Origin of the sequence: Klebsiella electrica, assembly GCF_006711645.1 — a bacterium.
Taxonomy (GTDB): domain Bacteria; phylum Pseudomonadota; class Gammaproteobacteria; order Enterobacterales; family Enterobacteriaceae; genus Klebsiella; species Klebsiella electrica.
In genome coordinates this window covers 1,667,749-2,129,121 of record NZ_CP041247.1, presented here as the reverse complement: position 1 = coordinate 2,129,121, position 461,373 = coordinate 1,667,749, and the positions used below count along the sequence as shown (strand labels likewise).

Genomic DNA, 461,373 nt, shown 5'->3' with positions numbered 1-461,373 from the left:
ATTCAGACCAAAACGCACCAGAGCCTGTTTATTTATGAGCATGAAGATGACGGTGACGACGACGACCCGCATCATGGCAAACCGTCCGCCCACAGCAGCGCCTGGCATACCGCGTGGCTGTTAATTCACCTGGTGGCGGTTATCGCGGTCACCAAGATGAACGCGAATCCGCTTGAGACGCTGCTGACCAGCATGAACGCGCCGGTGGCCTTTACCGGCTTCCTGGTTGCGCTGCTGATTCTCTCGCCGGAAGGGCTCGGCGCGTTGAAAGCGGTACTCAACAATCAGGTGCAGCGTGCGATGAACCTGTTCTTTGGTTCGGTGCTGGCGACGATTTCCCTGACCGTGCCGGTGGTCACCTTAATCGCCTTCTTAACCGGCAACGAGCTGAAATTTGGTCTTGGCGCACCGGAAATGGTGGTAATGGTCGCCTCGCTGCTGTTGTGCCAGATATCGTTCTCGACCGGCCGCACCAACGTGCTGAACGGTGCCGCGCACCTGGCGCTCTTCGCCGCCTATCTGATGACCATTTTTGCCTGACCGCTCTCCCCGGCGTCGCGGCGTCGGCCGGGGAGCGTTCTGCGCCGTGACTGGCGCATAAAAAAGCCTGCCGGTTTTACAACGGGCAGGCTTTTCGCATTCAGGAGCGCTGAATTAGTTGCTGGTATCCAGCTCCGCAAAGCTCTTCACCAGATCGTCAATCGCTTTGATCTGCTGCAGGAACGGCTCCAGTTTAGCCAGCGGCAGCGCGGACGGGCCGTCGCACTTCGCGTGTTCCGGGTCCGGGTGTGCTTCGAGGAACAGACCAGCAAGGCCGGTTGCCATACCGGCACGCGCCAGCTCGGTTACCTGAGCACGACGACCGCTGGACGCGGCGCCAAACGGGTCGCGACACTGCAACGCGTGGGTGACGTCGAAGATAACCGGCGAGTTGTTGGACACTTTCTTCATCACGCCAAAGCCCAGCATGTCGACAACCAGGTTGTCATAGCCGAAGTTCGCCCCGCGATCGCACAGAATCACTTTGTCGTTACCGCCTTCGATAAACTTGTCGACGATGTTACCCATCTGGCCTGGGCTGACAAACTGCGGTTTCTTGACGTTGATCACCGCGCCGGTTTTCGCCATCGCTTCGACCAGGTCGGTCTGGCGAGCGAGGAACGCCGGCAGCTGGATAACGTCAACCACGTCGGCAACCGGCTGCGCCTGGCTTGCTTCATGAACGTCAGTGATGATTTTTACGCCGAAGGTCTGCTTCAGCTCCTGGAAAATTTTCATCCCTTCTTCCAGGCCCGGACCACGATAGGAGTGAATGGAAGAACGGTTGGCTTTATCAAAAGAGGCTTTGAACACGTAAGGAATGCCCAGCTTCTGCGTGACGGTCACATAGTGTTCGCAGATGCGCATCGCGAGATCACGGGATTCCAGCACGTTCATCCCACCAAACAGGACGAAAGGCAGGTCGTTTGCTACGTTGATATCACCAATGCTAACCACTTTTTGTTTCATAAGATCGCCTTATCAGGGTGTAACCGGATTCATTCCAGATTAGTGAAGAGTAATTTGTTTATGCGAAATCGTATTAATTTGCGCGCGGATCATTTCGCTGATCGGGTCCTCCGGACACTGTTCGACGAAATAGTTCAGATCCAGCAGCGCAACATGATCGCACTCAAGCTGGGCGTAGATCAGCCCGCGGTCGCGAATCTCGTACGGGTCTTCCGGATTAAACTGCAGCAGCGCTTCGCTGGCGCGCAGGGCCAGCTCCATCTGCCGCTCTTCCATCAGCGCCGATTTTAAAGTGTCGAGCAGCTTGTGGATCACTTCCGCGTTATCCGCTTCGTCGAGATCCTCGTTGAACAGCTCGGCGACCGGACTAATATTGCCCTTCAACCAGACTTCCAGCGTATGTTCGTTGAGCGTTTCACCGTTGAACGGGTTAATCAGCCACATCTCTTCGCTGGTTTCCGGGTCGGCGCGCAACAGCAGCTGCGTCGGGAAGATAACCGGGACCAGCGGCAGCGACAGACGCTGGGCAATCCACAGCACGATAGCGCCTAATGACGCCGCGCTCCCCTGACGGTTAAGCAGGACTTTGTCTATCCACAACGCATCGGACAGTCGGTAAACACCGTGGGAATCGCGAAAACCCCACTCATGGTAGAACAGCTCCAGCAGTCGCTCCAGCTGACGCTCCTGATCCCAGGAAGAGGCAATTTCCTCCTGCGCCAGGCCCAGCAGTCGTTCCAGCTCATCCTGCACGTAGTGCGTCGGAAAATCGTCGCGGATTAATTCAGAAATGAGGACCATGCCATCGCACAATGGCGCTTTGTTAAATTCGAAATCAGCTAATGACCTCATGACTTACCCCAGTAACGGTGTTCTTGTAATGGCGAGTTGTATGATGATGAACAACACCACCAACGCCAACAGAAAGGCAATAAACCGGCTCTGCTGGCTGCGCGGGCGACGACGGCCCAGCGCGATAAAACCCAATGCGATGTAAATAATAACGCCAAACAGCTTTTCAGTCAGCCATGAGCCGTCTTCAGTGAAGGGCAGATAGTGCGTTATAGCCATCAACCCTGCGCCGCTCAGCAATAACAGCGTATCGCAGCAGTGCGGCGCAATGCGCACCCAGCGCTGGTTCAGCCGGGCATTGCCGCTGTAGGTCCACCAGTAGCGCAACGTAAACAGACTGACGGAAACCACCACACACGCTATATGCAGATACAGCACCGCGCTAAACAGATTCATATGCCAGCTTTCTCCATGCCGGAAAACCGCCCTGTCGTCAGGCGGTCGTTATCGCCGTAGTCACGGCAGGTCGTCACATCGTGGTAGCCCGCGTCGCCGAACAGCGCCCGTACCGCCGCCCCTTGTTTCCAGCCGTGTTCCAGCAGCATCAGTCCGTCGGGCATCAGGAAACGACGCCCTTCGCGGATGATATGCGCGAGGTCGGCGAGGCCGTTATCGGCAGCAACCAGCGCCGTTTTCGGCTCAAAACGCACATCGCCCTGCTCAAGATGCGGATCGGCTTCGTCGATATAGGGCGGGTTGCTGACAATCATCGTGAACCGCTGTCCGGCCAGCGCGCTGAACCAGTGGCTTTGCAGTACGGTAACGTTAGTGAGGGCAAGGCGCCCGGCGTTACGCGCGGCTAATGCCACCGCATCGGGCATGAAATCCACCGCCGTGACCTGACAGTCCGGGCGTTCACTGGCTAACGCCAGGGCGATCGCGCCGGTGCCGGTGCCTAAATCCAGAATCCGGCACGGGGTCGCCGGCAGCCGCGCCAGCGCCTGCTCGACGAGGCATTCGGTATCCGGACGCGGAATGAGCGTTGCGGGGGAAACCAGCAGCGGCAGCGACCAGAACTCGCGCTCGCCCACCAGATGGGCCACCGGCTCGCCGCGCTGGCGGCGGCTCAGCAACGTCTCCAGCTGCGCCTGCTGTTCCAGAGTCAGCTCCGTTTCACCGAAGGCGAGGAGCCAGGTCCGCGCCCTGTCGGTGACGTGCCCTAACAGGATCTCGGCGTCGCGTCGCGGGCTTTCACTCGCGCTCAGTCGGGCAATCGCCTGCGCCAGCCACTGTTGAAAGGTCATCATTCCTGCTCGGAAAGCGCGGCCAGCTGATCGGCCTGATATTCCTGAACAATCGGCTCAATCAGCATATCCAGTTTCCCTTCCATCGTTTCGTCCAGACGGTAGAGCGTCAGGTTGATACGGTGGTCGGTCACGCGGCCCTGCGGGAAGTTATAGGTGCGGTTACGATCGCTGCGATCGCCGCTGCCCAGCAAGTTACGACGGGTTGACGCTTCCGCCTGCTGACGCTTAGCGATTTCCGCCGCGCGAATACGCGCGCCGAGCACCGACAACGCTTTGGCTTTGTTTTTGTGCTGCGAACGCTCGTCCTGGCACTCCACCACAATCCCCGTCGGTAAGTGGGTAATACGGATAGCCGAATCGGTGGTGTTAACGTGCTGACCGCCGGCCCCGGAGGAGCGGAAAGTATCAATACGCAAATCGCCCGGATTGATATCCGGCATTTCGGCTTCCGGCAGCTCCGGCATCACCGCCACGGTACAGGCGGAGGTGTGAATACGCCCCTGGGATTCGGTGGCCGGCACGCGCTGCACGCGATGACCGCCGGACTCAAATTTCAGCCGACCATACACGCCATCGCCGCTGATTTTGGCAATCACCTCTTTATAACCGCCATGTTCGCCTTCGTTGGCGCTCATGATCTCCACGCGCCAGCGGCGGGCTTCGGCATAACGGCTGTACATCCGGAACAGATCGCCGGCAAACAGCGCCGCTTCATCGCCACCGGTACCGGCGCGGACTTCGACAAAGGCGTTGCGTTCATCATCCGGATCCTGCGGCAGCAGCAGCACCTGCAGCTGTTGCTCCATCTCTTCGCTTTTCGCTTTCGCGTCGCGCAGTTCTTCCTGCGCCATTTCGCGCATTTCCGCATCGTCGAGCATCATCTGCGCAGTCTCGATATCGTCCTGCACCTGGCGCCATTCGGTATAGCAGCGCGCCACGTCGCTCAGCTGCGCATATTCCCGCGACAGCGCGCGGAATCGATCCTGATCGGCGATGGTCGCGGCATCGCCCAGTAGCGCCTGAACTTCCTCATGGCGTTCGTACAGAGCTTCCAGTTTGGCAACAATAGAAGGCTTCATAGGCGTGAATTCACCCTGTCCTGAAAAAAGAGAAATGTGCGCTATTCCAGCCCGAGGCTGTTGCGCAGAATATGCAGGCGTTCATCATCCCCGTCACGGGCAGCCTGCTGAAGAGATTTGGTTGGTGCGTGGATCAGGCGATTGGTCAGCTTACGCGCCAGATCCTGCATGATTTCCTGCGCATCGCCGCCCTGCTCCAGCGCAGCCAGCGCTTTCGCCGTCAGCTCCTCACGGACCTGCTCGGACTGGGAACGATATTCGCGGATAGTCTCGCTGGCGCTCTGGGCACGCAGCCAGGCCATAAATTCGCTGGTTTCCTGCTCGACGATCGTTTCGGCCTGTACCGCCGCGGCTTTACGCTGCGCCAGGTTATGCTGAATGATATTTTGCAGATCGTCCACGCTGTACAGATAGGCGTTCGCCAGCTTACCCACTTCGGGTTCGACATCGCGGGGCACCGCGATATCAACCAGCAGCATCGGCTGATTACGCCGCGCCTTCAGCGCACGCTCCACCATTCCTTTGCCGATAATCGGCAGCGGGCTGGCGGTTGAACTGATGATGATGTCGGCCTCTTTTAGCCGCTCGTCGATGTCGCTCAGGGCGATCACCTCCGCGCCGACTTCCTCGGCCAGAGCCTGCGCGCGCTCGCGGGTACGGTTAGCAATCACCATATTGCGCACGTTGTGCTCGCGCAGATGACGCGCCACCAGTTCAATGGTTTCCCCGGCGCCGACCAGCAGCACCGTCACGCTTGAAAGGGATTCGAAGATTTGTCGCGCCAGCGTACAGGCGGCGAAGGCCACGGAGACCGCGCTGGCGCCGATATCGGTTTCAGTACGTACGCGCTTTGCCACCGAGAACGACTTCTGGAACATCCGCTCCAGTTCGCTGACGTTGAGATGTCCGCGGCTGGAATCGGCGAAGGCTTTTTTGACCTGTCCCAGAATCTGCGGCTCGCCGAGCACCAGTGAATCGAGGCCGCTGGCGACGCGCATCAGATGGCTGACCGCATCATTATCCTGATGCCAGTACAGACTTTTACGCAGGTCTTCTTCATTAAGATGGTGGTAATCGCACAGCCAGCGGATTAGCGCATCCTGCTGATTATCCTGTTCCTCAACGCTGAGATACAGCTCCGTGCGGTTACAGGTCGACAGCACCACTCCACCCTGCACCATTGGCTGAGCCAGCAAGCTCTCCAGCGCCTTATCGAGCGTGTCCGGCGAAAACGTTACGCGTTCTCGCAGCGCGACCGGGGCTGTTTTGTGATTAATGCCAAGGGCTAAAAGGGTCATTGTGAGGGAATAGTACCAGCGTTGCTAAGGTTAGTCTGAGCGCATCATACAGGATGCGCGGAATCAATAAAAGAGACGCTCCCCTTTTGGAGTAATAGGTTCCGGGCTTAAAAGCCATTAACGGTAATTTTTTGATTTCAGACAATTTGAACGTAGACGCTATCGCCGGGCAACGCTAGCATTAAGGGTTATCATTGTAACCCGCTACACAAATCGGGCGCGTATCGTCGCGTCGCCGAATTTCACTGTAGATATCAAGGATTTGTCATCATTATGAATCGATTGCTCCGCCTGTTACCGCTGGCAAGCCTGGTCCTGACCGCCTGTACTCTCAACGCCCCGAAAGGCCCTGGCAAAAGCCCTGACTCTCCTCAGTGGCGTCAGCACCAGCAGGATGTCCGCAATCTGAGCCAGTACCAGACCCGCGGCGCCTTCGCTTATCTCTCCGATGAACAAAAAGTTTACGCCCGCTTCTTCTGGCAGCAAACCGGTCAGGATCGCTATCGCCTGCTGCTGACCAACCCGCTAGGCAGCACCGAACTGTCGCTGACCGCCCAGCCGGGCAGCGTGACGCTGATCGATAACAAGGGCCAGACCTATACGGCGACCGATGCCGAAGAGATGATCGGCCGCCTGACCGGAATGCCGATTCCGCTCAACAGCCTGCGCCAGTGGATAGTCGGCCTGCCGGGCGACGCCACCGACTACTCGCTGGACGATAAGTATCGCCTGAGCGAACTGAACTATACGCAGAACGGCAAAACCTGGCATGTCACCTACGGCGGCTACACCAGCGATACCCAGCCATCGCTGCCGGCCAACATGGAGCTGAACAACGGCAGTCAGCGCATCAAGCTGAAAATGGATAACTGGATTGTGAAATGATGACCCGCTGGCCCTCTCCTGCAAAACTGAACCTGTTTTTGTACATCACTGGACAGCGCGCCGATGGTTATCACACTCTGCAGACGCTGTTTCAGTTTCTGGACTATGGCGATACCTTAACTATCGAGCCGCGTCATGACGGCACGCTGCGCCTGCTGACGCCGGTTGCCGGCGTACCCGATGAAGAGAATCTGATTATTCGCGCCGCCAGGCTGCTGATGGAGGCGGCGACAGCATCCGGACAGCTTCCCCCCGGTAGCGGCGCCGATATCAGCATCGATAAACGTCTGCCGATGGGCGGCGGTCTGGGCGGCGGTTCCTCCAACGCCGCGACGGTGCTGGTGGCGCTCAATCATCTGTGGGGCTGCGGTTTGTCGGAAGAGCAACTGGCGACGCTGGGATTGCGTCTGGGTGCCGATGTGCCGGTATTCGTACGCGGTCACGCCGCCTTTGCCGAAGGCATTGGCGAGATTCTGACGCCGGTCGAACCGCCAGAAAAGTGGTACCTGGTCGCTCATCCTGGGGTCAGTATTCCGACGCCGATCATTTTCCGCGATCCCGGGCTACCACGAAATACCCCGGTCAGGTCAATAAGTACGTTACTAAAATGTGAATTTCGCAATGATTGCGAGGTTATCGCAAGAAAACGTTTTCGCGAGGTTGATGCCGCGCTTTCCTGGCTGTTAGAATATGCGCCGTCGCGCCTGACTGGCACGGGGGCCTGTGTCTTTGCTGAATTTGACACCGAGTCTGCCGCTCGTCAGGTGCTGGAGCAAGCCCCGGAATGGCTACAAGGCTTTGTCGCGCGCGGAGTGAATATCTCCCCGCTTAAGCTAGCCCTACCCAGGTAGTTGTGCTTTTTGCACGAATTACCGTCGTACGCCGGGGAAATTGAGTAACGGTGACAACGTCACCCTGTTCCAGACGTTGCATCGTTCTCTTTAAATACACCGCCTGGATAGAAGAGTGCCGCCCGCACGGTTTCTGGCGCTTTTCATCCACCACTGGACGCATGCCTGAGGTTCTTCTCGTGCCTGATATGAAGCTTTTTGCTGGTAACGCCACCCCGGAACTAGCACAACGTATTGCCAACCGCCTGTACACTTCTCTTGGCGACGCCGCTGTAGGTCGTTTTAGCGACGGCGAAGTCAGCGTACAAATCAATGAAAACGTACGCGGTGGTGATATTTTCATCATCCAGTCCACTTGTGCTCCCACCAACGACAACCTGATGGAACTGGTTGTTATGGTTGATGCTCTGCGTCGCGCTTCGGCGGGTCGTATCACCGCTGTTATCCCTTACTTCGGCTATGCTCGTCAGGACCGTCGTGTGCGTTCTGCCCGTGTGCCGATTACCGCGAAAGTGGTTGCCGATTTCCTCTCCAGCGTTGGCGTCGACCGCGTACTGACCGTTGACCTGCATGCAGAACAGATCCAGGGCTTCTTCGACGTTCCGGTTGATAACGTATTCGGCAGCCCTATTCTGCTGGAAGATATGCTGCAGCTGAACCTGGATAACCCGATCGTGGTTTCTCCGGATATCGGCGGCGTGGTGCGCGCTCGCGCTATCGCCAAACTGCTGAACGATACCGATATGGCTATCATCGACAAACGCCGTCCGCGCGCTAACGTTTCCCAGGTGATGCACATCATCGGTGACGTTGCCGGTCGCGACTGCGTTATGGTTGACGATATGATCGATACCGGCGGCACGCTGTGTAAAGCAGCTGAAGCGCTGAAAGAACGTGGAGCGAAACGCGTATTTGCCTACGCCACTCACCCGATCTTCTCCGGCAATGCTATCCAGAACATTAAAAATTCTGTGATTGATGAATTCGTCGTCTGCGATACTATTCCGCTGGCGCCGGAAATCAAAGCGCTGGACAAGGTACGTACGCTGACGCTGTCTGGCATGCTGGCGGAAGCGATTCGTCGTATCAGCAACGAAGAATCTATCTCTGCTATGTTCGAACATTAATCGAGCCCGGCCAAAAAACCCGCTGCGGCGGGTTTTTTTGTCTCTCAACCTGATTTGTATGACTATTGCCTCCTTCACCTGCCATTTAGTTGACAGATGATGCGCTCATGGATCAAACATTATTGTGAACAGATTATTTTCCTCACATGTGATGCCTTTCCGCGCCCTCATCGATGCTTGCTGGAAAGAAAAATATACGCTATCTCGTTTCACCCGCGATCTGATCGCCGGGATCACGGTCGGGATTATTGCCATTCCTCTGGCAATGGCATTGGCTATTGGCAGCGGTGTCGCGCCGCAGTATGGACTTTATACCTCCGCCGTCGCCGGGATTATTATCGCTCTGACCGGCGGCTCGCGCTTTAGCGTATCCGGGCCTACCGCCGCATTTGTGGTCATCCTCTATCCGGTGTCGCAGCAATTTGGCCTCGCCGGGCTGCTGGTGGCGACGTTGATGTCCGGGGTCTTTTTAATTCTTTTCGGCCTGGCCCGCTTTGGCCGGTTAATCGAATATATCCCGGTGTCCGTGACCCTCGGATTTACCTCCGGTATCGGTATCACTATTGGTACCATGCAGATTAAAGATTTTCTGGGTCTGCAGATGGCGCACGTTCCCGAACACTATCTGCAGAAAGTCGGCGCGCTGGCTATGGCGCTGCCGACCATTAATCCTGGCGATGCCGCCATTGGCATTGTCACGCTGGGCACGCTGATTATCTGGCCGCGTCTGGGCATTCGTCTGCCGGGCCACCTGCCTGCACTGCTGGCGGGCTGTGCGGTGATGGCGATCGTCAACCTTCTGGGGGGCCACGTCGCGACTATCGGCTCTCAGTTCCACTATATTCTGGCTGACGGTAGCCAGGGCAACGGGATCCCACAGTTGCTGCCGCAACTGGTGCTACCGTGGGATATGCCGGGCTCCGACTTTACGCTCAGTTGGGAGTCGCTGCGGGCGCTGCTGCCGGCGGCTTTCTCGATGGCGATGCTCGGCGCGATTGAATCACTGCTGTGTGCGGTGGTTCTCGACGGGATGACCGGCACGAAGCACAAAGCCAACAGTGAACTGATAGGCCAGGGACTCGGCAATATCGTCGCCCCTTTCTTTGGCGGTATTACCGCCACGGCCGCCATTGCCCGCTCAGCGGCTAACGTCCGAGCCGGCGCGACATCGCCGGTATCCGCCGTTATTCATGCGCTGCTGGTGATTATGGCGCTGCTGGCGCTGGCGCCGCTGCTCTCGTGGCTCCCGCTGTCTGCAATGGCGGCGCTGCTGCTGATGGTGGCGTGGAATATGAGCGAAGCGCACAAGGTGGTGAATTTGCTGCGCTACGCGCCGAAGGACGACATCGTGGTGATGCTGATGTGCATGTCGCTGACCGTACTGTTTGATATGGTCATCGCTATCAGCGTCGGTATCGTGCTGGCCTCGCTGTTGTTCATGCGCCGTATTGCGCGCATGACCCATCTGGCGCCGGTCAACGTGGATGTGCCCGACGATGTGCTGGTCCTGCGGGTTATTGGCCCCCTGTTTTTTGCCGCTGCTGAAGGGCTGTTTAACGATCTGGAAACGCGGATTGCAGGTAAGCGGATCGTGGTCCTGAAGTGGGATGCAGTGCCGGTACTGGATGCCGGCGGTCTGGATGCCTTCCAGCGTTTCGTCAATAAACTGCCGGAAGGCTGTGAACTGCGCGTCTCTAATCTTGAGTTTCAGCCGCTGCGCACGCTGGCACGGGCAGGCGTTCAGCCGATTGCCGGGCGTCTGAGCTTCTATCCCGACCGTGCTGCCGCGCTGGCAGACATTTAACTATCGTGACGCGGGCGCATGCGCCTGCGTCATCATCACGCCAATCGCCCGCTGGAGCCAGCCAAGCACCTCCGGCGTCATCCAGGTCCCTTTCATCAGGTGCGGTTCGCGCTCCATGGCAAAGCGGAATTTTTGCTGAGTCTGGGGATGGGTTCCGGCATAGGACTGAAACAACGCCAGCCACTGCCTGGCCAGCGCCTGCCCCGCTGCTGAAGCCGGGTCGCAATGCTCGCGACAGGCCTCGTGCAGCGCCGTCACCAGCACCGGCCACTCCATCAGTCGATCAAAGTAGTGCGCGCGCGTGAAGGCCAGCTCATCGGCGTTCAGATAGCGCGCCCAGATAGCCAGCTTACTCTCGGCAAAGGCGCGGGTAATGTAGTCCATAACCTCCACGGTGATACCGGTTTGCTCGCGCATTTGCGGTTCGGCGACGTGCATTTCATTCAGGCGGGTAAGAAACTCGGGCCGCCCGGCCGTGTCCAGCTCCAGGCGCTCCATCCAGCGGGTCGCCAGCGCCATGGCCCGCGGATCTTCCGCCGGGCACGCCGCAGCGATTAACTGGCGAACCTCCGTCACCAGCGCCAGCCAGACCTGGTTGCGCTGCTCATCCTGCTCCGCAAACGGCAGCGCCTGTAATTCCTGCGGACTAAACCAACGATCGTACATTTTCATTAACTCCAGCGTCTGTAGCCAGGACTCCAGGTCAGGCTCGCTACCGCCTTCCAGCTCTTCGCGTAGTTGAACCAACCGTTCGCGTAGCGTGGAGACCGCGCGCAGCTGCTTATCCAGCGTCGAGATCTGCTGTACCAGCAGGTCGGAAAGCGAAAACGCGTCCTGGTCAAGGTAGTCCTTAATAGTGGCGAGTTCCAGCCCGGCCTGCGCCAGCGCCTTAATCATATGCAGACGCTGAACCGCCGCCAGGTTATAGAGTCGGTACCCCGCCTCGCTTCTGGCCGACGGCATCAGCAGCCCCGTTTGTTCATAGTGATGTAGCGTGCGGACGGTCATTCCGGCGCGTCTCGCCAGTTCACCCACCTGAATTAACATAACTGCTCCTGTCGTGCGACCATAGCGCTACTCTGCCGCCTGACGTTACGTCAGGGTCAAGAGTCAAAGAAAGATCTATTTTACCGTGAAGGCGCCATTCGGGCAGCAAAGGCGTTGATGTGAAGAAAAGCGGGACGCGAAAAGCACAACAGCCAGCTACCGGTAAGGCAGCTGGCTGCAGATAAATACGTTATCTAAGCGCACCGCCGCCTGAGACGGCTGGTGCGATAAACTAAAACGGGCTTAGCTGTGCCGGTGCTGATCGCGGCGGCCGCGTTTATCGTAATGGCGGACCCACCAGTATTTGTCGCAGACCTGTTCATGTCCGCCAACGCGCGCCCCGGCAAGCCAGAGAACGGCGCCGACAAAAATACTTAATATCGCGCCATGAGCGAAGAACTGAGGCAGGTCAATCTGCGGAAGCTGGTTTAAAATAGAATAACCCACGCCAACAACCATGACGACCAATCCTAAACCCATCAGTACATTACCGAGTAACGAAGCATTTCTGCGTTTCATATGTCACCTCCGGAACCTTGGGTTACCTGGGGATATCCCCAAAACTTATAGGTCTAGTATAGACAATGGGGATAAGGTTGGTTGCGTCGGCGATCACATTAGTCAATATCAAACCAACAAAAACTTACAAATAAGTGACTGAACAACATCAAATTCTAATGGTTCATGAGGGTAATTATCTCTTTCCCTGTCGTTGTGCCGGCAGAATTTTGTCAACCGCGTCGGCAAACAGTACACTACGCGCCAGAGAACGACCCAAGCAGGATAGAAAAGTGACGATAAAACTGATTGTCGGCCTGGCGAACCCCGGCGCTGAATACGCGGCGACCCGGCACAACGCTGGCGCCTGGTACGTAGATTTACTGGCAGAGCGCCATCGCGCCCCGCTGCGCGAAGAGAGCAAATTCTTCGGTTACACCTCGCGGATTAACCTTGCCGGCGAAGATGTCCGCCTGTTGGTCCCGACCACCTTTATGAATCTCAGCGGCAAAGCCGTGGCGGCAATCGCCACCTTCTACCGCATTAACCCGGATGAGATTCTGGTGGCGCACGATGAGCTGGATCTGCCGCCCGGGGTGGCAAAATTCAAGCTCGGCGGCGGCCACGGCGGCCACAATGGCCTGAAAGATATCATCAGTAAGCTGGGCAATAACCCCAACTTTCATCGCTTACGTGTCGGAATCGGCCATCCGGGCGATAAAAATAAAGTTGTCGGCTTTGTGCTGGGTAAACCACCGGCGAGCGAACAGAAACTGATTGATGAAGCGGTTGACGAAGCGGCGCGTTGTACCGAGGTGTGGCTGAAAGACGGTCTCACCAAAGCGACCAACCGTTTACACGCTTTTAAAGCGCAATAACCGGTCGACGTGCGGAATTTTTGCCGCGCACCGTGTATAATAGCCCAGGCTATTTACTTTTCTGCAATCTGCTCACTGTAACAGGTTGATTATCCAAAGATTAAGGTGATTTAAATCATGGGATTCAAATGCGGTATCGTCGGTTTGCCCAACGTCGGCAAATCCACCCTGTTCAATGCGCTCACCAAAGCGGGTATTGAAGCGGCCAACTTCCCCTTCTGTACCATTGAGCCGAACACCGGTGTCGTGCCGATGCCCGATCCGCGTCTGGACAAGCTGGCTGAAATCGTCAAACCACAGCGCATTCTGCCGACCACCATGGAATTCGTCGACATCGCGGGCCTGGTGAAAGGCGCATCCAAAGGCGAAGGTCTGGGTAACCAGTTCCTGACCAACATCCGTGAAACCGAAGCTATCGGTCACGTGGTGCGCTGCTTCGAGAACGACAACATCATCCACGTGAATAACAAAGTGGATCCGGCAGACGACATCGATGTGATCAACACCGAGCTGGCGCTTTCCGACCTCGATACCTGCGAACGCGCGATTCACCGCGTACAGAAGAAAGCGAAAGGCGGCGATAAAGACGCTAAAGCTGAGCTGGCGGCGCTGGAAAAATGCCTGCCGCAGCTGGAAAACGCCGGCATGCTGCGCGCGCTGAAAAACCTGACCGAAGAAGACCGGGCCGCCATCAAATACCTGAGCTTCCTGACGCTGAAGCCGACCATGTACATCGCTAACGTCAACGAAGACGGTTTTGAGAACAACCCGTACCTCGATAAAGTTCGCGAGATCGCCGCTGCTGAAGGTTCCGTGGTGGTCGCCGTGTGCGCCGCTGTCGAATCTGATATTGCTGAACTGGACGATGCCGACCGTGATGAGTTCATGGCCGAACTGGGTCTCGAAGAGCCGGGCCTGAACCGCGTGATCCGCGCCGGTTATGAGCTGCTGAACCTGCAGACCTACTTTACCGCTGGCGTCAAAGAAGTTCGCGCGTGGACCATCCCTGTTGGCGCTACCGCTCCGCAGGCGGCAGGCAAAATTCACACCGACTTCGAAAAAGGCTTTATCCGCGCACAGACCATCGCCTATGAAGACTTTATCACTTACAAAGGCGAGCAAGGGGCGAAAGAAGCCGGCAAGATGCGCGCCGAAGGGAAAGACTATATCGTTAAAGATGGCGATATCATGAACTTCCTGTTTAACGTCTAAATAAAATTTGCTGTGTCATGAGGTTTCGCTGAATCTCATAACAACGGAAAAACCCTATAAAATCCACGCGGTTGCGTGGATTTTTCATTTCACAGAGTCTCAGCTCATCTCGCAACAGCGCAGTCAAAAATGAGTACATGGATGAGTACAACATTCTTCCATCTTCATTTTAAGTGAGTAGGTAATCTCCCGAAAAACCGGTGTGTTCATAAGTAGAATTTTCTCGTAATCTGAACCGGGGAGATCTCTATGAAAAATCACGTTTCACTGACAGCCAGATCATATCCATCCTGAAGTAAGCCGAGGCAGGAACGTCGGTGGCCGAACTGAAGCCCGCGGCCAATGGTCACGGAAGTCGCGCCGGAGCGTCAAAATACGCATCGAGACCGCCGTGCTGCGCCAGCGTGATCACCGGGCTGCCGGTCGCCACTACTTCGCCCACTTCCGCATGTTTCGCTACCACCACGCTGTCGGCCGTTGCACGCAGCACCGTGTAACCCAACTGTGCCTCGGCGGAACCAAGCGGGACCCCGGCGGCGCGCACTTGCTCACGCGCTGTTTTCATCTGTCGCTCAACATCTTCATAGTCCATATACGACACAGCCCGCTCTTTCGCCAGTACCGCCAGACGCCGCTCATTGGTCTGAGCCTGGGTCAGCACGGCACGTGCCGCTGCCAGGTCAGCCTGCGCAGCATCGCAGGTATTCAACTCGGTGGTATTCTTCAGGCGGGCCACAATCTGCCCCCGTCAACACGATACTGTCACTCATCTGGCGCGGTTCCGCCGCCACGCTGCGTACAGGACGAACCCAGCCCGCATATCTGGCTATATCTCATGCTGTCGTTACCTTATGCTTTCGATTTCCGGGGATCACCAAGGTACAGCCGCTAACAATTGCGGATTTTGTTGGCGATGAACGAAGGAGTTCTTACCATGCGGCACCTTGATTTGAATCACCATGGCCGGATGTCGCCCACGCGGGAAGGATCATAGAGTGATAGACATTAATTCTGCCGATACCGTTTCTCATCTGCTTCTTCTCCTACAATTTGTGCGACCAGCGTCTCCCCCAAAGCCGCGTTCGAGGCAATACATTGCGGCGAGTACAGGCTCGCACCATACAACATCAGGACGCAAAAGGAAACTTATCGGTTTCCGTGATATAATGTCATGTGATTAACTGAACCAGGTACTTCCATGTCAGAATGTGATAACAGATCGCAAATTCCCGCCAAACTGCTGGCATGCGCGAAAACAGAATTTTTTGCTAATGGCTATGCCAGCGCCAACGTTGGCAATATCGCCACGGCCTGCGGAATGTCTAAAAAGACGATTTACAAATATGTCGCATCCAAAGAAGAGTTGTTCTTCGTCGTTGTCGCCGAGGCCCTGAGCCATCCCAGGGCCAGTCTGGATAAAATCTCGCCTCACCAAGAGCATGTCGTGCGTCTGGAGGCCTACCTGGAAGCATTCTCCACGCTGGCATTATCCATTGACGGTGTCACCTCTTACCGGCTTATCATGAGCGAAGGGATACGGTTCCCAACGCTGGCACGCACTTATGTCAATACGGTGCGTGATCTCGGGATCAGGCCGCTGGTGGACGAACTTGTTCTCTATTGTGAAAGCAGACAAATCAAGCTTGAAAACCCGATGAACGCGGCGGAAATGCTGGTTAGCATGGTTATTGCCGAACCGCTGCGGGACGCAACGCTCGGCTTAATTCCATTGCCGGATAAGTCCGAGATTCGACAGCGCGTAGTAGAAAGCATGAAAATATTTCTGCATGGTATTTAAGCCGTACTCCGCACAAATAATTACTGACCTTTGATGGAATGGGAAAAACAGATGATTCATATCAAGCTAAAGTAACAACCGCTTTGATTCCCATCTGGAGCAATGACGTCATCGAAAAAATGATGCGACCCATTTGGGCTTCTGTATTATCGACATGTTTTTATTAATGATTCCCATCATCTGACATCAATAAAAACGATAATGAAAGATTATCACATGTTAATGTAAATTTAATATACTGGGAGTTTTCCAGGTACAGCACCAATAAGCGTCCCGTCGCAATACCCAGTATCAGAAAAACTGAGTCAATCGTAGCCCTTGCATCTGGTATACAGACCAGAGGGCAAAAACAGAGGTATTCAGAACTTATAGCCAGGGGACGGGATGAAAGAGTCGTCAGTGTATGTCGAATTGGTCAGCTATAATATTTCTGAACCTGGATTGCCGGCATAAAAAACCGGGCAGTTTTACCCACCCGGCTTATTGGAATAAAGCCACCTAAAACTCCTCAGGTCACTTTTCGCTTAGAGCATTTTTGCAGTAATACTCGTATCGTTCCAGAAACCACTTCCGCACTTCCCTTGGCATGTTACCGGTGATCGTTTCGATATCTATAATGTGACCAGACACATACATACTGGCGAAGCTCTTTGCGAGAAAATCATAGTTCTGTAAATCGTTTAAATTCTGCTTATTCATTGGCATACCCCTTAATTTGAACTGATGTAATAAGGTCATATGCTTTTCTGTTAATAGATTGCCTCTTTATCCTGGACAGTTCTTGATATATTGTGCGCATGTGGAAGCACTCCTGTGATGAACGTAAATTTATTGATCTCAGGCATAAAAATCGGACCAGGAACCGTCCGGCTTAATTAAGCGAGAGGCAGACTGCCTCAGGCACACAAGCTGGCATGATGGACATGCAGATGGATACTATTTCTGTTCGGACTGCATGAGAATCATACAGCCCGCGGCATTACTAAGCCGAAGTTGCGGTCATCGCGGACATACGTCCGAACCATCCTGGTTAGTCCATTTTGATATAGTGCAATAAGTTCAAAGTATATCCTGGTGACCATTATACCTGCAGAGAATAGTACTTCCCTTCATATGATTCCGGCACAGCCCCCTAAAATAGCATCCTCTAATTTTTTAATGATATATATCATATAACTATACATTATTGTAAAGCCAGATATAAGATTGCTACAATTAATTAGACCCTGTTCTTAACAGGGGTACGACCTACAACGGGGCTATAAATCACTCAGAGTCTTTAACACCCTGAGGATGATAAATACTTCTGTAGTATCGTAACCTTTCCAGATAAAAATCGAATTTATCTGACGGTACATCGTCAGGTATGATATCGCTGGATATCAGCAGCCCCATATACTCTTTAAATGCCTGAGTACTTGCGAGAAAATCAACAGTTATCTCAATGACATGAGGAACTGTCTCCCCTAATTTAGCCATTTACCCTCCCCGCTTATGTCTGTAATTAGCAGAAAAAAATTCAGCGCGTCATTCTGCCTTTCATCCTCATCACTTTATGCATGAATCGTATCATCCTGAAAAATCGTGGAAACCTTAACAACTTTCCGGGTATTTACTGCTGACTATTCCATAAACGCATGTGTCAGGGATACGCAGTAACGCCGATAAATTACTGGTCAATGGTTTCGAACATTCCAGCGAGAAATTCTTCGCGTGAACGGAACGACTAGTGGGAAAGATGGTGGATATCCACCGACTATGACGGCCTTCAAAAACGTTATAAAAATCAGAAACCATCGTATATGGATTGCAAAAATCCAGATCCACTTAAACCATTATTGTGGTACAGAGTATATGCCGTGAACACAAAAAAGGAAACCAGAAAGTTTCCATGCCATTACAATTTATTAGCTATTTAAGAGTATGTCCATGAAAGAAAAGGTCAATTATTCCCTTCTTCCGAAAAAACTTCAGATCAGTGCCAAAACATGACCTTGACCCAAAATCCTGCGCCATTCAGAAACAGAATTCCGGCATGATAATGGCTACTCTGAGCGAAGGTTGCGCCGATGAAAAAGTCACGATTCACCGAAGAGCAGTTTCACAGCGCGGAGCAATCTGTCAGATTAGATTTAGTTCTGTGCCATAGCTGTGTCAGATCAAATCTGAGCTAATACAACTCGAGATCGGTTTTCCACAGCAGCAGGTAGCGCAGCCGGTTCACTGGCCAGTCCTGGGATATAAAAAGGCCACATTCCCCTTTGTGCAGACGCACCTTCACGTCGCGTATTGAGCCCCAGGTAACTCTACGGACTGGATGCGTTTGAATGTGGGGCGTTACACATCAGGTAAATGGCTACGGCGACGAAGTTGTAAGCATACCGCTAAAACGAACCCTTCACTTTTAGAGTTCTTCCGACATACTGGTTGTGTTCCCGAGGAGATCACCATGCGTAAAGCCTGATTCACTGAGCATCCGATCATCGTTGTTTTGAAGTCTGTTGAAACCGGAAGTACCGTTAAGGATCTCTGCCTCGAAGCAGGAATATCTGTTTTTATCCGTCCGATACCCCGGGCATCCGGAGATCGAGCTGGCATCGATGCGGTTACCTGTCGGCATCAGAACTTAACCTGCCGTCATATCATTGAACTGCGGAAAGGTAGTGAGAATAGAGCGGTAATATTGAGCCGGACAATTGGCACTGACAGGAGCTTCTGGTCGTTGTTAGTCTCTTTTCCTGCCGTGCGAGACGCTCCTGCCAACCAGGGGGGTTTGTTCTTAAATTGTCTCGTTAAGGCATCCAATTCTGGTTATATAAAAATCGATAAATGAACGGACTTTACTGGCAACAATCTTTTTCCTGGGATACACGAACTGGATGGCGGTTTCATCGCGATAAAGGCTGAACTCCCAGTCAGAGAAAAGACGCATCAGTCGATTTTCACGTAAATCCCCGGTAATAAGCCAATCGGGGAGAATCGCTATCCCGCCCCCCTGCAGACAGGCCTGATAAAGGGCCTCATCATCATTGCAGCTAAATCGAAAGTTTGCAGGCACACGCCTCCAGGCATCGCCGGTATTTTCCCTGCGCGCATACCAGCAGCTTCTGTTGATATGGCTTAGCATCAGCAGTTCCGGCGCATTGGTACCGGTACAATCCATTGTTACCTCAGCGCCTCTACCTGCAATCCAGGCGGGTGCGGCGCAGGCATAACGATGATGAGAAGCGACTCTCCGCGCATGCATGGTGGAGTCAGGTAAGGGGCCAATGCGGATACTCAGGTCGATACTGGATTCAATCAAATCCACCAGCTCATCACTGAACAGGATCTCCAGTGAGATATCAGGATTACCCTGAAGAAATGCATTAACGTGGGGCATTATATGCATCCTGCCGAAGGATGGCGGCATACTGATCCTCAGTAATCCGGCAGGCCGCTCATTGAGCCCGGATGTCAGGCTGCGCGCTTCTTCCCACTGCTCCAACAACGCCACCGCCCGGGGGTAAAACAGCTTACCGGCCTCGGTGAGTGACAGCCCATGTGTCGAGCGGTTAAACAGCGACACACGCAAATCTTGCTCAAGCAAAGCCACATGGCGCGATACCGTCGAAGTTTCAATATTCAATTCCCTTGCCGCTGGACTAAAGCCCTTAAGCTGCACCACACATACGAATGTTCTGATAATTACGAGAAACTTCATTGCTATCGTTTTTTCCCCTAAACAGTGCCGATGAGATAGCGCAATCAGCGGAGCCGAACTGCGGGGCCAGCAACAGAATTCATGCAAAACAGTTTTGCTGGTCCTGATCTAACTGCACCAATAACCACAGAGTTACAGTGTCTTTGCTTTGCCGGGAGGCGCCGAGCGCGACGCTAGCCAACAATCAATTTATCATACAAATAAGCAGAGATGTAATGGCTTCGCACTGGTTGGTGACGTTGTCGTTGACGAGCCGCTTTGTATGGAAACGACTTCTGGATAACAAAATGAAATTCAATGCGTTAACAAAAAGGGCTCTACCGATTGCTCTGGATACCATCCTCAGCCATGTCGATGAGTCAGGCCTGGAGAAAATATTTCGCTTAGGTGCCCGGATGACCGAAGATAGTAAGGCCGAACTGATTCAGTTAGCCAATATGTGCCGGGATCGCGACCCTATGGTAAAAGGCTGGATGGGCATTTTACGCTCCCTCAACCCAAGAGCCAGAAAGAAACTCATTACCAATCTGATCTTCAACCACGTTGTTTCCGGCGCGGAGTTGCGAGACATGGCGGGCGAAAAATACTCTACCCACATTCCCTTTCTGGTGCTCATCTCCCCCACCTATGAATGCAACCTCGAATGCAAAGGGTGCTATTCCGCGCTGTACGGAAATCGGTTCCACTACACCGAAGAGGAAATATTCGATCTTATTCAACAGTTTTACGATTTGGGCGTACGCTTTTTTACGTTTACCGGTGGTGAACCCTTTGTCTATCAGCCACTGATGAAGATCTTTTCCCACTTCGACGACTGCTACTTTATGGTCTTTACCAACGGAACCATGTTGACAGAGAGTCGGGTTAAGAAACTGGCAGAGCTAGGGAATGTCGCCGTGACGATTTCAGTTGAGGGATTTAAAGATATGACTGACTGGCGTCGGGGGGAAGGGACCTGGGACAAAATTATTACCGCTTACGAACGGCTTGAGCGCTTCGGGATCATGTGCGGCGCCTCTATTATGGCGACCTCCCAAAACCACGAGCAGATCTGTGGAAATGTCTTCTGGGACTTTATCATCGACACGCTCGGGGTTAAATATGCCTGGATTTTCCAGTATATGCCTATGGGTCGTGATGCTACGATGGACCTGGTTCCTGACGCCAGGCAGCGCTATGAGCGTTTTCATTTCCTCGAAGCGTTACGCAAATCGGGCCGCCTGGGGTTCCTGGCTGACTTCTGGAATCACGGTTTTCTGGTTAACGGCTGCATGTCAGGTGGGGCCAACTACCTGCACATCAATGCTAAAGGAGGTGCTGAGCCCTGTGTCTTCCAGCCGTACGCCACTGATAATGTGCGTGAAAAACGGATTATTGATATCCTGAAAAGTCCCTTTTTTGAGGGCTATAAGCAACAAATTCCCTTCAATAACAACCTGATGCGTCCGTGCCCCATTATTGATAACCCCTCCAAATTTCGCGAGCATATCGAAAAACACCATGCCGTCCCCCAGCATGATGGCTCTGACAGTTACTTTACCCTCGCCGCAGAACTGGATAAGCTGGCGGAAAACTGGAAGAAATATGCGATAAAAATATGGGATGAAGAGGGTTACGGCCAGGCGTATCATGCCGAACCCAGTCTTTATGCTGCTTCCGGAATAAAAAAATAGAAAAGACTATGCTGTCATGTCCGTCTTCGGTGCTGTCCCATCAATACGACGGTGATGACGGTGATATTGCGGGCCGCTGGCCCGCTGGTCACATCGGACGACTTAATAACAGGGGTGGACAGTGCTGCGCCGCCTCTCCTTCCAAAAACCAGAATCCGACTCCACTGGAGATGACACTTTTCTGCCACACCTGACTTCGTGGCCAGGCTCCGTTGATATTGGTTTTCGCTCGCCCCGAAGACTATATTCTGGCCTCCCTGCGACTGTGTGACAGTCTTCATATGTGTAAAGAAGGTTGTTTTAAAGAATTCGTCTCATTTGTATAGCAGGACGGCAAAGGAAGATATGACAATACCTTCGTCTACGCACTGCTGAAAAAAGAGCGGCTGGTATACCGATAAGGCACTCTCCATCAGCACGTTTATTATGGATGGTAACACCTTAATAGCGTGTTGGCGGTACGCCAAACATCCCGCGAAACGCGAAGGTAAACGAGGCAGGAGTTGCGTAGCCAAGCTCAAGCGCAACCTGAGTCACACTGCGATTGCGTTTTAACATCACCACCGCCTCCAGCATTCGCACCCGTTTTTTCCATTCGCTGAATGCCAGACCGGTTTCCGTTTTGAAGTGACGTGTGAAGGTCCGTACTGACATACCACTTCTGGATGCCCACTCTTCAATACTGTGCGCCTCGCCCGGTGTTTTTTGTATTTTCTGACACACCTTCATCAGCAAAGGCGACTGCGGCCAGGGGACCGACAACCCGGCATCCGGTAATCGCCTTAGTAAGGTCACCAGCACCTGGACCAGTTGTGCCTCTTCACCTTCGGGCTCATACATTTCAGGCACATGTGCCGTGGCGTAGTGAATAAATTCGCGCACAAAATCACTCACGACCACCACTTTACTGCCACTGTGTTCAATGGCGGCAAAATCCGCTTCCACATACAGGCTTTCCAGCAACACGTTGCTACTGGCAAGAATACGATGCGGTATATGGGGTGGGATCCACACGCCGTAAAGGGCAGGAACAATCATCGTCTTACCTTCAATCTCTACACGCATATTCCCTTCCCGCGCATACAGAAATTCGGCAAAAGGATGCTGATGTTGATCCACCCCCGTATCGTCCTGCAAAGGGTAGGTGCGGAAGTAAACTGGTCGTGGCAGAGACAGCAAAACGGGAGCAGGTTGTCCGCTAACAGGCTGGCATGGCGGCGAAACAAGCGTGGGAGACATAAAAACTGACCTCTATTCGATGAAGTTTGTCTTGCTAACGCAGCGCAGGCAATACGGGTTTGCTGAATAATGAACCGAAATTAAGCATGTTTTACCCGGATATGAAGACGTTATCACCCATACAGCCGATCGATAACCTTTTATAGCAAAAGGTTATTCCATTGTATTGATTTACCGCAGTATTGACAGCGCCACACTTTTTCCACACCGGTTGAGCGTAAATGACGAGCAGGTTTTTCGGCTAACAAAAGAAAACATTGAAGGAAAAAAGATGGCTAACGAATGTAACGTCGATGTTATGAGTAAAGAAAGCCATTGGCAACGAATAGCGCAGGAGCTGTTATCGCAGGCCGGCATTATGATTAATGGTACCGCCCCCTGGGATATCCGAGTCCATGACACACGTTTTTTCAGACGCGTATTACAGCAAGGCTCTCTCGGCCTTGGCGAAAGCTATATGGAAGGCTGGTGGGACTGTAAGCGTCTTGACACCTTCTTTGAAAAGCTGTTGCGAGCCGAACTGGACAAGCAGCGTCCAGCTAATCTTGCCGATCTTCTTCGTATTGCATTTGCCCGGCTGACCAATCCTCAGTCCCGCAAACGGGCCTGGCAGGTTGGTGAGGTGCACTACAATCTCGGCAACGATCTGTTTAGCCGTATGCTCGATCCGCAGATGCAATATTCCTGCGGTTACTGGAAAAACACACAAGACTTGTATCAGGCTCAGGAGAATAAGCTGGCGCTGATTTGCGAAAAACTGCAGCTTAAGCCGGGCATGACGTTACTGGATATTGGCTGCGGTTGGGGTGGACTGGCTCAATATGCCGCTCAACATTATGGCGTAAAAGTCGACGGCATCACCATTTCCGCGGAACAAAAAGCGTATGCCGACGCCCGCAAGGCCGGTATGGATATCACTATCCTGCTTCAGGATTACCACGACCTGCAAAAGCAATATGACCGCATCGTCTCTGTCGGGATGTTCGAGCACGTTGGTCCTAAAAATTATGCCACCTATTTTAAAGCAGTGGATCGTTGCCTCAAACCTGATGGCCTTTTTTTACTGCATACCATTGGTTCAAATCAAACCCAGCACAATGTCGATCCCTGGATCAATAAATATATTTTTCCGAACGGTTTTCTGCCCTCCGTAAAAAATATCGCCGATACCAGTGAACCTTATTTTGTGATGGAGGACTGGCACAATTTTGGCGCCGATTACGATAAAACTCTGATGGCCTGGTATAGCCGTTTTAACGATGCCTGGTCACAGTTATCAGATAACTACTCACCCGAATTTTGCCGTATGTTTAACTACTACCTCACCGCCTGTGCAGGGGCTTTTCGGGCCAGAAACATTCAGCTCTGGCAGGTCCTTTTAGCCACGGAGTGACGGGCGGCCTTTGCGTCGCTCGCTGACACGAAAGACGAATATACCAACAGCACGACCCTGCCGTTGAATGAAAACAAAAATATACAATTATCTCTGCTGGAAGCTAAATAATATGAACGTTAATTTTTTTGTTACCTGCATCGGCGACGCGATCAAATCGCGTATGTCCCGAAATAGTGTGCTATTGCTTGAACAACTCGGCTGTAACATTACATTTCCCGAAAAACAGAGTTGCTGCGGGCAACCCGCGATCAACAGCGGCTATATCAACGATGCCGTGCCCGGTATGAAAGCACAAATCGTGGCGTTTGAAGAGAATGACTATCCGATTGTCTCACCTGCGGGCTCCTGCATGAATGCCATTCGCCATTATCCTGACTGGCTGGTTAATGAACCAGAATGGGCACTACGCGCCGCAAAAGTGGCCAGCAGAATGGTTGATCTGACCTCATTTATCGTTCACCAGCTTGGCGTGACGGACGTGGGTGCCCGTCTACCAGGCCGTGCCGTCTACCACCCTTCGTGCAGCCTGTTTCGCAAACTGGGTGTACGTGATGAACCAATGATGCTGCTGCGCGAAGTCCGGGACCTGGAGATTATCCCCTTCAATGCCCAGGAAACCTGCTGCGGTTTTGGTGGCACCTTTTCCGTCAAAATGGCGGAGATCTCCGGTGAGATGGTGAAGGAAAAGGTCGCACACATCATGGATGCCCGTCCCGATTATTTGATCGGCGCGGATGCCAGTTGTTTACTCAATATCGGTGGACGTCTGCAACGCGAAGACTACAACGTCCAGGTACTCCATATCGCTGATGTTCTGATGAGCCGATAAGGAAATAGTATGTCTCTTAAAACCAGCAATGTCCCCTTCTACGAGCGGATACAACATCAAATTGACGATTCTGTTATGCGTATTGCCGTCGCCAATGCGCAGGATCGCATTGGCCATAATCGGCAAATCGTGATTGATGAACTGGAACACTGGGATGACTGGCGCTCCCGTGCCGCTGACATTCGGGCTCATGTTCTCAATAACCTTGATGCGTATCTTTATCAACTCAGCGAAAAGATCGCCGCTAACGGCGGTAAAGTGTTTTTCGCCGATACGCGAGAAGATGCGACCCGCTATATTTTGCAGATTGCCAAAGAGAAACAGGCCCGCAAAGTCGTCAAATCCAAGTCGATGGTGACCGAAGAAATCGGCATGAATGTCGTGCTGGAGGCCGCCGGTATTGAGGTTATCGAAACAGATCTCGGTGAATATATTCTGCAACTGGCCAAAGACGCGCCCTCCCATGTCGTTGTGCCTGCCATCCACAGGGATCGCCATCAGATCCAGCGCATTTTGCAGGAAAAAATGGGCTACGAGGGCCCCGAAACGCCAGAAGCGATGACCCAGTTTATTCGTCAGAAGATCCGCGCCGACTTCCTCAGTGCGGATATTGGCATCACTGGCTGTAACTTTGCTGTCGCGGAGACCGGGACGGTCAGCCTGGTGAGTAATGAAGGCAACGCCCGTCTTTGTACTACCGTACCCAAAACACATATTGCCGTTATGGGTATGGAACGTATCGTGCCCACATTCAATGAACTGGATACCATACTGACCATGCTGGCGCGTAGCGCTGTCGGTGCGCGCCTCACCGGTTATAACACCTGGCTGACAGGCCCCAAAAACAGCATGGAGAGCGACGGACCGGAAGAATTCCATCTGGTGATCATCGATAACGGTCGGTCACAGATACTGGGATCGCCCTTCCAGGACATTTTGCGGTGTATTCGCTGCGGTGCCTGCATGAATACCTGCCCGGCTTACCGTCATATCGGTGGCCACGGATACGGGTCAATTTACCCCGGCCCGGTTGGCGCCGTCCTGACACCCCTACTCGGTGGCTACGAGGACTTCAAAAACCTGCCATATGCCTGCTCGCTGTGCACCGCCTGCGATGATGTCTGCCCAGTACGTATCCCCCTGTCATCACTGATCCTTCAGCACCGGCGCACACTGGCTGAAAGCGGGATGACCCCCTCAATGGAAAGGGGCACGGTTAAGCTCTTCAACTATGCCAACCGTCATCACGGATTGTGGAAGATCGGTATGGTGGCGGGTGCACGCACAGCGAAGATGATGATCCGTAACGGTAAGTTGCCTATAAATATCTCTGCCATCGGTAAATGGAGTGAAGCACGGGATCTGCCTGACGCTGACGGTGAAAGCTTCCGCAGCTGGTTTAAAAAACATCAACGACAGAGCAAAAAAGGAGAAAAGGCATAATGGAAAACCGTGATGCTTTTCTGCAAAAACTGGCCGGGAAACTGAGTCGTGAACCGCGCCTGGTTCCTGAACCGCTCCCGTTTAACGGACAGCCTCCGCTTAAAAGCCGGGTTGCCGGACACATTCAGCAGCATCCCTGCGAAAGTTTTGTCGAATACGCAACAAAAGTGATGCAAGCCCACTGTGAAGTGGCCCCGCTGGCGACCGTTCCCCTGGTGGCTGAACGCCTGTGCCAACATTATGGCGGCGGTCCGTTACTGATTAGCGGCGATGCGCGACTCAAAGGCACCGGTATCACGACTCATCTGCAGGATAAATTTCAGACAACGTACTGGGAGCCGTCAGACAAGGAAGATAACCTGCGTAAAGCTTCAGAGGCCAACATCGGTGTGGTCTATGCCAGGTATGGTCTGTGTGAAACTGGCGGTGTAGTGCTCTTTTCCTCGGCTTTACAGGGTCGGGCTATTAGCCTGCTCCCGACGACAACGATATTTGTCCTGTATAAAAGTCGGTTACTGCCGGGTGTGACGCAACTGGCTCAGGCTTTACGCAATCATGTGCAATCAGGAGAGGCATTACCATCCTGTATTAATCTTATTGCCGGGCCAAGTTCGACAGCAGATATCGAGTTGATTAAGGTTGTCGGCGTGCACGGACCGTTAAATGCTGTCTATCTTATCGTTGAAGATTGTTGAATCAGCCAGACATACCCTGTTTTATGGACGGCCCACAACCGTGGACATTTCCTGTCTTCACGACGAGGCCTGTTCAAAGGCCTCCGGACTGACGCCGCCCAGGTGACTGTGGCGGCGGGCGCTATCTGAATTCACAAAATGAATGAAATTCTTTAATCATTCCTTTCATGTAAGCGCCTCGTGAAGGACGTGGGGTAAAAATTAGTTTACAGAGAGGGTGACGTTCCAGGGCAACAGATCTTTCACGCGGTTGGCAGGCCAGGTATTGATGACACTGATCACGTGGTGCAGCCAGGCCTCCGGCTCGATGCCGTTGAGTTTGCAGCTTCCGAGCAGGCTGTACATCACTGCCGCACTGTCACCACCACTATCAGAGCCGAAGAACATGTAGTTACGCCGTCCCAGCGCCACCACTCGAAGTGCGTTTTCGCACAGATTATTGTCGATCTCCACCCAGCCATTGCGGCAGTATTCGTTCAGTGCATCCCATTGTTTCAGCAGGTATGCGAACGCTTTCGCCGTATCTGAGTGACGCGACAGCGTGCCCATCTGCTGTTGTATCCAGTCGTACAGCGACTGCATCAGCGGAACACTTCTGGCTTTCCTGGCTGTCAGTCGCTCTTCTGCCGGACTACCGCGGATCTCCGATTCGATGGCGTACAGCGCCCCGATACGGTTCAGCGCCTCTGCTGTTACCGCCGTTGGATGGCGAACGTGAACATCGTGGAGCTTGCGTCGGGCATGTGCCATACAGGCCGCTTCGGTTACCCGCCCGCTTTCATAAAGAGCGTTGTAACCCGCGTAGGCATCGGCCTGCAGGATACCACTGTAGTCCGCCAGATGTTGCTGTGGATGGATACCTTTGCGGTCGGGAGAGTAGGAGAACCACACGGCAGCCGGCATGGTTGAGCCGGCGTTACGATCGTCACGAACATAGACCCACAGCCGCCCGGTACGGGTTTTACCCTGACCAGGCTCCAGTACACTCACCGGCGTGTCGTCTGCATGCACTTTACCCGGCATCAGCACATAGTGGTTCAGTTCATCATACAGCGGACGAAGTTGTTCTCCCATAATGTCAACCCAGCGCCCCATCGTATTGCGGCTCAGCTCCACGCCCTGCCGGGCGTAGATTTCCGACTGACGATACAGCGGCAGGTGTTCAGCGAACTTCGCCATGATAATGCGTGCCAGCAGAGCCGGACTGGCGTAACTGCGCTCGATGGGTTTTGGTGGCAGTGGTGCCTGCACGATGCAGTCGCACCGACTGCAGGCCAGTTTTGGGCGGACCGTTTCGATTACCCTGAACGCAGTGTTGATGATATCCAGCTGTTCAGAGATGCTTTCCCCCAGCGGTTTTAGTTTGCCGCTGCAGACCGGGCATTCGGTTTCTGCCGGGGAGATAACCCGCCTGTCACGGGGGAGTGTTACCGGAAGCGCTTTGCGGGCGGGAGTGTCTGATGTTTTTGATCCCGTATCTCCGGCCATTGAGGTGAGTTGCGACTGCGCCTCGCCAAGCCTGTTCTGGAGCTCGGTTATGCGCTTTTCTGCCTGCGCGATCTTCTTTTCTATCTTCTCGCGGTTTTTCTCGCTGCTGCGGCCGAACAACATTCTCTGCAGTTTAGCGACCAGCGCCCTGAGTGAGTCGATCTCGCGGGCATAGCCGGTTATTTCACCGGACAGACGGACGATAACCGCCTGCTGTGCGATCAGCAGGGCCTTCAGTTGCTCGATGTCGTCGGGGAGTGTGTTGTTCATTCCCCTGTTTTATCACGGGTTATATCCGTATACCAGGCCGTTCCGTCCGTTTTGGATGTTGCCACGCGATCCCCTCCAGAAGCATGGACAACTGGGCGGGTGTCAGATGCACTTTCCCGTCGCGGGTCACCGGCCACACGAAGCGGCCCTGCTCGAGGCGTTTGGCGAACAGGCACAACCCGTCACGATCGGCCCACAGTATTTTCACCATTTTGCCACTGCGGCCCCGGAAGACGAAGATATGCCCGGAGAACGGGTCATCTTTCAGCGTATTCTGCACCTTCGAAGCCAGCCCGTTGAAGCCACAACGCATATCTGTGACGCCAGCGATGATCCAGATTCTGGTACCGGTTGGCAGAGTTATCATCGGGCACCGCCTTTCATTTCGCGGATTAGCGCCCGTAACAGTTCCGGAGTGAGAGGGTCAAACAGTTTTACCACACCTGATTTAAGATGCAGCTCGCACCGTGGGACGTTTTCGGGATCGCACTCAGGGCACTCATCAGGCTTGTTACGCCAGAAGGGATTTGTAACTGGTCTGATCGGCTCTGGCGTATCAGTCAGTGCCACCGGGACAGGCATGCATTCCTGTATATCATCATCGCTCAGTAAGCCGTCCTCGTACTGGCTTTTCCATTTAAACAGCAGGTTATCATTGATATCGTGCTCTCTGGCGATCCGGGCAACAACAGCACCGGGTTGTAATGCCTGCTTAGCCAGACTGACCTTAAATTCACGGCTGTAGCTGGCTCGCCGTTCTTTTCGCCATTTTTCCTCGCTGATTTCAGGGCGAGTGGATTCATTTTTTCTGTTGGCATAAAGGATGGCGTCAAGCTGAGCGAATGAGACTGAATCGGGCAATGGCCATGCGATACCGGATGCAATAAAGCGCTGAAAAAGCGTATGTATTGTGGAATGACTGAGACCGAGGCGCTGAGCGATGGCCCGGATGGTCAGTTTATCTTCAAATCTTAAACGCAGGGCATCAGGCAAATAAGAACGGAAGCAGGGAATATCTTTTGTTGTCTGGGAATTCATCGTTCGTGTCCATCAAAATAGATGGGCGCGATTGTTGCCAGACAGGACAATTTTCACAAGACGTCGCAGATGGGGCGCTTACCCTTTCATACCTTTCGGTTTCAGTGTAAATGCTTCCGTTTTACCATTGACTGGATTGGTGACATGCACCTGTATGATATTTTTTACGCTTTCGAGGTTGTGTATTAAGACAAGCGTATTATGAGTATCATCCGCACGACTCATCATGCCATCAGGAAAAGATTTATTTTCCTTTCTGATCGCTGAGAAACGAACAGGCGTATGTTTATCGACGGAAACATCAATATTTACCGGCGAGTTAACGGCCACGTTAAGATGATTGTCGGGCGATCCATAAGAGATACCATCAGGTTTACCGCTAATGCATTCCAGTGCAATGCTTTTGTACAACTTCCCGCTATCGTCGGCGAGATGTCCTTCGGCCGGTACAATAATGGCGACAGGTCTATCCAGTCTGCTACTCTTATTCCCGAGACTCTTTGCGCCCTGGCCAGACTGAGCAAAAACCATACTACTACAGGAAAACAACATTATAGCCGTTATAGAAATAAGTAATACTTTCATTTGATTATCCTTGCCTTTCTATCTAAAACATCACAAAACTGCAAAATAAACTGCTTATATTTTTAATTAATGACATCTGACACAACTATTTGAACAGGGCGTAAGCACTATCCCTGTTGGGTTTCCATGAAGCTTTATCATCGTCACCCAGCTAAATTTAGCCTTTTTCCGTTGGACTAAAGCGTTCTATAATCCGCTAACAAAACCCTATTTGCTTAGGCGTAATATGTATTCATTAAGTGTACGTATAAAAATTACGCCAATTTAACATATACCGATAGCATATTTTGATACTAACGGGATAAATATAAACTGCGCATAAACGAAAGCCAATAAAAAGATTGACACCAGAATGAAAAATCGTCGTTCAACAGCAGAAGGTTGACGCTTGATAAGCGATATGTTGATAGCCGCCACTGCGATGTTATTCAACACATTCGACATATTAAAAATAACAGAGAATAGTTATCATTCTTCATATATACATCGATGACAACGCTTTATATATGAAAGGTTAATTCAACAGTTATTTTTCCACATAGCGCAATATCCATCAAAATACGCATCGCCACGCAGATAATAATCCACGTCCGCGGCGAGCCTCGCCAACAGGTGTTCGGGGCCGGTTGATTTTGCGGCTCATCGCTATTCTCCAGAAACGTCATTCACTCACCGACGCAGGCTATGGCATGATGATTAGCATGATCAAACTCACCAAATGACATACAGGGGTGAAATGAAATCACCAGTCAAACCCCCGACGCTTTCCGATCTGAAAGCCTTTATTGCCGTCGCGGAACAGCGTAGCTTTCGGCGCGCTGCGGATTTTTCCGGCGTCACGCGTTCCACGCTAAGCCATGCTATCCGCGGACTGGAAGCGCGTCTGGGCGTTCGCCTGCTGCATCGCACCACGCGCAGCGTGGCATTGACCGAGGCAGGAGAAACGCTGCTGCGGCGCATTGCGCCGCACCTGAGCGGGCTGGAGCAAGCGCTGGAAGAGATCGCCGATACCCAGGGACAGGTCGTGGGCACGCTGCGTATTAATGGCGGGGAAGAAGCTATTCATCTGCTGCTGCAGACAATGGTGCCGGACTATATGGCGCGCTATCCCGGAGTGTCGCTGGATCTGGTCGTGGATGGTCGGCTGGTAGATATCGTCGCCGAGGGCTTTGATGCGGGGATCCGACTGGCGGAAGATGTCCCTGCGGATATGGTGGCTGTACGTTTTGGCGAAGATGTGCGTTTTCTGGCGGTGGCATCGCCGTCGTACCTGACCCGGCACCCTGCTCCGGCAAGCCCGGACGATCTGGCCCGCCATCAGTGCATTCGCCAGCGTTTACCCAGCGGTAAACGCTACCGCTGGGAGTTTTCCCGCCACGGTCAAAGCATCCAGCTGGATGTGCCGGGAACGCTGACCCTAAACAGTTCGCCGCTGATGGTGGATGCGGCGATAAAAGGTCTGGGGATCGCTTATGTCGCGGACGTACACGCCCACGCCGCGCTGGCGGATGGCCGACTGGTCAGCGTGCTGGAGCCATGGTGCCCCCCGATTCCGGGTTTGTGCCTCTGGTTTCCGGCCAACCGACATATGCCCGCCAGCCTGCGCGCGCTGATCGATCTCATGAAAGAACGGGGACGATGCTCATTGCCGCGAGGGCAAACGGGCGGTGACCTTGATTTCAAAACGGAAGCCATATAGCCAGGTGACGCCGACGCCGGTTAGCGTCGGCCAGGGGGCTTCTCCCCAGTATTCCGGCAACACCTTCCAGACCGCGTCGATAGTCGATGGCGCATCGACCAGATACACGGTGACATCAACCACATCGGCAAACGTACAGTCTGCGGCGGCCAGCACCGCATTAAGATTATCAAATGCCCGGCGGATCTCCTGCTCCAGTCCGGGTTCCGCTGAACCATCCTCCCGGCTCCCCACCTGGCCGGAAACAAACAGAAAATCGCCGGATTTAATGGCCGGAGAGTAACGGTTTTGCTCATACAGCGCCTGGCGTGCGGCGGGGAATACAATATCTGCGGACTTTCTCATCTTTTCTCCAGTTCTCCAGGGGTTTCAGGGATGATAGGCGCCCGCATTCGCTGCCGCTATGCCCGCAGACTGGCATGAGCCGGTGAATATTATTCACCAGCAGAGGATGACGGTCGCTGATGGCCGGATAAGAGAAAAACCGACGCCACCCCCTGCACTTTTTTGTCCGCCATAACCGACAACCGCAACTTAATCCTCGCGCTGCACAAGCATTGCCAGCGGCTTCGTCTCGTCCCCGTGACACAATACGCTCTCTTATTACATCCGGCATTTGCCTCCCCGCAATCCGCTTAACGGATAAGGTAATCGAAAGATGGCGAGCTATTTCTTTTCTCTTCCTGACGTCTATTTTGGTGAAAACGCGATTCAAACCTTACGTCGGCTGAACCATAAAAAGGTGGCGATTGTGACCGACGGCTTTATGGTGACCTCCGGTAAAACACGCGACCTGATTAATGAAATGCCGCAAGCCTGCGTCTCTATTTTCAGCGAGGTGAAACCCGACCCGAGCGTTGAGATCCTGCATACCGGGGCCGCACAATTTAAACGTTTTAAACCGGACGTCATTATCGCGCTGGGCGGCGGCTCTTCTCTGGATGCCGCTAAAGGGATCAAGGTTACGCTGGAAGAGTTCCTCCCCGACCACGCCATAGAGCTTATCGCCATTCCTACCACCAGCGGTTCCGGTTCAGAGGTCACCGCCTACGCCATCATCTCCGATCCGCAAAACGGCCGAAAATATCCGCTGATTGCCGAGGAACTGATCCCGGACTGCGCCATCCTCGATCCCAACCTGGTTCTCTCCGTACCGCGCCAGGTCGCCGTGGATACAGGCATGGATGTCCTGACCCATGCCATTGAGGCGCTGGTGTCGACGGGGGCCAATGATTTTAGCGACGCGCTCGCCGAGAAAGCCATTGCGCTGGTCTGGCAACACCTGCCCGACGTTTTTAGCGATGAGAATAATCTTGCGGCCCGGGGCCATATGCACAACGCCTCTTGCATGGCCGGTATGGCGTTTAATTCGGCAGGATTGGGATTAGTGCACGGCATGGCGCACGCTATCGGCGGAATGTTGCATATCCCGCACGGCAAGATTAACGCCATGCTGCTGCCCTTAGTTATTGAACACAATGCCCGCCACGCCCCGCACGCACGGATGAGATACCTGAAATGCGCCGCCATTATGGGCATCCGGGCGGCAACGCCGGAACAAACCCTGCGCGCGCTGATCGGCAGCATTCGCGATATCAATCATCATTTTGGTATTCCACCAACGCTGCAGGCGCTGGGAAAAGAGCGGGCGGCGGTGGAATCCCTGCGCCAGGCGCTGATCGCGGCAACTTTAGAGGATGGCTGCACGCAAACCAATCCCTGCCAGCCCCGCGCCGCTGATGTAGACCACTTGCTGACCGCTATCGCCGGCTAAATCTGGACAAGATTGTCCTGTGACCGGCGGAGCGTCAAAAAAGTCCTGCGCAACCGCAAAAAGGCCAACGCGGGACTGAATATGCTTGTATCGCTCTTTTCATCACTTTCAGGTTGTTGACGCTATGAATGACACCCAGCAGCAAGCCGAATTAATCGCCCGGGAAATTCTTCAGGAGCTCAGGTCCCGTGGCGCCGGGGCGGTGACCGGTTCCCCCTGCGCCGCGCAGACCTTGCGCATCCCCGTTGGTATCTCTAACCGCCACGTTCATCTGAGCCGGGAAGATATGGACATCCTGTTTGGCTATGGCGCCGCCCTCACCCGCATGAAAGCGGTAAAACAGCCGGGCCAGTATGCCGCCGAAGAGACGGTGACTCTGCGCGGACCAAAAGGGGAACTCACCAGAGTACGTGTCCTTGGCCCGCTGCGCAGCGCCACCCAGGTTGAAATCTCCGTCGCCGACAGCTTTGTCCTCGGTGTCAAGGCGCCATTGAGAATGTCCGGCGACCTACAGGACTCGCCGGGGATCGAGATTATCGGCCCGCGCGGGCGGGTCAGCAAAACGGATGGTGCGATTGTCGCCTGGCGCCATATTCATATTTCGCCCGCCGATGCCGAACGCCACGCCCTGCGCGACGGCATGGAAATTGACGTGCGTATCGACGGCTATCGCGGCGGCATTCTCAGCCACGTGGTGGTTCGGGTAAGTGCGGACGCGGTGCTGGAAATGCATGTTGATGTTGAAGAGGCCAACGGTTTTGGCTTGCGTAACGGCGATTGCGTCCAGCGCGCGTTTGTGGAACGCCGCCATGACTGACAGCACAGCAACCCGGCGACTGAATGCATTGGCGGAGCTGGTCAGCCAGGACGGATTCCGCGCCTGGTCTGGCGCGCTAAAAGTGGGTGTCGATCCGGGCACCGCCAATATCGCCATGGTTGTGCTGGATGAAAACGATAACCCCGTCGCCGGCATCAGCCATCCTTCACGGGCGGTGAAAGACGGCGTGGTGGTGGATTTCCTGACCGCCAGGCTGGTGACGCCGCCTGGCATCGCCATGCGCAGCCGCTGAGGAGAACAACGATGGATGCACAGCGACTCTCACACCGGCTCGACCGCCTCATTGCCGACCTGCTGGCTCAACGTCGGCGGCGCCTGCAAGCCCACGGCAAGGTTGTGCGCGTGGTATTAAGCGGGGAGGATCTCGCCACGCTCCCGGCGACGCTGGATTGTCTGACAGCGCTGAACGCCTGCGGCTATCTGCTGGTGATGACCTTTTCCCATAGCGCCATCCAGGCGTCGTTGCACTCCACCTGCCTGGAGGCTCTGGCGCATCGCGATGTTGAGGCGCTGTGCGACGACCGGGATCCCTGCAAGGCAGAAGATGCGTTCAGCGGCCTGTATCTGCCCGCGTTGTCCACTAACAGCCTGAGCAAAATCGCCTTAGGTATACGCGATAACCGGGTGTGCCGTTGGGCTTTTCACGCCCTGAGTCTGAACATCCCCATCATCGTCACGCTCAATGCCGAATGCCGGGACACCGCCGCCAGCCAGCTCCCCCCGGCATTGCAGGCACGGCTGACCCGTTACGTCGCCACCCTCGGGGAGTATGGCATCACGATTATCGGCCACCCCACGGCGAACCCGGCACAGAGGCGGGCAACGCGCGTCGGTAAGCCGCTGATCACCCTCAGCGATGTGCGCCAGCACCCCACAGGCGCGGTACTGTCCGTTGGACCGCGGACGCTCATCACTCCCGCCGCTCGCGATGAAATTCGCGACCGCGGTATTGTCATGGTGCAGGGTCACCAGGAGGAAATATGTATCTGGCAAAAGTAACCGGAGCCCTGGTGTCGACGACCAAGCATGCTTCGCTCAATGGTGCAAAGCTGCTGATTGTCGCCCGCCTGGATGAACACTATCAGCCCACCGGCACGGCACAGGTCGCCGTCGACTTTGTCGGCGCCGGAAACGGGGAAACGGTCATCGTCACCACCGGTAGCTCCGCGCGGATGACCACCAGCAAAGAACACTCGGTGATTGATGCTGCCGTAGTCGGCATTGTCGACTCGCTCGATCTTAACGGCCAGTAAGCGCCACGGAGGAAAGTATGCACACCACGTTGAATGCTGAACTGGATCGCCGTATCAACGATGCCATTGCGCGTCAGTTAGCGCCGCTTCCGGCCTCGCTGACGCTGACGGATGCGGCATCGCTGGCGCACTATGCCATCGATGCGGCGAACAGCGCGAAGGTGCCCATTGTTTTTAGCCTGGTGGATGCCCACGGTCTGCAGCGCTACTTCTTTAGTCAGGATAACGCCCTGCTTATCAGCCATACGCTGGCCACGCAAAAGGCCTGGACCGCCGTGGCGCTCAGGATGCCGACCCACAGGCTCGCGGCCGACGTATTGCCTGGCGCCAGCCTGTATAGCTTGTCGCATACGCAAGGTCTTTGCTGCTTTGGCGGCGGTCTGCCCTGCTGGTGCGCCGGCGTGCTGCTCGGCGCTATCGGCATCAGCGGCGGGAGCGTCGAGGAAGATATTGCGATCGCTACGCAGACTCTGGCGCGCTTCAGCCGCGAGCGTTTTTCGCTCACACCATGCAATGAGTCTCTCTAAAGAAAACGGATACAGACAGGGGTCATCATGTCGTCAGCATCACTGGTTCTGGTTATTAACTGTGGTTCATCTTCCCTCAAGTTTTCCGTCATCCCGCGCCACCAGGAGACCCCGGTGCTCTGCGGGCTGGCCGAAAAGCTGGGGCTTCGCGACGCCTGCATCACGTTCAACGATGCGCAAGGGAATAAAACCAGCGGATGGCTTAACGGCGGCAGCCATACCTGTGCGCTAAAGGCGCTGTTCGCCCGGCTCGCCGGGCAGGCGCTGCTGCCGCAGGTGTGCGCCATCGGTCATCGGGTGGCGCACGGCGGGAATGACTTCAAACATTCTGTGCGGCTTACGGCGCAGGTTATCGAGCGTATCCGGGAATTATCGGCGCTGGCCCCGCTGCACAATCCCGCCAACCTGATTGGCATTGAAGCCGCCATGGCGCTGTTACCCGAGCTGCCGCAGGTGGCGGTGTTTGATACCGCCTTTCATCAGACGCTACCGCCGGCAGCCTATACCTACGCCATCCCGCTGGAGTATTTACACCAGCATCAGGTCCGACGTTATGGCTTTCATGGCACCTCCCATCGCTTTATCGCCGCTGAAGCCGTCGCACGTCTGGGCCTCAACCCCGCCAACCACGGCATACTGATTGCCCATCTCGGCAATGGCTCGTCGGTCTGCGCGGTGAAAAACGGGCAGAGCGTCGACACCTCGATGGGCATGACGCCGCTTGAAGGGCTGGTGATGGGCACGCGCTGCGGCGATCTGGATTTTGGCGCCGCGGCCTATATTGCCCGCTGTACCGGACAGACGATTGAATCACTTTACAAGATGGTCAATAGCGAGGCGGGATTGTTCGGTCTGTCGGGTCTGTCCAGCGATTGCCGCACCCTGCAAGAGGCGCGCAGCCACGGCGATCCCCGGGCCACTCTCGCGATTGATGTCATGGTACACCGACTGGCCCGCCACCTTGGCGCCCATCTCGCTTCGCTGCATCGCTTTGATGCGCTGATCTTTACCGGCGGCATCGGGGAGAACTCGGCGCTGGTCCGGGAGCTTACCGCCGAACGGCTGGCAATATTTGGCGTGCAGCTCGACACCGCGCGCAATGCGCAAATGGTCGCCGGCCGGGAGGGCATTATCTCACTCCCCGGCTCACCGCTTGTGGCGGTTATTGCCACCAATGAAGAGCGGATGATTGCCGAAGATGCGGCTGCGCTTGCCCCTTTGCTGGAAGGGGCCGCCTGAGCGCGTCCTCAAGGTAGTCATTCGGGGAGGATTTTATTGTCCAGCTGAAAACGGGAAAACAAGAAAGTCTCTCTGCCGGGCAAAACATTTTGTCTCTGGCACCATAACATCGTAGTGCATGAATTTATTAAGTCTATGAACTCAACCTTCGTCGGTTAATTCATAACTTGCTTTTACTCTCACCTGGAAATATTGAGGTCGTTATGCAACAAGAAGCATTAGGTATGGTTGAAACAAAAGGTCTGGTTTCCGCAATCGAAGCCGCAGATACCATGGTGAAATCCGCTAACGTCACGCTGGTGGGTTATGAAAAAATTGGTTCCGGTTTGGTTACCGTGATGGTTCGCGGCGACGTCGGCGCAGTCAAAGCGGCAACGGACGCCGGCTCAGCGGCGGCAGGTAAAGTCGGTGAACTGGTCTCCGTACATGTGATTCCGCGCCCACATATTGAAGTGGAAAAAATCCTGCCGAAAGCTGTCAGTTAATAAAGCCAGAGGATACCGACCATGAGAGATAATCTTGTTGAGCAGATTATATCTGAAGTAATGCACAAACAGACTGATGATCGCGCAAATAATAAAACGCTGGCCAGCTTTATCGGTTGCGGTTTAACTGAATTTGTCGGCACGGCCCTTGGGCATACCATTGGATTAGTTATTGCCAATGTTGATCATCAATTACATGAAGTCATGAATATCGACAAGAAATATCGCTCCATCGGTATTCTTGGCGCCCGGACCGGGGCCGGACCGCATATATTTGCCGCGGATGAGGCCATTAAAGCCACCAACAGTGAAATTCTCTCCATCGAGCTGGCTCGCGATACCGAGGGCGGCGGCGGGCATGGTTGCCTGATCATTTTCGGCGCCGCCGATGTCTCCGATGTGCGCCGCGCGGTTGAAGTCGCGCTGGGCGAAATTCAACGCACCATGGGCGATGTTTATGGCTCCCCGGCCGGTCATCTGGAGTTCCAGTACACCGCCCGCGCCAGCAGCGCGCTCAATAAAGCCTTCGGCGCCCCGCTGGGTAAATCTTTCGGCCTGACCTGCGCTTCCCCGGCGGCGATTGGCGTAGTGGTCGCCGACGCCGCGGCAAAAGCCGCCGTCATCGAACCGGTGGGTTACGCCAGTCCGGCGCACGGCACCAGCTTCAGTAACGAAGTGATCTTCACGTTCGCCGGTGATTCCGGCGCGGTACGCCAGGCGGTCATCGCCGCCAGAGACGTCGGGAAACAGCTGCTGGCGACGCTCGATCCGGCGCCCATCAAATCGACCACGACGCCGTACATTTGATGGTGGCCCCCACGAGCGAAGCGAAGTAAGGAAGATACAGCATGAACGATCTTGATATTACTCAGGCCGTCTCCCGCGTGCTGAGTAAATATACCAAAACGACGGCACCAGCGCCCGAACAGCACGCGCCGGCAGCCACCACACCGCTCGATCGCGGCAGCATCGACGCGATTGTCGCCAGCGTACTGGCAAGCCAGACCGCAACCGCTGTCGACGGTAGCGCCGGTGACGGGGTGTTTGCCACCATGGATGCCGCGATTGCGGCGGCGCAGCAGGCATACATCCAGTATCGCCACTGCTCAATGCAGGATCGCGCCCGCTTTGTTGAAGGCATTCGCCAGTTTTTCCTGCAGGAAAAAATTTTGCACACGCTCTCGACCATGGCGGTGGAAGAGACCGGGATGGGAAACTATGCCGATAAGATGGTGAAAAACCGCGTTGCCGCGCAAAAAACCCCAGGGGTTGAAGATCTCATCACCGCGGCAACCAGCGGCGACGGCGGCCTGACGCTGACCGAATACTCCGCCTATGGTGTCATTGGTTCAATCACGCCGACCACCAATCCGACCGAGACCATTATCAACAATACCCTCGGTATGCTGGCCGCAGGAAACGCCGTGGTCTTTAGCCCGCATCCGCGCTCGCGTCAGGTGTCGTTACACTGCATCACGCTCATCAATCAACAGCTGGCCCGGCTTGGCGCCCCCGCCAGTCTGGTCGTCACGGTCGCCAGCCCGTCAATTGACAACACCAATGCCTTAATCGGCGACGCGCGTATCAATATGCTGGTCGCTACCGGCGGGCCGGCGATAGTCAAAACCGTGATGTCGTCCGGTAAGAAAGCGATTGGCGCCGGTGCGGGCAACCCTCCCGTCGTTGTTGATGAAACCGCCAATATCGAGAAAGCCGCCCGCGATATCATCAACGGCTGCAGCTTCGATAACAACCTCCCCTGCGTGGCGGAAAAAGAGGCCATTGTCGTCAATGAGGTGGCGGACTATCTCATCCACTGCATGAAAAAAAGCGGCGCCTGGCTGCTGTGCGACAAGCAACATATTCAGCGCTTACAGGCGCTGGTGCTGAATGAAAAAGGGAACGGTCCGAGTACCGCAATGGTGGGGAAAGATGCGCGCTACATTCTGCAGCAAATCGGTATCAGCGTGCCGGAGGAGATCAAAGTTATTCTGATTGAAACCGAGCGTGACCATCCCTTCGTGGTGCACGAACTGATGATGCCGATTTTGCCGGTGGTCAGAGTGGAAAACGTCGATGAAGCGATCGATCTGGCGGTGAAGGTGGAACATGGTCATCGTCACACGGCGATGATGCACTCTACCAACGTCGATAAACTGACCAAAATGGCGCGGCTGATCCAGACCACTATTTTTGTGAAAAATGGCCCGTCGTATGCCGGGTTAGGCGTCGGCGGCGAAGGACACTCTACATTTACCATCGCCGGTCCGACCGGTGAAGGCCTGACCTCGGCACGCTCCTACGCCAGGCACCGCCGTTGCATAATGGTTGAAGCGCTCAATATTCGTTGACTGAAGCAGGATGGCTGACCCGATCATGAAAAAACGCATTATCAACGCGCCGACGGCGGAAACGCTCGCCATGCTGAAAAGGCGGATGCCTTCGGAAGCTCGCAACCGGCTGGAAAGCATCCGCATTGACGCTATCGGGTTGATGATGTTGCCAGTACCCGATCTGTACTTTTACGCCGATCTGGCAAGTAAAAGCGCACATGTTGCGGTATCGGAGATCTTTGGCAGCTGTCCGCAGCATATCACGACGCTGGCGCTGTTCGGCGAGATCGCCGCAGTGAATGAAGCCATGCGTATTATTGAGGATGATGACAGTACGTTCTGAGAGTTCGCTTATGAAAAGAATTTTGCTACTGGCAGGCGATTTCTCTGAAGACTATGAAGTCATGGTGCCGTGGCAGGCATTAAGCATGTTAGGTTTCAGAGTGGATGTGGTGTGCCCCGGAAAACGCAGCGGGGAATATATCAAGACCGCGATTCATGATTTTGAGGGCGATCAAACCTATAGCGAAAAGCCTGGCCACCTGTTGCGCTTAACCGCCTCTTTTGATGAGGTCAGAGTGCAGGAATATTGTGGGATATATCTTGCCGGCGGCCGCGCTCCGGAATATTTACGCCTCAACCGGATGGTATTAAATATCATCCACTGTGCGAATAATATTTCGCTACCGATTGCCGCGATATGTCATGGACCACAAATTCTGGTTGCCGCCGGGATATTAAAAGGTAAAACGCTGACGGGATATTTCACTTTGAAGCCTGAAGTTGAAATGGCTGGCGGCATATGGGTGAGCGCCGCGGACCACGAGGCGGTACATGACGGCAATCTTGTCACCGCGACGACCTGGATGGCGCACCCGGAAATATTACGTCAATTTATTAGTTTAATCGGCAGCAATACTATTAGCTAGCGTACCCGGCACTACCGTCAGGTAAAAAAACTCAGGTGTGGTAATACCCCACGCTTATATCATTTCGGGAGTTATTGTATGTTAGAGAAAGGCTTTACTCATCCGACCGATCGTGTAGTAAGACTTAAAAATATGATCCTGCATGCTAAACCATATGTAGAATCTGAACGTGCGGTGCTGGCAACCGAGGCATATAAAGAGAATGAACAGCTTCCCGCTATTATGCGTCGGGCAAAAGTCGTTGAGAAAATATTTAACGAACTGCCGGTCACTATTCGCCCTGACGAGTTAATCGTCGGCGCCGTCACGATTAATCCGCGTTCAACAGAAATTTGCCCTGAGTTTTCTTATGAGTGGGTCGAAAATGAGTTCGACACCATGGCACAGCGTGTTGCCGACCCGTTTATTATTGAGAAAAAAACCGCCGATGAGCTCCACCAGGCTTTTAAATACTGGCCGGGTAAAACCACCAGTTCGCTCGCCGCCGCCTATATGTCCGAAGGGACGAAAGAGAGCATGAGCAACGGCGTCTTCACCGTCGGCAACTACTTCTTTGGCGGTGTCGGACACGTCAGCGTCGACTATGGCAAGGTACTGAAAATCGGCTTTCGCGGGATCATCGATGAAGTCACCCGCGCGCTGGAGAATCTCGACCGCCGCACTTCTGATTACATCAAAAAAGAGCAGTTCTACAACGCCGTTATTCTGAGCTATCAGGCGGCAATCAACTTCGCCCATCGCTACGCGCAGGAAGCCTCGCGCCTTGCCCGTGAAGAACGCGACCCTATCCGCCAGCGCGAGCTGGAACAGATTGCCAGCAACTGTACCCGCGTGCCGGAATACGGCGCGACAACCTTCTGGGAAGCCTGCCAGTCCTTCTGGTTTATTCAGAGCATGCTGCAGATTGAATCCAGCGGCCACTCGATTTCCCCCGGTCGTTTCGACCAGTACATGTATCCATATCTGGCGGCGGATACCGCCATCGGCAGCGAATTTGCCCAGGAGCTGGTGGACTGCTGCTGGATCAAGCTTAACGATATCAACAAAACCCGCGATGAGATTTCTGCCCAGGCCTTCGCCGGCTACGCCGTGTTCCAGAACCTGTGCGTGGGCGGTCAGACGGAAGATGGTCGCGACGCCACCAACCCACTAACCTACATGTGTATGGAAGCCACGGCCCACGTGCGTTTACCGCAGCCCTCTTTCTCGATTCGCGTCTGGCAAGGCACGCCGGATGAGTTTCTCTATCGCGCCTGCGAGCTGGTCCGTCTGGGGCTTGGCGTACCGGCCATGTACAACGATGAGGTGATCATCCCGGCGCTGCAAAACCGCGGCGTCTCGCTGCATGACGCCCGCGACTACTGCATCATCGGCTGCGTGGAGCCGCAGGCGCCGCATCGCACCGAAGGCTGGCACGACGCGGCGTTCTTCAACGTCGCGAAGGTCCTGGAGATCACCCTTAATAACGGCCGCTCGGCAGACAAACAACTGGGGCCGATGACCGGCGAAATGACCCAGTACACCGGTATGGACGACTTCTTCGCTGCCTTCAAAAAACAGATGGCGCACTTTGTGCACCAGTTGGTCGAGGCGTGCAACAGTGTCGACATTGCCCACGGCGAACGCTGCCCGCTGCCGTTCCTCTCCGCGCTGGTGGATGACTGCATTGGCCGCGGTAAATCCCTGCAGGAAGGCGGCGCGATTTACAACTTTACCGGCCCGCAGGCATTCGGCATTGCCGATACCGGCGACTCCGTCTACGCCATCCAAAAACAGGTGTTTGAAGATCGTCGCCTGACGCTTCAGGAACTGAAGGGCGCGCTGGACGCCAACTTCGGCTACCCGGTCGGCGGCACCGCGCATAGCGCGGCGGCAAAATCCTCTCTCGGCGAGCAGGATATTTACGAAGTGGTCAAACGCATTATCGACCGGCACGGTTCGCTGAATCCGGCAGAGATTAAAAACGAAGTCTATCGTCAGCTCGCCAGCACCAGTCCGGCCCCGTCGGCGGCAAATCCGCGTTATGAAGAGATTCGCCATATTCTGGAAAATACGCCGTGTTTTGGTAACGACATCGACGACGTGGATCTTGTCGCCCGCCAGTGCGCGCTGATCTACTGCCAGGAAGTGGAGAAGTACACCAACCCACGCGGCGGACGTTTCCAGGCCGGTATCTATCCGGTGTCGGCGAACGTGCTGTTTGGTAAAGACGTGAGCGCTCTGCCGGACGGTCGCCTGGCGAAAGAACCGCTTGCCGACGGCGTATCGCCGCGCCAGGGGAAAGATACCCTCGGCCCGACCGCCGCCGCCAACTCGGTAGCCAAACTGGATCACTTTATCGCTTCGAACGGCACGCTCTACAACCAGAAATTCCTGCCTTCCTCGCTGGCGGGGGAAAAGGGTCTGCGAAACTTTGGCGGTCTGGTGCGCAACTACTTCGATAAGAAAGGGATGCACGTACAGTTTAACGTTATCGATCGCAACACCTTGCTGGAAGCACAGAAAAATCCGCAGCAGCACCAGGACCTGGTGGTTCGCGTTGCGGGCTATAGCGCGCAGTTCGTGGTGCTGGCGAAAGAAGTCCAGGATGACATCATCAGCCGTACCGAACAGCAATTCTGATTTTGCCTGACCTGCCAGGGCCATACGGCGACGTATGGCCCTTTATCAGACCCGATTTTAGCGGCTGACTTGCTGTTGCCGGTGGTCGCTTTTTTGACGAGTGATGTTATGAACAGAGTCGAATACGATACCGAAGGCGTGTTATTCAATATTCAACGCTACTCCCTGCATGATGGCCCCGGCATCCGCACGATCCCCTTTTTTAAAGGCTGTCCGCTGGCCTGCAAGTGGTGCAGCAACCCGGAATCTCAGCGCCCGCAGCCCGAGTTAATCTATAAAAAAAGCGACTGTATTCGCTGCGGAAAATGCGTGGAGGTCTGTCAACAGCGGGCGCTCTCCCCTGGCAATCCGTTCTTTATCGACCGCGAACGCTGTATTCAGTGCGGCCAATGCACCGCGGTTTGCCCGACCCAGGCGCTGGAAATGAAAGGCAAACGCATGACCGTCAGCGAGGTGATGCGTGAGCTGCAGAAAGAGGAAAACTTATTTCGGCGCTCCGGCGGCGGGATTACCCTCTCCGGCGGTGAACCGCTGGCGCAACCGGAGTTTGCCCGCGAGCTTCTGAAAGCCTGTAAAGCCAAGGGCTGGCATACGGCGATGGAAACGACGGGAATGACCCGCAAAGCGGTGATTGAGGAGGTCTTTCCGTGGGTCGATCTGGCATTGACGGATATAAAAGCCGTGAACCCGACTATTCATCAACTTAATACGGGTGTTGATAACCGTACGATTCTGGAAAACCTGATTCGCATCTCCTTTATCACTCACGTTATTGTGCGCATCCCGGTGATTCCCGGCGTTAACGACAGCCCGGAGGAGATTCGCAGCATTGCTGAATTTGCCCGCCTGATGTCCGGGGTGGACACCATTCATCTCCTGCCTTATCACACCTTTGGCGAAAATAAATATACCCTGCTGGGCCGCATTTATCCCATGGGGGATGTCGGCTCGCACTCCGAAGCCAAAATGGCCGACCTGAAAAAACTCGTTGAATCGATGGGATTTCATTGCCATATCGGCGGCTAATCCTGACAACGCAAAAAATGATTTCGCGCTCTTATCCTTTGTACCCCAATCGTTAAGAGATGGCATAGCGCATCGCTTAATACAGGAAAAAAACTATGAGTGACTCTCGTGAATCAGTAACCGGACAGTGTATTGCAGAATTTCTGGGGACCGGATTGTTTCTGTTTTTCGGCACCAGCGTACTGTGTGCGGCAAAACTGGCTGGCGCCAGCTTCGGTCTTTGGGAAATCTGCATTGTGTGGGGGCTGGGGATTGCGCTGGCGGTGTACCTGACGGCGGGGATTTCCGGGGCTCATCTTAACCCGGCGGTCACCATCGCGTTATGGATGTTCGCCCGCTTTGAGGCGAAAAAAGTCGCGCCTTATATCCTGGCGCAGATGGCTGGCGCATTTTGCGGCGCCGCCCTGACCTATCTGCTGTACCACAATCTGTTCGCTGATTATGAACAGGCCCACCAGATGGTGCGCGGCAGTCAGGACAGCCTGTATCTGGCCAGCATCTTTTCGACCTATCCGGCGGCCAGCATCAGCGTCTGGCTTGCGGCGCTGGTGGAAATTGTCATTACCTCGATGCTGATTGGCTTGATCATGGCGCTGACCGACGATGGCAACGGCGTGCCGAAAGGGCCGCTGGCACCGCTGCTGATTGGCCTGCTGGTGGCGGTCATCGGTGCGGCGACCGCGCCGCTAACCGGATTTGCCATGAACCCGGCTCGTGATTTTGGCCCAAAACTGTTTACCTTTCTGAACGGCTGGGGCTCCGTTGCCATGACCGGCGGCAGAGAACTCCCCTACTTCCTCGTGCCTTTGATTGCGCCGGTCATCGGCGGGATCCTCGGCGCGGCTATCTATCGCTTCGGTATCGGGCGCAACCTCCCTGCCGCCAAAGCCGCCGGGGAGACGGCGAATCATCCGCTGTCATGATTAACCTGACGCGCCGGCACTCCGCAACGCGCTGCGGAGTGCTCCCCCCTTTTCAGCTCCGCCCCCTCTCCCCTGGCGCCATGCGACGCTTAATTCCGATGGTTCAAACACTACTCGCCCCCTCTCGCCACCGTTTTCCTGATGCGCAACGACAAAAAAGCCACCCGCAGGTGGCTCAACTGAAACGATGGAGGTTAGCGCCGGGGGTTTTTCGCCCGGGTTCGCGCCGTTTTTTTCTCCTCCGGGCTCGTCTGCGCCGCGGGTGCAGGCTGAGGTTCAGCCTCTTTACCCACCGGCTGAACCAGCGCCGGGTCACTCTCCGCCGCGGGTGATTCTGTCGACGCAACCTCCGGGCTCTCCTCGAAGGCCAGGCAGGAGGCGACCTCTGCGCAAGAGGCAACATTGACCACCGCAATCCTCGCATCAGGGCCGTTCTCTGCCGCCGGGAGGCATTCGGCGACAGGCGCTGCTGGTTCAGGAAGCACGCCGCACGTTTGCGATGAGGCAATCAGAGTGTCGATCCCGGCAGCGGTACGCGCAATCACTTTCCAGGCGTAGACCTGCCCGACCCGGCTGGCGGCGGCAACCCCGGCGGACACGGCGGCGTTCATGGCGCCAACCTCACCGGTTAATTTGATGGTCACCAGCCCGCCGCCCTTCGTCAGCTCGTATCCGACCAGTTCGACATTCGCCGATTTTATTGCCGCATCGGCGGCCTCTACCGCCGCCGTTAAGCCAACGGTTTCAATTAAGCCTAAGCTCTGCCCGGACATATCTCTCTCCTGTTATTTTTCATGCAAGGGGGCACACACCGACGCGCGCAGCTGGCCGGCGGCATCGTCACGCAACCGCGGCGCCTTATCCGTGCGTTCCCAGGGGAAGACCTCCCGACCAAAATGGCCGTAGCAGGCCGTCTGGCGATAGCGCGGCGCCAGCAAATCAAGCTGGCGGATAATGCCATACACGCTGAGGTCAAAATGATGGTCGACCAGCTGCGTCAGCTGCTTCGCCGACAGCCGGGAAGTCCCAAATGTATTGATGGCCACCGAAACCGGTCGGGAAAGGCCAATGGCCCAGGCCAGCTGGACTTCACATCGCGTGGCGAGCCCCGCCGCAACGATATTTTTCGCCACGTAGCGCGCAGCATAGGCCGCGGAACGATCGACCTTCGAAGGATCTTTACCGGAAAACGCCCCGCCGCCGTGGCGCGCTGCGCCGCCATAGGTATCGACAATAATTTTGCGCCCGGTCAGGCCGCAATCCGCAGCGGGTCCACCGTTGATAAATGGCCCCTCAGGATTAATCAGTAGCCGCGTGGCGGGAGTCAGCCAGCGCGCCGGAATAACCGGTTTAATGACCTCTTCCAGCACCGCTTCACGCAGTGTCGCCAGCGGAAGATCGGCGCGATGCTGCGTGGAAACCACGATGGTGTCAGCATGATCGACCCGTCCGTCACGATAATGCAGCGTCACCTGGCTCTTGGCATCCGGTAATAACCCATCCAGCTGGCGCGTTTTACGCAGCTGCGCCTGACGCGCCATCAGCCGGTGGGCGTAGAGAACGGGAGCAGGCATCAGCTGCGGCGTTTCATCGCAGGCATAGCCGAAGGTGATTCCCTGATCGCCGGCCCCCAGTGAGGCCGGATCGCGGGCGCGGATCCCGTTAGCAATATCAGCAGATTGCCTGCCCAGCAGGCTGATCACCGCACAAGTTGCGGCGTCAAAACCTTTCGACGAGTGGTCGTAGCCGACAGACTTCACCGTCGCCCGCACAATCTGCTCAAGGTCGATACTGGCATCGGTCGATATCTCTCCGGCCACAATCACCGCCCCGGTTTTGACCAGGCACTCGCAGGCCACTTTGGCCCACGGATCGCTGAGTAAACAGGCATCGAGAATGGCGTCAGAAATCTGGTCCGCCATCTTATCCGGGTGCCCTTCGGCAACGGATTCGGAGGTAAAGAGGTATTCATCCATGGCAGGGCCATTGTATAAAGAAGGGTGTTCTATCTTAGCGGCGCGCGGCGCGGCGGCGAGTAAACAATCTTGCCGGGATAGCGGACTTTCTTGCGCTTACGCTGGGGCAAGCGCAAAAAAGACCGGGTGGCGATCAGCCCGCCTCGGGCGAAGCGATGCGGCGATAATCGGATGGCGCAATGCCGGTCTCTTTCTTGAAGATCCGACAAAAATAGTTCGCATCCTGCCAGGAGAGCTCCAGCGCGATGGTGTTCACTTTTAAATCGCTGAATTGCAGAAGAGATTTGGCGATGTTGATTTTGCGGCTGGTAATGTAACTGGAGAACCCGCTACCGGTACTCTTTTTAAACGCCCGGCTCAGATAGCACGGGCTGACGAAGGACTCCGCGGCGATATCATCCAGCGTCATGTTGTTAAGCATGTTTTTTTCAATATGGAAGCGTGCTCTGGCGACAAAATCCATGCCGCCGCTGGCACTTTTAAACAGCAGCTCAAAGATAGCGCGGCTGAGATTTAACAACCCCACCATCACCTGCCAGTAGCGACCGGCGGCCAGACCGTGCTGATGAATGCTCTGAATCAGATCGGTAATCTGATACCGACACGGGGTATATTTATCGCCGAGCCCGGCAAGGTACTGCTGGAGCAATTCCAGCACGTTGGTCAGCCTCTTCACTCCTTCGTTATCAGACGTCTGTTGCGCGCAGGCCGCATCCAGAATAGCGAATAACCAGGTGTGCCAGCCGGGATAATCACAATCGCTCATCAGGTCGTTTATCGTCTGCCGCTGCTCCCGCGTCGCGACAGCCCCCTGCTCATCCACCAGCAAGGTTTTACGAATCGTATCGCTGAGAATACTCTGCTTAACCGGTTTTAGCAGATAGTCATCCACTTTCAGGCTCAGCATATGACGCACAATGTCAAAGTCATCATTCGCCGTGGTGACAATGACTTTGGTTTGCGTATTTTTCTGCTTGAGATACTCAATAACCTGATTGCCATTGGGTAACGGAATGTTGATATCCACCAGCATCATATCGATTTGATTAAGTTCATCGATAAGCTGAATGGCCTTTTTCCCCGTCGCCGCTTCATGAATGACAGCGTTCTCCACGCAGCGCGAGACGATGCGCTTGAGCGACTCCGACTCAATATACTCATCTTCGACAATAACAATGCTATACATTCTCACACTCCAGACTCAGCCGGTACCAGCGGAAACCGGAGTTTGACCGTGGTGCCGAGCATCGGCTTATGGGGACTGGCTATCTGCAAACCATAGTGTTCACCAAATAACAGCTGCAGGCGGTTGTTGATATTATTAATGCCGATCCCGCCTTTCTGTCGATTCTGGTTGCCGGAGAGAATATGTTCAATATCCTCGGGTGAAATACCATCCCCGTTATCGGTTATCTCGATAATCACATCTTTACCATCATCGGTAGCACGCAGAATAATGTGACTTTTGGTTTCACGCGGCTCGACAACATAATTAAAAAAGTTCTCCACCAGCGGCTGGAGAATTAAAAAAGGACAAACCGTTTCATTATATTTTTCAGGAATATCGCAAATATAGTCAAAGCGCTCATTCATCCTGACCTTTTGAATTGACATATAGCAATTGACATAATTCATTTCGCGGCCAAGGGTAATCAGACCATTGTTATTCTTACGCAGCAAATAGCGCATCATGTCGGAAAAGTCATGCACCATCGTTTCCGTACGGCTGGCATCTTCGAGAAACGCCAGCCGACCTATTGTATTCAGCACGTTAAACAAAAAGTGAGGGTTAATCTGATAAGAAAGCGCTTTGAACTCGGCCTCATGCAATGAACGTTCGATCGCCACGCGTTTACGCAGTTCGCAGGTTAGCTCCTGCTCTTTTTGCCGCAGCTCACGCTGGATGTTGTTGGCATGGGCCTGCTCGACCAAATAGGAGGCTACGTGCAGCAGCGTGTAGGCCGTCGATTCAAAGCGATCGTAGGGGATGCGCGGCGTATTCTCATGCAGATTGATAAGCCAGGGATTGTCTTGCCACAGATGATTATTGTTGAGGATATAGGGAATGGTTTGCTCTTTCTCCGCTTCGACTTTGACCTGCCCGGAGATGAAAGCGCCGAGATAATGATTATTGATCATAATGGGCACGGCAAATTCGACAAAACCACAGTAACAGCGGTAGACCACCGGTTCACCGGCAAGCATCGCCGCCCGCCCTCCGGCGCTGTCGCTGTCATAGCAGTGGCGGGCCAGGGTGGCATTCATTCTCGAGCGGGCGCAAAAATCAGAGAATCCGCTCGCCTGGGTAACCGGAATACCGTCCTGATCGACCACCACCAGCGCAATCATCATTGATTGACTAAAATTATCCTGTAACGTTTGCAACCGGTCAACATCAAGGAATTCGTGTAATTTGTAGTTATTTTTCATGATATCCACCAGGTCAGATCAAAATGCCGCTAAACCATACCCTGGTTACCGTTTTAAAATGATGAAACCGCTCACAAACAAAAAAAATGAGTTGTATGATAAATGTTAATTTAATGACCGTAATGCCTGTGCTTTTTATTATATTAATTAACATTATTTTGGCGAGTGATAATATCATCCAACACCATGATGAATTAATAACACAGAGACGCGCAGTAACCGGTTTCTGTTCTGCCAATTAAATTAAACCGTACAATGAAATTAATCTTTTGCGAATATTCGCTCTCTATGGCCGTAAAAACCCCGCCGTAGGCTTTTATTTGATCCGTCCTGAATAGCGTTGACACGTTCCTGACTTAAATCCGGAGAAGGTGATGATGACTGAGTTCAAACGCCCGCATCGTCTTGCGCAACGCCGCCATCTTCCCTGTTGACTTATTTTGTCAAAGGTTTACTTTTCAGGACATGAAGAAAATACTGATTATCGTCCCCGATGGCGGCATGCTGTTTGAGTCCGCCGGTATTGCCGACATTCTGATGCAGGCAAACCGACTGCATGCCGACGGCGCTCAGGCGCCGCGTTATCGCGTCGCCGTCGCCACCCCCCAGCCTCATCAGGTGATCCACGGTCAGTCCGGGTTGAACCTGCTTGCTGACCACCGCCTTCACGAAGTGGATCCGCGCGAGCCTCTCGATACCATCATCATCACCGGCAAAGGGCAAAACGAGCAGGAAGGCACCGCCGTTGTCGACTGGCTGCGTCTCGCCGCTCCCCACGCACGCCGTATCGCTTCTATCTGCGGCGGCGCGCTTTTGCTGGCGCAAAGCGGCCTGCTCAATGGCCGACGGGCCACCACCCACTGGAAGCTGCTGGAGTCGATGCAGGCGACCTTTCCCGCGATTCGCGTCGAAGGCGGGCCGCTGTATATCCAGGATGGCGCCATCTGGACATCCGGCGGCGTCAGCTCCGGTTTCGACCTGACGCTGGCGCTGGTGGAGGAGGATTACGGCTTTAGCCTCGCCCGCGATATCGCCCAGGATATGGTGATGTATCTGCGTCGCCCCGGCGGCCAGCTGCAGTTTAGCCGCTATAACCTCCAGCAAATCAACGGTCCGGGGCCGCTTGGCGAGCTGCTGAAGTGGATTCTCGACAACCTTACCGGCGACCTGTGCGTGGAGACGCTGGCGGAAAAGGTCGCCATGAGCCCGCGCAATTTCAGCCGCGTGTTTACCCGCGAAACCGGAATCTCTCCGGCGCGCTACGTCGCCGAAGCACGCCTCGCCGCCGCCAGAGAACGGCTCGAACAGAGTAACGACACGCTGGAACGCGTCGCGGAGCAAACGGGATTGGGTAGCGCCATCAACCTGCGACGCATCTTTGAAAAGCAGCTGCACCTGACGCCGGGAGAATATCGCCAGCGCTTTCACTGCCGCAAAATGGCGTAAAGTGATCGTTATTCGTCATTTACGCCAAAATGCCGACCACCTAAAGTACCACCAGAGACAACAAATAAGGAGTTGATCATGGTTAAGGTCGGTATTAATGGTTTCGGCAGAATCGGGCGTAACGTCCTGCGCGCGGCGCTGGGCAATCCGGACATCCAGATTGTGGCAATCAACGATCTGACGGACAGCAAAACGCTGGCCCACCTGTTGAAATATGACTCGCTGCTGGGCACCCTGCCGGTGGCCGTGGAGGCCGCCGACGGAAAACTTAGCGTCGATGGTCAACCGATCATCGTTTACAGCGAACGCGACCCGGCGCGTATTCCGTGGCGAGACGCCGAGGTGGACATCGTTATCGAAGCCACCGGGTTCTTCACCGAACGTGAAAAAGCGGCGGTCCACATTCACAGCGGCGGCGCGAAACGGGTGATCATCTCGGCGCCCGGCAAGAATGATGATTTAACCATCGTGATGGGGGTGAACCACGAGCTTTACGATCCGCAACAGCATGCGGTGGTCAGCAACGGCAGCTGCACCACCAACGGTCTGGCCCCGGCCGCCCAGGTTCTGCATCAGCATTTCGGGATCCAGCATGGCCTGATGAACACCACCCACGCCTACACCAACAGCCAGGCGCTACACGACCAGCCGGAAAAAGATCTGCGCGGCGCCCGGGCGGCAGCGTTATCCATCGTTCCCTACTCCAGTGGCGCGGCCAAAGCGTTGGGCAAAGTGATTCCGGCGCTCGATGGTCGTCTGACCGGCTACTCGCTGCGCGTTCCGGTGCCGGTGGTGTCGATTGTCGACCTTACCGTCACGCTGGAGCGCGCGGTGACGGCGGAAGAGGTGAACGAGGCATTCCGCCAGGCCGCGGCAGCGGGCCCGCTACAGGGTATTCTGGGCTACAGCGACGAACCGCTGGTCTCCAGCGACTATCAGGGCGACCCGCGCTCTTCTATTATCGATGGCCTGTCAACGCTGGTGATTGGCGGCAATATGGTCAAGATCCTCGCGTGGTATGACAACGAATGGGGCTTCTCAAACCGCCTGGTCGATTTGGCGCAGTTTATGGCCCGCCGCGAGCGCTAACCCTGTCCGCGCTGAACGCCCGCCCCACGCGGGCGTTCAGCGTCTAGCGGCGGTTGAGGGCCGCCAGCAATACCCGGCGGGCACGCGGCGCAACCTATTCCCCTACTTTGACAATCCCCCCACCTGCTGCAGATAATTTTCCGCCACTTTCATCGCCACCATTCGCGTTCTTCTCCCTCTTATTCCGGCACTAGTTCTGCATGCCCCAGCGTTTGGTCGTTAGCCTTTCCACGGTCGCAAACACCAGTCCTTCAACCAGCAGGCCAATGGCGGTGACCATCACCAGCCCGGCAAACACCCGGTCGGTATACATCTCATTGCGGTTCTGAAAAATGTACCACCCGAGCCCGCCGCTGCCGCTCGACGCGCCAAACACCAGCTCCGCCGCAATCAGCGTCCGCCAGGCAAAGGCCCAGCCGATTTTCAGCCCCGAGAGCAGCGCCGGCAGCGCGGCGGGGATCAGGATCCACAGCACGTAGCGCCATCCCGTTAATCCATAATTACGCCCGGTCATTTTCAGCGTCTCCGGCACGCTCATAAAGCCAGACCAGGTATTCAGCGCCATGGGCCAGATAACCGAATGAACTATCACAAACACCAGGCTGGCGTTGCCCAGGCCAAACCACAGCAGCGACAGCGGCAGCAGTGCGATGGCGGGAAGCGGGTTAAACATCGCCGTCAGAGTGCTGAGTAAATCCCGCCCGATACGCGTCGAGATAGCCAGCGCGCTGATAAGCAGCGCCAGAAGCGTGCCCAGCAGATAGCCTTTTAATAGCAGGGCGATTGACAACCACGCCCGGTGGAGCAGCTCGCCGCTCGCGATATCCTCCTGCAGAGCGGTAAAGGTTTGCCAGAAACCGGGGAACATCAGGTCATTGTTTTGCCAGCGCGCCGCCCCTTCCCATAGGGCGATCAGCACCAGCAGCAGCAGGGATTTACGCAGCCACGCCTGATTTCCCAGACGCACGAGCAGCGGCAGCGGTTCGGCCAGCGTGAAATTCTCCAACGGCGGCAGCTCGCGCTGATATTCAGGCCGGACAGGAGGTAGGTTGCTCATACTGACTCCCTGAGTGATGATGCTTTGCGCCGACCTCGGGTGATGCCGGGGACGGAAATAACAGATCGTGGATCCGCGCGACGTCGGCCTGGAACCCTTCCCCACCGGCGTCCGCCAGGGTGTACTGATGACAGTTCAGTTCGGCCTTCACCCGCCCGGGATGCGGCGACAGCAGCAGCACCCGGCTGCCGACGATCAGCGCCTCTTCGATGGAATGGGTGACAAAGAGCAGCGTAAACCGCACCTCTTCCCACAGGCTCAACAGCTCCTCCTGCATTTTGCGCCGGGTCAGCGCATCGAGGGCGGCAAAGGGTTCGTCCATCAGCAGAACCTGGGGATGCAGCGCCAGCGCACGCGCAATGGCGACCCGCTGCTTCATCCCTCCGGAAAGCGTATTGGGATAGGCATGGCGAAACGCGCCGAGCCCCACCTTATGCAGAAAGTATTCCGCACGCTCCATCGCCTCCGCTCGCCCCGCCCGACGACTGGCGATTAGCGGGAAGGCGATGTTTTCTGCCACCGTTTTCCACGGCGGCAGCTGGTCAAACTCCTGAAAAACCATCATCCGGTCGGGGCCGGGACGATTCACCGTTTCTCCCGCCAGGCGGATCGCCCCGGAGACCGGGGGCAAAAACCCGCCGATGGCTTTCAGTAAACTGGATTTGCCGCAGCCGGACGGCCCAAGCAGCACAAACCGGTCCCCTGGCCAGACCTCAAAACTGACGTCATGGGTGGCCTGCACCAGCCGCTCGCGGGTGCGGTATTGCAGATTAACGCCCTCAACGCGCAGCAGAGGCGACGGTAATGCGGCGGATAGTTCAGACATATCAACTCCCCGGCAGGGTATGCGCTTCGCTGAAGAAATAATCTTTCCAGGATTCGGCTTTGTGTTTCAGTATTCCCAGCTGATACAACTTGTCGGCATAGACAAATGTCCGCTGAGGGGTAATGGTAAAGTTATTTTCCGGGTCCGCGATCATTTTCTCGATAAACGCCGCCGGGAGCTTAGACTGCTCCACCCGAATATAGGATTGGGCGGCTCCGGCCTTATCTGCTTTTATGATTTTCTCCGCTTCCGCTAAGGCGGCGAAAAAAGCGCGATAGGTTTTGGGATTATCATCATGAAACTTTTGCGTGGTATAGAGCAAATTAAAGGTTCCCGGCCCGCCTAATACATCATAAGAACTTAATATTTTATGAATACCGGCATGTTCAAGCGCCTGATACTGAAAAGGCGGACTGGAGAAATGGGCGCTAATTTCCGATTTCCCGCCGATTAACGCCGCGCTGGCGTCCGGATGCGGGAGACTGACCGTAATAGTATCGAAGCGCTTATAGTCAGCGTTGCCAAACAGTCGCGCGGTCTCTATCTGCAGGGTCCGCGACTGAAAACCCACGCCGGCGGCAGGAACCGCGATACGGTCTTTGCTGCTCAGATCCTTGACGCTGTGCACCGCCGGATTGTTACTCAGCAGATAGTTCGGCATCGATCCCAGAGCCGCAATGGCTTTCACATTCTGCTTGCCGCGGGTGCGGTCCCACAGCGTCAGCGCGGGCGGAACGCCAGCGGCCACCACATCCAGCGCGCCGGAAAGCAGCCCCTCATTAAGTCCGGTGGCCCCGGAAAGCGTTCGCCACTCGACTTTGATGTCCAGCCCTTGCGCCTTACCCTGCTTTTCGATGAGCTGATTATCTCTCACCACATCGAGAATCAGATAGCCAATGCCATATTGCTGGGCAATACCGATGGTGCCCTCTGCCCTGGCAGCGGTCGCCGCCAGCAGGGTACTGAACAGGAATAAAGCCGTTGCCGACCGTTTCCCTCGATAAGCGTTCCTGCTGCCTTGCCGTAAATTCATTTAAGCTCCCGTCAATAATCAACCCACCGTTCGCCATCTGGTTCTGAGGCGTATTTAAAAAGACGATTTATCCTGCCGTCATTTCCAGGAGTTAATAAATTATTTATTGCTATATATTATTCCCGCGCGCCTGCTGATAACAGTAAAATGACATTCAACTCTATTTTCATGCCAGAAATTAACACCCGGTTATCACTATGCGTTTTCCAGATATATAAAATCAGTTTCTGTCGTTATGTTAAGAAATAAACGGCGCTATAGTTTGCCGCTCATATTATTGAGTGGAAAAAACAGGGAGCGGTGATGCCGGTATTTAATCATGATGAGCTGCGTCGCTATTTACGCCAGCGCCTGCAGGACGCCGGGGTAGCAACAGCGGTTGCCGGTGAAGTAGCGGATAATCTTGTCGAGTCGTCGCTGCAAGGCCATGACTCACATGGGGTGACGCTTATTCCCCGCTATATCGAGGCCATTCGCGCCGGAGAACTCGATCCGCAGGCCACCCCGCAGCTGCTGCGCGATGCCGGGCCGGTCATCTCGTTTCACGGCGGCAACGGTTTTGGTCAACTGACCGGTCGACTGGCGATGGAACAGGCCATTTTGCGGGTGCGACAGTTTGGCGTGTGCATTATGGGACTGGCGCAGACCCATCATCTCGGGCGTATCGGCGCCTGGGCGGAACAAGCGGCGGCGGCGGGACTGGTATCCTTACACTTCGCTAACGTCGGCACCCGCTCGGTGGTGCTGCCGTTCAACGGTCGGCGTCCGCGCCTGGGCACCAACCCTTTCTGCGTCGGTATTCCTGTCGCCGACAGGCCGCCTTTGGTGCTTGATTTCGCGACCAGTACCATTGCCGGCAACAAAGCGCGGATCGCCTGGAACACGGGGCGGGAGCTGCCGCCGGGCTGCGCCGTGGATAGCGCTGGCAACCCGACCCGCGATCCGCGCTGGCTGATGCAGGAGCCTCTCGGCGCGCTGCTGGCCTTCGGTGGCCATAAAGGTTCCGGCCTGGCGCTCATTTGCAGCCTGCTCGGCGCGGCGTTGACCGGCGGTGAAAGCGAAAGCGCCCCGCCCCCCGCCGGGCCCGGTATCATCAACAATATGCTGTCGATCGTCTTCGAGCCGTCCCTGCTCGGCGCGGGCGAGCGCTACGCCGAGGCAGTGGCGGACATGCTGGCATGGACCCGCACATCGCGGGACGACGACGAGCTGCTGCTGCCCGGCGAGGCGGAGCAACGGCAGCGGCAATTTCGTCTGCAGCACGGTATTGAAATTGATGAGGTCAGTTGGCAGCAGTTCAAAGCGCTGGAAGGCGCCTTATCTCCGCCGCACTCTTGAACCAATAAAGCCGTAGCGCGCGTCGGTGAAGAGGGTGTTCATTACGCGATACAGCAGGAGCGGCCCCGATATTCCTCCTCCTGCGCATCGCCGCGATCGCCAGCGGGCGGAAAATTCGCTATCATCCGCCCCCACCCTTTTCAGACGCCTGCTCATGTCCACCATCGTCGATACGTTTATTGCACCGCCCTGCCACCAACCTATCGGGATCCTTTATCAGGACGAGCACCTGCTGCTGATCAATAAGCCCGCCGGGCTGCTCAGCCTGTCGGGGAAAAATCCGCAAAATCTCGACTCGGTGCATTATCGGCTGGCGCAGCAATTTCCCGGCTGTACCCTCGTTCACCGCCTCGATTTTGGCACCTCCGGGCTGATGGTGGTGGCAAAAAATAAAGCGATTAATGCAGCGCTGAGCCATCAGTTCAGCCAGCGTTCGGTGACTAAGGTTTACAGCGCCCTGCTGTGCGGGCATCTGCGTGAGGATGAAGGCGAGATCGATGCCCCCATTGCCAAAGATCCGGCTCGCTTTCCGCGGATGACGATTTGCGCCATCAATGGCAAGCCCGCCCGCTCCCGCTACCGGGTGACTGAGCGTCTCTCCCGCGAAGGCGCAGAGGGGACTCTGCTGCCGCTGAGCCGGGTACTGCTGTTCCCAGAAACCGGGCGCACCCATCAGTTGCGTATCCACTGCCAGTTACTGGGGCACCCGATTCTGGGCTGCGATCTCTACGGCGGTCTGACGTGGCCGGGCAGCGCGCATGCACCGCGGCTCATGTTGCATGCCAGCGAACTGCATTTTGTTCATCCTGTTAGCGGCGAGCCCGTCACCGCACGTAACGACAGTCCGTTCTGAATCTCACGCCGGCGAACGGGGTGCCGCAGGGCCAGCCGCTGCTGGTACAGGCCGGATCATCGGAGGCAGGGTTTGGCGGCACTAGTACCGCGCTGCGGCTAATCCGCGACGACGATCATCCTGGAACCGGGGGCGTTTACTGCTGCAAAACGCCGATAGCTGGCTGCGGATCGGCAACGCACGCGCCGCCTTGTCCGGTCCGGTGTTTCAGAGTTGCGTCACGCCCTGTTGGCGCGCCTCTTCGCGCCACGCCAGCAGCCGGGAATAGGGTTCCCGGGACACCGGGCTGAAACCGCAGATAAACTGCGCCTCGCAGCGCTCCCGATATCGTGCGTCGCTGACCAGCTGTCGCAGCGCCGCGCGCAAACCGGCCAGAGTTTGCGCTGACGTTTGCGGCCCGGTAATCAGCGGCAGCCCCGGCGCCGATGGCGTCTGGCCGATAACGCGCAAGCCGTCGAGCACGGCAGGCTCGTGACGCGCCAGCAGCGCCCAGCTCACGCAATCAATGGCGGCAATATCGCCCGCCCCCTGCTGTAAGCCGATCAGCGACTGCCGGTGGCTGCCGCTAAAATTGACCGCGGCAAAAAAACGTCCCTCGTGAGCCAGCGGCGCCACCATTTTCAGGAAGACGTTGTAGCCGGACTGCGAATCGGGCGCATTGCAGATTGCCCGCCGCCCGCGAAAATCGGCGAGCTGCCGCGCATTATCCGCCGCACGGGCCACCAGCAGGCTACGGTACTCAATCCCTGCGCAACCGGGTGCCGAATAGTGAAAACAGCCAACCGTCTGCACCTGCGGCAGCAAAGTCACCAGCGGATAGCCGCAGGTCTGGCTCAGCAGCAGATCCGGCTGACGCCAGTGCGAGAGTAAGTCCCCCGGCGGCGTCGATGGCGAACTCACGGCAATGCCCCGGGCGAGCAACAGCTCCCGCACCGCGGCTTCTAACGCCTGATTCTCCAGCGAGTGAACCGCATACATCGGCAAATTCACGCTATGACTCATCGCTCTCTCCTGCCTGTGGGGCTTTCCCGATCCCCGGATGAGCATTAACCGCCACCGCGCTAAAGAAAAAGGCGCGCAGCCACTCGCCATAGCCGCGCACCACGAACCCGTGGTTACGCTGCTGGTAGCGTTCCCGCTCCAGCAGATAGATTTTTCTCAGACCGTACCACGGCACGCCGGGCAGATCGTGATGCACGGAGTGGTAGTTAAGATTCAGAAACAGCACTCGCCACAGCAGCCCGGCCTCATTGATCACCGATCGCGCCAGCGGATCGTCAGCGGCCCGATGTTCGAAGAAGGCGCGAATTTTGGTCAGCGCCAGTGCCGGGTAGCTGATGACCACCACGAAATAGAGCGGCGAAAAATCACAGTGCGCCATCCACGTCAGGAGCGCGGCCAGCAACCCGCCGTGCACCAGCCACATGACCATCGCGCTCCCCTGCCGCTGGCGAAAGGCGTTCACCGCGCTGACCAGCGTCTGGACAATATCCAGCAGCGGCGCCAGCAGCAGACGGCCGAAAAACGTATTGCGCAGATGTATCACTTTACGCTGCCAGGGCGAGAAACGGCGCCAGCTTTCGGCGCTAAAATAGTACGATTCGGGGTCATCCACCGGCAGCGTCAGCCGGTCGTTATGGTGGTGCGCCAGGTGCGAGTCGCGATACAGCCCGTAGGGATACCACACCGCCAGCGGTAACGTGCCCAGCAGCTGATTACACCACCGCCAGGGCGTCGGGTGGCCGTGGATCAGCTCATGCTGTAACGACATATACCAGGCGGTAAACCAGATAAGCAGCACGGTCGCCGGAAACAGCCCCAGCGTCCGCCAGTAGGCCAGGGTCATAAACCAGCCGCTGTAAACCGCAATAATGACTAGCCAGGTGGGTAATTCGCTGCGCCACAGCCAGCGGCGGGAAAGCTGGCGAATCAGCTCCCGCTGCTGCTGATGCAGATACTTCGACGAGTGCTGTGTCATCGCTACCGGTACTCTCTCCGCGTCACTTTTTCCTCCAGAAGATGTGAGAAAACGCGGAAAATCACAAAGTATTTAAATCACTTAGCTTTGCCAGAAAATGGCGATGCGGCTATTTTTCCACCCGGCAGAGTCGCGCGAGCTGCCCGCATGCGACGAACGCGCCGCCCGCAGGCCCGTGACGGCATGTTCCGCTGCGCGCGGCGGATAAAAACGGCTATCGTCTCATGACATTACAGTATAATGTTAACGGTCGGAGCTCCGTGTGAACGCGCATGAACCGACCGATTGACAGTATCGCCCGGTGGGCGCCTGAAATTGCTCGCGGAGTATAAGACCTGAAGGTCACATAATTAGACTCGCCTGATGCGGTCATTTTACAGGAGTATGTCATGTCATCGTTAAACGTCGCCTTTATCAAAGCCAACTGGCACAGTGACATCGTCAGCCAGGCGCAGAGCGGTTTTCAGCAAGAGCTGGAGCGTCAGCAGGTTGATTATTCACTCGACAGCTGGGATGTCCCTGGCGCATTTGAAATGCCGCTTCTGGCTCAGAAGCTGGCAAAAAGCGGACGCTATGATGCCATCGTGTGCGCCGCGCTGGTGGTCGATGGCGGCATCTATCGCCATGACTTCGTCGCCCAGGCCGTGGTCAGCGGTCTGATGCAGGCCCAGCTGGCGACAGAAGTCCCGATGTTCTCCGTCTCCCTGACGCCGCACAACTTCCAGCCTGCCGACGAGTTCATCGATTTTTACAGCCAGCATTTCGTCAAAAAGGGCCAGGAGGCCGCCAGAGCGGTGCTGCAGATCCACAACTTGCCGCTGGCGAAAGCGTGAATCAGCGCCTTTAAGCGCGTTGTCCGCTAACGATGAGCCCCCGCCGACGCTCTTTTGCATGTCCGCGGCGGGCCTACTTCATCAAGGCCTGAAACTGCGGGTTAAACTCATCGAAGATCGGCAGTGCGGCAGCGCCGAGGGCGGCGGTGTCGGTGCCCGTCATCCCCATTTTCACCCGCATGGCCGGGAGATAGCGCCCGCGCACCGACTGATACAGCGGCGGCAGACGGGCCAGCACTTTCTCCAGCAGCGGCGCGGGCATCATCCCGCCGACCACCACCGTTTGCGCATCGAACACGCACTCCAGCATATTAATGGCCTGGCGCAGCGGCGGTAACGCCGTCTCCACCCAGCTATCGAACAGCGACGCCTCCACCGCCAGCAGATCCTCGGGCAGCGCCCGGTAGGGGTCGAGGCCGCAAAACTCATAGGCCGCCTGTAGGGAAACGTAGCGTTCAAGGCAGCCCTGGTTGCCGCAGTAACAGGGGCGTCCTCCCGGTTGCACCACGATATGCCCGACCTCTCCGGCATTGTGGGCGTGGCCGGTATAAATATGGCCGTCGGCGAAAATCCCGGCGCCGAGCCCGGTGCCGATATACAGATAAACAAACGAATGCAGCTGTCGCGCCACGCCGTGGAAGCGCTCGCCGATAGCCGCTACCGTGGCGTCATTTTCCAGGGTGACCGGCAGACCGCTTATCCGCTCCAGCTCCGACGCCACATCCACCCCTTCCCAGCCGTTGAGAGTGGTCGGCCCGGTCGATGAAATGCCCTCCACGCCAAACGGCCCTGGCATCACTACGCCAATGCCCAGCACCCGGCTCCAGTCGAGCCCGGGTAGCGCTTTCATCTCCTGCACCACCCCGGCAATGCGGGCAAAGGTGGCACCAGGTTGGGGCTTTTGCACCAGAATGAGCCGACGGAAATGGATCTCGCCGGTGAGATCCACCAGCACGATGATTAAGGTTTGATGGTCGAGATGGATCCCGATTGACCATGCGCTGGCGGGGTTAAGACTCACCGGCACCGCCGGCTGACCGCGCCCTGCCGCGCGGCGCGGTTCATGACTGGTGAGCAGCGCCATCTGCTGTAGCTCGGCGACAATATTGGAGACCGTTTGCGGCGTCAGCGCGGTAATTCGCGCCAGCTCCGCCCGGGTCAATGTACCGTGCAGACGCACGGCCTCAATCACCACCCGTCGGTTGTGTACACGCGCATGTTCAAGGTTGGTTCCCGAGGTTTTCATTCCGTCCCTTCCTGGTCGCATCATGCTGCAATTCTAGCCCGCGTCACAATTCTCGCAACGACATTCTCCGCCCGCCTTTCGGGTGGCATAAGCTTTGCTACGCTTAGGCTAAGGGCCACGAATGACGTTTGGGCCGTATTGTCGCCCCGATTAAATCAATCAAATTGATTTAATAAATCATATTCCTCTTTTTAGTACCGCGGAGAGCAACATGAACGACTACAGTGCATTGCGGGTTAAAGCCGGTCTGCTGGCTATGCTGGTCATCAGCGGGAGTGCGGCGGCAGCCACCACTCAGGTTAACGCCCTGTTTATGACCCAGGCGGCGTACAGCGAAAATGACATTCGTGCCATGACCACCGACTTCGAAAAACAAAACCCGGATATCAAAATCAACCTTGAGTTCGTCCCCTACGAAGCGTTGCATGACAAAATCGTTGCTGCGCGTGGCGCCGGCGGCAACGGCTACGACGTGGTGCTGTTCGATGCCATCTGGCCTGCCGAATTTAGCCACTTCGATCTGCTGCAGGATGTCTCGGCACGTATTCCCGCCGCCGAACGGGAGAAAATCTTCCCCGGCGCCATGAATACCGTGGTTTACAAAGGTAAAACGCTGGGCATGCCGTGGATCCTCGACACCAAGTATCTTTACTACAACAAAGCGATGCTGGACAAAGCCGGGATCAAGCAGCTGCCGACCACCTGGCAACAGGTGCTGGATGACGCCAGAATCATCAAGGATAAAGGCATCGTTAAATACCCGCTGGTGTGGAGCTGGTCGCAGGCAGAAGCGCTGGTGTGCGACTACACCACCCTCGTCTCCGGGTTTGGCGGACAGTTTTATCAGAATGGCAAACTGGATTTTTCCACCCCGGCGTCGTTGAAAGCGGTCACGCTGATGAAGAAATCGCTGGATGACGGGTTGAGCAATCCGGCCTCGCGCGAATATCTGGAAGAGGATGTGCGCAAGGCCTTCTCCAACGGCGACGCGGCATTTGCCCTGAACTGGACCTATATGTACAACATGGCCAACGACCCGAAACAAAGTAAGGTCGCGGGCGATGTCGGCATTATGCCGGCACCCGGCGATACGCCGGACAAACCCGGGGCGGTGAACGGGTCAATGGGGTTAGGTATTGCCAAAGCCAGCCAGCATCCGGAGCAGGCGTGGCAGTATATCCACTATCTGACCTCGCAACCGGTGCAGGATAAATACGCGAAGCTGAGCCTGCCGGTGTGGAAATCCTCCTACCAGGACCCGGCCGTGGCGAAAGGTCAGGAGAGCCTGATCGCCGCAGCGGATAAATCGCTGAACGTAATGCTTTCGCGCCCGGAAACCGCGGACTACTCGCGACTCTCCAACGCGTTACAGCAGCAGCTTCAGGCGGTCTTGCAAGGTAAAGCCGCCCCGGACGCCGCGATGCAAGCCGTCGACAAAAGCGCGGCGCGCCTGCGTTAAGGACATTTGATGCTGAGTTTGCAACAACGCGAACAGCGTCAGGCATGGGTGCTGCTGGCACCCATGCTGATCGTGATGTTCCTGCTGACGGCCTGGCCACTGGCGCGCACCCTGTGGCTGAGTTTTACCGACACCGCGCTGGTGGGCAATGGCGATGCGACCAATTACCTCTGGCTGGATAACTATCTGTATGCGTTAACCGACCCGGATTTTCGCGCCGCCTTCGCCCGCACGCTCTATTTCACCGTGGTCTCCGTCGCCATTGAAGGGGTTATCGGCGTGCTGGTGGCGCTGTTGCTCAATCAGCAATTTGTCGGACGCACTCTCCTGCGGGTGCTGGTCATTTTGCCCTGGGCGCTGCCGACTATCGTTAACGCGATGATGTGGCGGCTCAACTTCAACCCGGACTACGGCAGTATTAACGCTTTGCTCAGTCAATGGGGCATTATCGACGGTTATCGCAGCTGGCTGGGGTCGCCGGACTCGGCACTCAATGCGGTGATGCTGGCGGACATCTGGAAGAACTATCCGCTGGTCACCCTGCTGGTGCTGGCCGCGCTGCAATCCATTCCGGAGGATTTATACGAAGCAGCCCGCCTTGACGGCGCTTCGTCGTGGCGGCGGTTTCGCGCCATTACCTTCCCGGCAATCGCCGCCCCGCTCGGCGTGGCCCTGATCCTGCGCACCATCGACGCATTTAAGGTCTTCGATATTATCTATGTGATGACCCGCGGCGGGCCGCTGGACAGTACCCGCACGCTGAGTTTCTTCGTCTACCAGGAGTCCTTTAGCTATCTGCGGGCGGGCAGCGGCGCGGCGTACGCCATCCTGATGACCCTGATGTGCGCCCTGCTGATCGTCCTGTATCTGTTTATGCTGCTTCGCCAGCGCCGCCGGAGCACTGATTATGAAACGTAAACTGCGTATTCTGCTGCGCTACCTGGCGGCCCTGCTGGTCGCGCTGTCGATACTGGCCCCGATGGCGTGGCTCTTTTTGATGAGCGTCAGCGCCACCGCCGATCTGACACGGGTACCGCTGGAGTGGCTGCCGCGTCAGTGGGACTTCAGCCGCTACGCCCGTCTGCTGTCATTGCAGCCCGGCGAGCCCGGTGCGCTGTTTCTCCCCGCCCTGCGCAACAGCCTGCTGGTTGCCGTCGGCGCGACGCTGGTGTCGCTGCTGCTGGCGGTGCCCGCCGCCTTCAGCTTCTCGCGCTACCCCGGGCGCGACGGCTGGCTGTATGCCGGGCTCGGTATCTATATGGTGCCGCCGGTGGCCTTCGTACTGCCGCTCTATTTTATCCTCGAACACTTCGGGCTGCTGAATACCCGCAGCGGGTTGGTACTGGTTTACTGTTCGCTGATTATGCCGTTTCTCACCTGGATGGTGAAAAATCAGTTCGACGCGCTGCCGCAGGACATTGAGCAGGCCGCCAGGCTCGACGGTCTGCGGGTCTGGCAGGTGCTGCTGCGCATCACCCTTCCCCTGGCAAAACCGATGCTGGGAGCATCGGCGCTGTTCGGCTGGCTGCTGGCGTGGGATGAGTTTTTCTATGCGCTGCTGTTTACCAGCAACATTGCCGCCCAGACGCTGCCGGTCACCATTGCCGGATTTACCGCCGGGCGCGCCACTGACGATGGACTGGTGGCGGCGGTCGGCATCCTCGCCTCGGTCCCGCCGCTGTTTATCGCCATCTGGCTACAAAAAACGCTGGTCAGCGGCCTCACTCACGGTGGAAGTAAGGGATAACTATGCAAACGCTCACCGCGCCTGTGCTCTATATCGCAGGTAATTACAATATTGACCTCATTATGGGGACCCTTGCGCACTGGCCGGCTCCCGGCACCGAGGTGATGCTGGAACACAGCGCGCTGCGCCCCGGTGGTTCCGCGGGCAACTGCGCGCTGGCGGCCGCGGCCATGCAGATCCCCCACTGCGCCGTCGGCTGCCAGGGAGACGATGCCTTTAGCGCCTGGCTGGCGGCCCGCTTTCCCGGTAGCGCCGAACGCTGGCCGCAGTATCCCTGCGAGACTTCGCTGACGGTGGCGGTGACCCATCCCGACAAAGAACGTTCATTTCTCAGCAACTACGGACATATCACCCGCCTGTCCGCCGAGGATATTCTGGCTCAGCTCCCGACCAGGGCGACGCCCGGCGATATTCTGCTGCTCTGCGGCACCTTCTTATGCACCGCGCTGCTGCCGGACTATCCGCGTCTGCTGGCGACCCTGCGCGAACGCGGTTTTCAGGTGGCGGTCGATACCGGCTGGCCGCCGCACAACTGGGACCGCGCGCTGCGTGAGGCGACCCACCGCTGGCTCGGCGATTGCGACTGGCTGCTGCTCAATGAGGTCGAAACGCTTGGCCTTGCGAACCAGGACGCTCTCCCGGCAGCGGCCCGCAGCCTGGCGGAGCGTCTCAGCGGCCGGGGCGGCTGTATTGTCAAATGCGGCGCCGGGGGCGCCTGGTGGTGGACGGCAGACCAGGGACATCACGCGCCGGTGAAACCGGTCGAGGTCATCGACACCATCGGCGCCGGAGACAGTTTTAATGCCGGGTTTCTTGCCGGTTTGTTAAACGGCCAGTCGGCCTCACAGGCGTTACGTTGGGGCAACGCCGTGGCCGCGTACGCGATCGGTTCATCCCCGCGTCGCTATCCGGACTGGCGAACCTTGCAACACCACATCGAGGAGGTCGACTATGGCCAGCGTTGAACTGCTAAACGTCGCCAAACAGTACGGTAAACAGACGGTGCTGCATCCGCTGGACTTGACCATTCCGGACGGCAGCTTTACGGTGCTGGTGGGGCCATCCGGCTGCGGGAAATCAACGCTGCTGCGCCTGCTGGCCGGGCTGGAAAGCCTGTCCGCGGGAACGATATTGATGAACAACCGCCCGATCAACGATCTCGATCCCGCGGACCGCGATGTCGCCATGGTTTTTCAGAGCTACGCGCTCTACCCCCATCTGACGGTGGCGGAAAACCTCGCTTTCCATATGCAGGTCAAAAAAGTCGACAAGACGACGCAGAAAAACAAGGTTCAGCACATCGCCAGTATGCTGGGGATCGATAAACTGCTCGGCCGCTATCCGCGCGCACTCTCCGGCGGCCAGCGTCAGCGCGTGGCCATGGGTCGGGCGATGGTGCGTAATCCGCAGGTCTTTCTGTTCGATGAGCCGCTCTCCAACCTCGATGCCCAGCTACGTATGGAACTGCGGGCCGAGATCAAATCCCTGCACCAGCGCTTTAACACCACCATGATTTACGTCACCCACGATCAGGTGGAAGCCATGACGCTTGCCGACCAGATAGTGGTGATGCGCGATGGCGTGATCGTGCAGCAGGGGGCGCCGCTGGAGATATACGATAGCCCCTGCAACACCTTCGTGGCGCGTTTTATCGGCTCCCCGCCGATGAATCTGCTGGAGGGGAAGATTCAGCAGCGCGATGGTCAGCCCGGCGTGCAGTGCGGCGAACTGTGGCTGGCCCTGCCTGAACGCTGGTATCCGGCGGCGATGCAGCAGGGTCAGGCGCCGGTGATTGTTGGTCTGCGTCCGCAGGATATTCAGCCTGCTGGCGAAGGGCTGCCGGGGATCGTCAATATTGTCGAGGTCACCGGCGAGTCTACGCTGCTGCATCTCGACTGGCAGGGTTTCCCGATCCACGTCCAGGTCGCCGGGCGTCTCGAGGCGACTCTCCGTCAGCCCTTGCCGCTGGCGGTACGACGCGAGAAAATCCATCTCTTCGATGCCGTCAGCGGCGAACGACTGGCGTCAACGCGCTAAGCCATGCGGGCGGGTTAGTCCGCCCGCATGTTGCGCAAACAGCAGCCGTAGCGTAACCCGGCGATGCCGCTTACCCAGGCGCACGCCATCAGCGCCTCCGCCAGCGATTGCCCCCATCCCACCGCCGCCAGCCCGAGGCCAATCAACACATAATAAGCGAGGCCGAAGATAGCCCCGGCGGTTCCCCGACAGTGACCATAGGCGCTCAGCGCCGTGCCGAGCACCAGCGGGATAGCCATGGCGTAGGCGAAGGTGATGCCGATCATCGGCAGCAGAAACAGCAGCGTGTCCCGCAGGCAAAACAGCGCGATGCTGCTTATCAACTGTATCAGGCAGGCGAACAGCAATATTGCCTCTTCCGCGACGGCTTTGCGCAGCAGCCAGCGATTGCACAATGCCCCGGCCAACGACCCGACGGCCAGCGCCAGACCGCTGTAACCAAAAATCACGCTCCCCTGACGCAGTTGCGCGAAGATGAACGGCGCCAGGCTGTAATAGCTGAACAGGCTGACGTTGAAGGCCGTCACCAGCAAAACCGCCAGGGCCAGTTGCTTATCCGTCGCCATCCGGCGTAACAGCGGTAAAAAGGCGGTGTGAACAGGCTGCGGCGGACGAGTTTCCGGCAGCAGCCAACAGCACAGCAGCAGTAACACCGCGGCCAGCAGCGCGAGGGCCGTCAACACGCCGTGCATTCCCCAGCTGGCGACGATGGCTCCGCCGAGGTAAATGCCTGCCGCCGGGCTGACCGCCAGCGCGAGGCCCGCCATTGAGAAAAGCGCGGCAAGCTGGCGACCATTAAACCGGTCCCGCAGTATCGTCTGGCTCACCACCGATCCCGTTGCCGCACCGAACGCCGACAGCATCCGGGCGGCCAGCAGTAGCGTGAAATCACGTGCCGCCAGCGCCAGCATACAGCCCAGGGCATAGACCGTGAGGCCCGCCAGTAGCGCCGGACGCCGACCATAGCGGTCGCTGAATCGGCCCCAGAACAGCACGCCGACGGCAAAGCCGATAAAGTAAAGCGACAGGGTTTGCGTCGCCTTTGCCGCACTGACGGAAAAATAGCGGCTGATATCGGTCAGCGCCGGACTGTAAATCGTCTCCACGATCTGCGGGAACATCAATAATGCGGTGACCAGCACCATGACCGAACGCCCGAGCATCAGCACCTCCTGAACAAGAAAGAGGCGCTATTGTAGGCGGAGCGTGAATCGTACATTATAAACATAATGACTTTTTATATCGGAAATCGGACATTATGGCCTGGCTCGAAGCGAAAGCGCTCTTCAATCCGGACGCTGTGCATAACAGGGTGATTGGCGTGTGCTCGGCGCTGGGCCAGCATGATTCCGGCAGCCACCGGCACCAGATGGGCCAGCTACTGTTTACTCGTCAGGGCTGCGTGCGGCTGACTCTCGACAACGGCACGCTGCTGTGCCTGCTGCCACCTACCCGGGCGGCCTGGATACCGGCCGGTATGGACCATCGTGCGCAGATGAAAAGCATCGTCGACTATCGCTCGGTGTGGTTTCACCCGACCCACTATCCTGCCCTCCCGCGGCATCCGGCGATCCTTAACGTTGGCCCGCTGCTACGCGAACTGCTGGAGCGAATCGCCGCCAGCCCGTGGGAAAGTGACTGGCGGACCGGGACCGGCTGGCACCTCGCCGCGCTTTGCGAGGCGGAAATATGCAGCGCGGCGCAGGAGCCAATGATGCTGGCCCTGCCTCAGGATAAGCGTCTGGCGCCGCTCGCCGACGACGCGCTGCCGCCGATGCTGCTGCAGCTTGCCGCCCGCTGCGGAGCCAGCGAAAAGACCATCAGCCGGATTTTTCGGCGCGATACCGGCATGACTTATCAGCAGTGGCGGCAGCAGTGGCGCCTGATGAAGGCGGTGGAGCTGCTGGCCACCGGGGAGCGCATTACCGCTACCGCGCAGACGCTGGATTTCGCCAGCGACAGCGCCTTTATCTACTTTTTCCGCACCATGACCGGCATGACGCCGGGGCGCTATTTTTCACCGCTGACCGCACCTGAGCGCTCGCTGCCCGGCGCATAGGGCGGCAGGGTCAGGAATGTGTTTTGCAGCCCTTCCGACCACGCCTTGCGAATGGTATTGAAGTACGGGTCGCTTTCGGTGATGCGATGCTGGCCGGCGCCGCTCAAACTCCCGCTGCGGTACAGCAGCGTGTCCAGCGGCAGGCCAACGGAGAGATTGCTGCGCAGCGTGGAGTCAATCGAGATCAGCGCGCAGCACATCGCCTGCTCCAGCGGCGTCTCCCGGTTGAGCACCCGGTCGATAATCGGCTTGCCGTATTTGCTCTCGCCAATCTGGAAATAAGGGGTATCGTACGAGGCTTCAATAAAATTGCCTTCCGGGTAGATATGGAAAAGGCGATGCGTTTCCCCCGCAATCTGCCCGCCGAGCAGCAGGTTGCAGTTGAAATTGGTGTTGCCGCAGTGCTGCTGATTGCTGCTGTCGCGCTGAATCACCTCCTGCAGCGTTTTACCGATCAGCATCGCCGCGTCATACAACGAGCTGACCTGCATCAGATTAGGCTCCTGCTGAGTCGCAATCCGCGAACTCAGCAGGCTTATGACGCTCTGGGTGGTAGCCAGATTGCCCGCGGACTGCAGCACCATCACGCGCTTCCCCTCCTCGGCGAAGACATGGAGCTTTTTAAAGGTCGCAATATGATCTACTCCCGCGTTGGTACGGGAGTCTGAGGCGAAAACGAGTCCGTCCGCTAAACACATGGCCACACAGTAGGTCATCGTTATTTGTTCCTGCTCTATTGCTGTTGTGCCTGTTGCGAATGGTCGCGCACTTCAGCGTTGGTTAGCATTATTTCCCCGCCGCCGCCCAGCCGGGTACCGCGTACCGGGCAGGCGTCAAGATAGTCCAGCCCGGTCGCCAGCCGCAGATGCTGGTTCAGGTGACGGGTATTATTGGTGATATCAAAAGATTGCCAGCGTCCATTCACCCACACCTCTGCCCATGCGTGCATCGCGACATGCCGGGCATTATCGCTGTAAACATAGCCGCTGACATAGCGTGCCGGGATATCCAGCGCGCGACAGCAGGCGAGGAAGACGTGCGTGTGATCCTGGCAGACGCCTTTTGCCCTGGCAAAGGCGTCTGCGGCGCAGTCCTGCACCTGCGTGGCTCCCGGTGAGTATGGCATTCTCAGCAGCAGGTCCGCCATCAATTGATTCAGGCTCTCCTCCGGCTCGTCGTGGCGATACAGGCGCTGGGCAAACTCGCGGATCCGATCGTCGGCGCGAGTCAGCGGCGTACAGCGTAAATAGACCAGCGGCGAGAGCAGCTCCTCTTCCGCCACATCGCTCTGTTCGCTGTCCTCGGCAATATCCACGATCCCGCTGGCACGGATGGCAATCTCTTTGTGGGGATTGTCGAGCGTTAACACATGCAGGACATTGCCCCACGCGTCGGTGGTCGTCACCGCCGCGCCCTCCGGTAAGGTCAGCGTCCAGGAGGTAATGATTTGCCGCCCGGTGCTACGCGGCGTCAGGCGCAGGTACTGGGTGGAAAACTTCACTTCTTCATCGTAGCCATAGCGGGTCAGGTGATCGATGACCAGTTTCATAGCGCCTCCAGATAAGTTTGTCTGATGCTGTCGGACAGCGCATTAATACGCGCCAGCAGTCCGTTGAGATAACTTTGTAAATCGGCGCCCGCCAGATCGTCGCGGGTGCTAAAACGCAGATCGACATTCAGCTGATGCGCCAGGCGCAGCGGCAGGTGCGAGCGATCGTTGGCGATGTGCTCCAGTTGACCAACCAGATCGGAGATGCAGGCGCGCAGGGAGCGCGGCACATCGTTGCGCAAAATCAGCAGTTCCATCACCGTCTCCCGGGTGACCGGCTGGCGAAAAATACTGTTGTAGGCCTCGCGGGCGCTGACCGCGTTCAGCAAGGTGTCCAGCCGATAGTATTCGCGTACCGAATCCGGATCGTTACTCAGCTGCTGATCCTTGATCAACAGCAGTTGCGTGGTGGCGTAGGCCCGTTCAATCAGGGTGCCGATACCGATAAAACTCAGGGCGTCATTGCGCAGCAGCGTCCCCAGCACCGCGCCGCGAAACAGATGCACCCGCTCCTTCACCCAGTCGAAAAAGCCGTCGGTGCCCAGTTCGCTAATCCCCCGCTGGCGGAGCTGGCGCAGTTCAATCCGCGTGGCGTTGATACACTCCCACACCTCGGCGGACAGGCTGCCGCGAACCGCATGCGCGTTGTTCCAGGCCATCTCCACACAGCTGTATATGCTGTAGGGATTGTTGCCGTCGAGCGCAAAGAAATTGAGCAAATTGCTCATGGTGAAGCGCGCATGTCGCGCCTGAAACAGTTCGTGGGTTAAGGACAGATTGAGCGGCAAGGCCAGGTCTCGCGACTGCTGGCTGTGCCGCGGAATCATCGACAGTTTCCACGTCACATCAAGCACCCGGGCATAGCTTTCCGCGCGCTCGAGGTAGCGCGCCATCCAGAAAAGTTCACTCGCAGTCCGACTCAGCATGATTCATCATCCTCCATCACCCAGGTATCTTTGGTGCCCCCGCCCTGCGATGAGTTCACCACCAGCGAGCCTTCGGTGAGCGCCACCCGCGTCAGGCCGCCGGGCACCAGGCGAATCTCCTGGCCGGAGAGCACAAACGGACGTAAATCGATATGCCTCGGCGCCAGCCCCCCTTCCACGAAAGTCGGACAGGTTGACAGCGCCAGGGTCTCCTGTCCGATATAGTTAGCCGGATTGGTCAACAGACGCTGGCGAAACATCTCCCGCTCTTCTTTGGTTGAGCGCGGCCCCACCAGCATGCCGTATCCCCCGGCGCCATGAACTTCCTTGACCACCATCCTCTCCAGATTCCCCAGCACGTACTGCAAATCCTCCGGCTTGCGACACTGCCAGGTGGGAATGTTGTTCAGTATCGGCTGCTCGCCAAGATAGAAACGGATCATCTCCGGCACGAAGGGGTAGATCGACTTATCGTCCGCCACGCCGGTGCCAATCGCGTTAGCCAGTACCACGCCGCCGGCGCGATACACCGACAGCAGGCCGGGCACGCCGAGCATCGAGTCGGCGCGAAAAGCCAGCGGGTCGAGATAGACGTCATCAACCCGTCGGTAAATCACATCCACCCGCCGCGGCCCTTCGGTAGTGCGCATGTAGACCGCGCCCGATTTAATAAACAAATCGGCGCTTTCCACCAGCTCAACCCCCATCTGCTGGGCGAGGAAGCTGTGTTCGAAATAGGCGCTGTTGAAACGCCCCGGCGTCATCACCACCACGCAGGGATCGTCCACCGGGGAGCTTTCACGCAGGGTTTGCAGCAGATAGCCCGGATAGCGCTCTACCGGCGCAATATGGTGATTTTCAAACATCTCCGGATAGAGACGCATCATCATTTTGCGGTTTTCCAGCATATACGAGACCCCTGATGGGGTTCGCAGGTTATCCTCCAGCACGTAATACTGGCCGTCGCTGTTGCGCACCATATCGACGCCGGTAATGTGGGCATAGGTATTATTGGGCAGGTTTATTCCCTGCATACAGGGCTGATATTGTTCATTGGCCAGTACCTGCTCCGCCGGAATCAGGCCAGCGCGCAGGATGTTTTGCTCGTGGTAGATATCATACAAAAAAGCGTTCAGCGCTTTGACCCGCTGACGAATACCGCGATCGATCTTTTTCCACTCTCCGCCAGGAATAATGCGCGGGACGCTATCAAACGGAATCAAGCGCTCGGTACCTTCATCTTCCCCATACACATTAAAGGTGATGCCGATGCGGTGAAAAAGCAGCTCCGCCTGCTCTTTCTTTTGCCGGATAGAGAATTGATCGGTGTTGTGAAACCATTGCCACCAGGCGTTATAGTGGTGACGCTGCTGTCCCTGCGCGGTCAGCATCTCGTCATAATAATGCCCGTCAGGAAGCGTTATTTTTATCATGGCCGTCTCCTCCGGTTATACTCACGTTGGGGTAACCCCGCAAAGAGATAAGCATTTATTATGCCAGGTAGCTGATGGCGAGAGACGAGTGCAATTCTGCGCAACGCGCCGCTTTATTGTGCAAAAAAATAATCCCCGCAATAGCCGGTGCCACGCCCGGTTTGCACCACCATGAAGCAAATGCCGGGCGCCTGCGCCATCAGGGTTAGATCCCGTCCAGCCAGCGCGCGTAATGCGCCGGCCACTCGACGGTCGGGGTACCGGGGCGCCCCATGGCAAAACCGTGCCCGCCGCGGGCATAGCGATAGAGACTAACCGGGACCTGATGCTGCCGACAGGCGGCGGCCATGATCAGGGTGTTATGCGGATCGGACACCGTATCGTCCTCCGCCTGGGCCAGAAAGCAGGGCGGCGTCTGCGAATTGACATAGGTCTGCACCGACCAGGCGCGGTCAACCGCCTGTGAGGCGTGGACTCCCGCCAGCATCCGGTGCGTCGCGGTATGGCTGTAGGGCGACATCAGCGAAATAATCGGATAAATCAGCGCGGCCTTATCGGCTCGCGCCGGGTGGTCATCGAGGGCATCCTGCGGCGAATAAGCAGCAAAATCGGCCCGGCAGGCGGCCATCCCCAGCAGATGCCCGCCGGCGGAAAACCCCAGTACGCTGACCTGTTTCTCCCGCGCGCGAATCAGCCGCAGCGCCCGCTGGGCGTCCTGCAACGGTGCCAGCGCCCCGGCGCCCCACCCTTCGCCGGGAAGCCGGTAGCTCAGGATGTAGGCGGTATAGCCGCGGGCCGTCAGCCAGCGCGCGGCAGGCCAGGCCTCTTTCGCCATTTCGATGCGTCGGTAGCCGCCCCCGGCTGCAATCAGCACGCCATGACCGCGAGGTACCGCCGGTCGCCACACCGCCAGCTGCGGCCGGGCAATATGGCTGAGCGCGCCGCGCGCAGAGCGCCACGGCGCTCCCGAAGGCCCGCCGCCGCCCGGCGGTTCTTCTGGCCATAAACGGAGCACCTCCTCCCGCAGGCCGCTGGCCTCAACACGTGTCGCCGCCCACAGCGATGCCACGCTGAACAGCAGAAAATGACGTCGATTCACCCATCGTTCTCCTCAAACTTTACTCAACCGCGCACCGCGTTAACCTGGCGCTCTCCACGGCTCTTTTATTCGCCTTTGCCTGCCCGTGCAAGCAGGTAAATTGTCTGTTTTCACGCAAAATGTTACCTGCGACACCCCGGATGACGGATATTCGTCTAAGGTTTTCTGATGGTCAAACGCAGTGGCAAGACCGTCTGAAATGATAAGGAGAATTCCCCATGACGAGATCGGTTTCACGTCTCCCCGCAACATTGCCTTACGCTTTACATCTGGCGATCGGCGGCGCGATCTTCGCTTTATCGATGCTGACCGCCCAGGCCGCGGAAACCAGACCCGTGCCGCCATCCCCGGATGTGATGCTCGGCCCGCTGTTTAATGATGTGCAAAGCGCCAGGCTCTTCCCCGACCAGAAAACCTTTGCCGATGCGATCCCCAATAGCGACCCGCTGATGATCCTCGCCGACTATCGCATGCAAAAAAACCAGACCAGCTTCGACCTGCGCCATTTCGTCGAGCTGAACTTCACCCTGCCGCAAGACAACGATCGCTACGTTCCGCCAAAGGGCCAGACGCTGCGTCAGCATATCGACGGCCTGTGGCCGGTGCTGACCCGCAGTACCGTTGAGGTCGAAAAGTGGGACTCTTTGCTGCCGCTGCCCAAACCCTACGTGGTGCCAGGCGGTCGCTTCCGTGAAGTGTATTACTGGGATAGCTACTTCACCATGCTGGGCCTGGCGGAGAGCGGGCACTGGGATAAAATTGAGGATATGGTGACCAATTTCGCGGCGGAGATCGATGCCTGGGGCCACATCCCCAATGGCAACCGCAGCTACTATCTCAGCCGCTCGCAGCCGCCGTTTTTCTCGTTTATGGTGGAGCTCCTCGCGACCCATGATGGCGATCGGGTGTTGAAAACCTGGCGGCCGCAGCTGGAAAAAGAGTACCAGTACTGGATGAAAGGCGCCGATACGCTGGAACCGGGAAAAACCAACCAGCGGGTGGTGCGTATGGAAGACGGCGCGCTGCTGAACCGCTACTGGGATGATAACGATACGCCGCGTCCGGAATCGTGGCTCGATGATGTCACCACCGCGAAGAACAACCCAAATCGTCCGGCAACCGAGATCTATCGCGATCTGCGTTCTGCCGCCGCCTCAGGCTGGGATTTCAGCTCGCGCTGGATGGATGATCCGCAAAAACTGGGGACCATCCGCACCACCAGCATCGTACCGGTCGATCTCAACGCCCTGATGTTCCATCTGGAGAAAACCCTCGCGCGCGCCAGCAAAGCCGACGGCGACAACGCCAAAGCGGCGCAGTACGATGCCCTGGCCAACGACCGCCAGAAGGCCATGGAAAAATATCTGTGGAACGATAAAACGGGCTGGTACGCCGATTATGACCTCAAGAGCCATAAGGTGCGTAATCAGCTCACCGCCGCGGCCCTGTTCCCGCTGTATGTCAACGCCGCTTCCCGCGAGCGGGCGGCGAAGGTTGCCAGTGCGGCGCAATCGCAGTTGCTAAAACCCGGAGGATTAACCACCACCACCGTGCACAGCGGTCAGCAGTGGGACGCGCCGAACGGCTGGGCGCCGCTGCAGTGGGTTGCCGCCCAGGGGTTGCAAAACTACGGCCAGCAGAAAATGGCGGTGGAGGTGAGCTGGCGCTTTCTCAGCAATGTCCAGCATACCTACGACAGTCAGCAAAAGCTGGTCGAAAAGTATGATGTCAGCTCGACAGGCACCGGCGGCGGCGGCGGTGAATATCCGTTGCAGGACGGTTTCGGCTGGACCAACGGCGTGACGCTGAAAATGCTGGATCTTGTCTGCCCGCAGGAGAAACCGTGCGATTCACTGCCGGCCTCGCGCCCGCTCGACAAGGTGGAAAAAACCGTTGCCACCGTCAGCACCCAGCCAGCCGCCAACGATGCCATCGCCGGAGCGGATAAAAAAACGGCGCCGTAACTCCTCCCGCGGCGGGCCCACCGCCGCGTTTATTTCTCCCCTCCAGGCCCCAATCGCGTTAGTCTGCTGTTTTCAGGTCGCCCGCGTTGATGGAAGACTCTTATGTTGATTGACGATATCGATTTTGCCCGCCTCTACCAACAGCAGCTTGCTCTGGCGGGGCGAAAAGAGAAACCGCCCGCCCACTGGGATGCCCGGGCGGAACACATCGCCATCGTCGATGCCCCGGTCATCGACAGCTATCTGCGGCAACTGCTGGCAAAAATCGATTTGCACGGCGCCAGCAGCCTGTTTGATATGGGATGCGGGCCGGGTACCGTCGCGCTGGCGCTGGCCAGCCAGCTCAACGAGATCTGCGGCGTCGATTACAGCCAGGGAATGCTCGATGTCGCCGCTCGTCGGGCTACGGCGCAAGGCGTTCGCCACGCGGTCTGGCACCAGCGGGCGTGGGAAGAGAGCTGGGAGGGGCTGCCGCGCTGCGATATCGCCGTGGCCTCCCGTTCCACCCTGGTGGCGGATATGCGCGATGCGATGCAAAAGCTCGATCGTCAGGCGCGACTGCGGGTCTACACCACTCATCTGGTTAACCCTGGGTTTACCTCGTCGACTATCCTGCGCGTGCTGGGACGAGACAGCGCGACGCTGCCGAACTATATGTATGCCGTGAACGTGCTGTATCAAATGGGGATTCATGCCAGCGTCGACTTTATTGATGGTGACCCTCAGGATAACAGCAGCTATCCGCTGTTTGAGCGCAACGTGGTGGCGGCGTTCGGCGCGCTCAGCCCGGCGGAGCGGGAACGTCTCGCACGGTGGTATCCGCAGCAAAACCCGCAGACCATTCAGGTTGATGCCCGGGACTGGGCGCTGATCGGCTGGAGTTGCCGTCGCTGAACATGTTCCCCACCTGAATTCACCGGCGCGGGCTCCCCCTCTTTTCCCCGGGGCGCATAAAGCGCCCATTACGTAGCATCATCCTGATATTTATCATGGTTTTTCCCAGCGGGCGTGACAAAAACCGGCTTGATCTCGAGAAAGCAAACGATAATAATTCGCATTACATTTTTACGAAAGATGACACTTTCGTTTTTACTGCGTAGCGGCGTACAGGAGTACCAGGCTACATCAACTCAGGATTATGTCATGACCGCTCGCGTCATCTGCAAACGCCCGGCGCTGTTATACGCGCTGGCCGCCGCCTTCCCGCTTGCCAGCCTGGCGGAAGAGACGGTTATCGTCACCGCGCAACCCGTCGACTCGGCGGTCTCGCCAACGCAGGGCTATAGCGCCAGAACCTCCACCGGCGCGACAAAAACCGATCGGCCGCTGATTACCACCGCGCAGTCGGTCTCGGTCATCACCCGTCAGCAGATGGCGGATCGGGGAGCCAATACCCTCAGCCAGGCGCTGGAATATACCCCAGGGGTTTACTCCAGCTTCGGCGGCGGCACAACCCGCTTTGATACGGTGTCGTTGCGCGGCTACCACGGCGGCGATGTTGATAACCTGTTTCTCGACGGCATGCGCCTGATGAGCGATGGCGGTAGCCACAACGTCCTGCAAATCGATCCGTGGTTTATTGAACGGGTTGACGTCATCCGCGGCCCCTCTTCGGCGCTGTACGGTCAGAGCGTGCCGGGCGGGGTGGTGAATATGACGTCGAAACGTCCGCAGTTTGCCCCGGAAGGCCATTTCCGTCTCAGCGGCGGGACGCAGAACACCAAAGGGGCCGCCTTCGATTATACCGATGCCCTCAACGATCAATGGGCTTACCGGGTTATCGGTATGACGCGCACCAGCGACACTCAATACGATAATACCCGCGAAGAGCGCTATGCCATTTCGCCTTCCCTGCTCTGGCAACCGGATACCGATACCTCGCTGCTGCTGCGCGCCTACCTGCAAAAAGATCCGTCGGGCGGTTATCACGGTTCGCTGCCGCTGGACGGCACCCGCTATGCCCACAACGGGCGTAAGCTCGCCACTGGCACCAATGAAGGTGACCCGTCAGACGGGTATCGGCGCCGCGAGCAGATCTACAGCTACGAGTTTACTCATCAGTTCAATGACGTCTGGTCGGCCTACTCCGCCGGGAGCTATACCCACACCAACGTCTCGCTGGATCAGGTGTATCAGGTCGGCTGGATTGACGGCAGCGACAGCCTGGCGCGCGGCTACAGCGGCTCGCGCGGCTCGCTGGATGCCTGGTCTACCGATAACCGCCTGCGCGCCGATTTCACCACCGGCGAGCTGGCCCATACGCTGATCGTCGGCGGGGAGTATCACCGTTTCCGCAACGATCTGTGGACCGGCGCCGGCAGCGCATCACCCCTCGACCCGTTCAGCGGCTATACCGCGCAGAGCGGGCATACCGTGACCTACAGCAATAACAATAACCGCCGCTATGAGCAGACTGGGATCTATCTGCAGGACGAAATGGTCTGGGAACGCTGGCATCTGGATGTGTCCGGTCGGTACGATCGCCTGGTTTCGCAACAGGTCAGCAATACCTTCGGCACCTCCAGCCGCCGCGCCGATGGCCATATCAGCGGCCGGGCATCGCTGCTGTATGCGCTGGAAAATGGCCTTTCGCCGTATCTGAGCTATAGCCAGGCGATTACGCCAGCCATGTTGCCGGGTGCCAACGGAACGCTGCTCAAGCCCACGACCGCAGAGCAGGTGGAAGCGGGGCTGAAATTCCAGCCGCCGGGTACCGCCGATATGTACAGCATTGCCATCTACGATTTGACGCAAAAAGATGTGGCGACGCGCGATCCAAATATTGCTACCGCGACCTTTATTCCGGCTGGAAAAGTCCATTCCCAGGGCGTGGAGCTGGAGATGCGCAACCAGATTACGCCTGAGCTGAGCACCCTTGCCTCCTACACCTGGAACCGCTTGCGCTTCCAGGACACCAAAGATGGCACCAACGCCAACACGCCGCAGCTGACGCCGGATCAGATGGCCTCGTTCTGGGCGCGCTATCAGTTCCCGGCCGGCATTAGTGCAGGGGCTGGCGTACGCTATATCGGCAAGCAGTGGGCAGATGATGCCAATACCGAGCGCCTGCCGTCGGTCACCTTACTGGATGCGATGGTGCGCGCCGACCTCGGCGTCTGGTCGCCATCATTGAAAGGAGCTTTTGTGCAGGTTAATGCCAATAACCTCGGCGATCGGGCGTTTGTCTCCGGCTGCTACGGAACCGGCAACTGTTACTGGGGAGCCGGGCGCAGCGTGATCGCCACCGTCGGCTACGACTTCTGAGAATTGTCTGAAAAGCGTTCCGCTCGCGCTGTGCTCTGCGGATAACACCGGGCGTGTCCCGGTAAACGCAGCGCGAGCGGAGGCGATTACATGGCGTCGAGCGCCTTCTGCAGCTTCCAGATATAGCGTGGGGCCTGCGGAGCCGGATGCTTTTTCACCACGTGCTCGAAGAACTCATCGGCATCCAGAGTGTTGATCTCGTCAATCGCATCCTGACGATTCGCGGAGAAGGTGCGCAGCAGCGCCCCGGCGCCGTTAGCGTAGGAGACCACTACCGCATAGCGCATCACCTGCGGATTTTTAATCCCGGCAAGCGGGCCATTTTCAAGGATACTCAGATAGGCCGCGCCCATCGAAATATTACGTTCGGGATTTTTCAGCTCGCTGACCGATGGTTCACCGCGCCAGCCCATGCGCCGATAGACATCGCGCCCGGATGTCGAGGGTTTCAGCTGCATCAGGCCAACCGCTCCGGATTTACTGATGACCGTCGGGTTGCCGCCGGATTCAATGGCGATAATCGCCGTCACCAGCTGCGGGTCAACGCCCCACGCCACGCCGGCTTTTTCACTGACAGGCATCCACTGCATCGCCCGCTTAACCGGAACTTCAGCGTTCCACGGCGGGTTACGGTAATCCTGTTTTGAGCTACAACCGGCCAACAACACAACGATAAAAACACACCATCTCAATTTCACACATCTATCCTTATTGGCTGAAGTTTGCCGCCTGGAGATGACAATAATCGCTCCAGGCGGCATGATAACCCTTTCATTCTTAGCAAGGAATTGTCATGTCTCAGTTTTATCTGGTCGCCCCTTCAGGTTACTGCGTCAACCAGGAGGCAGCGCACCGCGGCGTTCAACGTCTGCAGGAAGCCGGGCATCAGGTCCTGCACCAGGAGGTCATCCCCCGCCGCCAGCAGCGGTTTGCCGGAACTGAGCATGAGCGCCTGAACGACATAAACCAGCTGGCGACCCTCGAAGGCGCTAATCGCATCGTGATGGCGGTACGCGGCGGCTACGGCGCCAGCCGCCTGCTACCGCACATCGACTGGCAGGCGCTCATTGCGCGCCAGCGGCAAAACCCGCTAATCATTTGCGGACACAGCGATTTTACAGCGATTCAAATGGGCCTGCTGGCCAAGGGTAGCATAATCACCTTTAGCGGTCCGATGCTGGCCGGTAACTTTGGCGCCGAAGTCATGGACCCGTTTACCGAACAGCACTTCTGGCAGGCGCTGCGCAGCCCGGAATTTACCCTCGAGTGGCAGGGCGACGGACCGGATTGCCGGGCCAAGGGGACCCTGTGGGGCGGCAATCTGGCGATGATAACCTCGCTGATTGGCACGCCGTGGCTGCCGCAAATCAGCAACGGTATTCTGCTGCTGGAAGATATTAACGAGCATCCGTTCCGCGTCGAACGGATGCTGTTGCAGCTGCTTAATAGTGGTATCCTCGCCGCTCAGCGCGCCATTGTCCTCGGCAGCTTTACCGGCGCCCGGCCTAACGATTACGACGCGGGCTATGATTTACCGCAGGTCTGCGACTATCTCCGCGCGCAGCTCGCTGTTCCTCTTATCAGCGGGCTGGACTTCGGCCACGAGCAGCGGACCGTGACCCTGCCCCTCGGCGCGAACGCGCTGCTGGTGAACAACGCGGCCACCACCACCTTAACGCTCAGCGGGCATCCGGTACTGACCGAATAAAAACATCGGTTACACATTTTCGGATACTCTGCGGGTTGTTAAAATAATGTCACTTTCATAAAACCTTTACGCCAGTAAGGAGTACGTCAACTTTGGACGCCGGTGCGGTCATTAGTCTGTTTATTCTGGGTTCTGTATTAGTAACCTGTAGCATTTTATTGAGTTCCTTTTCCTCACGCCTTGGCATCCCGATTCTGGTTATTTTCCTCACCATCGGTATGCTGGCTGGCGTCGATGGTATCGGCGGCATCCCTTTTGACAACTACCCGTTCGCCTACATGGTGAGTAACCTGGCGCTGGCGGTAATCCTGCTGGACGGCGGTATGCGCACCCAGGCGAGTTCGTTTCGCGTCGCCCTCTGGCCCGCCCTGTCACTGGCGACCGTTGGCGTGCTGATCACCTCCTGTCTGACCGGGATAATGGCCGCATGGCTGTTCCATCTCAATCTCATCGAAGGGATGTTGATCGGCGCGATTGTCGGCTCCACCGATGCCGCGGCGGTCTTCTCGCTGCTCGGCGGTAAAGGGCTGAACGAGCGCGTGGGCGCCACGCTGGAGATTGAATCCGGCAGCAATGATCCGATGGCGGTATTCCTGACCATTACCCTTATCGGGATGATTCAGCAGCATCAAACCGGCCTGAGCTGGATGTTTGCCGTGCACATCGTGCAGCAGTTCGGTCTCGGCATCGTCATTGGTCTCGGCGGCGGCTATCTGCTGTTGCAGATGATTAACCGCATCGTGCTGCCTGCGGGGCTCTATCCGCTGCTGGCGCTAAGCGGCGGGATTATGATTTTTGCCGTCACCACCTCGCTGGACGGCAGCGGTATTCTGGCGGTGTATCTGTGCGGCTTCCTGCTCGGCAACCGGCCGATTCGCAACCGTCACGGGATCCTGCAGAACTTTGACGGGCTGGCGTGGCTGGCGCAAATCGCCATGTTCCTCGTACTCGGTCTGCTGCTCACGCCATCGGACCTGTGGCCTATCGCCATCCCGGCGCTGCTGCTGTCGATGTGGATGATTTTCGTCGCCCGCCCGCTGTCGGTCTTTGCCGGCCTGCTGCCGTTTCGCGGCTTTACTCTGCGCGAACGGGTGTTTATCAGCTGGGTTGGCCTGCGCGGCGCGGTGCCGATTATTCTCGCCGTCTTCCCGATGATGGCCGGTCTTGATAACGCCCGCCTGTTCTTTAACGTCGCCTTCTTCGTGGTGCTGGTCTCCCTGCTGCTGCAGGGAACCTCCCTCTCGTGGGCGGCGAAAAAAGCCAAAGTGGTGGTTCCGCCGGTGGGCTGGCCCATTTCCCGCGTCGGGCTGGATATCCATCCGGAAAATCCCTGGGAGCAGTTTGTTTACCAGCTGAGCGCCGATAAATGGTGCGTCGGCGCGGCGCTGCGCGATCTGCATATGCCGCCGGAAACCCGCATTGCCGCCCTGTTCCGCGACAATATTCTGCTGCACCCAACCGGCAGCACCCGGCTGCTCGAAGGCGATATTCTCTGCGTGATCGGCCGCGAGCACGACCTGCCGGCGCTGGGCAAAATGTTCAGCCAGTCGCCACCGGTGGCGCTCGACCAGCGCTTCTTCGGCGACTTTATTCTCGACGCCAACGCTAAATTCGCCGATGTGGCGCAAATTTACGGTCTTGACGGCGGGGAAGAGTTTCGCGAACGCCAGCAATCGCTGGGGGATGTGATTCAGGGGCTGCTCGGTGCCGCACCGGTGGTTGGTGACCAGGTGGAGTTTGCCGGAATGCTGTGGACGGTGGCGGAGAAAGAGGAAGACCACGTGCTGAAGGTCGGGGTACGCGTGGCGGAAGATGAGGCGGTGTGATCCGCCTCTGTCCGCTCGCTGACGAAGGATGATGGCACGGTGTTGATGACAGCACCACCTACCACCTGGCGCCTGAATCAGCTTATCAACGGCGTATCAGCGGCCCTGAAGGCCATTGATACGCCGTTCTTGCCTCAGGCGGTGCGCCATTTGCGGGTTAACGGTTTTTCGACCTCCACAATCAGGAACATCACAAAGCCGATAACAAAAGTGATCACCCAATAGCGGAACGGCAGCGCGGTGGTGCCAAACAGCATTTGCATAAACGGCGCGTAGATGATCAGCAGCTGCAGCGCCAGCAGAACGCCGCTGACGATCCAGATGCCTCTGTTCGCCAGTAAGCCTTTACTCAGCGAAAAGCCGTCGGAGACGCGGCAGTTGAGCATGTAAAACCACTGGGCGGTCACCAGCGTTTGCAGCAGGACGGTACGGATAAACTCCGGCGAATAGCCGCGCGGCTGGAGCCAGGCCTCCAGAACAAAGGCGCTTACGGCGATCATCGAGCCAACAAAAACCACCCGCCAGATGGCGAAACCATCCATAACATGCAGTTTAGGATCGCGCGGCGGTCGCGCCATGATGTTCTTCTCGCCAGCCTCAAACGCCAGACCAAACGACAGCGTGGCGGAGGTCGCCATGTTCATCCATAAGATGAGTACCGGGGTCAAAGGAATTAAGTTCCCCGCCAGCAGCGCGATAATGATTAATAGCCCCTGCGCCAGGTTGGTCGGCATAATGAAAAGGATGGTTTTCTTCAGGTTATCGTACACCCGCCGCCCTTCTCTGACCGCGCTGGCAATGGTGGCGAAGTTATCATCCGTCAGCACCATGTCGGCCGCCTCTTTGGTCACCTCGGTTCCCTTGATGCCCATCGCGATCCCGACATCAGCCTGCTTCAGCGCCGGAGCATCGTTCACCCCGTCACCGGTCATCCCCACGACCTCTTTTTTACTCTGCAGCGCCTGCACCAGACGGAATTTATCTTCCGGGCTGGTACGGGCGAAAATATCAAACTTCTGCGCGGCTTCGCTGAGCTGCTGGTCGTCCATCACCTCCAGCTCGCGCCCGGTAATGGCCGTGCTGGCGTTGCCGATGCCCAGCATTTTGCCGATACTCATCGCCGTTTGCGGGTGATCGCCGGTGATCATCTTCACGCGAATCCCCGCCTGCAGGCAGTCGCCAATCGCCGTAATCGCTTCCGGACGCGGCGGATCCATCATCCCGGCAATACCGAGGAGAATGACGCCCTGCTGCAGATCCTGATGGGTCAGCTCGCTTTGTCCGCTGGCCGCAGGCTTCCACGCCGCCGCGACCATTCGCAACCCTTCCCGCGCGTACTCTTCAATTTTTGCTTCCCAGTAGGGCTGATTCAGCGGCTGCAGGCCCTCCTCCGTCTGCTGCTGCTGACAAAGCCGGAACAGCACATCCGGAGCGCCGGTGATTAAGATCATCTCTTCATTACCGATCCGATAGAGCGTCGACATATATTTATATTGCGAATCGAAAGGGATCTTGCTGCGCAATTCGGTTGCCACCGTCGGCAGCGCGACTTTCGCCGCCAGCACCTTCAGCGCCCCTTCCGTCGGGCCGCCGGTAATTTTCCATAACCCGCTTTCATCCTTGATAAGCTGGCTGTCATTACATAAATCAATGGTCCTCAAATAGCGCTCAAGCAGCGTACCGGGCGCCACCACAACCGGCCCGGCCCCGTCGACCGGGTGGATATTGCCTATCGGTTCATAGCTATCGCCTTCCACCCGATAGACGGTATCCGCCGTAATGACGGCTTTAACCGTCATCTCGTTCATGGTCAGCGTCCCGGTTTTATCCGAACAAATTACCGTCATCGCCCCGAGGGTCTCAACGGTCGGCAGCTTACGAATGATCGCCTTCTGCCGCGCCATGGTCTGCACGCCTAAAGAGAGAATGATCGAGATAATCGCCGGCAAACCTTCCGGCACCGAGGCCACCGCAAGGCTAATCAGCGAGAGCATCAGCTCTGAAACCGGCATATCGCGGAACAGCAGGCTGAAGACGAACAGCGCGGCCATCATCACCAGAATAATAATAAAGATGGCTTTGCCGAGCTTATCCATCTGTACCAGCAGCGGCGTACGGTGCTTTTCAATATCCGCCATCATCTGGTTGATATGACCCAGTTCGGTATCGCCGCCGGTCGCCACCACCAGGCCTTTACCACCGCCGGAACTGACCGTCGTACCGGAAAACAGCAGGTTCGTGCGATCGCCGAGGGGAAGATCGCCGCTCAGCGCCTCGGTGCTTTTCTCCACCACCGTCGACTCGCCGGTGAGTATCGCCTCTTCCACGCGCAGGTTGTGGGCTTCGATAACCCGCAGGTCGGCAGGGATTCGGTCGCCCGCGCGGATCACCACGATATCGCCCGGCACCAGCGCGGTAGTCGCTACCGTTTCATGGTTTCCCTGGCGGATCACCACCGCCTCGCTGGCCAGCATATTACGAATGCTCTGCAGCGATTTTTCCGCATTGCTTTCCTGAATATGTCCAATCAGGGCATTGATCACCGCGACGCCCAGAATCACCAGAGTATCGACCCAGTGCCCCATGACCGCAGTCAGCAGCGCGGCCGCCAGCAGGACATAAATCAGGACATCGTTGAAATGGGCCAGGAAACGGAGCCACGCGGGTTTGCCTGGCTTTTGGGGTAGCGCATTCTCGCCGTACTGCTGGAGTCGCGAGGCCGCTTCTGCGCTGCTAATACCTTCGGAGGAACTGTTGGTGCGGGTCAGGGTTTCATCGACGGAAAGCTTATAGAACGGGCCAGCCGGTTTGTCTGTACTCATAGTTATCTCCTCACTCCTGTAACGGAAATCAGAACAGCATCAGGCCGCCCCTAACGCACGACAAAAACCGGCACATGGGCATAACGAACGATGCCTGCCGCCTCAGAACCCAGCAAATGGGTCTGAATATTGGGGTTTCGCGAGCCAATAATCACCACATCCGCCTGCAGCTCGTCAGCCAGTTTGATCACTTCATCGCGAACATTGCCGCTACGGACATGAATCTGGATGTCACTTTCCGGCAGGGTGGACTTTTTGGCCAACCCGGCAAGTTTTTCCTCAGCGTTTTTAACCAGATAGTCTTCCATTTTTCGCGCATCAGAAATAAATCCACGCGTCAGCACCGGGGAAAACAGAGGATTTACGTGCAACAGGTGAATTTTCCCGCAAGCGCTCTGCGCAAGAAACTGAGCGTGGGATAGCGCCTTGTCGGCAAGGCCAATTTCAAAGACATCAACCGGGACCAGAATATTTTTATACATACAGACAATCCTTTTATTACCAATAGAATAGATGGCGAATAACTTCCTACGACACGTGTTGCGGAAAAAATCTCAGGAACAAAGCTGGCACAATAATCGGTATGATTAAACGTAGCACAGGACGGTTAACATGATTAAGCCACCAATTAATATATTGAAAAATATCACTGAGATACCCCCCTTCAGTCAATTCGGCTGGAAACGCCGCCAAAGCGTCGACATCAGGGCGATTTTTACTCTTTTTAACATTTCCGCTTTTCTACGACTATCCTCATAATCAGGAGCTGTAACGATTGCAAAAACCACCCCATAATTAGGTATATGAGGATTTACTAACTATATATCCATCACTAAAGGAGGAGCGATGTTTGGCTATAGTCTGTTTCGCCTGAGCCTGTTTATCGCCCTGGCAATCATTGCCTGTACGGCGACAGGATTATTCACCTATCTCGTCGTCTCTGCCCTGGCTGAATAAATCCGCCGGTTGTAACCAATATGTAAAATAAATCTTTTAGCTTTGCGGGGAATACAGTGAACCGTTATTTTTCTCTCATTCCTGTTGTTATTTTGATAACAACAGCTTGCGACCAGAAAGCGCCGCAGGTTACACCGCTGCCACGGATGGTGAAAGCCGCTGAGGTGACTGCGGTCGGGGATTCACAGCAGCGTGTTTTCCCCGCGCGCATCGAATCCGGGGACTCTACGGATCTCTCTTTTAAACGCGGCGGCCTGGTGGAATCGCTCGATGTGCGCCAGGGCGCCAACATTACGCAAGGACAGGTCCTCGCCCGTCTCAACGCGCGGGAAGCCCAACAGCGTTTCAATGAACGACAAACTGCCGCCACGCTCGCGCAGCGGCAGTTTGACCGCTTTCAGACCCTCGCCGGCCGCCAGGCTATTTCGCAAGCCGAAATGGACATTCAGCGCGCCAGCCGCGACTCGGCAAATGCCGCGCTGAAAATTGCCCGCGAAGAACTCGACCAGTTGACGCTAAAGGCGCCGTTTAGCGGGGTAGCGGCCAGCGTGCCGGTGCGCAATCACCAGGTGGTGGCCGCCGGGCAGACCGTGGTGACCCTGACGCGTAGCGATCTGCTCGACGTGGTCTTTAGCATCCCGGAAAATCTGTTTAGCGCCTTTGATATTCGCAACGCGCAGTATCGTCCGCTAGTGAAAATCAACGCCCTGCCGGATCGCCAGTTTACCGCCCAGTACAAAGAGCATTCCGGCAGCAGCGACAATCATTCCCTGACGTGGCAGGTGATTTTGACCATGCCGCGCCCGGCCGATTTCCCCGCGGTGGGCGGCGTCAGCGGGACCGTGACGGTGAATCTGGCGAATCTGCCCGCCAATACCGGTCGCGAGGCGCTGGTGGTGCCGGTTGAGGCGGTGTTCAATCCCGATAATCATCCGCGCAATGAGCCGCACGTGTGGGTGATTAAGGGCGATGGCGAACAGCTGCATCTTGAGGATCGCAAAGTGAGCGTCGGGCAGGTCACCACCCAGGGGGTGGTTATTACCGACGGGCTCAGCGCCGGCGAGCGCGTTGTGGCAGCTGGCGTAAGCGAACTGCATGCCCAACAGCCGGTTCGAATCTGGACGCGTGAACGAGGACTTTAATGGATATCTCTCGTCAGTTTATTAATAATCCCGTTCGCGTCTGGTTAACCATTCTGCTGTTGGGCATTGGCGGTATTTTCGCCCTGCTCAATATCGGCCGTCTGGAAGATCCGGCCTTTACCATTAAAACGGCGGTGGTCATTACCCACTATCCTGGCGCTTCGGCGCAACAGGTCGAAGAAGAGGTCACCCTGCCGCTGGAAAATGCCCTGCAACAGCTGCCTTATCTGGATAACGTCAGCTCTATTTCGTCCAACGGGCTCTCGCAGATTACGGTGAATATCGCCTCGAATTACCACTCCAACGAGCTGCCGCAAATTTGGGATGAGCTGCGGCGCAGAGTGGGCGATGCGGCCCGTCTGTTCCCTCCGGGCGTGGTCACCCCCTTCGTGAACGATGATTTCGGCGACGTGTTTGGCTTTTTCTTTGCCATTTCCGGCGACAGTTTTACCAATCCCGAGCTGGTCCGTTATGCCGAGCAGCTGCGTCGGGAACTGGTACTGGTGCCCGGCGTTGGCAAGGTCGCCATCGGCGGTGTACTCCCCCAGCAGATTAATATTGATATCTCTTTACCCAAAATGGCCGCCCGCGGCATTACGCTTAACCAGCTTTCCGCCATTCTCAGCCGCCTGAACGTCGTGTCCAGCGCCGGGGAGATTAAATCTGGCAGCGAGTCCATTCGCCTGCATCCGACCGGGGAATTTGAGAATATCGACGAACTGGGCGATCTGCCGATCAACCCGCACGGTACGGGGGCGGCAACCCGGTTACGGGATATTGCCACCATCTCGCGCGGCTTGAGCGAATCGCCGTCCAGCCTCTACCACGCCAACGGCCGTCAGGCGGTGACCATGGGCGTCTCGTTCATTCCCGGCGTCAACGTCATCGATGTGGGCCACGCGCTGGAGGCCAGGCTGGCACAAATGTCGGCGGAAAAACCCGCCGGGATTCACCTCGATCTGTTCTACGATCAGGCGGCTGAAGTCGGCCACTCGGTTAACGGCTTTATCACTAATTTCTTAATGGCGCTGGCCATTGTCGTCGGCGTTCTGCTGATCTTTATGGGCGTGCGCAGCGGTATTATTATTGCGTTTTCGCTGGCCCTCAACGTGCTGGGCACGCTGCTGATTATGTACCTGTGGGGCATTGAGCTGCAGCGGATCTCGCTAGGCGCGCTCATTATCGCCCTCAGCATGCTGGTCGATAACGCCATCGTGATTGTCGAAGGCGTGCTGATTGCCCGTCAGCAGGGGTCAACGCTGCTGACCGCCATCAACTACGTTATCCGCCGTTCCGCCCTGCCCCTGCTGGGGGCAACCGTGATAGCCATCCTCGCCTTCGCGCCTATCGGTCTGTCGCAGGACTCGACGGGGGAATACTGTAAATCGCTGTTCCAGGTGCTGCTCATCTCCCTGATGCTCAGCTGGTTCTCGGCGCTCACCATTACCCCGGTGTTGATCAAATGGTGGCTGTTTAAAGGCGCGGCATCCCCGACGCCAGCCGCTGAGGCCGATCCTTACCGCGGACGCTTTTACCGCAGCTATCAGCAGATCCTCAACGCCCTGTTGCGGCAAAAAACCGTCACCCTTACGGTGATGGCCGCGCTGCTGGTCGGCGCGGTCTGGGGATTTGGCTCGGTACGACAGAACTTTTTCCCGTCATCCAATACGCCTGTCTTCTTTGTGGACCTGTGGCTGCCCTACGGCACCGATATCGCCGCCACCGAAAAAATGACCAGCGATATCGAAACCGCGATTAACGGCCAGCCGGGCGTGGTCACTACCGTGGCGACCATCGGTCAGGGCAGCATGCGCTTTATCCTCACCTACAGCGGCCAGCGGCAGTACAGCAACTATGCGCAGATCATGGTGCGCATGGACGACCAGCGTAGTATTGACGCCCTCACTCGCCACGTCGATGCCTATATTGCGCGCCACTATCCGCAGGTCAACGCCAGCAGCAAGCGGGTGATGTTTGGTCCGTCCAGCGATAGCGCCATCGAGGTGCGTATTAAAGGCCCCGATCCCGACAGATTGCGACTGATAGCCAGCCAGGTCAGCACGATCCTTGCGGCGGATCCGGCCGTCGGCAGCGTGCGTAACGACTGGCAAAACCGCAGTAAAACGATCCGTCCGCAGTATTCGCCGGTCCTCGGCCGCGAGCTGGGGGTGGATAAGCAAGATATCGACAGTGCGCTGCAAATGAATTTCAGCGGTAGCCGCGTCGGGCTGTATCGTGAAGGCGCCGATCTGCTGCCGGTGGTGGTACGCCCGCCCGCCGCCGAACGTCAGGATGCTAACCATCTGAAAAACGTACTGGTGTGGAGCCAGAGCCGTCAGCAGTACATTCCGCTGAGCAACGTCGTCAGCGGCTTTAACCTCGAATGGGAAGACCCGTTAATTCTCCGCCGCGACCGCAGCCGCGTCCTCACGGTGATGAGCAACCCCGACCCGCTGAGCCATCAAACCCCGGGCGATATTCTGGCGCGAGTCCAGCCGCAAATTAACGCGCTCAGTCTGCCGCACGGCTACAGTATTGAGTGGGGAGGCGATGCGGAGAACTCCAGCGAAGCGCGGCAGGGGCTGTTCACCACCCTGCCATTAGGTTATCTGGTGATGTTCGTCATCACCGTGCTGATGTTCAGTTCGCTGAAAAATGCCGTTGCCATCTGGCTGACCGTGCCGCTGGCGCTGATCGGCGTGACGCCGGGCTTTTTAATCACCGGCATTCCCTTCGGCTTTATGGCGCTTATCGGTTTGCTTAGCCTGAGCGGCATGCTTATCCGTAACGGCATCGTGCTGGTTGAAGAGATTGAACAACAAAAACAGGAAAAACCGCAGCACGAGGCAATTATCTATGCGGCAACCTCGCGCTTACGCCCTATACTGCTCACGGCCTTTACCACCGTGCTCGGGCTGGCGCCGCTGCTGCTGGACGTCTTCTTCCAGAGTATGGCGGTGGTTATCATGTTCGGGCTGGGTTTTGCGACCATTCTGACGCTACTGGTTCTTCCGGTTATTTACGCCTGTTTTCACCCTAAGGATATGCGGCAACCACAATGAACACCACCGGGTTAAATATTATTAAAACGCTGGGATGCATGACGGCGGTCACCTTCTTTACCATCTATAACACCTGGGATCGGTATGATTACGACTATCACTGGATCCTCGGCTTTCTGACCTTTATCTCGACCATCGCCACGCCGCTGTTTTTTGTGGTGGCGGGCTATCTCGATGCTCAGTCCCGACATAACGCGAGCTGGCAGATGGAGAAAATTAAAAGCGTGGTGATCGTCTTTCTTTTCTGGATGACGATTTACTACCTCTTTGAGCCCTACCAGCGCGGCTATCTTATCCAGCCATGGTTTGTCTTCGCCTTTATCGTGATTTATACCTTCCACCCGCTGGTCGAGTGGCTAAGCCTGCGCAGAAGGGTCTTCTTTAGCGTGGTGTTTGTGTTACTGCTTTTCTGCTATGGCTACGACCTGCTGGCGGTCCTTTGGCCCAACGTTCATCCGCTAACTTTGCCACCGCAGTATCGTCTGTGGACCTGGCTGTTGTTCTATTTAACCGGCCAGCTGTTTAACGACCCGCTGGTGGTGCGCTGGCTTAACCGCGATAGCGTTATCAAAGCCACGATGTGCGCCATACCCTTTATTTATCTTTTCACCTGGTTTTACGAGCGTCATTTCTTTTTCGCCCTGTTCAAGGCCGACAGAAATGCGTTCATTCTCACCGGTTCACAAATTTATATTCTGGTAGTCGCGCTGGTGATTGCGGCCAACGGCGTCCGTTTCCGTAAAAACAGCGAGTTTAAAGAGAGTATCCTGGCGGCAGTCAGCAAAACGATGACCGGGGTTTATATCCTCCATTACTCCATTTTTCATCTGCTGAGCGCCCTTATCCCTATCGGTTCGCTGACCACAAAATTAATGCTGATTGTCCTGACGTTTGTCGTCTCGGTATTGATTTCAATGCTGGCGCTATCCCACTCCGTCGCTAAAAAAGTGATCACCCTTTAAATTACCGGCGCCCTCCCTGGCGGCCGGGTTTAAAAACCATAGCGCAGCCAGGCAAACAGGACGTTACCGTTATTGTAGGTGCCGGGAATATAGGTGAACTGTACGCTCAGCCGCTGATAGCTTGCGGAAAATAAAGGCAGAATTATCGGTAAGGGGACGTAATTCGCGAAATCATCACGGGCGGTGATCCCGGCGGTCACGCCGAGGCCAAGGCGGAAATCCTCGCGGCTATCCAGATACCAGCCCTTCTCCCAGCCGTAGCCGATTATCGGCTGCCACTTGTTATGCGAATCCTTAAACATCATGGCGTACAGCGAACTCCAGTCGCCATCATCGTGATAGCGAGAGACGCCGAAACCGCCGCCCCAGGGCATCTCATTGTAGTTGTCGGTTTTCTCTTTATCGTAGGTTAAGCGGTTGTGCCAGCTGAGAAACGGCAGATACAGGTCATAATTTTGCGGCTGATTCCAGGTTTGCGAAACATCATTTTTGAGCCAGTCCCACCAGCCGCTGATGCGCTGTTCACCGTAGACATGATCTTCAGCCTGGACCGCCGTAGCGCAAATAATCAGGGTACCCCACACCACCAGCCGACAATGTTGCATAGTTTTTTCCTTAAAAAAATCAACGTTAATCATTCAGCCCGAGAAATAAACGGAACTCCTGTGCATTATAATCCCGATTCAGGCGCAGACGGCAAAGCGCCGTGAATATGTTGCTCAATACGCGCCATCATAAACGGAAAGAACGGATTAGAGGTCACGCGCATCAGCGTATCCAGCCCTACGCTGAGGGTTGCGGTCTCTCCGCGCAGCGAAATGGTACCGATACTGATGCCGTAAAGGTTCTTCTCCGTCGGCTCGCGACCGTACAGAGAATCGCTCATCGGAAAAGGTACCGCGACGTGCGACAGCGAATACATATCCTGCGGCCACGCGATGTTCAGCCGCGTCACTTGCTCCTCTTGCGCGCCCGCTGGCGTGGTTCGCGCGACGGTATCGTACGTCGTGGACGAGGCATTGGTAATCACCGTTGTGCGATAGCGGCGCGGCGCTGGCGGCAATAGCGTGTTGAGCGCAGAGTAGACCGCAGGTCGAAACAACGCGCGCAGATTCGCCGCCTGGTTGATATCGAAAACCACCAGCTCGCTGCCGTTTTCCGGCAAATAGCGATACAGCGACTCCACCACCGCCCTGGTGCTGACGGTGGAGTCCATCACCGACTGAAAAGTCAGCACCGGGGCCAGCGCAGCAAGCCGCTGGCTGCGGGAGTCCTCGACAATTTTCGCCTGCAGCGCCTGGGTTAACAGCCACGACTGTCGGGCCGCCTTCACCGGAAATGAATTGTATTTATAAGGATTAAACTCGGGCGCCACGTTAAGCCATGCCGCGCGCGCAAAAGCGGGAAACACCGCCGGTAGCCCCGTCAGCCCGGCAAAGCGGGCAAATGCAGTCACCCCGATCATCGGCGACAGCAGGACTATCTGCTGTGGCTGAGACAAGGCGTTATCATCCAGCGCGTCGAGCGCATATTTCAGCGCCAGCGCGCCGCCGTTGGAATAGCCGATAACATGCAGCGGGACGTTCGCCCCGGCCAGTCGGGTGGCTTCGCGTACCGCCAGTCGCGTTGCCGCCATCCACTGCTGCCAGTCAACGGCGGTCAGCGAACCCGGCGCAGTACCGTGCCCCGGCAACCTCGGCACCACGGCAACGAACCCCTGCTGCTGGTAGGCTTTTGCCAGATAGCGCACGCTGTATGGCGAGTCCGTCAAGCCATGAAGCAACACCGCGGCGCCGCGCGGCGTCCCTGCGGGCAACAGCACAAAGGAGCGATTCCAGTCGGGCTGAAACTGTTGCGGATAGACCTGGCTTTGGGCATAAAAACGATTAAGCGGCGTTTTTTCATCATCCTGAAGCGCATTGGTCAGCTGACTTCTCATCTGGCGAAAAATCGTCTCTTCTCGCGCCAGATAGCCAGCGAAGGTCGCGTGGTCAATCTCCGTCGCCGACATTTCATCAGCAGCCCAGGTATGCCACGGATGCAGGGCGGGCCCACGCTGCGTTTCGTAAATACGCCCGGCCATAAAAACGGTCACCACGATAAACAGAGCAATCGCTATTTTTTTCACCAGCGAGGCCACTTTTGAACCGGCTTTAATCAGAGGGCGGGTAAAACTCATCATTGGCATATCGCTGTCCGTTTTGTTTTCTGTACATGACGACCGCTGGCTCGCTGGGGCATTGTAGTCATGTGATGGAGGTTGTTTCCAGACCTCGTCAGTCGCTGATGTTACCGTCGGCGTTAAGCAGATCGTAGCAGGCAACGGAATCGAATCAAGGAGCAGGCGCGATTGCGAAGAGATCGTCGATGGTCAGGCGGAGGTGCGCAATATGAGGGTGCGAAGCGGAGCCGCGCGGCCGACATCCGGCTGACGGGGTGTTGCTTGAGAGGGGTTAGCGGAAAGCCAGAACTCCGGCCGCTGCCGGAAATTCTGGCTGATAAGCCCGGCCAATGACGCCGTTTACGGAAGTTACCCTGTCACGACCGGAACGCGCGGCGCCAGCGCGCACATTAATTCATAGCCGACGGTGCCGCAGGCGCTGGCGACATCGTCAATTTTGATCTCCTTGCCCCACAGCTCGACCGGCGCGCCGATCCCGGCCTGCGGGCAAGGCGTTAGATCGACCGCCAGCATATCCATTGAAACCCGGCCCACCGTGCGGGTCCGAACGCCGTCCACCAGCACCGGCGTACCGTCCGGTGCCACGCGCGGATAGCCGTCGGCGTAACCGCAGGCCACAATCCCAATACGCTGCTCGCCGGACGTCCGATACCGCCCCCCGTAGCCAACCACCTCGCCCGCCTGCAGATTCTGCACGGCGATGATTTCGCTGCTGAGCGTCATTACCGGCTTGAGGCCGCTGTTGGCGACATCCTGCCATTGCCCGGAAGGCGATGCGCCATACAGCACAATACCCGGTCTCACCCAGTCGAAATGGGCTTCAGGATGCCACAGCGTCGCCGCCGAGTTCGCCAACGAACGCGGGCAATCGAGCCCTTCCGCCGCCTGCTCGATGCGGCGCATCGGCTCAATAATACCCTGCGGATTTTCCGCATCGGCAAAATGCGACATCAGCGTCATGGCGCTGACGTTATTCAGCACCCGCAGCTGCTGCCAGACGGTATGGAGGCGATCCGGCATAAAACCGAGTCGATTCATCCCGCTGTTGACCTTGACGTAGATATCCAGCGGTGCGTGGAGCTTTGCCTGCTGCAGCGCCTTAATCTGCCAGTTGCTGTGCACGCTGGTGGTCAGGCGGTATTTATCAAATAGCGCCAGCTCGTCGGCATGGAAGAACCCCTCGAGCATCAGAATCGGCCCTTTCCAGCCGTGCTCGCGCAGCAGAATCGCCTCTTCAAGGTTGAGCATCGCGAAGCCATCTGCGCCGCTCAGCGCGCTCCAGACGCGCGACAGGCCATGACCATAGGCGTTGGCTTTCACCACCGCCCACAGGCGCGAGGCGGGAGCCGCACGCCGGACAATCTGCAAATTCTGCCGCAAGGCCGGCAAATCAATGCTGGCCAATACAGGACGGGACATGAAGACTCCTTAGTTATGAACACCGTGCAGATGCTGAGGGCGTGCCGGCGTAAAACCGGGGCTATAGCGCGCGACGGCCAGATCATCATACGGGATGGCCGGTGTACGGCCGGAGATCAAATCGCTGAGCAACTGCCCGGAACCGCAGGCCATCGTCCAGCCCAGCGTGCCGTGCCCGGTGTTCAGCCACAAATTCTTATACGCCGTGCGGCCCACCACCGGCGTGCCGTCCGGGGTCATTGGACGCAGCCCGGTCCAGAACGTTGCCTGCTCGACGTGGCCACCGCGCGGGAACAGATCGCGGACCACCATCTCCAGCGTTTCCCGGCGCGGCTTCAGCAGCTCTTTATTAAAACCGACGATTTCCGCCATCCCGCCCACGCGGATGCGCTGGTCAAAGCGGGTAATGGCGATTTTGTAGGTTTCATCAAGAATAGTCGAAACCGGCGCGCCGTCTTCCTCGGCAATCGGAATGGTCAGCGAATAGCCCTTCAGCGGATAGACCGGAATGTCCACCAGCCCTTTCAGCATCGCGGTTGAGTATGAACCAAAGGCCATCACATAGGCATCGCCTTTGATGATTTCAGCGCCGCATTTTACACCGGCAATCTGTTCGCCTTCATACAGCAGCGCATCCACCGGCGTATTAAAGCGGAAGGTGACGCCCGCCTGCGCCGCCATGGCCGCCAGGCGGGTGGTAAACAACTGGCAATCGCCGGTTTCATCATTGGGCAGACGCAGACCGCCGGTCAGCTTGTGGCTGACCTCGGCCAGCGCGGGCTCCACTTCCAGCAAACGCTTCGCTTCCAGAAGCTGGTATGGAACGCCGGCCTCTTCCAGCACGGCGATGTCGCGAGTGGCGTTTTCATACTGTTTTTCGGTACGGAACAGCTGCAATGTGCCGCCCTGGCGGCCCTCATACTGGATCCCGGTGCTTTCGCGCAGCGCTTTCAGGCAGTCGCGGCTGTATTCCGCCAGACGCACCATCCGCCCTTTGTTCTCCATATAATGGCGGGTATCGCAGTTGCGCAGCATTTGCCACATCCATTTCAGCTGGAACGGAGTGCCGTCAAGACCGATAGCCAGCGGCGCGTGGCGCTGGAACATCCATTTGATGGCCTTCAGCGGCACGCCCGGCGCCGCCCACGGCGCAGCATAGCCCGGGGAAATCTGTCCGGCGTTAGCGGCGCTGGTCTCTTCCGCCGCCCCGGGTTGACGATCGATAACCGTCACTTCGTGACCCGCCTGGCTTAAATACCATGCACTTGCAACCCCAACTACCCCACTTCCCAGTATGACGACTCGCATAGCGACTCCGTAATAGTTAAAGAACAATCATCTGATTACAAATTGATAACTCAGATGAAAATATTATTCAACATACGCTTTATTTATGGTGACTTAACTCACAGCAAACCGCACCAGCACTGACCCCATAGATTTACTATCTCGTGCTGCGCTTCATTTTTACTCAGAATAATATTCTGCAAATATGGATTAACCAGGCCTTTAAGATTGCGAAATCGCGAAGAAAAGAAATTGTCGGGAGGCGCAGTTTGTCGTCCCCTGTTCTATGCTTGATAAGAGGCTTTCCGTACAGAGAGAGCCACCTACAACGAGGGCGCGCTAATGGCTACGATTGATTCCATGAACAGGGACACCACTCGTTTAAGCGATGGACCCGACTGGACTTTTGAACTGCTGGAAACCTACCTTGCCGAGGTTGACCGGGTAGCGAAGCTGTACCGTCTCGACACCTATCCGCACCAGATCGAAGTCATTACGTCCGAGCAGATGATGGACGCCTACTCCAGCGTCGGCATGCCCATCAACTACCCGCACTGGTCGTTCGGTAAGAAGTTTATCGAAACCGAGCAGGCGTATAAACACGGTCAGCAGGGACTGGCCTATGAGATTGTCATTAACTCCAATCCCTGCATCGCCTATCTGATGGAGGAAAACACAATAACCATGCAGGCGCTGGTCATGGCCCATGCCTGCTACGGCCATAACTCTTTTTTCAAAAACAACTATCTGTTCCGCAGCTGGACCGACGCCAGCTCGATCATTGACTATCTGATTTTCGCCCGGAAATACATTACCGACTGCGAGGAGCGCTACGGCGTTGATGAGGTTGAGAAGCTCCTCGACTCCTGTCATGCCCTGATGAACTACGGCGTCGATCGCTACAAACGCCCGCAAAAAATCTCGTTGCAGGAGGAGAAAGCGCGGCAGAAGAGCCGGGAAGAGTATCTGCAAAGCCAGGTGAATATGCTGTGGCGCACCCTGCCGAAGCGGGAAGAAGAGAAGACCATTGAGTCGGCCCGCCGCTACCCTTCAGAGCCGCAGGAGAACCTGCTGTACTTTATGGAGAAGAACGCGCCGCTGCTGGAACCGTGGCAGCGCGAAATCCTGCGTATCGTGCGCAAGGTCAGCCAGTATTTTTATCCGCAAAAACAGACCCAGGTGATGAACGAAGGGTGGGCCACCTTCTGGCACTATACGATCCTCAATCATCTTTATGACGAAGGGAAAGTGACGGAGCGCTTTATGCTGGAGTTTCTGCACAGCCACACCAACGTGGTGTTCCAGCCGCCCTATAACAGCCAGTGGTATAACGGGATTAACCCCTACGCCCTCGGCTTCGCCATGTTCCAGGACATTAAGCGTATATGCCAGTCGCCGACCGAAGAAGACCGCTACTGGTTCCCGGATATCGCCGGCTCGGACTGGCTGGAAACGCTGCATTTCGCCATGCGTGATTTTAAAGATGAGAGTTTTATCAGCCAGTTCCTGTCGCCGAAGGTCATGCGCGATTTCCGCTTCTTTACGGTGCTGGATGACGATCATCATAACTACCTGGAGATCTCCGCTATCCATAACGAGGAGGGGTATCGGGAGATCCGCTCGAAGCTGTCCGCCCAGTACAATCTCAGCAACCTTGAGCCGAATATTCAGGTGTGGAGCGTCGATCTACGCGGCGACCGCTCACTGACGCTGCGCTATGTGCCGCACAATCGCGTCCCGCTGGATAAAGGGCGTCGGGAAGTGCTCAAGCACGTCCATCGTCTGTGGGGGTTTGATATCCTGCTGGAACAACAAAATGCCGATGGCAGTATCGAACTGCTGGAGCGCAGCCCGCCGCGCCAGAACGCGCTGTAAAACGATGAAAAAATGCCCGACAGCTTGCCGGGCATTTTTATCGTAGCCGTGCGCCTTAACGCATACCGATGACTAAATCACCCGGCATGGTTTTCTGCATCCGGTGCCAGATCTCGCCGCTGTCGTGACCGTAGCGACGGACAATCTCGTAAACCTTCTCGTGCAGCCCCTCTTCGCATACTTTCGTCAGCTGATGATAGAAGCCCAGCGCCAGGCTGCGCGCTTCCGGGTTGGCGAAATAGTGACGCCCGATGCGGGTATACAGCCCTTTCATTCCGTTAAGGATCAGGCCATAAATCGGGTTACCGGAGGCGAACGCCAGGCCGCGGAAAATGTTGTAATCCAGCTCGGCGAACGCGTCGGCGTGATCTGCAACTTCACGCGCGCTGGCCAGCACGTCCAGCGCCTTATCGGGATGCTGGCGGAACGCAGTGCGGATGAAGATAGTAGAGATGTTGGTACGTACCGACAGCAGGTTATCGATCAGCTGCGGAACGCTGTCATGATCAAGACGCGCCAGGGTTTCGAGAATATTCAGCCCGGACGTTTCCCAGAAATTATTCACCTTCGTCGGTTTGCCGTGCTGAATCGTCAACCAACCGTCGCGGGCCAGACGTTGCAACACTTCGCGTAAGGTAGTACGGGTTACACCAATCAGTTCAGAAAGTTCACGTTCGGCGGGAAGGATGGTGCCTGGGGGAAAACGATTATTCCAGATACTTTCAATGATGTACTCTTCCGCGAAACCCGCAGGGCTTTGCGCCTTAATGACCATAATTAGATTTCCATTACACAGCGTTGCAAATTCCACTCATCATACCAGAGCCGTTATAGAGCAGATAGCGCCTGGAAGTAATTAAAAGGGGATCGCCGTTTCATTTTCAACTTTTCGTTACCCCCCGCCATGGGGGGAATGCCGGGCGAAGTCAGTTGCCTCGCGGCGGCCTTCCCTCCGCCTTCCTCGATGCGCTGAGCGTGGCGGCGGTGGCGGAATCAAAACTCTTTTACGTAATATTTTCCGGCTTGCTGCTGGCGTCGGTTCGGTTTTCGTTTACACTGCCATGATTTAGCTTGTTCCAGGGAAATAACTATGTTGCGATATTTAAACCAGTGCTCAAGGGGACGCGGAGCCTGGCTCCTGATGGCGTTAACCGCTTTTATCCTTGAATTAGTCGCGCTGTGGTTCCAGCATGTGATGTTGCTGCAACCTTGTGTGATGTGTATTTATGAACGTTGTGCGTTATTAGGCGTTATGGGCGCCGGTATTGTCGGGGCCATCGCGCCGAAAACACCGCTGCGCTATGTGGCGCTGGCTATCTGGCTGTACAGCGCGCTGCGCGGACTACAGCTGTCATGGGAACACACTTTGCTTCAGCTGCACCCCTCCCCGTTCCAGACCTGCGATTTCGCCGCCCGTTTTCCGACGTGGCTGCCGCTGGATAAGTGGATCCCGCAGATGTTCGTCGCCAGCGGCGACTGCTCCGTTCGTCAGTGGGAGTTTCTGACGCTGGAGATGCCGCAGTGGCTGGTGGGGATCTTCGCCGCCTATCTGCTTGTGGGGCTGCTGGTGCTGATTGCTCAGCCTTTCAAACCTAAAAAACGCGATCTTTTCGGCCGCTAAGTCGGTGAGAGTAAAACGCTCCTTCAGGGAGCGTTTTTTTTGCCTGTTGATTGACGATATCGCCCTTAAAGATGCATATTTAATGCATCTTATATATCCACTAAGGAGCTGACGATGTCTCACCTGCGTATTCCTGCTCACTGGAGAGTTAAACGTTCCACCCCGTTCTTCACTAAACAGAACGTCCCCGCCGCCCTGCTCAGCCACCATAATACCGCCGCCGGCGTCTTCGGCCAGCTGTGCGTGATGGCAGGAACGGTCATCTACTATGGCTTTGCTGATGAACAGGCGACCGAGCCGGAAGTGAAGGTGGTGATTAACGCCGGTCAGTTTGCCACCAGCCCGCCGCAGTACTGGCATCGCATCGAGATGAGCGATGACGCGCAGTTCAATATCAACTTCTGGGTTGAAGAAGAGAGCGATGGCGAAAACGGACTGTTTCACGCCAGAAAAGCCTGAACCAGCCATCCCGGTAGCGTCAGCCCGGAGGCCATTGAACAGGCCTCGTCATGAGGGCAGGAGATGTCTACCGGGGTGGGTTCAGCCCGTACATGACTCTGAGATGTCTGTTAAACCTGTCATCATCTCCCCCCTATCCCGTAGCGCGTCTCCCTGACATGCCGAAATATGCTAAAATTTATACAGCGGAAACCGAGGATAAGCTGAGATATTTTTCAGTACCTTAGTCAAGGTGAGGGAGTATGGATAGTGTGAGATACAAACAGGATATCCGGAAACGATATTCCACATGGCTGTGGTGCGGAAGTTTATATTTGGTTTCATGGCATTGTTATGCCGATGAAATAAACCTGTACTCAATAAATACCGGCTCATACGTTTATCATTTAACGCACAATCACGGGCAGTATACTGAAAATTTTGAAAATAACTTTATCTCCGTTGAGCGAAAATTCTCGGATGACTCAAAAAATAGCTTTGTTTTAGGCACAATGAAAAACAGCTTTAATGACCGATGTCTGGCTGCCGGCGTAAGAAGAGATTGGATCGGCTGGGATAACGGCTGGGTTTTCAAAGGGATATATGGATATGTCGGTGAGTTTTTCTTTGACGCTTTCAGTGATTGCGGCGATCATGGCTCATACCATGACTTTAAGAAAGTAACAGGAATAGGTTTTTCTCCCTATATATATCATGGGCTCCAGTATAATTTTACGTCTTATTTTGGGATGGATGTCGGCATTATCATACCCTCAGTATTTGTCATTACGGCCCAATGGAGCTTTCGATAAATTCGACAGCCGCTCTGCTGCAAGCAATCGTCGGTACAGTGTCCGCTCCTGTATTTATCGCGCACCGCCTCTCCACTGACCAACTCACTGAGCTTTCTTTGCAATAGTTTATGCGTGACGGGATCATCCTTGACCGGAGCATCGGGCATATTGATGAACTCTGCGTACTGTTCGGGGTTAACCTTGAATACACGGCCGCAAGGCTCAGGTTCTCCGCAGCCTGACAGGCCATGGGTACCAGTGCAACCGTAAGCGAGTATTATATGCAGTCGCTATAGCTAACGTATAACATACTTAGCGTATCTTCTCGTATGACAGGGCTTCAGCTCTCACTGATGCCAAAAATTTGGCGGTCCGGCAAATTCCTCCAACAGGATAGTTTTTGATATGCATACAGATAAAAAATTTCGTTTATATCGCCCCTTAAAAGGGATTACGCATACTTTCGGCGATGAATGGTTTGCGTTGAAAGCAGAAGCCTTCGCGCGTTTTTTTGGTACGCCGACATTTCTGATTGGACAGACTATCGCGGTGATCGTGTGGATTGTTCTGAACGTTGCAGGCGCCGTGAAGTTTGACCCCTATCCCTTTATTTTACTCAACCTGGCATTCAGTATACAGGCTGCTTATGCAGCTCCGCTGATCCTGTTGGCGCAAACCCGACAGGCAGAACGCGATCAGGCGCATGCGCTGGCGGATGCGCAACACCGCGAAGATCTGGATGACGCCATGACGAAGCGCCAGATGCTCGCTGAGGAGCAGTCAGTACAACTGTTGAAATTACTGAAACAAAATACGCAGTTGACGGAACTGACCCGGCAAATGGCCGAGCGTATCGAAACGCTCACCGTGCAGCTTGCGCAGCGTGAATTTCACGGACAACAGAAATAAATGGGTTCTTCAGCGGGCAGCCCGGGCAGTGATAACCCAGGAAGGTTGTATCTGGACGATACTGGCCTTAGCAACGCTTTTTAAAGCTTCCTGTAAGGATGACATTCGTCAGCCAAAACCGGAAAGCGCCGGGGTTTAGTCGGGACGACCTTATGCGGATGTTCAGCGGCGACTGTAACGAGCTTATCGCGTCCCCGCCTTAAAAGTGGCCCGCAGGCTGTTGCTGCGCTATTGAGCCTTATTGCTGAAGCCTGATATATCACGGGAAAGCCAGCAAGCAGGTTAACAGCGCTAAAGCACCATGCGCAGGTCTTCGAACATGACGACCAATGGCATCCGCCGCCGCGGGAATAGCTGCGGCGGCGGACCTGTAAATGGGTTAAATGATAAGCGGGTGAAAAACAGGGGCCAATCCACTCGCTGTCAGCAACTCCCGGTGCGCGTAATGCCTCCTTCAAAAAATCTTCACACCACGGCGGTCGTTGCTGACCGCCCCCCAATCCTGGGCGAGTTAGCTGGTGCTGACCATAATCTCAATCAACCCTGGTTTTCCGCTGGCGATTGAGGCCTCAATGGCTGGCGCAATATCCGCGGCGCGGCGAATGCACTGTGTTGTTAACCCCATGGAGATCGCCAGCGCCTGGTAGTCTATCTTCGGCTGGGCGATATCCATGGCGACAAAAGTATTGGTCTGCGCGGAGGTATAGTGCTGCTGGCTGCGCATAAAATTTTTCAGAATGTTGTATTCCTGATTATTCATCACTACAAAGGTAACCGGAAGGTTTTCGTGCGCCGCGCTCCACATCGCCTGCGGTGAGTACATGGCAGCCCCATCGCCAACCAGGCATACCACCGGTTGACGACCGCGCCCAAGGCAGTAACCAATAGCTGCCGGCATCCCCCAGCCCAAAGCCCCGCCGCGCATAAAACCGTACTGGCCGGCCTGATCGCTGGAGAGAAACTGGCGCACCAGCGAAGAAACGCATAATGCCTCATCCACAATCGCCACATCCGGGCCGATCGCACGCACCGCCTCATGGGCGGCCACCAGCGGAGCGATCGTCGGTAGTCCGAACTTCGCCTGCACCTCTTTCTCCAGCGCTTCGCGCGCCCACTGCTTCTCATCCCGCGCTCGCGCAATCAGGTCGTTATATCGTTCGCGCTGCGCGGCCGTGGCGTTCTCCAGCATCGGCAACATCGCGTTGAGCGATACCTTGATATCTCCTACTACCGAGAGCCGCGTCGCATAAGATCGCCCAAGATCGTTCACGTCCGCAGAGAGTTGGTACACCGCGCAATTATCCGGTACGGCCGGGCCTTCACTGTAGAGAATAGTAATTAACGACTTCCCGCCTAAAGCAAAAATTGCCTGATAGTTTTGCAGGATCCCGGCGATGCCGCGCGCCGTGGTGGGCATATTGCCACGCCACAGAGGGTGTGATGTCGGAAAAGGGATGCGTGAAGGCCAGGATGAACCGTAAACGTGCGCGCCCAGGAGCTCAGCAACCTGCTGAGTCTCCGCTGAAGCGTGACTGCTGTAAATCTCATCACCGGCAATCAGAGCCACTTTACCGGGTTGATATCCTGCCAGGAGATTCGCGAGATGCGGTAGCGAGCCGCCTGTCGCTCGTCGATCGATCTGCGAAGGTTCGCCAATCGCGACATCGCAAAGCTCATCCATAATGTCCATGGGTAGCGCGAGAAATACCGGTCCGCCTGGGGCGGCATTCGCGTCGTGAAATGCCCGCCGGATCAGTACCGGCAGTTGGGCCGCATTGGAGACGTTCTCCGCCCATTTCACCGCGGGGGCCGCGATGCTGAGCAGATCGTCATACAAAAGCGGATCGCTGATGGCGTGGCGCGTATCCTGTTGCCCGGCCGTCACCACCAGCGGCGTTTGTGAAACCTTCGCGTTAAGCAGGTTACCCATGCCGTGCCCCAGCCCCCCTGCCGTATGCAAATTGAGGAACCCCGGTTTTCCCGATGCCTGAGCATAGCCATCCGCCATCGCTACAGCGCTGGCTTCCTGCAGAGCAAGAATATATTTCAGTGCCGGATTACGTAACAGAGCGTCAATCAACGGTAATTCAGTTGTGCCTGGATTGCCAAAAATGTACTCCACCCCTTCGCTGGATAGGGTTTCCAGCAGAACATCTGCTCCGCGTCGACGTTGCAGCGCGGCCGTCGTGATAACACTCATCGCTTTGACTCCATTGATTGTTGTTCTTCGCCAGTGCCGGTAGCACGGTGGACCACAGCCCCTTTCGCTCCTTCTGCGGCATCTGGTTGAGACGAAACTCAAATACCGTGCAGCCACCATTAAAATAGTCCTTTCCGCCTTTACTGGCGATGGCCCTATGACGTTGCGGGTACAAAAACAATGCCACCGAGGATCGCGCATCGTCATTCTCTTCAGGCGTCGCCTGCAAAAGATAGCGTATTAACCGTTCGGCCAGAGTGTGTTGTAGGGGGGCGCGCAGGTTTGAACCGGGACCCAAAGCCGGGGGAATGGCTCCCCGGCCTGGGACGCGGCCCGATGCCGGGAAATAATTTGTCCAGCATCTCCCCTTTCAATACCACAGCATTGCGTATTTTATCGGGAGTGGTTCCTATCTCCGCTGCAAATTTCTGAAATTGTTTATTCTGTGAGGGTTGAATAAAGAGGTTTACCGATTTAAAGCGCTAATCGACGATAACGTCGATATTCCGCTTATCCAGCTTTTCCTGTCGTAGCCGTTAACACCAGAATGGTTGTAGCTCGTAGCACATTAACAAATAAAACAGACATAAAATCACCTTATCATATAATTTAGATAGCGACCGATAACGTTAAAACGTTTCCTGGCGTGGTGAGTATCAATGATTAAAATTTAATGACAGTTCATAATTTCTTATCCATTAGTTTGAATGTATATTTATTTTATTGTCGAAACAGGAGGTTAAAGAATTTTGTGTCCGACAACCCCATGGCTTAAATTTATGCCGCATGATATTGGTGGACTAATGATATGTAAAATATATAATTAGTTGTACGATGATATTTTTTTCATACCTGGAAGAGGTTACCTTGGAACTTCGCCATCTGAGATATTTCGTGGCTGTTGCAGAAGAAGAGCATATGACCCGTGCGGCTCAACGTCTCGGTATTCAGCAACCTCCCCTGAGTCAGCAAATACGTGACCTGGAAACTGAACTGGGTGTTGAATTGTTTGAGCGCGCACCGCGCCGGATCAAACTGAATACAGCCGGGGCAGTGTTTCTGGTCAAAGCACGCCAGTTGCTGGCACAGGCCGATGAAGCGGTGCTGCATGTCAGGAAAAGTGCGCGGGGAGAGCTTGGCCATATCGCCGTGGGTTACACAAGCTCAGCCGCAATGCATGAAGCGGTACCTGCACTGCTGAAAGCCTTCGGCACGCATTATCCCCTTATTACTCTGAGTGTCACTGAGAACAATACGCGAACATTGCTGGAAGCCGTCAGGGAGCAAAAACTGGACGCCGTATTCGTGCGTTCGACGGTCACGCGCTATCCCTCATTACTCTCGGTTTTGCTGGATGAAGAGCCCATGGTAGCGGCTTTTCCTGCGGATCATCCGATGGCGAGCGTGGCAGGACCAATGAGTATGGATATGCTCCGCGATCAGCCCTTTATACTGTACCGCCAGGCAGATGGGCCCGGCGTGCAGGACCGATTGCTGGCAGCGTGCCGGTCAGCCGGGTTTGAATTGAACGTGACTGAAGAAGTTCCTCGTCTGCTTTCAGCGGTGACCCTTGTTGCTGCCGGAAAAGGGGTCTCCTTGTTGCCCCAGACGCTGAAATGCATTCTGAACAGAGACGTGGTATACCGGCCGCTGGCTGGCGAGCACGCTTTTACCACACCTCTTACCCTTGCTTACCGTGAAACACCCTCAGATTCGCCACTCGGCCGACTGGTGAGCTTAGCCAGAGAGCGAGGACTCAAACCGCGCTGAAGAATGTCCGGGATTGAGCGGGTTCTTATTATGATACTTTTTTAGTATTAAAATAGAACTTTTAATATATTTTACAGCTCATCAATTCTCCTCTACCCTATTCCCGCCTCATACAACGAAGGAGGGGGAAATATGAATATCGACTTCCATTCAGAGCAAAATAAATACACTTATACAGGAAGGACGGCTCATGAAGACTGGACAAAAACCATTGTTCAGTTGATATCCCCTCAGGGCCTGAGGGTAGCTGACATTGGCTGTGGCGGAGGAATTTACTCCGCAGCCTGGGCAAACCTGGGGGCTGCGGAAGTGATCGGTATCGACTTCTCTGCGCAAATGGTAACAGCAGCAAACGAACACCGCCGCAACGGCCTTAATGTCTCTTTCCGGCAAGGCACGGCAGAGCATACCGGACTGACCCCGGAAAGCGTGGATATCGTTTTTGCGCGCGCGCTGATTCACCACCTCCCTGAACTGAACGGCTGCTTTTCTGAAGCGTTCCGGGTACTCACCCCCGGAGGTCACGTGATCATACAAGACCGGACGCCAGAGGATGTGCAGATCCCTGGCTCGAAGGATCACATCAGGGGTTACTTTTTTGCGCTTTTCCCTCGACTCACAGCAATGGAGATTCAGCGCAGGCCGCAAAAGCAACGGGTATGTGATGCTCTAAAAGCGGCAGGTTTTACCGGTATTATATCCGTGACCGTCTGGGAGACACGGCGAACCTATGAGCACTTCGAACAGTTGGCGCAGGATTTACGGATGCGTACAGGCCGATCCATTCTGCATTATCTGAACGATGATGAACTCGACCAGCTTATTCATCATATCGAACAACACATTGCAGGTTCCGGGCCGATCGTCGAAAAAGATCCGTGGACAATATGGTTTGCCAGCAAAGAAGCCTAATCGCCTGGCCACCAGGATAATTTCTGACAGACCCACAACGTGGTCTGTCAGCCGCCAGATGTGTAATTTCATACCAGTGCGCCACGGCGGGTTTCAGCACGAATACAGCTTTAGGCATGAGGATCCCGTTCGTTGATAGCATGAGAATGTGCGATGGTCTCTAAGAGAGAGACTTATTTTAATAAGGCACACACCATATAAATAATAAGGATATAATATTTATTTTACTCTCGTTATAAACGGTAAAACTCAACTCGGCATCAATATCTTTTTTTATTTAAAAAAACACAGGATGACACTATGATTTTTAATGGTATATATAACTAAAGCATGAAAAAACATGATAAAAAAAATGGTGTCAGCGCACTATCAGAAGATAATGTGTCAGAAGGGTTTTCTAAAAATGCTAAATACGAAATCCTCGCAATTCTGCGAGAGGAACTCAGAATCCAATCAAAAGTATACTTATACTGCAATGGAGAACGCTGGCAAACAACCCTAAAAAGACTTGACGGCTCCACCGGTTATCTCAACTTACCATTCTCGCCGTTTCTGTCATCGGCAAAGGCTGGCTATTACTTTATTATTTATAGCCCAACAGGCAAAATAGAGTTTACGACAAATAGTCTTTTTTTTGATAGCGCGGAGGGAATATACTTTTTTATTCCTGATACTATAATCGTAGTCCAGCGCAGAATACCTTATAGAATAAAGGTAGATTTTAATGCCGGATTCTATTGTTCTGGCCGCTACAAAAATGGTACGACTTATAAATACAAATTAAATGATATCTCTGCAGGGGGATGCTCTTTTATATCCCCTCAGCCATTATCTTCCTTTATCAAAGAAGGCAATAACTTAAGCAATGTTGAGTTGAATCTTGGCCCTTATGGAAAAATCATCACTCATTTAAAAATAAAAAACATCCTGCCGGTGAACGATTATGAAAAGCAGAATGAAGGAAATTTTAAGGTATCATGCATGTTTTTATTTAGCGACAAGAAATGTCAAAGTAAAACAGAAAACATCGTTTTCCAGTTACTCATTGAAAGCAAATTAAAAATGAAACGTTTTTTAATCTGACTGACTTTATTATATTGCAGGGGAGTATCGGATAAATATAGCCGGTAAGAACGGCCGTTGCTCTCCCCGCTGTAAACAGGGCCAGTCTAAACTAAAGTCTCCGGTCTTTTGGCCCAGGTTTGCACAGGATCATCCCAGTAAAGCACCAGCGCCTCTCTGTAAGCCATTCCCTGCTCCTGCGCCCAGCCAATAATTTGTTGAAAACCAACCGGCACCGTTTCGTTCCATGGCCCCCCAACGCGCACACAAACGATGCTCCTGGGAAGCGCATTTTCAAACCGTAAACTCATCACTCCTCCACACCATTATTGAAATAAACGTTCATAAACGCAGCAACCCGCCATCAACCACGTACTGGCTGCCCGTGACATAACTCGCATCATCAGATAACAAAAATAGCGCCACAGCGGCCGCTTCCTCCTGTACCCGTCTCCCGACCAAACCACGTTGTACTCGTCATGAAGATTAAAGTAAAACAATAAAAACTTATTGTAAAACGATAAATACCAGGCTAGCCTGCATCCACTTCAACCACCTTTGCCAGGAGAGGCATCGAATGAAAAGCAGTCTGCAACAGGGTGTTTTGTTCTCAGGGTTACTGATTTGTGCGCCGATACACAGCGCAGAGTTGTCCGGTTTTGCCGGGCTGGGCGTCAGCGCCCACCCTATTTATTCGGGTTCAAATCACACGGCAGTGGAACCACTGCTGAAAGCGGGCGTGAATCTTCATAGCGAAAACTGGGGGTTGTTCGGTCTGTCTACCGACGGGCTGATATGGGGACTGACGCCGGACTCGCCCTTCAGCGTGAGCTTGCTATTAACGAAAGATGAAGCGCGAAAAGAGGTGTTTAACTACACGTTTTCCGGCGGTAAAAACCGCGATCTGCAAGGGATGGGCAACCTGTCAGCCGCAGTGATGGCTGGAGCAGATCTGCGCTACCAACAACAAAACTGGACGTTGTGGTTGCGACTGTTAGCCGCCACTGAAAATCAGCGTTATGGCGACGAATCTCCCGGCAGAAGCGTAATCATCACCAGCGGCGTGGAAACAGTGCTCTGGCGCTGGCAGCGTGCCGCGCTCTCGGTCGGCGGTGACATAAGCTGGGCGAACAACGCCTACCAGCAGCGCCACTACGGCGTGACGACGCACCAGGCACAACGCACCGATTTTGAATTTTATTCCCCTTCATCAGGTTTCCAGCAAGGTGGTCTGTATGCCGAACTGGTGTGGCATTTCGATAAAAACCTGGCGGCGGGATTGACCAGTCGGGCGCAGTACCTGTTCGATAAAGCGGGGAGCAGCCCTCTGGTGGACAGCCGGATGCAGTACACCTTGTCATCACTGATCCAGTACACATTCTGAGGCCGCGCCATGAACAAATGTCACTTTCGCAGCCACCCGCGGTTGCTCGCTGCAGGCACGGTATTTATCTCACTGATTACCGCTGGTATTTACCTGCAACCCGGTTTCAGCACCCCGTCTCTTCGCCAGACGGGAGATGCCAGTATGGCGTCATTTTTAACGCCGTTATTGAAAGGATCGCGAGGCAGCGTCGCCGCCGCGCTAATCACACCACGCGGAGTTCAATACGCACTCTGGGACAGTGATTACAACAAGCAATATGAAATCGCCAGCCTGACCAAAACCATGACCAGCAGTTTACTCATGGAGGCATTTCGTCGGGGTGAAGCGACAGCGCAAACGCGCGTCGGCGAACTTATTCCTGAAATCAGCGGCCCGGCGCGAGAAATAACTCTTGAGCAACTGGCATCACATCGCTCTGGCCTGCCGCCGTTGGCCTCATCGCTGCGCCAGAAGATCCGGATAATCAGCCGGATAATCCTCCGTGAAAATTTCTGGGAGTATGACGAAAAAGCGGTTATCGAAATGGTGAATCATACCCGCTTAACCGCGCCCGACAGGTTTGATTACTCCAACACCGGCTACGCCTTGCTGGGCCTGGCGCTGTCGCGAGCAGCAAATCAGCCTTTTACTACGCTATTGCAAACACGGGTTTTTGCGCAGGCGAAAATGGCAAATACCGTTGTTGCCGAAGAGTTAACCCCCGACACATCCACGTTTCACCACGGTTGGGCGGTGTCCGGGTTTGCCGAAGCGCCATGGATACAGCGCGCGTTTACACCGGCTGCCGGCGTACGCTCGACTATCATCGACATGGCGCATTATGCGCAGACTTTATTGGCCGGCGGCCTTGCCGGTAGCGCGGCAATGCCGCCACGCTTTTCCACTGACGATGCAGATTCACGCGTGGGTTACGCCTGGTTTACCACCCGCATTCATGGGCGGGACATCACCTGGCACGATGGTGAATCCTCCGGTTTTACCTCCGCCATAGCGTTCGATCCGCAGCAGCAATCGGCAGTGGTGATCCTCTCAGATACGGCCTGGCCCGTTATTGGTCCGGCCATACGCCTGTTGTTAACGCAGACGCCGGCTAAAATGGAAGCGCATCATGAAATGGATTGATATGTTGTGGGCAATATTAACCTTTATCTCGGTCATTCTGTTTATTTGCGGCTCATGGGTTGCGCATTACAAAATACGGTTGTTGAACTACATCATGCTGGCTTTGATTGTCATTTATTGTGCCGAAATGATGCAGACAATCACGCATCTGACCATGACCGGTTACCTGTTCAGAATGTTGACATGGACCGTTCAGGCCTCATTTATCACCATAAGCGTTTATCGCGTATGGTCAGAACCCTGGTTAAGGCGCGGCCCGCGTGTGCTGGCGGGTGGCAAGATTGCCATTTCTCTGCTACTTATGTCATGCTTAAGCATGCTGATTTTAAAATAGAATCCTTAATTCAGGAAGGTCCAAAGTGAAAGGTGTACGAAATAAACTCAGTCTGGTGTTTATCTCAGGAATATTGCCGCTCTTTTTCATCCTCGCCTTAATTACCCCCCTGTGGTTATATTTTTCCGGTGAGTCGTTTTTTATTTCCAGCATGCTTAAATTTGCCGAACTGCAGCCAGAAAGTCAGCCAATGGCCACCGTATCACCGCTTCACTCGTTACTGCTATTGATTATTCTGTATGTTCCCGTTGGGTTGTTCGCTTTCGCTATCTGGCAGAGAATGCAAGTGATGCGCCTGGTGGGCAAACGGCAAATCCTCAGCCTGGCGCTGGCGCGTTGTGTGCGTAATATTGCGTTGATGATGCTAAGCCTTGGCATGGTCTTACCGGTGTGCCGCTTTTTAATACCGCTGGTCGTCTGGTCGCCGGAAAAATATTTCCAGGTCACCGTGATGATTGGCGATGTGATTCTGTTGCTCAGCGGCGGCTTGTTATTTGTGACGTTTCACGCCATGCTCGCGGGGATCAGAGCGGAAGAAGAAACCAGGGAGTTTATCTGACTATGGCTGTGGTGGTTCATCTGGACAAACTGTTGGTAGAGAAAAAAATGACGTCCAGATCGCTGGCGGCTTTTATCGGTATTACTGAGCAAAATCTCTCGCTGCTCAAGTCCGGCAAAGTAAAGGGGATCCGTTTCGATACGCTGGCCAAGATTTGCGAAGCCATGGAGTGTCAGCCCGGCGACATTATCTCCTGGGAACCCGACCCCGCGACACCCGATGGAGAGTAACGCACAGACAGGCGTTTTGCCGACAATAAAAAACCGGCAACACCGCTGCTGTCGGCTTTTTTATCTGCACAGAGGGTTAACTACGTTGGCGGCAAAGGGAGGGTGGATAACCACCGTCATCAAATGGCAATGCTCAATGCAAATTACGCGGTTTGCCCCGGCGATGTCCCAGGCAAAAAATCAGTAACCACTTTCCCCGTGCCTCTTAATGCCTCACTGCGCCCAGTCGGGCTTATTGAGGATATGGTCCTGCCAGTCGCGCACCGTCTCTTCTTTTACCGCAATATGGCGCACGGAGATGCGTTCGCCGTGCATCGCCGCTTTCGAGCCGCTAAGCAGCGGGTGCCAGTGCGGCAGAGGCTGCCCTTCCGCCAGCAGACGATAGGCGCAGGTCGGCGGCAACCATTCGAACGTCGGCAGATTGTCGCGCGTCAGTTTGATGCAGTCCGGTTCATACTCGAAACGTCGTTCATAGTTACGGCACTGGCAGGTTTTAATATTTAACTGACGACAGGCGACGTTGGTGAAATAGATCTCATCCGTATCCTCATCCATCAGCTTATGCAGGCAGCACTGTCCGCAGCCGTCGCACAGTGATTCCCACTCTGCATCGGTCATTTCATCGAGTGTTTTGTGTTGCCAGAAAGGTTGTTCGCTCATAGGGGATATCCGTCATTGCCATTCAGGGTGCACCTTATAACCAGTCTGGCACGCTGATGCAAGTTTTGCCGCCGGTAAAGGCGGCAAAAGGTCGTTACAGTACGCGGGTGGTGAGCGTCAGACCATTAAAGCCAACGTCCAGTTCATCGCCGCTGCCGAGCGGCCCGACGCCTTCTGGCGTGCCGGTCAGGATGATATCGCCGGCTTTGAGCGTAAAGAAGCGCGACATATAGGCAATCAGCGGGACGATTTTATGGATCATATCAGCCGTCGTTCCCTGCTGGCGAACGCTGCCGTTCACTTTCAGGCTCAGCGGGGTATTTTGCGGGTCGCCATGAAATTCCGCCGCCGGGATAAAACCGGATACCGGGCAGGAATTATCAAAGCCCTTGGCTTTTTCCCACGGCTGGCCGGCTTTTTTCATCTTGCCCTGCAGATCGCGCAGGGTAAGATCCAGCGCTACGCCGTAACCGGCGATCGCTTTCAGGACGTGTTCTTCCGTCGCCTGGCGCAGCGTACCGCCAATCAGCACCGCCAGTTCAACTTCATGATGCACCGAACCCAATCCTTCGGGGAGCACCAACGGCTGGCGGATATCGCATAGTGCCGTCTCAGGTTTAATAAACAGCACCGGTTCTTCCGGCATTGCACTGCCCATTTCCTTAATGTGGTTTGCATAATTGCTGCCCACGCAAACGACTTTACTTACCGGGTAATCCAGTAATGCTCCCTGCCAGTTATGATGTTGGTACATTATTTTCCCTCGGTGGGTTAATCAGATTTATTCCCCTGTTCCGCCAGGTGTTTCTTCAGTAGATTCTCAGTCGGAGGAGGAAGTTGAAGATAGTAGCCCTGATCAATCAGCGACTGTTTGACTTTTTCCAGATCGGCACCAGCAAGCTTCTTCTGTCCGTCGAGCGGTAAAAGCATGGTCATCTGCGGCGAACCGAAGCTGGCCATCAGTTCGCCAGGAACGCGTGAAAAATCGTCCCTTTTTTCGACATATAAATAGGTTTGTTCACGTTTAGTACTTCGATAGATCACACAAAACATAGTTTTACTCGGAATTAGACCCGTGGTCACTTGCCTCAATATATGAGTGACTATAACATGCCTTTTAGTCTTCGGAATATCACCGCACTTCGGCGGGTGATAAACAGCAAATTGAGTAAGGCCAGGATGTCAAATACGCCAATCGAACTTAAGGGCAGTAGCTTCACCTTATCTGTCGTTCATTTGCACGACGCAAATCCCGAGGTTATTCGTCAGGCGTTAGAAGACAAGATCGCCCAGGCTCCCGCTTTTTTACGTCATGCTCCGGTCGTTGTTAATATCAGCAACGTCGAAAACGATGTTGACTGGCACCCTATGCATGAAGCCATTGTCAGCACCGGTTTACGAATTATGGGCGTGAGCGGGTGTAAAATCCCGCGGCTCAAAACGGAAATAGACCGCACCGGGATTCCTTTACTGACGGAAGGGAAAGAAAAAATCCCCCGCCAGGCGCCGCCAGAGCCGGTTGCGCCGCCGCCAGTTGTTAATCCGGTCACAAAAACGCGTTTAATTGATCTGCCGGTACGTTCCGGTCAGCGCATTTATGCACCAAACTGTGATCTCATTGTTACAAATCATGTGAGTGCCGGTGCGGAACTTATTGCCGATGGTAACATCCATGTTTATGGCATGATGCGGGGACGCGCACTCGCGGGCGCAGGCGGCGACAGAGAAGCGCAAATATTTTGTTCACACCTCACGGCGGAACTGGTTTCCATCGCAGGGGAATACTGGCTGAGTGATAATATCCCGGCCGAATTTTATGGCAAAGCGGCCCGCCTGCGTCTGGGTGATACCGCTTTGACTATTCAACCGTTGAGTTAGTCCCTTTTTAACAAGGAATTTCTATGGCACGCATTATTGTTGTGACTTCGGGTAAAGGGGGCGTTGGCAAGACCACCTCCAGCGCGGCCATCGCTACCGGTTTGGCCCAGAAGGGAAAGAAAACTGTCGTTATCGACTTTGATATCGGTCTGCGTAACCTCGACCTGATTATGGGCTGCGAGCGTCGGGTGGTTTATGACTTCGTCAACGTGATTCAGGGCGATGCCACGCTGAATCAGGCGTTAATCAAGGATAAACGCACCGACAATCTCTATATCCTCCCCGCTTCCCAGACGCGTGATAAAGATGCGCTGACCCGCGAAGGTGTCGATAAAGTTCTCGAAGAACTGAAAAAGATGGACTTCGATTTTGTGGTCTGCGATTCCCCTGCGGGCATCGAAACCGGTGCGCTGATGGCGCTCTATTTTGCCGACGAAGCCATCATCACCACCAACCCGGAAGTCTCCTCCGTTCGTGACTCCGACCGTATCCTCGGTATCCTCGCCTCCAAATCCCGCCGCGCGGAAAATGGCGATGAGCCGATCAAAGAACACCTGCTGCTGACGCGCTACAACCCTGGTCGTGTGAACAAAGGCGACATGTTGAGCATGGAAGATGTTCTGGAAATCCTGCGCATCAATCTGGTCGGCGTTATCCCGGAAGATCAGTCCGTGCTGCGGGCGTCAAACCAGGGTGAGCCGGTTATCCTGGATGACGCGTCAGACGCAGGTAAGGCTTATGCCGATACGGTAGAACGTCTGCTCGGAGAAGAACGTCCTTTCCGCTTCATTGAAGAAGAGAAGAAAGGTTTCCTCAAACGCCTGTTCGGAGGATAAATTATGGCATTACTCGACTTTTTTCTCTCGCGGAAAAAGAACACGGCCAACATTGCGAAAGAGCGCCTGCAAATCATCGTCGCGGAGCGTCGTCGCGGCGACGCTGAACCGCATTATCTGCCGCAGTTACGCAAAGATATTCTGGAAGTGATTTGTAAGTATGTACAGATCGACCCGGAAATGGTCAGCGTTCAGCTGGAACAACGGGATGGCGATATTTCGATTCTGGAGTTGAACGTGACTTTGCCAGAAACGGAAGAGTCGAAACCCTGACCCAATTAGCCCGACCGCCTTGCGCGGTCGGATTGACGGGTATAGCAGCCCGGATGCTCTGTCCGGGCTTTTTGCTGCGGCTTAGCGCGGATATTCGCTTAACAGCGCCTGCAGACGATCGGCCATCAGGTCGCTTCGCCAGCCGGAAATCAGCTCAGGTCGTCCGTTTGCGCTTTTCAGCTGCCAGTGCCAGTTCAGCAGCTGGTTAATCTGCCGTCTTGATGCCAGCAGCTCTGCGCTCAGCCCCTTCTCGGTACTCACTTCCTGCACCAGCGCTTTAATCTCTTTAAAGACCTTGCGGTAGCCCGGCATATCAATCAGGTTTTGCAGCGGCTCCGGCAGCGCCTCTTCAGGCAGCGTCTGGGCTTTCGCCACCAGACTTATCAGCGTTTTACCGTGGAAGCGAATTTCGCTGCCGGACAGGCCGAGGCTATCCAGTTCACCGAGACTCCCCGGCATATAGCGCGCCACGTTCCACAGATGCTCTTCACGCACGACAAAATTGACCGCCATATCGCGATCGCGCGCCTTACGTAAACGCCACTCCGCCAGCAGCTGCAGACAGCCCAGTTGTCGGGTGCGCAGCTGCCAGGCGTTACCGATATCACGCCACGCCTGCGCCGGGTCCTGCACTTCCTGACGACGCTGCTGCATCAGATGACATTCGTCCAGCGCGGCCTCCAGCCAGCCAGCGGCCGCGGTTTCCGCCATCAGCTTGCTGGCGATCGGCAGCAGATACCAGACATCCGCCGCCGCATAGTCGCACTGACGCGGGGTCAGCGGGCGAGCCAGCCAGTCGGTGCGCGACTCGCTCTTATCCAGCGCAATGCCGGTATACTCTTCCACCATCGACGCAAATCCCCATGACATCGGGCGCCCGCAAAAAGCGGCCAGAATCTGGGTATCAATCAACGGCTGCGGCATCAGGTTAAAGGTGTTGAGGAATACTTCCAGATCTTCACTGCCAGCGTGCAGGTACTTGGTGACGTCTTTGTTCAGCAGCAGCTCACGCATCGGCGCCCAGTCGGTTATCTCCAGCGGGTCAATCAGCGAAACCTGTTCCCCGTCAAACAGCTGGAGCAGGCCCAGCTGCGGGTAGTAGGTGCGGGTGCGGACAAATTCTGTATCCAGCGCAATCGCGGGTGCGGCGCTTGCCGCTTCGCAGATGGCGCGAAGACCATCGTCGGTGGTGATCATCTGATAGTTCAAATCATGCTCTCTTAACTTGCGCCCATAAAAAACGCCGGCTTAGCCGGCGTCTGGCGACTCTCGTATACCTTAGGCTTTATTGTCTACTTTAGCGCGGGCTTCGTCACGCAGTTCTCGCCGTAAAATTTTACCCACGTTGGATTTCGGCAGTTCATCACGGAATTCAACCAGTTTCGGTACTTTATATCCGGTCAGCTGGCGGCGGCAGAAGGCGATCAGCGCCTCTTCGGTCAGCGTCGCGTCTTTCTTCACGACGAAAATCTTCACCGCTTCACCGCTGCTGCCCGACGGTACGCCAACGGCAGCCACCTCCTGCACGCCCGAATGCTGCATCACCACATCTTCGATTTCGTTCGGATAGACGTTAAACCCGGAGACCAGAATCATATCTTTTTTGCGATCGACGATGCGCAAAAAGCCTTCATCATCCATCACCGCAATATCGCCGGTATGCAGCCAGCCGTTTTTGATGATCTCTGCGGTCGCATCGGGACGCTGCCAGTAGCCCAGCATCACCTGCGGCCCTTTGACACACAGCTCTCCGGGCATGCCCGTCGGCACGTCATTATCATCATCGTCCACCAGCTTCGCTTCGGTCGACGGAACCGGCAAACCGATGCTGCCGCTGTGATAGTCAATATCATGCGGGTTAACGCTGACCAGCGGCGCGCACTCCGTCAGGCCATAGCCCTCCAGCAGATACTGTCCGGTGAGCTTAACCCACCGCTCGGCCACCACCTGCTGCACCGGCATACCGCCGCCAGCGGAAAGATGCAGAGAGGAGAAATCGAGCTGCTGAAACTCTTTGTTGTTGAGCAAGGCGTTGAATAGCGTATTGACCCCGGTCATCGCGGTAAACGGGTATTTTGCCAGCTCTTTCACCAGCCCCGGGATATCACGCGGGTTGGTAATCAGCAGGTTCTGGCCGCCGAGTTCAATGAACAGCAGGCAGTTCATGGTCAGCGCAAAAATGTGATACAGCGGCAGCGCCGTCACGACAAACTCTTTCCCACGATGCAGCAGCGGCCCGTAGGTGGCATTCACCTGTTCAAGGTTAGCCAGCATATTGCGGTGGGTGAGCATTGCCCCCTTCGCCACGCCGGTGGTGCCGCCGGTGTACTGCAGGAAAGCCAGATCTTCACAGACAATGTCGGGTTTAACGTACTGCATACGGTAGCCGGCGTGCAGCGCGCTGCGAAAAGAGATGGCATCAGGGAGGTGATATTTCGGCACCAGGCGCTTGATGTACTTCACCACGAAGTTCACCAGGGTGCCTTTGGCCGTTGAGAGCTGATCGCCCATCCGGGTCAGGATCACATGCTTCACCTGGGTTTTCCCGACCACTTTCTCCAGGGTATGGGCGAAGTTGGAGACGATTACAATCGCCGTCGCCCCGCTGTCATTGAGCTGATGTTCAAGCTCGCGCGGCGTATACAGCGGATTGACGTTCACCACAATCATCCCCGCGCGCAGAATGCCGAAGAGCGCGATGGGATATTGCAACAGGTTAGGCATCATCAGCGCGACGCGATCGCCCTTCTGCAACCCCAGCCCCTGCTGGAGATAAGCGGCGAATGCCCGGCTGCGCTCCTCCAGCTTCCGGTAGGTCATTACCTCGCCCATGTTGATAAACGCCGGTTGGTCGGCATAGCGCGTGGTGGCATGTTCAAATAATTCAACCAGGGATTGGTAGCGGTCAGGATTGATCTCCGCCGGAACATCGGCGGGATAGCGGTTTAGCCAAACCTTTTTCACTGCATCACCTCTGAAATAGTTATTCGTCGTCATCACAGCCCCTGATCAACAAACATTCTGTTAACATTATATTAACTCAGCGTACCAGTTTATTAATTAGCCGTTTTACAGGTTGCGAAGCGCGTCACTATTTATTTTTCTTATCAGTCCAAAAATAAAGAAACAGCGGACAAGCCGCTGTTTCTTTTAGCTTACAAAACTACAAAATCATTCAGTTACAACACTTCTGACTTCCGCAGGGCCCGGGTTGTACCAGCCCCAACTGCCATAACCGTAACCCCAGGGGCGCGGGCCGAGCATCCACGGGTCGATAGGCTGCGGCGGCATAACCACCTGCTGCACTACGTTCCAGCGTTTATAGCCAGTGGCATTCATCAGCATAAATTTGTACGGCGTGCTGCCGACTTTACCGTCCACGACGCCGGTAATCGGGCCAACGACGGTCACCAACTGGCCGCGGAAATCAACCGGGTCGAGGAAGCCGTTCACATCGGCGAAGATGCGCCCGCGTGACGCTTCGTTCAGCTCAGGCCGCGCGCCGCTGTCCAGCGTAACGGTGGCGATTTCCAGACGGGTTTTACCCTGTTGATTCTGGATGTTGACGACTTTACCGCCGAAGCGGGCTTCCTGGCCAACATAGAGCTGCGGCGCCGCCATGACCCGAACTAAATCTTGCTGCGGCGTCGGGCTGGAGCCTTTAATCACATCCGGCACCGACACGCATCCACTTAACGCGACGGCAACGGCGCCCGCTAATAACCAACGTACTGCTTTGTTTTGACCCGCCATGATGCGACTCCTTCTCTCAGTCTTATGTTTACTGAGATTCATCCCCGGCCAGGAAGTTTCTTCCACGCCACGTCGTTACGCAAATAAACCGGTTCGGCCTGGTCTACGGCTACGATTTTCCTGGCGGCCAGCAGGTAGCAGGCCAGCGGCAGCATGTCTTCCGCCGCCGGTAGCATCACCTCGCCGTCGGTTAAGACCAGCGTAGTCTCCTGCGCCAGGTCGGGCCAGGCTTGCCAGCCGGTCCCTACCGTTGCCCAGCTGCCGTCCAGCTGTTGCAGACGTTCGCGAACGGCGTCAGGCTTCAGTACCGCTTCGCTCTCTTCGCCGTGCCAGACGCCCTGCTCATCGCGCTGGTATTCAGCCCAGTACACTTCGCCCATTCGGGCGTCGATGGCCGCCAGTACGCGGGTTGCGCCGGTTTTACGCCATGCGCCCTGCGCCATGGTGGCCAGGGTCGATACGCCAATCATCGGCAGTTCAGCCCCCAGCGCCAGCCCCTGAGCAATGCCTATGCCAATGCGCACGCCGGTAAAACTGCCAGGTCCGCGGCCGAAGGCCAGCGCATCCAGATCGCTCAGTGAGACATTGCTTTCGTTCAGGACATCCTGCACCAGCGGCAGAATACGTTGGGTATGTTCACGGGGACAAATTTCGAAATGAGCACAAAGGGTGCCATCATTCCACAGCGCCGCGGAGCAGGCCTCCGTGGCGGTATCGATAGCCAAAATTCGCATGAGTTGTCGCGCTCTCGCTCTAGCAGATTGACAAAATGGCGCGCAGCTTACCACATTTTGCGCCAGATTACCTCGCTGGCGGCACGGCGAGGAAACGCACCGCCCGGCGGATATCGCGGGTTCGCGGCGCTGGCGGCAGACTGGCGAGGAACACGGCGCCATAGGGACGCATCACCAGCCGGTTGTCGCAAATTACCAGCACCCCGCGATCGTCGATATCGCGGATCAGGCGCCCGACCCCCTGTTTCAGCGTAATGACCGCATCCGGTAGCTGGACTTCGTCAAACGGATCGCCGCCGCGCAGGCGACAGTCTTCCATTCGCGCTTTCAGCAGCGGATCGTCCGGTGAGGTAAACGGCAGCTTATCGATAATCACCAGCGATAGCGCATCGCCGCGCACATCCACCCCTTCCCAAAAGCTGCTGGTCGCCACCAGCAGAGCGTTGCCGGCGCTGACGAACTGCTGTAACAGCTGCCCTTTACTGGTTTCACCCTGTAACAGAACCGGTAAGGTCATGGTGGCGCGGAACTGCTCCGCCAGATCGCGCATCATCGCGTGCGAGGTGCACAGCATAAAGCAGCGGCCGTCGTTAGCTTCAATCAGCGGTTTGAGCATCGCGGCCAGATGTCGCGCGGCGCCGGGCTGATTCGGCAGCGGAAGGTTGCGCGGCACGCAGAGCAGCGTCTGATGTGCGTAATCGAACGGGCTGGGCAGCAGCAGCGATTCCGCCTCTTCGATGCCAAGGCGCGCGGTGAAATGCCGAAGATCGTCGTTGACCGACAGCGTTGCGGAGGTAAAAATCCAGCTCCCCGGCTTCTGCGCCATCACCTCTTTAAATTTTTCGGCCACCGTCAACGGCGTCAGCGCCAGGGTAAAGTGGCGGGAAGTGCATTCATACCAGTAGCTGAAGCCCGGCTGGTTGATCTCTTTCAGTCGCTTCAGTCGCGCCCGGTAGAGCGTCGCGCGTTCAAAGGCGGCATCCAGCAGCGCCGAGCGTCCCAGAGACAGTTTTGCCACGTCATAGCACAGCTCCAGCGCATCATCGAGCAGCAGCAGCGCCCGCTGAATGTTGCTGTCCGCCAGCAGATCGCGCAGGTTGCCGCGATAGCCGGGCTCGCCGAGCTGCAGGCGGAAATCCTGCGCGCTCTGGGCCAGCCGGTCGGCGCATTTTTGCAGCTGCTGGGTATCTTTTAGCTCGGTGCGGTAGGCGATAGTGATGTCTTTCGCCAGATCCAGCAGCTGACGACTGGAGAGCGACTGGCCAAAATACTGACTGGCGATATCCGGCAGCTGATGGGCTTCATCGAAGATCATCACTTCCGCTTCGGGGATCAGCTCGGCGAAACCGCTCTCTTTCACCACCATATCGGCAAGAAAAAGGTGGTGGTTAACCACCACCACGTCGGCATCCATCGCCTTTTTACGCGCTTTGACGACGAAGCAATCTTTGTACAGCGGGCAGTCGCTGCCGAGGCAGTTATCATTGGTGCTGGTCACCAGCGGCCAGGCCTGAGAGTCTTCGGCGACGCTGACGCAGGTGCTGATATCGCCATCGGTGGTTTGATTAGACCAGGATCGCAGCAAAATGACGTCGCTCAGGGTTTGCACCGGCAGATCGCCGCCGGCCAGAGCCTGTTGTTCAAGACGCTCAAGGCACAGGTAATTGGACCGCCCTTTCAGCAGCGCCAGCCTGCCGGTGAAATTCAGCGCTTTGGCCACCGTCGGCAGGTCGCGGCTGTACAGCTGATCCTGCAACGCTTTCGAACCGGTTGAGATGATCACCTTTTTGTTGGCGCGCAGCGCCGGCGCCAGGTAGGCGTATGTCTTCCCGGTACCGGTCCCGGCTTCCACCACCAGCGGCCGCGCCTCTTTTATGGCGTGGGTCACCGCCACCGCCATCTGGCGCTGCGGTTCGCGTGGTTTAAATCCCGGAATCGCGTTGGCCAGTTGGCCATCTGCTGCAAAATCGTCGATCACAATGCCCCCTGGTTATTTGGACAGTGATTATGTCAGGGAGGGCGTCGTTTCACCAGCCCGGGTAGTGACGTGGGCAGAACATTATGGCAGTCTTGCCGCTGTCTGATGGAATAAAACCGAAGGAAATGAAAATGACAATTACGCGTATCGATGCGCAAGCCCGCTGGTCAGATGTCGTCATCCACAACCAGACCCTTTACTACACCGGCGTACCGGCCAACCTGGATGCGGATGCCTGTGAGCAAACCGCGAATACCCTGGCGCAGATTGACGCCGTGCTGGAAAAACAGGGTAGCAACAAGTCGCGTATTCTTGATGCCACCATTTTCCTCGCGGACAAAAGCGATTTTGCCGCCATGAATAAAGCCTGGGACGCCTGGGTAGTCGCCGGTCACGCCCCGGTACGCTGCACCGTTCAGGCCGCGTTGATGAAGCCTGAATACAAAGTCGAAATTAAAATTATCGCCGCGGTGTAATTACTCGTCTTCGTCTTCATCTTCAAAGCGCGCTACGATCCGGTCACCGGTATGCGTGGCGCGCAGTTCGCTCGCGACCAGCGCAATAGCTTCACCGCTACTCATCCCGTTAGCCATCAGCTCCTGAATACGTTCTACCGCTTTTTGCTGCTGCTCGTGGCTCAGCGAAGGTAAACCTGCAAACATGACTCACTCCTGCTACATTGTGTGGCGTAATTATTTCATGCCGCCCGCCTGATTTTCCAGAGGACGGTGACGATTAGGATCGAGGAAGATGTTGTCCCCCGCTATTATTACCCTGCCATGGCACCCGGATGCTGCCGAGCGTTACTTTACTCCTTTAAGCACAGCCCCGTGGGCAATGCTGCTGCATTCTGGTTTTGCTGACCATCCGCATAACCGTTTTGACATTATCGTCGCCGATCCGCTCATGACGCTGCTGACCCACGGCGAGACAACCGTGGTGGATGACGGCCAGACCCAGAGCCGTTCCACGGCCGACCCACTGGCGCTGTTGCAGACACAGCTGGATCGCTGCGGGTTAAAGCCGCAGGCCCATCCCCATCTGCCGTTCCTCGGCGGCGCGCTGGGGTTATTCGGCTACGATTTGGGACGCCGTTTTGAATCCCTGCCCGCTTACGCCGCCGCGGATATCGCGCTGCCGGATATGGCCGTCGGTATCTATGACTGGGCGCTGATTGTCGACCACCAGCGCGGCGAAGTGTCGCTGCTCAGCTATGGCGATCCGCACGCCCGCCTGCGGTGGCTGCAGGCGCAGTGTGCCGCGCCAACCGCCCCGTTTGCGCTGACGTCCGCCTGGCGCTCCAATATGAGCCGCGAACAGTATGGCGAAAAATTTCGTCAGGTGCAGGCCTGGCTGCACAGCGGCGACTGCTATCAGGTCAACCTGGCTCAGCGCTTTCAGGCCAGCTACTGCGGCGATGAGTGGCAGGCATTTTGCCAGTTGAACCGCGCCAATCGCGCGCCGTTCAGCGCCTTTATTCGTCTGCCGGATGGCGCCGTACTCAGCCTTTCGCCGGAACGTTTTATCCGGCTTCACCAGGGCGAGATTCAGACCCGCCCGATTAAGGGCACGCTGCCGCGTCTGGCCGATCCGCAGCAGGACGCCCGCCAGGCTGAGAAGCTGGCCCGTTCGCCTAAAGATCGGGCGGAGAATTTGATGATTGTCGATCTGATGCGCAATGATATCGGTCGGGTTGCCGAAGCCGGCAGCGTACGGGTCCCGGAGCTGTTTGTAGTTGAGCCGTTCCCGGCGGTACACCATCTGGTGAGTACCATTACCGCCCGGCTGCCGGAACATCTGCACGGAAGCGACCTGCTGCGTGCGGCTTTCCCCGGCGGGTCAATTACCGGCGCGCCCAAAGTGCGGGCGATGCAGATAATCGATGAGCTCGAACCGCAGCGCCGCAATGCGTGGTGCGGCAGTATCGGCTATCTGAGCCTGTGTGGCAATATGGATACCAGTATTACTATTCGCACGCTGACGGCCTGGCAGGGTCAGCTGTACTGTTCCGCTGGCGGCGGCATCGTGGCGGACAGCGAAGAAGCGGCCGAATATCAGGAAACGTTTGATAAAGTTAATCGAATTTTGCAACAACTGGAGAGCTAGAACATGGCGGATGGCGCCCTTGAGCTGGACGACTTTCTTTCCCGTTTTCAATTACTGCGCCCGCAGCCCTCGCGCAATGCGCTGAATCAGCGTCAGGCGGCGGTGCTGGTGCCTATCGTTCGTCGTCCGCAGCCGGGGCTGCTGTTGACCCAACGCTCGCCGCGGCTGCGCAAACACGCCGGTCAGGTTGCCTTCCCCGGCGGCGCCGTGGATGCTACCGATGCCACGCTGATTGCCGCCGCACTGCGTGAAGCGCAGGAAGAGGTCGCCATTCCCCCCGAAGCGGTCGAGATTATCGGCGTGCTGCCGCCGGTAGACAGCGTGACCGGCTTCCAGGTCACGCCGGTGGTCGGCATCATTCCGCCAAATCTCCACTATCACGCCAGCCAGGATGAGGTCGCCGCTGTGTTCGAGATGCCGCTCGCTGAAGCGCTGCGTCTGGGGCGCTATCATCCGCTGGACATTCACCGCCGGGGCAACTCGCATCGCGTCTGGCTGTCGTGGTATCAGCACTATTTTGTCTGGGGAATGACCGCCGGCATTATTCGCGAGCTGGCGCTGCAAATCGGGACTAAACCTTAGTTTTCTTCATTATGCCTGAGGCGGCTGAAATTCCGGCCGCCCCCTCATTTCAGCCCGGTCGCCATCCCGGCCATCGGGCGGTGTATTTCGGGTATATACTCAAAATGAGAATGCGCTCTCAGCATTAGTAAATTCACCGTTATCCATTAGTTTAATTCATGTGAATAGTTAAGCTGATGGTTCGGTTCCCTCTTACACTATGCGCAGTTATCACATCGTTACCGCCGCTGCGGTAACCCTGTCAGGAGTATTATCGTGATTAGTATATTCGACATGTTCAAGGTGGGGATTGGTCCCTCATCTTCCCATACTGTAGGCCCGATGAAGGCCGGGAAACAGTTCGTCGATGACCTGGTCGAAAAGGGATTGCTTAATGAAGTGACCCGCGTGGCAGTCGATGTCTACGGCTCACTTTCATTAACCGGCAAAGGCCACCATACGGATATCGCCATTATTATGGGACTGGCGGGCAATCAGCCTGATACGGTCGACATTGACGCGATACCGGCATTTATCCGCGACGTTGAAACCCGCGGACGTCTGCTGCTGGCGCAAGGGCAGCATGAAGTGGATTTCCCGGCGGATGACGGCATGCGTTTTCGTAGCGACAATCTGCCGCTGCACGAGAACGGTATGACGATTCATGCCTGGACGGGCGACAAAGAGATCTACAGCAAAACGTACTACTCGATTGGCGGCGGTTTTATCGTCGACGAAGAGCACTTCGGCAAAGAAAGCACCGACGAACTGTGCGTGCCTTACCCGTTCAAATCGGCGCAGGAGATGCTGGCCTGCTGCAAAGCGACCGGGCTGTCGCTCTCCGGTATGGTGATGCAAAACGAGCTGGCGCTACACAGCAAAAAAGAGATTGAAGACTATTTTGCTCACGTCTGGCAGACCATGCGCGCCTGTATCGATCGCGGGATGAACACCGAAGGCGTGCTGCCCGGCCCGCTGCGAGTCCCTCGTCGCGCCTCTGCCCTGCGTCGACTGCTGGTGGCCAGCGACAAGCTGTCAAACGACCCGATGAATGTCGTTGACTGGGTGAATATGTTCGCCCTGGCCGTGAATGAAGAGAATGCCGCCGGCGGACGCGTGGTGACGGCCCCGACAAACGGCGCCTGCGGTATCGTCCCGGCGGTGCTCGCCTACTACGATCACTTTATCGAATCGGTCAGCCCGGATATTTATATTCGCTACTTTATGGCGTCCGGCGCCGTGGGTACCCTGTACAAGATGAACGCCTCTATTTCTGGCGCGGAAGTCGGCTGTCAGGGCGAAGTGGGCGTGGCCTGCTCCATGGCAGCCGCCGGTCTTGCCGAACTGCTTGGCGCCAGCCCGGAACAGGTTTGTGTCGCGGCGGAAATCGGGATGGAGCATAACCTGGGTCTCACCTGCGACCCGGTGGCCGGCCAGGTTCAGGTTCCGTGCATCGAACGCAACGCCATTGCCTCAGTGAAGGCGATCAACGCCGCACGTATGGCCATGCGTCGTACCAGCGAACCGCGCGTCTCTCTCGATAAAGTTATTGAGACCATGTATGAGACCGGTAAAGACATGAACGCCAAATATCGCGAAACTTCTCGCGGTGGTCTGGCGATCAAAGTTCAGTGTGACTAAACTCTCCCCATAGAATGCGCCCTTCCGGGCGCATTTTTCTCTGTTATTTATTTACACCCACTACACTTGCTCAATGGCGGTTGTTATTCTACTCATCACATAGAGTCGACAGGGTGTCGCGCATGCAAAATGCACAAAAGGTCATTTCGACATACCGTCGTAAGCGGGTTGTCATTTGTTTAATTGTTGCGCTCCTGACGTTGACGACCACGCTGGTGGTCCGATTTATTTCACAGCGTAGTTTAAATCAGCAGCGTGTCCAGATGACCACCAATAAAATGGTGGTGGCGATGGATAAAATCTTACGCCCGTTGGCGGAGCAACAGCTTTCGTTGCTTCAGCTGGTGGGGCAACCTTGCCAGGATGTGCGTCTGCCGCTGCGTAAACTGGCGGCCTCGCTACAGACCGTGCGTTCAATCGTCCTGGTTAAATCGAGTATTCTCTACTGCTCCAGCATCTTTGGCGACCGCAATGTCGCTATTCATAAGCTGCAACCCGAGCTGCCAAACCAGCAGGCGCTGCTGACTTTTTCAACCGATAACACGCTGCTGGTCGGCTCTCCGGTCTTAATTCAATGGTATCCCTCCGTTTTCAATAGCGCCGACGGCGTGATGATGATCATCAATATTGAGCTACTGGGAGAGTTAATTCTCAACGCAAAATCACCGTTGATTACCGGTGTTGGACTGAACGTCGGTGCAAAGAGCTTTATCAGCGGGACCGGGGTGGTGGATCACCCGGCGCTTCCCGGCGAGTCCGTGATATACCGTCAACATTCGACGCAGTTTCCTTTTACCATCAACGTCAGCGGTCCCGGCGCTTCAGCGCTTGCTCTTAACGAACTGCCGGGCGAACTGCCGCTGGCGCTGATCCTGAGTTTACTGATGACCGGAATCGCCTGGCTGGCGACCGCGGGCAGGATGAGTTTTTCCCGGGAGATCAGCCTCGGCATCAGCGCCCGCGAATTCACGCTGTGGTGTCAACCGTTGAAAGACCTGCATTCGGAAAAATGCACCGGCGTCGAGATTTTGCTGCGCTGGAACAATCCGCGGCGGGGAAACATCTCGCCGGATGTGTTCATTCCGATCGCCGAGGGCTACAACCTGATCGTTCCCCTTACCCGCTATGTCATTGCCGAAACCGCACGCCAGCTGTCGCTATTCCCCCATGATAAACATTTTCATATTTCGATTAATGTCGCGGCCCGCCATTTTGCCGATGGCGAACTGCTGCGCGATCTGCATAAACTCTGGTTCAGCGCCTACCCGGTGCAGCAGCTGGTCGTCGAACTCACCGAGCGGGACGTACTTCAGGACGGCGATCACCACATGGCGGAACATCTGCATTTCAGGGGGGTATATCTGGCTATCGATGACTTTGGCACCGGCAACAGCTCGCTCTCATGGCTGGAAAAACTGCGGCCTGACGTGCTGAAAATAGATAAATCCTTTACCAGCGCTATCGGTATCGACAGCGTGAATGCCACGGTAACGGATATGATTATTGCGCTGGCGCACCGGCTGAATATTGTGACGGTGGCAGAAGGCGTGGAGACCCCGCTGCAGGCCGAATATTTACGGCACCACGGCGTTGATATCCTGCAGGGATTTCACTATGCCAGGCCGATGCCGGTTGAAGACTTCCCGCAGTGGCTGGCCGCCCGGCGTCAGATCGAGGCGATGAGGGATAATAAAACCGGCCGATCTCCCGAGGAGACCGGCCGGTCAGTCTGAGCAAACCGGAAGGTTACTCTTCTTCCTGGTTGTCAGGCACCGTTTTTACTACCCGTACCAGATCGACGCGATAGGCGTTCGCTTCCATAACGGTAAACTGCAGCGGCGCCCGCTCAACAACATCGCCGGTACGCGGGATATGACCGTTTACCGCAATCACCAGCCCGGCAACCGTGGCGATGTCTTCGTCTTCATTGACGAGGTCATCGAGCCCCACAGCTTGCTGTAAAGCGTGCAGATCGGCTGATCCTTTAATCAGCCAGCCGTCGCCATCGGCAACGATTTCCGGCGTCTCATCGGCATCCGGGAATTCACCGGCGATAGCTTCGAGGACATCCAGCGGCGTCACCAGCCCCTGCACCACGCCAAACTCGTTAGTCACAATGACGAAGCTACCGCGGGCACGACGCAGCACACCCAGCAGATTGATAGGGTCCAGCGTTTCCGGGACCACGATTGCCGGCGAAGCCGAGGCTAATGCCGCGACGTTCTCACCGGCCTCCAGCGCCACCAGCATCTCTTTGGCCCGCACGATACCGATGATTTCATCCAGCTCGCCCCGGCACACCGGGAACAGGCTATGCGGCGAAGAGAGCAGCTGGCGGCGAATTTCTTCTTCGCTCTGCTCCGCGTTCACCCAGCTGATTTCCCCCCGCGGCGTCATAATGCTGCGCAATGAACGCTGCGCCAGGGTCAGGACGCCGTTAATCATATAGCGTTCTTCTTCCGCAAATGCTCCTTCCGGGACCGGAACCGGCGCCGGGCTCTCGCCATCGTGGCTCACGGCGTGCTGTTTGCGCCCGCCCATCATGCGCAGAATAGCGTCAGCCGTGCGTGCGCGTAACGGCAGCGTCGACTGGTGACGAATAAAGTTACGTCGTGCTATCTGGTTGAAGAACTCAATGGTTATCGAGAAGCCAATAGCGGCGTACAGATATCCTTTCGGAATATGGAAACCGAAGCCTTCAGCCACCAGGCTCAGGCCGATCATCAGCAGGAAGCTCAGACAGAGCACCACGACCGTCGGATGCTGGTTCACAAAACGGGTCAGCGGCTTCGAAGCCAACAGCATCACCGCCATCGCAATCACCACTGCCGCCATCATCACCGGCAGATGGTTAACCATCCCGACCGCAGTAATCACGGCATCCAGCGAGAATACGGCGTCAAGTACGACGATTTGTAATACCACCACCCAGAAACTGGCATAACCTTTACCCTGTCCGGCATCGTGCTGGCGGTTTTCCAGCCGCTCATGCAGTTCCGTGGTCGCTTTAAACAGCAGGAATATCCCCCCGAGCAGCATGATGAGATCGCGCCCGGAAAAAGAGAGATCCGCAATGCTGAACAGCGGTTTGGTTAAGGTCACCATCCACGAAATGACCGACAGCAGCCCCAGACGCATAAACAGCGCCAGCGACAGGCCGATCAGACGGGCTTTGTCCCGTTGTTTCGGCGGCAGTTTATCCGCGAGGATGGCGATAAAGACCAGGTTGTCGATACCGAGCACGATTTCGAGGACGACCAGCGTCAATAAACCGACCCAGATAGAGGGATCCATTAAGAATTCCATGAGTTACTCCAGTTAACGACAGACGGAGTCATCGCGATGTCACGCACGGCAGAGACAATCGTTGCGGGTACAAAAGCGTAGCAGGTAGCGGCGGCAGAAAAATGCCAGAAGGTGAAAAGACGTCGATGAGGGTCCATACAGCGGGCTATGCCCTATACTCCTGAGTAATTAAACGGAAGCTAAACATAGCAAAAAATGGAGAAAGATTGGAAAAAACTTTACCAGTCTTTGCAATAAGTAAGGCTATTTTTGCGCTGCGAAATTATTAGCCGCAGATGCGTGATTAACGGATCTTCATCACATTAATTATTTTTTCACTATCTAAAATAATTCGCGGTAGTAATTATTTTATATCTTACACCCTCACTGAATCGATTTTGTTCGCAAGAGTGATTCAGGATGTATCACCACAGATGATGCATTCACGATAATAAAGGAGGTAGCAAGTGACGATTGCTATTGTAATAGGCACACATGGTTGGGCTGCAGAACAACTGCTGAAAACCGCAGAAATGCTGTTGGGCGAGCAGGAAAACGTTGGCTGGATCGATTTCGTTCCGGGTGAAAACGCCGAAACGCTCATTGAGAAGTACAACGCACAGTTGGCAAAGCTGGACACAACTAAGGGCGTGTTATTTCTCGTCGATACGTGGGGAGGTAGTCCATTCAATGCCGCCAGCCGCATTGTCGTCGATAAAGAACATTACGAAGTGATTGCTGGCGTTAACATTCCGATGCTGGTCGAAACGCTGATGGCGCGCGACGACGATCCTTCTTTCGATGAACTGGTGGCTCTGGCGGTGGAAACCGGCCGTGAAGGCGTGAAGGCGCTGAAAGCGAAGACGGAGGAAAAAGTCGCTCCGGCTCCGGTTAAAGCAGCGGTCAAAGCGGCAGCTCCAGCAAAACCCATGGGGCCAGACGACTACATGATTATTGGTCTGGCGCGTATTGATGACCGTCTTATTCATGGTCAGGTGGCCACCCGCTGGACCAAAGAAACCAACGTGACCCGCATTATTGTCGTGAGTGATGAAGTGGCGGCAGATACCGTGCGCAAAACATTACTGACTCAGGTTGCTCCTCCGGGCGTGACGGCCCACGTTGTCGACGTTGCGAAGATGATTCGCGTCTACAACAACCCGAAATACGCAGGCGATCGCGTCATGCTGCTGTTTACCAACCCTACCGACGTCGAACGTATCGTTGAAGGCGGGGTGAAAATCACTACCGTCAATATCGGCGGCATGGCTTTCCGTCAGGGTAAAACGCAGGTGAACAACGCCGTTTCGGTCGATGAAAAAGATATTGAAGCATTTAAAAAGCTGAATGCCCGCGGTATTGAGCTGGAAGTGCGTAAAGTGTCCACCGACCAGAAACTGAAAATGATGGACCTGATTGGCAAGGTAGCGAAATAACCTTGCGGATCGCGCCCCCGTTTTCAACTTAAGACTTAATCAACAGGAGAAGTACAATGGAGATTACCCTTCTTCAGATTGTGCTGGTGTTCATCGTCGCGTGTATTGCGGGTATGGAGTCGGTACTTGATGAATTTCAGTTCCACCGTCCTCTGGTCGCGTGTACGTTGATCGGCGCCGTTCTCGGCGATATGAAAACCGGTATCATCATCGGTGGTACCCTGGAAATGATCGCTCTGGGCTGGATGAACATCGGTGCGGCGGTTGCGCCGGATGCCGCGCTGGCTTCCATCATTTCTACCGTTCTGGTTATTGCGGGTCATCAGGGTATCGGCGCCGGTATCGCACTGGCTATCCCGCTGGCAGCAGCAGGCCAGGTTCTAACCATCATCGTTCGTACCATTACCGTAGCCTTCCAGCATGCGGCAGATAAAGCGGCGGAGAATGGCAACCTGACGGCGATTTCGTGGATCCACGTCTCTTCGCTGTTCCTGCAGGCGATGCGTATCGCAATCCCGGCCGTCATCGTGGCTATCTCCGTCGGAACCAGCGAAGTTCAGGGCATGCTGAATGCGATTCCTGAAGTGGTCACCAGCGGTCTGAACATCGCCGGCGGCATGATCGTGGTCGTCGGTTACGCGATGGTCATCAACATGATGCGCGCAGGCTACCTGATGCCGTTCTTCTACCTTGGCTTCGTCACCGCGGCATTCACCAACTTCAACCTGGTTGCACTGGGGGTGATTGGCGCGGTAATGGCTATCCTCTATATCCAGCTGAGCCCGAAATACAACCGCGTTGCGGGTGCGCCAGCGCAGGCTGCTGGTAATAACGATCTCGATAACGAACTGGACTAACAGGTGAGCGAAATGGTTGATATGACTAAAAATACCACCGAGAAAAAACTCACTCCGAGTGATACTCGTGGCGTGTTCATTCGTTCTAACCTGTTCCAGGGGTCATGGAACTTCGAACGTATGCAGGCGCTGGGCTTCTGCTTCTCTATGGTACCGGCTATTCGTCGTCTGTACCCGGAGAACAACGATGCGCGTAAGCAGGCCATTAAACGTCACCTGGAGTTCTTTAACACTCACCCGTACGTCGCAGCGCCCGTTCTGGGCGTAACGCTGGCGATGGAAGAGCAGCGTGCCAACGGTGCCGAGATCGATGATGGTGCCATCAACGGTATCAAAGTTGGTCTGATGGGGCCGCTGGCTGGCGTCGGCGACCCGATCTTCTGGGGTACCGTGCGTCCGGTATTTGCGGCATTGGGTGCCGGTATCGCGATGAGCGGCAGTCTGTTAGGCCCGCTGTTGTTCTTTATTCTGTTCAACGCCGTCCGTCTGCTGACCCGTTACTACGGCGTAGCATACGGTTACAGCAAGGGTGTTGATATCGTTAAGGATATGGGCGGCGGCTTCCTGCAGAAACTGACCGAGGGGGCGTCAATTCTCGGCCTGTTTGTGATGGGGGCGCTGGTTAACAAGTGGACGCATGTGAACATTCCGCTGGTGGTGTCAAAAATCACCGGTTCAGATGGTCAGGTTCACGTAACGACCGTGCAGACCATCCTTGACCAGCTGATGCCGGGCCTGGTGCCTCTGCTGCTGACCTTCGCCTGTATGTGGCTGCTGCGTAAGAAAGTTAACGCCCTGTGGATTATCGTCGGCTTCTTCGTCATCGGTATCGTCGGCTACGCTATCGGCCTGCTGGGCCTGTAATAATCCTGTTATCCGCCGGGGGCTTGCCCCCGGCTTTTTTTTCACTGGAGGATAGATGACAATCACGGATCTGGTGCTGATTCTGTTTATTCTTGTTCTGCTGGCGTTTGCCATTTATGACCAGTTTATTATGCCCCGCCGCCACGGCCCGCTACTGCTGGCTATCCCCCTGCTCCGCCGCAGCCGCGTTGACGGGATAATCTTCGTCGCTCTGACCGCTATCCTGATTTATAACAACGTCATCAGTCACGGCGCGCTCATCACCACATGGTTATTATCTGCGCTGGCGTTAATGGGCTGGTATCTGTTCTGGATCCGGACGCCGAAAATCATCTTCAAACCAACTGGTTTTTTCTTCGCCAATATCTGGATTGAATATAAGCGAATTAAAGCAATGAATTTATCGGAAGATGGCGTACTGGTGATGCAATTAGAACAACGGCGCTTGCTTATTCGTGTACAAAACATCGACGACCTGGAAAAGATATACAAACTTCTCGTTTCAACTCAGTAAGTTATAAATATAGCCAGCGCTATATTTCAGCGATTTCTGGCAGATGGATATATAGCCGTGGCTATATTCCGTCTGCGCACTTCACTTATATTTATTAACGAATTATTCACGCATAAAACCAAATGAAAATCGTTATCATTTGGTTATTGAAATAAATAAATCCTGTTATTGTTTTATATTCTGAAAATATGTTAAGGTTGCGCCCGTCGTTGGGGAGTAGCCGGTTTCCTGCCTGCCAGGAAATGTACGTGTCAACATACTCGTTGCAAAACGTGGCACGTACGGGTTGAAGAAGGTATTCAATCAGGCGAGACCATAGACACATTACCGCTATACGCAACACCCGGCTCGTGGGCTGCGTATATCTACTGGGGGCGGTGATGTGTCATATGGATTTTCCCCGGTCAGGACGCAATCATGAACATCTCCGCTACCATTCTTCTTGCCTTTGGCATGTCCATGGACGCCTTCGCGGCCTCTATCGGTAAAGGCGCTACCTTACACAAACCTAAGTTCTCCGAAGCGCTGCGCACCGGGTTAATTTTTGGCGCCATCGAAACGCTCACCCCGCTTGTCGGCTGGGGAATGGGGATGCTCGCCAGCCAGTTCGTGCTGGAGTGGAATCACTGGATCGCGTTCGTGCTGCTGGTCTTTCTCGGCGGACGTATGGTCATTGAAGGTTTTCGCGCAACCGAAGATGAAGCAAGTGAAGCGCCTCGCCGCCATGGTTTCTGGCTGCTGGTCACCACCGCCTTCGCCACCAGTCTCGATGCGATGGCCGTCGGCGTCGGCCTGGCGTTCCTGCAGGTGAACATTATCGCCACCGCGCTGGCTATCGGCTGCGCGACGCTGGTGATGTCGACGCTGGGGATTATGGTCGGGCGATTTATCGGCCCGCTGCTGGGCAAACGGGCCGAAATTCTTGGGGGTATTGTCCTGATAGGTATCGGCGCCCAGATTCTCTGGAGCCATTTCGCCGGCTAATTCTCAGGCCTCACGCTGCCAGCAGTGGATCATAAAATCGGTCTGGCAGCGGAAAGTCGCCTGCGCGCGCAGCGTTTCACGCACCGCTGGCTTCGCCCGCCACGCGAATGGCGTCATCTGCAACAACGCTTCCGCCTCGGACCCGGTCAGCTGCATCGGATAGGCCAGCTGCTGCTGCTGGTTTAATGTAAAACCGGCCATCTGTTCATGATTTTGCTCATGCAGACGCACCTCGTCATAAATCAACCCTTTCAGCTCCAGCAAATGACGCGGTCCCGGCGTGGCGGTAATGACCCAGCCGCCGGGCCTGACCACCCGCGCCAGCTCCTGCGCGTTACAAGGGGCGTAGATTCGGACCACCGCATCAAGGCTGGCATCTTCGAACGGCAGACGCTGGCTCGATGCGACGCAAAAATTGACCTGCGGATAGCGTCTGGCCGCCGCGCGAATAGCCGACTTTGAGACATCCAGCCCCCAGCAATGAGCGGCGATGGCGGCAAACGCGTGGGTGTAATACCCTTCCCCGCAGCCGATATCGAGCAGACGCTCAGGCGCGGCGACGCAGAGAAAGTCGCGGATCGCGTCACGCAGAGGCTGATAGTGGCCCGCATCGAGAAATGCCCGCCGCGCCTGCATCATCTCCGCGCTATCGCCCGGATCGCGAGACCGCTTAAACTGCACCGGCAGTAAATTGACATACCCCTCTTTCGCCAGATCGAACTGGTGCCGCTGCGGGCAGATATAGCTGTTATCGCGGCGGGAAAGCGGCGCGTGGCAAAGTGGGCAACTGTATGACATGACAACTCCGGTGTCGCTGAAAGGGCGAAAGTGTAGCGCTATTCGCCCTTTCAGACCACTGTTACAGCGCCGGCGGCGCGGCATCACCGTTATGCATCACAATCAGATTTTCCGAGCCTTGCGGCATACCGTCCGGCAGCACATTTTCCAGCCGCAGCACATCGCCCATGATCTGGCTAAAGACCGGTGCGGAAACCGCCCCGCCATAATAGGCACCATTGCTGGGATCGTTAATCACCACCACCAGCGCAAATTGCGGACGGCTGGCGGGCGCCACGCCTGCGGTATACGCCACATATTTATCGATATATTTACCGTCGGGACCGATTTTTTTCGCGGTCCCGGTTTTCACCGCAATGCGATAATCGCGCACCGCCGCCTTGGTGCCGCCGCCGCCCGGCAGCGCCACGCTCTCCATCATATGCTCCACTTCATGCACGATGCTTTCCGGCATCACCTGCGTCCCGATGACCGGCGGATCGATGCGGGTAATCGAGAGCGGTCGCTCAATACCGAAACCGCCGATAGTGGCATAAACGTGTGCCAGCTGCAGCGGGGTCACCATCAGGCCATAGCCGAAGGAAAAGGTCGCGCGGTCCAGCTGGCCCCAATAGCGCCGTTGCGGCATCAGCCCGGCGCTTTCGCCGGTCAGCCCCAGCCCGGTCGGGTCGCCAAAGCCAAACGCTTTATAGGTATCGATCAGGTGTTGCACGGGCATAGCCAGCGACAGATGCGACACGCCGATATCGCTGGATTTTTGCAAAATACCGGTCAACGACAGTTCGGGATAATAGCCAACATCGCGAATACGGTGACCATCAAGCACAAAGGGGTGGGTATCCACTACGCTGTCCGGCTGCACAATCCCCTGCTGTAGCGCCGTCATCACCACCAGCGGTTTGACCGTCGAGCCCGGCTCAAAGGTATCGCTGATGGCGCGATTGCGAAAATCATCCAGTTTGGCGTCGTCACGGTTATTGGGATTGAAGTCCGGATAGCTGGCCATCGCCATGATCTCGCCGGTATCAATCTTAACCAGTACCGCTGCCCCCGATTCCGCCTTATTCCAGTTTACGGCGTTATCCAGCGCATCTTCGGTGACCGTCTGCAGGCGCTCATCGATACTCAGCTGAATATTATGCGCAGGCACTGCCGGCATCTCGGTGATATTTTCGATCACGTGACCATGACGATCTTTACGCACCAGCCGGCGCCCCGGCTTTCCGGTGAGCTGAGCATTAAAGCTTTTTTCAATCCCTTCAATGCCCTGGTTATCGATATTGGTAAATCCCAACAGGTTAGCCGCCACGTGCCCGGCAGGGTAAAAGCGGCGCGACTCATCACGCAGGTTAATCCCCGGCAGGTGCAGCTTGTCGATCCATTCGGCCTGTTCCGGGTTAACCTGGCGGGCCAGATAGATAAACCGCATATGCGGATGGCTCTCAACGCGTTTGGCCAGATCGCTCAGATTGAGGTGCAGCGCCTCCGCCATCCCCTGCCAGCGCGGGCCATAGCCGACGCCGCCCTTTTGCATAATGGTTTGCGGGTCGGCCCAGATGGCGCTCACCGGCACGCTAACCGCCAGCGGGCGGTTCTCACGATCGCTGATGGTTCCACGCTGCACATCGATGGGTTCTTCGCGCAACGAGCGCATATCTTCTTGTTTGACAAGGTTATCTGGAGAAATTATTTGTAGCCAGGCCACCCGCCCCAACAGTATTCCGAGACAACCGAGAATCGCCACGCACAACAGCCCAAAACGAAGAGGGGTGAAATGAGCAACTGACTTATTTTTGTACTTTAGCACCGTAGCTCCAGCATTATATTGCAACCCTCTGATTTAACAGAAAATCAGCACAACAGAATGCGAAACTATGCGAATAAGGATGTTGTTTTGCAACAAAGCGCGACGGAAGGGGAAAAATGGACATATTTTGCAATAAAGACTAAAAAGCCCCGCAGAGGCGAGGCTTTTCTTACAAGATGAGTGGTCTTGAATCAGATAGCAGTAACGTTAACTGCAGCCGGACCTTTCTGGCCGTCCTGAATTTCGAACTCAACGTTCTGGCCTTCAGCCAGAGTTTTGAAGCCATTACCCTGGATAGCGGAGAAGTGTACGAACACGTCTTTGCTGCCATCAGCCGGAGTAATGAAACCAAAACCTTTAGACTCGTTGAACCACTTAACTTGACCTTTAATCTTTGCCATTTGCAAAATTCCTTAGACTGTTTTCTTCGCCCACAGGCGCTTACATAGATAAAACTGACACGTTACTGCATGAGGCACTAATATAAGGTTCGGCAGAGAAGCGGTATTCAACGACAACGTGTTTACTCAGGACTTCTTTACTGAAAATGCCACACATAAACAGAACTGTACCTCGTTTAACCCGAAAGGTGTTATCACATACAACGTAAATAATGGCAAGCCATTTTTAAACGTGTCTCGATCCTTCGCACAAATTATAAGGGAATCATTTGATCACCTGCACATTTATGCGTCTTTACCGCCGAGGGCTACCCTTGCCGCTGCCACGGGATTCGCTCTATCGCCAACCCTATGGTTGCAACTTTTTTTACCCTAGCTCAACAACTTCGCTTCGTCCAGACAACGGGCTATTCTGCCAGCGCATTTCAGCAGCCAGGGTCAGGGCCGGTGCATAATGATGCGTATAAAAGGTCATATCTATAGTCGAAATTTCGCTTAAATTCTGCGGAGGTAGAGATATAAAATTGTCACACGATTACGTTATAAATATTATTTATATTACAATTCAAACATGAAGCATTCATGACGATATTTTTTCATCAGACAATTAAAACAGATTGTTATTATTTAATTTGAATAACTAAAAAATCAATGGCGTCAATAGCCAGAATTGGGAGCAGGGACACATTCAGCGTGCGAGGAAGTGTAACAAAACGATCGGAAAGGATAAGAAAAAGTTATAGAGCCCCATTGATCCAGGTGCACACCGAGGCGGTGCACACCTGTCAGTCAGTTACCGTTCGGCGACGAGACGGATAAAGTCGTCATCGTCTTTCTCTCCCGCCGAAGTCTTAGTAACCTCTTCTTTCTCAGGCTCATTGGCTTCACAGAGACGGCGCAGCAGCGCATTTTGCCGCTTTTGCTGGTCCAGTAACGCCTGCAGCAGTTCAATCTGCGCGTTGGTGCGCGAGCTTGCGCGATTAACAAAAAACCATAACAACAAACCGACAAGCAGCAGCACGACGGACAGTGCCAGCGATGCCAGATTTAAGAACCCAGGATTCAGTAACTCACTCATTTCACCACCTCAAAGAGAAGGCGTACATTCTACCACTCGCGCAGCAGAAGGAAATCGGTCGTCAGAAAAATGTCTTACCAGGGGATAAACTTGTTGATTGTGCAGATGCCGCTGAAAAACTGTACATCTTGATCGCACATTACGTTAAGCATCTGAGTCCACAGCAACAAACAGCCCGCTATGATGACTATCAGCAAAACCCAGCGTAATTTTTTCACTCCATTCTCCGCATCAGTATCAGATGGTTCCAGGATAACATGAGCATCTTAAACCGTGGCTAACTGTAATACGAAAGACAAGTTTAGGAATCATAGACTTGTTTCAAGACGTGTAGCTGGCAAAATAAACTCAGGGATAACGCAAACTATGAGGCAACAATGCGATTAATCATTCGTTCCATTGTCGTACTGGCTATTGTATGGATTGGGATATTATTGAGCGGCTATGGCATTCTGATTGGCAGCAATGAGAACGCTGCGGGGCTGGGGCTTCAGTGTAAATATCTGACGGCTCGCGGCACCAGTACCGCACAATATGTTCATTCTGATAGCGGTATTATCGGTGTTACCGACTGCCCGATTTTACGTAAAAGCGAAACCGTTATCGATAAAGGTTGATGCATAAACGCGATAGCGGGAAACGCATCCCCGCTGTCGCTCAACCGACCAGACCGCCATTCGGTCAGAATGGATAGTCGTTATACCCCATCTGCTCAGAAATCTTACGCGCCGCCGTGTGCAACATTGCCACGTATTCACTCAGACGCTCTTCGGAGAAACGCAGCGTCGGGAAGGAGATGCTCAGGCCCGCAATCACTACGCCAAAGCGGTCGAAAACCGGTACGCCGATGCAGCGCAGCCCTTCTTCCTGCTCTTCATTATCTTCGCCGTAGCCCTGCTGACGAACCTGATCCAGAACGCCCAGCAGCGCTTGCGTACTGGTAATGGTCCTCTCGGTGCTACGTTTGTATTCCACGCCTTCAAGAATCTGCTCAACTTCAGCGCGATCGCGCCACGCCAGCAGCACCTTACCAATAGCGGTGCTGTACAGCGGGTTACGGCGGCCAATGCGTGAGTACATCCGCAGGTTGTACATGGAGTCGATTTTGTGGATATAGACGATGCTGTCTTCATCCAGCGCCCCCAGGTGGATCGTCTCTTTGGTCAGCCGCGAAAGCTCGCGCATCTGGATGTCGGCGCTGCGGACCAGATCGACATTCTGTAGCGCACGCGCGCCCAGTTCGAACAGCTTGAGCGTCAGCGAGTATTTCTCAGATTCGCCTTCCTGCGCCACATAGCCCAGCGATTTCATGGTTTGCAAAAAGCGATAAACGGTGCTTTTTGACATCATGACGCGCTGGGACAGTTCGGTAATGCCAATTTCACGCTCTTCGCCAAGCGCCTGCAGAATGCCAAAAACCTTCAATACCGAAGAGACAGAATCTGGCTGTTTATCCAAATCTGCAACTGCCATTTATCACCTCATCGTAACTGTTTTATAAAAATCAGAACCGGTTTTTATTATAAATTCGCATCGCGCCCCTCGCAATCGTTCTTCTGCTCATTCGTTACAAATCTGCGACATACAGCTGAATAATCAATGCTAAAATCATTACTCAGAGAATAATTACCATCAAGAAGCATATTCAACATGGATAAAAATATTTCCGATGGCCTGCCTTTGCCGCAGCGCTACGGCGCAATGCTGACCATCGTTTTAGGGCTGGCCATGGCGGTGCTCGACGGCGCAATAGCCAACGTGGCTCTGCCGACTATCGCCACCGATTTAAACGCTTCACCGGCGGCGTCAATCTGGATTGTCAACGCCTACCAGATAGCCATCGTCATTGCCCTTCTGCCGCTCTCTTTTCTCGGTGATATGTTCGGCTATCGACGTATTTATAAAATCGGCCTTGCGCTGTTTACTCTCACTTCGCTCGCCTGCGCGCTTTCCCATAGTCTACAGATGCTGACGCTGGCCCGCGTCGCGCAGGGCCTTGGCGGCGCCGCGCTGATGAGCGTCAATACGGCGCTGATCCGGCTGATTTTCCCACAGCGTTTTCTGGGGCGCGGCATGGGGATTAACTCCTTTGTGGTGGCAGTTTCATCAGCCGCCGGTCCCACCATTGCGGCGGCGATTCTCTCGGTCGCCTCCTGGCAATGGCTGTTTTTTATTAATATCCCACTCGGGATTGTGTCGCTTATCCTCGCCCTGCGTTACCTGCCGGCGAACGTTGGCCGGAGTAAAATCACTCGCTTCGATCTCCCCAGCGCCATCATGAATGCGCTGACGTTTGGCCTGTTGATCACCGCTCTCGGCGGTTTTGCCCAGGGCCAGTCGGGACGGGTCGTGCTTGCGGAAGTGGTCGCGATGCTGGTCATCGGTTTTTTCTTTGTGCGCCGCCAGCTGCAGATGCCGGTCCCGCTGTTGCCGATTGATCTGCTGCGCATCCCGCTGTTTTCCCTTTCTATCTGCACCTCCATTTGCTCATTCTGCGCGCAAATGCTGGCGCTGGTTTCTCTGCCCTTCTTCCTGCAATCGATGATGGGCCGCAGCGAAGTCGAAACCGGCTTGCTGCTGACGCCATGGCCTCTGGCTACTATGGTGATGGCGCCGCTGGCGGGTTATATGATTGAGAAAGTGCACGCGGGATTACTGGGGGCCATCGGCCTGCTGGTGATGGCCTGCGGTCTGTTTGGCCTCGCGCTGTTGCCCGCGTCGCCCTCCGATCTGGATATTATCTGGCGCATGGCGCTGTGCGGCGCCGGTTTTGGCCTGTTCCAGTCGCCGAACAACCATACCATCATCTCTTCCGCCCCGGGCCATCGCAGCGGCGGTGCCAGCGGAATGCTGGGGACCGCGCGTCTGCTTGGTCAAAGTACCGGCGCAGCGCTGGTTGCCCTGCTGCTTAACCTGCAGGGCAACAGCGGCACCCACAGCGCCCTGCTGCTGGCCGGTGGACTGGCGGTGATTGCCGCCGCCGTCAGCGGGCTCCGCGTGACTCAGCCTCGACCGGTACAGTAGCCGCTCTCGCCACGCTGCGGCCATAAAAAAATCCGCTGCCCGAAGGTCGCGGATTTTTTATCTACTCTGCCACACGTTACTTCAGGTATTCACCGCTGCGCAGCGCTTCAATACGTTTATCCAGCGGCGGGTGCGTCATGAACAGTTCACTCATCGACTTCGCCTTGCCGTTAATGCAGAACGCCATCATGCTGCTGGCTTCCTGCGGCTCGTAGCTGGTTTTCAGGCGCTGCAGCGCGGCAATCATTTTCTCACGGCCAACCAGTCTGGCAGACCCGGCATCGGCGTGGAATTCACGGTAGCGCGAGAACCACATGGTAATAATGCTGGCCAGAATACCGAACACCAGTTCCAGCACGGTCGCTACGGCAAAGTAAATCAGCGGGTTGCCATTGCTGCTTTCACTGTCATCCCGGTTTCCGCCCAAAAAGCCGGCGGCAATCTGCGCGATAACACGCGAGATAAAGATAACGAAGGTGTTCACTACCCCCTGAATCAGCGTCATCGTGACCATGTCGCCGTTGGCGATGTGGCTGATTTCGTGGGCGATGACCGCTTCAGCTTCGTCACGACTCATGTTTTGCAACAGCCCGGTGCTTACGGCGACCAGAGAAGCATCGCGGCGTGCGCCGGTGGCAAACGCGTTGATATCCGGCGCGTGGTAGATAGCAACCTGCGGCATGCCGATACCCGCCTGCTGCGCCTGCTGCGCGACGGTGTTCATCAGCCAGCGTTCTGTTTCATTGCGCGGCTGCTCAATGACTTCCCCACCTACGGATTTCAGCGCCATCCATTTCGACATCATCAGCGAAACGATCGAACCACCAAAACCAAAAAGCAGCGCCATGATCAGTAACCCGGTCATGCTGCTTGACTGAATTCCCGTCAGGCTTAACACCAGCCCGAATACCACCATCACTGCCAGGTTGGTCAACAGGAAAAGCGCGATTCGCATCATAATTTTCTTTTAACCTCGATTTAACAAAACGCACTATGCGATTACCCATATCGTATGGGTAGAACGTTAATTTTCAACGATCAGGCCCCGCTAAGTCACGAGAAAAACACAACTTTACATTTTGTCACATCGAACTGACATCCACATAAGTTGTTGACATTTTGTATGTATCAGAGAGGTCGTTCTGGCGGGTGACGGAAAGAAAAACGGGCACAATGATTGTGCCCGTTGGGTGCTTATTTGCTGACCGGCGGTTCTACCGCGGGCATCTCTTTCTCAAGATGCGCGAGGTCGACCGCAATGCGGACCGTCTCATCAAGATACGGATCCGGCTCCTGGTAGTCCTTCGGCAGATCGTCCAGTTTCTTCAGCAGCGGCTTACCTTCGCGTTTCAGGCGGTCGTTAATCCGTGCCAGGCGCGTCGCATCGTCTTCTTCGTTCTCTTTCTCACGCTGAGCGTAGTTGAGAGAAACAATATAACGCTTATCTTTCATTGCGTTATAGCGAGCGATGTCCTTCATGATGTACTGGAACTCAGGATCTTTGGCGATCCGCGCCTCGTGCAGCTTCAGCAACTGCGGATTAAACGGCTGTAAATCACCAGATTTCACGTAGGTCGCCGCATTGACGCTATCCCACGGCAGCGCGTTATCTTCATACTGCTCGCCGGTCTCACGCTCTTCGCTACCGGTCGGCATCATGATGTCCGGCGTGACGCCCTTGCGCTGAGTACTACCGCCGTTGATGCGATAGAATTTCTGGATGGTGTACTGTACGGAACCCAGCGCCGGCCAGTCAGGGCGCAGCATCTGATCGTAGATACGGTTCAGCGAACGGTACTGCTGGACGGTCCCTTTACCGAAGGTCGGCTCCCCGACGATCAGCGCGCGGCCATAATCCTGCATCGCAGCGGCGAAAATTTCAGACGCCGAGGCGCTGAAACGATCGACCAGCACCACCAGCGGGCCTTTGTAGTACACCACGCCATCGGTATCGCTGTCTTCACGCACCTTGCCGTTGTTGTCGCGAACCTGGACAACCGGGCCGGATGGAATAAACAGGCCAGAAAGCGAAACGGCTTCGGTCAGCGCCCCGCCACCGTTACCGCGCAGATCGATAACAATGCTGCTGACGTTTTGTTTCTCCAGCTTCTGCAGCTGCACCTTGACGTCATCCGTCAGGCCAACGTAGAAGCCCGGGATATCCAGCACGCCGACTTTCTGTTTGCCGACGGTTTTCACCGACATTTTCACCGCGCGGTCTTCAAGACGAATGCGCTCTCGGGTCAGCGTGACGATACGGGTTTTGGCACCCTTACCGGCAGGCAGAATTTCGAGACGCACTTTGCTGCCCTTCGGCCCTTTAATCAGCGCGACAACGTCATCCAGACGCCAGCCGATGACGTCAACCATACCTTTACCCGTCTGGCCGACGCCGACAATACGATCGCCGACGGCGATCGATTTACTCTTCGCCGCCGGACCGCCGGCAACCAGCGAATTGATGACCGTATAGTCGTCATCCATTTGCAGTACCGCGCCGATACCTTCAAGCGACAGGCTCATTTCGGTATTGAACTGTTCGGTATTGCGCGGGGAGAGATAGTTGGTGTGCGGGTCGATCTCGCGAGCGAAAGCGGTCATCGCCAGCGAGAACACGTCTTCGCTGTTGGACTGCGCCAGACGACGAATGGCGAATTTGTAGCGACGCGTTAAGGTATCGCGAATTTCTTTATCATCTTTGCCAGTGAGCTTCAGGCTCAGCTGGTCAAACTTAACCTTGGCGTCCCACAGCGCGTTGAGCTCGGCTTCGTCTTTCGGCCAGGGGGCTTTGCTGCGGTCAAGGTTAAAGTTGTCGTTGCCGGTAAAGTCCATCGGACGTTCCAGCACCTTTAATGCATACTGATAGCGCTCAAAACGACGCTTCTGCGCCAGGTTATACAGGTCGTAAAAAACGTCCAGCTTTCCCGTACGCAGCTCATCGCCGATTTGATTCTTCTTCGCCGAGAACTGAGCAACATCACTGGCCAACAGCACGTTGTGGCTGTAGTCCAGCAGATTCAGATAGCGGTCGAAAATTTTTGCCGAGAAGGCGTCGTCGAGATCAAATTGCCGATAGTGAGAACGGGTAAAGCGCGAGGTTACGCGCTCGCTCACCGTCGCGTGCTGCGGCTCTTCTTTCAGCACGGGGATTTGGTCAACTCGAGTGATATCGTCCACGGCGAACGCATGGCCTGCTATTGCCAGCAGGCCCGCAAACGCGGTGAGCTTAAAGAATTTGTTCATGCCTGGCCCGGCCTCCGTTTCAGAACACCAGGTGTTCTGCGCGTACAATCATTGACATACCAGAAGTCAGCTGTACACGAACGCCATCTTTGGTGATTTCCAGAACGGTGGCGTCCATGGCGTTGTTGCCTGCTTTCACCTTCAGAGCCTGGCCAACGCTTAACGCAGTCAGATCTGATACAGGGGTATGACGCTCTTCACGCGGTGCTTTCGCAACGGCTGGACGCGGCTTACGCTGTTCGGTGCCTTCTTTGCGACGAACCTGAGGACGCGGCTTGCGCTCACGACGAGCACCGTCTTCCTGCTGCCCAGCAGCCGCGGCGGCTTCGCGTTTTTTCGCCTGCTGGCTTGCGCGCTGCGCCTGAACGCGAGCTTTTGCTTCTTCGAGCTGCTGACGAGCGTGAGCAACATGCTGCTCTTCCAGTTCGCCGCACGGGTTGCCGTCAAGGTCAACGCGGACTGCGCCAGGCTTAACGCCGTACAGATAGCGCCAGCTCGAAGTATAAAGACGTAAAGCGGCACGAAGTTGGGTTTTGCTGAGATTCATCTCCCCCCCAACACGCTCCACGAGATCCTGAAAAATACCGACTTTCAGGGGGCGAGCTTCGCCTTCAGCGCTGAAGCACTGAGGGAAACGTTCGGCCAGAAACGCGATAACTTCTTTACTGCTATTCAACTTAGGTTGATTTTCCATGAAATTTCCTGATTACAACGGACGTAGCCAACAAGCCGCAGGCATGAACAGGCGTCATTATAATGACGCCATCGCTAAATGCTACGTTATCCGTTGATTATCCTGCGACGTGGGCGAATATTTTTTGATAGTCAGTCGCAGAAATGAGTTTTTCCAGATGCGCGACCAGCTCAGCCAGCCCCTGTTCATCCTCAGCGGTGAAGCGGGACGCGGCGGTGCTGTCGATATCCAGAACGCCAATAATCTGATTGTTAACCTGCAGCGGAAAGACGATTTCCGAATTGCTGGCGGCATCACATGCGATATGTCCCGCGAAGGCATGGACATCATCTACCCGCTGGACGCGATTTTGCGCCACGGCCGTGCCGCAAACGCCCCGCCCGACCGGAATCCGTACGCAGGCCAGTTTGCCCTGGAATGGTCCTAAAACCAGCGTCTCCCCTTCAAGCAGATAGAAACCTGCCCAGTTGACCTCGCTCAGACGCTCAAACAACAGCGCGCTGGTATTAGAGATCATGGCCAGAAAACTGGTCTCGCCTGCCATTAATGCCTGAAAATCACGGTTCAAGTCCGCGTAAAATTCTGTTTTGTTCATTATCCAGTCACTTAGTTGTCTTACAGCAAAATACGCATTGCCTAATAAAATAAGCATTAAATGCGTTCAGGCTCAAGATGAATTCATTCCTGGGTTAATATAGTGAGATACATTCATACCTGTACGTAATAAATGCCACTAAAAACACAACCGATAACACCGGCAAAAAAGATGGTCGTGCATGCGATAAGCAGTTCGCTGCCGCAGGCGCATTATCACCGCTGTCCGCAGTGTGACGTTCTTTTTCGTTTGCCGGTGCTGAAGCGTCATCAAAGCGCCTGGTGCCCCCGCTGCAATGCGAAAGTGCGCGATGGCCGTGACTGGTCTCTGACGCGGCTGGGCTGTATGGCCATTACCATGATACTCCTGATGCCCTTCGCCTGGACCGAGCCGCTGTTGCGTCTGCATCTGCTCGGCGTACGTATCGATGCCAACGTGATTCAGGGGATCTGGCAAATGACCGGTCAGGGCGATCCGCTCACTGCCGCGATGGTGCTGTTTTGCGCGATTGGCGCGCCGGCGCTGCTGGTCATCTCTATCTCCTATCTCTGGCTGGGAAACGTTCTGGGCATGAATTTACGCCCGGTGCTGCTGATGCTGGAGAAGCTCAAAGAGTGGGTGATGCTGGATATCTATCTGGTCGGTATCGGTGTGGCCTCTATCAAAGTGCAGGATTACGCCTTCCTGCAACCGGGCGTCGGGCTTGTGGCCTTTATCTCGCTCACCCTGCTGAGCATTCTGACTATCATTCATATGAACGTCGAAGAGTTGTGGGAGCGATTTTATCCCCAGCGACCCGCGTTTCGGGCCGACCCGGCGCTACAGGTTTGCACCGGCTGTCATTACACCGGCTTTCGCGATCCCCGCGGACGCTGCCGACGTTGCCATACGCCGCTCCACCATCGACGGCCGCAAAGCCTGCAGCGGAGCTGGGCCGGGCTGATTGCTTCGATGGTCTTCCTGCTGCCCGCTAACCTGCTGCCGATCTCGATTATTTACGTCAACGGCGCGCGCCAGGATGACACGATTCTGTCGGGGATCATGTCGTTGGCCAATAGCAATGTGGCGATTGCTGGCGTGGTGTTTATCGCCAGTATCCTGGTGCCATTTACCAAAGTTATTGTGTTGTTTACGCTGTTAGTAAGCATACAATTCAAGTGCGAACAGGGGCTGCGTACCCGCATCATCCTGCTGCGGCTGATTACCTGGATCGGCCGTTGGTCCATGTTGGATCTTTTTGTTATCTCATTAACCATGTCACTGATTAATCGCGACCAACTCCTCGCTTTCACGATGGGGCCTGCTGCGGTATATTTCGGCGCCGCGGTAATATTAACTATCCTTGCTGTTGAATGGCTGGACAGCCGCTTACTTTGGGACGCACATGAGTCAGGAAACGCCCGCTTCACCGACTGAAGCCAGAATTAAAACCAAACGTCGCATCTCGCCATTCTGGCTGCTGCCGGTAATAGCCCTGTTGATCGCCATCTGGCTGATCTGGACCAGCTATAACGATCGCGGAACGACCATCACCATCGACTTCCAGTCGGCCAACGGGATTGTCCCGGGGCGCACGCCTATCCGCTACCAGGGGGTCGAGGTGGGCACCGTCGAGAATATCTCGCTGAGCAAAGATCTGAGCAAAATTGAAGTCTCTGCCAGCGTGAAAGGCGATATGAAAGAGGCTCTGCGCAAGGATACCCAGTTCTGGCTGGTTACGCCGAAAGCCTCGCTGGCCGGGGTATCCGGACTTGATGCGCTGGTTGGCGGTAACTATATCGGTATGATGCCGGGCCAGGGCGACCCGGAGGACCATTTCGTCGCCCTCGATACCCAGCCGAAATACCATATCAACAACGGCGAGCTGATGATTCATCTGCAGGCGCCGGACCTCGGTTCGCTCACCAGCGGTTCGCTGGTCTACTTCCGCAAGATTCCGGTGGGCCGGGTTTACGATTTTGCGCTCAATGATAACAACCAGGGCGTCACTATCGATGTGCTGATCGAACGCCGCTTTACGAACCTGGTGAAAAAAGGCAGCCGCTTCTGGAATGTGTCAGGCGTTAAGGCCGATGTCGGCCTCAGCGGCGCGAAGGTCCAGCTCGAAAGCCTGTCCGCGCTGGTTAACGGCGCCATTGCCTTTGACTCTCCTGCCGATTCCCAGGCCGCGCAACAAAACGATGAGTTTGGTCTGTACGAAGATTTGGCTCACAGCCAGCGCGGGGTCCTGGTCACTCTGGAGTTGCCTGACGGCGAAGGTCTGAAAGCCGGCTCCACTCCGCTCATGTATCAGGGGCTGGAAGTCGGGCAACTGACCAAACTCAACCTTAATCCCGGCAGTAAAGTGACCGGTGAGATGACGGTTGATCCAAGCGTTGTCACCCTGCTCAGGGAGAAGACACTTATCCAGATGAAAAAGCCGAAAATCTCGCTGGATAACCCCAGCCTCAGCGCCCTGCTGACCGGGAATACCTTCGAACTGGTGCCCGGAGAGGGAGAGACGCGGAATCACTTTGTGGTGCTTCCGGCCGATAAATCCCTGCTCGAAGAACCGGATGTGGCTACCCTCACGCTCACGGCGGCGGAGAGTTACGGTATTGATGCCGGGCAGCCGCTGGTGCTGCACGGCGTGAAAGTAGGCCAGGTTCTGGAGCGCAAGCTGACCGCTAAAGGCGTCACGTTCCAGGTGGCCATTACTCCTGAGTATCGCGACCTGGTGCGCGGCGACAGTAAATTTGTCGTTAACAGCCGCTTTGATGTGAAGGTGGGTTTTGATGGCATTAAAGTGCTGGGCGCCAGCGCCAGCGAGTGGGTCGAAGGCGGTATTCGCATTATCCCTGGCGAGAAAGGGGCCATCCAGGCCAGCTATCCGCTGTATGCCAATATGGAGAAGGCGGAAGAAAACAGCCTCAGCGAAGTGCCCACCACCACCCTCAGCCTGACGGCTGAAACCCTGCCGGATGTGCAGGAAGGCTCGGTGGTGCTGTACCGTAAGTTTGCCGTCGGCGAGATCATTTCGGTTAAACCCCGCCGCAATGCCTTTGATATCGATCTGCATATCAAGCCGGAATATCGCCATCTGTTGACCAACAATAGCGTCTTCTGGGCCGAGGGGGGCGCCAAAGTCCAGCTCGATGGCAATGGTCTGACGGTGCAGGCGTCACCGCTGTCGCGGGCCCTGAAAGGCGCGATTAGCTTCGACGATCTCAGCGGTAGCAGCGCCGGCGCGCGAATGGGCAACAAACGTATTCTCTACGCTTCCGAAACCGCCGCGCGGGCGGTCGGTGGCCAGATTACGCTGCATGCCTTTGATGCAGGTAAAATTTCCGCAGGAATGCCGATCCGCTATCTGGGCATTAATATCGGCCAGATCCAGTCCCTGAATTTGATTACCGCGAAAAACGAAGTTCAGGCGAAAGCGGTTCTCTATCCGGAGTACGTCGACACCTTCACCCGCGGCGGGACACGCTTCTCGGTGATCACCCCGCAGATTTCTGCGGCGGGCGTCGAACACCTGGATACCATTTTCCAGCCCTATATCAATGTTGAACCTGGTCGCGGCACGCCACGCCGTGATTTCGAAATTCAGGAAACGACCATTAGCGACTCCCGCTATATTGACGGTCTGAGCATCGTGGTTGAAGTGCCGGAAGCCGGGTCGCTGGATATCGGGACGCCGGTACTGTTCCGCGGACTGGAAGTCGGTACGGTCACCGGGCTGACGCTGGGCTCGATGTCGGATCGCGTGATGGTCAAATTGCGGATCAGCAAACGCTATCAGTATCTGGTGCGTAACAATTCGGTCTTCTGGCTCTCTTCCGGCTATAACCTCGACTTTGGCCTGATTGGCGGCGTCGTGAAAACCGGGACCTTTAACCAGTTCATTCGCGGCGGCATCTCCTTCGCCACCCCCCCGGGCACGCCGCTGGCACCGAAGGCGCAGGATGGCAAACACTTCCTGCTGCTGGAAAACGAACCAAAAGAGTGGCGTGAATGGGGCACAGCCCTGCCACAGTAAGCAAAACGCTCCGGTGTCCCCCGCCGGAGCGTTTATGATAAACTGCGCACCCTTTTTTCTTGTGGTGCGCACCCGTGGCTCAAAACGCAGTCTATTTTCCTGACCAATTCCTTGCTCAAATGCGTGACGCGATGCCTACGCATCTCTCGTTCGAGGCGTTTATCGCCGCCTGTCAGCGCCCGTTGCGCCGCAGCCTGCGCGTGAATACGCTGAAAATTTCCGTCACCGACTTTGTGCAGCGGGTAGCGCCCTATGGCTGGCAGCTGACGCCGATCCCGTGGTGCGAAGAGGGCTTTTGGATCGAACGCGATGATGAGGACGCCCTGCCGCTGGGCAGCACCGCCGAACATCTCAGCGGCCTGTTTTATATTCAGGAAGCCAGCTCGATGCTGCCGGTTGCCGCGCTGTTTGCCGATGGCGACATGCCGCAGCGGGTCATGGATGTGGCCGCCGCGCCGGGCTCAAAAACCACGCAGATCGCCGCGCGCATGGGAAATGAAGGCGGGATCCTCGCCAATGAGTTTTCCGCCAGCCGGGTTAAAGTGCTGCATGCCAATATCAGCCGCTGCGGCATCAGCAACGTTGCCTTGACCCACTTCGATGGCCGGGTGTTTGGCGCCGCGCTGCCGGAGTGCTTTGATGCCATCCTGCTGGATGCGCCCTGCTCCGGCGAAGGGGTGGTGCGCAAAGATCCCGATGCGTTGAAAAACTGGTCGCCGGAGAGTAATCAGCAGATCGCCGAAACCCAGCGGGAGCTGATCGATAGCGCATTTCACGCGCTGCGCCCCGGCGGCACGCTGGTGTACTCAACCTGTACCCTCAACCGGGAAGAGAACGAAGAGGTCGTGCAGTGGCTGTTGGCCCGCTATCCGCAGGCGGTCGAGGTGCTAGCGCTCGGGGCGCTGTTCCCGCAGGCGACGGATGCCTTAACCGCAGAGGGATTTCTCCACGTCTTTCCGCAGATTTTTGACTGCGAAGGCTTTTTTGTTGCCCGCCTCAAGAAAACCGCGGCGATCGAAGCGCTACCGGCGCCGGGTTACAAAGTCGGAAAATTTCCTTTCTCAGCGCTTAAAAGCCGTGAGGCAGCAGCGATTTCCGCCGCTGCCGCCGCCATCGGACTGCGCTGGGATGACGGTCATACGCTGTGGCAGCGTGATAAAGAGATTTGGCTGTTCCCGAAAGCGCTGGAATCATTGATAGGCCAGGTCCGTTTTTCGCGGATTGGCATTCGCCTGGCGGAAACCCATAACAAAGGCTATCGCTGGCAGTACGAAGCGGTCATTGCGCTCGCCGCGCCGGATGCCCCTTTTGAACTGACACCGGATGAAGCGCAAGAGTGGTATCGCGGCCGCGACATCTATCCGCAAACGCCGCCGCAGCAGGATGAAGTCATCGTCACGTTCCAGGGGGCGCCCCTGGGGCTGGCGAAAAAAGTCGGCTCCCGTTTGAAAAACAGCTATCCGCGAGAGCTGGTTCGCGACGGTAAACTTTTTGCCGGCAAGGCGTGATAGAGTGCAAAAAAACCGCATTTTTTTACTGGCGGTTTGTCCCCCGTTGTCTACGCTGAAAAATGTCGGCCCGACTGGTCGTACCACAACTCAGCGCAACAACGGGGTGAATTTATGCGTAAAACCAACATTCGAATCGGCGCATTTGAGATAGATGATGCCGAGCTGCACGGCGAACAGCAGGGAGAGCGAACGTTAAGTATTCCTTGCAAATCCGATCCGGACCTCTGCATGCAGCTGGATGGCTGGGATGCGGAAACCAGCGTCCCTGCCATTCTTGATGGCCAACATTCCGTCCTCTACCGTAAGCACTACGATCAACAATCCGATGCCTGGGTCATGCGCGTTGCCTGATTCAAAAAGAACCCGTCGCCTGAGACGGGTTATTTATTCCCGCCGTTTATGGGCTACCCTATACTGATAACAAACCCAAACATGGGGCCACGATGTTCGCCTTAGTTTTGTTTATTTGTTATCTGGACGGTGGTTGCGAAGATATTGTCGTCGACGTTTACGATAATGAACAACGGTGCCTTGTCGCGATGGACGATCAGCGGATACGCCATGGCGGCTGTTTTCCGGTTGAGGATTTTATTGATAGTTTCTGGCAGCCTGCCCGCGAATACAGCGATTTTTAAACCGTTGATTGCAGCTGTACCAGAGTCAGCGTACCGCCGAATACCGCCCCCGTATCAATATAATGTTGATTATCGCTATCATAGCGTTGCTTCAACGGCGTGTGGCCAAACCAGAAGTGGTCCGCTCCACCTATCGCGCCATGTCGACCAGCCAGATGATCCATCAGCCGTTGTCGGCTCCAGAGCACCTGTTGTTCGTCGACCGGCTGCTGCCAACGATAGGTCGCCGCCGGGTAATCGGCGTGGGCCACAATATGACGCTGCGATCCGGCGCTGAGTTCCACGATCAGCGGCAGCTGGCGACAGCTCCTGAGATGTTCGTCAATGTGTCGCCGTTCGCTGCGCGTGCTCTCCTGATACCAGTGGCCTCCGTTCATGGCCCATAGCGTCTGCACCCCGCTCTCCTGCGCATCCAGCGCCATCTGTTCATGATTACCGCGCACCGCACAGAACCAGCGGCAGTCGAGAAGCGCGAGACATTTCGCGCTTTGCGGCCCGCGATCGATCAAATCGCCCACGGAAACGAGAAGATCCTGGTAAGGGTCGAATTTTATATGCCGCAACTGGCTCATCAATAAGGCAAAGCAGCCGTGCAGATCGCCAATCAGCCAGATATTGCGCCAGGCCGAACCATCGATGCGTTGATACATATTTTGTCCTCCTGATGCAATTATAGTTAATTCGCTCCCCGGCTCTCCCGAAGATCCCCACCTCAATCAAATATAAACGAAACAGAAATATAGTCCGCCAGGATATTAATCTCACCTCACCGGACCCTTAAAATAGAGGCTAAATAACAACGAGGTATTTTATCGTGACGGACAATAGCCTGCACTCCGCCTTCGCACAACAGCCACGCACCCATCTTATTGCCGATCTGGTGATGGGCAGACTTATTCCCGCTCCGATTTGGCAAAAGCGTAATTACCGGCTTAAATTTTTATTGCGTACGGCCTTATTTTATACGCCAACGCGCGCGATGCTGGATAATCTTTCCGGGCGTCCTGACTTTAATCAGTTACTTGCCGCACAGGTCACCCTGCCGGGTAAAGTTCACCGCCAGTATCTGAGACGTGGGTTAAACGCCAGCCAGCGCGCCCAGGCGATTATCAGCCACTATCAGTTCATCGACTCACTGTCAGGCGCGAAGCTGGCTGCCGCGATGACCGCCGCCAACGAGACGACCCTGCTGGAATTGCAGGGCAAAGATGAGGCCCGCTTCACTCTCTCAGCCTCCTCCGCAGGTAAAGCCGAGCGCGAAGGCGAAACCACATTGTGGCTGCACGACGGCAACCAGACGCTGCTGGCCAGCGCCACGTTCAGCGTCGTGCGCCAGCAGGAGCAATGGCAGCTGGTTATCGGCGGACTGCAGGGGCCGCGACGCGATGTGCCGCACGAAGTCATCAAACTCGCCACCCGCGCCTGCTATGGTCTGTTTCCTAAACGCCTGCTGCTCGAATTTATCTGGGCGCTGGCCGCAAGAAGTCACATTCAGGCCATTTATGGCGTAAGCGATAACGGTCACGTTTTCCGCGCGCTGCGCTATCGTCTCAGCAAGGGGCGCCATTTCCACGCCAGCTATGATGAGTTCTGGCAGTCTATTGATGGCGTAGCCGATGGCGCCTGGCGCTGGCGCTTACCGTTACAGATGGAAAGAAAATCACTGGAAGAGATAGCCAGTAAAAAGCGGGCAGAATACCGCCGCCGTTTTCAGCTGCTGGACGAACTGACCGCGCAGGTCGCGCAGCTGACTCCCCAACTCTGACGGACTAACACCTGTTCATATCAAACAAACGCCGTTTTTAAATCACGGCGTTTGCATCTTATCCTGTGGTTTCGTTACTATCATACCTTCATCGTTTTCCTTTCGGGTAGTCATTGAAGTTATGAGTAAAAGTGAAATTGCCCTTCTGGTTATTGTGATAATAATTTTGCTCGCTGCGCTTTGGTTTATTTTCAGCGGTGAAGTTTGGGCCCTCGTCAGCTACCTTGAATCCCAGCTGTATCCGTCATTCACCGCCCCTGAATAATGCCTTGTTTTGATCACGCCACCTTCTTCACCCCGCCCTTTTATTTGCTATCAATAAGCAGCCAAATAGTTCGCCATAAAATCATATCCCGGCGTATATTCGGCGCCTGAATATCCCGCTCAGATGACGGCCTGCTCTCCAAAAGCGCGGTGCGTCATCGCCAGAGGCTGACCCGTAATCCGGCTCAGATTTTCTGTAAAGAGAATGTGAAGGCGTTTTTTGTTGTGGTATAAGGGGAAAAGACCGTAACGCGAAATGCGGGATGATTTGCGGTCTTATTGCGTAACGATTTGATAAGTTTCAGATAAAAAGAGACCGAACACGATTCCTGTATTCGGTCCAGGGAAATGGCTCTTGGGAGAGAGCCGTGCGCTAAAAGTTGGCATTAATGCAGGCTAAGTCGCCTTGCCTTATAAGAATAGTTTACCGCGTCAGGTTTTCCAGTCCGCAACAAAAGTGGTCGAATAATTCCTGGCAAAATGGTCAGTGCCAACAAAAAACCGCCGCTTCCTGAGAGGAATGCCGGCGGTTTTTTATATGCTAATACAGTAAGATACGCGCGGGGATCAGCAAAGCTTCTGCGCGCGCTCAATAAATGGCGCCAGGCTCATTTTTTGTCCCGGATGTTGCGGATCGTCAACCTGGATCACAGAGATCGGCTGCGCGCTGGTTTTACCCGCTTTCACCTGCTGCTCAGCAACGTCATTCAACGGATACTGCACCAGCGTGCTGGGGTTAATGGCATACAGCGCATTCCCCGGGCGGCAGGTCAACATCACCTCCTCGCGATTGAACGCCCAATTATCCTTTCCCACTTCGAAGCGGCTAACGGTGATAATCTGCGGTGCCGCCAGCGCGACGCCGGAGCTTGCCAGTAACAACATAGTTAAAAGAGTTTTTTTCATGATTTAGCCAGTTAATTCAGTAAGGTTCCCAGGTTGCAAACAGGCTGACGGCCAGCAGCGCCAATGCTCCAAGCGCCATTTCAACCTGCGTGGTGCGCAAAATGAGCGACTCCGCTCGCGTTCCGTTCACCGACATACGTGGCACCAGAACATACCTGTTCACCAGCGCAATTGCTACCATCGCTGCGACCAGGGCACATTTGATCAATAACATCTCTCCCCACGGCGAATCACGGAATAATCCCCCCTGGATAAGCAACGCATTCACCACGCCGCTGGCAATCGCGCCGGCGACCGCCAGATGCCCGTAGCGAGAAAAGCGCATCATGGTGCCGATAGCGGCTTGCCGCCAGCGCCCGTGCGCCAGGCGCAGGCAGTAGATGAACGGCAGCAGCCCGCCAAACCAGCCGGCGACGCAGAACAGATGCACAGCGTGGTTAGTCCGCTGCGCCGCGCCGCGCACGCCCTCGCTCATGACCGCATGGCCCACGCCCGCCATCAGCAAGATCTGCGCGCACAGCAGTACCAGCAGTAAACGCGCCGGACGACGCGGTTTGAGCCACGCGATCGCCAGCGCAACCCACGCCAGCAGGATCTGCCAGATCCAGACGCTGCCAAAGCGGGTGCCCGCGACGGCTTGCCAGATAGCCGGTTGCCAGAGGTCCGGCCAACCGTTCCCCATCAGGCCGCCTTGCGCCATCAGCATCAGCAGCGCAGAGAGTGCGCTGAGCAGCAAAAGATGCCGCAGTAGCGGGAAGAAGCGCTGCATCAGCAATCGCCGCAAGGCCGGCGGCGCCCACCACGCGCCGTACAGCACGCAGCCAAACGCCACCATCAGCGAGAGAAAGTGGACGAAGCGCAGAGCGATATAGATTCCCGTGAGCATGGGTTATTTCACGGTAAAGTGGTATTGCCCTTTGGTTTTATGGCCATCAACAGAGACCACGTGCCAGTCAACGGTATACTCCCCCGCAGACAGCGACTGCGTCAGCGGAACAATCAGTTGCGCTTTATTGCTGTCGCTGCGCGCCAGCTTGCCGGTAGCAATAGCGTTCTGCTGCGGACCGGTCAGGGTCACTGCGCTAAAGGCGGTTTCAATACCTTCAGAAAAGCTCAGGGTCAGCGATGCGGGAGAAGCGGTGACAGTAGAATCCGCGGCCGGCGTTTGCTGTTGAAGATGCGCATGGGCAAAGGCCGCAGCGCTGACCAGGAAACCGGCGACAAAAACGGAGGCGCGCAGCGCACGCCCGGCGATGGTACGCATAATCGTCATTCCTTTTCGTTATGTATGTAGCACAGAGAATAACCCTGTATAATGGCGTAGTCGAGCGATGCGTCCCGGTCCGACGTCGCGCCCGATCGGTTTTCGGCATCATGAAGGAGAAACCATATGGAAAAAAATCTGGCCAAAATTTCGCAGGACGAGATGGACAAAGTGAACGTCGACCTTGCCGCAGCCGGTGTCGCCTTTAAAGAGCGTTACAATATGCCCGTGGTCGCCGATTTAGTGGAGCGGGAGCAACCGTCACACCTGCGCGACTGGTTCCGTGAACGCCTGATCGCCCATCGCCTGGCGTCTGTTTCGCTGTCGCGCCTGCCCTATGAACCCAAAGCGAAATAATTCCCGTCCCCTATGGACGTCCCGGTTGGCAAGCGCTGCGCATTCCATTACGCTGGTTTCTTTGGGCCGGAGTGAGCCATGCTACGCGTAATCGATACGGAAACCTGCGGACTGCAGGGAGGCATTGTTGAAATCGCCTCTGTTGATATTGTCGATGGTCAGATAACCAACCCCATGAGCCATCTGGTTCGTCCCGACCGGCCTATCAGCCCCCAGGCTATGGCGATTCACCGGATCACCGAAGAGATGGTCGCCGATAAGCCGTGGATTGAAGAGGTCCTGCCGCATTACATCGGCAGTCAGTGGTATGTCGCCCACAACGCCAGCTTCGACCGCCGGGTGTTACCGGAAATGCACGGAGAGTGGATCTGCACCATGAAACTGGCCCGTCGCCTGTGGCCTGGGATTAAATACAGCAATATGGGGCTGTATAAATCGCGTAAGCTGAGTGTCGCAACGCCTGCGGGGCTGCATCAACACCGCGCGCTGTACGACTGCTATATCACCGCCGCACTGCTTCTCGATATTATCAACGTTTCCGGCTGGCAACCTGAGGAGATGGCGACCATTACCGGTCGCCCGTCGCTGTTAACCACCTTTACCTTCGGTAAATATCGCGGCAAGGCGGTGGCCGAAATCGCAGAAAACGACCCAGGTTATTTACGCTGGCTGTTCAATAACCTGGATCGGATGAGCCCCGAGCTGCGCTTGACCCTCAAGCACTATCTCGGGGAGTAGCGATGCTAAACGTCCGCCTGGCCGGGTAACGTCCCCTGCGCCAGGCCAATCAAAAAGGCAAACTCCAGCGCCACCCCTTCATAGCTTTTAAAACGCCCCGACTTCCCGCCGTGCCCTGAATCCATATCGGTGCACAGCAGTAGCATGTTATCGTCCGTTTTCAGCTCGCGCAGCTTCGCCACCCATTTTGCCGGTTCCCAGTATTGCACCTGGGAATCGTGCAGACCGGTGGTAACCAGCAGGTGGGGACAGGCCTGCGCCGTGACGCCATCGTAAGGACTGTAGCTCTTCATATAGCGATAGTACTCTTCGTCCTGCGGATTTCCCCACTCCTCAAATTCCCCGGTCGTCAGCGGAATAGACTCGTCGAGCATGGTGGTCAGGACATCGACAAACGGAACCTGAGCGACCACCCCGTGAAACAGCTCCGGCCGCTCATTAATGGCGACGCCCATTAACATCCCGCCCGCGCTGCCGCCCATACCGTAGCACAGGCGAGGATTGCCATACCCCTGCGCCAGCAGCGCATCGCAGACATCGAGATAATCGTTAAAGGTATTTTTCTTACACAGGAACTTGCCGTCTTCGTACCACTGCTGCCCTAATTCACCGCCGCCGCGAACGTGGGCGATCGCAAACACGAAACCACGATCGAGCAGGCTCAAGCGGCTGGCGCTGAAATCAGCATCTTCACTGGCGCCATACGACCCGTAGGCATAGACCAGCAACGGACTGACGCCCTTGCGGAAATGCTCAAGCCGATAAACCAGCGAAACAGGAACCTCCACGCCATCCCGGGCCTGAATCCACAGGTGCTCGCTGCGGTAATGACTGGCCTCAAACCCTTTCACTTCCTGCTGTTTCAGTACCCGCCGCTCACCGGTATCCATATCCAGCTCAAACAGCGTATCCGGCGTGGTCATGGATGAGTATCCGTAGCGCAAGCGGGAAGTTTCCGGCTCCGGATTATAGGCAAGCCAGGTCACGTAGGCCGGGTCATCAAAGGCGATCCCAACCCCTTCCCGGGTCTTGCGGTTGATCTGACGCAGGCTGGTTAACCCGCGCTGGCGCTCCTCGACCACCAACCAGTCGGTAAACAGGGTGAATCCCTCGAGCATCACCTCCTGGCGCGGGGCAATCAGCGTCTCCCACTGCTGTTCGTCGCGTTCATGGGTACGATAGAGACCAAAGTTTTTCCCCTCGCGGTTGGAGCGAAGATAAAAAGCATGCTGGTAATGATCGAGACTGTACTCGTGATCTTTACGCCGCGGCAGGAAACATACCGGTTCCGCATCCGGCATTTCGGTATTCAGCAGCCGTACTTCGCTGGTGGTCGCGCTGGCAAGATAGATCACGGCGAATTGCCGGGAGGTGGTGGTATGGAGGCTGACGTAGAAGGTTTCATCCGTCTCCTCGTAGACCAGCACGTCGGAAAGCGGCGACGCGCCCACGGTATGCCGCCAGACCTGATAAGGCAGCAGCGTAGTCGGGTGCTTGCGGACATACCACAGCGTCTGCGAATCATTGCTCCAGGCAAATTCCGGCGAAACGTTTTCCAGCACTTCAGGGTACCATTCGCCATTTTGCAGATTGCACAAGCGCAGGCTATATTGCCTTCGGGAGAGATAATCCTCCGCCAGCGCCATGATCATGTTATCCGGCGAAATGCCCAGCCCGCCGAGAGTATAGAATTCGCTCTGCGCCGCGCGCTGATTGCTATCGAGCAGCACCTCCCATTCATCCCACTCCTCTTTCAGCACCGACTGGCGCTGATAGATAGCGTATTCACAGCCCGGCTCATACACCTGACGATAGCGGTAGCCATTTTTGCTGTAGGGCGCGGAGACTTCGCGCGGCGGGATACGGTCAATAATCTCTTTTAGTACCCGCTCCTGCAGGCTACGCTGAGTGGACATGACCTGCTGTCCGTACTCATTTTCCTCGCGAAGATAATCCAGCACTTCCGGCCGCGAACGTTCGTCGTCGCGCAGCCAGAAGTAATTATCGATACGGGTATCGCCATGAAGAGTCATGGCATGAGGGATTCGTTTTGCTTTTGGTGGCATCTTTTGGTCTTCTGCATCCGGTATTTCATACACAAAATCATTCAAGAAGCGGCTTGAAGGATGGCGTGTGTATAAGGGTGGCAAAAGTGGCCCGCGTTGCAAGCAAAACCTGCTGATTTAGGGAGAAAGCGCCTGTTTTTGCGCCTGAATATCCCGTTCGATGTCGGCACGCACTGCCTGCGGCAGCCCTAAAGCCTCACCGAGGGCATTGAGATAGCTGCGCTCCATAAAATGGTCGATATCGATCGCCGCGCAGCTGATGTAATAGATTTCCAGCGCCTCTTGCTCGCTGTTGAGGCCCTGCGCCAGGCGCTGCGGGTCAAGCGGCTGCGCCAGGGCACGATCGATCAATACACGCCCCTGCACGGCAATATCGGCGGCGCGCAGCTGCTCTTCGATGTTTGCCCGTTCGCTGTCATCGATGTGCCCGTCGCTTTTAGCGGCGAACACCAGCGCCAGAATGAGTCGTTCACTGCGCGCATCAAGCCCGGAGGCTGGCGAGGTTGACGACCCGCCAGGCTGTGCTGCGGAAGCGGCAGATTGCGCAGGGGAATTCTCCCGCATTTTCTGCTGATACTTGTTCCACAGCACGCTCCCCGCCACCGCGCCGCCGCCAACCAACAGTGCGCTGGTGCCATATTTGGCCAGCAGCTTGCGCGATGACTTACTCGCCACCAGCAGCCCCGCCAGCCCGCCCAGCGCACCGGGCAGAAGGAAGCTTTTACCATCCGGCCGCTCGCCTGATGAGGAAGACGGTCCCTGCTGGCCCAGCAGGGACTGGAGTTGATTAAGCCAGTTAGCCATGATTTCCCTCGTTGCTTATTACGCGATGTCATCAGCCTAAACGACGAGATGTCAGGAAATGTTATGAGCAACTAAAGATGCGCAAATTCGGCCGCACTCAGGCGGCCTTCACCTTGCGCGATGCCGCGGGTTGTTCGCTCGCCCCCTCCGCTGCGGCCTCTGAGGCTTCAGCCGCGGCGCTCTCATCCTGGGAAACCTGCCCGCCCGTAGCATCTTCCGCTTCCGGGAGCTTTCCCGATTTCAGGATGTGGTTCAATGTCTCTTTGCGTTCCGCCAGCCACATTGCCATTTCATCGCGCTGGGTTTCGTCCAGCGTCAGCGGGCACGCTACCAGCCAGTCGTTGAGGACCTCGGCAAGATCGAGCATTTTGTCGTAAGCATCGGCCTCTTTTTTGCTGGTAAACGACATTTTTTCCTCACCTTCGCGGATCACCACATATTTAATTTCAACCGCCATTGTGCAGTCTCTTATACTGTATTTTTATACAGTATAGCAAATTTTCACCGGCGACTCAACCAACAGCCGTAAAGACAGACGCAAACGTTTTCGTTTATAATGCGACGCATGTTTTTTTACTGTGGAAAAGAGTCATGACGTTATTAGGCACAGCGCTGCGTCCGGCAGCGACGCGAGTGATGTTGTTAGGTTCCGGCGAACTGGGTAAAGAAGTCGCTATTGAGTGCCAACGGCTGGGTATTGAGACTATCGCGGTCGACCGCTATCCCGACGCGCCGGCCATGCAGGTGGCGCACCGTTCGCACGTCATCAACATGTTGCACGGTGAAACGCTGCGCGCGCTGATTGCGCAAGAAAAGCCCGATTTTATCGTGCCGGAAATTGAAGCCATCGCCACGGATATGCTGGTGGAGCTGGAGCAGGCCGGGCAGAAAGTCGTCCCCACCGCTCGTGCGGCGAAACTGACCATGAATCGCGAAGGTATTCGCCGTCTGGCCGCAGAGGAGCTGCAGCTTCCCACCTCGGCATACCGCTTTGCCGACAGCGAAGAGACCTTTCGCGAAGCCGTCGCGGAGATTGGCCTGCCCTGTATCGTGAAGCCGGTCATGAGCTCTTCGGGTAAAGGCCAGAGCTTTATTCGTCACTCTGATCAGTTGGCAGAGGCCTGGCGCTACGCGCAACAAGGCGGTCGCGCTGGCGCCGGTCGGGTTATCGTCGAGGGAGTGGTCAATTTCGATTTTGAAATTACCCTGCTTACCGTCAGCGCGATCGATGGCGTCCATTTCTGTGCGCCGGTCGGCCATCGCCAGGAGGATGGCGATTACCGCGAATCCTGGCAGCCGCAGCAGATGAGCGAGCAGGCGCTGGTCCGCGCGCAGGAGATTGCCAGCAAAGTCGTACTGGCGCTCGGCGGCTACGGTCTGTTTGGCGTGGAGCTGTTCGTCTGCGGCGATGAGGTTATCTTCAGTGAAGTCTCCCCTCGCCCGCACGACACCGGGATGGTAACGCTGATTTCCCAGGACCTCTCGGAATTTGCCCTGCACGTTCGTGCTTTCCTCGGCCTGCCGGTTGGCGCGATCCGCCAGTATGGCCCGGCGGCCTCCGCGGTCATTCTGCCGCAGCTCACCAGCCAGAACGTCACCTTTAGCAATCTTCAGGGCGCGGTAGGCGCGGGACTCCAGCTGCGTCTGTTCGGTAAACCGGAGATTGACGGTTCTCGTCGGCTGGGCGTCACGCTGGCCGTCGCCGATAGCGTCGATGAGGCGGTGGCGCGCGCGAAAGCCGCCGCGTCGGCCGTGCTGGTTCAGGGATAAAAAAAACCCGGTCGCGTCAACGCGATCGGGTCTGGACTTCGCGATTGTTCAGGGCGTGAAAATTACTTCGCGCCTTCAACCGCTTCGCGAGCAATTTTGGTAATACGCGCGTAATCGCCGGCTTCCAGCGCATCCGCCGGAACCAGCCAGGAACCGCCGATGCACAGCACGCTGTTCAGCGCCAGATAGTCGCGGTAGTTCGCCGGAGAGATCCCGCCAGTCGGGCAGAAACGGATATGCGCGAACGGACCGCCAATCGCCTGCAGCGCTTTTACGCCGCCGTTAGCTTCTGCCGGGAAGAATTTGAACTCTTTCAGGCCATACTGCATGCCCAGCATCAGTTCGGAGACGGTGCTGATCCCCGGGATCAGCGGGATGGTCCCTTCTTCAGTCGCCGCTTTCAGCAGGGATTCGGTCAGACCCGGGCTGATAGCAAACTGCGCGCCAGCCTCGGTGACCGCTTTCAGCTGCTCTACGTTTGTGACGGTACCTGCGCCGACAATCGCCTCCGGCACTTCTTTCGCAATCGCGCGGATCGCATCAAGTGCGCATGCGGTACGTAGCGTGACTTCCAGTACGCGTACGCCGCCGGCAACCAGCGCTTTGGCCATCGGCACAGCGTGTTCCAGCTTTTTCACCACGATCACCGGGACAACCGGGCCGTTGGTGAGGATTGCTTCTGCAGTTGTTTTCCAGTTTTTCATCAGAGTTTCTCTCTCGCCAGATCTACAAATTGTATCGTCTTAAAAAGTGATGCAGGTTGCGCCCTGTTCTGCTCCGGAGAGTTTCTCACGCAGCGCTGCAAACATTTCCCTGCCGCTCCCGACGCGCGAACCGCTGAGGTCAGGAACATGCGGCTGGCGTGCCGCCAGTTCAGCGTCATCCACCAGCAGCGTCAGTTCGCCCGTCTGCCCGTTAACGCGGATGATGTCGCCATCACGTACTTTTGCCAGCAGCCCGCCATCGTACGCTTCAGGCGTAACGTGGATTGCTGACGGGACCTTGCCTGATGCACCAGAGAGTCGGCCATCGGTCACCAGCGCAATTTTGAAACGGCGGTCCAATAATACACCAAGTGGCGGCATAAGTTTATGTAATTCTGGCATGCCGTTCGCTTTTGGCCCCTGATGGCGAACAACCACCACACAATCCTTGTCCAGCATGCCAGCTTCGAAAGCAGGCAAGACGTCGTGCTGGCTTTCAAACACCACCGCTGGCGCTTCAATGATCTGGTTCTCAACCGGTACGGCCGAGGTTTTCATCACCGCGCGCCCGAGGTTGCCACTGAGCACTTTCGTCCCGCCATGGCGAGAGAATGGCTTGTCGAAAGTGGCAATAACCTGATCGTCTAAAGGCGCCGTCGCCCCTTCGCGCCAGTCCAGCTCGCCGTTATTCAGCCACGGCTCCATGGTGTAACGGGAGAGACCAAAACCGGCCACGGTGTTGACATCTTCGTGCAGCAGGCCGCCTTTGAGCAGCTCACGTACCAGCACCGGTACGCCGCCCGCGGCCTGGAAGTGGTTAATATCCGCCGGGCCGTTCGGGTAAAGGCGCGCCAGCAGCGGCACAACGTCGGAGAGATCGGAGAAATCATCCCAGTTAATGATAATCCCCGCCGCGCGAGCCATCGCCACCAGGTGCATTGTATGGTTGGTCGACCCGCCGGTTGCCAGCAGCGCAACGATCCCGTTGACCACCACTTTCTCATCAAACATTTTGCCTAACGGCATCCATTCATTGCCGTTACCGGTCATGCGTGTCACCTGCCGTGCGGCGGCGGCGGTCAGCGCCTGGCGCAGTTCGGCATCCGGATGCACAAACGACGAGCCCGGGAGCTGCATGCCCATAAACTCCACCACCATCTGGTTGGTGTTTGCCGTACCGTAAAATGTGCAGGTACCCGGCGCGTGGTAGGACGCCGCTTCAGATTCCAGCAGCGCCATACGATCGACTTTCCCCTCGGCATACAGCTGGCGGATACGGACTTTTTCTTTATTTGGCAGACCGCTGGCCATCGGGCCAGACGGTACGAACACTGACGGCAGGTGGCCGAAGGAGAGCGCGGCCATCGTCAGGCCGGGGACGATTTTGTCACATACGCCCAGATACAGCGCGCCGTCGAACATGTTATGCGACAGGCCGATAGCGGCCGACATCGCAATCACTTCGCGGCTCAGGAGCGAGAGTTCCATCCCGTCCTGCCCTTGAGTGACACCGTCGCACATCGCCGGAACGCCCCCCGCGACCTGGCCTACCGCATTTACCGAATGCAGCGCTTTGCGAATGATATCCGGGTAATACTCATAGGGCTGGTGGGCGGACAGCATGTCGTTGTAAGAGGTAATAATGGCAATATTGTTACGCAACATGCTTTTCAGCGAGGCTTTATCGTCCGACTGACAGGCAGCAAAGCCGTGGGCGAGATTACCGCACGCCAGCTGTGCGCGATGGACGGTATCGGTCTTCGCCTGGTTAATCCGTGCGAGGTAGGCAGTGCGGGTATCGCGCGACCGTTCGATAATGCGATTTGTTACCCGTAACATTGTCGAATTCATAAAGGCTCCTGAATTTTTATCTGTCCGGCCACAGCATTTTAACAACTTCTTAAAAGGTGAAAGGCACCAATACTGCAGCTCAGCGGCAAAATATCTGTTCGCAGTGTAATAAAAAAAGCCCCGGGGGTGAATCCTCCCGGGGCTTAAAAGAGCAAAAATTATGCGACTTGCTGCGTCAGATCATGTTACCGGTAAAATAACCCATCCGGATAACATCCGCACTATTCAAATTCGTTCCAGGAACGACCGTCACGGGTGATCATCGCCACCGAAGCGACCGGTCCCCAGGTACCAGCCTGGTAAGGCTTCGGCGCATCGCGATCGGCAGCCCAGGCTTCAGTAATGGAGTCAACCCACTTCCACGCCTCTTCGACCTCATCGCGACGCACGAACAGCGCCTGGATACCGCGCATGGTTTCCAGCAGCAGACGTTCATAGGCATCCGCCAGGTGAGTCTGGTTGAAGGTTTCTGAATAGCTCAGGTCCAGCTTGGTTATCTGCAGATTGTGTTTGTGGTCAAGCCCCGGCACTTTGTTGAGTACCTGAATATCCACCCCCTCATCCGGCTGCAGACGAATCGTCAGCTTGTTCTGCGGCAGCTCCTGCCAGTTCTCTTTAAACAGGTTCAGCTCGGGGCTTTTGAAATACACCACCACTTCAGAGCATTTGGTCGGCAGACGTTTACCGGTACGCAGGTAGAACGGCACGCCGGCCCAGCGCCAGTTATCGATATCCACGCGGATAGCCACGAAGGTCTCGGTATTGCTGGATTTGTTCGCCCCCTCTTCTTCGAGGTAGCCCGGGACTTTTTTACCCTGGGCGAAGCCGGCGGTGTACTGACCGCGGACCGTTTTCTCACGCACGTTGGAACGGTCGATACGGCGCAGTGACTTCAGCACTTTTACTTTTTCATCGCGAATGCTGTCGGCAGTGAGGTCTGACGGCGGCGACATCGCTATCATGCACAGAATTTGCAGCAGGTGGTTCTGGATCATGTCGCGCATTTGCCCGGCCTGATCGAAGTAACCCCAGCGGCCTTCGATGCCCACTTCTTCCGCGACGGTGATTTCGACGTGGTCGATCGTGCGGCTGTCCCAGTTATTGACAAACAGGGAGTTCGCAAAGCGCAGCGCCAGCAGGTTGAGCACCGTTTCTTTGCCAAGATAATGGTCAATACGGTAAACCTGACACTCTTCAAAGAATTCGCCGACCTGGTCGTTGATCTCGCGAGAAGTATCCAGAGAGGTACCCAGCGGTTTTTCCATCACCACGCGCGCAGGTTTGGCGTTCAGTTTGGCTTCACCGAGGCCTTTGCAAATGGCACCAAAGGTGCTCGGCGGCATCGCGAAATAGTTGATGGTGACACGTTTTTCCTGATCCAGCATTTTGCCCAGACGGGAAAACGCTTTGGTATCGTTCACATCAAGGTTACAAAAATCCAGACGTCCGCTCAGGGTTTCCCACAAACCTTCATCAATCTTTTCCTTCATGAAGGTTTCAAGCGCCTCACGTACGACCCTGGTGTAAGCATCTTTATCCCAGTCAGCACGTCCGACCCCGATAATCCGGGTCTCCGGGTTGATCTGGCCAGCTTTTTCAAGCTGATACAGGGAAGGCAACAATTTACGACGCGCCAGGTCACCCTTAGCGCCGAAAATGACCAGATCGCATGCCTGGGCCGTTTGCGTTACCGCCATGTCATTCTCCTCAGTTGATAGACTGGTGCTTATGCCAGGCTATATTTGTAATTTTCTTACACTACACTGTACTGTGTTTACGAACTTCCCGAAACCCTCAGGCCGCCATTCCCGACGTTAAACCGCACGTGGCGAAAACTTCCGATGACTATTCAGGCAAACGGCCAGACTTGTTCGTTCTTACGACCGGTTTCAGGTTAATAAAATACGACTCTGATCATGTAATGAAAAAAAACAACATTTTTTAACGTTATTCTTCCCCGCTTGTCATAACGGAGAGGTATATTCTTGCTAAAACGCCTGATGATTTCATCCATTAATGAAATCGCTTCCACTGATGAGCGCTCCGTTACCCATGAACATGCTGGAAAAAATCCAGTCCCGACTGGAACACCTTAGCAAATCCGAACGCAAAGTGGCGGAAGTCATTCTTGCTACGCCTGCTCAGGCGATTCATTCAAGCATTGCGGCCCTGGCGCTGGAGGCGGGCGTCAGCGAACCGACCGTTAACCGCTTTTGCCGGAGCCTGGAAACCCGCGGCTTTCCCGATTTTAAACTTCACCTGGCACAAAGCCTGGCACACGGTACTCTCTATGTTAACCGCAATGTCGATGAAGACGACAGCGTAGAGTCCTATACGGGAAAAATTTTCGCGTCCGCCATGGCCAGTTTAGATCAGGTCCACCACTCTCTCGATATGTCAGCGGTGAATCGCGCCGTCGACCTTCTGACGCAGGCCAAGAAAATTGCCTTCTTTGGCCTCGGCTCTTCGGCCGCCGTCGCGCATGACGCCATGAACAAATTTTTCCGTTTTAACGTTCCGGTTATCTACTCCGACGACATTGTCCTGCAACGCATGAGTTGTATGAATTGCAATGATGATGACGTGGTCGTGATTATCTCACATACTGGCCGGACGAAAAGCCAGGTCGAACTGGCGCGGTTGGCGCGTGAAAACGATGCCATGGTCATCGCCATTACATCACCTGGGACCCCGCTGGCGCGAGAGGCGACGTTGTCGATTACGCTTGATGTCCCCGAAGATACGGATATCTATATGCCCATGGTTTCACGTCTTGCCCAGTTGACGGTGATAGATGTGCTGGCCACCGGCTTTACCCTCCGTCGGGGAGCGAAATTCAGAGATAACTTGAAGAGGGTCAAGGAAGCATTGAAAGAATCGCGTTTTGATAAAGAACTGCCTGTACACAGCGATAACCCATAAAACTTGATAATTAGGTAGTGACCCATTACACCTTCGGTTACGTTCCGGCATAGCGACATTGCTGGCCGGCACAGCCGATTCCATGTTCACGCAACACCAAAGTTGTTTTAGTCAACGGAGTATTACATGTCCAGAAGGCTTCGCAGAACCAAAATCGTAACGACCTTAGGCCCGGCAACCGATCGTGATAACAACCTTGAAAAGGTGATCGCCGCAGGCGCTAACGTAGTACGTATGAACTTCTCTCACGGTACCCCGGAAGATCATCAGATGCGGGCGGATAAAGTCCGTCAAATCGCGGCAAAACTGGGCCGTCATGTGGCCATCCTGGGCGATCTGCAAGGCCCCAAAATTCGCGTTTCCACCTTCAAAGAAGGTAAAATTTTTCTTAATATCGGCGACAAATTCCTGCTTGATGCAGAGCTGGCTAAAGGCGAAGGCGACAAAGAGAAAGTCGGTATTGATTATAAAGGCCTGCCGGCGGACGTCGTGCCTGGCGATATCCTGCTGCTGGACGATGGCCGCGTACAGCTGAAAGTGGTCGAAGTTCGGGGTCTGAAAGTGTTCACCGAGGTCACCGTCGGCGGACCGCTGTCAAACAATAAAGGCATCAACAAACTGGGTGGCGGCCTGTCCGCTGAAGCGCTGACGGAGAAAGACAAAGCGGACATCGTCACCGCGGCGAAAATCGGCGTTGATTACCTGGCCGTCTCCTTCCCACGCTGTGGCGAAGACCTGAACTATGCCCGCCGTCTGGCGCGCGAAGCCGGTTGCGATGCCAGTATCGTGGCGAAAGTCGAGCGTGCGGAAGCGGTTTGCGATCAGGACGCGATGGACGATGTTATTCTGGCCTCTGACGTCGTGATGGTTGCCCGTGGCGACCTTGGCGTTGAAATCGGCGACCCGGAACTGGTGGGTATTCAGAAAGCGCTGATCCGCCGCGCCCGTCAGTTGAACCGTTCGGTCATCACCGCGACTCAGATGATGGAGTCGATGATTACTAACCCGATGCCAACCCGCGCGGAAGTCATGGACGTCGCCAACGCCGTCCTCGACGGTACCGATGCCGTGATGCTCTCAGCGGAAACCGCCGCTGGCCAGTATCCGTCGGAAACCGTGGCCGCGATGGCGCGCGTCTGTCTGGGCGCAGAAAAAATCCCGACCCTCAACGTGTCCAAGCACCGCCTGGATGTCCAGTTCGACAACGTTGAAGAGGCGATTGCCATGTCAGCGATGTATGCGGCGAACCACCTGAAAGGCGTCACCGCGATCATCACCATGACCGAGTCGGGTCGTACCGCGCTGATGACTTCACGCATTAGCTCTGGCCTGCCCATTTTCGCCCTCTCCCGCCATGAACATACCCTGAACCTGACCGCCTTGTATCGCGGCGTAACGCCGGTTTACTTCGACAGCACCAACGACGGCGTCGCTGCGGCGCACGATGCGGTGAACCTGCTGCGCGATAAAGGCTATCTGGTTTCGGGTGACCTCGTTATCGTCACTCAGGGTGACGTCATGAGCACCATCGGCAGCACCAACACCACGCGTATTCTGACCGTCGAGTAATACCGCCCCCATCGTGCCCCCCTACCTGCCAGCCTGATGCTGGCAGGTTTTTTTATCCTTAATCAGACAATCCAGCTCAGCAGCAGCGTCGCCGCGATCACCGTTGAAGCACCGCCAATACGGGTGGCAATCTGTGCAAACGGCATCAGCGACATGCGATTCGATGCCGAGAGTATCGCCACATCCCCGGTGCCGCCCAGCCCGCTGTGGCAACTGGTGACGATCGCCGCTTCAACGGGATACATATTCAACCGGGAAGCGATGAAAAACCCGCTCAACGCCATGGCAATGACGATGGAACCGCACACGACGACATAGCCGATGGAGAAGACGGAAACCACGCTCTCCAGCGGGACATACAGCATTCCAAGACCGATCATCAGCGGCCAGACGAGAGCTGCGGAGACGAATTTGTAGCAGCTGTGCGCCCCCAGCTCCATCGCGGCGGGGATAATTTTGCTGTATTTGCACAGGACGGCGGCCAGAATCATCAATACCGGTCCCGGAATATGCAGCACTTTCTCCAGCAACCCGCCAACGATGAAAAATGCGCAGATCATTAACAACCCGGCTCCCATCAGCTGGAAGTCGGTGGACTGCCCTCCCTGCGACTGCGAGAAAACGTGGTTATCATCATGGCTACGAATCAACATGCCGTCGCCGGACAGCGCCGGGCGGCGGACACCCAGGCGTGCCAGAAAGCCCGCGCAGATGATGGCGAAAATGTTCCCTACTACCGCGGCAGGTGCCAGCTGCGCGACATACACGTCCGGCGTTTGCCCGAGGATCGCAGAATATGCCAGCGACAGCGGCAGGATCCCTTCCCCAATGCCGCCGCCGATAATCGGCACAATAATAAAGAAGAAGGTATGGTATATGCTGTAGCCGAACAGGCTCCCCACCAGCAGACCCGTCGCGATCGCCGCCCCGGTCCCCACAATCAGCGGAACGAACATGCGCACCATACCCTGAATAAGAATGGTTCTGTTCATGCCCAGAATACTGCCGACCACCAGGCAGGCGATGACAAAATAGAGTAAATTGGCCTCTTTCATCAACAGATGCACGGTGCTCAGCGTATGGGGATCAAACGCCCCGAAATAGACCAGTACCGACGGCATCATCAGACACAAAATGGCCGGGCCGCCGATATCTTTAAGCACCGGTACCATTCGCCCGATTTTGGCCAGAGCGAATCCGAGGGTCATGATGACCGCCAGTCCGCCAATCATATTCTTTGGCAGTAGTCCCGCCATTGCAGAGACAGCGACAATCGTCGCGATACCGACAAACAACGTTAAAGGTACGGCGCCGACGTCAACGTTGGAAACATTGGATAAGAAGCGTGGAGCTTGCCCGCTCGAGTGCGTTTGTTCTACCGGATGGTTGAGTGAATTATTTTTCATGTTTCACCTGCATTGTGATAGATGGCGTAGGGTCGTCGCGCAATATTAAAATTGCGCAGTCAAATAATAATAAAAAGCAAAAAATGAAGAGGTATTCGAATTAAAAACATAAAAACGGTAGCACAGGGCTTTCCGTTAAAAAAGAAAATAACAGACTGCGCTCACGACTTTGTGACTGAGTTAGAAAGTCCACTTTAAGTAATTTAAATTATCACGGCGTAGTTAAAGTTATTCATCACAACATTTAGTTATCCGCAACCATGAAAAACAAGGAGTTAATCGCTGAGGTCGCATTTGTAAGTAAAGTTCCCAAAGCGAAATTATTTAAACAACCGCCACTGTGATTTCAATCACCTTTCATACCATAGGGGATCGCTAGATTAAAAAACACAACGAACCCTACACACTATTTTCAGGATAATTTATGCCTACGCTGCTATTGCAATCATTGTTCCCATTAGTGTTTATCATGTTACTCGGTTGGCTCAGCGGTAAGTTAGGCTATACCCGTCGTGAAGACGCCTCGGTGTTAGCCACCGTCGTCATCCGGTTTGCTCTGCCCTTTCATCTTTTTATTGGGGCGTTAAATACCAACCCGGATAAAATTAAAAACTTCGCCTTTATGGCCGTATTAGTGATTGGCCTGATGGGGTCCTATTTTCTTACCCTGCTGATCTCGCGCTACGTTTTCCGCCATGATATCAAAACCAGCGCACTCCAGTCCCTGGTATGCGCATTTCCTGATATGGCCTATTTCGGCGCGCCGGTCCTTGCCGTCCTGATTGGGCCTGAAGGGTTTCTTGGCGTGCTTATCGGCAACTTAATCACCAGCGTCTTCATGATTCCCCTGACGATAATCCTGATTCGTATGGGCGATAAACATGCCGCTGATGATGGAGAGGATATTCATGCCGGTAAGCTGATTGCGCAAAACCTGATGAAGGCTATCAGAAACCCTATCGTCTGGATTCCCATCACCGGGGTGCTGCTGAGCCTTGCTGGCGTACAGCTGCCGCATATGCTCAGCATGCCGATTGAAATGGTCGGGAAAATTGCCGGCGGCCTGTCGCTGTTCGCGCTTGGTCTGCTGTTTTATGGAGAACGCCCGACGGTCAATATTCAGACCTGCACCAACATCAGTATTAAAAATCTGATTCAGCCCGCCATGATGGCCGTGGCAGGCCTGGCTTTCGGTCTTAGCCACACGCTGATGCAGCAGGTCATTATTATTGGCGCAACCCCTTCGGCCATCGCCGCCGGAATGTTTGCGCTACGCAGCGATACCTATATTGAACCGGCCTCATCCTCAATTTTACTCGGCACCGCCATTGGGGTGGTTACCGAAGGCATCATGATTTATTTAATTTCTTAACTGCCGTCCCCGGCGAAATAGTATTTACCGGGTTAAACCTGTATTTATTTAAACAATGTTCAGGAGTCACGAAATGTTAGCCAAAGAAACATTATATACCCCTTACAATGGCGCAGTTCTGCTGGAAAATCCGCTATTAAATAAAGGACTCGCTTTTACCGAGGGGGAAAGAACGGCTTTTAATCTTCAGGGATTACTGCCGCATAATGTCGAAACCATCGAAGAACAGACGGATCGCGCGTGGAAGCAGTTCAGTGAATTTAAGCGTGACATTTCCCGGCATATCTATCTGCGGAATATTCAGGATACTAACGAGACGCTCTTTTATCATTTGCTGCGCAGCCATATGAAAGAGATGCTGCCGGTCATTTATACGCCAACCGTTGGAGAAGCCTGCGAACACTTCTCCGAGATTTATCGCCGCGGGCGCGGTCTGTTTATTTCCTGGCCTAACCGCCATCACATTGATGAGATGCTGCAAAGCTTCTCCCGCAACGATATTCAGGTGATCGTCGTCACCGACGGCGAGCGTATTCTTGGTCTGGGCGATCAGGGGATCGGCGGGATGGGGATTCCGATTGGCAAACTCTCGCTGTATACCGCCTGCGGCGGCATTCATCCTGCATCGACGCTACCTGTGATGCTCGATGTCGGAACCAACAATGCGAAGCACCTGGAAGACCCGCTGTATATGGGCTGGCGTCATCCGCGCATTAACGACGATCAGTATATGGAGTTTATGGATATGTTTGTCGATGCGGTAAAACGTCGCTGGCCGCATGTCCTGCTGCAATTTGAAGATTTTGCCCAGAAGAATGCCGGCCGCCTGCTTAAACGTTATCGCAACCAGCTGTGCTGCTTCAACGATGACATCCAGGGCACAGCCGCCGTCACCACCGGTACGCTGATTGCCGCCGCCGCAGTGGCAGGCACCCGTATACGCGACCAGCGGGTTGTTTTCCTCGGCGGCGGCTCCGCCGGCTGCGGGATTGCCGAAAAAATTATTGCGCTGATGGTGGATGATGGTTTGTCGGAGAAAGAAGCCCGCAACAAGGTCTTCATGGTCGATCGTTTTGGTTTACTGACCGACGAGATGCCCAATCTGCTCGATTTTCAGCAAAGCCTCGTGACGCCGCGAGACACCATTGCCCACTGGGATGTGACGTCTGCCAACCTGTCGTTGATGGATGTCGTGCGCAATGTGCACCCGACCGTACTCATTGGCGTCTCCGGCCAGCCGGGTCTGTTCAGTGAAGAGATTATCAAAGAAATGCACCGCCACTGCCCGCGGCCAATTGTGATGCCACTCTCTAATCCGACCTCCCGTGCCGAAGCGCAGCCGAAAGAATTGCTCGAATGGACCCAGGGCAGCGCGCTGATCGCCACCGGTAGCCCGTTTGAACCGGTGTTTTGCCAGGGTGAGACCTATGATATCACGCAGTGCAACAACGCCTATATTTTCCCCGGTCTGGGGTTAGGTATCCTGGCGGTCAAAGCGGAGCGCGTCACCGAAGCCATGCTGATTACCTGCAGTAAAACGCTGGCGGCCCACTCGCCGTTAGCCACCACCGGCAAAGGCGGATTATTACCGGCGGTGGAAGATATTGAGATGATTTCCCGGGCCATCGCCCTTGATGTCGCCCTGGTGGCCCAGGCCGAAGGCGTCGCCGCCAAACTCAGCGAGGAAGAGCTGATCGCCAATATTGATAAAACGTTCTGGCACGCGCGTTACACCTCCTATAAGCGTTCATCGCTGTAGCCACACCGTCCTTCATTAAACCTGCGGGAAGCATCCAGACGTCGACTCCCATGCTTCCCGATAGTCTAAGGAACCGCGCATGTTCAATGTGCTTATTGTGGATGATGATTCGATGGTTGCGGAGCTGAACCGGCTGTTTATCAGCCGGGTCGCCGACTTTCGCTGCTGCGGTATCGCCTCAACGCTGGGGGAAGCCGAGCAGATGCTGAATCATACGCCCGCGATCGATTTGGTCCTGCTGGATGTGTATATGCAGCAAGAGAGTGGGCTGGATCTGCTGCCCACCCTGCGTACCAGCGCCCGCAGCATCGATGCAATCATGATTACCTCCGCCGCGGATGCGGCAACCGTCCAGACGGCGATGCACTATGGCGTGGTGGATTACTTAATTAAACCGTTTCAGTTCCCGCGCTTTGAAGAGGCGCTGCTGACTTGGCGCAAACGACGCGAACTGCAACACGCCAAATCCTGCTTCGAGCAGTCCGATGTTGACGATTTACTGCGCAGCGGTATTCAGCGCCCGGATAACACCCGCCGCTTACCTAAAGGATTAACGCCGCAAACGCTGCGCCTGGTGTGCCAATGGATTGATAGCCATCAGGAGAACGCTTTTTCAACCAATGAGACAGCCAACGCACTGCAAATCTCCAGAGTTTCGTGCCGTAAGTATTTAATCTGGCTGGAAAAGACGGGGATTCTCTTCACCAATAACCACTATGGTCTCACCGGCCGCCCGGAATACCGCTACCGGTTGATAAGCGAGCATATGGCTTTACTCCGACAATACAGCCAATGAACCCGCCAGGTTCATTGGCTCTCTGTGGCTGGGCCGGGAAGATGCAGGCAGGCGCTACTTCTTTCTCGCAAAGAGCTCTTTGCGCTGATAAGGCTCGATTTCCCCCGGTTTACGCGTCTTCAGCAATTTGAGGATCCAGGTATATTGCTCGGTATGCGGCTTGACGAAAATCTCGACCTCTTCATTCATTCGTCGCGCGATCGTGTGATCATCGGCATCCAGCAGATCATCCATCGGCGGACGCACCAGCACCGTCAGACGATGCGTTTTGCCATCATAAACCGGGAACAGCGGCACCACGCGCGCGCGGCAGACTTTCATCAGCCGGCCAATCGCCGGCAGGGTGGCTTTATAGGTCGCGAAGAAATCGACGAACTCGCTGTGCTCGGCGCCGTGATCCTGGTCGGGCAAATAGTAGCCCCAGTAGCCCTGGCGAACCGACTGGATAAACGGTTTAATGCCGTCGTTGCGCGCATGCATACGCCCACCAAAGCGACGTCTGACGGTATTCCACACGTAGTCGAAGACCGGATTCCCCTGGTTATGGAACATTGCCGCCATTTTCTGACCGCCCGAAGCCATCAACATCGCCGGAATATCTACCCCCCAGGCGTGCGGCACCAGAAAGATCACCTTTTCGTTATTACGCTGCATCTCTTCGATGATCTCTTTGCCCTGCCAGTCGACGCGGGAGAGAACATGAGCCGGATCCCGCAGCCCCAGCTCGGCCATCATGACCATCGCCTGCGGCGCCGACATATACATTTCATCGATAATTGCCTCGCGCTCCTGCTCGCTCTTTTCCGGGAAGCAGTACAGCAGGTTTATCTGCGCACGACGGCGTGAGCTTTTCGCCAGCCGACCCACCGCACGTCCCAGTTTACCGAGGATCGGATCGCGAAAAGAGGGAGGCGTCAGGGCGATGCCGGCAAACGCAAAAACCCCCAGCCAGGCGCCCCAGTAGCGCGGGAGTAAAAAGGATTTGTCAAATTTTGGAATAAACTCAATATTATTTTTTTTCGTTTCCATGCCCAGTCCACAGCCGTACTGCATAAAAAAAGATAATGGGGGTAGTCCCGTCAAACCGCACCGTCAAACCGCACCGTCAAACCGCACCGTCAAACCGCAAGTTGCAGCCTCAGAAGCCGTAAGGCGACTTATTGTGGGTATAGTTTAGCGATACGACGGGGAACCTACAAAAGAAAAAGCCGGCGCGCGACAGGCACCGGCTTGCATTGAGATCCTGCTAGTCAAACCGCAGCTGCGGCATAACCTCTTTGACCTGCGCCAGGTAATCGGTGCGATCGGAACCGCTCAACCCTTCGGTACGCGGCAGTTTCGCCGTTAATGGGTTCACGGCCTGCTGGTTAATCCACACCTCATAGTGCAGGTGCGGGCCGGTAGAACGACCGGTGTTACCTGACAGCGCAATACGATCGCCGCGTTTCACTTTCTGCCCCGGTTTCACCAGCAGTTTACGCAGATGCATATATCGGGTGGTATAGGTACGACCATGGCGTACGGCCACATAGTATCCCGCCGCGCCGCTGCGCTTAGCCACCACGACCTCACCATCGCCGACCGCAAGAACCGGCGTCCCCTGCGGCATCGCAAAATCGACGCCGCGGTGCGGGGCCACGCGCCCGGTCACCGGATTCAGACGACGCGGATTAAAGTTCGATGAGACGCGGAACTGGCGCGCCGTCGGGAAGCGCATAAAGCCCTTCGCCAGACCGGTACCGTTGCGATCGTAGAACTTGCCGTCCTCCGCGCGAATCGCGTAATAATCCTTGCCCTCTGAGCGCAAACGCACGCCCAGCAGCTGGCTCTGTTCCCGTTTACCGTCAAGCATTTCGCGCGACATCAGTACCGAGAACTCATCGCCTTTTTTCAGCTTGCGGAAGTCCATCTGCCACTGCATCGCTCTGATCACTGCGCTCACTTCCGTGCTGGTCAGCCCGGCTTCACGAGCGCTGGCGACAAAGCTTGCGCCCACGGTGCCTTTCAGCACGTTGTTGACCCAGTCCCCTTTCTGCTGCTCGCTGCTCATTTTAAAGCCGTTAGCGACCCGGTCATAGGTGCGGGTTTCACGGCGCGACATTTCCCATGTCAGGCTTTGCAAATCCCCTTCTGCCGTTAAGGTCCACGAGAGCTGTTGGCCGATTTTCAGGTTTCGCAACTCTTTGTCGGCGGAGGAGAGCTGGGCGATATCGCCCATATCAATACCGTACTGGTTGAGGATGCTGCTCAGCGTATCGCCGGTGGAGACCACGTATTCGTGGCCGCCTGATTCGCTATCGGCTTTATCATCAAGTTCATCTTGAGGAATGGCTTCTTCTTCCTGCGGCGCCTGGTCGATAGGCTCGGAGGCTTCCGGCAGCAGTGAGCGGATTTCGCTTTTTTCCAGCTCGATAGTCCTGACGATAGGGGCGGATTCCGGATGGTAGATATAGGGTCGCCAGACGGCGACCGCTAATGTCAGAACGCTCAACGACCCCAGCATGACGCGATGAGGTCGTGGCAAATTGTTGAATGCCTGAGAGACAGCGCGGGCTATCTGTTGCACGTATTCACTTCCTCGTTAATCTCCTTTCAGGCAGCTCGAATACTGTTTCGCCAGTTGGTCGAGGAACTGCGGGTAGCTTTCTTTACCCAGCTTAATTCCGCTACCGAGAGGGTCCAGAGTTCCCATGCGCACAGAGGTGCCTCTGGCAACAGCTTCTATAACGGCTGGCCTGAACTGTGGCTCAGCAAAAACGCACGTCGCTTTTTGCTCAACCAGCTGTGTTCTGATTTCGTGTAAACGCTGCGCACCGGGCTGTATTTCAGGGTTTACGGTAAAATGCCCCAGCGAGGTCAGACCGTAGTGTTTTTCAAAGTAGCCATAGGCATCATGAAAAACGAAATACCCTTTGCCTTTCAGCGGTGCGAGCTCGTTACTCACCTGCTTATCGGTTGAGGCTAAATTTTCCTCAAATTCTTTCAGGTTGGCGTCAAGTCTGGCTCGACTCTGCGGCATAAGTTCCAATAATTTATCGTGGATTGCAACCGCTGAAAGCCGCGCTATCTCTGGGGATAACCATAGATGCATATTGTAAACACCATGATGGTGATCGCCGTCACTATTTTCCCCTGCGGCGTGTTCATGGCCATGATCGTCATCGTCGTCATCCGCCCCTTTCATGAGCAACGGTTTCACGCCGGCAAGCTCAGCGATGGTCACCTTTTTATTCGCCGCAATGCTTTGCGTTGACTTGTCCATGAACGCTTCCATCTCTGGACCAATCCAGACCACTAAGTCTGCGTTCTGTAAGCGTTTTGCATCAGAAGGACGCAGTGAATAATCATGCTCTGAAGCGCCGTCAGGCAGGAGCACCTGCGTCTGCGTAACGCCATCAGCGATAGCGGAAGCGATAAAGCCTAAGGGTTTCATTGAGGTAACCACGGCGGCATTTGCCGCAGAAGTCTGAGCGAACAAAAAAACGGCGCTAAGTCCAGCGCAAAGAAGCGTATTTTTATGTAACATAATGCGTCTAGTCATCGTAATGAATGAGAAAGATGTGATATTATAACATTCACTAGCTTGTGCAACCCCTAATTTGACATGACAAATCTTGTAACTCTTGAAAACGTCTCGGTCGCCTTCGGCCAACGACGCGTACTGTCTGACATTTCGCTGACGCTAAAGCCCGGCAAAATTTTGACCTTACTCGGCCCTAATGGCGCAGGTAAATCCACGCTTGTGCGGGTGGTTCTTGGCCTCATAGCACCGACGGACGGTGTTATCAAGCGCGAGAATCATCTGCGGATTGGCTACGTCCCGCAAAAATTGCATCTTGACGCCACGATGCCGCTGACCGTCAGCCGATTCATGCGCTTACGTCCCGGCACCCGCCAGCAGGATATCCTGCCAGCGCTGAAACGTGTCCAGGCCGGACACCTGATTGAAGCGCCGATGCAAAAACTCTCCGGTGGCGAGACCCAGCGCGTGCTGCTGGCCCGGGCCCTGCTCAACCAGCCGCAGCTGCTGGTGCTGGATGAACCCACGCAGGGCGTCGACGTTAACGGCCAGGTGGCCCTCTACGATCTGATAAACCAGTTGCGTCAGGAGCTTAATTGCTCGGTGCTGATGGTCTCCCACGACCTGCATCTGGTGATGGCGAAAACCGATGAGGTGCTGTGCCTGAATCAACATATTTGCTGCTCTGGCACCCCGGAAGTGGTCTCCATGCATCCGCAGTTTATCTCGATGTTTGGCCAGCGCGGAGCGGAACAGTTGGGAATTTATCGTCACCATCATAATCACCGCCATGACCTACAGGGGCGGATTGTACTGCGTAGGGGAAATGAGCGCTGATGATTGAACTCCTGTTACCCGGCTGGCTGGCCGGGATTATGCTTGCCTGTGCGGCAGGCCCGCTCGGGTCGTTTGTGGTCTGGCGCCGGATGTCCTATTTCGGCGACACCTTAGCTCACGCCTCTTTGCTTGGCGTGGCTTTCGGACTGCTGCTTAACGTCAATCCGTTTTATGCGGTGATCGCCGTGACCTTAATGCTGGCAGGCGGCCTGGTGTGGCTGGAAAAACGCCCGCATCTGGCGCTTGATACCTTACTGGGGATTATGGCGCACAGCGCGCTGTCGCTTGGCCTGGTGGTGGTCAGTCTGATGTCGAATATTCGCGTCGACCTGATGGCCTATCTGTTTGGCGATTTACTGGCGGTGACGCCGGAAGATTTGATCTTTATCGCCATTGGCGTGGTGATTGTGCTGACCATCCTGCTCTGGCAGTGGCGCAATCTGCTGTCGATGACCATCAGCCCCGATCTGGCGTTTGTCGATGGCGTAAAGCTACAGCGGGTGAAACTGCTGCTGATGCTGGTCACCGCGCTGACCATCGGCGTCGCCATGAAGTTCGTCGGCGCGTTGATTATTACCTCGCTGCTGATAATCCCTGCCGCGACGGCGCGCCGCTTTGCCCGCACGCCGGAGCAGATGGCTGCGACAGCCGTTGGCGTGGGCATTCTGGCAGTCAGCGGCGGGCTGACCTTCTCGGCGTTTTATGACACCCCCGCCGGCCCGTCCGTGGTGCTGTGCGCCGCGCTGCTGTTTATCTTCAGCATGATGAAAAAATCCGCAACCTGAGCCCCCTCTCCTCCCCGGTCACGGCGTGTCGACCGGGGCCGTCATCCCTGCCCGCTCGGGACGCGGCCATCGCGCCCCTGCCGGGCGCCAGGCTACGGCATCTCCGGCGGCGTGATGCCGAAGTGATTCCAGGCGCGTACCGTCGCCATGCGCCCGCGCGGCGTGCGCTGCAAAAAACCTTGCTGGATCAGATACGGTTCCAGAACGTCCTCGATAGTTTCCCGCTCTTCGCCAATCGCCGCCGCCAGGTTATCCAGGCCGACGGGACCGCCGAAGAATTTATCGATCACCGCCAGCAGAAGTTTGCGGTCCATATAGTCGAACCCTTCCGCATCAACATTGAGCATGTCCAGCGCCTGAGCGGCAATCTCCAGCGAAATGGTGCCATCATGGCGCACCTCGGCAAAGTCGCGCACCCGGCGCAGCAGGCGGTTAGCGATACGCGGCGTTCCGCGCGCGCGCCGGGCGACTTCCAGCGCGCCTTCGTCGCTCATATCCAGCCCCATGTAGCGAGCGCTGCGGCTGACGATATGCTGCAGGTCAGGAACCTGGTAAAACTCCAGGCGCTGTACAATACCGAAGCGGTCACGCAGCGGCGAGGTTAATGACCCCGCGCGCGTGGTGGCGCCAATCAGGGTAAACGGCGGCAGATCGATTTTTATAGAACGCGCCGCGGGCCCTTCGCCGATCATAATATCCAGCTGATAGTCTTCCATCGCCGGATACAGCACCTCCTCCACTACCGGTGAAAGGCGGTGTATTTCATCAATAAACAGCACGTCGTGGGGTTCGAGATTGGTGAGCATAGCGGCCAGGTCGCCCGCCTTCTCAAGCACCGGACCGGAGGTGGTGCGCAGGTTGACGCCCATCTCATTGGCGACGATATTCGCCAGCGTCGTTTTCCCCAACCCCGGCGGGCCAAAGATCAGCAGGTGATCGAGCGCATCGCCGCGCAGCTTTGCCGCCTGGATAAAAATCTCCATTTGCGAGCGCACCTGCGGCTGACCGACATACTCTGCCAGCAATTTCGGGCGGATTGCGCGGTCGGCCGTCTCTTCAAACCCGGCACTGTCTGCCGATACCAGCCTGTCTGCTTCAATCATCCCTTACCTCACAACGCGGCGCGGAGCGCTTCGCGAATTAGCGTTTCACTGTTGGCATCCGGGCGCGCGATTTTGCTTACCATCCGGCTGGCCTCCTGAGGTTTATAGCCCAGCGCCACCAGCGCAGCAACCGCTTCCTGCTCCGCGTCATCATCAGACGGGCCAGCAGGTGACGTCAGCACCAGATCCGCCGCCGGCGTAAACAGATCGCCGTGCAGACCTTTGAACCGGTCTTTCATTTCCACGATCAGACGCTCAGCGGTTTTCTTACCGATACCCGGCAGTTTCACCAGGGCCGCCAGCTCCTCACGCTCCACGGCGTTAACAAACTGCTGCGCCGACATACCGGAGAGAATCGCCAGCGCCAGCTTTGGCCCGACGCCGTTGGTTTTAATCAGCTCTTTGAACAAGGTGCGTTCCTGCTTGTTATTAAAACCATACAGCAGCTGCGCATCTTCGCGAACGACAAAATGGGTAAAAACGATGGCCTCGTTGCCCACATCCGGCAGTTCATAAAAACAGGTCATTGGCATATGTACTTCATAGCCCACGCCTCCCGTTTCCAGTAACACAAGCGGGGGTTGTTTTTCGAGAACGATGCCTCTGAGTCTGCCTATCACATGGAGCTCCTGCGTTAAGGGCTAAAGTATCTGCGGTATCATAAAAAAAGGCTGGATGAATATCCAGCCTGATTTGGGGTTATCGTAAGCGCCCACGCGCCAGATTGAGCCGCATCTCGCTTATCTGAGCCACGTTCTGACTGACATGGCAGTGGGTAATGGCGATAGCCAGCGCATCCGCCGCGTCCGCCTGGGGATTGGCGGGAAGCTTAAGCAGCGTGCGCACCATGTGCTGCACCTGACTTTTTTCCGCGCTGCCGATGCCGACAACGGTTTGCTTAACCTGCCTCGCGGCATACTCAAACACCGGCAGGTCCTGATTCGTCGCCGCGACAATCGCCACGCCGCGCGCCTGCCCCAGCTTCAACGCTGAGTCGGCGTTTTTCGCCATAAATACCTGCTCAATGGCGAAATAGTCCGGCTGAAACTGGGTGATAATTTCCGTCACGCCAGCATAAATCAGCTTCAGGCGCGACGGTAAATCGTCAACTTTGGTCCGGATACAGCCGCTGCCAAGATAGCTCAGCTGCCGCCCGACCTGGCGAATCACGCCATAACCGGTAATGCGTGACCCCGGGTCAATGCCGAGAATTATGGCCATCACGCACCTCCGGTTAGTGATTTAACGGTCAGCAACATTAGAGCGTTGCGGCGACCTCATCAGAGATCTCGCCGTTATGATACACTTCCTGCACGTCATCGCAGTCTTCCAGCATATCGATCAGACGCAGCAGTTTCGGTGCGGTTTCCGCATCCATATCCGCTTTGGTCGACGGAATCATCGATACTTCGGCCGCGTCAGCCTTCAGGCCAGCCGCTTCCAGCGCATCGCGCACCGCGCCCATCTCTTCCCATGCGGTATAGACGTCAATCGCGCCATCGTCATAGGTCACCACGTCTTCCGCACCGGCTTCCAGCGCCGCTTCCATGATCACGTCTTCATCGCCCGCTTCAAAAGAGATGACCCCTTTTTTGCTGAACAGATAGGCCACGGAACCATCGGTACCGAGGTTGCCGCCGGTTTTGCTGAAAGCGTGACGAACTTCGGCAACGGTACGGTTGCGGTTGTCACTCAGACATTCAACCATGACCGCGGTGCCGCCAGGGCCGTAACCTTCATAAATGATGGTTTCCATGTTCGCGTCTTCGTCGCCGCCGACGCCACGGGCGATAGCGCGGTTCAGCGTGTCGCGGGTCATGTTGTTGGACAGCGCTTTATCCACTGCCGCGCGCAGACGCGGGTTGGAAGCGGCATCGCCGCCGCCCAGACGCGCTGCGGTAACCAGCTCACGAATGATTTTAGTAAAGATCTTACCGCGCTTGGCATCCTGTGCCGCTTTGCGGTGTTTGGTGTTGGCCCATTTACTATGACCTGCCATAAAAAACTCTCCAAAAATGCCTGCTTCCCGCAGCCTTTCGACCTGCGAATGGCCGGGAAGATTAGTCGGCGTTAATTACAAATTCTTCAATCGCCTGCCGGTTACTCCACGACTTGGTCAAGGCGGCGGCCTCTGCCGCATCGACCCAGCGGTAATCCAGATGTTCCGTGAAGACAATCTGGCGTTCATGAGGGAGCGCAAGACAGAACCAAAACTCGGTATTGCGCTCAACGCCCGGCGCGTAGCGATGACGTAAATGAGAAAATATCTCGAAATCCACCGTGCGCTGACAGTCCATTAAGGTCAGTTGCTCATGAGCAACATCAATCTCGACCTCTTCCTTTACTTCACGCTCGGCGGCTTGCGCTGCGCTCTCCCCCGCTTCCAGGCTGCCGGTTACCGACTGCCAGAAGGCGGGATCGTCGCGTCGCTGCAACATCAGCACCCGCTTCGTATCTTCGGCATAAATGACCACCAGAACGGAAACGGGAAGCTTGAATGACATCTTACTTATTCTCCGCAGACTCTTTTGTCTCTTTCGCCACAACCTGAATACCTAACTCGCCCAGCGAAGCCGGGTTAGCAAAGCTCGGCGCTTCGGTCATCAGACAGGCCGCCGCGGTGGTTTTCGGGAAGGCAATAACATCACGGATATTATCGGTACCGGTCAGCAGCATGGTCAGACGGTCAAGACCGAAGGCCAGACCGGCATGCGGCGGCGTACCGTATTTCAGCGCGTCCAGCAGGAAGCCGAATTTTTCACGCTGTTCCTGCTCGTTGATGCCCAGAATACCGAAAACGGTCTGCTGCATGTCGCCATTATGGATACGCACGGAGCCGCCACCCACTTCATAGCCATTGATGACCATATCGTAAGCGTTCGCAATCGCCGTTTCCGGCGCCGCTTTCAGTTCATCCGCGGTCATGTCTTTCGGCGAAGTAAACGGATGGTGCATCGCGGTCAGTCCGCCTTCACCATCATCTTCGAACATCGGGAAGTCGATAACCCACAGCGGTGCCCATTTGCTTTCGTCGGTCAGGCTCAGGTCTTTACCCAGCTTCAGACGCAGCGCGCCCAGCGCATCGGCCACTACTTTCTTGTTATCCGCGCCGAAGAAAATCATATCGCCATCCTGGGCGCCGGTGCGCGCAAGAATCGCTTCCACGATGTCTGCGTCGAGGAATTTCGCCACCGGGCTGTTGATGCCGTCGAGACCTTTCGCACGCTCGTTGACTTTCATGTAAGCCAGGCCTTTCGCGCCGTAAATCTGAACGAACTTGCCATACTCATCAATTTGTTTACGGGTCAGCGCCGCGCCGCCAGGCACGCGCAGCGCGGCGACGCGACCTTTGGCATCATTGGCCGGGCCGGAGAAGACGGCAAACTCGACGGCCTTCACCAGGTCGGCGATGTCGACCAGCTCCATTGGGTTGCGCAAATCCGGCTTATCAGAGCCGTAGCGGCGCTCGGCTTCCGCGAAGGTCATCACCGGGAAGGCGCCCAGGTCGACGCCTTTCACGTCCAGCCACAGTTTGTGAACCAGATCTTCCATCACTTCCCGCACCTGCGGCGCGGTCATAAAGGAGGTTTCGACATCGATCTGGGTGAATTCCGGCTGGCGGTCCGCACGTAGGTCTTCGTCACGGAAGCATTTCACTATCTGATAGTAACGGTCGAAGCCGGACATCATCAGCAGCTGTTTGAACAGCTGAGGAGACTGCGGCAGGGCGTAGAATTTGCCTTTGTGAACGCGACTCGGCACCAGATAGTCACGCGCGCCTTCCGGGGTTGCTTTGGTCAGCATTGGGGTTTCGATATCGAGGAACCCGTGATCGTCCATAAAGCGGCGCACGAAGCTGGTGATTTTCGCACGGGTTTTCAGGCGCTGAGCCATTTCCGGACGACGCAGGTCCAGGTAACGGTATTTCAGTCGCGCTTCTTCGGTGTTGACATGATTGGAGTCAAGCGGCAGCGCTTCTGCACGGTTGATGATTGTCAGCGAAGAAGCCAGCACTTCGATGTCGCCAGTGGCCATCTCGCTGTTGACGTTTTTTTCGTCGCGCGCACGCACGGTACCGGTGATTTGGATGCAAAACTCATTGCGCAGTTCGGAAGCCAGCTTTAACGCCTCCGCACGATCCGGATCGAAAAACACCTGCACGATGCCTTCGCGGTCACGCATATCAATGAAGATAAGGCTTCCAAGATCACGACGACGGTTGACCCAACCACACAGAGTCACCTGCTGCCCCACGTGGGACAGACGTAGCTGTCCGCAATATTCTGTACGCATGAGATATCCCTTAACTTAGCCGCAGGCGGATTGTTGCCTGCCTCGCAGGCGACGGAGTCGCAGCTTTAGCTGAATGTCACAACTGAATGAAAAAAGGCGGTCATTATAATAGAATTTCCGCCGCACGATAAGCCCGACGCAGTTTGTACGTTGCTTTGCTGTACGCTTATTGCCTGTGCTCACAAAAATTAACAAAAATTGTTACCCTTGAGCCGGATCGGCAACGGTATTGTAACGGCCAAACCACAGAAGAAGATACGGGGATACCATGCCAGAACTCAACGCAAAAAAAACAGCGCTCGTCGTCATCGATCTGCAAGAGGGCATTTTGCCCTTCGCCGGCGGGCCGCATCGTGCCGATGACGTGGTAGCGCGCGCGGCCCGTCTGGCTGAAAAGTGCCGCCAGCACGGTTCACCGGTCATTATGGTCCGCGTAGGCTGGTCCGCTGATTTTGCCGAGGCGCTAAAGCAACCGGTTGATGCTCAGAGCGCCGCGCATGCGCTGCCGGAAAACTGGTGGGCCTGGCCGGCAGCATTAGGCAAGCAGGAGAGCGATATCGAGGTCACTAAACGCCAGTGGGGCGCTTTCTATGGCACCGACCTCGAGCTGCAGCTACGCCGTCGCGGTATTGATACGATTATTCTCTGCGGCATCGCCACCAACATCGGCGTTGAATCCACCGCGCGCAATGCCTGGGAGCTGGGTTTCAATCTGGTTATTGTTGAAGACGCCTGCAGCGCCGCTTCAATCGGGCAGCACCAGGGCAGCATGACGCATATTTTCCCGCGCATCGCTCGCGTGCGCAGTACCGAGGACGTTCTCGCCGCCTTATGATTTATATCGGGCTCCCCCAATGGTCGCACCCTAAGTGGGCGCGTCTGGGCATCACCAGCCTTGAAGATTATGCTCGCCACTTTAACTGCGTGGAAGGCAACACGACCCTGTACGCCCTGCCGAAGGCTGAAATAGTCAGCCGCTGGTATGAGCAAACCCACGATAATTTTCGCTTCTGTTTTAAGTTCCCGGCGACGATTACGCACCAGGCCGCGCTGCGTCATTGTGATGATTTAAGTCGTGAGTTTTTTGACCGTCTGGCGCCGCTGGAAACGCGTATTGGCCAGTACTGGTTGCAGCTGCCCGCCACCTTTGGCCCCGGCGATCTTCCTGCCCTGTGGCAGTTTCTCGATACGCTGCCGGCCCATTTCACCTATGGCGTCGAAGTGCGGCATCCGGAGTTTTTCGCCAAAGGAGATGCCGAAAAGGCGCTCAATCGCGGGCTGCATCAACGTAACGTGAATCGCGCCATCCTCGACAGTCGCCCGGTGCATAGCGCCGTCGCGAGAAATCCGGCGATGATTGACGCCCAGCGTAAAAAGCCCAAACTCCCGGTTCATGCCGTGGTTACCGCGGGTAATCCGCTGGTACGCTTTATCGGCAGCGACGACATGGCCCATAACCACCGGCTGTTTGGCGTGTGGCTGCAGACCTTAGCGAAATGGAGCCCGTCGACGACCCCCTATTTATTTCTCCACACCCCGGACATCGCACAGGCCCCGGAGCTGGTCAGCACGCTTTGGCAAGATTTACGCCGGGTAATGCCTGAGGTCGGAGACGCACCGTCAATTCCGCAGCAAACCGCGCTTTTCTGATATCCTGCTATGCTAATCGGAGCCATCTGAAAGAGTAAAAGGGAGTTTTTTGTATGGTCAGCGCGCTGTACGCGGTGTTGGGTGCGTTATTGCTCATCAAGTTTTCTTTCGATGTTGTACGCCTGCGCACGCAATACCACGTCGGGTATGGTGACGGAGGGTTTAGCGAGCTGCAGGTTGCTATCCGCGTGCACGGCAATGCCGTTGAGTATGTGCCCATTGGTATCATTCTGTTGCTGTTTATGGAGATGAATGGCGCGCAGAACTGGATGGTGCACCTCTGCGGAATGTTGCTGATTGCCGGACGACTGATGCACTCTTACGGTTTTCACCACCGGCTTTTCAGCTGGCGTCGCTCCGGAATGAGCGCCACCTGGTGCGCCCTGCTGCTGATGGTACTCGCGAATCTGTGGTATATGCCCTGGGAGTTGGTTTTCTCCTTACATTAGCGCACAATACGCCGTTTTCGTTTTTTCGGGTTTAACGTTATGTCTCACCGCGATACGCTTTTTTCCGCGCCGATTGCCAGCCTTGGCGACTGGACCTTTGATGAACGGGTTGCTGAAGTCTTCCCGGATATGATCCAGCGCTCCGTGCCCGGCTATTCCAATATCATTTCTATGATCGGCATGCTGGCTGAACGCTTCGTTCAGCCCGATACCCAGGTTTACGACCTCGGCTGCTCGCTTGGAGCGGCGACGCTCTCTATCCGGCGTAACATTGCCCACCCTGGCTGCAAAATTGTGGCGGTGGATAACTCTTCGGCTATGGTCGAGCGCTGCCGTCGCCACATCGATGCCTACAAAGCGCCAACGCCCGTTGAGGTTGTGGAAGGCGATATTCGTGATATCAGCATCAACAACGCCTCCATGGTGGTGCTGAACTTCACCATTCAGTTTCTGGCACCCGATGAACGCCAGGCTATTCTGGATAAGGTTTACCAGGGGCTGAACCCCGGTGGCGCGCTGGTGCTGTCCGAAAAATTCAGTTTTGAAGATGCGCATGTTGGCGAGCTGCTGTTCAACATGCATCACGACTTTAAGCGTGCCAATGGCTACAGCGAGCTGGAAATCAGCCAGAAGCGCAGCATGCTGGAAAACGTCATGTTGACCGATTCGGTCGAAACGCACAAAGCCCGCCTGCATAAAGCCGGTTTTGAACATGCCGAATTGTGGTTCCAGTGCTTTAACTTTGGTTCACTGGTGGCGGTGAAATCAGAGGAAAAAGCATGATCGATTTCAATCATTTTTATCAACGTATCGCTCTCAGCCCGCTATCTCACTGGCTGGAGACCCTCCCCGCGCAGGTAGCGGCCTGGCAACGGGAAGCTCTGCACGGCAAATTCCGCGAGTGGGAACGGGCGGTGGAGTTTCTGCCCGAGCTGGCCCCGTATCGCCTGGACCTGCTGCATAGCGTCACCGCCGAAAGCGAAACGCCGTTAAGCGAAGGCCATCGGCTGCGCATAGAAAACCTGCTGAAAAACCTGATGCCCTGGCGCAAAGGGCCCTACTCGCTTTACGGGGTGAATATCGATACCGAATGGCGTTCTGACTGGAAATGGGAACGCGTGTTGCCGCACCTCTCCGACCTGACCGGGCGCACGATTCTCGACGTTGGCTGCGGCAGCGGATATCACATGTGGCGCATGATCGGCGCCGGCGCGCATCTGGCGGTGGGGATCGACCCGACGCAGCTGTTTTTATGCCAGTTTGAAGCGGTGCGTAAGCTGCTGGGTAACGATCAGCGCGCTCACCTGTTGCCGCTGGGCATTGAGCAGCTTCCGGCGCTCAACGCCTTCGATACCGTCTTTTCGATGGGCGTGCTGTACCACCGCCGCTCGCCGCTCGACCATTTATGGCAGCTCAAAGATCAGCTGGTCGACGGTGGCGAACTGGTACTGGAGACGCTGGTTATCGCAGGGGATGAAAATAGCGTGCTGGTACCGGGCGACCGCTATGCGCAGATGCGCAACGTCTACTTTATTCCGTCGGCCGCGGCGTTGAAAATGTGGCTGGAGAAGTGCGGATTTGTCGATGTGCGGATTGTCGATGTCTGCGCCACCACTACCGAAGAGCAGCGCCGTACCGAATGGATGATTACGGAGTCGCTGGCTGACTTCCTCGACCCCGACGACAGCAGTAAAACGCTTGAAGGTTACCCGGCGCCGGTGCGCGCGGTGATTATTGCCAACAAACCCGAAACCCAACAGTCGCTGGCGAAAAAGTCAGTGCTGCGCAAATAAAGGTCAAAAAAAGACCCCTGTTGAAATTGCAGGGGCCTGGTACGGGCAATCATCATATTGGGCGACATGATGTGCAGCAAAAAACGGTTTAACTTCTCTGCGCAGAAATGATTTGCTTCATTTCTGCCACCGCTACGCCATTAACGGCATAGCGCGAATATTCATCTGCGTCGGCATCGGCGGACATTGATAACCCGGAATGACGAAAGCGCATTGGCGATGGCACCCAGTGCCCGGCCGAGCTGTGCACCTCTTTGACGCCAGCCTGGAGAAACTTTGCCAGGTTGGCTGCTCGAACACCTGCACCAGCCATAACTGTTGGAGTATCCCCCAGGGCAATAAGTTCCATAATTAATGAAAGACCTTTTTCAGCGCTCGCCTGCTGACCCGATGTCAGGATACGGGCGACGCCGGAATCGGCCAGCGCACGATAAGCCTGATACGGATCCGCACACATATCAAAAGCCCGATGGAACGTAACCGCCAGCGAACCGGCCGCCGCCATGATTTTGTGCATGCGCGCGCTATCGACCTGACCATCGACATCCAACACGCCAATGACCACGCCGGGAAAACCCAGCTCCCTGACCGTCGCTACATCGTCGAGCATCGCCGCAAACTCGCTTTCGGTGTAGCAAAAATCACCACCGCGCGGGCGAATAATCGGATGCACCGGAATGGTCACCGTTTCACGTACTGTTTTCAACACGCCCAGCGACGGGGTTAATCCCCCTTCATGCGGCGCGGCGCAGAGTTCAATGCGATCGGCGCCGCAACGCTGCGCCTCTTGCGCACAGGCCATGCTATAACAGCAGACTTCCAGTAGCGTCATTTCCTTCTCCTTACGCTGCGGGCAACACAGCATGTCATGATTTATCCGTTCAAATACCGCGTCGCTTCACACTGTTACGCATCAGATTGTTCGCTGGCGACAATTTGCTCAATTGACCACGGGTGAAATTTAATCGTGACGCTGCCGTCCGTCACCGCCAGAGTCGGGTTTGGCAGCCGTTCGCGCGCGCCTTTCGGCGAGCTGGTTTTGACAAAAATCCCCGGCTGACTCAATCCCTCATCAGACAGCAGCGCCAGCGCGCGGGCATTGAGCGCATCCGGCTCGCCCGGCAGCACGATTTCAACGTGTTCCCATCCTTCATGCGGATAGCGTTTTTCCCCCGGCCACGGCAGCTCAACCACGCTGAAACGCCAGTGGGCCACCGAAACCGGCTCATTCAGTTTGAACAGGCAGACAGGTCGACCGTTGATGGTATTTTCCGACAGCAGCGTGCCGCACTGTTCAAAACCGCGACGCCAGCGCTCCGCCGTGGCGTTCTGGTGACAGCGCAGGGAAATATGGTCGGCATCCAGCGGGGCGATATCCAGCCCAAGTCGCCTGGCCAGCCCGCTTAACGCGTCGGTGAAACGCGGCAGATCCGCGGAAATATCGTTTAGCTCATCAATTTGCTGCCAGTTTGCCATACTGCACCTCAATACACGTCAAAGGGGGGTAATTTATCGTGTTTCCCGGCGGCGACCAACCGGGAATCTTCCACGGGGCGCGCCGAGTGGCGATTCATTAAGCGTGCCGCCCGGCAACGCGCGCGGTGCTGACGCATGGGCGCAAATGCAGTATACTCCTGCCCTAATTTGTCCACATTCCGGCGCCGCCCCGCAGGGGTTATAGCGCCTTAAACGTAAGGTATTCCGGTGAATATTCAGGCTCTTCTCTCAGAAAAAGTCAGCCAGGCCCTGATCGCGGCAGGTGCGCCTGCCGATTGCGAACCTCAGGTCCGCCAGTCAGCAAAAATCCAGTTCGGCGACTATCAGGCCAACGGCGTGATGGCAGTAGCGAAAAAACTGGGTATGGCGCCGCGACAACTCGCAGAGCAGGTACTGTCTCATCTCGACCTTAACGGGATTGCCAACAAGGTTGAAATCGCCGGGCCCGGCTTTATCAATATTTTCCTCGATCCGGCCTTTTTAGCGGAAAATGTGAACAGCGCGCTGGCATCAGAGCGCCTGGGCGTCGCTCAGCCGCAGGCGCAAACTATCGTCGTTGACTACTCCGCGCCAAACGTCGCCAAAGAGATGCACGTCGGCCATCTGCGTTCCACCATCATCGGTGACGCCGCCGTCCGTACGCTGGAGTTTCTCGGTCATAAGGTGATCCGCGCGAACCACGTTGGCGACTGGGGTACCCAGTTCGGTATGCTAATCGCCTGGCTGGAAAAACAGCAGCAGGAAAACGCCGGCGAGATGGCGCTGTCCGATCTCGAAGGCTTCTACCGCGATGCGAAAAAGCATTATGACGAAGATGAAGTCTTTGCCGAACGTGCCCGTAACTACGTGGTAAAACTCCAGGGTGGCGACGCGTACTTCCTGGAGATGTGGCGCAAGCTGGTTGATATCACCATGACCCAAAACCAGATTACCTACGATCGTCTGAACGTCACCCTGACTCGCGATGACGTGATGGGGGAAAGTCTCTACAACCCGATGCTGCCAGGTATTGTTGCCGATCTGAAAGCGAAAGGTCTGGCGACCGAGAGCGAAGGCGCGACCGTGGTATTCCTTGATGAGTACAAAAACAAGGAAGGCGAACCGATGGGCGTCATCATCCAGAAAAAGGATGGCGGCTACCTCTACACCACGACCGATATCGCCTGTGCGAAGTATCGTTATGAAACGCTGCACGCCGACCGCGTGCTCTACTATATCGACTCCCGTCAGCACCAGCATCTGATGCAGGCGTGGACTATCGTGCGTAAAGCGGGCTACGTGCCGGAATCGGTACCGCTGGAACATCACATGTTTGGCATGATGCTGGGCAAAGATGGTAAGCCGTTCAAAACTCGCGCCGGCGGTACCGTGAAGCTTGCCGATCTTCTGGACGAAGCGCTGGAGCGCGCGCGCCGCCTGGTGGCCGAGAAGAATCCGGAGATGCCTGCCGATGAGCTGGAACAACTGGCCAATGCGGTCGGTATTGGCGCAGTGAAGTACGCCGATCTGTCCAAAAACCGGACCACCGACTACGTGTTTGACTGGGATAATATGCTGGCGTTCGAAGGCAACACCGCGCCGTATATGCAGTATGCCTATACCCGCGTGCTGTCCGTGTTCCGTAAAGCGGAAGTTGATGCGCAGGCGCTGGCTGCGGCGCCGGTTATCATTAGCGAAGAGCGCGAAGCGCAGTTGGCCGCGCGCCTGCTGCAGTTCGAAGAGACGCTGACCGTTGTGGCCCGTGAAGGGACGCCGCACGTCATGTGTGCCTATCTCTACGATCTGGCCGGCCTGTTCTCCGGTTTCTACGAGCACTGCCCGATTATCACCGCCGAGAGCGAAACCGTACGCAACAGCCGCCTGAAGCTGGCGCAGCTGACGGCCAGAACCCTGAAGCAAGGTCTGGATACGCTGGGGATTGAAACCGTCGAGCGTATGTAAGTCAGGCCGGTGATTTTGTAGCCCCGGCAGGCCCCGCGCCGCCGGGGAAATGCCGATGGCGCAGGAGTTGTAGCCCCGGCAAGCCCCGCGCCGCCGGGGAAATGCCTGATGGCGCAGGATTTGTAGCCCCGGCAAGCCCCGCGCCGCCGGGGAAATGCCTGATGGCGCTGCGCTTATCAGGCCTACAAAAAATACACCCGGCAGCGACACCACCTGGCGCTGCTAAGAATCAAACTCGGCGATGTCGGGTTTTGTTGCCTGGGGATTTGTAGCCCCGGCAAGCCCGCGCCGCCGGGGAAATGCCGATGGCGCTGCGCTTATCAGGCCTACAAAAAATACACCCGGCAGCGACACCACCGGACGTTGCTAAGAATCAAACCCGGCCATGTCGGGTTTTGTTGCCTGGGGATTTGTAGCCCCGGCAAGCCCGCGCCGCCGGGGAAATGCCTGATGGCGCTGCGTTTATCAGGCCGACGGACACGCATCACCGGTTTATAAAACGGCACTTCCTTTATCGAAAGACAGATAACCAAAACTAAACCCCGGCGGGCGAAAACGTGATTGCTCCCGCCTAAAAACCGGGCGCCTGATGTGTGATGGACAGACCTTGCGGGAGATAAAAAATGGGAGTAAAGAAAGGAGGAAGGGTTATTTCGCGTATCGATTCGCGTATCTCAAGGAGGCCTGATGCCATATTCTCATCTGCTCGTTGCCGTCGCCCCAACGCCGGAAAGCCGCGTGCTTATCAATAAAGCGGTCTCTATCGCACGCCCGCTGGATGCCAAAGTCAGTCTGATTACGCTGGCCACCGACCCGGAGCTATATAACCAGTTTGCGGCGCCAATGCTGGAAAACCTGCGGGACTTAATGCATGAAGAAACGCGAGATTTTCTCTCCGCTCTGGCGAAAGAAGCCGATTACCCTATTGATAACGTAACGATTGCCAGCGGCGAACTGAACCACCACATCAAGGATTTTTGCCAACAGCATCACGTGGACCTGGTGATATGCGGCAATCACAACCATAGCCTGTTTTCGCGCGCCACCTGCTCGGCGAAAAGTATCGTCGGCAGCAGCGGCGTGGACGTTTTACTGGTCTCCCTGGAAAAAGGCTGACGCCAGGGCGTCAGCCTGTATCGCGCTTACCTCACTTATGCCAGTCTGGGGAAAGTCGAGACTTTGCGTTGCAATTGGCTCTCCTCACTACGCGGTTCCACCTGCTTCAGATCGGCGATAAACCGCTCCTGCCAGCGATGGATATCATTATCCTTGATGACCGCCAGCATCTGCGCATGACGCGCAATCCGTTCCGCCAGCGGCATCGTCAGGCCGCGATCCAGCGCCGCGGCCACCTCGTCGCGATCGTAGGGATTGACGATCAGCGCACTGGTCAACTCATTTGCCGCGCCGGCAAACTGCGACAGAACCAGCACGCCGGGATCCTGCGGATCCTGGGCGGCAACAAATTCTTTCGCCACCAGATTCATCCCGTCACGTAGAGGCGTCACCAGTCCGACATCGGAATAGCGGAAGACCTTCATCAGCAGTTTGCGTTCAAAATGTTGATTCAGATAGTACAGCGGCGTCCAGCCCAACTGCCCGTACTGGCCATTGATTCTGCCGCTGGCGGTCTCCAACTGATGGCGAATATCCTGATAGGCCTGCACCTCACCGCGGGAGGTTGGCGCAATCTGCGTATAGCGAATCTTACCGTGATGCTGCGGGTATTTTTCCAGCAGGGCTTCATAGGCGAGAAAGCGTTCCGGCAGACCTTTAGAGTAATCCAGCCGCTCAACGGAGAAGATATTTTTTACCCCCTTGAGCTCGCTTTTCAACTGCGCCAGTTTGGGCGGCAGCGGCCCCTTCGCACTCCGCGCAATCTCGTCAGGATCGATGCCTATCGGATAAACCCCGGTACGGAAATGTTTACCCCATGCCTCATGATGTCGGCCATCTCGCGTCACCACCCGGGTCTGTAGCGAGATGCTATCAAGAAACGCCAGCCTGTCGTTATCAGTCTGGAAGCCAAGCAGATCGTAGTCGCAGAGCTGTTCCAGCAGCTCGGCATGCGGGGGGAGCGCATTAAAAATCTCTGGCGTCGGGAACGGGATGTGCAGAAAGAAGCCGATACGGTTATTGACCCCAAGTTTGCGCAGTTCGCTGGCAAAAGGCAGCAGATGATAATCATGAATCCACAAAATATCATCGGGCTCAATCAGCGGCAGCAGCTTTTTCGCCAGGTTGGCATTGACCCGCAGGTAACCGTCCCAGGATGGGCGCTGGAAGTCCACCAGATCCAGGCGATAGTGGAATGCGGGCCACAGCACGGCGTTGGAAAACTGGTTGTAGTACTCGTCATGATCCCGTTCATTGAGCGTAAACGAAGCCCAGGTGATATTCCCTCGCGTCACCGTGTTTAGCGGCTTCTGGTCATCCCCTATCTCTCCGCTCCAGCCAAACCATAATCCACCGGCAGCCTTCAGCGCGCCCAAAATGCCCACGGCCAGGCCGCCCGCACTGGCCTTTTTATCATTCGGCGGCGCAATACGATTAGATATTACGATTAAGCGCCCCATAACCCTCTCTCCTGTCATTTTGCGCATCTGGTTGTAGCTTATTATTTGCGATGCTGATTAACCAATGCTGAACGGCCGCGACATCCGGCAGACGCCATTGCGCCTGGGTGTCGCCCTTGCCAACTTTTATCGACATGCCGCCGAGCTGATTCACAACGCTAAACCCGGCTTCGTCCGTCAAATCGTCGCCAACGAATAGCGGTTTGCGCCCCTGAAACGGCGCCTCCTGCATAAACGTCGCGATCGCTTCCCCTTTATTGACCCCACGCGGCTTAATCTCCACCACGCACTTACCCAACTGCAATGCGAGGATCGGATAACGTTTGACAATCCCCTGCGCCAGCGACAGCGCCGCGCTCTGGTACGCCGGCGCCTGGCGATAATGCAGCGCAAACGCCATCCCTTTGTATTCAAGTTCACACCCCGGCATCGTCTCCAGCGCCGCCCGCAGCTGCTGATCCAGTTCGCGGAGCAGCGCATCAGGAAGCGTGACGATGTGCGTTTTACCATTGATATCGCGGCGTTCTGCCCCGTGAACACCGGCCAGCGGCAGCCGGTATGGATGGGTAAGCGCATCAAGTTCAACCATGGAGCGCCCTGAAATCAATGCCACCGCCCCACTCTGCTGCTGCGCAAGCTGCCGCAGCGCCTGAAGCGCTTGTGTGGGGATAACAACCTGATCGGGATGAGGTTTGATATCGGCAAGCGTGCCGTCGAGGTCAAAGAAAAAGGCATGATGTTCGGTTGGCACAGGCGGTACAGATATCTTGTCAGCCACCCTGTTTTCCTCCTTTCATGGCCAGCGCAACGCTGGTTGTTAACGGATTGTTAGCCATGTAAGTATAGACAGTGTGACCGTGATCGCCATTTTTGATAGCTATCGCCAGCACAGCGGGCGCTGGCGATAATCGAGGAGTAGACTAAAAGGTTGGGAGGGCGTTAAGCCGTCCGTTTTGCTTTTTGTTTGTAACGGTCGAAGATAACCGCCGCCAGCAGAATCACGCCGCGCACCACGTACTGAGAGAACGGCGAGATATTCAGCAGGTTCATGGCATTCTCGACGGTGCCAAGGATCAGGATCCCGGCAACCACATAAGAGATCTTACCGATCCCGCCTTTCAGCGACACGCCACCCAGCACACAGGCTGAAATGACGATCAGCTCATAGCCAATCGAGGTCATCGGCTGGCCGCTGGTCATGCGCGAGGCGAGAATGATCCCCGCGGCGGCAGACACCAGGCCTGAGATCACGAAAATAATAATTTTGGTCCGCACCACCGGCACGCCCGCCAGTCGGGCCGCCTCTTCATTGCCACCGATAGCCAGCGTATTGCGGCCAAAGGTGGTTTTGTTGAGCAGCAAACCAAAAATAATCAGGCAGGCGACGGTCAGCCAGATGGGGGCCGGCAGGCCAAACCAGTTGGCATAGCCTAAGGTAAAGAAACGCTCATCTTCAATACCGACCGCCTTGCCGTCGGAGATGATATAAGCCAGGCCGCGCACAATCTGCATTGTGGCAAGCGTGGTTATCAGGGCGTTAATTTTCAGACGGGCAATCACGAAGCCGTTAACCAGCCCGCTGATTGCCCCCAGCAGCAGACCGGCGGCAATCCCTATCCACATGCTTTCCGTCATATTAATCACCACGGCCGTCGTTACGCCTGCGCAGGCGATAACCGATGCCACCGACAGGTCAAAATCTCCGGACGCCAGGCAAAACAGCATACCGCAGGCCACCATACCGGACATTGAAATCGCTAGCCCCAGACCTTTCATATTGATAAACGAGGCAAAATTGGGCACAAAAATCACGCAGCCGATAAACAACACGGCAAAAACAACCAGCATGCCAAACTGATCCCAGATTCGGGCAAAGCTAAACGAAGTCTGGCGGGCATTAGGGGTGGTAACAGAGGACATCATTGACTCCTTACTCAGGCGACCGCCTGGCTCACTTTTGGCATCGCAAGGCTTAACGCCTGCTGTTCATTGGCATCGTCATGCAGCAGTTCGCCTGCCACCTCGCCTTCGCGCATCACCACAATACGATCGGCGACACCGAGCACTTCGGGTAAATCGCTAGAGGCGAAAACGACGGCGACGCCGGAGGCCGCCAGGGCATAGATAACGTTATAAATTTCATGCTTAGCGCCCACATCAATACCGCGGGTCGGCTCATCCAGCAGGATCACTTTCATCTCTTCCGACAGCCAGCGCCCCAGAATCGCTTTCTGCTGGTTGCCGCCGGAGAGATTCATAATCAGCTGCTCCGGGCCTGGGGTTTTGATATTGAGCGACTTAATATGCCGATCGGCATTGTGCGCTTCCCAGCCGTTATTAATGATGCAGCCCGCGCGAATATGCCGGCGACGCGCGCTGATATTGATATTGTCGCGTACGGAGTGCACCGGAATTATGCCCTCCGCTTTGCGGTCTTCCGGGCACAGCATCATTCCGGCCTCGATAGCCTGCGCCGGTTTACGAATATCGATCGCCTGGCCGTCGATATACACCTGACCACCGGTGATCCGGGTTCCGCCAAACAACCCTTTCATCAGCTCGCTGCGCCCGGCCCCGACCAGCCCGAACAGGCCGACGATTTCCCCGCCGCGCACCGAGAGATCGACCGGCTTACGCACGCCGGGTGCTTTGACCTGCTCCAGACGCAGACGCTCTTTGCCATACTCACGCGGTTTCCAGCCGTAAACATCGCCCAGCTCACGCCCCACCATCGCCTGCACCAGCGCATCATGATTCACGGTCTGCATATCATCGAAGGTACGGACGTAGCGGCCATCTTTAAATACGGTGATCGCATCGCTGAGGGCAAAAATCTCCTCCATGCGGTGCGAAACATAAATAATCACGCGCCCTTCCTCGCGCAGTTCGCGGATGACGCGAAACAGATGCTCTATCTCGCGCGCCGAAAGAGAGCTGGTCGGTTCATCAAACGCGATGACCTTGGCGTTACGGGTGAGCGCTTTGGCAATCTCTACCATCTGCCACTGGCCGATGGAGAGGTATTTCAACGGCGTTTCCGGGTCGATATCCAGCCCCAGATGCTCCAGCTGCAGGCGAGCTTCGTAGTTGAGCAGCGAGCGGTTCACTAACCCGTACTTATGCGGGATTTGGCCGAGGTAGATATTTTCTGCGACGGTCATCTCCGGAATCAGGTGCAGCTCCTGATAAATTATCGCCACTCCGGCGTTAAGCGCTTCGGTGGTGTTGGTGAATACGCGCGGCTGACCGTCTATCTGCAGATCGCCGGCGCTAGGGATATAGTTGCCGCTGAGAATCTTCAGCAGCGTCGATTTTCCGGCACCATTTTCCCCCATCAGGGCGTGGATCTGTCCGCTGTAGCAGTCAAAGCTAATATCAGACAGCGCCTTAACGCCGGGAAAGGTCATGGTAATACCGCGAAATGAGAGATAAGGGGTAGACTGTTGCATAACAACTCCGCTCTTCTATGCTCAGCCTCCCGCAGAGTGCGGGAGGCAGGGTCAACCAGGCCTTACAGCCCTTTTTTCGCCAGCTCTTCTTTGAAGTTGTCGCGCGTGATCAGCACCACATCGGTCACCGCAGTGAATTTCGGCGGTTCGACGCCTTTCGTGACCCAGTTGTAGAGCATCTCACTGGTTTTATATCCGTGGATGTCCGGGCTAGGCAGCAAAGAGCCGTAGAAACCGGTCGCCTGCGCTTTGGAGAGTTCATTAACCGCATCCACACCATTGATGCCAATGCCGATCACATCCCCGGCTTTAAAACCCTGGCCTTCGGTTGCGCGCACGCCGCCCAGCACGGTGTTGTCATTCATCCCCACGATCAGCCAGTGTTTCACCTGAGGATGCTGCACCAGCATGGAGTTACCGGCGTCGAAGGCGCCCGGGATATCGTTGGATTTGGTCGGAACGCGGTAGATCTGTTTATCCGGGAAGCCGGCCGCTTTCAGCGCGTCAATGGAACCGGTGGTACGACGGCGGGCGGTATCGAGTTCATCGGCGGTAATCGCCATCACACCGGTATCCTTCACATCCCAGCCGCGTTTTTGCATCTCTTTATACAGCTCCTGCCCCTGACGAGCGCCAATTTCACTGGCGGCCATCATCACCAGCGGCACGCTCTCCATCGGTTTACCTTTGGCATTAACAAACTGGTCATCGACGGTGATAACTTTCATATCGTATCCGCGGGCTTTGGCGACAATCGCCGCGCCGAGTTTCGGGTCAGGCGTACAAATAACGAAGCCCTTGGCCCCGCTGGCCGCCAGGCTGTCGATGGCGTTAAGGGTCTTCTCGCCATCCGGAACCGCAATTTTAATCACCTCAAAACCCAAATCTTTGCCGGCCTTATCAGCAAATTTCCACTCGGTCTGAAACCAGGGTTCTTCAGGCTGTTTCACCAGAAATCCGAGTTTAAGTGTTTCAGCCATAGCTGATTGTGACATAACCGCAGCGAGACCGATCGCCGCCAGCGCTTTAGTAAATTTGTGCATGGTAAACTCCAGCTTTATTTCGCATTTCTGTAGGGAAGTATCGGACTTAATTTTTTTATCAGACTTAAAACAAGGCATTAGAAAAATCGCACACCGCACTGCCGTTGTTCATTAAGTAATAACCGGAAATCAATTCTCCATACGAGAGCATTATCACATCGCGGAATTACAGTAATTGCGTGCATAGATTTAGCGAAAAATGACATAAAAAAAGCGCTAATTGTCAGACAATTAACTCTGAATGTAGCAAATTTATCCATATCATCAGCAGACTTATCCTTGTGGCTATCGTCGCCCCCTTCTCAGCGGGTTTGCCGAAAAGCGCAGCGCCCCTTCTTCAGCCGTTTCCTTTACCGATATGGCTTCTCACCAGATGAAATATCGCTCAGGGAAATTTTATTACCGTTAATAACAGAATACACTTCATAACTCCGTTTATCCCATCCGGTAAAAATGGCGTCATTACCATTGACCATGATGTGATATGACCGAATTATGACCAGAGGATTAAATTCATATTTAATAAATATGTCGTAGATATCATCCATAGCATAAAAAACCCGCAATTAATAAAAGCAAATAAAATCAATGAGGTAAATAAATATAAAACGACAAGGAGAGTTAAAAAACGTGCTTTTCAGGCATATTGTAACTAAAAGTAAAACAAGGCCAGTTGAGAGTTTTCTTAGCCTGCCCTTGGGGGTATTCTGTATATATCGGTAGTCACTAATTAATTACCGATACACATAGGGAAATTGCGAATTCATTATTTTGCCGACAATGTTACGCGTAAAAAATCTCGCATTTTATCGTCACCGGCGAAGATTCTCGACGCGCGAATGATAACTCCAGCTTAATAAGGATATTTTTTATGGTCGTTCCTGGAATGGCTCAAAAGCTCAATAATCAGATGAACCTTGAGTTTCGTGCATCAAATTTATATCTGCATCTCAGCGAATGGTGCGAACAACAGCGTCTGAACGGCACCGCCATCTTTTTGCGCTCCCGGGCACAATCCCACGTGACGCAGATGATGCGCGTATTCGATTTTATGAAGACCGGCGGAAGCTGGCCGATCGTCAAAAATGAAGGCAGTTACAGCCATAGCTGTCACTCCCTCGAAGAGCTGTTTACCGCGACTCTGGCCGATTATGAACAGCGCAGCAGCATGCTGTCCGGGCTGACCGAAGAGGCCAAAGCACAACGCGATGACACCACCTGTCGCTTCCTGGCGCTGCTCGCGAAAGAGCAGCAGCAAGACGGCATGCTGTTGCAAAGCGTACTTGAAGAGGTCCGTAACGCGGATAAAGCCGGTTTATGTATGCTGCAAACCGATCGCCATCTGCTCAGTCTGGTAGCGCACTGCGAGGATTAAAACCGTAGCGGTGAACGCCACATCCACGGTTCCCTCAGGGAGGATGAAGCCTGAGGGAATGTTCAGTACCATCTGATCGCCCTCGCCCTGACCGGCGCACTCACCCGACGTTTACGATAGAACCGATGCAAATCACAGTATGCTCGTAGTACCGCTTCGCGGATAAACGCCACCCGCCTGTCAATCTCCTGCTTTACGCCCCCCCATCGCCGATTACGTTCCAGCGCTCGCCATTTCCGCAACATCATATTCGGCGCTCAGGCACCGTTCTTATTCCTGAAAAGCATTAAAAACTTTTAAGCCGATCGCATTACTCCGCCGTGTAATCACATAGCGGATGATTAGTGATGGCGATCACTTTTCATCATCGGATTTAATAATATAAAAACATCGTTTCAAAAATTTAAAACATGGGGTTTATATTAATGGCAAGATACGCGGCTTCAACCTCACCAGGGTTGCAGGGAAGACCGATTTTGTTACGCCATCAGCTAGCTTACGGCGGCGGGAATTTACTCGGGAGCGGCGCGCTGGCGATCAGCGGCGCCTGGCTACTTTATTTCTACACCACCTTCTGCGGACTGACGCTGATTGAGGCGTCATTCATTTTTTCTGTCGCCAGCATCATCGATGCGATCAGCAACCCGTTAATGGGCTATCTGACCGATAACTTCGGGAAAACGCGACTCGGTAAACGCTTCGGACGCCGACGTTTCTTTTTATTGATTGGCATTCCGCTGATGATGTTTTACCCGCTGCTGTGGGTTGAGGGCCCAGGATTCTGGTATTACCTCTGCACCTACGTCGTCTTTGAGATTATTTATACCTCAGTCATGGTGCCTTACGAAACCTTAGCCACCGAAATGACCGACGACTTCTCATTACGCTCTAAACTAACCGGCTATAAAGCCATTTTTGGCAAGCTGGCCAACTTCCTGGCGGCGTTTATCCCTGGTCAGTTTATCCTTTTATATGGCAAAGACTCCGCCACGCCATTCTTCCTGACCGGGCTGACCTACGGGTTTATCCTGATTATCGCTATCTCCTGTCTGTGGTATTGCAGCTGGGAGCGCCCGCATGAAGAAGAGGCTCGGGTGAGCGAGAAAAAAGGCCTGCTCACGACCCTGCTGATGCTGGCGAAGGATATGCGTTCAACCTTCTCTCTGCGCGTGTTTCGCAAGCATCTGGGCATGTATCTCTGCGGTTTCGGCGCCGAATGGTTGTTTGCCTCAGTCTTTACCTACTTCGTTATCTTTGTCCTGCAGCACGATCCGGCGATGGTTGCCGGGCTGAACAGCCTGAACTCGATTCTGCAACTGCTCTCTACGGCATTGTTTATCGGTCTGTGCGTGAAAAAGGGGTTCAGCAAGCCCTATATCCTGGCGCTGAGCATCGTGATTTTCTCCGTGTTGCTGTACACCTCGCTGTGGTTTTTCCACCTGCCTGCCCATCTGGCTACCATTCTAATGTTCGGGATCACGGTCCTGTTTGGTCTCGGGACCGGTGGCGTGTACTACATTCCATGGACCGTTTACACCTTCCTCGCCGATGTTGATGAGATCTATACCGGTCGCCGTCGCGAAGGGATCTATGCGGGCGCCATGACCTTCTCCGGCAAGATCCTGCGTTCGATTATTGTCTTCACGATGGGAGCCATTCTCAGCTTCTACGGGTTCCAGTCGAAAGCGCATACGCAACCAGAAAGCGCAGTCACCGCCATTGCGGTGGTGTTCTGTAGCGGCGTGATCCTGCTGGCGCTGGCGGCCATTGTCTTCAGTAAGCAGATGAAGCTGGATCGTCAAGCGCACCAGGTGGTATTACAGGAAGTGGCGCGGATTAAAGCAGGTGGTAAGGTTGGCGATATCCCGGCCGATGTGCGCAGTATTGTGGAGGATTTAGTCGGCCACCGTTATGAGGAGTGCTGGGGCAACAGTAAGCGATTTAAAGATGAGCAGCCAGCGCCAGCAAGGACCGCTATCTCGCATTAACATCGGGTTTTCGCCCCGCCATCGCCAATGACAGCGGGGCGAAACAACTTAGTGAGCTTCACCCTGCGGCGTAAACTTAAGCTCAATCAGCGCAATCGCTTTTTGGACCGCACGCAGCGTCACCGGATCGGCCGAAGCCGGATGGCTGGCAAAATCGATGGCTTTCAGTTGCGTGGTCATTTTTTCGCGCACTTCAACAGGGGCGATGACATCAATGACGTCGAGAATCTGTTTGATAACCAACTGGCAGGCGACAACGTCAGAAACCAGTTCGTCTTGTTCGGTGAGATGTTGAGACATTTATTACTCCTTTTTCGAGGAGCGTCATAGTAACCTAAATCCCGCGAGATAAAAAAACCTGCCGCAGCAGGTTTTTTTATCAGAACATACCGGCCGGCGGTACATCTTTGAATGTTTTGCAGTACTGCTCGAACATGCTCTTCAGAATTTTGCGCAGCTTCATGAAGCGACTCCGGTTTTGTTATGCAGGTGTTACCATTTATGGGCTTATAATATGACTTGCATCACATAAATCAATAGAAACATGCTTTATCTCACAATTTTTTCACAAAAATAATTTATGAATTAAACAAAATTGAGAAAAATCGCAGAGTGAAACGCCCGCGCGTTTTTCCCGCGATCGGCATCTCACCTGGCGATGGCTGACACCATGAGTACAGATATCTCTTCACGGGAAGGCCGCGCCTTCTCCGCTCCCGCCCTGCTGGTCGCCGGGGCATTTTTCATGGAATTTCTTGACGGGACGGTGATCGCGACCGCCCTGCCGGACATGGCAACGGATTTTGGCATGGCGGCGGTTGACCTCAATATCGGCATCAGCGCCTACCTGATTACGCTGGCGGTGTTGATCCCGGCCAGCGGCTGGATTGCCGATCGTTTTGGCGCACGTAAGATCTTCACGCTGGCGTTGGCCATTTTTACGCTTGCCTCCGTTTTTTGCGGCTTTTCCACCAACGTGAACACTTTTGTCGCCATGCGTATTCTGCAGGGGATCGGTGGCGCGTTGATGATTCCCGTCGGCCGTCTGGCGGTCCTGCGCACCACACCGAAAGATCGACTCATCCAGGCCATTGCGACGCTGACATGGCCGGCGCTGGTTGCGCCGATCATCGGCCCGCCGCTGGGTGGCTTTATTACCCGCTACGCCAGCTGGCACTGGATATTCTTTATTAATGTTCCTTTGGGATTGATAGCGATCGCGCTGTCGCTGCGTATCATTCCCGATATCCGGGAAGAGGAGCGGCGCCCCTTTGACCTCCCCGGCTTCCTGGCGACATCGATTGCCATGGTGAGCCTGGTGAGCGCCATGGAGCTGCTTAGCGATACCCGGGCGCAAGGCTGGGCAACCCTGGCCCTGCTGGGGCTTGGGACAGGATGTATGCTGTTCGCACTTCGCCATTTTCGCCGGGCGGACTGGCCAATGGTGCGTCTGGATGCGCTACGGGTACCGACCTTTCGGGTGACGATGTACGGAGGATCGCTTTTCCGCGCGTCCATTAGCGCCGTTCCGTTTCTGCTGCCGCTGCTGTTTCAGGTCGGCTTTGGTATGGACCCTTTCCATTCCGGGCTGCTGGTGCTGGCGGTGTTTGTCGGCAACCTCACCATTAAACCCATGACCACGCCACTCATCCGTTGGCTCGGCTTCCGCCGCCTGCTGCTGATAAACGGGACGCTAAACGTCATCTCCCTGCTCGCCTGCGCTTTTTTCACGCCGCAGACTCCGGTCTGGCTCATCTGCCTGATCCTGTTTCTCGGCGGCGTGTTCCGCTCGATTCAGTTTACCGGCGTGAGCACGCTTGCTTTTGCCGACGTCCCACCGGCGCAGATGAGCTACGCCAATACGCTGTTCAGTACCGCGTCGCAGCTGGCCGTGGGCATGGGGATCACCCTTGGCGCGATCGGCATTCGCCTGGGTGAAAAAGCCAGCGAGTGGTTAAGCCTCACCGCATTGCCGGGGATCAGCTTTCGGCTCTCCTTCGTCTTTATTGCCTTAATTTGTCTGGTGGGAATGGTGGATAGTCTGCGGCTGAGCCAGGAGGCCGGCAGCAGCGTCTCTGCGAGGAAGAAATAAGCAAAAAGGCCAGCGGAAGCTGGCCTTATCGGGACAAAACCAGGGACTTAGCCGACTATCTGGCGGACAAAAGCCTCGATCTCTTTATCCTGGCCGTTCTCGAAGAAGCACTGCTGGAAACGCGGACCGGAGACCGCCGTTTTAACCAGTTCCGCGTCGATAGCACGCAGCGTATCCAGATAGTTATCTTTCACCACGGCGGCTTTCACCGCATTCAGGATACCGGCGTTACGCACCTGCGGCTCTTTACGCTCCGGTGGATAACCTTCGCCATTGCGACCGGTGAAGGCTTTTTCAAAAATAAAGCGCACGTTCAACTCGGCGCCCCAGCCAAAACCTTTGGCAAAAGGCAGAGACAGCGCGTTACCGTTATTAATTTGCGCGAACAGGAAAGCATCTGCCGGATCAATACAGTAGCCACACACTACGCCTGGGTGGATGTTCAGCGACATCAGCGCTCCCTGGCCTGTGCCGCAGCCGGTCACCACGAAATCAACCGCTTTCGAATTCAACAGAATGCTGGCCATAATGCCCAGATGAATATAGGTCAGATGATGGTCGTGCTCATCACTCATCCCGACGTTGTAAACCGGGAAGCCTTTTTCATCGGCAACGGCGTTTAACTGATTGAGGATGATAGCGTTTTTGCTGGCCTGGCTGTTTTCCATCATCAGTGCAATTTTCATGCTTTACTCTCCTGAATGCTGTGCGGACACTCCCGCGATCGTTCGTTAGCGTTGTGATGGACTTTACTACTTAATAAACACACTTTCAAATTTTATGAAAAGATGTTTTATAAATTACGTTACGCTTCACATTTTTGCCCGTGGACCCCGCCCTTCCCGCGCCCGCCTCAGCGGGCACCGACAAAGCTCCGCTCAGGCAGTCCATTTTTCTGCCTGCACCAGATACCTTATTTCGGTTTTTATTTTGATAATATGCCCTGGCTAAAATATTAAACCGGAACCATTCTCATTACTTATTAAATTGCCAATGCGTTTTATTCCCATTTTCATTTTTAATAAATAAGTTTTTTAATTTACTTTTTGCAAATAAATTAATAACAAATTATAGTGGCGGCACCCTTATGTTACGTCTTTATTTTCGGAGCACACGCGATGCTGAAAACAGAAATGATCGATAAACTAAATGAGCAGATGAATCTTGAGCTTTATTCTTCTCTGCTTTATCAGCAAATGAGCGCATGGTGCAGCTACCACAGCTTTGAAGGCGCCGCCGCATTCCTCCGCCGTCATGCGCAGGAAGAGATGACCCATATGCAGCGCCTGTTTGATTATTTGACCGATACCGGCAGCCTGCCTTGCATCAACGCCATCGCCTCGCCGTTTGCCGAGTATGCATCGCTGGATGAGCTGTTCCGCGTCACCTACGAACACGAACAACTGATTACCCGGAAAATTAATGAGCTGGCCCACGCCGCCATGACGAATCAGGATTATCCGACGTTTAATTTCCTGCAGTGGTATGTGGCTGAACAGCACGAAGAAGAGAAATTATTTAAATCTGTCATTGATAAACTGACCCTCGTCGGTAAAAGCGGCGAAGGCCTGTACTTTATTGATAAAGAGCTGGCGACGCTCGACTCGCAGAATTAATTCTCCCGGCGGCGAAGTTTCGGCTTCGCCGCTAAATTAATGCCGACAAATTTTACTCTCACGCGTATTAAACCCCGCCTCTACGGCAACAAACTTCCCCTTTTTCTGTAGAAACGCCACCAGCTCCGCCGCGCTTAAATTTTCTGCCGAGCAGGTGTGAAAACGGGCATCTGCGCCGAAGCGCGCGACGATTGCCGCCTCAAGGCTGGCCGTCGAGTAAGGTTCGCCCGAGGCGAGCATCATCTGCAGCACTTCATGACCATGAATCGATTGCATAACTCCTCCTGTAAAACGCCCAGAATAGCCCGACGGCTGGCAGGAAGCTTTGCGCCAGCGCAGTCTTCAGGCGGCCCGCGCGAGTGTAAACATTCAGTTACAACCACTGTAACCATCATTTGACGAGAATGATAATTTCACATACTCTGCGCGACACATTTGATTGTTAATTCCTTCATGGATAGAGAGAAACGTGAAGAACCGCACTCTGGGTAGTATTTTAATCGTGGCCGGAACCACAATCGGCGCAGGGATGTTGGCAATGCCGCTGGCTTCTGCGGGCGTGGGTTTCGGCGTCACCTTCTGCTTACTGATCGCGCTGTGGGCGATGATGTGCTACACCGCATTATTACTGCTGGAGGTCTATCAGCACGTCCCTGCCGATATGGGACTCGGTTCGCTGGCGGCACGTTATCTCGGGCGTTACGGGCAATGGCTGACCGGTATCTGCATGTTATTTCTGATGTATGCGCTGACCGCTGCCTACATCAGCGGCGCGGGCGAATTGCTGGCCTCCAGCCTTAACCAGTGGCTGGACTGGTCGCTGCCTCCTGCGGGCGGCGTGCTGCTGTTTACCGCCGTCGGCGGCGCGGTAGTCTGCCTCGGCACATCGCTGGTCGATCTGTTTAACCGTTTCCTGTTTAGCGCCAAGATCATTTTTCTCGCCATTATGCTGGCACTGTTGTTGCCGCATATTCACCGGATCAACCTGCTGACGCTCCCGCTCCAGCAAGGTCTGGCGCTGTCGGCAATCCCGGTGATTTTTACCTCTTTCGGTTTTCACGGCAGCGTGCCGAGCATCGTCAGCTATCTCAACGGCGATATTCGCAAGCTGCGTCGGGTCTTTATCATCGGCAGCTTTATCCCGCTGGTGGCCTATATTTTCTGGCAGCTGGCGACGCTCGGCAGTATTGACTCACCCGCCTTCACCGCGCTGCTGGCGCAAAATGCCGGGCTGAACGGACTGCTGGACGCGCTGCGCGAAGTCGTGGCGTCGCCGCACGTTGAACTGGCGGTGCATCTCTTCGCCGACCTCGCGCTGGCCACCTCGTTCCTCGGCGTAGCGCTTGGGCTGTTTGATTATCTGGCAGACCTGTTTCAGCGCAAAAACAGCCCCGTCGGTCGTCTGCAAAGCGGAGCAATCACTTTCCTCCCGCCGCTGGCGTTTGCCCTGTTTTATCCGCGCGGTTTCGTGATGGCGCTGGGCTATGCCGGCGTCGCGCTGGCGGTGCTGGCGCTCATCCTGCCCTCGCTGCTGGCGATGCGGAGTCGAAAACAGCACCCTGACGCTCCCTGGCGGCTCGCAGGGGGAACACCGGCGCTGTGGCTGGTTCTGCTGTGCGGTATCACGATTGTCGCTATTCAGTTTTGCATCGTCGCGGGTCTGTTGCCGGCGGTAGGATAAACAAAGGGGCCATCAGGCCCCTTTGTTATTTCGCTAAGCAACACTGCTTATATTTTTTACCGCTGCCACAGGGACAGGGATCGTTACGCCCGACCTTGACTTCATTGCGGATCGGTTGCGGCACGACGTCCGGCTCAGCATGCTCGGTCCAGTATTGGTACAACGAGAGCGCTGCCGGGCGGATACGGTCCACGCTGGCGATAAACTCATCGACAGAGAGCGCCTCAACCGCCGTGAACTGCGCTTCCGTGCCGTGTAAAGCAATGCTGTCCAGCGCCGTCTGCGGCTCTTCCGGCAGTGCAGGCCAGTTCCCGAGAGTGACGCCGCGCATGTAGCCGAAGCACCACTCCTCAACAATCGTCAGCTCCTGACCTTCCTCTTCGCGGGTTCCAAACAGCGGTTCAAACTGATCGGGATATTCGTCCAGACGCTCGGCAACATCGCTCATGTGCTGCAGAGTCAGGTTAACGAAGTGGTCACGCTCGCGGTCATTCGCCCAGCGCGGCACATTGTCCGCTCCGCCCCAGATGGCCAGCAGCCATTGAGCCGGTTCAATCTCTTTCGGACCGGAGAGGATGGCCGTCAGCAGGCCGTCAAGCTCTGAGACATCAAGGATGGCGCCCTCGGCGGCATATTTCGACAGGATATCGTCCAGCCATTCAAGTTCGCTTTCGTTCAGGGGTCCGGTTTTCATAAACGGGCTCGTCGTGGTAGAAAAATGGCGCATACAGTAGCGGAAATGCCGGGAGAAAACTACCCGGCAGCGTATTCAGCAAGCGTTAAATGTCTTTAATGATGCTGGCGCGCATCGTTTCGTATTCGCTCTCGGTGATGGTTCCGTCAGCAAACATTTTTTTCGCCTGCGCGAGGCGTTCCCGGACATCATCGGCGGAAGAGAGCGGCGCGCTCTGCCGGGCAGCGAGCGAGCTGTATTCGCTCTCTTGCTGGATGTCGCCATAGCGATTCGCTCCGTCGGTGCCGCGGGCAAACAGTAGCCAGACAGACAGCGCCAGCGCCGCTATGCCTCCCGCCGCCGCTATCCATACCCAGACAGCCGCCTCGCCGCTTTCAACGGTGGCGATAATACCGATCAAGCCAACCAGCAGAAGAGCATACGGTGACAGCAGCCACCAGCCTGATTTGTTCAAATCGTGCAGACGACGCACCGCAACCGCGATACCGGGGATAATGATTATCAGACTAAACAGGCCACCCACGATCGGAATCAATCCCAGTACGGCCGAAAGCACAAAGTTGGCGACGGTAAAAACCACATACTCCTTGCGCGCCGAACGCCCGCGAAAGGTGGCGTATTTGCGCAAGCAATCACCGTAGCTTTCAAGCAATGTAGCCATAAGATCCCTCATTTAAATTGTTTTTATTGCCATAACGGCATTCCGTTCCCAAAGGATAGTATTCCGGCGAACCGGAGCGCTATTTTACCGCAGTTTGACCGTGCCGCGCCTGAGAAAAATGGGAGGGAACGCTGAATACCGCTGCTAGCCAGCACAGCGGCGGAAGGCGGGCTCGCGGACAAACGACCCAGCCACCGCGGGTAGCCGGCCCGGTTCCTGAATCCAGGCGCAAAGCGGGTTATCGGCTTTTGCCGCGTTGTAATCGACGCAGACAACACGATCGCTCAAGGTGTGAGGTTCGCCGGATAAGGTGTAGTGACCGATCACCACCGGAACATCTGTTCTGTCGAGAAGGGTCCGTGAAAGGGGTATATCCGGAATCCGGCTAACCATTTCCGGCTGAACCTGGGCTATCTGACGATAGGTTTTTGCATCATCCCGCCACCAGCGTACACGAATATGGCGGCGCTCAACGCCCGTCTTATCGACGAAACTAAAACCCGCAGGTAATGACAGCTCCGGTCCTTTAAGCACGGTCTCGATCATCCGGAACAGCGGATGCTGTTTATTAAAAGCATCGACCCAGCTTTCGGGTTTCAATCGATTCTGTTCATCCAGCCACGGCCGCAGGCGGGTCATGGTCTGCTCTTCCCAACAGGCATGTACCGCCCGAATATCGCCATAATCAACAAACAGCGGCAGCGTTTTAAACCAGTCGATCCAGAAATTATGCGAAGGCGTGTCTTCGACGACATCGGCCAGAAACGCCTGATGCTGACGGCGATTATTCTGCGAATGCGGTCGCAGCGGCTGAGCGCTAAGCGGATGGCGCATTGCCCAGCCAACGGCGTTAAATTCATGATTGCCCATCAGACATATCGCATGCCCCGACGCCACTTCCGCCCTCACCCGCTCCAGCACCGCCAGGTGGTTGATCTGCGCCCCAGGCTGATTATCAATCAGATCGCCGACAAAGATCAGTATACGATCATCCCGTTGGTACAGAGTATCAAGGTGTTCCAGCAGTGCGCAGAGCTTGCGGTACTGACCGTGGATATCGCCGATGAAGATTCTGCGCTTCTCCGGCAGGCCAGAATGCAGCATATGAATACCTTTTTCGAGGAACAGAGGCGTTGATGATATCAGCTTAAGCGGACGGCTCACCGGGATTTTCGCCCGGCGTAAAATTGTCCCGCTATGACGTCAGCGGGAGACAGCCCGCGATGAGCAAATAATGGCGCTCGTTGCGCCAGTCGGTGGACCGTTCGACGCGACAAATATGAGGCAGGGGGAGGTTTCAGAAATGAAAAAACCACCCGTAGGTGGTTTCACGACACTGCTTATTGCTTTGATTATTCTGCTTTTATCCCAATGGTACCCGGAACGAGACTTGAACTCGTACAGCCTATGGCCGAGGGATTTTAAATCCCTTGTGTCTACCGATTCCACCATCCGGGCTCGGGATGTAAATTGGAGGCGCGTTCCGGAGTCGAACCGGACTAGACGGATTTGCAATCCGCTACATAACCGCTTTGCTAACGCGCCTTAATGCTTAAACACCCGCAGCTGCCGATGTTTTTAATCTGGAGCGGGAAACGAGACTCGAACTCGCGACCCCGACCTTGGCAAGGTCGTGCTCTACCAACTGAGCTATTCCCGCATCACCAAGCAAATTTGCTAATCACTTGATTTTGTTATCGTCTGGCAAGCTGTGCTGCCGTTCGATGCGATGCATTCTACTTACCTGGCGAAATGAGTCAACGATATTTTTTAAATCCCTGTGTCGTTTGCTGAAATTTGCGGCGAAACGATCACTGTTCAAGCAAATCTCCGCGCGCGGCGTTCAAATACTGCAGCATAGACCACAGCGTCAGCACCGCCGCCACGAGGAACAGGGCGATTCCGGCCCACTCGACCCACGCGTTTGGCCGCCACAACATCCACACCAGCGCCGTCATCTGCGCGGTCGTTTTGACTTTCCCGATCCAGGATACCGCCACGCTGCTGCGTTTACCCAGTTCGGCCATCCACTCACGCAGCGCAGAAATAATAATTTCACGAGCGATCATGGTCGCCGCCGGCAGGGTTACCCACCAGGTGTGATAGTGCTCAACCACCAGCACCATCGCAATCGCCACCATCACTTTATCGGCAACCGGGTCAAGGAAGGCGCCGAAACGCGTGCTCTGATTCCAGCGGCGGGCCAGATAACCATCAAACCAGTCGGTAACGGCAGCGATAAAAAAGATCAGGGCGCAGGCAAAAGGCGCCCAGACGAAAGGCAGATAAAACGCCAGCACAAAGAACGGTATCAGGATGACGCGAAACAGAGTAAGCAATGTAGGGATATTAAATTGCATAGTGACAGGTAACTATCTGTTAGAAGTAAAAATTAGCCCTATGTTGCTACAGAGCCCCTAATGTTTCAACGAGTAGAAGATCTTTTCTGCCAGACCGTGAGATATCCCCGGTACTTTGGCTATCTCCTCGACGCTGGCCTGCTGTAACCCTTGCAGTCCGCCCATATACTTCAGCAGCATCTGGCGGCGTTTCGGCCCTACCCCTTCGATAGTCTCCAGTGAACTGGTGCTTTTCACTTTTGCCCGTTTTTTACGATGCCCGGCAATGGCATGATCGTGGGATTCATCGCGAATATGTTGAATAACGTGCAGCGCAGGCGAATCAGGCGGCAGGTTAAACCCCTCGCCTTCTGGTTCGAAGAATAACGTTTCCAGCCCGGCTTTACGATCGCTACCTTTTGCCACCCCCAATAAGAGAGGATGCTGTTTATCCCATGGCACATCCAGCCCGGCAAAAACGCTTTTCGCCTGTCCAAGCTGGCCTTTACCGCCGTCTATCAGGATAACGTCAGGAATCTTGTTCTCTTCTATCGCCTTACCGTAGCGGCGGCGCAGAACCTGATTCATCGCCGCATAATCATCGCCCGGCGTAATGCCGGTAATATTATAGCGTCGATACTCGGCGCGCAGCGGCCCGTTACTGTCGAACACCACACAGGAAGCCACCGTTTGTTCACCCATCGTATGGCTGATATCAAAGCATTCCATGCGTTTAACGGTCGGCAGTTTAAGTACGCTAGCCAGGGCCTGTAGACGTTGCTGGATAGTCGACTGCTGGGAAAGCCGGGTCGTCAGCGCCGTTGCCGCATTGGTTCGCGCCAGCTTCAGATAGCGAGCGCGGTCGCCGCGCGGTTTCGTCTGGACGTTCACCCGACGCCCCGCCAGTTCGGAGAGCGAATCCGCCAGCAAGGTTTTATCGCCAAGATTAAAATCGAGCAGAATCTCTCCCGGCAGGGTACGCATCTGGCTGCCCTGCAGGTAGAACTGGCCGACAAACGTTTCCACCACTTCGCCGAGTTCCGTACCGCCGGGCACTTTCGGGAAATAGCTGCGGCTGCCGAGGACTTTCCCCTGACGGATAAACAGCACGTGGACGCAGGCCATGCCTGCATCAAAGGCGACGCCGATAACGTCGAGGTCATCGCCGGTATTCGAGACGAACTGTTTCTCGGTCACCCGGCGTACGGCCTGAATCTGATCGCGAATGCGCGCGGCCTCTTCAAACTCCAGCGCCTGGCTGGCTTTCTCCATCCGGGCAATAAGCTGCGTCAGCACCTGATCATCTTTGCCCGCGAGGAACAGCCGCACATATTCCACCTGCTGCGCGTACTCCTCTTCGCTCACCAGCCCTGACACACAGGGCCCCAGGCAGCGACCAATCTGATACTGCAGGCACGGACGCGACCGGTTACGGTACACGCTATTCTCGCACTGGCGCACAGGGAAAATTTTTTGCAGCAGCGCAAGCGTCTCGCGAACCGCATAACCATTCGGGAAAGGACCGAAATACTCGCCCCTGGCGTGTTTCGCACCGCGGTGCATGGCCAGACGCGGGTGGGTATCGCCGCTAAGGAAAATAAAGGGATAGGATTTGTCATCGCGCAGCAGCACGTTATAACGCGGCTGATACAGCTTGATGTAGTTGTGCTCCAGCAGCAGCGCTTCCGTTTCCGTATGGGTTACGGTCACATCGATTTGCGCAATCAGTGCCACCAGCGCTTCGGTTTTACGCGAAGCCAGGTTGCTCCGAAAATAGCTGCTCAGCCTTTTTTTCAGATCTTTTGCTTTGCCAACGTAGATGACGGTACCGCCAGCATCATACATGCGATAGACGCCCGGCTGGCTGGTTACCGTTTTCAGGAAAGCTTTTGCGTCAAAAACATCACTCACTGACTTGCTAACGACTCCGCATTGCACAGACCATGACGAATGGCCAGGTGGGTCAACTCGACGTCACCGTGGATGTTTAATTTACTGAACATCCGGTAGCGATAGCTGTTCACGGTTTTGGGGCTCAGGTTTAACTGCTCTGAGATCTCATTCACCTTCTGACCCCTGGTGATCATCAGCATAATCTGCAATTCGCGTTCAGACAAACTGGCAAAAGGCGATTCGGTCTTTTCCGGTTCAATCTGACTAAGCGCCATTTGCTGGGCGATATCGGAAGCAATATAGCGTTGGCCGGACGCCACGCAGCGAATGGCATTCACCACTTCCTGCGGCGCAGCACCTTTACTCAGATAGCCTGCGGCGCCAGCCTGCATCACTTTTGCCGGCAGCGGGTTTTCAGTATGCACGGTGAGCATAATCACTTTGGTGTCGACAATGGAACGCGCAATCTTGCGCGTGGCTTCCAGACCGCCAATCCCCGGCATGTTCATGTCCATCAGAACAACATCAACGGAATTGGCGCGACACCATTTCACGGCATCCTCGCCGCAGCAGGACTCACCGACAACTTTAATCCCTTTTATATCTTCCAGAATGCGTCGTATCCCTGCGCGCACTAGGGAAGGTGCGAATAAGCAGGTCATTTCTTCCCAAGCTGACTCGCTGATTAAAATTTCGCGGATCTGGGCCGATTTTTTTCCCGCAAACACATCGAATCAGCCTATTTAGGCTATTTTTTCCACCATTTCTGGCGTTATTTCCGGTTTTTACTGAGATCTCTCCCACTGACGTATCATTTGGTCCACCCGAAACAGGTTGGCCAGGGTGAATAACATCGCCAGTTGGTTATCGTTTTTCAGCAGCCCCCTGTATCTGGCTTTCACGAAGCCGAACTGCCGCTTGATGATGCGAAACGGGTGCTCCACCTTGGCACGGATGCTGGCTTTCATGTATTCGATGTTGATGGCCGTTTTGTTCTTGCGCGGATGCTGCTTCAAGGTTTTTACCCTGCCGGGACGCTCGGCGATCAGCCAGTCCACATCCACCTCGGCCAGCTCCTCGCGCTGTGGCGCTCCTTGGTAGCCGGCATCGGCTGAGACAAATTGCTCCTCTCCATGAAGCAGATTACCCAGCTGATTGAGGTCATGCTCGTTGGCCGCGGTGGTGACTAGGCTGTGGGTCAGGCCACTCTTGGCATCGACACCAATGTGGGCCTTCATGCCAAAGTGCCACTGATTGCCTTTCTTGGTCTGATGCATCTCCGGATCGCGTTGCTGCTCTTTGTTCTTGGTAGAGCTGGGTGCCTCAATGATGGTGGCATCCACCAAAGTGCCTTGGGTCATCATGACGCCTGCTTCGGCCAGCCAGCGATTGATGGTCTTGAACAATTGACGGGCCAGTTGATGCTGCTCGAGCAGGTGGCGGAAATTCATGATGGTGGTGCGATCCGGCAGGGCGCTATCCAGGGATAATCGGGCAAACAGGCGCATGGAGGCGATTTCGTACAGGGCATCTTCCATGGCACCGTCGCTCAGGTTGTACCAATGCTGCATGCAGTGAATACGCAGCATGGTCTCCAGCGGATAGGGCCGTCGGCCATTGCCCGCCTTGGGATAAAACGGCTCGATGACAGCGGTCATATTCTGCCATGGCAGAATCTGCTCCATGCGGGAGAGGAAAATCTCTTTTCGGGTCTGACGGCGCTTAGTGCTGAATTCACTATCGGCGAAGGTGAGTTGATGGCTCATGATGTCCCTCTGGGATGCGCTCCGGATGAATATGATGATCTCATATCAGGAACTTGTTCGCACCTTCCCTAGCTCGTGGTCATCAACAAGAAGGACGTTGATCAAAGGAATAATCTCCAGAATTAGGGACAACGCTACGGATAGCTTATCTCATACATATTACCGGGTTTTATCGTCACTTTAAAAGCCAAAAAAATGCCCTACGGAAAGTTTCTTTCCCGGATATGTCAATCTGTCTGCACAGCAACTGGAAACTTATAGATAACAGTAAGTTGTATTACGCTTCATTTTTAACATTTGCCCTACAAAAACATCCGCTTGGCGCGGCGATAGCACATGGCTAAATACGAAACTAAAGATGTAACAATAATTAACTATGAAAAACAGCAGCGCAAAATTAACCGGCGACGCGAGTGCAGAGTACGTATTATTCAGACAATTAATCCGCCAGCACCTCTGATGAGAGAACATAAATCACGCGCTCCTTTTTTTCTCGTCGCTTGTGGTATACTGCGTCGCCTTAACATTTAGTATTGCGCAAAAGCGCCGATAGCAAACGAGGATATCGATGAGCACTCCAGATTTTTCCACTGCAGAAAATAATCAAGAACTGGCGCAGGAAGTGACCTGCCTGAAAACGCTGCTGACGCTGATGCTCCAGGCAATGGGCCAGGCGGATGCGGGTCGGGTGATTATTAAAATGGAAAAACAGATCACGCAGATGGAAGATGAGGCTCAGGCTGCCGTATTCTCCAGCACCGTTAAGCAAATTAAACAGGCTTACCGCCAGTAACAGTCAACCGGCTGTGAATTCAGCACAGCCGGTCCCTACGTCTGACACGCAGAACGTCCTGCCCGCTCAAATTAAACCGGTCGCCACCGCGTAACAGGCGATTTGCGTTTTATTTGGCGCATTGAATTTGCGTTGCATATTTTTTTGATGGAAATTAACCGTATTTTCTGAAATGGAGAGAATAATCGCCACTTCAGCCGATGTTTTTCCCTCTGCCGTCCATTTCAATATTTCCAGTTCGCGACGACTAGGCTGTGTCCTTTAATTGCATAATTTTTTGTAAAACAGTCTAATGCAACCCAGTTTCACCATCGCCAGATAATTCCTCGCCGTTTTGTCGTAACGCGTGGCAATGCGACGGTATTCTTTCAGACAGCCAAAACACCGCTCAACAACGTTGCGATTACGATAAGCATCACGATCAAGCTGTGAACGACCATCTGCTGCCATTTTTTCATTAGATTTCCGCGGGATAACCACTTTTATCCCTTTTCGTTTCAGCTCATTGCGAAGCGCATGTCCTGAGTAGGCTTTGTCAGCCAGCACCGCATAACCACGACGTTTCATGCTGCCGTTCTGGCGCTGAACACCAATTCCGTCCAGAAGGCGTAATGCGAACTGGCTTTCGTGAGCCTGTCCGGGACTCAGCACGATATTTAACGGGAGACCGCCTGCATCCGTCGCCATATGGATTTTGGTGCCAAAACCACCGCGAGAGCGACCCAGCCCATGATCTCCGGCGATATCGGGATGTTTTTTTGCGCGCCGGCGGCGCACCTGAGTGCCCGGATATTGCTGCCATCCAGCGCAGTAGCTGACCAGTCAACGAGGCCGTGAGCATCAAGAGAAGAAAGCAACCTGTTGAAAATAATATTAATCACACCCGACTTAGACCACCGGTTAAAGCGGTTATATACGGTTTTCCATGGGCCGTATCGTTCAGGTAAATCACGCCATGGGGCACCAGAGCACAACACCCAGAACATGCCATTGATGATCATACGATGCTCCGCCCATGGGCGTCCGGCCCGTGGTGTTGCAGGTTGAGCGGGCAGTAAAGGCTGGATGATATCCCATGCTTCATCGGGAAGGTCGTAGCGGGCCATAGTTCAATATGTTGTAGAAACAGATGGTTACTATAGCTCAGACGATTAAGGGACACAGCCTAAACTTCATTTCCGGCGGCATGACCATCGCATCTTCCAGACGCAATAATGTCAACAGACTCAACTCAATCAGCGTTCTTAAGCGCATCTCCTGCTCGTCTTCATGAAAAGGCCCTGCGCTATGGTTTTGGCCGGAAACGGACAAAAAACCCTGAGCATGATTAGGCAAGATCAGACACTGGGTAACCCCCTTGTTCAACCCGTGATCGCGCGCGCTATCCCACAATTCCGGCGTATCGCGAAAGAGCCCGTCATCCCACGGCAGATGGCCGCGAAGAAAGTTTTCAGGGCGCAATACCGGATCGATAGCAAAATAATTCTCAGCCTGGTAGTGTGTCATCCATGCTTGCGGATAGGTCGATTGCAGCGTAATCCTCGGCCGGGTAAACGGCACGGGATGGCGTACGCAAAGCGCAAAATAGTCATATTCCAGCCCTTCTGTTTGTTGTTGCAGGAGATTATAAACATCCCCTCCCGCGGTGATTGACTGAAATTGTTGCAGCATTTCCCGCCGCCAGCTGAAAAAATCATTGTCCCTCATAACCGACCAAATAACTCCTGAGTAATAATCATTATTAGAAATACAGAAAACTAACACATAAATCTTATTTATATGTATAAAATATCGTATACATCGCACTTATTAGATCATGACTGGCGCTCTTCACCCGTGACAGGAGAAAAGTATGTCGGAGCCTTTTTCGCTGACCACGATATATTCCCTTCTATGGCAAGCCTTTAGTTCCCTTCCGGCCCCGGAAATCGAATTTACCCAGCCGGGGGCGCTGCGTTCCTGCTTTGCCGTCACCGATTCTCCGTCGCTATCCCGTCGACAGGCGTCTGCCTCGCAGCAGGCCGCTGCCCGGCATTCGGGTGCTCGATCTGACGCGGATTATTGCCGGACCGGTAGCCACACGTCTGCTCGCCGGTCCCGGTGCGCAGGTGCTGCGACTCGATCCGCCAGACTGGCATGAGCCGACGCTCGAAGAAGAAATCACGCCCGGCAAGCGCTGCGCACGGCTGAATATAAAAACGGCCAACGATAAGCAATATTTAATAGATTTGCTCTGTCAGGCTGACGTTCTCGTACACGGTTACCGTGCCGATGCGCTGGACGCCCTGGGATTAGATAGCGAGACGCGGGCGCAGCTCAGGCCAGGACTGGTCGATGTCTCGCTGAATGCCTGGGGATGGAGCGGCCCATGGCGCAACCGCCGCGGTTTTGACAGCCTGGTGCAGATGGCCTGCGGGATTGCCGCCGCCGGTCAACAGTGGCGCCAGGCGGATAAACCGCTGCCGCTACCGGTGCTCTGGTCGCGGCCGTCCTCACCGCTGGGGACGGCCGCCGCGAGCGGGTAAACATTACTGCATCAGAAATTTTTCAAGGAACTGGCGGGTGCGCGGCTGCTGCGGGTTGGCAAACAGCGCTTTCGCCTCACCCTGTTCGACGATACGCCCCTGGTCCATAAAAATTGCGCGGTCCGCAACATCGCGGGCAAAGCTCATTTCATGAGTCACGATGACCATCGTGCGCTTCTCCTGCGCCAGCTGACGAATGGTGTTCAGCACCTCGCCAACCAGCTCAGGATCGAGAGCCGACGTCGGCTCGTCAAACAGAATCACATCCGGGCGCATCGCCAGCGCCCGCGCAATGGCCACACGCTGCTGCTGACCACCGGACAGGCGACGAGGATAGCTGTTTTCTTTGCCGCTCAGCCCCACTTTCGCCAACAGTTCCCGGGCGCGAACCATGGATTCGTTTTTATCCTCACCCTTAACGATAACCGGCCCTTCAATGATGTTTTCCAGTACCGTGCGATGCGGGAACAGGTTGAAATTCTGGAACACGAAGCCCACATGCTGACGCAGGCGGCGAATCAACCCTTTTTGCTGGCTGAAACTGCGCGCGGTATCAATGGTCACATCGCCCACCCGGATGGTTCCGCTTTCCGGCTGTTCCAGCAGGTTAATACTGCGCAGCAGCGTTGTTTTACCGGACCCGCTGGGGCCGATGATCGCCACCACTTCCCCCGCCTGCACATTGAGGTCGATACCGTGCAGTACCGTCTGGCCGTGGAATTTTTTCACCAGGTTTTTGACTTCAATGGCACTCATTTTGGATCACGCTCCTGGCGATTCAGCTGGTTTTCAAAATAGTTTTGCAGCGAGGACAGCACCGTCGCCATCACCCAGTAAATCAGCGATGCGGCCAGATACATGGTGAACACTTCCAGGGTGCGCGAGGTAATCAGCTGCGCCTGACGGAACAGCTCCGGAACCTGAATGGTGGCCGCCAGAGAGGTATCTTTTACCAGACTGATAAAACTATTGGAGAGCGGCGGCAGCGCCACCCGCGCAGCCTGCGGCAAAATCGCCCGGCGCAGGGTCTGCCACGGCGTCATACCGATACTGGCCGCCGCTTCCCACTGCCCTTTGTCAATCGAGGCAATCGCCGCACGCAGCGTTTCCGCAGCGTACGCTGCGGTATTCAGCGACAGGCCGATCATCGCCGCCGGAATGGGGTCAAGCTCAATGCCAAACTGCGGCAGACCGTAATAGATCATAAACAGCTGGGCAATCAGCGGGGTACCGCGGAAGATGGAGATATACATTCTCGCCAGCCATTTCACCGGCCACAGAGGCGACATGCGCATCAGTGCGAGGATAAAGCCCAGCACCAGGCCAAAGAACATACCGCCGATGCTCAGCTGTAACGTAAACACCGCGCCTTTGAGCAGAAAGGGCGCGGAATCAATAACCAGTTGGATACTCTCTTGCATTCTGTATGTTCTGCTTTAGATATGGGGATGATAGGCAAACAGCGCCGGCGCTCCACCCGTGTGGATAAATAAAATCGGCCCTTCATCCTTAAAGCGCTTCTGATTAATGCCGTCGATCAACCCGGCCATCGCTTTACCGGTATAAACCGGATCCAACAGAATGCCTTCCAGCTGCGCCAGCAGCTTCACGGCCTCCATTCCTTCGTCGTTCGGCGTGCCATATCCTGGCGCAAAATAGTCATCCCACAGCTGAATCCTGGCCGTGGCCTGTAGCTCCAGGCTGTTCGCCACCGCCTGCTGAAGCGCAACGACTTTCGGCAACTGATCCGCCGCCTTGCGTGATACGGTGACGCCAATCAGCTCGGCCCCTGGCATCAGCTGTTCCAGTCCTACGGCCAGCCCGGCATGAGTCCCCGCGCTGCCGGAGGCGACCACGATGGAAGAGAGCTCAACGGCGCCTTCGCACTGCTGGGCGATTTCGAGGGCGCTTTCCACATAGCCCAGCGCGCCAAGCGCGTTTGAGCCCCCCACCGGAATGACATAGGGCCGATAGCCCTGCGCTTCGATGCGGGTTGCCAGTTCTTCGAGCTGAACATTGGGCTGAGTCAGCGCATCACACATCTCCACCTGGGTATTAAACAGATCAAGCAGCAGGCGGTTACCGTTGGTCAAATAGTTCTCGGCGCGGGTGCCAATGGGGTTTTCCAGCAGCGCAACGCAGTGCAGACCCAGTTTCGCGGCCACCGCCGCCGTTTGACGGACGTGGTTCGACTGAATCGCGCCGGCGGTGATTAAGGTATCCGCCCCTTCACGCAGCGCATCTGCCGCCAGGAACTCCAGCTTACGCAGCTTATTGCCGCCCATCGCCAGCGGGGTCACGTCGTCGCGTTTAATAAAAATCTCGCGCCCCAGATGATCGGACAGACGCGGTAGATATTCCAGCGGCGTCGGCGCGCCAATCAATTCCAGGCGCGGGAAGAGCGTTAAATTTTGCAGTGACATGGTACCTCCTGACTGAATTATCTTTATTATGCACACACTGGCGTACGAAATAAAAAAAGGCGCTATCAATAGCGCCTTTTTTCACCGCCAGCCGTTACTTCGTCACGTCAGCGCCAAACCATTTTTCCGACAGCGCTTTCAGGCTGCCATCTTTTTGCATATCGGCAATGGCGCCATCAATCGCTTTCAGCAGGTCTTCGTTGCCTTTACGCAGCGCCACGCCAGACTCCTGACGAGAAAACGCTTCGCCGGTCACCGCCAGGGTATTGCCGGTTTTCTTCACCAGATCCAGCGCCGCCAGGCGATCGACCAGAATCGCGTCAATACGACCCACGCGCAGATCCTGATATTTCGTCGGGTCATCATCATAGGTACGGATATCTACGCCCTGAACGTTCTGGCGCAGCCACTCTTCGTAGTTAGTCCCGAGACCGACGCCGACTTTTTTGCCTTTCAGGTCAGCAGGTGTTTTGATAATGCCTTCGTTGCCTTTTTTCACCAGCGCCTGGATACCCGACACCGTATAAGGGGTAGAGAAGTCATACTTTTGCTTACGCTGGTCGGAAATGGTGACCTGGTTAATCACCACGTCAATACGTTTAGAATCGAGGGAAGCCAGCATGCCGTCCCATTTGGTCGGTTTCAGATCGGCCTTCACGCCCAGATGTTTCGCCAGCTCATTGGCAAAATCGACCTCGAAGCCGGTCAGCTTACCGTCGTCGCCCTGATAGCTAAACGGCGGATAGGTTCCTTCCAGGCCTACGCGCAGCGTCCCGCGCTCTTTAATCTGCCCCAGCAGATTTTCCGCCGCAAACGATTTTGCGCTGACGCCAGCCATTAAAACTACAGCCATCGCGCCCATCAGCGCCTGACGACCCAGAAGTGCTAATTTCATAGATGCCCCTGATAAATGAGATTTTCCCGTAGTGTAAGGCGTTTAGCGTCGCCCACCAACACCTATACGCTACAACTTATAGCGAAACATTATATACGCAGCGATTTAAGACATAGCGAAAAGAGCACCAAAATTCATCGAATTTGCTGGATATATCTCATACTGCAAAGGTCAGCTTGATGACGTCTGGAGCATGGAAGATGAAAAACCCCACGTTACTGCAGTGCTTTCACTGGTATTACCCCGCCGGCGGCGAGTTGTGGCGCGAAGTCGAAGCCCTGGCTCCGAACCTGAATGAAATTGGCATTAACATGGTTTGGCTACCGCCGGCTTACAAAGGCGCGTCCGGCGGATACTCCGTCGGCTACGATAGTTACGATCTGTTTGACCTCGGCGAGTTCGAGCAAAAAGGCTCTGTTGCCACGAAATATGGTGATAAAGCACAGCTGCTTGCCGCCATTGCGGCCCTGCGCCAGCACGATATTGCGGTCCTGCTTGATGTGGTGGTCAACCACAAAATGGGCGCAGATGAAAAAGAACCGGTTCGCGTGCAGCGCGTCGATGAGCAGGACCGGATGCAAATCGCCGAGGAGATTATCGAGTGCGAGGCGTGGACACGCTACACCTTCCCGGTCCGGGGCGGGCAGTATTCTCAGTTTATCTGGGACTACAAATGTTTCAGCGGCGTCGATCACATCGAAAATCCCGACGAGGACGGCGTTTTTAAAATTGTGAACGACTATACCGGCGAAGGCTGGAGCGATCAGGTCGATGATGAAATGGGTAATTTCGATTACCTGATGGGCGAGAATATTGACTTCCGCAATCATGCGGTCGCCGAAGAGCTGAAGTACTGGGCTCGCTGGGTTATGGAGCAAACCGGCTGCGACGGTTTCCGTCTCGATGCGGTGAAACATATTCCCGCGTGGTTTTATAAAGCGTGGATCGACCACGTCCAGCAAGTGGCGACAAAGCCGCTGTTTATCGTGGCGGAGTACTGGTCACACGAGGTGGATAAGCTCCAGCAATATATCGAGCGCGTCGACGGTAAAACGATGCTGTTTGACGCCCCGTTGCAGATGAAGTTTCACGAAGCGTCACGCCAGGGTCGCGACTACGATATGAGTCAGATTTTTAGCGGCACGCTGGTTGAAACCGATCCGTTTCATGCCGTCACGCTGGTGACCAACCATGACACTCAACCCTTGCAGGCGCTGGAAGCCCCCGTTGAGCCGTGGTTCAAACCGCTGGCCTATGCGCTCATTCTGCTGCGCGAAAACGGCGTCCCCTCGGTTTTTTATGCCGACCTCTTCGGCGCCAGCTATGAAGATACCGGCGGCGATGGCCAGACCTATGCCATCGAGATGCCGGTTATTGAACAGCTGCATGAGCTGATTGACGCCCGCCAGCGTTTCGCCCACGGCGTCCAGACGCTGTGGTTCGATCATCCCAACTGCATTGCCTTTAGCCGCAGCGGCACCGATGAGGATCCGGGGTGCGTCGTTGTATTGTCTAACGGCGATGAGGGAGAGAAGCTGCTGGCGCTGGGTGCCAACTATGGCAATAAGCGCTGGAAGGATTTTCTCGGCAATCGTCAGGAGGTGGTGGAAACCGACGACGAAGGCAACGGCACCTTCACCTGCAACGGCGCAAGCGTCAGCGTCTGGGTCATCGAAGAGGTGCTGTAGTCCTTGAAAGCACGCGGGCTGAACGTCGATTCAGCCCGCCCTGCATTAGTGCACGCTTTTCCCGGCAGCGGTTTTTTTCCACGCCTGCTCGCACTCGGCGGTCAGGCGGTCAACGCGAGTCAGGGTCATGCGATCGTATTGCAGCGTGTTGCCTGAGCGCTCAACAGGGTAAACCTCAAGCCTGGAGGTGACGTTGTAGACCTGATCATCGCGCTGCATTAATTTACCCGGCGTGGCGATGACGCGCTGCCACTGACGACAATCCAGGGTGTCGCCATTTTTCGTCACGATCAGGCTGGCAATCGCGTCCGGACTCATCATTTCACTCTGCGGACCTTTTGACTGCCAGTATCCCTCTAACCCGGCTGGCGCTGGCGCTTTGACGACGGTATCGTAATTATCAACCTGGACACACCCGGCCAGCATAAACAGCGCAGCGGCAATCACTATCTTTTTCATCATCCATCCCACAAACCGATAAAAAAGTATTGTGGCATTAAAGCGTTAAGCCCGCCACCCCTCCCGCAGAGCCGCAGCAAACTTGCCAACATCCGCGCGCGCACAACGCCACCGTTGCCCCCCGGAGAAGAATTATCCCGCTCGCCGTCGCATTATTAAATAACGAGAATGAAGAACTGCTGACAATATGCTGACTATTTACACAACCAACATAAGGAAAATCCTAAAAATATTTATTATTTGCCTTCCGAATTATCTGAAAAACAGGCAATTTTGCTTTTAATTCCCTTACATAACCCGGTCTCACATTACTTTGGGAGTATTCCTGGCAAATTATGGGCAATATTACGGAATAGTTTAGACTGCCGCATAGTTCCTGTGCTGAACCGGGTTTTTATTACCCACTTAAATGGATTTCATCGTGCTTGTCGGCGAGAGATAAATTATCGTTACGTGTTGATTGAGGATGGGTCATGTCAACGATTATCATGGATTTGTGCAGCTTTACCCGACTGGGACTGACCGGGTATCTGACAAGCCGGGGGATAAAGAAGCGCGACATTAGTGAAGTACATTCTGTGGAATGCCTGCAAGAGGCCTGTGAATTCATGCGTCCGGCAGTGGTATTTATCAATGAAGATTGCTTTATTCATCATCCGGATAGCAATGAGCTTATCCGCCATATCATTTCCCGGTATCCCGGGACGTTATTTATTATCTTTATGTCGTTAGCTAACATTCATTTTGATCACTATCTGCTGGTACGTAAGAATTTGCTTATTAGTTCAAAATCACTGACGCCAAAAGACCTTGATGAAATCCTGGGTAATCGCCTTAAATACGATAACTACAGCAACGCCCGCATCAATATTCCGACACTGTCGCTCAGTCGTGCCGAATCGAATATGTTGCAAATGTGGATGGCGGGCTATAGCACGACGCAGATTTCAAGCCAAATGAACATTAAGGCGAAAACGGTTTCGTCGCATAAAGGAAATATTAAAAAGAAAATTCAGACCCACAATAAACAGGTGATTTACCACATCGTTCGCCTGGCGGAAAACATTACCAGTGGTATCCACGTTAACCTGCGCTGAACCAGGCGCCGGCAAAACTGGCGGCGCACTCCGCCAGTTCGGATGCCTCACGAACTAATCTTCTCTCTCAACAAAGATCCCGTCCGGATGCCCTGCTTCGTTAAAAAACCAGATCCCCAGCGGATAGTCTTCCAGCGCAACCAGATACATGGTCCCTTCACTAAACGACTCTATTGCCAGAACTACACCCGATCGACGAGGGCCACCGTCGGTCTTCACCGTGACACGATCGTTCACCTGCATAACTTATCTCCTCTATTTTTGAGCCAGTGTAGAACAAAACTGCCCGCTGTGCAGCGCCCTGCCCGGCGAGTGGCGTTTTTATAGACCGTCCGGCATGGCGGCCAACCCCCTCTGATTTTATGCCTATACTTAAAGAGGCACGATCTGAGCCAAGCGAGGTAGGCATGATGAAAACCGCCAAAGGTAGTGGATATGCAGGAAGTCACGGGGTGAATGTCGATGTTGATGCCCTGCTGGCGGCGATTAATGAAATCAGCGAGAGCGAGATACGGCGTTCGCGGGACGATCCGCATCACGTCAGCGTTGATGGCCGCGACTATCACACCTGGTGTGAACTAGCGGAAGCGTTTGAACTCGATATTCATGACTTTAGCGTCACGGAGATCAACCGCTAGCCAGGTACAGGTGAAAAAAATCCCGACTCGCAGGAGTCGGGATGAAACTTGCTAATGCAAGAAGCACTTGAAAATTCGTTACACCGGGATATCCGTTGCCGGGAAACATTATCCTCAATTATTTTGTATGACAAGAGCTATTCATGAGGAAAATAATTGAGAAATGGTATGAACTTACTGTCGCCCTGCCGGGATGCTGATGGCGTAAGGCTTTGTGGCGATCGTTTTTCTCTGGCCGCGCGTTGACCCCGGGCACTTTTTTAAGATAAATCTCATTTTCCCATACCGTCACGCAAGAATAAATCGTTAAAGCACACTCGGTTGCGTCCATTTTGTTTGGCGAGATAGAGCCGGCGATCGGCCGTTGACTGCAGGCTTTCAAAATTAAACCCGGCAGAATCATCGCTGCTGCTCACCCCCAGAGAGGCGCTGATCCGCAAACTGGTGTCGTTGCAGAGGAGAATTTCACGGTTGTAAATGCGGATGCGGATACGTTCGGCGATGGCTGTCGCCATCTGTAACGTGGTGTCAGGCATCACAATACAGAACTCTTCCCCGCCGACGCGGCCAGCCAGATCGCCTTCACGGATATTGCTCGCAATAGTACTGGCAACCAGCGACAGTACGCGGTCTCCCGCCTGGTGTCCGTGCTGGTCATTAACCTTCTTAAAGTAATCGAGATCGAGCTGGATAACCGAGACTGGCCGGGCTGTCCGCTCGCACACCCTGGTGATGGCGATGGCCCTGTCAAATAAGGCTCCGCGATTCAACAGGCGAGTTAACGCATCATGCCAGGCCTGCCACTCCAGCGACTTTTGCATAACGCTCATGTTACGCACCATCCGCAAAATCACCTGCCAGGAGATGATCAGCATCAGCGTAAAGAACAGCCACATCAGCGTCAGCGCAATCGTAATGCTCCCGAAAGCACCGCGCACGCCTTCCTGGAGCGTGTGGGTCCTCAGCAGCACGCCATCAAAGTTGTTTAGCTTCTGCCAGCTGATATAGCGCGTTAATAAACGGATACTGCCCTGGTTTTGATGCGAAAACGCGTAGCTAAGCATTGCCTGTTCACGGGCTGACAACAGGGTCAGGACATTCCCCGATGCTGAAGAAGCGATCAGGTTAAACCGACTGTCATACAGCTGGTATTCCCCCTCCTGGCCCCCCTTAATGGCGCTGACCAGAAACGCCTTCATCTCTCGCACTGAAAAATCCATCGACAGCACGCCGAGCCAGTCATGGCGGAAATCAAGGGGAACGGAGGCCGTCACCACCGGGTCGTCGTTTTGCTCGTGCCCATCAAAAACGGTTTGCCAGAGCACGCCGCGACCGGGATTGTTCCGCTGCGATTGCCGGGTAAACCACGGCGCGGCGATCGCATGGGTGTAGCGCGCCTGGGCCTGTACCGCGTTTTTTGGCAATGTGGTGCCGGTAAAAAAACCGCTGCGCGAAATGTACAGCATCCCTTCGTTAAACCCGCGGTTTTCATCGACCAGACGCAGGAGATAGCCCAGCTCAAGAGCCGCCATCAGTTCATTACCGGTCCGGGCGTCGTGACGGGACAGCATACTCTGGCTGTCGACAAAGGCATCGGAGACGCCATACACCGGAAGAGTACGCCGGTTATGTAACGCTACGGACCAGATCGGGTCATGGCGTTTGCTCATGTATTCCTGTTCTGCATTGCGCAAAATCTCGAAATCCAGCGGCGTTTCAAGCGCCGACTGCATCCCGTTGCGAAAAAACACCATTCTGTCGATGTTGAACAGCAGCAGACTGTCCATTTCGTGGGCGACGTTTTCAAGGTTGTTGCGCTGGTTGGTGACATACGCCTCTTCCAGCACCGCCACTTCGCGCCAGATCAGGAGCGTAGAAAAAAAGAGTACTGCGACAAAGCAATAATTAACCACATGTCCCGGGCCAGAAACGCGGCGAAGTTTTCTTACCCACAGTGGTTTATCCATTGTTCTCTCGCAGTACAATCCAAACGACAAACGTCATCCACGCTGCCTGTGGGTGAAACAAGCAGTTAAACGATAAAACGCCCGGCTTTTGCCGGGCGCGATAGAGGGTCAGGCACGCTGCTGTCGCTGTCCTTCCCCACGTACTAACTCATCTTCGCGGAACGCCTCGTGTTTAACGCCATAACCGTCATACCAACAACACTCGACCATTCCGCTGGCGAAGCCCGTCACCACCATGCGCGGCCCCCCGCTCTTTCGCCTCACTTCATCACTGACCAACAATACCATTTTTTAGTCCGTCATCCGGGAGAAACTGTTTCACCATAGACGACACGGAACGATTTTGCATAATCAGCGGCCGATTTTACTGCGCCGCAGCGCGAAACCCGGTAATGACCTTCACGCCAGCCAGCACCACCGCGCCGACGATAAAGCCCAGCACCAGATTGACGCCGGTCGGCAGCAGCGAGGCGATGAGAGCCGACTGTTCACCTGCCCATTGTTCAACCGCATGATGAAGGGGCGCGATGCCGTGTACGATAATGCCGCCGCCGACCAGAAACATCGCCAGGGTCCCGACGATGGAGAGCAGCTTCATCAGACGCGGCGCAACCGCCAGCAATCCGTTACCGACCGAGCGCGCCAGCGCGCTACTTTTTTTCACCAGCCAGTAGCCCATATCATCCAGCTTCACGATAATGCCCACCAGACCGTACACCCCGACGGTCACCAGAATGGCAATCCCCGAGAGAATCAGAATCTGATTGAGCAGCGGCGCATCGGCCACGATCCCCAACGTAATGGCCACGATCTCAGCAGACAGAATAAAGTCAGTGCGTATCGCTCCTTTCACTTTATCGCGTTCGAATGCCAGCGGATCCTGCTCCGCCAGCGCTTCCAGGCGCTGCTGACGGGCCTGCGGATCTTCCTTGTGTTTGCGCGCCTGCAGGCTGTGCAGCACTTTCTCAACGCCTTCGTAGCACAGGAATGCGCCGCCGAGCATCAGCAATGGCGTAATCGCCCAAGGAATAAACGCGCTGATCAGCAAGGCCAGCGGCACTAAAATCACTTTATTGACGAACGAACCTTTTGCCACGCCCCAGACAACGGGGAGCTCGCGATTGGCGCGAACACCCGTCACCTGCTGGGCATTGAGCGAGAGATCGTCTCCCAGTACGCCGGCCGTTTTTTTCGCTGCCAGTTTTCCCATCACGGAAATATCGTCAAGCAAGGTGGCGATATCATCCAACAGCGTTAAAAGACTACTTCCTGCCAAAATGGTATTCCTTCATTTATTGCGGATAAACACCCTGACGCTCCGGCCGCAGCCTGAACGCGTAGCGGTCATGTCCGCCTAAGTATGAGGTAAAAGTGCTTTTTCGCCCAGAGATGCACAGAGTCAATATAAATTTAACAATTACCGATCGATTAAAGCGCTCGCCAGCGCAGTTGTTTTCACGTTTACTGTATGTCCCTTTCTGTCTCTGTACCGTCGTGAGGACGTATGTCTACCCGCCAGCTTCTGCCCCTAATCGGAGCCCTGTTTGCGCTTTATATCATCTGGGGATCGACCTATTTTGCCATTGCCATTGGCGTCGCCAGTTGGCCCCCGTTGATGATGGCCGGGATCCGTTTTCTCTCCGCCGGCGGGCTACTGCTCGCTTATTTGCTGGCAACCGGCCACTCGCTTCCAGCGCTCAGACCGCTGCTCAATGCGGCACTGATCGGCATCCTGCTGCTGGCCGTGGGAAATGGCTTTGTCACCCTGGCCGAGCACCAGCATGTGCCTTCAGGCATTGCGGCAGTGATGGTCGCGACGGTCCCGCTCTTCACGCTCTGCTTTAGCCGGTTTTTTGGTATTACCACTCGCAAGATCGAGTGGCTGGGGATTGCTATCGGTCTGGCGGGCATCATTCTGCTTAACAGCGGCGGGAACCTGAGCGGCAATCCGTGGGGGGCGCTGTTGATCCTTATCGGTTCAATGAGCTGGGCATTTGGTTCCGTTTACGGTTCCCGAATTGAGCTACCGACAGGCATGATGGCCGGCGCGATTGAAATGCTCGCCGCGGGAATCGTCCTGGCGCTCGCCTCCTGGGCGACTGGTGAAACCCTGAGCCAAATGCCGTCGTGGTCCAGTATTTTTGCCGTTGCCTATCTGGCGATTTTTGGCTCTCTTATCGCCATTAACGCCTACATGTATTTAATTCGTAACGTCACTCCCGCCGTCGCCACCAGCTACGCTTACGTCAATCCCGTGGTGGCGGTCCTGCTGGGGACCGGATTTGCCGGAGAGAGCCTCTCGTCCATCGAGTGGCTGGCGCTGGGCGTGATTATTTTTGCCGTTGTGCTGGTCACGCTGGGAAAATACCTGTTCCCCGCCCGCGCTGAAGTTACGCCTTGTGAGGTGGAGAAGTAAGCTCTGATTCACCAATGCCCTGCGTGTCGATCTGCGCGCGGTCACCGCCGCCGCAGATCCACTCTTCCAGGCGCTCAGTCAGCGCCTCATCGCTGAGTTTCAGTCGCCCGCGCAGCGCGCACTCCCAGACGATCAGCACCCGCCATCCCTGCTCTTGTAAGCGCATGATATCGCGCCTATCGCGCGCGACGTTGTTGCCGATTTTAGCCAGCCAGAATTCGGTACGCGTCGCGGGTACTTTAAACAGATAGCAGCGATGGTGATGCCAGAAACAGCCGTGAGTAAAGATAACGCAGCGGTACTCTGCCACGACAAAATCCGGGCGCCCCGGCAGCGTCGCATCCTGAACAGTAAACGTAAACCCGGCCTGAGTGAGCAGCGCGGCCAGCCGTTTTTCGATCGCCGTATCGCGCTGGCCAATCGCCCGCATGTTTTTACTGCGCGTGGCTTTATCGTGGACGTCCACCGTCTTGCTCCTCGGATTCACGCCGCGCCACGGCCTGCGCGATTCGCGGCGCAAGTAATTTCGCGACCGCCGCAAACACCGGCACCACCACCGAATTACCGAACTGGCGATAGGCCTGGGTATCGGAAACCGGAATGCGGAAGCGATAGCCCTGCGGGCTTTCAAACCCCATCAACCGCGCACATTCGCGCGGCGTCAACCGGCGCGGACGACGAAGCTGATTTTGCGCATCGTCGAAGTGTTGTTCACCCAACGGGCGGTCCCAGCCGCGATCGACCAGAATCTCGGCGCCGTCTTTGTAATAGCGCGCGGACAGCGTGCGCGCCACGCTCTGAGGATTGTGCGGATCGACCAGGCCGTAACCAAACCCGTTGCCCAGCGCCTGATGCTTGCGCGCATAGTGATAGAGATACTTCCACAGCACCGGCGTCAGAATAAATTTAGCCTCCACCGTCGGTTCCAGCAGATCGCCGAAGGTCGGCCGCACGGCCGGGTAAAATTTTGAAATATCGCGCAGGGTAAAACCGTCGTGCAGCTGGAGATCGCGGCGAAAGCCCACCAGCACAATACGTTCGCGGTGTTGGGGTAAGAAATGACGGCCATCGATCACTTTCGGATCGTCGACGCCGCTGTGGTCAGCGTCGGAGACCTCATAGCCCAGTTCATCCAGCGTCTGCATGATAATGCGGAATGTCCGTCCTTTATCATGGCTTTTGAGGTTTTTGACGTTCTCCAGTACGAAGATGGCGGGCCTGCGGGCGGCAATAATTCTGACCACATCAAAGAACAGCGTGCCCTGGGTTTCACAGGCGAAACCGTGGGCCCGGCCCAGCGCATTTTTCTTCGATACCCCGGCCAGCGAAAAAGGCTGACAAGGAAAGCCCGCCAGCAGCACATCGTGCGCGGGGATCGTCTCGCGAATATGCCGAGCCGCGTGTTCATCGCCCACCTCCGGGCGATGGCTGAGGGTAACATCACGGATGTCTTCATTGAAACGGTGCTGATTCGGATCGCAGTACCAGTTGGCTTTGTAGGTTCGCACCGCGTGCTTATTCCATTCACTGGTGAAAACGCACTGCCCGCCAATCGCCTCAAAGCCGCTGCGAATCCCGCCGATTCCGGCAAACAGATCGACGAAGCGGAAAGCATAATGGGGATGATGGGCCGGCGGTGGCGGCAGCAGCGTTGCCAGACGAGCATACTCGTTGGCCGTAATACGATTGGCCGCCCGCTCAACCGTCGCCACGCGCTTTAATATTGCCGGACTCCAGTGACGATCGCCAACGGTCAGCAAAATGCCCACCAGCGTTTTCACATCGTATATTGCCATCAGCTGGCGTAATAGCGCCTGTGCCTCTTCCCCGGCATGTTCCGGAGGCGACAACAGGCTCTTTTCCTTCGATAAATTTTGCGGCATACCCTCAACCAGCCCGGACAATTTTGCAGAGATTACCACAAATCATGCGGGCAGTTTCAGGCCAGTGGCTCAAAGCGCCTTAAAACCGCCTCATCCACCGACAGCGGGTCGCCGCGAAGTTCAGCGCTCAGCTTCGCCATAAATTGCACGAGGAAGCGCGCATTGTGTACCGCCATCTCTTTGCCTTTGTCCGTTTGCATCGTGTCGGGCAAACGCAACAGCTTGCACTGGAAATGGTCCAGCGCATATTTCTTGTCATCCAGCTTACGCCGGTCAGCAAAGGGATCGTCCGCATCAAACAAGATGTTGTTCAACGACCCGGAGACCGCAAAGACGCGGGCCAGACCAATTGCACCAAGCGCCTCCAGCCGATCGGCGTCCTGGACAATTTTCGCCTCCGTGCTCTGCGGGGTAATACCGGCACTGAAACTGTGCGCCTCAATCGCATGATAAACGGCAGGATAGCGGTCGCGCGGAAAATCAGGGAATGACGACTGGAGAATAGCCAGCGTTTTTTCTGCCGCCATCACCGAGGAGCGGCTGCGCTCGGGATGGTTTTTCGGCAGGCTAACAATGTCATGGAAATAACAGGCGGTCACAATGACCAGACGATCGACCTGACTGTCTTCAGCCAGCCGTTGCGCGGTGCCCCACACGCGACGGAAGTGCGAAATGTCGTGAGCCGAGTCGCCCTGGGTGAGATGTCCCGTAAGCCAGGTTTCAAAGCGTTGCTGCCAGTCAAATTGCTCCATACGCGTTCCTCTGAGATAAGGTCAGCGTTGAGCATAGCAACTTTAATCGTGTTGTTCATGAATCCTGGGGTCGGGACGGGTGTACCAGGCTATCGCCCCGAGGATGGCGCCAACAAGGCTCAGCACCAGGAACCCGAGCAGCGCGCCAAGCCACTTCCCTGACGTCGACCCCAGATCGCCGTCAATTGTCGCGCCGGGGACACTTTCAATTTTACCAACGACCCACCAGTAGCGCGCCATTGCCCACAGAAAGTAACCACAAAAGGCATAAAAGACCCACAGGGCCAGCTTCCCGCCCGGGCTTCGTTTCGCTTTCTGCTCCATTAACTCCTCTCCTTTAACTGACCACGAAACAGCGGCACCTCGCAAAAAAGTGACGCAAGTCACATTATACTGTGAAAAAGATAACGAAACAGCACCTTCCCCCCATCAACGACGGCTTTTAGCCGGCGCGAGATCCTGGTGCTTACGCGCCAGCGCCACAAAATATATTATTTATTGCCGTCAACGCGCGGCAGACAATAATAAAACCACAGTTTAAATATATTTCCCCGCGTTAAAATCCACATGAAGATGAATGTTTGCTCAGGCATCAAGCATGACCATAAGAGTAAAATAACCCAGCCAAATCATTTAAATGTCGCCCATAATTCAAAAGCATTTAATCAGTAACATAAATACATCCCTTAAAACACCTAACACATTGTTATTGAAAATAATAAACAGCAAAAATGCATCATTCCAAAACGATAGATTTTTAATATATCAATGCAAACTGAAACATTTTGTAATATTGGATATAATTTATTTACATTTTTATTTTAAATAAAATTGAACCTTACCGATAGTATGAAATTGCTTTCAGCAATACTCACCTCCATTCATATTAATGATGATTAAAAGGGAATATATAATGAAAAGAAAAACACTGGCACTTCTGGTTCCGGCATTACTCGTGGCCGGAGCCGCTAATGCGGCAGAAATCTACAACAAGAACGGAAACAAGCTCGATTTCTACGGCAAAATGGTCGGCGAACACATTTTAACCAACACCGATCGCGACAACAGCGACAATAACTCCAGAGATACCACTTACGCCCGTTTCGGCGTAAAAGGCGAAACGCAGATTAACAGCGAGCTGACTGGCTATGGCCGTTTTGAATACAACATCAAAGCGGATAAACCAGAAGGCGAACAGGGTAGCGCAACGCGTCTGGCGTTTGCCGGTTTAAAATTCGCCAACTACGGCTCATTTGATTATGGCCGTAACTATGGTCTGGTTTATGACGCGGCGGGTTATACCGACATGCTGGTCGAATGGGGCGGCGATGGCCTGGTGGCGACCGACAACTTTATGACCGGTCGTACTAACGGTATCGCCACCTACCGTAACAGCGACTTTTTCGGTCTGGTTGATGGCCTGAATTTCGGGCTGCAATACCAGGGTAAAAATAATAACCGCGATCGTTTAAAAGCTAACGGCGACGGCTATAGCACGTCTGTCGATTACAGTATCGATGGATTTGGTTTCGCCGCCGCATACAGCAATTCAGATCGTACCGACGAACAGGCGGCAGACCGTAAAGGCGAAACCGCCGAAGTCTGGAGTTTAGCCGCGAAATATGATGCCAATAACCTTTACACGGCGGTGATGTATGCCGAATCGCATAACATGACGCCAATGGCAAATGGCATTTTCGCCAACAAGACGCAGAATATCGAGGCCGTTGTCCAGTACCAGTTTGATTTTGGTCTGCGCCCTTCCCTCGGCTATGTCTATGCGAAAGGCAAAGATCTCGGTATAAACAGCGGCAAAGATGCTGAGATTATGAACTATATTGAACTGGGCACCTGGTACTACTTCAACAAAAACCTGAATGTCTACAGTGCTTACAAATTTAACCTGATCGATCGCAAAGACAGCATCATCACTGGCGCCGCTGAAGACGATCAGTTTGCTGTCGGTATTACCTATCAGTTCTGATGCGATTTATGCTTTAACGTCCGCCGGGTGGGCTGATCCTCTAAAACAGGACAGTTCATGTTAAGCGGCTTCCTCGGCCTGAGTCCGGTATTATTCCGGGCTCAGGCCTTTTAATTTCAGGCTTATCCGTTCATGGTTGTCGTCATGGGCATAGCCCTCTATCACCAGCTTTAGCTCACTCAGACTGCCGAGCGAGCACAGATAAAAACACTCCGGTTGCTACGTTTCGAAGAAGTTCTCCATGAGCGCATTATCCTGGTCGTTTGCGACTGATGATTGCGGCTTTTGCCGTTTGTCTCGCTGAACTAAGGCCTTCAGCTTTTTATATTGATAAGGCCAGAAATCTTCTGCCTACAGGGAGTATTCAGATATCATCGAGACGAGATCTTCCCGTCAATGAGAAATCAGAGGATGATGATTGATGGACATTCGACGCCCCGTTATACCAACACAAGAGAAGTGTGTGACGCGGGTCGTTGAAAGGAATTGACGTAAGTGTTTGAATAGTGGCGGAGAGAGGGGGATTTGAACCCCCGGTAGAGTTGCCCCTACTCCGGTTTTCGAGACCGGTCCGTTCAGCCGCTCCGGCATCTCTCCGCTGAGGTTGCTATAATGCCAGGTTCTTTGGCACTTTAATAGTTCCTGTCTCTTTAATTATGTTCAAGTGACGACTTTGCGAGCAATATGATGTTTAAATGGCCCTGGAAAGTAGATGAAGAGTCCGGCAACGCAGAAATGCCTTGGGAACATGCGCTTGCCATTCCTGTTTTAGCCAATCTTTCTGCACAAGAACAGCAGGAACTGGTGCAGATGGCGGCACGCTTTCTGCAACAAAAACGTCTGGTCCCCCTGCAAGGGCTTGAACTCACCCCGCTGCAAAACGCCCGCATTGCGATGTTGTTCTGTTTGCCGGTTCTCGCGCTTGGCATTGAGTGGCTGGATGGCTTCCACGAGGTGCTCATCTACCCTGCCCCATTTGTGGTGGATGATGAGTGGGAAGACGATATTGGTCTGGTCCACAATCAACGGGTCGTACAATCCGGCCAGAGCTGGCAACAAGGCCCCATCATCCTGAACTGGCTGGATATTCAGGACTCTTTCGATGCATCGGGTTTCAATCTTATCGTGCACGAAGTCGCACATAAGCTGGATACCCGCAATGGCGATCGCGCCAGCGGCGTGCCGTTGATTCCGTTACGCGAAGTCGCCGGCTGGGAGCACGATCTCCACGCAGCGATGAATAACATTCAGGATGAGATCGATCTGGTTGGGGAGAGCGCCGCCAGTATTGACGCCTATGCGGCGACCGACCCGGCCGAGTGTTTTGCCGTATTATCGGAATATTTCTTTAGCGCACCGGAGCTGTTTGCCCCGCGCTTTCCGGCGCTCTGGCAGCGCTTTTGCCATTTCTATCGTCAGGACCCCTTACAAAGATTACGTGAAAATGGCCTGCTGGATACTGACGACGGGTACACTGTGCACTAAAACAACGAGTTGACTTAAATTTAGCCATTTGAATCAGTGAGTTAATTTTAGTGTTGACACAAAAATGCCAGGCCAGTAGTATGCGCCTCGTTCACACGATTCCTCTGTAGTTCAGTCGGTAGAACGGCGGACTGTTAATCCGTATGTCACTGGTTCGAGTCCAGTCAGAGGAGCCAAATTTAAGAAGCCTGCGTTTAAAGCAGGCTTTTTGCTTTTCAGTATTACCCCCGTTTGCTCAAGATGGATCCCCGCCTGGCAGGCCCTTCATTCGCAGCACCATCAGGATGCGTTCAGTTGTTTGAACACCAACTTCTCTCAGTCAAACAGTAAAACTCATTAGCCTCTGTAACTAATATTATACCTACATACAAAGAAGCCCCCATTGACAGGGTTAAAATATCTGCCTCTGTGTTATTATCTAACCATTAAATTCAGGGAGATACTCAGGTTAAGGCTCTTTTAGCATGATGCAAAACTCGTCTAAAGATATCCTTTCAGCGTGGCATGATTATGTGGAATTCAGTGGCGCAGAAAAGAGTAAAATACCGGCCAGCAAGGTGCATGAGTACCAACAACTCATGCTCGATATAAATAACTGTGAAGAAAACCAGAGCGGAGTAGTACTCCGTGTTACGCCTGAAATGCGCAACCACTGGCGCGGGCGTTTCGTCAAATATGACGAAAAGGGTAAAATTACCCATATTGAGCCTGTTAACCTGCTATTTCCGGTACTGCGCTGTATCGAAAATGAGCGAGGTAAAGCCAATGTAAAATACCTTCCGCTGTTCTCTTTCCCCCTCCCAAAATCATTTTTTGAACAGAACGAAAACACCTTGCTAGTTCCCGTCAAAGATGGACAACTTGTTAGCGCATTCCCCTTCGCTTTTCGCGAAATGTTTGGTGTTCAGCTGGATGAGCTCGGTGAAAACCGTCATATGATGAGTATCGTCAGCGCGCTCACTGGATGTAAATATGACACGTTCCTTGAGGCGTTTAAGGCTCTTCTGAAATGGGTCACTCAGCAATCAAACAGTAAATATCAGGGGTTGGAAACTGCGTTTAATGCCCTGGTGGCTCCGTTGCATAATGAGGATTACAACCTCAAGCGTGATGCGGAAGATTTCACCTGGCTTTGTGATAACGCGGTTGGTGACTTCCCGTTGCTGGAGCAGTATCTCAGCCATATCCATAGTGACGAGAAGGCCCCGCATATTCACGAAGTGGTGACTGGCGGTTTGTTTGAAACGCAATATCCTCTGGGCCATGGGCAGATGGCGGCAATACAGGCGATTAATCAGGATGAGCGCCTGATTGCCGTACAAGGTGCGCCGGGTACGGGTAAAACCACGCTATTCAAGTCACTCATCGCACAACAACTGGTTGCCAGAGCACTGGCGATTGCTGATGGAAAGGACCAGAACTTCGGCATGCTGGTCACGTCCACTGCAATAAAAGCGGTAGAGAATATCATTGACGATCTGCGCAGTGACCCTGCAACTCAGGATCTAGACTGGTTATGGTTTCATAGCGGCTCGAACGAACAGGTTCAGCATGAGCTTACCCGGCTTGAGAAACTGATTGGTCGCTGGCGACAGGAAAGCTATGACCAACAGCAGCAGCACGATTTTTTAGCGGTTTTACTCAAGCATCGCGACGAGATGAACGCTTGTTACCGGGCGTATCTGAATGAAAAGGCAGTCGCGATACAATCTGTTGTGGATGGACTCGCTTCGCGAATATCCTGGGCCACCGGGAGCTGGCCAAGATGGAAAAAGCCAGCATAGCGTTTCGTCTTCCGGTACCGGGGGCGAAAATCACCCAAGGCAAACTGGAAGCGAACACCAGTTTCCCAGGGATGGTTATTGAGTACTCCACCGATGGCGGCAACAGCTGGCAACGTTATGATGACAATGCGCGGCCACAGGTGCAGGGCAAAGTGAACGTACGTACCGTCAGCGCCGATGGTAAACGCTTTAGCCGTATCGATACCGTCATGTAACGGGTTAATAACCGGTGAGGATACTCACCGGTTTCTTATGGCCTACGGGTAATCGATACATAAATTCCATAAATCCTCAACATCCGCTCAAGACCCAATAAACGAATGACATCGGTCCATCAGGCGATATATTTTGCCACTAATAAAAGAGTCATCCCCCGCTAAAGCCCGTTTAATACGCGATCGGCTAACGACCATCTTTTACCCTGCACAATAAATTCACCTCCCGCACAAAATAAAAACCCGACCTCTCCCATATCATCCCCCTGAACTATTAAGCATCTGCTGCATCGTTAATCTTTGCCGTAACTTCAACAGCCAACGAAAACCGGTGAATGCCGGGCGATATGACCTTATCATTTGTGAAGCCAGCTGCAGAACGCCCAGGATAAGATTTTTTCACATTTTCAAATGTGCACTTCATGTTTCATCAGATTAAATCACTACACAATTTCGGCCCTCAACACCAAGATACTCCGGCAAGCTAGAAAGCGCTGTGCGTTTTATTTTAGTTGCACTGATGTTGGAATTTACACCGACTGTTGTTTTATGCGTTAGCCCTTAGCATACGTATAAAACGAAGCGTTAATTCCAACATTGAATTTAAAGGAAGAAATTACACTCACCAACCTAATACATGTAGGTTGATTATTTTTCTAAAGGATATTTTGCAATGAAAAAAAGTTTGATGTTGATCCCTGTTACTGCGATGTCTCTCCTGATTAGTGCACACGTGTCTGCTGCTCCTAATACAGTGACTTTCCTCGGAGAAGTCACCTCTCAAACCTGTACCGTGGCAATTAACGGCAACACAGTTAGCCCGGTCGTTCTGCTGGCTGCCGTTAATAGCTCTGAGCTTACTACTGCGGGTAGCGTTGCGAAACCGACCACTTTCGATATCAGCGTAAGCGGTTGTACTGCTAACCCTGCGGCAGCAACGACGATTTCCAGCCGCTTCGCGGGTAACAGCATCACTGCTGGCGGTAACCTGGGCAACGTGGCAACCGGGACGACTGCGGCAACGAATGCTGACATCCAGATTCTGGATACCGCTGCAGCGCCTATCGACTTTACCACTCCCTTCACCGCATCAGGCGATCTGACTCTGCCGATCGGCGCAACCAATGCTTCGGCAACCTACACCGCGCAGTACGTCAGCGAAGCCGGCGCCGCCACCCCAGGCGCAGTGCAGGCCTCCATGCAGTACGCCGTTAGCTACAACTAATCAGGCGTTAAATCAGGGATTCAATATCTCTTAATCGATATTTAGATAAATTAAGACCAGGGATGGTCTTAATTTATTCTTTCCGGGTTGTCAGAAAATAATTTCCAACAGGTGGCTGATATGTCTCGCTTACAATGGCGTAGCATTTTCTTATTTATATTATCCCTCTATTTTTGTCAGTCAGCATTTGCCAGTGTGGTCATGACCGGCTCGCGGGTAATTTATCCCTCTGACGCCAAGTCCGTTGATCTAAGACTTAGAAATGATGATGATTTTCCTTATGTGATTCAGGCCTGGTTCGACAGCGGAGATCCCTCCTCCACGCCTGAAACAGGAAAGGCTCCCTTTATTGTCACACCGCCAACGTTTCGCATCGCGGCAAAAGAGGGGCAAGTATTACGCGTTTTCTTTACGCCAGATAAACCGCTGCCGCAGGACCGGGAGTCTGTTTTCTATTTCAATTTCCTGCAGGTTCCTCCGGCAAACATCGGCGGTGATAAAGGCAACAAAATCGTTTTGATGTTGAAAAACAGAATGAAAGTGTTTTATCGACCAGCGGGTTTAAAAACCAACCCGAAAATGATTTTCAACTATCTGACGGTCAGCAACATATCAGCAAATAGCATCCGGGTTACTAATACGTCCCCCTATTACATCTCATTAAGCAAGGTTAGCGTCAACGGTGTTAACGCAAAGTATAAACCACCGATGATTGAGCCTTTTGCTGCAGTAGACATTGCGCTTAATGCCGGAAAGGTGACTGACCGGAGTGCTAAGGGAATAGAGATCGGTCTGGTTAATGATTATGGAGCAACGGTAAGCCATGTATATCCAATTCAAAAATAAGGAAGTTTATTTTCGTCTTGCATTAATAACCTGCATGATTAAAGCCTCTCTGTTTTCGCATTCGGCCTTTGCGGAAGAGTATCGTTTTGACAACAATTTACTCGCTGGTTCAGGGTTTGCTAAAGGTATCAGCCTGGAAAAATTCAACGATACTGAGGTTATCATTGCGCCGGGGCGGCAGAATTTAGACCTGGTACTCAATGGTACTAAAATCAAAAGCCAGGTCCCGGTTAAATTCCAGAAGGTCAATCCGACCGACAAAAGCGCGCAACTGTGCCTTGACGCTGAGCTAATCAAACTGTTACAGCTAAAAATCCAGCCCGCCTCCCTTCCCAATGTCCAGTGTTTAACTTTAGCGGATATTACCCGGCAGGGAAGCTGGCGGATTAAGCCGTCAACGCTGTCGGTGGAATTTTCCATCCCACAAATTATGCTCAACCGACAGCCTCGCGACTCTATCCCGGTTGCCGAATGGGATGCCGGGGCACCGCTGTTATTTTTACGCCATAACACCAGCTACACCCGTAATATTCTGCGTGACATTAACTACAGCTATCTGTGGAGTATGATCAACGCCGGCGCAAATATGGGGATGTGGCAATTACGTCACCAGGCTAATCTGCGTTACATGCAGAGCAGCATTGCCGGCAGTGCCTATAAATGGAACTCTGTGAGAACCTGGGTACAGCGCCCGCTGCCCGCCATTTCCAGCGAACTGATGGTCGGCGATACCTATACCGACAGCGCCATGTTTGGCTCTATCGCTTTTAATGGCATCAAGCTGTATACCGATCAAAGCATGTGGCCACAGGGTAAACTGGGCTACGCGCCCGAGGTCCGTGGCGTGGCAAATACCAATGCCCGGGTTTTGATCCGCCAGGCGGGCAATATTATTTACGAAACGCAGGTTCCCCCGGGACCCTTTCTGATCGACGACCTCTACAACACGCGCAGTCAGGGCGATATAGAGGTGCAGATCATTGAAGCCGATGGAAAATCGTCCTTCTTCGTTGTGCCTTACGCCGCCGTACCGGGCTCCATGCGTCCGGGCAATATGAGCTATCAGTTTGCCGCAGGTAAAGTCAGGAATTATTACTCCGTACAGAATGCCTTCACCGAAGGCGTATTGCAGTACGGGGTGAATAACCGTTTTACCGCCAACACCGGCGCGCGATTTGCTAACAATTATCAGGCATTGCTCGCTGGCGGCGTTTTCGCCTCCGAACTCGGCGCCTTATCGCTCAATACAACCTGGTCACATGCGCAGGTGGAAAACAATCAGTCCAAAAGCGGCTGGCGGGCCGAGGCGTCATACAGCAAAACCTTCCCGAGCAACACCAATATAGTGCTGGCAGCTTACCGCTATTCCACCGCCGGATACCGCGATCTCCAGGATGTTCTGGGCGTGCGGCGCCAGCAACAGCACGGTGATAATTATTACTCCGACACACTTAAGCAACGTAACCGCTTTACCGCGACGTTAAGCCAGAACATGGACGACTACGGTACTTTCTCGCTCAGCGGCAGCAGCACCGACTATTACAACAACCGTTCGCGCATCACCGAGCTACAGCTGTCCTACAACAACATGTGGAAAAAACTCAGCTACAACATCAACGTCGGCAGGCAGCGTTCCAGCTGGAGTAACACAAATTATATCCACAGCGTCAATGACGCTGAATATGATTCCAGTCGTTATCAGAAATATACCGAGAACGTCATTTCCATCGGTTTTTCCATTCCGCTTGACTGGCGTGACTCTCGCTCAAACGTGTCGTTCGACATGACGAAGAACAAAAATACCCGAACGGCGATGACAGCGCTTTCCGGTTCCGCAGGTGAAGAAAATGATTTCACCTATTCCCTGTACGCCAATCATGACAAGTACACCGAACTGGAACAGGGCCGAAGCCATACCATGCGCTGGGGCGTGAATGTGCAGGAGCGTACCCGCTCAGGAACAATGCGCGCCTCCTATGCTCACAGCGGTAAAGATCACCAGCTGGGGCTGGGAACCGCAGGTACCCTGGCGCTGCACAGCGGTGGCGTAACCTACGGTCCGTATGCCAGCGATACCTTTGCTCTGGTTGAAGCCAAAGGCGCCAGCGGCGCGCGAATTAACAATGCGCAGGGAGCCAGAATTGATGTCTTCGGCTATGGGATTGCGCCTTCTCTGGCGCCGTACCGCTACAACACCATCAGCATTGACGGTAATTCCCTGGACCAGAACGTCGAGCTGGAAGGCGGAAACGTACGCGTGGTCCCGGTGCGGGGCGCGGTGCCGAAAGTGGCGTTCAATACTCTTGGCGGTACCCCTGCCCTGATCGCGGTCATGATGCCCGATGGCTCTCCGGTACCGATGGGCGCGGAGGTTCAGGACCGGGATGGGAAAAACCTCGGAATGGCCGGCCAGAATGGACAGGTCTACGCGCGCCTGCCTGATGCCTCCGGAACCTTATTTATTCGCTGGGACAACAAGCAAACCTGCCGCGTCAATTACCAGATGCCCGCACGGAATCAAGCATCAGGCAATAACTTCATCCATTTAAATGGTATCTGCGTACAGTGAGATAACACATGAAATTTCCAGTCATTCAGTTAAAACACGGCCTGATTGCCGCACTCCTGATAACCAGCACCCCCTGGGCTCAGGCGGAGTGTCGCAGAGTGTCCTCAATCGGCAATGGAAACAACGCGATTCCTCAGGAAGTTGCCAATATGGGCTACACCGCCTTCTCCCTGACAACGAATGGTGATAATGCCCCTATTAACTTCGGGGTACTCAGTATCGGAACGGGGTCGGTAACAATGGCCCCTCCCGGTACGCAGCTAGCCACGGCAAACGTAGACGTTATTAGTTCCGGTCTACACGCTCCCTATGCGCCGAATCAAATCTTATACAAATGCCCTTTGTCCGATGCGGATTCGCTCTATGAAATGTACGCCACGGTTGGCAACTTAAACTTTTATGGCGGGATGTCGGTCAGTGATGTTGAAGGCGGGTATCTTACGCCGGCAAAAAATGTCGCTTTTCGTATTCTGAATCAGAAATCAGGGTTGTATTACACCAGGGTTTGGCAGGAACGTAAATTATCTCCTACGGAATATTTTATCGTCGGTTCCTCTATCTATGTTCCAGCTTCCGCATTCAGCAATATCACCTTTGAGTTGCTTAAAACCAACGAAAATGGCGGTCTCGCATATGCTGAGTCACGTAACACATTAAACACCATGAACCAGGCGCAAGCTACCGTGCGCTTTAAACCGGTTTTCGGTGCGGTCAGCCCCTCCGTGGGGGATGTGGGAACTAGCCCCTCAGCTACTGCGGTAGACATAGTGGCGGTATGGGGAATGAGACATGGGGTTAACACCGTCATCCACGGCGAGACCTGCATAGTCAGTGATTTTGATCAGATTGTTACCCTCCCCCCTATCGGGGTGGATGAACTCAACGCCAGCATGACCAGCACCAACAATTTTAATGTCACGCTTAAATGCGATGCCGGCGCGACATCCGGGACGGTAACAAACATCACCAAGCCCCCCGTGGCCATGGGGTTCCTGGTCACCCAGCCCACGGCGCTTGCCCAGGCCGATACGCTGGGGCTGAAAAACGCGTCTGGCGGCATCAGCCATTTACTGGACAATAACTACGGAACAACCGGCGTGGCTTCAGGCGTCGGCATCCGCATTTATAAAGCGGGAGAGAGTACACCGCTCACTCTGCTGTCCTCCAATACCACCACCGGAACAGGCAATGCCGCAGGCTGGTACGGCTTTACCGATTTGCTGCCCGACAGCGCCGCGATGACGGGTGCAAGTGGTGGCATTCAATATAGCGGATTATTCACCGCCTCTCTTGAGAAGCTTCCGGGATTACCAGTAACGGCAGGGTCGGTCAATGCGCAAGCACAGATTTTTGTCAGTCTTCAGTAAGCCTGTGCTGATAATGACGCTCTTGCTGAGTGCCGGCTACGCAGGCGCGGTGGTCAACAGCACGCAAAGCCGGCTGGTGTTTAATGAAAATAGCCTCGCCGAGACGCTGGTGCTGGTGAATTCAGAAAGAGCGCCGGCGCTGGTGCAGGTCTGGAGCGATGATAACGATCCGCTGGCTCTGCCGGAGAGTATCAATACGCCTCTGGTTGTGGTGCCGCCGCTGTTTAAGCTGGAGCCGGGGGAGTCCCGCAATCTGCGCGTCATGCTCTCCTCGCGTCAGGAAATTGCGGCCGGCCGCGAGCGCGTGTACTGGCTGAATATCTATCAGATCCCGCCGAACACGCAATCTGACGACACAAAGGGTAAAAAAATCGTTTTGCCTCTGCGCATCCGTTTAAAGGTTTTTGTCCGCCCTGCGGGACTGAAAGCGCCGGATGAGCATATCGGCGAGTCGCTGGTATTTACGCTGAAAGAGCACAGCAGCACAAGCCGGTCGCTGCTGATTACCAACCCTACGCCCTACAACATGACGTTAGGAGAGCTACGTCTGGGAGAAAAACAGCTGACCACCATGATGATTGCGCCCGGCGCTTCCACCACTGTCCCGCTTTCGCCTGCGAGCGCTTCCGGGCTGTTGACCTGGTCAATCATCGATGATTACGGCAAACAAATCTCTTATACGCGCCAATTATGAAGTTAAGCCCTTCTCCCCCGCCCACTCGCGATGGCCGGGGGAGAAGCGCAGAGGCGATGTAACACGGTTTATTAAATTCGACACAATTATAGTCTCCCATGCAAAACATGACGCTTAACATTACCTACTTTCATAAGTATTTCATGACCTATGACCTCATCACCACCTGTTTGCAGCGTGAACTCCCGACACGCTATTTAACGCTACATCATTTACCCGATCTGAACACTCTGTTAAGCGCGGTTGAAAATAATAAAATAGATATTCTGATGATTAATTCATCCTGCCTCTTCGATGGTTTTTTCCACGAAACGGAAATCAGAAAGATGCTTTCCGTTATTTGCCCCCACCAGCAGATGGTGACAGTGCTCTTTGCACAAAATATGAAGCCGATGTTGCTGAGGAAAATGGTGCATTCAGGAATGAATATTCTGATAAGCCCCCATGATACTCCGCATGAATTGCTGAAGGCATTGATGAGCGCAATCGCCTCCCCACACGCAGAACCTTATGTATCACAGACTATTAGAGAACTTTTGCAACACCCATCGGATGAACTGACCACCAAAGAGTGGGAAGTTCTCAATCTGATCAATCAGGGTTATTCGCTGTCACAAATAGCCTCAAAAAAATGCCGTGCGATGAGTACCGTCTCGACGCAGAAGCGTAAAGCGATGGATAAGCTCCATCTCACAAACGAAAGTGAATTACGCCGTTTTTTACATCAGAACACCTTTTTTAATCACTAAGTCCCGTGGAACACCATGTTTAACAAAATACTTATTTCGCTTACCGTCGGATTATTGTGGTGCGGGAATGCTTGCGCGCTGTCGCTTCAGCAGGCCCTGCTTGCAGCCAGTGCTTATAACGCAGAATTTAATGCGGCACGCAGAGTGCATGACGCAGATGGACAAAAGAAATATCAGGGATTTGCCGGATTACTGCCGGTCGTCACCCTCAACGCCGCCTGGAATAAAGCCGACCAGCCGGACGCCGCCTATTCGGCGGGCGTCACCCGGCATAATTACAGTTTTAATCTGACACAGCCTGTTTTTGACGTCGCCAGATATGCCAACTGGCGTAAAACCGTGGTCATCAGCGATTTGGCCGATGTGAATTACCTGATCGCGCAGCAAAAAATGATCGCTGATGTGGTAACGGCTTATTACAGCGTGGTGTATCAGCGCAGCGTCCTCGAAACCCAGCGCAAAATCCTTACCGCGTTTGATGCGCGGCTGCAACAGGTACAAAAATCGTTGAAGTTAGGCGACGGAACGCGGCTGGATGAAGCGGAGGCGCAGGCTAATTATGACAAAGCGGTCGCTGATGAACTGGCAGCTGAAAACACGCTTAATGATGCCAGAGTGGTTTTTCATCAGTTGACCGGTCTGGATGCTCAGGACATTGCCGAGCGGAGGCTGGACTGCGTTCGCTACGCTGACGACATGAATCCGGAGCAATTAAAACGCACGGCGGCGGCGAGCAATCTTGAGGTGCTCGCCGCCCTGCAAGCCATTAAAGGCAGCGAAGCCGATCTGGTTACGGCCACGGCCAACCATCTGCCGGTCGTGACCCTGCAGGCCGGTTATGGCAAAAACTGGAGCCGGGCGGAAGGCAGTAACGTACTTGACGACCTGTTCGGCACCACCGCCAAAACAGACAACACCACCATTGGCATCAATATCGCCATCCCCCTGTTCGCCGGCGGAAGCCACATTTCACAGAGTCTGGAAGCGGCCCATCGCTTTGAACAAAGCAAAGATCTGCTGATTGATGCGCGTCGCAAAGCGGAACAGCAGACCTTACAGGCGATATCGGGGGTACGAAACGCCCGGTCGCTGATTAAAGCCTACCAGCGGGCGATCGGCTCGGCAGGTAAGCGGTTGACCTCAACCCGCTATGGACGGGAAATCGGCCAGCGGACACTGATCGACGAATTTAATGCAGAAAATGAATATTACCGGGCTATTCAGGACCTTGCTCAAACTCAGAACGCGCTGATTCAGTCGATAGTCAATCTAAAATCAGCCACTGGAACGCTAGATTACGCCGCGATGCGCAGTCTTGATTGCCGCGCCACGTAACCGGAGCTTTCGACAATGAATCACGACTTATTTCGTAAAGAATCACTGGATGCGAACAAAACCAAAGTGTTAGGTCCGGTTGCACTTTACTGCCCCCCCTTCCGCTGGCTGATCGTGGCGATGGTATGCGCCCTGACGATCGCGCTGGTCGGTTTTTGCAGCCTCGGAAGCTACACCAAACGTGAAACGGCGAAAGGGGTACTGACCCCGGAAACCGGCATTATGACCATTACCGCCATGACGGCTGGCACCGTTACCGCCCTCCCCGTCCGCGAAGGTCGTGGGATAAAAAAAGGCGAACGTATTGCTACGGTCTCTTCCGAAATCTCTACCGCGCGCTATGGTCAGACGCGCGAGGCGATAGCCAGACAGCTTGAGAGCCAGTCCCAGGGGGTGACTCAACAGTTAACCAACCTCGAACAACGAAATGTTGAAACGTTGAAGTCCTTACAAGAAAGAAGCAGCCTGCTGGCGCAACAAACGACGGAGCTGGATACCATTTATCGCCAGCGTCAGCGGCAAATTGCGCTGAGCCAAAAGCAGGTCGACAAAATGACGGCAATGCGCGCCGAAGGCTACGCCTCTAATACCCAGGTCGAACAGCAGGAGAGTGAACTGCTGGATGCCAAAGTACGATTACAGGACGTTGCCCGCCAACGTATTGAAATCAGGCAACAGCACGCGCAAACACGCCAGCAGCTGCGTGAGCAGCCTCTTACCTACTTTCAGCAAAAGAATGACCTGCAGCAAAAGCTGTCGGATATCACGCAATCGATGATGGAAAACGAATCACGCCGGTCGGTGGATCTGCGCGCGCCGGAACAGGGGACGGTGAGCGCCGTGCTGGTGAAGCCGGGGCAGATAGTCAGCGCCGGGCAAACTATCGCCATGCTCCTCCCGGACAACGCCCATCTACAGGCAAGGATCCTGCTCAGCAGCCGGGCCATCGGTTTTATCCAGAGCGGTCAGCGGGTGGTGCTGCGCTATGAATCCTTTCCCTGGCAAAAATTTGGGCAGCACTCTGGCACGGTCAGTGAAATCTCGACATCCCCCTTGTCACCTCAGGAGGTCGCCAGCCTCACCGGCAATCCCCAGATTCAGGAGCCGCTTTATCAGGTCAAGGTCACGCTCGATAGCCAGTCGGTGCAAGCCTACGGCAAACAGTTCGCCCTGCGTCCCGGTAGCGCGCTCGATGCGGATTTTATCGTCGATAAGCGCCGTATCTACGAATGGGTTCTCGAGCCGCTTAATGCGCTTGGCAAAATGACCTCTTTATAATTTCAAATGCTAACTCAGGTGATCATGGATCTCTTTCATAAACTTAATTTGTCGTTTCGCCATAAACTCCCCGTCCTGCGACAAACTCAGGCCGCGGAATGCGGGCTGACCTGCGTCGGGATGATCGCGGGCTATTACGGCCATCAGATAGATATGGTGTCCCTGCGTCATCGTTTTCCCTCATCGCAAAAAGGCAGCACGCTGGCCGATGTGATGTCTTTTACGCAAAAGTTAGATATGGGCTGCCGCGCGGTCCGCCTCGAACTGGATGAACTCAATAAGCTGAAGCTGCCCTGCATCCTGCACTGGGATATGAACCATTTCGTGGTGTTGAAAAGCATCAACAAAAATACCATCGCTATCCACGACCCGGCGCGCGGCGTGCGTAAGGTGGCGATGGATGAGGTATCACGATCCTTCACCGGCGTGGCGCTGGAACTCTATCCTGCCGCCACCTTTGAGCGCAAGGATGAGAAAAAATCGATCTCGATGCTGAGTCTTATCCGTAACGTCTCGGGTATCGGTTCGGCATTTATTTAGGTGGCGCTGCTCTCTCTGGCGCTCGAGTTCTTCGGCATCATTACGCCCTTTTATATGCAGTGGGTCATTGACCAGGTGCTGGTCTCCGCTGACCGGGATTTGCTGACGCTGCTTGGCGTCGCGTTTATTTTTATTACGCTGTTCCAGAATCTGATTGGCGCGCTGCGCAGCTGGGTGACGACCTGGTTCTCCAGTATGCTGAGCGTGCAGTGGTCCAGTAATCTGTGCGCTCACCTGCTGGGTTTGCCGCTGAGCTATTTTGAAGATCGCCACGTGGGCGACATCCTGTCACGCTTTGGCTCCATCGCGAATATACAAAGCACGCTGACCGGCCGGTTTATCTCCTCCATCTTCGACGGCATCATGGCTATGGTCACCCTGGGCGTGATTTTTGCCTACAATGCCACCCTGACCTTTATCGTTATTGGCCTGTTCCTGCTCTATGCGCTAATCCGCTGGATCTCATTCGAACCTTTTCGTCAGGCAAGCGAAGACCAGCTGCTGGCTTCGGCGCAGGCACAGTCGCAACTGCTGGAGTCCATTCGCGGGGTTCAGGCGATCAAGCTCAACAACAAACAGGATTTGCGCGTTTCAACCTTTACCAATGAGACCGTACAATCCACCAACAAAGGCATTACCACCCAAAAACTCTCTATTGGTTTCAGTACGTTACAAAGCATCATTTCAGGCACCGGTAAAATCGTACTGATCTGGCTGGCCGCCGCACAGGTGCTGGATGGCAACTTTACCAGCGGGATGCTGGTCGCCTTTATCAGCTTTTCCGACCAGTTTATTTCGCGATCTGCCGGTCTGATTAATGCGCTGATTGACTTCAAAATGCTGCGTTTGCATGGCGAACGCCTCTCGGACATTGTGCTGAGCGAAAAAGAAGCGGACCTGGCAAGCAGCGTCGCGCTGCCTGAGCAGGAAGGACCGGTGCATCTGGCCGTCAATCAGCTCTCGTTTCGCTACTCCGCCACCGATGCAGAAATTTTCACAGGCTTTAATCTGGAGATCGCGGCCGGCGAATCGGTAGCCATTATCGGCCCTTCCGGGCAGGGTAAAACGACGCTGGCAAAACTCCTGTTAGGCTTACTTAAGCCAGGGAACGGCAGCATCTGTATCAACGGCATCGACCACGGCAAACTCGGGATGACGCTCTACCGCGACCTGATCGGCAGCGTGATGCAAACCGACCAGCTCTTTGCCGGTTCGATTATCGATAACATCAGCTTCTTTGATGCCAGCCTCGATCGACTGCGGGTGGAAAAGGTGGCCAGAATCGCGCAGATTCACGATGACATCATGGCGATGCCCATGGGTTACAACAGTATGGTCGGCGATATGGGATCCTCCCTCTCTGGCGGGCAAATACAACGCGTTATTCTCGCGCGGGCACTGTATCGAAACCCACGTCTGCTGATTCTTGATGAAGCAACCAGCCACCTGGATATAGCCCGTGAAAGCGCCATCAATGACGCCATCAGGCAGATGAATGTCACCCGGATTATTATTGCGCACCGTCCGGAAACCATATTAAGCGCTGACCGTATTATTGAGATCCATCGCCACGGCGTCATTGAAGTGGCAAAGCGCGATTTTATCCATGCCATCAAACATTCTCAGGCAGCCCTGCAGGCTGACTGGTGATTAAAAATGGGGTCTCTCCCCCCCCTTCGCCACTCCATCGTCTTACATTCAGGAGACAGTATGAGCAACCATTTAGGCTGTGTCCTTTAATTGCATAATTTTTTGTAAAACAGTCTAATGCAACCCAGTTTCACCATCGCCAGATAATTCCTCGCCGTTTTGTCGTAACGCGTGGCAATGCGACGGTATTCTTTCAGACAGCCAAAACACCGCTCAACAACGTTGCGATTACGATAAGCATCACGATCAAGCTGTGAACGACCATCTGCTGCCATTTTTTCATTAGATTTCCGCGGGATAACCACTTTTATCCCTTTTCGTTTCAGCTCATTGCGAAGCGCATGTCCTGAGTAGGCTTTGTCAGCCAGCACCGCATAACCACGACGTTTCATGCTGCCGTTCTGGCGCTGAACACCAATTCCGTCCAGAAGGCGTAATGCGAACTGGCTTTCGTGAGCCTGTCCGGGACTCAGCACGATATTTAACGGGAGACCGCCTGCATCCGTCGCCATATGGATTTTGGTGCCAAAACCACCGCGAGAGCGACCCAGCCCATGATCTCCGGCGATATCGGGATGTTTTTTTGCGCGCCGGCGGCGCACCTGAGTGCCCGGATATTGCTGCCATCCAGCGCAGTAGCTGACCAGTCAACGAGGCCGTGAGCATCAAGAGAAGAAAGCAACCTGTTGAAAATAATATTAATCACACCCGACTTAGACCACCGGTTAAAGCGGTTATATACGGTTTTCCATGGGCCGTATCGTTCAGGTAAATCACGCCATGGGGCACCAGAGCACAACACCCAGAACATGCCATTGATGATCATACGATGCTCCGCCCATGGGCGTCCGGCCCGTGGTGTTGCAGGTTGAGCGGGCAGTAAAGGCTGGATGATATCCCATGCTTCATCGGGAAGGTCGTAGCGGGCCATAGTTCAATATGTTGTAGAAACAGATGGTTACTATAGCTCAGACGATTAAGGGACACAGCCTAGTATGCCTTGAAGGAACCGTAGATTTTGAAGAAGAGATTAGAAACCAGGCGGTTAATATCATCTCCTTCCGCCATGGCCAGCAAATCACCATCAATCGCGACCGCATGATGCCCGGCTGGTCTTTTGCGGAACAGATGTCTTTACAGTTAGACAACGCGCAAAAAATATTTAAGCAATTTAATTTTGTGAAAATGGATAAGTGGCAAGGCGACGATGCATTTGGTGAAACAATAGAAGTTGTCTTTACCTTCGTATCCGCTAGCGGGCAACGTGTCTGGCAGGTTACCTTCGCATCCTGCATCGCCGGACAGGATATTATCAATTTTACCAGCGTATATCCGGATAAAGAGAGCATGGAAAATGAAATTGGCCGACTTCAACGCTGTGTGAAACGATTCATTTTAAATACATGATCTCACCCGTTGCCGCTCTTACATTAGCCGCAACGATTTTAAAATTACAAAAACCGGTAACCAGGAAAGGTAAAATAGAAGTAATTCTATTTATTTACATATATGCCATGGGCATAATCAATACATCAGAAATGACGGCAAAAATGAATGCCGGGATATTTCTGTAACGACGCTTTATAGTTAACTAAAGGAAGAACCAAATGCGCGAATTAAATGTAATGGAAATTGATGCTGTCTCCGGGGCAGGTCTTTTTAGCTCTCTGACCAGCGCTATTCTGGGTGCCACCGCAGCAGGATGCGCTGGTGCGATCATTGGCGGCATGCACGGCGGTGACGGCGGCGGTCTCCTCGGCGTTGGCTCCATCGGCCAGCTGGTAGGCATGATTGGCGGCGGCCTGATTGGCGTCGTAGCTGGTGCCATCGGTGGCGCCGTGGTGGGCTGGGATGACCCGAATGCCGTGACTTCTACCGTGCTCCAGTTTGCTAACAACGTCAGCAACGGGGATTTCATGCGGGCTGCCTGATTTGCCGATTAACCACAAGGTGCAGATCATTCTGCACCTTTTTCTTTTCTGAAACGCATGATTAGTCAGCGATATTACAGATGTAGGTAGGAAGCACTGAGATCATAAAGAGATAGTTGCCACTTTTTTGTTGGTTTATCCGAATATGAAGGCTCTTATCCGGGTAAACGAAAAAATCAGGCTCGTACTGACTCAACCAGCCATCATCCACATTATCATCCGGAAACTTAAGATTCTTCTCTGATGTCAGATAATAGATGTACTGATGTCTGCGCATGGAAAACGATATCTTCCGGTTAAAAACCTTCTTCGCATCAGATTGTGCACGGCCATTAATACTCACCACCCCAGCCTTGCCGTTAAACATAAAGCGCAGGGAAACATCAATATTTTCATTCTCATAATGCTGAGAAAAGCTGGCAACACAGGAAAATTCGTCGAGTCGATTTTTATTCCATAATGAATAAATAGACACCGCGGCAGTCGCTATCGCTAATACCGGCAGCAGTACCTTCAATATACGGCTGGTTCTCACTTACTGGACCTCAAAAAAATAATCAGAAATACAGCTGTTCGGTTCGTTCATCTGCCTGTCACAGCGAATAACGGAGGTTCTCGGCAGCATAGGAAAACGGGTAACATATACCCATGGATAATTTGTGCAGTTATCCAGGAACTGGCTGGCTCTTCTGAGAGCGGTAGAACGCTCTTTATCAGTGGTGATGCCGTCCGAGAGATAGATGTGACAACCCTCGATGGTTCTCAGGAAATCGTAGTGAGAAAAGTACTGGTTTTGCCCTTCAGCATAACGACTCACCGCGATATATCCTGCCAGAAGAAGAATAATCGACAGCAGTGCGCCAACTATTATGCCTGGCAACCGGCGACGACATTCTGTTTTTCTCTCTGTGTCCTGGCGTTCCGGGAGGAGTACCTCTTCTTTATGGGTTATCAGCGCGTCGACATCATCCTCAGATGACGGCGGAGGTTGCGTTTTAAGTTTCTTCTCCAACTGAGTCTCAGCAAAAGAGAGACTGTGAGAAGGCATAGGGCTGGTTTCAACCTGCTGTTCAGAGGTTAATTTTTTAATATATACACCGCTGGCCAGTGTTAACCCCACTCGCGAAATCGTCACAACCAGCTCTTCATCAAGGCCCGTTTTTTTAAGGCCTTTACGCAGAATAGAAATATTTTGATAAAATGTATTAGTGGATACCTGCATACCACATTTTGTCCAGACAATATCCAGAAACTCTTGCTGGGTGACGATACTGCCAATCCGTTCAATAAGCAGCAATAAACACCGACTGGCCGGTGAATTTAAGATAATAACATTGTCATGATTATTAAGATCGCGCAACGTACTGGTTGCCGGATGAAACTCAACGGTTCCATTTATTATGTAACGGTTATGCATACGTTTACGTCAAAGCTCCGGGTAAAATTCAGGAATTGCAATAATCCGTTACGTACAACAATCCCGTCAGAGATTATTTTATTGTTCAGATAACGGATTACAGGACATCCTGATACAACATGACTCACGACGAACAGATGAAAACAATACCACTAACACTAATACAGTTATCATTAATACAAATTGCTATGTATTTACCCTGCGCTGTCATCTGACAAGCAAAAAATCACAGTGCAATACGCAATTACACTTCATCTGTTATTTGGCAAATAAAAAGACACAACAGATATTTCGTTTAATAAATATTAAAACAATCTCAGTATAATCACACCATCAACAGGCGGACTAACTGTTTTTAACCGACGGATACTCGATATTTGATAGGTAAAACAAATCATCAAAAATATAGTTATTGTTGTTATATTTCATATAGCAATTAATAGAATTATTAATTCAGATTTCATTAAGATAATTTTATAAATAATCATCATTAAGGTGATTGATTTTCATGCTTACTTTTACATGTATTGATCCAGATCAATGATCTGGCCATTACAGAACAAAACAAACCAATCAGGATTTTTTATCTTTCCTGAAAGCACCGCCCGTCGCTCTCACACGAAAGCGCCTCCCCATTCCTGAAAAAAATCGGGGTATAAGGCGTCTGCCATCATGATTCCTCCCGGCGAAATAAGAATATTCCCTGCTTTGAAAGGGTATGCTGGCGAAGTCAGGTTTTGCTTGTATTTTTACTGCGATGGGTTTTGCTGCCGATTTTCGTTTCGCTCACCGTTCAGCCCGTTAGCGGCAGAGACGATACCGGACAGAGGAACCCTGTTTAAGAAGCCCACTTAAGGAAACTTAAGCGGGCTTCTTGCTCTTCTGCTTTGATCTCACCTCAATGGGTGACAGCCGCGCGACGCTAGCTGCCGATATGGCCTGGCGTTCCGGCCTCGCTGATATTGACCGGCATTCCGGAGCGTCGTTCAAGGGCCTGTTCCGCCCGAAGCACATTGACGCCTGTTCCTTTTACAAACTCCTGCATGCCGGTGGTTATGGGTAACGGTACTTTTCTGTCAGATTCGTATTCTGCACGGTTACGCGACAGCGGCTCATGCACTTCAACCCAGCGGCTACCGTCCGGCTCTTCGGTAAACTTCACCGGCTGATCGATAATCTGCACGCGGGTGCCAACCGGGACATTGTCGAACAGATATTTGATATCGTCATTACGCAAGCGAATGCACCCCTGACTGACGCGCAGCCCGATACCAAAATTGGCATTGGTGCCATGAATCGCGTACAGCCTGCCGATATAAATCGCGTACAGTCCCATCGGATTATCCGGCCCGGCCGGAACGAACGCCGGCAGACTCTCGCCTCTGCGGGCATATTCACGCCGCGTATTGGCCGTTGGCGTCCAGGTCGGCGCTTCCTGCTTACGTTCTACGGCCGTGACCCAGTTGCGCGGCGTTTCACGCCCCGCCTGGCCGATGCCAATCGGCAAAACTTCAACGCTATTGCCTTCCGGCGGGTAGTAATAGAGGCGCATTTCCGCCACGTTGACCACAATGCCTTCGCGAACCGTGGCAGGCAAAATCAGCTGCTGCGGGATAACCAGCGTGCTGCCCGACCTCGGAAGAAAGACGTCAACGCCGGGGTTCGCTTCCAGCATGTTGCTCAGCCCCTGCCCGTATTGCGCCGCAAAGGTCTCCAGCGGTTGCGTATTGTTATGCGGTACGGTAATCAGCTGCGGGCTTCCCACCAGGCGGCTTCCTTCCGGCGGCAGCGGATAACTGACAGCCAGCGCACTCTGGCTTGAGAGAATAATGAAAAGAGAGCACAACCATTTCACACGCCGCACCATTTATTTCCCTTCCTCAGTCGCGACAATCGTGAGTGCATTATAGCGTTTTTCTCACCGTCTCGTGGCAGCGGAGCGCAGTTCCTTTATTCGCCACCGCGATAATGTGTTAGATCTGATAATCAATCGCCACTTCTTCCGGTTCCATGGCCTGGCGTTTAATCTCATCCAGCGACAGTCCGGCATTGCACAACTCGATAAACCGCCAGACATAATTGCGTTGCAACTGCCCGCGTTTTAGCCCTAACCAGACGGTATTGGCATCGAAAAGGTGCCGGGTTTCGAGGCGGGTAAAGGTGTCTGATTCCCGGGCATCGCCCGATTGCTCCGCCACCAGCCCGACGCCAAGCCCGAGCTCAACATAGGTTTTAATGACATCGGAGTCCTGTGCGCTAAGGACAATATCCGGCATCAGCCCTTTACGATTAAAGGCTTCATCAATACGCGAGCGTCCGGTGATGCCCTGTCGATAGGTAATCAATGGCCAGCGAGAAATGGCTTCCAGAGTTAAAGGGGTAGTTTGTACCAGCGGGTGGTCTTTCGGCACCAGCAGGCTGTGATGCCAGCGGAACCAGGGAAAGGCCACCAGCGTCGGATCGTTACTCAGGCGTTCACTGGCGATACCGATATCCGCGCCACCGTTATGCAACAGCGCTTCAATCTCCTGGGGGGTTCCCTGAATCAGTTCCAGACGCACATCGGAAAAGAGCTCGCGGAAAGCTTTGATTACCGGCGGCAGACTATAGCGCGCCTGGGTATGGGTCGTCGCAATCGTGAGCACGCCGGACGCATCGTTGGTAAACAAGTCGGCCAGACGGCGGACATTGCTGGCTTCATTGAGGATACGTTCCGCAATGGATAAGAGCGCTTTTCCCGGCTCCGTCATCCCCAGCAGACGCTTACCGCGGCGGATGAAGATCTCGATCCCCAGCTCTTCTTCCAGTTCACGAATATGACGACTCACGCCCGATTGCGATGTGTAAAGCATATTTGCGACTTCCGTCAGGTTGTAATCCTGACGGGCCGCCTCACGAATAATTTTTAGTTGCTGGAAATTCACCCTTTCCTCCGGGCTATCAGACATAACATATGCACTATTGTTAAAGTCTGTTGTCCTTACTAACAAATAATAAAAACCAGCAACTTATTCCTTTCAGGAATATAGATTAACTCACCAGCAACAATTCACGATTTTCCAGCGATGGACGACTCACCAGCGAAAGTAAAATCTCTTTCACCGCCTGCGCCTGCGGCGACAGGCTGCCTTTCGCCGACATGTTCAGAGATAAGGACAGGCTCATCGAAGGCGTACTGATCCGCGCCATCCAGCCGTTGGCCGCCCCACACAGCGAACGCGCGGCGGATTCTGGCAGTACGGTGACGCCCATTCCGCTGGCGATCGCCGCAGTTAGCGTCGTAATGGATTCGATTTCGCCGATAATCTTCGCCGACAAACGACGCAGCGTGAAGGCTTCCGTCACGCGCGCACGGACTGCGCTGTAATCACGCGGCAGGAACAGGTTCATCTCCGCCACCGCGGTCAGATCGACGCTCTGGCCTGGGCAATCGCGGGTTCCGACCAGATAAAGATCTTCTTTCAGCAGAGGCTGGCTGATGATACCAGCGACCGGCGAGCGCTCGTAAAGCACGGCCATATCCAGCTGGCCGCTGAGCAGTTTATCGTTAAGGACTGTTCCGCTACTTTCCTGCAGGTAGACCATCACTTCAGGCAGCTCATTGCGGACCGTCTGCAGCAGCGGCATGGTAATGGCAGAAGCCGCGGTCCCCGGCGCAAGGCCAATCGAGACCTGGCCGCTGAGCGTATGACCCACGTTATTTACCGCCAGCTGCGCCTGCTCGCACTGGCGCAGGATGGTGCGCGCATGGGTATAGAGTATCTTCCCGGCTTCGGTCGGCGTCACGCCGCGCTTTGTCCGAATCAGCAGCTGCTGGTCCAGTTCGCCTTCCAGGGTCGCCACCTGCTGGCTCAGCGCCGGTTGTGCGATGTGCAAGACTTCAGCAGCCTGGGTCAGACTGCCGATATCGACGATTTTTACAAAATACTTCAGTCGTCTTAAGTTCATTTTGCCTCCTGTAAGGAAAGCCAGTACCAACGCTGGCTATTGAGTTACAGAGGTTTTGCAATTTGCTTGCCAGTTTTTTCGCATCGGTGCAAAGGCCGCGCCAGGCGGCGTGATAAGCGATTCTGATAGCAATGGAGGATTTATTTGCCCGGTAAGCGGATTACGCTATGCCCCATTAGAGGTATACCCGCACCATAACGGTGCGTATTGATGGAAAATCGCGCAAGCGCACCCCCACTGCTGAAATTGTCAGCAATCAAACACATTCCGGTGATTCTGTCTTTGACAAGGCCATGCGCCGCCGTTAATATGCGCCCCGTTCACACGATTCCTCTGTAGTTCAGTCGGTAGAACGGCGGACTGTTAATCCGTATGTCACTGGTTCGAGTCCAGTCAGAGGAGCCATATTTAAGAAGCCCGCTTAAGGAAACTTAAGCGGGCTTTTTGCTTTGGCGTATCCTTATGAATCCTTATATCGCGTTGATTCAATAAGCTAGCGTGAAAATTTTCCCGGTGCGTTTTGATGTCATCCTCAGCATCGGAAAAATGCGTCGTCAAATCCGAACAGGTCAGTTCGATCGCCAATAAAACTCGTCATCTCATTGACCGACTGAAAGGGATTGAAGAAAAGTTCAGCGGGAAGTGGCTTCCTGCAGACGACAGGACCACGGTAATAACAAGCGCCAGGCCATCCATCAGGGATTAATCGACAGCAACCCGGTGACCAGTCGCGATGACATCGCCCATCGGCGCCACTCTTCCGCCCTTGTGCCAGAGGGACGATCGGAACGGCTTAGCAATCACTCCGATACCATGAGATAGGGCGCAATGCTCGCTAATTTCTCCCGGGTTTCCGTCAGTTCACGTTCCGGCGTAGATTGGGCAATGATCCCTGCTCCCGCCTGTATCCAGCACCGTTGACTGTCCTGAAATACGGAACGCAGGACTAACGCCGCATCGAAGCGCGCATCTTCCAGTAGCAGGATTGCGCCGGAATAGAGCTCTCGCGGGGTCTTCTCTATTCGCATAATGGCGTTCAGGGCAGCATTTTTAGGGATACCCGAGGCGGTAATCGACGGGAACAGCACGGTAAATGCATCCCAGGCATCTTTGTTTTCCGCAAGCTGACCGCTCACGCCAGACCCCAGATGCTGAACGCTGCCACGCTGGCGGACCGACATTAAATCTTCAACCACCACGCTGCCCGGCCGGCAAACCACCGCCAGTTCAGCAAGAGCTTCTTTGACAGAAAGGATATGCTCAAGCACCTCTTTACTGTCGTGCAGCAGCTCTGTCTCTTTCGCCTTATTTTGCTCCGGGCTTCCCATACGATCGCGGGTGCCCGCAAGCGGTTCAGTGACCACTTTATTGCCCGTCACTGACATCACCAGTTCCGGGCTAAAGCCCAGCGCCTCGCGCCCTTGCTGGCGGAACATAAACGACCGCGTGGGCGTGTTTGCCTGCCGCCCGTATAACAGCGTGGCGGGCATATCAATCCGTGATGGCAGGGGAATGGCGCGCGAGACAATCACTTTGACATACTCGCCACGGCGTATCTCCGCAACGGCGCGGGCAACTTGTTGTTTATACGCCTCACCATTGAGGGCGGTATCCACCACCAGTGGTGCGTTCTGCGTCGTTGTACCAGCCTCTTTCACCCACTCGCACAGACGTCGGCACCCGTCAGCGGAGTCCGCATAAACGGTGACATTTCCCTTTTCAAAAATAAGTTCTTCACGGGGAACGGTTAACGTCAGCAGCGGCCACTCGCCGGCGTCGAAGGCAATCCCCCGCACATGCGCCGCAAAGTTGAACCCAACCTGCCCATATACCCGACGCCCTTGCACCTGCGGATGCGCCATAAAACGACGCGCGCAGTCGACAATGGAATCCACCGCCCATTTTTGCTCCCCGGCATCATCAATGAATGTCGCCTGCGTTCCGTCGGCATTAATGTGCAACCGTGCCAGGCATCCTTTACCTAAATACCAACAGGGTTGACGCTCGTAGACATAGCACTCTTCTTCTGCGAACTGGCGTAAGACGCCAGAAATCGTCGGCAGCCATTGTTCCTCTGGTAGCGCCAGGTGTAAAAATTCACTGGTTTTCATCCCTTACCTCTCTGTGTTATTCCCGGTTCAATCAATTGAGCTGGTCATCAGTTTGCTTGCCGAATGCAGCCGGATATGGGCAACCCACGCCGCCAGTAACGTGAATATCCCGGCAAACAGGAAGCAGGCCGCATAGCCAAAATGTTGGGCCACAATGCCGCCGACAACGCCAGCCAGAATGGCGATTGCCGCGTCAGTACATTGAAAGAGGGTGAAGTCGACGCCGGCCTGTAAGGGTGATGAAAGCGACATCAGCGTGGCATAAAGACAGACCAGCGCGCAGGCCAGCGAAATGGACTGGATAATGACCAGACACTGGAGAACGGGCAGCAGCAGATGACCCGGCGCCATCATCAGCGTCACCACCACCGCCAGCAGTGCGATCCCCTGGACGCCATAAGCCGTCAACAGCGCTCTGCCGGGTGAGGTATATTTCATCAGCAATCCGCCGGCCAGCGTTCCTGCTATGCCCGCCGCAATATTACCGCCGCTAAACAGCGCACCCAGCGCTGACATACTCAGCCCATGATCCAACAACAGCGGCGCCAGAAGAGGCAGCACAAACCGCATACCGGAATTCAGCATCAATACCAGCAGTAAGCCCAGACGCGCCTGTCTTCGCCTTAGCGCATAACCTAACGCCGGAACATGCGGGACCGTCACCGTTCGCGTCGGCTCCGTAATGCGCCACAGCGGGAGTGACAACACCATAATCAGCAGCGCCATGATCAGCATGGCGACAGGCCAGCCGGATGCCGCCGACAGCATCAGGAACACCCCGCCACCGCACATCATCCCCAGATAGCTACCGCCAACCTGCACGCTGTTTCCCCAGCCATAACCTGCGCGGGTCAGCTGATCGACGCAAAAACCGTCGCTGGCAATATCAATGGTGGAGGCGACCGTGCCTGCCACCATGAACAGAACAAATAACGCCACGATTTGCGTATCGGGAAATCCCCCTTCTCGCCCGAACCAGCCGATCGCTGCGGCCATCATCAGGAGCGCCGCTAACGCGACCTGACCACGCAGGATTAACAGGCGGGAACGGCGCTCCGGGCTATCGGGCGGGAGCCGCCAGCGCTCGATCCACGGCGCCCAAATAAACTTCAGCGCCCAGGGCAACATAAACAGCGTTGTCGCACCAGCAAGCGCCAGCGATCCGCCGGCAGCGCGCACCAGCGCGGGTAAGGACTGCATAGACAGCGCCGATACCAGACTCTGCGTCACATAAACGCCGGCAATAGCAAAAATCACCCGCTCGGTTGTTAACGTCAGCGGTTTCACCTGCGGCTGAACATCACTCATGCTCCGACTCCTCCATCGCGCAAACCCCTTCGTCGCGCCACGCGCGCGCGGCCATTTGCGCTTGCCACAGCGCCTGATAACGTCCATGACGGGAGAGCAATTGCGCGTGAGTGCCCTGCTCAACCACGCGCCCCTCTTCCACCACCAGGATGTTTCCCGCTCCGGCGATGGTGGATAAACGGTGGGCGATAATAATCACCGTCCGGTTGTGAACCAGGTTATCGATAGCTTTCTGTACCGCCAGTTCGCTTTCAATATCCAGCGCGGCGGTCGGTTCATCAAGAATGACGACCGGCGCATTTTTCAATAACGCTCGGGCAATGGAAATCCGCTGGCGCTCGCCGCCCGATAACTGCCCCCCCATCTCACCCATTGGCGTCAACCAACCTTGCGGAAGACGGGAAATAAACTCAAGGCACTGCGCCGCGCGAGCGGCTTCCTCCACCTCCTGCTGCGTCGCCTGTGGGCGCGCGATACGGATATTCGCTAGCAGCGTGTCATCAAACAGCCAGACATCCTGGAAAACAACAGAAATCAGGCTATTGAGCTGTTCTGGCCTCAGGCGGCGAATATCGACGCCGCCAATAGAAATCTGCCCTTGCTGCGGATCGGCATAGCGCATTAACAGTTTAGTGACCGTGGTTTTGCCTGCGCCGGAGGCACCCACCAGCGCGCTCATACTGGCTGCCGGGAACGTCAAAGAAACATTATTAAGCGCGTGACCGTCGCCTTCTTCGTAGTGATAGCTGACGTTGTCAAAGCGGATATCGTAACGTTCCGGCAGCTCGCTTTGTTCTGTGACGGGAAGCGGCGCAATCGCCATAAACTGCTCAATCCGCTGGAGGGCGCTGGCGATCAGTTCCACGACCGAGGTGTAGCTGATAAACATCGCCATCGGTTCTGCGAAGCGCATAATCATCGCGACGGCGGCAATCAGGAAGGCGAGGTTCAGGGTCCCCGTCACCACCCAGACGATCCCGGATAACACCACCACCTGCAGACCCAGCTCGACGACGCTGGCGATCAACATCGTCGCGCCAGCGCTCTGACGGTGAGTGCGGGTCTGTACGTTTTCCAGCACATCGAAATGTGCCAGCAGCGCCCGGCTTTTATCGGCATCGCTACCGCAGGTACGCAATACCATCATCCCCTGAGCAAATTCAACGATATCACCGCTCAGTTGCTGATGCGCTTTCCCCAGCATCTGCATCTGTCGCCGCATCGCCGGACGGCGCCAGTAATAAAACGGCACCAGCAGAGGGAAGACCAATAGCATCACCAGCCCCAGCCGCCAGTCTATCCACAAAGTCGCCAGCGACGCCGTCAATGGCGTAACAAGGGTGAGTAACAAAATATTGGCTATCGCAATAACATAATTAAGGTTTTCATCCACGCTGCCCAGCAGCAAAGCGTTCATTTCCCCTGCCCGTCCGCGCTGGAGTTTCTCCAGCGGCACGCGGCGTAATTGCTCGCCCAGGCGCAGACGTAACTCATGGGTGGCCTGCGCCAGATGGCCGCGGTATTCAAAGCCCAGGCCATGCCAACGTAGCGCCAGCGTCACAATCGCGGCAACGCTGAAGGCCACTGCCCAGTTGAGAAGTGACGGTGCATCCCCCCGTAACAGCGCATCAATGATCGGATAAAGACAGGCAAAGGCGATCCCCTGCATGAATGCCGCCAGCAATAGCGCCAGCATACTGCGCCGCAGCATCCCGGCCTGGCTGCCAACGCTGGAGATAAGCTGACGCCAGATGACGCGCCAAGCCAGGTTATCCGCAGGATTATTGTCTTTCATTTTCCACTCCCTCTTCCTGTACGCCACCCGGTACCCAACGCTGCGCCTGCTGATAGTGGTGCCAGAGCCGTTGATACAAGCCGCCCTGTTCCAGGAGTTGCGCATGGTTGCCCATTTCCCTGAGCCGCCCGTCGGAAAACAGCAATATCACATCAGCCTGAGTCACCATTGAGAGGCGATGCGCGACCATGATGACCGTCCGGCCGCGCATCGCCGCCGCCAGCGCCTTGATAAGCGCGGCTTCGTTTTCCGGGTCAGCAAACGCCGTCGCCTCATCGAGCACCAGGATGGGGCGGTCCTGCAAAAGCGCCCGGGCGATGGTGATGCGCTGTCGCTGACCGCCGGAGAGAAATACCCCGCGCTCCCCGACTCGCGTGTTGTACCCCTCTGGCAGTGCGCTAATAAATTCATGGGCCTGCGCCACCCTGGCCGCCGCGACCACCGCCTCCAGCGGCGTATCCGGCGCGCCCAGACGAATGTTATTGGCGATTGTGTCGGCAAAAAGGAAGTTGTCCTGAAACACAAAAGAGAGTTGCTTCATCAGGGTGTTCGTCTGCATATCGCGAAGATCCACGCCGCCAATACGGATATGGCCTTTGTCGGGATCGGCGTAACGCAGCAGCAAGCGTGCCACGGTGCTTTTTCCGGCGCCGCTTGGCCCGACCAGCGCCACAATTTGCCCGGCAGGTACATGAAAGCTCACCTCCTGCAACGCGGCATCAGCGCGCGCTTGCGGATAATGGAAGCTCACCTGCTCAAAGGTAATACTCGCCTCTTTCGGCTGTTGGTCAGATAGCGGCAGCGATAACTCCGGCATTGCGAGAACCTGATAAATACGCTGAATGCTTAAACGCGTTTGCGCGACCAGGTTATTGAGCATCATCATTGGCATCACGGCTTCGGCCATTCCGCTGCCGAGCAGTAAAACGGCCACCCACGCGATAAAGTCGAAACCGCCATAGTGCAACAGGCCGTATCCCGACCAGATCAGGACAAATAAGGTCGGGAGAGGATTCAGAATCGAGAATGAAAAACGTGCTGAAAAACCGGCTTTGCGATACCAGGTTTTGAGCACGCCAACCCACTCTTCAAGGGCATGTTGGTAGCGCAAAAAACTGCTGCTGCCGCTGTCAAACGTTCTCACTACGGGCATGGCCTGCACGAACTCAATAACCGCCGCGCTGACTTGCTCGCGCGCCTGATGATAACGCTGGGCCAAATCTTCCGAACGCTGGCGGGCGAGCACGAGAACAACCGAGCCAAACGCCAGTACCCCCAGCGTCGCGATAGCCAGCCGCCAGTCCAGCCAGAACAAGATAACGATAGTCGCCAGCGGCATGATGACCGCGCGGGCGTAGAGCGGCGTGCTGTCAGCCACAAAAATATGTAACGACTTCACATCATCCAGCATCACTTTCGCCACTGATCCGCTGCCCATTTGCTGTAACGCGCCAGGCGAAAGCTGCAATGCTTTACGGGCTAACCTGCTGCGCAGAATGTTCTCCAGATGAAAAGCCGCGTAATGAGAGATATTGAATGCCTGCAGGCGCAGGACAAAAGTCAATACCACGCAGCCAATCAGGCCACTCAGCGGCCAGACAGGAATCGCGTCAGGCGTCGCGCGGATGTCGCGCAGACTCCACGCCAGAAAAAGGAGCGCTCCCAGGCTGGTTAATGCCGCCAGCCCCGCCAGCGCCATCGCTAAAATAACCTTCCGGCGAACCGGTGTAATCACCTGCCAGAGCGGAAATCGGGATAGCGATTCAGTATTTGATGATTGAGATGACATGGGAATGGCTGAATTTCCTGATGAATTTTTACGCACACCAAAAACGACAATTCACAGTGGCGTTCTGATAATTAATGTGAATAATAACCATTATCAATTACTCATCTACCCCATTCGGTTCTATTTTTACCCTAAATAGTTCGAGTTGCAGGAAGGCGGCAAGCGAGGGAATCCCAGAAATTTATAGCAATCATTGACGGGGGGGCGGGACAAATCTGTCTGGAACAGAGTTGAATGCCGTGTCGCGGCGGCCCGTCAGGGTGAGGCTCATGAATGAGCCGAGTAACCCAATCAACGCACATGCAGCTTGAAGTATGACGGGTATATACCCGCATTGGACTAAGCCACAGGGAGATAACCAGGTCATGACGGAGTCACCACAAACGCAATCTGAAATCTCTATTCATCAGTTGGTAGTCGGGAAACCCGTAAAGGATGGCAATATTCCTGCCCAGTGTGAACTGCTACGCTGTTCGTTGCAGGAAGGGATGGATATTTTGCTCTGGAGGGGGAATTTTGCGCGGCCTGAGACGTTGCAGCTACATGACGATCTGGGCAGGATTAACTTCTCGTGCATTCTGGAAGGCACATCTCACTTTGCTATCCAGGGACTCAGACGCCATACCGACTGGGAGCTTGCGCGTAATCGCCATTACATTACCCATACGCCCGGCTGCCGCGGCAGCGCCTCCTATTGTGGCCGCTTCGAGAGCATTACGCTCTCCTTCAGCCCTGAAACCCTCGCGCTGTGGGTGCCGGATATTAGCGCGGTCATTAAGAAGAAGATCGACTCCCACTGCTGCTGTCAGCAGCAGCGTTGTAATGCTGAAACCCACTTAACGGCTCAAGCCTTGCGTCACGCGCTGATGCGGATGCACAGCGGCTTCAGTCATGAACAAAAGCCGTCGACGCTTTGGCTACAGGGACAAAGTCTGGTGATGCTCAGTCTGGTGCTGGATGAACATCGCGAAGACACCGGTTGCCTCTCCTGCCACTTCAACCCAATGGAACGCCAGAAACTGCTGCGAGCGAAGGATCTGCTGCTGGCAGACCTGACGCAAGCACCGGGTGTCGCAGAGCTGGCCAGAGAGTCCGGTCTGAGCGTGCTCAAAATTAAGCGGGGGTTCCGCGTTATGTTCAACAACAGCGTCTATGGTCTGTTTCAGGCAGAACGCATGCAGGAAGCCAGAAGACGCCTGGCCAATGGCAATACCTCGGTCATGACGGTGGCAGCCGATCTGGGCTATGCCAACGCCAGCCATTTCTCTGCCGCCTTCCAGAAACAGTTTGGTGTTACCCCTTCGACCTTTAAACGCGTGATGTAATCGGGGTTGTCTCCTCATCAATTCCTCCCTGACAGAGGCCCGGATATCCCATCCGGACCTCTGCGCTTTCTGCCTGCCGCCAACCCGAAACGGGCATAAATAAACCCGTTTCGGGTAGCACTTAATTGTTAATAATTATTATTCTCATATAGACAATGCTTTTTGGTAAGACGTGCCATCAGGAGGAAGAATGATTTCTGGCGCACCCTCTCAGGATTCGCTGTTACCGGGCAACCGCCACACGGCTGATTACCAACAATTACGCGAGCGGCTCATGCAGGAGTTGAATTTAACGCCGCAGCAGTTACATGAAGAGAGCAATCTGATCCAGGCCGGCCTGGATTCAATCAGGTTGATGAGATGGTTACACTGGTTCCGTAAAAAAGGCTATCGCCTTACCCTTCGCGAACTGTATGCCGCCCCCACGCTGGCCGCATGGCGTCAGTTGATGCGCAGCCGTAGTGTTGAAAAACCGGACGACGAAACACCGCCGGACGAAACCGCCTGGCCGAAGATGGCTGAAAGTACCCCCTTCCCTCTGACGCCGGTACAGCACGCCTACCTGACGGGCCGTATGCCGGGACAGACGCTTGGCGGCGTGGGGTGCCACCTGTATCAGGAGTTTGCAGGCCATTGTCTGACGGCGTCGCAGCTGGAGCAGGCCATCACGACCTTGCTGCAACGCCACCCGATGCTGCATATCGCCTTTCGCCCCGACGGGCAGCAGGTCTGGTTGCCGCAACCTTACTGGAACGGCGTCACCCTTCATGATTTACGCCATAATGATGCTGAAAGCCGCGAGGCCTATCTGCAAGCGCTACGCCAGCGCCTGAGCCACCGTCTTTTACGCGTGGAGATCGGCGAAACGTTTGATTTTCAGCTAACGCTCTTACCGGACAATCGCCACCGCCTCCATGTCAATATTGACCTGTTGATTATGGATGCCTCCAGCTTTACGCTTTTCTTCGATGAACTCAATGCACTGCTGGCCGGAGAATCGCTATCGGCTATCGACACCGGCTATGATTTCCGCTCGTATTTACTGCACCAGCAGAAGATTAATCAACCGCTGAGAGACGAAGCGCGCGCCTACTGGCTGGCGAAAGCACCGACGCTTCCTCCCGCGCCTGTCTTGCCGCTGGCCTGCGAGCCCGCCACGCTACGTGAAGTCCGTAATACCCGGCGCCGCATGATTGTCCCGGCAAAACGTTGGCACGTCTTTAGCCAACGGGCTGGCGAATATGGCGTCACGCCGACAATGGCACTGGCGACCTGTTTTTCCGCCATTCTGGCTCGCTGGGGCGGCCTGACGCGTCTGCTGCTTAACATCACCTTATTCGACCGCCAGCCGCTGCACCCGGCGGTTGACGCAATGCTTGCCGACTTCACCAATATTCTTTTGCTGGATACCGCCTGCGACGGCGATACCGTCAGCAACCTGGCGCGGAAAAACCAGCTGACGTTTACTGAAGACTGGGAGCATCGCCACTGGTCCGGCGTCGAACTGCTCCGTGAACTCAAACGCCAGCAGCGCTACCCCCACGGCGCCCCGGTGGTATTTACCAGCAATCTGGGGCGTTCCCTCTACAGCAGTCGCGCAGAGTCACCGTTGGGCGAGCCTGAATGGGGCATCTCGCAAACGCCGCAGGTCTGGATAGATCATCTGGCGTTCGAGCATCAAGGCGAGGTCTGGCTGCAATGGGACAGCAACGACGCGCTGTTCCCTCCGGCCTTAGTCGAGACGTTGTTCGACGCCTACTGCCAGCTGATTAACCAGCTCTGCGATGACGAAACCGCCTGGCAAAAGCCGTTCGCCGATATGATGCCCGCCAGCCAGCGCGCGATACGCGAACGGGCCAACGCCACCGACGGCCCCATTCCCAAAGGCTTGCTGCATGAAGGCATTTTCCGTATCGCTCTGCAACAGCCGCAGGCGCTGGCGGTGACGGACATGCGTTATCAGTGGAGTTATCGTGAGCTGACAGACTACGCCCACCGTTGCGCGGGCAGGTTAATTGAGTGCGGGGTTCAGCCCGGCGACAATGTGGCTATCACGATGTCGAAAGGCGCGGGACAACTTGTTGCCGTTCTGGCCGTCCTGCTGGCCGGTGCGGTTTACGTTCCGGTTTCGCTGGACCAGCCCGCCGCCCGGCGCGAGAAAATCTACGCTGACGCCAGCGTCCGGCTGGTGCTCATTTGCCAGCACGACGCCGGCGTCTGGTCAGATGCAATACCCGTCCTTGCCTGGCAGCAGGCCATTGAGGCGAAGCCGATCGCCAACCCGGTGGCACGCGCCTCCACGCAACCGGCCTACATTATCTACACCTCCGGTTCTACCGGCACGCCGAAAGGCGTAGTCATTTCGCACCGGGGAGCGCTCAACACCTGTTGCGACATCAATAGCCGCTATCAGGTTGGCCCCGGAGACAGGATGCTGGCGCTGTCCGCCCTGCATTTTGACTTATCGGTTTACGACATTTTTGGCGTGCTGAGCGCCGGTGGCGCGCTGGTTATGGTGATGGAAAATCAACGGCGCGATCCTCACGCATGGTGTGAGCTGATCCAACACCATCATGTCACGCTCTGGAACAGCGTCCCGGCGCTGTTCGATATGCTGCTGACCTGGTGTGAAGGTTTCGCCGACGCCACGCCGGAAAATCTGCGCGCGGTGATGCTTTCCGGCGACTGGATCGGTCTTGCGCTCCCCGCCCGTTATCGGGCCTTCCGGCCGCAAGGACAATTTATCGCCATGGGCGGCGCCACCGAGGCGTCGATCTGGTCTAACGTCTGCGAGGTTAAGCAGGTCTCTGACCACTGGCGTGCCATCCCTTACGGTTTTCCTCTAACCAACCAACGCTACCGGGTGGTGGATGAACAGAACCGGGACTGCCCTGACTGGGTGTCAGGTGAATTATGGATTGGCGGCATCGGGGTCGCGGAAGGCTATTTCAACGATCCCCTGCGCAGCGAGCAGCAATTTTTGACGCTCTCCGGCGAGCGCTGGTATCGCACCGGCGATCTCGGCTGCTACTGGCCAGACGGCACAATCGAGTTCCTCGGTCGTCGTGACAAGCAGGTCAAAGTCGGAGGATATCGCATCGAGCTGGGCGAAATAGAAAACGCGCTCAGCCAGCTGACGGGCGTGAAACAATCAACCGTGGTGGCTGTTGGCGAAAAAGAAAAGACGCTGGTGGCATATGTTGTTCCTCAAGGCGAGGATTTTTGCGTTACCCATCATCGAGACCCGGCACTACCGCAGGCATGGCACGTGCTTGCGGGCGCATTGCCCTGTTGCACGCTCTCGCCAGAGATATCCGCCGAACAGGTCGCCGATTTCCTTCAGCATCGGCTGTTAAAACTGAAACCGGGTCAAACCCCTGGCGCCGATCCACTCTCCCTGATGAACGCACTCGCTATCCAGCCACGCTGGCAGGCCGTGGTGGAGCGCTGGTTAGCATTTCTCGTTACGCAACAGCGCCTGAAGCCCGTAGCTGAAGGGTATCAAGTCTGCGCTCATGAAGAACGCGAGGATGAACACCCGCATTTCAGCGGGCATGATGTCACCTTAGCGCAAATTCTTCGCGGCGCCCGCGACGAACTGTCATTACTGAACGATGCCCGGTGGTCGCCGGAAAATCTGGCCTTCGACCATCCGGCCAGCGCCCGGTATATTCAGGAACTGGCGACAATTTGCCAACGGCTTGCGCCACGTTTACAGCGCCCGGTACGCCTGCTTGAGGTGGGAACCCGCACTGGCCGCGCCGCAGAATCGCTGTTAACACAGCTTAATGCTGAACAGATTGAGTATGTCGGGCTTGAGCATAGCCAGGAGATGCTGCTGAACGCCCGGCAGAGGCTTTCTCCCTGGTCCGACGCCCGGCTGCTCCCCTGGCATGCAGACACGCTGGCGGCGCACGCCCACTCGGCGGACATTATCTGGCTTAACAACGCTCTGCATCGTCTGTTGCCAGAAGACCCCGCTCTCGTGGCAACATTACAACAGCTTGCCGCCCCCGGCGCACTGCTCTACGTAATGGAGTTTCGTCAGTTAACGCCGTCTGCCCTGCTCAGCACGCTCCTGTTAACCGATGGGCAGCCGGAGGCTTTGCTGCATAACAGCGCCGACTGGGCGGCATTATTTACCGCCGCCGCTTTCAACTGCCAGCATGGCGATGAGGTCGCGGGGTTGCAACGCTTCCTCGTGCAATGTCCTGATAGCCAGGTGCGTCGCGATCCTCGTAAACTTCAGGCCGCCCTCGCCGAACGCTTGCCGGGGTGGATGGTGCCGCAACGAATTGTCTTCCTCGATGCCCTACCGCTGACGGCTAACGGGAAAATTGACTATCAGGCGCTGAAGCAGCGTCATACCCCGGAAGCGGAAAACCGGGCCGAGGCGGATTTACCTCGGGGCGACATTGAAAAACAGGTTGCCACCCTCTGGCAGCAACTCTTATCGACTGGCCCCGTCACCAGAGAGACCGACTTCTTCCAGCAAGGCGGCGATAGTTTGCTGGCTACCCGTCTGACCGGGCAACTCCGTCAGGCAGGTTACGAAGCGCAATTAAGCGACCTGTTTAATCAGCCCCGACTGGCAGATTTTGCCGCCACGCTGCGTAAAATCGACGTTCCTGTCGAACAACAATTTGTCCACTCCCCTGAAGAACGCTACCAGCCCTTTGCGCTTACCGACGTGCAGCAGGCTTACCTGGTGGGGCGTCAGCCGGGCTTTGCCCTGGGCGGCATCGGCTCTCACTTCTTTGTTGAATTTGAAATTGCCGAACTGGACATCACCCGGCTGGAGACGGTCTGGAACCGATTAATCGCCCGCCACGATATGCTGCGCGCCGTTGTGCGTGATGGTCAACAGCAGGTTCTCGCACAGACGCCCCCTTGGGTAATACCCACGCACACCTTCCATACGCCTGAAGAGGCGTTGCGGGTACGGGAAAAACTGGCGCATCAGGTACTCAATTCCGAAGTCTGGCCGGTATTCGATCTCCAGGCCGGATTTGTGGACGGGATGCCCGCCCGACTGTGGCTGTGTCTGGATAACCTGCTGCTGGACGGGCTGAGCATGCAGATCCTGTTGACGGAGCTGGAACACGGCTATCGCTATCCGCAACAGCTCCCTCCACCGCTTCCCGTCACCTTCAGGGATTATCTGCAGCAATCCTCGCTCCAGTCACCCAATGCAGACTCTCTGGCCTGGTGGCAGGCGCGGCTTGATGATATTCCGCCAGCGCCTGCGTTGCCGCTGCGCTGCTTGCCTCAGGAGGTTGAGGCGCCGCGCTTCACTCGCCTGAACGGTGCCATGGACAGTGCGTGCTGGCGTCGTCTGAAAAAACGGGCGGCTGACGCACACCTCACCCCATCGGCCGTGCTGTTGTCCGTATGGTCAACGGTTCTCTCTGCATGGAGTGCGCAGCCTGAGTTCACGCTTAACCTTACGCTTTTCGACAGACGACCACTGCACCCGCAAATCAACCAGATCCTCGGCGATTTCACCTCGCTGATGCTGCTGAGCTGGCATCCCGGCGAGAGCTGGTTGCACAGCGCGCAGTTACTGCAGCAGCAACTGAGCCAAAACCTCAGCCACCGCGATGTGTCGGCAATCCGCGTAATGCGTCAACTGGCGCAGCGGCAAAACGTGCCCGCCGTTTCGATGCCCGTCGTCTTTACCAGCGCGCTGGGCTTTGAACAGGATAACTTCCTTGCCCGGCGTAATCTGCTCAAGCCGGTCTGGGGCATTTCCCAGACGCCGCAGGTCTGGCTCGATCACCAGGTTTATGAGTCCGAAGGCGAACTGCGCTTCAACTGGGATTTTGTCGCTGCCCTGTTTCCTTCGGGCCAGGTGGAACGCCAGTTTGAACAGTATTGCGCATTGCTCAACCGGATGGCCGAGGATGAAAGCGCCTGGCAACGGCCGCTTGCCGCGCTGGTGCCCCCCGCTGAGCACGAGGGGCAACGCGCAGAGCGCCCACAGCGCGTATGCCCTGAGCACGCTCAGCCACACGGTGCGGCGGACGAGCGCACGGTCAGCCTGATTTGCGACACCTTCCGCGAAGTGGTTGGCGTGCCTGTCACACCAGTTGAAAACTTCTTTGAGGCGGGCGCAACGTCGCTGAATCTGGTGCAACTGCACGTTTTATTACAGCGTCACGAATTTTCCACCCTGACGTTGCTGGATCTCTTCACCCACCCTTCTCCTGCCGCCCTGGCTGATTATCTGACCGGCATCGCCTCGGTGGAGAAAACCCAACGCCCTCGCCCTGTTCGCCGTCGTCAGCGACGGATACAGCGCGAAGCAAACTGATTTTCCCCGGAACGCTATCGTGCATACATGGCGTTCCATTGACTTTGTGAATCTTAGGAAACGGGACCGATTATGGATAACTTGCGCTTCTCTTCTGCGCCGACAGCAGATTCCATTGATGCATCGATCGCTCAACACTTCCCGGACTGCGAACCTGTCGCGGTTATCGGCTATGCCTGCCATTTTCCTGAATCGCCGGATGGCGAAACGTTCTGGAAAAACCTGCTGGAAGGTCGTGAATGCAGCCGACGCTTTGCGCGCGAAGAGCTTCTGGCCGTCGGTCTGGAAGCCGCCACCGTTGACGATCCTCATTACGTCAATATCGGTACGGTTTTAGAAAATGCCGATTGCTTCGACGCCACTCTGTTTGGCTATTCACGACAGGAAGCGGAATCGATGGACCCGCAGCAGCGCCTGTTTTTACAGGCGGTCTGGCATGCGCTGGAGCATGCCGGTTATGCCCCCGGCGCCGTCCCGCATAAGACCGGCGTTTTCGCCTCTTCCCGGATGAGTACCTATCCCGGTCGTGAGGCGCTGAACGTGACTGAAGTCGCGCAGGTAAAGAGCCTGCAATCTCTGATGGGCAATGACAAGGACTATATTGCCACCCGCGCCGCCTACAAACTCAATTTGCACGGTCCGGCACTCTCAGTACAGACCGCCTGCTCCAGTTCGCTGGTTGCCGTGCATCTGGCTTGCGAAAGCCTGCGCGCAGGTGAATCCGATATGGCGGTTGCCGGCGGCGTGGCGCTCTCTTTCCCCCAGCAGGCGGGCTACCGCTACCAGCCCGGGATGATTTTTTCTCCCGATGGTCACTGTCGTCCTTTTGACGCCTCAGCGGAAGGTACCTGGGCCGGTAACGGTCTGGGTTGCGTGGTTTTGCGTCGCCTGAGAGATGCGCTGCTGTCAGGCGATCCGATTATCTCGGTGATCCTCTCCAGCGCGGTCAACAACGACGGCAACAGAAAGGTCGGTTATACCGCCCCTTCCGTCGCAGGACAGCAGGCGGTCATCGAAGAGGCGTTAATGCTGGCGGCCATCGACGACAGGCAGATCGGTTACATTGAAACGCACGGCACCGGCACACCGCTGGGCGACGCGATTGAAATTGAAGCGCTACGCAACGTCTACGCGCCACGTCCGCAAGAGCAACGCTGTGCGCTGGGTTCCGTGAAAAGTAACATGGGCCACCTGGATACCGCAGCGGGTATTGCCGGATTGCTGAAAACCGTTCTGGCGGTAAGCCGCGGCCAAATTCCGCCAATGCTGCATTTTCACACGCCCAACCCGGCGCTTAAGCTTGAAGAGAGCCCCTTTACCATACCGGTGTCGGCGCAGGCGTGGCAGGACGAAATACGCTATGCGGGCGTCTCCTCCTTTGGTATTGGTGGCACCAACTGCCATATGATCGTCGCCTCGCTGCCCGATGCGCTCAAAACGCGCCTCCCCAATGCCGATGGCGACAGAAAGAGCACCGCGCTACTACTCAGCGCCGCCAGCGACAGCGCGCTGCGGCAACTGGCGACCAATTATGCCAGGGCGCTGGCGCAAAATGCAGATGCCAACAATCTGGCCTTTACGGCCATGCACGCGCGCCGTCTCGATCTTCCCTTCCGCCTGGCGGTGCCATTAAACCGTGAAACCGCCGCTGCGCTCAGTGCCTGGGCTACTGATAAATCGGGGCCGCCTGTTTACAGCGGCCACGGCGCCAGCGGTAAGCAGACATGGCTGTTTACCGGGCAGGGTTCGCACTGGCGCACGATGGGTCAGGCAATGTACCGACATTCGACGGCGTTTGCCGACACGCTGGATCGCTGTTTTTCCGCCTGTAGCGAAATGCTCACGCCATCACTGCGGGAAGCGATGTTTAACCCCGACTCGACGCAGTTGGACAATATGGCCTGGGCCCAGCCGGCGATTGTCGCGTTTGAAATCGCAATGGCGGCGCACTGGCGCGCTGAAGGGCTAAAACCAGACTTCGCTATGGGTCATTCCGTCGGTGAATTTGCCGCTGCCGTCGTCTGCGGACACTATACGATTGAACAGGTCATGCCACTAGTTTGTCGCCGCGGCGCGCTCATGCAGCAGTGCGCGAGCGGCGCCATGGTGGCGGTATTTGCAAACGAAGACACGCTAATGCCGCTGGCCCGCCGCTTTGAGCTGGATCTCGCCGCCAACAATGGCACGCAACATACGGTATTTTCCGGGCCGGAAGCCCGTCTCGCGGAATTTTGCGCCGCACTTTCTCAGCATGACATCAACTATCGTCGTCTGAGCGTAACCGGCGCCGCGCACTCCGCTTTACTGGAACCCATACTCGACCGCTTTCAGGAAGCCTGCGCGGGGCTGCTCGCTGAGCCGGGACAAATACCGCTTATTTCCACGCTCATCGCCGACGTCATCGATGAGTCAACGCTCAATCAGGCGGACTACTGGCGCCGACACATGCGCCAGCCGGTACGTTTTATCCAGAGTATTCAGGTGGCGCATGAACTCGGCGCCCGCATTTTTCTTGAGACAGGGCCTGATGCCCAGCTGGTTGCTTGCGGGCAGCGCGAATATCGCGATAACGCATACTGGATAGCCAGCGCCCGACGTAGCAAAGAGGCGAGCGATGTCCTCAATCAGGCCCTGCTCCAGCTTTACGCGGCCGGCGTCGCCTTACCGTGGGCCGACCTGCTGGCGGGCGATGGACAACGTATCGCTGCCCCCTGCTATCCGTTTGATACCGAGCGTTACTGGAAAGATCGTGCCTCCCCGGCCTGCGAGCCTGCCGACGCAGCGCTGTCCGCCGGGCTGGCGGTGGCGAGTCGCGCCGCGACAGCGCTCGATCTCCCCCGTCTGGAAGCGCTTAAACAGTGCGCCACGCGACTGCACGCCATCTACGTCGATCGGCTGGTTCAACGCTGTACCGGCGATGCCATTGAGCACGGCGTGGACGCCATGACCATTATACGCCGTGGACGTCTGCTGCCCCGCTACCAGCAGCTACTCCAGCGCCTGCTCAATAACTGCGTGGTCGACGGCGATTACCGCTGCGTCGACGGACGTTACACCCGCGCCCGTCCCATAGAGCATCAACAGCGGGAATCACTGCTGACGAAACTTGCCAGTTATTGTGAAGGTTTTCAGGCCATTCCCGATACCATCGCCCGTGCCGGCGATCGGTTATATGAAATGATGAGCGGCGCGGAAGAACCGGTGGCGATTATCTTCCCGCAAAGCGCCTCCGACGGCGTGGAGGTGTTGTACCAGGAGTTCAGCTTTGGCCGCTATTTCAACCAAATCGCCGCTGGGGTATTACGCGGTATCCTCCAGACGCGTCAGCCCCGCCAGCCATTGCGCATTCTTGAAGTCGGCGGCGGAACCGGCGGGACCACCGCATGGCTACTGCCGGAATTCAGAGGCGTTCCAGCGCTGGAGTACCATTTCACCGATATCTCCGCGCTGTTCACCCGCCGCGCGCAGCAGAAATTCGCCGACTATGACTTTGTGCATTACAACGAGCTGGATCTCGAAAAAGAGGCCCAATCTCAGGGTTTCCAGGCGCAGTCTTACGATCTTATCGTGGCGGCGAACGTGATTCATGCCACGCGCCATATTGGCCACACGCTCGACAATCTGCGCCCCCTGCTCAAACCGGGCGGACGCCTGCTGATGCGCGAAATCACCCAGCCAATGCGTCTGTTTGATTTCGTTTTCGGTCCGCTGGTCCTCCCGCTACAGGATATCGGTGCCCGCGAAGGTGAGTTATTCCTCACCACCGATCGGTGGCAACAACAGTGTCGCCGGGCCGGATTCAGCAAAGTGGCGTGGCTACCGCAGGATGGCAGCCCAACCGCCGGGATGAGCGAACATATCATTCTTGCCACGCTGCCCGGTCAGGCGGTTTGTGCAACCTCAGGCAGCGCGCCATCAGACCCGGTGTTGGGACAGGCGTTGACGGATAGCGCTGACTACCTCGCCGACTGGTCTGATTGTGCTGGTCAGCCTGAGCGGTTTAACGCCCGCTGGCAGGAGGCCTGGTGCCGGCTCTCACAGCGTCATGGCGATGATTTTCCCGGGGAGCCGCCCCTCGTCACCGCCCCGGAATGGCTGGGGGACGTTCGTTTAAGCTGGCAAAACAACGCGTTTTCCCGCGGTCAGATGCGCGTTGAAGCCCGTCGTCCTGATGGCGAGTGGCTGCCGCTTTCGCCCGCCGCGCCTCTTCCTGCCCCGCAAACGCATTATCAATGGCGTTGGACGCCCTGCAACGTCGCCAGCGTTGACCATCCTCTTACCTTCAGCTTCAGCGCCAATACGCTTGCGCGCGGCGACAAGCTGGCGCAATACGGCATCATCCACGATCCGCAAGCCTCTTTGCTCCTGATGGTTGTTGAGGAGAGCGAGGATACTCTGGCCTTAGCGGAGAAAGTGATGGAGGCACTTACCGCCAGCACAGCCGGTTTGATTGTGGTCACTCACCGCGCGTGGCGAGTCGAGGAAAATGAGGCGCTTTCTGCCTCCCATCATGCTCTATGGGCCTTGCTTCGTGTCGCGGCCAACGAACAGCCAGAACGGTTGATTGCCGCCATCGATCTCGCCGAAAACACCCCGGGAGAAACGCTGCATCGAGGGTTGAGCGCCGTCTCCCTCTCTCAGCGCTGGCTCGCCGCGCGGGGTGATACCCTCTGGCTCCCTTCACTGGCGCCCAATACGGGATGCGCCGCCGAATTGCCGGCAAACGTGTTTGCTGGCGATAACCGCTGGCATCTGGTCACGGGAGCGTTTGGCGGATTAGGCCGTCTTGCCGTGGACTGGCTCAGAGAAAAAGGTGCGCGACGCATCGCCCTGCTGGCGCCGCGCGTGGATGAATCATGGCTACGCGACATCGAGGGTGAGCAGACCCGCGTCTGCCGTTGTGATGTGGGCGATGCCGGACAACTGGCCACGGTTCTTGACGAACTGGCGGCCAACGGCGGCATTGCCGGGGCGATTCATGCCGCTGGCGTATTGGCTGATGCCCCCTTGCAGGAACTTGATCACCCCCCGCTGGCCGCCGTTTTCGCGGTAAAAGCGCAGGCGGCAACCCAGCTATTGCAAACCCTGCGCAACCACGGCGGACGTTATCTTATTCTCTACTCCTCCGCTGCCGCCACCCTCGGCGCCTCGGGTCAAGGCGCCCATGCGCTGGCCTGCGGTTATCTCGACGGGCTGGCCCAACAGTTTTCCACCCTTGATGCGCCGAAAACGCTCTCTGTCGCCTGGGGCGCATGGGGGGAAAGCGGTCGGGCGGCCACGCCGGAAATGTTGGCGGCGCTCGCCAGCCGTGGCATGGGTGCGTTAAGCGATGCTGAAGGCTGCTGGCACCTGGAACAGGCGGTGATGCGCGGTACTCCGTGGCGGCTGGCGATGCGCGTTTTCATCGACAAAATGCCCCCGTTACAACAGGCTCTGTTTAACGTCGGTGCTACGGGAAAAACCGCAACGCCCGTCATCCCTCCTGCTGATGACAACGCCTTTAACGGCAGCCTGAGCGATGAAACGGCGGTGATGGCATGGCTGAAAAAGCGGATTGCGGTTCAGCTACGACTAAACGATCCGGCGTCATTGCTCCCTAACCAGGATCTGTTGCAACTGGGCATGGACTCGCTGCTCTTCCTTGAACTCAGTAGCGATATTCAGCACTACCTGGGCGTACGCATCAATGCGGAACGGGCATGGCAGGATCTGTCGCCTCATGGCCTCGCGCAGCTTATCTGCGGTAAGCCCGAGGCGACGCCTGGCGCTTCGCTGCCGGAAGTATTGCGGCACGACGCCAGTGAGCGTTATATGCCCTTCCCGCTGACACCCATTCAGCACGCCTACTGGCTGGGGCGCACACATCTCATTGGCTATGGTGGCGTTGCCTGCCACGTCCTGTTTGAGTGGGACAAACGCCACGATGAGTTCGATCTCACCGTGCTGGAGAAAGCCTGGAACCAACTCATTGCCCGTCACGATATGTTGCGCATGGTGGTGGATGCCGACGGGCAGCAGCGAATCCTGGCGACAACGCCGGAATATCGCATCGCCCGTGATGATCTGCGCACGCTTTCCCCGACAGAACAGCGCATAGCGCTGGAAAAACGGCGGCATGAACTGAGCTATCGCGTTTTGCCTGCCGACCAGTGGCCTCTCTTTGAGCTGGCGGTCAGCGAAATCGACGATTGCCACTACCGCCTGCACATGAACCTCGACCTTTTGCAGTTCGATGTGCAGAGTTTTAAAGTCATGATGGACGACCTGGCGCAGGCCTGGCGCGGCGAAACGCTGGCGCCGCTCGATATTACCTTCCGTGATTATGTGATGGCTGAACAGGCGCGTCGACAGACCCCGGCATGGCACGATGCCTGGGACTACTGGCAGGAAAAACTGCCGCAATTGCCCTTAGCGCCCGAGCTCCCGGTGGTTGAAACAGCCCCGGAAACGCCACGCTTCACCACCTTCAAATCGACGATCGGCAAGAAAGAATGGCAGGCAGTAAAACAGCGCTGGCAGCAGCAAGGCGTCACGCCGTCTGCCGCGCTGCTCACGCTGTTTGCCACCACCCTTGAACGCTGGAGTCGCACCCCGGCCTTTACGCTAAACCTGACCTTCTTCAATCGCCAGCCGATCCATCCGCAAATCAACCAGTTGATTGGTGATTTTACCTCCGTCACGCTGGTCGATTTCAACTTCTCAATACCGGTGACGCTGCAGGAGCAAATGCAACAGACCCAACGGCGCCTCTGGCAAAACATGGAACACAGTGAAATGAACGGTGTTGAGGTGATCCGTGAGCTGGGTCGCCTGCGCGGGTCACAACGTCAACCGCTCATGCCAATAGTATTTACCAGCATGCTGGGGATGACGCTGGAAGGGATGACTATCGATCGGGCAATGAGCCATCTGTTTGGCGAACCCTGCTATGTGTTCACCCAAACGCCGCAGGTCTGGCTGGATCATCAGGTCATGGAGAGCGACGACGAGTTGATGTTTAGCTGGTACTGCATGGACAACGTACTGGAACCAGGCGCTGCTGAAGCGATGTTCAATGACTACTGCGCCATTCTGCAGGCCGTCATGACCAGCCCTGAAAGCCTGAAGACTAGCACCAGTGGCATCGCCGGGCATATTCCCCGCCGACGCTGGCCGCTGAGCGCGCAGGCCGACTACGATCTGCGGGATATTGAGCAGGCGACGCTCGAACATCCGCACATCCAACAGGCCAGGGCGGAAATAAGCGATACAGGCGCGTTAACGCTGGATATTGTGATGGCCGACGATCCGCCGCGCTTAACCGCCGCTTCTGACGGGCACGATCTCGCCCGGCTGGCGCTGCCGTTGCCTGAGCAGGCGCAACTTGATGAGCTGGAGGCGACCTGGCGCTGGCTGGAAGCGCGTGCGCTGCAGGGTATTGCGGCCACGCTAAATCGCCACGGCCTGTTCACCACGCCGGAGATCGCCCATCGCTTTACCGGGATAGCAGAGGCGCTGTCCGCGCAAGCGTCTCACCAGCGCCTGCTGCGCCAGTGGCTACAGTGTCTGACGGAAAGAGAATGGTTAATCCGCGAAGGTGAAAGCTGGCGCTGCCGTATTCCGCTCAGCGAGATTCCTGAGCCTCAGCAGGCATGCCCGCAAAGCCAATGGAGCCAGGCGCTGGCGCAGTATCTGGACACCTGCATCGCCCGGCACGACGATCTCTTCTCCGGGCGCTGTTCTCCGCTGGAATTGCTGTTCAACGAGTCGCTGCGCGTCACTGACGCACTGTATCGGGACAACCCTGCCAGCGCCTGTCTGAATCGCTACACCGCGCAGATTGCCGCCTTGTGCGGCGCAGAACGGATTCTGGAGGTTGGCGCCGGAACCGCGGCCACTGCCACACCGGTGCTGGAAGCCACGCGGAACACGCGGCGGTCGTACCACTTTACCGACGTCTCTGCGCAATTCCTCAACGATGCCAGAGGCCGTTTCCACGATCAATCACGCGTCACTTACGCATTGTTCGATATCAACCAGCCGCTGGATTTCAGCGCCCACCCGGAGGCGGGTTACGACCTGATCATTGCCGTCAACGTACTCCACGACGCCAGCCATGTCGTCCAGACGTTGCGCCGATTAAAACTGTTGCTGAAAGCCGGCGGACGCTTGCTGATCGTTGAGGCGACGGAGCGAAACAGTGTATTCCAGCTGGCGAGCGTGGGCTTTATTGAGGGATTAAGCGGATACCGCGATTTCCGCCGCCGGGATGAGAAGCCGATGCTCACCCTTGCGGCGTGGCAGGAGGTTCTTGTTCAGGCCGGGTTTGCCAACGAGCTGGCGTGGCCCGCGCAGGAGTCGTCACCGCTGCGCCAGCATCTGCTGGTGGCCCGTTCACCCGGTGTAAATCGCCCGGACAAAGAAGCCGTGCGCCGCGATTTACAGCAGAGTTTTGGCAGCGGTCTGCCCGTTTTACAGATCCGGCAAAGAGAAACGCTGTTTGCGCCGCTGCATGCTCCATCTGATGCGCTGGTTGAACCTGCTGAACCCATGCCAGTTGCCGGGGGGAACCCGGCGCTGGAAAAACAGGTGGCTGAACTCTGGCAATCGCTGCTGTCTCGCCCTGTGGCAAGACATCACGACTTTTTCGAGTCGGGAGGCGACAGTCTGATGGCGACAAGGATGGTGGCGCAGTTGAACCAAAGAGGGATTGCGAGGGCCAACCTTCAGGATCTGTTCAGCCATTCGACGCTGAGCGACTTCTGCGCCCATCTACAGGCGGCTACGTCAGGAGAGGACAACCCGATCCCCATTTGCCAGGGCGATGGCGACGAAACCCTGTTTGTCTTTCACGCTTCGGACGGCGATATCAGCGCCTGGCTGCCGCTCGCCAGTACGCTGAATATGCGCGTTTTCGGCCTGCAGGCAAAATCGCCGCAGCGTTTTGCCACGCTCGACCAGATGATCGATGAGTATGTCGGGTGCATCCGTCGCCAGCAGACTCACGGCCCTTACGTGCTGGCGGGTTGGTCGTACGGCGCTTTTCTTGCGGCGGGCGCCGCACAGCGCCTGTACGCAAGGGGCGAGCCGGTTCGGATCGCGTTAATCGATCCCGTGTGTCGACAGGATTTCTGTTGCCAAAACCGGACAGCCCTGCTGCGCCTGTTAGCTGCAGGACAAACGCCTCTGGCGCTGGCGGAACATTTCGACCAACAGGCGCCCGACAGCCAGCTGGCCGACTTTATCAGCCTCGCTAAAACGGCCGGTATGGTGTCGCCAAACCTGACGCAGCAAGCGGCAGAAGCGTGGCTCGACAACATCGCGCATCTGCTGCGTTTGCTGGTTGAGCATACGCCAGGCGAAAGCGTTCCGATCCCCTGTCTCATGGTCTATGCCGCCGGGAGACCCGCGCGCTGGACGCCGGCAGAAACCGAATGGCAGGACTGGATAAACAACGCTGACGACTATGTGATTGAAGCCAGCCACTGGCAAATCATGCTGGAGCTTCCCCACGTTCAGGCCTGCGCACGACACATTAAGCGCTGGCTTGGCGCCACCTCAACGCAACCGGAGAACACGTTATGATGCCGTCTGCCTCCCCAAAACAACGCGTACTGATTGTGGGCGCCAAATTTGGCGAAATGTACCTGAATGCCTTTATGCAGCCCCCGGAGGGGCTGGAACTGGTTGGCCTGCTGGCGCAGGGAAGCGCCCGCTCAAGAGAGCTGGCCCATGCGTTTGGCATTCCGCTGTATACCTCGCCGGAACAGATAACCGAGATGCCGGATATTGCCTGTATTGTCGTGCGTTCGACCGTCGCCGGTGGCACCGGTACGCAGCTTGCCAGACACTTTCTGACGCGCGGTGTGCACGTTATTCAGGAGCATCCCCTCCATCCGGATGACATCAGTTCATTACAAACGCTGGCGCAGGAACAGGGCTGCTGCTATTGGGTCAACACGTTTTATCCGCATACGCCTGCAGGACGCACATGGCTTCGCGATGCGCAGCAGCTGCGGCGCTGCCTGGCGAAGGCGCCGCCGGTAGTCCACGCCACCACCAGCCGACAGTTGCTCTACTCGACCCTGGATTTGTTGCTGCTGGCGCTGGGCGTGGATGCCGCCACCGTAGAGTGCGACGTGGTCGGCAGCTTTAATGATTTTCACTGCCTGAAACTCTGCTGGCCGGAAGGAGAAGCCTGCCTGCTGCTTCAGCGCTATCTCGACCCTGAGGATCCGGATATGCATAGTCTTATTATGCACCGTCTGCTGCTGGGCTGGCCGGAAGGCCACCTTTCGCTGGAGGCGAGCTACGGCCCCGTCATCTGGTCATCCAGCCTGTTTGTCGCAGACCATCAGGAGAACGCCCACAGCCTCTATCGCAGGCCGGAGATCCTGCGCGACCCACCCGGTCTGACGCGCAGCGTAGCCCCTCTGAACTGGCGTGACTGTTGCGAAAGCGCCGGGCCGGAGGGCGTCAGTTGGCTGCTGCAACAGCTGTGCGGCCATCTGGCGGGCGAACATCCGCCAGCGGCCTGCCACAGTGCTCATCAGATAGCGCTATCCCGTTTATGGCAGCAGATATTACGTAAGGCTGGCAGCGCGGAGATCAGACGCCTTACGCCGCCGCACCACGACCGCTTAGTCGGTTTCTACACCGATGATAAGGAGGCGCTGTGATGCAATCTACAATGTGTATCCCGCTGTGGCCCGCCCGGAGCGCCAATACTGCGCATCTGGTCATGTGCCCTTTCGCTGGTGGCAGCAGTAGCGCGTTTCGCCACTGGCGAGATGCTCAAATGGCGAACTGCGCCCTTTCCCTGGTGATCTGGCCGGGGCGCGATCGCCTTCGCCATCTGGCGCTGGTCAGAAGCATTATGCAACTGGCGGAGCTGCTGGCCAACGAACTGGAAGAGACGCTATCGCCTGATACACCGCTTTTACTCGCCGGGCACAGCATGGGCGCTCAGGTGGCGTTTGAAACCTGCCGACTTCTGGAACAGCGGGGGCATGCGCCGCAAGGACTGATTATTTCCGGGTGCCATGCCCCGCATCTGCGTTCTGAACGCCAGCTCAGCCACCGCGATGATGCTGACTTTATCGCTGAGCTGATAGACATTGGCGGATGTTCTCCTGAACTGCAGAAAAACCAGGAATTAATGTCGCTGTTTCTTCCTCTTCTGCGCGCTGATTTTTACGCCACCGAGAGCTATCACTACGACTCGCCCGATGTCTGTCCCACCCTGCACACGCCCACACTGTTATTGTGCGGCAGCCACGATCGCGAAGCCTCCTGGCAACAGGTCGATGCCTGGCATCAGTGGCTGCGCCACGTTACAGGCCCGGTCGTGATTGACGGCGACCATTTCTATCCCCTTCAACAATCCCGATCTTTTTTTACGCAGATTGTCCGCCATTTTCCCCACGCATTTTCTGCAATGACCGCTTTGCAAAAACGGCCCAGCATTTTAGAAAGGTGATGTATGCATTCTTCTTTTGAATCTCTGATTAAACCGTATCCCTTCCCCATTGCCGAGCAGTTGCGCCACTGGGCGGTCCGCTATGCCTCGCGAATTGCCGTCGTTGATGCACAGGGTTCACTTACCTACAGCGCGCTTGATGCACGGGTCGACGGACTTGCCGCAGGTCTGTCATCACTGGGTTTGCGTTCGGGGGAGCATGTGATTGTGCAGCTTCCTAACGGCAACGCGTTTGTTACCCTGCTGTTCGCCTTGTTAAGACTGGGCGTTATCCCCGTGCTGGCGATGCCCTCCCAACGGGCGCTGGATATCGACGCGCTGATTGAGCTGGCTCAACCCGTCGCTTACGTTATTCACGGGGAAAACCACGCAGAGCTGGCCCGACAGATGGCGCACAAACACGCCTGCTTACGTCATATTCTGGTTGTAGAGGAGCGCGCAGGAGACGATTTTACGCCACTCTTCTCCCTTCACGGTGAGCGACAGGCGTGGCCGCAGCCTGATGTTTCCGACACCGCGTTGCTGCTGCTTTCAGGCGGCACAACCGGCACGCCCAAACTCATCCCGCGCCGACATGCTGACTATAGCTATAACTTCAGCGCGTCTGCTGAACTGTGCAGCATCAGTCAACAGAGCGTATATCTCGCCGTCCTCCCGGTGGCGCATAACTTTCCGCTGGCCTGTCCCGGCATTCTGGGTACGCTTGCCTGCGGCGGAAAAGTGGTGCTGACCGACAGCGCCAGCTGTGATGAGGTAATGCCTTTAATCGCGCAGGAAGGAGTGACTCACGTCGCCCTGGTTCCGGCACTGGCGCAATTATGGGTGCAGGCCAGGGAGTGGGAAGAGAGCGATCTCTCCTCTCTGCGCGTCATTCAGGTGGGCGGCGCCCGGCTCGACCCGACGCTTGCTGAGCAGGTTATCGCCACCTTTGACTGCACCTTGCAACAGGTCTTCGGTATGGCGGAAGGGCTGCTCTGTTTTACCCGGCTGGACGATCCGCGAACCACCGTTCTCCACAGCCAGGGACGTCCGTTGTCTCCCGAGGATCAAATCCGAATCGTTGATGAAAACGAGAACGACGTCGCGCCGGGCGAGATCGGGCAGTTGTTAACACGCGGCCCTTACACCATTTCGGGCTATTACCGCGCTCCTGCTCACAACGCGCACGCCTTTAATGCGCAGGGGTTTTACCGCACTGGTGACAATCTCAGGCTGGATGAGGCGGGAAACCTGTGCGTTGAGGGGCGCCTAAAAGAGCAGATCAATCGTGCCGGAGAAAAAATCGCCGCGGCGGAAGTCGAATCGGCATTGATGCGTTTAGAAGAGGTGAAGGATTGCGCCGTGGTCGCCGCGCCGGACACGCTACTTGGCGAGCGGATTTGCGCATTTATCATCGCGCAACAAACACCATCTGACTATCAGCAGCTACGTCAACAGTTGACCAGTATGGGGCTCAGCGCGTGGAAAATCCCTGACCAAATCGAGTTCCTGAACCACTGGCCGCTCACCGCCGTCGGCAAGATAGACAAAAAGCGCCTGACGGCTCTCGCCATCGACCGCTATCACCATTCTGCCCAATAAGCGTAACCCTACCCAAAACAGGTTGAAATAAACCCGTTTCGGGTAGCAGCTCGATTAGAAATGGTTATCATTTTCAACTCAATATTGTCGGTATTTTGGCGCTTCGCCGTTTTACAGGGACTCATAACAATGAAAATGACACAGTTTTATCCTCTGGTTCTGGGAGGATTTTTGCTTCCTGCCATTGCCCATGCCCAAACTTCACAGCCGGACGAAAGCACGATGGTGGTCACCGCCAGTAAACAATCTTCTCGTTCGGCCTCAGCCAACAATGTCTCTTCTACCGTTGTCAGCGCGCCGGAGTTAAGCGACGCCGGCGTGACCGCCAGCGACAAACTCCCCAGAGTCTTGCCCGGGCTCAATATTGAAAATAGCGGCAACATGCTTTTTTCAACGATCTCGCTACGTGGCATCTCTTCAGCCCAGGACTTTTATAACCCTGCCGTCACCCTGTATGTCGATGGCGTCCCTCAGCTTTCCACTAACACCATCCAGGCGCTAACCGATGTACAAAGCGTGGAGCTGCTGCGTGGCCCGCAGGGAACGTTATACGGCAAAAGCGCTCAGGGCGGGATTATCAACATCGTCACCCGGCAGCCGGACAGCACGCTTCGCGGCTATATTGAAGGTGGCGTCAGCAGCCGCGACAGTTATCGTAGCAAATTCAACCTGAGTGGCCCCATTGAGGATGGCCTGCTGTACGGTAGCGTCACTCTGTTACGCCAGGTTGATGATGGTGAGATGATTAACCCCGCGACGGGAAGCGATGATCTAGGTGGCACCCGCGCCAGCATAGGGAATGTGAAACTGCGTCTGGCGCCGGACGATCGGCCCTGGGAGATGGGTTTTTCCGTCTCGCGCGAATGTACTCGCGCCACCCAGGATGCCTATGTGGCATGGAATGATATTAAGAGCCGTAAGCTGTCGCTCGGCAAGGGTTCTCCAGACCCGTACATACGGCGCTGCACTGACAGCCAGACCCTGAGTGGGAAATACATCACCGACGACTGGGTTTTCAACCTGATAAGCGCCTGGCAGCAGCAGGATTATTCGCGCACCTTCCCTTCCGGTTCGTTAATCGTCAATATGCCTCAGCGCTGGAATCAGGATGTGCAGGAGCTGCGCGCCGCAACCCTGGGCGATGCGCGTACCTTTGATATGGTGTTTGGCCTGTATCGGCAGAACACCCGCGAGAAGTTAAATTCAGCTTACGACATGCCGACAATGCCTTATTTAAGCAGCACCGGCTATACCAGCGCTGAAACTCTGGCCGCCTACGGTGACCTGACCTGGCATTTAAGCGATCGTTTTGATATCGGTGGCGGCGTTCGCTTCTCACATGATAAGGCCAGCACGCAATATCACGGCAGCGTGCTCGGTAGCCCATTTGGCGACCAAGGTAAGAGCAATGACGATCGGGTGCTCGGGCAACTCTCCGCAGGCTATATGCTGGCCGAAGACTGGAGAGTGTATACCCGCGTAGCCCAGGGATATAAACCTTCCGGATATAATATTGTGCCTACGGCGGGTCTTGATGCCAAACCGTTCATGGCAGAGAAATCTATTAACTATGAGCTTGGCACTCGCTACCAAACCGCCGATGTTACGCTACAAGCCGCAACGTTTTATACCCATACCAAAGACATGCAGCTCTACTCTGGTCCGGTCGGGATGCAAACTTTAAGCAATGCGGGGAAAGCCGACGCCACCGGCGTTGAGCTTGAAGCAAAATGGCGGTTCGCACCGGGCTGGTCATGGGATATCAATGGCAACGCGATCCGTTCCGAATTCACCAATGACAGTGAGCTGTATCGCGGTAACCGGGTGCCGTTCGTACCGCGTTATGGCGCAGGAAGCAGCGTAAACGGCATGATCGATACCCGCTATGGGGCGCTGATGCCCCGACTGGCGGTCAATCTTGTCGGGCCGCATTATTTCGATGGCGACAACCAGCTGCGGCAAGGCGCTTACGCCACCCTGGATAGCAGCCTGGGCTGGCAGGCGACTGAACGGATGAATATTTCCGTTTATGTCGATAACCTGTTCGATCGTCGTTACCGCACCTATGGCTATATGAACGGCAGCAGCGCCGTCGCGCAGATCAATATGGGGCGCACCGTCGGTATCAATACGCGAATTGATTTCTTCTAAGAATTAATGCAGGGATGCGGTGACCGCATCCCTGCCAATTTTCTTTTTGAAATTGACAAAAATTATTCTTTTCTCGACAACAAGATCTATTAGGAATGATTTAGGTATTCTGATATGACAGCCCCCATATCATGCCTCTCTCTGAATAGGCTATCGCAAATGTATATTCCGATGAATCCGACCACTGACTGTAACGCTCAGAAACGTTACTTTTGACGCAGCCAAATCAAGTTACTATTAAACAGTATATTACAATTATGCGCGAGCGCTTCTGAGTGATACAGATAAACCTATTCTGGATATCATGTTCGCATCAGGTTTTGATTCCAGCAGTCGTTTTTATCATGCATTCAAAAAATTATCCTCCCTCCTTGTTTATGCTATAGAGCAAGCACTGAGTCACCATACACGGCCGTACATCTGGAAGTCCGCAGGGCCAGTGCCCCATCGAATCTCTCACAGTTTATGCCGGCACGGCTTTATTGATTTATCCGACAATGTAAAAAACGATGACTGATTCCCGGACATACCTGTCATCCGGCGAAAAAAGGTAGCCAACGATCGCCGAAGATGATAGCTACTTTTAATCATTCGCTGCTATACTCTTTAACGGAATGTTTTATTTCTTCGGTATTTCAGTAAGACTGGGTATTTCAGTAATACTGATTGATATCGTTTCAGGAGGCAGGGATCGTGTTCAGAATTCAAAGCTTCAATCGAACCGATGAAACACAGTTTTCATTGCCAACCAGCAATGTCAATTTACTTTATTATGACCTGCCAAAGAATTTTAGCGATGAGTATCGCTCTTATGATTCAGCACGGCTCTGTACGATTATCCAGGGTAGCAAAGAAGTCAGCATTAATAACTCTGAACGATTCGTTTATAACCATAAACAATTTGTTCTCCTGCCGCCGCATTCCACCGTATTCATGTCAATGACAGAATATACCAAAGCCCTGGTTTATGAATTTAATGATGAGATCATTGATGAGGTATATCAGAAAGTATCTGACATACTTAGAATTGACGCGGTCCAGGAGATCTCTTATTCGGCCTTCCGGCTGGAGACGTTAACCGACCGACTCTGCTCGCTACATCGCAGAACGCAGCAAATCATCATCGAAGAGGATGTTAACATCGATTTTTTGCTCGGGCTGACCAGCCAGGAGATCATCTATGAATTAATTAAGATAAAAGGATGTCATGAAATCATTCACCATCACCAGAAACATCCGATAAATAAAGCGATTCGTATTATGAACTCTTCAGAGGGTAATCGGATGTCAATTTCTGAAATCGCCGAGAGTGTCGATATGTCGCTGTCATTATTCAGTCAAAAATTTAAAACCATCACTTTACTGACGCCCAGAGACTATATAAAAAAACTTCGCCTAAGAAAATCCCTTGAGTATTTACAGAAAATGTCTGTGACGGATACTGCCTATGAGTTAGGTTTTGAAAACATCTCTCACTATATTAAAATTTTCAAACAAGAATATGGCATTACACCTAAACAATATCAATTAACAAAACCAGAAATTCTTCCGCTATTCGCCAGCAAATAAATTAACCTGAAGAATAGCGGAGCGCCAATCACAACGATTGAATGCATTCGCCACTGACGGTCAGGGTCGCTTCCCGGGCGACCTTATCTACCTGTTGTGCCTGAATAGCGGTCAGCGCAATGGTATAAACGATATCGTCCACCAGCGCCCCGCGAGAAAGATCGTTGACTGGCTTACGCATTCCCTGTAAGACGGGACCCATTGCAACGACATCTGCCGAGCGCTGCACTGCTTTATAAGCCGTATTCCCGGTATTCAAGTCGGGAAAGATGAGGACAGTGGCATTGCCAGCCACCGGTGAGCAAGGCGCTTTAGCCATCGCAACACTTCGTACCACCGCCGCGTCATATTGTAACGGGCCATCAATCACCAACCCGGGGCTTTTCCGTCTGGCGATATGCGTGGCTTCCCTGACTTTATCGACGCTACTTCCCTGCCCGGACTCGCCTGTGGACCAGGAGATCATGGCCACTCTCGGCTCAATACCGAATATTCGGGCGGTTTGTGCCGATTGTATGGCAATATCAGCAAGCTGTTGGGCATCTGGACAGGGATTAACCGCACAATCCCCGTATACCAGGACACGATCCGGCAGTAACATAAAAAAGACTGAAGAGACGCCCGACACCCCAGGCGCAGTTTTAATGATCTGCAGTGGGGGCGTCAGCGTCATGGCGGTCGTATGCCCGGCACCAGATACCAGACCATCGGCATCGCCATTTTCCAGCATCATCGTTCCAAGATAGTTGGGGTCCATTAACTTTTCCCGGGCTTTTACCTCATCCATGCCTTTTCCTGCACGTAACGCCACCAGACGGTCAAGATATTTTTCCCTGATGCTGTCAGGATCGATAATAATAATACTTTTACTTATTTTACATCGCGACTGCTCGGCAATCCGGCGCACCCGTTCAGGTTTACCGAGTAAAATACAGGTCGCCAGCCCCCTTTCAGCGCAAATCGTCGCCGCCTGAATCGTGCGGATTTCTTCCCCTTCCGGCAGGATAATTCGCTGCACCGTCTGACGGGCCATTTCTGCTATGCGATAACGAAAGAGAGACGGGGTCAGCGGCAGGCGTCGGTCAGGCGTATGTTTCAACCGCACCAGCCAGTCGCAGTCAATATAACCGGCGATATAATGGCTGGTATTTCTGATCCTGACGCTATCATCCACTGGCAGTCCCATCCCTATCTCCGCAAGTTTTTGCGACACCTGCCAGCTCTCTTTTTTAATACCCAGCACTGGCAAGCCACTTTTCATCGCTTTGCGGCACAAGCTTTCCATATTGACAGACAAGTGAGTTTCGCCCAGCAATAACAGCGCGCCAAATTCAATCCCTGCCATAGCGGCCAGCGAGACGGAAGCAATAATATCCAGACGATCTGCGGCCGTGACCAGCAATGTGCCGGGGCGATAATAGTCAATGACATGCGAAAGCGCATGGCCGCAAAAAACAGTCTCACGTATCCGGCGAGTCATCATATCGCCGGGATTAATTATTGATGCGTCGAGCCCGCGGGCGACATCAACAGCCCGCAATAGCGTCAGCTCTTTACATGCCGGAATGCAGCCTATAATGGGCAGCGCACAGTCCCTCAGCACCTGCATCACGTGATCATGTCTGGTATTCACCGGATAACGAAGCGTCGTGGCCTGTAAAGGCCCGCTCCCCCCCTCCTCATCATCCGGCACAATATATCTATTGATGATAATCCCGGAAATTTGCGATTTTAACCCACGCATCGCGGCACACGCCCATTCAACACGCGTCTTAATATCAATAATTCTTTCTCCGCCCTGAGACGCAACCAGAATCACATCCGCGCCTGATGTTTTCGCCAGTGCCTCATTTATCTGGTAGGCCCCAGGAAAATGGTCAGCCGGATAGATGCCTTCAACAAGGATAATATCAGCCGTCTGCGCCTCAGCATGATTTTCAATACGATAGATAACCTCTTCCAGAAATAGATTAAGTTGTTCGCTGCGCAGAGCATGATTCAGATGTGCGACTGAAAAAGACGCTATAACATGTGCACTACTATTTAAGCCAACCAGCATGCTGGCCATATTGCCAGGTATGACATCCCGGGTCTCCTGTGCGACAGGCCGAAAATAAGCACAGGTCATGCGCTGTTGCTCAATTGCCCGCAACAGACCAAGGCTCACGCTGGTTAATCCCGCGTCCTGGTCGATCGGGATCAGAATAATTATCTTAGGCATAATAAACTCTTTTATTAACCATCACTCCAGAGATAATGACCGTAGCGATCTCATCTCTCCCATATCAACCCATATTTAGTGGCAGGCCCTGATACGATGAATATTTTCACATAGCGGCAGACAATATTTCTTTAATTTGCTGTTTTGTTGCTACTCTGGGGTTAGTTAAGCTGCAGGAATCCGCAAGTGTATTCTCGGCGAGGATATCGAAATCCTTCTCTTTAACACCTAATTCTGCTAACCCTCCCGGAATACCAATATCAGAAGAGAGTTGTTTAATTGCCGCCAAGGTTATGTCGACATTACGCGCGTGATCTACGGATAGTTTAAGTCCCATCGCGTTAGCGATATCCATTAAACGCTGCGCGACCGCGGGAAGCCCGGCATTAAACCGCTGAACATGTGGCAGCAAAATAGCATTACATACGCCATGCGGCAGATTGTAAAAGCCCCCAAGCTGGTGAGCAATCGCGTGCACATAGCCAAGGGATGCGGAGTTAAACGCCATTCCAGCCATAAATTGCGCAATGGCCATATTTTCACGTGCTGGTAAATTATCTCCCTGAAAGACCGTCGTACGCAGATTCTGCTGAATAAGATTAATCGCCTTCAGCGCCAGTCCGTCGGTCACGGGAAATGCCGATGTTGACATATAAGCTTCTATAGCATGGGTTAAGGCATCCATACCGGTAGCGGCAGTCAGTGATTTTGGCATATCCAGCATCAGTTCTGGATCATTAACCGACATAAGTGGGGTAACATTCTTGTCGATAATAGCCATTTTGATATGCCGCTGCTCATCGGTAATAATACAGAATCGGGTAATTTCTGATCCCGTACCGGCGGTGGTATTGATTGCGAAAAGAGGCAGTTGTTCTCTTTCTGAACAATTAATACCTTCATAATCTTCTATTTCACCGCCATTAGTAGCAAGCAACGCAATCGCTTTTGCACAATCATGGGGTGAACCACCACCAAAAGAGACAACCGCGTCGCAATGATGCTCCAGTAATACATTAAGCCCCGCTTTGACGTTGCTTGTAGTCGGATTAGGTAAGGCCCCTGGGAAAATGATGGTATCGACATCATGTCGATTAAGTAGCATTTTAAGCCGCCCCATCATCACTGATTCACTCAGAAAAACGTCCGTAACAATAAGACATTTATGAATACCAAAATCGCTAATTTGTTGAACCGCTTTGGCGATACAACCCGCTCCCATCATATTAATGGGAGGCATGAAAAATGTACTCTGCATAATATCCACCCTGATTTCAGGCAACATAAAGTTAAGCGAAAGCCGCTATTGCCATTTTAAATGGCAGCAATATCCATGATGTTTAGTAGAATTGGATAATTATAATAACATTAATTTTTCTGCATCATAGGCGACTCTTTTTATATTAATTAAGTGCTCCGGGCCGATATTATCCGATACCGAACTTCCTCCGATGGCACCGCACCCCAGCGTCAGCGCGGGCACCAGTTTTGTCGTCGCGCCGATCGCCCCCAGCGCACTGGGCGTATTAATCAAACAACGAGATACCGGCACCCGAGCAGCGTACTCGCGGATCACCTGCGCGTTTTGCGCATGAATTGATGCCGTATGACCGCTACCTTCGTTTTCCAGTAGCTCAACGCAACGGTCGATTGCATTCCCGGCATCTTCTTCGACATACAAAGCCAGAACCGGAGCCAGTTTTTCCCGTGAATAAGGATTTTGATGAGAAACGGAAAATTGCTGTGAAACTAATACTCTGACATCTCCCGGGATCTGGATACCCGCCATATCCGCAATATAACCAGCAGTACGACCGACAATTTCCGGATTCATCGAGCCATTGTCACGCAGGAGAATTTTGCTGATTTTTTCTGATTCCTGTTGTGAAAGGAGGTAACCGTCATTAATTTCAATAGCACGTTTCACCTGATCCTCAATAGATTTTTCAATCACAATAGATTGTTCAGAAGCACAAATCACGCCATTATCAAATGTCTTACTTTTAAAGATTTTCTTGATGGCCTCTTCTGTATCGGCTGATTTATCAATAAATGCCGGGCAGTTTCCGGGACCAACACCGATAGCCGGGTTTCCCGAACTATAAGCTGCCTTAACCATCGCTTCGCCGCCCGTGGCAAGGATCATGGCAATATCCTGGTGACGCATCAGTGCCTGCGTACCGTCCAGGGAAAGAAGGGTCATACAACCGATAATCCCTTCCGGGGCCCCCGCTTTGAGGGCTGCCTGATACACCACATTTACAGCTTCAATAATGCTATTTCGGGCAGAGGGATGGGGGGAAAGAACAATCCCGTTAGCCGATTTGATCGCAATAATCGTTTTATAAATTGCCGTTGATGTCGGGTTAGTGGATGGAATTAGAGCTGCCAGCACCCCCATTGGTGTCGCGATTTCAACGGTACTGGTCATCGGGTCTTCTTTCAAAACGCCGACGGTCTTCAGATCTTTGATGTATTGATAAAGCGTAGTGCTAGCGAATCTATTTTTTACCACTTTATCTTCTACATTGCCGAAGCCGGTTTCATAGACGGCCATCTTCGCCAGCCGTTCCGATGCTTCTTCCGCCGCCGCAATCATCCCTGCGACAATAAAGTCAATTTTCTCCTGCGGATACATGTTCAATATTCGTTGAGCCTGTTTGGCTTTTTCGATCAGCGTAATAGCCTCATTTACAGAATCATTATGACAATTCATATCTTTCATCATTGGCTCCCGACAGCATCACTGTCTTTCTGGTTGGCTACACATATCTGCCTGCTTGCTTAGCAGCATAACGACCGGGAGAAATCGCAACTAATCTCCGTTAAAAAAAAATAGCTCTCATTTTAATCCAGCAGAAAAATATCCCTTATGCAGTTCACATTTTTGCTGTTTTTCTGATTTTACCCATTATGAACGCCCCCCCGGCGGACAACGATGTGCCGCCCGTGCCACATGCATCCACAAAGCAGAACATCGGGATACTCGTCATGTTGTGATCCCTGCGCGATCAGATCATCCGGATGATTGCGGGAAAGCGTTCATCACATCATATATTTACATGCAATATCATCGTTTTTAGCATACAAAATTTGCACAATTCATTATATTTCATGATGTTAAATAAGCTACGAAGGGAGATGGAATACCGGAGTGAAGGCGTAGGTAATTTTTTAATACCAATATTTCTTTTTGTTTTTCAGATCACGGATTTTTTTTGATCAATGGAGTGAGGGCTCTATTAACCCAGGAGGTCGATCTCATGACACATTTTAAAAAGTCTTGTCGCCTCATTGCATATGGCGAGAAAAGCCAGGCCTGGTATAAAAATCAAGCCTGTCAATCACTGAAAGATATTGAGGAAATTCTAAAAAAAGTCATGCATCGCTGGATACTGTAATTAAAACTACCTGTTTTCTTACCGATATGTCCCACTTTCCACAGTTAAATGAGGTCTATAAAAAATTTTTTAATGGTAAAAACCCACCCGCGAGATCCTGCATAGCCGTCGCTGGCCTGCCAAAAGAGGCTTTAGTGGAAATAGAGATAATAGCCTATATACCGTAAAGGCGATAAATTTTACCTTAGCGATATTCTGGTGCAATATTTTATAAACACTAAAAATATCCACCCTGCCTGATGTATAATGGGGATAGTTATCTTTCTGCGTTGATGGCGTCACTATCCATCAACGCAGCTTATTAATGGCAGACAGTGCCAGGAGAATAACTCCCAGTCTCTGCTGTACAAGTCAGAAAAGCACCTCGACCTGCGCACCAAAACTTATCTGATAATTTTTATCGTCATTAAATCTCTGATGATCAATCTCGTTTTCCAGCGCTTTCAGATAAGTACTATAGAGACGTAACTCGGGGCGGGAGTTGAGGATACTGGTATCCACTTTATATACCTGTGCCAATGTCACCTTATAGCCAGACTCATTCAACGAGGTGTTATTGGTGCGATTTTCCTGTGTAAACCAGCCTAGTTCCAGGGCGGTCTGCATGTTTTTGTTCCAGATCCATGACGGGCGAATTACCGCGCGTGCAGTTTTAAAATCAGTATGCGCGCCGGTATAGGGTGAATACAGATCGTAACCACGGCCATATACCAATGCATGTGCCATGATGATTTTCTCTCCTAAATAAACCTCTCCTTGATCCACCAGTCGCCACCCGATTCCACCACGGTGAATACCATAGTAAGAACTATTAAAATCAAAATCAGGATTGGCGCTGGAGATATTCATAAACTGGCTAGCCAGAGAGTTGTTGGCTATCTGCAATGTTAACTCATTTGCCCCTTCCAGTACCGGGGTACGCAAAATCGCCTGCCCGAGCCAGGAGGATTTCACCTGATAATAGTCATTATCCGCCTGTGCTTTTTTCTGTTCATTCGTCTGGTTGGCGAATGCATATTTCGCTCCCAGTTCCAGAGTTGAATGATCGGTTACTGGCAGGTTTTTATAACGAACTTCTGCAATATTAATGTTCACCTGTGTCGTATCGTTGCATGCGGAAGAGCCTGACGCGCAAACCGTACTGTAGTTATCTACATCATTACGCGTCAGCGCCATGCTGAGTGCGCCAACCGGTAGCTTCCAGTTTTCTATCCCTACGCCAGCACCTGATGAAGTCCGGTTGCTTTTCCAGTCCAGAAGCTGAATTTCATACTGAGGCAGCGTATGTTTGCCTACCCATACTGAGGCTTCAGGAGCAAACGGCAGCAGCCCGTTCCCCTCCACGTAGAGCTTACTGAGTTTGCCCATTCCACCGCCCGACATTCCTTTCTCAAATGACTCATTGCTCTGCGTGAGCCCCAGATCACCTTCGAATTGCACGTTTGCCCAGACGGATTTATCCCCGTCACGCCATGCCCGTTTTTTTAACGCCAGGTTATACCAGCCATCATATTCGTTACCAAAACGCCCCAGCGACCCCACGCCCCATGATTTAGGCCCGCCGTTGGTGGTGGTCGCCCAACCGGAACGGAAATAACCGGAATATTTAAAGCCGCTGTCATCCTGTACGTACTGGCTGATCCTTTTCAACGTCCCGGGAGACAATTCCGGTTCTGCAGTTGGCGCTATAGCCGCAGTCTGCGTCGTCGCAACCGATCGAGTCGCAGTAGATATTGTGGATGCGGCAACAGCATGCTGCTGCGCTTTCTCTCTTTCTTCGTACATTTGTAGTTTCTGCTGTGTTGCGCGCAGCTGCGCTTCCATCACCTCCATACGCTGCTCGATAGTTAATTTTGGCGTCTTCGCCTGCCCGCCGGCTGCGTAACACGTCAATAATGCTACCGTAATTATGGTTTTTTTATAGATCTGGTTCTTAACCTTCATTATTTCCCCTCGATATTGAATCCCCTTAAAACAAAAAAGACCCGCAACTGGCGGATAATAATCCGTCAGTTGCAGGTCTCGCCTGAATTAAATCAGTTACGTCCTGTGGGGTAGATCAGTTACGCATTAATATAGTTAAAACAGGCCATGATAATAATCATGGCCATCGATCTCTATTATTCCGCAATCAGCAAATTTACCGCGACAGCGACATCACTGCATCTCCAGATAGTATGTGAGTCCTGTCGCTGATTTGTAACCCATCCCAGGTTTCACTATTGGTAATGATAACCGGCGTTACGATGTCATAGCCAGCCTGTTTTATCTCATCTAGATCGAATATCAACAGGAGCTGGCCCTTTTTCACTTCATCGCCCTCTTTTACCTGCATATCGAAATATTGCCCATCAAGCTGAACGGTATTAATCCCGACATGAATTAATATTTCCGCCCCCGCCGTTGAACGAATGCCAATGGCATGACCGCTGGCGAAAGTGCTGGCAATGACCCCATCCACCGGGGCATAAATTCGCCCTTCGTCCGGAAGAATGGCCAGGCCGGGTCCAACAATCCCTGCTGAAAAAACCTTATCGTCGACCTCTGCTAGCGGGACAAGGGTGCCTGCAACCGGGGCAGTAATCTGCTCGGCAACAGCCGAAACCGCTTTTGCAGCCGGGGTTTTGCGTGACATGGCGCGATTTTCACCTGGCACACTTTCTGCAACGACTGGCGGTGCGACGGGATCATCGAACCCTACCACTAATGTCAGCGCCAGACTGCCAATAAAGGCGATGCTACAGCCGATAATGAAGCCAACAAAACCTTCACCATAGAAAATTGGCAGAGTCAGCAACCCCGGCATGCCCAGTGAAATAGCCGAGCTTTTGGCATAACCCACCACTGCGCCACCCAATGCTGCAGCAATCACCGCGCAGATAAAGGGTTTTTTAAGCTTCAACGTCACACCGTAAACCCCCGGTTCGGTAATGCCGAACAATGAAGCAATAAATGTACTCCCCGCCAGAGCTTTCAGTTTTTTGTCTCTGGTACGCAGCATGACTGCAAGTAATGCCCCGGCTTGCGCAAAAACAGACGGGCTGGAAGCGGCTTTAAGAAAGCTGTGTCCCATCACGGAAATATCGTTGATAAAGACTGTCACAAAACCCCAGTGCACACCGAAGATCACCAGTACCTGCCACGCTGCGGCCATCAGCGCACTGGCAATAATCGGGTTAAAGCTATAAATCGACACAAAGAGAGAGGCGACAAATTGGCTGATTGAAATGCCAATGGGCCCGATAGTCATTAGTGTCAGAGGGACCATCAACGTCAGCAAGAAGAACGGTGTCAGAATATTGCGCACACTTTCATGAATATACCGGTTCAAAAAACGCTCGATTATCGACATCAGCCAGATGCTGAAGATTACCGGGATCACCGTACCGGTATATTTCATCATAACGACCGGCAGGCCAAAGAACGTCACCGGCTGACCTGCATCGAATAACCCCTGAACACTGGGGTAGATGAGTGCCCCTGCGATAGAAACGGCTACAAATATATTGGTTTCAAACTTTCGCGCCGACGTTATTGCCAGCAACATCGGCAGGAAATAAAACATACTGTCAGATGCTGCATGCAAAATAATATAAGTACTCTCTTTATTACCCAGCCATCCTGCGGCAAGTACAATAGCCAGAGCCCCCTTCAGCACCCCCGCAGCCGCCATCGCACCTAATAGCGGCGTGAAGATCCCTGCAACTAAGTCAATTAACCGCCCCAGTACTGAGACTTTATTTTTCTCCTCATGCTGAACCGGTTGTTTTTTACCGTCATCCAGTAGGCTTGATATCTCGCCAAACGCGCGAAAAACTTCCGGAACGCGGTTGCCAATCACCACCTGTAACTGACCAGACCCATTAACCACAGCGATGACGCCGTCCAGCATTTCGAGTTCTGCCAGATTCACTTTGCTGTTATCGACAATTTTGAAACGCAGGCGCGTCGCGCAATGCACGAGCGTTGCAACATTACTCTCTCCACCCACCCGTTGCAGAATATCCTCTGCCAGTACTTTGCTATTCATAATGAGACATCCCGTTTCACAAACGACAGTAATAATCAGGCCACCCTTTGTATTGCCCATCTCTGCTGGCCAGCAGGAAAAAAAGCAAAAAAAAACCTGGATAAAGTAGTGTGGAAACACACTACTTTATCCAGGTCTCGCCCAGAAATTATCTGGTTACGTCCTTAGCTGATAACTACTTTTAACAAGTTCTGTTGAAAATTACCACTGCAACTGACTAATTTGTGAAACTTATCACTAAATTTTATCGCCGAGAAAATCAGAAAGCAGAACAGAGATAAATCAGGCCCTGTTGATTAATATCAGGTATGTCGATTCGGAACATTATTATTCCAACCCAGCTCTGTCTCCCCGTTTTTGACGTCTCTTATCAGCCCAGGAGATACTTTTTATTACTGATAGCTAAAACTTCCGACATGATTAAGCAGGCCACAGGTATTCCTCCTTCCCGGAAGGAGAACATAAAAAGGAACAAAAAAGCCGCAGGAAACGGTATAGATGATGTTGGGGTTGTCAAATCTATACCGCGATAAAAAACGGTTTGTTCCTCTTGCTGCGACTGGATATTAATCAGCCAGATTTGCGCCATTAGTGTGGATCACATCACGATACCAAAAGAAACTCTTCTTCCGTCGGCGTTCCAGTGTTCCGTTCCCGTCATCGTCACGATCGACATAGATAAAACCATAACGTTTCGACATCTGCGCAGTCCCGGCGCTGACCAGGTCAATTGGCCCCCAACTGGTATAACCCAGCAACTCCACGCCATCTTCTATCGCCTCTCTGGCCTGCACAAGGTGAGCCTTCAAATACTGAATGCGGTAATCATCCTCAATTGAGCCGTCTGCAGTGGGTATATCTTTTGCCCCTAGCCCATTCTCCACGATAAACAATGGCTTCTGAAAACGATCGTGCAATTCATTAAGCAGGAAGCGCAGCCCCTGTGGATCGATTTGCCATCCCCATTCGGAACTCTCAAGATATGGGTTAGGGATCATCCGGGTAATATTCGTACGAGGGCTCTGATATAATTCCGGCTGCGCGGCAGCGCATCCACTCATATAATAACTGAAAGAGATAAAATCGACCGTTTCTTTAAGATCCTGCAAATCCTGTGCTGTCATGGTCAACTCAATATTATTATCGCGAAAAAATCGCTTAATCCAGGCTGGATACGCGCCACGGGCCTGTACATCACCAAAGAAAAGCCAGTCGCGATTAACACGTTGTGACTTCAGTACATCATCCGGTTTGCAGGTAACAGGATAACGTATTGCCCCCAACAACATACTGCCGATTCTGGCATCCGGGATGATCTCATGGCAGGCTTTAACTGCGCGCGCACTGGCGACCAGTTGATGATGGATAGCCTGATAAATTTCCTGGTGACTTCGTTCTCCTGTCAGCCCGACGCCAGTAAATGGCGCATGCAATGCCATATTAATTTCATTAAAAGTGAGCCAGTATTTCACTTTTTCCCGATAGCGGGTGAAGACTGTACGCGCATAACGCTCGAACAACTCAATCACTGCCCGACTGCCCCAGCCATCGTAGTGTTTGACCAACCCGTAAGGCATTTCGTAGTGGGAAAGCGTGATCAGCGGTTGGATCCCATAATGCGCCATTTCATCAAACAGACGATCATAAAAAGCCAGCCCTTCTTCATTTGGCTCGCCATCGTCACCATTCGGATAAATACGCGCCCAGGCAATTGAGGTGCGTAAAACTTTGAAGCCCATTTCGGCAAACAACTTAATATCTTCAGGATATCGGTGATAAAAATCGATTGCGACATCCTTGATACAGTCGTTGGTGCCATCGCGTTCAACGACATTGCCATGTATCCCCTGTGGTTGCAGGTCTGAAGTCGAAATACCTTTTCCGCCTTCATTCCATGCACCTTCAATCTGGTTTGCGGCCATCGCGCCGCCCCACAGAAAACCTTCCGGAAATCTCATTTGCATTACTGCTTTCTCCTTATATTGCTGCTGTTAACCACCGCTCAGACGATTAATATGGATAGTCAAAAACATCACTTCATCGGTGGTGAGCTGGCATTGATAATTCCTTTCCACATAGCCATGAATTTTCATCGCGCAAGCATAGGCAGCGGGCATCATATCGGTAATCCCCTTATAAATACTTTCATCACCATGTTCGATGGTATTACGGTTCATCAGACGCAGTGCGAAGAATTTAAGATGGGTAATAAAGCGCTGATAATCCAGAGATTCTTCGTCATAGGTCAGGTTCAAATCGTATTTCAGGATCGTCAGTACATCCTTAATGATGGTGGCACTTTGCATCGTGCTTTGCATATCACTGCTATTTCTGGCATTCGCCAGATGCAGGGCAATAAATCCAGCTTCATCTTCCGGAAGTCTGATATTTAGCCTGCTCTCAATAAGTTGTAATGCCTCAAGTCCAACAGAATACTCCTGGGCATAAAAACGTTTAATATCCCACAGGAGAAAATTCTTTATCGCCAGCCCACTATTTTGCCGCTGAATGGCAAAATTGATGTGATCGCTTAATGAGAGAAACAAAGTATCCTGCACAGTAATAACCAGTCGCTGTTGCGCCAGGTTAATGATCTGCTGCGTGACGGCCAGATACGCTGGCGGAATTTCCGACAATAATTGCGAAAGAACATCAGCCAGACCTTCTGATTTTTTGATAAACTGACTCTCAATCTGGCTATTGTCGATCACATCTCCCGCTTTTTTGCCAAAACCAATACCCCGCCCAATTGCCACAATCTCTTCTTGCTTAGAGTTGGAGAGCAGGACAGCGTTGTTGCTGAGTATTTTTTCTACTTTCATTTCAGCCATCTCACTGTTTAATTCTGGGACCCTTTCTGACGAAGGCATACCAATAAAAGCAAAAAAAAACCTGGTTCCATTGTTGCCGGATAAAGCAACAATGGAACCAGGTTTCGCTCAGGTCATTCTGATTACGTCCTGAGCATCCTTATAACGAATCACTGCATACAGCTCAAGTGCTTGTAGTGGAAAGTGTGACGATAATCATGGTTGGTTTGGCTACCGATGAAAAGCCGCGGTACATCGAAGGCAGGGAGAGGTGCTAGTCCCATCAGGCGGCGCAAGTAAAAAGTACAGGTGGGATCGCTTTCCTCATGTAGCGGACAGGGAGCATCGCTCTCCTTAGATGACAAGCCCATAGCCCTCTTGCAGAGAGTACAGGAACATACCAGGAGAGATTGTTGTCATTTGTATGTCATGAAAATGACATTTAATGAGTGTTGTAAGAGACATCGCCATGACAAGGGTTAGATTATGACAGTGATAAAAGCTGTGAATATTGAACAAACGTATGAACTACTCAACTCTAATCAGCACGAAGAAATAGAGCTTGATTTTGATATAGATACTGATGACTTTTTTAATATCGCAATCACCTATGGCGACAGAGGCGCAAAAATCAAAAGGAAAAAAGGCCGGTTTGTTATTAAACTCAAAAAAAAGTAACCCTGTAAATAATTCTGTGTAACTGCCACCACGTCAAAGGTGATCGCTCAGGCGGTCACCGAACTCGATAATAAAGCGGCTTATCGCCAGTTCTGGATCGGCATACTCCATTTTTTCGATGCAACCTTGATTGCCAGGTAAATAACTTTTCGTACCGAGTCATCCGTCGGGAACACCTTGCGCTTCTTGATAGCTACGCGGATCACGCTGTTCAGGAATTCGATGGCATTCGTGGTGTAGATGGTATTGCGGATATCCGGCGGATAGCCGAAGAACGTATTGAGGTTTTCCCAGTGCGGACACCAGCTTTTACTGATTGTGGGTATTTATCGTCCCAGGCATCCGCGAACGCATCCAGCGCCGTTTCAGCGGTCATAACACGCCATGTTCGCATACTGACTTACAGCGATCCTGCCCCGATGCCTCTGCTGGTGGCAAGTGAGAGCGTGGAAGTGGAAGCCATTAGCGCTTTACGCAATGCGTTTCTGTCTTTGAATATGCCGCAGGATGCCGTATTTTTACAGGTACTGGCGCTACAAGGCTTTATTGCTCCGCCTTCCGATGCCTGGAAAATTGTCAATGATCGGGCACAAATCTCATTCGCGCGAGGCTATGGAACGTTGCAATAAAAATAAAATCTCTCCCGAAAGTCATCGCGATTAAAACAGAAACAGCTAATCAAGATTACTGGGTAAATCAGGTAACCGACAAAACTTTCGCTTCATTCATGCTTGTTCAACTGTCCCATGTCATCCTCCCGGTAAGGCCATCTATCACGACACTCAGGTTCAATGCCTCCGACACATCCTGATGTTTCCTTCGCGGTACCATCCACTCCTCGCGCTCACCCGGTTTTCGTCACGACTCGACCTTTATTCAAAAATTGTTATCTTATACATTATTTTTTAAAACTATATAGTTTTAAAATGCATCGCCACACAACAAGGATAAAGATGAACAACACACAATGATGGAATGAATCATGAAAAAAACAATACTGACAATTACATTAGCACTTGCTTCGTTCAATAGCTCAGCAGATATAAATTTCGATACCTCTTCCGGAAAACTTAAGCTGTACGGGGACGTCGAGTTCAATACCGATGCAGCCAGCAGCTCGAAGCAACTGACCTCCACACGCACCAGCCCAAATAAAGACTGGAGCGCAAGTGATAACGACCGCTGGAGCATTAATGGCCGTATATTACTGGGCCTGGACGGCTATCGGGAACTATCCAGCGGTAATTTCGCAGGTTTTACCGCTCAACCGTTGGCAGACATGAGTGGCCATATGAATCTGGATGATGCGGCCTTTTACTTCGGGCAGAAAGAGGGGGACAAAGATAGCTGGCGTGCCACTATAGGGCGCTTCGAAGCTTATGATATGTTCCCGCTCAACCAGGATACCTTTGTGGAATATTCAGGTAATACGGCTAATGACCTGTATGCCGATGGGTTTGGATATATCTACATGATGAAAGAAGGCCGCGGGCGTAGCAACAGTGGCGGTAACTTCATGTTAAGTAAATCCATTGATGAATGGTACTTTGAACTGAATAGTCTGGTGGAGGATGGCAGCGACCTGTTCGCTGGCGGCTCTTATCATGGAAATACCCTGACCAGAAAGAAAAACACGATCTACCTTCGGCCCGTTATCGCCTGGCGTGGAGACAATTTCACTACCGCCGTTGCAGCAGAAAGCAATGTCATTAACAATGCCTATGGTTACCATGATGCCAGTGGAGAATGGCAGGATCAGTCCAGACGCAACGGTTTTGGCTGGACGTCAACCCTGAAAGTTGATAACGATATTACCACTAACATAAATCTCGCGTTTATGGATGCTGAGGATGAAAAAGATTTCACCGCAGGTGCGAATATTTTGTGGGATAAATTTGAAATAGGTTATATCTGGGCCAGGAATAAAATCGCCTCATTTAGTCCTACCCTGCATGTAAATAATGATGATTTTATCGATCGGGATGGAAAGTACCAGATTCACACTATCCACACCTCATATCGTTTCGCCCACGTATTAGATATGGATAACTTTGATATTTTTCTGGGAGCGTACTGGTCACAAATAAAACGTAATTCAGACAACCTCTATTCTGGTGAAGATAATTCTGACGACCGTTACGGTGTACGTGCACGTTTTAAATACTATTTTTAAACTTACTGTCATCCATTCACATTTTGCCGTAGTGAATGGGTTACAGGGGCCATGATGAAACATCAATCTCTGAAAGCGGCATAGGTGTTGAGAACGAAGAAATCCGAATGGCCGATGGCCTGGTAAATAACGACTATCGTATCAGTTTTATGCGTCAGCAGCTGGTGGCAGCCCACCAGCAGAAGAATTAAAGGAGCCTTATGAATATCTCATTAGACAATATTGCCAGTTTTTCACAAAAACTGGCGGGACAGGTTCATCTGAGAAGCCTGCGGGATAGTTTTATCATCGCGATCCCCTTTCTGGTCCTGGCTGGTCTGGTCATTATGGTTAACTATGTTTTTCTTGATCCCAACGGATTCATGAGAAATATTATTTCTGCCGAAACCATGACCTATTATCGCGGGATCGGAGAGCGGGCATTAAACGGCACCATGAATATATTGTCCGTTATGCTCGCGGTACTGGTAGCTTATTCTCTGGCCAGTAAACGCAAAGCCGAAAGTCCAATTATTGCCGCAGTGGTCTCGCTTGCCTGCTTCTATGTGATAATGCCAATCACGGTACAAGTCACACCACCAGATAGCGATGCCATAATGGTAAGCGGCGTCGTACCCTATGCGCTGACCAATGCAGGAGGGGTATTTCTCGCCATTATTTGTGCCTTCTTATCCACCACTTTGTTTCTGAAGATATCAGCCAGTTCGACGCTGAAAATCTCTCTGGGCGAAGAAGTACCGCCTATGGTGCAGCAATCATTTAATGCTCTGTTCGCCATTATGATCACCGTGGCGCTGTTTGCCTGCGGTACGTTCGCTATCACCGGTTGGTTCGATACCGAACTGTTTGCGCTGATTCAGACCGTGGTGCAAAAACCCCTGGTGCATCTCACTACCAGTCTGCCGGGCTTCATTACGTTAACCACCCTAACCAATCTGCTGTTTTCGCTCGGCATTCATCCTTCCGGGATTATTAACCCAGTTCTGGAACCCCCCTTATTGGTTGCCATGCAGGAAAACATGGCGGCATTCGCCGCCGGACATATACCGCCGCATATCATTGTCCTGCCATTTCGTGACCTGTACGGTCATATGGGCGGTACAGGCTCTACGTTAGCTTTGTTGCTGGCCATCATGCTCCGCAGTCGCATGAGCAGCCATAAAAAATTCGCCCGGACGGTGATTGCGCCAGGCGTCTTTAATATCAACGAGCCGGTCATTTTCGGTCTACCGGTGATCCTCAACCCGCTTTTGATGATCCCTTTTATCATCTACCCACAAATCAACTTTATCATCGCCTACTTCGCCACCTCATGGGGCTGGGTATCACACATTGTTGCCTACGTCCCCTGGTCCGTACCGCCCTTCCTCTCCGGATGGTTGGGCTCTGGTGGTGACCTACGTAACGTTGTGTTGCAGGGGATACTGATCATTATTGGTGTCGCCGTTTACCTGCCGTTTCTGCACGCCTACGAACGCGCAATCATGAGCAAAAACACCCGAAAAATCATTGAGGATATCGAACAAACGCCCTCAGACACGACAGAGATAAATAACACCTCGGACGGCCATGTGCTGGACGGCAAAACTATCATCCTGATGTGTAACGAAGGTATGTCCACCTCAATGGTGGCTAAAAAAATGCGCCTGTATGCTCAAAGTATCAATTGCACGGCCAATATCAGCGCAACAAACATAGGCAGTCTTGAAGATATTTATCCGCACACGGACCTTATATTCCTCTCACCACAATTGTCTTATATGGAAAGTAAAATACGGGAAACCGTACAGGATCAGTGTCGAGTTGCGCTGGTCAACCCACAACATTTCTCCCATATGGATGGTCAATCCATTATCGAACATGCCGTAACGTTGTTTAAATAAGGAAGCAGTATGATTAATTGTGCATTTATTGGGTTTGGGAAAAGTGCCACCCGATATCATTTACCCTATGTATTGATCCGCGATAAATTTAACGTCAAAACTATTTTTGATATTACACCAAAGCCGGAGGTAGAGTCACAGTTGCAATACCGCGGCATTCTGTTTACCCGTGATGTGAATGACATATTAAAGGATAAATCGGTTCAGCTTGTGGTTATTTGTACACATCCGGACAGCCATTTTGAATATGCCAGAATATGTATAAGACATGGCAAAAATGTGATGGTCGAAAAACCCTTTACCACCACTCTGGCAGAGGCAAAAGAACTATTATGTCTGGCTAAAGAACATGGGGTAACGGTAACCCCCTTCCAGAATCGCCGCTTTGACTCCTGCTTTCTTACTGTCCGGGAGGTGATTAAAAGTGGCCTGATTGGCGATATTGTGGAAATCGAAAGCCACTTCGACTATTACCGCCCCGAGGCTGAGCCCCAGGAGAATCATCCGTTTAACGGTGCGTTTTATGGCCTGGGTATTCATACCCTTGATCAGATGTTGTCCCTGTTTGGCAGACCTCGTCAGGTGGCTTACGATATCCGCAGTCTGCGTCGGGATGGAAATCCGGATGATATATTTGAAACCCAGTTGTTCTATGGTGATCTGAAGGCGATTATCAAAACCAGCCACATTGTCATGACCCCATATCCAAAATTCATTGTCCATGGTACCCGCGGCTCGTTTATCAAAGGACAAATCGATCGGCAGGAAGCCTGTCTGAAAAACAACATTATGCCGGATGATCCTTTATTCTGCGCAGACAGCGAGCCAGGTATCATTGAGTACATCAACGAAAAAAACGAGATCGTTAAACGAGAAGTCCCGGCAGCTCGCGGAGATTATGGCGGTGTCTATGATGCGCTTTATGAGACCATCGTCAACGGTGCGCCAGGTTACGTGAGTGAGACCGACATTATCACGAACCTCGAAATTCTTGAGCGCGGCTTTGAGCACGCTTCACCATCAATAATCACACTGGATTACTGACATGAAACGTCTACTAAACTGTCGTGCGTCAGATTTTCGGAACCAGCCCACAGCCAGCGGTCTCTTTACGGCCATCCAGGCATCGGAAGGGCGAGTCGTTCTTGCCGAGGTGGCCGCAGAGAGCACCCCACTCTATCCTGATATCACGGGTGCGGAACTGGTCAGCGCATTCGGCGCCGATATGATTTTACTCAAGAGCTATAACACCGATACCCACACCATAGCAGGTATGTCGGAAGGGGGCGGCTGGCAGCGAATAAAAGATCTGACCGGCAGGCTGGTGGGTATTAGCCTTGAAATCGGCGATAAGCAGAATACTGAAAATCCACGTCAGCTTTCGCTCAGGACGCTGGAAAATATTCAACAAGCCGATTTTCTTTGCCTGACAGGGTATGACAAACCAGAACTGAATATGCAGACTATGCTGGAGGCGATAGACCTGGCGCAGGCGCATTTCCCTGGTTTCATCATCGCCGCGAAATTTTATGCCGCTGGTCTGGCTTCAGCAAAAGAGTATGCAGGCTATATTCACGCAGGTGCGCATGCCATCGTCGTTCCGGCACCAGGTACCTGTCAGGGGAGCAGTGAAAGTGTCGTAGCCGATATTATCCACGCGGTTCATCAGGCCGGCGGACTGGCGATAACCACCATCAGTAGTAGCCAGGAAGGAGCGGATGCTGAGACGGTTAAGCTAATTGGTCTGGCAAGCAAGCGCTGCGGCAGTGATATACATAACTTTGGCGATGCCGGTTGTTGCGGGATAGCCGATCCGGAAGCGATTCGGGCACTTTCTGTTGCAATACGTGGTAAAAGACATACTTATGTGAGGATGGCAGCATCCATCTTACGTTAGGATGTTTATCTGCCGTAAACTATAGTATAACAGACCTATGTCTATAGGTCTGTTATGAAAAGTATATGCCTAAGTATATTGATATATATAATGAATTAAAAAAGAGAATTATTTCTGGTTATTATGAACAAAACAGTCAACTGCCTGAAGGACGAAAGCTTGCGCTGGTTTTTGATTGCAGTGAACTCACAATTACCAAGGCGCTTGATATCCTTGTCAAGGAAGGTTTCGTCGTCAGAAAAAGAGGATTAGGCTCTTTTGTAAAACTTCCGTTCAATGCTTCTTTCAATAACCATCTGACAGGGACAAAAGCACGCTGCCTGGGCTCCGGGAAAAATATTGAAACCCGGGTAATTGAATTCTCCGCAATCCCCGCGCCTCCTGAGATTCAGGAAAGGCTACAGCTTAACAGCGATGAAATGGTTTATTCAATTCTGCGTGTAAGAGTGATCAACACGATCCCCTCGATCATTGAAAAAACCTATATGCCGGTAAATATTATCCCCGGACTCAACTATAGTAACGTTGCCGATTCAATCTATGCTTATATTACCGAGGTACTGGGTTATAACGTACACAGTAGCCATATGATGATCACCGCAGCCCTGTCAGATGAACGACAATGCACCCTGCTTGAGTTCCCCTCCCCTGAAGTTGTTATTCACGTTGAACAAACAGCTTATTTAGATAACGGGAAGCTATTCGAATATTCTGTAGCCTCCCATCGCTATAATACATTTCAGTTTGCAACAGAATTTATCAAATACAATTGATCCCTGTTTTTTTCCAAATCAATTCCGGGAGGAAATGGTGGCCTCCTGGTTTTTAAACTCTCATCACTGCTAAAGACTGGTTGCCTGACGGCAAACCGATTTTAGCTTCTGGGTCCAGACATCGCTGAATTTTCTGATTAGCGATCTCCACGGGTTTAGCCAGTCGCCGGTACACAGCAGCGATATTTCTACGGATGAGACTATCTCTTTGCGGATTGATGCCAATGATAATGCCGCCTCTTTTGCTATTCTCCTGATGAAAAGTGTGGTACCCGCCGGGTGGCGATGTGGAATACAGTAAGCTGGCAGACGAACACTTTACAGAACGTGGCGATGAGCGTTTTACCGGCGCATTTGTCGGCATTTGCTGTCAGGCATTCACCGATAAAAACATCCACACGGATTTCGATGACTTTGCCCATAGCACGCTGTAACCCGCCTCTCCGCCCACTCAACCTCATCACCCCTTCGTGGTTCTGACCGCCCCGAGCGACGGTATGGCGGGAACGCTCGCCTGGCGGCCCCTCGCTCTTTTTTACCCGGATCAGGGGCTATCCTCTGATCCGCGCTCAACAAGCCTGTACATTTTTTAGCCCCACCGCCACGGATACACCGCGGTATTCATCGAATAATGCCCTGTGCAAACATAAGTTTTATTTTACTAATAAGATGCGAAATATGATTTTCTTATTTACACCGCAATAATAGCCCCGCGCGGAAGGTGAGATGCCATTAAGCCGTATCATTTCTGTCTGACGAGGATTATGATGATGGTCATTTCGCTATTCGGTGGTTGAGAGTTAAATGGATCTTATCGGCATTATTATGTCGGCGGGAAAATCCTCCGTTGATGTCGCGCTTTATACGCTATTACCCATTATGGTCGTCATGCTGATGATCATGAAATATCTGGAAGTCCGCGGTGTGCTGGACGTTATCGTCCGCTGGGTCGCGCCGCTGCTCAAGCCATTTGGCCTTGGCGGCATGAGCGCATTCGCATTGATTCAGATAAACTTTGTCAGCTTCGCCGCGCCGTTGGCCACGCTGGCCATTATGGATAAGCGCGGCGTCTCAGATAGACAGATGGCCGCCACGCTCGCCATGGTCTTTGCCATGGGCCAGGGCAACGTCTTCTACCCTCTCACCCCTTTCGGCCTGCACTGGATGGCCTCGATTTGCATTTCGATTATCGGCGGTCTGTGCGCGGGTGCGGTCACCTGGCACGTCATCGGACGCCGTCTGTCAGTGATGGAGAATGCCCGGGCGGAAGCGCTGCCCAACGCCGAACAAAACAGCCAGGGCGTGATTGCGGTCATTAACAATGCGGGATCTGATGCCATTCGTCTTGCGCTCGGCGCGGTGCCGATGTTGATCCTGTCATTAACCATCGTCGGGGTGCTACAGGCGGCCGGCATCATCAACATGCTCCAGCAGCTGCTGATGCCGCTACTGCAGTGGCTGCATATTCCAGTCAACTTCGTCCTTCCTGCGCTGGTCAAATGTATCGCAGGCGGTACGGCCTATTTTGGCATGGTCTCTGAACTGGTGCAGCAAGGCAAAGTCACCATCAGCCAGCTCAATGCCTCCGCCGGACTATTCATTCAGACCTTCGATCTGCCCGGCATTGGTATATTCCTCGGCGTGAGCTCGCGATTTGTTCGTCTGTTCCGCTTTGCCGCTCCCGGTGCTATCATCGGTATTCTTATTCGGACCATTATGCACGTGACAATATTCTGAATCTTTGTAAATTAAACGCAGCCTAAACCATTAGGCTATTCTTATTGTCATAAAAAAGGTAACGGGCAATTATCGCCGGAAATAGCGCTGATCAGGGAATGTCTTATGGAATGGTGGGTAAAAAAAGTACAATCTTCGGAGGAATCACCAGATTATTGCGCAGTATTACAAAGCTCGCATTTATTGGTTATTGCCGAAATCACCACCCGGCAGTGCGCTTTACAGTGCGGAGATAAACTCACGCCGCTGGCAAATGCCCTGTATTGCCTCAATGACGATCCGGCAAAGATATTAAAAGTGATAAAAGCCACGCACTTCAGCAACGAACGCTGGGCGGAAATCGCCAAATCTGAGTAATAAATAAGCACCAGCCCCTTCAGCAATAATATTTAATGCAAACACCTTCACCGTACTGCGGATGAAATTCCCCTTCGCTCTTTTCCGTCTGTGACATACTATCAGGCATGTCAGCAGACCTGAAAAAAGGAGCGAAGATGAACCACAAGGCCGCCAGTCTGACCCCGGAACAAGCGCTGAATCAGCTTGAACTGCAATATGAGCGTTCGGTCAATGCATTACGTAAAGCCATCGGCGAATATATCAACCACAGCGTTCTCCCGGATGACGACGCTCGTGCTAACGGCTTGTTTGTTTATCCGCAGCTGTCCGTGTCGTGGGACGGCTCGGACCATAAAGCGCTAAAAACCCGGGCATGGGGACGCTTCACCCATGCCGGTTGCTACACCACCACCATTACCAACCCTAAGCTGTTTCGCGCCTACCTGCTGGAGCAGCTAACATCGTTGTATCAGGATTACGGTGCGCATATCAGCGTCGGGTTGTCGCGGCATGAAATCCCTTATCCGTATGTCATCGACGGCTCCGCTTTAACGCTCGATCGCTCGATGAGCGCTGGCCTGACCCGCTACTTTCCGACCACCGAGCTGTCGCAAATTGGCGATGAAACCGCGGACGGACTGTTCCATCCCACCGAACACCACCCGCTTTCCCATTTCGATGCCCGCCGCGTCGATTTCTCTCTCGCGCGCCTGCGCCACTATACCGGGACGCCGGTCGATCATTTTCAGCCGTACGTTCTGTTTACCAACTACACCCGCTACGTTGATGAGTTCGTGAGCTGGGGATGCAGTCAGATTCTCGATCCTGACAGCCCCTATATCGCGCTTTCCTGTGCCGGCGGGATCTGGATAACAGCCGATACGCAAGCGCCGGAGCAGGCCATTTCCGATCTGGCGTGGAAAAAACATCAGATGCCCGCCTGGCATCTGATCACCAAAGAGGGTCAGGGAATTACGCTGATTAATATTGGCGTCGGTCCGGCCAACGCCAAGAACATCTGCGATCATCTGGCGGTGCTGCGTCCTGACGTCTGGCTGATGATTGGTCACTGCGGCGGTCTGCGTGAAAGCCAGACCATCGGCGACTACGTGCTGGCCCACGCTTATCTGCGTGATGACCACGTTCTGGATGCGGTGCTGCCGCCGGATATCCCGATTCCCAGCATTGCCGAAGTACAGCGCGCGCTGTACGACGCCACCAAGCAAATCAGCGGCATGCCTGGCGAAGAGGTTAAACAGCGACTGCGTACCGGCACGGTGGTCACCACCGATGACCGCAACTGGGAGCTGCGCTATTCCGCCTCGGCGCTGCGCTTCAACCTCAGCCGCGCCGTGGCCATCGACATGGAGAGCGCCACCATCGCGGCCCAGGGCTACCGCTTCCGCGTCCCGTACGGCACGCTGCTCTGCGTGTCTGATAAACCGCTGCATGGCGAAATTAAGCTGCCGGGCCAGGCCAACCGCTTTTATGAAGGGGCTATCTCCGAACATCTGCAGATAGGCATTAAAGCCATCGATCTGCTGCGTGCGGAGGGTGACCACATGCATTCGCGCAAGCTGCGTACCTTCAACGAACCGCCGTTCCGCTAGCCCTTCACCCTCTTTGCCCGCCGCCACGGCGGGCAAAGATCAAGCGACGAACCGGCCTCGCCACCAACCACTATCGGCCCGGAGGCGGGTCCCGGTCAGGGTAAATCCTGAGTGCGATATAACTCATCGCCTTCCGTTATAACGCCTGTTAATCAAAGCGCGATAAAATCGTTTCTTTCTATTGGGAGTGGATATGCGACCACTTGCGCAGGCATCACAGGGTTTATTCTCCTCGGTAAACTATGTTCTGACCGATATGGATGAGACGCTCACCTTCCGCGGGCGGCTTTCTGCCGCCACCTATGGGGCATTAGAGCGGCTGCAATCTGCCGGGATCCGGGTGATACCGGTCACAGGCGCCCCGGCAGGATGGTGCGATCAGATGGTCAGAATGTGGCCTGTCGATGGTGTCATCGGCGAGAATGGCGGTTTTTTCTTTCAGCGTGCCGCCGAGGGTCATGGGGTAACACGCCATTTTTGGCATGCGGACAAGCAGGCCGATGAGCAGGAAAGACTCACCGTGATGGCACGGAAAATCACCGCACAATACCGCTGGGCAACCCTTGCGGAAGACCAGCCTTTCCGCCTGTCCAGCCTGGCCTTTAACCTGCCTGCTAATACCACGCACCTTGGCGCGCTGCGTCAGTCATTGCACGAGGCCGGGTTAAAGACCACGGTGAATAATTTATGGCTGCTGGCCTGGTCCGGGGAATACGATAAATTAATCATGAGCCGTCACGTCCTCAGGACGTTTTACCACCTGGATGAACGGGCCGCACAGGATAGCGTCTTTTATAGCGGAGACTCTGAAAATGACGCCCCGATGTTTGCCGGATTCCGGCATACCCTCGGTATGAGTACCCTGCGCCATCAGCGGGCTTCCATCCCGGCGCTACCGGCATGGATAAGCCAGGGTCCCGGGGGAGACGGTTTTATCGAAGGGGTGGATAAAATACTGGAGCACAAAAGAGCGCGCGCATCGCGGCTTAATGCCGAGCTTTAATCCGCCGGCTGCCGTTAGCAGGCATAGAGAGTTTACCTTCCCGCCAGGCGGAAATCGTTTTATCCCGGTCGGTCGCTTTGGGGGCGGGTGTCGGCACTCGCTTTTCTCTGCCCAGCATCCGGAGCACATCTTGCGGGAATGGCGAAGCCAGCAGATGAAAGCGAATGCCTGACGGCGATAGCAGCGCCACCCTCAGGGCCCTGCAGTCGCGTGGGTAGGACGACGCGGGATTGTGGTCGGCTATCGGGGATACCGTTGAAAGCAAAAAACCCGCTTAAGTTTCCTTAAGCGGGTTTCTTAAATATGGCTCCTCTGACTGGACTCGAACCAGTGACATACGGATTAACAGTCCGCCGTTCTACCGACTGAACTACAGAGGAATCGTGTGAACGGGGCGAATATTAACGGCGCTGCCTGACCTTGTCAAAGGCTGTTTTCACAATTTAAATCGTTTGCCGATTTATTCTCCACTTTGGGCAAAAAGTATCGTTTTGCCTGAAAAAGGGTTATGTTTCGTCCACTTGAATCTTGCTGCGCGGATATTTCCATAGCCAGCGCCCGCTGACCATTCGGCAATAGAACAGCACGCCACGTACCGCCCAGTCGAGCACCATTCCCAGCCAGACGCCAATCACCCCCATTCCCAGCACAATGCCCAGGGTATAACCCGCCACGACACGGCAGCCCCACATTCCCAGCATCGATACCCACATGGTGTAGCGCACATCGCGCGCGCCTTTAAAGGCGCAGGGCAGGATCCACGAAGTCGCCCAGATTGGCATAAAGAAGGCGTTGAGCCACAGTAGCTCTTTGACCACCACTTTGACATCTTCTTCGCTGGTGTAAAAAGAGGCGATCAGATTGGCAAACGGCGCCGTCCCCCACGCAATCACCGTCAGAACGATGGTTGATAACCAAAAGACATGCCACGCCTGACGCTCCGCCTGGCCGATTTGCCCTTTTCCCAGCCGTTTACCGGTAATTATCGTCGAAGCGGAACCCAGCGCGTTCCCCGGCAGGTTAATCAACGCGGCGAAGGAAAAGGCGATGAAGTTGCCGGCGATAACGTTGGTCCCCATCCCCGCAACAAACATCTGCGTCAGCAGCTTGCCGCCGTTGAACAGGACCGATTCAATACTCGCCGGGATGCCAATGCCCATCACTTCCCAGATAATCGCCAGGTTGAACGGCTGAAAGTAGCTTTTCAGCGAGATGCGCAGCGCCGGGTTAAAACCAATGGCCAGCACCCAGACTATCGCCACGGCGCCAATATAGCGGGCGATGGTCAGCCCGAGACCGGCGCCGACAAACCCCAGCCCCGGCCAGGAAAAAATGCCGTAGATCAGGATGCTGCTGATAATAATGTTGAGGATGTTCATCCCGCCATTGATCAACAGAGGGATTTTGGTATTACCCGCCCCGCGCAATGCCCCGCTGCCAATAAGCGCGATGGCCGCCGCCGGGTAGCTTAATACCGTCAGTTCCAGATAGGTCAGCGCCATGGCCTTCACCTGCGCAGAAGCCTCGCCGGCGACAAAATTAATGATCTCACTGCCGAATGCATGGATCGCGGCCGCCAGCAGAACAGAGAACAGCGTCATGATTGCCAGCGATTGTCTTGCCGCCGCCCTCGCCCGCCGCCGGTCGCGTTTGCCGAGGCTAAAGGCGACCACCACCGTCGTGCCGAGATCGATGGCAGCAAAGAACGACATAATCACCATATTAAAGCTGTCGGCCAGCCCCACCCCGGCCATGGCCTCTTTTCCCAGCCAGCTGACCAGGAACGTACTCAGTACGCCCATCAGCAAAACGCAGGTGTTTTCGAGGAAAATAGGCACCGCAAGAGGGCTGATTTCACGCCAGTAAAGAACCCGATAACTTTTACGCTTTTTGAACCAGGAGGTGCGTGCAAAGACCTGGCTTACTGCGGAGGTGACGTTCAAAGGAGACCTTAGTGAGAAAAGTTGAAACTACATTTCAAATAATGATAGAGAATGGCGGATCCTGCAAAACATTTTTCCTGATTAATTGTCGTTAATAGCAACAAATTGTTGACGGAAGCGGCAGTTGAACATTTGCGGGCAAATTGATGTTTGACAAAATTTTTTTCGCCGCTAAGATACGACCCCACAACGATTCCTCTGTAGTTCAGTCGGTAGAACGGCGGACTGTTAATCCGTATGTCACTGGTTCGAGTCCAGTCAGAGGAGCCATATTTAAGAAGCCCGCTTAAGGAAACTTAAGCGGGCTTTTTGCTTTCATACCCTCTCATAAATCATTATCTGATTTTTATTCAACAAGTTAGCGTGAAAAGTCTTCCCGATACATGTTCACATCCCCTTGCGCATCGGGAACGAGTGATACGCAATGCTGGCGTTGAACATTGATCCGAACGCCTGTAGAACGCTTTCAACATATTGCGTACAAGGCCGCTGTAACCAGCTCGGGCGGAGACGGCTCAATAAGTACATTGAATTTACTCAGCGGGGCTGAGTTTCGCGCAGGCCGATGCAATGCGCCGCCCGGCTTCAGCTACCGTGGCGTTGTCTGTGGCAATCGATAAACGGAAATAGGGCGACAAGCCGTATGCGCTGCCGCCAATGCCGGACACGCCGTTTTCCAGCAGATAGTCCAGCACGTCAGCTTCATTTTCGATTTTCGCCCCACCCGGCCGGTAACGCCCGATTAATCCGGCGCAGCGGCAAAAGACAAAGAAACCGCCCTGCGGCACCCGCAATTCCAGCCCGTCAATATTCGCCAGGATGCCGGTTATCACGTCGCGCCGTTGCTGATAAGCCGCAACCTGTGGCGCCATAAAATCCAGCCCGCCGTTAAAGGCTGCCAGCGCAGCCGCCTGACTCACCGAACTGGCACCGGAACTGATTTGCGACTGTACCACGGTCATGGCGGCAATAAGCGCTTGTGGCCCGGCAGCGAAACCAATCCGCCAGCCGGTCATCGCATACGTTTTGGATACGCCGCCCACCAGCAGGCTGCGCTCCTGCAAATCAGCGGCCACATTAAGCAGATTCTGGTGTTCACAGCCATCAAACAGAATGTGCTCATATAAATCATCGAGCATGACCAGCACCTGCGGATGCTCACGCAGGACGGCGGCCAGCGCCTGCAATTCCGCGGTTGAATATACCGCACCGCTCGGATTTCCTGGATGATTGAGCACCAGCCAGCGGGTGCGCGGTGTAATACTGGCGGCCAGCTGTTCTGGCGTCAGCTTGTAGGCCTGCTCCAGATGACATTCGACAAAAACCGGCGTGCCGCCGTTAAAACGCACGCTATCCGCAAACGTCGGCCAGTACGGAACCGGCACAATCACTTCATCGCCATCATTGAGCGTAGCGGCAAAGGCATTAAAAATGACCTGCTTGGCACCGTTAGCAATCAGGATGTTAGCCACAGCGAATTGCAGCCGGTTTTCCCGCTGCAATTTCTGCTGCACCGCCTCGCGCAGCGCCGGAATGCCCGGCGTCGGCGTGTATTTGGTTTCACCACGCGCAATCGCCTCGTATGCCGCCTGTTTAATGTGAGCGGGCGTATCAAAATCCGGCTCACCGGTAGTGAGATCCAAAATATCCACCCCCGCTTTTTTCAGGTCATTGGTGCGCTGTTTCGCCGCCGCATTGGCGGAAAGTGACACCCGCTGAACGCGGTCTGACAAAGAAATCGTCATCGTAATGTTCCAACGCTAAAGTTAAGTCTGAGGGTTAAAGTCAGGCTCAGGCAGACCGAGATTTTCACGCAGCGTGCTGAATTCGTATTCTTCACGGAACAACCCACGGCGGCGCAATTCGGGGATCACCAGCTCAACAAACAGCGAAAGCTGTTCCGGCATCACTGCAGGCATGATGTTGAAACCGTCTGCCCCGCCTTCTTCCAGCCAGTGCTGGAAATCATCGGCGATATCTTCCGCTGTACCGACCAGCACGCGGTGCCCACGCGAACCGGCAGCAATCGCGGCCAGTTCACGCAGGGTCAGATTTTCGCGATACGCCAGATCGGTCAGCAGTTTCACACGGCTCTGATTACCTTCACCGGCAGGCACATCCGGCACCGGGCCATCGAGCGGAAACGCACTCAGATCCCGATTAAAACGGGTGGAAAGCTGGCGGATGCCGTTATCAATATCCACCAGCGAATTCAGTTGGCGCCAGGTTTCATGCGCTTCTTCCCGCGTGCGACCCACGATGGGCATTACGCCCGGCAAAATCAGCACGTGATCTGGATGACGTCCGGCCTCTTTCACCTGCCGTTTCTGCGCACGGTAAAACGTTTGCGCTTCTTCCAGCGTGGCCGCCGCAGTAAACACGACTTCGGCGGTGGCCGCCGCCAGTTTCTGACCGTCAGCAGAAGAACCGGCCTCAATAATCACCGGACGCCCCTGCGGCGAACGGCTGATATTCAGCGGCCCCTGTACCTGAAAATATTTGCCCTGATGATTCACCGGCCGGATTTTCTCGTTCACGAAATACTGACCGCTGGCGTTGTCCGGCTGCACCGCCCCCTCCTGCCAACCTTCCCACAATTTGAACGTCACCTCGAGAAACTCATGCGCCACGGCATAACGTTCGGCATGCGTGGGCATATCGTCGCGGCTGAAATTGCGCGCCACGTCAGCGGAAAACGACGTCACCACGTTCCACGCCGCCCGACCGTGGCTGATGTGATCAAGAGAAGAAAAGCTACGAGCCAGATTAAACGGATCGCTGAATGTCGTTGAAGCCGTGGCGGCCAGCCCGATATGGCGTGTTTGCACTGCCAGCGCCGACAGCAAGGTCAGCGGCTCAAGCCGCGCCATGGTAGACGGCAACCGGTAGACGCTGGTCGCCAGGGCATCGCCGACGAAGAACATATCGAACTTGCCCTCCTCGGCTTTTTTGGCTATCTCCGTCAGCCAGTCGATGTCGGTCGGCGAACCGAGCTTTTCAGTTAAGCGCCAGCCACTGACGTGATGCCCGAGCGGCTGTACAAACAGCCCAAGACGCAATTGACGTGTGTTTTTTGCAGAAGATGAAGCAGAGGCCATGGCGCTATCCCTGTGAATAATGGTGAGTTTCGGTTGCCTGCAGGGCTTTTTCGATATTTTCCGCTGCTATTGAAAACGGCAAACGGGCGGCATTTTCGGCGGAGAATTTCACTTCGCGGGCAATGGCCGCGATGATCACGTCCCGGTCGCCATTCAGTGGCGGCAATGCCAGCGGCGCGTCATATTCACGTAACAATGACAGCAACTGCGGCTCCGGCTGGCCGTCATCGCTTTCCATCAGCGACTGCAGCAGTAACCCGAAACCCACCTTTTCGCCGTGCAGCCAGTCATGCAATTCCGGCTGATGGGTGAAACGATTGTGGATCGCGTGCGCCACGCCCGGCGCGGGGGTGTCATCGCGCATGCTGTTAGCCATACCTGCCACCGCGATATTGGCGTCGATAACTTTCATCAGCGCCGGTGTGACGTCATGGCGGGCGTTGTCCTGCACCGCCTGAGCGCCGTATTGTTCAAAGACATCCAACGCCAGTTTTGCCGCCTGAACTTTCAGGTTCAGCGCCAGACTGTCGTCGCTTTTCTGTTTATACGGGCGGAATTCGTACCATTTCGCCAGCGCATCCACGATGCCCGCTTTGAGATAACGCACATCGTTTTGCGCAATCACATTCGTGTCGACCAGCAGCATCAGTGGCATACGCGACAACGGCTGGCTGCGCACCTGCCCGCCGTGCTCATTATAAATAATGCTGACCGGCGACCAGGCGGCGCAGGTCGCGGCAACGGTCGGTATGGTCACCAGCCCGACGTTAGTCAGCAGGTTCGCCACCGCTTTGGCGCAATCAAGCACCCGCCCGCCGCCAATGCCCAGCACCAGCGTGGCGTTTTGTTCCCGCACGTTATCCAGATGCATTGCGATAGCCGCATCGGTGCATTCCGAGGTGAAAAAATTGACCTGCCAGCGAATACCGGCTGCCTTCAGGCTGGTTTCCAGTTGCGGATTCACCGCCCGCCACGCTTGCGGGCTGGTGATGATGGCGATATCGGAGGAATGAACGGCGAGCAGCTCACCGCTGCGTGAAAGCAGGCCGGGCTGATGATGATAGGTCTGCGGTGATTTTATGGCGAACACGTCGATGCCCTGTATTTGTCGTCTGGTTAAAGAGAAACTGCCCGTAATTAAACAGGAATTTAATATGGAATATATTCAAGTGTTATTAAAAACATCCTACGAGAATTGAAAAAATTAACAAACTACTAAGTGGAGATCCTTATTAACTTATTCTCAATAGTATAGATTAATTTTTGCTATAGACTATAAACCCCTTGCATCCTGTGCTGGATCAAAGAAATGATAGCGCCAGAAAGGGCTAATTTAACGCAATGAAAACAGACGCATCTGGCATCTTCCTGTACCTGATACGCTATTTCGATAATTTGTTTTTAATGACGGCCTTAAAAACAACGTTAATTATCCCTTATATAAGAAGAGAGCATTATGTCCTCACATCCGATAGATTTTCTTTTACTTGGTAATAATTTTGGCACACCAGAAATGCGGGAAATCTGGTCAGAGCAAAATCGCCTGACACAGCAAATCAATGTCGAAGTTGCGCTGGCATTGGCCGAAGGTGAACTGGGTGTGATTCCGCAGCAGGCCGCGCTGAGTATTGCGGAGCTGGCCGATGCCAGCCAGCTGAATATAAAGGACATCGCCGCCTCCGGCGCGCAAATGAAACATTCCCTGATGCCGGTGCTCACCGCACTGCAACAGCAATGCGGTGACTCGGGGGAATACATTCATTACGGCGCAACCACGCAGGATATCATCGATACCGCCACCGTTTTACAGCTGGCACAAACTCTGAAAGTTATCGTCCGTGACAGCACCGCCGTGGCGAATGAGCTGAAAGCGCTGGCGCGTGAGCATCAGTACACGCTGATGGCTGGCCGCACCCACGGTATGCAGGCGCTGCCGACCACGTTTGGCTTTAAAGTTGCCGTCTGGCTGGATGAATTTATCCGTCATCTCGACCGCCTTGACACCATCACGCCGCGCCTGCTGACCGGCAATATCAGCGGCGCGATCAGTACCTACGCTGCGCTTGGCGAAGCGGGCCCGGAAGTTGAACGCCGTACACTGGCGCTGCTGAACCTCAATGCGCCGAATATCGGCTGGCAGGCTGCGCGTGACCGCTTTTCGGAATACGCCTCAGTGGCGGTGCTGATCAGCGGCACGTTGGGCAAAATCGGCAACGAACTTTACAACCTGATGCGCACCGAAATTAATGAAGTCGAGGAGCCGTTCAGCAGCGGGAAAATCGGCTCCACTACCATGCCGCATAAACGTAATCCCGCGGCCCTCGAAGGTCTCGCCAGCCTGACTCAGCCGCTGCTGCACAGCGCATCACTGATTTATCAGTCGATGCACGTGGAGCATGAACGCGATGCGATGAGCTGGCGCGCCGAGTGGATTGCCCTGCCGGAAATCTCGATTTATCTCTCTGCACAACTGCAAAACGCTCAGGCAATTCTCTCCGGCCTGACGGTCAATAAAGCCCGCATGCTTGCGAATTTGCAGATGCAGGACGGCCTGCTGCTGTCCGAAAAAGTGATGTTTGAGGTCGGTAAAAAACTCGGTAAACAAACCGCGCATCATCTGGTTTATGAATGCGCCATGCAGGCATTTGAAAAACGACTCGCTTTTAAAACCGTTCTGCTTGCGCATCCGGCGCTGGCGGCCTGTATGACTGAACAGGATCTTGACCACTGGTTAGATCCGGCTCATTACATCGGCTGCGCCGCGCAGAAAGTCGATGACGTCATCCGCTTTGCCGTGCAGTCCGGTCATCTGACTTCTCCTGAGGAATCCGGGTTATGACACAACATTTCAGGCGGCTGACGCTGGATGATAAACACGATTATCTGACACTGATGCTGGCCGCCTACGCGCCCATCAAAGCACTCGGGATTCAGTTTGATGCTGCCACCGCCGATCTGGTACGCGTGACGCGACACCTCGATGATCATGCGGTGTTTGCGCTCTTTGATGACCAGCGGATGGTGGCTTCGGTTACCCTGCGCTTCCCGTGGGGTGCCATGCCTGGCCCTCTGGGCCTGCCGCATATTGGCTGGTTTGGCACGCATCCAGATTACGCCGGTCAGAGCCTCGGCAAAAAACTGTTGGGCTGGCTGGAAGACAACATTCTGATCCGCGAACTGAAAGCCCCGGCTTACTCACTCGGCACCGCCACCAGCCATCCGTGGCTGCGCGATATGTACCTGAAACTGGGTTTTCAGCCGGTCTTCGAAAGAGACCTCGGCAAAGGACACACCACGCTGTACCTGAAAAAAATTCTCGATGAAAAAAGCCACACCCACTGGCTGGAACGCCAGCCACCTACAGGAGTTTAAATGTCAGATATCACGCAGGAACATCAGCCACTGGCGGCGTTTATTCAGGATTTTCGCCACCACCTGCACCGCCATCCGGAGCTGTCCAACGCAGAATTTAACACCACCGCCAGCATCCGGGCGGTACTGGAGAAGCATCAAATCCGCGTAATAGATTTGCCGCTCAAAACCGGCCTGGTGGCAGAAATTGGCGGCATCAATCCCGGCAAACTGGTGGTGCTGCGTTCTGATATCGATGCCCTGCCGATTGAAGAAAACTCCGGCGTGGATTACACCTCGCAAAATCCCGGTGTGATGCACGCCTGCGGCCACGATTTCCACGCCTCAGCGGCGCTTGGCGCAGCGATTTTGCTGAAAGCGCAGGAAGCGTTGCTTTCCGGCACGGTGCGCATTCTGTTTCAGGCGGCTGAAGAAACCGGTCACGGTGCTCCGGCGCTGATTGACACCGGCGCGCTCGACAACGCTGCCGTCATTTTCGGCATTCATAACGATCCGTCTTTGCCGGTCGGCGTTATCGGCAGCAAAGACGGCGCATTAACCGCGGGTGTGGATCGCTTTGCGATCGCCATCTCCGGTACCGGCAGCCACGCGGCACGTCCGCACGAAGGCAACGACCCGATTATTATCGCCGGACAGGTGATTTCCGCGCTGCAAACCCTGATCGCCCGCAACGTGCCGTCCGCAGACAACGCGGTGGTTTCCATCACGCAGATTCACAGCGGAAGTACCTGGAACGTGATCCCGGATTCCGCCTGGCTGGAAGGCACCGTCCGCACCTTTAATCAGGGCACACGGGAACTGATCGAACGCCGTTTACGGCAGGTTCTCGCGGGCATCGCTGCGGCATTTGATACCGACATCCGCCTCGACTGGCAGCCGGGCCCGCCGTCAGTGGTCAATACGGCTAAATGGGTGGATTTCGCGCTGGCGCACGGTGAAGGCTCCGGCTTCGAAGCCCGCCGCGTTGAAGCCAGCCCGATAGGGGAAGACTTCGCGTTTTATCAGCAAAAATTGCCCGGCGCATTCATCATGATCGGCTCCGGAGGCCCTTACGCGCTGCATCATCCGCAATTTCGCGTTGATGATCGCGCCCTGTTTCCGACGGCACACTACCTGTCGCAACTGGCGGTACAAGCGCTGCGCACTCTCAGTGCGGAAAAGGATAAAAGCGCATGAATCGACAAGCAGAAACCGACTTGCCGGGCATTGATTCTCATCGTTGACCCTTAATGGCCGATGAACCTGAATACCAGAGGCATCGGCAACGCCAGCGCGACGAGCGCCCGGTTTCTGGCGCTACCGCATGCGCTCTGCAAGCGTGAACCTTTTTTATTATCTCCGGCCCCCCGGGCCTGAAACGGGAAAGACACCGATGACATTAACGCAATCGCTGGCGAAACTTATCGTCAGTTCGTCCCCTTCCCCCGCGGCTCACGAAGCCGCACGCGAAGGGTTGCTGGATTTTTTGGCGGTCGCCCTGCCGGTTTTACGCGGCGACTTACCCGATGCAGGGCTGAACAGTTTGCATCAGGTTTACCGCGCTGACGATCCGCCGACCCGCGCGTTGCTGCTCGGGTATGTCGGTCACGCGCTGGATTTTGATGATTTCCATCCCGATTTTCGCGGCCACCCCGGCGTGGTGATTTTGCCCGCGCTTCTGGCGCTGGCTTCACAAAGACCCGAGATCAATGGCGGACATTTTCTCGATGCGTACGTGACCGGAGTGGAAATGTCCGGACGCCTCGGGCTGGCCGTCGGTTATCAACATTACACACTCGGTTTTCACAATACCGCTACGCTCGGCACGATTGCCGCCGCCGCAGCCTGCGCGCGGCTGGTGAATGCCACTGAACGGCAAACGGCGGTGATTCTGGGTATCGCGGCGACGCAGTCCGCGGGTTTACGTGCGCAGTTCGGCAGTGATGTCAAACCGCTGCACGCTGGCCTGGCGGCGCAAACCGCCGTCATTGCCACACAGCTGACGCTGGCAGGCTTTCACGGCCAGCCGGACAACGTGCTGGACAGCTTTTTATCGACTTATTGCGCCGGTCAGCAGCAGCCGCAAAAACTCATCTCAGGCTGGGGCGCGCCGTGGCGGATTGTCTCGCCCGGTCTGGAATTCAAACCCTATCCGACCTGCGCAGGCACGCATAGCGCCGCCGATGCCGCACGGGCTCTCCGCCAGGAGTGGCTGCAAACGGGCAACAGCATGGATGCACGGATCGCGGCCATCGAACGCATTGACGTGTCTTTTCCGCCGGGCGGCGATATTGCGGCGTCGGTGCGAAAACCTAGCACCGGCGTTGAAGCCAGGTTCAGTCTGGAGTACGTGATTGCGGCGTGTTTGCTGCGCGGGGAACTACGCTTAGAGGATTTCTCACCGGCCCCGGTGGAGACAGATATTGCCGCGCTGGCAGAGAAGGTGGCGCGTTGCCCGGATTTCTCCGCGCCGCCGGACGAGCTGAACCCGGCCGCACGTTTTCATCAGGTGACGGTGTTTTTGCGTGACAGCAGAATGCTGCAACGGCGTTTCACCCGGCAGCAAAGTCTGGCGATCCCGTTTGATTTACCGGCAAAACTGCGTACCTGTTTGCCCAAATTCACAGACGCAAAGCGGGCGGAGATTGTCGCGCTGAGCAGGCTGGAAAACCGCGACAGTCTGCCGCGGCTGGTTGATATGTTATTTGCGAAACAAATTAACGCAGCGTCATTATAAAACCGTCGACAGGAAATGGCGGACACGGACGTTCTCCGTTTCATCGAGCACACTTTTCGTTGGCCCCGACGCCACAATCTTTCCGCCCTCCATAAAGATCACGTTATCTGCCACTTCTCGCGCAAAGCCGATTTCGTGGGTGACAATCACCATCGTTATCCCCGAATGCGCCAGCTTTTTAATCACCTGCAACACTTCGCCCACCAGTTCAGGATCCAGCGCGGAAGTGGGTTCATCGAACAACATCACTTCAGGGTCCATTGCCAGCGCACGGGCAATGGCTACACGCTGCTGCTGCCCACCGGAAAGCTGCTGCGGCCAGTCATCTTCACGACTGGCTAACCCCACCTGCCGGAGCAACGCGCGGGCTTTACTGAGTACCTGCTGACGGTTTTGCTTCTTCACCCGCAAAGGCGCATCGGTAATATTTTGCAAAACCGTGCGGTGCGGAAACAGGTTAAATTGCTGAAATACCATGCCGGTACGGCTGCGCTGCGCGGCGATTCTGCGGCTGCTCAGTTCATACAACGCCTGCCCTTTCTGCTGATAACCAACCAGTTCGCCACCGATACGGATCGTGCCACCATCCAGTTTTTCAAGATGATTAATACAGCGCAGCAAGGTGGACTTCCCTGAACCGGAAGGCCCGAGGATCACCGTGACCGAACCGGCCGGAATATCGAGGCTGATTTCATCCAGAATGGTATTACCGGAGAAACGTTTAGTGACTTTGCGAAATTCAATGGCTTCACCCATGGCTGGCTTCTCCTGCGCGGATACTGGGGGGACTCACCGCGCCTGATGCCGACGCTTTCCCGGCTTTGCGTTTTACCTTGCGGTGACTGCTGCGGCTGAAATGTCGTTCAACGTAATACTGAATCACTGAAAGCAATGATGTCAGCAGCAGGTACCACAAGGTGGCGACCAGCAGCAGCGGGATCACTTCATAGGTGCGCTGATAAATAATCTGCGCGGAGAACAGCACATCCTGTAATGAAATCACCGAGACAACCGCGGTGGTTTTCAACTGACCGATCACTTCATTCCCGGCCGGCGGCAGAATGGCGCGCATCGCCTGCGGCAAAATGGTGTGGAGGAATATCTGCGCCGGGCGGTAACCCAGAGCACGTGCAGCCTCGACTTGCCCGGCACCGACGCTCTGGATCCCGGCGCGGATAATCTCTGCGGCATAGGCAGACTGATGCATGACTAATGCAATCACGGCAGCGCTGAACGGGCTAATCAGTGAGTTCGCGGAAGCGCTCCAGATTTCCCCGACCCACGGCAGCGAAAGCGAAATATTCGGATAAAGCGCGGCAATGTTGTACCAGAGAAACAACTGAACCAGCATCGGTACCCCGCGGAAAAACCAGGTATATCCCCAGCTGACAGCGACCAGCACCGGATTGGATGACAGACGCATCAGCGCCAGAATCGTGCCGCCTGCAAAGCCCAAAATCACGGAAATTGCGGTCAGTTGCAATGTCATCAGTACGCCCTGAACGATCGACGGACCGGTAAAGTTTTCGGCAATCACCGACCATTCAAAACGCGGATTGCTGAGCATGGAGTTCCCCATAGCCAGCAATATCAGCAGAACTATCAGGGCGCTTATCCAGCGCCCGATATATTTTTTACCGATGATCCGCAGTTCTTCCGGCTGCCGATCGTGTGTTTCACTGCTCATCCGAAAATCTCTTCATTGCGTTTCGACTCTTTGACTGCGCCAAAACCGATGGACCATTTATCGAGGATCTGCTGGTAAGTGCCGTCCTTGATCAGCGAGTTCAGGGATGCCTGCACCGCCTCTTCCAGCGCCGACTGTTTAGGGAATGCCACGGATACAGGCGCATCATCAACATGAATAGTGCAGGTCAGCGTCAGCGGTTTAACCTGGCTAACCTGATACGTCAGACCTTCATACGGGCCGAAGAACATCGGTACGCGACCGCTGACCACGGCCTGTACGCCAGAAGGGCGATCCGGGAAGACGGCAATCTTGATCGGCGGTTTCCCCGCATCAGTACAAATTTTGCTGGCCGCTTCAAGACGCCCGATCTGCGTCGTGCCCGCGCCGGCGCCCACTTCCTGCCCGCACACGGCATTAAAAGAGGTAAATGGTGCAATATTGGCGTCTTTACGCGAAATAACCCCCAGCCGCGACGCATCGTAATAACTGACGAAATCGACCTGCTCGAGACGTTTTTTGGTGGCATTGATATTGGATAGCGCGACGTCATAACGGCCGGATTTCAACCCCGGAATGATGTTGTCGAAACCACCGGTATCCTGCCAGCGCACTTCCACACCGAGCCTTGCCGCCACGGCATTCATCACATCAATCTCACGCCCGGCGAGCGTTTTATTGTCTTGCTGGAAAAAAGTGGTTGGCGGCGTATTCGGATTGGTGCCTGCAACGATATACCCGCGTTTGGCGATATCCGGCGGAAGCTTACTTTTCAGCGCCTCATCAGCGGTGACATGAAAGGTGGTAGAAGACGGAACAACCTGCCCGTCAGCCCACGCAGAAGAGAGATTCCCGGCAATCAGCAAAGGGAGGAGTAATTTAGATAATGTCATAGAGAAGCCTTTTCCTGGTGAAAACCCGTAAAAACCACAAAAGAGGTGTGGTAAAAGAGGCAAAGTCATCAGAGGAGTTTTATCGTTCACAGAGCAACCCCCTCCCTGCCTTAGACATGATTTTGCGGGCATATACCTTTTACTGACAAATGAGAAAAAGAGCTAAAGATTGCGAAAAAGTGGCAAAGTCAGGGGCGGACTGAAGAACGGTTTTAATTCAAACTCAAGGTCAACACCGTGGGTTCGCAGCACACACCAGCCAAAAGGGTTGTCAACGGATAGGGGCGGCACAGGAGGAGAGAGCAGACACCAGGGTGTCTGCCTGATGCATTGACGGTAAAGCTACCAGCCGCAAACGTTGGTCTCTTCATCCGATTCATAACCGCGCACGATATTAATCAGATCTTTGATGGCATCGGCAGCCACGCCCGGCGCCTGCAGTTCACTCAGGGAGGCAAACTCCTGATCCACCGATACGCCATTATTATTATTGGTCACCGACAGCGTGAACCCCTTCCCTTGCGTATTGTCAGACGACAGCCGGGCAACCAGTTCCGCCAGCGCCTGTTCGGCCATGGCGGGAATATATAGCGCCATCGGCTTCAAATAGACTTTCTCTTGCCTGTCATTATTGTTGCCATTCGCAACAGCCAGTGAATAACCCCTGTTTTCGTCGTTCATACCGGTAACCTTACCCCTCTATCAGAATTTGAGGATCAACATAGAAATCCACATTGAAGACGGTGTCTTCAGTCAAGGCTTCAATTCGGTGCCATTTCTCCGGCGGAAATACGCCAAACTGGCCGGCTTCAATCGTCAGTGTGTCCACCGGCTGCGGGCTGGTCTCATCGGCATAGCCGTAATAGCGGATAGCCCCCTGCATCACAGCCAGACGGGGATAGACCCCCTGCCGCGTTCCGGCATCCAGATGTCGCTGCCAGATTGAAGCGGGCGCTGTCTCTTTCGTCCACAAAGGCGTAGTGCGCGTGTGAACATAATGGGTGGGAATAATAATTCGCTGCATGATTCGGCCTCTCTTTCCGCACCCTTGCGTGCGGTGGCAACGGTGAAATATGTTGCATATGATATACCCCTTTCAATCACTGAGGATATTATTTTTAGAGAGGATAATTTTCTACCCCTGTTAATACTCAATAAGGGTTAGTTTTGTTTAAATATAAAGATGGACGGATCTGATGAGTCAGATCCGCAATAAGACAGGAGCGCAGATGATTTATTTTAGCGGCGTGTTCAGGGGGCCGGGTTTACCAATTAGATAACCCTGAACCAGATCGCAACCTAATTGTTGCAGCGACTGGAGTTGTTCTTCTGTTTCGACGCCTTCGGCGACAATACACATATGCAAACTTTTCCCCATACTGATGATAAAACGCACAATATCGAGATCGTCTTTTTGCTGCGGAATATTAATCACGAACGAGCGATCGATTTTTATCTTATCGAACGGGAAATAGCTCAGCCGCGACAATGACGAGTAGCCGGTACCAAAATCATCAATCGAAATCTGGATCCCCAGCTCGCGCAACTGGCTGAGGATCTCTAAGGAGCGGGTGTTTTCATTGAATACGTCCGACTCGGTAATTTCCAGATCCAGACGATGCGGATCGAGACCCGTTTTTTGCAATACGTTGACAATCACCTCGGTCAACGAGCAGTTAATCAACTGAATCGGCGACACGTTTACCGAGACCTTAAGCGGCGATGACCAGCGCGCCGCCTCTTCGCAGGCGGTGCTGAGCACCCACTCGCCGAGGGCGTTTATCATGCCCGTTTTCTCGGCTATCGGAATAAAGGTGCTCGGGGGAACCAGGCCACGTATCGGATGGAACCAACGTACCAGCGCTTCATAACCGTAAATTTCGCCGCTGACCGTATCGGCTATCGGTTGGTAATAAACCCGGAATTCATCATTATCGAGCGCCTGCAGCAGGTCATCCTCAAACGATTTATTCTCCTGGAGACGTTGCAACATACCGGGACGGAAGACCTTAACGGTGCCCGGGCCCTCTTTTTTCGCCTCATACAGCGCAAGATCGGCGCATTTATACAAATAATCGGTACGCGTTTCGCGATCGGAAAGCACGATGCCGATGCAGGCATCGATGTTGATCATCGAGTCATAGATTTGATAGGGCTGGACGATTTTTTCCCGAATCACCATCGCCCGTTCCAGCGCCATCTCTTCGCTCAGGTCGCAGGAGATCAGCGCGAACTCATCGCCTCCCAGACGATAGAGCGTTTCCGCGGTTTTACGGAAAAACGACAGGCGACTGGCCAGTTCCTGCAGCAGTTTATCGCCGGAATCGTGGCCCAGGGTATCGTTGACTTCTTTAAAATTATCGAGGTCGAACAGCATCACCACGGCACAACCATCGTAAGGCCTGACCTGATTGACGATTTCCTGCAACTTTTGCCAGAAGGAGAGCCGGTTAGGCATACCGGTCAGCGAATCATGGTAGGCATCGTACTGCAAGCGGCGGTTTTGCACCTGCAGTTTCTCTTTTGATAACTGCAGATCGTCGGCCAGCAGTTTCATTCGCACGTGGGCGCGACGCAGATTATTATTCTGCCGCAGCATCAACAGCCCCAGCGTAATACAGGTTGTAATCAACAGGATGGAGATAATTGAATAGATATAATACAGATTCTGAATTTTATCGTGGGTATGATTAACCACGTCAATCCCCTGCACCAGCGAGGTGGAGGAAAGCGAGGTCATCGGGCCGTCAATCTCTCTCATTTTGCTTAACACCACCTTAATCTGGGCAGGTGTCATCTTATCCAGCCCGCTATCGAGCTGCTGCAAAATACTGTTCAGACGATCGACGGTGGCCTGGCGCCCGGCATCTTTATGAATAAAATTCCCCAGGTCGCCCTGCTGCAACAGCTCCACCTGGCTCAACATAATATCCAGACGCAGACGGACCTGATCGTGGTCAGCGCTCTCCACGCCAAGCGCGTATGCGCCTAAACACGACTCCAGCCGCATGTACTCGGAAACCACCTGAGAGACTGACCAGGTATCCGTATAGCGGGTTAATTTCTGCAACTCACTTTGACGCTCATGCACCAGATACATAATGTATCCGGTGATGATGAACAGCGACAAAATAATTCCAGTAAGTATTCGATTCAAGATCAAACCCTTACTCTATGATAATTTTTGAAACTTGCCACGCCGAACGGGAATAATAAACCTGGTTTTGCAGTTCAGGGCTGCTATCGTACGGATAAACAATAAATAAAGGGCCTTTATCACGGATGTGCATATATTCGCCATTCAATTTTAGCGCGAGGATAACAGGGAACTTGCGAAAATCATCAAGCGGGACCGTCGTCGTATAGTCGTTCAAGGCAATGACCTTGGCCGTTGTCCCCCTGGCGCCGACTAAATCCATGAGTTTGCTAAGGGAAACGCCATCAAAGCGCACTTTTCCTGAGTACCAGGGCGTGGTGGTGACAATCGTCTCCATCCCCAGTTTTTCTAATCCAGCCAGGTCAAACACCGCGGTATCGCCTGCATTTGTATTTCCAATCAAGCCGGAAATGGTTAAAACAGGCTTCCCGACTGGGGCAGACAGTTTTTCTGCAAAAGCATTAGGCAAAACCATAACACAAAATAAAACTGCGAAAAGTAGACGCATTTAGCTCACCATTCAGGAATTGGAGATAAGTTAATTGTAAACCATTAAGGCCAATTCTTAAAAGACGTCAGCAGCGGGTTGTGAGGTTCTCGATTAAAAATATTCCCTCTTTCCAGAACACTCTGAACCCGTGTTTACGCCTGACGATAAAAAGCACATTTTTTACCATTAAAGCAGTACTTTCGGTAAAAATCTTTTCTCTCATCCGGTGGCGCGGTAGTCTCTGTACAGACGCTGCCAGGACTGCGTCTCATTCCAATAATGATAAACACAGCAACAGACAGGACAGGTATGGACTCAACGCTTATTTCCTCCCGCCCCGGCAGGGAGACATGCTCACTCAATCGCGCCAGAAGAGCTGCCTGGGGCAGCTTTGCCGGCGCCGTGATTGACTGGTACGATTTTTTACTCTACGGCATTACCGCCGCCCTGGTTTTTAACCGCGAATTTTTCCCGCAGATTAGCCCGGCAATGGGCACGCTGGCCGCCTTTGCCACTTTCGGCGTCGGTTTTCTGTTCCGCCCCCTCGGCGGTATCATCTTCGGTCATTTCGGCGATCGCCTTGGGCGCAAACGAATGCTGATGATGACCGTCTGGATGATGGGAATTGCGACCACCTGCATCGGTCTGCTCCCTTCTTTTAATCAAATCGGCTGGTTGGCCCCCGTGCTGCTCGTCAGCCTACGCGCTATTCAGGGCTTCGCCGTCGGCGGAGAATGGGGCGGCGCGGCGCTGCTGGCAGTAGAAAGTGCGCCCAAAAATAAAAAAGCCTTCTATAGCAGCGGGGTCCAGGTGGGGTACGGCGTGGGTCTGCTGCTTTCCACCGGCCTGGTCTCGCTGATCAGCGCCAACACCACCAACGAGCAGTTTCTCAGCTGGGGCTGGCGCCTGCCGTTCTTGTTCAGCGTGGTGCTGGTGTTAGTCGCGCTGTGGATCCGCAACGGTATGGCTGAATCAGCTGAATTTGAACATCAGCAGCAGGAGGCCCATCTAAAGACGGCCAAAAAACGCCTGCCGGTGGTCGAAGCCCTGTTCCGTCATCCCGGCGCGTTTTTGCTGATTATCGCCCTGCGTCTGTGCGAACTGCTGACCATGTATATTGTCACCGCCTTCGCCCTGAATTACTCAACGCAGAATCTCGGCCTGCCGCGTGAGCTGTTCCTGAATATTGGTCTGCTGGTCGGCGGGATTAGCTGTCTGACGATCCCCTGCTTCGCCTGGCTTGCGGATCGCTTTGGCCGTCGGCGGATCTACATTACCGGCGCGCTCATCGGCACGCTCTGCGCGTTCCCGTTCTTTATGGCGCTGGAAAGTCTGTCGTACTTCTGGATCCTCTTTTTCGCCCTGATGCTGGCTAATATTTCCCATGACATGGTGGTTTGCGTTCAGCAACCGATGTTCACCGAGATGTTTGGCGCCAGCTATCGTTATAGCGGGGCTGGCGTCGGATATCAGGTCGCCAGCGTCATTGGCGGCGGCTTTACGCCTTTTATTGCCGCGGCGTTAGTCGCCTTCTCCGGTGGTGCCTGGCACAGCGTGGCGATTTACCTGACCGGCGGCTGTCTGCTCTCCGCTGTCACTGCCATGTTGATGAAAAAGAACCCTCGCGCCTGATGGCGTGGTGCGCGGCGGGAAACCGCCGCGCAGATGGAGACCTTATGATTCAGGATAACCGCCCGGCCTGCTGGCCGGCACAGTTTCATCCTCAACCGCTGCCGCTGCGCTACTGCCCTGACCCGACGCTGGCCGAGCAGCCGCTTTTTGAGCAAGCTCGCCGCGGCGAAGCGGCGGCGCAGATCTGGCAGGCTCCGCAAGGGCTGGTGGTCCCCGGCAGCTATCGCAAATTCAGTGAACTCAGCGCCGTCAGCGCGCTTTTTTCCCGTCGCGGCTGGCCGGTGTGGCTGCGCCGCTCCGGCGGCAGCCTGGTCCCACAGGGCCCCGGGATTATCAATCTCAGCCTCGCCTGGCCGGTCACGCAGCCGCTGGGCGAAGCGGCAGAACCTATTTATCTACAGCTCTGCGGGCTCCTTCAGCGCACGCTGGCGACGTTTGGCGTCGGGAGTCATTATCAGGCGGTGACAGGGTCATTTTGCGACGGACGCTACAACCTGGCCTGCGGCGAGGGCGACCATGCCCGCAAAATTGTCGGCACCGCCCAGTACTGGCGACCGCTGGCCGCTGATCAAGGACATGTGGTGCTTGCTCATGCGGTGATTTTGCTGGACACCGATCTGATCGGCGCCCATCAGGCCGCGAATGATTTTGAAGCTCGCCTCAACAGCGGCCGGGTCTATCGGGCTGATAAGACCGTAACCCTGGCGCAGCTGCTGCCCGGCGAAACAGACTTGCTTCCCCGCTTTCACCAGGCGCTGACAGAACAGCTGGCGCTTTTCAGTTGAAGGTGTGCTTCAAATAGTGGCTGAACGTCTCGACCGCGCGGAGCATAGGGCCGGATGACATACGGGTTTGGCGCGAAGACCTCAACTGGTCGCCAGCCTGGCAGCAACTCCTGCACCAGCCCGCGACCAATGGCCTCCCGGGCGCTGAAATCAGGCAACAGCGCAATACCCAGCCCTGCCAGCACCTCGTCACGAAGCGATTCGCTGTTATTGGTGGCGAACGGGCCATGAACCTTGACACTCAGCCGTTCGCCCGGTTGCTCGCGGGACTCAAACGTCCACTGCGGGCTTTGCGTCCCGCGCGGATAGGTCAGGCACTGATGGTGGCGCAACGTCTCCGGCGAGTCCGGGCGACCAAAGCGGCGGATATACTCTGCCGAGGCGACGATCAGCGTCGCCCAGTATATAACCGGAGAGCTGTAACCCTCCCGGCACCGTGCCGTTATGCTTTCGGCACGGTGGCCATTCGCCTTCGCGCCTTTTGCTCGATATTTTCCAGCAGTTCCTGCACATCATCCTCATCAATATCAAGGAACTGACCGTCGAGAAGCGCGGCATGAATATCTTCGCGGGTCACCGGGATCCCCAGCGGCACGACGTTGGGTTTGACCTCTTCAGCCGCCAGAGAGTGAGGATAGCGCCGTCCGACGAGGTTGTTGAAGATGATTGCCAGTAACGCCAGCATCATTGAATTGAGCAGTACCGGCGTCAGGACAAAGTGGTATCCCGCGCTGTGGACGCCCGCTCCGCCGAGGATCGCCGTCAGCGCAACGGCACCGCCGGGCGGATGCAGACAGAGGAGGAAATACATGGCGGCGATGGCCAGTCCGGCTGCCAGACCGCAGGCCAGGGCAAGATGAGGCACCCACATCCCGACGGTCACGCCGAACAGCGCCGACACCACATTGCCCCCGACGATTGACCACGGCTGCGCCAGCGGACTATTCGGTACGCCGAACAGCAGCACCGCGGAGGCCCCCATCGGCGCGATAAACCACAGATTCATTTCACCCAGCAGCCAGTGGCTGAACAGACTGGTGACGGCCAGTCCCGTACCGGCACCTAACGAGCCGAGGAGAATATGTTTTCCGGCAACGGGCAGCGCATGCGGCTTTAATCGCCCAAGAAAAATGCGCACCCGCGAGAACAGTGCGGTCGGTAAAACGCTTAACATCGAACGGCTCACTCACGTCATAGGAATAACTTATATTTTATTTTCATTTTTTAACCATATTTTAACAACCATATCTTTTGCAGGGCGACTTCCCCGCGGAATTTAGCGGTACGCCGCCGTTATGTGATCGCGGAACACTACGTTAGAATCATTTCCCCACCGGGATTTAACCCACTCTACGGATTGAAGGTCACAATACAGTGAATAATAAGACAAATTTAGTGAAAGACGTGGCATGGGCCAGCCAGAATATGCCGCGCACGCTGCGTCAGGTCGCCGCCCTTCCCGATCTGAGCCATGTCCGACTGGCCTGCTGTATGCATCTGGATATGAAAATGATTCCGCTGGTGCAGGGGATTCTGGAGAAAGGGGCGAAAGTCTTTCTGACCACCTGTAACCCCACCACCGTGCAGGATGAGGTTGTCGCCTGGCTGGTAGAGCGCGGCGCACAGGCCTGCGCCTGGCGCGATATGAGCGATGCCGACTGGCAGCACTCCTGGGAAAAAGCGATCGCCTGGGATCCTACCCACCTGTGCGAAATGGGCGCCGATCTCACCACCCTGCTGCACCAGCGCGGTGAATTTGGCCACATCGTCGCCGGCCTGGAAGCCACCGGCTCCGGCGTCAGCCGCCTGGGCGATATTCGTCCCGGCTACCCTATCTTTAACTGGGACGATCTCCCGGTTAAAGAGGGACTGCATAACCGCCACATGGTGGGCCTCACGGCCTGGCATACCTTCTTCCAGACCACTCACCTGACGCTGCATGAGAAGAAAGTGTTGGTCATTGGCTACGGTCTGGTGGGACAAGGCGTTGCCGCCGCAGCGAAAGCCTTTGGCGGACAGGTGATGGTGGCAGAAATCGATCCCGCCCGTCGCCTGCAGGCAGCCTATGATGGCTGGCATGTTGTGGATTTACAGGATGCCATCGCCTCGGCCGATGTGGTCGCCACGGCAACCGGCGCGAAGAAAGTGGTCAATAGCGCGGCGCTGGATAACGCCAAAGATGGCGTATTCATTCTCAATGTCGGCCACGTTGCGGAAGAGATCGACTGCGGCTATCTGCGTCAGTTCAGCCACGACGAGGTGATGCCGCATATCAATGCGTACCGGGTGGGCGATAAAACCGTCTACCTGATGGCCAACGGCTCAATGCTGAACCTGACCGCAGGATTTGGTGACAGCCTGAACGCCTTTGACGTCACCCTGGCCGTGATGGCCAGCGGGATTCATCATATTGTAACGGACGGTATGAACGCGAAAGCCGATGTCTATCTGCTGCCGCAAAGCGTCTGGCAAAAAGCGCTGTAAATCCGCAAAAACTCAGGGCGACAGCGGTCGCCCTGATTCCGGCTTAGCGGCTTTCCGGCAGGACAATATGGCTTTCCGCCAGCGTGCCCATGTCGTTAAATACCGTGCATGCCGCCTGCACAAGATGCATCGCCAGCGCGGCGCCGCTGCCCTCTCCCAGCCGCATATCCATATCCAGATAGGGCTTCAACTGCAGATGTTCCAGCGCGATACGCGCCCCTTTTTCCGCCGACAGATGCGAAGGGATCAGATACGGATGCACGCCCGGAGCCAGACGGCAGGCTGCCAGCGCGGAGGCATAGGAGAGGAAACCGTCCAGCACAACCGGCAGTCCGCAGGAGGCGGCGCCCAGCATCACGCCGGTCATCCCCACCAAATCAAATCCGCCCACTTTCGCCAGCACGTCGAGACCATCATCGGCCTGCGGCTGGTTGACCGCAATCGCCCGGCGGACGACATCGGCTTTGTGTCCCAGCTGCGATACCGGCAGGTTAGCGCCAATGCCGACCACATCCTGCGCATCGCTGTCGGTAAGCACGCTGACGACCGCCGCCGCCGGGGTGGTGTTCGCCATCCCCAGTTCGCCAACGCCGAATATGCGTACGCCCTGCGCGGCCAGTTCTCGCGTATAGCGGATGCTGGCCAGCAGCAGCGCCGTCGCCTGTTCCCGGCTCATGGCCGCCGTCCGGGCGATATTACCGCTGCCGCGCGCCACTCGCATATCCACCAGACCAGGGATCGGATCCGCGTCGATACCGGCATCAACCACATGCACCTGCACGCCCGCCTGGGCCGCCAGCACGCAGACGCCGGTATTTTTGCGGGTCATGTTTATCGCCTGAATCGCCGTGACGGCCTGCGGCGAGATAGCCACCCCTTCATGCCAGACGCCGTGATCGGCGCACATCACCACAATCGCTTTTTCCGCCACTTGCAGTTGGCCGTGCAGCCCCGGCATTCCGGCCAGCTGCACTGCCAGCGCCTCCAGCCGTCCCAGACTGCCCGGCGGTTTTAATAAACCATCCAGATGTTGTTGCGCCTGAGCCATCGCCGCGCGGTCCGGCAGCGGAATGTCGGCGATGAAAGCCGAAAGATTGTCCATCATGTTCCTCGTAGCACTTGCAGGTGATTTGCCATTGCCCGTGGTGAACGCCGTCGCGCGTGAAAGCTGGCGTGGCGCGGCGGTTCGCCGCCGGGGGAAGGAGATAAATCCAGAGAGGGGATCATTCCCGACGGCGAGAGCCGCCGCCGGGCAGACGCGATGCGATTACTCTTCGACCTTCTCTTCGGCCTTCGCTTCGCCCATGACTTTCAGCTTTTTGGAAATGTCACGACGTTCTTTGGACAGCTCGGCATTTTTGATGATGTAGTCATCAACACGATCTTCGTAATCGCTTTTCATGCTGGCGATGATGCCCTGAATAGCTTCAACGCTCATGCCCGGTTTGATGTAATCGCTGAGGTTGTCCAGCAGCAGTACGCGCTTCTGGTTATCACGGATCTTTTTCTCAACGTCCTGAATTTCACGCTGCAATTTGTTCTTACGACGATACAGACGAACAAACTCCAGTACGTCCTGGAAAGAAGGCTTAGTTGTTTCCATTTTTACACCCCTAATATTTGAGATTCGGATTCGCTAAAGCGACTGCTATATAGGGCTAACATAACTGTTAGCAGCCGCGGATGACAATGTTTTTTCCTTTATGTTTATCATACCCCTAAATGCTGCTGAATCGAAGCAACCTGTGGGCAAATGGCGTGCATCTGGTTTTTATTTACGCAAAGCCCGGCAGATTAAATTCGACAGCAGTTCAAGCTGGCGCGCCAGTTCTATCGACAGCCAGACGTAGCCGTGGATCGGAGTTTCCGCCAGGCTATCTCCCTGATGTTCTTTCATAAGTTCGCGCAGTTCGGCGACGATCTCATTAAGTTTTTCGGTGTTGGCGCGAATCGGCTGCGGATTACCTTCATACAGCGCATGCGCAATCGTCAGCAGCGTTTGCTGGGTCATCTGCTGGGTTTCGCGCAAGGTGTGGGCGTTGAGCATCACAAAATGACCGGGACGTGAGCTCCAGTATGCATTGATCTGCAGTTCCAGCATGCAGACCAGGTTACGATTCACGGTTTGAATGGCTTCAAAGATAGCTTTCTGGATATGGGTTTCTTTGCTTGCCGGCGTAATCAGCCCGCGCATCTTGACCACGTCGTTAAGCACTTTTTGCAGATGTTTTTCCAGCCGCGGTCTTTCCACCAGATTGGGGGAGAACCCGGCCTGATACAGGCGGTTGAAGGCGGTGACGTAATTTGCCATCTGGATTCGCCAGTGCAGGAACGCCCGCTGCGGCCAGATGCCGGTGAACAGCATAGCCAGCAGGGAGCCAAAGATAACATCGCCGCTTCGCCATAGCGCCGTGTGCATATCCCCGGGCGGCGCGCCGACCACGACCGCCAGCGTAATGCCAATGAGCAGCGCCTGATACGGTTTTTTGCCCAGCGCCAGCCAGCCGCAGAGGAACATCGCCCCCGCGCACCACAGCACCATGACGGGTAAGGAGATAAGCTCAAGCTTTAACGCGACCAGCCCGAGCGCCGAGCCGAGGATAGTGCCGCCAATACGTTCAAAAGCGCGTGGTACTACGTTACCCCAGAATGAAATCGGCCCCATCACCACCACCAGGGTGATCAGAGGCCACGTCCCTTCCGGTACATTCAGCAAACGAACCAGTAAAAAAGTGAGGACAAAGGCCAAAGCAATTCGAATACCATGCACCACGCGATAGTGGCGATACAGACGGATTTCGAAAGGCTTAAGTGATTTATCAGCGCGCACAGACCTCTCCAGCAAGCAAACGGCGGCAGGAAGCAAAGGCCAATTGTAACTGCTTTTTCAGCGTAAGCTGTACGCTAATGTAAAAAACCTTGTCCACAGAAGGGGTAAGCGCTTATTTCGCCACCCGTTCGACCGCGACATACATTTCGATATCCCAGTAGCCGTCCTGATTGCCGTCGTTGAGATAGACCTCAAAACAGGGCTTTGCCGCCAGTTGATACTCTTTGCTCTGCACCAGGCTATTGAAGAACGCCAGCCACGGCGTCGAGAAGTCGTGATTTTCCACCCGCGCGCTGGCGAATGCGTACTCTCCCCCCGCAATCTCAGTGATAATGACCCCTTCGCTGTTGGGCGGAACGACAAAATCGTCGGCCACGGTGACCACCGTAGCGCAGCGCAGCTTCTCCGGCGGGACCTGATCGGGATTGTCATAGTAGACGGCCACCCACTCCTGTGCCGGAATCTGACGGCCGCTGACCCACGCCATGAGCTGCTCAAAACCCTGTTTAACGGTCTGATCCCAGGGCCCCACCCTATGAAAACCGGCAATGGTACGTTTGCCGACGGACTTCACGCTGTAGTTCATAGTGCCTCCACCAGTGATAACAACTGTATAAATGTACATATACTGTAGCCAGGTGATGCACATCAGTATGTGCGCTGATTCACAAAGTGGCCAATGCGGGAGGAAGAAAAATGAGGCAAAAAAAAACGCCCCGGACGGGGCGTTGCGGTCACAGCGCGTGATGCAGATAATCGCTCATCCGCGAGAACACACCGCCTTTGCCAACGCTTTCCAGCGTCACCAGCGGCCAGTGGGCGACCACTTTGTCGCCATCATAGAGTGAGATTTCCCCGACCCGTTGATTCGCGGCAATCGGCGCTTCGAGATCTTTTTTATCCAGCACGTATTTGGCTTTAATACGCGACACTTCCGACTTCGGCAGCGCCAGCCAGAAATCCTGATCGGTGCCCAGCTGGATTTGCTCTTTATCGCCGTACCAGATCCGCTCGCTACCGACCTTCTTGCCCTTTTGCAGCACCTGAACGGTATCGAAATTTTGCTGGCCCCAGTGCAGCAGTTTAGCCGCCTGCTGCTCGCGCCCTTTCGGGCTGTCGGCGCCCATCACTACGGCTATCAGGCGCCGATGGCCATCCACCGCGGAGGCAATCAGGTTAAAGCCGGCGCCGGAGGTATGCCCGGTCTTTAACCCATCAACATTCATGGTCTTATCCCACAGCAGACCGTTGCGGTTTTGCTGGGTAATCCCGTTCCACGTCAGGCTTTTTTGGCTGTACATGTGGTAAACGTCCGGCTCGCCGTGAATGATCGCCCGCGACAGTACCGCAAGATCATACGCCGAGCTGTGCTGACCCGGCGCATCCAGGCCATGCACGGTTTCAAAGTGAGTATCCTGCAGATGCAGTTTTTTTACGTACTCATTCATCATGGCCACGAACTGCGGCTGGCCGCCGGCGACATAATCGGCCAGCGCCACGCAGGCATCATTACCGGAGTCGACGATCAGGCCGCGGCTTAAATCACGAACGCTGACCCGATCGCCAGCCTTAAGGAACATCAGCGACGAGCCGTCGAAAACAGGGTTGCCTTTGGCCCAGGCATCGCGGCCAACGGTCACAACATCATCAAAGGAGATGCGATGGCTGTCGATGGCGCGATCGACGACATATCCGGTCATGAGTTTGGTCAGGCTGGCAGGATTGCGCTGCTGGTGTTCATTACCCGCAGTCAGTATCTGGCCGGTCGTGTAATCCATCAGTACCCAGGATCCCGCCTGAATGGACGGTGGCGGCACGGTGACGGGCAAATCATTGGCAGCAAATGCGCAAGAAACGCTCGAAGCGAGCAAAGTGACAGCAATAAAAAAACGGCCTTTCAACGGCATATCCTCTAAATTGACAGATTCGCCGTCCTTTTTACGGAAGTTCTCCTTTCAAATCAGGGATTAATTGCAAGAAAATATGACACGACGGAGGCATCGCTCGGCCAACGCCCTTCTGATGCCCAGGTAAATCGTTTACCATAACGGGTGCCAGCCACCATGGAAAATGAACAGATTATGCAAGATAGCGCCAACCAGCCCGGATTTTTATTCCACGATTATGAGACCTTCGGTACCCACCCCGCGCTCGATCGTCCGTCCCAGTTCGCCGCCATTCGCACCGACGCCGGGCTGAATATCATCGGCGAACCGGAGGTTTTCTACTGCAAACTGGCCGACGACTATCTGCCGCAGCCGCAGGCGGTGATGGTAACCGGGATCACCCCGCAGGAGGCGAACGCCAAAGGCGATAACGAAGCCGCCTTTGCCCGCCGGATTCACGATCTGTTCACGGTGCCGAAAACCTGCATCGTCGGCTACAACAATGTGCGCTTCGATGATGAAGTCAGCCGGAATATTTTTTATCGTAACTTTTACGATCCCTACGCCTGGAGCTGGCAGCACGACAACTCTCGCTGGGATCTGCTGGATGTGATGCGCGCCTGCTATGCGCTGCGCCCGGAAGGGATCAACTGGCCGGAGAACGAGGACGGCCTGCCGAGCTTTCGCCTTGAGCATCTGACCGTCGCCAACGGCATTGAACACAGCAATGCCCACGACGCGATGGCCGACGTTTACGCCACCATCGCCATGGCGCAACTGGTCAAAGCCCGGCAACCGCGTCTGTTTGACTATCTCTACAGCCATCGCAATAAGCGCAAGCTGGCGACGCTGATCGACGTTCCGCAAATGAAGCCGCTGGTCCATGTTTCCGGCATGTTCGGCGCGGCGCGCGGCAACACCAGCCTGGTGGCACCGCTGGCCTGGCATCCGGATAACCGCAATGCGGTGATCATGGTCGATCTGGCCGGCGATATGACGCCACTGCTGGAACTGGATGCCGATACCCTGCGCGAGCGGCTATACACGCCAAAGGCCGATCTGGGGGAGCTGGCGGCGGTGCCGGTTAAGCTGGTTCATCTCAATAAATGCCCGGTGCTGGCCCAGGATAATACGCTGCGCCCGCAGGATGCCGACCGGTTGGGGATTAACCGCCAGCGCTGCCTGGATAACCTGCAGCTGCTGCGCAACCATCCGCAGGTGCGGGAAAAAGCGGTGGCTATTTTCGCCGAGGCAGAGCCGTTTGTTCCCTCCGACAACGTCGATACTCAGCTCTATAACGGCTTCTTCAGCGATGCCGATCGCGCGGCGATGAAAATCGTGCTGGAAACCGAGCCGCGCAACCTGCCGGCGCTGGATATTACCTTTGCCGACAAGCGGATAGAGCGTCTGCTGTTCAACTACCGCGCCCGCAACTTCCCCGGCAGCCTTGACGAGGCCGAGCAGCAGCGCTGGTTAGAGCATCGTCGCGAGATATTTACACCGGCGTTTTTGCAGGCCTATGCCGATGAGTTGCAGATGCTGTATCAGCAGTACGCGGACGATAAAGAGAAGCTGGCGCAGTTGAAGGCGCTGTGGCAGTACGCGCAGGAAATTGTTTAACCTGCGGCAATTCCCGGGTCGCGGCTGACGCCTTACCCGGGCTACAAACGATGACAGGGCTCGTCGCCCGGGTAAGACGCCGCGCGTCGCAACCCGGGAACGTTGTTCCGCCTGTAGCCCGGGTAAGACGCTGCGCGTCATAACCCGGGGACGTTGTTCCGCCTGTAGCCCGGGTAAGACGCCACGCGTCGCAACCCGGGAACGTTGTTTAGCACGTCGCCCGGTTAACACGCCGCGCGTCGCAACCCGGGGACGTTTCTTTAGCTTTTAGCGCGGCTGGCGATAATCGCTTCCGCTACGTTGCGCGGGGCTTCCGCGTAGTGATGGAACTCCATACTGTAGGTCGCTCGGCCCTGCGACATTGAGCGCAGCGTGGTGGAATAGCCAAACATTTCAGCCAGCGGAACATCGGCGCGGATAATCTGGCTACCGAAGCGCTCTTCCATCCCCTGCACCATGCCACGCCGGAAGAGTATGCCCATAATATTCCCGGCATACTCTTCCGGCGTTTCCACCTCTACATGCATCACCGGTTCGAGAATCACCGGATCGGCTCTGCGCGCCCCCTCCTTGAAGCCGAAAATCGCCGCCATGCGGAAGGCCATTTCCGATGAGTCGACATCATGATACGAACCAAATGTCAGGGTCGCTTTGACATCGACAACCGGATAACCCGCCAGCACGCCGGTGCCCATCGCTTCACGCAAGCCTTTCTCCACCGAAGGAATGTACTCGCGCGGCACCACCCCGCCTTTGGTTGCGTCTTCAAACACAAAGCCGCTCCCCGGCGCCAGCGGTTCGAGGGTCAGCACAACATGGCCATACTGCCCCTTCCCGCCGGACTGACGGACAAATTTCCCCTCCACCTCTTTCACCGTTTTGCGCAGTGTCTCGCGGTAGGTGACCTGTGGTCGACCGATATTGGCCTCCACGCCGAACTCGCGCTTCATGCGATCGACGATAATTTCCAGGTGCAGTTCGCCCATTCCGGAGATAATCGTCTGCCCGGACTCCTCATCAGTATGCAGACGGAACGACGGGTCCTCAGAGGCCAGGCGCTGTAGCGCAATCCCCATTTTCTCCTGATCCGCTTTGGTTTTCGGCTCAATCGCCAGCGAGATCACCGGTTCCGGGAACTCCATCCGTTCGAGGGTAATCACCGCGTCCGGATCGCATAGCGTGTCGCCAGTGGTGACATCTTTCAACCCGACACAGGCGGCAATATCCCCGGCATGCAGTTCATCCACTTCGTGGCGATCGTTGGCATGCATCAGCACAATACGCCCGATACGTTCTTTTTTCCCTTTGACCGGATTGTAGACCGCGTCGCCTTTTTTCAGGGTACCGGAATAGACGCGAATAAAGGTCAACTGGCCAACGTACGGGTCAGTCATCAGTTTAAACGCCAACGCCGAGAACGGTTCGTCGTCGCCAGGATGGCGCTCCGCCGGCTGCCCTTTCTCATCAACACCCTGAATCGCCGGAATGTCCAGCGGCGACGGCATCAGTTCGATCACCGCATCCAGCATCCGCTGCACGCCTTTATTTTTAAAGGCGCTGCCGCACAGCACCGGCTGAATTTCGCCGCTGACGGTACGTTTACGCAGCCCGGCCACGATATCGGCCTCGCTCAGCTCGCCGCTCTCAAGATATTTATCCATCAGCTCCTCGGTAGCTTCCGCCGCGGCGGAGACCATTTTTTCTCGCCACTGCCGGGCGGTTTCCCGCAGTTCGTCCGGCACCGGCGCGTAGCTGAAGGTCATCCCCTGGGTCGCGTCATCCCATAAAATAGCGCGCATTTTGATGAGATCGACCACGCCGGTGAAATGCTCCTCGGCGCCAACAGGGATAACGATCGGTACCGGATTCGCCTTCAGGCGATCAATCATCATCTGCACGACGCGGAAGAAATCGGCGCCGGGGCGGTCCATTTTATTGACGAAGGCCAGCCGCGGAACGTGATATTTATTCGCCTGTCGCCACACGGTTTCCGATTGCGGCTGCACGCCGCCGACGGAGTCATAGACCATCACCGCGCCATCCAGCACGCGCATTGAGCGCTCCACCTCGATGGTGAAATCCACGTGGCCCGGGGTGTCGATAATATTAATGCGATGCGGCTCGAAACTACGGTCCATGCCGGGCCAGAAGCAGCTCACCGCAGCGGAAGTAATGGTAATTCCGCGCTCTTGCTCCTGCGCCATCCAGTCAGTGGTTGCCGCGCCATCGTGTACTTCCCCCAGCTTGTGGCTCATTCCGGTGTAAAACAGAATGCGCTCGGTGGTGGTGGTTTTACCGGCATCGATATGCGCGGAGATACCGATGTTGCGATAACGTTCGAGAGGGATGGGTCGGGGCATGATGCGTCCTTAGTCATTTTGACTGTCAGTAAGCGGCCAGAGTGTGCCGCAGCGTGGTTAACTGCCGCTATCATAGTACAACTGTACGAGTATATTCGAACTATTTTTACTATCACTGCCATTGGTGAAACGACGGCTGGCACGCGTAGCGTTAGACCTTCAGTTTGGATATATTACCCGGCAGCCGCCGATACGGGCTGCGACTCCCGGGAGCCGCACAACCGCCGACACAGGAATATTATGATCGCCAATCACCCCGAACGTGAACACATTCGCCTGGAAAATGTGCTTTTTGCCCTTGGTAACCCGATGCGCCTCGAGATCGTTCGCATCCTGGCCGATGGCAGCGAGCAGAGCTGCAACGCGCTGCGCCATGAGGATGTCGCTAAGTCGACGATGACCCACCACTGGCGCGTCCTGCGCGATAGCGGCGTCATCTGGCAGCGCCCTCAGGGGCGGGAGAATATGATTTCTCTGCGCCGGGAGGATCTCGACGCGCGCTTTCCCGGACTGCTGGATGCGCTTCTGAAGGTGATGTAGGAAGGGGTTATTCGGGCTGTCGCGCGGCCAGATCGCGGACTCCCAAGGACAAAAACAAAAAGCCGGAGGTTTCCCTCCGGCTTTTTTCATCACTACGGGCGAGGATTACGCCACGTCTTCGTACTGCGGTACCGGATTGCGGAAGCTTTTGGTCACGCAGGCCAGGTACACCAGACCAATACCGCCCCAGATCAGACCCAGAATCATGGAGCTCTCTTCCAGGTTAATCCACAGCGCGCCTACGGTCAGGGCGCCGCACACCGGCAGGATCAGGTAGTTAAAGTGGTCTTTCAGCGTCTTGTTACGCTTTTCACGGATCCAGAACTGGGAGATGACCGACAGGTTAACGAAGGTAAATGCCACCAGCGCGCCGAAGTTAATCAGCGCCGTCGCCGTCACCAGGTCGAATTTAATCGCCAGCAGCGCAATCGCGCCAACCAGCAGCACGTTCCACGCCGGAGTACGCCATTTCGGGTGTACGTAGCCGAAGAAACGGGTCGGGAACACGCCATCGCGGCCCATGACGTACATCAGACGAGAAACGCCCGCATGCGCGGCCATACCGGAGGCCAGCACGGTCACGCTGGAGAAAATCAGCACGCCCCACTGGAAGGTTTTACCCGCAACGTACAGCATAATTTCCGGCTGCGATGCGTCCGGATCTTTAAAGCGCGAGATGTCCGGGAAGTACAGCTGCAGGAAGTAAGAGGCACCGATGAAGATCAGGCCGCCAATCAGCGCAGTCAGGAAGATAGCCTTCGGAATCACGCGCTCAGCGTCTTTGGTCTCTTCAGACAGCGAAGAAATGCCATCGAAGCCCAGGAACGAGAAGCACAGGATGGTCGCACCGGTAATCATCGGCACCACGTGCGCCCCTTCAGACCAGAACGGACGAGTGCTGGTCAGTGTGCCTGCGCCTTCGCCGTGCATCACGCCGTAGATAATCAGGCCGACAATCACCGCCACGATACCCATCTGCAGGATAACGATCAGGGTGTTGAAGTTCGCCACGGTCTTGATGCTGCGCAGGTTAGAGATGGTCATAAAGGCCACCAGCGCGACAACGAAGATCCACGAAGGAACAGAAGGCACCAGCGCTTCAAAGTAAATTTTCGCCAGCAGAATGTTGATCATCGGCATGAACAAGTAGTCCAGCAGCGACGACCATCCCACCATAAAGCCCACCGCCGGGCTGATAGATTTCTGGGCGTAGGTGTAAGCGGAACCCGCTGACGGGAAACGACGAACCAGTTTACCGTAGCTCAGTGCCGTAAAGAGAATCGCGACCAGGGCGAAGGCGTAAGCCGTCGCGACGTGGCCGTCGGTCAAACCAGAGACGATACCAAACGTATCGAACAGCGTCATCGGCTGCATATAGGCCAGGCCCATCATTACAACCGGAATCAACGTAAGCGTTTTACGTAATTCCACGCGAGAGGTTTTTGGAGTAGCGTTATGCGACATAGTTATCCCCTTTTACGGCGAAGGCCAGCGCGTAAGCAAAAAATTGCCCCATTTTTTCTATTCCTCAGCGACAACGACTGTCGGTTTTTAGTAAATATCTATCCGGTACGAAGCCCGGCCTCTTGGTATTGAATGATGTGTCTTGAAAACAAAAAATAACCGACTCTTCAAAAAAGAGTCGGTCAATTTCCATTTTTTCAGGCCGCGTATTTTGCAACACTTACTGGCCAGATGACAAGATGTTGAGACGGCAAATCAACGCCATGCTTATCTAACAGATTAATATTCATACGATTTTAATATCATAGATCGTATGGATAGCATTATTTGCTAAAATTTCGCTACGCCACCACGCGCAAGAAAGTCCGGCGGCGTCTTCATTCCAGCCAAGCCATGCCCGATGCGCAGGTAACGGCGAGGAGACCTCTTTTTCTATCAGCTCGCCGCTCTCCAGCTGAGCCTGTACCAGATACCTTGGCACATATCCCCATCCCAGCCCCGCGCTAATCAACATCAGCTGGCCGGCAAAATCGTACGTCACAAGGCTTTCCTGATCGTCAACCGGCGGCCATTGCTCCCCGCAGACGATGGCCCGATAGTGTTTCATCGCCCGCCAGCTTAGCGGTGCCGCCATTTTTGCCAGCGGATGCTGCGGCGCGATAACAAAGATGTGCGCCAGCTCGCCCAGCGGGCTAAACCCGTAGCCGACGAGCGCCGGCGGGTCGCCTGATACCCCCACAATGAGATCCGCCCGTCCTTCCACCAGCGCACTCCAGCCGCTGGCCGGTGCCTCGCGGACAAAACGCAGCCGGGCGGCGGTATGCTGCTGATAGAACCGGCTCACCAGAGGCGCCAGTAAAAAAAAGGGGAACGTGCTATCCACCGCCAGCACCAGCGCATTTTCCCAGCCCTGATGCAGTTTAATCGCCTGTTTTTCCAGCTCGCGGACGGTATGCAGAACTTCGCGCCCCTTTTCCAGCAGCATCTGCCCGGTGGGGGTAAAGCGCGCCCGATGACCGCTGCGATCAAGCAGCTGAATATTGAGATCGCTTTCCAGTTTATGAATAGTGTAGCTCAGCGCAGAAGGCGTTTTGTACAGCTTTGCCGACGCGGCGGCAAAGCTCCCCTCTTTTTCCAGCGCATCCAGAATGACGAGGACATCCAGCAGTGGTTTCATCGCCGCCCCCTTAGGTTCGCGATTTCCCGCTGGCGGATTACTCCATCGGCATCACCAGCGGATCGGGGTACTGATAATCAAACCCCAGTTCATAGCAGATACGGTTACCATCAATCAGTTTTCCGCTGTCGCCGTTTGGGCTGTCGGCAAACACCGGCGCCGGCAACCCAAGTTCACGGGCCATTTGCGGGTAGAACACGCCGCGCGCCGGATGTTTGGGCGCACATATATTATAGATGTGTCCGCCCTTCGGAGCCTGCAGCAGCAGCTCGATAGCCGAAATGACATCCTGCAGGTGTACCAGGTTTACGCCGTGCTGACCGTCCGGCGCAGACTTCCCGGCAAAGAAACGCCCGGGATGACGAGAGGGCCCCACCAGCCCGGCCAGACGCAAAATATCCACCGAGGTGCCCGGAAGGTTATGCAGCCAGTCCTCCAGCTCTTTTAGCACCCTGCCGCTGGCGGTTTGCGGATCGCGCGGCGAATTCTCTTTTAACATCCCGCTGGCATTGCCGTATACGGAAGTGGAACTGGTAAAGACGATCCGCGGGATATGGTAGGCCAACGCCGTATCGACAAGCTCCTGTACCGCCTGCAGATAAAAATCTTCCCCCGGCCCGCTGCGACGAGCCGGCAGCGTAATCACCAGCGCATCTACATTCATCAATGCATCCAGATCTTCGGCATCGCAGACCAGCTGCGGTTCCAGGCGTAACGGATAGCTTTCGATACCGCACATCCTCGCCGCCTCCACGCCGTCCTGGGTGGTTTTGCTGCCGGTAACCTGCCATCCCCGCGCGCTCAATGACAAAGCGAGCGGCATGCCCAGCCATCCTAAACCGACAATTGCGACCTTTTTCATACCTGGCTCCTGACTCTTTCGCTGTGCTGACTTAAGGCTACGCCAGCCAGCGGCAACTGACAATTTCTTCAGTGAAGATGAAATGAATTAATGATGGTAAAAAGCCCTTGCTTTCTGCGCTTGAAGTGGTTTAGGTTAAAAGGCATCAAATGCATAGTCATTCAAAGAGAATTTTATGAACCGCGTTCAATTTAAACATCACCATCATCACCATCATCCTGACTAGTCTTTCAGGCGATGTGTGCTGGAAGACGTTTAGATCTTCCAGAGGTGCATGAGCGCGAATAGAGCCCCCGGAAGATTTACTTCCGGGGGCTTTTTTTTGAACCAAATTCGGACAGATTCAGACAGGTATTAAGAGGAAAACAAGAATGTTAGACAACAGCCGTTTACGCATAGCTATTCAAAAATCAGGCCGCCTGAGCGAAGATTCACGCGAATTACTGGGCCGTTGCGGCATTAAAGTGAATTTGCACACCCAGCGTCTGATTGCGCTGGCGGAAAATATGCCCATCGACATTCTGCGTGTCCGCGATGACGATATCCCGGGCCTGATTATGGACGGCGTAGTGGATCTGGGCATCATCGGCGAGAACGTGCTGGAAGAAGAGCTGCTGAGCCGCCGCGCTCAGGGGGAAGACCCGCGCTATTTCACTCTGCGTCGTCTTGATTTTGGCGGCTGCCGCCTGTCGCTGGCCACTCCGGCGGATGAAGCCTGGGACGGTCCGTCATCGCTGGACGGCAAACGTATTGCCACCTCCTACCCGCACCTGCTGAAGCGCTACCTCGATCAGAAAGGTATCTCCTTTAAATCCTGTCTGCTGAACGGTTCCGTTGAAGTCGCCCCGCGCGCTGGCCTGGCCGACGCGATTTGCGACCTGGTCTCCACCGGCGCCACCCTGGAAGCTAACGGTCTGCGCGAAGTGGAAGTGATGTTCCGCTCTAAAGCCTGCCTGATTCAGCGCGATGGCGAAATGGCCGACGCCAAGCAACAGTTAATCGACCGCCTGCTGACCCGTATTCAGGGGGTGATTCAGGCGCGCGAATCCAAATACATCATGATGCACGCCCCGACCGAACGTCTGGAAGAAGTGGTGGCCCTGCTGCCTGGCGCTGAGCGCCCGACCATTCTGCCGCTGGCCGGTGACAAACAGCGCGTTGCCATGCACATGGTCAGCAGCGAAACCCTGTTCTGGGAAACCATGGAAAAACTGAAAGCGCTGGGCGCCAGCTCCATTCTGGTACTGCCCATCGAGAAAATGATGGAGTAATCCACGGGGAACAGGCCCGACGGGCCTGTCTCAGAGATTAGACAGGGGAAACGACCATGAGCTTCAATACCATCATCGACTGGAACAGCTGTAGCGCCGAACAGCAGCAGCAGCTCTTAATGCGCCCGGCGATTTCTGCCTCCGACACCATCACCCGCACGGTGGCGGACATTCTTGATAACGTCAAAAACAATGGCGATGCGGCGCTGCGCGAATACAGCGCAAAGTTTGATAAAACCGATGTCAAAACGCTGCAGGTCAGCGAAGAAGAGATTGCCGCTGCCGGCGCCCGCCTCAGCGATGAGCTGAAACAAGCCATGGCGGTCGCGGTCAGCAATATCGAGACCTTCCACAACGCGCAAAAACTGCCGGGCGTGGACGTGGAGACGCTGCCGGGCGTGCGTTGCCAGCAGGTGACCCGCCCTATCGCCTCCGTCGGCCTCTATATTCCCGGCGGTTCTGCGCCGCTGTTCTCGACGGTGCTGATGCTGGCAACGCCAGCGCGCATCGCAGGTTGCCAGCAGGTGGTTCTGTGTTCGCCGCCGCCGATTGCCGATGAGATCCTTTACGCGGCCCAGCTTTGCGGCGTGCGCACAATCTTCAACGTCGGCGGCGCTCAGGCCATTGCCGCGCTGGCTTTCGGCACCGAGTCGGTGGCGAAAGTCGATAAAATCTTTGGCCCAGGCAACGCCTTCGTCACCGAGGCCAAGCGCCAGGTCAGCCAGCGTCTGGACGGCGCGGCGATCGATATGCCGGCGGGACCGTCAGAAGTGCTGGTGATTGCCGACAGCGGCGCGACGCCGGACTTTGTCGCCTCCGACCTGCTTTCCCAGGCGGAGCACGGCCCCGATTCGCAGGTGATCCTGCTGACCCCGGATGCGGCGATGGGTGAACAGGTCGCCCGCGCCGTTGAGCGCCAGCTGGCGGCGCTGCCGCGTGCAGAAACCGCCCGCGAAGCGCTCTCGGCCAGCCGGATTATCGTGGCCCGCGACCTCGCCCAGTGCGTAGATATCTCCAACCAGTACGGTCCGGAACACCTTATCATCCAGACCCGTCACGCCCGTGAACTGGTTGACGACATTACCAGCGCCGGTTCGGTGTTCCTCGGCGACTGGTCGCCGGAATCCGCCGGTGATTATGCCTCCGGCACCAACCACGTGCTGCCGACCTATGGCTATACCGCCACCAGCTCAAGCCTGGGACTGGCGGACTTCCAGAAACGGATGACCGTGCAGGAGCTGTCGCGCGAAGGCTTTGCCTCCCTCGCCTCGACCATTGAGATCCTCGCCGCCGCCGAGCGCCTGACCGCCCACAAAAATGCCGTTACGCTGCGCGTTGCAGCCCTTAAGGAGCAAGCATGAGCATCGAAGATTTAGCCCGCGCCAACGTGCGTGCCCTGACGCCGTATCAGTCTGCTCGTCGTCTGGGCGGCAAAGGCGATGTCTGGCTGAACGCCAATGAATTCCCGACCGCCGTCGAATTTCAGCTGACCCAGCAGACGCTGAACCGCTATCCGGAATGCCAGCCGAAGGCGGTGATCGAGAATTACGCCCGCTATGCCGGCGTTAAGCCGGAGCAGGTGCTGGTCAGCCGCGGCGCCGATGAAGGTATCGAACTGCTGATCCGCGCCTTCTGCGAGCCGGGACAAGATGCGGTGCTCTATTGCCCGCCAACCTACGGCATGTACAGCGTCAGCGCCGAAACCATCGGCGTGGCCTGCCGTACCGTGCCGGGCCTCAGCGACTGGCAGCTCGATCTGCCGGGCATCGCCGCCAGTCTCGATGGCGTGAAGGTGGTATTTGTCTGCAGCCCCAATAACCCGACCGGGCAGGTCATTAACCCGGACGATATGCGCGCGCTACTGGAGATGACCCGCGGCAAAGCGATCGTCGTCGCCGATGAAGCCTATATCGAATTTTGCCCGCAGGCGACGCTGGCGGGCTGGCTGAGCGACTATCCGCACCTCGTGGTCCTGCGCACGTTGTCAAAAGCCTTTGCCCTCGCCGGACTGCGCTGTGGGTTTACCCTGGCGAACGCCGAGGTGATTAGCCTGTTAATGAAGGTCATCGCCCCCTACCCGCTGTCGACGCCGGTGGCCGACATTGCCGCCCAGGCGCTCAGCGAGCAGGGTATCGCCGCGATGCGCGCGCGGGTGGCGCAGATTCTCGACGAGCGTGAGTACCTGATTAGTCAGTTGCGCGCTATCGCGTGCGTTGAGCAGGTCTTCGACTCCGCGACTAACTATGTCCTCGTGCGCTTTAAAGCGTCCAGCGCGGTATTTAAATCTCTGTGGGATCAGGGCATTATCTTACGAGACCAGAATAAACAACCCTCATTAAGCGGCTGTTTGCGTATCACTATCGGTACCCGTGCAGAGAGCCAGCGCGTGATTGACGCTTTGACTGCGGAGAATGTATGACCCAGAAGTTTCTCTTTATTGACCGTGACGGTACGCTGATTTCCGAGCCACCGGTTGATTTTCAGGTAGACCGCTTTGAAAAGCTGGCTTTTGAGCCGCAGGTGATCCCTGTTCTGCTGAAACTGCAGCAGGAAGGTTACAAGCTGGTGATGATCACCAATCAGGACGGTCTGGGGACCGACAGCCTGCCGCAGGCGGAGTTTGACGGTCCGCACAATCTGATGATGCAGGTGTTTTCTTCCCAGGGCGTCAATTTCGACGACGTCTTGATTTGCCCGCATCTGCCGGCTGACAACTGTGAATGCCGCAAGCCTAAAACCCAGCTGGTGCTGCCGTGGCTGGCAGAGGGCGTGATGGATAAAGCCCACAGCTACGTGATCGGCGATCGCGCCACCGACATCCAGCTGGCGGACAATATGGGCATCATCGGCCTGCGTTATGACCGCGAGACCCTGAACTGGCCGGCTATCGGTGAACAGCTGACCCGCCGTGACCGCTATGCCCACGTGGAGCGCAACACCAAAGAGACCCAGGTGGATGTCAAAGTCTGGCTGGATCGCGAAGGCGGCAGCAAAATTCACACCGGCGTCGGCTTCTTTGATCATATGCTCGATCAAATCGCCACCCACGGCGGCTTCCGTCTGGAAATTAACGTCGGCGGCGATCTCTATATTGACGATCACCACACCGTGGAAGATACCGGTCTGGCGCTGGGCGAGGCGTTGAAACTGGCGCTGGGCGATAAGCGCGGGATCAACCGTTTTGGGTTTGTGCTGCCGATGGACGAATGTCTGGCCCGCTGCGCGCTGGACATTTCCGGTCGCCCGCACCTGGAATATAAAGCCGATTTTGCCTATCAGCGCGTTGGCGATCTGAGCACCGAGATGGTTGAGCACTTCTTCCGTTCGCTCTCCTACACCATGGCGGTCACGCTGCATCTGAAAACCAAGGGCAAGAACGACCATCATCGCGTCGAAAGCCTGTTCAAGGCCTTTGGCCGTACGCTGCGTCAGGCGATTCGCGTGCAGGGCGATACGCTGCCCTCATCGAAAGGAGTACTGTGATGAACGTGGTGATCCTCGACACCGGCTGCGCCAACCTCAATTCGGTGAAGTCGGCAATCGGCCGTCACGGCTACGAGCCGGCGGTCAGCCGCGACCCGGATGTGGTGCTGCGCGCCGATAAACTGTTTTTGCCCGGCGTCGGTACCGCGCAGGCGGCGATGGACCAGATACGCGAGCGCGAGCTGATTGAGCTGGTGAAAGCCTGCACCCAGCCAGTACTCGGTATCTGTCTCGGCATGCAGCTGCTGGGGCGGCGCAGCGAAGAGAGCAACGGCGTGGATCTGCTGGGCATTATTGAAGAAGACGTGCCGAAAATGACCGACCACGGACTGCCGCTGCCGCATATGGGCTGGAACCGGGTCTATCCAAAAGCAGGGAACCGTCTGTTCCGCGGTATCGATGACGGCGCTTATTTTTATTTCGTTCACAGCTATGCCATGCCGGTGAATCCTTACACCATCGCCCAGTGCCATTACGGCGAGCCGTTCACCGCGGCGGTACAGAAAGATAACTTTTTTGGCGTCCAGTTCCATCCGGAACGCTCGGGCAGCGCCGGCGCGCAGCTGCTGAAAAACTTCCTGGAGATGTGATGATCATTCCTGCTTTAGATTTAATTGACGGTACGGTTGTCCGTCTCCATCAGGGCGATTACGGCCAGCAGCGCGACTATGGCAACGATCCGCTGCCGCGCCTGCAATCCTATGCCGCGCAAGGAGCCGAAGTGCTGCACCTGGTCGATTTGACCGGGGCGAAAGATCCGGCGAAGCGCCAGATCCCGCTGCTGAAAACGCTGGTTGCCGGAGTGAACGTACCGGTGCAGGTCGGCGGCGGCGTGCGCACGGAAGAGGATGTGGCGGCCCTGCTTACCGCAGGCGTGGCGCGCGTGGTGGTGGGTTCGACGGCGGTGAAGTCGCCGGAAGTGGTAAAAGGCTGGTTTAAGCGTTTTGGCCCGCAGCATCTGGTGCTGGCGCTCGACGTGCGTATCGACGCGGAAGGCAACAAGCAGGTGGCGGTCAGCGGCTGGCAGGAAAACTCCGGCGTGACGCTGGAAGAGCTGGTAGAGAGCTATCAATCCGTCGGCCTGCAGCATGTCCTGTGCACCGATATTTCTCGCGATGGCACCCTGGCGGGGTCAAACGTCTCGCTGTATGAAGAAGTGTGCGCCCGCTATCCGCAGGTGGCGTTCCAGTCTTCCGGCGGCATCGGCGATCTGCAGGATATTGCCGCGCTGCGCGGCACCGGCGTGCGCGGGGTGATTGTCGGTCGCGCGCTGCTGGAAGGTAAATTTAACGTAACGGAGGCCATTCAATGCTGGCAAAACGGATAATCCCCTGCCTCGACGTTCGCGACGGCCAGGTAGTGAAAGGCGTGCAGTTCCGTAATCATGAAATCATCGGCGATATCGTGCCGCTGGCGAAACGCTATGCCGATGAAGGCGCGGATGAGCTGGTGTTCTACGATATCACCGCCTCCAGCGACGGCCGCGTCGTCGATAAAAGCTGGGTGTCGCGGGTCGCGGAAGTGATCGATATTCCTTTCTGTGTCGCCGGCGGAATTAAATCCCTCGACGATGCGGCGCAGATTCTCTCCTTCGGTGCCGACAAGATTTCGATTAACTCCCCGGCGCTGGCCGATCCGACGCTGATTACCCGTCTGGCCGATCGTTTTGGCGTGCAGTGTATTGTGGTGGGCATCGATACCTGGTTTGATGCTGAGAGCGGTAAATATCACGTTAACCAGTACACCGGCGATGAGAGCCGCACGCGCGTGACCCAGTGGGAGACCCTCGACTGGGTGCAGGAAGTGCAGAAACGCGGTGCCGGCGAGATCGTGCTGAACATGATGAATCAGGATGGCGTGCGTAACGGCTACGATCTTGAGCAGTTGAGCAAAGTCCGCGCCGTCTGCCACGTGCCGCTCATCGCCTCCGGCGGCGCCGGCACCATGGAACATTTCCTTGAAGCCTTCCGCGACGCCAACGTCGACGGCGCGCTGGCGGCATCGGTGTTCCACAAGCAGATTATTAATATTGGTGAACTAAAAACGTACCTGGCAGCACAGGGCGTGGAGATTAGGGTATGTTAACTGAACAGCTGGACTGGGAAAAAACCGACGGCATGATGCCGGCCATCGTGCAGCACGCCATCTCCGGCGAAGTGCTGATGCTGGGCTACATGAATCAGGATGCGCTGGCGAAGACCGAAGAGAGCGGTAAAGTGACCTTTTATTCGCGGACCAAACAGCGTCTGTGGACCAAGGGCGAAACCTCCGGCAACTTTCTCAACGTGGTGAGCATTACCCCGGATTGCGACAACGACACCCTGCTGGTGCTGGTTAACCCGATCGGCCCGACCTGCCATAAAGGCACGTCCAGCTGCTTCGGCGACGCTGGTCACCAGTGGCTGTTCCTGTATCAGCTGGAGCAACTGCTGGCCGAGCGTAAGCATGCGGACCCGGAAAGCTCCTATACCGCGAAGCTGTATGCCAGCGGTACCAAGCGTATTGCGCAAAAAGTGGGTGAAGAAGGCGTGGAAACCGCGCTGGCCGCAACGGTGCATGACCAGTTCGAACTGAAGAACGAGGCATCGGACCTGGTGTATCACCTGCTGGTGCTGCTGCAGGATCAGGGGCTGGATTTGACGGCGGTGGTCGAGAATCTGCGGAGCAGACATAAATAAGTCGATAACGGGAGGGGATTCCCCTCCCCTTTTCTCCGCCGGGCGTTCCCGGCCGTAGCGCAGGAACCCATTAAATGCCGCGCAATAAAACGCAACGGAGCATTAGCTTATTTTGGCGATCTGGCGCTTTAACGCGCGATAGAGAGGATAATCGATAAACCGGGCATAAATATAGGCAATGAATATGGCGGCAAATGCCGCTACTGATATTGATACCCAGGCATTTTCAGGGTCGAAAATGAATCCAGAAACAATAACCAGCTCATGCAATAGATACAAAGGGAAACTAATATAGCAGAGAAACAAGAATAAATTAGAGGTGAAAATCCGTTTTATCAACTGATTATCGGGAAGATAATCTATGAACAGCATCGGGATAAACGCCAGGAATAAAAAATAATCCAGTCGACTGTGATTCATAGCATAAACACCAACGATTGATATCATCGTCGCCGCGCCAATAAAACAGGCCATGAACTTTTCTTTCATCAGACACTTAAAATACTCTGTCTGTGATAAAGAGAAAAACAGTGAACCAATCAGCATAGACAGCATAGCGGTCAGCATTGAGGGTGGTATCCCGGATGGGTATTTATGCCACAGAAAAATAAAGAACAACCCTGCAACAACGGCACGAGTCATATTTCCTAATCGCGCAAAGACCAGAGGGATTAAAAGCGATGCCCAGAACTCAATGCTTATACTCCATGATGGCTCATTAATTAACTTGAAGTCATGCCAGTACAGACCATGAAGAAATAATATATTTTTTAGTATCACAGTAACAGAAAACACATCAGGGCTGGAAACATAGCCGCCATGATGGGCATTATAGTAATAAATGCCGACCATCAGAATGGTCGACAAAAAATGCAGCGGCCATAGTCTGGCAAACCGCGTCAGAAGGTATTTGAAAAAGTTACCCGACGCGTGGGCATAGGTCAGAACAAAGCCACTCATGATGAAAAAGTACACCACGCACAGATAGGCGCCACTAAATGGTCTGACTTGCGGCCAGCCCATAAAGCTACCAAACATATGGCTGAGCATGACCATGCCCGCCAATATCCCACGAGTGCCATCAATGGCATCAAATCTGTTAACAGACAATCTACACCCCGTAATTCAATGAGTAAAACTACATTCTTTTAGAAGAAAGAATTTATTAGTAATAAATAGAATAGCCATCAATATTTAAAAGTAATTTCCGCCTGGAAAATTTTTTAGAAAGGCAGATATTCACGTAAAAAAGAAAACCAGTTACACACATTGAGACATTGCTGCCCCCAGCAAAGACTCAACGAGAAATCGATTACCTGCCAACTAATAAATTATTAATCCAACCGAAAAAGCGCTCCTCAAATCATGTGATAAGGAGCTCTTTTATATAAAAAATAACTTTATAAGGAAACATCCAGAAGGAAACGAAACTCTCTTAACCTTCTGTTAAAACCTTTTAAAAAATCGTCTTGCTACTCTTAGCGGCTGAGTCAACTTCCATGATAAAGAAGAGATTAACTCTTTATAATGCTGGTAAATTTCATTTAACTCCTGCTGTTTAATCGTCATTTCATGACGCAAAGCATTATTTTTTTCAGTTAACTGATGAATATTTTTTTCCTGTTCAGTCACCCGCTCTTCAATCTCATCTAATTGGGTATGCAATAGCGTATTTTCACTCTTTTGCTCAGCAAACGAGTATGTAAGCCCCTCAACTTCTTGCTCTAATGTGGCGCTCCTGGCCTGGAAAAACTCAAGCTCTTTCAGGACACGATCTTTAAGGGAGAAGATATACTCTTCAGCAGACAGCACGGTGATCCTACGGTATGCGGCAGTGATAAATTCATCATAAAAATCGTCATCCCTGGCATCCAGCTCCCCAATAAACTCTTGTACCTGCTGATAAAACGGCTGGAATGTCGGTCCAGAGATCGTGTTTAAATGCCACTCCAGGAAAACGACCGCATAGTTTTTGTAATCTCTGAGGCGTTGCCCCATCATCCCCTGCTGACAGATAAACGTTTTAAGAGCAGCCAGTGCTTCAACAGCACAGTGGTGCGACTCTGCTCTGGTGGCGGATAAGGATTCAGGACGGTTGATGGTATGAGAAATTAGCGTTTCATCTAAGACCGAAATTCGGTTCGCCATAAGCATGAAAGCACAAACGAAGAAAAGGTCGTTCGTTGTTCTGATTTCCTGAAAACGAAGCTGGTGAGCGGCAATAAACTGACGTCTGAGAAGTTTGTCCCATGGCCACCAGATAAAGGCGCGGAAAAAATCAGAGGGAATATCCTGGGATGAAAAAACCATAAGATCAGGTAGCAGCTCCTGACGCACGGACCACGGCATCGGGGCATAAACCTGCAAGGCGGGATCAAACGACTGGCTACGACAGATAACGACATCCGCTTGTATATCGATAGCCCGCGCATACATGTGTTCCAGCATCTGGTGTTCAACATGATCGTCGTCATCGAGGAAAATAACGTACTCACCGATAGCGGCATCTAATCCGACGTTTCTCGAACCTCCGCCACCGAGGTTTGTCGCGTTGTTAATCACTCTAATCCGTGAATCAGTTTCCGCCAGCGCAGAGACAATCTCGGAGGTATTATCGTCGGAACAATCATTGACAATAATGATTTCGATGTCGTTCAGTGTTTGAGACAAAACCGTGCTTAAGGTATCTGAAATATATCCAGCAGCATTGTGTACAGGGATAATAACAGAAATAACAATGCTCTTTTTATCAGACATGCTATCACCTTGACGCTTAGCTTATAAACGCGATTATATTTTTTTTGATAGCGTTTAATGTGTAGGTTGCCAGTTTTTAAAGACAGGTAAGATGAAAGCGTCTTAGCTTCATCAAAAACTACTCTTCAACAACATCACGGTATGTTTTTAATGTTTTATTGATGATCATCACACTCGAGAATTTATCCTGAATGCGCTTTCTACCATTAATGCCCATTGCGACGCGAGTTTCAGGGTTATCTAACAGGAAGCCGAGCTTTTCCGCCAGTTCTTCGACAGATTTACTTTTTACAATCAACCCATTATCGTTATTGATAATTAAACTATCGCAGCCACCAACATCATAAGCAATACAAGCGCGCCCTACCGAAGAGGCTTCCAGCAAAATACGCGGTACGCCTTCAGCATAGACTGACGGCAAAGCCACGATATTTGATTCTTCAATCAAATCAAAGACATTAGAGCAATGACCAAGCCAGTTAATCATGCCTTCACTTTGCCACTGCTGTACCGTCGCGAGCGGAATTGCGTCTTTGTCATTTTCCACTAAGATACCGGCCACATTCAGCGTAAAGTGGATATTTTTATTGCTCAGTATTTTTTTGGCTTCAATCAGATCGCCAAGTCCTTTACTCCACAGCATCCGACTTGCAAAAAGGACGACCGGGACATCGCGCTGTTGCTCCAGAGAATACTTGTAAATCTCGGGGTTAATGCCTGCACCATCAATCACAATAGTTTGCTTGTAATCGATACCAACAAGGTCGGCGAGTCTGGCTCTGTCTTTATCATGTTCGAACATAAACAAACTGCATTTGTTACTGGCGATATACTTATATGCCATAACCGTAAAATTACGCAGCAGTTTAAGGCCGACTGACTCTGCGGAAAACACCCGCCCTAAACCGACAAAACTCAAAATAACAGGCCGCTGGGTACTTTTTGCCAGAAAGCCACCAATCAAACACGGCTTGATCGTAATGCAGTGCAACAAGTCCGGATTTATATTTTGAATAATTTTCCGCGCCTGAGAAAAGGCCCGAAAGAAAATCAAAATGTTGAATGATTGAGCGACAAGAGGGATGTTATGACAAATAAAACCTAATACCTTAAATTTTTTTGCTATTTTATCTTCGACAAAATGGCTAATAATGTGAATCTCATAACCGGCATCTCGGGCGGCAATTGCACGATCGGTCCAATGCAAATCAAAGTACCAATCCGAATTTATGAAATAACACAGTTTTTTCATTGCTATGTCCACTTAGTGAAACTTACCGCTGATTCCTTTTACACCATGAATAATCCCACGGCATAAAAACTTTAGATATACCCATTTCCGGCGTTGCAGTGGGAGTATCGAAATATATTTGCAGAGGCGTAAAAGGATTGATGAACGACTAAAAACCGCCACTTCTGTGAATATTCTCTTAGCCAAAATCAAATTTCGACAAAGATAGTAAACCTTCCACTCAGGCGATATAACCTTCCCCTGGATACTCACATCATGGGTAAACACAAGCTGCGGATTATAGGAGATTTTCTCGCCACTTAAAGTTAACTGATAACCAAAGTAAAGGTCATCAAAATAAAGAAAAAGCTCATCATAAATATGCTGAAGATGCTCATTCAAAACTTCACGTTTAATGATCATGCCAACGAATGAAACCGTCTGGACCAGCGTTTCCTTATTATCTGGTACAAAGCGTTGGGGATCCTTGATATATTGCAAGGTATCACTAAACGAGGTCGGAACTTTTGCGAATGGGACATTCATCGTGCATATACGGCCCTGCAAGTCTTTCACTAGCGCCGTATAAACACGACAATCGGCTTTATTTATCGCGGCAAACTTATCCAGAATATCACTTTGCGGATAAGCATCATCGTCATAAAAAAAGATCCAATCGCTATCAACAGAACGACATATGTATTCACTACCGGCCTTGAAACCTCCGGCGCCACCGTTGTTACTGGCCAGATTCAAAACAATAACACGCGAGTCCGTGATTGTCTGGAGCCAGTCAGCGGTCCCGTCCGTGGAACCGTTGTTGACGATAACAATAGAGGCAAAGTTCAGCTTAACAGTTTCAGCAACCGTCTTCTTTAGCTTTTCCAGACGGTTAAAAGTGACTATTAATGCAGTATTTTTCATCGTACTTCGGCCACGAATACAGGCATCGCTTCGTCGTTGGACAATGAAGACAGGTATTTATCGGCCGTTTTCAGTGCTTCTGCAATCGTGACATCCATATCAAGATAGCGATAGGTGCCTAAGCGTCCGACGAAAGTGATATTTTTCTCACCTTCAGCCAGTGATAAATATTTATCCAGCAGCGCCATTTCGCCCATCTGGCGGATGGGGTAGTACGGAATATCATCTTCACCGCAGGCGCGGCTATATTCCTTATAGCAGACAGAGCCTTCGTGGTTCTCCCACGGGGAAAAATATTTATGTTCAGTAATGCGCGTATACGGGACATCAATGGAGCAATAGTTCATGACTGCGCAACCCTGATAATCACCTTGATACGTAAATCGCTCAAAGTCCAGAGTACGGTAGCCAAGACGCCCGTGCTGGTATGAGTAGAACGCATCTAGTGGGCCGCTATAAAATACATGATCGTAATTTTCGCGATTTTCAGCAGCAAACTCACGCTGTAATTCCAGAGTGATATTTTCATGATCGGCGATCGCTTCAATCATATGAGTATAACCAAACTTCGGCATTCCCTGGAATTTATGATTAAAGTAATTATCGTCATAATTGAAACGTACCGGCAAACGTTTAAGTATTGATGCCGGAAGTTCAGAAGGCTGCATCCCCCATTGTTTAATGGTGTAGCCTTTGAAGAACGCTTCGTATAGTTCTTTACCAATGAAACGCAAGGCCTGCTCTTCAAAAGTCTTCGGTTCCATAATGGAACTATCGCCTTTTTCGCTAATGAGCGCCCGCGCCTCATCAGGAGAGCAGGTTTTAGCAAAAAACTGATTAATGGTATGCAGATTAATTGGCAGAGAAAAAACCTGGCCATTGACCGTGGCTTTTACTCTGTTCACATAGGGCATCATTTCCGCATACTGGTTGACGTAGTTCCAGACGGTTTCATTGTCCGTATGGAAAATGTGCGGGCCGTAAACATGTACCATGACATCAGTCTGCGGATCGCGGGTGTCATACGAATTTCCGCCGATATGGTCTCGCTGATCGATAATTTTAACTTTGTGACCTTGTTCAGCAAGTTGACGGGCAATGACCACGCCTGAAAAACCTGCGCCGACGATGAGAATATTGTTACGCTTCATAATGTGTCTCCAGTTGCATTAGCCAAGAATCGTACGGCGAACTTTATAATAATATTTAATGAGCTTATTTCTTCTTGGTGAACCGACAGGAGCATATTTATTAACATATGGCATCAAAGTTCTTTTAATCTTTGTCTGCAGCAACACAGTTTGCTTCAGTTCACTATTCTGGTTATGTCCTGCCGAGGCCACAGGTAACTGGCGATAGTAAACTTCTTTTTCCCATGGGGTATTTAAAACATTTTCCAGAAAATCATCATAGAAATCGACTTTCTCAGTATTCCATGGTTTGTTTTCACCCGCATAGTGAATCATTTTCGGATTTCTTCTGGCCTGCAGAAAACGCATATAGGTCGCGAACTTGAGGTTTGGGAAGAAATCATCAGTATTACCATTGCCATGGTATACGTTCCATTCCAGCGGTAAAAACTCGACTCTGCCAAAGAACACTTTGTTCATGATATCCTGATCTAAGAACCAATATTTTTTGGCTTTCAGGGCTGCCATCAACTGAGCAAAGGTGTTCTCTTTAACCATTTGTTCGACATTGAAAATGATAATCCCGGCCTGGAAATATGCGTCAGGATTCGTCATTCCTAATGTCTTTTTCAGGTACTGCTCTGCGGGCATAATGCCATCATCAGATTCTGACATCGTGCCAAACTTCACAAACCCTTCCATGACAATATCTTTAACCGCAGCAACCAAATTGCTACCGATATTAACATCCAGAAGCGTCGCCAGATCGGCCTTCACGACGGTATCAGAATCGATAAACACAACTTTTTTATAATCACGGAAAAGTTGCGGAATGAACAAGCGGGCATAGGTCGAGGCACTAAAATGCGCGCGGGTATGCACATCGCTTATCTCAGTGAATGAATTCACATCGAAAAAGCGCAACGATATGTTGTTATGACCAGCAACCAGATTGATAAGGCGTTTTTTATTTAGATGACTAACCTTGTTTTCCAGAACAACAATATCATAGTTCTTGTTCGCATCAGAATGGCGCACGATTGAATTTATTAATGCCCCGCCACTTAATGCATAGTTATTATCAAAGCTGATAACAACCGGAACACTTGTCTCAGCGTCAAAAACAGGATTTAATTTACCATTAAATGTTTCAGCAGTGACAAACGTGCGCTGTAGTTCTTTTATTTTTAGCTGTTTATCTTGTTGGCATTTAATGATATAGATATTGAATAAACGCTCAGCAATGTGTCCAATCACACGTTTCTCTTGAGCATTATAGTTATTCATCGAAATCCGGTTTTCAAGATTAGACAAAATAGCAAAAAGCCATTCTGAATAATCCACAAACATGTCTTTGCGCATAACAAACATGTTCGTGTAATAGCCATCCGTTGCATTATTGAATTGTTGAATCGCATCTTTATATGTCGGATACAACTCTTCAACAACTTCCAGGGCGGACTGATAATCTTTGATATGTAAAAATTCACCTTTTGTATAATGATCAAGGTTATTTTTACTCCCTGCGAATGTTACCGACCATTTTTTAGGTAACAGCAGATCATATCCATCGACGCAGGTCTGTATAGACTCATCACTTAATCCGAACTGATTTTCATATTCAGCATTGATCGCCGGGTAGTTGACCACTCCCCAGTTATCCTCAGGATGATTTTGTTGTTCGGAAAAGTTCAGATGTCGACGGTAATGCATGAATCCAACATAATCAGCGAGGGATTCATTCTTCCACACCCAATAATGGGCCGTCAGCTCACAATAAAAAGGATTTTTAAAGGAAATGTTGTCTCCGCTATCATCTCCTTCACAGCCAATATCATTGTAGGTATTCGCTTTCCCGACATGCAGTGGTTTAATAATAGAGGCGTTTAGAAAAGCACTGGGTTTGTGGTGACATGTGTAAATTTTAATACTGTTCATATTATTACCAATTATTAAGCCATTGCTTGTCTGTAGAGTTCGATGATTCTCTCAGCTGAGCCAATTTCGCGGAGTTTGTGGTCTTCGATCCAAACAACCCGATCACAGATTTTTTCAACATCACTCATATTATGGCTAACGAATAATATCGTTACACCTTTATTTTTGAAGTCTTTTATTGTCTGGATACACTTGGCCTGGAACGAAATATCACCAACAGCAAGGACTTCATCGATAATAAGGATATCGGGTTCTACCTGACTGATGACAGAGAATCCGAGTTTCGCCAGCATACCACTCGAATACACGCGAATAGGCTCGTCAATGAAATCCCCTAACTCGGAGAACTCTACTATCCGATCCATGCGCTGCTGAACTTCTTTGCGGCGTAGACCAAGCAGGGTCGCATTGAGAAAAATATTTTCCCGACCGGTTAATTCAGGGTGAAAGCCGCCGCCTAACTCAAGCATCGAGGCAACACGCCCCTGAGTGGTGACTGTGCCTTTCGTTGGCTTAATCACCCCGGCCACCAGCCCGAGAGAGGTACTTTTCCCTGCTCCGTTACGGCCAATCAGCGCGACGGCCTCGCCTTTACCAACGGTGAAGGTGATATCTTCGATCGCAAGATATTTACGCCCTTTTAACAGCTGAAAAGCTCTTTTCGGGTGAAATACGAGATCCTTAATGCCTGAGCCAATATGGTGGTAAAGCGGATACTCTTTCGTAACGTGACTAAAATTTATTACTGGTTCCATTACAAAATCTCTGCAAATCGATATTTTAATTTATTAAAAATACTCAGGCCCACAATTGTCAGGACTAAACCCGTAATATAAAGGATTGAAATATATTCATAATTTAAGACGCCATCCATGAACAGCTGCCGCCAGCTGAGGATCATGCTTGCCAGAGGATTATAGGTAATAATCCAGCTAAATTTTTCCGGAATCATATCTGACGCATATAATATCGGTGTGCAATAAAACATGAGCATGATGCCAAGGCTGACAAATCGCTCTAAGTCCCTGAAGAACAGGTTTAGCGTAGAGAATATGATTGAGATACCAAAGGTAAAAATCACCTGACCCAGTGCAATGATGGGTACGCCCCAGATCCATGATAGCGACGGACGCATACCATAGACGAACAGGAATGCAATAATCACCGGAATCGTACACAAGAAATGTAGCCCTTCCATCATGACATTACTCAACGGTATGACTGAACGCGGAAACACCGTCTTTTTGATTATTTGCGCATTGGCTATAAAAGAGAACAGGGAGTTGGTTGCCGAGCTGGCAAACCATTGCCATGGAAATAATCCGGTAATCAAGAAAAGAGTATAATTCGGAATCTGCACTCGCATAACGAGCTTAAAAATGAAATAATATATCATTGCAAATAGCAGCGGGTTTGCAATTGACCACAGGTAACCAAATACGCTGCTTTTATAACGCACCTTTAAATCTTTGTTTGTTATGACAACAAGAAGATCAAATAAATACCCTATATTATACTTCATTTTTATACTCATAAATTATTCTACAAAAAATTCCGTACGTAATATGTATCAAACAGAATTATCGATAACATCTGCTGCGTTCAAGAGGCGAACAGCTATTCCCATAACTGGTGTAACATTATTTTGCGAAAGCAATCTGCGAACGATGGCTTCCGCACAGGTCAACACTGCAAAACCGGATATAAGCCCTGACCTCAGTAAAAGCTGAATGAAAATGTGGTTCTGGTGGAAACACATAAAACATCCCTTCGTTTTGTAAACAAAATGTTAAATCGCAACCGCGGGTTTATTCTGAAATTCAGACACGCTACCGCCATTGGCTATCGCAACCAAAACGCGGACTCCCCTCTCAAAAGTGCCTGTCTACCCGGTCTTACCGTAACGAAGAGGATACACTCATCGTTAGCTCAATAATCGTTGCTGGCGCAGAGTTCATGAAGCCATCAACAGACTCGTCAGCGTTCAGCTAAAAAGCTAAAACACACGGACAGCTGTATTCATCTCAGCTCTCCGGACTCGCATCCATCGCCACACGGCAACAAATGCACCACTACTCTCCCCAGTTTATGGCATCCTATCTATCGGGACTTTCTCATTTCACCCTTGAAACCCAAAAAATACGTCACTCTCAACAGTATGGCTGCGATAGCCATACGGCTGGATTACGCATCGCGACGTGAGTCACGCAGAGTATCAAGTTCGCGGGCAGATATCGGTAGCACCACCAGGTAACACTCTTTCTCCCCCTCTTTGACATAAAAGCGGGTTTGACTTTTCTTCCACGGTGGTTTCGCCCGTAGCTTCGCAGGATACGTTGTAGAGCATTATCAATAATGCATCCGTACGTTGTGAATTCCGCGCGCATTATAGCTCTGGTCTGGGAGAATAAAAATGAAAAAGCATAGCCAATCCATTCAGCCCAAAAATAAACATCCGTTGCACATTATTCGAACACCGAACTAAAACAACATAACCACATGATAGTAAAAGAAAAAATAGTTTTCACTGTTATCTTTACGATAGTAATGCTGAATGATTATTCAGGAATTGTTCGGAAAATATATAAAAAGAAACAATATTGAACAGACTCTGTCTTCCCCCGCTGGGCTTGCATCCACACCCGAAAAACTATCGCCAGCAGGAACGATTATTATGCAGGCGCACCAATTCAATAATGATTATCATTTGCAATTTCATCTTAAATCCTCTGCGCTCACAACGCCCCGGTGCGCATGCCCCCTGCTCGTTCTACGGTACCCACTTATATCCTGCAACGGTAAAGCAGATGATCCCTAAGGCAAGCCAGTGTAAAATCAGCAAATATATATAGCGGGGAACACCGATCCCGGAGGATGAATATGAAGTTTTTAGTCACTGGAGCCGCAGGATTTATCGGCTTTCATGCAAGCCAGCGCCTTCTGGAGGCGGGTCACGAGGTTGTGGGCATCGACAACATGAACGATTACTACGATGTTAATCTCAAGCAGTCTCGCCTGGATCTCCTGCAATCCCCCCTGTTCAGCTTTTACAAAACCGATCTCGCCGATCGCGAAGGCATTACGCAAATTTTTGCTACTGAGAAGTTTGATCGCGTGATCCATCTGGCAGCGCAGGCCGGCGTGCGTTATTCGCTGGAAAATCCTCACGCTTATGCTGACGCGAATCTGGTTGGTTATCTGAACATTCTGGAAGGCTGTCGACATAATAAAGTACAACATCTGCTGTATGCCTCCTCCAGCTCAGTGTATGGGCTGAACCGCAAGATGCCATTCTCCACGGATGATTCGGTCGATCACCCGGTTTCCTTGTATGCGGCTACCAAAAAAGCCAATGAGCTCATGGCGCATACCTACTCACATCTCTATGGAATTCCCACCACCGGCTTACGTTTCTTCACCGTTTATGGCCCGTGGGGACGCCCGGATATGGCGCTGTTCAGGTTCACCAAAGCGATGCTGGAAGGTAAGAGCATCGACGTCTATAACTACGGGAAAATGAAGCGTGATTTCACCTATATTGATGACATCGTGGAAGCGATTGTCCGCGTACAGGATGTCATTCCGCAGCCAGACCCTGAATGGACCGTAGAACATGGCTCGCCGGCCAATAGTTCAGCCCCTTACCGGATCTACAATATCGGCAACAGTTCGCCGGTGGAGTTGATGGACTACATCACCGCTCTGGAAGAAGCGATGGGGATGGAAGCAAAAAAAAATATGATGCCTATCCAGCCAGGCGATGTTCTGGAAACCAGTGCGGATACGAAGCCACTGTATGATCTGGTTGGCTTTAAACCGCAGACGTCGGTCAAGGATGGCGTGAAGAACTTTGTGGACTGGTATAAGGCGTATTACAGCGCCTGAGTGGTGACCTGATTCGTTCTGAACCGCAATACCCCGAGGGTTGCGGTTTTATCATTCCTACGCTTTACCAAATTGCTGATGGAGCATCCGCTTTGGTCGCAACACCTGCCTGGTACTGCAGTCCTCTGTCAGAGTGATGTCCCAGGGGATCTGTCGTTCTGCTCTCCCTCAGTGCCTGCCTGAACTGACCTGCCCCCCACATGCCGGACAATGAGTTTAGCGAAAAATTACAGTCTGCATCACACTACTGAGATCGTTATTAAGGAAAGTGGAGGATTGGTGAAAGTGGAGACAGGGACGGAGTGAGGCCAGCAGCACCGCTGGCACTCGTTATCAGAAAAGACTAATCGTTACCAAACAGATCGCGGGTGTATACTTTATCTGCAACATCAGCCAACTCTTCCGCCATACGGTTAGAAATGATGACATCAGCTTCGCGTTTAAAGACATCCAGATCGCGAACCACGCGGGAATTAAAGAACTCATCCTCTTGCATCACCGGTTCGTAAATAATAACCGGAATACCTTTGGCTTTAACGCGCTTCATAATCCCTTGAATCGAAGACGCGCGGAAGTTATCTGAGCCGCTCTTCATGATCAGGCGATAAACCCCAACCACTTTCGGTTTACGCGCAAGGATAGAGTCAGCAATAAAGTCTTTACGGGTACGATTAGCATCGACAATAGCCCCGATAATATTGTTTGGCACCGATTCGTAGTTTGCCAGCAGTTGTTTAGTATCTTTCGGCAGGCAGTATCCACCGTAGCCGAATGACGGGTTGTTATAGTGATTGCCGATCCGCGGGTCCAGGCAAACACCTTCGATAATCTGCTTGCTGTTGAGGCCCTGGCTTTCCGCATAGCTATCCAGCTCATTAAAATAAGCTACACGCAGAGCAAGATAGGTATTAGCAAACAGTTTGATCGCCTCCGCTTCGGTTGAATCGGTAAACAGCGTCGGGATATCCTGCTTAATTGCACCTTCCTTGAGCAGGTTGGCAAAACGCTCTGCGCGTTCCGAACGTTCACCGATGACAATTCGCGAAGGATAAAGGTTGTCATACAGCGCATGGCCTTCGCGCAGAAACTCCGGAGAGAAGATGACATTGTCGATCCCCAGACGCTCTTTGACATCACGGGTGAAACCGACCGGAATGGTCGATTTGATGATCATGACGGCGCCAGGGTTAATCTCAGTGATATCTCGAATAACGGCTTCAACTGTTGAGGTATTGAAGTAGTTGGTTTTCGGGTCGTAGTCAGTCGGTGTGCAGATAATGACATAGTCAGCATTGCGATATGCATCTTGTTTGTCTGTTGTCGCACGAAAATTCAGCGGTTTTTCAGCCAGATATTCCTGAATCTCTTTATCGACAATCGGCGATATCTTCTGGTTCAGCATATCAACTTTAGATTGTACGATATCCAGCGCGACCACTTCGTGGTTTTGCGCAATCAGGACGCCGTTCGATAAACCAACATAACCGGTACCAGAAATAGTAATTTTCATTCGCTCACACTTCAATAAGTTAACTGGGCGGTGGCATAGTAGCCACCCTGTAATCTACACTTCTGGCGGTTGTACTCTTTGAGAAGATAAGTGTCAAGAAAGGCACAAAATAGTGCTCTCAGAAAGGCCCCTGATTGGGCCTTCCAGGAAGTCACCGGCATAGTGATACGCTTAAGCGGTCGCCAAAGTAGTAAGCTAACAGCGAGAACCGTACTGACTGATAGAGATGCGTTATCCAGTTGGCGATGCTACGCGCCAGGCAAGCTGCTCGCTGACCCAATTGATTGGCCCGTCGGTTAAGGCATCAAGCACATGACGAAGCTAACTATCTGATTCCACGCCCTTCAGTTGACATGCATCGATCCTGCTGTACGGCAACGCCCCCACCGTGGCCAGAGCCGAACAACAACCAGTTTTTACGACCTCGACGGTACAGGCAGAGTATTTTCAACAATATGGTTATCTGCTTCAGCTCTGCAGTCGTTGGCATGGCATTCCAGCGCCTGCCACTCGTTCGGTGCATATGCAAACGCCTCGGCCAGCTCTGAGTATCATGACAGAGGTTTCATCTTTTTCCGCCATTAGCAACAGTTTCGTTTTCTGCCGATAGGTTCCGACAACGGCCTTATTACGCAACGCTTCACCAATAGCAATGGCGATAAAGTCCGCCAACACTTATACCCCGATCGACGCGCCTGCTGATGGTTAGCGATCGACCGGGTATTTTTAGCGGTCAATCCAGCCTTACAGACAGGAAGCCAGTGACAGGCGATAGCTGCTACAATGTTGTGTGTAGCATCGACCGCAGTCATCATCTAACCTAGTGGTATCTGTCCGTCTTCCATTACCCTGACGGCGGATTAGGCTGTGTCCCTTAATCGTCTGAGCTATAGTAACCATCTGTTTCTACAACATATTGAACTATGGCCCGCTACGACCTTCCCGATGAAGCATGGGATATCATCCAGCCTTTACTGCCCGCTCAACCTGCAACACCACGGGCCGGACGCCCATGGGCGGAGCATCGTATGATCATCAATGGCATGTTCTGGGTGTTGTGCTCTGGTGCCCCATGGCGTGATTTACCTGAACGATACGGCCCATGGAAAACCGTATATAACCGCTTTAACCGGTGGTCTAAGTCGGGTGTGATTAATATTATTTTCAACAGGTTGCTTTCTTCTCTTGATGCTCACGGCCTCGTTGACTGGTCAGCTACTGCGCTGGATGGCAGCAATATCCGGGCACTCAGGTGCGCCGCCGGCGCGCAAAAAAACATCCCGATATCGCCGGAGATCATGGGCTGGGTCGCTCTCGCGGTGGTTTTGGCACCAAAATCCATATGGCGACGGATGCAGGCGGTCTCCCGTTAAATATCGTGCTGAGTCCCGGACAGGCTCACGAAAGCCAGTTCGCATTACGCCTTCTGGACGGAATTGGTGTTCAGCGCCAGAACGGCAGCATGAAACGTCGTGGTTATGCGGTGCTGGCTGACAAAGCCTACTCAGGACATGCGCTTCGCAATGAGCTGAAACGAAAAGGGATAAAAGTGGTTATCCCGCGGAAATCTAATGAAAAAATGGCAGCAGATGGTCGTTCACAGCTTGATCGTGATGCTTATCGTAATCGCAACGTTGTTGAGCGGTGTTTTGGCTGTCTGAAAGAATACCGTCGCATTGCCACGCGTTACGACAAAACGGCGAGGAATTATCTGGCGATGGTGAAACTGGGTTGCATTAGACTGTTTTACAAAAAATTATGCAATTAAAGGACACAGCCTAGCAACGTGATTCACGCGTGAGCACTTAGGGCGCTGGCCGATTTTACCCTATGCGACTAATGCGCTTTGCGCTAATATAATTGATACATTTAAGCTGCGAATTTGTCACAGTGATTACACCAGACAGGAGTATGTAATGTCCAAGCAACAGATTGGGGTTGTCGGTATGGCAGTTATGGGGCGTAACCTTGCGCTCAACATCGAAAGCCGTGGTTATACCGTCTCTGTTTTCAATCGCTCCCGTGATAAAACTGAAGAAGTGATTGCCGAAAATCCAGGCAAGAAACTTGTCCCGTACTATACCGTGCAAGAGTTTGTTGAATCCCTCGAAACTCCACGCCGCATCCTGTTAATGGTCAAAGCTGGCGCAGGCACCGACAGCGCGATCGATTCTCTTAAGCCGTATCTGGACAAAGGTGACATCATCATTGATGGAGGTAACACTTTCTTCCAGGACACCATTCGTCGCAACCGTGAATTATCTGCTGAAGGCTTTAACTTCATTGGTACCGGTGTTTCTGGTGGTGAAGAGGGGGCGCTGAAAGGCCCATCTATCATGCCTGGTGGGCAGAAAGAAGCTTATGAATTGGTCGCGCCAATTCTTGAGCAGATCGCCGCACGCGCCGATGAAGATGGTGAACCTTGTGTGGCCTATATTGGGGCTGATGGTGCTGGTCACTATGTCAAGATGGTTCATAACGGTATTGAGTATGGCGACATGCAGCTTATCGCCGAAGCATACTCTTTACTGAAAGGGGGTCTGGCTCTTTCTAATGAAGAACTTGCAACAACCTTTAGCGAATGGAATGTAGGTGAGCTCAACAGCTACCTGATTGATATCACCAAAGATATCTTTACTAAAAAAGATAAAGAAGGGAAATACCTTGTTGATGTGATTCTCGATGAAGCAGCCAACAAAGGTACAGGTAAATGGACCAGCCAGAGTTCACTGGATCTGGGTGAACCGCTGTCCCTGATTACCGAGTCCGTGTTCGCTCGTTATATCTCTTCTCTAAAAGATCAGCGTGTTGCAGCGTCTAAAGTCCTTACGGGGCCAAAAGCACAACCGGCAGGTGATAAGGCTGAGTTTGTAGAGAAAGTTCGTCGCGCTTTGTATCTGGGCAAGATCGTTTCTTATGCACAAGGTTTCTCTCAACTGCGTGCTGCATCAGATGAATACAACTGGGATCTGAACTACGGTGAGATTGCCAAAATCTTCCGTGCTGGTTGCATCATTCGTGCTCAGTTCCTGCAGAAGATCACCGATGCCTATAAGCAGAATGCAAACATTGCCAACCTGCTTCTCGCACCATACTTCAAGCAGATTGCTGATGAATACCAGCAGGCGCTGCGTGATGTTGTTGCTTATGCTGTACAAAATGGTATCCCGGTTCCAACCTTCTCTGCAGCTATCGCGTACTATGATAGCTACCGCTCGGCTGTTCTGCCTGCCAACCTGATCCAGGCTCAGCGTGACTATTTCGGTGCCCATACTTATAAGCGTACCGATAAAGAAGGTGTATTCCATACTGAGTGGATGGAAAATCTCTGAGGGATCTCCAGACAATTTAGTAAACCGATACCATATCGGTATACCTTTGGCGTAATTTCCTCAACCTTGAGTCCAGCGACAAAGTTTTCAATATGAGCGGAGAATTTAGCGATACATTCTCCGCCACTTTTAACAATGAAGCGACTCGCTTGTATTTCACCATATTTAGCATGTAGCTAAGCCTGCCCTACAGGTGGACTAAACACAGATGCTCCGGATCGGACAGGATTCCCCAGGTAATATCAAGCCGAACAAAGTTTGACGCGGCACATTCAGTATCTCATGGTTGGCATGCGCTGAGATCTGACTACGTTTCATGCGCATATCCAGCCATATTTATCGCGTTCCTCGAACACAACATGAAAGTGTACTGACCTCCCCTACTAACCACAAAAATAAGACCGGATATGATAGTATTGAAGCATGTTTTACTCTCATTATACGACCCTGTGGCTGGCAAGATGGCGTCTATATAAAAGATAGCGAATAAAGAAAATGAGGAAAAAACCACATACCATACGTAAATCCCAACCAATAGCAGCACCGATGATCCCATAGTGTTTAGCCAGCCAAGGCAGATATACTATATACGTCAACAAGTCAAATACCTGAACAACCGTCACAATCCAGGGTTTACCCGAGGCCATGATCCAGATAAATGCAGGTTGAAATAATCCGTAAATAAGAAAGCCTAGCAGCAATAATGAAAAAACCGGCCATGCCTGACTTGCAAAATCAGGGTTAATCCATAATGATAAAAAAAGCTTAGAGAATACAATGCCAATAACCGCACAGGGAAATGTTGTTACAAATATTAAGAAAATCGATTTCTTAAAGTAGGAATCAGCCTCAATAATATTGTTCCGCATTGTCCCTGCTAACAACGGGAACAACACACCACACACTGCAGCGGTGATGACAGTTATTCTCGATATAACTTCATAAGGTGTACCATAATATGGAAAAATGTCAGGTCCAACAACAGATGCGACAATAAAGCGATCAAGATACAACATTACGGGCACAATGACATTACCTAATGAGATCCAACCACCGTAGGTGACAATTTCTAAAACTATTTTTTTTGACACTGGGGCAATGAGTAATTTACGTTTCGTAAATTTTCTTATTTCTACCGTCATCAGAAAATAAAACACAATCGCCATCAGTATTCGTAAAGAAAAAACACTTACAGTAAGGTAAAAAATGTTGCTAGTAAATAATGAAAAGATTAATGGTATTGCATACATCAATACCCAGAATGGGGTTCTGAAAAGATTTATTTTTTTGAATGCAGATAATGCTTCCATTACCGAGGAGCAGATTGCCTGGGACATCACGAACGGCAAAGCAATAGCGGTTATCTTAATGCAATTTACCACCTCGGAATAAAGAGGACTATTGTCTGTCTTTAATATAAAAGCGGCAACATAACCTGAAAATAAAAAAAGTAGCACTGACAATAATACAACGATGAACGACAAAATCCCCCAACCACATTTTATTGCCGATAAGAAATCGGTGGGGTTATTTTCATGGTAGTACTTTGATGCCGAATGGGTAATCGAACGCGTTAAACCAAAGTCAAATAGCGTCATTGCACCGATTAACATGATCACCAAGCTAAAGACACCAAATTTTGGCAGCCCGATATGATGAATCACAATAGGTATCATAAAAAAAGCCACTACCATTGGCAGCAGCATCCCAAGAAAATTCCAGGCACTATTGATAAAGAAAGGAGACTTAATCTTATGCCGCATTATTTGAAGGTTCAGGTCTGTGAATTTCATTTTCTTCCAGGACTAAATTCATTCACTTTAGTGATAACATAGTCTATTTCGCATGGTTCCATATATGGATCTATGGGAAGACTTAATACTTCATCATGTATTTTTTCATTTAACGGAAAAGATAAATGGTTAAATTCAGGATACGCTTCCTGTTTGTAAGGTGGAACAGGATAATGGATATATGTTTCAATACCAGAAGCTAATAAAAAAGCCTGCAAGGTATCACGTTGCTGGCAACGAATGACAAATAAATGCCACGTATGTTTGTTGATATCATCAGTTTCAGGTAGTAAAATAAAATCGTTTTTAATACAGTTTCGATATTTTTTTGATATTTCCCGACGTAACTCTATCTCATTGTCAATATATTTCATCTTGACATTAAGTAACGCGGCTTGCATTTCGCTCAACCGACTATTTATTCCCTGGTAGAGATTATAGTAACGTGTTTGGGAACCATAATTTCTGAGTTTTGAGAGGATCGCTGCTAGGTTGCAGTCATTGGTAGAAATTACCCCGGCATCACCCAATGCTGCGAGATTTTTGCTGGGATAGCAGCTAAAAGCCGCTGCGTCTCCCCAGTTCCCGCACATTATTCCACCGAGCATCGCACCATGTGATTGAGAGCAATCTTCCAGAATCAACAAATGATGTTCAGAAGCTATCGCTTTAATCCGGTCCATCTCTGAAATCTGTCCATACAAGTGAACAGGCATTATCACTTTAGTTTTACTTGTAATCGCGGGAACGATGTTGACAGGATCCAGGTTATATGTTTTCTCGTCTGGCTCAACAAATACCGGACATAGGTTATTTTCAGTAATGGCCAGTACGCAAGCAATATAAGCGTTGGCCTGAATAATCACTTCATCTCCATCATGTAATTTTCCGCAAATTTTCCATGCTCTAAAAATAAGAGAGAGTGCATCTAAACCAGAAGCAACGCCAAGCGCATGCTGTGTTCCACAAAATGCTGAAAAAGTACGTTCAAATGATGAAACTTCAGAACCTAAAATAAACATTCCAGAATCAATCACACGAGCGCAGGCATCTTTAAGTTCCAGGTTATGTTGGTCAGTTAATCTTTTTAAATTAAGGAATTTAACTTGAGTCATGACTACAACCTTATTCAATAAACCTTTTGTATTTACTGTACGTATTATTAAGGAAGTCTGCACTACAGATCTCATAGAAAACATTGGTCTCATTTTCACAATAAAAACGTGTCGAGATTTTCTTTATGAATCTCAATACAGTTTTATTTTCTTTATTTGTATCAATCAATATGTATCTGAGACCAAACGTCTGCAATATTCGGGTTATCAACATAATGGTTTCAATCGCAGCTGAAGGTGTTTTTTGATCATTAAGTATCCAGCTACCGCAAGAAACACGCGCCCGTTCCCATTCCGGAGAATAGACCCGAAATGTACCAATCGGTTGATTAGTATCAAGCCTTTCTATAATAAAGTACATTTCTTCACCCAAACTTTCTCTAACTTTATACTCTTCTATCCAAACTTTTTGTAACTCTGGGTTATCAGAAATTTCAGACAAAAATTCTGACCTGGCGACAGATTTCCTGCAATTATGAATAAAAATATAGTCATCTATAGTAACCGGGCGAATACGTACGGTTTTTCCTTCCTCAGTACCAATTTTCAGTTTATGGTTAGCAAATGCCTTTTTCTCTGCAATGAATTGAGCATAGGATCTGATATAATCATGCTCATCATAAGTGTTATTGCTCACTACCATCAGACAACAATCGGCGCTGAAATCTTTAAGCTCCAGCCAAACCATCGGCTCGACCAGTATACCTTTTTCAGGGCTGTCAAGTTTAATTACATCATGTAAAATACCAGCATCAAGGTGAACGCTAACATGACCAGCCATACAAAAAAGAAACTGTCGATCTCTCTTATGGGCATGCATTCCCCTTGCTTTATTATTTTTATTATTAAAAATATAAAATATTCTTTTGATCTCAAACGGTATACTTTTCATCGCTTCGAGACATATCAAGGAACCTCGATCATCAGTTATTCCTGGCAACTGAAAAATAGTATATGGTTTATTTATTATATTCATAATTGTCGTACCCTAATTTCTAAAAATTGCATTTGTAAATAAAATTGATTAAAAATTATACAATAATTAATCAGAAATAGATGCTCTCCAGCATATTCAGGGATATGCTCGTTACAATGGAATAAAATAATACGATGGAATTACGTTACCCATATAAAAATAACACACTCCAATCAATGCTCACTACATTACTAAATTAAGTACAAGCTCCAGCAGTAATTAAAAACCTTGATTAACATCATTGTTTATTAAAAATGAGTCATTCAATGGTTAAAAAATAAAACACCATCTCCTTATTGTTGGTAAAAAAGAAAGAGTTGAGCATTACCAGATATGAATATTCTTTTATTAGAAATTATGCTAAGGACACGCTCAAACAACACTTATACAATATTACTTAAATAGCAGGGCGTAAAGGATGTATATCTTATTCATTAATGACATTGCTCTGAAAAGATTAATTGCCTTAATCCTTTCCTTCGCGATTAAAAACCGAATTGTTTTTATATCAATAGGCGTAAATACAACTCCAGTAAAACGTATGTACTTTTCATCACCGCTCCATGGCATATATGATTCAATATCAATTTGACAAGCTGTATTTCTATAAAGGCAATCCAGATAACGCTGTTTTACAGATGCATAGCTGTTAATGATATGGATGTCCGCAATGATACCATCCTCATTATAATTTTCTATACCATTGATAACTTGATCCACATGCTGAAACTTTAACCTCTCCGCCGGCGAATAACCCTGAATCGCTGAGACTAAGCCTACACCACGTTGCCCTGAGAGAATTTGTTCCGCAAATGCCGTACCGCCAGGAAATGGATGACTATCGATATAGAAGTCAGAACTTTTTGCGAATGACTTATATTGCTCAAAAGGTAAAAATCGTAACAGCCTTAAACGCTGGCGGTAACGGATTTTCATCAGCCACCACCAGTAGTTAAAAAGCGGGTTGACACCAACAATAGTCAATGTCGAATTGGGCCAGTGAGTTAAAATTTTTTTTACCAACGGCCGAATATCCGCTCCGCGGAATGGCGAAAATTTAAACCCAGAACCTGCAGTAAAAAAGGAAAGCCTCGACGCTCTGCCGATATCAATCGGTAGCTTAGTTGATACTGCAGGCACTTCAATGGGAATACCAAGAAAACTATACTTACCCGCAATATTTTTATGCCGGTTGATATGCTGACCATAGTTGCTTAATACAAAATAGTAATCAGCGATAGCGCTTCCCAGAGAAAAGGCATGGTCAGCATGATTAACAAAATAAACATCCAGACTTCGGTATTTCTTTACAAGACCACAGCAAATAACAGTTGCAATGTCATTAGGGTGTATATGCAGAACAACCTTCTGGTAGTTTCCTAAGACAGGAATAATTTTTTCTAATTTTTTAATGTATTGCGAGTCATCAACGGTAAATATCTGATCGAACAACGATGAAAGCCTGTTCTGTAATTGGCTATCAATACTATGAGTCACTAGAAGATCAGGTTTTGCCGAGTGCATACTTGCCAGCATCATCATTAAGCGAGTGTGACCGCCAAATGCATAGCCCTCAGAGATAACATGCAAAGTATCTTTAGTAGGTGAAGTCGAGAAATAACCTGGTGAAAATAGCTCTTGTGCCTGAATATTATCAATAAGATAGCGTTCTAGCTCAGGATCATCATACACGCCAATATCAATCGAATGGAGTAAAGATGAGTATACTGCAGCCAATCCAAGGGTTTTCTCAGCATCACTTTGACTCACAATTTTCTGACGAAGTGATGAGATTAATTTACGCGTTCTGTGATAAGAAGCGGATTTATAATTTTCATTAAATTCAACCAAAATCTGCTCCAGAACCTTCTTATCAGGATCATTCTATGGCATAAAATGATGCTTGAAGGTGTGGCTATGACTTTTAGTCCCTGGTGAAACCAGTAACTATTATTCTTATTTGAACAATAAAACATACTATTAGTGTCTAAGAAATATTTATGGTCTCAGATCCTAATAACAGAGTTTCTTGTATGTGCTGTTACCCTGCCTGAGAAGGTTTCCAGATAAATTTAGTTTTATAGATAATTATCAGCGCGACAAGCGTTTCTGTCAGCAGAACTGACATAGCTGCACCATCAGCTTGCTCAAGCCAAATCAGCGGGAAAATGATAATAGTATTGAGTATCGCACCAATCCATAATATCTGACTAAACTCTTTCTGCATTCCCAGGATCAGCATTCCTTGCAAGCCCAGAACGGTACTGATACCGATGGAAAGCAAAATCGGCGACAGAATAGCGAGAACAGAAACTGAAGGCTGATAAGTTTCACCATAAAAGAGAATAATAATCTGTTTGGAAAAGATCACCATAAACAAGCTTATTATCATGATAATAAAGTTCTGTTTATATAAGAGATTGCGAATCAGCGACATCCCTTTACTTTTTTCTGTGGCAATTAAATAACTTATTCGGGGATAGAACACCTGGGTTATAGGACTCATAAGACCTTGTAGCGCCATTCTGATTTTATCCGCTGCAACATAGATCCCGACCGCAACGGGGCCAGAACACAACCCAAGGATAACCGGAATGCTATTGATGTATAAACTTGATGCAATATTTGAAACGAATATGTAGCGACCTTCCCTGAGCAGATCTTTCAGCATCTGCATATCCGGCATACTCCACTCGATCCACTTCTCCCGGTAAATAAAGTAGAAACTAATCAGCGACCCCAGGATAAAACCAAAACCAGTAATCAGTGCGACAATCCAGGTATCTTTTGGGCTGTGTATAAAAAGAAAGAGCAACGGCAACGCAGCAACTTTCGCTGATATGTTAGATATCGCCATCCATCCCATTTTCTCTTTTCCCTGAAACAACCAGGTCGGTAACAACGCAGTCCCTATTACCGATGTATAAGAGAAAATAATAACAGTGCTGTAGCTTTCAACCTGTGGAACAAACAGCACTATTGCAAGCATCACCAGGACTCCAATAGCCAACAGCCCTGACTTACAAATCAATACGCCCCAAAATACCTTGCTGACAAAATTTTTGTTATCTTTATTGATTGCTATCTTATGTGTCACCGAGAGATCAAAACCATATTGTACAATCAATGTAAAATATTGCACAAACGACAGTGAAAATCCCAACACCCCGAACTGACCAGGACCAAGAACCCTGACCAGATAAGGCAGCGTTATCAGTGGAAGAAAATACCCTGCCCCCTGTACCAGAAACAAAGATAACGCATTTTTGAACATATTTTTGTTCACATCAACACCCTCAGAACATAAACGTATACATTCTATATCGCTATAGTAAAAACCAAATCAACTCTAATAATTCATTATTTAAAATTTAAAAATCACAGCAAGCTCTAAATTTTTCTGTCTCGTCTTATATTTTCAGCGGAATCTGCTCTAATATTTGAACATAAGAATAAGACTAAGCCACCGGGTGTTGAAAAAAGCAATGGATTAACACTACCAGAAAATATCCATAGAGCAAAAAAGACAGATTTAGTTAATAAAATTTTAAAGCTTAGTGATTTTTCAAAGGTAAATATTATATTTGCAAACCAGAACAACAATGTCGCGAAACCGACCACACCGAGTTTCATGAACATCGCCAGCACCTGGCTCTCATAGGCATACTTGTTATCGCCCTCCCCGCGAGTGAAATAGGGTATATAATATCCAATCCCTTTACCAAAAAACATCGCGCCTTCGAATTGCGGATACAACAGACCATTCTGAATGGTCCGCGCTTCATCAGAAGATGAAGTTAAATTGGTGCTAAATCGATCGCTGATTATTTTATTGGTAGTTTCATACGTCGATACATAGGCAAAAGACAGTAATATCACGATTGCGATAATATATTTAAATGTACGCTTGCTACCAGAGTTGTTATATATAGCCAGTAAAAACATTACAATACCAATAAACCAAAATGCACGTGACATTGTAATTAATACACTAAATAACAAACCACTAAATATAATAACCTGGCTACCCCCCAACTTTTTAATCAAATTGGTCGATGCATAGTACATCAGAAAACAGGAACATAAATCAATAGGAAACTGGATACGAGAGATGAAGCTTTGGTCAACATCATATGTCATCAACTCCCAGCCTGTTGTCTTGGAAATTGTCTCAACCAGAACCGATGCGTTAATCCCTGTTGCGATACAATACGCGGTGATAATCATTTTTAAAAAGCCAATAAGACAAGATATTTTCAACAATATCTTGATAATATCATCAGCTCCTTTCACCATAACTAAAGCATTAAGCATAAGCAATTCTATTACTGTTATTAGAATATCCCTGGATTCAAACCACACATACTTGAGTTCGTTTCCCTGAGATGATGAATAGGCAAACATAAAGAGCAAGAACAGTACAGGGAAAGTCAGATTAGTGAAAAAATATACTATCGAAGATTTTCTCCGAAAAACAAAATAGAAAGCAATTGCGAAAAAGATAACGAATTTTAATGATAAGTACAAAGATAACAAAGAACAGTAGAACATTGCGTTAATAAATGCCAGCGCAATCTTACTGTTATTCATGGCATAAGTAGACATCAATTAACCTTTGTCTTTAAATAAGTTGATATAAATGGAACTAACGTCGACAGCGCATTTTCATCTGTTAGCGAAAAATTAGTTTCAGGAGCTTTATTCCAGCTTTGTACGATTATGTCATCAGGTGTTACTGCACCATCACCAAAATAGGAATTAATATTTCTCTTAGCATTTAATATCCACTCCATTGAATTTACGTTCGAGTTATCGTTAAATATAACACCATATTCCATATTATTTTCTTTCGCTATTGACTGAATTTTTTTAGACATCGCAACAACATCAGAAGACCATAAGACATCATAATGAATAAATGAAAGTGGCGTTGTAGCCATACTATTGAATATCTTGATAAATTCAATTACTGTTCTTGATTGATCGTTAGTATCTATCTGGCTGAGTGGTTCAATGATGCCAACTTTTATATTTGGAAAGTACTTATTATAAACCTTAACATTTTCAGCAGTTTGCTTTGCGATGGTAGGAATATCCCAATGCGTTGCATTTTTTCCATCATAGTAATGGCCATAATAAACAACCTCATCAATAGCAATATAATCGATAATCCCGCCTGCTATAAATACTCTATTCGCCAGGTCTTTATGAAAGAAATCTGGGCCAAAACCCTCAACAGCATATCCTTTACCATGATCAACCCATGTCAAACCAGGTATTTCAACAGCAACCCTGATATTATTTTTTCGTAGAAAAGCTAATACCTCATGAAGTTGTTCAGTTGGCATCCGCTGTATTACTTGATAATAAAATTTAAAAACCTGTACTTTAGGGCTAATTTTAGACAGTGTATTCCATTCCTTTGTATTAAAGACATCGGTATTATTACTGGTAATCCAATAATCCGCGGAGTAGGAATTTTGAGAAAAAAACAGAAATAACAGGAACAATCTGATAAGTCTCATATTATCTCATCTTAATATGGCATCGCAATAAAAAGGTGTTGACCACACGTATTGTAATGTACTCAAGAAGAACTTTTATCCTTCATAAGTCAGACTACATAACAGTATGATTAATTTTTCTAAAATTTGGTCCCTAAACACAAATCATAAAAGTGAAGAGATAACGACAATAAAATAATATACCAAAATACACTGTACAACTGCTGACTCATCAAAAAGGCTAAACATCAATGCGAGTAGCAGGCATTTTGCAAAGTGAATAACTATGTCAAAGAAAATCTCTGACATAGTAACCCTGAAAAACTTTTAATAGTTAGTATAGAGTATATCGTGGCCCTGCATATAGTAACACCCGTTGATCAGGTCAGTGACATCCCTGCACTATTGACATATTCCGTGCTAACGATTGATACCATCCATGACCTCTCGAATACACAGTAATGCAAATATCTTCCGTTTCACAGATGACTCATTCTTTATATACCAACCAGACGAAAAATCATTAACTATTGCACTACTCTGTGGATAAGACTTTCTGAAAGCCACATTTTGCTTCATTATTTTAAATGCAGACTTCTTGTATTGCAGGTACGTTTTTCCAAGATTAGTAAATTTCTTAATTAATGTATTCCGCTTGGCACCAAAAACATTATTATCATGTTGTCGATATAAAAGTAGAGGCTCTTTAATGGCGCAGATATTCTTATGCATCGATGCAATCAAAATCATCCACCAGTCATGCATAACCCAATGTGGCGATGTACTAAAATCGACTGCATCAATTAATGCCCGATTTACTATCATGACGCACCCCTGTGCGACATTATTGACCATCAATTTATTCAGCGATAATCCATTTTCGATATCGGCACCAATATACTTGAAAAAAGACTCATTAATTATATTAAGATTAACATCAACCACCTTGGAGTCGGTAAAAGCCAACGCCGGGGTTTCTCTTCCTCGTGTTTTTTCCATCTCACGGATGGTATTATAGGATACGGAAATTTTTGTTTTGACCCAGTAATCATCCTGATCACAAAACATTACATAACCGTATTTTGTCAATTTAATTCCATTGATAAAATTATTAACTACACCTTTATTTGGGTTCTTGTGGAACGAAATAAGCGGATTCTTTTCCATAAACGTATGGACTAAGGCTTCCGTACCATCCGATGAACCATCATCTGTAATAATTATTTCGCCAATGATTTTTTCAGCATCAACGCTATCCAAAATAGATTGCAGTTGCTCACGTAAATACTTTTCTCCATTATATGTGGCAAGCACCAGGCTTATCTTATCCATGTTATCCATTAGAATCACCTTAAGAATTAAATACGAAAAATATAATAAATAAGCTTGTAAATATAGCCTTCTCTCTAAAGAAAGGTACAATATTCTGTTTGACAAATTTTATTCTTTGGATGATGTTGTTTATTTCTAAATCAGTTGCATTGCTGCCTGAACGATTACTTAAATGGCAGATCATCTGTTTAACTTCAAAAGAATATTTCTTAATTCTTTTAATAGCCTTGATTAGATTCAATACTTTATTAATTTTATTTTTATTGACAGCGCCGATAACATTTCCGCCATGCTGACGATACAAAACCGTACTGTGGTTGTGGTAGTGAATGATTCCACTATGGCTGGCATTCAATGCCAACCAATGGTCATGCATTGGTATATTTTCTGGCAATGGCATTGAGCGATTTAATAATACCCGATTAAATATAACCGTACAGCCATACACTGTTGAGCGCCACAGAATGTATCGATAGTCAGTATTGTATAACGGGTTTAAATTCAAATAAGCGTAGAAACTTGGATTTAAAACATCAAGATCTTTATTGACGACCGTCAAATCCGAAAAACATAAAAGGGGCTGAGTACCATCATAATTATTAATTTTTTTAATCGATGTAAGCATCTCTTCGACTTTACCCGCTGGCCAGAAATCATCCTGATCGCAGAACATGATATATTCAGCTTTTGAATGCTGCATGCAACAATTAAAATTATTGATTACCCCACCTTTACGAATGTTATCAACCAGTTGTATTCTGCTGTCTAGTTCTGCATAGTGAGTGACAATCTCCCACGTGCTGTCCGTAGAACCATCATCACTGATGATTAATCGAAAATCCGCAAATGACTGGCCAAGGATAGATTCAATCTGTTGCGATATGAATGACTCACCATTATATGAGGCCAACAGAATATCAATTTTACTATCTTGCATCTAAACCTCTTTGATATAAGGTTTTATTGAGTAAAGCAGGATAAGGATAAATCCTGCTATGACTGAATCCATCGTAGTTACTGAATCCCCGTAATACATACCTTTGTCTTCACTTTGTTTTGTGCCCTGATATTCAATAACCAGCAGTAGTTCTGCCGGCCATTAACTTACAAGATATTCCCTATCAGCCAGTATGAATGACAAACGCTACAATCATTTTCGCTCAAAATTTGAAATTTTGGGAAAAGTGTGGACGTTAATGATATCAACAATTTCCCCATAAGCCTGAATTTAATAGTGGGAATCCTTTCCCCGACTATTACTTATTTTTTCTTCTTGTTGCCTGTGTGGTCATCATATTCATAGCTGTAACCATAGCTATAACCAGTACCATAGTAACTGCTGGCCTTTTTAATGACACCATTCAGTATCACCCCACTAACCTTCACATTGTTCTGTTCCAGACGTTTAAGCGAAACTTCAATTTCTTTCAGCGAGTCGCTCTCAAATCTGGCAACGACAAAGGTTGTTGCCGCATAGTTACCAATAATGGTTGCATCGGTTACCGGTAATACTGGAGGTGAGTCAATAATAACTAAATCGTACTCTTTCGAGGCTTGCTCTATTAACATGCTGAATTGCTCACTCATCAATAACTCGGAAAAATTTGATGGCGCATTACCACGGCAGATGACATCCAGTGAAGGTACTAACGTCTTTTTGACGGCCTGAGGATAGCTGCAACTGCCAGAAAGAATTTCAGACAATCCTTTGCCCTGATTTTCAAAGCCAAACAGTTTATGAATATAGCCCTTTCTCATATCGCCATCGATGAGCAAGACTTTACTTTTAACCTGGGCACAAATCACTGACAGGTTACTGGCTATAAATGTTTTGCCAACCCCAGGGTTGGCACCGGTAATCATTAAAACGTTATTGCTCGATTCTAGCATTGCGAAGTGCAAACTAGTACGCAGATTTCGGATAGCTTCAATAGATACATCTATCGGATCTTCAACTGCCAACAAAGAATAAGACTGTTTATTTTTTATCGTCTTGTGTTTTAAGTTACGTTTCATCATCGTGTCAGACAATGGAATAAACGCATAAACGCGAGTACCCAGTTCTTCGATCTGTTCAGCTGAACCAACACCGTGTCTGATTAATACTTTAAACAGCACGATCAGGATTGACAGGACAATACCGATGGCAATGCCTAAAATAATGACGAGAATTTTTTTCGGTTTAACCGGTTCGGGTTGAGTAATAGCATTATCAATAATTCTGACATTACCAATGATACTCGATTTGGCAATTTTGAGTTCCTGATATTTATTCAACAACATCATATAAATGATGCGCCCGGACTCAACGTTACGATTAAGCCGCAGTACTTCCTGTTGAGTTTCTGGCATTGCTGAAACTTTATCATTCAGCACGTTTTTCTCGCTTTCTAGGGTCGCACGCTTCTCCATCAGTGCTTTATAGGTTGGATGCGATTTGGTATACAGTTGCGAAATTTCTGCTTCACGAAACGTCAATTCGTTTAATTGATTATCGACGTTAACAATCTGATTTAGTACAGACTGGGCTTCCATTGACAGGTCAACCGTATCCTTCCGCTGACGATACTGGTTGAGTTTTTCCTCCGCTGTATCTAACTGTCCCTGAACCTGGGGAAGCTGGGTATCTAAGAACGTCAGACTCTTTTCATCTTGCTCTGCTTTTCTTTCGACATTCTTCTGAACATAATTAGTGAGAATATTATTAAGGATTAAGCTTATTTTACTTTTATCTGTACCTGTCATTGATAAGACTAAAATTCCGGTGTCTTTACCCGGATCGGCAACAGAAAGCTCATCCCTAAGGCGATTAACTGCCTCAAGTTGCGTCATATAGGTGACATTAAATTTATCACCTGGATTTGCATTAATATCTTTAACATTAATGGACAAACCATTATCTGTTAGCAGTTGACCGGTTTTACCTTTATATATCTCACCATTAAAGTCGAAGAGATAGTTGTTTTTATCGACAACCGTTAGCAATCCTCTAACTACCTGCCCTTCACCCATCGGTAAGTACAGTTCGGAGACATTAACGGTTGATTCCTTATCGTGGGTCAGTTTATTCCATTTGCGTCCAAATAATGGGAAAAATTTCTGTGTGACTTCCGTCTGCAGATTAAGATCACTGACCGTTTGATTTAAAATCAGACGGGATTGTAATAAAAATATTTCCGGTACGGTTCTAGGTTGCATATCGGGCAAAACTTGAGACAAGCTGCTGAGTATACTTGGACTTTGTTCACCTTCAACTTGTACTGAGGCATTGGCCTGATAGACCGGTGTTGTAAAGATTGTATAAATAATTGCTAATGCAAAACATATGGCGACAATTATTGAGATTAGCTTCCGGTAATCTAAAAGCTCACCAATAATCCCTCCCATATTTATCTCGTCTGAATTTCGAGATACTTTTTTCATATCCGTACCTGCTTTCATGTTATATATCCTGAACATTAACTTTCCCAGTTGCCGTACATTAACTTATTCAAGTAACATAATTACTTAGCGCTCAATTATTTACGTCAGACCGGGCTAGATATTATCGAAACAAACAGTCTGGAAGACCACTAAAACAGCATTAGTTATTTTTATAAAATAAAATATTGTCAAGTCTTGAATAGCAATTCTGCTGTTTATATAGACTATTAGTATTTATTAATTAGGCTTTTAATAAATATAAGATGGAAGTTCTATATTTATCTCATTAAATATAAAGTTTAACTCTCCATATTCAAGATAACATTTCTGAGTTCATCCCATGAATTCACTTCCGGGAGATTTGTTTTATAAGTTGCAGTTTGTTCTCCCTCATTCATAGTGATCTTTTGTATATCAAGTAAGTCACTTAATATTGTTGCCAGTTGTTTATAATCATCAGCCTTAAAAAAAATTTTTTTCGGATAACTTCCCAGCGTCTCGTGCGCATAGGGTAGGTCGGATGCAATGACAGGCAGTTGATGCTCTTTTGCTTCCGAGAGTGGTAGTCCCCAGGTTTCCAGTTTTGATGGAAACACCAAGCCACTGACATTTTGATATTTGTGGTCCAGTTCTGCTCTAGTCATGAAGCCCGTAAATTGAATACGGTCTAACTTCATTTCTGTTACTTTTTTAAAGACATCACGGGCCACCGGATTCATATCTTTATCAAAAGTAAACTCTATTTTTATTTTATGGTAAACATCAGGTTTACTTTTCTTAAGATAAGATAAAGCCTGAATAATAACATCAAAATTTTTAAACACCCGAGGCACTGCCGGGTAGATTAAGACCAGTTGTTGGTCAATTAACCTTACCTGACCATCGCGCGCATACTCTGTTTGTGCCGTATTTTTTTCAGGTCTAGAAACCAACATATTTGTCGTGCCATACCATTGCATAAAATTTCTAGCAATCCAGTGCTGTTGTACAATAATTTTCTTATTCTTTTTTATGTTTATACCATAAAGATATCTATATAATTTTGTGAATATATAAAACTTCTTATCAAGGCGAAAGTCATTCAGCGATGCTTTATAGAAAGGAGTAGGATTATGGCAATAAACGTATTGCTGTGTGTTGTGCACTAACGCTGACATATCATGTAAACATAGCCAAACATCGGCTTTTATTTTCTTACTCAAAAAATATGACTGGTAATATTCAAAATATAAACGTTTAAGCCAGCTGCGCTTTATATTTTTATATTCAAGAAACTCTACATTATCGTTGAGTGGAATACCTGAGAATAGCTTCCTGTCGTGAACAAGACATATTATTTCAACCTCTTCAGCTTTAGTGAAAGATCGAACTACCTCACGGAAAACAGTTAAAATACCTCCCTCAGTCATGTTCACTCCCGATAATACTATTCTCTTTTTATTCACACCTGTCTCTCCCGATAAACCTATTTAATAAAATAAAGAGTAAACATCGAAAAACTAAACTTGACCAGCAGACTGGCTCTGGAAAATTAAGTCATCGCGGTTGCTGTGATCGTATATGTAGTTGGGTTCAGCGAAGTATCTATCTCTGATAAATCGCCTCTCCCCCAGGAAAAGGGAGCAATTAAACTTAGCTTAGGCGATGACTTAAATTATCACATTGTTTATTAAAAAATATATCAATTACTTATGCAGTTACTGAGAATAGCGCTAAGGCGCCTCTTCCAGTCACTACCGCTAATATTATATTGTGCTATTTTATCATTACTGAGCGATGAAAATGCGGGTCGTTTTGCAGGTGTCGGATAATCCGCGGTGGTTATATGTTTAATCGTCGGTTGTTTATCAATTAGCTGTAATTTTTTAGCCTCATCAAATATAGTTTCGGCAAACTCTGCCCACGACACCTGGCTATCACCACAGTAATGATATATTCCCCCAGGGGCATCAACTGAAATCAGTTGAATGATCGCATCCGCAATATCTCCGGCATAAGTCGGACAACCTACTTGATCCGACACAACCCCCAGATAATCCCTGTCTTTAGCCAGTCTCAGCATTGTTTTAACAAAATTATTGCCATATTCGCTAAATACCCAGGCAGTACGGATAATGATGGCATCCGGCAGTGCTAAATTGACCAGTAGCTCCCCGGCAAGTTTACTCCTACCGTAGATCCCGAGTGGATTAACCGGCTCATTTTCGTTATAGGCGATCTGGGCTGAACCATCGAACACATAGTCTGTAGAGATATGGATAAAACGCGCCTGCACGGCTTTGCTGGCCTGGGCCAGATTTTCAGGTCCGTGCGCGTTCACCTCAACGGCGCGGGCAGATTCACTTTCCGCTTTATCAACTGCCGTATACGCTGCAGCATTAACAATCACGTCTGGCGTGAAATCCAATACGGCGTCCATTACGGAATTTTTATCACTAATATCAAGCCCCTTAGAGTCAAGTGCTTTCAACGTCCAGCCTTCCGGCAGACGATCCTGAAAACAGCGCCCCAGTTGACCATTGGCCCCCGTCAATAGTATTTTCACTTTTTTAACTCCTGCAGCGTTTTCCCTAGCATGTCTTTTTCAGACAGAAGCGGCTCAAAATCAATCGGCCATTCAATTCCGACTTCAGGGTCATTCCACAATAAACACCCTTCATGGCCGGGTGAATAGTAATCAGTGCACTTATATTCAAAGTCAGCCGTTTCGGACAGAACAACAAATCCATGCGCCAGTCCGGGTGGAATCCAGAACTGATGCTTATTATCCTCGGATAAAATCACGCCTTCCCATTGACCGTAAGTCGGGGAGTCGGGTCTAATATCGACAGCAACGTCAAAGACCTTTCCTCTCACAACACGAACCAATTTTCCTTGGGGATCTTTAGTCTGGAAATGCAAGCCACGCAATACGCCGTAACTCGAACGGGAATGGTTATCCTGGACAAAGTCGAAGGTAATATTTAACGCTTCTTGATAGCGTTTTTTTTCAAATACTTCCAGAAAGAAACCGCGTTCATCACCAAAAACTTTCGGCTCAATCAGTTTCACATCATGTATTTTAGTATTTTTAATATGCATTTTATTCTCCTGAAATTACGCGCTTCAGATATTGCCCATATCCAGTTTTCGCCAGTAACTTCGCCTGAGTTGCAACTTGTTCTTTATGTAGCCAACCTTTTGAGTAAGCAATTTCCTCAAGACAGGCAACTTTGAATCCCTGACGTTGTTCAATGGTGTGAATAAATTGCGATGCTTCAAGTAAGCTATCGTGAGTACCTGTATCAAGCCAGGCAAAGCCCCTACCCAGTTTTTCAACATGTAACATATTTTTCTCTAAATACATTTCATTGAGCGTTGTAATTTCGAGCTCGCCGCGGGGCGAAGGTTTCACCTGTTTTGCCATTTCAACGACGTTACTATCATAGAAATACAACCCCGTTACCGCCCAGTTAGATTTAGGAACAGCAGGTTTTTCTTCCAGTGATATGGCCCGGTTTGCGGCATCAAACTCAACAACACCAAAACGTTCAGGATCGAGAACCTGATAGCCGAATACCGTTGCCCCTTCAGTTCGCTTTGCCACATTCTCAAGCTTGCGGCCAAAGCTCTCACCAAAGTAGATATTGTCTCCTAAGACCAGGGCACAGCGATTACCATCAATAAACTCTTCGCCAATCAAAAATGCCTGTGCCAGACCATCCGGGCTTGGCTGAATAGCATACGAGAAGGTGACGCCGAACTGGCTACCATCGCCCAGTAACCGTTTAAACCCGGGCATATCATCCGGCGTTGAGATAATCAGGATTTCACGGATCCCCGCCAGCATAAGTACCGATATCGGATAATAAACCATCGGCTTATCGTAGATCGGCATTAATTGCTTGGATACACCTTGCGTAATTGGATATAAACGCGTACCAGAACCACCCGCTAAAACGATACCTTTCATTGAATATGTTTCCTGTGATTAGGCTGTGTCCTTTAATTGCATAATTTTTTGTAAAACAGTCTAATGCAACCCAGTTTCACCATCGCCAGATAATTCCTCGCCGTTTTGTCGTAACGCGTGGCAATGCGACGGTATTCTTTCAGACAGCCAAAACACCGCTCAACAACGTTGCGATTACGATAAGCATCACGATCAAGCTGTGAACGACCATCTGCTGCCATTTTTTCATTAGATTTCCGCGGGATAACCACTTTTATCCCTTTTCGTTTCAGCTCATTGCGAAGCGCATGTCCTGAGTAGGCTTTGTCAGCCAGCACCGCATAACCACGACGTTTCATGCTGCCGTTCTGGCGCTGAACACCAATTCCGTCCAGAAGGCGTAATGCGAACTGGCTTTCGTGAGCCTGTCCGGGACTCAGCACGATATTTAACGGGAGACCGCCTGCATCCGTCGCCATATGGATTTTGGTGCCAAAACCACCGCGAGAGCGACCCAGCCCATGATCTCCGGCGATATCGGGATGTTTTTTTGCGCGCCGGCGGCGCACCTGAGTGCCCGGATATTGCTGCCATCCAGCGCAGTAGCTGACCAGTCAACGAGGCCGTGAGCATCAAGAGAAGAAAGCAACCTGTTGAAAATAATATTAATCACACCCGACTTAGACCACCGGTTAAAGCGGTTATATACGGTTTTCCATGGGCCGTATCGTTCAGGTAAATCACGCCATGGGGCACCAGAGCACAACACCCAGAACATGCCATTGATGATCATACGATGCTCCGCCCATGGGCGTCCGGCCCGTGGTGTTGCAGGTTGAGCGGGCAGTAAAGGCTGGATGATATCCCATGCTTCATCGGGAAGGTCGTAGCGGGCCATAGTTCAATATGTTGTAGAAACAGATGGTTACTATAGCTCAGACGATTAAGGGACACAGCCTAGTTGTTAAAGAGCACCAAGACGCTCACCAGCATATGAACCATCCTGAACCCGTTTCCACCACACTTCGTTGTTCAGATACCATTCAACTGTTTTGCGGATCCCAGACTCAAACGTTTCAGCCGGCGTCCAACCCAATTCACGGGCAATTTTAGATGCATCAATCGCATAACGCGCATCATGGCCCGGACGATCCTTCACATAAGTAATCAGGTCTGCATAATTTTTTACACCGGCAGGTTTAGCTGATACTAATTCTTCTAATAAAGCACAGATAGTTTTTACCACATCGATGTTTTTACGTTCGTTATGACCACCGATATTATAGGTTTCACCTATCTCACCCTGCGTCACAACAGTATAAAGAGCACGAGCATGATCTTCGACATAGAGCCAGTCACGGATCTGGCTACCATTGCCATAAACAGGAAGCGGTTTTCCAGCTAAGGCGTTAAGAATAATCAGCGGAATCAGCTTTTCCGGGAAGTGATATGGACCATAGTTATTTGAACAGTTGGTCACAATGGTTGGCAAACCATAAGTACGCAACCACGCACGAACCAGATGATCACTGGAAGCCTTAGAGGCGGAATATGGACTGCTCGGTGCATAAGGTGTAGTTTCAGTGAACAGGTCATCTGTCCCTTCCAGGTCGCCATACACTTCATCAGTAGAAATATGGTGAAAACGAAAATCTAGTTTTGCCTGTGGTCCGAGGGTATTCCAATACTGACGAGCCGCCTCCAGCAATGTATATGTGCCGACAACATTGGTTTCTATAAATGCCGCCGGACCATCGATAGAGCGGTCAACGTGGCTTTCTGCCGCCAGATGCATTACCGCATCAGGTTGGTATTTACTGAAGATCGCATCAAGTGCCTGACGGTCACAAATACTAACTTGTTCAAAATGATAACGATCGCTTTTTGCTACTTTCTCAAGCGATTCAAGATTTCCGGCATAAGTCAAACAATCGACAACAATTGCCTCATCAGCAGTATTTTCTATAATATTTCGGACTACAGCAGAACCAATAAATCCAGCACCACCAGTTACTAAAATTTTCATAAAGTTACCTTTTAAAATTAATAAGCTGTACTACCGACAAAACCTTTAAACACTGTAAGAAATATTATTTTCACATCTAACCACAAACTCCATTGGCGGATATACTCAAGATCAAACTCCACTCTCTTTTCCATTTTTTCGAGAGTATCAGTTTCTCCTCTCCAGCCATTTATTTGTGCCCACCCCGTAATTCCTGGTTTAACTTTATGGCGTAACATGTAACCTTTAATGAGCATTCTGTACTGCTCATTATGTGCTACAGCATGCGGTCTTGGTCCAACGATCGACATACTGCCAAATAAAACATTTATAAATTGTGGCAATTCATCTAATGATGTTCTTCTCAGAAATCTCCCAATGGGTGTCACGCGGATATCATTTTTTATAGCCTGTTTTACGTCATCACCGTCTTCCATAACGCGCATTGTTCTGAACTTCAGAATCTTAATTGCCTTACCATCCATACCATATCGCTTCTGAATGAAGAATACAGGGCCAGGTGACGTTAATTTAACCATTATTGAAATCACTAACAATGCCGGACTTATTAGAACGAGGATACCGAAGGAGAAAATAATATCTTCCATCCGCTTAAGAATTTTATTAATACCGTTTATCGGTGTTTCAAATAGTGGTACTACCGGTATACCATTGATCTCTTCCGTACGACAATGAAGTATATTATAGGTAAAAATATCTGGTATTAGCATTACCGAACAGGTGGTATCTGCAAGTTCTTTTACGAGCCAGTCAAGTTCGTTCTTATCGGCCATATTAAATGCCAGATAAATCCTATCGATCCCACCTTTTTTTGCATCAGCAATAAGTTGTTCATAATCACCTAAACGATTGCCCTGCGTTGCGTCCTGAGTGTAGTAACCGATAACTTCAAAGCCCAGCCAAGGCTGGTCATTGAAGCTATCAATTAATTTTTTACCTACCGGCATATCACCGGCAATCACTACCGTGCGTTTATTGTACCCCAGACTTCTGAAGTAGCCCGCAAGATAGCGAATGATGAAACGCATGACCAGATCAAGAACAATAAAGGTTAAAAGCCAGCCAACAAAAAACAAAGGGGGAATATTGAAACTACTGATAAGAAAGCAAGTGCCGATGGCCAGTAGTATTGCCAGCCCCCAGTTTTGGAAAGTAAAGATTAACTCAGTTGAAAAATTGACTCCACGCCACGAACGATAAAAATCAGTTATCCCGCCAATCAACTGAAAATAGGTCATCAGGACAAATGAGATAATGAGTGGTTGGTAATAAAAACTAACATCAAAGAAAATACAGGTTAAGTAGCCGGAAAAAAATGTTGAGGTCATGTCAGCAATACGCTGAATAACTGAAATCAAAGATGCATTGGTTTTTGATCTGTTAAAGTTAACGTAACCTTTCATAATTTAGTGATGTCTCGGATTAGTTGAATTTAATATATAACGTCCGCAGTAAATTTCTTTATATATTTAAAACTCAGAAGGCCATAGTTCATTTTAGATGTCATGACAGTCACTTTTGTTGTGTTGGTTATTTACGATAATCATATCGTAAACCAGATAGCATAGAAAAATTACTGAAGAACCTAAAATTAAAATCAGCAGTGGCTTCAGCATTTAATTAATATTTATACGACTTAGAGACTAACAAAAACCGCTCCGGCATTCACTTACATCATCCCCGTGAACCATTTGGATGTAACACCTGTCAATCCATGACATCGGTAAAAATAAAGAGCTTTGCCACAATCAGCATTGAGAAGTGTTAGAAACAGCATGCATGCCGATAAGCGAAGTGGCGTATCTCAGCGCTCTGCACACTACACAACTAACATATGTAAGAGGCTTTATTGCCCATTTCGCATATCAGGTAGTAAAATTCTTACCTGGCCTTACCTGGCAAGACACTCTTGATTATAACTACAAGCAATATGCAACACGCTTAACTTTATGACATGTGCAACCTGTTACATCCAGTATCGTTTGTGCATACTGAATTTTCTCACCAACGATTCAGGTAATTTCTTATAATTCTGCCCTGCTTTATAGCCTGAGATTTTTGCCATATTGCTAATACAGGCGCGTGGAATTGCAAGAGGGCTCATTTTTAATAAATACATCAACTCTGAAATAATAAATTTTTTACCTTCCCCCCCCGCTCCGCCAAATTTATCGCGAATCCATGGCTGCTCACAATGAAATACCCCGATATCAAAGTATCTCTTAAACTCTTCCATTACTGAATAATTATGGGAATGTCTGACTCTGGCTTCAGATACATACGCGACTTTATAGCCTGTAATCACTGCTTGCGCTGCGAAGTACATATCTTCACTTAGTATTGTACGTGTAGGAAACCCCCCAATCATGTCAAAAATACTTAATCGATACGCGGCAAAAGAGTTTGATGTAAAGACTGTTTTTAATCCTACGCTATTGGCATCTTGCATTGAATAACAGTGACTTGTAGCAGGATAATTAAAATTTCGGGCATGTATTGCCAACACATTCGCATTAGTATGTGGTAATTGTCTGCCATATGAGCAGGCAACCTTGTCATCAGAAAATGACGCTATAATCGCCTCGCAAAATCCTTCTTCCGGTATCGCATCCTGAGTTAAGAAAATAGCGATATCATATTTATCTTTCAATGATAAAGCCATTTCATTACGTGTGCCACCGTGGTTAAAGCTCGACTTATCAATAACTTTTACATTAAATCCTACGCTTTTCGCGAGGTTGACTGTTTGATCACTGCTGTTTGAATCAATAATATACACATCAGCTGCATTTGGGCCATATTTGCTTAAACTGGATACAGTTTCTGCCCATAAATCGCCACCATTATAAGTGGGAATAACTATACAAAATTTCATTCGCTACCCTACGTGATGTGTTTATACAATAAATCGAGTATCAATGATAAATGACTCAATTACAGTTTGTAATGGAAGCATATAATATATCAACGCATTGACATTTATCTTAATTGTAGGATCTGAAAGAGATCAATATTCTCTGCATTCGAGAGTATCAGGCAAAGTATTCTCTCTTACACGAAATAAATCCCGTAGCCCGTAGTAATACACATAGTATGTTATCTATCTTCACTGTCCGTGATTGGCGCGTCACGATGTGGCATATGCCAGTTCAATGGTTGTTACGTGACGTTACGCTTCATAGATACTGAGATGACCAGGTTATAGACTGTCACCCGTTAATAATGTGCCGATACATTTTAACTGCGGAAGAAAAATATCAGGGAACACGACCATATTTTCTGTAGATGTTTAACAGAAAAATGTTACATGAGGACATGCTTCGGACGAAAAAGAAGTGACTGTATGGTTATCAAAAATAGGGCGCTGATTAATTTAAGTCACTTCGGCAGCTGGTTACAATCTTGTTGTCCAGCCTTTGCTGGCCTGCTCTATAAGCTGCCACACAATATCATAGACATCCTGGCTTTTCCTGTACGGGTCCGGAATTTCTTTTCCCCCCAGCCAGTGGCCATATAGCATCGTTTTTCCCCGAACTTCCGGCGCTAAACGGTCTATAAAGTCAATGTGTGACTTATCCATGGCTAAAATAAGATCATAATTATTAAGCATTCTCCTACTCAATTGCCGGGCTTTATGCCCGGCAAGCGACAAATCATGCCTCTCTGCTACCTCTACTGATGATTGATCTGCGGGATGATCAACCAACGCGTCAATACCGGCAGAGTCAACTTTTTTCCCCGGAAATTCTTTTTGTAACAAACGTTCCCCTATCGGGGAACGGCATATATTACCTGTGCATACGACTAAAATAGAATTAAACATTAATAACTAATCCCATTGTTTAATATACCGAGCCGCTTCTGTCATGTCATGTACACCACTAATTGTTGGCAGCAGCTGTGCGATAACACGGTTCCAGCGCACCAGCGGTACAGCTGTCACATATACGATATCATAAGGTTGTAACTGGAATTCGGTGGACAGCACCATCGTTGATGCATCTTTTGCATTCAACTGATAAATATTCGCAATGCGGCCATCCTTGTCTTTGGCTATCTGGCGAATGACAAATATACCGGAAGCGTCAGCATATGCCTGATTCATTCCCTGCGCATTCCCCATGGCTTCCGCCAATGTCATGCCGCTACGATCCATTTTAAGCGTTCGCTGCACGCCAACTTCACCCATTACAAACACTTTCTGATCATCATTACGCGGAACAAAAAGGATATCGCCAGGATACAGCAAGTGGTTCTGCGTCAGGTCTCCCTTCTGCATCAATGCCTGCAGAGATATCACACGATCTTTACCGTCATGCGTCAGTACAACATTACGCCAGTCGGCTTCCGCCGATAAACCGCCCGCTGCGTTAATCGCATCAATGACGGTCAGAGGAACGTTGGTAATCGGCTGTTGGCCTGATTTTGCCACTTCACCAGTCACATAGACTTTTTGCGAACGGAAAGCAGCGACGCTGACATCGACCTGCGGACTCTGGATAAATGTTGACAGTCTGTTGGAGATTTCAACGCGAACCTGATCTAGCGTTTTTCCCTTGACCTGCACTTTGCCAATATAAGGATAGAAGATGCTGCCATCTGAACCTACCCAGTTACCCGTATCGCTGGCACTGCGATAGGTACCCGCAGGCGTGGTAAGTTCCGGATGGTCATACACAGTAATCATCAACACATCACCCGTGCCAATCCGGTACTGGTAAGAACTCAGCAAACTATCTAAATGTGGGTTCGGCCTCGCTATAACTGATGCAGGACGCAATTGTTCAATCAGCCCTGGAGTCATCGCATAGACATTGACCATTTTATCCCAGTCATAATTGCTATCGGGAAGCTCCACAACGTTTTTACGCAGGCTATTGATACCCTGACCAGGAACGACCGTACAGCCGCTCAACAATCCCAGGAAACCGACTGTAGTTATGAATTTTAGTAAGTTTTTTTTCATTAATTTAATTCATTAGTTAAAGGTTAAGATTACTGACAATTTTACTTGCTCTTAAGCCTGTTTTTATCTCACATTGAGAGAGGCCCGGCGCCTGTCTCAGTAGAATGTTATTACAGACAACGATACAAAAAGCGGTATCGTTTGTCCGTCTGCATATTTTTACTACACATGGCTTTATACGAAAGCAACTAATTCAACGGAGAGTGCGAACCTCCCATCGGTCAGAGTTAAGTTATGATGGCCCCCTCCTTTAACTGAATATTTGCATACCGAGATCTTTACGTCTGAGCCCCCTTAAAGGGAGTCCAGACAGACTTACTGATTAATATCAATAAGTCGCCAATACTCATGATGACGGTTGGTGAATTATTATTAGCTCACACGAAAATAGTCCAGCTATTAGTTGACTGCAGGTAACGCTTTCACTTAGCCAAAACTCTTCCCTGATATCACCAACCAGTTTCTTTATTCAGGTGCCCAGCCAGCCGCCGACATCCAAAAAATCAAGTCACGTTGATGATTAAAGGTTTAGCGGAATGTCAACCGCCATGCTAACGCCAACATCATTCCCTTGATTATGTGCGGCATCCGTATACCAACTTGCCACGTTAAGACGAACGGATTTGTAAATATCGCTTCCCCAGCCGAATTGTACGCCTTTTAGTGTATCCGCTTGTGGAAAAGCGCGGTTGATGCGCTGATTCTCTGGATTAACTTTTGCGTAGAATACCCGCACGCTCCAGCGCTGGTCGTCCTCAGTGACTAACTCAGCCTTACTGGCAAACAATCGTCCGTCGCCACCGATAGCATCACCCAATGGATAACCCTGCTGATAGTAACCATCTTTATAAATATGATGGGTATAACTGTAATCAGTGCGCCCCATGCCAGTTCGGGTATCATGCGCCTCAAAATACCAATTCACCGCATCTTTACCCAGTGCATGATGGCCTTCCACGCCGCCGATGTACATATTTGATGATGGTAAGTGACCGGCTTCATCCTCACCTATAACTTGACCATAGAAACTGACAGGCCATCCGAGAGTCGGTTCAAGTTTGTATTTAAAGTCAACCCCCGCCAACTGATTTCCCGGTTCGTCGGGATCGTCAGGTGCAGTATTATCATTTCCGACAAAGCCATCCCAGAAATTGCTTAATGAGTGCGGACGCCCTTCACCTCCCCATTGCATAATACGTGAAGCCCCAAGCTCCAGTGACTGGAATGGCGAGAAGGTCAAACGAGCGCCGATAATTTTGGTATGTGGAACCGCAGTATACTGATTCATCTGACTGGCGGAAATCTGGTATTGCCATGGACCCACCCAGTTCATCCACCAGGTTTCTGGTGCGGTCTGCTCAGCACGCTGCATCAGAACACCGGTCATTGGTCGCATTGCATCGCCGCGTATCAGACTTCCCTCATAACCAGGCCCCCACCACTGAGGCATCTGGCCAAAAGAGAGCCACTGATTCCAGAATTTTACCGCGCCATATGCGCCATTAGCATTAAAACGTGAGCCATTACCGATCTGCTCCTTTGCTTCCACATTACCCTTCAAGTGCAAATCCCACCACTCGCCGCAGCCACTGAGCGCCAGACCCAGTGAATGTTCTGCCGCTGTGGTTTGCCCAAACCCCTGCGGTGCGCCAGACCTATCGGTAGAGGTATAACCGGTAACGCGGACATCGGCTTTTAACACTGACAACCGCTGATTGATACGCGCAAGAACAGCTTGCTCAGAGGAGTATGAAGGTCTGGCTTTTCCCAGCGCCCGCGTAATCTCTTCCTGACTCAGTGGCCAGGTAGACAAACTCAGGTTAATAACTCCCCGGTCAGACAGCCAGGCCAAATCGTTACGCAGATCATTGTCATTAAGCACTAAACCTGAGGCAGCAACCTGGGTACTTAATGTGGAAAACAAACCCAACGTCAACGCAATATGAGCAACTTTTATCATTATGCAAGGTCCATTTTAACCCCGCGCTCGTACGTATTGCACGATTACTGGGGAATGCCAAGGAAAATACTCATCGTCGCCAGTTTATGCACCACCTGCTATAATATTAAAACCAGGAGCAATCCAAAATTAACAGTCGCATTATTCGGTATTGTCCAACTGAGCAAACGACAGAATATTACAATTTATATAGCCAGTTCGTGATACAACGGAAAACAGATACCTCTGGCATATAAAAATCAAACAAAAATAAAGCAATGGGGAGGAATAAACGTTGTAGAACGGTGTGCTATTTAGCATTCAAAATAACAGTTTTTTTCAAGCTACCGCCCTTGACTCAACAGCTATCAATACACTAACAGACACTAATTTATTGCCTTCTTATTATTTTATTTTGCCATGAAGAACGTATCCGGTTGCTGCTTCTTCGACACTTTGTTTATCGAAGACATGACCACCCGATAGCGAAATTATTATTTATGACAATAGTACAGCATCTATCAAAAAACAAATAAAATAAAAACAACTTAACACACAAAAATAAAAGCAGGTCGTACATCGCCAGAGAGAAAATTTCTAGCCATAACCGCTTGTTGATTTTTCCACCACTAATGAACGGGTACCGGTGAAGCGCAAAGCCAGTACTGCCGGTTATACGGACTTTTTTGGCAGACAGGTCTAAACTAAGCTGAGTTATATATTAAGACTGATATTTTCGGTACGCTACCGCCCTTGGCTTAACAGCTACCAATGCACTGTACTTCATTTATACCCGTCAGTAGCTGCTTGATTATTATTATCCAATGACAATATTTTAGCGGCATTAAGTTTAAGAGGCGCTCCCCAAAAACGGGAGCAAAAATAACAACCACTCGCTTATAAAAACAGCTAAATTTTACTCGCCCGACAAGTTAATACTCCTCAAAGCAATATCTCGCCGGACCTGCGAAAATTAGCCAGGCATCGATAAAACGCAACCTGCTGTTTTTTTAACAGCAATTTAACTCGATAACATTAATCATCACGACTGACTTGTATTACCTCCGTCAACCACAAGAATTAACACCTTTTATTAATTTTTATACTTGACAAACATAATTTATATTCATGAGCATGACATTTCTTTTCCACTGTGGATAGTTCTCAGTCTCATTATTGCGGTGCTAGCTAAAATATTTTTCATAATGTAGTAACAACTATTTATTGCACACATATGAATATGCCGAGGCAAGATTAGTTTCATTATTCTTTCTGGCATCATTCAGCATCAGCAGTACACTCAGTAAAGATGCTTATGCAAATCCGCCCGGGTAAAGGGCTTTTCCACCGGGCCAAACTTGACGGCAATTTCACCCAGCAGAGACTGCGTTGGCGCTTTAACCCCGGTATTTAGCAGCACGACGGGGATAATAATCAGACTCAGCACCCCGCCCCATGAGAGCTTCGCATTAACCACCTGTGACGAATTCCGCTGCAGCAGCAAAAACAGCGTACTGCCACAGACGCCAAGCAACAGCCCGGCAATCACTTCAAATGAGGAGTGCACATGAACCGCCAGACGGGAATACCCCACGAGGCCAGCCAGCAAATACCCCATCACAATCGCGGTCCGACGTAAAGCAGCACGACCGCGAGCACAAAGCAGCCATAAGAAAATGGGCCAGAAGGCCGTAGACAAAGCGGTATGCCCGCTAAAACCAGTGAAATCAAGTTCGCGTATGCCTATTCCCCAGCCCATAAAAGCCAGTTTTGATGCGCTGACGATGGCGCCGGTGATACCAAACAGCAATCCCCACTGCCAAGCAATCTGTCTGGAAGGCCTGCGCAGAAACAAAACCATGAACACTGCTGCCGCACTGGGTAACAGCACGGTACTATCACCAAAAAAAGAGACCCACTGCCAATTCATTTATTTTTCATCCTTTGACGATTTCTCCAGTTTGCAGCGCTTTTTCCATGACGTTGGTATGGGCACACACATCCAATACTTCACATTCTTATGCATGCATGACTGTTGTTTAATGCGTAAGCATGTTCTCAGTCAAGCTTTATTTTTTTATGACAACACCCATTATACATATTTTATTAAGAATTTTCCTACTAAGTGGTTATTGGAAAACATAATTTTATGCTACTGCGAACATTGCATCATCAGCAGGCCCGCACAACAACCAGATGTCTCTGAAATCGCTTTCTGTTTATACATTAATCTTATCGCATGAAAGGACTACAACCATATGATTTTTATAGATTAGTTCTTAAAAAACATTCTTTTTTAATCAACATCCTTGTCTACAGAAGCATGTGACATAATTATTTTATGTCTCATACTTCTGTAAACCCTACATTTTCACACGACTTAAATCCGTCGCAGACTAATTATCTCAGCAAATTCTTAATGCTTTCGCGGAATTTTGCGCCTTCTTTATGGTTACGCAGCCCGTAGTTTACGAAGGCCTGCATATAACCCATTTTTTTCCCGCAGTCGTAACTTTCGCCCGTCATTAACATCGCGTCCACAGGCTGCTTCTTCGCCAGCTCAGCGATCGCATCGGTCAGTTGAATACGGCCCCATGCGCCAGGTTGAGTGCGCTCCAGCTCGGGCCACACATCGGCGGAAAGAACATAGCGTCCTACGGCCATTAGATCGGAATCCAGCGTCTGCGGCTCATCAGGCTTCTCAATAAACTCAACGATCCGACCAACCTGTCCTTCCACGTTCAGCAGCTCTTTGGTCTGGATCACGGAGTACTCGGACAGGTCGCCTTCCATTCTCTTGGCCAGCACCTGGCTACGCCCGGTTTCGTTAAAGCGGGCTACCATGGCTGCAAGGTTATAACGCAGCGGGTCAGCGCTGGCATCGTCCAGTACGATGTCCGGCAGCACGACAACGAACGGGTTATCCCCTATGATCGGGTGCGCGCAGAGAATAGAGTGTCCCAATCCAAGCGGCTGCGCCTGACGTACGTTCATAATGGTCACACCCGGCGGGCAGATTGCCTGTACCTCAGCCAGCAACTGACGTTTGACGCGCTGCTCAAGCAGCGCTTCCAGTTCATAGGAGGTATCGAAATGGTTTTCCACGGCATTCTTAGAAGAGTGGGTAACCAGTACAATCTCCTTGATTCCTGCAGCCACAACCTCGTCGACGATATACTGAACCATCGGCTTATCAACGATTGGCAACATCTCCTTCGGAATCGCCTTGGTGGCCGGCAACATATGCATCCCCAATCCGGCTACCGGAATAACTGCTTTCAAACTCGCCATTCTCATATCCACCTATATAGTGATAAATCTTCGATACCCGCCCGATTACAGGTTCCCCTGGTATCAATCTGTGATATTTCCCTTTTGCTCTCAGTCCGACGTCCTGCAAAATTCCGAAACGACATATTTCTTCAAAGAATACACCCAAAGTATTAGGCTGTGTCCCTTCATTGCATAATTTTTTGTAAAACAGTCTAATGCAACCCAGTTTCACCATCGACAGATAATTCCTCGCCGTTTTGTCGTAACGCGTGGCAATGCGACGGTATTCTTTCAGACAGCCAAAACACCGCTCAACAACGTTGCGATTACGATAAGCATCACGATCAAGCTGTGAACGACCATCTGCTGCCATTTTTTCATTAGATTTCCGCGGGATAACCACTTTTATCCCTTTTCGTTTCAGCTCATTGCGAAGCGCATGTCCTGAGTAGGCTTTGTCAGCCAGCACCGCATAACCACGACGTTTCATGCTGCCGTTCTGGCGCTGAACACCAATTCCGTCCAGAAGGCGTAATGCGAACTGGCTTTCGTGAGCCTGTCCGGGACTCAGCACGATATTTAACGGGAGACCGCCTGCATCCGTCGCCATATGGATTTTGGTGCCAAAACCACCGCGAGAGCGACCCAGCCCATGATCTCCGGCGATATCGGGATGTTTTTTTGCGCGCCGGCGGCGCACCTGAGTGCCCGGATATTGCTGCCATCCAGCGCAGTAGCTGACCAGTCAACGAGGCCGTGAGCATCAAGAGAAGAAAGCAACCTGTTGAAAATAATATTAATCACACCCGACTTAGACCACCGGTTAAAGCGGTTATATACGGTTTTCCATGGGCCGTATCGTTCAGGTAAATCACGCCATGGGGCACCAGAGCACAACACCCAGAACATGCCATTGATGATCATACGATGCTCCGCCCATGGGCGTCCGGCCCGTGGTGTTGCAGGTTGAGCGGGCAGTAAAGGCTGGATGATATCCCATGCTTCATCGGGAAGGTCGTAGCGGGCCATAGTTCAATATGTTGTAGAAACAGATGGTTACTATAGCTCAGACGATTAAGGGACACAGCCTAGGTCCGACAGAGTGGTTTAAGAAATTTCTCATGAAACTGGCGTCATCTTCTACGCTGCATCAGGACTTTCTTCTGTTTTCGTACAACTTGCAGGACTTCTCTCTACTTTCCCGGCAGAGGACGCTACGGAGGGCGCTATTGAATACTGCGTAAAATGCAGAAAAAAGAGGGGTTATTCTCATGAACACCCGGCCATAATTCATAAAAATAATGATTGCCGCTATTTTCGCTAGAAAATAGCGCGGGAAGCTTTCCGCTGCGCCCATCATGCCTTCCCTCGGCCCTGGGTTTTACACCTCATTTAAAGCTACTGGCATCCTCTGATTAAACAAAATATTTTGCAAGCCACGACATTCAGTAGTATGAAAAGCTGGATAGCGAGGATTTGTTGATTGAATACGGTGTTTGTCACCCTGCTCCTGATGGCGTCTGATTTTCATACTGCTATTCGTCCAGAGAGGGCAATAACCAGGCATTATTGATCCAGTACAATATTTGCAATATTTATATTCAGTTGTTCGCTGCCATACTTTTTCCTAATAAGCTTATTCGCATAAAAAATAATCGCGCACGTCTATAATTCATGCAGTTTAATATCGCGAGCCGGGACATTCTCCCGCTTCTCTCGACGACATAAGGTGAGAATATATTGCAATTTAACCGTCGCTTATCCATGATCGACGGATGGCACTCTCAGGTAGTATAGGTTTTAACTAATGATGGAATGGATTGCCGACCCCTCAATTTGGGCCGGTCTCATAACGCTGGTGGTTATAGAGCTGGTTCTCGGTATTGATAACCTCGTTTTTATCGCAATCCTGGCGGAAAAGCTCCCCCCGGCCCAGCGCGATCGCGCGCGGGTGATTGGCCTGATGCTGGCGATGCTGATGCGTCTGCTGCTGCTCGCCTCGATATCCTGGCTGGTCACCCTGACCAGGCCGCTGTTCACCTACCACGACCTCAGCTTTAGCGCACGTGATTTGATTATGTTGTTTGGCGGGTTATTCCTGTTGTTTAAAGCCACCGTTGAGCTGAATGAACGGCTGGAGGGTAAAGACAGCGATAATCCGGTTCAGCGCAAGGGGGCGAGGTTCTGGGGCGTGGTCGCTCAGATTGTGGTGCTGGATGCTATCTTCTCCCTCGACTCGGTGATCACCGCCGTAGGCATGGTGGACCATCTGGCGGTGATGATGGCGGCCGTGGTTATTGCCATGAGTTTGATGCTGCTCGCCAGCAAAGCGCTGACGCGGTTTGTCAACAGCCACCCGACTATCGCTATTCTCTGTCTGAGCTTCCTGCTGATGATTGGTTTCAGCCTGATTGCCGAAGGGTTTGGCTTCCCCATCCCGAAAGGTTATCTGTATGCGGCCATTGGCTTCTCGGTCATCATTGAGTCGCTGAACCAGCTGGCGCTGTTCAACCGCCGTCGCTTCCTCTCCGCGAACCTCACGCTCCGCCAGCGGACAACCGAAGCGGTGATGAATTTACTCAGCGGGCATAAAGAAACCGCCGAACTCAGTAGCGATACCGCCGCACTCATTGACAGCCAGGTCGATAATCCGCTGTTCAACCCCCAGGAACGCCGGATGATTGGCCGGGTGCTGAATCTCAACCAGCGCACCGTCAGCAGTATTATGACCTCGCGCCATGATATCGAGCATATTGATCTTAGCGCGCCGGAAAATGAAATCCGCGCGCTGCTGGAGAAAAATCAGCATACCCGGCTGGTCGTCACCGGCGGAAATGATGATGAGGATCTGCTTGGCGTGGTTCACGTTATCGACCTGCTACAGCAATCGCTGCGCCACGAACCGCTCGACCTGCGCGTTCTGCTCCGGCAGCCGCTGGTGTTCCCTGAGACGCTGCCTCTGTTGTCAGCGCTGGAGCAATTCCGCCATGCCAGGACCCATTTTGCCTTCGTGGTGGATGAGTTTGGTTCCGTTGAGGGGGTGGTGACGTTGAGCGATGTCATGGAAACCATCGCCGGCAATTTACCCAACGAGGCTGAAGAGATTGATGCCCGCCACAATATCGCGAAAAACCCTGACGGTAGCTGGACCGCCAATGGGCACATGCCGCTGGAAGATTTAGTGCAGTACATTCCCCTGCCGCTCGATGATAAGCGCGAGTATCACACGATTGCCGGTCTGTTGATGGAGAATCTGCAGCATGTCCCTGAAGCGGGCGAAGAGGTGAAAATTGGCGACTACATCGTACGAACGTTGCAGGTCGAGAGTCACCGGGTGCAGAAAGTGCAGATTATCCCGCCGCCGCCGCGGGACGATGAGCTGAGTTACGAAGTGTGAACCCCGCCTGTTGCTCTCCCCTACGGCTCTGTCGCGCTCCCCCGGTGGCGCTGCGCTTACCGGGGCTACGGGTCGGAAGCCTGGTAGCCCGGATAAGGCGTTAGCGTCGCGATCCGGGTCGGGCGGGTCGCACCGTGGTCAATCGTGGCGAGCCCCGCTGCTCTCCCCGGTGGCGCTGCGCTTACCGGGGCTACGGGTCGGAAGCCTGGTAGCCCGGATAAGGCGTTAGCGCCGTAATCCGGGTCGGCGGGTCGCACCGAGGTCAATCGTGGCGAGCCCCGCTGCTCTCCCCGGTGGCGCTGCGCTTACCGGGGCTACGGGTCGGAAGCCTGGTAGCCCGGATAAGGCGTTAGCGCCGCAATCCGGGTCGGGCGGGTCGTACCGGGTCAATCGTTGGCCCGGCAAGTCGCACCGTGGTTAACGTTTCTCAAGCAGCTTCTTCACGTCTTTCCCGTCCTGGGTATTTTTATTGCGCTCAATCCAGTCGTTAAGCCGCTGTCTGGCCTCATCCTGCAACTGCTTACGCAGCAACTGGTCGACCTGCAGGCTATAGCTCAGCGTTTGCCATTTGCCGTAGATACGCAGCGGAATCGAGGTCTGTTTGAGTCTGTCGATAAGCTTGCTTTCGCCTTTCCAGCCGCCCAGCACGCGCACGTTAAAGCGCATATCGCACTCTTCGTCCAGCAAATTCAGGTCGCCCTGCCCGGTCAGCGCCATCAAATCTGATTGCCCCTGCAGGCTTTGCAACGTGACCTGCCCCTGCGCCAGCTGCAGCTCGCTGCTCAGAGAATCCAGGCGGGTGGCGTTATCGTAATTTTCCTGCGCCTGCACATTGGTGCTGCGCTCAACGGCCTGCTGCACCAGCTGCTGGAAGTTCAGCCCTTCGGTACGAGGATTCGCCATCTGTATCTGCGCATCCCCTTGCCAGTGACGGTGGAAATCGTCGGCATCAATTCTTTTGCCGGAGAAATCCCCGGTTAAGGAGAGCTTACCGGTCAGATTGAGCGAATAGTTAAACGCTTTCACGATGGTGGCGATCTCAACGTTATCCAGCTTCGGCTGGAAAGAGGCCTGCGAAGTCTCCCCGCGCGCGTCGAGGGTGCCGGGCAACGATATCAGCCCGCCATCCAGCTTGCCCTGAAGCTGATTGATCGTCAGCAGTCCAAGCTGGTTGCTGATGTCGCTTTTCACCTGGGTAAAGGTCATCCCGCGCCACTGAAGCTGGTCGGCCGTCAGCGACAGATGGGCGGTAAATCCCCGCAGGCTAGTGTAATCTGCCTGGATATCGCTGTCGGCAATCACCGGGCGCAATGGCCTCGGCTGACCTTGCCCCTGCTGGCTGGCGCCAGAATCCGTCGCCGGCAAGCCGTGCGTCAGCAGATTGTCGAGGTCAAGAGTGGTGGCATGAAGATTGAGATTCCAGTCGGCCCGGTCGCCTAAAATCACGCTGGCGTTGCCGGCAATCGTGCTGCCGTTCGCCGTCAGATTGAGGTTATCGAAGCTCAGCTTTTTCCCATCTTCCTGCCAGTTCGCCTGCAAACTGCCCTGCCCGCTCACGCCGTCAGCCGGCAGCTCAGCGCCGCGCAGCTGCCAGTTAAGTTGCGAGATGTCAGCCTGCAAAGAGTGCGGATAGTCGCCGCCCTGCACCTCGGCGGAGAAAGAGAGCGCCAGATCGCGCTGGTCGCGGTTGATGCGTCCGGAAAAATCGAGCGTCGCGTGCTGATGTTCATCCTGATCCATCTGCAGACGAATATCGCGTACCGTCACCTGCTCGCCATCTTCATGCTGGAAAAAGAGGACGCTGTCCACCACCTGCAGCTGCCGCACATCGTAGGACCAGCCGCTGTCATCCACCACCAGCGGCAGCGTACTGTCGTGAGGAACCACCGGCGCATCCTGACTGCGTACCGCTTCGGTCTTCGGCGTCAGTTGAATCACCGCGCCCTTGAGCATCACCTGTTTGACCTGCAGCTGATGGGAAATCAGCGGCAGCAGGGCGACATCAAGACGCATATTATCCGCACGCACCACCGGTTCAGCGGCGCCCGGCGCCGTCAGCGTCATGCGCCCGGAAAGAATACTCAGCTGCGGCCAGACGTGCCAGCGCAACGGGCCATCGAGTTCAAGCTGATAACCGCTACGTTCCGCCACCTTATGCACCATATAGGCGCGAAAATCGTTGGGATTAACCAGCAATACCAACGCGGTCAGCCCGGCGACAACCACCGCCAGCAAGATCATCAGCGTCGTCAGAATTCGTCTCATGGCACCCTCAGTACACCGCTTACGTTATCAATCCTTGTCGATTCGACTCGCCACCGCACCCTGCTGGTCGCGATATTTGGCGTCTTCACGGCGGTTATAGGGCCGTGCCGCAGGGCCTGACAGCGGTTCAAAACTCAATGCGCCGATCGGCATCCCCGGACGCAGCGCCAGCGGCAGCTTGCCGGAGTTAAAGAACTCAAGCACGATGCAGCCTGACCAGCCAGGATCGATACGGTGAGCGGTGACGTGCACCATCAATCCCAGACGCGCCAGCGAGGAACGACCGTCCAGCCAGCCAACCAGATCGGCCGGCAGCGTCACCGACTCGTAGGTCACCGCCAGCGCCAGCTCTCCCGGATGCAGATAGAAGGCTTCGCCTTCCGGCAGCACGATCTCTTCGCTCATCACCCGATCCAGCGCCGCGGTCACTTCCGCTTTTGGCCCGCTCAGGTCGATAAAGGGCGCCGTGTGGCCGCGAAACGTGCGAAATTTATTCCCCAGCCGGACGTCTACGGTCGCGCCGTTAATACGTTCAACGGGCGGGCGCGGGCTGATAGATAGCCGCCCCTCATCCAACCAGGCTTCTATATCTCGGTCGCACAGACGCATGAGCTCTCTCCTTTTATGGCATCGCGCCCCCACACCTTCCGGGGTTAAGGGCAATTTGGGTTCTCTTTGCACGTTACACAATTCGTCTGTGTTATTCAAAGAACTGACTGATTTTCGCCTTCAGAATATCAATCGCGATGCGGTTTTTACCGCCGCGAGGCACAATAATGTCGGCATACTGCTTGGAAGGGTCAATAAACTGCAGGAACATCGGACGAACCGTTTTCTGATATTGCGCCATCACCGAATCCATCGAGCGCCCGCGTTCATTCACATCGCGCTTGATGCGGCGCATCAGGCAGATATCCAGCGGCGTATCAACAAAGATAGAGAAGTTCAGCTCATTGCGCAGGCGAACATCGGTCAGCAGTAAAATCCCTTCGAGGATGATCACTTTTTTGGGTTCGATATGGATAGTTTCCGGCATACGCGTATGTTCAACGTAGCTGTAGACCGGTAATTCAATCGGCTGGCCGCTTTTCAACATCTGCAAATGCTGAAGCAGTAAACTGTGATCCATCGAGCTGGGATGGTCATAGTTCGTTTTAACACGCTCTTCCATCGACAAATGACTTTGATCTTTGTAGTAGCTGTCTTCCGGAATAACGCCAATATGTTCATCACCAACCTGTTCACGCAATTCGCGATACAGCGTGCTGGCGATAAGACTTTTTCCCGAAGCCGATGCGCCGGCGATACCAATAATGACGCACTGATGAGACGTATCAGTCATAACTTTTTTGCGACCTGATTAACCTGGATGTATATACACATAACCCTTCGAGCTGCCCCCGCGTGACCCGGCTTGCCGCCTCGCCCCTGTGGGGTTTGTTCAAAACGCTAACAGTTTTGAGACGCATCTCGAATAATTTCATGTATTGGAAGGGTGACGTTTGACCGTCAAACGCGGCAATTATAGGGATTTCAGCGCGTCGATACCAGTGATATGCGCCCCGCATGGCTATTCCTCAGTCGGCGCCCATCCTTCGCTATACCAGATATGCAACAGCGCATAAGAACGCCACGGCTGCCAGCGGCTGGCGTAACGCGCAATACGCGCCGGAGTCATACCGCTGAACCGCTGCTTAATCAGGTAATCATCCGCCAGAAAAATGTCCTTCGCCTGCCAGCCGCGCAGGGCAAAATAGCTGGCGGTCCAGCGGCCGATACCGGGCAGCGTTTGCAGCTGTTTGATCGCCGCCTCAATGTCGTCCGGCGCCTCCAGCGGCAACTGACCATCAACCGCCGCCTGCGCCAGATAGATAAGGGCCTCAGCGCGTTGCCGCGACATGCCCACGGCTTTAAGCGCTAACGGATCCGCTTGCGCCAGAGTGTGCGGTTGCGGAAAGAGTCTGTATTCCGGCGCCTCCGCCAGCGGTTCGCCGTAAGCCGCCGCCACTTTTGCCGTCAGCTTCGCCGCCATCGCCACGCTGACCAGCTGCCCCAGTATCGCGCGCACCCCTTGCTCAAAGGCATCCAGCGATCCCGGCAGGCGCAGCCCCGGACGCGCGCTGGCCAGCGCGCCCAGCGTCCGGGCCACCTGATGCGGGTCGCAGGCTAAATCAAACAGGCGCGCCACCCGGGCGTGGCATGCAGCGGCCACCGGCAGCAGGCCCTCAGATAAGGTCACGCGTAATCCCTGCGCCGCCAGATCGGGCTCAACCGTGATCAGGCCGCGATGGCCCGCCAGGGAAAAACTGCGGGTGTAACGCTCCTCGCTGAACGTTTCAATACCTGCCACCGCACGGGCGCGTAGAAAACCGAATATCCATTGCGGGTCGTAGGGGGAGTGCCAGGGTAACAGCGTCATCATTTCTCCTTCTTTAATTGCCTCAATGATAGACCCTCCACGCCCGGGCTACCTTGCTTTTAAATTCCTGTTGTCGCCGTGGCGGCAATCCGCTAAAGTCGCCCCCCTTCTTCACTGGCATGGGGATTTTTCAGGTCATGTTTATTGGTTTTGACTACGGCACCGCCAACTGCTCGGTTGCCGTAATGCGCGATAATCTTCCGCACTTGTTAACGCTGGAAAACGGCAGCAAGCTGCTGCCGTCAATGCTGTCGGCGCCGACCCGCGAAGCGGTCAGCGAATGGCTCTATCGCCATCATGACGTGCCGACCAACGGCGATGAAAACCAGGCGTTGCTGCGTCGCGCCATCAACTATAACCGCGATGAAGACATCGACGTCCTCGACAACAGCGTCCAGTTTGGTCTGGCCTCGCTGCATCAATATGTCGACGATCCGCAAGAAGTGTACTTCGTTAAATCCCCGAAATCGTTCCTCGGCGCCAGCGGCCTGAAGCCGCAGCAGGTCGCGCTGTTTGAAGATCTGGTGTGCGCCATGATGCTGCATATTAAGCAGCAGGCGCAGACGCAGTTGCCGGAAACCATTGACCAGGCGGTGATTGGCCGACCGATCAACTTCCAGGGGCTCGGCGGCGATGACGCCAACGCCCAGGCGCAGGGGATCCTTGAGCGCGCGGCGAAGCGCGCCGGTTTCCGCGACGTTGTTTTCCAGTTTGAGCCGGTTGCCGCCGGGCTGGATTTCGAAGCAACGCTCAAAGAAGAACAACGCGTGCTGGTCGTCGATATCGGCGGCGGCACCACCGACTGTTCGCTGCTGCTGATGGGGCCGCAGTGGCGGCAGAAAGCCGATCGCCAGCAAAGTTTACTCGGCCACAGCGGCTGTCGCGTCGGCGGGAACGATCTCGACATCGCCCTGGCGTTTAAATGCCTGATGCCGCTGCTGGGGATGGGCGGCGAAACGGAAAAAGGGATCGCCTTACCGGTGCTGCCGTGGTGGAACGCCGTCGCTATCAACGATGTACCGGCGCAAACCGATTTCTACAGCAGCGCCAACGGTCGCTTGCTCAATGATCTCCTGCGCAATGCCCGCGACGGCGATAAAGTCGCGCTGCTGCTGAAAGTCTGGCGCCAGCGCCTGAGCTACCGCCTGGTGCGCAGTGCCGAGGAGAGTAAAATCGCCCTCTCCGCGCAGGAGCAGGTGACCACCGGACTGCCGTTTATCGGCAATGAACTGGCCGCGGCTATCAGCCAGCAAGGGCTGGAAGCCGCGCTGAATCAGCCGCTGACGCGTATTATGGAGCAGGTTCAGCTGGCGCTGGACAACAGCCGCGAAACGCCGGATGTGATCTACCTGACCGGGGGGAGCGCCCGTTCTCCGCTGATTAAGAAAGCGCTGGCGGCTCACCTGCCGGGTATCCCGATCGCCGGCGGCGATGATTTTGGCTCCGTCACCGCCGGTCTGGCCCGCTGGGCGCAGGTCGTCTTTCGTTGATTGATGCCGGGGGCGGCGTCCCCCGGCAGGCTGCTCAGCCGTCGCTCTCCGCGAAACGCCCGGATCTCCGCCGTCCTTTGCTATAATGGCGCTTTCACACTAAAAGGGTGCCCGAATGGAACGGCTGGATTGCGATCGGATGTTTGTCGCGGTAATGGAAACGGGCAGTTTTACGCTCGCCGCACAGCGCTGCGGTACGAGCCACGGCCAAGCCTCAAAACTCATCTCCCGTCTCGAAAGCGACCTTGGCGTACACCTGCTCAGACGCAGTACCCGCTCGCTGACGCCAACCGATGTTGGCCTCGCCTATTATGAGCGTATCCGCCAGCTATTGATTGATTTCGATGAGCTCAACGACTCGGTTCGCAACATCTCCAACGCCCCTGCCGGGCAGCTGCGTATCTCCGCCCCCGTCACCTTTGGCACCACGCAGCTGGCCCCTCACCTGGTGACCTTTGCCCGCCACTATCCGGATATTGAACTGGATGTCAGTTTTTCCGACCGGCTGGTGAACGTTGTCGATGAGGGTTTCGATCTGGCCCTGCGGATCGGGAATTTAACCGACAGCACCCTGTTCGCCCGTCGCCTTTGCCCCGTGCGCAGCGTGGTGATTGCCTCGCCGGAATACCTGGCCCAGCGGGGCGAACCGCAAAGCTGGGAAGCGCTTAGCCAGCACGATTTGATTGTCGATACTAACTTTCGCGATCCCTGGCACTGGCCGTTTCTCGATCAGCAGCAACAGCTGCATTCCCAGCCGGTGCGCGGAAAGATGAAATTTTCCAATGCCGAAATTTGCCTTGCCGCCGCCTGCGCCGGGCTCGGGATCGCGCGCTTGCCGTTTTTTATTGCCCGCAAAGCGCTGGATGAGCGCCAGGTTGTGCCGGTGCTGGCCGCTTATGAAGCGCCGCCGCTGGCGCTGTTCGCCGTGTTTCCGCCCGCGCGCTATCTGGCGCATAAATCACGGGTGGTGATCGATTTTCTGGTGGATATCTTTTCCGCCGCGCAAGAACGGGTGAAGTATTAAGCCTTATTATTTCCAATATAGAAATAAACATGCGCGTTTTAACGGGATAATCCACAAAAAAGAAATAGTGTACAGTCCTTCAGTCAACTGAAAATGAGGACTCCACCATGTTCGATCAACGCACCACCCCTTATGCTGCCCTGGTCATGCGCCTTGCGCTCGGTATTCTTTTCCTCGCGCATTTTAGTCTCAAGTTTTTCGCCTTCACCCCCGCCGGAACCGCCAGGTTTTTCGTCTCGCTCGGTCTTCCCGGCTGGCTGGCCTATATCACCATGGCCGTTGAATTCTTCGGCGCCATCGCCCTGATTCTGGGAATTTATACCCGTATCGTCGCCGTGGTGCTGATCCCCATTTTATTGGGCGCGATTTTCACCGTTCACGGCCCGGCAGGCTTCTTCTTTACCAACCCCAACGGCGGCTGGGAATTCCCGGCATTGTGGATTGTCGGCCTGCTCGTCCTGGCGCTGACCGGGGATGGTAAATATGCTTTAAAACCAACGTCGGCAAAACGTTAACGAGGTCGCTATGCTCATCGATGGAAAATGGACCGCCGACTGGCACCCGGTACAGGCAACGGATAGTCGGGGCGGTTTCGTGCGTCAGACCTCCAGTTTTCGCCACTGGGTCACGCCGGATGGCGCCCCCGGCATCACCGGTAACGGCGGGTTTGTCGCTGAACCCGACCGGTATCATCTGTACGTCGCGCTGATTTGCCCGTGGGCCTCCCGCACACTGATTGCCCGTAAACTCAAAGGGCTGGAGGCGGTGGTCAGCGTATCGGTCGTCGAACCCTGGCTGCTGAATGAAGGCTGGCATTTTGGCGACTACCCCGGCGCTAACCGCGATACGCTGAATAACGCCGAATGGGTTCATCAGCTGTATACCCTGGCCGATCCCCACTTTACCGGGCGCGCCACGGTCCCGGTGCTGTGGGATAAACACACCGGGACCATCGTCAACAACGAGTCTGCCGATATCGTACGGATGTTGAACAGCGGCTTTGGCGAACTGGCCCGTCACGATATCGATCTGTACCCGCAGGCGCTGCGCGAAGAGATTGACAGGCTCAATGCCGAAATTTATCCGCAGCTCAACAACGGCGTCTATCGCGCCGGGTTTGCCACGACCCAGGAGAGCTATCAGGACGCCGTAAGCGATGTCTTCTCAATGCTCGATAGGCTGGAGCAGCGCCTCGCCACCCGCAGCTACCTGTGCGGCGAGGCGTTGACCGAGGCGGATATTCGCCTGTTCGTGACCCTGATTCGTTTCGATGCCGCCTACCACGGCCTGTTTAAATGTAATCTCCGTCCCCTGACGGCCTACCACAATATTGACCGCTATGTACGCGATCTGCTGGCAGTTCCGGGTATTCGTGAAACGGTCAGTCTCGATCATATTAAGCAGGGCTATTATTCCATTAAAGCGCTGAACCCCAACGGTATTGTACCGGCAGGGCCAGACCTGAGCCGCTACGGACTTTAAGCGAGTCGCAATGAACAAGACACTGATTATTTTGCTCCACGGCGTCGGTAGCCGCGGCGAAGATTTACAAGGGCTGGGCCATTTCTGGCGTCAGAATCTACCGGAGGTGATGGTCGCCACGCCTGACGGCCCTGACGCGTTTGATATGGGGCCGGGTTATCAATGGTTCAGCGTCAACGGCATCAGCGAAGCGTCGCGCGCCGAACGTATCGCCAGCGCGCGCGGCGCCTTCAACCGCACCCTTGAAGAGGTGATGGATAAACATCATATTTCCCCTGACGAAGATCGGCTGATCCTCGCGGGCTTCTCTCAGGGGGCGATTATGTCGTTGGATGCGCTGGTCAGCGGACATCTGCCGCTCGCCGCGGTCATCTCCTTTTCCGGACGCCTTGCCTCTCCGCAGCCCTGGCAGCCGGTTTATGGCACGCCCGCGCTGCTGGTCCACGGCAGCAACGATCCGGTCATCAGTCAGACCGAGAGCGTAAACGCCGCGCACAAACTCGCTGCCCTCGGCGTGGATGTCGATACCTACTTTGAACCCGGCGTCGGTCACACCATCACCACGAATGGCGCCATGAAAGCGGCGCACTTTTTAACCCCGCTGCTTCAGGCTGAATAATATTCATCGCGTTAAATACACGTCAGCCGACATTCATCGCTAAAAAGTCCTGCACCTGTTTTTCACGACATAGCGTGCAGAACTTTTTTAATCCGCCAGACCCGCCCGCTATCACAAAATCGAACTATCACAAAATCGTATCCTCCGGTTCACCACGCTGTGGTATACCGATGCCGCCACCGCTATTCGGTTTGTTGCCTTTAGCGGCGCAGGTCTGGCCAGTATCGCGCATAACAGATAAGGCTGGAATAATCTCGCGCACGTCAGCAAAATGCCTCACCGTCCGGACCTAAGAATTTTCCTAGAATCAGGGAAGATTGGCGATGCGGGTTGTAAACGCGCTGACTATTTAAATCGAACTCATATCGTAAGAGATGCCACAAGGGGGCGTGATTGAATCACGTGTGCGCTGTTATTCATTCTGCTCGGGCGGCGGGCTGGCTCCGCGCCACTTTTCGGCTGTGTTGCGGCCTGTTTATTTTCTTCCAGATGTCCGGGCCGCTTCATGCCCAGGTGCGCCAGTTTGGCATTGATATTCCCGTCCATGGGTATGCCGACGCCACCGGCAAGATGACGGTAGATGAATTTATCGCTTTGCCCGCGAGCGCGCTGACTACCGCGCAACGCATTCCCTCATTTGGCTACTCGTCAAAAGTTTACTGGCTCAAAGCTTCGTTACCGGCGGCGTACTTCAGCGGGGAGCAGCGCTGGCTTCAGCTCGGCCCCTCCTTTATCGATCATTTCAGCGTTTTCTACCGCCCTTCAGCGCAAGGCGGCCATGGATTAAAAAAGAGTTTGGCGACCGTTCATCGGCCAGGGAGAGCGATCTTGACTATCGTGAAAGCGTCCTGATTTTGCCGCCGCCCCCGGCGGCGACAGGCTACGACGTGGTGTTCCGCATTCAGAGTAGCAGCACCCTGCTGCTGCTGAGCACACTCTCTTCGCCGCAGGAGTTTCTCCAGTCCGCGACCCGGGATACCGCATTCTGGAGCTTTTACTTTGGCCTGGCGGTGATCGCCAGCGGCGTCGCTCTGTGGCTCGCCGTTTTATTGCGCCGCCGTTTACTGTGGGGGATCTGCCTGTTTTCCCTCAACTATCCGCTGGTGGCCGCTCTGCACGGCTACCCGGAGTGGTTTTTCGGCAACGCCGTTCTCCGGATCCAGGACGCGATGATCAGCTACCTGTCGCTGCTCAGTTACGCTACAGCGCTGTGGCTGCATAGCGAGGTGTTTGATCTTAAGAACAATATGCCGCGCTTACAGCGGATACTCGTCGCGGCTATCGGTTTGAATATGCTCCTCCTCGCCAGCATTCCACTGGACTTTTACGGACTGGCTATGCAAATTGAGGCGGGGATCTTCTTTGTCGCCGCCCCCGTGCTGCTGGTGACCTCATGGGCGCTCTGGCGACGAAAAGCCATTGACTGGAATACATTCCTGTTGGGGCTGCTCCCGCCGGCGTATGTTGTTGCCACCGCGCTGGCACTGTTATCGATCCATGGCATCATTCCCTTTCACAACGCGATTTACTCCATCTGGCAGTACGCGCTGATTGTACATATCATCGCCGTGCTGATTATTGCAGTCCTGCGCGTACGGGCCGAAAACCGCAGGCTGGTGCAAAAACAACAGCTGACGCGCGAACTGCGGATCGAGCGCGAAGCAAGCTTTCATCAACGTCAGTTTATGGGCATGGTGGCACATGAATTCCGAACGCCGCTCTCGGTTATCCAGGCCGCGCTGGAGAACCTGCGTCTGTGCTCCCCGGAACCGGCGCAACGGCCGCGCCTGGAGCGCATGCAACGCGCCACCACACGCCTGGTTCAGTTAACCGATAATTGTCTGGCCGATGCCCGGCTCTCCTCCAGTGCGCTGCATGTGGATAAACAAAACGCCGATCTGCTCTCGGTTATCCGCATGGCGGCCACCGTCGTTGAACTCTCGGCCAATCATTATCTGACTATCACGCTGGACGGGCACAGGGTCGACTCGACGACCCGTTCGCCGCCGCTGTTTGCCGACAGCGCACTGCTATGCATTGCGCTGGCCAACCTCCTGGACAATGCGGTGAAGTACACGCCGTCCGGCGAGATTGCGATCGCCATTCGCCCGCAGGCGGAGCGCTGCGAAATCGGCATTCGTGACCACGGGCCCGGGATTGCCCTTGATCATGTTGACCAGATTTTTGAGCGTTACCGGCGCGGCGTCGTCTGTACCGCGACGCCGGTTGGCACCGGTCTTGGGCTGTATGTCGCCCGACAAATCATCCAGGCTCACGGCGGTGAGCTTTGGCTGGCAGTAAACGGTCCGACGGGATGCGAATTTACGCTCACGCTTCCCCAGGATGCCCCACCACAGCAAAAGGGTAAATCATGACATTACGCGTCGCCATCATCGAAGATAGCGCCGATCTCCTTGATGAACTGCTGGCCTTCCTGCGCTTTCGCGGCTTCAGCGCATGGGGCGTACACAGCGCGGAAGCGTTCTGGCGGCAGCTGCATCGCGATCCGGTAGACATTGTGCTGGTTGATATTGGCTTGCCCGGCGAAGACGGCTTCAGCGTTCTGGAGTATCTGCATGAGATTGGCGAGTACGGGCTGATCGTCATGACGGCCAGAGGGCATGAGCAGGATAAGCTGCAGGCGTTCAATCTTGGCGCAGACTTCTATCTCATCAAGCCGGTGAATTTTTCCGTTCTGGCGGAGACCATTGATTCGCTGGGCGCCCGGCTTGTGCAGCAAACCCCCGCCCCCCCTGTCGCGGCCCCCGTCGACGAGAAGGCCGCCTCTTCATCCTGGGTACTGCAGCCGGAAAGCCTGTTGGCGCCGTCCGGCATCGCGCTGCCGCTGACCCAGCAAGAGCACCGGCTGATAGCGCGCTTAATGCGTAACCCCAGCGAAGTCTGTCGCAAGGTCGATCTGCACGCCTATCTTTTCCCCGATGAAGATGAGGCGGAACTGCACCGCATTGACGTGGTGATCAGCCGGCTGCGCAACAAAGCGAGGCTACACGGTATGACCTTGCCCATCCGGGCCATTTTTGGCAAAGGTCTGGCGTTTATTCCCTGAGGGTCCTCACCGCCGTCATACGACCGGCGAGAGGCATTCTCCGCCAGCTCGATCATCCATACGTTATTTACTTTGCTATTGTTGTTAATTTTTCTCATTTTTTGAGAGAAATGAGAGAAATGAGACTGACAGTACATTAAGAATTTTCTTACATTGACCTTATACCGCAACGGTAGCGCCCAAAATTAGCCATGCGACGAGAGGGGAACCGCGCCCGCCCTTTCGTACTAGCCATCTTGCGGACAGGCCGGGTTTCACTCTGCCAGGGTTGGGTTCCAGGCGGCGATGTCGCGCGAAAATTTTACGCGGCAGACGCCGCGACGACAGCAGCAGCTTCACGCGGAATAACAGAATAATAATATTGGCGTTCGCGCTGATGCATATTTATCACAGCACAAAACTCAGTTAAGGATGATCCATTATGGCTTTGCAAACGTGGCTGGCTTTATTGCTATGCCTGTTTTTCTTCGGCATCTCCGTTTATAGCTTTATTTCTTACATAAAAGACAGAAGAAAACAGAAAATCCCCTTCGCCGACCGAAAAATGCGAAGGAAATAATCATGGCAGAGCTTCTGCCCCTCCCGTCGTGTTGATGAAAGGCCATTTTCCGTTCATCAAATACGATATTCCCGATTCACGGCAATTGCCGTAAACGCCAGAAAGGTTACTCGCAGCATGGTATTATGTTGATGCCGCCGGAAAGTCACGCCATGAGAAAAATAAGCATCGCGATTATCAGCCGAAACACCTTCCTCAAGGCGTCGCTAATGGCAATTGTCAACGATCTCACCCGGACCCGCGACGACCTGACCATCAGGTTTAGCGGTCACTCAAGCGAATTGTCCGCTGCGGACATTATCATCGCTGAGATTCTCCCGGGTGAGATTCATCTCTGTAATACCAGTATTAAAAACCGTAAACAAAACAGTTCGGTCATCATTTTGCATAGTTATGATGAGCTGCCGGAAAAGACGCGGATCGTCAATTGCCTGAAAGACGTTACCTTCGTTCCGGTCAAAGCGGTCAATATTGACAGCATGCGTGAAATTATTGCCAGGGCGCTAAAGAAGAATGAACAGCCGGAATCAAAACGGGCGGTCGATTCAGCATCAATATGCGCCAACTGCCCGCACAAAAGCCTGTCGCCTTCGCAGGTCGTCGTTGCCCATGGTCTGATGAATGGTTTTGATATTGGTAAAATTTCCGCACTGCACCAGATTAGCCCGAAGACCGTTATTTATCATAAGAACCAGATCATGGAAAAATATGGACTGAATAATCATCATGACTTCTTTCAGTTCATTAGCGTGTTAAAAGAGCGCGGATAAGATCAATCAGCGTGATACGGGACAGGATTAAAAACAGTGAAAATTCGGAATTCGCCGGGTTGCCCGGGTTATCCGTTCTGAAAACAATCTTATAAGCGGGAAATAACTTCTCATGCCGCGCAATTAACCGGTAAAATTATCCCACACCCGGGTATAAAGATACTGCCGCGTATTTTTGTACCATGAAAATAAGACGTTAATCGCGGGTGATATTCTTTCGTCACATTGCCCCTTGCGTGCCTGTTGGGGGCTTCTTTTTCCGCAACCGGCGGAAAATACGCCCCCCGCGAAGAGGGCGTTGAGCTATCAGGCCTGCGCCTGCTGAGGCTCCGCTTCCGGCTCCTCTTCCTCTAACAGCCCTTCGTTTTTCGACAGCATCGCCGTAGCAATGCCATTGCCCAGCACATTGATCGCCGAACGGCCCATATCAAGGAAATGGTCGATGCCCATCAGCAACAAAATCCCGGCGACGGGAATATTGAAACTCGGGATCGTGGCGGCAAGTACCACCAGCGCGGAACGGGGAACCCCGGCAATCCCTTTTGAAGCCAGCATCAACGTCAGCATCATGACGGTAATTTCGCTAAAACTCAGCTGGATATTATAAGCCTGGGCAATAAACATTGAGGCGAACGAGCAGTAGACCATCGACCCCACCAGGTTAAAGGAGTAGCCAATGGGCAGCACGAAGGAGACGATGTTGCGCGAGCAGCCAAAGCTGACCAGCCGCTCCAGCGTCTTCGGATACGCCGCTTCCGAGCTGCTGGTGGTAAAGGCCACCAGCACCGGATCTTTGAGCATATTGAGCAGGCGGAAAACCTCTTTTTTCAGCACCATATAGCCCACCGCCAGCAGCGCCGCGCTGGTAAGCAGCACCGCCACATAGTAGCCGCCGATAAAGGAGGCATAGTTAAGCAGAATGCCCATCCCCTGTGAGGCGATAACCGACGAGATCGCGGCAAAAATCGCTAACGGCGCCACGTACATCACATATCCGGTGACCTTGAGCATGATATGCGAGACGACATTCAGCGCAGCGACCAGCGGCGCGTTGAATTTTTCCCCCAACGAGGCCCCGGCAATGCCGAAGAACATCGAGAACACCACGATTTGCAGAATTTCGTTGTTCGCCATCGCCTCGGTAATGCTGGTCGGGATGGTGTGAGACAGGAATCCTTTCAAGCTCATTCCGCTGACCGCGAGGCCGGTATCAACCGACTCTTTCGGAATCGCCAGGTTTAAGCCCGCGCCGGGATGTTCAATGGTCACAATCACCAGCCCGACCAGAATAGAGAGGATCGACGAGGTGATGAACCACACCATCGCCTTGCCGCCTACTCGTCCGATAGTCGCGGTTTCTCCCAGACGCATAATCCCCACCGTCAGCGTACTGAAGACTAATGGCGCAATCACCATCTTAATCAGTCGTAAGAACATGTCGGTAAAGAGCGTGATATTTTCTGCCCATGCGGTAATCGTGCCCGGAGAGGCATACGCATGGATCACTGCGCCGGAAAGGATCCCCAACAGCATGAAAATAACGATAAACAGCGTAAGTTTGTTTGCACTTGCCACAAAAAAGAACCCCTGATTTATTTAATGTATTGATTTTAATGCACATATGTTTTTTTTATACGAGTGCATTAAACATTCACCACATAAATTGAATAAAAGACGCCAGGGTTACAACTCTTTTTTAGTTATTTATCTCCATAGTTGAAGCAAACCTTGACACATATCAATCCCGTTCGGGTTGTCAGGTTTTGCGCGGCAGGACCGTCGGCAGCGATAAAAAAAGCGTCGGCGACCGGGGCCGACCGACGCGAGAAGGCTCAGTTTTTCACGGTATCTTCGAGGAAGAAGCGACCCAGCGGATTCTGATAGAAACCGCTAATATTTTTACGACTGACGTTGCGGTACGGGCTGTAATACAGATCGATCCAGTTCACGTCTGCCTTCGCCATTTTCTGCAGCTCGATATACATCTGCTCCCGCTTTTTACTGTCCATCTCCACACGTGCGGCGGCCACCAGCGCTTTGACCTGCTCGTTATGGTAGCGGGTCATATAGTTCATGTTGGCGTCATGCCCCAGCACAAAGGTGGTTTTCTGATCGGGGTCGAGGATATCGTTAGTCCAGTACATCACCGAAATATCGTAATCTCCGGCCACCAGCATATCCCAGCTCTGACTCGGGTCCACTTTTTGTAAATTGACCGTCACCCCAGCTTTCGCCAGCTGCTGCTGGAGTAAAATAGCGATTTGCTCATCCACTTCATCCCCGGCGTTCACCACATAGTTCAGCTTCAGGTCGGCGGCCCCCGCCGCTTTCAGCATCGCTTTGGCCTTTTGCGGATCGTATGGCCGACGGAGATTGTCCGCGTAGTGATAAAGCGCCCCGGCGGGAATGTAGGAGTTCGCCACCTGACCATAGCCAAAGGTCACGGTCTTGACGATAGCGTCTTTATCAATGGCAAAATCCAGCGCCTGGCGCACTTCCACTTTGCCCAGCGCGCCATGAGAATGGTTAATCAGCAGATGATCTTCGCGGGTTGACGGGTCAAGCTCCACCTTCAGGCTGGCGTCCTTTTGTAAGGATGCAATCCGCGAGAAAGGCACCGTCAACGCGGCATCCAGTTCGCCCGCCTGCACCTTCAGCATGCGGGTATTATCATCCGGAATGGTTAACCACTCCACGCCATCAAGACTGACGTTTTTCGCCTGCCAGAAGTTGGGATTCTTGACCAGCACGATTTTTTCGCCGCGCAGCCACTCCTTGACGCTAAACGCGCCGGATCCCACCGGTTTTTCGGCAAAAGCCTCCTCGCCTTCCGTTTTCATCGCCTGCTGCGAAATCACCGACGCATTCGGCAACGCCAGTTGCGATAAGAAAGGGGCTGAAGGCGATTTCAGCGTCACCACCAGGGTTCGCGGGTCCGTCGCTTGCGCCTGCGCAATAATGCTGTAGGAATCGCGCCACAGCGATCCCGCATCGTCGCGGATACGCAGCAGGCTAAAAGCCGCATCGCTGGCGGTCAACGGCGTCCCGTCCGAGAATTTAGTCTCGCGAATTTTAAAGGTATAGACCTTGCCATCCGCGGAGATAGTCCAGCTCTCCGCCACGCCCGGCTCCAGCTTCGTCCCCGTCTTATCCACCCGCACCAGCGGGTCGAAGACGTTGGAAAAGACCCAGTTATCGGCATTCTGCGCCGATTTTATCGGGTCAAACGTGGTGCTGTCCTCACGGCGACCGATGGTCAATACGCCCGCCGCCTGCGCCATTTCGCTGACCACGCTCAGCGCCAGAAAAACGCTCGCCGCCAGTAACTTAACATGTCTGTGCTTCATCAAAAGATCCCCCTGTAAAAGGAAAAACGGTCTCATTACCCGTGTGGTTGAGTACGCAGGCATATGCGCGATCGGCAATCTGCCGGGTTGGTGGTGGTGCGCCGGTGCGACACGGCACCTGCGCATAAGGGCAGCGCGGATGAAATGCACAGCCTTGTGGAACAGCGACGGGACTGGGCGGCTCGCCCCCCAACCCACTCTTCGGCAACGGCTTATCGGGGTCGATCTCCGGGATTGCCGCCACCAGCGCGGCGGTATACGGATGCAGCGGTCGGCTGAAAACCGCTTCCACCGGCCCTTCTTCCACGATACGCCCGAGATACATCACCGCGACGCGATCGCAGAGCCGACGCACAATCGCCAGGTCATGCGCGATAAACAGAATCGCCAGCCCCATCTTCTCCTGCAGATCCATCAGTAAATTGACGATCTGCCCCTGAATAGAGACATCCAGCGCCGCGACGCACTCATCGGCGACGATCAGCCGCGGTTCCATCGCCAGCGCTCGCGCTATACCGGCGCGCTGGCACTGGCCGCCGCTAAGCTGCGCCGGTTTGGCGCTGGCCTGCTGCGGACGCAGGCCGACTTGAGTGAGCAACTCCGCGACTCGCTGCGCGACCGCGCCGCCCGGCACCTTTTGATGAACCCGCAGCACCTCGGCGATGCTTTCCCCGATGGTCTGACGTGGGTTCAGTGAGCCAAAGGGGTCCTGAAAAATCATCGCGCTTTGCTGGCGCAGACGGGCGATATCGCTGGTTAAACCATGCGTAATTCGCTGACCATCGAAGCGCACCTCTCCGGCGGTCACCCGCTCAAGCTGTAACAGCACCCGACCCAGCGTGCTTTTACCGCTGCCGGATTCGCCGACCAGACCGAGCGTCTCGCCGGGATAAATTTGCAACGAAACCTGACTGACGGCATGCACCGCCCGTTTCGACAACCCGCATCCGCCGGAAAGCGGAAAGGTAACGGAAAGATTATCGGCCTCCAGCAACGGCCAATGAGTACGCACCATTATTCCTCCCGCCGGACGAGCGTCGGCAACATGTGATGACAAGCCGCCGCATGACTGTGGCTATCCTGCCCGTAAGCCAGCGACGGCTGGTGCAGGCAAGCCTCATCGGCGCGGTGGCAGCGTGGGTGAAAGCGGCAGCCTGACGGAAAATGGTCGGCGACCGGCGGCTGGCCGTCGATAGTCGTCAGCCTCCCCCGCCCGCCTTCGCTGACCGGCTGGCAGTCGATAAGCCCGCGGGTATAGGGATGCAGCGGCCCGGCCAGCACTTCGCGCTTACCGCCGACCTCACACAACCGGCCAGCGTACATCACCGCAATGCGGTCGCAGGTTTGCGCTACTACGCCGAGATCGTGGGTGATCATAATGACCGCCAGCCCCAGCTCGGCGCGCAGGTCGCTGAGCAGGCGCAGAATCTGCATCTGCACGGTCACGTCCAACGCCGTCGTGGGCTCATCGGCAATCAGCAGCGCGGGCTCCGGCGCGAGAGCGACGGCAATCATCGCCCGCTGGCGCATGCCGCCGGAGAATTCATGCGGATAGTTATTGAGCCGGTTTTGCGGGTCGGGGATCCCCACCTGCCGCAGCAATGCCAGCGCATCCTCCCGCGCCTGACGGCGGCTGGCGCCGAAATGGAGGCGGCGGCTTTCGGCAATCTGTTCGCCGATGGTCATCACCGGATTAAGATGGCTGGTTGGGTTCTGAAAAATCATGCCGACCTCCCGCCCGCGCACCGCCGACATGTGGTCGTCGCTCAAGGTCAGAATATCGCGCCCGTTCAGCACAACCTCGCCACCGGTAATCCGCAACCCGGCCCCCGGCAGCAGACGCATCAGCGCCCGACAGGTCACGGTTTTACCCGAACCGCTCTCGCCGACCAGCCCCAGCATCTCTCCGGCGTCGAGACTCAACGAAACGTTGTCCACCAGCGCCAGATCTGCGCCGCGCATGACCGTCAGATTGTTTACCTTCAGCAGAGTCATCCGCGCGCTCCTGATTTATCGCCCAGCCCGTCGGCCAGCAGGCTAAACCCCATCGCCAGCAGCACGATGGCCAGTCCGGGAAAGGTGGTTATCCACCATGCGGTGGTGATAAAACTCTGCCCCTCCGCAATCATGACGCCCCACTCGGCGGTAGGCGGTTGCACGCCAAGCCCCAGATAGCTCACCGAAGCCCCGTTAAGCAACACCAGCACGCAGTCGGACATCGAAAAAACAATCGCCCCGCTCAGCGCATTCGGCAGCAGATGACGAAATAAAATCCGCGGGTGCCCATAGCCGAGGCTGCGGGCCGCCAGGACAAAATCGCGCTGCTTTAAGGTCAGTACCTGAGCACGTATCAGCCGGGCGTAGGAAACCCAGCCCACCAGCGCCATAGCGATATAAAAGCTGCCCAGTCCCGGCCCGAGGACGGCGATGATCGCCAGCATCAGTACCAGAAACGGAAAGGCCAGCACGATATCAATGATGCGCATGATCAGCGCATCAACGGCGCCGCCGGCATAGCCAGAGAGCGCCCCCAGCGTGGTGCCGAGCATAAAAGGAAACAGCACCCCCAGCAGGCAGATCTGCAGATCCACCCTCGCCCCCCACAGCACGCGGGAAAAAATATCGCGGCCAAAGTTATCGGTGCCGAACGGATGCGCGCCGCCCGGCGGCAGCAGGCTGGAGGAGGCATCCTGGGCTATCGGATCGAACGGCGCTATCCACGGCGCCAGACAGGCGATGAGGAACCATAAACCGACAATCGCCAGCCCGAAATATAACGCCTGCTGGCGCGGGATGACCCGCTGACGCAGACGAGAAAAAGTCGCGATCGCTTTCATAGCTTTATCCTCGGGTCGAGAGCCACGGTCAACATATCCGCCAGCAGGCTGACCGCCACGGTGGCGAGGGCAAAGACCATCACCACCCCCTGGACCACCATGTAGTCGCGGCTAAAAATCGCCTTGATCAGCAGTTGGCCGAGGCCGGGGATGGCAAACACGCTTTCGATAACCACCGTACTGCCGATGAGCCAGCCGATATTCACCGCCAGCAGATTGATGGTCGGGACCAGCGAATTGGGTAGCACGTGCCGCCAGAAAATGCGTCTTTCCCGCTGTCCGCGCGCCCGCGCCGCCACCACATAGTCGCTACTCATCTCCATCAGCAGGCTGGCGCGCAGGTTACGAATCAATACCGCTGAGAGAGCCAGCGCCACGGTCAGACACGGCAGCGCCATATGGTGCAGCTGGTCAAAAAAATCACTGCCATAGCCGGAGACCGGAAACCAGCCCAGCGCGATGCTGAACAGCAGAATCAGCATAATGCCGAGCCAGAACGCCGGAAAACCCAGCCCGGCGGTGGTAAAGAGGCGGATCAGCCGATCGGCGAGACGTCCACGCTGGCGGGCGGCAATCGCGGCCAGCGGCACCGTCAGAACGATAGCCAACAGCACGCTGCCCAGCACCAGCCACAGCGTTGGCTCAAGTCGGGAAGCAATCAGCTTGAGGGTGTCGACCCGATAGACGATGGATTTTCCCAGCTCCCCCTGCAACAGATTGCGCAGGAAGTAGCCGTACTGCACCCACAGCGGTTCGTCGAGGCCAAACTGCGCGCGGATGCGCGCCAACGCCGCCGGGGTGCTCCGCGTCCCCAGCAGAATGCGCGCCGGATCGCCGGGGATCGCGCGCACCATCATGAAGGTAATCAGGCTGATGCCTAACAGAACCGGGATCAGTTGTAGCGGACGAAACAGCAGAAAGCGGTAGCGATGCATTAACGGCCTCCTGTATCGCGCTGGCGTGCCAGAAAGTCGAGCAGCACCGGGTAGTAAGCCTGCGGCTCTTCATAAAACGGCATATGGCTGCTGTTGGCAAAAATCGCGATTTCGGCATTCGCCAGCCCCTGCTTCATTTTCAGGGCGCAGGCGGGAGTAAGTTCATCATGCTGGCCGCTGGTGATCAGGCACGGCGCCCGGATTAAGCTCAGTTCGGCGCTGCGATCCCAGGCTTTTAAATTACCGGTATAGAGGAATTCGTTCGGCCCCTGCATGGTGATATACGGCGCCATATTCCAGTCCTCCAGCGAGCGTTTAACCGGTTCGGGCCAGACGTCAAGACGGCACACATGGCGATAATTCAGTAGGGTAATCGCCGCCTGATAGGCCGGATGATCCAGCCAGCCCAGCGCTTCATAGCGCTGCATCATGGCGACGGTTTCTGGCCCCAGCGCACCGCGCAGACGATTAAGCTCCTGCACCAGATGCGGCATATCGGCGACGGTATTTTCCAGAATCAGCGAGCGAATTGCGCCAGGATGGTGCAATGCCACTTCAATGGCCAGCCATCCGCCCCACGAGTGACCAAGCAGATGCACCTTGCCGAGCCCCAGCGCCTGACGAACGGTTTCCACCTCCCGCACGTAGCGCGCCATGGTCCAAAGGCTGGTGTCATCTGGCCGGTCCGATTTTCCGGTCCCCAGTTGGTCGAAGGCGATCACCCGATAGCCGTGCTGTTTCAGGCAGGAGTGGGCCTCGCGCAGATAGTCACAGGGTAGCCCCGGCCCGCCGTTGAGGCAGAGTACGCACTCATCGCCGTCGCCAAATTCCCAGGCCACGACGTTGTATCCGTCTACCGCAATGTTATGGCATCGATCGGCCGTTATTTCACTCCACATGGTCTATTCCTCGTCGTACAGGGCTGGCTACTGGCGTTGCGTTAACGCTAACGGCATCGCCGGAAGCTGAACAGTTAGCAAAAATACTAGTTTTACGCCGCGCCGGTACGGCATCGGAATTGCATACCTCACAGCGGGCGATTGACGGATTTGCACAAATCATGCCCGTAGCAGGTCTCGTTTTTATGTGAGGGGGGTTATATGCGACTGGAGTTTGAACGCCCCGGCGGCGCGCAGGCTGGCAGCCTGGATGAGGCATTCGGCGGGCTATTTCAGCAAACGCGAAAGCTGGGGTTTGACGCGGTTATTTACGACTACACCCCGGTCCCGCGCTCTCTGGAAGGGGAGCTGATTACGCCCTCGCTGCTCAAAACGTGCAATGTGCCGGAGGATATGCGTCAGCTATGGTGCGAACGCGGCTATTACCAGCTTGATCCGGTGCAGCATTGCGCGCTGGAGAGCTGCGCGCCCTTTATCTGGTCCTATCAGCGCCCGGACAGCAACATGCTGCGCGGCAGACTGGACCCGCATACGACCGCCGTCACCCACTATATGCGTGAACACAATATGCCCTGCGGCGCCACGGTTCCCCTGCATCTGCCTAACGGCGGTTTCGTCACCCTGACCGGTATTCACACCGATCAGCGTCAGGAGCCGGAAATCAGCGCCACTCTGGCGCAGCTGATGCTGCTTGCCCATCAGTTTCAGGAGACGGCTTTTCCGCTGTTCGACAGCACCATGCTGACCTGCCGCCACGTGAAATTAAGCAACCGCGAGCGCGAATGTCTGGCCTGGTCCGCCGAAGGACTCACCGCCAAAGAGATCGCCCGCAAGCTCCATCGCTCAGTGGCGACGGTGACGTTGCACCTGAATACCGCGGCGAAAAAACTGGGCGCCAGCAACCGCGTACAGGCGGTGGTTCGCGCCCTGCATTACCGCCTGCTCGACAGCCAATAACTAGCATTTTTACTAGTGTTCAGCTTCGCCGATGACCCTTTACCCTGAAAGCCGGTCCATTTAACAGGGTAAAGATCACTCATGTATACCATTCGCGAAGGCTATGCCCCGTTTCGGCAGTATCAAACCTGGTTTCGTATTTGCGGCAATATCGATAGCGGACTGACGCCGCTGGTCGTGGCCCACGGCGGGCCGGGGTGTACGCACGATTATGTCGATGCGTTCCGCGACATCGCGCTGAGCGGACGAGCGGTGATCCACTACGATCAGTTAGGCAACGGGCGCTCAACCCATCTCCCGCAGCAGCCTGCCGACTTCTGGCAGCCGGCGCTGTTTCTCGACGAGCTGGATAACCTGCTGCGACACCTCAATATTGCCGATAATTATGCCCTGCTCGGTCAATCGTGGGGAGGGATGCTGGGCGCGGAGCACGCGGTGACGCAGCCAAAAGGCTTAAAAGCGCTGGTTATCGCCAACTCCCCGGCCTCAATGGCGCTGTGGCTCCAGGGGGCGGCAGAGCTGCGGGCGCAGTTGCCCGCCGATATCCAGCAAACGCTGTTGCAGCACGAGGCCGCCGGGACGCTGGACAGCGCGGAATATAAGGCGGCAAGCCAGGTCTTTTATCAACGCCACGTCTGTCGGCTTGATCCCTGGCCGCCGGAAGTACGGCGCACCTTCGATGCGATGGACGCGGACCCGACGGTCTATCACGCGATGAACGGCCCCACCGAATTCCACGTTATCGGCAGCATGAAAGCGTGGACCATTATCGACCGTCTGCCGCAAATTGAGGTCCCGGTGCTGCTGATTTCCGGGCGTTACGATGAAGCCACGCCGGCAGTGGTACAGCCTTTTATGGACCACATTCCTGATGCCCGGTGGGTCATTTTCGAAGCCTCAAGCCATATGCCGCACGTGGAAGAGCGCGAACTGTGCATGAAGACGGTGAGCGACTTTCTGGCCCGTTCGACATCAATGCCGCCGGTTTAACCAACGGGTCACATCGCCAGCCCGCCGCCTCCGGCATAACTCTGCCTGCCGACGATTTTCATCACCTCGGCGCCAAAGGTGACAAAAGGCGCCCGACGGCTGGCGTAGATCAACCCTCCGGTCTGCGGGCGGACCGATTGAATCATATCGGTGAGCGGATCGATAATCTCAGCCACCACCTCATCGGCGCTGACCCACTCGCCGGGCTGTTTCAACGCTACGAAGATCCCGCTCGCCGGCGCGGTCACTATCTCTCCCGCCGCAAACGGCAGCATCAGCGTCTCCTGCTGCGGGACAGGCTGGACTTCGCCCGCCAGCACGCCGCGATATTGCAGATAACGGTACAGACGTTCAGCGTCCTCGCGGGCCAGCGCGTGATTCACATCCTGCTGACCGCGCAGCTCCACGGTCACCGCCATACAGCCAGGCTGGCCGTGCTGCCATTGCGGAGCGCGCGCCGCCAGGTGATGCCAGGGCAGCCCGCAGGCTTCATCAAACGAGTAACCGCCGCTCTCTTGCGACAGCAGTACCGTTTCAATACCTAAAAAGGCCGCCATCACCCCGGCCTCCGCCTGCCAGGCCGGATCGGCGTACAGATGCAAAATGGCCCGATCGTCACAGTGCAGATCCAGCACCACATCGGCATCACAGGCCAGGCTCAGCAGATGGTGGCGTAACGCCTGAACTTCACTGCGCTGCGGTTCGGCGGCCAGCGCCTCGCGCATCGCCGCGCGGACCTGCCGCAGGTACGCTTCGCGGGTCTGCGGGGCATCGGCGCCGAGATAGCGCTGCGCAAGGTGGGCGAGGTCGGGAAAATCGCGGTTGAAGTTGCGGCCGCTGGCGAGATCAAATCGTCCGATCCCGCCGTTGAGCACGACCTGCGCCAGCCCCGGCGGGTTAGCGACCGGCACGAGGATAATCTCACCGCGCAGCTCGGCGCGCCGTTCCGCCTGGTTAAGTAATCTTTTAAGATAATGCAGTACCAGCATGCCCGGGATTTCATCGGCGTGCAGCCCCGCCTGCAGATAGATTTTCTCTCCGCGGCCGGGTTCGCCAAAGTGAAAATGGGTTAATTGCCGCTGCCCACTCAGCGCATGTTCGGGTAAGGTATAGTGTTTAATTTTCATTGGACGTCCTATCTGTGGAAAAGAAAGCCCGGCTCGACCGTATCGATCATAAGATCCTTGAAATCCTGCGCCGGGATGGCCGCATTTCTTATCAAAAGCTCTCGGAGCAGGTAAACCTCACCGCCCGTCCCTGCCTGGAACGCGTACGTGGCCTTGAGCGCGACGGCATTATCCGCGGCTACAGCGCGGTGATTGAACTCCCGGAACCGGAACATGCTTTCGTGGTGCAGGCGCAAATTGCGCTGGCCGACCATGGCCGCTCACAGCCGGTCTTTGAGCAGGAGATGCGCCAGACGCCGGAGGTGCTCGACTGCTGGCTGGTCAGCGGCAGCTTTGACTTTCTGGTGCGTATCGGCTGTCGCAGCATGGCGCACTACTGCCAGCTGGCCGACGGCTGGCTGACCAGCAAAAAATTTCGCATCGATAAAATCGTCACCCTGACGGAACTACAGTCCATCAAACGCTCCTGATCAGGGGCGCTTGATAAACGCCAGCCAACGTCGTTCCGCCCGCGAAAAGACGAAAATCAGCAAAAAGGTGCACACTAAATAGAGCGCGGCGGCCATCAGGAACGGGATAAACGGCGAGTAGGTGATGGCATAGAAAGCGCGCGCCACGCCGGTGATATCCAGCAACGTCACGGTACTGGCCAGCGAAGTGGCGTGGAGCAAAAACACCATCTCATTGTTCAGCGCCGGAATCCCCCGCCGCAGCGTAGCGGGCAGCACCAGTCGGCGAATAATCTGCCACTTAGTCATACCATAGGCTTCCCCGGCCACCCACTCCTGGCGCGGAAACGTCGCCATCATCCCCGCCAGCAATTCCGCGACGTAGGCCGCGGTGTTCAGCACCAGCGCCAGGGTGGCACAGAAGGTGGCGTCGCGGAACAGCAGCCAGAACGGCCGATCGTTTTGCCAGCCCAGCTGGACAATATCGAACTGAGACAGCCCGTAATAGATAAGCATCAGCTGCAGATAAAGCGGCGTGCTGCGGAAAAACCAGGTAAAGCCGCGGACGGGCCAGGCCAGCAGGCGCGGACCGTAGACCTGGCCTATCGCCAGCAGCACCGCCAGCACCATTCCGGGCGCCAGGGAGAGCAAAAACAGCTCCGCCGTCATCGCCAGCCCGCTCGTCGAACCGTTGCCATCGCTCCACAAATAGCCCGGTACCGCCTCGATAAAGGTCTGCAGATTCATTGCGCCGCCCCCGCCGTTGACGAACGCAGCGCGTAGCGCTTCGCCAGACGGCTAAACAGCCAGCTGGACAAGGCGGTGATAACCATGTAAATCAGCGAGACTAGGAAGTAGAACAAAAAGGGTTTTTGCGTGGCGCGCCCGGCCTGTTCCGCCAGCCACACCATATCTTCTAAACCGAGAATGGAGACCAGCGCCGACGCTTTCATCAGTCCCAGCCAGTTATTATTGATGCCCGGAATGGCAAAGCTCAGCATCTGCGGCAGCATGATGCGCCGGAAGACCAGCCACGGCCGCATGCCGTAGGCTTCAGCCGCTTCGGTTTGTCCGCGATCGACGGTGAGAAACGCGCCGCGAAACGTCTCGGTGTAATAGGCGCCAAACACGAAGCCAATCGCCAGCACGCCGGAAATAAAGGTATTAAAACGCACCGGCCCAACTCCAGCCAGCGACAGCAGGGCGTTGACCAGCATCTCGCCACCAAAAAACAGCAGCAGCATAATCACCAGCTCCGGGATGCCGCGCACCAGCGTGGTATAACCGGTGGAAAACCACCGCAGCCAGCGCGGTCCGAACAGCTTAATCAGCGCGTTCACCAGCCCCAGCAGCAGCGCCACCAGCAGCGAGACCAGCATCACGCACAGCGACACCCCCGCGCCGCGTAACAGTAGCGGTAAATAATCTGCAACCATATTCTGTCTTCCACCCGTGGCGTAAAGGGGCGCCGGTCGCCGACCACGCCCTCCCCTTTACGGCTTAATTGCCGTAGATATCGAAGCTAAAGTACTTTTTCTCAATCGCGGCGTAGGTGCCGTCGGCGCGGATTTGCTTGATGGCTCCGTTGAGAGCGTCACGCAATGCCGGATTGTCTTTATTGACCGCAATGCCGACGTCAGACGAAATGCTGCCGTCGCTGATGACCGGACCGGCGAAGGCGAATTTTTGTCCGCGCGGCGTGTCGACAAAGCTGGTCGCCGCCTGGATATTGTCCTGTAAGGAGGCATCGATACGCCCGGAGAGCAGATCCAGATAGACGTTGTCCTGGTTGGCGTAGCCCACGATCTTCACGCCGTGACCGGCCCAGTGGCTTCTGGCGTAAGCTTCATGCGTCGAGCCGGTTTGTACGCCGACGGTCTTGCCCTTGAGGCTGGCGGCATCCGGCAGCAGCGGGCTCCCCTTGCGCGCCACCAGTTGCGCCGCGCTGCGATAGTAGCGGTCGGTGAAATCCACTTCCTTCTTCCGCTCGTCGGTAATATTCAGCGAAGCAATAATTGCATCAAATTTATGTGCGTTCAGCGCGGCGATCATGCTCTCAAACGGTTGCTTGACGAAAACGCACTTCGCTTTCAGCTGCGTACAGAGCGCGTTGGCAATATCAATGTCAAAGCCGGTTATTTCGCCGCTGGGCGCCAGCACGTCAAAGGGCGGATAGCCGCCGTCAACGCCGAAGCTGATGGTGTCGAACTGCTGAGCGGCCAGCGGCGCGCTCAGGGCCATACAAGCCAGTAAAGCGGCAATACCTGTTTTCATATCTGTGACCCCTGATGTCAGCGACGTGGCTAAAAACGCAGTGAAAGGCAGGTCAGGCCGCCATCCATTTTCTTAAATTCGCTGGTGTCGAGCTGCACAACCGGCATCCCCAGCTTGCTGATTTCGCCCAGGGTGTAAGGGTACCCCTGAGGCGTAATTAAGGTGTCGTTGATCCATAACGTATTCCCGGCATACGACTCTTCTTGCGGGATAACGATGGTATTGAACCCGCTAAACGCCGGGTGATTGACGTAGTCTTCCGTTAGCAGCAGCGTATTGCGTCCGACATAGTTGACGATCGACTTCAGGTGCAGCCCGGCGCTCACTTCAATGGAGGTCACCTGATAGCCATGCGGTTCAACGGCGGCCGCAAACTCGCGGATCCCCTGTTCATCGGTACGCGCGGTCTGACCAACAAAAAACTGCTTACCCACCAGCAGCACGTCGCCGCCGTCCAGATGACCGCGCTCGCTCATATGCGCCAGCGAACGAAAACCGGCCAGCACCGGCGCTATCGAGGCCACTTCCCCCTGGCGACTCGGCGCGCCGGGATGGGTGATGACCGCCAGTTCCGGCATGACGACCGCGGTATCTTCAACAAAATGGGCATCCGGATAATCCGCTGCCGCAGGCAAGACCGTCACTTTCAGGCCGAGCTGCAGCAAGGTGTGCACATAGGCGAGAAACTGACGTGTAGTGTCGGCAATATCCGGCGCGCCGAGCCGGGCGGTGGTTTGTCCGGCGGCACAGGTTGCGGCCGGCAGGCGGGCTATAGCCTGGGTAAAATGCATAGAGAACCCTCAGGTGACGAATGATCGTTGTTGTTCCCGCCAGGCTGGTAAAGCCACGGGTTTTCTTGATTATCAAACAGATGTTGTCACCAGTCCGGCTGAATAGCCGGCCACGGCGGTCAATTTACGCTGTATATTGCCGGGGAAACGACGCATTCCGCTGTCGGATAACGGTCTCTTGCCGCAGGCTAATCCCGTACGCCAGGTGCCGGGTCGGAGGGAGGGACGGAAAGGAGCAGCGCGGTGAGTTTGTCGATGGGCATCGACCGGTAAAAATACCATCCCTGAATTAACGCATTTTCATCGAAGGATTTGACGAACTCAAAATCAATTTTACTTTCCACGCCTTCGAAAACGATCTGCTTATTCAGCCCGTAGACGACATCAAGAATCGAGGTCAGGATGGCTCGTTTATACTCATTTTTAAGGCCGTTGACGAAAAACTTATCCAGTTTTATCTCATCATAAAACACTTCGGTTAACCACTGCAGGTTTGAAGATCCGGTGCCGAAATCATCGAGGGCGATGCGCAATCCGCGGCTCTTCGCCTGTAATGAAAAGTCCGCGATTTTTTTATAGTATTCGCCGCTTCTTTCGGTTATCTCAATTTTAATCTTCTGGGGTCGAATGCCGTTACGTTGCAAAATGTGCAGAAGATTATCTAAAAACAGCGGGTCGTTAATTTCATATTTGCCGATATTTATCGCGAGGGTAAACTGCGCGTCGGCGTGCAGAATGGTTTTCAACTCGCTGGTGGCCTTCTCCATCACCAGCTTAGAAATATCGGGGTATACATTCAGCTGTTCCGCCATTGAAATAAACAGTTCCGGGGAGACCTGGCCAAAGACCGGATCATACCAGCGAACCAGCGCCTCGACGCCGACCACCCGTTCGTTTTTAGCGCGCACCAACGGCTGATACTCCATATAAATACGCTGCTTAACAATCGCTTTTTTTAAGCGATACTCCAGCGACCGCCGTTCGCTGAGATAGCTCAGAATCGAATAGAAGAACGCGGCACCGAGAATAAAAGCCGTCCCGGTAATGAGCGCGATAAGGAGCGGAGAGAGTGAGAAAAACCCTTTTTTTCGCTGCGTCAGATGGCTGCAAATATCGTATTTACTGCTGCATAGGTTAACGCTTATCGACGGCTTGGCCACGGATTTCACATCATTCAGAAAAATGTGATCGCCATTGAAACTGGTTAACGAAAAATTAAAGTCCTGGTGGCGTCGGGCAAAGGCGCTAAAGGCAAATGTCGAGGTAAAGGAAACAATATTACCCTGGCGGCTCATATCCATAATCACACCGTACGGGAGATAATTCTCTACGCCTTTGTAAACGCTATATCCATTTGCTACGACATATTTCTCGGCGGGCATCGGCAGCGGTTTATCCAGCATCCCCCAGTTGGCGGTGCAGGCCAGCTTATCGTTCTCCACGATGCCAATATCTTCCACGCTGGCATACTTCCAGATGACCTCCCGCAAGGCGGCGATCGCCTGCTTGTTACAACCATCAAGATGCCGCCGCTGCGCATGATGAATAGCAGACGTGATTTGCGTGGTCACATCTTCGGCATGCGTGAGGAGTTCCTGGCTCAGCGTCTCAAGCTGAACGCGCTGGTTGTTTAACATCACCACATTGGTCAGCAAAACGGAAACGAGCACGCTCACACCGCCGCCCGCCAGCAGCCATTTCGTCTTCTGGATAAGTTTCATCGTCTCTCCGCAATCCCTGGTGGATACCGGTTTGCGTTGCAAATCCTGACACCCGACGTACCCGCCCCTGCAGTACAGACCTATCGTGTTGATAATAAGGGCGTCGGAGCGGTTATACCAGAAATGAAAAGCCGCTCCATCCAGGCCGGGCTGCGAGAAAACGCGCGGACAGCGACGAACACCTGACCCGACGCCCCGTTTTTTTAGCCTAACCGGCTCATCGAAAAGCATTTTATCCAGACATATCTCAACAGTCTTTTCATAATTCCTCCATTTTTGCGGGGCGTTTGGTCACTAAACTAGTATCATTTCGCGAAACGTTTCAGGATGAGATAGCAAATACATGAAAGGCAGCCATACACTCCGTTGGGGCACCGCGCTGGCGGTCATCGTCATTGCTGGTGCCGGGTACTGGTTCTGGCAAAGTCGTGAAGCGACCAACGCTACGCCTGCGGCGGCGAATGACTCCCCGCGGCAGACGCCAGGCGGTCGCCACGGTCGCTTCGGTGCGGCCCTCGCGCCGGTCCAGGCAGCGACGGCCACCAGCGAGTCGGTGCCTCGCTATCTCAGCGGCCTCGGTACGGTGACGGCGGCCAATACGGTGACCGTCCGTAGCCGGGTGGCTGGGCAACTGCTGGCTATCCACTTCCAGGAGGGCCAGCAGGTCAAAGCGGGCGATCTGCTCGCCGAAATCGACCCCAGCCAGTTTAAAGTCGCGCTGGCCCAGGCCGAGGGCCAGCTGGCGAAAGACAAAGCCACGCTCGCCAACGCCCGACGCGATCTCGCCCGCTATCAACAACTGGTGAAGAGCAACCTGGTTTCACGCCAGGAGCTGGATACCCAGCAGTCGCTGGTTAGCGAAACGGAAGGCACCCTCAAAGCCGACGAAGCCGCCGTCGCCAGCGCCCAGCTGCAGTTGAACTGGAGCCGTATCACCGCGCCGATTGATGGCCGCGTGGGCTTAAAACAGGTGGATATCGGCAATCAGATTTTAAGTGCCGATACCACCGGCATCGTGGTGCTCACCCAAACCCATCCGATCGATGTGGTCTTCACGCTGCCGGAAAATGATATCGCCACGGTGGTGCAGGCGCAGAAAGCCGGGAAACCGCTACAGGTTGAGGCCTGGGATCGGACCAATAAACAAAAAATCAGCGAAGGGTCCCTGCTGAGTCTGGATAACCAGATTGACGCCACCACCGGCACCATCAAACTGAAAGCGCGCTTTAGCAACCAGGACGACGCCCTGTTCCCGAATCAGTTCGTTAACGCCCGTATGCTGGTGGACACGGAACAGAACGCCGTCGTCATCCCCACCGCCGCGCTGCAAATGGGCAATGAAGGCCACTTCGTCTGGGTACTGAACGACGAGAACAAAGTCAGCAAACACACCGTCACGCCGGGTATTCAGGACAGTCTGAAAGTGGTGATTAACGCCGGGCTGTCGGCGGGTGACCGGGTGGTCACTGACGGTATCGACCGTCTGACCGAAGGGGCGAAAGTGGAAGTGGTGGAGCCGCGCAGCGCGCAGGCCGCGCCGGTAAAAGCCACCAGCCGTGAATACGGCCAAAAAGGAGCGCGCTCCTGATGCAGGTCTTACCCCCGAGCAGTACGGGCGGCCCTTCCCGACTGTTTATTCTGCGCCCGGTCGCCACCACGCTGCTGATGGTGGCGATTATGCTGGCGGGGATCATCGGCTATCGATTCCTGCCGGTTTCCGCCTTGCCGGAAGTGGATTATCCGACCATCCAGGTGGTCACCCTCTATCCCGGCGCCAGCCCGGACGTCGTCACCTCGGCGATTACCGCGCCGCTGGAACGCCAGTTTGGTCAGATGTCCGGCCTGAAGCAGATGTCGTCGCAAAGTTCCGGCGGCGCCTCGGTGGTCACGCTCCAGTTCCAGCTGACCCTGCCGCTGGACGTGGCCGAACAGGAGGTGCAGGCCGCGATCAACGCCGCCAGCAACCTGCTGCCGTCCGACCTGCCGAACCCGCCGGTGTACAGTAAAGTCAACCCGGCCGATCCGCCGATCATGACCCTCGCGGTCACCTCTTCCGCCATTCCGATGACCCAAGTGGAAGATATGGTAGAGACCCGCGTGGCGCAGAAAATTTCCCAGGTTTCCGGCGTCGGGCTGGTGACTCTCGCGGGCGGCCAACGCCCGGCGGTGCGCGTGAAGCTCAATGCGCAGGCCATCGCTGCGCTGGGGTTGACCAGCGAAACCATTCGCACCGCCATCACCAGCGCCAACGTCAACTCGGCAAAAGGCAGCCTTGACGGCCCTTCCCGCGCTGTGACCCTCTCCGCCAACGACCAGATGCAGTCGGCGGAAGATTATCGCCGCCTGATAGTCGCCTGGCAGAACGGCGCGCCGATTCGTCTCGGCGATGTCGCCACCATCGAGCAAGGGGCGGAAAACAGCTGGCTCGGCGCGTGGGCGAACAACCAGCAGGCGATCGTCATGAACGTTCAACGCCAGCCGGGTGCGAACATCATCGCCACCGCCGACAGCGTGCGTCAGATGCTGCCGCAGCTGACGGAAAGCCTGCCGAAATCGGTCAAGGTGCAGGTCCTTTCCGACCGCACCACCAACATCCGCGCGTCGGTGAGCGATACCCAGTTTGAGCTGATGCTGGCGATTGCGCTGGTAGTGATGATCATTTACCTGTTCCTGCGCAACGTCCCGGCGACCATTATCCCCGGCGTCGCCGTGCCGCTGTCGCTGGTGGGCACCTTCGCGGTCATGGTGTTCCTCGACTTTTCGATCAACAACCTGACGCTGATGGCGCTCACCATCGCCACCGGTTTCGTCGTCGATGATGCTATCGTGGTTATCGAAAACATCTCGCGCTATATCGAAAAAGGCGAAAAGCCGCTCGCCGCCGCGCTGAAGGGCGCCGGAGAAATCGGCTTTACCATCATCTCGCTGACCTTCTCGCTGATTGCGGTGCTGATCCCGCTGCTGTTTATGGGCGATATCGTCGGCCGGCTGTTCCGCGAGTTCGCCATCACCCTGGCGGTGGCGATATTGATCTCCGCCGTCGTCTCGCTGACGCTAACGCCAATGATGTGCGCGCGGATGCTCAGCCACGAGTCGCTGCGTAAGCAAAACCGCTTCTCGCGGGCCAGCGAGCGCTTCTTCGAGCGGGTCATCGCCGCGTATGGTCGGATGCTTAGCCGGGTACTGAATCACCCGTGGCTGACCCTGAGCGTGGCCTTAGGCACGCTGGTGCTGTCAATCATGCTGTGGGTCTTCATTCCGAAAGGCTTCTTCCCGATTCAGGACAACGGCATTATTCAGGGGACGTTACAGGCTCCGCAGTCCGCTTCGTTTGCCAATATGGCGCAGCGCCAGGAGCAGGTTTCCGCCGCGATCCTCAAAGACCCGGCCGTCGAGAGTCTGACCTCCCACATCGGGGTGGACGGCACCAACACGGCGCTGAACAGCGCCCGCCTGCAGATTAACCTCAAACCGCTGGATCAACGCGCCGACCGCGTGCAGACCGTGATTACCCGCCTGCAAAAAGCGGCGGACGGGATCCCCGGCGTCGAGCTCTACCTTCAGCCAACGCAGGATCTGACTATCGATACCACCGTCAGCCGGACCCAGTATCAGTTCACCCTGCAGGCGAACTCGCTGGATGCCCTCAGTCACTGGGTGCCGCAGCTGCTGGCGCGTCTCCAGGCGCTTCCGCAGCTCTCCGACGTCAGCAGCGACTGGCAGGATCAGGGCCTCGCCGCTTATATCAAAGTCGATCGCGACAGCGCCAGCCGTCTCGGCATCAGCATGGCCGACGTCGATAACGCGCTGTATAACGCCTTCGGCCAGCGGCTGATCTCGACTATCTACACTCAGGCCAATCAGTATCGCGTGGTGCTGGAGCATGACACCCGCGCGACGCCGGGACTGGCGGCGCTGGACAACATTCGCCTGACCAGCAGCGGGGGCGGCATCGTGCCGCTGAAGTCCATCGCCAGCGTCGAGCAGCGCTTCGCGCCGCTGTCGATTAACCATCTCGATCAGTTCCCGGTGACCACCATTTCGTTCAACGTCCCGGATAACTACTCGCTGGGCGATGCGGTCGACGCCATCCTCGCCGCCGAACAGGCGCTGGATTTGCCGACCGATATCCGCACCCAGTTCCAGGGCAGCACCCTCGCCTTCCAGTCGGCGCTCGGCAACACCGTCTGGCTGGTGGTGGCGGCGGTCGTGGCGATGTATATCGTGCTCGGCGTGCTGTATGAAAGCTTTATTCACCCGATTACCATTCTCTCGACCTTACCAACCGCCGGCGTCGGCGCGCTGCTGGCGCTGTGGCTGGCGGGCAGCGAGCTGGACGTGATCGCCATTATCGGGATTATCCTGCTGATCGGTATCGTCAAGAAGAACGCCATCATGATGATCGACTTTGCGCTGGCCGCCGAACGCGAACAGGGCATGCCGCCGCGTGAGGCGATTTATCAGGCCTGTCTGCTGCGTTTTCGCCCGATTCTGATGACCACACTCGCCGCCCTGCTCGGCGCGCTGCCGCTGATGCTGAGCACCGGCGTCGGCGCCGAGCTTCGCCGTCCTCTCGGTATCGGGATGGTGGGCGGCCTGATGCTAAGCCAGGTGCTGACGCTGTTCACCACCCCGGTTATCTATCTGCTCTTCGACCGCCTGGCGCTGTATATCAAAAGCCGTTTCCCGCGACATGAGGAGGAGGCGTAAATGAAGTTTTTCGCGCTCTTCATTTACCGCCCGGTGGCGACGATTCTGATTTCGCTCGCCATCACCCTGTGCGGGGTGCTCGGTTTCCGCCTGCTGCCGGTGGCCCCGCTGCCGCAGGTGGATTTTCCGGTGATCATGATCAGCGCCTCGCTGCCCGGCGCGTCGCCGGAAACCATGGCCTCGTCGGTGGCGACACCGCTTGAGCGCTCCCTCGGGCGGATCGCCGGCGTGTCGGAAATGACCTCCACCAGCTCGCTGGGCAGCACGCGCATCATTATGGAGTTTAATTTCGACCGCGACATCAACGGCGCCGCCCGCGATGTGCAAGCGGCGATCAACGCCGCGCAAAGCCTGCTGCCGAGCGGCATGCCGGGCCGCCCGACCTATCGCAAGGCCAACCCCTCCGACGCGCCGATCATGATCCTGACGCTCACCTCGGATACCTACTCGCAGGGCGAGCTGTACGATTTTGCCTCGACTCAGCTGGCGCAAACCCTCTCCCAGATTGACGGCGTCGGCGACGTCGACGTGGGCGGCAGCTCGCTGCCTGCGGTACGCGTCGACCTCAACCCGCAGGCGCTGTTTAACCAGGGCGTTTCGCTGGACGCCGTGCGCACCGCTATCGATAACGCCAACGTGCGTAAACCGCAGGGCGCGCTGGAGGACCACAGCTCGCGCTGGCAGATACACACTAACGATGAGCTCAAAACCGCCGCGCAATACCAGCCGCTGATCGTGCACTACCGCAACGGTGCGGCGGTACGCCTTGGCGACGTCGCGCGGATCAGCGATTCGGTGCAGGATGTGCGCAACGCCGGGATGACCAACGCCAAACCGGCCATTTTGCTGATGATCCGCAAGCTGCCGGAAGCCAATATTATCCAGACGGTGGACAGCATTCGCGCCCGCCTGCCGGAGCTGCAAAAAACCATTCCGGCGGCGATCGACCTGCAAATCGCCCAGGACCGCTCGCCGACCATCCGCGCCTCGCTGGAGGAAGTCGAGCGGACGCTGGTTATCTCGGTGGCGCTGGTGATCCTCGTGGTGTTCCTGTTTCTGCGCTCCGGGCGGGCGACGCTGATCCCGGCGGTGGCCGTTCCGGTTTCGCTGATTGGCACCTTCGCGGCGATGTATCTCTGCGATTTCAGCCTCAACAACCTGTCGCTGATGGCCCTGACCATCGCCACTGGCTTCGTGGTCGACGACGCTATCGTGGTGCTGGAGAATATCTCCCGCCATCTTGAGGCCGGGATGAAGCCGCTACAGGCGGCGCTGCAGGGGAGCCGTGAAGTCGGTTTCACCGTGCTGTCGATGAGTCTCTCGCTGGTGGCGGTCTTTTTACCGCTGCTGCTGATGGGCGGCCTGCCAGGGCGATTGTTACGCGAATTCGCCGTCACCTTATCGGTGGCGATCGGCATTTCGCTGGCGGTCTCCCTGACCCTGACGCCGATGATGTGCGGCTGGCTGCTGAAGCGCGGCAAACCCCACGAGCCGACGCGCAAGCGCGGGTTTGGCCGCCTGCTGATCGCCGTGCAGGGCGGCTACGGTAAATCGCTGAAGTGGGTCCTCAGGCACAGCCGCGTGACCGGTCTGGTGCTGCTGGGAACCATGGCGCTCAGCGTCTGGCTCTATATCTCAATTCCAAAAACCTTCTTCCCGGAGCAGGATACCGGCGTGCTGATGGGCGGCATTCAGGCTGACCAGAGCATCTCCTTCCAGGCAATGCGCGGCAAACTGCAGGACTTTATGCAGATCATTCGTGAAGATCCGGCGGTGGATAACGTCACCGGCTTTACCGGCGGCTCACGGGTCAACAGCGGGATGATGTTTATCACCCTCAAACCTCGCGACCAGCGACATGAAACGGCGCAGCAGATTATCGACCGGCTGCGTCAAAAACTGGCGAAAGAGCCGGGCGCCAACCTGTTCCTGATGGCGGTGCAGGATATTCGCGTCGGCGGCCGTCAGGCCAACGCCAGCTATCAGTACACCCTGTTATCCGACGATCTTTCGGCGCTGCGCGAATGGGAGCCGAAAATTCGTAAAGCGCTGGCCGCGCTGCCGGAGCTGGCGGACGTCAACTCTGACCAGCAGGATAACGGCTCTGAGATGGATCTCATCTACGACCGCGATACCCTGTCGCGCCTCGGGATCAGCGTCAAGGATGCCAACAATCTGCTGAATAACGCCTTCGGCCAGCGGCAGATCTCGACGATTTACCAGCCGCTGAACCAGTATAAAGTGGTGATGGAGGTCGATCCGGTGTATACCCAGGACGTCAGCGCGCTGGATAAGATGTTTGTGATCAACAGCGCAGGCAAGCCGATCCCGCTCGCCAATTTCGCCAAATGGCAACCGGCCAACGCGCCGCTGTCGGTCAACCACCAGGGGCTGTCGGCGGCATCGACGATCTCCTTTAACCTGCCGACCGGTCAATCGCTGTCGGAAGCCAGCGACGCCATCAACCGCGCGATGACTCAGCTTGGGGTGCCTTCCAGCGTGCGCGGCTCCTATGCCGGTACCGCGCAGGTCTTCCAGCAGACCATGAATTCGCAGGTCATTTTGATTCTGGCCGCCATTGCGACGGTCTATATCGTGCTCGGGGTGCTGTACGAAAGCTATGTCCATCCGCTGACCATTCTCTCCACCCTCCCCTCGGCAGGCGTGGGCGCGCTGCTGGCGCTGGAGCTCTTTGGCGCGCCGTTTAGCCTGATTGCGCTTATCGGCATCATGCTATTAATTGGTATAGTGAAGAAAAACGCCATCATGATGGTCGACTTTGCCCTCGAGGCGCAGCGTAACGGCAATCTGCCGCCGGAGGAGGCAATCTTCCAGGCCTGCCTGCTGCGTTTTCGCCCGATTATGATGACCACCCTCGCGGCGCTGTTTGGCGCGCTGCCGCTGGTGCTCTCGGGCGGCGACGGTTCGGAACCGCGTCAGCCGCTGGGGATAACCATTGTCGGCGGACTGGTGATGAGTCAGCTGCTGACCCTCTACACCACGCCGGTGGTCTATCTGTTCTTTGACCGTCTGCGGTTGCGTTTTTCGCGAAAAGTCAGCCAACCGGTAAGCGAATAACATGACAGAACTGCCCTCCAGCGTGCGCTGGCAATTATGGATAGTGGCTTTCGGCTTCTTTATGCAATCGCTGGACACCACTATCGTGAATACCGCCCTCCCCTCAATGGCCAAAAGCCTTGGCGAGAGCCCCTTGCATATGCATATGGTCATCGTCTCCTACGTGTTGACGGTAGCAATTATGCTGCCGGCCAGCGGCTGGCTGGCGGACCGGGTGGGGGTACGCAATATCTTTTTTAGCGCCATCATTCTGTTTACGCTCGGGTCGCTGTTTTGCGCCCAGGCCGCAACCCTCGATCGGCTAGTGCTGGCCCGCGTATTACAGGGCGTCGGCGGTGCCATGATGGTGCCCGTTGGTCGCCTGACGGTGATGAAAATCGTGCCGCGCGCCCAGTATATGGCGGCCATGACCTTCGTGACGCTCCCCGGCCAGGTCGGGCCGCTGCTTGGCCCGGCCCTCGGCGGCCTGCTGGTGGAATACGCCTCCTGGCACTGGATTTTCTTAATCAACCTGCCGGTAGGCATTATCGGCGCCATCGCCACCCTGTGGCTGATGCCGAACTACACCCTGCAGACCCGGCGCTTCGATATTTTTGGCTTTATTCTGCTGGCGCTGGGGATGGCGACCTTAACCCTCGCGCTCGACGGTAAAAAAGGGCTGGGGATTTCCCCGCTGCTGCTGGGCGCGCTGGTGGCGATCGGTGTGGCCTCGATTCTGCTCTATTTATACTACGCCCGGGGCAACGACAACGCCCTGTTCAGCCTGAAGCTGTTTCGCAATCGCACCTTCTCCCTCGGGCTCGGCGGCAGCTTTGCCGGACGCATCGGCAGCGGTATGTTGCCCTTTATGACGCCGGTATTCCTGCAAATCGGTCTCGGCTTTACGCCGTTTCACGCCGGGATGATGATGATTCCGATGGTGCTTGGCAGTATGGGCATGAAACGTATCGTGGTACAGGTGGTGAACCGCTTTGGCTACCGCCGCGTCTTAATGATGGCGACCGTTGGTCTGGCGCTGGTTAGCCTGCTGTTTATGGCCGTCGCCCTGGCGGGCTGGTACTGGCTCCTGCCGGTGGTGCTGTTTATGCAGGGGATGATCAACTCCAGCCGCTTCTCGTCGATGAACACCCTGACGCTGAAAGATCTGCCGGACGACCTCGCCAGCAGCGGCAACAGCATGCTGTCGATGGTTATGCAGCTGTCGATGAGTATTGGCGTGACCCTCGCCGGGATATTGCTCGGCCTGTTCGGCCAGCAGCATATCAGCGCCGATGCCGCCGCCACCCATCAGGTCTTTCTCTATACCTACCTGAGCATGGCGGTAATTATTGCGCTACCGGCCTGTATTTTTTCCCGCGTTCCGGATGATACCGACAGCAATACCGCTATCGCCCGACATAACAGGAGTGAGCCATGAAGCTATGGCGTCCCGGTATTACCGGTAAGCTATTTCTGGCTATTTTGGCCACCTGCATTGTGCTGCTCATCAGCATGCACTGGGCGGTACGCATCAGCTTTGAACGCGGATTTATCGATTATATCAAGCGCGGCAATGAACAGCGGCTGACGATGCTGGGCGATGCGCTGAGCGAGCAGTATGCCCTGCATGGCAACTGGAAATTTCTGCGCAATAACGATCGCTTTATTTTCCAGCTATTAAAGTCGTTCGAACGCGATAACGACGATCGTTTACCCGGCGGGCACAAAATAAATTCCGCTGGCGCCCCTGGCGGCCACCCCGGCGCCGAAGGTCCCCCGCCCGATGGTCCGCCGCCGGACGGCCCGCGCGGCCCCGGCGCGGATATGCCCCCGCACGGCTGGCGCACGCTTTTCTGGGTCGTTGATCAGCAAGGACGCGTCCTGGTTGGCCCGCGCGAACGGGTGCCTGAAGACGGCAGCCGACGCAATATTATGGTTAACGGCGTGTCGGTGGGCGAGGTTATCGCTTCACCGGTCGAGCGTCTGACGCGCAATACCGACATTAATTTCGACCGTCAGCAAAAGCGCACCAGCTGGCTGATTGTTGCCCTGGCGACGATCCTTGCTGCGCTGGCGACTTTCCCGCTGGCGCGCGGCCTGCTGGCGCCGGTAAAACGTCTGGTCGAAGGCACCCACCGCCTGGCGGCGGGGGATTTCACCACCCGCGTGGCGGTCAGCAGCGGCGATGAGCTCGGCCGTCTGGCGCAGGATTTTAACCAGCTCGCCAGCACCCTGGAACGCAACCAGCAAATGCGCCGCGACCTGATGGCGGATATTTCTCATGAGCTGCGGACCCCGCTGGCGGTACTGCGCGGCGAACTGGAAGCCATTCAGGATGGCGTGCGCAAATTCACCCCGGACTCCATCACTTCGCTGCAGGCGGAGGTCGCCACCCTGACCAAACTGGTCGACGATCTGCACCAGCTCTCGATGTCCGATGAAGGCGCCCTGGCCTATCAAAAAACCGCCGTGGATATCATTACGCTGCTGGAAGTCGCCGCGGGCGCCTTCCGCGAACGCTTTGCCAGCCGGGGGCTGACCATCGCCGTTTCGCTGCCGGAAAACGCGACGGTATTTGGCGATGCCGATCGCCTGATGCAGCTTTTTAACAACCTGCTGGAAAACAGCCTCCGCTATACCGATAGCGGCGGACGTCTGTTGATCAGCGCCAGCCAGACCGGCCGTCGCATCACCCTCGATTTTGCCGACAGCGCCCCGGGCGTCAGCGACCAACAGCTGGAACGACTGTGCGAGCGCTTTTATCGCGCCGAAGGTTCGCGCAACCGCGCCAGCGGCGGCTCCGGGCTGGGTCTGGCCATTTGTGTCAACATCGTGGCAGCCCACGGCGGCACCTTACGAGCCGACCATTCGCCATTTGGCGGGGTTAGCATTAAAGTAGAGTTACCTCTGGAACGTGATACACCGAGAGACCTATGAGCGAATTACCTGTTGATGAAAATACCCCGCGCATTCTTGTCGTGGAAGATGAGCCCAAACTGGGTCAATTGTTGCTCGACTATCTGTTCGCCGCAGGGTATGTGCCAACGCTGATTAATCATGGCGACAAGGTCCTGCCTTACGTTCGCCAGACCCCGCCACATTTGATCTTGTTAGATCTGATGCTGCCGGGAACCGATGGCCTTACGCTGTGCCGGGAGATCCGTCGCTTTTCCGACGTTCCGGTAGTCATGGTGACGGCGAAAATCGAGGAGATCGATCGGCTGCTTGGGCTGGAGATCGGTGCCGACGATTATATCTGCAAGCCCTACAGCCCGCGCGAAGTCGTCGCGAGGGTGAAAACGATCCTCCGCCGCTGCCGGCCGCGCCGGGATCTGCTGGCGCTGGATGCGGAAAGCCCGCTGATTGTCGATGAGGGCCGTTTTCAGGCCTCATGGCGCGATAAGCTGCTGGATCTGACTCCTGCCGAGTTTCGTCTGCTGAAAACCCTGTCGCAGGAGCCGGGCAAGGTTTTCTCCCGCGAGCAGCTGCTCAATCATCTGTACGATGACTATCGGGTGGTGACCGACAGGACTATCGACAGCCATATCAAAAACCTGCGGCGTAAGCTGGAGTCGCTGGACGCTGAGCAGTCCTTTATCCGCGCGGTGTACGGCGTTGGCTACCGCTGGGAGGCCGACGCCTGTCGCCTGGCGTAACCCCTCCTCGTTTCGCAAGGCAAGATTGGGCTCAGGGGAAAGGTTTACTCTCCTGACCCACAGCGCTACAATGCCCGCCCTTAATGTGTGGGCACTGTTCTAACGGTGCTTCCCCAAGTCGCCGCATCGGGTGTGGCGAATCTGACCTTTCATCAGAACGAGAACATCATGTTTAAACCGGAACTCCTTTCCCCGGCGGGAACGCTGAAAAATATGCGTTACGCCTTCGCTTATGGCGCAGACGCCGTTTATGCTGGCCAGCCGCGTTACTCTCTGCGCGTGCGCAACAACGAATTCAACCATGAAAACCTGCAGCTGGGCATCAATGAAGCCCATCAGCTGGGGAAAAAATTCTACGTGGTGGTCAACATTGCGCCGCACAACGCCAAGCTGAAAACCTTCATTCGCGATCTGAAGCCGGTGGTGGATATGGGGCCGGACGCGCTGATTATGTCCGATCCGGGTTTGATCATGCTGGTACGGGAAAACTTCCCCGATATGCAGATTCATCTGTCGGTACAGGCCAACGCCGTTAACTGGGCGACCGTTAAATTCTGGCAGCAGATGGGGCTAAGCCGGGTCATTCTTTCCCGCGAACTGTCGCTGGACGAAATCGGCGAAATCCGCAGCCAGGTGCCGGAGATGGAACTTGAGATTTTCGTCCACGGCGCGCTGTGCATGGCCTATTCCGGTCGCTGCCTGCTCTCGGGCTATATCAACAAACGCGACCCGAACCAGGGCACCTGCACCAACGCCTGCCGCTGGGAATATAACGTCCAGGAAGGCAAAGAAGATATTGTTGGCAATATCGTCCACCAGCATGAGTCGATTCCGGTCAAGACCGTTGAACCGACGCTGGGGGTCGGCGCGCCAACCGACCGGGTGTTTATGATTGAAGAGGCCAAACGGCCGGGCGAATACATGACCGCCTTCGAAGATGAGCACGGCACCTACATCATGAACTCCAAAGACCTGCGCGCCATTGCGCACGTCGAGCGTCTGACGCAGATGGGCGTGCACTCACTGAAAATCGAAGGCCGCACGAAATCGTTCTATTACTGCGCGCGCACCGCTCAGGTTTACCGCAAGGCTATCGATGACGCCGCGGCGGGCAAACCGTTTGACGAGAGCCTGCTGGAAACGCTGGAAGGGCTGGCCCACCGCGGCTACACCGAAGGTTTCCTGCGCCGTCATACCCATGACGATTACCAGAACTACGAGTACGGTTACTCCCTCTCCGAGCGCCAGCAGTTTGTCGGCGAATTTACCGGCGAGCGCAACGGCCAGTTGGCCGCCGTGGCAGTGAAGAATAAGTTTTCCGTCGGCGACAGCCTTGAGCTGATGACCCCGCAGGGCAACGTGAACTTCACCCTTGAACATATGGTGAATGCCAAAGGCGAGGCGATGCCGGTCGCCCCTGGCGATGGCTACACCGTATGGTTGCCTGTGCCGGAAGAGATGGCGCTGCAGTATGCCCTGCTGATGCGCAACTTTACGGGTCAGACGACCAGAAACCCGCACGGTAACTAGTTTATCGGGGTTATTTTTTCAGGATGCGCGGATATTAGAAACGGATCACACACCGTTTCGTTTGAAGTGGGTATCATCCATTTTGCTGAAAAACATAACCCATAAATGCTAGCTGTACTAGGAACCACCTCCTTAGCCTGCGTAATCTCCCTTACGCGGGCTTATTTTTTTACCACCCGCTTTGTAAGCCCCTTTTCTCGCCGCCGCCCGGCTTTACAAAATATCCATCCTCGCTGTCATAGGGTACACTTTCTGCATCTTGCACAAAAAGGAAGCCATAACTATGCCTGTGTTTCCAGCCAGCTTACTGATTCTCAATGGCAAAGGAGCTAACGAGCCGCAGCTTCGCGAAGCGATCGCGCTGTTGCGCGAGGAAGGCGTCGACATCCATGTCCGGGTGACCTGGGAAAAAGGCGATGCCGCCCGGTTTGTCGATGAAGCGCTACAGCTTAAGGTGGGGACGGTGATTGCCGGCGGCGGCGATGGCACCATCAATGAAGTCGCCACGGCGCTGGTCCAGCGTGAAAGTCAGGTAGCGCTCGGCATCCTGCCGCTGGGTACCGCCAATGATTTCGCCACCAGCGTCGGGATCCCGCAAGATCTCGCCAGCGCCCTCAAGCTGGCGATTGTCGGCCGCGATATCGCCATCGACGTGGCGCGGGTGAATGATAAAACCGGCTTTATTAACATGGCGACCGGCGGCTTCGGTACCCGGATTACCACCGAAACGCCGGAGAAACTTAAAGCCGCGCTGGGCGGCGTCTCCTACCTGATTCATGGCCTGATGCGTATGGACGCTCTGAAACCCGACCGCTGCGAAATTCGCGGCGAGAACTTTAGCTGGAGCGGAAACGCGCTGGTTATTGGTATCGGCAACGGTCGTCAGGCCGGCGGCGGTCAGCAGCTTTGCCCACAGGCCCTGATTAATGACGGACTGCTGCATTTGCGGGTTTTTACCGGCGAAGAGCTGCTCCCCGCGCTGTTTACTACCCTGGCGGACCCCGACAACTCCCCTAACCTGGTGGACGGCGTGTCGTCGTGGTTTGAAATCACCGCGCCGCACGAGATGACCTTTAACCTTGATGGCGAGCCTTTGAGCGGTAAACATTTCCGGATGGAAATTCTCCCGGGCGCCCTGCGCTGCCGCCTGCCGCCGGACTGCGCGCTGCTGAAATAATACCAGGTGGAAAGTGAGCGCAGAACGAAGAGATTAAAAGACCGTTTACATCTCCAGGGCTTCTGCGCTCACCGATAAGGTCGTTACCCGAGGGCCAGAGCAGGTTCAGAGCGCGTCTGCAGCAGTTCCGGTAACGAGCGATGGCGGGCGACGGCGGCGGCAAAACGCGGATGCTGGCAGTCTGGCGCAATCACGACCGTGGCAATGCCCGCCGCCTGCGCCGCGCAAAAGCCATGAAAACTGTCCTCGATAACCAGACACTCCCCGGCGCTCAGCCCCAGCTTGCCCAGGGTCGAGAGGTAGACCGCCGGGTGCGGTTTGCCCCACGCCTCATCATCGGCGCTGGAAATCACATCAAAACAGGAGCGTAGAGAGAGCTTATCGAGTACCGCGGAAATCACCTGATGAGAAGAAGACGTCGCCAGCGCAATCCGATAGCCCAGGCCACGAAAATGCGCCAATGTCTCGTTGACGCCGCCCATCGCCGCTCCTTTGGCGGTAATCAATCCAACGATACGTTGTAAAATGAGCGCCTCCAGCTGCTGTGGCGCAATCGCCAGCCGGCAGTGCCGACACCACACGCGGGCAATATCGTCCAGTCGTTTACCTTTGGTCAGCGTTTCACACTCCTCCTCGCTGACCGTCGCCCCCCAGCTGGCCAGCGCCTCCCGTTGCGCCTGCCGCCACAGGGCTTCTGAATCAATAATCACCCCATCCATGTCAAAAATAACCGCTTTGATGCTCATCTTCTACCTCAAACCGGGCTGACGGGGCTCGCCTGTCAGCCCGGGAACTGTGTCAGGAAAACTCAACGCTTTTGCGCGCAGGCACAGGCTTCAGGGTAAAGCCCGGCTGCTCGACGCGAATAAAGGCGCAGAGGAAAAAGGCCAGCACGTACAGCGCGGTGTACGCCACCACCACTCCAATCGTACTGAAGTACGGCAGCAACACCACCGCAATCGCCGGAGCCAGGAAGTTGGACAGCCCCGCCGACAGGTTGTAGACCGAAATGGCCGCCCCTTTATGCTGCGGCTCCAGCGCCGGGAAGACCGCCGCCATCGGCACAAACGCCGCCACGAAAATCCCCAGCGCAATCGCCGGCACCAGCGCCATGGCAAAGTTATGCCCGAAATGCTGCGGGATGTAGTAAAACGCCAGACTCGACAGCGCCATCCCGATGCAGCCAAACCAGCGCACTACTTTCATCCAGCCCAGTTTCTCGCCGAGGATCCCCCACAGTACGTTGGAGAAAATGGTGGTGAAGAAGAAAGCCGCCCATACCTGGAGCCACTCGGAGGTGGTAAAGCCCAGCTCATCGACAAACATCAATGGCATGATCACCGCAAAGCCAAACAGCGACAGGGTGTTGATGATGCGCACCATGCTGGAAAGCAAAATATTGCGGTTGGTGTAGAGCAGGGTGGCGGCGCGCCCCAGCTCGGCAAACTTCTCGCGGGTGGTGAGGTTCTGCATATGGCGCGGCGTCTGAATATGGCGCAGCGAGACCAGGGCGATAATGCCGCCGGTGACGCAGAACACCAGCGCCAGCCACAGGGTGCCCAGCTCGCCAATATGCGGGATGGTAAAGCTCGGGATATAGCTGCCGAACACGCCAATACCAATCGAGTAGACCGCCCAGAACCAGCCCAGCGCCGAGCTGGCGCCGTCGCTTTTCACGTTGTGCACGATGGCGACGATAAAGGAGTAGAGGAACAGCGGGTAGGCAAAGCCGCGAATACCGTAGAACAGCAGGATCAGCGGATAGTTGGCGTGGCCGAGGCCAAAAATCAGGAACAGCACGTGGAACACGCACCACAGCACAAAGCCGATCAGCATGGTTTTCTGCGGGGTGATGATCTCGGCGACCACGCCGGAGATCCACGCCGACAGGGCGGCGGCGAGGCCGTAGAGGGTAAAGGCGAAAGAAGCCTGGGCCGGGGTGAAGCCCAGCTCCTTGATGTAGTGCGAGAGAAAAGCCAGCTCAAAGCCGTCGCCGGTCATAAACACGGCGATGGCGATGTATCCCCAGATCAGATTCAGCGGCAGACCGAACCACTGTTTGCTATTCACGGACATAATGACCTCGTTTTCAGGGTGCAGGAAGACTCTCCGGTGCAACCACCGGAGGATTTTTTATTATTAAAATCAGTGATGTCGGTAATTCAGGTCGTTGAGATATAGCGCTTTAAATTGCGCATAGCGTTGCATCAGAATGTGATGGCGTTCAGGTGCGGCGCGCCAGGTCTGGTAGACCTCTGGTTTTTCGCAGACGGCAGCCAGCGGTTTCCCCGCCGCCAGACAGGCCAACCGCGCCGCCCCCAGCGCGCCGCCGGTTTCGCCGCCTTTGTGGGTCACAACCGGCATAGCAAGAATATCCGCCAGCAGCTGCGCCCAGAACGGACTGCGGGCGCCGCCGCCGACCAGCGAACACTGTTCAATCCGCGTGCCGCTCTCTTTCAGTACCTGCAAGCCATCGTTGATACCGAAACTCACCCCCTCCAGCACCGCGTAACCCAGCTGGGCACGTAGGCTGGAATGGGTCATGCCCCAGAACATTCCGCGCGCGTCCGGATCGTTATGCGGCGTACGTTCCCCGGAAAGATAGGGCAGAAAGAACGGTGCGTTGGCTTTCTCTTCCTCGCTCAACTGGGCAATCTCTTCCAGCAGCGCCACTTCGGTGGTGCTGGTTAAACGGCAGAACCACTGCAGGCAGCTGGCGGCGCTGAGCATCACGCTCATCTGATGCCACAGGTTCGGTAAGACGTGGCAGAAGGCGTGCACCGCCGACTGCGGCGCCGGCCGATAGGCATCGGTCACCACGAACAACACCCCGGAAGTGCCCAGCGAGATAAATGCATCGCCCGGCGAGACCGCGCCGACGCCGATCGCGCTGACCGCGTTATCGCCACCGCCGCCGGCCACCACCACCGAGGGATTCAGGCCCCAGCGCGCGGCAACCTGCGGGTCCAGGGTGGCGGACACCTCGCAACCTTCAACCAGCGTCGGCATCTGACTGCGCGACAGGCCACACTTATCCAGCAGCGCATCGGACCAGTCGCGTTTCGCCACGTCCAGCCACAGCGTCCCGGCGGCATCCGACATATCGGAGATTTTTTTACCGGTCATTTTGTAGCGCAGATAATCCTTCGGCAGCATCACCGTTGCCGTGCGCTGAAAGTTTGCCGGCTCGTGACGGCGCACCCACAGCAGTTTTGGTGCGGTGAAGCCCGGCATCGCCAGGTTTCCGGCGACCTGATGCAGCTCAGGCGCCCTCTCCTCCAGCTCACGACACTCCTGGGCACAGCGCGTATCGTTCCACAAAATGGCCGGACGGATCACCTCCCCGCCGCTATCCAGCAGTACCGCCCCGTGCATCTGCCCGGAGAGGCCAACGGCCTTAATCGCGGACCAGTGATGGCCACATTTTTCCCGCAGCGTGGCGACCAGATATTCCGTGGCTTCCCACCACGCCTGCGGCGCCTGTTCTGACCAGTGCGGATGAGGCCGCTGAATAGTCAACGGCGCGCTATGGCTGGCGACAACCGCATTATTCTCATCAATAACCAGCGCTTTCACTTCCGAGGTGCCAAGATCGATGCCTAAGTACATAGCCCGCTCCTACTGAATCAGGGAATAGACGGCGGCAATCTTCTCGCGCATCAGCGCCAGGAAATCAGCCCGTTCAGCCAGGGAACCAAACAGCGCCCGATCTTTGGCATAAAGCGCAATCGGGTCGCTGGATTCAAACATTTCATGGACCGCCTGAGCATCGAGAATGCCATCCTGGTATTCGTAAGGCAGAGTGCCTTTGTGCCACTGTTCCATAAAGACAAAGAACAGCGCGGGCAGCATGGCCGTCGCCTCCGGGCGGGCGCCGCGCTGATAGCACTCCTGTAGGGTCGGGGCGATCATCGCCGGGATTTTTGAGAACCCATCCGCCGCAACCCGCTGGTTGGTGTCCTGAATATAGGGGTTGGTGAAGCGCTTAAGGACCACGTCGCGGTAGGTCGCCAGATCGATTCCGTTGTCGCCGAGGCACGGAATCACATCTTCGGTGACGTAGCGGTCGGCAATAGCGTAAATAAAATCGGTCAACGTGCTTTCGTGGATATAGCGTTGACCCATTAACGTACCGGCCCACGCGATACAGCTGTGCGACGCATTCAGAATGCGGATTTTAGCCTCTTCGTAAGGGATAACCGAGTCAACCATCTCCACGCCGACGGCCTCCAGGTTCGGACGCTCAGCGCGGAAATTATCTTCGACCACCCACTGAATAAAGGTCTCGCCCATCACCGGCGCTTTATCGTCAATACCGGTTTGCGCCTTGATGCGCGCCGGCAGATCGGCCGCTGGCCGCGGCGTGATGCGGTCCACCATGGTGTTCGGGCAGGTCGCATTCGCCCCCAGCCATGCTATTACCGCCCGCTTGCCGGTTAACTGGAGAAACTCCACCAGCCCGTCGTGAAAGCGCTCGCCGTTGTGGCGAACGTTATCGCAGTTGAGCAGCGTCAGCGGTCCGGCGTTATCCGCCATGCGTTTTTCCAGAATGCGTGCGATGGTGCCGTAGATGGTTTTGCAGCCCCCCTGCAGATCGTTGATTAAATCCGCATTGCTGGTCTCCAGCTTATGGCTGGTATTCAGGTAGTACCCCCCTTCCGTCACGGTAAAGGCGATAACTTTGGTCTGCGGGTTTGCCCCTTCGTCAATCAGCGGCTGCAGTCCGTTCTGCCACGGCAGCAGTTTTTGAATCGAGGCGATCTCTTCATATTCGCGCTCCCCTTCCGGGCTGACGGTTTCCAGAACGTAGCGCCCGTTCTGGGCGATAAGCGCCTCAACCACCTGCTCGGCATCCTGACGAATATTGCCCGCCGCGATATGCCAGCGCGTATCGCCGGATGCGATCAAACGATGCAGATACCACGCCTGGTGCGCACGATGAAATGAACCCAGACCGATGTGAAGCCATGTGAATTGCTGATTCATATTCTGATCTCCTTGAGTGATGGGACTCACTGTAGATGATCATTTGTTCCAAACAAGAGCTATAGATCACAAAAGAGCAATTACCCAATAAAATTACAAATGACCAAATAAGAGCAAAAGCTTGCCTGATTTAAAAACCGCGGCGAGAATGCGGCTATCACCTGAATCATTCGCCATGCAGACTCCTGACGCCAGAGACCGCGGGAACCCTTTATCGGATCGAATGAGGCCGGGCCTGTTTATGACCATACGCTTAAGGCAGGGAATCATGGGTAAAGAAGAAGACATCAGGCTGGATCAGAAGGTTCGCGCCGCATGGATGTACTATATTGCCGGTCTGAATCAAAGCGAGATCGCCAGCCAGCTGGGGACTTCAAGGCCGGTGGTACAGCGAATGATCGCCGCCGCTAAAGAAGAGGGAATCGTCTCGATCGGCCTTCACCATCCGGTGGCCAACTGCCTCGACTACGCGCAGCTGTTGCAGGAGAAATACCGGCTGGTCGACTGCAATATCGTTCCCGCGTGGAGCGAAGAGAGCACGCTGGACAGCGTCTCTTTCGGCTGTTACCAGCTGATGGCCCGCTATCTGCAGGATGATAAAGCGAAAATTATCGGCATCGGCTCCGGGCTGACGCTGAAAAAGACCATGCAGCGGATCGACTTCGACAGCCTGAATACGCGCTGCGTGGCGCTGATTAGCGCCATGGACGCCGACGGCCAGTGCAACTATTACGACGATGTTCCTCTGCTGCTGGCGCGAAAAATCCAGGCCAAATATTATCAATGGCCCGCGCCGCGCTACGCGCAAACCGTAGATGAACATGAAATGTGGTGCACCAGCCGCCTGTTCCGCAACGTCTCAGGCGTGGCGCAGCAGGCGGACGTGATTTTCGTCGGCATCGGCCCGCTTGGCACCAACAGCCCCATCTTTAAAGACGGCTTTATCAACCAGGCGCAGCTGGATGAGCTGACGACCCAGGGCGGGATTGGCGAAATTCTCGGCCGCTTCATTGATGCCGACGGCGGCGTGGTGGAGAGTAATATCAACCGGATGATCACCAGCTACGATATTCGCCAGAATCAGTGCCCGCGCATTGCGGTGGCCTGCGGAGAATATAAACGCCCGGCGATACTGGCGGCGCTGAAAGGGGGCTGGATCAACGGCCTGGTCACGGATGAGCACACCGCCCGCTGGCTGCTGACGCGCTAGCGGCGGTTCTCACTGCCGCCGCGCTCAACGACTCAGAGGTGTTCGCGGCTACCGATCAGCAGCGGCGGGATCTCGACCCGCTGTTGGCGGGCTTCACCGGCGTCAATAATGCTGAACACCGCCTCGAGCATCGCCGGGACATTCTGCTGCACCATATCGATGTCGTGGCCGAGAAGATAGACAAACGGGTCCCAGTCGAAGCAGCCCATCGGCGGCTGTTCGGTACCGGTTAATCCCTGCTGCGCCAGCCATCTGACCACCCCTTCCAGCGAAATCGTCGAGTTAACGAAGAACCCCTGCAGATGTTCTTCCGGGGTGCTGAACCGGGCCTGCATACAGGCTTCGACTTTGCCCTTTGAATAGCCGGGAGCCAGCACGTTCTCATCGGGAACGCTCAGACCCCGCGCCTGGTGCGCGTCGCGAAAACCGCGCAGACGTTCGAGGGTATTGTGGTCGCTGCCGCGCCCGCCGACGAAGATCAGCGGCGCCAGCCTGCCGTGACGCCCGACGCTGTTGTCGAGGATCTTATCCGTCAGCGCTCGGGCGCCGGCGTAGTTGTCCGAGATAACCGACGGCGCAAGCGTCCCCGGCAGATCGAGATTCACGGTAGGCACCCCCGCCTGCTGACACAGCTCGGTAATTTTATCCGGGTTCGTCGCCCCGGTTGCCACCACCCAATCCACCTGCCATGAGAGCATCGCCTTCACCGCTTCGATTTCCAGCTCAGGGCGACGGCGAGTACAGGTGATAATCGGCAGCAGGCCGCGCTCGCGCGCCATCTCTTCAAAGTTTTCCGCAACGGAGCCGAAGTAACGGTTGTCGTATTTGGGAACAATCATGCCGATCACATGCGATTTTTTACTGCGCAGCATGCTGGCCTGGCGGTTTATCGCGTAGCCCTGCTCTTCAGCGATCCGCGTCACTTTTTCCGCCAGTCTGGCGCTGATGCGCCGCTTTTTCCAGTTGCCATTGAGGATAGCACTGACCGCGCTGGCCGAAACGCCGGACAATTCCGCCAGATCGTAGATAGTGATTTTTTTCATTTTCCCAACTTGCGTCACAAATTCATTTCGCTGTTAATTTCCCCACTTGCTCAATCGATGGAGCTGGCGCAACATTAGCTTCATCGATTGAGCAACCATTGTGCTCCATGGCGAATGACGTTACTCAGCGCTCAATTGGCAGCGCGTATTTATAAATAACGCTTTTATTCAACACCTTAAAATTTTTCATGCACAACATCAATGCTGGCCCATGCTTATCGAGGACCAGATCGACTGACCAAACAGACTCAATGAAGGATTATAAAATGAACCACTCTGTATCCTCTATGAATACTTCTCTCAATGGTAAAGTCGCCGCCGTCACCGGTGCGGCATCCGGTATCGGCCTCGAATGCGCCAGAACCCTGCTCGCGGCGGGCGCCAAAGTGGTGCTGATCGACCGGGAAGGCGAAAAACTCTCGAAGATTGTGGCTGAACTCGGCGAAAACGCCTTCGCGCTGCAGGTGGATTTAATGCAGGGCGATCAGGTCGATAATCTTCTGACCGGCATTCTCCATCTCGCCGGGCGACTGGATATTTTCCACGCTAACGCCGGCGCCTACATCGGCGGGCCGGTGGCCGAAGGCGACCCGGACGTCTGGGATCGCGTCCTACATCTCAACACCAATGCCGCCTTCCGCTGTGTGCGCAGCGTACTCCCGCACATGATTGCGCAAAAATCCGGCGACATCATTTTTACCAGCTCCATCGCCGGCGTCGTGCCGGTCATCTGGGAACCAATTTACACCGCCTCAAAATTCGCCGTGCAGGCGTTTGTGCACACCACCCGCCGCCAGGTTTCGCAGCACGGGGTGCGCGTCGGCGCCGTCTTACCGGGCCCGGTGGTGACCGCCCTGCTTGACGACTGGCCGAAAGAAAAAATGGAAGAGGCGCTGGCTAACGGCAGCCTGATGCAGCCAATTGAAGTTGCGGAGTCGGTCCTGTTTATGGTGACGCGCTCGAAAAACGTCACCGTACGCGATCTCGTTATCCTGCCTAACAGCGTCGATCTGTGATGGTGCAACCCGGGAGGCTTAAGGACGGCTTTATGAATGACGATACCCAAACCATTATTGGCGTCGATGTCGGCTCCGGCAGCGTGCGCGCCGGCATCTTCAACCTTCAGGGCCAGCTGCTCGCCCATGCCACGCGGGACATCACCCTGTTTCGCAGCGCTGGCAATCAGGTGGAACAATCCAGCCGCGAGATTTGGCAGGCGGTCTGCGTCTGCATAAAAACCGCCGTGGCGCGCTCCGGCATGCCGCCGGAGTCGGTCGCCGGGATGGGTTTCGACGCCACCTGCTCGCTCGTCGTGGTCGGCGAAAGCGGAGAACCACTGGCGGTCGGGCCTTCCGACGATCCGGACCGCAACATCATCGTCTGGATGGATCACCGCGCCATCGGCCAGGCGGAGCAGATTAACGCCACCGGACATGCCGTATTGCGGTACGTCGGCGGCAGGATTTCGCCGGAGATGGAAACGCCGAAAATCCTCTGGCTTAAGGAGAACCGCCCGCATATCTATGAGCAGGCGCGCCACTTTTTCGACCTTGCCGATTACCTGACCTGGCGCGCCACCGGCGATCTGGCGCGTTCGGTGTGTACCGTCACCTGCAAATGGACTTACCTGGCCCATGAGCAACGCTGGGATGCCGGCTACTTCCGGCAGATTGGCCTGGGAGATCTGGCCGAGGATGATTTTGCGCGCATTGGCCAGCGTATTGTCGATCCGGGAACGCCGTGCGGCGAGGGTCTTTGTGCGCAAGCGGCGCACGAGATGGGCCTGCCGGTCGGTACCCCCGTGGCGGTGGGCATGATTGACGCTCACGCTGGCGGCATCGGCACGGTCGGGGTTCTCAATGGCGCGGTGAGTAATATGGCCTATGTTTTCGGCACCTCCTCCTGCACCATGACCACCACGCCAGACGCTGTCTTCGTGCCCGGCGTCTGGGGGCCTTACTATTCCGCTATGGTACCGGGCCTGTGGCTGAGCGAAGGCGGGCAAAGCGCGGCTGGCGCCGCCATCGACCAGCTGTTAAGTTTCCATCCTGCCGCCGCGCAGGCGCGCGAGCTGGCGCAGGAAGCGGGCGTGCCGCTGCCGGTCTATCTCGCCGATCGGGTGCTGGCTCAGGTGGCGACCCCGTCCGAAGCCGCCGGACTCGCCGCCGGACTGCACGTGGTGCCGGAGTTCTCAGGCAACCGCGCGCCGCTGGCGGACCCGGATGCCAAAGCGCTGATTGCCGGGTTAGGCATGGAGCGCGATCTGGATAATCTGCTGGCGCTCTACGTCGCGGGATTATGCGGTATCGGCTACGGCCTGCGGCAGATTGTTGACGCGCAACAGGCCTGCGGGATTAACAGCGAGAATATCGTTATCAGCGGCGGCGCGGGGCAGCATCCGCTGGTGCGTCAGCTGCTGGCCGATACCTGCGGGATGACGGTTGTCAGCACCGAATGCAGCGAACCGGTGCTGTTAGGTTCGGCCATTCTTGGCGCCGTGGCTGGCCGGGTTTCCGCCTCGCTGCCGGAGGCCATGCAACAATTTACCCGGGTGGACAAAACCTACCGCTGTACAACGCAATATCAGCCGCTGCACCAGCGTCGCTACGAGGCTTATCTGGCGTTACAACAGGTCGCCCGGTTGATTCGGCAGTAGCAACCCGCGGCTCTTCCCCACTCTTTGACCAATGAAACCCCTCCCGACAGAGAGGGGTTTGCGTCACCGCATTGAGGATCAGGCAATCGTCACTTTGCCGTCGAGGTAAACATCCTGAACGGCGTTGATCAACTTCACGCCGTCGCTCATCGATTTTTTAAACGCTTTACGACCGA

The 461,373-nt window shown here is 54.1% G+C and carries 403 protein-coding genes, 8 tRNA genes, 15 pseudogenes and 1 other annotated feature (2 of these 427 cut by a window edge); of the genes and pseudogenes, 199 read left to right on the top strand and 227 right to left on the bottom strand.

The window, feature by feature from the left end; translation table 11 throughout:
* Positions 1-540, top strand: partial view of a sodium-potassium/proton antiporter ChaA gene (gene chaA, locus Electrica_RS10090; RefSeq protein WP_100682430.1) — the end only. The gene continues 561 nt to the left of window position 1, outside the view; the window shows 540 of its 1,101 coding nt (coding positions 562-1,101); the start codon falls outside the window, past its left edge; the stop codon is at positions 538-540.
* Between the two features lie 114 nt (positions 541-654).
* On the opposite strand, the gene kdsA is transcribed toward chaA, so the two are convergent.
* Genes kdsA through hemA form a run of 6 tightly spaced genes read right to left on the bottom strand, consistent with a single transcriptional unit; the run spans position 655 to position 5,985 of the window.
* Positions 655-1,509: a 3-deoxy-8-phosphooctulonate synthase gene (gene kdsA / locus Electrica_RS10085; protein ID WP_100682429.1), complete on the bottom strand. Its 855-nt coding sequence runs from the start codon at positions 1,507-1,509 to the stop codon at positions 655-657.
* Between the two features lie 39 nt (positions 1,510-1,548).
* Positions 1,549-2,361 carry an invasion regulator SirB1 gene (gene sirB1, locus Electrica_RS10080; RefSeq protein WP_100682428.1) on the bottom strand — a complete coding sequence of 271 codons (813 nt, stop codon included), beginning with the start codon at positions 2,359-2,361 and terminating at the stop codon, positions 1,549-1,551.
* Between the two features lie 3 nt (positions 2,362-2,364).
* Entirely contained in the window at positions 2,365-2,757 is a 393-nt protein-coding gene (sirB2, locus tag Electrica_RS10075; RefSeq protein WP_100682427.1) for an invasion regulator SirB2, read from the bottom strand.
* Positions 2,754-3,605: a peptide chain release factor N(5)-glutamine methyltransferase gene (gene prmC, locus Electrica_RS10070; RefSeq protein ID WP_142255868.1), complete on the bottom strand. Its 852-nt coding sequence runs from the start codon at positions 3,603-3,605 to the stop codon at positions 2,754-2,756. The genes sirB2 and prmC overlap by 4 nt, the downstream gene beginning before the upstream one ends.
* A complete protein-coding gene (gene prfA, locus Electrica_RS10065) occupies positions 3,605-4,687 on the bottom strand; it encodes a peptide chain release factor 1 (RefSeq protein WP_131047871.1) in 1,083 nt (360 codons plus the stop codon). The genes prmC and prfA overlap by 1 nt, the downstream gene beginning before the upstream one ends.
* A 41-nt stretch (positions 4,688-4,728) precedes the next feature.
* Positions 4,729-5,985, bottom strand: coding sequence for a glutamyl-tRNA reductase (hemA, locus tag Electrica_RS10060; protein WP_131047870.1), 1,257 nt, complete (start codon positions 5,983-5,985; stop codon positions 4,729-4,731).
* 273 nt (positions 5,986-6,258) lie between these two features.
* Between hemA and lolB the strand changes: the two genes are divergently transcribed.
* From lolB to dauA, 4 genes are all read left to right on the top strand, one after another.
* Positions 6,259-6,870: a lipoprotein insertase outer membrane protein LolB gene (gene lolB / locus Electrica_RS10055; RefSeq protein ID WP_032687099.1), complete on the top strand. Its 612-nt coding sequence runs from the start codon at positions 6,259-6,261 to the stop codon at positions 6,868-6,870.
* On the top strand, positions 6,870-7,721 hold the full coding sequence (gene ispE / locus Electrica_RS10050; RefSeq protein WP_167686269.1) for a 4-(cytidine 5'-diphospho)-2-C-methyl-D-erythritol kinase: 852 nt from the start codon (positions 6,870-6,872) through the stop codon (positions 7,719-7,721). The genes lolB and ispE overlap by 1 nt, the downstream gene beginning before the upstream one ends.
* Before the next feature lie 179 nt (positions 7,722-7,900).
* Positions 7,901-8,848: a ribose-phosphate diphosphokinase gene (prs, locus tag Electrica_RS10045; RefSeq protein ID WP_002910407.1), complete on the top strand. Its 948-nt coding sequence runs from the start codon at positions 7,901-7,903 to the stop codon at positions 8,846-8,848.
* A gap of 124 nt (positions 8,849-8,972) precedes the next feature.
* Positions 8,973-10,652 carry a C4-dicarboxylic acid transporter DauA gene (dauA, locus tag Electrica_RS10040; RefSeq protein ID WP_131047869.1) on the top strand — a complete coding sequence of 560 codons (1,680 nt, stop codon included), beginning with the start codon at positions 8,973-8,975 and terminating at the stop codon, positions 10,650-10,652.
* On the opposite strand, the gene Electrica_RS10035 is transcribed toward dauA, so the two are convergent.
* Together Electrica_RS10035 and ychH are read right to left on the bottom strand one after the other, a co-directional pair.
* A complete protein-coding gene (locus Electrica_RS10035) occupies positions 10,653-11,699 on the bottom strand; it encodes a MerR family transcriptional regulator (protein WP_141964401.1) in 1,047 nt (348 codons plus the stop codon). It lies immediately after the preceding gene.
* A gap of 243 nt (positions 11,700-11,942) precedes the next feature.
* Complete coding sequence (gene ychH, locus Electrica_RS10030) at positions 11,943-12,218, bottom strand: stress-induced protein YchH (RefSeq protein WP_100682421.1); 276 nt, start codon at positions 12,216-12,218, stop codon at positions 11,943-11,945.
* A gap of 272 nt (positions 12,219-12,490) precedes the next feature.
* On the opposite strand from ychH, the gene pth reads away from it, so the two are divergent.
* Positions 12,491-13,075 carry an aminoacyl-tRNA hydrolase gene (pth, locus tag Electrica_RS10025; protein WP_100682420.1) on the top strand — a complete coding sequence of 195 codons (585 nt, stop codon included), beginning with the start codon at positions 12,491-12,493 and terminating at the stop codon, positions 13,073-13,075.
* A gap of 117 nt (positions 13,076-13,192) precedes the next feature.
* On the top strand, positions 13,193-14,287 hold the full coding sequence (gene ychF, locus Electrica_RS10020) for a redox-regulated ATPase YchF (RefSeq protein WP_131047867.1): 1,095 nt from the start codon (positions 13,193-13,195) through the stop codon (positions 14,285-14,287).
* Positions 14,288-14,633: 346 nt separating this feature from the next.
* On the opposite strand, the gene Electrica_RS10015 is transcribed toward ychF, so the two are convergent.
* Positions 14,634-15,023 carry an efflux RND transporter periplasmic adaptor subunit gene (locus Electrica_RS10015; protein ID WP_141964400.1) on the bottom strand — a complete coding sequence of 130 codons (390 nt, stop codon included), beginning with the start codon at positions 15,021-15,023 and terminating at the stop codon, positions 14,634-14,636.
* 462 nt (positions 15,024-15,485) lie between these two features.
* Here Electrica_RS10015 and Electrica_RS10010 point away from each other — a divergent pair, with 462 nt between their 5' ends.
* On the top strand, positions 15,486-16,085 hold the full coding sequence (locus Electrica_RS10010; protein ID WP_141964399.1) for a TetR/AcrR family transcriptional regulator: 600 nt from the start codon (positions 15,486-15,488) through the stop codon (positions 16,083-16,085).
* 513 nt (positions 16,086-16,598) lie between these two features.
* Here Electrica_RS10010 and Electrica_RS29265 read toward each other — a convergent pair.
* The 3 genes from Electrica_RS29265 to Electrica_RS09995 form a co-directional block, all read right to left on the bottom strand.
* The gene (locus Electrica_RS29265; protein WP_407081255.1) at positions 16,599-16,721 is read right to left on the bottom strand and encodes a hypothetical protein; all 123 of its coding nucleotides are present in this window, start codon (positions 16,719-16,721) and stop codon (positions 16,599-16,601) included.
* Positions 16,722-17,351: 630 nt separating this feature from the next.
* The gene (locus Electrica_RS10000; RefSeq protein ID WP_131047863.1) at positions 17,352-17,564 is read right to left on the bottom strand and encodes a hypothetical protein; all 213 of its coding nucleotides are present in this window, start codon (positions 17,562-17,564) and stop codon (positions 17,352-17,354) included.
* 1,300 nt (positions 17,565-18,864) lie between these two features.
* Complete coding sequence (locus tag Electrica_RS09995; protein WP_141964398.1) at positions 18,865-19,788, bottom strand: LysR family transcriptional regulator; 924 nt, start codon at positions 19,786-19,788, stop codon at positions 18,865-18,867.
* A 215-nt stretch (positions 19,789-20,003) separates the two neighbouring features.
* On the opposite strand from Electrica_RS09995, the gene Electrica_RS09990 reads away from it, so the two are divergent.
* The gene (locus Electrica_RS09990; RefSeq protein WP_228267407.1) at positions 20,004-21,461 is read left to right on the top strand and encodes a radical SAM protein; all 1,458 of its coding nucleotides are present in this window, start codon (positions 20,004-20,006) and stop codon (positions 21,459-21,461) included.
* A 441-nt stretch (positions 21,462-21,902) separates the two neighbouring features.
* On the opposite strand, the gene Electrica_RS09985 is transcribed toward Electrica_RS09990, so the two are convergent.
* Positions 21,903-22,580, bottom strand: coding sequence for a helix-turn-helix domain-containing protein (locus Electrica_RS09985; protein WP_266095178.1), 678 nt, complete (start codon positions 22,578-22,580; stop codon positions 21,903-21,905).
* A gap of 391 nt (positions 22,581-22,971) precedes the next feature.
* On the opposite strand from Electrica_RS09985, the pseudogene cfa reads away from it, so the two are divergent.
* From cfa to Electrica_RS09965, 4 genes and pseudogenes are all read left to right on the top strand, one after another.
* Positions 22,972-24,119, top strand: a pseudogene (cfa, locus tag Electrica_RS09980) (cyclopropane fatty acyl phospholipid synthase).
* A gap of 86 nt (positions 24,120-24,205) precedes the next feature.
* Positions 24,206-24,925: a (Fe-S)-binding protein gene (locus Electrica_RS09975; RefSeq protein ID WP_141964396.1), complete on the top strand. Its 720-nt coding sequence runs from the start codon at positions 24,206-24,208 to the stop codon at positions 24,923-24,925.
* Positions 24,926-24,934: 9 nt separating this feature from the next.
* Positions 24,935-26,368, top strand: a complete 1,434-nt coding sequence (locus Electrica_RS09970; protein ID WP_141964395.1) for a LutB/LldF family L-lactate oxidation iron-sulfur protein — start codon at positions 24,935-24,937, stop codon at positions 26,366-26,368.
* Positions 26,368-27,063 carry a LutC/YkgG family protein gene (locus tag Electrica_RS09965; protein WP_141964394.1) on the top strand — a complete coding sequence of 232 codons (696 nt, stop codon included), beginning with the start codon at positions 26,368-26,370 and terminating at the stop codon, positions 27,061-27,063. Before Electrica_RS09970 ends, Electrica_RS09965 begins: the two co-directional genes overlap by 1 nt.
* A 201-nt stretch (positions 27,064-27,264) precedes the next feature.
* Here the strand turns inward: Electrica_RS09965 and tnpC are convergent, their stop codons facing one another.
* The 4 genes from tnpC to Electrica_RS09945 all read right to left on the bottom strand — a co-directional run bounded on the left by tnpC (position 27,265) and on the right by Electrica_RS09945 (position 30,444).
* On the bottom strand, positions 27,265-28,821 hold the full coding sequence (gene tnpC / locus Electrica_RS09960) for an IS66 family transposase (RefSeq protein WP_141964155.1): 1,557 nt from the start codon (positions 28,819-28,821) through the stop codon (positions 27,265-27,267).
* Between the two features lie 19 nt (positions 28,822-28,840).
* Positions 28,841-29,188 (bottom strand): IS66 family insertion sequence element accessory protein TnpB, encoded by a 348-nt coding sequence (gene tnpB, locus Electrica_RS09955; RefSeq protein WP_141964154.1) that lies wholly within the window; start codon positions 29,186-29,188, stop codon positions 28,841-28,843.
* Positions 29,185-29,859 carry an IS66-like element accessory protein TnpA gene (tnpA, locus tag Electrica_RS09950; RefSeq protein ID WP_141964153.1) on the bottom strand — a complete coding sequence of 225 codons (675 nt, stop codon included), beginning with the start codon at positions 29,857-29,859 and terminating at the stop codon, positions 29,185-29,187. Before tnpA ends, tnpB begins: the two co-directional genes overlap by 4 nt.
* A gap of 78 nt (positions 29,860-29,937) precedes the next feature.
* Positions 29,938-30,444, bottom strand: a complete 507-nt coding sequence (locus tag Electrica_RS09945) for a hypothetical protein (RefSeq protein ID WP_141964393.1) — start codon at positions 30,442-30,444, stop codon at positions 29,938-29,940.
* Between the two features lie 736 nt (positions 30,445-31,180).
* Here Electrica_RS09945 and Electrica_RS09940 point away from each other — a divergent pair.
* On the top strand, positions 31,181-32,143 hold the full coding sequence (locus Electrica_RS09940) for a LysR family transcriptional regulator (RefSeq protein ID WP_141964392.1): 963 nt from the start codon (positions 31,181-31,183) through the stop codon (positions 32,141-32,143).
* On the opposite strand, the gene Electrica_RS09935 is transcribed toward Electrica_RS09940, so the two are convergent.
* The gene (locus Electrica_RS09935; protein ID WP_131047854.1) at positions 32,087-32,488 is read right to left on the bottom strand and encodes a RidA family protein; all 402 of its coding nucleotides are present in this window, start codon (positions 32,486-32,488) and stop codon (positions 32,087-32,089) included. The two genes, Electrica_RS09940 and Electrica_RS09935, sit on opposite strands and share 57 nt — an antisense overlap.
* A gap of 313 nt (positions 32,489-32,801) precedes the next feature.
* On the opposite strand from Electrica_RS09935, the gene Electrica_RS09930 reads away from it, so the two are divergent.
* The 15 genes from Electrica_RS09930 (at position 32,802) to Electrica_RS09860 (ending at position 46,092) form a co-directional block, all read left to right on the top strand.
* Positions 32,802-33,917 carry a 1-propanol dehydrogenase PduQ gene (locus Electrica_RS09930; RefSeq protein ID WP_141964391.1) on the top strand — a complete coding sequence of 372 codons (1,116 nt, stop codon included), beginning with the start codon at positions 32,802-32,804 and terminating at the stop codon, positions 33,915-33,917.
* Positions 33,918-34,041: 124 nt separating this feature from the next.
* A complete protein-coding gene (pduL, locus tag Electrica_RS09925; RefSeq protein WP_141964390.1) occupies positions 34,042-34,734 on the top strand; it encodes a phosphate propanoyltransferase in 693 nt (230 codons plus the stop codon).
* Complete coding sequence (locus tag Electrica_RS09920; RefSeq protein WP_271207527.1) at positions 34,727-34,987, top strand: hypothetical protein; 261 nt, start codon at positions 34,727-34,729, stop codon at positions 34,985-34,987. Before pduL ends, Electrica_RS09920 begins: the two co-directional genes overlap by 8 nt.
* Positions 34,988-34,998: 11 nt before the next feature.
* Entirely contained in the window at positions 34,999-35,754 is a 756-nt protein-coding gene (locus Electrica_RS09915; RefSeq protein ID WP_141964389.1) for a hypothetical protein, read from the top strand.
* Positions 35,736-36,008, top strand: a complete 273-nt coding sequence (locus Electrica_RS09910) for a EutN/CcmL family microcompartment protein (protein WP_004863583.1) — start codon at positions 35,736-35,738, stop codon at positions 36,006-36,008. Before Electrica_RS09915 ends, Electrica_RS09910 begins: the two co-directional genes overlap by 19 nt.
* Before the next feature lie 17 nt (positions 36,009-36,025).
* On the top strand, positions 36,026-36,535 hold the full coding sequence (locus Electrica_RS09905) for a GlcG/HbpS family heme-binding protein (protein WP_141964388.1): 510 nt from the start codon (positions 36,026-36,028) through the stop codon (positions 36,533-36,535).
* A 27-nt stretch (positions 36,536-36,562) separates the two neighbouring features.
* Positions 36,563-37,774: a propionate kinase gene (gene tdcD / locus Electrica_RS09900; protein WP_141964387.1), complete on the top strand. Its 1,212-nt coding sequence runs from the start codon at positions 36,563-36,565 to the stop codon at positions 37,772-37,774.
* Positions 37,775-37,977: 203 nt separating this feature from the next.
* Positions 37,978-38,259, top strand: coding sequence for a propanediol utilization system shell hexameric protein GrpH (grpH, locus tag Electrica_RS09895; protein WP_004863596.1), 282 nt, complete (start codon positions 37,978-37,980; stop codon positions 38,257-38,259).
* A 21-nt stretch (positions 38,260-38,280) separates the two neighbouring features.
* On the top strand, positions 38,281-39,066 hold the full coding sequence (gene pduB, locus Electrica_RS09890) for a propanediol utilization microcompartment protein PduB (protein WP_100682409.1): 786 nt from the start codon (positions 38,281-38,283) through the stop codon (positions 39,064-39,066).
* A gap of 41 nt (positions 39,067-39,107) precedes the next feature.
* Positions 39,108-40,610, top strand: a complete 1,503-nt coding sequence (locus tag Electrica_RS09885; RefSeq protein WP_131047848.1) for an aldehyde dehydrogenase family protein — start codon at positions 39,108-39,110, stop codon at positions 40,608-40,610.
* Between the two features lie 25 nt (positions 40,611-40,635).
* Positions 40,636-40,935 carry a hypothetical protein gene (locus tag Electrica_RS09880; protein ID WP_131047847.1) on the top strand — a complete coding sequence of 100 codons (300 nt, stop codon included), beginning with the start codon at positions 40,636-40,638 and terminating at the stop codon, positions 40,933-40,935.
* Between the two features lie 10 nt (positions 40,936-40,945).
* Complete coding sequence (locus Electrica_RS09875) at positions 40,946-41,521, top strand: DJ-1/PfpI family protein (RefSeq protein WP_141964386.1); 576 nt, start codon at positions 40,946-40,948, stop codon at positions 41,519-41,521.
* 78 nt (positions 41,522-41,599) lie between these two features.
* Entirely contained in the window at positions 41,600-44,143 is a 2,544-nt protein-coding gene (gene grpM, locus Electrica_RS09870; protein WP_141964385.1) for a glycyl radical diol dehydratase GrpM, read from the top strand.
* 108 nt (positions 44,144-44,251) lie between these two features.
* On the top strand, positions 44,252-45,169 hold the full coding sequence (locus Electrica_RS09865; protein ID WP_141964384.1) for a glycyl-radical enzyme activating protein: 918 nt from the start codon (positions 44,252-44,254) through the stop codon (positions 45,167-45,169).
* 95 nt (positions 45,170-45,264) lie between these two features.
* Positions 45,265-46,092 (top strand): MIP/aquaporin family protein, encoded by an 828-nt coding sequence (locus Electrica_RS09860; protein ID WP_141964383.1) that lies wholly within the window; start codon positions 45,265-45,267, stop codon positions 46,090-46,092.
* A gap of 194 nt (positions 46,093-46,286) precedes the next feature.
* On the opposite strand, the gene Electrica_RS09855 is transcribed toward Electrica_RS09860, so the two are convergent.
* The 4 genes from Electrica_RS09855 to Electrica_RS09840 form a co-directional block, all read right to left on the bottom strand.
* A complete protein-coding gene (locus Electrica_RS09855) occupies positions 46,287-46,865 on the bottom strand; it encodes a BMC domain-containing protein (RefSeq protein ID WP_141964382.1) in 579 nt (192 codons plus the stop codon).
* A gap of 12 nt (positions 46,866-46,877) precedes the next feature.
* Positions 46,878-48,068 carry a methionine adenosyltransferase gene (gene metK, locus Electrica_RS09850; protein WP_141964381.1) on the bottom strand — a complete coding sequence of 397 codons (1,191 nt, stop codon included), beginning with the start codon at positions 48,066-48,068 and terminating at the stop codon, positions 46,878-46,880.
* Positions 48,069-48,201: 133 nt separating this feature from the next.
* A complete protein-coding gene (locus tag Electrica_RS09845) occupies positions 48,202-49,254 on the bottom strand; it encodes a response regulator (RefSeq protein WP_141964380.1) in 1,053 nt (350 codons plus the stop codon).
* Between the two features lie 2 nt (positions 49,255-49,256).
* Positions 49,257-50,498, bottom strand: coding sequence for a sensor histidine kinase (locus Electrica_RS09840; protein WP_191120900.1), 1,242 nt, complete (start codon positions 50,496-50,498; stop codon positions 49,257-49,259).
* Positions 50,499-50,963: 465 nt separating this feature from the next.
* On the opposite strand from Electrica_RS09840, the gene Electrica_RS09835 reads away from it, so the two are divergent.
* Both Electrica_RS09835 and gap read left to right on the top strand, forming a co-directional pair.
* Positions 50,964-51,944: a GlxA family transcriptional regulator gene (locus tag Electrica_RS09835; RefSeq protein WP_141964378.1), complete on the top strand. Its 981-nt coding sequence runs from the start codon at positions 50,964-50,966 to the stop codon at positions 51,942-51,944.
* 78 nt (positions 51,945-52,022) lie between these two features.
* On the top strand, positions 52,023-53,033 hold the full coding sequence (gap, locus tag Electrica_RS09830) for a type I glyceraldehyde-3-phosphate dehydrogenase (protein WP_131047838.1): 1,011 nt from the start codon (positions 52,023-52,025) through the stop codon (positions 53,031-53,033).
* Positions 53,034-53,223: 190 nt separating this feature from the next.
* Here gap and Electrica_RS09825 read toward each other — a convergent pair whose 3' ends face one another.
* From Electrica_RS09825 to Electrica_RS09815, 3 genes are read right to left on the bottom strand one after another with little or no spacing between them, the layout of a single operon-like run.
* Complete coding sequence (locus Electrica_RS09825) at positions 53,224-54,090, bottom strand: ABC transporter permease (RefSeq protein ID WP_141964377.1); 867 nt, start codon at positions 54,088-54,090, stop codon at positions 53,224-53,226.
* A complete protein-coding gene (locus Electrica_RS09820; RefSeq protein WP_100682394.1) occupies positions 54,062-54,916 on the bottom strand; it encodes an ABC transporter ATP-binding protein in 855 nt (284 codons plus the stop codon). Before Electrica_RS09820 ends, Electrica_RS09825 begins: the two co-directional genes overlap by 29 nt.
* 1 nt (position 54,917) lies before the next feature.
* On the bottom strand, positions 54,918-55,949 hold the full coding sequence (locus Electrica_RS09815; protein WP_131047835.1) for an ABC transporter substrate-binding protein: 1,032 nt from the start codon (positions 55,947-55,949) through the stop codon (positions 54,918-54,920).
* Between the two features lie 303 nt (positions 55,950-56,252).
* Here Electrica_RS09815 and Electrica_RS09810 point away from each other — a divergent pair, with 303 nt between their 5' ends.
* Both Electrica_RS09810 and Electrica_RS09805 read left to right on the top strand, forming a co-directional pair.
* The gene (locus Electrica_RS09810; protein ID WP_141964376.1) at positions 56,253-57,287 is read left to right on the top strand and encodes a malate/lactate/ureidoglycolate dehydrogenase; all 1,035 of its coding nucleotides are present in this window, start codon (positions 56,253-56,255) and stop codon (positions 57,285-57,287) included.
* Between the two features lie 154 nt (positions 57,288-57,441).
* Positions 57,442-58,140 (top strand): RluA family pseudouridine synthase, encoded by a 699-nt coding sequence (locus tag Electrica_RS09805; protein ID WP_131047834.1) that lies wholly within the window; start codon positions 57,442-57,444, stop codon positions 58,138-58,140.
* 207 nt (positions 58,141-58,347) lie between these two features.
* Here the strand turns inward: Electrica_RS09805 and Electrica_RS09800 are convergent, their stop codons facing one another.
* Both Electrica_RS09800 and Electrica_RS09795 read right to left on the bottom strand, forming a co-directional pair.
* On the bottom strand, positions 58,348-59,142 hold the full coding sequence (locus Electrica_RS09800; protein WP_141964375.1) for a phosphate/phosphite/phosphonate ABC transporter substrate-binding protein: 795 nt from the start codon (positions 59,140-59,142) through the stop codon (positions 58,348-58,350).
* Positions 59,132-60,118, bottom strand: coding sequence for a fatty acid desaturase (locus tag Electrica_RS09795; RefSeq protein WP_141964374.1), 987 nt, complete (start codon positions 60,116-60,118; stop codon positions 59,132-59,134). Before Electrica_RS09795 ends, Electrica_RS09800 begins: the two co-directional genes overlap by 11 nt.
* Positions 60,119-60,507: 389 nt before the next feature.
* Here Electrica_RS09795 and Electrica_RS09790 point away from each other — a divergent pair, with 389 nt between their 5' ends.
* Positions 60,508-60,951 carry a 6,7-dimethyl-8-ribityllumazine synthase gene (locus Electrica_RS09790; protein ID WP_100682390.1) on the top strand — a complete coding sequence of 148 codons (444 nt, stop codon included), beginning with the start codon at positions 60,508-60,510 and terminating at the stop codon, positions 60,949-60,951.
* A gap of 73 nt (positions 60,952-61,024) precedes the next feature.
* Here Electrica_RS09790 and Electrica_RS09785 read toward each other — a convergent pair whose 3' ends face one another.
* Positions 61,025-62,197, bottom strand: a complete 1,173-nt coding sequence (locus tag Electrica_RS09785) for an ROK family transcriptional regulator (RefSeq protein WP_100682389.1) — start codon at positions 62,195-62,197, stop codon at positions 61,025-61,027.
* Positions 62,198-62,408: 211 nt separating this feature from the next.
* Here Electrica_RS09785 and Electrica_RS09780 point away from each other — a divergent pair, with 211 nt between their 5' ends.
* The 5 genes from Electrica_RS09780 to Electrica_RS09760 are packed head-to-tail and all read left to right on the top strand — an operon-like array spanning position 62,409 to position 67,440.
* Entirely contained in the window at positions 62,409-63,656 is a 1,248-nt protein-coding gene (locus tag Electrica_RS09780) for an extracellular solute-binding protein (RefSeq protein ID WP_100682388.1), read from the top strand.
* A 9-nt stretch (positions 63,657-63,665) separates the two neighbouring features.
* A complete protein-coding gene (locus Electrica_RS09775) occupies positions 63,666-64,574 on the top strand; it encodes a carbohydrate ABC transporter permease (protein WP_141964373.1) in 909 nt (302 codons plus the stop codon).
* Positions 64,564-65,403 carry a carbohydrate ABC transporter permease gene (locus Electrica_RS09770; RefSeq protein ID WP_131047829.1) on the top strand — a complete coding sequence of 280 codons (840 nt, stop codon included), beginning with the start codon at positions 64,564-64,566 and terminating at the stop codon, positions 65,401-65,403. Before Electrica_RS09775 ends, Electrica_RS09770 begins: the two co-directional genes overlap by 11 nt.
* A gap of 2 nt (positions 65,404-65,405) precedes the next feature.
* Complete coding sequence (locus Electrica_RS09765; protein ID WP_141964372.1) at positions 65,406-66,368, top strand: carbohydrate kinase family protein; 963 nt, start codon at positions 65,406-65,408, stop codon at positions 66,366-66,368.
* The gene (locus Electrica_RS09760; protein WP_100682384.1) at positions 66,355-67,440 is read left to right on the top strand and encodes an ABC transporter ATP-binding protein; all 1,086 of its coding nucleotides are present in this window, start codon (positions 66,355-66,357) and stop codon (positions 67,438-67,440) included. Before Electrica_RS09765 ends, Electrica_RS09760 begins: the two co-directional genes overlap by 14 nt.
* 14 nt (positions 67,441-67,454) lie before the next feature.
* Here the strand turns inward: Electrica_RS09760 and Electrica_RS09755 are convergent, their stop codons facing one another.
* Positions 67,455-68,603, bottom strand: a complete 1,149-nt coding sequence (locus tag Electrica_RS09755) for a Bcr/CflA family efflux MFS transporter (protein WP_141964371.1) — start codon at positions 68,601-68,603, stop codon at positions 67,455-67,457.
* A 95-nt stretch (positions 68,604-68,698) separates the two neighbouring features.
* Here Electrica_RS09755 and Electrica_RS09750 point away from each other — a divergent pair, with 95 nt between their 5' ends.
* Positions 68,699-69,499, top strand: coding sequence for an AraC family transcriptional regulator (locus Electrica_RS09750; protein ID WP_141964370.1), 801 nt, complete (start codon positions 68,699-68,701; stop codon positions 69,497-69,499).
* Here Electrica_RS09750 and Electrica_RS09745 read toward each other — a convergent pair.
* The 5 genes from Electrica_RS09745 to Electrica_RS09725 all read right to left on the bottom strand — a co-directional run bounded on the left by Electrica_RS09745 (position 69,451) and on the right by Electrica_RS09725 (position 74,506).
* Positions 69,451-70,215, bottom strand: a complete 765-nt coding sequence (locus Electrica_RS09745; RefSeq protein ID WP_100682383.1) for a proteasome-type protease — start codon at positions 70,213-70,215, stop codon at positions 69,451-69,453. The two genes, Electrica_RS09750 and Electrica_RS09745, sit on opposite strands and share 49 nt — an antisense overlap.
* Positions 70,216-70,232: 17 nt before the next feature.
* Positions 70,233-71,048: a transglutaminase family protein gene (locus Electrica_RS09740; protein ID WP_131047824.1), complete on the bottom strand. Its 816-nt coding sequence runs from the start codon at positions 71,046-71,048 to the stop codon at positions 70,233-70,235.
* The gene (locus Electrica_RS09735; RefSeq protein WP_100682381.1) at positions 71,045-71,974 is read right to left on the bottom strand and encodes an alpha-E domain-containing protein; all 930 of its coding nucleotides are present in this window, start codon (positions 71,972-71,974) and stop codon (positions 71,045-71,047) included. Before Electrica_RS09735 ends, Electrica_RS09740 begins: the two co-directional genes overlap by 4 nt.
* Positions 71,968-73,407: a circularly permuted type 2 ATP-grasp protein gene (locus Electrica_RS09730; protein WP_141964369.1), complete on the bottom strand. Its 1,440-nt coding sequence runs from the start codon at positions 73,405-73,407 to the stop codon at positions 71,968-71,970. The genes Electrica_RS09735 and Electrica_RS09730 overlap by 7 nt, the downstream gene beginning before the upstream one ends.
* 205 nt (positions 73,408-73,612) lie before the next feature.
* Entirely contained in the window at positions 73,613-74,506 is an 894-nt protein-coding gene (locus tag Electrica_RS09725) for an alpha/beta hydrolase (protein ID WP_141964368.1), read from the bottom strand.
* A gap of 218 nt (positions 74,507-74,724) precedes the next feature.
* Here Electrica_RS09725 and Electrica_RS09720 point away from each other — a divergent pair, with 218 nt between their 5' ends.
* The 3 genes from Electrica_RS09720 (at position 74,725) to Electrica_RS09710 (ending at position 79,734) form a co-directional block, all read left to right on the top strand.
* On the top strand, positions 74,725-76,470 hold the full coding sequence (locus Electrica_RS09720; RefSeq protein ID WP_141964367.1) for an alpha,alpha-trehalase: 1,746 nt from the start codon (positions 74,725-74,727) through the stop codon (positions 76,468-76,470).
* A gap of 102 nt (positions 76,471-76,572) precedes the next feature.
* Positions 76,573-77,364 (top strand): methyltransferase domain-containing protein, encoded by a 792-nt coding sequence (locus tag Electrica_RS09715; protein WP_141964366.1) that lies wholly within the window; start codon positions 76,573-76,575, stop codon positions 77,362-77,364.
* Positions 77,365-77,613: 249 nt separating this feature from the next.
* Positions 77,614-79,734 (top strand): TonB-dependent siderophore receptor, encoded by a 2,121-nt coding sequence (locus Electrica_RS09710; RefSeq protein WP_167686231.1) that lies wholly within the window; start codon positions 77,614-77,616, stop codon positions 79,732-79,734.
* Positions 79,735-79,820: 86 nt separating this feature from the next.
* On the opposite strand, the gene emtA is transcribed toward Electrica_RS09710, so the two are convergent.
* Complete coding sequence (gene emtA / locus Electrica_RS09705) at positions 79,821-80,432, bottom strand: membrane-bound lytic murein transglycosylase EmtA (protein ID WP_131047819.1); 612 nt, start codon at positions 80,430-80,432, stop codon at positions 79,821-79,823.
* 95 nt (positions 80,433-80,527) lie between these two features.
* Between emtA and ldcA the strand changes: the two genes are divergently transcribed.
* Both ldcA and Electrica_RS09695 read left to right on the top strand, forming a co-directional pair.
* Positions 80,528-81,442, top strand: a complete 915-nt coding sequence (gene ldcA, locus Electrica_RS09700; RefSeq protein WP_100682374.1) for a muramoyltetrapeptide carboxypeptidase — start codon at positions 80,528-80,530, stop codon at positions 81,440-81,442.
* 92 nt (positions 81,443-81,534) lie between these two features.
* Positions 81,535-83,202, top strand: a pseudogene (locus tag Electrica_RS09695) (potassium/proton antiporter); the annotation flags it as partial.
* A 200-nt stretch (positions 83,203-83,402) separates the two neighbouring features.
* Here the strand turns inward: Electrica_RS09695 and Electrica_RS09690 are convergent.
* Together Electrica_RS09690 and Electrica_RS09685 are read right to left on the bottom strand one after the other, a co-directional pair.
* A complete protein-coding gene (locus Electrica_RS09690; protein ID WP_141964363.1) occupies positions 83,403-86,090 on the bottom strand; it encodes a cation-transporting P-type ATPase in 2,688 nt (895 codons plus the stop codon).
* 50 nt (positions 86,091-86,140) lie between these two features.
* The gene (locus tag Electrica_RS09685; protein ID WP_100682371.1) at positions 86,141-86,572 is read right to left on the bottom strand and encodes a universal stress protein; all 432 of its coding nucleotides are present in this window, start codon (positions 86,570-86,572) and stop codon (positions 86,141-86,143) included.
* Between the two features lie 531 nt (positions 86,573-87,103).
* On the opposite strand from Electrica_RS09685, the gene Electrica_RS09680 reads away from it, so the two are divergent.
* From Electrica_RS09680 to Electrica_RS09670, 3 genes are read left to right on the top strand one after another with little or no spacing between them, the layout of a single operon-like run.
* Entirely contained in the window at positions 87,104-88,189 is a 1,086-nt protein-coding gene (locus Electrica_RS09680) for an efflux RND transporter periplasmic adaptor subunit (protein ID WP_131047817.1), read from the top strand.
* Complete coding sequence (locus Electrica_RS09675) at positions 88,189-91,251, top strand: efflux RND transporter permease subunit (RefSeq protein WP_141964362.1); 3,063 nt, start codon at positions 88,189-88,191, stop codon at positions 91,249-91,251. The genes Electrica_RS09680 and Electrica_RS09675 overlap by 1 nt, the downstream gene beginning before the upstream one ends.
* Before the next feature lie 38 nt (positions 91,252-91,289).
* The gene (locus tag Electrica_RS09670; RefSeq protein ID WP_160704869.1) at positions 91,290-92,213 is read left to right on the top strand and encodes an acyltransferase; all 924 of its coding nucleotides are present in this window, start codon (positions 91,290-91,292) and stop codon (positions 92,211-92,213) included.
* Between the two features lie 29 nt (positions 92,214-92,242).
* Here the strand turns inward: Electrica_RS09670 and pagP are convergent, their stop codons facing one another.
* The 4 genes from pagP to Electrica_RS09650 all read right to left on the bottom strand — a co-directional run bounded on the left by pagP (position 92,243) and on the right by Electrica_RS09650 (position 97,122).
* Positions 92,243-92,818, bottom strand: coding sequence for a lipid IV(A) palmitoyltransferase PagP (gene pagP, locus Electrica_RS09665; protein WP_141964361.1), 576 nt, complete (start codon positions 92,816-92,818; stop codon positions 92,243-92,245).
* Between the two features lie 65 nt (positions 92,819-92,883).
* A complete protein-coding gene (locus Electrica_RS09660; RefSeq protein WP_167686268.1) occupies positions 92,884-94,395 on the bottom strand; it encodes an alpha/beta hydrolase in 1,512 nt (503 codons plus the stop codon).
* A 348-nt stretch (positions 94,396-94,743) separates the two neighbouring features.
* On the bottom strand, positions 94,744-95,814 hold the full coding sequence (dadX, locus tag Electrica_RS09655) for a catabolic alanine racemase DadX (RefSeq protein WP_131047812.1): 1,071 nt from the start codon (positions 95,812-95,814) through the stop codon (positions 94,744-94,746).
* 9 nt (positions 95,815-95,823) lie between these two features.
* Positions 95,824-97,122 (bottom strand): D-amino acid dehydrogenase, encoded by a 1,299-nt coding sequence (locus Electrica_RS09650; RefSeq protein WP_141964359.1) that lies wholly within the window; start codon positions 97,120-97,122, stop codon positions 95,824-95,826.
* Positions 97,123-97,443: 321 nt separating this feature from the next.
* Between Electrica_RS09650 and Electrica_RS09645 the strand changes: the two genes are divergently transcribed.
* Positions 97,444-98,976 carry a SpoVR family protein gene (locus tag Electrica_RS09645; protein ID WP_131047810.1) on the top strand — a complete coding sequence of 511 codons (1,533 nt, stop codon included), beginning with the start codon at positions 97,444-97,446 and terminating at the stop codon, positions 98,974-98,976.
* Between the two features lie 55 nt (positions 98,977-99,031).
* Here Electrica_RS09645 and fadR read toward each other — a convergent pair whose 3' ends face one another.
* Positions 99,032-99,751, bottom strand: a complete 720-nt coding sequence (gene fadR / locus Electrica_RS09640) for a fatty acid metabolism transcriptional regulator FadR (protein ID WP_131047809.1) — start codon at positions 99,749-99,751, stop codon at positions 99,032-99,034.
* 315 nt (positions 99,752-100,066) lie between these two features.
* Here fadR and dsbB point away from each other — a divergent pair, with 315 nt between their 5' ends.
* The 3 genes from dsbB to Electrica_RS09625 all read left to right on the top strand — a co-directional run bounded on the left by dsbB (position 100,067) and on the right by Electrica_RS09625 (position 101,847).
* On the top strand, positions 100,067-100,597 hold the full coding sequence (gene dsbB, locus Electrica_RS09635) for a disulfide bond formation protein DsbB (protein WP_100682362.1): 531 nt from the start codon (positions 100,067-100,069) through the stop codon (positions 100,595-100,597).
* Between the two features lie 114 nt (positions 100,598-100,711).
* Positions 100,712-101,056 carry a DUF1971 domain-containing protein gene (locus Electrica_RS09630; protein ID WP_131047808.1) on the top strand — a complete coding sequence of 115 codons (345 nt, stop codon included), beginning with the start codon at positions 100,712-100,714 and terminating at the stop codon, positions 101,054-101,056.
* A 242-nt stretch (positions 101,057-101,298) separates the two neighbouring features.
* Entirely contained in the window at positions 101,299-101,847 is a 549-nt protein-coding gene (locus Electrica_RS09625) for a hypothetical protein (RefSeq protein WP_228267406.1), read from the top strand.
* Between the two features lie 92 nt (positions 101,848-101,939).
* On the opposite strand, the pseudogene Electrica_RS28825 reads toward Electrica_RS09625, so the two are convergent.
* A pseudogene (locus Electrica_RS28825) lies at positions 101,940-102,082 on the bottom strand (type II toxin -antitoxin system TacA 1-like antitoxin); the annotation flags it as partial.
* A 152-nt stretch (positions 102,083-102,234) separates the two neighbouring features.
* Here Electrica_RS28825 and Electrica_RS09620 point away from each other — a divergent pair.
* The gene (locus Electrica_RS09620) at positions 102,235-102,738 is read left to right on the top strand and encodes a DUF1003 domain-containing protein (protein WP_141964358.1); all 504 of its coding nucleotides are present in this window, start codon (positions 102,235-102,237) and stop codon (positions 102,736-102,738) included.
* Between the two features lie 511 nt (positions 102,739-103,249).
* Here Electrica_RS09620 and Electrica_RS09615 read toward each other — a convergent pair.
* On the bottom strand, positions 103,250-104,938 hold the full coding sequence (locus Electrica_RS09615) for a thiamine pyrophosphate-binding protein (RefSeq protein WP_100682359.1): 1,689 nt from the start codon (positions 104,936-104,938) through the stop codon (positions 103,250-103,252).
* Positions 104,939-105,772: 834 nt separating this feature from the next.
* On the opposite strand from Electrica_RS09615, the gene Electrica_RS09610 reads away from it, so the two are divergent.
* From Electrica_RS09610 to Electrica_RS09600, 3 genes are all read left to right on the top strand, one after another.
* Positions 105,773-106,708 (top strand): LysR family transcriptional regulator, encoded by a 936-nt coding sequence (locus tag Electrica_RS09610; RefSeq protein ID WP_131047805.1) that lies wholly within the window; start codon positions 105,773-105,775, stop codon positions 106,706-106,708.
* Positions 106,709-106,840: 132 nt separating this feature from the next.
* On the top strand, positions 106,841-107,620 hold the full coding sequence (locus Electrica_RS09605) for a class I SAM-dependent methyltransferase (RefSeq protein WP_131047804.1): 780 nt from the start codon (positions 106,841-106,843) through the stop codon (positions 107,618-107,620).
* Between the two features lie 330 nt (positions 107,621-107,950).
* Positions 107,951-108,703, top strand: coding sequence for a flagellar brake protein (locus Electrica_RS09600; protein ID WP_228267405.1), 753 nt, complete (start codon positions 107,951-107,953; stop codon positions 108,701-108,703).
* A gap of 86 nt (positions 108,704-108,789) precedes the next feature.
* Here Electrica_RS09600 and Electrica_RS09595 read toward each other — a convergent pair whose 3' ends face one another.
* Both Electrica_RS09595 and Electrica_RS09590 read right to left on the bottom strand, forming a co-directional pair.
* Positions 108,790-108,993: a hypothetical protein gene (locus Electrica_RS09595; RefSeq protein ID WP_202395489.1), complete on the bottom strand. Its 204-nt coding sequence runs from the start codon at positions 108,991-108,993 to the stop codon at positions 108,790-108,792.
* 31 nt (positions 108,994-109,024) lie between these two features.
* A pseudogene (locus Electrica_RS09590) lies at positions 109,025-109,123 on the bottom strand (SDR family oxidoreductase); the annotation flags it as partial.
* 136 nt (positions 109,124-109,259) lie between these two features.
* Between Electrica_RS09590 and Electrica_RS09585 the strand changes: the two are divergent.
* From Electrica_RS09585 to Electrica_RS09565, 5 genes are read left to right on the top strand one after another with little or no spacing between them, the layout of a single operon-like run.
* A complete protein-coding gene (locus Electrica_RS09585; RefSeq protein WP_141964357.1) occupies positions 109,260-110,066 on the top strand; it encodes a MipA/OmpV family protein in 807 nt (268 codons plus the stop codon).
* Between the two features lie 9 nt (positions 110,067-110,075).
* Entirely contained in the window at positions 110,076-111,191 is a 1,116-nt protein-coding gene (locus Electrica_RS09580) for a serine hydrolase domain-containing protein (protein WP_141964356.1), read from the top strand.
* Positions 111,178-111,525, top strand: a complete 348-nt coding sequence (locus Electrica_RS09575) for a hypothetical protein (protein ID WP_141964355.1) — start codon at positions 111,178-111,180, stop codon at positions 111,523-111,525. Before Electrica_RS09580 ends, Electrica_RS09575 begins: the two co-directional genes overlap by 14 nt.
* Before the next feature lie 25 nt (positions 111,526-111,550).
* The gene (locus Electrica_RS09570) at positions 111,551-112,084 is read left to right on the top strand and encodes a DUF2975 domain-containing protein (RefSeq protein WP_141964354.1); all 534 of its coding nucleotides are present in this window, start codon (positions 111,551-111,553) and stop codon (positions 112,082-112,084) included.
* Between the two features lie 2 nt (positions 112,085-112,086).
* Positions 112,087-112,314 (top strand): helix-turn-helix domain-containing protein, encoded by a 228-nt coding sequence (locus tag Electrica_RS09565; RefSeq protein WP_100682354.1) that lies wholly within the window; start codon positions 112,087-112,089, stop codon positions 112,312-112,314.
* Between the two features lie 213 nt (positions 112,315-112,527).
* Here the strand turns inward: Electrica_RS09565 and Electrica_RS09560 are convergent, their stop codons facing one another.
* The 3 genes from Electrica_RS09560 to Electrica_RS09550 all read right to left on the bottom strand — a co-directional run bounded on the left by Electrica_RS09560 (position 112,528) and on the right by Electrica_RS09550 (position 114,027).
* Entirely contained in the window at positions 112,528-112,974 is a 447-nt protein-coding gene (locus Electrica_RS09560) for a YcgN family cysteine cluster protein (protein ID WP_100682353.1), read from the bottom strand.
* A 94-nt stretch (positions 112,975-113,068) separates the two neighbouring features.
* Positions 113,069-113,728 carry a fumarylacetoacetate hydrolase family protein gene (locus tag Electrica_RS09555; RefSeq protein WP_131047797.1) on the bottom strand — a complete coding sequence of 220 codons (660 nt, stop codon included), beginning with the start codon at positions 113,726-113,728 and terminating at the stop codon, positions 113,069-113,071.
* A 17-nt stretch (positions 113,729-113,745) separates the two neighbouring features.
* Positions 113,746-114,027, bottom strand: coding sequence for a YcgL domain-containing protein (locus Electrica_RS09550; RefSeq protein ID WP_131047796.1), 282 nt, complete (start codon positions 114,025-114,027; stop codon positions 113,746-113,748).
* A 126-nt stretch (positions 114,028-114,153) separates the two neighbouring features.
* On the opposite strand from Electrica_RS09550, the gene minC reads away from it, so the two are divergent.
* From minC to minE, 3 genes are read left to right on the top strand one after another with little or no spacing between them, the layout of a single operon-like run.
* Positions 114,154-114,852, top strand: a complete 699-nt coding sequence (minC, locus tag Electrica_RS09545) for a septum site-determining protein MinC (RefSeq protein ID WP_100682350.1) — start codon at positions 114,154-114,156, stop codon at positions 114,850-114,852.
* A gap of 23 nt (positions 114,853-114,875) precedes the next feature.
* Positions 114,876-115,688 carry a septum site-determining protein MinD gene (gene minD / locus Electrica_RS09540; RefSeq protein ID WP_100682349.1) on the top strand — a complete coding sequence of 271 codons (813 nt, stop codon included), beginning with the start codon at positions 114,876-114,878 and terminating at the stop codon, positions 115,686-115,688.
* A 3-nt stretch (positions 115,689-115,691) separates the two neighbouring features.
* Positions 115,692-115,961, top strand: a complete 270-nt coding sequence (minE, locus tag Electrica_RS09535) for a cell division topological specificity factor MinE (protein WP_004103270.1) — start codon at positions 115,692-115,694, stop codon at positions 115,959-115,961.
* Positions 115,962-116,042: 81 nt separating this feature from the next.
* On the opposite strand, the gene rnd is transcribed toward minE, so the two are convergent.
* The 5 genes from rnd to Electrica_RS09510 form a co-directional block, all read right to left on the bottom strand.
* Positions 116,043-117,158: a ribonuclease D gene (gene rnd, locus Electrica_RS09530; protein WP_160704866.1), complete on the bottom strand. Its 1,116-nt coding sequence runs from the start codon at positions 117,156-117,158 to the stop codon at positions 116,043-116,045.
* Positions 117,159-117,239: 81 nt separating this feature from the next.
* Positions 117,240-118,925 (bottom strand): long-chain-fatty-acid--CoA ligase FadD, encoded by a 1,686-nt coding sequence (gene fadD / locus Electrica_RS09525; protein ID WP_141964352.1) that lies wholly within the window; start codon positions 118,923-118,925, stop codon positions 117,240-117,242.
* Positions 118,926-119,132: 207 nt separating this feature from the next.
* Positions 119,133-119,714: a Slp family lipoprotein gene (locus tag Electrica_RS09520; RefSeq protein ID WP_131047793.1), complete on the bottom strand. Its 582-nt coding sequence runs from the start codon at positions 119,712-119,714 to the stop codon at positions 119,133-119,135.
* A 38-nt stretch (positions 119,715-119,752) separates the two neighbouring features.
* Complete coding sequence (gene tsaB, locus Electrica_RS09515; protein ID WP_141964351.1) at positions 119,753-120,448, bottom strand: tRNA (adenosine(37)-N6)-threonylcarbamoyltransferase complex dimerization subunit type 1 TsaB; 696 nt, start codon at positions 120,446-120,448, stop codon at positions 119,753-119,755.
* A gap of 67 nt (positions 120,449-120,515) precedes the next feature.
* Positions 120,516-122,426, bottom strand: coding sequence for an ATP-dependent DNA helicase (locus tag Electrica_RS09510; protein WP_100682345.1), 1,911 nt, complete (start codon positions 122,424-122,426; stop codon positions 120,516-120,518).
* A 131-nt stretch (positions 122,427-122,557) separates the two neighbouring features.
* Here Electrica_RS09510 and Electrica_RS09505 point away from each other — a divergent pair, with 131 nt between their 5' ends.
* Positions 122,558-122,902 (top strand): RidA family protein, encoded by a 345-nt coding sequence (locus Electrica_RS09505; protein WP_100682344.1) that lies wholly within the window; start codon positions 122,558-122,560, stop codon positions 122,900-122,902.
* Here Electrica_RS09505 and Electrica_RS09500 read toward each other — a convergent pair whose 3' ends face one another.
* Entirely contained in the window at positions 122,903-123,088 is a 186-nt protein-coding gene (locus tag Electrica_RS09500; RefSeq protein WP_004863886.1) for a YoaH family protein, read from the bottom strand.
* 88 nt (positions 123,089-123,176) lie between these two features.
* Here Electrica_RS09500 and pabB point away from each other — a divergent pair, with 88 nt between their 5' ends.
* From pabB to Electrica_RS09480, 4 genes are all read left to right on the top strand, one after another.
* Positions 123,177-124,532 (top strand): aminodeoxychorismate synthase component 1, encoded by a 1,356-nt coding sequence (gene pabB, locus Electrica_RS09495; RefSeq protein WP_141964350.1) that lies wholly within the window; start codon positions 123,177-123,179, stop codon positions 124,530-124,532.
* A 3-nt stretch (positions 124,533-124,535) separates the two neighbouring features.
* Entirely contained in the window at positions 124,536-125,114 is a 579-nt protein-coding gene (locus Electrica_RS09490; RefSeq protein WP_100682342.1) for a CoA pyrophosphatase, read from the top strand.
* Positions 125,115-125,369: 255 nt separating this feature from the next.
* Positions 125,370-126,734, top strand: coding sequence for an L-serine ammonia-lyase (sdaA, locus tag Electrica_RS09485; RefSeq protein ID WP_100682341.1), 1,365 nt, complete (start codon positions 125,370-125,372; stop codon positions 126,732-126,734).
* Between the two features lie 122 nt (positions 126,735-126,856).
* Complete coding sequence (locus Electrica_RS09480; protein ID WP_131047790.1) at positions 126,857-128,467, top strand: EAL domain-containing protein; 1,611 nt, start codon at positions 126,857-126,859, stop codon at positions 128,465-128,467.
* A gap of 13 nt (positions 128,468-128,480) precedes the next feature.
* Here the strand turns inward: Electrica_RS09480 and yoaE are convergent, their stop codons facing one another.
* Positions 128,481-130,040, bottom strand: coding sequence for a CNNM family cation transport protein YoaE (gene yoaE / locus Electrica_RS09475; protein ID WP_141964349.1), 1,560 nt, complete (start codon positions 130,038-130,040; stop codon positions 128,481-128,483).
* Positions 130,041-130,486: 446 nt separating this feature from the next.
* On the opposite strand from yoaE, the gene manX reads away from it, so the two are divergent.
* The 5 genes from manX (at position 130,487) to mntP (ending at position 134,674) form a co-directional block, all read left to right on the top strand.
* Complete coding sequence (gene manX, locus Electrica_RS09470) at positions 130,487-131,455, top strand: PTS mannose transporter subunit IIAB (protein ID WP_100682338.1); 969 nt, start codon at positions 130,487-130,489, stop codon at positions 131,453-131,455.
* A 56-nt stretch (positions 131,456-131,511) separates the two neighbouring features.
* Positions 131,512-132,312 (top strand): PTS mannose transporter subunit IIC, encoded by an 801-nt coding sequence (manY, locus tag Electrica_RS09465; protein WP_100682337.1) that lies wholly within the window; start codon positions 131,512-131,514, stop codon positions 132,310-132,312.
* Between the two features lie 12 nt (positions 132,313-132,324).
* Positions 132,325-133,176: a PTS mannose transporter subunit IID gene (locus Electrica_RS09460; RefSeq protein ID WP_141964348.1), complete on the top strand. Its 852-nt coding sequence runs from the start codon at positions 132,325-132,327 to the stop codon at positions 133,174-133,176.
* Between the two features lie 55 nt (positions 133,177-133,231).
* Positions 133,232-133,690 (top strand): DUF986 family protein, encoded by a 459-nt coding sequence (locus tag Electrica_RS09455; protein ID WP_141964347.1) that lies wholly within the window; start codon positions 133,232-133,234, stop codon positions 133,688-133,690.
* A 417-nt stretch (positions 133,691-134,107) separates the two neighbouring features.
* Positions 134,108-134,674 carry a manganese efflux pump MntP gene (gene mntP, locus Electrica_RS09450; RefSeq protein ID WP_100682335.1) on the top strand — a complete coding sequence of 189 codons (567 nt, stop codon included), beginning with the start codon at positions 134,108-134,110 and terminating at the stop codon, positions 134,672-134,674.
* A 3-nt stretch (positions 134,675-134,677) separates the two neighbouring features.
* On the opposite strand, the gene rlmA is transcribed toward mntP, so the two are convergent.
* From rlmA to mgrB, 6 genes are all read right to left on the bottom strand, one after another.
* Positions 134,678-135,472: a 23S rRNA (guanine(745)-N(1))-methyltransferase gene (gene rlmA / locus Electrica_RS09445; protein WP_131047788.1), complete on the bottom strand. Its 795-nt coding sequence runs from the start codon at positions 135,470-135,472 to the stop codon at positions 134,678-134,680.
* A gap of 61 nt (positions 135,473-135,533) precedes the next feature.
* Positions 135,534-137,279, bottom strand: a complete 1,746-nt coding sequence (gene ftsI, locus Electrica_RS09440; protein WP_100682333.1) for a peptidoglycan glycosyltransferase FtsI — start codon at positions 137,277-137,279, stop codon at positions 135,534-135,536.
* Positions 137,280-137,470: 191 nt separating this feature from the next.
* The gene (gene cspE, locus Electrica_RS09435) at positions 137,471-137,680 is read right to left on the bottom strand and encodes a transcription antiterminator/RNA stability regulator CspE (protein WP_001062678.1); all 210 of its coding nucleotides are present in this window, start codon (positions 137,678-137,680) and stop codon (positions 137,471-137,473) included.
* Positions 137,681-137,720: 40 nt separating this feature from the next.
* Positions 137,721-137,837 carry a DUF2627 domain-containing protein gene (locus Electrica_RS09430; protein ID WP_049267871.1) on the bottom strand — a complete coding sequence of 39 codons (117 nt, stop codon included), beginning with the start codon at positions 137,835-137,837 and terminating at the stop codon, positions 137,721-137,723.
* Between the two features lie 636 nt (positions 137,838-138,473).
* Positions 138,474-138,758: a YebO family protein gene (locus Electrica_RS09425; protein WP_100682332.1), complete on the bottom strand. Its 285-nt coding sequence runs from the start codon at positions 138,756-138,758 to the stop codon at positions 138,474-138,476.
* 74 nt (positions 138,759-138,832) lie between these two features.
* Positions 138,833-138,976, bottom strand: coding sequence for a PhoP/PhoQ regulator MgrB (gene mgrB / locus Electrica_RS09420; RefSeq protein WP_002911375.1), 144 nt, complete (start codon positions 138,974-138,976; stop codon positions 138,833-138,835).
* Positions 138,977-139,135: 159 nt separating this feature from the next.
* Here mgrB and Electrica_RS09415 point away from each other — a divergent pair, with 159 nt between their 5' ends.
* Positions 139,136-139,375, top strand: coding sequence for a YobH family protein (locus tag Electrica_RS09415; protein ID WP_004863927.1), 240 nt, complete (start codon positions 139,136-139,138; stop codon positions 139,373-139,375).
* 64 nt (positions 139,376-139,439) lie between these two features.
* Here the strand turns inward: Electrica_RS09415 and kdgR are convergent, their stop codons facing one another.
* A complete protein-coding gene (kdgR, locus tag Electrica_RS09410) occupies positions 139,440-140,231 on the bottom strand; it encodes a DNA-binding transcriptional regulator KdgR (RefSeq protein WP_100682331.1) in 792 nt (263 codons plus the stop codon).
* 177 nt (positions 140,232-140,408) lie between these two features.
* On the opposite strand from kdgR, the gene Electrica_RS09405 reads away from it, so the two are divergent.
* Positions 140,409-141,782 (top strand): MFS transporter, encoded by a 1,374-nt coding sequence (locus Electrica_RS09405; protein WP_131047786.1) that lies wholly within the window; start codon positions 140,409-140,411, stop codon positions 141,780-141,782.
* 76 nt (positions 141,783-141,858) lie between these two features.
* Here the strand turns inward: Electrica_RS09405 and htpX are convergent, their stop codons facing one another.
* The 4 genes and pseudogenes from htpX to Electrica_RS09385 all read right to left on the bottom strand — a co-directional run bounded on the left by htpX (position 141,859) and on the right by Electrica_RS09385 (position 146,314).
* A complete protein-coding gene (gene htpX / locus Electrica_RS09400) occupies positions 141,859-142,740 on the bottom strand; it encodes a protease HtpX (RefSeq protein WP_004863936.1) in 882 nt (293 codons plus the stop codon).
* 236 nt (positions 142,741-142,976) lie between these two features.
* Entirely contained in the window at positions 142,977-145,025 is a 2,049-nt protein-coding gene (gene prc, locus Electrica_RS09395; RefSeq protein ID WP_141964346.1) for a carboxy terminal-processing peptidase, read from the bottom strand.
* 19 nt (positions 145,026-145,044) lie between these two features.
* Complete coding sequence (proQ, locus tag Electrica_RS09390; protein ID WP_004863942.1) at positions 145,045-145,719, bottom strand: RNA chaperone ProQ; 675 nt, start codon at positions 145,717-145,719, stop codon at positions 145,045-145,047.
* Positions 145,720-145,800: 81 nt separating this feature from the next.
* A pseudogene (locus tag Electrica_RS09385) lies at positions 145,801-146,314 on the bottom strand (GAF domain-containing protein).
* 132 nt (positions 146,315-146,446) lie between these two features.
* Between Electrica_RS09385 and yebS the strand changes: the two are divergent.
* The 5 genes from yebS (at position 146,447) to Electrica_RS09360 (ending at position 152,478) form a co-directional block, all read left to right on the top strand.
* Positions 146,447-147,730: a membrane integrity lipid transport subunit YebS gene (gene yebS, locus Electrica_RS09380; protein ID WP_100682327.1), complete on the top strand. Its 1,284-nt coding sequence runs from the start codon at positions 146,447-146,449 to the stop codon at positions 147,728-147,730.
* The gene (locus tag Electrica_RS09375; RefSeq protein ID WP_141964345.1) at positions 147,699-150,332 is read left to right on the top strand and encodes a PqiB family protein; all 2,634 of its coding nucleotides are present in this window, start codon (positions 147,699-147,701) and stop codon (positions 150,330-150,332) included. The genes yebS and Electrica_RS09375 overlap by 32 nt, the downstream gene beginning before the upstream one ends.
* Positions 150,333-150,406: 74 nt before the next feature.
* Positions 150,407-151,840 carry a 16S rRNA (cytosine(1407)-C(5))-methyltransferase RsmF gene (gene rsmF, locus Electrica_RS09370; RefSeq protein ID WP_141964344.1) on the top strand — a complete coding sequence of 478 codons (1,434 nt, stop codon included), beginning with the start codon at positions 150,407-150,409 and terminating at the stop codon, positions 151,838-151,840.
* 114 nt (positions 151,841-151,954) lie between these two features.
* Positions 151,955-152,194 (top strand): YebV family protein, encoded by a 240-nt coding sequence (locus Electrica_RS09365; RefSeq protein ID WP_100682324.1) that lies wholly within the window; start codon positions 151,955-151,957, stop codon positions 152,192-152,194.
* Positions 152,195-152,286: 92 nt separating this feature from the next.
* Positions 152,287-152,478, top strand: a complete 192-nt coding sequence (locus Electrica_RS09360; protein WP_100682323.1) for a YdfD/YebW family protein — start codon at positions 152,287-152,289, stop codon at positions 152,476-152,478.
* Here the strand turns inward: Electrica_RS09360 and pphA are convergent.
* Positions 152,475-153,128: a protein-serine/threonine phosphatase gene (gene pphA / locus Electrica_RS09355; protein WP_131047781.1), complete on the bottom strand. Its 654-nt coding sequence runs from the start codon at positions 153,126-153,128 to the stop codon at positions 152,475-152,477. The genes Electrica_RS09360 and pphA overlap by 4 nt on opposite strands.
* Positions 153,129-153,271: 143 nt before the next feature.
* Between pphA and Electrica_RS09350 the strand changes: the two genes are divergently transcribed.
* A complete protein-coding gene (locus Electrica_RS09350; protein WP_208764247.1) occupies positions 153,272-154,243 on the top strand; it encodes a VirK/YbjX family protein in 972 nt (323 codons plus the stop codon).
* A 121-nt stretch (positions 154,244-154,364) separates the two neighbouring features.
* The gene (locus Electrica_RS09345) at positions 154,365-154,508 is read left to right on the top strand and encodes an Ecr family regulatory small membrane protein (RefSeq protein WP_141964342.1); all 144 of its coding nucleotides are present in this window, start codon (positions 154,365-154,367) and stop codon (positions 154,506-154,508) included.
* A 566-nt stretch (positions 154,509-155,074) separates the two neighbouring features.
* On the opposite strand, the gene Electrica_RS09340 is transcribed toward Electrica_RS09345, so the two are convergent.
* Genes Electrica_RS09340 through yobA form a run of 3 tightly spaced genes read right to left on the bottom strand, consistent with a single transcriptional unit; the run spans position 155,075 to position 156,677 of the window.
* Positions 155,075-155,416 carry a YebY family protein gene (locus Electrica_RS09340; RefSeq protein ID WP_131050311.1) on the bottom strand — a complete coding sequence of 114 codons (342 nt, stop codon included), beginning with the start codon at positions 155,414-155,416 and terminating at the stop codon, positions 155,075-155,077.
* A gap of 13 nt (positions 155,417-155,429) precedes the next feature.
* The gene (copD, locus tag Electrica_RS09335) at positions 155,430-156,299 is read right to left on the bottom strand and encodes a copper homeostasis membrane protein CopD (protein ID WP_141964341.1); all 870 of its coding nucleotides are present in this window, start codon (positions 156,297-156,299) and stop codon (positions 155,430-155,432) included.
* Positions 156,300-156,302: 3 nt separating this feature from the next.
* Positions 156,303-156,677, bottom strand: coding sequence for a CopC domain-containing protein YobA (gene yobA / locus Electrica_RS09330; RefSeq protein WP_142255865.1), 375 nt, complete (start codon positions 156,675-156,677; stop codon positions 156,303-156,305).
* Positions 156,678-156,803: 126 nt separating this feature from the next.
* Here yobA and Electrica_RS09325 point away from each other — a divergent pair, with 126 nt between their 5' ends.
* Positions 156,804-157,034 carry a DNA polymerase III subunit theta gene (locus tag Electrica_RS09325; protein WP_004863978.1) on the top strand — a complete coding sequence of 77 codons (231 nt, stop codon included), beginning with the start codon at positions 156,804-156,806 and terminating at the stop codon, positions 157,032-157,034.
* A 78-nt stretch (positions 157,035-157,112) separates the two neighbouring features.
* Positions 157,113-157,772: an exodeoxyribonuclease X gene (exoX, locus tag Electrica_RS09320; RefSeq protein WP_131050313.1), complete on the top strand. Its 660-nt coding sequence runs from the start codon at positions 157,113-157,115 to the stop codon at positions 157,770-157,772.
* Positions 157,773-157,777: 5 nt separating this feature from the next.
* Here the strand turns inward: exoX and ptrB are convergent, their stop codons facing one another.
* The 3 genes from ptrB to Electrica_RS09305 form a co-directional block, all read right to left on the bottom strand.
* The gene (ptrB, locus tag Electrica_RS09315) at positions 157,778-159,838 is read right to left on the bottom strand and encodes an oligopeptidase B (protein WP_141964340.1); all 2,061 of its coding nucleotides are present in this window, start codon (positions 159,836-159,838) and stop codon (positions 157,778-157,780) included.
* Positions 159,839-159,955: 117 nt separating this feature from the next.
* Positions 159,956-160,642, bottom strand: a complete 687-nt coding sequence (locus tag Electrica_RS09310) for a tellurite resistance TerB family protein (RefSeq protein WP_141964339.1) — start codon at positions 160,640-160,642, stop codon at positions 159,956-159,958.
* Positions 160,643-160,739: 97 nt separating this feature from the next.
* A complete protein-coding gene (locus tag Electrica_RS09305; RefSeq protein WP_141964338.1) occupies positions 160,740-161,099 on the bottom strand; it encodes a YebG family protein in 360 nt (119 codons plus the stop codon).
* 134 nt (positions 161,100-161,233) lie between these two features.
* On the opposite strand from Electrica_RS09305, the gene purT reads away from it, so the two are divergent.
* The gene (gene purT / locus Electrica_RS09300) at positions 161,234-162,412 is read left to right on the top strand and encodes a formate-dependent phosphoribosylglycinamide formyltransferase (protein WP_141964337.1); all 1,179 of its coding nucleotides are present in this window, start codon (positions 161,234-161,236) and stop codon (positions 162,410-162,412) included.
* A gap of 62 nt (positions 162,413-162,474) precedes the next feature.
* Here the strand turns inward: purT and Electrica_RS09295 are convergent, their stop codons facing one another.
* The 3 genes from Electrica_RS09295 to zwf form a co-directional block, all read right to left on the bottom strand.
* Positions 162,475-163,116, bottom strand: a complete 642-nt coding sequence (locus Electrica_RS09295; RefSeq protein WP_100682312.1) for a bifunctional 4-hydroxy-2-oxoglutarate aldolase/2-dehydro-3-deoxy-phosphogluconate aldolase — start codon at positions 163,114-163,116, stop codon at positions 162,475-162,477.
* Between the two features lie 39 nt (positions 163,117-163,155).
* Positions 163,156-164,967 carry a phosphogluconate dehydratase gene (edd, locus tag Electrica_RS09290; RefSeq protein ID WP_032686931.1) on the bottom strand — a complete coding sequence of 604 codons (1,812 nt, stop codon included), beginning with the start codon at positions 164,965-164,967 and terminating at the stop codon, positions 163,156-163,158.
* 221 nt (positions 164,968-165,188) lie between these two features.
* Positions 165,189-166,664 carry a glucose-6-phosphate dehydrogenase gene (zwf, locus tag Electrica_RS09285; protein ID WP_100682311.1) on the bottom strand — a complete coding sequence of 492 codons (1,476 nt, stop codon included), beginning with the start codon at positions 166,662-166,664 and terminating at the stop codon, positions 165,189-165,191.
* A gap of 319 nt (positions 166,665-166,983) precedes the next feature.
* Here zwf and Electrica_RS09280 point away from each other — a divergent pair, with 319 nt between their 5' ends.
* Entirely contained in the window at positions 166,984-167,889 is a 906-nt protein-coding gene (locus Electrica_RS09280; protein ID WP_160704991.1) for a MurR/RpiR family transcriptional regulator, read from the top strand.
* 126 nt (positions 167,890-168,015) lie between these two features.
* A complete protein-coding gene (gene pyk, locus Electrica_RS09275) occupies positions 168,016-169,458 on the top strand; it encodes a pyruvate kinase (RefSeq protein ID WP_100682309.1) in 1,443 nt (480 codons plus the stop codon).
* 62 nt (positions 169,459-169,520) lie between these two features.
* On the opposite strand, the gene Electrica_RS09270 is transcribed toward pyk, so the two are convergent.
* Positions 169,521-170,864, bottom strand: a complete 1,344-nt coding sequence (locus tag Electrica_RS09270) for a 2-hydroxycarboxylate transporter family protein (protein ID WP_141964336.1) — start codon at positions 170,862-170,864, stop codon at positions 169,521-169,523.
* Between the two features lie 424 nt (positions 170,865-171,288).
* Between Electrica_RS09270 and Electrica_RS09265 the strand changes: the two genes are divergently transcribed.
* From Electrica_RS09265 to dcuR, 3 genes are all read left to right on the top strand, one after another.
* Positions 171,289-172,236: an AEC family transporter gene (locus Electrica_RS09265; protein ID WP_100682307.1), complete on the top strand. Its 948-nt coding sequence runs from the start codon at positions 171,289-171,291 to the stop codon at positions 172,234-172,236.
* Positions 172,237-172,309: 73 nt separating this feature from the next.
* Positions 172,310-173,995 carry an NAD-dependent malic enzyme gene (locus Electrica_RS09260; RefSeq protein ID WP_131050319.1) on the top strand — a complete coding sequence of 562 codons (1,686 nt, stop codon included), beginning with the start codon at positions 172,310-172,312 and terminating at the stop codon, positions 173,993-173,995.
* A gap of 79 nt (positions 173,996-174,074) precedes the next feature.
* Positions 174,075-174,791 (top strand): two-component system response regulator DcuR, encoded by a 717-nt coding sequence (gene dcuR / locus Electrica_RS09255; protein WP_141964335.1) that lies wholly within the window; start codon positions 174,075-174,077, stop codon positions 174,789-174,791.
* Positions 174,792-174,845: 54 nt separating this feature from the next.
* On the opposite strand, the gene lpxM is transcribed toward dcuR, so the two are convergent.
* From lpxM to znuA, 3 genes are all read right to left on the bottom strand, one after another.
* Positions 174,846-175,820, bottom strand: coding sequence for a lauroyl-Kdo(2)-lipid IV(A) myristoyltransferase (gene lpxM, locus Electrica_RS09250; protein WP_100682304.1), 975 nt, complete (start codon positions 175,818-175,820; stop codon positions 174,846-174,848).
* Between the two features lie 217 nt (positions 175,821-176,037).
* Complete coding sequence (gene mepM / locus Electrica_RS09245; protein ID WP_131050321.1) at positions 176,038-177,357, bottom strand: murein DD-endopeptidase MepM; 1,320 nt, start codon at positions 177,355-177,357, stop codon at positions 176,038-176,040.
* A 15-nt stretch (positions 177,358-177,372) separates the two neighbouring features.
* Positions 177,373-178,317: a zinc ABC transporter substrate-binding protein ZnuA gene (gene znuA / locus Electrica_RS09240; protein WP_100682302.1), complete on the bottom strand. Its 945-nt coding sequence runs from the start codon at positions 178,315-178,317 to the stop codon at positions 177,373-177,375.
* Positions 178,318-178,395: 78 nt separating this feature from the next.
* On the opposite strand from znuA, the gene znuC reads away from it, so the two are divergent.
* Together znuC and znuB are read left to right on the top strand one after the other, a co-directional pair.
* Entirely contained in the window at positions 178,396-179,148 is a 753-nt protein-coding gene (gene znuC / locus Electrica_RS09235; protein ID WP_141964334.1) for a zinc ABC transporter ATP-binding protein ZnuC, read from the top strand.
* Positions 179,148-179,933, top strand: a complete 786-nt coding sequence (znuB, locus tag Electrica_RS09230) for a zinc ABC transporter permease subunit ZnuB (RefSeq protein WP_141964333.1) — start codon at positions 179,148-179,150, stop codon at positions 179,931-179,933. Before znuC ends, znuB begins: the two co-directional genes overlap by 1 nt.
* A gap of 92 nt (positions 179,934-180,025) precedes the next feature.
* Here znuB and ruvB read toward each other — a convergent pair whose 3' ends face one another.
* The 6 genes from ruvB to aspS form a co-directional block, all read right to left on the bottom strand.
* On the bottom strand, positions 180,026-181,036 hold the full coding sequence (gene ruvB, locus Electrica_RS09225) for a Holliday junction branch migration DNA helicase RuvB (RefSeq protein ID WP_100682299.1): 1,011 nt from the start codon (positions 181,034-181,036) through the stop codon (positions 180,026-180,028).
* Between the two features lie 8 nt (positions 181,037-181,044).
* Positions 181,045-181,656 (bottom strand): Holliday junction branch migration protein RuvA, encoded by a 612-nt coding sequence (ruvA, locus tag Electrica_RS09220; RefSeq protein ID WP_100682298.1) that lies wholly within the window; start codon positions 181,654-181,656, stop codon positions 181,045-181,047.
* Positions 181,657-181,735: 79 nt separating this feature from the next.
* Positions 181,736-182,257, bottom strand: coding sequence for a crossover junction endodeoxyribonuclease RuvC (gene ruvC / locus Electrica_RS09215; RefSeq protein WP_141964332.1), 522 nt, complete (start codon positions 182,255-182,257; stop codon positions 181,736-181,738).
* Between the two features lie 37 nt (positions 182,258-182,294).
* Positions 182,295-183,035, bottom strand: a complete 741-nt coding sequence (locus tag Electrica_RS09210; protein WP_100682296.1) for a YebC/PmpR family DNA-binding transcriptional regulator — start codon at positions 183,033-183,035, stop codon at positions 182,295-182,297.
* 61 nt (positions 183,036-183,096) lie between these two features.
* Complete coding sequence (gene nudB / locus Electrica_RS09205) at positions 183,097-183,540, bottom strand: dihydroneopterin triphosphate diphosphatase (RefSeq protein ID WP_131050325.1); 444 nt, start codon at positions 183,538-183,540, stop codon at positions 183,097-183,099.
* A 1-nt stretch (position 183,541) separates the two neighbouring features.
* Entirely contained in the window at positions 183,542-185,329 is a 1,788-nt protein-coding gene (gene aspS, locus Electrica_RS09200; protein WP_131050326.1) for an aspartate--tRNA ligase, read from the bottom strand.
* 268 nt (positions 185,330-185,597) lie between these two features.
* On the opposite strand from aspS, the gene Electrica_RS09195 reads away from it, so the two are divergent.
* From Electrica_RS09195 to cmoB, 5 genes are read left to right on the top strand one after another with little or no spacing between them, the layout of a single operon-like run.
* Positions 185,598-186,164 (top strand): hydrolase, encoded by a 567-nt coding sequence (locus Electrica_RS09195; protein ID WP_131050327.1) that lies wholly within the window; start codon positions 185,598-185,600, stop codon positions 186,162-186,164.
* Positions 186,161-186,979 carry a DUF72 domain-containing protein gene (locus Electrica_RS09190; protein WP_131050328.1) on the top strand — a complete coding sequence of 273 codons (819 nt, stop codon included), beginning with the start codon at positions 186,161-186,163 and terminating at the stop codon, positions 186,977-186,979. Before Electrica_RS09195 ends, Electrica_RS09190 begins: the two co-directional genes overlap by 4 nt.
* 53 nt (positions 186,980-187,032) lie before the next feature.
* Positions 187,033-187,428 carry an MAPEG family protein gene (locus Electrica_RS09185; RefSeq protein WP_100682291.1) on the top strand — a complete coding sequence of 132 codons (396 nt, stop codon included), beginning with the start codon at positions 187,033-187,035 and terminating at the stop codon, positions 187,426-187,428.
* Between the two features lie 39 nt (positions 187,429-187,467).
* Complete coding sequence (cmoA, locus tag Electrica_RS09180) at positions 187,468-188,211, top strand: carboxy-S-adenosyl-L-methionine synthase CmoA (RefSeq protein ID WP_141964331.1); 744 nt, start codon at positions 187,468-187,470, stop codon at positions 188,209-188,211.
* Positions 188,208-189,221 (top strand): tRNA 5-methoxyuridine(34)/uridine 5-oxyacetic acid(34) synthase CmoB, encoded by a 1,014-nt coding sequence (gene cmoB, locus Electrica_RS09175; protein WP_141964330.1) that lies wholly within the window; start codon positions 188,208-188,210, stop codon positions 189,219-189,221. The genes cmoA and cmoB overlap by 4 nt, the downstream gene beginning before the upstream one ends.
* 88 nt (positions 189,222-189,309) lie before the next feature.
* On the opposite strand, the gene cutC is transcribed toward cmoB, so the two are convergent.
* Together cutC and Electrica_RS09165 are read right to left on the bottom strand one after the other, a co-directional pair.
* Positions 189,310-190,053 carry a copper homeostasis protein CutC gene (gene cutC / locus Electrica_RS09170; RefSeq protein WP_131050330.1) on the bottom strand — a complete coding sequence of 248 codons (744 nt, stop codon included), beginning with the start codon at positions 190,051-190,053 and terminating at the stop codon, positions 189,310-189,312.
* A gap of 74 nt (positions 190,054-190,127) precedes the next feature.
* The gene (locus tag Electrica_RS09165) at positions 190,128-190,697 is read right to left on the bottom strand and encodes a VOC family protein (protein ID WP_131050331.1); all 570 of its coding nucleotides are present in this window, start codon (positions 190,695-190,697) and stop codon (positions 190,128-190,130) included.
* A 228-nt stretch (positions 190,698-190,925) separates the two neighbouring features.
* Here Electrica_RS09165 and argS point away from each other — a divergent pair, with 228 nt between their 5' ends.
* On the top strand, positions 190,926-192,659 hold the full coding sequence (gene argS, locus Electrica_RS09160; RefSeq protein ID WP_141964329.1) for an arginine--tRNA ligase: 1,734 nt from the start codon (positions 190,926-190,928) through the stop codon (positions 192,657-192,659).
* A gap of 687 nt (positions 192,660-193,346) precedes the next feature.
* Positions 193,347-193,775 carry a universal stress protein UspC gene (gene uspC, locus Electrica_RS09155; protein WP_100682285.1) on the top strand — a complete coding sequence of 143 codons (429 nt, stop codon included), beginning with the start codon at positions 193,347-193,349 and terminating at the stop codon, positions 193,773-193,775.
* Positions 193,776-193,810: 35 nt separating this feature from the next.
* Here the strand turns inward: uspC and otsA are convergent, their stop codons facing one another.
* From otsA to Electrica_RS09130, 5 genes are all read right to left on the bottom strand, one after another.
* Complete coding sequence (gene otsA / locus Electrica_RS09150) at positions 193,811-195,235, bottom strand: alpha,alpha-trehalose-phosphate synthase (RefSeq protein ID WP_131050333.1); 1,425 nt, start codon at positions 195,233-195,235, stop codon at positions 193,811-193,813.
* Entirely contained in the window at positions 195,210-196,013 is an 804-nt protein-coding gene (gene otsB / locus Electrica_RS09145; RefSeq protein WP_141964328.1) for a trehalose-phosphatase, read from the bottom strand. The genes otsA and otsB overlap by 26 nt, the downstream gene beginning before the upstream one ends.
* Positions 196,014-196,174: 161 nt before the next feature.
* Positions 196,175-197,155: an L-arabinose ABC transporter permease AraH gene (gene araH / locus Electrica_RS09140; protein ID WP_142255864.1), complete on the bottom strand. Its 981-nt coding sequence runs from the start codon at positions 197,153-197,155 to the stop codon at positions 196,175-196,177.
* Between the two features lie 14 nt (positions 197,156-197,169).
* Positions 197,170-198,684, bottom strand: a complete 1,515-nt coding sequence (gene araG / locus Electrica_RS09135; protein ID WP_100682281.1) for an L-arabinose ABC transporter ATP-binding protein AraG — start codon at positions 198,682-198,684, stop codon at positions 197,170-197,172.
* Between the two features lie 62 nt (positions 198,685-198,746).
* A complete protein-coding gene (locus tag Electrica_RS09130) occupies positions 198,747-199,727 on the bottom strand; it encodes an arabinose ABC transporter substrate-binding protein (protein ID WP_100682280.1) in 981 nt (326 codons plus the stop codon).
* An 871-nt stretch (positions 199,728-200,598) separates the two neighbouring features.
* Between Electrica_RS09130 and Electrica_RS09125 the strand changes: the two genes are divergently transcribed.
* Together Electrica_RS09125 and Electrica_RS09120 are read left to right on the top strand one after the other, a co-directional pair.
* Positions 200,599-201,102 carry a non-heme ferritin-like protein gene (locus Electrica_RS09125; RefSeq protein ID WP_100682279.1) on the top strand — a complete coding sequence of 168 codons (504 nt, stop codon included), beginning with the start codon at positions 200,599-200,601 and terminating at the stop codon, positions 201,100-201,102.
* A gap of 476 nt (positions 201,103-201,578) precedes the next feature.
* On the top strand, positions 201,579-203,090 hold the full coding sequence (locus Electrica_RS09120) for an MFS transporter (RefSeq protein ID WP_160703282.1): 1,512 nt from the start codon (positions 201,579-201,581) through the stop codon (positions 203,088-203,090).
* 48 nt (positions 203,091-203,138) lie between these two features.
* On the opposite strand, the gene Electrica_RS09115 is transcribed toward Electrica_RS09120, so the two are convergent.
* Together Electrica_RS09115 and azuC are read right to left on the bottom strand one after the other, a co-directional pair.
* A complete protein-coding gene (locus Electrica_RS09115) occupies positions 203,139-203,390 on the bottom strand; it encodes a DUF2766 family protein (protein ID WP_004864113.1) in 252 nt (83 codons plus the stop codon).
* A 79-nt stretch (positions 203,391-203,469) separates the two neighbouring features.
* Entirely contained in the window at positions 203,470-203,553 is an 84-nt protein-coding gene (azuC, locus tag Electrica_RS09110; protein WP_015583995.1) for a stress response protein AzuC, read from the bottom strand.
* 207 nt (positions 203,554-203,760) lie between these two features.
* Between azuC and Electrica_RS09105 the strand changes: the two genes are divergently transcribed.
* The gene (locus Electrica_RS09105; protein ID WP_141964326.1) at positions 203,761-205,182 is read left to right on the top strand and encodes an MFS transporter; all 1,422 of its coding nucleotides are present in this window, start codon (positions 203,761-203,763) and stop codon (positions 205,180-205,182) included.
* A gap of 47 nt (positions 205,183-205,229) precedes the next feature.
* Here the strand turns inward: Electrica_RS09105 and Electrica_RS09100 are convergent, their stop codons facing one another.
* Positions 205,230-205,868, bottom strand: a complete 639-nt coding sequence (locus Electrica_RS09100; protein ID WP_100682277.1) for an RpiB/LacA/LacB family sugar-phosphate isomerase — start codon at positions 205,866-205,868, stop codon at positions 205,230-205,232.
* 432 nt (positions 205,869-206,300) lie between these two features.
* Between Electrica_RS09100 and ftnA the strand changes: the two genes are divergently transcribed.
* A complete protein-coding gene (gene ftnA, locus Electrica_RS09090; protein ID WP_100682276.1) occupies positions 206,301-206,798 on the top strand; it encodes a non-heme ferritin in 498 nt (165 codons plus the stop codon).
* Positions 206,799-206,834: 36 nt separating this feature from the next.
* Here ftnA and Electrica_RS09085 read toward each other — a convergent pair whose 3' ends face one another.
* Complete coding sequence (locus tag Electrica_RS09085) at positions 206,835-207,074, bottom strand: YecH family metal-binding protein (protein ID WP_100682275.1); 240 nt, start codon at positions 207,072-207,074, stop codon at positions 206,835-206,837.
* A 193-nt stretch (positions 207,075-207,267) separates the two neighbouring features.
* On the opposite strand from Electrica_RS09085, the gene tyrP reads away from it, so the two are divergent.
* Entirely contained in the window at positions 207,268-208,479 is a 1,212-nt protein-coding gene (gene tyrP / locus Electrica_RS09080; protein ID WP_141964325.1) for a tyrosine transporter TyrP, read from the top strand.
* Positions 208,480-208,504: 25 nt separating this feature from the next.
* Here the strand turns inward: tyrP and Electrica_RS09075 are convergent, their stop codons facing one another.
* The 11 genes from Electrica_RS09075 to Electrica_RS09025 all read right to left on the bottom strand — a co-directional run bounded on the left by Electrica_RS09075 (position 208,505) and on the right by Electrica_RS09025 (position 215,832).
* Positions 208,505-209,173: a YecA/YgfB family protein gene (locus Electrica_RS09075; RefSeq protein ID WP_141964324.1), complete on the bottom strand. Its 669-nt coding sequence runs from the start codon at positions 209,171-209,173 to the stop codon at positions 208,505-208,507.
* A gap of 85 nt (positions 209,174-209,258) precedes the next feature.
* A complete protein-coding gene (locus tag Electrica_RS09070) occupies positions 209,259-209,834 on the bottom strand; it encodes a DUF805 domain-containing protein (protein WP_131050339.1) in 576 nt (191 codons plus the stop codon).
* A 144-nt stretch (positions 209,835-209,978) separates the two neighbouring features.
* The gene (locus Electrica_RS09065) at positions 209,979-210,998 is read right to left on the bottom strand and encodes a metallophosphoesterase (protein WP_228267404.1); all 1,020 of its coding nucleotides are present in this window, start codon (positions 210,996-210,998) and stop codon (positions 209,979-209,981) included.
* Between the two features lie 208 nt (positions 210,999-211,206).
* Positions 211,207-211,292 (bottom strand) — tRNA-Leu (locus Electrica_RS09060).
* 13 nt (positions 211,293-211,305) lie between these two features.
* Positions 211,306-211,379, bottom strand: a tRNA-Cys gene (locus Electrica_RS09055).
* Between the two features lie 39 nt (positions 211,380-211,418).
* Positions 211,419-211,494, bottom strand: a tRNA-Gly gene (locus Electrica_RS09050).
* A gap of 151 nt (positions 211,495-211,645) precedes the next feature.
* On the bottom strand, positions 211,646-212,194 hold the full coding sequence (gene pgsA, locus Electrica_RS09045) for a CDP-diacylglycerol--glycerol-3-phosphate 3-phosphatidyltransferase (protein ID WP_100682265.1): 549 nt from the start codon (positions 212,192-212,194) through the stop codon (positions 211,646-211,648).
* A gap of 57 nt (positions 212,195-212,251) precedes the next feature.
* Complete coding sequence (uvrC, locus tag Electrica_RS09040; protein WP_131050567.1) at positions 212,252-214,084, bottom strand: excinuclease ABC subunit UvrC; 1,833 nt, start codon at positions 214,082-214,084, stop codon at positions 212,252-212,254.
* Entirely contained in the window at positions 214,081-214,728 is a 648-nt protein-coding gene (uvrY, locus tag Electrica_RS09035) for a UvrY/SirA/GacA family response regulator transcription factor (protein WP_141964322.1), read from the bottom strand. Before uvrY ends, uvrC begins: the two co-directional genes overlap by 4 nt.
* Positions 214,655-214,870 carry a hypothetical protein gene (locus Electrica_RS29190; RefSeq protein WP_141964321.1) on the bottom strand — a complete coding sequence of 72 codons (216 nt, stop codon included), beginning with the start codon at positions 214,868-214,870 and terminating at the stop codon, positions 214,655-214,657. Before Electrica_RS29190 ends, uvrY begins: the two co-directional genes overlap by 74 nt.
* The gene (locus Electrica_RS09025; protein ID WP_009310076.1) at positions 214,852-215,832 is read right to left on the bottom strand and encodes an IS5-like element ISKpn26 family transposase; all 981 of its coding nucleotides are present in this window, start codon (positions 215,830-215,832) and stop codon (positions 214,852-214,854) included. Before Electrica_RS09025 ends, Electrica_RS29190 begins: the two co-directional genes overlap by 19 nt.
* Positions 215,833-216,400: 568 nt before the next feature.
* Here Electrica_RS09025 and Electrica_RS09020 point away from each other — a divergent pair.
* Positions 216,401-216,625 carry a DUF2594 family protein gene (locus Electrica_RS09020; protein ID WP_004864152.1) on the top strand — a complete coding sequence of 75 codons (225 nt, stop codon included), beginning with the start codon at positions 216,401-216,403 and terminating at the stop codon, positions 216,623-216,625.
* 66 nt (positions 216,626-216,691) lie between these two features.
* Here Electrica_RS09020 and Electrica_RS29120 read toward each other — a convergent pair.
* The 3 genes and pseudogenes from Electrica_RS29120 to sdiA form a co-directional block, all read right to left on the bottom strand.
* Positions 216,692-216,874 (bottom strand): annotated as a pseudogene (locus Electrica_RS29120) (LuxR C-terminal-related transcriptional regulator); the annotation flags it as partial.
* A 12-nt stretch (positions 216,875-216,886) separates the two neighbouring features.
* Positions 216,887-217,731, bottom strand: a protein-coding gene (locus Electrica_RS09010; protein ID WP_141963343.1) for an IS5 family transposase whose coding sequence is annotated in 2 segments (ribosomal slippage) — positions 216,887-217,386 and positions 217,386-217,731 — 846 coding nt in all. Because the reading frame shifts where the segments join, the coding sequence is not laid out codon by codon here.
* 61 nt (positions 217,732-217,792) lie between these two features.
* Positions 217,793-218,332 (bottom strand): annotated as a pseudogene (sdiA, locus tag Electrica_RS09005) (transcriptional regulator SdiA); the annotation flags it as partial.
* A 299-nt stretch (positions 218,333-218,631) separates the two neighbouring features.
* Here sdiA and Electrica_RS09000 point away from each other — a divergent pair.
* Positions 218,632-219,099, top strand: a pseudogene (locus Electrica_RS09000) (CoA transferase); the annotation flags it as partial.
* 54 nt (positions 219,100-219,153) lie between these two features.
* On the opposite strand, the gene tcyN reads toward Electrica_RS09000, so the two are convergent.
* The 4 genes from tcyN to tcyJ form a co-directional block, all read right to left on the bottom strand.
* Positions 219,154-219,906, bottom strand: a complete 753-nt coding sequence (gene tcyN / locus Electrica_RS08995) for an L-cystine ABC transporter ATP-binding protein TcyN (protein WP_100682262.1) — start codon at positions 219,904-219,906, stop codon at positions 219,154-219,156.
* The gene (gene tcyL / locus Electrica_RS08990; RefSeq protein ID WP_100682261.1) at positions 219,903-220,571 is read right to left on the bottom strand and encodes a cystine ABC transporter permease; all 669 of its coding nucleotides are present in this window, start codon (positions 220,569-220,571) and stop codon (positions 219,903-219,905) included. The genes tcyN and tcyL overlap by 4 nt, the downstream gene beginning before the upstream one ends.
* A gap of 15 nt (positions 220,572-220,586) precedes the next feature.
* Positions 220,587-221,573, bottom strand: a complete 987-nt coding sequence (gene dcyD, locus Electrica_RS08985; RefSeq protein ID WP_141964320.1) for a D-cysteine desulfhydrase — start codon at positions 221,571-221,573, stop codon at positions 220,587-220,589.
* A 94-nt stretch (positions 221,574-221,667) separates the two neighbouring features.
* Positions 221,668-222,468, bottom strand: a complete 801-nt coding sequence (gene tcyJ, locus Electrica_RS08980; RefSeq protein WP_100682259.1) for a cystine ABC transporter substrate-binding protein — start codon at positions 222,466-222,468, stop codon at positions 221,668-221,670.
* 200 nt (positions 222,469-222,668) lie between these two features.
* Between tcyJ and amyA the strand changes: the two genes are divergently transcribed.
* Positions 222,669-224,156 (top strand): alpha-amylase, encoded by a 1,488-nt coding sequence (gene amyA / locus Electrica_RS08975; RefSeq protein WP_141964319.1) that lies wholly within the window; start codon positions 222,669-222,671, stop codon positions 224,154-224,156.
* 45 nt (positions 224,157-224,201) lie between these two features.
* On the opposite strand, the gene yedD is transcribed toward amyA, so the two are convergent.
* Positions 224,202-224,615, bottom strand: coding sequence for a lipoprotein YedD (yedD, locus tag Electrica_RS08970; protein ID WP_131050757.1), 414 nt, complete (start codon positions 224,613-224,615; stop codon positions 224,202-224,204).
* Positions 224,616-225,088: 473 nt separating this feature from the next.
* On the opposite strand from yedD, the gene rcsA reads away from it, so the two are divergent.
* A complete protein-coding gene (rcsA, locus tag Electrica_RS08965; RefSeq protein WP_100682256.1) occupies positions 225,089-225,712 on the top strand; it encodes a transcriptional regulator RcsA in 624 nt (207 codons plus the stop codon).
* Between the two features lie 54 nt (positions 225,713-225,766).
* Here rcsA and dsrB read toward each other — a convergent pair whose 3' ends face one another.
* Entirely contained in the window at positions 225,767-225,955 is a 189-nt protein-coding gene (dsrB, locus tag Electrica_RS08960) for a protein DsrB (RefSeq protein WP_100682255.1), read from the bottom strand.
* 167 nt (positions 225,956-226,122) lie between these two features.
* Between dsrB and yodD the strand changes: the two genes are divergently transcribed.
* Positions 226,123-226,350 (top strand): YodD family peroxide/acid resistance protein, encoded by a 228-nt coding sequence (gene yodD / locus Electrica_RS08955; protein ID WP_100682254.1) that lies wholly within the window; start codon positions 226,123-226,125, stop codon positions 226,348-226,350.
* 272 nt (positions 226,351-226,622) lie between these two features.
* Here the strand turns inward: yodD and dgcQ are convergent, their stop codons facing one another.
* The 3 genes from dgcQ to Electrica_RS08940 form a co-directional block, all read right to left on the bottom strand.
* Positions 226,623-228,317 carry a cellulose biosynthesis regulator diguanylate cyclase DgcQ gene (gene dgcQ, locus Electrica_RS08950; protein WP_141964318.1) on the bottom strand — a complete coding sequence of 565 codons (1,695 nt, stop codon included), beginning with the start codon at positions 228,315-228,317 and terminating at the stop codon, positions 226,623-226,625.
* A gap of 108 nt (positions 228,318-228,425) precedes the next feature.
* Positions 228,426-228,605: a YodC family protein gene (locus Electrica_RS08945; protein WP_100682252.1), complete on the bottom strand. Its 180-nt coding sequence runs from the start codon at positions 228,603-228,605 to the stop codon at positions 228,426-228,428.
* Between the two features lie 76 nt (positions 228,606-228,681).
* A complete protein-coding gene (locus Electrica_RS08940; protein WP_141964317.1) occupies positions 228,682-229,593 on the bottom strand; it encodes a DUF808 domain-containing protein in 912 nt (303 codons plus the stop codon).
* A 228-nt stretch (positions 229,594-229,821) separates the two neighbouring features.
* On the opposite strand from Electrica_RS08940, the gene yedA reads away from it, so the two are divergent.
* The gene (gene yedA, locus Electrica_RS08935) at positions 229,822-230,733 is read left to right on the top strand and encodes a drug/metabolite exporter YedA (RefSeq protein WP_131050761.1); all 912 of its coding nucleotides are present in this window, start codon (positions 229,822-229,824) and stop codon (positions 230,731-230,733) included.
* Here the strand turns inward: yedA and Electrica_RS08930 are convergent.
* The 4 genes from Electrica_RS08930 to drpB all read right to left on the bottom strand — a co-directional run bounded on the left by Electrica_RS08930 (position 230,708) and on the right by drpB (position 233,692).
* A complete protein-coding gene (locus Electrica_RS08930; RefSeq protein ID WP_202395339.1) occupies positions 230,708-231,163 on the bottom strand; it encodes a very short patch repair endonuclease in 456 nt (151 codons plus the stop codon). The two genes, yedA and Electrica_RS08930, sit on opposite strands and share 26 nt — an antisense overlap.
* 19 nt (positions 231,164-231,182) lie before the next feature.
* On the bottom strand, positions 231,183-232,583 hold the full coding sequence (locus Electrica_RS08925; RefSeq protein WP_160703285.1) for a DNA cytosine methyltransferase: 1,401 nt from the start codon (positions 232,581-232,583) through the stop codon (positions 231,183-231,185).
* Between the two features lie 89 nt (positions 232,584-232,672).
* Complete coding sequence (locus Electrica_RS08920; protein WP_141964315.1) at positions 232,673-233,368, bottom strand: phosphohydrolase; 696 nt, start codon at positions 233,366-233,368, stop codon at positions 232,673-232,675.
* A gap of 42 nt (positions 233,369-233,410) precedes the next feature.
* The gene (drpB, locus tag Electrica_RS08915; protein ID WP_100682246.1) at positions 233,411-233,692 is read right to left on the bottom strand and encodes a cell division protein DrpB; all 282 of its coding nucleotides are present in this window, start codon (positions 233,690-233,692) and stop codon (positions 233,411-233,413) included.
* Between the two features lie 589 nt (positions 233,693-234,281).
* Between drpB and Electrica_RS08910 the strand changes: the two genes are divergently transcribed.
* Positions 234,282-235,352: a porin gene (locus Electrica_RS08910; protein ID WP_131050765.1), complete on the top strand. Its 1,071-nt coding sequence runs from the start codon at positions 234,282-234,284 to the stop codon at positions 235,350-235,352.
* A gap of 90 nt (positions 235,353-235,442) precedes the next feature.
* On the opposite strand, the gene Electrica_RS29260 is transcribed toward Electrica_RS08910, so the two are convergent.
* Together Electrica_RS29260 and Electrica_RS08900 are read right to left on the bottom strand one after the other, a co-directional pair.
* Complete coding sequence (locus Electrica_RS29260) at positions 235,443-235,517, bottom strand: hypothetical protein (RefSeq protein ID WP_407081254.1); 75 nt, start codon at positions 235,515-235,517, stop codon at positions 235,443-235,445.
* A gap of 342 nt (positions 235,518-235,859) precedes the next feature.
* Positions 235,860-235,949 (bottom strand) — tRNA-Ser (locus Electrica_RS08900).
* Positions 235,950-236,036: 87 nt separating this feature from the next.
* Here Electrica_RS08900 and mtfA point away from each other — a divergent pair.
* The 14 genes and pseudogenes from mtfA to Electrica_RS08835 all read left to right on the top strand — a co-directional run bounded on the left by mtfA (position 236,037) and on the right by Electrica_RS08835 (position 251,089).
* Complete coding sequence (mtfA, locus tag Electrica_RS08895) at positions 236,037-236,837, top strand: DgsA anti-repressor MtfA (RefSeq protein WP_160702622.1); 801 nt, start codon at positions 236,037-236,039, stop codon at positions 236,835-236,837.
* Positions 236,838-236,937: 100 nt separating this feature from the next.
* A tRNA-Asn gene (locus Electrica_RS08890) sits at positions 236,938-237,013 on the top strand.
* A gap of 288 nt (positions 237,014-237,301) precedes the next feature.
* On the top strand, positions 237,302-238,621 hold the full coding sequence (locus tag Electrica_RS08885; RefSeq protein WP_228267403.1) for a hypothetical protein: 1,320 nt from the start codon (positions 237,302-237,304) through the stop codon (positions 238,619-238,621).
* Positions 238,558-238,836, top strand: a pseudogene (locus Electrica_RS08880) (chitobiase/beta-hexosaminidase C-terminal domain-containing protein); the annotation flags it as partial. The gene Electrica_RS08885 and the pseudogene Electrica_RS08880, both read left to right, overlap by 64 nt.
* 673 nt (positions 238,837-239,509) lie before the next feature.
* Complete coding sequence (locus tag Electrica_RS08875; RefSeq protein ID WP_141964313.1) at positions 239,510-240,061, top strand: fimbrial protein; 552 nt, start codon at positions 239,510-239,512, stop codon at positions 240,059-240,061.
* 120 nt (positions 240,062-240,181) lie between these two features.
* The gene (locus tag Electrica_RS08870) at positions 240,182-240,907 is read left to right on the top strand and encodes a fimbria/pilus periplasmic chaperone (RefSeq protein WP_141964312.1); all 726 of its coding nucleotides are present in this window, start codon (positions 240,182-240,184) and stop codon (positions 240,905-240,907) included.
* A 34-nt stretch (positions 240,908-240,941) separates the two neighbouring features.
* Positions 240,942-243,476, top strand: coding sequence for a fimbrial outer membrane usher protein (locus Electrica_RS08865; RefSeq protein WP_228267402.1), 2,535 nt, complete (start codon positions 240,942-240,944; stop codon positions 243,474-243,476).
* Positions 243,477-243,484: 8 nt separating this feature from the next.
* Complete coding sequence (locus Electrica_RS08860) at positions 243,485-244,843, top strand: fimbrial protein (protein ID WP_141964310.1); 1,359 nt, start codon at positions 243,485-243,487, stop codon at positions 244,841-244,843.
* A 13-nt stretch (positions 244,844-244,856) separates the two neighbouring features.
* Positions 244,857-245,537, top strand: a complete 681-nt coding sequence (locus Electrica_RS08855) for a fimbria/pilus periplasmic chaperone (protein WP_131050462.1) — start codon at positions 244,857-244,859, stop codon at positions 245,535-245,537.
* 143 nt (positions 245,538-245,680) lie between these two features.
* Positions 245,681-246,286: a helix-turn-helix transcriptional regulator gene (locus Electrica_RS08850; protein WP_160702636.1), complete on the top strand. Its 606-nt coding sequence runs from the start codon at positions 245,681-245,683 to the stop codon at positions 246,284-246,286.
* Between the two features lie 15 nt (positions 246,287-246,301).
* Positions 246,302-247,621, top strand: a complete 1,320-nt coding sequence (locus tag Electrica_RS08845; RefSeq protein WP_141964308.1) for a TolC family outer membrane protein — start codon at positions 246,302-246,304, stop codon at positions 247,619-247,621.
* A 15-nt stretch (positions 247,622-247,636) separates the two neighbouring features.
* On the top strand, positions 247,637-248,899 hold the full coding sequence (locus Electrica_RS08840; protein WP_141964307.1) for an HlyD family secretion protein: 1,263 nt from the start codon (positions 247,637-247,639) through the stop codon (positions 248,897-248,899).
* 24 nt (positions 248,900-248,923) lie between these two features.
* Positions 248,924-249,439 carry a cysteine peptidase family C39 domain-containing protein gene (locus Electrica_RS28815; RefSeq protein ID WP_228267400.1) on the top strand — a complete coding sequence of 172 codons (516 nt, stop codon included), beginning with the start codon at positions 248,924-248,926 and terminating at the stop codon, positions 249,437-249,439.
* Positions 249,440-251,089, top strand: a complete 1,650-nt coding sequence (locus Electrica_RS08835) for a peptidase domain-containing ABC transporter (RefSeq protein WP_228267399.1) — start codon at positions 249,440-249,442, stop codon at positions 251,087-251,089.
* Between the two features lie 86 nt (positions 251,090-251,175).
* Here the strand turns inward: Electrica_RS08835 and Electrica_RS08830 are convergent.
* Positions 251,176-252,020 (bottom strand): IS5 family transposase gene (locus Electrica_RS08830; RefSeq protein WP_141963343.1). Its coding sequence is split into 2 segments (ribosomal slippage): positions 251,176-251,675 and positions 251,675-252,020, totalling 846 coding nucleotides; the frame shifts between segments, so codons are not numbered across the junction.
* 23 nt (positions 252,021-252,043) lie between these two features.
* On the opposite strand from Electrica_RS08830, the gene Electrica_RS08825 reads away from it, so the two are divergent.
* Positions 252,044-252,496: a DcrB-related protein gene (locus Electrica_RS08825; protein WP_141964306.1), complete on the top strand. Its 453-nt coding sequence runs from the start codon at positions 252,044-252,046 to the stop codon at positions 252,494-252,496.
* Positions 252,497-252,696: 200 nt separating this feature from the next.
* On the top strand, positions 252,697-253,020 hold the full coding sequence (locus Electrica_RS08820; RefSeq protein WP_131050456.1) for a colicin V synthesis protein: 324 nt from the start codon (positions 252,697-252,699) through the stop codon (positions 253,018-253,020).
* A gap of 61 nt (positions 253,021-253,081) precedes the next feature.
* Here Electrica_RS08820 and Electrica_RS08815 read toward each other — a convergent pair whose 3' ends face one another.
* The 5 genes from Electrica_RS08815 to nac all read right to left on the bottom strand — a co-directional run bounded on the left by Electrica_RS08815 (position 253,082) and on the right by nac (position 258,385).
* Positions 253,082-253,555, bottom strand: a complete 474-nt coding sequence (locus Electrica_RS08815; protein WP_131050455.1) for a hypothetical protein — start codon at positions 253,553-253,555, stop codon at positions 253,082-253,084.
* Positions 253,556-254,437 (bottom strand): winged helix-turn-helix domain-containing protein, encoded by an 882-nt coding sequence (locus Electrica_RS08810; protein ID WP_141964305.1) that lies wholly within the window; start codon positions 254,435-254,437, stop codon positions 253,556-253,558.
* Between the two features lie 922 nt (positions 254,438-255,359).
* Positions 255,360-256,304, bottom strand: coding sequence for a L,D-transpeptidase (ldtA, locus tag Electrica_RS08805; protein WP_141964304.1), 945 nt, complete (start codon positions 256,302-256,304; stop codon positions 255,360-255,362).
* 106 nt (positions 256,305-256,410) lie between these two features.
* The gene (gene cbl, locus Electrica_RS08800) at positions 256,411-257,361 is read right to left on the bottom strand and encodes an HTH-type transcriptional regulator Cbl (protein ID WP_100684125.1); all 951 of its coding nucleotides are present in this window, start codon (positions 257,359-257,361) and stop codon (positions 256,411-256,413) included.
* 106 nt (positions 257,362-257,467) lie between these two features.
* Positions 257,468-258,385: a nitrogen assimilation transcriptional regulator NAC gene (gene nac, locus Electrica_RS08795; protein WP_100684126.1), complete on the bottom strand. Its 918-nt coding sequence runs from the start codon at positions 258,383-258,385 to the stop codon at positions 257,468-257,470.
* Positions 258,386-258,714: 329 nt separating this feature from the next.
* Here nac and Electrica_RS08790 point away from each other — a divergent pair.
* Positions 258,715-258,790 (top strand) — tRNA-Asn (locus Electrica_RS08790).
* Positions 258,791-259,185: 395 nt separating this feature from the next.
* Here the strand turns inward: Electrica_RS08790 and ybtS are convergent.
* The 4 genes from ybtS to ybtP are packed head-to-tail and all read right to left on the bottom strand — an operon-like array spanning position 259,186 to position 265,298.
* A complete protein-coding gene (gene ybtS / locus Electrica_RS08785) occupies positions 259,186-260,496 on the bottom strand; it encodes a yersiniabactin biosynthesis salicylate synthase Irp9/YbtS (RefSeq protein WP_141964303.1) in 1,311 nt (436 codons plus the stop codon).
* Between the two features lie 27 nt (positions 260,497-260,523).
* Positions 260,524-261,804, bottom strand: coding sequence for a yersiniabactin-associated zinc MFS transporter YbtX (gene ybtX / locus Electrica_RS08780; protein WP_141964302.1), 1,281 nt, complete (start codon positions 261,802-261,804; stop codon positions 260,524-260,526).
* Entirely contained in the window at positions 261,797-263,599 is a 1,803-nt protein-coding gene (gene ybtQ, locus Electrica_RS08775; RefSeq protein ID WP_141964301.1) for a yersiniabactin ABC transporter ATP-binding/permease protein YbtQ, read from the bottom strand. The genes ybtX and ybtQ overlap by 8 nt, the downstream gene beginning before the upstream one ends.
* Positions 263,586-265,298, bottom strand: a complete 1,713-nt coding sequence (gene ybtP, locus Electrica_RS08770; protein ID WP_167686266.1) for a yersiniabactin ABC transporter ATP-binding/permease protein YbtP — start codon at positions 265,296-265,298, stop codon at positions 263,586-263,588. The genes ybtQ and ybtP overlap by 14 nt, the downstream gene beginning before the upstream one ends.
* A 455-nt stretch (positions 265,299-265,753) precedes the next feature.
* Here ybtP and ybtA point away from each other — a divergent pair, with 455 nt between their 5' ends.
* The 9 genes and pseudogenes from ybtA to Electrica_RS08720 all read left to right on the top strand — a co-directional run bounded on the left by ybtA (position 265,754) and on the right by Electrica_RS08720 (position 289,785).
* Positions 265,754-266,713: a yersiniabactin transcriptional regulator YbtA gene (ybtA, locus tag Electrica_RS08760; RefSeq protein ID WP_141964299.1), complete on the top strand. Its 960-nt coding sequence runs from the start codon at positions 265,754-265,756 to the stop codon at positions 266,711-266,713.
* 190 nt (positions 266,714-266,903) lie between these two features.
* Positions 266,904-273,026, top strand: a complete 6,123-nt coding sequence (gene irp2 / locus Electrica_RS08755) for a yersiniabactin non-ribosomal peptide synthetase HMWP2 (RefSeq protein ID WP_141964298.1) — start codon at positions 266,904-266,906, stop codon at positions 273,024-273,026.
* Between the two features lie 72 nt (positions 273,027-273,098).
* Complete coding sequence (gene irp1, locus Electrica_RS08750; RefSeq protein ID WP_141964297.1) at positions 273,099-282,590, top strand: yersiniabactin polyketide synthase HMWP1; 9,492 nt, start codon at positions 273,099-273,101, stop codon at positions 282,588-282,590.
* Positions 282,587-283,684: a yersiniabactin biosynthesis oxidoreductase YbtU gene (gene ybtU / locus Electrica_RS08745; protein WP_141964296.1), complete on the top strand. Its 1,098-nt coding sequence runs from the start codon at positions 282,587-282,589 to the stop codon at positions 283,682-283,684. The genes irp1 and ybtU overlap by 4 nt, the downstream gene beginning before the upstream one ends.
* Positions 283,681-284,484, top strand: coding sequence for a yersiniabactin biosynthesis thioesterase YbtT (gene ybtT / locus Electrica_RS08740; protein ID WP_100684135.1), 804 nt, complete (start codon positions 283,681-283,683; stop codon positions 284,482-284,484). The genes ybtU and ybtT overlap by 4 nt, the downstream gene beginning before the upstream one ends.
* 3 nt (positions 284,485-284,487) lie before the next feature.
* The gene (ybtE, locus tag Electrica_RS08735) at positions 284,488-286,065 is read left to right on the top strand and encodes a yersiniabactin biosynthesis salycil-AMP ligase YbtE (protein ID WP_141964295.1); all 1,578 of its coding nucleotides are present in this window, start codon (positions 284,488-284,490) and stop codon (positions 286,063-286,065) included.
* Positions 286,066-286,194: 129 nt separating this feature from the next.
* On the top strand, positions 286,195-288,216 hold the full coding sequence (locus tag Electrica_RS08730) for a TonB-dependent receptor (protein WP_141964294.1): 2,022 nt from the start codon (positions 286,195-286,197) through the stop codon (positions 288,214-288,216).
* Between the two features lie 253 nt (positions 288,217-288,469).
* Positions 288,470-288,733: pseudogene (locus tag Electrica_RS08725) on the top strand (hypothetical protein); the annotation flags it as partial.
* A 176-nt stretch (positions 288,734-288,909) separates the two neighbouring features.
* Positions 288,910-289,785, top strand: coding sequence for a helix-turn-helix transcriptional regulator (locus tag Electrica_RS08720; protein WP_100684138.1), 876 nt, complete (start codon positions 288,910-288,912; stop codon positions 289,783-289,785).
* Positions 289,786-289,813: 28 nt separating this feature from the next.
* On the opposite strand, the gene pta is transcribed toward Electrica_RS08720, so the two are convergent.
* The 3 genes from pta to Electrica_RS08705 form a co-directional block, all read right to left on the bottom strand.
* A complete protein-coding gene (gene pta / locus Electrica_RS08715; protein WP_141964293.1) occupies positions 289,814-292,006 on the bottom strand; it encodes a phosphate acetyltransferase in 2,193 nt (730 codons plus the stop codon).
* 106 nt (positions 292,007-292,112) lie between these two features.
* On the bottom strand, positions 292,113-293,267 hold the full coding sequence (locus tag Electrica_RS08710; RefSeq protein ID WP_208764246.1) for an iron-containing alcohol dehydrogenase: 1,155 nt from the start codon (positions 293,265-293,267) through the stop codon (positions 292,113-292,115).
* Positions 293,268-293,363: 96 nt separating this feature from the next.
* Positions 293,364-294,734, bottom strand: coding sequence for an acetaldehyde dehydrogenase (acetylating) (locus Electrica_RS08705; RefSeq protein ID WP_208764240.1), 1,371 nt, complete (start codon positions 294,732-294,734; stop codon positions 293,364-293,366).
* A 535-nt stretch (positions 294,735-295,269) separates the two neighbouring features.
* Here Electrica_RS08705 and Electrica_RS28650 point away from each other — a divergent pair.
* The gene (locus Electrica_RS28650) at positions 295,270-295,407 is read left to right on the top strand and encodes a hypothetical protein (RefSeq protein ID WP_208764239.1); all 138 of its coding nucleotides are present in this window, start codon (positions 295,270-295,272) and stop codon (positions 295,405-295,407) included.
* 26 nt (positions 295,408-295,433) lie between these two features.
* Positions 295,434-295,574: a RidA family protein gene (locus Electrica_RS28645; RefSeq protein WP_255411158.1), complete on the top strand. Its 141-nt coding sequence runs from the start codon at positions 295,434-295,436 to the stop codon at positions 295,572-295,574.
* 184 nt (positions 295,575-295,758) lie between these two features.
* Here the strand turns inward: Electrica_RS28645 and Electrica_RS08695 are convergent, their stop codons facing one another.
* From Electrica_RS08695 to licT, 4 genes are all read right to left on the bottom strand, one after another.
* On the bottom strand, positions 295,759-297,351 hold the full coding sequence (locus Electrica_RS08695; RefSeq protein WP_141964291.1) for a carbohydrate porin: 1,593 nt from the start codon (positions 297,349-297,351) through the stop codon (positions 295,759-295,761).
* Between the two features lie 196 nt (positions 297,352-297,547).
* The gene (locus Electrica_RS08690) at positions 297,548-299,437 is read right to left on the bottom strand and encodes a beta-glucoside-specific PTS transporter subunit IIABC (protein WP_141964290.1); all 1,890 of its coding nucleotides are present in this window, start codon (positions 299,435-299,437) and stop codon (positions 297,548-297,550) included.
* Between the two features lie 566 nt (positions 299,438-300,003).
* Positions 300,004-301,401 carry a glycoside hydrolase family 1 protein gene (locus Electrica_RS08685; RefSeq protein ID WP_141964289.1) on the bottom strand — a complete coding sequence of 466 codons (1,398 nt, stop codon included), beginning with the start codon at positions 301,399-301,401 and terminating at the stop codon, positions 300,004-300,006.
* A 27-nt stretch (positions 301,402-301,428) separates the two neighbouring features.
* The gene (gene licT / locus Electrica_RS08680; protein WP_142255861.1) at positions 301,429-302,259 is read right to left on the bottom strand and encodes a BglG family transcription antiterminator LicT; all 831 of its coding nucleotides are present in this window, start codon (positions 302,257-302,259) and stop codon (positions 301,429-301,431) included.
* A 474-nt stretch (positions 302,260-302,733) separates the two neighbouring features.
* Between licT and Electrica_RS08675 the strand changes: the two genes are divergently transcribed.
* The gene (locus Electrica_RS08675) at positions 302,734-302,925 is read left to right on the top strand and encodes a hypothetical protein (RefSeq protein ID WP_131048050.1); all 192 of its coding nucleotides are present in this window, start codon (positions 302,734-302,736) and stop codon (positions 302,923-302,925) included.
* A 33-nt stretch (positions 302,926-302,958) separates the two neighbouring features.
* Here the strand turns inward: Electrica_RS08675 and Electrica_RS08670 are convergent.
* A pseudogene (locus Electrica_RS08670) lies at positions 302,959-303,286 on the bottom strand (transposase); the annotation flags it as partial.
* A gap of 13 nt (positions 303,287-303,299) precedes the next feature.
* Between Electrica_RS08670 and Electrica_RS08665 the strand changes: the two are divergent.
* The 11 genes from Electrica_RS08665 (at position 303,300) to Electrica_RS08620 (ending at position 314,340) form a co-directional block, all read left to right on the top strand.
* Positions 303,300-303,554, top strand: coding sequence for a PhnD/SsuA/transferrin family substrate-binding protein (locus Electrica_RS08665; protein WP_407081253.1), 255 nt, complete (start codon positions 303,300-303,302; stop codon positions 303,552-303,554).
* A gap of 350 nt (positions 303,555-303,904) precedes the next feature.
* A complete protein-coding gene (locus Electrica_RS08660; protein ID WP_407081252.1) occupies positions 303,905-305,098 on the top strand; it encodes a carbohydrate porin in 1,194 nt (397 codons plus the stop codon).
* A gap of 200 nt (positions 305,099-305,298) precedes the next feature.
* On the top strand, positions 305,299-306,981 hold the full coding sequence (locus Electrica_RS08655) for a PTS transporter subunit EIIC (protein ID WP_141964287.1): 1,683 nt from the start codon (positions 305,299-305,301) through the stop codon (positions 306,979-306,981).
* A 9-nt stretch (positions 306,982-306,990) separates the two neighbouring features.
* Entirely contained in the window at positions 306,991-308,025 is a 1,035-nt protein-coding gene (locus Electrica_RS08650; RefSeq protein WP_141964286.1) for an oxidoreductase, read from the top strand.
* Between the two features lies 1 nt (position 308,026).
* Positions 308,027-308,878 carry a DUF7916 family protein gene (locus Electrica_RS08645; protein ID WP_131048059.1) on the top strand — a complete coding sequence of 284 codons (852 nt, stop codon included), beginning with the start codon at positions 308,027-308,029 and terminating at the stop codon, positions 308,876-308,878.
* Between the two features lie 65 nt (positions 308,879-308,943).
* Entirely contained in the window at positions 308,944-309,651 is a 708-nt protein-coding gene (locus Electrica_RS08640) for a GntR family transcriptional regulator (RefSeq protein ID WP_131048060.1), read from the top strand.
* Positions 309,652-309,938: 287 nt separating this feature from the next.
* Positions 309,939-310,085: a beta-xylosidase family glycoside hydrolase gene (locus Electrica_RS28400; protein ID WP_165457131.1), complete on the top strand. Its 147-nt coding sequence runs from the start codon at positions 309,939-309,941 to the stop codon at positions 310,083-310,085.
* Between the two features lie 370 nt (positions 310,086-310,455).
* Positions 310,456-311,388, top strand: a complete 933-nt coding sequence (locus tag Electrica_RS08635) for a nucleoside recognition domain-containing protein (RefSeq protein ID WP_141964285.1) — start codon at positions 310,456-310,458, stop codon at positions 311,386-311,388.
* A gap of 105 nt (positions 311,389-311,493) precedes the next feature.
* Positions 311,494-311,745, top strand: coding sequence for a histidine kinase (locus tag Electrica_RS08630; protein WP_131048062.1), 252 nt, complete (start codon positions 311,494-311,496; stop codon positions 311,743-311,745).
* A gap of 137 nt (positions 311,746-311,882) precedes the next feature.
* Positions 311,883-313,337, top strand: a complete 1,455-nt coding sequence (locus Electrica_RS08625; RefSeq protein ID WP_131048063.1) for an AMP nucleosidase — start codon at positions 311,883-311,885, stop codon at positions 313,335-313,337.
* A 193-nt stretch (positions 313,338-313,530) separates the two neighbouring features.
* Entirely contained in the window at positions 313,531-314,340 is an 810-nt protein-coding gene (locus tag Electrica_RS08620) for an HAD-IIB family hydrolase (protein ID WP_131048064.1), read from the top strand.
* 304 nt (positions 314,341-314,644) lie between these two features.
* Here Electrica_RS08620 and Electrica_RS08615 read toward each other — a convergent pair.
* The 3 genes from Electrica_RS08615 to Electrica_RS29255 form a co-directional block, all read right to left on the bottom strand.
* A tRNA-Asn gene (locus Electrica_RS08615) sits at positions 314,645-314,720 on the bottom strand.
* Positions 314,721-314,846: 126 nt separating this feature from the next.
* Positions 314,847-316,283, bottom strand: a complete 1,437-nt coding sequence (locus Electrica_RS08610) for an EmmdR/YeeO family multidrug/toxin efflux MATE transporter (protein ID WP_131048065.1) — start codon at positions 316,281-316,283, stop codon at positions 314,847-314,849.
* An 8-nt stretch (positions 316,284-316,291) separates the two neighbouring features.
* Entirely contained in the window at positions 316,292-316,471 is a 180-nt protein-coding gene (locus Electrica_RS29255) for a DUF5951 family protein (RefSeq protein ID WP_224742532.1), read from the bottom strand.
* A gap of 6 nt (positions 316,472-316,477) precedes the next feature.
* Here Electrica_RS29255 and Electrica_RS08605 point away from each other — a divergent pair.
* A tRNA-Asn gene (locus Electrica_RS08605) sits at positions 316,478-316,553 on the top strand.
* Positions 316,554-316,816: 263 nt separating this feature from the next.
* Here the strand turns inward: Electrica_RS08605 and Electrica_RS08600 are convergent.
* From Electrica_RS08600 to Electrica_RS08590, 3 genes are read right to left on the bottom strand one after another with little or no spacing between them, the layout of a single operon-like run.
* Positions 316,817-318,028 carry an aminotransferase class I/II-fold pyridoxal phosphate-dependent enzyme gene (locus Electrica_RS08600; RefSeq protein WP_141964284.1) on the bottom strand — a complete coding sequence of 404 codons (1,212 nt, stop codon included), beginning with the start codon at positions 318,026-318,028 and terminating at the stop codon, positions 316,817-316,819.
* 21 nt (positions 318,029-318,049) lie between these two features.
* Complete coding sequence (locus tag Electrica_RS08595) at positions 318,050-319,381, bottom strand: LLM class flavin-dependent oxidoreductase (protein WP_141964283.1); 1,332 nt, start codon at positions 319,379-319,381, stop codon at positions 318,050-318,052.
* A 4-nt stretch (positions 319,382-319,385) separates the two neighbouring features.
* A complete protein-coding gene (locus Electrica_RS08590; RefSeq protein WP_141964282.1) occupies positions 319,386-320,471 on the bottom strand; it encodes an iron-containing alcohol dehydrogenase family protein in 1,086 nt (361 codons plus the stop codon).
* A 366-nt stretch (positions 320,472-320,837) separates the two neighbouring features.
* On the opposite strand from Electrica_RS08590, the gene purB reads away from it, so the two are divergent.
* From purB to Electrica_RS08570, 4 genes are all read left to right on the top strand, one after another.
* Positions 320,838-322,220, top strand: coding sequence for an adenylosuccinate lyase (gene purB / locus Electrica_RS08585; protein WP_141964281.1), 1,383 nt, complete (start codon positions 320,838-320,840; stop codon positions 322,218-322,220).
* On the top strand, positions 322,217-322,753 hold the full coding sequence (locus Electrica_RS08580; protein ID WP_141964280.1) for a GNAT family N-acetyltransferase: 537 nt from the start codon (positions 322,217-322,219) through the stop codon (positions 322,751-322,753). Before purB ends, Electrica_RS08580 begins: the two co-directional genes overlap by 4 nt.
* Positions 322,754-323,929 carry an amidohydrolase gene (locus Electrica_RS08575; protein ID WP_141964279.1) on the top strand — a complete coding sequence of 392 codons (1,176 nt, stop codon included), beginning with the start codon at positions 322,754-322,756 and terminating at the stop codon, positions 323,927-323,929.
* Positions 323,930-324,125: 196 nt separating this feature from the next.
* Complete coding sequence (locus Electrica_RS08570; RefSeq protein WP_141964278.1) at positions 324,126-325,469, top strand: MmgE/PrpD family protein; 1,344 nt, start codon at positions 324,126-324,128, stop codon at positions 325,467-325,469.
* Here Electrica_RS08570 and Electrica_RS08565 read toward each other — a convergent pair.
* From Electrica_RS08565 to Electrica_RS08535, 7 genes are all read right to left on the bottom strand, one after another.
* Positions 325,464-326,225 carry an amino acid ABC transporter ATP-binding protein gene (locus Electrica_RS08565; protein ID WP_131048071.1) on the bottom strand — a complete coding sequence of 254 codons (762 nt, stop codon included), beginning with the start codon at positions 326,223-326,225 and terminating at the stop codon, positions 325,464-325,466. The genes Electrica_RS08570 and Electrica_RS08565 overlap by 6 nt on opposite strands.
* Complete coding sequence (locus Electrica_RS08560; protein WP_141964277.1) at positions 326,218-327,156, bottom strand: amino acid ABC transporter permease; 939 nt, start codon at positions 327,154-327,156, stop codon at positions 326,218-326,220. The genes Electrica_RS08565 and Electrica_RS08560 overlap by 8 nt, the downstream gene beginning before the upstream one ends.
* A complete protein-coding gene (locus Electrica_RS08555) occupies positions 327,153-328,049 on the bottom strand; it encodes an ABC transporter substrate-binding protein (RefSeq protein WP_141964276.1) in 897 nt (298 codons plus the stop codon). Before Electrica_RS08555 ends, Electrica_RS08560 begins: the two co-directional genes overlap by 4 nt.
* Positions 328,050-328,391: 342 nt before the next feature.
* Positions 328,392-328,730: a DUF1869 domain-containing protein gene (locus Electrica_RS08550; RefSeq protein ID WP_100684172.1), complete on the bottom strand. Its 339-nt coding sequence runs from the start codon at positions 328,728-328,730 to the stop codon at positions 328,392-328,394.
* Positions 328,731-328,740: 10 nt separating this feature from the next.
* Entirely contained in the window at positions 328,741-329,073 is a 333-nt protein-coding gene (locus tag Electrica_RS08545; protein WP_100684173.1) for a DUF1971 domain-containing protein, read from the bottom strand.
* A gap of 210 nt (positions 329,074-329,283) precedes the next feature.
* Positions 329,284-331,206, bottom strand: a complete 1,923-nt coding sequence (locus Electrica_RS08540; RefSeq protein WP_141964275.1) for a putative bifunctional diguanylate cyclase/phosphodiesterase — start codon at positions 331,204-331,206, stop codon at positions 329,284-329,286.
* A 10-nt stretch (positions 331,207-331,216) separates the two neighbouring features.
* Positions 331,217-331,714 (bottom strand): molybdopterin-dependent oxidoreductase, encoded by a 498-nt coding sequence (locus Electrica_RS08535; RefSeq protein WP_131048075.1) that lies wholly within the window; start codon positions 331,712-331,714, stop codon positions 331,217-331,219.
* A gap of 291 nt (positions 331,715-332,005) precedes the next feature.
* Here Electrica_RS08535 and shiA point away from each other — a divergent pair, with 291 nt between their 5' ends.
* Complete coding sequence (gene shiA, locus Electrica_RS08530; RefSeq protein ID WP_141964274.1) at positions 332,006-333,328, top strand: shikimate transporter; 1,323 nt, start codon at positions 332,006-332,008, stop codon at positions 333,326-333,328.
* 44 nt (positions 333,329-333,372) lie between these two features.
* Entirely contained in the window at positions 333,373-334,113 is a 741-nt protein-coding gene (locus Electrica_RS08525; protein WP_141964273.1) for a lipoyl protein ligase domain-containing protein, read from the top strand.
* On the opposite strand, the pseudogene Electrica_RS08520 reads toward Electrica_RS08525, so the two are convergent.
* Together Electrica_RS08520 and Electrica_RS08515 are read right to left on the bottom strand one after the other, a co-directional pair.
* Positions 334,106-334,526: pseudogene (locus Electrica_RS08520) on the bottom strand (LysR substrate-binding domain-containing protein); the annotation flags it as partial. The gene Electrica_RS08525 and the pseudogene Electrica_RS08520 sit on opposite strands and share 8 nt — an antisense overlap.
* A gap of 29 nt (positions 334,527-334,555) precedes the next feature.
* A complete protein-coding gene (locus Electrica_RS08515; protein WP_141964272.1) occupies positions 334,556-335,287 on the bottom strand; it encodes an HPP family protein in 732 nt (243 codons plus the stop codon).
* Between the two features lie 200 nt (positions 335,288-335,487).
* Between Electrica_RS08515 and Electrica_RS08510 the strand changes: the two genes are divergently transcribed.
* Positions 335,488-336,597: an adenosylhomocysteinase gene (locus Electrica_RS08510; RefSeq protein ID WP_141964271.1), complete on the top strand. Its 1,110-nt coding sequence runs from the start codon at positions 335,488-335,490 to the stop codon at positions 336,595-336,597.
* A gap of 43 nt (positions 336,598-336,640) precedes the next feature.
* On the opposite strand, the gene cobT is transcribed toward Electrica_RS08510, so the two are convergent.
* The 5 genes from cobT to dacD form a co-directional block, all read right to left on the bottom strand.
* Positions 336,641-337,699 (bottom strand): nicotinate-nucleotide--dimethylbenzimidazole phosphoribosyltransferase, encoded by a 1,059-nt coding sequence (gene cobT, locus Electrica_RS08505; protein ID WP_142255860.1) that lies wholly within the window; start codon positions 337,697-337,699, stop codon positions 336,641-336,643.
* A gap of 165 nt (positions 337,700-337,864) precedes the next feature.
* On the bottom strand, positions 337,865-338,200 hold the full coding sequence (locus tag Electrica_RS08500) for a DUF496 family protein (protein WP_100684181.1): 336 nt from the start codon (positions 338,198-338,200) through the stop codon (positions 337,865-337,867).
* A gap of 168 nt (positions 338,201-338,368) precedes the next feature.
* A complete protein-coding gene (locus Electrica_RS08495) occupies positions 338,369-339,427 on the bottom strand; it encodes an FUSC family protein (protein ID WP_100684182.1) in 1,059 nt (352 codons plus the stop codon).
* A gap of 112 nt (positions 339,428-339,539) precedes the next feature.
* A complete protein-coding gene (gene sbmC / locus Electrica_RS08490) occupies positions 339,540-340,013 on the bottom strand; it encodes a DNA gyrase inhibitor SbmC (RefSeq protein ID WP_141964270.1) in 474 nt (157 codons plus the stop codon).
* 148 nt (positions 340,014-340,161) lie between these two features.
* Complete coding sequence (gene dacD / locus Electrica_RS08485) at positions 340,162-341,298, bottom strand: serine-type D-Ala-D-Ala carboxypeptidase DacD (protein WP_266095183.1); 1,137 nt, start codon at positions 341,296-341,298, stop codon at positions 340,162-340,164.
* Between dacD and Electrica_RS28810 the strand changes: the two genes are divergently transcribed.
* Positions 341,228-341,398 (top strand): hypothetical protein, encoded by a 171-nt coding sequence (locus tag Electrica_RS28810; protein ID WP_224742592.1) that lies wholly within the window; start codon positions 341,228-341,230, stop codon positions 341,396-341,398. The two genes, dacD and Electrica_RS28810, sit on opposite strands and share 71 nt — an antisense overlap.
* 110 nt (positions 341,399-341,508) lie before the next feature.
* On the top strand, positions 341,509-342,933 hold the full coding sequence (gene sbcB, locus Electrica_RS08480; RefSeq protein ID WP_142255859.1) for an exodeoxyribonuclease I: 1,425 nt from the start codon (positions 341,509-341,511) through the stop codon (positions 342,931-342,933).
* A 260-nt stretch (positions 342,934-343,193) separates the two neighbouring features.
* On the opposite strand, the gene fusA is transcribed toward sbcB, so the two are convergent.
* Positions 343,194-345,293, bottom strand: coding sequence for an elongation factor G (gene fusA / locus Electrica_RS08475; RefSeq protein ID WP_141964268.1), 2,100 nt, complete (start codon positions 345,291-345,293; stop codon positions 343,194-343,196).
* 240 nt (positions 345,294-345,533) lie between these two features.
* Here fusA and Electrica_RS08470 point away from each other — a divergent pair, with 240 nt between their 5' ends.
* The gene (locus Electrica_RS08470) at positions 345,534-345,833 is read left to right on the top strand and encodes an ArsR/SmtB family transcription factor (RefSeq protein ID WP_100685859.1); all 300 of its coding nucleotides are present in this window, start codon (positions 345,534-345,536) and stop codon (positions 345,831-345,833) included.
* Between the two features lie 105 nt (positions 345,834-345,938).
* Here Electrica_RS08470 and Electrica_RS08465 read toward each other — a convergent pair whose 3' ends face one another.
* From Electrica_RS08465 to Electrica_RS08450, 4 genes are all read right to left on the bottom strand, one after another.
* Positions 345,939-347,297 (bottom strand): APC family permease, encoded by a 1,359-nt coding sequence (locus Electrica_RS08465; RefSeq protein WP_165785421.1) that lies wholly within the window; start codon positions 347,295-347,297, stop codon positions 345,939-345,941.
* Entirely contained in the window at positions 347,287-347,349 is a 63-nt protein-coding gene (gene yoeI / locus Electrica_RS29250) for a membrane protein YoeI (RefSeq protein ID WP_098949253.1), read from the bottom strand. Before yoeI ends, Electrica_RS08465 begins: the two co-directional genes overlap by 11 nt.
* Before the next feature lie 234 nt (positions 347,350-347,583).
* Positions 347,584-348,474: a LysR family transcriptional regulator gene (locus tag Electrica_RS08455; RefSeq protein WP_141964267.1), complete on the bottom strand. Its 891-nt coding sequence runs from the start codon at positions 348,472-348,474 to the stop codon at positions 347,584-347,586.
* Between the two features lie 37 nt (positions 348,475-348,511).
* Entirely contained in the window at positions 348,512-349,336 is an 825-nt protein-coding gene (locus Electrica_RS08450; protein WP_100685862.1) for an SDR family oxidoreductase, read from the bottom strand.
* Between the two features lie 175 nt (positions 349,337-349,511).
* On the opposite strand from Electrica_RS08450, the gene hisL reads away from it, so the two are divergent.
* The 9 genes from hisL to hisIE all read left to right on the top strand — a co-directional run bounded on the left by hisL (position 349,512) and on the right by hisIE (position 356,768).
* Positions 349,512-349,562, top strand: coding sequence for a his operon leader peptide (gene hisL / locus Electrica_RS08445; RefSeq protein ID WP_004899375.1), 51 nt, complete (start codon positions 349,512-349,514; stop codon positions 349,560-349,562).
* Positions 349,538-349,660: a sequence feature (His leader region), on the top strand. Its footprint overlaps the gene before it by 25 nt.
* 47 nt (positions 349,661-349,707) lie before the next feature.
* Complete coding sequence (gene hisG, locus Electrica_RS08440) at positions 349,708-350,607, top strand: ATP phosphoribosyltransferase (RefSeq protein WP_100685863.1); 900 nt, start codon at positions 349,708-349,710, stop codon at positions 350,605-350,607.
* 56 nt (positions 350,608-350,663) lie between these two features.
* Positions 350,664-351,968, top strand: a complete 1,305-nt coding sequence (gene hisD, locus Electrica_RS08435) for a histidinol dehydrogenase (protein ID WP_141964266.1) — start codon at positions 350,664-350,666, stop codon at positions 351,966-351,968.
* Positions 351,965-353,026, top strand: coding sequence for a histidinol-phosphate transaminase (gene hisC, locus Electrica_RS08430; RefSeq protein WP_141964265.1), 1,062 nt, complete (start codon positions 351,965-351,967; stop codon positions 353,024-353,026). The genes hisD and hisC overlap by 4 nt, the downstream gene beginning before the upstream one ends.
* Complete coding sequence (gene hisB / locus Electrica_RS08425) at positions 353,023-354,090, top strand: bifunctional histidinol-phosphatase/imidazoleglycerol-phosphate dehydratase HisB (RefSeq protein ID WP_141964264.1); 1,068 nt, start codon at positions 353,023-353,025, stop codon at positions 354,088-354,090. Before hisC ends, hisB begins: the two co-directional genes overlap by 4 nt.
* Positions 354,090-354,680: an imidazole glycerol phosphate synthase subunit HisH gene (gene hisH, locus Electrica_RS08420; protein ID WP_015583936.1), complete on the top strand. Its 591-nt coding sequence runs from the start codon at positions 354,090-354,092 to the stop codon at positions 354,678-354,680. Before hisB ends, hisH begins: the two co-directional genes overlap by 1 nt.
* Positions 354,680-355,417 carry a 1-(5-phosphoribosyl)-5-[(5-phosphoribosylamino)methylideneamino]imidazole-4-carboxamide isomerase gene (hisA, locus tag Electrica_RS08415; RefSeq protein WP_100685867.1) on the top strand — a complete coding sequence of 246 codons (738 nt, stop codon included), beginning with the start codon at positions 354,680-354,682 and terminating at the stop codon, positions 355,415-355,417. The genes hisH and hisA overlap by 1 nt, the downstream gene beginning before the upstream one ends.
* Positions 355,399-356,175, top strand: a complete 777-nt coding sequence (gene hisF / locus Electrica_RS08410; protein WP_131048088.1) for an imidazole glycerol phosphate synthase subunit HisF — start codon at positions 355,399-355,401, stop codon at positions 356,173-356,175. The genes hisA and hisF overlap by 19 nt, the downstream gene beginning before the upstream one ends.
* Positions 356,169-356,768: a bifunctional phosphoribosyl-AMP cyclohydrolase/phosphoribosyl-ATP diphosphatase HisIE gene (hisIE, locus tag Electrica_RS08405; protein ID WP_141964263.1), complete on the top strand. Its 600-nt coding sequence runs from the start codon at positions 356,169-356,171 to the stop codon at positions 356,766-356,768. Before hisF ends, hisIE begins: the two co-directional genes overlap by 7 nt.
* A gap of 102 nt (positions 356,769-356,870) precedes the next feature.
* Here the strand turns inward: hisIE and Electrica_RS08400 are convergent, their stop codons facing one another.
* From Electrica_RS08400 to Electrica_RS08365, 8 genes are all read right to left on the bottom strand, one after another.
* Positions 356,871-357,878, bottom strand: coding sequence for an acyltransferase family protein (locus Electrica_RS08400; protein WP_141964262.1), 1,008 nt, complete (start codon positions 357,876-357,878; stop codon positions 356,871-356,873).
* Positions 357,879-358,214: 336 nt separating this feature from the next.
* Complete coding sequence (locus Electrica_RS08395; RefSeq protein WP_141964261.1) at positions 358,215-359,525, bottom strand: glycosyltransferase family 2 protein; 1,311 nt, start codon at positions 359,523-359,525, stop codon at positions 358,215-358,217.
* Positions 359,526-359,643: 118 nt separating this feature from the next.
* Positions 359,644-360,789: a glycosyltransferase family 4 protein gene (locus Electrica_RS08390; protein WP_167686227.1), complete on the bottom strand. Its 1,146-nt coding sequence runs from the start codon at positions 360,787-360,789 to the stop codon at positions 359,644-359,646.
* Positions 360,790-361,680 (bottom strand): glycosyltransferase, encoded by an 891-nt coding sequence (locus tag Electrica_RS08385; RefSeq protein WP_141964259.1) that lies wholly within the window; start codon positions 361,678-361,680, stop codon positions 360,790-360,792.
* Positions 361,677-362,831 carry a UDP-galactopyranose mutase gene (gene glf / locus Electrica_RS08380; RefSeq protein ID WP_100685872.1) on the bottom strand — a complete coding sequence of 385 codons (1,155 nt, stop codon included), beginning with the start codon at positions 362,829-362,831 and terminating at the stop codon, positions 361,677-361,679. Before glf ends, Electrica_RS08385 begins: the two co-directional genes overlap by 4 nt.
* An 18-nt stretch (positions 362,832-362,849) precedes the next feature.
* Positions 362,850-364,748 (bottom strand): DUF4422 domain-containing protein, encoded by a 1,899-nt coding sequence (locus Electrica_RS08375; RefSeq protein WP_141964258.1) that lies wholly within the window; start codon positions 364,746-364,748, stop codon positions 362,850-362,852.
* 14 nt (positions 364,749-364,762) lie between these two features.
* Entirely contained in the window at positions 364,763-365,503 is a 741-nt protein-coding gene (locus Electrica_RS08370; RefSeq protein ID WP_100685874.1) for an ABC transporter ATP-binding protein, read from the bottom strand.
* Positions 365,503-366,270, bottom strand: a complete 768-nt coding sequence (locus tag Electrica_RS08365; protein ID WP_100685899.1) for an ABC transporter permease — start codon at positions 366,268-366,270, stop codon at positions 365,503-365,505. The genes Electrica_RS08370 and Electrica_RS08365 overlap by 1 nt, the downstream gene beginning before the upstream one ends.
* A 1,358-nt stretch (positions 366,271-367,628) precedes the next feature.
* Here Electrica_RS08365 and Electrica_RS08360 point away from each other — a divergent pair.
* Positions 367,629-368,633, top strand: coding sequence for an NAD-dependent epimerase (locus tag Electrica_RS08360; protein WP_141964257.1), 1,005 nt, complete (start codon positions 367,629-367,631; stop codon positions 368,631-368,633).
* Between the two features lie 343 nt (positions 368,634-368,976).
* On the opposite strand, the gene ugd is transcribed toward Electrica_RS08360, so the two are convergent.
* On the bottom strand, positions 368,977-370,143 hold the full coding sequence (gene ugd, locus Electrica_RS08355; RefSeq protein WP_141964256.1) for a UDP-glucose 6-dehydrogenase: 1,167 nt from the start codon (positions 370,141-370,143) through the stop codon (positions 368,977-368,979).
* A gap of 923 nt (positions 370,144-371,066) precedes the next feature.
* Here ugd and Electrica_RS08350 point away from each other — a divergent pair.
* Positions 371,067-371,911, top strand: a protein-coding gene (locus Electrica_RS08350) for an IS5 family transposase (RefSeq protein WP_141963343.1) whose coding sequence is annotated in 2 segments (ribosomal slippage) — positions 371,067-371,412 and positions 371,412-371,911 — 846 coding nt in all. Because the reading frame shifts where the segments join, the coding sequence is not laid out codon by codon here.
* 148 nt (positions 371,912-372,059) lie between these two features.
* A complete protein-coding gene (gene gndA, locus Electrica_RS08345) occupies positions 372,060-373,475 on the top strand; it encodes an NADP-dependent phosphogluconate dehydrogenase (RefSeq protein WP_087653480.1) in 1,416 nt (471 codons plus the stop codon).
* A 16-nt stretch (positions 373,476-373,491) separates the two neighbouring features.
* On the opposite strand, the pseudogene Electrica_RS28800 reads toward gndA, so the two are convergent.
* From Electrica_RS28800 to Electrica_RS08225, 25 genes and pseudogenes are all read right to left on the bottom strand, one after another.
* Positions 373,492-373,650: pseudogene (locus tag Electrica_RS28800) on the bottom strand (IS4-like element ISEc60 family transposase); the annotation flags it as partial.
* A 262-nt stretch (positions 373,651-373,912) separates the two neighbouring features.
* Entirely contained in the window at positions 373,913-375,268 is a 1,356-nt protein-coding gene (locus Electrica_RS08340; protein ID WP_141964255.1) for a flippase, read from the bottom strand.
* Entirely contained in the window at positions 375,265-376,383 is a 1,119-nt protein-coding gene (locus tag Electrica_RS08335; RefSeq protein WP_141964254.1) for a DegT/DnrJ/EryC1/StrS family aminotransferase, read from the bottom strand. Before Electrica_RS08335 ends, Electrica_RS08340 begins: the two co-directional genes overlap by 4 nt.
* A gap of 10 nt (positions 376,384-376,393) precedes the next feature.
* On the bottom strand, positions 376,394-377,359 hold the full coding sequence (locus Electrica_RS28395; RefSeq protein WP_167686226.1) for a GNAT family N-acetyltransferase: 966 nt from the start codon (positions 377,357-377,359) through the stop codon (positions 376,394-376,396).
* A 393-nt stretch (positions 377,360-377,752) separates the two neighbouring features.
* The gene (locus Electrica_RS08325) at positions 377,753-379,210 is read right to left on the bottom strand and encodes a group 1 glycosyl transferase (RefSeq protein WP_141964253.1); all 1,458 of its coding nucleotides are present in this window, start codon (positions 379,208-379,210) and stop codon (positions 377,753-377,755) included.
* A gap of 190 nt (positions 379,211-379,400) precedes the next feature.
* Positions 379,401-380,645 carry a flippase gene (locus Electrica_RS08320; RefSeq protein ID WP_141964252.1) on the bottom strand — a complete coding sequence of 415 codons (1,245 nt, stop codon included), beginning with the start codon at positions 380,643-380,645 and terminating at the stop codon, positions 379,401-379,403.
* Positions 380,646-380,749: 104 nt separating this feature from the next.
* The gene (locus Electrica_RS08315) at positions 380,750-381,964 is read right to left on the bottom strand and encodes an O-antigen ligase family protein (protein WP_141964251.1); all 1,215 of its coding nucleotides are present in this window, start codon (positions 381,962-381,964) and stop codon (positions 380,750-380,752) included.
* Entirely contained in the window at positions 381,964-382,707 is a 744-nt protein-coding gene (locus Electrica_RS08310) for a hypothetical protein (protein ID WP_141964250.1), read from the bottom strand. Before Electrica_RS08310 ends, Electrica_RS08315 begins: the two co-directional genes overlap by 1 nt.
* 576 nt (positions 382,708-383,283) lie before the next feature.
* On the bottom strand, positions 383,284-384,204 hold the full coding sequence (locus Electrica_RS08305; RefSeq protein WP_087653472.1) for a glycosyltransferase family 2 protein: 921 nt from the start codon (positions 384,202-384,204) through the stop codon (positions 383,284-383,286).
* Positions 384,205-384,214: 10 nt separating this feature from the next.
* Positions 384,215-385,132 (bottom strand): glycosyltransferase family 2 protein, encoded by a 918-nt coding sequence (locus Electrica_RS08300; RefSeq protein ID WP_141964249.1) that lies wholly within the window; start codon positions 385,130-385,132, stop codon positions 384,215-384,217.
* Between the two features lie 323 nt (positions 385,133-385,455).
* Positions 385,456-387,636 (bottom strand): polysaccharide biosynthesis tyrosine autokinase, encoded by a 2,181-nt coding sequence (locus tag Electrica_RS08295; RefSeq protein ID WP_141964248.1) that lies wholly within the window; start codon positions 387,634-387,636, stop codon positions 385,456-385,458.
* Positions 387,637-387,917: 281 nt separating this feature from the next.
* Positions 387,918-389,063: a glycosyltransferase gene (locus Electrica_RS08290; protein WP_141964247.1), complete on the bottom strand. Its 1,146-nt coding sequence runs from the start codon at positions 389,061-389,063 to the stop codon at positions 387,918-387,920.
* A gap of 236 nt (positions 389,064-389,299) precedes the next feature.
* Entirely contained in the window at positions 389,300-390,163 is an 864-nt protein-coding gene (gene rfbD / locus Electrica_RS08285) for a dTDP-4-dehydrorhamnose reductase (RefSeq protein ID WP_087653468.1), read from the bottom strand.
* Positions 390,160-390,699 carry a dTDP-4-dehydrorhamnose 3,5-epimerase gene (gene rfbC, locus Electrica_RS08280; RefSeq protein WP_087653467.1) on the bottom strand — a complete coding sequence of 180 codons (540 nt, stop codon included), beginning with the start codon at positions 390,697-390,699 and terminating at the stop codon, positions 390,160-390,162. Before rfbC ends, rfbD begins: the two co-directional genes overlap by 4 nt.
* Before the next feature lies 1 nt (position 390,700).
* Positions 390,701-391,570: a glucose-1-phosphate thymidylyltransferase RfbA gene (gene rfbA, locus Electrica_RS08275; protein ID WP_141964246.1), complete on the bottom strand. Its 870-nt coding sequence runs from the start codon at positions 391,568-391,570 to the stop codon at positions 390,701-390,703.
* Positions 391,571-391,602: 32 nt separating this feature from the next.
* A protein-coding gene (locus Electrica_RS08270) for an IS5 family transposase (RefSeq protein ID WP_141963343.1) occupies positions 391,603-392,447 on the bottom strand; the annotation gives its coding sequence in 2 pieces (ribosomal slippage) (positions 391,603-392,102 and positions 392,102-392,447; 846 coding nt in all).
* Between the two features lie 66 nt (positions 392,448-392,513).
* Entirely contained in the window at positions 392,514-393,575 is a 1,062-nt protein-coding gene (gene rffG / locus Electrica_RS08265; protein ID WP_141964245.1) for a dTDP-glucose 4,6-dehydratase, read from the bottom strand.
* Between the two features lie 17 nt (positions 393,576-393,592).
* Entirely contained in the window at positions 393,593-394,978 is a 1,386-nt protein-coding gene (wcaJ, locus tag Electrica_RS08260) for an undecaprenyl-phosphate glucose phosphotransferase (protein WP_141964244.1), read from the bottom strand.
* A 563-nt stretch (positions 394,979-395,541) separates the two neighbouring features.
* Entirely contained in the window at positions 395,542-396,450 is a 909-nt protein-coding gene (locus tag Electrica_RS08255; RefSeq protein WP_141964243.1) for a glycosyltransferase family 2 protein, read from the bottom strand.
* A 519-nt stretch (positions 396,451-396,969) separates the two neighbouring features.
* Complete coding sequence (locus Electrica_RS08250; protein WP_087653462.1) at positions 396,970-397,398, bottom strand: arsenate reductase/protein-tyrosine-phosphatase family protein; 429 nt, start codon at positions 397,396-397,398, stop codon at positions 396,970-396,972.
* Positions 397,399-397,404: 6 nt separating this feature from the next.
* Entirely contained in the window at positions 397,405-398,541 is a 1,137-nt protein-coding gene (locus Electrica_RS08245; RefSeq protein ID WP_087653461.1) for a polysaccharide export protein, read from the bottom strand.
* A gap of 520 nt (positions 398,542-399,061) precedes the next feature.
* Positions 399,062-400,501 (bottom strand): capsule assembly Wzi family protein, encoded by a 1,440-nt coding sequence (locus tag Electrica_RS08240; protein WP_087653460.1) that lies wholly within the window; start codon positions 400,499-400,501, stop codon positions 399,062-399,064.
* Positions 400,502-401,780: 1,279 nt separating this feature from the next.
* The gene (locus tag Electrica_RS08235; protein WP_141964242.1) at positions 401,781-402,410 is read right to left on the bottom strand and encodes a phosphatase PAP2 family protein; all 630 of its coding nucleotides are present in this window, start codon (positions 402,408-402,410) and stop codon (positions 401,781-401,783) included.
* A gap of 470 nt (positions 402,411-402,880) precedes the next feature.
* Positions 402,881-403,777 carry a UTP--glucose-1-phosphate uridylyltransferase GalF gene (gene galF / locus Electrica_RS08230; RefSeq protein WP_320416069.1) on the bottom strand — a complete coding sequence of 299 codons (897 nt, stop codon included), beginning with the start codon at positions 403,775-403,777 and terminating at the stop codon, positions 402,881-402,883.
* Positions 403,778-403,940: 163 nt separating this feature from the next.
* Positions 403,941-404,782, bottom strand: a pseudogene (locus Electrica_RS08225) (IS5 family transposase); the annotation flags it as partial.
* 781 nt (positions 404,783-405,563) lie between these two features.
* Here Electrica_RS08225 and Electrica_RS08220 point away from each other — a divergent pair.
* Complete coding sequence (locus tag Electrica_RS08220; protein WP_142255858.1) at positions 405,564-407,150, top strand: TerC family protein; 1,587 nt, start codon at positions 405,564-405,566, stop codon at positions 407,148-407,150.
* A gap of 417 nt (positions 407,151-407,567) precedes the next feature.
* Here the strand turns inward: Electrica_RS08220 and asmA are convergent, their stop codons facing one another.
* From asmA to alkA, 4 genes are all read right to left on the bottom strand, one after another.
* The gene (gene asmA, locus Electrica_RS08215) at positions 407,568-409,415 is read right to left on the bottom strand and encodes an outer membrane assembly protein AsmA (RefSeq protein WP_141964240.1); all 1,848 of its coding nucleotides are present in this window, start codon (positions 409,413-409,415) and stop codon (positions 407,568-407,570) included.
* Positions 409,416-409,442: 27 nt separating this feature from the next.
* Positions 409,443-410,024, bottom strand: coding sequence for a dCTP deaminase (dcd, locus tag Electrica_RS08210; RefSeq protein ID WP_100685221.1), 582 nt, complete (start codon positions 410,022-410,024; stop codon positions 409,443-409,445).
* A 91-nt stretch (positions 410,025-410,115) separates the two neighbouring features.
* Positions 410,116-410,757 (bottom strand): uridine kinase, encoded by a 642-nt coding sequence (gene udk / locus Electrica_RS08205; protein ID WP_100685222.1) that lies wholly within the window; start codon positions 410,755-410,757, stop codon positions 410,116-410,118.
* Between the two features lie 228 nt (positions 410,758-410,985).
* Positions 410,986-411,834 carry a DNA-3-methyladenine glycosylase 2 gene (alkA, locus tag Electrica_RS08200; protein ID WP_142255857.1) on the bottom strand — a complete coding sequence of 283 codons (849 nt, stop codon included), beginning with the start codon at positions 411,832-411,834 and terminating at the stop codon, positions 410,986-410,988.
* Between the two features lie 137 nt (positions 411,835-411,971).
* On the opposite strand from alkA, the gene yegD reads away from it, so the two are divergent.
* The 9 genes and pseudogenes from yegD (at position 411,972) to Electrica_RS08155 (ending at position 420,845) form a co-directional block, all read left to right on the top strand.
* The gene (yegD, locus tag Electrica_RS08195; protein WP_141964239.1) at positions 411,972-413,324 is read left to right on the top strand and encodes a molecular chaperone; all 1,353 of its coding nucleotides are present in this window, start codon (positions 411,972-411,974) and stop codon (positions 413,322-413,324) included.
* Between the two features lie 115 nt (positions 413,325-413,439).
* A complete protein-coding gene (locus Electrica_RS08190) occupies positions 413,440-414,348 on the top strand; it encodes a LysR family transcriptional regulator (RefSeq protein WP_141964238.1) in 909 nt (302 codons plus the stop codon).
* A gap of 107 nt (positions 414,349-414,455) precedes the next feature.
* Complete coding sequence (locus Electrica_RS08185) at positions 414,456-414,863, top strand: DoxX family protein (RefSeq protein WP_100685226.1); 408 nt, start codon at positions 414,456-414,458, stop codon at positions 414,861-414,863.
* A 10-nt stretch (positions 414,864-414,873) separates the two neighbouring features.
* Complete coding sequence (locus Electrica_RS08180) at positions 414,874-415,830, top strand: glutathione S-transferase family protein (protein ID WP_141964237.1); 957 nt, start codon at positions 414,874-414,876, stop codon at positions 415,828-415,830.
* 10 nt (positions 415,831-415,840) lie between these two features.
* A complete protein-coding gene (locus tag Electrica_RS08175) occupies positions 415,841-416,449 on the top strand; it encodes an alpha/beta hydrolase (RefSeq protein ID WP_131048109.1) in 609 nt (202 codons plus the stop codon).
* A gap of 489 nt (positions 416,450-416,938) precedes the next feature.
* Positions 416,939-418,824 (top strand): annotated as a pseudogene (locus tag Electrica_RS08170) (sensor histidine kinase).
* Complete coding sequence (locus Electrica_RS08165; protein WP_141964236.1) at positions 418,821-419,516, top strand: response regulator transcription factor; 696 nt, start codon at positions 418,821-418,823, stop codon at positions 419,514-419,516. The pseudogene Electrica_RS08170 and the gene Electrica_RS08165 overlap by 4 nt, the downstream one beginning before the upstream one ends.
* A gap of 421 nt (positions 419,517-419,937) precedes the next feature.
* Positions 419,938-420,075 carry a small membrane protein gene (locus Electrica_RS08160; protein ID WP_141964235.1) on the top strand — a complete coding sequence of 46 codons (138 nt, stop codon included), beginning with the start codon at positions 419,938-419,940 and terminating at the stop codon, positions 420,073-420,075.
* Positions 420,076-420,227: 152 nt separating this feature from the next.
* Positions 420,228-420,845 carry a helix-turn-helix transcriptional regulator gene (locus Electrica_RS08155; RefSeq protein WP_141964234.1) on the top strand — a complete coding sequence of 206 codons (618 nt, stop codon included), beginning with the start codon at positions 420,228-420,230 and terminating at the stop codon, positions 420,843-420,845.
* Between the two features lie 306 nt (positions 420,846-421,151).
* Here Electrica_RS08155 and Electrica_RS08150 read toward each other — a convergent pair whose 3' ends face one another.
* The 7 genes from Electrica_RS08150 to Electrica_RS08120 form a co-directional block, all read right to left on the bottom strand.
* Positions 421,152-422,378 (bottom strand): dicarboxylate/amino acid:cation symporter, encoded by a 1,227-nt coding sequence (locus tag Electrica_RS08150; protein WP_202395346.1) that lies wholly within the window; start codon positions 422,376-422,378, stop codon positions 421,152-421,154.
* Positions 422,379-422,677: 299 nt separating this feature from the next.
* Positions 422,678-424,192: an ABC transporter substrate-binding protein gene (locus Electrica_RS08145; RefSeq protein ID WP_131048112.1), complete on the bottom strand. Its 1,515-nt coding sequence runs from the start codon at positions 424,190-424,192 to the stop codon at positions 422,678-422,680.
* A complete protein-coding gene (locus Electrica_RS08140; protein WP_141964233.1) occupies positions 424,173-425,207 on the bottom strand; it encodes an ABC transporter ATP-binding protein in 1,035 nt (344 codons plus the stop codon). Before Electrica_RS08140 ends, Electrica_RS08145 begins: the two co-directional genes overlap by 20 nt.
* Positions 425,207-426,187, bottom strand: coding sequence for an ABC transporter ATP-binding protein (locus tag Electrica_RS08135; RefSeq protein ID WP_100685233.1), 981 nt, complete (start codon positions 426,185-426,187; stop codon positions 425,207-425,209). The genes Electrica_RS08140 and Electrica_RS08135 overlap by 1 nt, the downstream gene beginning before the upstream one ends.
* Positions 426,184-427,029: an ABC transporter permease gene (locus tag Electrica_RS08130; RefSeq protein WP_131048113.1), complete on the bottom strand. Its 846-nt coding sequence runs from the start codon at positions 427,027-427,029 to the stop codon at positions 426,184-426,186. The genes Electrica_RS08135 and Electrica_RS08130 overlap by 4 nt, the downstream gene beginning before the upstream one ends.
* Complete coding sequence (locus tag Electrica_RS08125) at positions 427,026-427,964, bottom strand: ABC transporter permease (RefSeq protein WP_100685235.1); 939 nt, start codon at positions 427,962-427,964, stop codon at positions 427,026-427,028. The genes Electrica_RS08130 and Electrica_RS08125 overlap by 4 nt, the downstream gene beginning before the upstream one ends.
* Positions 427,964-428,863, bottom strand: coding sequence for a proline iminopeptidase-family hydrolase (locus tag Electrica_RS08120; protein WP_131048114.1), 900 nt, complete (start codon positions 428,861-428,863; stop codon positions 427,964-427,966). Before Electrica_RS08120 ends, Electrica_RS08125 begins: the two co-directional genes overlap by 1 nt.
* A gap of 201 nt (positions 428,864-429,064) precedes the next feature.
* On the opposite strand from Electrica_RS08120, the gene Electrica_RS08115 reads away from it, so the two are divergent.
* Positions 429,065-429,820: a helix-turn-helix transcriptional regulator gene (locus Electrica_RS08115; RefSeq protein ID WP_141964232.1), complete on the top strand. Its 756-nt coding sequence runs from the start codon at positions 429,065-429,067 to the stop codon at positions 429,818-429,820.
* 81 nt (positions 429,821-429,901) lie between these two features.
* Positions 429,902-430,810, top strand: a complete 909-nt coding sequence (locus Electrica_RS08110; RefSeq protein WP_131048116.1) for a proline iminopeptidase-family hydrolase — start codon at positions 429,902-429,904, stop codon at positions 430,808-430,810.
* An 8-nt stretch (positions 430,811-430,818) separates the two neighbouring features.
* On the opposite strand, the gene Electrica_RS08105 is transcribed toward Electrica_RS08110, so the two are convergent.
* Positions 430,819-431,937, bottom strand: a complete 1,119-nt coding sequence (locus Electrica_RS08105; RefSeq protein WP_141964231.1) for a succinylglutamate desuccinylase/aspartoacylase family protein — start codon at positions 431,935-431,937, stop codon at positions 430,819-430,821.
* Positions 431,938-431,951: 14 nt separating this feature from the next.
* On the opposite strand from Electrica_RS08105, the gene Electrica_RS08100 reads away from it, so the two are divergent.
* Positions 431,952-432,407, top strand: coding sequence for an Lrp/AsnC family transcriptional regulator (locus Electrica_RS08100; RefSeq protein ID WP_100685240.1), 456 nt, complete (start codon positions 431,952-431,954; stop codon positions 432,405-432,407).
* On the opposite strand, the gene Electrica_RS08095 is transcribed toward Electrica_RS08100, so the two are convergent.
* The 5 genes from Electrica_RS08095 to Electrica_RS08075 all read right to left on the bottom strand — a co-directional run bounded on the left by Electrica_RS08095 (position 432,408) and on the right by Electrica_RS08075 (position 437,172).
* Positions 432,408-433,133, bottom strand: a complete 726-nt coding sequence (locus Electrica_RS08095) for an ABC transporter permease (protein WP_100685241.1) — start codon at positions 433,131-433,133, stop codon at positions 432,408-432,410.
* Positions 433,130-433,822 carry an ABC transporter permease gene (locus Electrica_RS08090; RefSeq protein WP_141964230.1) on the bottom strand — a complete coding sequence of 231 codons (693 nt, stop codon included), beginning with the start codon at positions 433,820-433,822 and terminating at the stop codon, positions 433,130-433,132. Before Electrica_RS08090 ends, Electrica_RS08095 begins: the two co-directional genes overlap by 4 nt.
* Positions 433,823-433,886: 64 nt before the next feature.
* Positions 433,887-434,660, bottom strand: a complete 774-nt coding sequence (locus Electrica_RS08085) for an ABC transporter substrate-binding protein (RefSeq protein ID WP_131048119.1) — start codon at positions 434,658-434,660, stop codon at positions 433,887-433,889.
* A gap of 29 nt (positions 434,661-434,689) precedes the next feature.
* Positions 434,690-435,451, bottom strand: a complete 762-nt coding sequence (locus tag Electrica_RS08080; RefSeq protein WP_131048120.1) for a dimethylarginine dimethylaminohydrolase family protein — start codon at positions 435,449-435,451, stop codon at positions 434,690-434,692.
* Between the two features lie 188 nt (positions 435,452-435,639).
* Positions 435,640-437,172: an EAL domain-containing protein gene (locus Electrica_RS08075; RefSeq protein WP_167686225.1), complete on the bottom strand. Its 1,533-nt coding sequence runs from the start codon at positions 437,170-437,172 to the stop codon at positions 435,640-435,642.
* 343 nt (positions 437,173-437,515) lie between these two features.
* Between Electrica_RS08075 and Electrica_RS08070 the strand changes: the two genes are divergently transcribed.
* The 8 genes from Electrica_RS08070 (at position 437,516) to yegS (ending at position 451,302) form a co-directional block, all read left to right on the top strand.
* Positions 437,516-438,760 carry an MdtA/MuxA family multidrug efflux RND transporter periplasmic adaptor subunit gene (locus tag Electrica_RS08070; RefSeq protein WP_141964228.1) on the top strand — a complete coding sequence of 415 codons (1,245 nt, stop codon included), beginning with the start codon at positions 437,516-437,518 and terminating at the stop codon, positions 438,758-438,760.
* Entirely contained in the window at positions 438,760-441,882 is a 3,123-nt protein-coding gene (locus Electrica_RS08065; RefSeq protein WP_141964227.1) for an MdtB/MuxB family multidrug efflux RND transporter permease subunit, read from the top strand. Before Electrica_RS08070 ends, Electrica_RS08065 begins: the two co-directional genes overlap by 1 nt.
* Positions 441,883-444,960 (top strand): multidrug efflux RND transporter permease subunit MdtC, encoded by a 3,078-nt coding sequence (gene mdtC / locus Electrica_RS08060; protein WP_141964226.1) that lies wholly within the window; start codon positions 441,883-441,885, stop codon positions 444,958-444,960. It begins immediately after the preceding gene.
* 1 nt (position 444,961) lies between these two features.
* Entirely contained in the window at positions 444,962-446,377 is a 1,416-nt protein-coding gene (gene mdtD, locus Electrica_RS08055; RefSeq protein ID WP_141964225.1) for an MFS transporter, read from the top strand.
* The gene (baeS, locus tag Electrica_RS08050; protein ID WP_141964224.1) at positions 446,374-447,876 is read left to right on the top strand and encodes an envelope stress sensor histidine kinase BaeS; all 1,503 of its coding nucleotides are present in this window, start codon (positions 446,374-446,376) and stop codon (positions 447,874-447,876) included. The genes mdtD and baeS overlap by 4 nt, the downstream gene beginning before the upstream one ends.
* A complete protein-coding gene (baeR, locus tag Electrica_RS08045) occupies positions 447,873-448,595 on the top strand; it encodes an envelope stress response regulator BaeR (RefSeq protein ID WP_100685251.1) in 723 nt (240 codons plus the stop codon). The genes baeS and baeR overlap by 4 nt, the downstream gene beginning before the upstream one ends.
* A 168-nt stretch (positions 448,596-448,763) precedes the next feature.
* A complete protein-coding gene (gene trhP / locus Electrica_RS08040; RefSeq protein WP_141964223.1) occupies positions 448,764-450,125 on the top strand; it encodes a prephenate-dependent tRNA uridine(34) hydroxylase TrhP in 1,362 nt (453 codons plus the stop codon).
* A 283-nt stretch (positions 450,126-450,408) separates the two neighbouring features.
* Positions 450,409-451,302 carry a lipid kinase YegS gene (gene yegS / locus Electrica_RS08035; RefSeq protein ID WP_141964222.1) on the top strand — a complete coding sequence of 298 codons (894 nt, stop codon included), beginning with the start codon at positions 450,409-450,411 and terminating at the stop codon, positions 451,300-451,302.
* A gap of 83 nt (positions 451,303-451,385) precedes the next feature.
* Here yegS and Electrica_RS08030 read toward each other — a convergent pair whose 3' ends face one another.
* The 4 genes from Electrica_RS08030 to dalD all read right to left on the bottom strand — a co-directional run bounded on the left by Electrica_RS08030 (position 451,386) and on the right by dalD (position 456,288).
* Positions 451,386-452,048, bottom strand: coding sequence for an HAD family hydrolase (locus tag Electrica_RS08030; protein ID WP_141964221.1), 663 nt, complete (start codon positions 452,046-452,048; stop codon positions 451,386-451,388).
* A 52-nt stretch (positions 452,049-452,100) separates the two neighbouring features.
* Positions 452,101-453,378, bottom strand: a complete 1,278-nt coding sequence (locus Electrica_RS08025; protein ID WP_131048128.1) for an RbtT/DalT/CsbX family MFS transporter — start codon at positions 453,376-453,378, stop codon at positions 452,101-452,103.
* Between the two features lie 69 nt (positions 453,379-453,447).
* Positions 453,448-454,911, bottom strand: coding sequence for a xylulokinase (xylB, locus tag Electrica_RS08020; RefSeq protein WP_015583873.1), 1,464 nt, complete (start codon positions 454,909-454,911; stop codon positions 453,448-453,450).
* Positions 454,912-454,920: 9 nt separating this feature from the next.
* Positions 454,921-456,288 (bottom strand): D-arabinitol 4-dehydrogenase, encoded by a 1,368-nt coding sequence (gene dalD / locus Electrica_RS08015; RefSeq protein ID WP_131048129.1) that lies wholly within the window; start codon positions 456,286-456,288, stop codon positions 454,921-454,923.
* Between the two features lie 268 nt (positions 456,289-456,556).
* Here dalD and Electrica_RS08010 point away from each other — a divergent pair, with 268 nt between their 5' ends.
* Positions 456,557-457,498, top strand: a complete 942-nt coding sequence (locus Electrica_RS08010; protein WP_141964220.1) for a sugar-binding transcriptional regulator — start codon at positions 456,557-456,559, stop codon at positions 457,496-457,498.
* A 32-nt stretch (positions 457,499-457,530) separates the two neighbouring features.
* Here Electrica_RS08010 and Electrica_RS08005 read toward each other — a convergent pair whose 3' ends face one another.
* Complete coding sequence (locus Electrica_RS08005) at positions 457,531-458,541, bottom strand: LacI family DNA-binding transcriptional regulator (RefSeq protein ID WP_131048131.1); 1,011 nt, start codon at positions 458,539-458,541, stop codon at positions 457,531-457,533.
* Between the two features lie 266 nt (positions 458,542-458,807).
* Between Electrica_RS08005 and Electrica_RS08000 the strand changes: the two genes are divergently transcribed.
* Together Electrica_RS08000 and Electrica_RS07995 are read left to right on the top strand one after the other, a co-directional pair.
* Positions 458,808-459,557 carry an SDR family oxidoreductase gene (locus tag Electrica_RS08000; RefSeq protein ID WP_160702805.1) on the top strand — a complete coding sequence of 250 codons (750 nt, stop codon included), beginning with the start codon at positions 458,808-458,810 and terminating at the stop codon, positions 459,555-459,557.
* 32 nt (positions 459,558-459,589) lie between these two features.
* Complete coding sequence (locus tag Electrica_RS07995) at positions 459,590-461,197, top strand: FGGY-family carbohydrate kinase (RefSeq protein WP_141964219.1); 1,608 nt, start codon at positions 459,590-459,592, stop codon at positions 461,195-461,197.
* 78 nt (positions 461,198-461,275) lie between these two features.
* Here Electrica_RS07995 and fbaB read toward each other — a convergent pair whose 3' ends face one another.
* Positions 461,276-461,373: the 3' portion of a class I fructose-bisphosphate aldolase gene (gene fbaB, locus Electrica_RS07990; RefSeq protein ID WP_015583867.1), read on the bottom strand. Its footprint extends 955 nt past the window's final position; only the last 98 of its 1,053 coding nucleotides appear in the window; its start codon lies off the right edge, out of view; the stop codon is at positions 461,276-461,278.

Bases quoted from the DNA above. Each gene is read 5' to 3' on its own strand.
- tnpA (WP_141964153.1), bottom strand. From the start codon at position 29,859: ATGAATTCCCAGACAACAAAAGATATTCCCTGCTTCCGTTCTTATTTG.
- pabB (WP_141964350.1), top strand. From the start codon at position 123,177: ATGTTGTCCCCCGCTATTATTACCCTGCCATGGCACCCGGATGCTGCC.
- ybtE (WP_141964295.1), top strand. From the start codon at position 284,488: ATGCATTCTTCTTTTGAATCTCTGATTAAACCGTATCCCTTCCCCATT.
- Electrica_RS09750 (WP_141964370.1), top strand. From the start codon at position 68,699: ATGGCCTGGCTCGAAGCGAAAGCGCTCTTCAATCCGGACGCTGTGCAT.
- tcyJ (WP_100682259.1), bottom strand. From the start codon at position 222,468: ATGAAATTAGCACTTCTGGGTCGTCAGGCGCTGATGGGCGCGATGGCT.
- azuC (WP_015583995.1), bottom strand. From the start codon at position 203,553: ATGAAGCTGCGCAAAATTCTGAAGAGCATGTTCGAGCAGTACTGCAAA.
- Electrica_RS09660 (WP_167686268.1), bottom strand. From the start codon at position 94,395: ATGATGAGTTTTACCCGCCCTCTGATTAAAGCCGGTTCAAAAGTGGCC.
- Electrica_RS09880 (WP_131047847.1), top strand. From the start codon at position 40,636: ATGAAAAAACGCATTATCAACGCGCCGACGGCGGAAACGCTCGCCATG.
- Electrica_RS08305 (WP_087653472.1), bottom strand. From the start codon at position 384,204: ATGGATAACATGGATAAGATAAGCCTGGTGCTTGCCACATATAATGGA.
- Electrica_RS08730 (WP_141964294.1), top strand. From the start codon at position 286,195: ATGAAAATGACACAGTTTTATCCTCTGGTTCTGGGAGGATTTTTGCTT.
- hisH (WP_015583936.1), top strand. From the start codon at position 354,090: ATGAACGTGGTGATCCTCGACACCGGCTGCGCCAACCTCAATTCGGTG.
- hisG (WP_100685863.1), top strand. From the start codon at position 349,708: ATGTTAGACAACAGCCGTTTACGCATAGCTATTCAAAAATCAGGCCGC.
- ychF (WP_131047867.1), top strand. From the start codon at position 13,193: ATGGGATTCAAATGCGGTATCGTCGGTTTGCCCAACGTCGGCAAATCC.
- Electrica_RS09595 (WP_202395489.1), bottom strand. From the start codon at position 108,993: ATGAGTTTACGGTTTGAAAATGCGCTTCCCAGGAGCATCGTTTGTGTG.
- sirB1 (WP_100682428.1), bottom strand. From the start codon at position 2,361: ATGAGGTCATTAGCTGATTTCGAATTTAACAAAGCGCCATTGTGCGAT.
- cspE (WP_001062678.1), bottom strand. From the start codon at position 137,680: ATGGCAAAGATTAAAGGTCAAGTTAAGTGGTTCAACGAGTCTAAAGGT.
- Electrica_RS09775 (WP_141964373.1), top strand. From the start codon at position 63,666: ATGCTGAGTTTGCAACAACGCGAACAGCGTCAGGCATGGGTGCTGCTG.
- aspS (WP_131050326.1), bottom strand. From the start codon at position 185,329: ATGCGTACAGAATATTGCGGACAGCTACGTCTGTCCCACGTGGGGCAG.
- grpM (WP_141964385.1), top strand. From the start codon at position 41,600: ATGTTAGAGAAAGGCTTTACTCATCCGACCGATCGTGTAGTAAGACTT.
- Electrica_RS08535 (WP_131048075.1), bottom strand. From the start codon at position 331,714: ATGCGTCTACTTTTCGCAGTTTTATTTTGTGTTATGGTTTTGCCTAAT.
- Electrica_RS08695 (WP_141964291.1), bottom strand. From the start codon at position 297,351: ATGAAGGTTAAGAACCAGATCTATAAAAAAACCATAATTACGGTAGCA.
- yoaE (WP_141964349.1), bottom strand. From the start codon at position 130,040: ATGGAATTCTTAATGGATCCCTCTATCTGGGTCGGTTTATTGACGCTG.
- Electrica_RS09995 (WP_141964398.1), bottom strand. From the start codon at position 19,788: ATGAAGTTTCTCGTAATTATCAGAACATTCGTATGTGTGGTGCAGCTT.
- Electrica_RS28650 (WP_208764239.1), top strand. From the start codon at position 295,270: ATGACACATTTTAAAAAGTCTTGTCGCCTCATTGCATATGGCGAGAAA.
- kdgR (WP_100682331.1), bottom strand. From the start codon at position 140,231: ATGGCAGTTGCAGATTTGGATAAACAGCCAGATTCTGTCTCTTCGGTA.
- Electrica_RS09605 (WP_131047804.1), top strand. From the start codon at position 106,841: ATGAATATCGACTTCCATTCAGAGCAAAATAAATACACTTATACAGGA.
- yedD (WP_131050757.1), bottom strand. From the start codon at position 224,615: ATGAAAAAGATAGTGATTGCCGCTGCGCTGTTTATGCTGGCCGGGTGT.
- Electrica_RS08465 (WP_165785421.1), bottom strand. From the start codon at position 347,297: ATGTCGCATAACGCTACTCCAAAAACCTCTCGCGTGGAATTACGTAAA.
- alkA (WP_142255857.1), bottom strand. From the start codon at position 411,834: ATGACGCTGTTACCCTGGCACTCCCCCTACGACCCGCAATGGATATTC.
- Electrica_RS09730 (WP_141964369.1), bottom strand. From the start codon at position 73,407: ATGATAAAAATAACGCTTCCTGACGGGCATTATTATGACGAGATGCTG.
- araH (WP_142255864.1), bottom strand. From the start codon at position 197,155: ATGTCCTCTGTTACCACCCCTAATGCCCGCCAGACTTCGTTTAGCTTT.
- Electrica_RS08565 (WP_131048071.1), bottom strand. From the start codon at position 326,225: ATGGGTGAAGCCATTGAATTTCGCAAAGTCACTAAACGTTTCTCCGGT.
- Electrica_RS08580 (WP_141964280.1), top strand. From the start codon at position 322,217: ATGACACAACATTTCAGGCGGCTGACGCTGGATGATAAACACGATTAT.
- Electrica_RS08310 (WP_141964250.1), bottom strand. From the start codon at position 382,707: ATGCCAACTGAACAACTTCATGAGGTATTAGCTTTTCTACGAAAAAAT.
- Electrica_RS08620 (WP_131048064.1), top strand. From the start codon at position 313,531: ATGCGACCACTTGCGCAGGCATCACAGGGTTTATTCTCCTCGGTAAAC.
- nac (WP_100684126.1), bottom strand. From the start codon at position 258,385: ATGAACTTAAGACGACTGAAGTATTTTGTAAAAATCGTCGATATCGGC.
- Electrica_RS08840 (WP_141964307.1), top strand. From the start codon at position 247,637: ATGAATCACGACTTATTTCGTAAAGAATCACTGGATGCGAACAAAACC.
- Electrica_RS08525 (WP_141964273.1), top strand. From the start codon at position 333,373: ATGATTCAGGATAACCGCCCGGCCTGCTGGCCGGCACAGTTTCATCCT.
- Electrica_RS08370 (WP_100685874.1), bottom strand. From the start codon at position 365,503: ATGGAACCAGTAATAAATTTTAGTCACGTTACGAAAGAGTATCCGCTT.
- Electrica_RS08575 (WP_141964279.1), top strand. From the start codon at position 322,754: ATGTCAGATATCACGCAGGAACATCAGCCACTGGCGGCGTTTATTCAG.
- hisC (WP_141964265.1), top strand. From the start codon at position 351,965: ATGAGCATCGAAGATTTAGCCCGCGCCAACGTGCGTGCCCTGACGCCG.
- Electrica_RS09075 (WP_141964324.1), bottom strand. From the start codon at position 209,173: ATGAAAACCGGACCCCTGAACGAAAGCGAACTTGAATGGCTGGACGAT.
- Electrica_RS08365 (WP_100685899.1), bottom strand. From the start codon at position 366,270: ATGAAGTATAATATAGGGTATTTATTTGATCTTCTTGTTGTCATAACA.
- Electrica_RS09105 (WP_141964326.1), top strand. From the start codon at position 203,761: ATGAGTACAGATATCTCTTCACGGGAAGGCCGCGCCTTCTCCGCTCCC.
- tnpC (WP_141964155.1), bottom strand. From the start codon at position 28,821: ATGAACAACACACTCCCCGACGACATCGAGCAACTGAAGGCCCTGCTG.
- Electrica_RS09905 (WP_141964388.1), top strand. From the start codon at position 36,026: ATGCACACCACGTTGAATGCTGAACTGGATCGCCGTATCAACGATGCC.
- fusA (WP_141964268.1), bottom strand. From the start codon at position 345,293: ATGCCCCGACCCATCCCTCTCGAACGTTATCGCAACATCGGTATCTCC.
- yobA (WP_142255865.1), bottom strand. From the start codon at position 156,677: ATGCGTACCATCGCCGGGCGTGCGCTGCGCGCCTCCGTTTTTGTCGCC.
- Electrica_RS09100 (WP_100682277.1), bottom strand. From the start codon at position 205,868: ATGAAAATTGCACTGATGATGGAAAACAGCCAGGCCAGCAAAAACGCT.
- Electrica_RS08005 (WP_131048131.1), bottom strand. From the start codon at position 458,541: ATGAAAAAAATCACTATCTACGATCTGGCGGAATTGTCCGGCGTTTCG.
- Electrica_RS08910 (WP_131050765.1), top strand. From the start codon at position 234,282: ATGAAAAGAAAAACACTGGCACTTCTGGTTCCGGCATTACTCGTGGCC.
- rfbA (WP_141964246.1), bottom strand. From the start codon at position 391,570: ATGAAAGGTATCGTTTTAGCGGGTGGTTCTGGTACGCGTTTATATCCA.
- Electrica_RS28645 (WP_255411158.1), top strand. From the start codon at position 295,434: ATGTCCCACTTTCCACAGTTAAATGAGGTCTATAAAAAATTTTTTAAT.
- pyk (WP_100682309.1), top strand. From the start codon at position 168,016: ATGTCCAGAAGGCTTCGCAGAACCAAAATCGTAACGACCTTAGGCCCG.
- Electrica_RS09600 (WP_228267405.1), top strand. From the start codon at position 107,951: ATGAAAAAACATGATAAAAAAAATGGTGTCAGCGCACTATCAGAAGAT.
- licT (WP_142255861.1), bottom strand. From the start codon at position 302,259: ATGAAAGTAGAAAAAATACTCAGCAACAACGCTGTCCTGCTCTCCAAC.
- Electrica_RS08030 (WP_141964221.1), bottom strand. From the start codon at position 452,048: ATGAGCATCAAAGCGGTTATTTTTGACATGGATGGGGTGATTATTGAT.
- Electrica_RS08000 (WP_160702805.1), top strand. From the start codon at position 458,808: ATGAACCACTCTGTATCCTCTATGAATACTTCTCTCAATGGTAAAGTC.
- udk (WP_100685222.1), bottom strand. From the start codon at position 410,757: ATGACTGATACGTCTCATCAGTGCGTCATTATTGGTATCGCCGGCGCA.
- minE (WP_004103270.1), top strand. From the start codon at position 115,692: ATGGCATTACTCGACTTTTTTCTCTCGCGGAAAAAGAACACGGCCAAC.
- Electrica_RS09740 (WP_131047824.1), bottom strand. From the start codon at position 71,048: ATGAAACTGGTCATCGATCACCTGACCCGCTATGGCTACGATGAAGAA.
- Electrica_RS09585 (WP_141964357.1), top strand. From the start codon at position 109,260: ATGAAAAGCAGTCTGCAACAGGGTGTTTTGTTCTCAGGGTTACTGATT.
- Electrica_RS29265 (WP_407081255.1), bottom strand. From the start codon at position 16,721: ATGTATGTGTCTGGTCACATTATAGATATCGAAACGATCACCGGTAAC.
- Electrica_RS08095 (WP_100685241.1), bottom strand. From the start codon at position 433,133: ATGAATCTGCAGACCTTTATCGAGGCGGTACCGGGCTATTTGTGGAGC.
- Electrica_RS09190 (WP_131050328.1), top strand. From the start codon at position 186,161: ATGATTTATATCGGGCTCCCCCAATGGTCGCACCCTAAGTGGGCGCGT.
- Electrica_RS09860 (WP_141964383.1), top strand. From the start codon at position 45,265: ATGAGTGACTCTCGTGAATCAGTAACCGGACAGTGTATTGCAGAATTT.
- Electrica_RS09130 (WP_100682280.1), bottom strand. From the start codon at position 199,727: ATGCACAAATTTACTAAAGCGCTGGCGGCGATCGGTCTCGCTGCGGTT.
- Electrica_RS09915 (WP_141964389.1), top strand. From the start codon at position 34,999: ATGGATGCACAGCGACTCTCACACCGGCTCGACCGCCTCATTGCCGAC.
- Electrica_RS08645 (WP_131048059.1), top strand. From the start codon at position 308,027: ATGAAACGTCTACTAAACTGTCGTGCGTCAGATTTTCGGAACCAGCCC.
- Electrica_RS08105 (WP_141964231.1), bottom strand. From the start codon at position 431,937: ATGAAAATTAAACACTATACCTTACCCGAACATGCGCTGAGTGGGCAG.
- uvrY (WP_141964322.1), bottom strand. From the start codon at position 214,728: ATGACCTGCTTATTCGCACCTTCCCTAGTGCGCGCAGGGATACGACGC.
- Electrica_RS08570 (WP_141964278.1), top strand. From the start codon at position 324,126: ATGACATTAACGCAATCGCTGGCGAAACTTATCGTCAGTTCGTCCCCT.
- Electrica_RS08340 (WP_141964255.1), bottom strand. From the start codon at position 375,268: ATGAAATTCACAGACCTGAACCTTCAAATAATGCGGCATAAGATTAAG.
- Electrica_RS28810 (WP_224742592.1), top strand. From the start codon at position 341,228: ATGGACGGTGGCGGCACGGTGACGGGCAAATCATTGGCAGCAAATGCG.
- Electrica_RS08255 (WP_141964243.1), bottom strand. From the start codon at position 396,450: ATGAAATTTTGTATAGTTATTCCCACTTATAATGGTGGCGATTTATGG.
- Electrica_RS09710 (WP_167686231.1), top strand. From the start codon at position 77,614: ATGACCGCTCGCGTCATCTGCAAACGCCCGGCGCTGTTATACGCGCTG.
- ybtX (WP_141964302.1), bottom strand. From the start codon at position 261,804: ATGAGTGATGTTCAGCCGCAGGTGAAACCGCTGACGTTAACAACCGAG.
- prmC (WP_142255868.1), bottom strand. From the start codon at position 3,605: ATGACCTTTCAACAGTGGCTGGCGCAGGCGATTGCCCGACTGAGCGCG.
- Electrica_RS09940 (WP_141964392.1), top strand. From the start codon at position 31,181: ATGAAATCACCAGTCAAACCCCCGACGCTTTCCGATCTGAAAGCCTTT.
- drpB (WP_100682246.1), bottom strand. From the start codon at position 233,692: ATGGAGCAGAAAGCGAAACGAAGCCCGGGCGGGAAGCTGGCCCTGTGG.
- gndA (WP_087653480.1), top strand. From the start codon at position 372,060: ATGTCCAAGCAACAGATTGGGGTTGTCGGTATGGCAGTTATGGGGCGT.
- Electrica_RS09715 (WP_141964366.1), top strand. From the start codon at position 76,573: ATGTTGATTGACGATATCGATTTTGCCCGCCTCTACCAACAGCAGCTT.
- Electrica_RS09865 (WP_141964384.1), top strand. From the start codon at position 44,252: ATGAACAGAGTCGAATACGATACCGAAGGCGTGTTATTCAATATTCAA.
- dadX (WP_131047812.1), bottom strand. From the start codon at position 95,814: ATGTCCCGTCCTGTATTGGCCAGCATTGATTTGCCGGCCTTGCGGCAG.
- Electrica_RS28815 (WP_228267400.1), top strand. From the start codon at position 248,924: ATGGATCTCTTTCATAAACTTAATTTGTCGTTTCGCCATAAACTCCCC.
- Electrica_RS09480 (WP_131047790.1), top strand. From the start codon at position 126,857: ATGCAAAATGCACAAAAGGTCATTTCGACATACCGTCGTAAGCGGGTT.
- Electrica_RS08455 (WP_141964267.1), bottom strand. From the start codon at position 348,474: ATGAAACCACTGCTGGATGTCCTCGTCATTCTGGATGCGCTGGAAAAA.
- Electrica_RS08635 (WP_141964285.1), top strand. From the start codon at position 310,456: ATGGATCTTATCGGCATTATTATGTCGGCGGGAAAATCCTCCGTTGAT.
- Electrica_RS09810 (WP_141964376.1), top strand. From the start codon at position 56,253: ATGCCGGTATTTAATCATGATGAGCTGCGTCGCTATTTACGCCAGCGC.
- Electrica_RS08155 (WP_141964234.1), top strand. From the start codon at position 420,228: ATGAGAAAAATAAGCATCGCGATTATCAGCCGAAACACCTTCCTCAAG.
- Electrica_RS08625 (WP_131048063.1), top strand. From the start codon at position 311,883: ATGAACCACAAGGCCGCCAGTCTGACCCCGGAACAAGCGCTGAATCAG.
- Electrica_RS08240 (WP_087653460.1), bottom strand. From the start codon at position 400,501: ATGATAAAAGTTGCTCATATTGCGTTGACGTTGGGTTTGTTTTCCACA.
- trhP (WP_141964223.1), top strand. From the start codon at position 448,764: ATGTTTAAACCGGAACTCCTTTCCCCGGCGGGAACGCTGAAAAATATG.
- Electrica_RS08180 (WP_141964237.1), top strand. From the start codon at position 414,874: ATGCTCATCGATGGAAAATGGACCGCCGACTGGCACCCGGTACAGGCA.
- mntP (WP_100682335.1), top strand. From the start codon at position 134,108: ATGAACATCTCCGCTACCATTCTTCTTGCCTTTGGCATGTCCATGGAC.
- Electrica_RS09375 (WP_141964345.1), top strand. From the start codon at position 147,699: ATGAGTCAGGAAACGCCCGCTTCACCGACTGAAGCCAGAATTAAAACC.
- Electrica_RS09770 (WP_131047829.1), top strand. From the start codon at position 64,564: ATGAAACGTAAACTGCGTATTCTGCTGCGCTACCTGGCGGCCCTGCTG.
- edd (WP_032686931.1), bottom strand. From the start codon at position 164,967: ATGAATTCGACAATGTTACGGGTAACAAATCGCATTATCGAACGGTCG.
- ybtS (WP_141964303.1), bottom strand. From the start codon at position 260,496: ATGAAAACCAGTGAATTTTTACACCTGGCGCTACCAGAGGAACAATGG.
- yegS (WP_141964222.1), top strand. From the start codon at position 450,409: ATGCCTGTGTTTCCAGCCAGCTTACTGATTCTCAATGGCAAAGGAGCT.
- Electrica_RS09735 (WP_100682381.1), bottom strand. From the start codon at position 71,974: ATGCTGAGTCGGACTGCGAGTGAACTTTTCTGGATGGCGCGCTACCTC.
- Electrica_RS09500 (WP_004863886.1), bottom strand. From the start codon at position 123,088: ATGTTTGCAGGTTTACCTTCGCTGAGCCACGAGCAGCAGCAAAAAGCG.
- Electrica_RS09975 (WP_141964396.1), top strand. From the start codon at position 24,206: ATGAACGTTAATTTTTTTGTTACCTGCATCGGCGACGCGATCAAATCG.
- Electrica_RS09920 (WP_271207527.1), top strand. From the start codon at position 34,727: ATGACTGACAGCACAGCAACCCGGCGACTGAATGCATTGGCGGAGCTG.
- ftnA (WP_100682276.1), top strand. From the start codon at position 206,301: ATGCTGAAAACAGAAATGATCGATAAACTAAATGAGCAGATGAATCTT.
- ruvB (WP_100682299.1), bottom strand. From the start codon at position 181,036: ATGATTGAAGCAGACAGGCTGGTATCGGCAGACAGTGCCGGGTTTGAA.
- Electrica_RS08160 (WP_141964235.1), top strand. From the start codon at position 419,938: ATGGCTTTGCAAACGTGGCTGGCTTTATTGCTATGCCTGTTTTTCTTC.
- grpH (WP_004863596.1), top strand. From the start codon at position 37,978: ATGCAACAAGAAGCATTAGGTATGGTTGAAACAAAAGGTCTGGTTTCC.
- Electrica_RS08920 (WP_141964315.1), bottom strand. From the start codon at position 233,368: ATGGAGCAATTTGACTGGCAGCAACGCTTTGAAACCTGGCTTACGGGA.
- Electrica_RS08165 (WP_141964236.1), top strand. From the start codon at position 418,821: ATGACATTACGCGTCGCCATCATCGAAGATAGCGCCGATCTCCTTGAT.
- Electrica_RS08820 (WP_131050456.1), top strand. From the start codon at position 252,697: ATGCGCGAATTAAATGTAATGGAAATTGATGCTGTCTCCGGGGCAGGT.
- Electrica_RS08220 (WP_142255858.1), top strand. From the start codon at position 405,564: ATGGAATGGATTGCCGACCCCTCAATTTGGGCCGGTCTCATAACGCTG.
- rnd (WP_160704866.1), bottom strand. From the start codon at position 117,158: ATGATCACCACCGACGATGGTCTTCGCGCCATCTGCGAAGCGGCAAGC.
- Electrica_RS09365 (WP_100682324.1), top strand. From the start codon at position 151,955: ATGCGTAAAACCAACATTCGAATCGGCGCATTTGAGATAGATGATGCC.
- Electrica_RS09675 (WP_141964362.1), top strand. From the start codon at position 88,189: ATGGATATCTCTCGTCAGTTTATTAATAATCCCGTTCGCGTCTGGTTA.
- Electrica_RS09580 (WP_141964356.1), top strand. From the start codon at position 110,076: ATGAACAAATGTCACTTTCGCAGCCACCCGCGGTTGCTCGCTGCAGGC.
- rlmA (WP_131047788.1), bottom strand. From the start codon at position 135,472: ATGTCATACAGTTGCCCACTTTGCCACGCGCCGCTTTCCCGCCGCGAT.
- Electrica_RS09115 (WP_004864113.1), bottom strand. From the start codon at position 203,390: ATGTCTCAACATCTCACCGAACAAGACGAACTGGTTTCTGACGTTGTC.
- Electrica_RS09085 (WP_100682275.1), bottom strand. From the start codon at position 207,074: ATGCAATCGATTCATGGTCATGAAGTGCTGCAGATGATGCTCGCCTCG.
- Electrica_RS09685 (WP_100682371.1), bottom strand. From the start codon at position 86,572: ATGTATAAAAATATTCTGGTCCCGGTTGATGTCTTTGAAATTGGCCTT.
- amyA (WP_141964319.1), top strand. From the start codon at position 222,669: ATGAAAAACCCCACGTTACTGCAGTGCTTTCACTGGTATTACCCCGCC.
- Electrica_RS08190 (WP_141964238.1), top strand. From the start codon at position 413,440: ATGGAACGGCTGGATTGCGATCGGATGTTTGTCGCGGTAATGGAAACG.
- Electrica_RS09270 (WP_141964336.1), bottom strand. From the start codon at position 170,864: ATGAAAAATAATTCACTCAACCATCCGGTAGAACAAACGCACTCGAGC.
- dgcQ (WP_141964318.1), bottom strand. From the start codon at position 228,317: ATGGATAAACCACTGTGGGTAAGAAAACTTCGCCGCGTTTCTGGCCCG.
- sbmC (WP_141964270.1), bottom strand. From the start codon at position 340,013: ATGAACTACAGCGTGAAGTCCGTCGGCAAACGTACCATTGCCGGTTTT.
- Electrica_RS09560 (WP_100682353.1), bottom strand. From the start codon at position 112,974: ATGAGCGAACAACCTTTCTGGCAACACAAAACACTCGATGAAATGACC.
- lpxM (WP_100682304.1), bottom strand. From the start codon at position 175,820: ATGGAAACGAAAAAAAATAATATTGAGTTTATTCCAAAATTTGACAAA.
- Electrica_RS08250 (WP_087653462.1), bottom strand. From the start codon at position 397,398: ATGTTTAATTCTATTTTAGTCGTATGCACAGGTAATATATGCCGTTCC.
- Electrica_RS08360 (WP_141964257.1), top strand. From the start codon at position 367,629: ATGAAGTTTTTAGTCACTGGAGCCGCAGGATTTATCGGCTTTCATGCA.
- Electrica_RS08235 (WP_141964242.1), bottom strand. From the start codon at position 402,410: ATGAATTGGCAGTGGGTCTCTTTTTTTGGTGATAGTACCGTGCTGTTA.
- Electrica_RS08875 (WP_141964313.1), top strand. From the start codon at position 239,510: ATGAAAAAAAGTTTGATGTTGATCCCTGTTACTGCGATGTCTCTCCTG.
- Electrica_RS09415 (WP_004863927.1), top strand. From the start codon at position 139,136: ATGCGATTAATCATTCGTTCCATTGTCGTACTGGCTATTGTATGGATT.
- Electrica_RS08545 (WP_100684173.1), bottom strand. From the start codon at position 329,073: ATGCAGCGAATTATTATTCCCACCCATTATGTTCACACGCGCACTACG.
- Electrica_RS08185 (WP_100685226.1), top strand. From the start codon at position 414,456: ATGTTCGATCAACGCACCACCCCTTATGCTGCCCTGGTCATGCGCCTT.
- Electrica_RS09615 (WP_100682359.1), bottom strand. From the start codon at position 104,938: ATGAGTGTTATCACGACGGCCGCGCTGCAACGTCGACGCGGAGCAGAT.
- pduL (WP_141964390.1), top strand. From the start codon at position 34,042: ATGAATGACACCCAGCAGCAAGCCGAATTAATCGCCCGGGAAATTCTT.
- hisA (WP_100685867.1), top strand. From the start codon at position 354,680: ATGATCATTCCTGCTTTAGATTTAATTGACGGTACGGTTGTCCGTCTC.
- Electrica_RS10010 (WP_141964399.1), top strand. From the start codon at position 15,486: ATGTCAGAATGTGATAACAGATCGCAAATTCCCGCCAAACTGCTGGCA.
- manY (WP_100682337.1), top strand. From the start codon at position 131,512: ATGGAGATTACCCTTCTTCAGATTGTGCTGGTGTTCATCGTCGCGTGT.
- Electrica_RS09195 (WP_131050327.1), top strand. From the start codon at position 185,598: ATGCCAGAACTCAACGCAAAAAAAACAGCGCTCGTCGTCATCGATCTG.
- Electrica_RS09185 (WP_100682291.1), top strand. From the start codon at position 187,033: ATGGTCAGCGCGCTGTACGCGGTGTTGGGTGCGTTATTGCTCATCAAG.
- Electrica_RS09650 (WP_141964359.1), bottom strand. From the start codon at position 97,122: ATGCGAGTCGTCATACTGGGAAGTGGGGTAGTTGGGGTTGCAAGTGCA.
- Electrica_RS09345 (WP_141964342.1), top strand. From the start codon at position 154,365: ATGAGTAAAAGTGAAATTGCCCTTCTGGTTATTGTGATAATAATTTTG.
- ybtP (WP_167686266.1), bottom strand. From the start codon at position 265,298: ATGGCGCTGGCGGGGCTGGCGGCATTAACCAGCCTGGGAGCGCTCCTT.
- purT (WP_141964337.1), top strand. From the start codon at position 161,234: ATGACGTTATTAGGCACAGCGCTGCGTCCGGCAGCGACGCGAGTGATG.
- lolB (WP_032687099.1), top strand. From the start codon at position 6,259: ATGAATCGATTGCTCCGCCTGTTACCGCTGGCAAGCCTGGTCCTGACC.
- ptrB (WP_141964340.1), bottom strand. From the start codon at position 159,838: ATGCCACCAAAAGCAAAACGAATCCCTCATGCCATGACTCTTCATGGC.
- Electrica_RS09845 (WP_141964380.1), bottom strand. From the start codon at position 49,254: ATGTATAGCATTGTTATTGTCGAAGATGAGTATATTGAGTCGGAGTCG.
- Electrica_RS09490 (WP_100682342.1), top strand. From the start codon at position 124,536: ATGGCGGATGGCGCCCTTGAGCTGGACGACTTTCTTTCCCGTTTTCAA.
- Electrica_RS09855 (WP_141964382.1), bottom strand. From the start codon at position 46,865: ATGTCCGGGCAGAGCTTAGGCTTAATTGAAACCGTTGGCTTAACGGCG.
- Electrica_RS08825 (WP_141964306.1), top strand. From the start codon at position 252,044: ATGGTTACTATAGCTCAGACGATTAAGGGACACAGCCTAGTATGCCTT.
- Electrica_RS09840 (WP_191120900.1), bottom strand. From the start codon at position 50,498: ATGAAAAATAACTACAAATTACACGAATTCCTTGATGTTGACCGGTTG.
- Electrica_RS09070 (WP_131050339.1), bottom strand. From the start codon at position 209,834: ATGGCTACATTGCTTGAAAGCTACGGTGATTGCTTGCGCAAATACGCC.
- Electrica_RS09885 (WP_131047848.1), top strand. From the start codon at position 39,108: ATGAACGATCTTGATATTACTCAGGCCGTCTCCCGCGTGCTGAGTAAA.
- Electrica_RS08810 (WP_141964305.1), bottom strand. From the start codon at position 254,437: ATGCATAACCGTTACATAATAAATGGAACCGTTGAGTTTCATCCGGCA.
- Electrica_RS09990 (WP_228267407.1), top strand. From the start codon at position 20,004: ATGGCTTCGCACTGGTTGGTGACGTTGTCGTTGACGAGCCGCTTTGTA.
- Electrica_RS08115 (WP_141964232.1), top strand. From the start codon at position 429,065: ATGCGACTGGAGTTTGAACGCCCCGGCGGCGCGCAGGCTGGCAGCCTG.
- Electrica_RS08140 (WP_141964233.1), bottom strand. From the start codon at position 425,207: ATGGTGCGTACTCATTGGCCGTTGCTGGAGGCCGATAATCTTTCCGTT.
- Electrica_RS08595 (WP_141964283.1), bottom strand. From the start codon at position 319,381: ATGGCCTCTGCTTCATCTTCTGCAAAAAACACACGTCAATTGCGTCTT.
- Electrica_RS08145 (WP_131048112.1), bottom strand. From the start codon at position 424,192: ATGAAGCACAGACATGTTAAGTTACTGGCGGCGAGCGTTTTTCTGGCG.
- Electrica_RS09425 (WP_100682332.1), bottom strand. From the start codon at position 138,758: ATGAGTGAGTTACTGAATCCTGGGTTCTTAAATCTGGCATCGCTGGCA.
- Electrica_RS09690 (WP_141964363.1), bottom strand. From the start codon at position 86,090: ATGAGTACAGACAAACCGGCTGGCCCGTTCTATAAGCTTTCCGTCGAT.
- Electrica_RS08845 (WP_141964308.1), top strand. From the start codon at position 246,302: ATGTTTAACAAAATACTTATTTCGCTTACCGTCGGATTATTGTGGTGC.
- Electrica_RS09935 (WP_131047854.1), bottom strand. From the start codon at position 32,488: ATGAGAAAGTCCGCAGATATTGTATTCCCCGCCGCACGCCAGGCGCTG.
- Electrica_RS10035 (WP_141964401.1), bottom strand. From the start codon at position 11,699: ATGTTAATTCAGGTGGGTGAACTGGCGAGACGCGCCGGAATGACCGTC.
- cmoA (WP_141964331.1), top strand. From the start codon at position 187,468: ATGTCTCACCGCGATACGCTTTTTTCCGCGCCGATTGCCAGCCTTGGC.
- kdsA (WP_100682429.1), bottom strand. From the start codon at position 1,509: ATGAAACAAAAAGTGGTTAGCATTGGTGATATCAACGTAGCAAACGAC.
- Electrica_RS09265 (WP_100682307.1), top strand. From the start codon at position 171,289: ATGCCTACGCTGCTATTGCAATCATTGTTCCCATTAGTGTTTATCATG.
- Electrica_RS10000 (WP_131047863.1), bottom strand. From the start codon at position 17,564: ATGGCTAAATTAGGGGAGACAGTTCCTCATGTCATTGAGATAACTGTT.
- Electrica_RS09780 (WP_100682388.1), top strand. From the start codon at position 62,409: ATGAACGACTACAGTGCATTGCGGGTTAAAGCCGGTCTGCTGGCTATG.
- Electrica_RS08070 (WP_141964228.1), top strand. From the start codon at position 437,516: ATGAAAGGCAGCCATACACTCCGTTGGGGCACCGCGCTGGCGGTCATC.
- Electrica_RS08860 (WP_141964310.1), top strand. From the start codon at position 243,485: ATGAAATTTCCAGTCATTCAGTTAAAACACGGCCTGATTGCCGCACTC.
- znuA (WP_100682302.1), bottom strand. From the start codon at position 178,317: ATGTTACATAAAAATACGCTTCTTTGCGCTGGACTTAGCGCCGTTTTT.
- dcyD (WP_141964320.1), bottom strand. From the start codon at position 221,573: ATGTCACTGCAAAATTTAACGCTCTTCCCGCGCCTGGAATTGATTGGC.
- galF (WP_320416069.1), bottom strand. From the start codon at position 403,777: ATGAGAATGGCGAGTTTGAAAGCAGTTATTCCGGTAGCCGGATTGGGG.
- Electrica_RS09930 (WP_141964391.1), top strand. From the start codon at position 32,802: ATGGCGAGCTATTTCTTTTCTCTTCCTGACGTCTATTTTGGTGAAAAC.
- ldtA (WP_141964304.1), bottom strand. From the start codon at position 256,304: ATGGTGCGGCGTGTGAAATGGTTGTGCTCTCTTTTCATTATTCTCTCA.
- Electrica_RS28395 (WP_167686226.1), bottom strand. From the start codon at position 377,359: ATGAATATAATAAATAAACCATATACTATTTTTCAGTTGCCAGGAATA.
- Electrica_RS09835 (WP_141964378.1), top strand. From the start codon at position 50,964: ATGAAGAAAATACTGATTATCGTCCCCGATGGCGGCATGCTGTTTGAG.
- Electrica_RS08090 (WP_141964230.1), bottom strand. From the start codon at position 433,822: ATGGTTGCAGATTATTTACCGCTACTGTTACGCGGCGCGGGGGTGTCG.
- Electrica_RS09765 (WP_141964372.1), top strand. From the start codon at position 65,406: ATGCAAACGCTCACCGCGCCTGTGCTCTATATCGCAGGTAATTACAAT.
- Electrica_RS09505 (WP_100682344.1), top strand. From the start codon at position 122,558: ATGACAATTACGCGTATCGATGCGCAAGCCCGCTGGTCAGATGTCGTC.
- cmoB (WP_141964330.1), top strand. From the start codon at position 188,208: ATGATCGATTTCAATCATTTTTATCAACGTATCGCTCTCAGCCCGCTA.
- yebS (WP_100682327.1), top strand. From the start codon at position 146,447: ATGCCACTAAAAACACAACCGATAACACCGGCAAAAAAGATGGTCGTG.
- Electrica_RS08085 (WP_131048119.1), bottom strand. From the start codon at position 434,660: ATGAAAACAGGTATTGCCGCTTTACTGGCTTGTATGGCCCTGAGCGCG.
- Electrica_RS09745 (WP_100682383.1), bottom strand. From the start codon at position 70,215: ATGACCTACTGTGTGGCCATGTGTTTAGCGGACGGACTCGTTTTCGCC.
- cutC (WP_131050330.1), bottom strand. From the start codon at position 190,053: ATGACGCTACTGGAAGTCTGCTGTTATAGCATGGCCTGTGCGCAAGAG.
- exoX (WP_131050313.1), top strand. From the start codon at position 157,113: ATGCTACGCGTAATCGATACGGAAACCTGCGGACTGCAGGGAGGCATT.
- ruvC (WP_141964332.1), bottom strand. From the start codon at position 182,257: ATGGCCATAATTCTCGGCATTGACCCGGGGTCACGCATTACCGGTTAT.
- dsrB (WP_100682255.1), bottom strand. From the start codon at position 225,955: ATGCAGGTGAACGATCGTGTCACGGTGAAGACCGACGGTGGCCCTCGT.
- Electrica_RS08010 (WP_141964220.1), top strand. From the start codon at position 456,557: ATGGGTAAAGAAGAAGACATCAGGCTGGATCAGAAGGTTCGCGCCGCA.
- Electrica_RS09645 (WP_131047810.1), top strand. From the start codon at position 97,444: ATGGCTACGATTGATTCCATGAACAGGGACACCACTCGTTTAAGCGAT.
- Electrica_RS08630 (WP_131048062.1), top strand. From the start codon at position 311,494: ATGGAATGGTGGGTAAAAAAAGTACAATCTTCGGAGGAATCACCAGAT.
- Electrica_RS09575 (WP_141964355.1), top strand. From the start codon at position 111,178: ATGAAATGGATTGATATGTTGTGGGCAATATTAACCTTTATCTCGGTC.
- Electrica_RS07995 (WP_141964219.1), top strand. From the start codon at position 459,590: ATGAATGACGATACCCAAACCATTATTGGCGTCGATGTCGGCTCCGGC.
- Electrica_RS08470 (WP_100685859.1), top strand. From the start codon at position 345,534: ATGATCGCCAATCACCCCGAACGTGAACACATTCGCCTGGAAAATGTG.
- tcyL (WP_100682261.1), bottom strand. From the start codon at position 220,571: ATGCAAGAGAGTATCCAACTGGTTATTGATTCCGCGCCCTTTCTGCTC.
- hisD (WP_141964266.1), top strand. From the start codon at position 350,664: ATGAGCTTCAATACCATCATCGACTGGAACAGCTGTAGCGCCGAACAG.
- Electrica_RS08395 (WP_141964261.1), bottom strand. From the start codon at position 359,525: ATGTCTGATAAAAAGAGCATTGTTATTTCTGTTATTATCCCTGTACAC.
- Electrica_RS09910 (WP_004863583.1), top strand. From the start codon at position 35,736: ATGTATCTGGCAAAAGTAACCGGAGCCCTGGTGTCGACGACCAAGCAT.
- baeS (WP_141964224.1), top strand. From the start codon at position 446,374: ATGAAGCTATGGCGTCCCGGTATTACCGGTAAGCTATTTCTGGCTATT.
- baeR (WP_100685251.1), top strand. From the start codon at position 447,873: ATGAGCGAATTACCTGTTGATGAAAATACCCCGCGCATTCTTGTCGTG.
- minD (WP_100682349.1), top strand. From the start codon at position 114,876: ATGGCACGCATTATTGTTGTGACTTCGGGTAAAGGGGGCGTTGGCAAG.
- Electrica_RS09800 (WP_141964375.1), bottom strand. From the start codon at position 59,142: ATGAGTCATAGCGTGAATTTGCCGATGTATGCGGTTCACTCGCTGGAG.
- uspC (WP_100682285.1), top strand. From the start codon at position 193,347: ATGCCATATTCTCATCTGCTCGTTGCCGTCGCCCCAACGCCGGAAAGC.
- Electrica_RS08135 (WP_100685233.1), bottom strand. From the start codon at position 426,187: ATGACTCTGCTGAAGGTAAACAATCTGACGGTCATGCGCGGCGCAGAT.
- Electrica_RS09520 (WP_131047793.1), bottom strand. From the start codon at position 119,714: ATGGCGGGTCAAAACAAAGCAGTACGTTGGTTATTAGCGGGCGCCGTT.
- Electrica_RS09310 (WP_141964339.1), bottom strand. From the start codon at position 160,642: ATGGCTAACTGGCTTAATCAACTCCAGTCCCTGCTGGGCCAGCAGGGA.
- ybtQ (WP_141964301.1), bottom strand. From the start codon at position 263,599: ATGAAAGACAATAATCCTGCGGATAACCTGGCTTGGCGCGTCATCTGG.
- yegD (WP_141964239.1), top strand. From the start codon at position 411,972: ATGTTTATTGGTTTTGACTACGGCACCGCCAACTGCTCGGTTGCCGTA.
- Electrica_RS08500 (WP_100684181.1), bottom strand. From the start codon at position 338,200: ATGGAAACAACTAAGCCTTCTTTCCAGGACGTACTGGAGTTTGTTCGT.
- Electrica_RS08120 (WP_131048114.1), bottom strand. From the start codon at position 428,863: ATGTGGAGTGAAATAACGGCCGATCGATGCCATAACATTGCGGTAGAC.
- dalD (WP_131048129.1), bottom strand. From the start codon at position 456,288: ATGAATCAGCAATTCACATGGCTTCACATCGGTCTGGGTTCATTTCAT.
- dsbB (WP_100682362.1), top strand. From the start codon at position 100,067: ATGTTGCGATATTTAAACCAGTGCTCAAGGGGACGCGGAGCCTGGCTC.
- Electrica_RS09550 (WP_131047796.1), bottom strand. From the start codon at position 114,027: ATGTTTTGTGTGATCTATCGAAGTACTAAACGTGAACAAACCTATTTA.
- nudB (WP_131050325.1), bottom strand. From the start codon at position 183,540: ATGTCATTCAAGCTTCCCGTTTCCGTTCTGGTGGTCATTTATGCCGAA.
- Electrica_RS08300 (WP_141964249.1), bottom strand. From the start codon at position 385,132: ATGCAAGATAGTAAAATTGATATTCTGTTGGCCTCATATAATGGTGAG.
- Electrica_RS08065 (WP_141964227.1), top strand. From the start codon at position 438,760: ATGCAGGTCTTACCCCCGAGCAGTACGGGCGGCCCTTCCCGACTGTTT.
- Electrica_RS08550 (WP_100684172.1), bottom strand. From the start codon at position 328,730: ATGAACGACGAAAACAGGGGTTATTCACTGGCTGTTGCGAATGGCAAC.
- Electrica_RS08930 (WP_202395339.1), bottom strand. From the start codon at position 231,163: ATGCGGGCGATTGGCCAGCGCGATACGGCGATCGAAAAACGGCTGGCC.
- pgsA (WP_100682265.1), bottom strand. From the start codon at position 212,194: ATGCAATTTAATATCCCTACATTGCTTACTCTGTTTCGCGTCATCCTG.
- hisB (WP_141964264.1), top strand. From the start codon at position 353,023: ATGACCCAGAAGTTTCTCTTTATTGACCGTGACGGTACGCTGATTTCC.
- Electrica_RS09620 (WP_141964358.1), top strand. From the start codon at position 102,235: ATGCATACAGATAAAAAATTTCGTTTATATCGCCCCTTAAAAGGGATT.
- Electrica_RS09165 (WP_131050331.1), bottom strand. From the start codon at position 190,697: ATGGCAAACTGGCAGCAAATTGATGAGCTAAACGATATTTCCGCGGAT.
- Electrica_RS08335 (WP_141964254.1), bottom strand. From the start codon at position 376,383: ATGACTCAAGTTAAATTCCTTAATTTAAAAAGATTAACTGACCAACAT.
- Electrica_RS09875 (WP_141964386.1), top strand. From the start codon at position 40,946: ATGAAAAGAATTTTGCTACTGGCAGGCGATTTCTCTGAAGACTATGAA.
- Electrica_RS08555 (WP_141964276.1), bottom strand. From the start codon at position 328,049: ATGACATTATCTAAATTACTCCTCCCTTTGCTGATTGCCGGGAATCTC.
- Electrica_RS09025 (WP_009310076.1), bottom strand. From the start codon at position 215,832: ATGAGCCATCAACTCACCTTCGCCGATAGTGAATTCAGCACTAAGCGC.
- ispE (WP_167686269.1), top strand. From the start codon at position 6,870: ATGACCCGCTGGCCCTCTCCTGCAAAACTGAACCTGTTTTTGTACATC.
- Electrica_RS08450 (WP_100685862.1), bottom strand. From the start codon at position 349,336: ATGAAAAAGGTCGCAATTGTCGGTTTAGGATGGCTGGGCATGCCGCTC.
- znuB (WP_141964333.1), top strand. From the start codon at position 179,148: ATGATTGAACTCCTGTTACCCGGCTGGCTGGCCGGGATTATGCTTGCC.
- htpX (WP_004863936.1), bottom strand. From the start codon at position 142,740: ATGATGCGAATCGCGCTTTTCCTGTTGACCAACCTGGCAGTGATGGTG.
- mtfA (WP_160702622.1), top strand. From the start codon at position 236,037: ATGATGTTTAAATGGCCCTGGAAAGTAGATGAAGAGTCCGGCAACGCA.
- ugd (WP_141964256.1), bottom strand. From the start codon at position 370,143: ATGAAAATTACTATTTCTGGTACCGGTTATGTTGGTTTATCGAACGGC.
- Electrica_RS09125 (WP_100682279.1), top strand. From the start codon at position 200,599: ATGGTCGTTCCTGGAATGGCTCAAAAGCTCAATAATCAGATGAACCTT.
- Electrica_RS09305 (WP_141964338.1), bottom strand. From the start codon at position 161,099: ATGGCGGTTGAAATTAAATATGTGGTGATCCGCGAAGGTGAGGAAAAA.
- Electrica_RS09455 (WP_141964347.1), top strand. From the start codon at position 133,232: ATGACAATCACGGATCTGGTGCTGATTCTGTTTATTCTTGTTCTGCTG.
- Electrica_RS09820 (WP_100682394.1), bottom strand. From the start codon at position 54,916: ATGTCTGAACTATCCGCCGCATTACCGTCGCCTCTGCTGCGCGTTGAG.
- Electrica_RS08685 (WP_141964289.1), bottom strand. From the start codon at position 301,401: ATGCAAATGAGATTTCCGGAAGGTTTTCTGTGGGGCGGCGCGATGGCC.
- asmA (WP_141964240.1), bottom strand. From the start codon at position 409,415: ATGAGACGAATTCTGACGACGCTGATGATCTTGCTGGCGGTGGTTGTC.
- prfA (WP_131047871.1), bottom strand. From the start codon at position 4,687: ATGAAGCCTTCTATTGTTGCCAAACTGGAAGCTCTGTACGAACGCCAT.
- Electrica_RS08245 (WP_087653461.1), bottom strand. From the start codon at position 398,541: ATGAAAAAAAACTTACTAAAATTCATAACTACAGTCGGTTTCCTGGGA.
- Electrica_RS09565 (WP_100682354.1), top strand. From the start codon at position 112,087: ATGGCTGTGGTGGTTCATCTGGACAAACTGTTGGTAGAGAAAAAAATG.
- irp1 (WP_141964297.1), top strand. From the start codon at position 273,099: ATGGATAACTTGCGCTTCTCTTCTGCGCCGACAGCAGATTCCATTGAT.
- Electrica_RS08295 (WP_141964248.1), bottom strand. From the start codon at position 387,636: ATGAAAGCAGGTACGGATATGAAAAAAGTATCTCGAAATTCAGACGAG.
- Electrica_RS09260 (WP_131050319.1), top strand. From the start codon at position 172,310: ATGTTAGCCAAAGAAACATTATATACCCCTTACAATGGCGCAGTTCTG.
- Electrica_RS08075 (WP_167686225.1), bottom strand. From the start codon at position 437,172: ATGAAACTTATCCAGAAGACGAAATGGCTGCTGGCGGGCGGCGGTGTG.
- ybtU (WP_141964296.1), top strand. From the start codon at position 282,587: ATGATGCCGTCTGCCTCCCCAAAACAACGCGTACTGATTGTGGGCGCC.
- Electrica_RS08600 (WP_141964284.1), bottom strand. From the start codon at position 318,028: ATGACGATTTCTTTGTCAGACCGCGTTCAGCGGGTGTCACTTTCCGCC.
- pta (WP_141964293.1), bottom strand. From the start codon at position 292,006: ATGCCTAAGATAATTATTCTGATCCCGATCGACCAGGACGCGGGATTA.
- Electrica_RS09020 (WP_004864152.1), top strand. From the start codon at position 216,401: ATGAGCACTCCAGATTTTTCCACTGCAGAAAATAATCAAGAACTGGCG.
- purB (WP_141964281.1), top strand. From the start codon at position 320,838: ATGTCCTCACATCCGATAGATTTTCTTTTACTTGGTAATAATTTTGGC.
- fadR (WP_131047809.1), bottom strand. From the start codon at position 99,751: ATGGTCATTAAGGCGCAAAGCCCTGCGGGTTTCGCGGAAGAGTACATC.
- ychH (WP_100682421.1), bottom strand. From the start codon at position 12,218: ATGAAACGCAGAAATGCTTCGTTACTCGGTAATGTACTGATGGGTTTA.
- gap (WP_131047838.1), top strand. From the start codon at position 52,023: ATGGTTAAGGTCGGTATTAATGGTTTCGGCAGAATCGGGCGTAACGTC.
- yodD (WP_100682254.1), top strand. From the start codon at position 226,123: ATGAAAACCGCCAAAGGTAGTGGATATGCAGGAAGTCACGGGGTGAAT.
- Electrica_RS09280 (WP_160704991.1), top strand. From the start codon at position 166,984: ATGAAATCGCTTCCACTGATGAGCGCTCCGTTACCCATGAACATGCTG.
- Electrica_RS08150 (WP_202395346.1), bottom strand. From the start codon at position 422,378: ATGCTGTTGGGGATCCTTTCCGGCGCAGTGATCCATGCGTATGCCTCT.
- Electrica_RS08025 (WP_131048128.1), bottom strand. From the start codon at position 453,378: ATGTCCGTGAATAGCAAACAGTGGTTCGGTCTGCCGCTGAATCTGATC.
- znuC (WP_141964334.1), top strand. From the start codon at position 178,396: ATGACAAATCTTGTAACTCTTGAAAACGTCTCGGTCGCCTTCGGCCAA.
- Electrica_RS09630 (WP_131047808.1), top strand. From the start codon at position 100,712: ATGTCTCACCTGCGTATTCCTGCTCACTGGAGAGTTAAACGTTCCACC.
- Electrica_RS09755 (WP_141964371.1), bottom strand. From the start codon at position 68,603: ATGCTCGGGCGTTCGGTCATGGTGCTGGTCACCGCATTATTGATGTTC.
- tnpB (WP_141964154.1), bottom strand. From the start codon at position 29,188: ATGATAACTCTGCCAACCGGTACCAGAATCTGGATCATCGCTGGCGTC.
- Electrica_RS09670 (WP_160704869.1), top strand. From the start codon at position 91,290: ATGACGGCGGTCACCTTCTTTACCATCTATAACACCTGGGATCGGTAT.
- sbcB (WP_142255859.1), top strand. From the start codon at position 341,509: ATGCAAGATAGCGCCAACCAGCCCGGATTTTTATTCCACGATTATGAG.
- Electrica_RS08945 (WP_100682252.1), bottom strand. From the start codon at position 228,605: ATGGTATTGTTGGTCAGTGATGAAGTGAGGCGAAAGAGCGGGGGGCCG.
- glf (WP_100685872.1), bottom strand. From the start codon at position 362,831: ATGAAGCGTAACAATATTCTCATCGTCGGCGCAGGTTTTTCAGGCGTG.
- hisF (WP_131048088.1), top strand. From the start codon at position 355,399: ATGCTGGCAAAACGGATAATCCCCTGCCTCGACGTTCGCGACGGCCAG.
- sirB2 (WP_100682427.1), bottom strand. From the start codon at position 2,757: ATGAATCTGTTTAGCGCGGTGCTGTATCTGCATATAGCGTGTGTGGTG.
- pagP (WP_141964361.1), bottom strand. From the start codon at position 92,818: ATGCAACATTGTCGGCTGGTGGTGTGGGGTACCCTGATTATTTGCGCT.
- Electrica_RS08315 (WP_141964251.1), bottom strand. From the start codon at position 381,964: ATGTCTACTTATGCCATGAATAACAGTAAGATTGCGCTGGCATTTATT.
- Electrica_RS09460 (WP_141964348.1), top strand. From the start codon at position 132,325: ATGGTTGATATGACTAAAAATACCACCGAGAAAAAACTCACTCCGAGT.
- Electrica_RS08855 (WP_131050462.1), top strand. From the start codon at position 244,857: ATGACGCTCTTGCTGAGTGCCGGCTACGCAGGCGCGGTGGTCAACAGC.
- araG (WP_100682281.1), bottom strand. From the start codon at position 198,684: ATGCAACAGTCTACCCCTTATCTCTCATTTCGCGGTATTACCATGACC.
- Electrica_RS08640 (WP_131048060.1), top strand. From the start codon at position 308,944: ATGCCTAAGTATATTGATATATATAATGAATTAAAAAAGAGAATTATT.
- ldcA (WP_100682374.1), top strand. From the start codon at position 80,528: ATGTCTCAGTTTTATCTGGTCGCCCCTTCAGGTTACTGCGTCAACCAG.
- Electrica_RS08385 (WP_141964259.1), bottom strand. From the start codon at position 361,680: ATGAAAAATACTGCATTAATAGTCACTTTTAACCGTCTGGAAAAGCTA.
- Electrica_RS09210 (WP_100682296.1), bottom strand. From the start codon at position 183,035: ATGGCAGGTCATAGTAAATGGGCCAACACCAAACACCGCAAAGCGGCA.
- pduB (WP_100682409.1), top strand. From the start codon at position 38,281: ATGAGAGATAATCTTGTTGAGCAGATTATATCTGAAGTAATGCACAAA.
- Electrica_RS08865 (WP_228267402.1), top strand. From the start codon at position 240,942: ATGATTAAAGCCTCTCTGTTTTCGCATTCGGCCTTTGCGGAAGAGTAT.
- Electrica_RS08080 (WP_131048120.1), bottom strand. From the start codon at position 435,451: ATGCATTTTACCCAGGCTATAGCCCGCCTGCCGGCCGCAACCTGTGCC.
- hemA (WP_131047870.1), bottom strand. From the start codon at position 5,985: ATGACCCTTTTAGCCCTTGGCATTAATCACAAAACAGCCCCGGTCGCG.
- copD (WP_141964341.1), bottom strand. From the start codon at position 156,299: ATGCTCACGGGAATCTATATCGCTCTGCGCTTCGTCCACTTTCTCTCG.
- Electrica_RS09325 (WP_004863978.1), top strand. From the start codon at position 156,804: ATGGAAAAAAATCTGGCCAAAATTTCGCAGGACGAGATGGACAAAGTG.
- Electrica_RS09720 (WP_141964367.1), top strand. From the start codon at position 74,725: ATGACGAGATCGGTTTCACGTCTCCCCGCAACATTGCCTTACGCTTTA.
- dcd (WP_100685221.1), bottom strand. From the start codon at position 410,024: ATGCGTCTGTGCGACCGAGATATAGAAGCCTGGTTGGATGAGGGGCGG.
- Electrica_RS09760 (WP_100682384.1), top strand. From the start codon at position 66,355: ATGGCCAGCGTTGAACTGCTAAACGTCGCCAAACAGTACGGTAAACAG.
- Electrica_RS09785 (WP_100682389.1), bottom strand. From the start codon at position 62,197: ATGAAAACCTCGGGAACCAACCTTGAACATGCGCGTGTACACAACCGA.
- tcyN (WP_100682262.1), bottom strand. From the start codon at position 219,906: ATGAGTGCCATTGAAGTCAAAAACCTGGTGAAAAAATTCCACGGCCAG.
- irp2 (WP_141964298.1), top strand. From the start codon at position 266,904: ATGATTTCTGGCGCACCCTCTCAGGATTCGCTGTTACCGGGCAACCGC.
- Electrica_RS09555 (WP_131047797.1), bottom strand. From the start codon at position 113,728: ATGTACCAACATCATAACTGGCAGGGAGCATTACTGGATTACCCGGTA.
- Electrica_RS08705 (WP_208764240.1), bottom strand. From the start codon at position 294,734: ATGATGAAAGATATGAATTGTCATAATGATTCTGTAAATGAGGCTATT.
- Electrica_RS09825 (WP_141964377.1), bottom strand. From the start codon at position 54,090: ATGAGCAACCTACCTCCTGTCCGGCCTGAATATCAGCGCGAGCTGCCG.
- prc (WP_141964346.1), bottom strand. From the start codon at position 145,025: ATGAACAAATTCTTTAAGCTCACCGCGTTTGCGGGCCTGCTGGCAATA.
- yedA (WP_131050761.1), top strand. From the start codon at position 229,822: ATGTCTACCCGCCAGCTTCTGCCCCTAATCGGAGCCCTGTTTGCGCTT.
- otsA (WP_131050333.1), bottom strand. From the start codon at position 195,235: ATGGGGCGCTTAATCGTAATATCTAATCGTATTGCGCCGCCGAATGAT.
- Electrica_RS08560 (WP_141964277.1), bottom strand. From the start codon at position 327,156: ATGAGCAGTGAAACACACGATCGGCAGCCGGAAGAACTGCGGATCATC.
- wcaJ (WP_141964244.1), bottom strand. From the start codon at position 394,978: ATGAAAGGTTACGTTAACTTTAACAGATCAAAAACCAATGCATCTTTG.
- Electrica_RS09945 (WP_141964393.1), bottom strand. From the start codon at position 30,444: ATGAAAGTATTACTTATTTCTATAACGGCTATAATGTTGTTTTCCTGT.
- tsaB (WP_141964351.1), bottom strand. From the start codon at position 120,448: ATGCGAATTTTGGCTATCGATACCGCCACGGAGGCCTGCTCCGCGGCG.
- Electrica_RS09815 (WP_131047835.1), bottom strand. From the start codon at position 55,949: ATGAATTTACGGCAAGGCAGCAGGAACGCTTATCGAGGGAAACGGTCG.
- ybtA (WP_141964299.1), top strand. From the start codon at position 265,754: ATGACGGAGTCACCACAAACGCAATCTGAAATCTCTATTCATCAGTTG.
- Electrica_RS09970 (WP_141964395.1), top strand. From the start codon at position 24,935: ATGTCTCTTAAAACCAGCAATGTCCCCTTCTACGAGCGGATACAACAT.
- Electrica_RS08125 (WP_100685235.1), bottom strand. From the start codon at position 427,964: ATGCATCGCTACCGCTTTCTGCTGTTTCGTCCGCTACAACTGATCCCG.
- Electrica_RS09430 (WP_049267871.1), bottom strand. From the start codon at position 137,837: ATGTGTGGCATTTTCAGTAAAGAAGTCCTGAGTAAACACGTTGTCGTT.
- Electrica_RS09610 (WP_131047805.1), top strand. From the start codon at position 105,773: ATGATATTTTTTTCATACCTGGAAGAGGTTACCTTGGAACTTCGCCAT.
- cobT (WP_142255860.1), bottom strand. From the start codon at position 337,699: ATGGACAATCTTTCGGCTTTCATCGCCGACATTCCGCTGCCGGACCGC.
- Electrica_RS08175 (WP_131048109.1), top strand. From the start codon at position 415,841: ATGAACAAGACACTGATTATTTTGCTCCACGGCGTCGGTAGCCGCGGC.
- zwf (WP_100682311.1), bottom strand. From the start codon at position 166,664: ATGGCGGTAACGCAAACGGCCCAGGCATGCGATCTGGTCATTTTCGGC.
- pphA (WP_131047781.1), bottom strand. From the start codon at position 153,128: ATGTATCAACGCATCGATGGTTCGGCCTGGCGCAATATCTGGCTGATT.
- Electrica_RS09965 (WP_141964394.1), top strand. From the start codon at position 26,368: ATGGAAAACCGTGATGCTTTTCTGCAAAAACTGGCCGGGAAACTGAGT.
- tdcD (WP_141964387.1), top strand. From the start codon at position 36,563: ATGTCGTCAGCATCACTGGTTCTGGTTATTAACTGTGGTTCATCTTCC.
- Electrica_RS08515 (WP_141964272.1), bottom strand. From the start codon at position 335,287: ATGTTAAGCGTTTTACCGACCGCACTGTTCTCGCGGGTGCGCATTTTT.
- rcsA (WP_100682256.1), top strand. From the start codon at position 225,089: ATGTCAACGATTATCATGGATTTGTGCAGCTTTACCCGACTGGGACTG.
- xylB (WP_015583873.1), bottom strand. From the start codon at position 454,911: ATGTACTTAGGCATCGATCTTGGCACCTCGGAAGTGAAAGCGCTGGTT.
- proQ (WP_004863942.1), bottom strand. From the start codon at position 145,719: ATGGAAAATCAACCTAAGTTGAATAGCAGTAAAGAAGTTATCGCGTTT.
- Electrica_RS09625 (WP_228267406.1), top strand. From the start codon at position 101,299: ATGGATAGTGTGAGATACAAACAGGATATCCGGAAACGATATTCCACA.
- Electrica_RS09360 (WP_100682323.1), top strand. From the start codon at position 152,287: ATGTTCGCCTTAGTTTTGTTTATTTGTTATCTGGACGGTGGTTGCGAA.
- Electrica_RS08650 (WP_141964286.1), top strand. From the start codon at position 306,991: ATGATTAATTGTGCATTTATTGGGTTTGGGAAAAGTGCCACCCGATAT.
- Electrica_RS09295 (WP_100682312.1), bottom strand. From the start codon at position 163,116: ATGAAAAACTGGAAAACAACTGCAGAAGCAATCCTCACCAACGGCCCG.
- Electrica_RS08655 (WP_141964287.1), top strand. From the start codon at position 305,299: ATGAATATCTCATTAGACAATATTGCCAGTTTTTCACAAAAACTGGCG.
- Electrica_RS08110 (WP_131048116.1), top strand. From the start codon at position 429,902: ATGTATACCATTCGCGAAGGCTATGCCCCGTTTCGGCAGTATCAAACC.
- Electrica_RS09405 (WP_131047786.1), top strand. From the start codon at position 140,409: ATGGATAAAAATATTTCCGATGGCCTGCCTTTGCCGCAGCGCTACGGC.
- metK (WP_141964381.1), bottom strand. From the start codon at position 48,068: ATGGATGAATACCTCTTTACCTCCGAATCCGTTGCCGAAGGGCACCCG.
- Electrica_RS08375 (WP_141964258.1), bottom strand. From the start codon at position 364,748: ATGAACAGTATTAAAATTTACACATGTCACCACAAACCCAGTGCTTTT.
- Electrica_RS09795 (WP_141964374.1), bottom strand. From the start codon at position 60,118: ATGACACAGCACTCGTCGAAGTATCTGCATCAGCAGCAGCGGGAGCTG.
- hisIE (WP_141964263.1), top strand. From the start codon at position 356,169: ATGTTAACTGAACAGCTGGACTGGGAAAAAACCGACGGCATGATGCCG.
- Electrica_RS09805 (WP_131047834.1), top strand. From the start codon at position 57,442: ATGTCCACCATCGTCGATACGTTTATTGCACCGCCCTGCCACCAACCT.
- mdtC (WP_141964226.1), top strand. From the start codon at position 441,883: ATGAAGTTTTTCGCGCTCTTCATTTACCGCCCGGTGGCGACGATTCTG.
- Electrica_RS08675 (WP_131048050.1), top strand. From the start codon at position 302,734: ATGACAGTGATAAAAGCTGTGAATATTGAACAAACGTATGAACTACTC.
- Electrica_RS08130 (WP_131048113.1), bottom strand. From the start codon at position 427,029: ATGAAAGCGATCGCGACTTTTTCTCGTCTGCGTCAGCGGGTCATCCCG.
- dcuR (WP_141964335.1), top strand. From the start codon at position 174,075: ATGTTCAATGTGCTTATTGTGGATGATGATTCGATGGTTGCGGAGCTG.
- shiA (WP_141964274.1), top strand. From the start codon at position 332,006: ATGGACTCAACGCTTATTTCCTCCCGCCCCGGCAGGGAGACATGCTCA.
- Electrica_RS09790 (WP_100682390.1), top strand. From the start codon at position 60,508: ATGTCATCGTTAAACGTCGCCTTTATCAAAGCCAACTGGCACAGTGAC.
- minC (WP_100682350.1), top strand. From the start codon at position 114,154: ATGTCAAATACGCCAATCGAACTTAAGGGCAGTAGCTTCACCTTATCT.
- Electrica_RS08870 (WP_141964312.1), top strand. From the start codon at position 240,182: ATGTCTCGCTTACAATGGCGTAGCATTTTCTTATTTATATTATCCCTC.
- Electrica_RS08885 (WP_228267403.1), top strand. From the start codon at position 237,302: ATGATGCAAAACTCGTCTAAAGATATCCTTTCAGCGTGGCATGATTAT.
- rffG (WP_141964245.1), bottom strand. From the start codon at position 393,575: ATGAAAATTTTAGTAACTGGTGGTGCTGGATTTATTGGTTCTGCTGTA.
- Electrica_RS08690 (WP_141964290.1), bottom strand. From the start codon at position 299,437: ATGAATAGCAAAGTACTGGCAGAGGATATTCTGCAACGGGTGGGTGGA.
- mdtD (WP_141964225.1), top strand. From the start codon at position 444,962: ATGACAGAACTGCCCTCCAGCGTGCGCTGGCAATTATGGATAGTGGCT.
- rfbC (WP_087653467.1), bottom strand. From the start codon at position 390,699: ATGCATATTAAAAATACTAAAATACATGATGTGAAACTGATTGAGCCG.
- Electrica_RS08850 (WP_160702636.1), top strand. From the start codon at position 245,681: ATGACCTATGACCTCATCACCACCTGTTTGCAGCGTGAACTCCCGACA.